Annotated in this window: 470 protein-coding genes, 5 tRNA genes, 1 other RNA gene, 2 pseudogenes, 7 riboswitches and 1 other annotated feature (2 of these 486 only partly in view); of the genes and pseudogenes, 387 read left to right on the top strand and 91 right to left on the bottom strand. The window is 47.4% G+C overall.

Going from position 1 to position 461,373, the window contains the following annotated elements; genetic code table 11:
- Positions 1-1,346, bottom strand: the 5' portion of a protein-coding gene (locus HPY27_RS04255; RefSeq protein ID WP_254612806.1) for a sigma-54 interaction domain-containing protein. It extends 133 nt beyond the left edge of the window; 1,346 of the gene's 1,479 nt are visible here — the first part of the coding sequence; it begins with the start codon at positions 1,344-1,346; the stop codon falls past the left edge of the window.
- Between the two features lie 327 nt (positions 1,347-1,673).
- Between HPY27_RS04255 and fmdA the strand changes: the two genes are divergently transcribed.
- Together fmdA and HPY27_RS04245 are read left to right on the top strand one after the other, a co-directional pair.
- On the top strand, positions 1,674-2,855 hold the full coding sequence (gene fmdA / locus HPY27_RS04250) for a formamidase (protein ID WP_017250253.1): 1,182 nt from the start codon (positions 1,674-1,676) through the stop codon (positions 2,853-2,855).
- Between the two features lie 35 nt (positions 2,856-2,890).
- On the top strand, positions 2,891-3,202 hold the full coding sequence (locus tag HPY27_RS04245; RefSeq protein WP_017250252.1) for an FmdB family zinc ribbon protein: 312 nt from the start codon (positions 2,891-2,893) through the stop codon (positions 3,200-3,202).
- 63 nt (positions 3,203-3,265) lie between these two features.
- On the opposite strand, the gene HPY27_RS04240 is transcribed toward HPY27_RS04245, so the two are convergent.
- Positions 3,266-4,000, bottom strand: a complete 735-nt coding sequence (locus tag HPY27_RS04240) for an SDR family NAD(P)-dependent oxidoreductase (RefSeq protein WP_017250251.1) — start codon at positions 3,998-4,000, stop codon at positions 3,266-3,268.
- 254 nt (positions 4,001-4,254) lie between these two features.
- Between HPY27_RS04240 and HPY27_RS04235 the strand changes: the two genes are divergently transcribed.
- From HPY27_RS04235 to HPY27_RS04205, 7 genes are all read left to right on the top strand, one after another.
- Positions 4,255-5,874, top strand: a complete 1,620-nt coding sequence (locus HPY27_RS04235) for an AraC family transcriptional regulator (RefSeq protein WP_174224401.1) — start codon at positions 4,255-4,257, stop codon at positions 5,872-5,874.
- 32 nt (positions 5,875-5,906) lie between these two features.
- Positions 5,907-6,500, top strand: coding sequence for a nitroreductase family protein (locus HPY27_RS04230; RefSeq protein WP_173622244.1), 594 nt, complete (start codon positions 5,907-5,909; stop codon positions 6,498-6,500).
- On the top strand, positions 6,475-7,512 hold the full coding sequence (locus HPY27_RS04225) for a FecCD family ABC transporter permease (RefSeq protein WP_174224400.1): 1,038 nt from the start codon (positions 6,475-6,477) through the stop codon (positions 7,510-7,512). Before HPY27_RS04230 ends, HPY27_RS04225 begins: the two co-directional genes overlap by 26 nt.
- Complete coding sequence (locus HPY27_RS04220; RefSeq protein WP_017250247.1) at positions 7,512-8,537, top strand: FecCD family ABC transporter permease; 1,026 nt, start codon at positions 7,512-7,514, stop codon at positions 8,535-8,537. The genes HPY27_RS04225 and HPY27_RS04220 overlap by 1 nt, the downstream gene beginning before the upstream one ends.
- A gap of 43 nt (positions 8,538-8,580) precedes the next feature.
- A complete protein-coding gene (locus HPY27_RS04215; protein WP_174224399.1) occupies positions 8,581-9,582 on the top strand; it encodes an ABC transporter substrate-binding protein in 1,002 nt (333 codons plus the stop codon).
- A gap of 702 nt (positions 9,583-10,284) precedes the next feature.
- Complete coding sequence (locus HPY27_RS04210; protein ID WP_017250245.1) at positions 10,285-10,755, top strand: DUF6896 domain-containing protein; 471 nt, start codon at positions 10,285-10,287, stop codon at positions 10,753-10,755.
- 724 nt (positions 10,756-11,479) lie between these two features.
- Entirely contained in the window at positions 11,480-12,076 is a 597-nt protein-coding gene (locus HPY27_RS04205; RefSeq protein ID WP_173622241.1) for a PepSY domain-containing protein, read from the top strand.
- A 30-nt stretch (positions 12,077-12,106) separates the two neighbouring features.
- On the opposite strand, the gene HPY27_RS04200 is transcribed toward HPY27_RS04205, so the two are convergent.
- The gene (locus HPY27_RS04200) at positions 12,107-12,712 is read right to left on the bottom strand and encodes a metallophosphoesterase family protein (protein WP_371813441.1); all 606 of its coding nucleotides are present in this window, start codon (positions 12,710-12,712) and stop codon (positions 12,107-12,109) included.
- Between the two features lie 165 nt (positions 12,713-12,877).
- Between HPY27_RS04200 and HPY27_RS04195 the strand changes: the two genes are divergently transcribed.
- The gene (locus tag HPY27_RS04195) at positions 12,878-13,810 is read left to right on the top strand and encodes a manganese-dependent inorganic pyrophosphatase (RefSeq protein WP_017250242.1); all 933 of its coding nucleotides are present in this window, start codon (positions 12,878-12,880) and stop codon (positions 13,808-13,810) included.
- Positions 13,811-13,860: 50 nt separating this feature from the next.
- On the opposite strand, the gene HPY27_RS04190 is transcribed toward HPY27_RS04195, so the two are convergent.
- Positions 13,861-14,031 (bottom strand): hypothetical protein, encoded by a 171-nt coding sequence (locus tag HPY27_RS04190; protein ID WP_017250241.1) that lies wholly within the window; start codon positions 14,029-14,031, stop codon positions 13,861-13,863.
- Positions 14,032-14,167: 136 nt separating this feature from the next.
- Here HPY27_RS04190 and HPY27_RS04185 point away from each other — a divergent pair, with 136 nt between their 5' ends.
- Positions 14,168-14,926 carry a MerR family transcriptional regulator gene (locus tag HPY27_RS04185; protein WP_173622239.1) on the top strand — a complete coding sequence of 253 codons (759 nt, stop codon included), beginning with the start codon at positions 14,168-14,170 and terminating at the stop codon, positions 14,924-14,926.
- A 51-nt stretch (positions 14,927-14,977) separates the two neighbouring features.
- On the opposite strand, the gene HPY27_RS04180 is transcribed toward HPY27_RS04185, so the two are convergent.
- Entirely contained in the window at positions 14,978-15,556 is a 579-nt protein-coding gene (locus HPY27_RS04180; protein ID WP_173622238.1) for a pyridoxamine 5'-phosphate oxidase family protein, read from the bottom strand.
- A gap of 165 nt (positions 15,557-15,721) precedes the next feature.
- Here HPY27_RS04180 and HPY27_RS04175 point away from each other — a divergent pair, with 165 nt between their 5' ends.
- The 7 genes from HPY27_RS04175 to HPY27_RS04145 all read left to right on the top strand — a co-directional run bounded on the left by HPY27_RS04175 (position 15,722) and on the right by HPY27_RS04145 (position 22,104).
- A complete protein-coding gene (locus HPY27_RS04175; RefSeq protein ID WP_017250238.1) occupies positions 15,722-16,669 on the top strand; it encodes an MBL fold metallo-hydrolase in 948 nt (315 codons plus the stop codon).
- 148 nt (positions 16,670-16,817) lie between these two features.
- Positions 16,818-16,967: riboswitch (cobalamin riboswitch) on the top strand.
- A gap of 156 nt (positions 16,968-17,123) precedes the next feature.
- Entirely contained in the window at positions 17,124-18,107 is a 984-nt protein-coding gene (locus tag HPY27_RS04170) for an ABC transporter substrate-binding protein (RefSeq protein WP_174224397.1), read from the top strand.
- Between the two features lies 1 nt (position 18,108).
- The gene (locus HPY27_RS04165) at positions 18,109-19,146 is read left to right on the top strand and encodes a FecCD family ABC transporter permease (RefSeq protein WP_106836560.1); all 1,038 of its coding nucleotides are present in this window, start codon (positions 18,109-18,111) and stop codon (positions 19,144-19,146) included.
- Positions 19,147-19,154: 8 nt separating this feature from the next.
- A complete protein-coding gene (locus tag HPY27_RS04160) occupies positions 19,155-19,931 on the top strand; it encodes an ABC transporter ATP-binding protein (protein ID WP_017250235.1) in 777 nt (258 codons plus the stop codon).
- Between the two features lie 24 nt (positions 19,932-19,955).
- Positions 19,956-20,522 carry a bifunctional adenosylcobinamide kinase/adenosylcobinamide-phosphate guanylyltransferase gene (gene cobU / locus HPY27_RS04155; protein ID WP_174224396.1) on the top strand — a complete coding sequence of 189 codons (567 nt, stop codon included), beginning with the start codon at positions 19,956-19,958 and terminating at the stop codon, positions 20,520-20,522.
- A gap of 278 nt (positions 20,523-20,800) precedes the next feature.
- Positions 20,801-21,457 carry a YitT family protein gene (locus tag HPY27_RS04150; RefSeq protein WP_017250233.1) on the top strand — a complete coding sequence of 219 codons (657 nt, stop codon included), beginning with the start codon at positions 20,801-20,803 and terminating at the stop codon, positions 21,455-21,457.
- A 170-nt stretch (positions 21,458-21,627) separates the two neighbouring features.
- The gene (locus HPY27_RS04145; protein ID WP_017252019.1) at positions 21,628-22,104 is read left to right on the top strand and encodes a hypothetical protein; all 477 of its coding nucleotides are present in this window, start codon (positions 21,628-21,630) and stop codon (positions 22,102-22,104) included.
- Here HPY27_RS04145 and HPY27_RS04140 read toward each other — a convergent pair.
- The 3 genes from HPY27_RS04140 to HPY27_RS04130 form a co-directional block, all read right to left on the bottom strand.
- Positions 22,089-23,195 carry an N-acetylmuramoyl-L-alanine amidase family protein gene (locus tag HPY27_RS04140; protein WP_017252018.1) on the bottom strand — a complete coding sequence of 369 codons (1,107 nt, stop codon included), beginning with the start codon at positions 23,193-23,195 and terminating at the stop codon, positions 22,089-22,091. The genes HPY27_RS04145 and HPY27_RS04140 overlap by 16 nt on opposite strands.
- A 102-nt stretch (positions 23,196-23,297) precedes the next feature.
- Complete coding sequence (locus HPY27_RS04135) at positions 23,298-24,107, bottom strand: WYL domain-containing protein (RefSeq protein ID WP_017252017.1); 810 nt, start codon at positions 24,105-24,107, stop codon at positions 23,298-23,300.
- Positions 24,094-25,389 (bottom strand): helix-turn-helix transcriptional regulator, encoded by a 1,296-nt coding sequence (locus tag HPY27_RS04130; protein WP_174224395.1) that lies wholly within the window; start codon positions 25,387-25,389, stop codon positions 24,094-24,096. The genes HPY27_RS04135 and HPY27_RS04130 overlap by 14 nt, the downstream gene beginning before the upstream one ends.
- Before the next feature lie 183 nt (positions 25,390-25,572).
- Between HPY27_RS04130 and HPY27_RS04125 the strand changes: the two genes are divergently transcribed.
- The 8 genes from HPY27_RS04125 (at position 25,573) to HPY27_RS04085 (ending at position 30,023) form a co-directional block, all read left to right on the top strand.
- Complete coding sequence (locus HPY27_RS04125) at positions 25,573-27,009, top strand: RtcB family protein (protein WP_173622233.1); 1,437 nt, start codon at positions 25,573-25,575, stop codon at positions 27,007-27,009.
- A gap of 283 nt (positions 27,010-27,292) precedes the next feature.
- Positions 27,293-27,835, top strand: coding sequence for a hypothetical protein (locus HPY27_RS04120; protein ID WP_244521818.1), 543 nt, complete (start codon positions 27,293-27,295; stop codon positions 27,833-27,835).
- Positions 27,801-28,610, top strand: coding sequence for a hydroxyethylthiazole kinase (gene thiM / locus HPY27_RS04115; protein WP_174224394.1), 810 nt, complete (start codon positions 27,801-27,803; stop codon positions 28,608-28,610). Before HPY27_RS04120 ends, thiM begins: the two co-directional genes overlap by 35 nt.
- An 886-nt stretch (positions 28,611-29,496) precedes the next feature.
- Positions 29,497-29,589, top strand: a tRNA-Ser gene (locus tag HPY27_RS04105).
- 8 nt (positions 29,590-29,597) lie between these two features.
- Positions 29,598-29,671 (top strand) — tRNA-Glu (locus HPY27_RS04100).
- Positions 29,672-29,758: 87 nt separating this feature from the next.
- Positions 29,759-29,834 (top strand) — tRNA-Val (locus HPY27_RS04095).
- 9 nt (positions 29,835-29,843) lie between these two features.
- Positions 29,844-29,930: transfer RNA gene (locus HPY27_RS04090), tRNA-Leu, on the top strand.
- 17 nt (positions 29,931-29,947) lie between these two features.
- Positions 29,948-30,023, top strand: a tRNA-His gene (locus HPY27_RS04085).
- A gap of 80 nt (positions 30,024-30,103) precedes the next feature.
- Here the strand turns inward: HPY27_RS04085 and HPY27_RS04080 are convergent.
- The 3 genes from HPY27_RS04080 to HPY27_RS04070 all read right to left on the bottom strand — a co-directional run bounded on the left by HPY27_RS04080 (position 30,104) and on the right by HPY27_RS04070 (position 31,989).
- Complete coding sequence (locus tag HPY27_RS04080; RefSeq protein WP_017249634.1) at positions 30,104-30,472, bottom strand: glyoxalase superfamily protein; 369 nt, start codon at positions 30,470-30,472, stop codon at positions 30,104-30,106.
- Positions 30,469-30,933, bottom strand: coding sequence for a DinB family protein (locus tag HPY27_RS04075; protein ID WP_174224393.1), 465 nt, complete (start codon positions 30,931-30,933; stop codon positions 30,469-30,471). The genes HPY27_RS04080 and HPY27_RS04075 overlap by 4 nt, the downstream gene beginning before the upstream one ends.
- 147 nt (positions 30,934-31,080) lie before the next feature.
- Positions 31,081-31,989, bottom strand: a complete 909-nt coding sequence (locus HPY27_RS04070; RefSeq protein WP_174224392.1) for an EamA family transporter — start codon at positions 31,987-31,989, stop codon at positions 31,081-31,083.
- A 289-nt stretch (positions 31,990-32,278) separates the two neighbouring features.
- Between HPY27_RS04070 and rarD the strand changes: the two genes are divergently transcribed.
- Positions 32,279-33,187, top strand: a complete 909-nt coding sequence (rarD, locus tag HPY27_RS04065) for an EamA family transporter RarD (protein ID WP_173622229.1) — start codon at positions 32,279-32,281, stop codon at positions 33,185-33,187.
- Between the two features lie 70 nt (positions 33,188-33,257).
- Here rarD and pdxK read toward each other — a convergent pair whose 3' ends face one another.
- Positions 33,258-34,085 (bottom strand): pyridoxine/pyridoxal/pyridoxamine kinase, encoded by an 828-nt coding sequence (gene pdxK, locus HPY27_RS04060; RefSeq protein WP_017249630.1) that lies wholly within the window; start codon positions 34,083-34,085, stop codon positions 33,258-33,260.
- Positions 34,086-34,255: 170 nt separating this feature from the next.
- Positions 34,256-34,429, bottom strand: coding sequence for a hypothetical protein (locus HPY27_RS04055; RefSeq protein ID WP_007723176.1), 174 nt, complete (start codon positions 34,427-34,429; stop codon positions 34,256-34,258).
- A 220-nt stretch (positions 34,430-34,649) separates the two neighbouring features.
- Here HPY27_RS04055 and HPY27_RS04050 point away from each other — a divergent pair, with 220 nt between their 5' ends.
- Genes HPY27_RS04050 through HPY27_RS04040 form a run of 3 tightly spaced genes read left to right on the top strand, consistent with a single transcriptional unit; the run spans position 34,650 to position 38,372 of the window.
- The gene (locus HPY27_RS04050; RefSeq protein ID WP_017249629.1) at positions 34,650-35,351 is read left to right on the top strand and encodes an ABC transporter ATP-binding protein; all 702 of its coding nucleotides are present in this window, start codon (positions 34,650-34,652) and stop codon (positions 35,349-35,351) included.
- Between the two features lie 24 nt (positions 35,352-35,375).
- Entirely contained in the window at positions 35,376-36,830 is a 1,455-nt protein-coding gene (locus tag HPY27_RS04045; protein WP_017249628.1) for an ABC transporter permease, read from the top strand.
- Positions 36,831-36,854: 24 nt separating this feature from the next.
- Complete coding sequence (locus HPY27_RS04040; RefSeq protein ID WP_017249627.1) at positions 36,855-38,372, top strand: efflux RND transporter periplasmic adaptor subunit; 1,518 nt, start codon at positions 36,855-36,857, stop codon at positions 38,370-38,372.
- Positions 38,373-38,465: 93 nt separating this feature from the next.
- On the opposite strand, the gene HPY27_RS04035 is transcribed toward HPY27_RS04040, so the two are convergent.
- Both HPY27_RS04035 and HPY27_RS04030 read right to left on the bottom strand, forming a co-directional pair.
- Positions 38,466-39,140, bottom strand: a complete 675-nt coding sequence (locus HPY27_RS04035; RefSeq protein ID WP_174224391.1) for a hypothetical protein — start codon at positions 39,138-39,140, stop codon at positions 38,466-38,468.
- Complete coding sequence (locus HPY27_RS04030; protein WP_174224390.1) at positions 39,137-39,937, bottom strand: class I SAM-dependent methyltransferase; 801 nt, start codon at positions 39,935-39,937, stop codon at positions 39,137-39,139. Before HPY27_RS04030 ends, HPY27_RS04035 begins: the two co-directional genes overlap by 4 nt.
- Positions 39,938-40,135: 198 nt before the next feature.
- Here HPY27_RS04030 and HPY27_RS04025 point away from each other — a divergent pair, with 198 nt between their 5' ends.
- Genes HPY27_RS04025 through HPY27_RS04015 form a run of 3 tightly spaced genes read left to right on the top strand, consistent with a single transcriptional unit; the run spans position 40,136 to position 43,301 of the window.
- Positions 40,136-42,178 carry a hypothetical protein gene (locus HPY27_RS04025; protein ID WP_174224389.1) on the top strand — a complete coding sequence of 681 codons (2,043 nt, stop codon included), beginning with the start codon at positions 40,136-40,138 and terminating at the stop codon, positions 42,176-42,178.
- A 60-nt stretch (positions 42,179-42,238) separates the two neighbouring features.
- Positions 42,239-42,433, top strand: coding sequence for a hypothetical protein (locus HPY27_RS04020; RefSeq protein WP_174224388.1), 195 nt, complete (start codon positions 42,239-42,241; stop codon positions 42,431-42,433).
- A gap of 13 nt (positions 42,434-42,446) precedes the next feature.
- Positions 42,447-43,301, top strand: a complete 855-nt coding sequence (locus HPY27_RS04015; RefSeq protein ID WP_173622224.1) for an EcsC family protein — start codon at positions 42,447-42,449, stop codon at positions 43,299-43,301.
- Here the strand turns inward: HPY27_RS04015 and HPY27_RS04010 are convergent.
- Together HPY27_RS04010 and HPY27_RS04005 are read right to left on the bottom strand one after the other, a co-directional pair.
- Entirely contained in the window at positions 43,276-43,824 is a 549-nt protein-coding gene (locus HPY27_RS04010; protein WP_017249621.1) for a GNAT family N-acetyltransferase, read from the bottom strand. The two genes, HPY27_RS04015 and HPY27_RS04010, sit on opposite strands and share 26 nt — an antisense overlap.
- A 68-nt stretch (positions 43,825-43,892) precedes the next feature.
- Positions 43,893-44,333 (bottom strand): flavodoxin, encoded by a 441-nt coding sequence (locus HPY27_RS04005; RefSeq protein ID WP_017249620.1) that lies wholly within the window; start codon positions 44,331-44,333, stop codon positions 43,893-43,895.
- A gap of 141 nt (positions 44,334-44,474) precedes the next feature.
- A riboswitch (Lysine riboswitch) is annotated at positions 44,475-44,664 on the top strand.
- Positions 44,665-44,755: 91 nt separating this feature from the next.
- Between HPY27_RS04005 and dapD the strand changes: the two genes are divergently transcribed.
- The 3 genes from dapD to HPY27_RS03990 are packed head-to-tail and all read left to right on the top strand — an operon-like array spanning position 44,756 to position 47,832.
- Positions 44,756-45,466, top strand: coding sequence for a 2,3,4,5-tetrahydropyridine-2,6-dicarboxylate N-acetyltransferase (gene dapD, locus HPY27_RS04000; protein WP_007723196.1), 711 nt, complete (start codon positions 44,756-44,758; stop codon positions 45,464-45,466).
- Between the two features lie 14 nt (positions 45,467-45,480).
- Positions 45,481-46,695: an aspartate aminotransferase family protein gene (locus tag HPY27_RS03995; protein WP_174224387.1), complete on the top strand. Its 1,215-nt coding sequence runs from the start codon at positions 45,481-45,483 to the stop codon at positions 46,693-46,695.
- A 3-nt stretch (positions 46,696-46,698) separates the two neighbouring features.
- On the top strand, positions 46,699-47,832 hold the full coding sequence (locus HPY27_RS03990) for an N-acetyldiaminopimelate deacetylase (RefSeq protein ID WP_174224386.1): 1,134 nt from the start codon (positions 46,699-46,701) through the stop codon (positions 47,830-47,832).
- Here HPY27_RS03990 and HPY27_RS30330 read toward each other — a convergent pair.
- On the bottom strand, positions 47,807-47,941 hold the full coding sequence (locus HPY27_RS30330) for a hypothetical protein (RefSeq protein ID WP_256436311.1): 135 nt from the start codon (positions 47,939-47,941) through the stop codon (positions 47,807-47,809). The two genes, HPY27_RS03990 and HPY27_RS30330, sit on opposite strands and share 26 nt — an antisense overlap.
- A 163-nt stretch (positions 47,942-48,104) precedes the next feature.
- Here HPY27_RS30330 and HPY27_RS03985 point away from each other — a divergent pair, with 163 nt between their 5' ends.
- Positions 48,105-48,704, top strand: coding sequence for a hypothetical protein (locus HPY27_RS03985; RefSeq protein WP_173622220.1), 600 nt, complete (start codon positions 48,105-48,107; stop codon positions 48,702-48,704).
- Between the two features lie 112 nt (positions 48,705-48,816).
- Positions 48,817-49,179, top strand: coding sequence for a DUF4912 domain-containing protein (locus HPY27_RS03980; RefSeq protein WP_017249616.1), 363 nt, complete (start codon positions 48,817-48,819; stop codon positions 49,177-49,179).
- Between the two features lie 256 nt (positions 49,180-49,435).
- Here HPY27_RS03980 and HPY27_RS03975 read toward each other — a convergent pair whose 3' ends face one another.
- Positions 49,436-49,849 (bottom strand): glycoside hydrolase family 73 protein, encoded by a 414-nt coding sequence (locus tag HPY27_RS03975; protein WP_254612805.1) that lies wholly within the window; start codon positions 49,847-49,849, stop codon positions 49,436-49,438.
- 112 nt (positions 49,850-49,961) lie between these two features.
- Positions 49,962-50,390 (bottom strand): DUF1885 family protein, encoded by a 429-nt coding sequence (locus tag HPY27_RS03970; protein WP_017249614.1) that lies wholly within the window; start codon positions 50,388-50,390, stop codon positions 49,962-49,964.
- Between the two features lie 180 nt (positions 50,391-50,570).
- On the opposite strand from HPY27_RS03970, the gene HPY27_RS03965 reads away from it, so the two are divergent.
- The 5 genes from HPY27_RS03965 to HPY27_RS03945 all read left to right on the top strand — a co-directional run bounded on the left by HPY27_RS03965 (position 50,571) and on the right by HPY27_RS03945 (position 54,637).
- The gene (locus tag HPY27_RS03965) at positions 50,571-51,119 is read left to right on the top strand and encodes a MarR family winged helix-turn-helix transcriptional regulator (protein ID WP_007723208.1); all 549 of its coding nucleotides are present in this window, start codon (positions 50,571-50,573) and stop codon (positions 51,117-51,119) included.
- A 78-nt stretch (positions 51,120-51,197) separates the two neighbouring features.
- Complete coding sequence (locus tag HPY27_RS03960; protein WP_015892160.1) at positions 51,198-51,497, top strand: DUF3055 domain-containing protein; 300 nt, start codon at positions 51,198-51,200, stop codon at positions 51,495-51,497.
- 108 nt (positions 51,498-51,605) lie between these two features.
- Positions 51,606-52,403 carry an alpha/beta hydrolase gene (locus HPY27_RS03955; protein ID WP_174224385.1) on the top strand — a complete coding sequence of 266 codons (798 nt, stop codon included), beginning with the start codon at positions 51,606-51,608 and terminating at the stop codon, positions 52,401-52,403.
- 118 nt (positions 52,404-52,521) lie between these two features.
- Positions 52,522-52,647, top strand: coding sequence for a GapA-binding peptide SR1P (locus HPY27_RS03950; RefSeq protein ID WP_007723214.1), 126 nt, complete (start codon positions 52,522-52,524; stop codon positions 52,645-52,647).
- Between the two features lie 103 nt (positions 52,648-52,750).
- Complete coding sequence (locus HPY27_RS03945) at positions 52,751-54,637, top strand: TolB family protein (protein ID WP_017249611.1); 1,887 nt, start codon at positions 52,751-52,753, stop codon at positions 54,635-54,637.
- Between the two features lie 69 nt (positions 54,638-54,706).
- Here the strand turns inward: HPY27_RS03945 and HPY27_RS03940 are convergent, their stop codons facing one another.
- Together HPY27_RS03940 and HPY27_RS03935 are read right to left on the bottom strand one after the other, a co-directional pair.
- Positions 54,707-56,644, bottom strand: coding sequence for a beta/alpha barrel domain-containing protein (locus HPY27_RS03940; protein WP_174224384.1), 1,938 nt, complete (start codon positions 56,642-56,644; stop codon positions 54,707-54,709).
- 119 nt (positions 56,645-56,763) lie between these two features.
- On the bottom strand, positions 56,764-58,236 hold the full coding sequence (locus HPY27_RS03935) for an aminotransferase class I/II-fold pyridoxal phosphate-dependent enzyme (RefSeq protein ID WP_017249609.1): 1,473 nt from the start codon (positions 58,234-58,236) through the stop codon (positions 56,764-56,766).
- A gap of 166 nt (positions 58,237-58,402) precedes the next feature.
- On the opposite strand from HPY27_RS03935, the gene HPY27_RS03930 reads away from it, so the two are divergent.
- Positions 58,403-59,362: an NAD(P)H-dependent flavin oxidoreductase gene (locus HPY27_RS03930; RefSeq protein WP_174224383.1), complete on the top strand. Its 960-nt coding sequence runs from the start codon at positions 58,403-58,405 to the stop codon at positions 59,360-59,362.
- Between the two features lie 84 nt (positions 59,363-59,446).
- On the opposite strand, the gene HPY27_RS03925 is transcribed toward HPY27_RS03930, so the two are convergent.
- On the bottom strand, positions 59,447-60,082 hold the full coding sequence (locus HPY27_RS03925) for a YktB family protein (RefSeq protein ID WP_173622216.1): 636 nt from the start codon (positions 60,080-60,082) through the stop codon (positions 59,447-59,449).
- Between the two features lie 231 nt (positions 60,083-60,313).
- On the opposite strand from HPY27_RS03925, the gene HPY27_RS03920 reads away from it, so the two are divergent.
- The 3 genes from HPY27_RS03920 (at position 60,314) to HPY27_RS03910 (ending at position 62,590) form a co-directional block, all read left to right on the top strand.
- Positions 60,314-60,913, top strand: a complete 600-nt coding sequence (locus HPY27_RS03920; protein WP_017249605.1) for a hypothetical protein — start codon at positions 60,314-60,316, stop codon at positions 60,911-60,913.
- Between the two features lie 227 nt (positions 60,914-61,140).
- The gene (locus HPY27_RS03915; RefSeq protein ID WP_017249604.1) at positions 61,141-61,647 is read left to right on the top strand and encodes a DUF4446 family protein; all 507 of its coding nucleotides are present in this window, start codon (positions 61,141-61,143) and stop codon (positions 61,645-61,647) included.
- A 346-nt stretch (positions 61,648-61,993) separates the two neighbouring features.
- Positions 61,994-62,590, top strand: a complete 597-nt coding sequence (locus HPY27_RS03910; protein WP_007723238.1) for a hypothetical protein — start codon at positions 61,994-61,996, stop codon at positions 62,588-62,590.
- 111 nt (positions 62,591-62,701) lie between these two features.
- Here the strand turns inward: HPY27_RS03910 and HPY27_RS03905 are convergent, their stop codons facing one another.
- Complete coding sequence (locus tag HPY27_RS03905) at positions 62,702-63,196, bottom strand: GNAT family N-acetyltransferase (RefSeq protein WP_017249602.1); 495 nt, start codon at positions 63,194-63,196, stop codon at positions 62,702-62,704.
- A 332-nt stretch (positions 63,197-63,528) separates the two neighbouring features.
- On the opposite strand from HPY27_RS03905, the gene speD reads away from it, so the two are divergent.
- Positions 63,529-63,930: an adenosylmethionine decarboxylase gene (speD, locus tag HPY27_RS03900; RefSeq protein WP_007723244.1), complete on the top strand. Its 402-nt coding sequence runs from the start codon at positions 63,529-63,531 to the stop codon at positions 63,928-63,930.
- A gap of 79 nt (positions 63,931-64,009) precedes the next feature.
- On the opposite strand, the gene HPY27_RS03895 is transcribed toward speD, so the two are convergent.
- Positions 64,010-64,621 carry a YhcN/YlaJ family sporulation lipoprotein gene (locus tag HPY27_RS03895; RefSeq protein ID WP_174224382.1) on the bottom strand — a complete coding sequence of 204 codons (612 nt, stop codon included), beginning with the start codon at positions 64,619-64,621 and terminating at the stop codon, positions 64,010-64,012.
- Between the two features lie 139 nt (positions 64,622-64,760).
- Between HPY27_RS03895 and typA the strand changes: the two genes are divergently transcribed.
- Positions 64,761-66,602, top strand: a complete 1,842-nt coding sequence (gene typA, locus HPY27_RS03890; protein WP_017249600.1) for a translational GTPase TypA — start codon at positions 64,761-64,763, stop codon at positions 66,600-66,602.
- Positions 66,603-66,669: 67 nt separating this feature from the next.
- On the opposite strand, the gene HPY27_RS03885 is transcribed toward typA, so the two are convergent.
- Positions 66,670-67,143: a glutathione peroxidase gene (locus HPY27_RS03885; protein WP_174224381.1), complete on the bottom strand. Its 474-nt coding sequence runs from the start codon at positions 67,141-67,143 to the stop codon at positions 66,670-66,672.
- Positions 67,144-67,374: 231 nt separating this feature from the next.
- Between HPY27_RS03885 and HPY27_RS03880 the strand changes: the two genes are divergently transcribed.
- The 3 genes from HPY27_RS03880 to HPY27_RS03870 all read left to right on the top strand — a co-directional run bounded on the left by HPY27_RS03880 (position 67,375) and on the right by HPY27_RS03870 (position 69,557).
- Positions 67,375-67,701: a YlaH-like family protein gene (locus HPY27_RS03880; RefSeq protein ID WP_017249598.1), complete on the top strand. Its 327-nt coding sequence runs from the start codon at positions 67,375-67,377 to the stop codon at positions 67,699-67,701.
- Positions 67,702-67,711: 10 nt separating this feature from the next.
- Positions 67,712-67,987 carry a hypothetical protein gene (locus tag HPY27_RS03875; RefSeq protein ID WP_174224380.1) on the top strand — a complete coding sequence of 92 codons (276 nt, stop codon included), beginning with the start codon at positions 67,712-67,714 and terminating at the stop codon, positions 67,985-67,987.
- Positions 67,988-68,177: 190 nt separating this feature from the next.
- Complete coding sequence (locus tag HPY27_RS03870) at positions 68,178-69,557, top strand: hypothetical protein (RefSeq protein ID WP_174224379.1); 1,380 nt, start codon at positions 68,178-68,180, stop codon at positions 69,555-69,557.
- Between the two features lie 9 nt (positions 69,558-69,566).
- Here the strand turns inward: HPY27_RS03870 and HPY27_RS03865 are convergent, their stop codons facing one another.
- Positions 69,567-69,908: a DUF5665 domain-containing protein gene (locus HPY27_RS03865; protein WP_007723262.1), complete on the bottom strand. Its 342-nt coding sequence runs from the start codon at positions 69,906-69,908 to the stop codon at positions 69,567-69,569.
- Between the two features lie 137 nt (positions 69,909-70,045).
- On the opposite strand from HPY27_RS03865, the gene HPY27_RS03860 reads away from it, so the two are divergent.
- From HPY27_RS03860 to HPY27_RS03850, 3 genes are all read left to right on the top strand, one after another.
- A complete protein-coding gene (locus tag HPY27_RS03860; protein ID WP_174224378.1) occupies positions 70,046-70,504 on the top strand; it encodes a pyridoxamine 5'-phosphate oxidase family protein in 459 nt (152 codons plus the stop codon).
- Positions 70,505-70,578: 74 nt separating this feature from the next.
- Positions 70,579-70,698: riboswitch (SAM riboswitch) on the top strand.
- Between the two features lie 94 nt (positions 70,699-70,792).
- On the top strand, positions 70,793-71,956 hold the full coding sequence (locus HPY27_RS03855; RefSeq protein WP_174224377.1) for an aminotransferase class I/II-fold pyridoxal phosphate-dependent enzyme: 1,164 nt from the start codon (positions 70,793-70,795) through the stop codon (positions 71,954-71,956).
- Positions 71,953-73,140: a trans-sulfuration enzyme family protein gene (locus HPY27_RS03850; RefSeq protein WP_174224376.1), complete on the top strand. Its 1,188-nt coding sequence runs from the start codon at positions 71,953-71,955 to the stop codon at positions 73,138-73,140. The genes HPY27_RS03855 and HPY27_RS03850 overlap by 4 nt, the downstream gene beginning before the upstream one ends.
- 24 nt (positions 73,141-73,164) lie before the next feature.
- Here the strand turns inward: HPY27_RS03850 and HPY27_RS03845 are convergent, their stop codons facing one another.
- On the bottom strand, positions 73,165-73,767 hold the full coding sequence (locus HPY27_RS03845) for a YhcN/YlaJ family sporulation lipoprotein (protein WP_174224375.1): 603 nt from the start codon (positions 73,765-73,767) through the stop codon (positions 73,165-73,167).
- Between the two features lie 202 nt (positions 73,768-73,969).
- Here HPY27_RS03845 and HPY27_RS03840 point away from each other — a divergent pair, with 202 nt between their 5' ends.
- A complete protein-coding gene (locus HPY27_RS03840; protein ID WP_069849661.1) occupies positions 73,970-75,304 on the top strand; it encodes a PhoH family protein in 1,335 nt (444 codons plus the stop codon).
- A 335-nt stretch (positions 75,305-75,639) separates the two neighbouring features.
- Here the strand turns inward: HPY27_RS03840 and HPY27_RS03835 are convergent, their stop codons facing one another.
- On the bottom strand, positions 75,640-76,116 hold the full coding sequence (locus HPY27_RS03835) for a DinB family protein (protein WP_017249590.1): 477 nt from the start codon (positions 76,114-76,116) through the stop codon (positions 75,640-75,642).
- A 137-nt stretch (positions 76,117-76,253) separates the two neighbouring features.
- Here HPY27_RS03835 and HPY27_RS03830 point away from each other — a divergent pair, with 137 nt between their 5' ends.
- Positions 76,254-76,700 carry a hypothetical protein gene (locus HPY27_RS03830; protein WP_017249589.1) on the top strand — a complete coding sequence of 149 codons (447 nt, stop codon included), beginning with the start codon at positions 76,254-76,256 and terminating at the stop codon, positions 76,698-76,700.
- 82 nt (positions 76,701-76,782) lie between these two features.
- Positions 76,783-77,322 carry a hypothetical protein gene (locus HPY27_RS03825; protein WP_173622208.1) on the top strand — a complete coding sequence of 180 codons (540 nt, stop codon included), beginning with the start codon at positions 76,783-76,785 and terminating at the stop codon, positions 77,320-77,322.
- A 53-nt stretch (positions 77,323-77,375) separates the two neighbouring features.
- On the opposite strand, the gene HPY27_RS03820 is transcribed toward HPY27_RS03825, so the two are convergent.
- Positions 77,376-77,876 carry a hypothetical protein gene (locus HPY27_RS03820; protein ID WP_173622207.1) on the bottom strand — a complete coding sequence of 167 codons (501 nt, stop codon included), beginning with the start codon at positions 77,874-77,876 and terminating at the stop codon, positions 77,376-77,378.
- A gap of 63 nt (positions 77,877-77,939) precedes the next feature.
- Between HPY27_RS03820 and HPY27_RS03815 the strand changes: the two genes are divergently transcribed.
- Both HPY27_RS03815 and HPY27_RS03810 read left to right on the top strand, forming a co-directional pair.
- Entirely contained in the window at positions 77,940-78,587 is a 648-nt protein-coding gene (locus HPY27_RS03815; RefSeq protein WP_017249586.1) for an MBL fold metallo-hydrolase, read from the top strand.
- A 94-nt stretch (positions 78,588-78,681) separates the two neighbouring features.
- Positions 78,682-79,938, top strand: coding sequence for a CapA family protein (locus HPY27_RS03810; protein WP_174224374.1), 1,257 nt, complete (start codon positions 78,682-78,684; stop codon positions 79,936-79,938).
- Positions 79,939-79,951: 13 nt separating this feature from the next.
- On the opposite strand, the gene HPY27_RS03805 is transcribed toward HPY27_RS03810, so the two are convergent.
- Complete coding sequence (locus HPY27_RS03805; protein WP_174224373.1) at positions 79,952-81,025, bottom strand: hypothetical protein; 1,074 nt, start codon at positions 81,023-81,025, stop codon at positions 79,952-79,954.
- A 93-nt stretch (positions 81,026-81,118) separates the two neighbouring features.
- Between HPY27_RS03805 and HPY27_RS03800 the strand changes: the two genes are divergently transcribed.
- Positions 81,119-82,216, top strand: coding sequence for a class I SAM-dependent methyltransferase (locus HPY27_RS03800; protein WP_174224372.1), 1,098 nt, complete (start codon positions 81,119-81,121; stop codon positions 82,214-82,216).
- A 49-nt stretch (positions 82,217-82,265) separates the two neighbouring features.
- On the opposite strand, the gene HPY27_RS03795 is transcribed toward HPY27_RS03800, so the two are convergent.
- Together HPY27_RS03795 and HPY27_RS03790 are read right to left on the bottom strand one after the other, a co-directional pair.
- Positions 82,266-82,532: a DUF2626 domain-containing protein gene (locus tag HPY27_RS03795; RefSeq protein ID WP_017249582.1), complete on the bottom strand. Its 267-nt coding sequence runs from the start codon at positions 82,530-82,532 to the stop codon at positions 82,266-82,268.
- A gap of 137 nt (positions 82,533-82,669) precedes the next feature.
- Entirely contained in the window at positions 82,670-83,368 is a 699-nt protein-coding gene (locus HPY27_RS03790) for a helix-turn-helix transcriptional regulator (protein WP_173622203.1), read from the bottom strand.
- A gap of 280 nt (positions 83,369-83,648) precedes the next feature.
- On the opposite strand from HPY27_RS03790, the gene HPY27_RS03785 reads away from it, so the two are divergent.
- From HPY27_RS03785 to HPY27_RS03775, 3 genes are all read left to right on the top strand, one after another.
- Positions 83,649-84,026 carry a Spx/MgsR family RNA polymerase-binding regulatory protein gene (locus tag HPY27_RS03785; RefSeq protein WP_016740704.1) on the top strand — a complete coding sequence of 126 codons (378 nt, stop codon included), beginning with the start codon at positions 83,649-83,651 and terminating at the stop codon, positions 84,024-84,026.
- 87 nt (positions 84,027-84,113) lie between these two features.
- Positions 84,114-84,881, top strand: a complete 768-nt coding sequence (locus tag HPY27_RS03780; protein WP_174224371.1) for an enoyl-CoA hydratase/isomerase family protein — start codon at positions 84,114-84,116, stop codon at positions 84,879-84,881.
- Between the two features lie 134 nt (positions 84,882-85,015).
- Positions 85,016-85,657, top strand: coding sequence for an RsfA family transcriptional regulator (locus HPY27_RS03775; protein ID WP_173622201.1), 642 nt, complete (start codon positions 85,016-85,018; stop codon positions 85,655-85,657).
- 92 nt (positions 85,658-85,749) lie between these two features.
- Here HPY27_RS03775 and HPY27_RS03770 read toward each other — a convergent pair whose 3' ends face one another.
- Entirely contained in the window at positions 85,750-86,217 is a 468-nt protein-coding gene (locus HPY27_RS03770) for an N-acetyltransferase (protein ID WP_007723302.1), read from the bottom strand.
- 275 nt (positions 86,218-86,492) lie between these two features.
- On the opposite strand from HPY27_RS03770, the gene HPY27_RS03765 reads away from it, so the two are divergent.
- From HPY27_RS03765 to HPY27_RS03720, 10 genes are all read left to right on the top strand, one after another.
- The gene (locus tag HPY27_RS03765; RefSeq protein ID WP_173622200.1) at positions 86,493-87,848 is read left to right on the top strand and encodes an acetyl-CoA carboxylase biotin carboxylase subunit; all 1,356 of its coding nucleotides are present in this window, start codon (positions 86,493-86,495) and stop codon (positions 87,846-87,848) included.
- 36 nt (positions 87,849-87,884) lie between these two features.
- Complete coding sequence (locus HPY27_RS03760; RefSeq protein WP_015892116.1) at positions 87,885-88,097, top strand: biotin/lipoyl-containing protein; 213 nt, start codon at positions 87,885-87,887, stop codon at positions 88,095-88,097.
- Positions 88,098-88,149: 52 nt separating this feature from the next.
- On the top strand, positions 88,150-89,049 hold the full coding sequence (locus tag HPY27_RS03755; protein WP_174224370.1) for a hydroxymethylglutaryl-CoA lyase: 900 nt from the start codon (positions 88,150-88,152) through the stop codon (positions 89,047-89,049).
- A gap of 38 nt (positions 89,050-89,087) precedes the next feature.
- Positions 89,088-89,861: an enoyl-CoA hydratase-related protein gene (locus tag HPY27_RS03750; protein ID WP_017249576.1), complete on the top strand. Its 774-nt coding sequence runs from the start codon at positions 89,088-89,090 to the stop codon at positions 89,859-89,861.
- Between the two features lie 17 nt (positions 89,862-89,878).
- Positions 89,879-91,417 carry an acyl-CoA carboxylase subunit beta gene (locus HPY27_RS03745; RefSeq protein ID WP_174224369.1) on the top strand — a complete coding sequence of 513 codons (1,539 nt, stop codon included), beginning with the start codon at positions 89,879-89,881 and terminating at the stop codon, positions 91,415-91,417.
- A gap of 172 nt (positions 91,418-91,589) precedes the next feature.
- Positions 91,590-92,555, top strand: coding sequence for a ketopantoate reductase family protein (locus HPY27_RS03740; protein ID WP_174224368.1), 966 nt, complete (start codon positions 91,590-91,592; stop codon positions 92,553-92,555).
- Entirely contained in the window at positions 92,552-92,950 is a 399-nt protein-coding gene (locus tag HPY27_RS03735; protein ID WP_017249573.1) for a DUF3397 domain-containing protein, read from the top strand. The genes HPY27_RS03740 and HPY27_RS03735 overlap by 4 nt, the downstream gene beginning before the upstream one ends.
- 52 nt (positions 92,951-93,002) lie before the next feature.
- Positions 93,003-93,560, top strand: a complete 558-nt coding sequence (locus tag HPY27_RS03730) for a helix-turn-helix domain-containing protein (RefSeq protein WP_007717657.1) — start codon at positions 93,003-93,005, stop codon at positions 93,558-93,560.
- Positions 93,561-93,683: 123 nt separating this feature from the next.
- The gene (gene bshC, locus HPY27_RS03725; RefSeq protein ID WP_017249572.1) at positions 93,684-95,306 is read left to right on the top strand and encodes a bacillithiol biosynthesis cysteine-adding enzyme BshC; all 1,623 of its coding nucleotides are present in this window, start codon (positions 93,684-93,686) and stop codon (positions 95,304-95,306) included.
- Positions 95,307-95,466: 160 nt separating this feature from the next.
- A complete protein-coding gene (locus tag HPY27_RS03720; protein ID WP_174224367.1) occupies positions 95,467-96,519 on the top strand; it encodes an S-layer homology domain-containing protein in 1,053 nt (350 codons plus the stop codon).
- 39 nt (positions 96,520-96,558) lie between these two features.
- On the opposite strand, the gene HPY27_RS03715 is transcribed toward HPY27_RS03720, so the two are convergent.
- Positions 96,559-97,821: an APC family permease gene (locus tag HPY27_RS03715; protein WP_173622195.1), complete on the bottom strand. Its 1,263-nt coding sequence runs from the start codon at positions 97,819-97,821 to the stop codon at positions 96,559-96,561.
- 111 nt (positions 97,822-97,932) lie between these two features.
- Between HPY27_RS03715 and HPY27_RS03710 the strand changes: the two genes are divergently transcribed.
- From HPY27_RS03710 to HPY27_RS03545, 34 genes are all read left to right on the top strand, one after another.
- Complete coding sequence (locus tag HPY27_RS03710; protein WP_026043164.1) at positions 97,933-98,862, top strand: LysR family transcriptional regulator; 930 nt, start codon at positions 97,933-97,935, stop codon at positions 98,860-98,862.
- 83 nt (positions 98,863-98,945) lie between these two features.
- The gene (locus tag HPY27_RS03705) at positions 98,946-100,205 is read left to right on the top strand and encodes an adenosylhomocysteinase (protein WP_174224366.1); all 1,260 of its coding nucleotides are present in this window, start codon (positions 98,946-98,948) and stop codon (positions 100,203-100,205) included.
- A gap of 151 nt (positions 100,206-100,356) precedes the next feature.
- Positions 100,357-100,788 (top strand): division/cell wall cluster transcriptional repressor MraZ, encoded by a 432-nt coding sequence (gene mraZ / locus HPY27_RS03700; protein ID WP_017249567.1) that lies wholly within the window; start codon positions 100,357-100,359, stop codon positions 100,786-100,788.
- Positions 100,789-100,805: 17 nt separating this feature from the next.
- Entirely contained in the window at positions 100,806-101,750 is a 945-nt protein-coding gene (gene rsmH / locus HPY27_RS03695; RefSeq protein ID WP_017249566.1) for a 16S rRNA (cytosine(1402)-N(4))-methyltransferase RsmH, read from the top strand.
- Between the two features lie 33 nt (positions 101,751-101,783).
- Positions 101,784-102,197, top strand: coding sequence for a cell division protein FtsL (gene ftsL2, locus HPY27_RS03690; RefSeq protein WP_173622192.1), 414 nt, complete (start codon positions 101,784-101,786; stop codon positions 102,195-102,197).
- A gap of 140 nt (positions 102,198-102,337) precedes the next feature.
- A complete protein-coding gene (locus HPY27_RS03685; protein WP_174224365.1) occupies positions 102,338-104,809 on the top strand; it encodes a penicillin-binding protein in 2,472 nt (823 codons plus the stop codon).
- 64 nt (positions 104,810-104,873) lie between these two features.
- The gene (locus HPY27_RS03680; RefSeq protein ID WP_174224364.1) at positions 104,874-106,802 is read left to right on the top strand and encodes a stage V sporulation protein D; all 1,929 of its coding nucleotides are present in this window, start codon (positions 104,874-104,876) and stop codon (positions 106,800-106,802) included.
- Between the two features lie 152 nt (positions 106,803-106,954).
- A complete protein-coding gene (locus HPY27_RS03675) occupies positions 106,955-108,433 on the top strand; it encodes a UDP-N-acetylmuramoyl-L-alanyl-D-glutamate--2,6-diaminopimelate ligase (RefSeq protein ID WP_174224363.1) in 1,479 nt (492 codons plus the stop codon).
- Between the two features lie 42 nt (positions 108,434-108,475).
- On the top strand, positions 108,476-109,447 hold the full coding sequence (gene mraY / locus HPY27_RS03670; protein ID WP_015892099.1) for a phospho-N-acetylmuramoyl-pentapeptide-transferase: 972 nt from the start codon (positions 108,476-108,478) through the stop codon (positions 109,445-109,447).
- Positions 109,444-110,808: a UDP-N-acetylmuramoyl-L-alanine--D-glutamate ligase gene (gene murD / locus HPY27_RS03665; protein WP_017249561.1), complete on the top strand. Its 1,365-nt coding sequence runs from the start codon at positions 109,444-109,446 to the stop codon at positions 110,806-110,808. Before mraY ends, murD begins: the two co-directional genes overlap by 4 nt.
- Before the next feature lie 65 nt (positions 110,809-110,873).
- Positions 110,874-111,968 (top strand): stage V sporulation protein E, encoded by a 1,095-nt coding sequence (spoVE, locus tag HPY27_RS03660; RefSeq protein ID WP_017249560.1) that lies wholly within the window; start codon positions 110,874-110,876, stop codon positions 111,966-111,968.
- Positions 111,969-112,046: 78 nt separating this feature from the next.
- A complete protein-coding gene (gene murG / locus HPY27_RS03655) occupies positions 112,047-113,150 on the top strand; it encodes an undecaprenyldiphospho-muramoylpentapeptide beta-N-acetylglucosaminyltransferase (RefSeq protein ID WP_174224362.1) in 1,104 nt (367 codons plus the stop codon).
- A gap of 102 nt (positions 113,151-113,252) precedes the next feature.
- Positions 113,253-114,158 carry a UDP-N-acetylmuramate dehydrogenase gene (murB, locus tag HPY27_RS03650; RefSeq protein WP_017249558.1) on the top strand — a complete coding sequence of 302 codons (906 nt, stop codon included), beginning with the start codon at positions 113,253-113,255 and terminating at the stop codon, positions 114,156-114,158.
- Positions 114,159-114,173: 15 nt separating this feature from the next.
- Complete coding sequence (gene murA, locus HPY27_RS03645; RefSeq protein WP_017249557.1) at positions 114,174-115,430, top strand: UDP-N-acetylglucosamine 1-carboxyvinyltransferase; 1,257 nt, start codon at positions 114,174-114,176, stop codon at positions 115,428-115,430.
- Between the two features lie 131 nt (positions 115,431-115,561).
- A complete protein-coding gene (locus HPY27_RS03640; RefSeq protein ID WP_069849618.1) occupies positions 115,562-116,347 on the top strand; it encodes a cell division protein FtsQ/DivIB in 786 nt (261 codons plus the stop codon).
- 22 nt (positions 116,348-116,369) lie between these two features.
- The gene (locus HPY27_RS03635; protein WP_017249555.1) at positions 116,370-117,080 is read left to right on the top strand and encodes a DUF881 domain-containing protein; all 711 of its coding nucleotides are present in this window, start codon (positions 116,370-116,372) and stop codon (positions 117,078-117,080) included.
- Between the two features lie 20 nt (positions 117,081-117,100).
- Positions 117,101-117,847, top strand: a complete 747-nt coding sequence (locus HPY27_RS03630; protein ID WP_017249554.1) for a DUF881 domain-containing protein — start codon at positions 117,101-117,103, stop codon at positions 117,845-117,847.
- A gap of 2 nt (positions 117,848-117,849) precedes the next feature.
- Positions 117,850-118,197 carry a small basic family protein gene (locus HPY27_RS03625; RefSeq protein WP_017249553.1) on the top strand — a complete coding sequence of 116 codons (348 nt, stop codon included), beginning with the start codon at positions 117,850-117,852 and terminating at the stop codon, positions 118,195-118,197.
- 142 nt (positions 118,198-118,339) lie between these two features.
- Entirely contained in the window at positions 118,340-119,593 is a 1,254-nt protein-coding gene (gene ftsA, locus HPY27_RS03620) for a cell division protein FtsA (RefSeq protein WP_015892089.1), read from the top strand.
- Positions 119,594-119,719: 126 nt separating this feature from the next.
- Entirely contained in the window at positions 119,720-120,868 is a 1,149-nt protein-coding gene (gene ftsZ, locus HPY27_RS03615) for a cell division protein FtsZ (protein ID WP_015892088.1), read from the top strand.
- A gap of 236 nt (positions 120,869-121,104) precedes the next feature.
- Positions 121,105-122,058: a sigma-E processing peptidase SpoIIGA gene (gene spoIIGA, locus HPY27_RS03610; protein WP_174224361.1), complete on the top strand. Its 954-nt coding sequence runs from the start codon at positions 121,105-121,107 to the stop codon at positions 122,056-122,058.
- 42 nt (positions 122,059-122,100) lie between these two features.
- Entirely contained in the window at positions 122,101-122,823 is a 723-nt protein-coding gene (gene sigE, locus HPY27_RS03605) for an RNA polymerase sporulation sigma factor SigE (protein WP_007717727.1), read from the top strand.
- A gap of 149 nt (positions 122,824-122,972) precedes the next feature.
- A complete protein-coding gene (gene sigG, locus HPY27_RS03600) occupies positions 122,973-123,752 on the top strand; it encodes an RNA polymerase sporulation sigma factor SigG (RefSeq protein WP_007717728.1) in 780 nt (259 codons plus the stop codon).
- Positions 123,753-123,912: 160 nt separating this feature from the next.
- Positions 123,913-124,191: a YlmC/YmxH family sporulation protein gene (locus HPY27_RS03595; protein ID WP_017249551.1), complete on the top strand. Its 279-nt coding sequence runs from the start codon at positions 123,913-123,915 to the stop codon at positions 124,189-124,191.
- 81 nt (positions 124,192-124,272) lie between these two features.
- Positions 124,273-125,103 carry a peptidoglycan editing factor PgeF gene (gene pgeF / locus HPY27_RS03590; protein WP_017249550.1) on the top strand — a complete coding sequence of 277 codons (831 nt, stop codon included), beginning with the start codon at positions 124,273-124,275 and terminating at the stop codon, positions 125,101-125,103.
- 20 nt (positions 125,104-125,123) lie between these two features.
- Positions 125,124-125,822: a YggS family pyridoxal phosphate-dependent enzyme gene (locus HPY27_RS03585; RefSeq protein ID WP_017249549.1), complete on the top strand. Its 699-nt coding sequence runs from the start codon at positions 125,124-125,126 to the stop codon at positions 125,820-125,822.
- Positions 125,823-125,864: 42 nt separating this feature from the next.
- The gene (locus HPY27_RS03580) at positions 125,865-126,290 is read left to right on the top strand and encodes a cell division protein SepF (protein ID WP_017249548.1); all 426 of its coding nucleotides are present in this window, start codon (positions 125,865-125,867) and stop codon (positions 126,288-126,290) included.
- Positions 126,291-126,321: 31 nt separating this feature from the next.
- Positions 126,322-126,585 (top strand): YggT family protein, encoded by a 264-nt coding sequence (locus HPY27_RS03575; RefSeq protein WP_017249547.1) that lies wholly within the window; start codon positions 126,322-126,324, stop codon positions 126,583-126,585.
- A 12-nt stretch (positions 126,586-126,597) separates the two neighbouring features.
- On the top strand, positions 126,598-127,371 hold the full coding sequence (locus HPY27_RS03570; protein WP_174224360.1) for a YlmH family RNA-binding protein: 774 nt from the start codon (positions 126,598-126,600) through the stop codon (positions 127,369-127,371).
- Positions 127,372-127,471: 100 nt separating this feature from the next.
- A complete protein-coding gene (locus tag HPY27_RS03565) occupies positions 127,472-127,963 on the top strand; it encodes a DivIVA domain-containing protein (protein WP_017249545.1) in 492 nt (163 codons plus the stop codon).
- Between the two features lie 90 nt (positions 127,964-128,053).
- Positions 128,054-128,322 (top strand) — a binding site (T-box leader).
- Between the two features lie 46 nt (positions 128,323-128,368).
- Positions 128,369-131,146 carry an isoleucine--tRNA ligase gene (gene ileS / locus HPY27_RS03560; RefSeq protein WP_174224359.1) on the top strand — a complete coding sequence of 926 codons (2,778 nt, stop codon included), beginning with the start codon at positions 128,369-128,371 and terminating at the stop codon, positions 131,144-131,146.
- A 184-nt stretch (positions 131,147-131,330) separates the two neighbouring features.
- Positions 131,331-132,104, top strand: coding sequence for a TraR/DksA C4-type zinc finger protein (locus HPY27_RS03555; RefSeq protein ID WP_017249543.1), 774 nt, complete (start codon positions 131,331-131,333; stop codon positions 132,102-132,104).
- Positions 132,091-133,242, top strand: coding sequence for a mandelate racemase/muconate lactonizing enzyme family protein (locus tag HPY27_RS03550; protein ID WP_017249542.1), 1,152 nt, complete (start codon positions 132,091-132,093; stop codon positions 133,240-133,242). The genes HPY27_RS03555 and HPY27_RS03550 overlap by 14 nt, the downstream gene beginning before the upstream one ends.
- A gap of 15 nt (positions 133,243-133,257) precedes the next feature.
- Complete coding sequence (locus HPY27_RS03545) at positions 133,258-134,631, top strand: MFS transporter (protein ID WP_174224358.1); 1,374 nt, start codon at positions 133,258-133,260, stop codon at positions 134,629-134,631.
- Between the two features lie 74 nt (positions 134,632-134,705).
- Here HPY27_RS03545 and HPY27_RS03540 read toward each other — a convergent pair whose 3' ends face one another.
- On the bottom strand, positions 134,706-135,179 hold the full coding sequence (locus HPY27_RS03540; protein ID WP_017249540.1) for an NUDIX domain-containing protein: 474 nt from the start codon (positions 135,177-135,179) through the stop codon (positions 134,706-134,708).
- A gap of 14 nt (positions 135,180-135,193) precedes the next feature.
- Positions 135,194-136,123 carry an NAD(P)/FAD-dependent oxidoreductase gene (locus tag HPY27_RS03535; RefSeq protein WP_017249539.1) on the bottom strand — a complete coding sequence of 310 codons (930 nt, stop codon included), beginning with the start codon at positions 136,121-136,123 and terminating at the stop codon, positions 135,194-135,196.
- A gap of 237 nt (positions 136,124-136,360) precedes the next feature.
- Between HPY27_RS03535 and HPY27_RS03530 the strand changes: the two genes are divergently transcribed.
- The 3 genes from HPY27_RS03530 to ppsA all read left to right on the top strand — a co-directional run bounded on the left by HPY27_RS03530 (position 136,361) and on the right by ppsA (position 141,233).
- Entirely contained in the window at positions 136,361-137,710 is a 1,350-nt protein-coding gene (locus HPY27_RS03530; RefSeq protein WP_017249538.1) for an LCP family protein, read from the top strand.
- Between the two features lie 84 nt (positions 137,711-137,794).
- Positions 137,795-138,391 (top strand): Hsp20/alpha crystallin family protein, encoded by a 597-nt coding sequence (locus HPY27_RS03525; protein WP_017249537.1) that lies wholly within the window; start codon positions 137,795-137,797, stop codon positions 138,389-138,391.
- A 226-nt stretch (positions 138,392-138,617) separates the two neighbouring features.
- Entirely contained in the window at positions 138,618-141,233 is a 2,616-nt protein-coding gene (gene ppsA, locus HPY27_RS03520) for a phosphoenolpyruvate synthase (RefSeq protein ID WP_174224357.1), read from the top strand.
- 87 nt (positions 141,234-141,320) lie between these two features.
- Here the strand turns inward: ppsA and HPY27_RS03515 are convergent, their stop codons facing one another.
- The 6 genes from HPY27_RS03515 to HPY27_RS03490 are packed head-to-tail and all read right to left on the bottom strand — an operon-like array spanning position 141,321 to position 143,286.
- Positions 141,321-141,536 (bottom strand): spore germination protein, encoded by a 216-nt coding sequence (locus HPY27_RS03515; RefSeq protein WP_017249535.1) that lies wholly within the window; start codon positions 141,534-141,536, stop codon positions 141,321-141,323.
- A 3-nt stretch (positions 141,537-141,539) separates the two neighbouring features.
- Positions 141,540-141,932: a spore germination protein GerPE gene (locus HPY27_RS03510; RefSeq protein ID WP_017249534.1), complete on the bottom strand. Its 393-nt coding sequence runs from the start codon at positions 141,930-141,932 to the stop codon at positions 141,540-141,542.
- Positions 141,933-141,946: 14 nt separating this feature from the next.
- Complete coding sequence (locus tag HPY27_RS03505) at positions 141,947-142,138, bottom strand: hypothetical protein (RefSeq protein ID WP_017249533.1); 192 nt, start codon at positions 142,136-142,138, stop codon at positions 141,947-141,949.
- On the bottom strand, positions 142,135-142,749 hold the full coding sequence (gerPC, locus tag HPY27_RS03500) for a spore germination protein GerPC (RefSeq protein WP_017249532.1): 615 nt from the start codon (positions 142,747-142,749) through the stop codon (positions 142,135-142,137). The genes HPY27_RS03505 and gerPC overlap by 4 nt, the downstream gene beginning before the upstream one ends.
- Positions 142,750-142,783: 34 nt before the next feature.
- Entirely contained in the window at positions 142,784-143,038 is a 255-nt protein-coding gene (locus tag HPY27_RS03495; RefSeq protein ID WP_017249531.1) for a spore germination protein GerPB, read from the bottom strand.
- Positions 143,035-143,286 (bottom strand): spore germination protein, encoded by a 252-nt coding sequence (locus HPY27_RS03490; RefSeq protein WP_016740748.1) that lies wholly within the window; start codon positions 143,284-143,286, stop codon positions 143,035-143,037. Before HPY27_RS03490 ends, HPY27_RS03495 begins: the two co-directional genes overlap by 4 nt.
- 146 nt (positions 143,287-143,432) lie before the next feature.
- Between HPY27_RS03490 and HPY27_RS03485 the strand changes: the two genes are divergently transcribed.
- On the top strand, positions 143,433-143,630 hold the full coding sequence (locus HPY27_RS03485) for a hypothetical protein (RefSeq protein ID WP_017249530.1): 198 nt from the start codon (positions 143,433-143,435) through the stop codon (positions 143,628-143,630).
- Between the two features lie 9 nt (positions 143,631-143,639).
- Here the strand turns inward: HPY27_RS03485 and shc are convergent, their stop codons facing one another.
- The gene (shc, locus tag HPY27_RS03480; protein WP_174224356.1) at positions 143,640-145,622 is read right to left on the bottom strand and encodes a squalene--hopene cyclase; all 1,983 of its coding nucleotides are present in this window, start codon (positions 145,620-145,622) and stop codon (positions 143,640-143,642) included.
- Between shc and HPY27_RS03475 the strand changes: the two genes are divergently transcribed.
- The 6 genes from HPY27_RS03475 (at position 145,595) to HPY27_RS03450 (ending at position 151,659) form a co-directional block, all read left to right on the top strand.
- Positions 145,595-146,728, top strand: a complete 1,134-nt coding sequence (locus HPY27_RS03475) for a DUF2515 domain-containing protein (RefSeq protein WP_017249635.1) — start codon at positions 145,595-145,597, stop codon at positions 146,726-146,728. The two genes, shc and HPY27_RS03475, sit on opposite strands and share 28 nt — an antisense overlap.
- An 85-nt stretch (positions 146,729-146,813) precedes the next feature.
- Positions 146,814-149,042 (top strand): type IA DNA topoisomerase, encoded by a 2,229-nt coding sequence (locus tag HPY27_RS03470; protein ID WP_174224355.1) that lies wholly within the window; start codon positions 146,814-146,816, stop codon positions 149,040-149,042.
- A gap of 142 nt (positions 149,043-149,184) precedes the next feature.
- The gene (locus HPY27_RS03465; RefSeq protein ID WP_017249527.1) at positions 149,185-149,850 is read left to right on the top strand and encodes a PspA/IM30 family protein; all 666 of its coding nucleotides are present in this window, start codon (positions 149,185-149,187) and stop codon (positions 149,848-149,850) included.
- 66 nt (positions 149,851-149,916) lie between these two features.
- A complete protein-coding gene (locus tag HPY27_RS03460; RefSeq protein ID WP_017249526.1) occupies positions 149,917-150,321 on the top strand; it encodes a DUF350 domain-containing protein in 405 nt (134 codons plus the stop codon).
- Between the two features lie 25 nt (positions 150,322-150,346).
- Positions 150,347-150,853 (top strand): DUF4178 domain-containing protein, encoded by a 507-nt coding sequence (locus tag HPY27_RS03455; protein WP_017249525.1) that lies wholly within the window; start codon positions 150,347-150,349, stop codon positions 150,851-150,853.
- A 17-nt stretch (positions 150,854-150,870) separates the two neighbouring features.
- Positions 150,871-151,659, top strand: coding sequence for a DUF4247 domain-containing protein (locus tag HPY27_RS03450; protein WP_174224354.1), 789 nt, complete (start codon positions 150,871-150,873; stop codon positions 151,657-151,659).
- Positions 151,660-151,735: 76 nt separating this feature from the next.
- Here the strand turns inward: HPY27_RS03450 and HPY27_RS03445 are convergent, their stop codons facing one another.
- Positions 151,736-154,657 (bottom strand): collagenase, encoded by a 2,922-nt coding sequence (locus tag HPY27_RS03445; protein WP_174224353.1) that lies wholly within the window; start codon positions 154,655-154,657, stop codon positions 151,736-151,738.
- A 186-nt stretch (positions 154,658-154,843) separates the two neighbouring features.
- On the opposite strand from HPY27_RS03445, the gene HPY27_RS03440 reads away from it, so the two are divergent.
- The 19 genes from HPY27_RS03440 to pyrE all read left to right on the top strand — a co-directional run bounded on the left by HPY27_RS03440 (position 154,844) and on the right by pyrE (position 179,609).
- Positions 154,844-154,990, top strand: coding sequence for a hypothetical protein (locus HPY27_RS03440; RefSeq protein ID WP_017249523.1), 147 nt, complete (start codon positions 154,844-154,846; stop codon positions 154,988-154,990).
- A 3-nt stretch (positions 154,991-154,993) separates the two neighbouring features.
- Positions 154,994-155,611 (top strand): DUF4912 domain-containing protein, encoded by a 618-nt coding sequence (locus HPY27_RS03435; RefSeq protein WP_017249522.1) that lies wholly within the window; start codon positions 154,994-154,996, stop codon positions 155,609-155,611.
- Between the two features lie 14 nt (positions 155,612-155,625).
- Complete coding sequence (locus HPY27_RS03430; protein ID WP_174224352.1) at positions 155,626-158,463, top strand: 1,4-alpha-glucan branching protein domain-containing protein; 2,838 nt, start codon at positions 155,626-155,628, stop codon at positions 158,461-158,463.
- 30 nt (positions 158,464-158,493) lie between these two features.
- Positions 158,494-160,899 (top strand): sugar phosphate nucleotidyltransferase, encoded by a 2,406-nt coding sequence (locus tag HPY27_RS03425; protein WP_174224351.1) that lies wholly within the window; start codon positions 158,494-158,496, stop codon positions 160,897-160,899.
- 18 nt (positions 160,900-160,917) lie between these two features.
- Positions 160,918-162,879 (top strand): glycoside hydrolase family 15 protein, encoded by a 1,962-nt coding sequence (locus tag HPY27_RS03420; protein ID WP_174224350.1) that lies wholly within the window; start codon positions 160,918-160,920, stop codon positions 162,877-162,879.
- A gap of 19 nt (positions 162,880-162,898) precedes the next feature.
- Positions 162,899-164,323, top strand: coding sequence for a phosphoglucomutase/phosphomannomutase family protein (locus tag HPY27_RS03415; protein ID WP_174224349.1), 1,425 nt, complete (start codon positions 162,899-162,901; stop codon positions 164,321-164,323).
- Between the two features lie 833 nt (positions 164,324-165,156).
- Positions 165,157-165,798, top strand: coding sequence for a serine/threonine-protein kinase (locus HPY27_RS03410; protein WP_017249516.1), 642 nt, complete (start codon positions 165,157-165,159; stop codon positions 165,796-165,798).
- A gap of 77 nt (positions 165,799-165,875) precedes the next feature.
- Complete coding sequence (gene lspA, locus HPY27_RS03405; RefSeq protein WP_017249515.1) at positions 165,876-166,325, top strand: signal peptidase II; 450 nt, start codon at positions 165,876-165,878, stop codon at positions 166,323-166,325.
- Between the two features lie 46 nt (positions 166,326-166,371).
- Positions 166,372-167,301 (top strand): RluA family pseudouridine synthase, encoded by a 930-nt coding sequence (locus HPY27_RS03400; RefSeq protein WP_017249514.1) that lies wholly within the window; start codon positions 166,372-166,374, stop codon positions 167,299-167,301.
- Between the two features lie 19 nt (positions 167,302-167,320).
- Positions 167,321-167,722 carry a VOC family protein gene (locus HPY27_RS03395; RefSeq protein WP_174224348.1) on the top strand — a complete coding sequence of 134 codons (402 nt, stop codon included), beginning with the start codon at positions 167,321-167,323 and terminating at the stop codon, positions 167,720-167,722.
- Between the two features lie 99 nt (positions 167,723-167,821).
- Positions 167,822-169,183: a TolB-like translocation protein gene (locus HPY27_RS03390; protein WP_174224347.1), complete on the top strand. Its 1,362-nt coding sequence runs from the start codon at positions 167,822-167,824 to the stop codon at positions 169,181-169,183.
- A 223-nt stretch (positions 169,184-169,406) separates the two neighbouring features.
- On the top strand, positions 169,407-169,946 hold the full coding sequence (gene pyrR / locus HPY27_RS03385) for a bifunctional pyr operon transcriptional regulator/uracil phosphoribosyltransferase PyrR (protein ID WP_007728461.1): 540 nt from the start codon (positions 169,407-169,409) through the stop codon (positions 169,944-169,946).
- A 162-nt stretch (positions 169,947-170,108) separates the two neighbouring features.
- Positions 170,109-171,467: a solute carrier family 23 protein gene (locus HPY27_RS03380; RefSeq protein ID WP_174224346.1), complete on the top strand. Its 1,359-nt coding sequence runs from the start codon at positions 170,109-170,111 to the stop codon at positions 171,465-171,467.
- Between the two features lie 185 nt (positions 171,468-171,652).
- Complete coding sequence (locus HPY27_RS03375) at positions 171,653-172,594, top strand: aspartate carbamoyltransferase catalytic subunit (RefSeq protein ID WP_017249510.1); 942 nt, start codon at positions 171,653-171,655, stop codon at positions 172,592-172,594.
- The gene (locus HPY27_RS03370) at positions 172,561-173,841 is read left to right on the top strand and encodes a dihydroorotase (RefSeq protein ID WP_017249509.1); all 1,281 of its coding nucleotides are present in this window, start codon (positions 172,561-172,563) and stop codon (positions 173,839-173,841) included. Before HPY27_RS03375 ends, HPY27_RS03370 begins: the two co-directional genes overlap by 34 nt.
- 55 nt (positions 173,842-173,896) lie before the next feature.
- Positions 173,897-174,994 (top strand): carbamoyl phosphate synthase small subunit, encoded by a 1,098-nt coding sequence (locus HPY27_RS03365; RefSeq protein ID WP_017249508.1) that lies wholly within the window; start codon positions 173,897-173,899, stop codon positions 174,992-174,994.
- Positions 174,978-178,190, top strand: coding sequence for a carbamoyl-phosphate synthase large subunit (gene carB, locus HPY27_RS03360; protein WP_173622162.1), 3,213 nt, complete (start codon positions 174,978-174,980; stop codon positions 178,188-178,190). The genes HPY27_RS03365 and carB overlap by 17 nt, the downstream gene beginning before the upstream one ends.
- 15 nt (positions 178,191-178,205) lie before the next feature.
- Positions 178,206-178,943, top strand: coding sequence for an orotidine-5'-phosphate decarboxylase (pyrF, locus tag HPY27_RS03355; protein WP_017249506.1), 738 nt, complete (start codon positions 178,206-178,208; stop codon positions 178,941-178,943).
- 27 nt (positions 178,944-178,970) lie between these two features.
- Positions 178,971-179,609: an orotate phosphoribosyltransferase gene (pyrE, locus tag HPY27_RS03350; RefSeq protein WP_174224345.1), complete on the top strand. Its 639-nt coding sequence runs from the start codon at positions 178,971-178,973 to the stop codon at positions 179,607-179,609.
- Positions 179,610-179,642: 33 nt separating this feature from the next.
- Here the strand turns inward: pyrE and HPY27_RS03345 are convergent, their stop codons facing one another.
- The gene (locus tag HPY27_RS03345; RefSeq protein ID WP_174224344.1) at positions 179,643-180,740 is read right to left on the bottom strand and encodes a saccharopine dehydrogenase family protein; all 1,098 of its coding nucleotides are present in this window, start codon (positions 180,738-180,740) and stop codon (positions 179,643-179,645) included.
- Positions 180,741-180,839: 99 nt separating this feature from the next.
- Positions 180,840-181,157, bottom strand: a complete 318-nt coding sequence (locus tag HPY27_RS03340) for an ArsR/SmtB family transcription factor (RefSeq protein ID WP_007728447.1) — start codon at positions 181,155-181,157, stop codon at positions 180,840-180,842.
- Between the two features lie 222 nt (positions 181,158-181,379).
- On the opposite strand from HPY27_RS03340, the gene HPY27_RS03335 reads away from it, so the two are divergent.
- From HPY27_RS03335 to HPY27_RS03275, 15 genes and pseudogenes are all read left to right on the top strand, one after another.
- On the top strand, positions 181,380-182,420 hold the full coding sequence (locus HPY27_RS03335; RefSeq protein WP_254612804.1) for a peptidoglycan-binding domain-containing protein: 1,041 nt from the start codon (positions 181,380-181,382) through the stop codon (positions 182,418-182,420).
- Between the two features lie 271 nt (positions 182,421-182,691).
- Positions 182,692-183,168 carry a GNAT family N-acetyltransferase gene (locus HPY27_RS03330; RefSeq protein ID WP_174224342.1) on the top strand — a complete coding sequence of 159 codons (477 nt, stop codon included), beginning with the start codon at positions 182,692-182,694 and terminating at the stop codon, positions 183,166-183,168.
- Between the two features lie 54 nt (positions 183,169-183,222).
- The gene (locus tag HPY27_RS03325; RefSeq protein WP_174224341.1) at positions 183,223-183,738 is read left to right on the top strand and encodes a phage tail protein; all 516 of its coding nucleotides are present in this window, start codon (positions 183,223-183,225) and stop codon (positions 183,736-183,738) included.
- 27 nt (positions 183,739-183,765) lie between these two features.
- Positions 183,766-184,275 (top strand): phage tail protein, encoded by a 510-nt coding sequence (locus tag HPY27_RS03320; protein WP_173622158.1) that lies wholly within the window; start codon positions 183,766-183,768, stop codon positions 184,273-184,275.
- A gap of 15 nt (positions 184,276-184,290) precedes the next feature.
- Complete coding sequence (locus tag HPY27_RS03315) at positions 184,291-184,815, top strand: phage tail protein (RefSeq protein ID WP_173622157.1); 525 nt, start codon at positions 184,291-184,293, stop codon at positions 184,813-184,815.
- 189 nt (positions 184,816-185,004) lie between these two features.
- On the top strand, positions 185,005-186,180 hold the full coding sequence (locus tag HPY27_RS03310) for an ATP-binding protein (protein WP_173622156.1): 1,176 nt from the start codon (positions 185,005-185,007) through the stop codon (positions 186,178-186,180).
- 139 nt (positions 186,181-186,319) lie between these two features.
- A complete protein-coding gene (gene kynB / locus HPY27_RS03305; RefSeq protein ID WP_174224340.1) occupies positions 186,320-186,940 on the top strand; it encodes an arylformamidase in 621 nt (206 codons plus the stop codon).
- Between the two features lie 97 nt (positions 186,941-187,037).
- Complete coding sequence (gene zwf, locus HPY27_RS03300; RefSeq protein ID WP_174224339.1) at positions 187,038-188,537, top strand: glucose-6-phosphate dehydrogenase; 1,500 nt, start codon at positions 187,038-187,040, stop codon at positions 188,535-188,537.
- Positions 188,538-188,562: 25 nt separating this feature from the next.
- Entirely contained in the window at positions 188,563-189,552 is a 990-nt protein-coding gene (locus HPY27_RS03295; protein WP_174224338.1) for a Gfo/Idh/MocA family protein, read from the top strand.
- A 21-nt stretch (positions 189,553-189,573) separates the two neighbouring features.
- Entirely contained in the window at positions 189,574-190,197 is a 624-nt protein-coding gene (locus HPY27_RS03290; protein WP_174224337.1) for a cyclase family protein, read from the top strand.
- A 44-nt stretch (positions 190,198-190,241) separates the two neighbouring features.
- A complete protein-coding gene (locus HPY27_RS03285) occupies positions 190,242-190,757 on the top strand; it encodes a DinB family protein (RefSeq protein ID WP_017249492.1) in 516 nt (171 codons plus the stop codon).
- A gap of 17 nt (positions 190,758-190,774) precedes the next feature.
- Positions 190,775-190,951: pseudogene (locus HPY27_RS30545) on the top strand (methylated-DNA--[protein]-cysteine S-methyltransferase); the annotation flags it as partial.
- A gap of 15 nt (positions 190,952-190,966) precedes the next feature.
- Positions 190,967-191,242, top strand: a complete 276-nt coding sequence (locus HPY27_RS30540; RefSeq protein ID WP_371814302.1) for a methylated-DNA--[protein]-cysteine S-methyltransferase — start codon at positions 190,967-190,969, stop codon at positions 191,240-191,242.
- Between the two features lie 33 nt (positions 191,243-191,275).
- Positions 191,276-191,480: riboswitch (cobalamin riboswitch) on the top strand.
- Positions 191,481-191,639: 159 nt separating this feature from the next.
- Positions 191,640-191,774 (top strand): hypothetical protein, encoded by a 135-nt coding sequence (locus HPY27_RS30325; protein ID WP_017249489.1) that lies wholly within the window; start codon positions 191,640-191,642, stop codon positions 191,772-191,774.
- Positions 191,775-191,868: 94 nt separating this feature from the next.
- Positions 191,869-191,975, top strand: a riboswitch (SAM riboswitch).
- Positions 191,976-192,041: 66 nt separating this feature from the next.
- Positions 192,042-192,153, top strand: a riboswitch (SAM riboswitch).
- Between the two features lie 86 nt (positions 192,154-192,239).
- Entirely contained in the window at positions 192,240-193,505 is a 1,266-nt protein-coding gene (locus HPY27_RS03275) for a homoserine dehydrogenase (RefSeq protein ID WP_174224335.1), read from the top strand.
- Between the two features lie 62 nt (positions 193,506-193,567).
- Here the strand turns inward: HPY27_RS03275 and HPY27_RS03270 are convergent, their stop codons facing one another.
- Positions 193,568-194,737 carry a CapA family protein gene (locus tag HPY27_RS03270; protein WP_173622151.1) on the bottom strand — a complete coding sequence of 390 codons (1,170 nt, stop codon included), beginning with the start codon at positions 194,735-194,737 and terminating at the stop codon, positions 193,568-193,570.
- A gap of 77 nt (positions 194,738-194,814) precedes the next feature.
- On the opposite strand from HPY27_RS03270, the gene HPY27_RS03265 reads away from it, so the two are divergent.
- Positions 194,815-195,630, top strand: coding sequence for a VOC family protein (locus HPY27_RS03265; protein WP_174224334.1), 816 nt, complete (start codon positions 194,815-194,817; stop codon positions 195,628-195,630).
- Positions 195,631-195,745: 115 nt separating this feature from the next.
- Here HPY27_RS03265 and HPY27_RS03260 read toward each other — a convergent pair whose 3' ends face one another.
- Together HPY27_RS03260 and HPY27_RS03255 are read right to left on the bottom strand one after the other, a co-directional pair.
- A complete protein-coding gene (locus tag HPY27_RS03260; RefSeq protein ID WP_017249484.1) occupies positions 195,746-196,225 on the bottom strand; it encodes a CcdC family protein in 480 nt (159 codons plus the stop codon).
- Positions 196,226-196,322: 97 nt separating this feature from the next.
- A complete protein-coding gene (locus tag HPY27_RS03255) occupies positions 196,323-197,522 on the bottom strand; it encodes an MFS transporter (RefSeq protein ID WP_174224333.1) in 1,200 nt (399 codons plus the stop codon).
- A gap of 194 nt (positions 197,523-197,716) precedes the next feature.
- Between HPY27_RS03255 and HPY27_RS03250 the strand changes: the two genes are divergently transcribed.
- Positions 197,717-198,397: a CPBP family intramembrane glutamic endopeptidase gene (locus HPY27_RS03250; protein ID WP_174224332.1), complete on the top strand. Its 681-nt coding sequence runs from the start codon at positions 197,717-197,719 to the stop codon at positions 198,395-198,397.
- Positions 198,398-198,418: 21 nt separating this feature from the next.
- Positions 198,419-198,970, top strand: coding sequence for an RNA 2'-phosphotransferase (locus tag HPY27_RS03245; protein WP_174224331.1), 552 nt, complete (start codon positions 198,419-198,421; stop codon positions 198,968-198,970).
- Here HPY27_RS03245 and HPY27_RS03240 read toward each other — a convergent pair.
- Positions 198,967-199,500, bottom strand: a complete 534-nt coding sequence (locus HPY27_RS03240; RefSeq protein WP_173622317.1) for a DUF309 domain-containing protein — start codon at positions 199,498-199,500, stop codon at positions 198,967-198,969. The two genes, HPY27_RS03245 and HPY27_RS03240, sit on opposite strands and share 4 nt — an antisense overlap.
- A gap of 91 nt (positions 199,501-199,591) precedes the next feature.
- Between HPY27_RS03240 and HPY27_RS03235 the strand changes: the two genes are divergently transcribed.
- Positions 199,592-199,843 carry a hypothetical protein gene (locus HPY27_RS03235; protein WP_173622146.1) on the top strand — a complete coding sequence of 84 codons (252 nt, stop codon included), beginning with the start codon at positions 199,592-199,594 and terminating at the stop codon, positions 199,841-199,843.
- 51 nt (positions 199,844-199,894) lie between these two features.
- On the opposite strand, the gene HPY27_RS03230 is transcribed toward HPY27_RS03235, so the two are convergent.
- Positions 199,895-200,065, bottom strand: coding sequence for a YjzC family protein (locus tag HPY27_RS03230; RefSeq protein WP_017249478.1), 171 nt, complete (start codon positions 200,063-200,065; stop codon positions 199,895-199,897).
- Positions 200,066-200,201: 136 nt separating this feature from the next.
- Here HPY27_RS03230 and HPY27_RS03225 point away from each other — a divergent pair, with 136 nt between their 5' ends.
- From HPY27_RS03225 to HPY27_RS03205, 5 genes are all read left to right on the top strand, one after another.
- The gene (locus tag HPY27_RS03225; protein ID WP_173622145.1) at positions 200,202-201,134 is read left to right on the top strand and encodes a GntR family transcriptional regulator; all 933 of its coding nucleotides are present in this window, start codon (positions 200,202-200,204) and stop codon (positions 201,132-201,134) included.
- Positions 201,135-201,411: 277 nt separating this feature from the next.
- Positions 201,412-201,636 (top strand): hypothetical protein, encoded by a 225-nt coding sequence (locus HPY27_RS03220; RefSeq protein WP_017249476.1) that lies wholly within the window; start codon positions 201,412-201,414, stop codon positions 201,634-201,636.
- The gene (locus tag HPY27_RS03215; protein ID WP_017249475.1) at positions 201,624-201,974 is read left to right on the top strand and encodes a DUF4870 domain-containing protein; all 351 of its coding nucleotides are present in this window, start codon (positions 201,624-201,626) and stop codon (positions 201,972-201,974) included. The genes HPY27_RS03220 and HPY27_RS03215 overlap by 13 nt, the downstream gene beginning before the upstream one ends.
- 131 nt (positions 201,975-202,105) lie before the next feature.
- A complete protein-coding gene (locus tag HPY27_RS03210) occupies positions 202,106-203,281 on the top strand; it encodes a CaiB/BaiF CoA transferase family protein (protein WP_174224330.1) in 1,176 nt (391 codons plus the stop codon).
- A gap of 18 nt (positions 203,282-203,299) precedes the next feature.
- Entirely contained in the window at positions 203,300-204,070 is a 771-nt protein-coding gene (locus HPY27_RS03205) for an enoyl-CoA hydratase/isomerase family protein (protein WP_174224467.1), read from the top strand.
- 7 nt (positions 204,071-204,077) lie between these two features.
- On the opposite strand, the gene HPY27_RS03200 is transcribed toward HPY27_RS03205, so the two are convergent.
- Complete coding sequence (locus tag HPY27_RS03200; RefSeq protein ID WP_026043157.1) at positions 204,078-204,503, bottom strand: Gmad2 immunoglobulin-like domain-containing protein; 426 nt, start codon at positions 204,501-204,503, stop codon at positions 204,078-204,080.
- Between the two features lie 162 nt (positions 204,504-204,665).
- Here HPY27_RS03200 and ssrS point away from each other — a divergent pair.
- Positions 204,666-204,856: non-coding RNA, 6S RNA (gene ssrS / locus HPY27_RS03195), on the top strand.
- Positions 204,857-204,942: 86 nt separating this feature from the next.
- Here ssrS and HPY27_RS03190 read toward each other — a convergent pair.
- The 3 genes from HPY27_RS03190 to HPY27_RS03180 are packed head-to-tail and all read right to left on the bottom strand — an operon-like array spanning position 204,943 to position 207,548.
- Complete coding sequence (locus tag HPY27_RS03190; protein ID WP_174224329.1) at positions 204,943-205,398, bottom strand: hypothetical protein; 456 nt, start codon at positions 205,396-205,398, stop codon at positions 204,943-204,945.
- 32 nt (positions 205,399-205,430) lie between these two features.
- Entirely contained in the window at positions 205,431-205,772 is a 342-nt protein-coding gene (locus HPY27_RS03185; protein WP_007728396.1) for a DUF2512 family protein, read from the bottom strand.
- A 36-nt stretch (positions 205,773-205,808) separates the two neighbouring features.
- Positions 205,809-207,548: an Rqc2 family fibronectin-binding protein gene (locus HPY27_RS03180; protein ID WP_017249470.1), complete on the bottom strand. Its 1,740-nt coding sequence runs from the start codon at positions 207,546-207,548 to the stop codon at positions 205,809-205,811.
- 178 nt (positions 207,549-207,726) lie between these two features.
- Here HPY27_RS03180 and HPY27_RS03175 point away from each other — a divergent pair, with 178 nt between their 5' ends.
- The 15 genes from HPY27_RS03175 (at position 207,727) to HPY27_RS03105 (ending at position 222,732) form a co-directional block, all read left to right on the top strand.
- On the top strand, positions 207,727-208,611 hold the full coding sequence (locus HPY27_RS03175; RefSeq protein WP_069849491.1) for a YicC/YloC family endoribonuclease: 885 nt from the start codon (positions 207,727-207,729) through the stop codon (positions 208,609-208,611).
- Positions 208,612-208,635: 24 nt separating this feature from the next.
- The gene (gene remA / locus HPY27_RS03170; RefSeq protein WP_015891999.1) at positions 208,636-208,896 is read left to right on the top strand and encodes an extracellular matrix/biofilm regulator RemA; all 261 of its coding nucleotides are present in this window, start codon (positions 208,636-208,638) and stop codon (positions 208,894-208,896) included.
- Positions 208,897-208,912: 16 nt separating this feature from the next.
- Positions 208,913-209,533, top strand: coding sequence for a guanylate kinase (gmk, locus tag HPY27_RS03165; RefSeq protein ID WP_017249468.1), 621 nt, complete (start codon positions 208,913-208,915; stop codon positions 209,531-209,533).
- 4 nt (positions 209,534-209,537) lie between these two features.
- Positions 209,538-209,744 carry a DNA-directed RNA polymerase subunit omega gene (gene rpoZ, locus HPY27_RS03160; RefSeq protein ID WP_016742004.1) on the top strand — a complete coding sequence of 69 codons (207 nt, stop codon included), beginning with the start codon at positions 209,538-209,540 and terminating at the stop codon, positions 209,742-209,744.
- 75 nt (positions 209,745-209,819) lie between these two features.
- Complete coding sequence (gene coaBC, locus HPY27_RS03155; protein WP_017249467.1) at positions 209,820-211,067, top strand: bifunctional phosphopantothenoylcysteine decarboxylase/phosphopantothenate--cysteine ligase CoaBC; 1,248 nt, start codon at positions 209,820-209,822, stop codon at positions 211,065-211,067.
- Positions 211,064-213,499, top strand: coding sequence for a primosomal protein N' (gene priA / locus HPY27_RS03150; protein ID WP_174224328.1), 2,436 nt, complete (start codon positions 211,064-211,066; stop codon positions 213,497-213,499). The genes coaBC and priA overlap by 4 nt, the downstream gene beginning before the upstream one ends.
- A gap of 16 nt (positions 213,500-213,515) precedes the next feature.
- Positions 213,516-213,992, top strand: a complete 477-nt coding sequence (def, locus tag HPY27_RS03145; protein WP_007728382.1) for a peptide deformylase — start codon at positions 213,516-213,518, stop codon at positions 213,990-213,992.
- 4 nt (positions 213,993-213,996) lie between these two features.
- Positions 213,997-214,947, top strand: coding sequence for a methionyl-tRNA formyltransferase (fmt, locus tag HPY27_RS03140; RefSeq protein WP_017249464.1), 951 nt, complete (start codon positions 213,997-213,999; stop codon positions 214,945-214,947).
- Positions 214,948-214,950: 3 nt separating this feature from the next.
- Positions 214,951-216,297 carry a 16S rRNA (cytosine(967)-C(5))-methyltransferase RsmB gene (gene rsmB, locus HPY27_RS03135; protein WP_174224327.1) on the top strand — a complete coding sequence of 449 codons (1,347 nt, stop codon included), beginning with the start codon at positions 214,951-214,953 and terminating at the stop codon, positions 216,295-216,297.
- Positions 216,298-216,508: 211 nt separating this feature from the next.
- On the top strand, positions 216,509-217,579 hold the full coding sequence (gene rlmN / locus HPY27_RS03130; RefSeq protein WP_017249462.1) for a dual-specificity RNA methyltransferase RlmN: 1,071 nt from the start codon (positions 216,509-216,511) through the stop codon (positions 217,577-217,579).
- 4 nt (positions 217,580-217,583) lie between these two features.
- Positions 217,584-218,339, top strand: coding sequence for a Stp1/IreP family PP2C-type Ser/Thr phosphatase (locus tag HPY27_RS03125; protein WP_017249461.1), 756 nt, complete (start codon positions 217,584-217,586; stop codon positions 218,337-218,339).
- 5 nt (positions 218,340-218,344) lie between these two features.
- Positions 218,345-220,330, top strand: a complete 1,986-nt coding sequence (gene pknB, locus HPY27_RS03120; protein WP_173622138.1) for a Stk1 family PASTA domain-containing Ser/Thr kinase — start codon at positions 218,345-218,347, stop codon at positions 220,328-220,330.
- Between the two features lie 18 nt (positions 220,331-220,348).
- The gene (gene rsgA, locus HPY27_RS03115; RefSeq protein ID WP_173622137.1) at positions 220,349-221,239 is read left to right on the top strand and encodes a ribosome small subunit-dependent GTPase A; all 891 of its coding nucleotides are present in this window, start codon (positions 220,349-220,351) and stop codon (positions 221,237-221,239) included.
- Positions 221,233-221,883, top strand: a complete 651-nt coding sequence (gene rpe / locus HPY27_RS03110; RefSeq protein WP_017249458.1) for a ribulose-phosphate 3-epimerase — start codon at positions 221,233-221,235, stop codon at positions 221,881-221,883. Before rsgA ends, rpe begins: the two co-directional genes overlap by 7 nt.
- A 384-nt stretch (positions 221,884-222,267) precedes the next feature.
- Complete coding sequence (locus HPY27_RS03105; RefSeq protein ID WP_017249457.1) at positions 222,268-222,732, top strand: protease complex subunit PrcB family protein; 465 nt, start codon at positions 222,268-222,270, stop codon at positions 222,730-222,732.
- 194 nt (positions 222,733-222,926) lie between these two features.
- On the opposite strand, the gene HPY27_RS03100 is transcribed toward HPY27_RS03105, so the two are convergent.
- Positions 222,927-223,349 carry an RDD family protein gene (locus tag HPY27_RS03100; RefSeq protein WP_017249456.1) on the bottom strand — a complete coding sequence of 141 codons (423 nt, stop codon included), beginning with the start codon at positions 223,347-223,349 and terminating at the stop codon, positions 222,927-222,929.
- Between the two features lie 128 nt (positions 223,350-223,477).
- Complete coding sequence (locus HPY27_RS03095; RefSeq protein ID WP_173622136.1) at positions 223,478-224,611, bottom strand: M20 family metallopeptidase; 1,134 nt, start codon at positions 224,609-224,611, stop codon at positions 223,478-223,480.
- Between the two features lie 243 nt (positions 224,612-224,854).
- Between HPY27_RS03095 and HPY27_RS03090 the strand changes: the two genes are divergently transcribed.
- The 6 genes from HPY27_RS03090 to spoVM all read left to right on the top strand — a co-directional run bounded on the left by HPY27_RS03090 (position 224,855) and on the right by spoVM (position 228,248).
- The gene (locus tag HPY27_RS03090) at positions 224,855-225,661 is read left to right on the top strand and encodes a transporter substrate-binding domain-containing protein (protein WP_017249454.1); all 807 of its coding nucleotides are present in this window, start codon (positions 224,855-224,857) and stop codon (positions 225,659-225,661) included.
- A 53-nt stretch (positions 225,662-225,714) separates the two neighbouring features.
- Positions 225,715-226,374, top strand: a complete 660-nt coding sequence (locus tag HPY27_RS03085) for an amino acid ABC transporter permease (protein WP_069849708.1) — start codon at positions 225,715-225,717, stop codon at positions 226,372-226,374.
- Positions 226,367-227,089, top strand: coding sequence for an amino acid ABC transporter ATP-binding protein (locus HPY27_RS03080; protein ID WP_174224326.1), 723 nt, complete (start codon positions 226,367-226,369; stop codon positions 227,087-227,089). The genes HPY27_RS03085 and HPY27_RS03080 overlap by 8 nt, the downstream gene beginning before the upstream one ends.
- Before the next feature lie 128 nt (positions 227,090-227,217).
- Entirely contained in the window at positions 227,218-227,778 is a 561-nt protein-coding gene (gene thiT / locus HPY27_RS03075; protein ID WP_017249451.1) for an energy-coupled thiamine transporter ThiT, read from the top strand.
- Between the two features lie 189 nt (positions 227,779-227,967).
- Positions 227,968-228,141, top strand: a complete 174-nt coding sequence (locus HPY27_RS03070) for a hypothetical protein (protein WP_007728365.1) — start codon at positions 227,968-227,970, stop codon at positions 228,139-228,141.
- Between the two features lie 23 nt (positions 228,142-228,164).
- Positions 228,165-228,248, top strand: coding sequence for a stage V sporulation protein SpoVM (gene spoVM, locus HPY27_RS03065; protein ID WP_005831022.1), 84 nt, complete (start codon positions 228,165-228,167; stop codon positions 228,246-228,248).
- Positions 228,249-228,346: 98 nt separating this feature from the next.
- Here the strand turns inward: spoVM and rpmB are convergent, their stop codons facing one another.
- Complete coding sequence (rpmB, locus tag HPY27_RS03060) at positions 228,347-228,535, bottom strand: 50S ribosomal protein L28 (RefSeq protein ID WP_005831020.1); 189 nt, start codon at positions 228,533-228,535, stop codon at positions 228,347-228,349.
- A gap of 248 nt (positions 228,536-228,783) precedes the next feature.
- Between rpmB and HPY27_RS03055 the strand changes: the two genes are divergently transcribed.
- The 8 genes from HPY27_RS03055 (at position 228,784) to HPY27_RS03020 (ending at position 237,686) form a co-directional block, all read left to right on the top strand.
- Complete coding sequence (locus tag HPY27_RS03055) at positions 228,784-229,149, top strand: Asp23/Gls24 family envelope stress response protein (protein ID WP_007728362.1); 366 nt, start codon at positions 228,784-228,786, stop codon at positions 229,147-229,149.
- A 13-nt stretch (positions 229,150-229,162) separates the two neighbouring features.
- Positions 229,163-230,869 carry a DAK2 domain-containing protein gene (locus HPY27_RS03050; protein ID WP_173622134.1) on the top strand — a complete coding sequence of 569 codons (1,707 nt, stop codon included), beginning with the start codon at positions 229,163-229,165 and terminating at the stop codon, positions 230,867-230,869.
- 47 nt (positions 230,870-230,916) lie between these two features.
- Positions 230,917-231,774: a DegV family protein gene (locus HPY27_RS03045; RefSeq protein WP_174224325.1), complete on the top strand. Its 858-nt coding sequence runs from the start codon at positions 230,917-230,919 to the stop codon at positions 231,772-231,774.
- Positions 231,775-231,853: 79 nt separating this feature from the next.
- Complete coding sequence (locus HPY27_RS30320; protein WP_256436606.1) at positions 231,854-231,976, top strand: hypothetical protein; 123 nt, start codon at positions 231,854-231,856, stop codon at positions 231,974-231,976.
- A 410-nt stretch (positions 231,977-232,386) separates the two neighbouring features.
- Positions 232,387-233,052, top strand: a complete 666-nt coding sequence (gene sdaAB, locus HPY27_RS03035) for an L-serine ammonia-lyase, iron-sulfur-dependent subunit beta (protein WP_017249447.1) — start codon at positions 232,387-232,389, stop codon at positions 233,050-233,052.
- Between the two features lie 38 nt (positions 233,053-233,090).
- A complete protein-coding gene (gene sdaAA / locus HPY27_RS03030; RefSeq protein WP_017249446.1) occupies positions 233,091-233,975 on the top strand; it encodes an L-serine ammonia-lyase, iron-sulfur-dependent, subunit alpha in 885 nt (294 codons plus the stop codon).
- Position 233,976: 1 nt separating this feature from the next.
- On the top strand, positions 233,977-236,031 hold the full coding sequence (recG, locus tag HPY27_RS03025) for an ATP-dependent DNA helicase RecG (RefSeq protein WP_174224324.1): 2,055 nt from the start codon (positions 233,977-233,979) through the stop codon (positions 236,029-236,031).
- Between the two features lie 155 nt (positions 236,032-236,186).
- Positions 236,187-237,686 carry a hypothetical protein gene (locus HPY27_RS03020; protein WP_174224323.1) on the top strand — a complete coding sequence of 500 codons (1,500 nt, stop codon included), beginning with the start codon at positions 236,187-236,189 and terminating at the stop codon, positions 237,684-237,686.
- On the opposite strand, the gene HPY27_RS03015 is transcribed toward HPY27_RS03020, so the two are convergent.
- Together HPY27_RS03015 and HPY27_RS03010 are read right to left on the bottom strand one after the other, a co-directional pair.
- Positions 237,658-238,167, bottom strand: coding sequence for a GNAT family N-acetyltransferase (locus HPY27_RS03015; RefSeq protein ID WP_174224322.1), 510 nt, complete (start codon positions 238,165-238,167; stop codon positions 237,658-237,660). The two genes, HPY27_RS03020 and HPY27_RS03015, sit on opposite strands and share 29 nt — an antisense overlap.
- Positions 238,168-238,187: 20 nt before the next feature.
- The gene (locus HPY27_RS03010; RefSeq protein ID WP_174224321.1) at positions 238,188-238,550 is read right to left on the bottom strand and encodes a VOC family protein; all 363 of its coding nucleotides are present in this window, start codon (positions 238,548-238,550) and stop codon (positions 238,188-238,190) included.
- 121 nt (positions 238,551-238,671) lie between these two features.
- Here HPY27_RS03010 and HPY27_RS03005 point away from each other — a divergent pair, with 121 nt between their 5' ends.
- Together HPY27_RS03005 and HPY27_RS30535 are read left to right on the top strand one after the other, a co-directional pair.
- Complete coding sequence (locus HPY27_RS03005; RefSeq protein ID WP_174224320.1) at positions 238,672-239,541, top strand: AraC family transcriptional regulator; 870 nt, start codon at positions 238,672-238,674, stop codon at positions 239,539-239,541.
- Between the two features lie 144 nt (positions 239,542-239,685).
- A pseudogene (locus HPY27_RS30535) lies at positions 239,686-239,790 on the top strand (hypothetical protein); the annotation flags it as partial.
- Between the two features lie 975 nt (positions 239,791-240,765).
- Here the strand turns inward: HPY27_RS30535 and HPY27_RS02995 are convergent.
- Positions 240,766-241,242 (bottom strand): YhjD family protein, encoded by a 477-nt coding sequence (locus tag HPY27_RS02995; protein WP_017249439.1) that lies wholly within the window; start codon positions 241,240-241,242, stop codon positions 240,766-240,768.
- Positions 241,239-242,501 (bottom strand): DNA polymerase IV, encoded by a 1,263-nt coding sequence (locus tag HPY27_RS02990; RefSeq protein WP_371814301.1) that lies wholly within the window; start codon positions 242,499-242,501, stop codon positions 241,239-241,241. Before HPY27_RS02990 ends, HPY27_RS02995 begins: the two co-directional genes overlap by 4 nt.
- 537 nt (positions 242,502-243,038) lie before the next feature.
- Here HPY27_RS02990 and HPY27_RS02985 point away from each other — a divergent pair.
- From HPY27_RS02985 to HPY27_RS02975, 3 genes are all read left to right on the top strand, one after another.
- Entirely contained in the window at positions 243,039-243,320 is a 282-nt protein-coding gene (locus tag HPY27_RS02985; protein ID WP_007728325.1) for a hypothetical protein, read from the top strand.
- Positions 243,321-243,639: 319 nt separating this feature from the next.
- On the top strand, positions 243,640-245,478 hold the full coding sequence (locus tag HPY27_RS02980) for an ABC transporter ATP-binding protein (protein ID WP_174224464.1): 1,839 nt from the start codon (positions 243,640-243,642) through the stop codon (positions 245,476-245,478).
- On the top strand, positions 245,447-247,183 hold the full coding sequence (locus HPY27_RS02975; protein WP_173622316.1) for an ABC transporter ATP-binding protein: 1,737 nt from the start codon (positions 245,447-245,449) through the stop codon (positions 247,181-247,183). Before HPY27_RS02980 ends, HPY27_RS02975 begins: the two co-directional genes overlap by 32 nt.
- A 59-nt stretch (positions 247,184-247,242) precedes the next feature.
- Here HPY27_RS02975 and HPY27_RS02970 read toward each other — a convergent pair whose 3' ends face one another.
- Complete coding sequence (locus HPY27_RS02970) at positions 247,243-248,559, bottom strand: MFS transporter (RefSeq protein WP_174224319.1); 1,317 nt, start codon at positions 248,557-248,559, stop codon at positions 247,243-247,245.
- 220 nt (positions 248,560-248,779) lie between these two features.
- Here HPY27_RS02970 and HPY27_RS02965 point away from each other — a divergent pair, with 220 nt between their 5' ends.
- The gene (locus tag HPY27_RS02965) at positions 248,780-250,378 is read left to right on the top strand and encodes an amidohydrolase (protein WP_174224318.1); all 1,599 of its coding nucleotides are present in this window, start codon (positions 248,780-248,782) and stop codon (positions 250,376-250,378) included.
- 81 nt (positions 250,379-250,459) lie between these two features.
- Here the strand turns inward: HPY27_RS02965 and HPY27_RS02960 are convergent, their stop codons facing one another.
- The gene (locus HPY27_RS02960) at positions 250,460-250,939 is read right to left on the bottom strand and encodes an SRPBCC family protein (protein WP_173622124.1); all 480 of its coding nucleotides are present in this window, start codon (positions 250,937-250,939) and stop codon (positions 250,460-250,462) included.
- A 124-nt stretch (positions 250,940-251,063) separates the two neighbouring features.
- Complete coding sequence (locus tag HPY27_RS02955) at positions 251,064-251,960, bottom strand: DMT family transporter (RefSeq protein ID WP_174224317.1); 897 nt, start codon at positions 251,958-251,960, stop codon at positions 251,064-251,066.
- A 145-nt stretch (positions 251,961-252,105) separates the two neighbouring features.
- On the opposite strand from HPY27_RS02955, the gene HPY27_RS02950 reads away from it, so the two are divergent.
- Positions 252,106-252,984, top strand: coding sequence for a LysR family transcriptional regulator (locus HPY27_RS02950; RefSeq protein ID WP_174224316.1), 879 nt, complete (start codon positions 252,106-252,108; stop codon positions 252,982-252,984).
- Position 252,985: 1 nt separating this feature from the next.
- Here the strand turns inward: HPY27_RS02950 and HPY27_RS02945 are convergent, their stop codons facing one another.
- Both HPY27_RS02945 and HPY27_RS02940 read right to left on the bottom strand, forming a co-directional pair.
- A complete protein-coding gene (locus HPY27_RS02945) occupies positions 252,986-253,732 on the bottom strand; it encodes a YwaF family protein (protein WP_174224315.1) in 747 nt (248 codons plus the stop codon).
- Between the two features lie 361 nt (positions 253,733-254,093).
- Positions 254,094-254,603, bottom strand: coding sequence for a Gmad2 immunoglobulin-like domain-containing protein (locus HPY27_RS02940; RefSeq protein WP_017249428.1), 510 nt, complete (start codon positions 254,601-254,603; stop codon positions 254,094-254,096).
- A gap of 159 nt (positions 254,604-254,762) precedes the next feature.
- Between HPY27_RS02940 and aspA the strand changes: the two genes are divergently transcribed.
- Positions 254,763-256,187, top strand: a complete 1,425-nt coding sequence (gene aspA, locus HPY27_RS02935; RefSeq protein ID WP_217437851.1) for an aspartate ammonia-lyase — start codon at positions 254,763-254,765, stop codon at positions 256,185-256,187.
- Between the two features lie 70 nt (positions 256,188-256,257).
- Here aspA and pdaA read toward each other — a convergent pair whose 3' ends face one another.
- Positions 256,258-257,043 carry a delta-lactam-biosynthetic de-N-acetylase gene (gene pdaA / locus HPY27_RS02930; protein ID WP_173622121.1) on the bottom strand — a complete coding sequence of 262 codons (786 nt, stop codon included), beginning with the start codon at positions 257,041-257,043 and terminating at the stop codon, positions 256,258-256,260.
- Between the two features lie 279 nt (positions 257,044-257,322).
- Here pdaA and HPY27_RS02925 point away from each other — a divergent pair, with 279 nt between their 5' ends.
- From HPY27_RS02925 to HPY27_RS02910, 4 genes are all read left to right on the top strand, one after another.
- Positions 257,323-257,586: a DNA primase gene (locus tag HPY27_RS02925; protein ID WP_174224314.1), complete on the top strand. Its 264-nt coding sequence runs from the start codon at positions 257,323-257,325 to the stop codon at positions 257,584-257,586.
- Between the two features lie 100 nt (positions 257,587-257,686).
- A complete protein-coding gene (locus HPY27_RS02920; RefSeq protein ID WP_174224313.1) occupies positions 257,687-260,959 on the top strand; it encodes a DEAD/DEAH box helicase in 3,273 nt (1,090 codons plus the stop codon).
- A 181-nt stretch (positions 260,960-261,140) separates the two neighbouring features.
- Positions 261,141-262,901, top strand: coding sequence for a CotS family spore coat protein (locus tag HPY27_RS02915; protein ID WP_017249423.1), 1,761 nt, complete (start codon positions 261,141-261,143; stop codon positions 262,899-262,901).
- A 33-nt stretch (positions 262,902-262,934) separates the two neighbouring features.
- The gene (locus HPY27_RS02910; RefSeq protein ID WP_017249422.1) at positions 262,935-264,083 is read left to right on the top strand and encodes a glycosyltransferase family 4 protein; all 1,149 of its coding nucleotides are present in this window, start codon (positions 262,935-262,937) and stop codon (positions 264,081-264,083) included.
- A 242-nt stretch (positions 264,084-264,325) separates the two neighbouring features.
- Here the strand turns inward: HPY27_RS02910 and HPY27_RS02905 are convergent, their stop codons facing one another.
- Positions 264,326-264,970 carry a hypothetical protein gene (locus HPY27_RS02905; protein WP_371814300.1) on the bottom strand — a complete coding sequence of 215 codons (645 nt, stop codon included), beginning with the start codon at positions 264,968-264,970 and terminating at the stop codon, positions 264,326-264,328.
- Between the two features lie 176 nt (positions 264,971-265,146).
- Here HPY27_RS02905 and HPY27_RS02900 point away from each other — a divergent pair, with 176 nt between their 5' ends.
- From HPY27_RS02900 to HPY27_RS02880, 5 genes are read left to right on the top strand one after another with little or no spacing between them, the layout of a single operon-like run.
- Positions 265,147-266,184, top strand: coding sequence for a DUF7847 domain-containing protein (locus tag HPY27_RS02900; protein WP_173622118.1), 1,038 nt, complete (start codon positions 265,147-265,149; stop codon positions 266,182-266,184).
- Complete coding sequence (locus HPY27_RS02895; protein WP_017249419.1) at positions 266,177-266,803, top strand: DUF4129 domain-containing protein; 627 nt, start codon at positions 266,177-266,179, stop codon at positions 266,801-266,803. Before HPY27_RS02900 ends, HPY27_RS02895 begins: the two co-directional genes overlap by 8 nt.
- Positions 266,796-267,920, top strand: coding sequence for a DUF4350 domain-containing protein (locus tag HPY27_RS02890; RefSeq protein ID WP_017249418.1), 1,125 nt, complete (start codon positions 266,796-266,798; stop codon positions 267,918-267,920). The genes HPY27_RS02895 and HPY27_RS02890 overlap by 8 nt, the downstream gene beginning before the upstream one ends.
- 8 nt (positions 267,921-267,928) lie before the next feature.
- Positions 267,929-268,849 (top strand): AAA family ATPase, encoded by a 921-nt coding sequence (locus HPY27_RS02885; RefSeq protein ID WP_174224311.1) that lies wholly within the window; start codon positions 267,929-267,931, stop codon positions 268,847-268,849.
- Positions 268,800-270,170: a DUF58 domain-containing protein gene (locus tag HPY27_RS02880; RefSeq protein ID WP_017249416.1), complete on the top strand. Its 1,371-nt coding sequence runs from the start codon at positions 268,800-268,802 to the stop codon at positions 270,168-270,170. The genes HPY27_RS02885 and HPY27_RS02880 overlap by 50 nt, the downstream gene beginning before the upstream one ends.
- On the opposite strand, the gene HPY27_RS02875 is transcribed toward HPY27_RS02880, so the two are convergent.
- A complete protein-coding gene (locus HPY27_RS02875; protein WP_173622115.1) occupies positions 270,137-271,117 on the bottom strand; it encodes a stage II sporulation protein M in 981 nt (326 codons plus the stop codon). The genes HPY27_RS02880 and HPY27_RS02875 overlap by 34 nt on opposite strands.
- A 79-nt stretch (positions 271,118-271,196) precedes the next feature.
- Here HPY27_RS02875 and HPY27_RS02870 point away from each other — a divergent pair, with 79 nt between their 5' ends.
- The 6 genes from HPY27_RS02870 (at position 271,197) to HPY27_RS02845 (ending at position 277,750) form a co-directional block, all read left to right on the top strand.
- Complete coding sequence (locus HPY27_RS02870; protein WP_174224310.1) at positions 271,197-272,021, top strand: RDD family protein; 825 nt, start codon at positions 271,197-271,199, stop codon at positions 272,019-272,021.
- Positions 272,022-272,158: 137 nt separating this feature from the next.
- The gene (locus HPY27_RS02865; protein ID WP_017249413.1) at positions 272,159-272,665 is read left to right on the top strand and encodes a coiled-coil domain-containing protein; all 507 of its coding nucleotides are present in this window, start codon (positions 272,159-272,161) and stop codon (positions 272,663-272,665) included.
- A complete protein-coding gene (locus HPY27_RS02860) occupies positions 272,646-273,725 on the top strand; it encodes a phosphodiester glycosidase family protein (RefSeq protein ID WP_173622114.1) in 1,080 nt (359 codons plus the stop codon). The genes HPY27_RS02865 and HPY27_RS02860 overlap by 20 nt, the downstream gene beginning before the upstream one ends.
- A 168-nt stretch (positions 273,726-273,893) precedes the next feature.
- Positions 273,894-275,927 carry a gamma-glutamyltransferase gene (gene ggt / locus HPY27_RS02855; protein WP_174224309.1) on the top strand — a complete coding sequence of 678 codons (2,034 nt, stop codon included), beginning with the start codon at positions 273,894-273,896 and terminating at the stop codon, positions 275,925-275,927.
- A gap of 27 nt (positions 275,928-275,954) precedes the next feature.
- Positions 275,955-276,827 (top strand): NAD-dependent epimerase/dehydratase family protein, encoded by an 873-nt coding sequence (locus HPY27_RS02850; protein ID WP_174224308.1) that lies wholly within the window; start codon positions 275,955-275,957, stop codon positions 276,825-276,827.
- A gap of 101 nt (positions 276,828-276,928) precedes the next feature.
- On the top strand, positions 276,929-277,750 hold the full coding sequence (locus HPY27_RS02845) for a M15 family metallopeptidase (protein WP_017249409.1): 822 nt from the start codon (positions 276,929-276,931) through the stop codon (positions 277,748-277,750).
- A gap of 61 nt (positions 277,751-277,811) precedes the next feature.
- Here HPY27_RS02845 and lepB (HPY27_RS02840) read toward each other — a convergent pair whose 3' ends face one another.
- Positions 277,812-278,372 carry a signal peptidase I gene (gene lepB / locus HPY27_RS02840; protein WP_017249408.1) on the bottom strand — a complete coding sequence of 187 codons (561 nt, stop codon included), beginning with the start codon at positions 278,370-278,372 and terminating at the stop codon, positions 277,812-277,814.
- Between the two features lie 388 nt (positions 278,373-278,760).
- Between lepB (HPY27_RS02840) and HPY27_RS02835 the strand changes: the two genes are divergently transcribed.
- The 4 genes from HPY27_RS02835 (at position 278,761) to HPY27_RS02820 (ending at position 281,294) form a co-directional block, all read left to right on the top strand.
- The gene (locus HPY27_RS02835) at positions 278,761-279,186 is read left to right on the top strand and encodes a MarR family winged helix-turn-helix transcriptional regulator (RefSeq protein ID WP_017249407.1); all 426 of its coding nucleotides are present in this window, start codon (positions 278,761-278,763) and stop codon (positions 279,184-279,186) included.
- A gap of 77 nt (positions 279,187-279,263) precedes the next feature.
- Entirely contained in the window at positions 279,264-279,731 is a 468-nt protein-coding gene (locus HPY27_RS02830; RefSeq protein ID WP_017249406.1) for a hypothetical protein, read from the top strand.
- Between the two features lie 118 nt (positions 279,732-279,849).
- Positions 279,850-280,032 carry a YozQ family protein gene (locus HPY27_RS02825; RefSeq protein WP_017249405.1) on the top strand — a complete coding sequence of 61 codons (183 nt, stop codon included), beginning with the start codon at positions 279,850-279,852 and terminating at the stop codon, positions 280,030-280,032.
- A gap of 146 nt (positions 280,033-280,178) precedes the next feature.
- Positions 280,179-281,294, top strand: a complete 1,116-nt coding sequence (locus tag HPY27_RS02820; protein WP_173622111.1) for an aminopeptidase — start codon at positions 280,179-280,181, stop codon at positions 281,292-281,294.
- A 17-nt stretch (positions 281,295-281,311) separates the two neighbouring features.
- On the opposite strand, the gene HPY27_RS02815 is transcribed toward HPY27_RS02820, so the two are convergent.
- The 3 genes from HPY27_RS02815 to HPY27_RS02805 all read right to left on the bottom strand — a co-directional run bounded on the left by HPY27_RS02815 (position 281,312) and on the right by HPY27_RS02805 (position 283,347).
- Positions 281,312-281,632, bottom strand: a complete 321-nt coding sequence (locus tag HPY27_RS02815) for a hypothetical protein (protein ID WP_026043151.1) — start codon at positions 281,630-281,632, stop codon at positions 281,312-281,314.
- 120 nt (positions 281,633-281,752) lie between these two features.
- Positions 281,753-282,280, bottom strand: coding sequence for an isoprenylcysteine carboxyl methyltransferase family protein (locus tag HPY27_RS02810; protein ID WP_174224307.1), 528 nt, complete (start codon positions 282,278-282,280; stop codon positions 281,753-281,755).
- Between the two features lie 2 nt (positions 282,281-282,282).
- Positions 282,283-283,347 (bottom strand): type III polyketide synthase, encoded by a 1,065-nt coding sequence (locus HPY27_RS02805; protein ID WP_173622110.1) that lies wholly within the window; start codon positions 283,345-283,347, stop codon positions 282,283-282,285.
- Positions 283,348-283,563: 216 nt separating this feature from the next.
- Between HPY27_RS02805 and HPY27_RS02800 the strand changes: the two genes are divergently transcribed.
- The 3 genes from HPY27_RS02800 to HPY27_RS02790 all read left to right on the top strand — a co-directional run bounded on the left by HPY27_RS02800 (position 283,564) and on the right by HPY27_RS02790 (position 286,038).
- The gene (locus HPY27_RS02800) at positions 283,564-284,250 is read left to right on the top strand and encodes a GGDEF domain-containing protein (RefSeq protein ID WP_017249400.1); all 687 of its coding nucleotides are present in this window, start codon (positions 283,564-283,566) and stop codon (positions 284,248-284,250) included.
- Positions 284,251-284,408: 158 nt separating this feature from the next.
- The gene (locus tag HPY27_RS02795) at positions 284,409-285,026 is read left to right on the top strand and encodes a DUF47 domain-containing protein (protein WP_007728239.1); all 618 of its coding nucleotides are present in this window, start codon (positions 284,409-284,411) and stop codon (positions 285,024-285,026) included.
- Positions 285,019-286,038 (top strand): inorganic phosphate transporter, encoded by a 1,020-nt coding sequence (locus tag HPY27_RS02790; RefSeq protein ID WP_017249399.1) that lies wholly within the window; start codon positions 285,019-285,021, stop codon positions 286,036-286,038. Before HPY27_RS02795 ends, HPY27_RS02790 begins: the two co-directional genes overlap by 8 nt.
- 79 nt (positions 286,039-286,117) lie before the next feature.
- Here the strand turns inward: HPY27_RS02790 and HPY27_RS02785 are convergent, their stop codons facing one another.
- The 3 genes from HPY27_RS02785 to ligD all read right to left on the bottom strand — a co-directional run bounded on the left by HPY27_RS02785 (position 286,118) and on the right by ligD (position 288,256).
- Positions 286,118-286,357, bottom strand: a complete 240-nt coding sequence (locus tag HPY27_RS02785; RefSeq protein WP_017249398.1) for a hypothetical protein — start codon at positions 286,355-286,357, stop codon at positions 286,118-286,120.
- Positions 286,358-286,482: 125 nt separating this feature from the next.
- On the bottom strand, positions 286,483-287,280 hold the full coding sequence (lgt, locus tag HPY27_RS02780; protein WP_017249397.1) for a prolipoprotein diacylglyceryl transferase: 798 nt from the start codon (positions 287,278-287,280) through the stop codon (positions 286,483-286,485).
- Positions 287,281-287,353: 73 nt separating this feature from the next.
- Positions 287,354-288,256, bottom strand: a complete 903-nt coding sequence (ligD, locus tag HPY27_RS02775; protein WP_017249396.1) for a non-homologous end-joining DNA ligase — start codon at positions 288,254-288,256, stop codon at positions 287,354-287,356.
- A 149-nt stretch (positions 288,257-288,405) separates the two neighbouring features.
- On the opposite strand from ligD, the gene HPY27_RS02770 reads away from it, so the two are divergent.
- From HPY27_RS02770 to HPY27_RS02755, 4 genes are read left to right on the top strand one after another with little or no spacing between them, the layout of a single operon-like run.
- The gene (locus tag HPY27_RS02770; RefSeq protein ID WP_017249395.1) at positions 288,406-290,010 is read left to right on the top strand and encodes a spore germination protein; all 1,605 of its coding nucleotides are present in this window, start codon (positions 288,406-288,408) and stop codon (positions 290,008-290,010) included.
- Positions 290,007-291,173 (top strand): Ger(x)C family spore germination protein, encoded by a 1,167-nt coding sequence (locus HPY27_RS02765; RefSeq protein WP_017249394.1) that lies wholly within the window; start codon positions 290,007-290,009, stop codon positions 291,171-291,173. The genes HPY27_RS02770 and HPY27_RS02765 overlap by 4 nt, the downstream gene beginning before the upstream one ends.
- On the top strand, positions 291,166-291,402 hold the full coding sequence (locus tag HPY27_RS02760) for a hypothetical protein (RefSeq protein WP_017249393.1): 237 nt from the start codon (positions 291,166-291,168) through the stop codon (positions 291,400-291,402). Before HPY27_RS02765 ends, HPY27_RS02760 begins: the two co-directional genes overlap by 8 nt.
- 12 nt (positions 291,403-291,414) lie before the next feature.
- Positions 291,415-292,773 carry a GerAB/ArcD/ProY family transporter gene (locus HPY27_RS02755; RefSeq protein WP_017249392.1) on the top strand — a complete coding sequence of 453 codons (1,359 nt, stop codon included), beginning with the start codon at positions 291,415-291,417 and terminating at the stop codon, positions 292,771-292,773.
- Between the two features lie 21 nt (positions 292,774-292,794).
- On the opposite strand, the gene HPY27_RS02750 is transcribed toward HPY27_RS02755, so the two are convergent.
- The gene (locus tag HPY27_RS02750; RefSeq protein WP_174224306.1) at positions 292,795-293,736 is read right to left on the bottom strand and encodes an ATP-dependent DNA ligase; all 942 of its coding nucleotides are present in this window, start codon (positions 293,734-293,736) and stop codon (positions 292,795-292,797) included.
- Between the two features lie 397 nt (positions 293,737-294,133).
- On the opposite strand from HPY27_RS02750, the gene HPY27_RS02745 reads away from it, so the two are divergent.
- Entirely contained in the window at positions 294,134-294,463 is a 330-nt protein-coding gene (locus HPY27_RS02745) for a DUF1904 family protein (protein ID WP_017249390.1), read from the top strand.
- A 49-nt stretch (positions 294,464-294,512) separates the two neighbouring features.
- On the opposite strand, the gene HPY27_RS02740 is transcribed toward HPY27_RS02745, so the two are convergent.
- Positions 294,513-294,683, bottom strand: coding sequence for a hypothetical protein (locus HPY27_RS02740; RefSeq protein ID WP_174224305.1), 171 nt, complete (start codon positions 294,681-294,683; stop codon positions 294,513-294,515).
- Between the two features lie 15 nt (positions 294,684-294,698).
- Positions 294,699-296,453, bottom strand: a complete 1,755-nt coding sequence (thiC, locus tag HPY27_RS02735; RefSeq protein ID WP_173622105.1) for a phosphomethylpyrimidine synthase ThiC — start codon at positions 296,451-296,453, stop codon at positions 294,699-294,701.
- A gap of 152 nt (positions 296,454-296,605) precedes the next feature.
- A riboswitch (TPP riboswitch) is annotated at positions 296,606-296,718 on the bottom strand.
- A 249-nt stretch (positions 296,719-296,967) separates the two neighbouring features.
- Between thiC and HPY27_RS02730 the strand changes: the two genes are divergently transcribed.
- Positions 296,968-297,849, top strand: a complete 882-nt coding sequence (locus HPY27_RS02730) for a cation diffusion facilitator family transporter (RefSeq protein WP_017249387.1) — start codon at positions 296,968-296,970, stop codon at positions 297,847-297,849.
- Between the two features lie 59 nt (positions 297,850-297,908).
- Here HPY27_RS02730 and ku read toward each other — a convergent pair whose 3' ends face one another.
- Together ku and HPY27_RS02720 are read right to left on the bottom strand one after the other, a co-directional pair.
- Complete coding sequence (gene ku / locus HPY27_RS02725) at positions 297,909-298,868, bottom strand: non-homologous end joining protein Ku (RefSeq protein WP_173622104.1); 960 nt, start codon at positions 298,866-298,868, stop codon at positions 297,909-297,911.
- 123 nt (positions 298,869-298,991) lie between these two features.
- Positions 298,992-299,135 carry a hypothetical protein gene (locus tag HPY27_RS02720; RefSeq protein WP_016743266.1) on the bottom strand — a complete coding sequence of 48 codons (144 nt, stop codon included), beginning with the start codon at positions 299,133-299,135 and terminating at the stop codon, positions 298,992-298,994.
- A gap of 442 nt (positions 299,136-299,577) precedes the next feature.
- Between HPY27_RS02720 and rsmD the strand changes: the two genes are divergently transcribed.
- Positions 299,578-300,144 (top strand): 16S rRNA (guanine(966)-N(2))-methyltransferase RsmD, encoded by a 567-nt coding sequence (gene rsmD / locus HPY27_RS02715; protein WP_069849354.1) that lies wholly within the window; start codon positions 299,578-299,580, stop codon positions 300,142-300,144.
- Between the two features lie 45 nt (positions 300,145-300,189).
- A complete protein-coding gene (gene coaD / locus HPY27_RS02710; RefSeq protein WP_007728199.1) occupies positions 300,190-300,669 on the top strand; it encodes a pantetheine-phosphate adenylyltransferase in 480 nt (159 codons plus the stop codon).
- Position 300,670: 1 nt separating this feature from the next.
- On the opposite strand, the gene ylbJ is transcribed toward coaD, so the two are convergent.
- Positions 300,671-301,906 carry a sporulation integral membrane protein YlbJ gene (gene ylbJ / locus HPY27_RS02705; protein ID WP_173622103.1) on the bottom strand — a complete coding sequence of 412 codons (1,236 nt, stop codon included), beginning with the start codon at positions 301,904-301,906 and terminating at the stop codon, positions 300,671-300,673.
- A 147-nt stretch (positions 301,907-302,053) separates the two neighbouring features.
- On the opposite strand from ylbJ, the gene HPY27_RS02700 reads away from it, so the two are divergent.
- The 40 genes from HPY27_RS02700 to HPY27_RS02505 all read left to right on the top strand — a co-directional run bounded on the left by HPY27_RS02700 (position 302,054) and on the right by HPY27_RS02505 (position 335,498).
- A complete protein-coding gene (locus tag HPY27_RS02700; protein ID WP_017249383.1) occupies positions 302,054-302,848 on the top strand; it encodes a patatin-like phospholipase family protein in 795 nt (264 codons plus the stop codon).
- Entirely contained in the window at positions 302,845-303,912 is a 1,068-nt protein-coding gene (locus HPY27_RS02695; RefSeq protein WP_017249382.1) for a SepM family pheromone-processing serine protease, read from the top strand. Before HPY27_RS02700 ends, HPY27_RS02695 begins: the two co-directional genes overlap by 4 nt.
- 84 nt (positions 303,913-303,996) lie before the next feature.
- Entirely contained in the window at positions 303,997-304,515 is a 519-nt protein-coding gene (locus tag HPY27_RS02690) for a YceD family protein (RefSeq protein ID WP_017249381.1), read from the top strand.
- 140 nt (positions 304,516-304,655) lie between these two features.
- Positions 304,656-304,826: a 50S ribosomal protein L32 gene (rpmF, locus tag HPY27_RS02685; RefSeq protein ID WP_005834357.1), complete on the top strand. Its 171-nt coding sequence runs from the start codon at positions 304,656-304,658 to the stop codon at positions 304,824-304,826.
- 151 nt (positions 304,827-304,977) lie between these two features.
- On the top strand, positions 304,978-305,739 hold the full coding sequence (locus tag HPY27_RS02680) for a DeoR/GlpR family DNA-binding transcription regulator (RefSeq protein WP_017249380.1): 762 nt from the start codon (positions 304,978-304,980) through the stop codon (positions 305,737-305,739).
- 185 nt (positions 305,740-305,924) lie between these two features.
- Entirely contained in the window at positions 305,925-306,704 is a 780-nt protein-coding gene (locus HPY27_RS02675) for an ABC transporter permease (protein WP_174224304.1), read from the top strand.
- A gap of 4 nt (positions 306,705-306,708) precedes the next feature.
- The gene (locus HPY27_RS02670) at positions 306,709-307,497 is read left to right on the top strand and encodes an ABC transporter permease (RefSeq protein WP_017249378.1); all 789 of its coding nucleotides are present in this window, start codon (positions 306,709-306,711) and stop codon (positions 307,495-307,497) included.
- Positions 307,498-307,508: 11 nt separating this feature from the next.
- Entirely contained in the window at positions 307,509-308,477 is a 969-nt protein-coding gene (locus HPY27_RS02665) for an ABC transporter ATP-binding protein (protein ID WP_017249377.1), read from the top strand.
- 121 nt (positions 308,478-308,598) lie between these two features.
- Entirely contained in the window at positions 308,599-309,195 is a 597-nt protein-coding gene (fapR, locus tag HPY27_RS02660) for a transcription factor FapR (RefSeq protein ID WP_017249376.1), read from the top strand.
- 13 nt (positions 309,196-309,208) lie between these two features.
- Positions 309,209-310,216, top strand: coding sequence for a phosphate acyltransferase PlsX (gene plsX, locus HPY27_RS02655; protein ID WP_017249375.1), 1,008 nt, complete (start codon positions 309,209-309,211; stop codon positions 310,214-310,216).
- Positions 310,217-310,221: 5 nt separating this feature from the next.
- Positions 310,222-311,238, top strand: coding sequence for a beta-ketoacyl-ACP synthase III (locus HPY27_RS02650; RefSeq protein ID WP_173622100.1), 1,017 nt, complete (start codon positions 310,222-310,224; stop codon positions 311,236-311,238).
- A gap of 2 nt (positions 311,239-311,240) precedes the next feature.
- Positions 311,241-312,191, top strand: coding sequence for an ACP S-malonyltransferase (fabD, locus tag HPY27_RS02645; RefSeq protein ID WP_174224303.1), 951 nt, complete (start codon positions 311,241-311,243; stop codon positions 312,189-312,191).
- Positions 312,185-312,925: a 3-oxoacyl-[acyl-carrier-protein] reductase gene (gene fabG, locus HPY27_RS02640; protein WP_017249372.1), complete on the top strand. Its 741-nt coding sequence runs from the start codon at positions 312,185-312,187 to the stop codon at positions 312,923-312,925. Before fabD ends, fabG begins: the two co-directional genes overlap by 7 nt.
- Positions 312,926-313,009: 84 nt before the next feature.
- On the top strand, positions 313,010-313,243 hold the full coding sequence (acpP, locus tag HPY27_RS02635; RefSeq protein WP_005834336.1) for an acyl carrier protein: 234 nt from the start codon (positions 313,010-313,012) through the stop codon (positions 313,241-313,243).
- Positions 313,244-313,379: 136 nt separating this feature from the next.
- Positions 313,380-314,621 (top strand): beta-ketoacyl-ACP synthase II, encoded by a 1,242-nt coding sequence (gene fabF / locus HPY27_RS02630; protein ID WP_174224302.1) that lies wholly within the window; start codon positions 313,380-313,382, stop codon positions 314,619-314,621.
- A gap of 54 nt (positions 314,622-314,675) precedes the next feature.
- Positions 314,676-315,362 (top strand): ribonuclease III, encoded by a 687-nt coding sequence (gene rnc / locus HPY27_RS02625; protein ID WP_026043146.1) that lies wholly within the window; start codon positions 314,676-314,678, stop codon positions 315,360-315,362.
- Between the two features lie 259 nt (positions 315,363-315,621).
- On the top strand, positions 315,622-319,194 hold the full coding sequence (gene smc, locus HPY27_RS02620) for a chromosome segregation protein SMC (protein WP_174224301.1): 3,573 nt from the start codon (positions 315,622-315,624) through the stop codon (positions 319,192-319,194).
- 45 nt (positions 319,195-319,239) lie between these two features.
- Complete coding sequence (gene ftsY / locus HPY27_RS02615) at positions 319,240-320,247, top strand: signal recognition particle-docking protein FtsY (protein ID WP_174224300.1); 1,008 nt, start codon at positions 319,240-319,242, stop codon at positions 320,245-320,247.
- 142 nt (positions 320,248-320,389) lie between these two features.
- The gene (locus HPY27_RS02610; protein ID WP_174224299.1) at positions 320,390-320,728 is read left to right on the top strand and encodes a putative DNA-binding protein; all 339 of its coding nucleotides are present in this window, start codon (positions 320,390-320,392) and stop codon (positions 320,726-320,728) included.
- 10 nt (positions 320,729-320,738) lie between these two features.
- A complete protein-coding gene (gene ffh / locus HPY27_RS02605) occupies positions 320,739-322,151 on the top strand; it encodes a signal recognition particle protein (RefSeq protein WP_174224298.1) in 1,413 nt (470 codons plus the stop codon).
- A gap of 112 nt (positions 322,152-322,263) precedes the next feature.
- Entirely contained in the window at positions 322,264-322,536 is a 273-nt protein-coding gene (gene rpsP / locus HPY27_RS02600; RefSeq protein ID WP_007719713.1) for a 30S ribosomal protein S16, read from the top strand.
- 23 nt (positions 322,537-322,559) lie between these two features.
- On the top strand, positions 322,560-322,787 hold the full coding sequence (locus HPY27_RS02595; protein ID WP_007719711.1) for a KH domain-containing protein: 228 nt from the start codon (positions 322,560-322,562) through the stop codon (positions 322,785-322,787).
- 86 nt (positions 322,788-322,873) lie between these two features.
- A complete protein-coding gene (locus HPY27_RS02590; protein WP_026043145.1) occupies positions 322,874-323,311 on the top strand; it encodes a YlqD family protein in 438 nt (145 codons plus the stop codon).
- Positions 323,308-323,835, top strand: coding sequence for a ribosome maturation factor RimM (rimM, locus tag HPY27_RS02585; protein WP_017249366.1), 528 nt, complete (start codon positions 323,308-323,310; stop codon positions 323,833-323,835). The genes HPY27_RS02590 and rimM overlap by 4 nt, the downstream gene beginning before the upstream one ends.
- 12 nt (positions 323,836-323,847) lie before the next feature.
- On the top strand, positions 323,848-324,579 hold the full coding sequence (gene trmD, locus HPY27_RS02580; RefSeq protein WP_017249365.1) for a tRNA (guanosine(37)-N1)-methyltransferase TrmD: 732 nt from the start codon (positions 323,848-323,850) through the stop codon (positions 324,577-324,579).
- Between the two features lie 167 nt (positions 324,580-324,746).
- On the top strand, positions 324,747-325,094 hold the full coding sequence (rplS, locus tag HPY27_RS02575; protein ID WP_007719703.1) for a 50S ribosomal protein L19: 348 nt from the start codon (positions 324,747-324,749) through the stop codon (positions 325,092-325,094).
- Between the two features lie 135 nt (positions 325,095-325,229).
- Positions 325,230-325,793 (top strand): signal peptidase I, encoded by a 564-nt coding sequence (lepB, locus tag HPY27_RS02570; RefSeq protein ID WP_017249364.1) that lies wholly within the window; start codon positions 325,230-325,232, stop codon positions 325,791-325,793.
- Positions 325,794-325,821: 28 nt separating this feature from the next.
- Positions 325,822-326,715 carry a ribosome biogenesis GTPase YlqF gene (ylqF, locus tag HPY27_RS02565; RefSeq protein WP_017249363.1) on the top strand — a complete coding sequence of 298 codons (894 nt, stop codon included), beginning with the start codon at positions 325,822-325,824 and terminating at the stop codon, positions 326,713-326,715.
- A gap of 125 nt (positions 326,716-326,840) precedes the next feature.
- Positions 326,841-327,617, top strand: a complete 777-nt coding sequence (locus HPY27_RS02560; protein WP_173622096.1) for a ribonuclease HII — start codon at positions 326,841-326,843, stop codon at positions 327,615-327,617.
- A 43-nt stretch (positions 327,618-327,660) separates the two neighbouring features.
- Positions 327,661-329,553, top strand: a complete 1,893-nt coding sequence (locus HPY27_RS02555) for a hypothetical protein (protein WP_174224297.1) — start codon at positions 327,661-327,663, stop codon at positions 329,551-329,553.
- Positions 329,550-329,840 carry an EscU/YscU/HrcU family type III secretion system export apparatus switch protein gene (locus HPY27_RS02550; protein WP_017249360.1) on the top strand — a complete coding sequence of 97 codons (291 nt, stop codon included), beginning with the start codon at positions 329,550-329,552 and terminating at the stop codon, positions 329,838-329,840. The genes HPY27_RS02555 and HPY27_RS02550 overlap by 4 nt, the downstream gene beginning before the upstream one ends.
- Positions 329,840-330,217, top strand: a complete 378-nt coding sequence (locus HPY27_RS02545; RefSeq protein WP_017249359.1) for a YraN family protein — start codon at positions 329,840-329,842, stop codon at positions 330,215-330,217. The genes HPY27_RS02550 and HPY27_RS02545 overlap by 1 nt, the downstream gene beginning before the upstream one ends.
- 335 nt (positions 330,218-330,552) lie before the next feature.
- Positions 330,553-332,397 carry an Ig-like domain-containing protein gene (locus HPY27_RS02540; protein WP_173622094.1) on the top strand — a complete coding sequence of 615 codons (1,845 nt, stop codon included), beginning with the start codon at positions 330,553-330,555 and terminating at the stop codon, positions 332,395-332,397.
- A gap of 96 nt (positions 332,398-332,493) precedes the next feature.
- Positions 332,494-333,270 carry a nucleotidyltransferase domain-containing protein gene (locus tag HPY27_RS02535; protein ID WP_017249358.1) on the top strand — a complete coding sequence of 259 codons (777 nt, stop codon included), beginning with the start codon at positions 332,494-332,496 and terminating at the stop codon, positions 333,268-333,270.
- A 43-nt stretch (positions 333,271-333,313) separates the two neighbouring features.
- Positions 333,314-333,868 carry an NADAR family protein gene (locus HPY27_RS02530; RefSeq protein WP_174224296.1) on the top strand — a complete coding sequence of 185 codons (555 nt, stop codon included), beginning with the start codon at positions 333,314-333,316 and terminating at the stop codon, positions 333,866-333,868.
- Positions 333,865-334,194 (top strand): low molecular weight protein tyrosine phosphatase family protein, encoded by a 330-nt coding sequence (locus HPY27_RS02525; protein WP_017249356.1) that lies wholly within the window; start codon positions 333,865-333,867, stop codon positions 334,192-334,194. Before HPY27_RS02530 ends, HPY27_RS02525 begins: the two co-directional genes overlap by 4 nt.
- 105 nt (positions 334,195-334,299) lie before the next feature.
- Positions 334,300-334,491 carry a hypothetical protein gene (locus HPY27_RS02520; protein ID WP_017249355.1) on the top strand — a complete coding sequence of 64 codons (192 nt, stop codon included), beginning with the start codon at positions 334,300-334,302 and terminating at the stop codon, positions 334,489-334,491.
- Between the two features lie 16 nt (positions 334,492-334,507).
- Positions 334,508-334,663, top strand: coding sequence for a hypothetical protein (locus HPY27_RS02515; protein ID WP_017249354.1), 156 nt, complete (start codon positions 334,508-334,510; stop codon positions 334,661-334,663).
- A gap of 39 nt (positions 334,664-334,702) precedes the next feature.
- A complete protein-coding gene (locus HPY27_RS02510; RefSeq protein WP_174224295.1) occupies positions 334,703-335,248 on the top strand; it encodes an RNA 2'-phosphotransferase in 546 nt (181 codons plus the stop codon).
- Positions 335,249-335,351: 103 nt separating this feature from the next.
- A complete protein-coding gene (locus HPY27_RS02505; protein WP_017249352.1) occupies positions 335,352-335,498 on the top strand; it encodes a hypothetical protein in 147 nt (48 codons plus the stop codon).
- 129 nt (positions 335,499-335,627) lie between these two features.
- Here HPY27_RS02505 and HPY27_RS02500 read toward each other — a convergent pair whose 3' ends face one another.
- Positions 335,628-335,936: a hypothetical protein gene (locus HPY27_RS02500; RefSeq protein WP_017249351.1), complete on the bottom strand. Its 309-nt coding sequence runs from the start codon at positions 335,934-335,936 to the stop codon at positions 335,628-335,630.
- Between the two features lie 252 nt (positions 335,937-336,188).
- Between HPY27_RS02500 and HPY27_RS02495 the strand changes: the two genes are divergently transcribed.
- Positions 336,189-337,733: a YifB family Mg chelatase-like AAA ATPase gene (locus tag HPY27_RS02495; protein ID WP_017249350.1), complete on the top strand. Its 1,545-nt coding sequence runs from the start codon at positions 336,189-336,191 to the stop codon at positions 337,731-337,733.
- Positions 337,734-338,279: 546 nt separating this feature from the next.
- Here the strand turns inward: HPY27_RS02495 and HPY27_RS02490 are convergent.
- Positions 338,280-338,588, bottom strand: coding sequence for a protease inhibitor I42 family protein (locus HPY27_RS02490; protein ID WP_174224294.1), 309 nt, complete (start codon positions 338,586-338,588; stop codon positions 338,280-338,282).
- 495 nt (positions 338,589-339,083) lie between these two features.
- Between HPY27_RS02490 and HPY27_RS02485 the strand changes: the two genes are divergently transcribed.
- From HPY27_RS02485 to HPY27_RS01930, 112 genes are all read left to right on the top strand, one after another.
- Positions 339,084-339,806: an EAL domain-containing protein gene (locus HPY27_RS02485; RefSeq protein WP_173622015.1), complete on the top strand. Its 723-nt coding sequence runs from the start codon at positions 339,084-339,086 to the stop codon at positions 339,804-339,806.
- 29 nt (positions 339,807-339,835) lie between these two features.
- Positions 339,836-340,192 carry a hypothetical protein gene (locus tag HPY27_RS02480; RefSeq protein ID WP_017249346.1) on the top strand — a complete coding sequence of 119 codons (357 nt, stop codon included), beginning with the start codon at positions 339,836-339,838 and terminating at the stop codon, positions 340,190-340,192.
- The gene (locus tag HPY27_RS02475) at positions 340,189-341,001 is read left to right on the top strand and encodes a CBS domain-containing protein (RefSeq protein WP_174224293.1); all 813 of its coding nucleotides are present in this window, start codon (positions 340,189-340,191) and stop codon (positions 340,999-341,001) included. The genes HPY27_RS02480 and HPY27_RS02475 overlap by 4 nt, the downstream gene beginning before the upstream one ends.
- Positions 341,002-341,124: 123 nt before the next feature.
- Entirely contained in the window at positions 341,125-341,439 is a 315-nt protein-coding gene (locus HPY27_RS02470; RefSeq protein WP_017249344.1) for a YbjQ family protein, read from the top strand.
- 71 nt (positions 341,440-341,510) lie between these two features.
- Positions 341,511-341,849, top strand: coding sequence for an SCP2 sterol-binding domain-containing protein (locus HPY27_RS02465; RefSeq protein ID WP_174224292.1), 339 nt, complete (start codon positions 341,511-341,513; stop codon positions 341,847-341,849).
- 83 nt (positions 341,850-341,932) lie between these two features.
- Positions 341,933-342,826, top strand: coding sequence for an AlbA family DNA-binding domain-containing protein (locus HPY27_RS02460; RefSeq protein WP_017249342.1), 894 nt, complete (start codon positions 341,933-341,935; stop codon positions 342,824-342,826).
- Between the two features lie 36 nt (positions 342,827-342,862).
- Positions 342,863-343,918 (top strand): hypothetical protein, encoded by a 1,056-nt coding sequence (locus tag HPY27_RS02455; RefSeq protein ID WP_173622013.1) that lies wholly within the window; start codon positions 342,863-342,865, stop codon positions 343,916-343,918.
- 187 nt (positions 343,919-344,105) lie between these two features.
- Complete coding sequence (gene sucC, locus HPY27_RS02450) at positions 344,106-345,266, top strand: ADP-forming succinate--CoA ligase subunit beta (RefSeq protein ID WP_007719385.1); 1,161 nt, start codon at positions 344,106-344,108, stop codon at positions 345,264-345,266.
- A gap of 44 nt (positions 345,267-345,310) precedes the next feature.
- Positions 345,311-346,213, top strand: coding sequence for a succinate--CoA ligase subunit alpha (gene sucD, locus HPY27_RS02445; RefSeq protein ID WP_007719376.1), 903 nt, complete (start codon positions 345,311-345,313; stop codon positions 346,211-346,213).
- 134 nt (positions 346,214-346,347) lie between these two features.
- Entirely contained in the window at positions 346,348-347,466 is a 1,119-nt protein-coding gene (gene dprA, locus HPY27_RS02440) for a DNA-processing protein DprA (protein ID WP_174224291.1), read from the top strand.
- Between the two features lie 106 nt (positions 347,467-347,572).
- The gene (gene topA / locus HPY27_RS02435) at positions 347,573-349,651 is read left to right on the top strand and encodes a type I DNA topoisomerase (protein ID WP_017249339.1); all 2,079 of its coding nucleotides are present in this window, start codon (positions 347,573-347,575) and stop codon (positions 349,649-349,651) included.
- 39 nt (positions 349,652-349,690) lie between these two features.
- Positions 349,691-351,004: an FADH(2)-oxidizing methylenetetrahydrofolate--tRNA-(uracil(54)-C(5))-methyltransferase TrmFO gene (trmFO, locus tag HPY27_RS02430; RefSeq protein WP_017249338.1), complete on the top strand. Its 1,314-nt coding sequence runs from the start codon at positions 349,691-349,693 to the stop codon at positions 351,002-351,004.
- A gap of 61 nt (positions 351,005-351,065) precedes the next feature.
- The gene (gene xerC, locus HPY27_RS02425) at positions 351,066-352,007 is read left to right on the top strand and encodes a tyrosine recombinase XerC (protein WP_017249337.1); all 942 of its coding nucleotides are present in this window, start codon (positions 351,066-351,068) and stop codon (positions 352,005-352,007) included.
- A 15-nt stretch (positions 352,008-352,022) separates the two neighbouring features.
- Positions 352,023-352,565, top strand: coding sequence for an ATP-dependent protease subunit HslV (hslV, locus tag HPY27_RS02420; RefSeq protein WP_017249336.1), 543 nt, complete (start codon positions 352,023-352,025; stop codon positions 352,563-352,565).
- Positions 352,566-352,585: 20 nt separating this feature from the next.
- Positions 352,586-353,983, top strand: a complete 1,398-nt coding sequence (gene hslU, locus HPY27_RS02415; protein ID WP_026043143.1) for an ATP-dependent protease ATPase subunit HslU — start codon at positions 352,586-352,588, stop codon at positions 353,981-353,983.
- 40 nt (positions 353,984-354,023) lie between these two features.
- Positions 354,024-354,803 (top strand): GTP-sensing pleiotropic transcriptional regulator CodY, encoded by a 780-nt coding sequence (codY, locus tag HPY27_RS02410; protein ID WP_016743316.1) that lies wholly within the window; start codon positions 354,024-354,026, stop codon positions 354,801-354,803.
- Positions 354,804-355,176: 373 nt separating this feature from the next.
- Entirely contained in the window at positions 355,177-355,590 is a 414-nt protein-coding gene (gene flgB / locus HPY27_RS02405; protein WP_017249334.1) for a flagellar basal body rod protein FlgB, read from the top strand.
- Positions 355,591-355,592: 2 nt separating this feature from the next.
- Complete coding sequence (flgC, locus tag HPY27_RS02400) at positions 355,593-356,051, top strand: flagellar basal body rod protein FlgC (protein WP_017249333.1); 459 nt, start codon at positions 355,593-355,595, stop codon at positions 356,049-356,051.
- Between the two features lie 18 nt (positions 356,052-356,069).
- A complete protein-coding gene (gene fliE, locus HPY27_RS02395; protein WP_017249332.1) occupies positions 356,070-356,366 on the top strand; it encodes a flagellar hook-basal body complex protein FliE in 297 nt (98 codons plus the stop codon).
- A 30-nt stretch (positions 356,367-356,396) separates the two neighbouring features.
- The gene (gene fliF / locus HPY27_RS02390) at positions 356,397-357,986 is read left to right on the top strand and encodes a flagellar basal-body MS-ring/collar protein FliF (RefSeq protein ID WP_017249331.1); all 1,590 of its coding nucleotides are present in this window, start codon (positions 356,397-356,399) and stop codon (positions 357,984-357,986) included.
- Positions 357,987-357,998: 12 nt separating this feature from the next.
- Positions 357,999-359,012 carry a flagellar motor switch protein FliG gene (fliG, locus tag HPY27_RS02385; protein ID WP_007719331.1) on the top strand — a complete coding sequence of 338 codons (1,014 nt, stop codon included), beginning with the start codon at positions 357,999-358,001 and terminating at the stop codon, positions 359,010-359,012.
- Positions 358,996-359,814 (top strand): flagellar assembly protein FliH, encoded by an 819-nt coding sequence (gene fliH / locus HPY27_RS02380; protein ID WP_174224290.1) that lies wholly within the window; start codon positions 358,996-358,998, stop codon positions 359,812-359,814. The genes fliG and fliH overlap by 17 nt, the downstream gene beginning before the upstream one ends.
- Entirely contained in the window at positions 359,811-361,130 is a 1,320-nt protein-coding gene (gene fliI, locus HPY27_RS02375) for a flagellar protein export ATPase FliI (RefSeq protein ID WP_017249329.1), read from the top strand. The genes fliH and fliI overlap by 4 nt, the downstream gene beginning before the upstream one ends.
- Before the next feature lies 1 nt (position 361,131).
- Positions 361,132-361,578 carry a flagellar export protein FliJ gene (gene fliJ / locus HPY27_RS02370; RefSeq protein WP_017249328.1) on the top strand — a complete coding sequence of 149 codons (447 nt, stop codon included), beginning with the start codon at positions 361,132-361,134 and terminating at the stop codon, positions 361,576-361,578.
- A 12-nt stretch (positions 361,579-361,590) separates the two neighbouring features.
- Positions 361,591-362,493, top strand: a complete 903-nt coding sequence (locus HPY27_RS02365; RefSeq protein ID WP_069849276.1) for a MotE family protein — start codon at positions 361,591-361,593, stop codon at positions 362,491-362,493.
- Positions 362,494-362,554: 61 nt separating this feature from the next.
- The gene (locus HPY27_RS02360; protein ID WP_174224289.1) at positions 362,555-363,778 is read left to right on the top strand and encodes a flagellar hook-length control protein FliK; all 1,224 of its coding nucleotides are present in this window, start codon (positions 362,555-362,557) and stop codon (positions 363,776-363,778) included.
- 24 nt (positions 363,779-363,802) lie between these two features.
- Positions 363,803-364,198, top strand: a complete 396-nt coding sequence (locus tag HPY27_RS02355) for a TIGR02530 family flagellar biosynthesis protein (protein ID WP_069849272.1) — start codon at positions 363,803-363,805, stop codon at positions 364,196-364,198.
- Positions 364,199-364,299: 101 nt separating this feature from the next.
- Positions 364,300-365,118: a flagellar basal body rod protein FlgG gene (gene flgG / locus HPY27_RS02350; RefSeq protein ID WP_017249324.1), complete on the top strand. Its 819-nt coding sequence runs from the start codon at positions 364,300-364,302 to the stop codon at positions 365,116-365,118.
- Between the two features lie 70 nt (positions 365,119-365,188).
- Positions 365,189-365,410: a flagellar FlbD family protein gene (locus HPY27_RS02345; protein ID WP_017249323.1), complete on the top strand. Its 222-nt coding sequence runs from the start codon at positions 365,189-365,191 to the stop codon at positions 365,408-365,410.
- Positions 365,411-365,425: 15 nt separating this feature from the next.
- Entirely contained in the window at positions 365,426-365,881 is a 456-nt protein-coding gene (locus HPY27_RS02340; protein ID WP_017249322.1) for a flagellar basal body-associated FliL family protein, read from the top strand.
- Between the two features lie 39 nt (positions 365,882-365,920).
- Complete coding sequence (gene fliM / locus HPY27_RS02335; protein WP_017249321.1) at positions 365,921-366,916, top strand: flagellar motor switch protein FliM; 996 nt, start codon at positions 365,921-365,923, stop codon at positions 366,914-366,916.
- A complete protein-coding gene (fliY, locus tag HPY27_RS02330; protein ID WP_017249320.1) occupies positions 366,909-368,270 on the top strand; it encodes a flagellar motor switch phosphatase FliY in 1,362 nt (453 codons plus the stop codon). The genes fliM and fliY overlap by 8 nt, the downstream gene beginning before the upstream one ends.
- Before the next feature lie 36 nt (positions 368,271-368,306).
- Complete coding sequence (locus HPY27_RS02325) at positions 368,307-368,669, top strand: response regulator (RefSeq protein WP_007719294.1); 363 nt, start codon at positions 368,307-368,309, stop codon at positions 368,667-368,669.
- The gene (locus HPY27_RS02320; RefSeq protein WP_174224288.1) at positions 368,669-369,349 is read left to right on the top strand and encodes a flagellar biosynthetic protein FliO; all 681 of its coding nucleotides are present in this window, start codon (positions 368,669-368,671) and stop codon (positions 369,347-369,349) included. Before HPY27_RS02325 ends, HPY27_RS02320 begins: the two co-directional genes overlap by 1 nt.
- A complete protein-coding gene (gene fliP, locus HPY27_RS02315; RefSeq protein ID WP_017249318.1) occupies positions 369,346-370,107 on the top strand; it encodes a flagellar type III secretion system pore protein FliP in 762 nt (253 codons plus the stop codon). The genes HPY27_RS02320 and fliP overlap by 4 nt, the downstream gene beginning before the upstream one ends.
- A 30-nt stretch (positions 370,108-370,137) precedes the next feature.
- Positions 370,138-370,407 (top strand): flagellar biosynthesis protein FliQ, encoded by a 270-nt coding sequence (gene fliQ, locus HPY27_RS02310; protein ID WP_007719290.1) that lies wholly within the window; start codon positions 370,138-370,140, stop codon positions 370,405-370,407.
- A 3-nt stretch (positions 370,408-370,410) separates the two neighbouring features.
- Positions 370,411-371,193, top strand: coding sequence for a flagellar biosynthetic protein FliR (gene fliR / locus HPY27_RS02305; protein WP_069849267.1), 783 nt, complete (start codon positions 370,411-370,413; stop codon positions 371,191-371,193).
- Positions 371,190-372,287 carry a flagellar biosynthesis protein FlhB gene (flhB, locus tag HPY27_RS02300; RefSeq protein WP_017249316.1) on the top strand — a complete coding sequence of 366 codons (1,098 nt, stop codon included), beginning with the start codon at positions 371,190-371,192 and terminating at the stop codon, positions 372,285-372,287. Before fliR ends, flhB begins: the two co-directional genes overlap by 4 nt.
- 18 nt (positions 372,288-372,305) lie before the next feature.
- Positions 372,306-374,348 carry a flagellar biosynthesis protein FlhA gene (gene flhA, locus HPY27_RS02295; protein WP_017249315.1) on the top strand — a complete coding sequence of 681 codons (2,043 nt, stop codon included), beginning with the start codon at positions 372,306-372,308 and terminating at the stop codon, positions 374,346-374,348.
- Positions 374,345-375,691 (top strand): flagellar biosynthesis GTPase FlhF, encoded by a 1,347-nt coding sequence (flhF, locus tag HPY27_RS02290; protein WP_174224287.1) that lies wholly within the window; start codon positions 374,345-374,347, stop codon positions 375,689-375,691. Before flhA ends, flhF begins: the two co-directional genes overlap by 4 nt.
- Positions 375,692-375,695: 4 nt before the next feature.
- A complete protein-coding gene (locus HPY27_RS02285) occupies positions 375,696-376,559 on the top strand; it encodes a MinD/ParA family protein (RefSeq protein ID WP_017249313.1) in 864 nt (287 codons plus the stop codon).
- A gap of 31 nt (positions 376,560-376,590) precedes the next feature.
- Positions 376,591-377,697, top strand: a complete 1,107-nt coding sequence (locus HPY27_RS02280; RefSeq protein ID WP_174224286.1) for a protein-glutamate methylesterase/protein-glutamine glutaminase — start codon at positions 376,591-376,593, stop codon at positions 377,695-377,697.
- 21 nt (positions 377,698-377,718) lie between these two features.
- Positions 377,719-379,743 (top strand): chemotaxis protein CheA, encoded by a 2,025-nt coding sequence (locus tag HPY27_RS02275; protein ID WP_017249311.1) that lies wholly within the window; start codon positions 377,719-377,721, stop codon positions 379,741-379,743.
- A 16-nt stretch (positions 379,744-379,759) separates the two neighbouring features.
- A complete protein-coding gene (locus tag HPY27_RS02270) occupies positions 379,760-380,236 on the top strand; it encodes a chemotaxis protein CheW (RefSeq protein ID WP_017249310.1) in 477 nt (158 codons plus the stop codon).
- A gap of 5 nt (positions 380,237-380,241) precedes the next feature.
- Complete coding sequence (locus tag HPY27_RS02265; RefSeq protein WP_017249309.1) at positions 380,242-380,868, top strand: chemotaxis protein CheC; 627 nt, start codon at positions 380,242-380,244, stop codon at positions 380,866-380,868.
- On the top strand, positions 380,855-381,340 hold the full coding sequence (locus HPY27_RS02260; protein WP_007719270.1) for a chemotaxis protein CheD: 486 nt from the start codon (positions 380,855-380,857) through the stop codon (positions 381,338-381,340). The genes HPY27_RS02265 and HPY27_RS02260 overlap by 14 nt, the downstream gene beginning before the upstream one ends.
- A gap of 3 nt (positions 381,341-381,343) precedes the next feature.
- Positions 381,344-381,727 (top strand): hypothetical protein, encoded by a 384-nt coding sequence (locus tag HPY27_RS02255; protein WP_069849255.1) that lies wholly within the window; start codon positions 381,344-381,346, stop codon positions 381,725-381,727.
- Between the two features lie 16 nt (positions 381,728-381,743).
- Positions 381,744-382,532 (top strand): FliA/WhiG family RNA polymerase sigma factor, encoded by a 789-nt coding sequence (locus HPY27_RS02250; RefSeq protein ID WP_017249307.1) that lies wholly within the window; start codon positions 381,744-381,746, stop codon positions 382,530-382,532.
- A 31-nt stretch (positions 382,533-382,563) separates the two neighbouring features.
- Positions 382,564-383,982, top strand: a complete 1,419-nt coding sequence (locus HPY27_RS02245) for a flagellar assembly protein A (RefSeq protein ID WP_174224285.1) — start codon at positions 382,564-382,566, stop codon at positions 383,980-383,982.
- A 46-nt stretch (positions 383,983-384,028) separates the two neighbouring features.
- Entirely contained in the window at positions 384,029-384,367 is a 339-nt protein-coding gene (locus tag HPY27_RS02240; RefSeq protein WP_017249305.1) for a hypothetical protein, read from the top strand.
- Between the two features lie 23 nt (positions 384,368-384,390).
- Positions 384,391-384,915 carry a DUF6115 domain-containing protein gene (locus HPY27_RS02235; RefSeq protein WP_017249304.1) on the top strand — a complete coding sequence of 175 codons (525 nt, stop codon included), beginning with the start codon at positions 384,391-384,393 and terminating at the stop codon, positions 384,913-384,915.
- Complete coding sequence (locus tag HPY27_RS02230) at positions 384,890-385,585, top strand: DNA polymerase III subunit gamma/tau (protein ID WP_174224462.1); 696 nt, start codon at positions 384,890-384,892, stop codon at positions 385,583-385,585. The genes HPY27_RS02235 and HPY27_RS02230 overlap by 26 nt, the downstream gene beginning before the upstream one ends.
- A gap of 246 nt (positions 385,586-385,831) precedes the next feature.
- Positions 385,832-386,542, top strand: coding sequence for a 30S ribosomal protein S2 (gene rpsB, locus HPY27_RS02225; RefSeq protein ID WP_015891726.1), 711 nt, complete (start codon positions 385,832-385,834; stop codon positions 386,540-386,542).
- A 137-nt stretch (positions 386,543-386,679) separates the two neighbouring features.
- Positions 386,680-387,567, top strand: coding sequence for a translation elongation factor Ts (gene tsf, locus HPY27_RS02220; protein WP_017249302.1), 888 nt, complete (start codon positions 386,680-386,682; stop codon positions 387,565-387,567).
- A gap of 159 nt (positions 387,568-387,726) precedes the next feature.
- The gene (gene pyrH / locus HPY27_RS02215) at positions 387,727-388,449 is read left to right on the top strand and encodes a UMP kinase (protein WP_017249301.1); all 723 of its coding nucleotides are present in this window, start codon (positions 387,727-387,729) and stop codon (positions 388,447-388,449) included.
- A gap of 2 nt (positions 388,450-388,451) precedes the next feature.
- A complete protein-coding gene (frr, locus tag HPY27_RS02210) occupies positions 388,452-389,009 on the top strand; it encodes a ribosome recycling factor (RefSeq protein WP_017249300.1) in 558 nt (185 codons plus the stop codon).
- Between the two features lie 66 nt (positions 389,010-389,075).
- On the top strand, positions 389,076-389,846 hold the full coding sequence (locus tag HPY27_RS02205; RefSeq protein ID WP_017249299.1) for an undecaprenyl pyrophosphate synthase: 771 nt from the start codon (positions 389,076-389,078) through the stop codon (positions 389,844-389,846).
- A gap of 17 nt (positions 389,847-389,863) precedes the next feature.
- On the top strand, positions 389,864-390,649 hold the full coding sequence (locus HPY27_RS02200; protein WP_016743343.1) for a phosphatidate cytidylyltransferase: 786 nt from the start codon (positions 389,864-389,866) through the stop codon (positions 390,647-390,649).
- Positions 390,650-390,689: 40 nt separating this feature from the next.
- Complete coding sequence (locus HPY27_RS02195; RefSeq protein ID WP_026043141.1) at positions 390,690-391,838, top strand: 1-deoxy-D-xylulose-5-phosphate reductoisomerase; 1,149 nt, start codon at positions 390,690-390,692, stop codon at positions 391,836-391,838.
- Positions 391,839-391,882: 44 nt separating this feature from the next.
- The gene (rseP, locus tag HPY27_RS02190; protein WP_069849247.1) at positions 391,883-393,148 is read left to right on the top strand and encodes an RIP metalloprotease RseP; all 1,266 of its coding nucleotides are present in this window, start codon (positions 391,883-391,885) and stop codon (positions 393,146-393,148) included.
- Positions 393,149-393,203: 55 nt separating this feature from the next.
- Entirely contained in the window at positions 393,204-394,286 is a 1,083-nt protein-coding gene (gene ispG, locus HPY27_RS02185; protein WP_007719240.1) for a flavodoxin-dependent (E)-4-hydroxy-3-methylbut-2-enyl-diphosphate synthase, read from the top strand.
- A 43-nt stretch (positions 394,287-394,329) separates the two neighbouring features.
- On the top strand, positions 394,330-396,075 hold the full coding sequence (locus HPY27_RS02180) for a proline--tRNA ligase (protein WP_174224461.1): 1,746 nt from the start codon (positions 394,330-394,332) through the stop codon (positions 396,073-396,075).
- Between the two features lie 116 nt (positions 396,076-396,191).
- Positions 396,192-400,496, top strand: a complete 4,305-nt coding sequence (locus tag HPY27_RS02175) for a PolC-type DNA polymerase III (RefSeq protein WP_174224284.1) — start codon at positions 396,192-396,194, stop codon at positions 400,494-400,496.
- A gap of 167 nt (positions 400,497-400,663) precedes the next feature.
- Complete coding sequence (rimP, locus tag HPY27_RS02170) at positions 400,664-401,122, top strand: ribosome maturation factor RimP (RefSeq protein WP_017249294.1); 459 nt, start codon at positions 400,664-400,666, stop codon at positions 401,120-401,122.
- A gap of 54 nt (positions 401,123-401,176) precedes the next feature.
- A complete protein-coding gene (nusA, locus tag HPY27_RS02165; protein ID WP_017249293.1) occupies positions 401,177-402,268 on the top strand; it encodes a transcription termination factor NusA in 1,092 nt (363 codons plus the stop codon).
- Between the two features lie 2 nt (positions 402,269-402,270).
- Complete coding sequence (gene rnpM, locus HPY27_RS02160; RefSeq protein WP_017249292.1) at positions 402,271-402,561, top strand: RNase P modulator RnpM; 291 nt, start codon at positions 402,271-402,273, stop codon at positions 402,559-402,561.
- Positions 402,558-402,857 (top strand): YlxQ family RNA-binding protein, encoded by a 300-nt coding sequence (locus HPY27_RS02155; RefSeq protein WP_007719232.1) that lies wholly within the window; start codon positions 402,558-402,560, stop codon positions 402,855-402,857. Before rnpM ends, HPY27_RS02155 begins: the two co-directional genes overlap by 4 nt.
- Positions 402,858-402,878: 21 nt before the next feature.
- Positions 402,879-405,485: a translation initiation factor IF-2 gene (gene infB, locus HPY27_RS02150; RefSeq protein WP_174224283.1), complete on the top strand. Its 2,607-nt coding sequence runs from the start codon at positions 402,879-402,881 to the stop codon at positions 405,483-405,485.
- A complete protein-coding gene (locus tag HPY27_RS02145) occupies positions 405,485-405,766 on the top strand; it encodes a DUF503 domain-containing protein (RefSeq protein WP_017249290.1) in 282 nt (93 codons plus the stop codon). Before infB ends, HPY27_RS02145 begins: the two co-directional genes overlap by 1 nt.
- Before the next feature lie 26 nt (positions 405,767-405,792).
- Positions 405,793-406,158, top strand: a complete 366-nt coding sequence (gene rbfA / locus HPY27_RS02140; RefSeq protein ID WP_007719226.1) for a 30S ribosome-binding factor RbfA — start codon at positions 405,793-405,795, stop codon at positions 406,156-406,158.
- Positions 406,148-407,143: a DHH family phosphoesterase gene (locus HPY27_RS02135; protein ID WP_174224282.1), complete on the top strand. Its 996-nt coding sequence runs from the start codon at positions 406,148-406,150 to the stop codon at positions 407,141-407,143. The genes rbfA and HPY27_RS02135 overlap by 11 nt, the downstream gene beginning before the upstream one ends.
- Entirely contained in the window at positions 407,136-408,062 is a 927-nt protein-coding gene (gene truB, locus HPY27_RS02130; protein WP_017249288.1) for a tRNA pseudouridine(55) synthase TruB, read from the top strand. The genes HPY27_RS02135 and truB overlap by 8 nt, the downstream gene beginning before the upstream one ends.
- A gap of 3 nt (positions 408,063-408,065) precedes the next feature.
- The gene (locus HPY27_RS02125; protein ID WP_017249287.1) at positions 408,066-409,007 is read left to right on the top strand and encodes a bifunctional riboflavin kinase/FAD synthetase; all 942 of its coding nucleotides are present in this window, start codon (positions 408,066-408,068) and stop codon (positions 409,005-409,007) included.
- A gap of 133 nt (positions 409,008-409,140) precedes the next feature.
- Complete coding sequence (gene rpsO / locus HPY27_RS02120; protein ID WP_015891708.1) at positions 409,141-409,410, top strand: 30S ribosomal protein S15; 270 nt, start codon at positions 409,141-409,143, stop codon at positions 409,408-409,410.
- A gap of 266 nt (positions 409,411-409,676) precedes the next feature.
- Positions 409,677-411,824, top strand: a complete 2,148-nt coding sequence (gene pnp, locus HPY27_RS02115) for a polyribonucleotide nucleotidyltransferase (RefSeq protein WP_017249286.1) — start codon at positions 409,677-409,679, stop codon at positions 411,822-411,824.
- 157 nt (positions 411,825-411,981) lie between these two features.
- Positions 411,982-412,959 carry a polysaccharide deacetylase family protein gene (locus tag HPY27_RS02110; protein WP_017249285.1) on the top strand — a complete coding sequence of 326 codons (978 nt, stop codon included), beginning with the start codon at positions 411,982-411,984 and terminating at the stop codon, positions 412,957-412,959.
- Between the two features lie 112 nt (positions 412,960-413,071).
- Complete coding sequence (locus HPY27_RS02105) at positions 413,072-414,325, top strand: M16 family metallopeptidase (RefSeq protein ID WP_017249284.1); 1,254 nt, start codon at positions 413,072-413,074, stop codon at positions 414,323-414,325.
- A gap of 72 nt (positions 414,326-414,397) precedes the next feature.
- Positions 414,398-414,658, top strand: coding sequence for a YlmC/YmxH family sporulation protein (locus tag HPY27_RS02100; RefSeq protein ID WP_017249283.1), 261 nt, complete (start codon positions 414,398-414,400; stop codon positions 414,656-414,658).
- Positions 414,659-414,795: 137 nt separating this feature from the next.
- Positions 414,796-415,698 carry a dipicolinate synthase subunit DpsA gene (gene dpsA / locus HPY27_RS02095; protein WP_017249282.1) on the top strand — a complete coding sequence of 301 codons (903 nt, stop codon included), beginning with the start codon at positions 414,796-414,798 and terminating at the stop codon, positions 415,696-415,698.
- Entirely contained in the window at positions 415,695-416,291 is a 597-nt protein-coding gene (locus tag HPY27_RS02090) for a dipicolinate synthase subunit B (protein ID WP_007719213.1), read from the top strand. The genes dpsA and HPY27_RS02090 overlap by 4 nt, the downstream gene beginning before the upstream one ends.
- A gap of 57 nt (positions 416,292-416,348) precedes the next feature.
- Complete coding sequence (locus HPY27_RS02085) at positions 416,349-417,389, top strand: aspartate-semialdehyde dehydrogenase (protein WP_069849223.1); 1,041 nt, start codon at positions 416,349-416,351, stop codon at positions 417,387-417,389.
- An 11-nt stretch (positions 417,390-417,400) separates the two neighbouring features.
- Complete coding sequence (gene dapG / locus HPY27_RS02080) at positions 417,401-418,627, top strand: aspartate kinase (RefSeq protein ID WP_017249280.1); 1,227 nt, start codon at positions 417,401-417,403, stop codon at positions 418,625-418,627.
- 55 nt (positions 418,628-418,682) lie between these two features.
- The gene (gene dapA, locus HPY27_RS02075) at positions 418,683-419,549 is read left to right on the top strand and encodes a 4-hydroxy-tetrahydrodipicolinate synthase (RefSeq protein ID WP_069849218.1); all 867 of its coding nucleotides are present in this window, start codon (positions 418,683-418,685) and stop codon (positions 419,547-419,549) included.
- 146 nt (positions 419,550-419,695) lie between these two features.
- A complete protein-coding gene (locus tag HPY27_RS02070) occupies positions 419,696-421,372 on the top strand; it encodes a ribonuclease J (protein WP_017249278.1) in 1,677 nt (558 codons plus the stop codon).
- A 123-nt stretch (positions 421,373-421,495) separates the two neighbouring features.
- Positions 421,496-422,320 carry a ClpP family protease gene (locus HPY27_RS02065; protein WP_173621997.1) on the top strand — a complete coding sequence of 275 codons (825 nt, stop codon included), beginning with the start codon at positions 421,496-421,498 and terminating at the stop codon, positions 422,318-422,320.
- Complete coding sequence (locus tag HPY27_RS02060) at positions 422,317-422,547, top strand: YlzJ-like family protein (RefSeq protein ID WP_017249276.1); 231 nt, start codon at positions 422,317-422,319, stop codon at positions 422,545-422,547. The genes HPY27_RS02065 and HPY27_RS02060 overlap by 4 nt, the downstream gene beginning before the upstream one ends.
- Before the next feature lie 222 nt (positions 422,548-422,769).
- Positions 422,770-425,148: an FtsK/SpoIIIE family DNA translocase gene (locus tag HPY27_RS02055; protein WP_174224281.1), complete on the top strand. Its 2,379-nt coding sequence runs from the start codon at positions 422,770-422,772 to the stop codon at positions 425,146-425,148.
- Between the two features lie 240 nt (positions 425,149-425,388).
- The gene (locus HPY27_RS02050; protein WP_017249274.1) at positions 425,389-426,114 is read left to right on the top strand and encodes a GntR family transcriptional regulator; all 726 of its coding nucleotides are present in this window, start codon (positions 425,389-425,391) and stop codon (positions 426,112-426,114) included.
- Between the two features lie 57 nt (positions 426,115-426,171).
- Positions 426,172-427,218, top strand: coding sequence for a BMP family lipoprotein (locus HPY27_RS02045; protein ID WP_017249273.1), 1,047 nt, complete (start codon positions 426,172-426,174; stop codon positions 427,216-427,218).
- 93 nt (positions 427,219-427,311) lie between these two features.
- Entirely contained in the window at positions 427,312-428,853 is a 1,542-nt protein-coding gene (locus tag HPY27_RS02040) for an ABC transporter ATP-binding protein (RefSeq protein WP_017249272.1), read from the top strand.
- Positions 428,846-429,919: an ABC transporter permease gene (locus tag HPY27_RS02035; RefSeq protein WP_173621995.1), complete on the top strand. Its 1,074-nt coding sequence runs from the start codon at positions 428,846-428,848 to the stop codon at positions 429,917-429,919. Before HPY27_RS02040 ends, HPY27_RS02035 begins: the two co-directional genes overlap by 8 nt.
- Positions 429,919-430,878, top strand: coding sequence for an ABC transporter permease (locus HPY27_RS02030; protein ID WP_017249270.1), 960 nt, complete (start codon positions 429,919-429,921; stop codon positions 430,876-430,878). Before HPY27_RS02035 ends, HPY27_RS02030 begins: the two co-directional genes overlap by 1 nt.
- Positions 430,879-431,006: 128 nt before the next feature.
- On the top strand, positions 431,007-432,191 hold the full coding sequence (locus HPY27_RS02025; protein WP_173621994.1) for a stalk domain-containing protein: 1,185 nt from the start codon (positions 431,007-431,009) through the stop codon (positions 432,189-432,191).
- Between the two features lie 53 nt (positions 432,192-432,244).
- A complete protein-coding gene (locus HPY27_RS02020; RefSeq protein WP_007719195.1) occupies positions 432,245-432,400 on the top strand; it encodes a hypothetical protein in 156 nt (51 codons plus the stop codon).
- Positions 432,401-432,608: 208 nt separating this feature from the next.
- Positions 432,609-433,904: an EF-P 5-aminopentanol modification-associated protein YfmF gene (gene yfmF, locus HPY27_RS02015; protein WP_069849201.1), complete on the top strand. Its 1,296-nt coding sequence runs from the start codon at positions 432,609-432,611 to the stop codon at positions 433,902-433,904.
- A 1-nt stretch (position 433,905) separates the two neighbouring features.
- On the top strand, positions 433,906-435,198 hold the full coding sequence (yfmH, locus tag HPY27_RS02010; protein ID WP_174224280.1) for an EF-P 5-aminopentanol modification-associated protein YfmH: 1,293 nt from the start codon (positions 433,906-433,908) through the stop codon (positions 435,196-435,198).
- Positions 435,199-435,205: 7 nt separating this feature from the next.
- Entirely contained in the window at positions 435,206-435,943 is a 738-nt protein-coding gene (gene ymfI, locus HPY27_RS02005; protein ID WP_173621991.1) for an elongation factor P 5-aminopentanone reductase, read from the top strand.
- Positions 435,944-436,043: 100 nt separating this feature from the next.
- Positions 436,044-436,313, top strand: a complete 270-nt coding sequence (locus HPY27_RS02000) for a DUF3243 domain-containing protein (protein ID WP_017249265.1) — start codon at positions 436,044-436,046, stop codon at positions 436,311-436,313.
- A gap of 107 nt (positions 436,314-436,420) precedes the next feature.
- On the top strand, positions 436,421-437,200 hold the full coding sequence (locus HPY27_RS01995; RefSeq protein ID WP_016743377.1) for a YmfK family protein: 780 nt from the start codon (positions 436,421-436,423) through the stop codon (positions 437,198-437,200).
- A gap of 12 nt (positions 437,201-437,212) precedes the next feature.
- Positions 437,213-438,112, top strand: a complete 900-nt coding sequence (locus HPY27_RS30530; protein WP_017249264.1) for a helix-turn-helix domain-containing protein — start codon at positions 437,213-437,215, stop codon at positions 438,110-438,112.
- A 111-nt stretch (positions 438,113-438,223) separates the two neighbouring features.
- Positions 438,224-439,570, top strand: a complete 1,347-nt coding sequence (gene rimO, locus HPY27_RS01985; protein WP_017249263.1) for a 30S ribosomal protein S12 methylthiotransferase RimO — start codon at positions 438,224-438,226, stop codon at positions 439,568-439,570.
- Complete coding sequence (gene pgsA / locus HPY27_RS01980; RefSeq protein WP_017249262.1) at positions 439,571-440,146, top strand: CDP-diacylglycerol--glycerol-3-phosphate 3-phosphatidyltransferase; 576 nt, start codon at positions 439,571-439,573, stop codon at positions 440,144-440,146.
- Between the two features lie 107 nt (positions 440,147-440,253).
- Positions 440,254-441,498: a competence/damage-inducible protein A gene (locus tag HPY27_RS01975; RefSeq protein ID WP_026043139.1), complete on the top strand. Its 1,245-nt coding sequence runs from the start codon at positions 440,254-440,256 to the stop codon at positions 441,496-441,498.
- A gap of 8 nt (positions 441,499-441,506) precedes the next feature.
- On the top strand, positions 441,507-443,096 hold the full coding sequence (locus HPY27_RS01970; protein ID WP_016743381.1) for a DEAD/DEAH box helicase: 1,590 nt from the start codon (positions 441,507-441,509) through the stop codon (positions 443,094-443,096).
- Positions 443,097-443,263: 167 nt separating this feature from the next.
- Positions 443,264-444,322, top strand: coding sequence for a recombinase RecA (gene recA, locus HPY27_RS01965; RefSeq protein WP_017249260.1), 1,059 nt, complete (start codon positions 443,264-443,266; stop codon positions 444,320-444,322).
- A gap of 69 nt (positions 444,323-444,391) precedes the next feature.
- The gene (locus tag HPY27_RS01960; RefSeq protein ID WP_174224279.1) at positions 444,392-445,033 is read left to right on the top strand and encodes a RecX family transcriptional regulator; all 642 of its coding nucleotides are present in this window, start codon (positions 444,392-444,394) and stop codon (positions 445,031-445,033) included.
- 271 nt (positions 445,034-445,304) lie between these two features.
- Positions 445,305-446,846: a ribonuclease Y gene (rny, locus tag HPY27_RS01955; protein WP_017249258.1), complete on the top strand. Its 1,542-nt coding sequence runs from the start codon at positions 445,305-445,307 to the stop codon at positions 446,844-446,846.
- 121 nt (positions 446,847-446,967) lie between these two features.
- Positions 446,968-447,762, top strand: coding sequence for a TIGR00282 family metallophosphoesterase (locus HPY27_RS01950; protein ID WP_007719153.1), 795 nt, complete (start codon positions 446,968-446,970; stop codon positions 447,760-447,762).
- Positions 447,763-447,880: 118 nt separating this feature from the next.
- Entirely contained in the window at positions 447,881-448,141 is a 261-nt protein-coding gene (gene spoVS / locus HPY27_RS01945) for a stage V sporulation protein SpoVS (RefSeq protein ID WP_003385776.1), read from the top strand.
- Positions 448,142-448,249: 108 nt separating this feature from the next.
- A complete protein-coding gene (locus HPY27_RS01940; protein WP_174224278.1) occupies positions 448,250-449,188 on the top strand; it encodes a dipeptidase in 939 nt (312 codons plus the stop codon).
- 194 nt (positions 449,189-449,382) lie between these two features.
- Positions 449,383-451,161, top strand: a complete 1,779-nt coding sequence (locus tag HPY27_RS01935; protein ID WP_017249256.1) for a 2-oxoacid:acceptor oxidoreductase subunit alpha — start codon at positions 449,383-449,385, stop codon at positions 451,159-451,161.
- Positions 451,133-451,999 (top strand): 2-oxoacid:ferredoxin oxidoreductase subunit beta, encoded by an 867-nt coding sequence (locus tag HPY27_RS01930; RefSeq protein WP_007719146.1) that lies wholly within the window; start codon positions 451,133-451,135, stop codon positions 451,997-451,999. The genes HPY27_RS01935 and HPY27_RS01930 overlap by 29 nt, the downstream gene beginning before the upstream one ends.
- Before the next feature lie 46 nt (positions 452,000-452,045).
- On the opposite strand, the gene HPY27_RS01925 is transcribed toward HPY27_RS01930, so the two are convergent.
- Positions 452,046-453,080 carry a YkvI family membrane protein gene (locus HPY27_RS01925; protein ID WP_069849181.1) on the bottom strand — a complete coding sequence of 345 codons (1,035 nt, stop codon included), beginning with the start codon at positions 453,078-453,080 and terminating at the stop codon, positions 452,046-452,048.
- Between the two features lie 53 nt (positions 453,081-453,133).
- Between HPY27_RS01925 and HPY27_RS01920 the strand changes: the two genes are divergently transcribed.
- From HPY27_RS01920 to HPY27_RS01910, 3 genes are all read left to right on the top strand, one after another.
- Positions 453,134-453,883 carry an MBL fold metallo-hydrolase gene (locus HPY27_RS01920; RefSeq protein WP_174224277.1) on the top strand — a complete coding sequence of 250 codons (750 nt, stop codon included), beginning with the start codon at positions 453,134-453,136 and terminating at the stop codon, positions 453,881-453,883.
- Positions 453,884-453,916: 33 nt separating this feature from the next.
- On the top strand, positions 453,917-454,477 hold the full coding sequence (gene mnmM / locus HPY27_RS01915; protein WP_017249253.1) for a tRNA 5-(aminomethyl)-2-thiouridylate-methyltransferase MnmM: 561 nt from the start codon (positions 453,917-453,919) through the stop codon (positions 454,475-454,477).
- 166 nt (positions 454,478-454,643) lie between these two features.
- Positions 454,644-455,744: a YheC/YheD family endospore coat-associated protein gene (locus HPY27_RS01910; RefSeq protein WP_173621987.1), complete on the top strand. Its 1,101-nt coding sequence runs from the start codon at positions 454,644-454,646 to the stop codon at positions 455,742-455,744.
- 68 nt (positions 455,745-455,812) lie between these two features.
- Here the strand turns inward: HPY27_RS01910 and cbpB are convergent, their stop codons facing one another.
- From cbpB to HPY27_RS01890, 4 genes are all read right to left on the bottom strand, one after another.
- Positions 455,813-456,283 (bottom strand): cyclic-di-AMP-binding protein CbpB, encoded by a 471-nt coding sequence (gene cbpB / locus HPY27_RS01905; RefSeq protein ID WP_069849175.1) that lies wholly within the window; start codon positions 456,281-456,283, stop codon positions 455,813-455,815.
- 265 nt (positions 456,284-456,548) lie between these two features.
- Entirely contained in the window at positions 456,549-457,688 is a 1,140-nt protein-coding gene (locus HPY27_RS01900) for an acyltransferase (protein WP_174224276.1), read from the bottom strand.
- 58 nt (positions 457,689-457,746) lie between these two features.
- Positions 457,747-458,589, bottom strand: a complete 843-nt coding sequence (locus HPY27_RS01895) for a lipoate--protein ligase family protein (RefSeq protein WP_017249249.1) — start codon at positions 458,587-458,589, stop codon at positions 457,747-457,749.
- A 166-nt stretch (positions 458,590-458,755) separates the two neighbouring features.
- Positions 458,756-460,003, bottom strand: coding sequence for an S-layer homology domain-containing protein (locus tag HPY27_RS01890; RefSeq protein WP_017249248.1), 1,248 nt, complete (start codon positions 460,001-460,003; stop codon positions 458,756-458,758).
- 88 nt (positions 460,004-460,091) lie between these two features.
- On the opposite strand from HPY27_RS01890, the gene HPY27_RS01885 reads away from it, so the two are divergent.
- Positions 460,092-460,250 carry a hypothetical protein gene (locus HPY27_RS01885; protein ID WP_017249247.1) on the top strand — a complete coding sequence of 53 codons (159 nt, stop codon included), beginning with the start codon at positions 460,092-460,094 and terminating at the stop codon, positions 460,248-460,250.
- A gap of 91 nt (positions 460,251-460,341) precedes the next feature.
- Positions 460,342-461,373, top strand: partial view of a tRNA (N6-isopentenyl adenosine(37)-C2)-methylthiotransferase MiaB gene (gene miaB, locus HPY27_RS01880; RefSeq protein WP_174224460.1) — the 5' portion only. Its footprint extends 480 nt past the window's final position; only the first 1,032 of its 1,512 coding nucleotides appear in the window; it begins with the start codon at positions 460,342-460,344; its stop codon lies off the right edge, out of view.

The following is a 461,373-nucleotide window of genomic DNA, read 5'->3' as shown; positions in this document are numbered from 1 at the left end:
AATGGCAAAGGTTCACCGGATGCTTCTTGCAATCCATACTGCTGCTGCCATTCGCTCGGAAGATGGTGAGAGGTGACCCACGAATCACCGTACGCATGTAAAAAGGCTCTCTCCACGATATTGCGCAGCTCACGAATATTTCCGGGCCATGAATGCTGCTGCAAGATCGCCAGGGCAGATTCACAGATACTTGTCGGACCGCCAGCGTATTGGGTATGGAGCTGCTGGAGGAACTCGTCAGCCAAGGTTGCAATGTCTTCCTTGCGTTCGCGCAGGGAAGGGATGCGTATTTGCAGGACATTGAGCCTGTAGTAAAGGTCTGCACGAAACTGTCCATTCCGTACCTCTTCTTCAATGGAACGATTGGTGGCAGCGATAATCCGAATGTCCAATGGCTTTTCTTCGTGAGAGCCCAATCTCGTCACTTTGCGTTCTTCGAGGACGCGAAGCAATAGCACTTGAAGCTCCATGCTCATTTCCCCGATTTCATCGAGAAAGAGCGTTCCTCCATTTGCTGCTTCAAATTTCCCCGATTGCCCTCCTTTTTTTGCCCCAGTAAAAGCTCCTTCTGTATATCCAAATAGCTCACTTGCGATCAGTTCACGCGGAAGTGCTGCGATATTGACTGCAAGAAAAGGGCCGTCTTTTCGCGAACTGGAGGAGTGGATGGCACGTGCCAGGACCTCTTTGCCACAGCCTGTTTCTCCGAGCAATAACGTATTGGATAGAGATTGTGCAGCGATACGCGCTGTATGTAGTTGGGCTTGATAGAGGGGACTATTTGTATGAATCTCTGAAAACGAGTAACTGCTAGCAGTCTTTGACAAGGCTGACGTGCATGGGCGAATAAGAAAGAGACGATACCACGTCTTTTCCCCCAGATCGAGTTCCTCTAAGGACCAATTGGTTAAGCGTTCTTGTTCCCAATCCACCTCGAGAACAAGGCCTTCAAATAATGAAAATCGTTCTTGTGCCCGCTTGTTAGCAAAAAGTACGACGCGCTCGTTACTGAGTGCGATTAGGCATTCATGGCTGTTTTCGGCCCATGCGAAAAGCAGACTCTTCCAATTGGGAACAGAATGAGAGGCATGCCTGAGAGCTGGAATCATAGGATCAGTCTGAAGAGCGGAAGAACGTCGCGTAGTGGCAAGGGATAGCGGGAAAAGTGGCAAAGAGCCATTTTGTAGCAAATGGATAAGCGCATCCCTAATCAGAGAAAATTCGTAGGATGAAAGATTCGCAGAGGCCTGTAATTGCTGATAGAGAGAATGAAAGAGAGCATGAGAGATCGCGCGATGATGGGAACGCTCGATTACGGTGGAAGAATTGAAAGAAGAGAGCAGCATGCCGGCTTCAAAAATCGTTCTCGCATCCTTTCTTGGTTATAGTTTGTTTGTTCGATCGTGGGACAGGTGTCCGACAAGGAAGCAGGGAAACAAACGACACACAATGACGAAAGCGATACAAGAGATGAGGGACTTTTCCGGTCAAAGACAGATCAACTGCATGACCTGTTTTGCGACAAGCTCTTTGTAATAAGTATACAGGAGAAAATAGCCAAAAGAATCGGTATCATCAAATTTTTATCGGGACTTGCAAGCATTGGCATGTCATTTGCTTCTTTTTGTGTATGTACGGCATACGCAATTTTGAACAAGTGAGGGGGAAGCAGCATGCCAGAAGTTTTATTTCGAGTTGACTTGAACAAACCGATGGAGGAGCAGGATACACCTGGTCACAACAGATGGCACCCAGATATTCCAGCTACAGTTTCCGTGAACCCAGGAGCTGTTTTCCGCATGGAATGTAAGGACTGGACGGATGGGCAGGTCGCTAACAACGATGACCCTTCCGACATTCGGGATGTCAATCTCAATCGCGTCCATGTGCTCAGTGGACCTGTCTGGGTGAATGGAGTAGAACCAGGCGACCTCTTGGTTGTCGATATTCTCGATATCGGGGCACTCCCCCAATCGGAATGGGGCTTTAATGGGATTTTTGCCAAAGAAAACGGCGGGAGCTTCCTCGTCGATCATTACTCGCAAGCGGCCAAGTCGATCTGGGACTTCCACGGCATTTACACGACCTCTCGCCATTTGCCAGGAGTCAAATTTGCTGGCATTCTTCATCCAGGCTTGATCGGTACGGCACCTTCCCACCAGCTATTGGATCGCTGGAACCGAAGAGAGAGCGACCTCGTAGCGACAAATCCTGAACGAATGCCGCCACTCGCGAATTTGCCGACCCCGCACAGTGCTGTGTTGGGTAGTCTCAAAGGCGCAGAGTTTGATCGGATTGCCAGAGAAGCGGCTCGAACAGTTCCCCCTCGCGAGCATGGCGGAAACTGCGATATTAAAAACTTGTCCAAAGGCACTCGTATCTACTTCCCGGTTTATGTAAATGGAGCGAAGCTGTCCATGGGCGATTTACATTTTTCGCAAGGAGACGGAGAAGTGACCTTCTGCGGCGGAATTGAAATGGCTGGTTGGCTGGATCTTCATGTGGACGTAATCAAGGGCGGGATGGCGAAGTATAACATCGTGAACAACCCTGTATTCAAGCCCGGTCCAGTAGAGCCTCGCTATACGGAATACCTCGTTTTCGAAGGGATTTCCGTCCATGAGACGACAGGGCAGCAGCTGTACATGGATGCGCATGTCGCTTATCGCAATGCCTGCCTGAATGCCATCGAGTATTTGAAAACAGCGATGGGTTTCACGGGGGAGCAGGCGTACATGCTGCTGGGAACGGCACCGGTGGAGGGAAGAATTGCGGGGATCGTCGATATTCCGAACGCGTGCTGCACCTTGTCTATCCCGACAAGTATTTTTGATCGAGATATTTTGCCGAAGTAGCCAAGAAAAAGACCACGAAGAAGGAGCCAAATACGATGCCGAGATACGATTACATGTGCGAGGAATGTGGTCCATTTGTTCAGTGGTTGAAGATGAGCGAGTTGACAGAGAGCGTTGCTTGCCCCGATTGCCAGCAACCGTCCAAGCGTTTGTATGCTGCACCAGGATTGATCATGACACCGCAAGCGCTGCGCCAACGGATCGAGCGTGGTGTGGAACCGAAAATTGTACGGAAACAATCGCATTCCCATGAAGGAGCAGGGTGTAGCCACAGCCACGGTAGTCAGGCACATCGGGGACATACCCACAGCCGTGGAGGTAAACGCCCTTGGATGGTAGGGCATTAAACGGAAATGATAAAAAGGGCGTTCATTCAGTCTCCATCTGTCTGAATAAACGCCCCTTTGCTATTACCGCAGATATCCTCCGTTGTTGATGTCAAAAGTCGCTCCGGTGTAATGCTTGGACTTCTCCGATAACAGGAAAACAACGGTATCCGCCACGTCCGCAGGCAATACAGGGCTGTCGATGAGGCCATGAGCGAGATATTCTGCCCGACGCCACTCTGGAATGGTGTCCATCATCGGTGTAGCAACCATGGTGGGTGCAACCGCATTGACCCGGATGTAGGGAGCGAAGTTCATCGCGCAGCTTTTCGTCAAGCCGAGAATCGCCGCCTTCGAGGTTCCATAGACCGCATCCGAGCTGCCCTCTAGTCCGGATACAGAGGACAGGTTGACGATCGTTCCACGTTTTTTGGCAGGAAAAAGCAACTTCCCGAACATCTGTGAGAAATAAATGTATCCTTTTATATTAATCGCAAGCACTTTTTCAATCGTTTCGAAGTCGTAGTCCAGTACGTTTTTCGCTAGGTAAATGCCTGCGTTATTGACGAGACTGGTACAATCCGCATGCTCTGCCTCGATATGCGCAAAAAAAGCCGCGACCTCCTCATATTTGCTAACATCCACACAATACGTATGTAGTCTTTCTTCTCGATCCATCTCTTCTTCCAGTGCGAGCATGGCTTCCTGATTGAGGTCACACGCGATGACAGCGGCCCCTTCTTGTAGGCATTGCATTACTACGGCTTTCCCGATCCCAGAAGCTGCTCCCGTTACAATTACTTTTTGATTGCTCAGCATACCTGTACCTCTTTCTGTCTGTGATTTAGTAGAAACATAGGTAGAAAATATGAGATGCTTTGTTAACATATAAGATTATTTTGAAATATTTGTCTACAAGGAAAGTAAAACGTCGAGTGGTCATCTTGATGATCGTTAGGCGTTTTTTTGCTTTTTCTCACTCAAGTGCAATTGCAGTTTTGTCAGGTCTCTCGTACAATTGGTGAGAATTATTATCAATAGATTGTTACATCATGATGTAAGAGGAGTTAGTTATGGGAAAAACAGACACCTATCGTGATCCGAATGTTATCACTGTAAACGATGTGCAAGTTTTGTCCATTTCAAAAGAATGGAAGCTTGTAGAAGCGAGAGATAGAAGCGAACAATTCATCATTTTGGTAATAGAGGGCAGGGCGTCGTTTCGGTTGGATCAGACAGGAGGGATGCTTAACCAGGGAGATTTCATGGTCATATCTCCAGAGGATATGCAGGAAGGGCTCGCCCTTTTGCCCATTACAGAGAACATCTATGTTTGTTACGTGGCGCTTTTTGCTGCTCATGCCAGAAAAGAAAGGGATGGCTGGCTCATAAACGAAGTGATGCTTCCGATCCAGGGAAAGCACCATATCGAAACAATCTCCTTGATTCACCATCATATCGAACAATTGCATCTGGCATGGCGAAAAGATCACTTCGATCAGCCAGCCATGCAAATTCTTTTTTTGAAGCTATGGCAAGCTATTATGGCTGGAGTCACGCTGCAAGAGAAAAAAACAGATCGTCAGCAACTTCTTCAAGGGATCGCTGAACTTATGGAGCAACATTGTGAGGAGACTTTTCAGATCGAGGAGATGGCTCGCTACTCAGGAATGACGCCAACCCTTTTCTATCAGCAGTTTAAGGAGTACACCTCGCTCACTCCCTTGCAATTCATCAATCGGAAACGAATGGAGAAGGCCTGTCAGCTTCTGGTGGCGGAGGACGTGATGATTCCTGAGGTAGCTAATGAAGTGGGCTATCGGGATGTGTACTATTTCAGTCGGATGTTTAAAAAGATAGTTGGCGTTCCTCCTTATCGCTTTAAGAAATCGTTACAAAAGAAAATCGCCGTACTCCATCCAGCAATCATTGGTGATCTGCTCGCATTGGGGGTCTCGATCCAACAACTAATCCCTGTTTGGGAAAAGCATCGGCAAAAGAGGCCGTACTCCCAGATGGAAGCAGCCACGCTGGAATTTGACTTGTACCGTCTACACCAGATGGAGCCGGATTTGATTGTGGGTACGGATCAGGTTGCACCTTGGTTTGAACAATTGGAAGCCATTGCACCGACCTTGCTCATTCCTTTCAAAACAACGACCTGGCGGGATCATTTGCAGCAGGTAGCTGCCATGCTGGGAATTGCAGAAGTGGCGACGAGTTGGCTCTATTACTATGATCAAAAAGCAGTTGCAGCCCGCGAGCGTATTCGCAAAAAAATTGGGAATGAAACCGTTATGGCAGTGAGGGCTTGGGATGGTGGAGCCCGTATTTTTGGTGCGAGAAGGCGGAAAATTTCCGATATTTTGTACGGAGACCTCCAGGTAAGACCCCCTGTGGGAACCGATCATTTTGCCTTTCTGGATATCGTGAGCCTAGATGAGCTTCATGATTTTCAGGCTGATCATATTCTGCTTTTTGATGAAAGGAAAATTCGAACAGATGTACGCAAGCATCGTTTGAAAGGGAATGTACATCGAGCTGGGGTATATCCTTGGCTGCATTATTCGGCACTCGGCCATGAGCAAGCCATATCAGAGGCGCTCACGCATCTTGCAGAGTCACAGGAATGTACAAAAAAGGAATCAGGTTCTTCAATTTTCTTGCGGCCACAAGTTTGTGATAATGATTGAGAATGAGTATCACTATTGTTGGAGGGAACGAGATGAAGTCACCATTGTATCCGATTGCACAAGCGATCCGTGACCGCAGAACCATAAAGAAATTCAAGCCAGACCCGATTCCACTGGAACTGATTCGTGAGTTGCTGGATGTAGCTATCTGGGCACCTAACCACGGACTGCGCGAGCCTTGGCGATTCGTTCTGTATAGGGAGGAAGGCAAGCGGATTGTCGTCGATGCCATTCTTCAAAACGCCATGAAAAAAAGAGATCCGGAATTACTCTTACGCGTCCCGGCTTATCTATTCGTTATCGTAAATGAAGACTCTCGGCAAAGAGAACGGGAAGAGGACTATGCGGCAGCCTGCACCTTGATTCAAAACTTTCAACTGGCGGCGTGGGAGCGGGGACTGGGCGTCGTTTGGAAAACGGAACCGTTCACGTATCAAGCAGGATTTTTGCAAGCGGTAGGGGTACGTGCGGAGGAAAAACTCGTAGGAATGCTTCAGCTTGGCTTTCCGGAGGTCATCCCGGAAGCACGAGCGAGAACGGCTGCAAGCGACAAGCTGACCGTGATCCATTCGAACGTTGCTCTGGAGGATAAGAAGGGAAATGTCACTGTCACAGCCGATCGCTAAAAATGCTTCGCTTCGAACTAGGCCGTGGATGGCGACCGTGTTGATTGTTGCGGGGATTTGCGCCATCGTATTCGGACTAGGTTCATCCATTATCACGGGAGTGGCAAACATCTCGTTTTCCACCGTTTGGAACTCGATTTTTCACTATGATTCTAGCAACGAGCATCACGTCATTATTCAAACACTGCGAATGCCGCGTGCCTTGGCAGGAGCGCTGGTAGGAGCAGCTTTTGCCGTAGCGGGAGCCATTATGCAAGGGGTCACGAGAAATCCGATTGCCGATACGGGCTTGATGGGCATTAATGCAGGGGCTGGATTCGTGCTCGTACTCGTTTTTGCTTTTGCGCCAGGACTCCCTTTTGAGTCTATTATTCTCTTTTCTTTTATCGGAGCGGGTTTGGGGGTAGGGCTTGTTTATGGACTGGCCTATTTTTCCAAAAACGGTTTGACCCCCTTGCGGCTCGCGTTGGCAGGGGCAGTCGTCAGCTCAATCATATCAGGGATTAGTCAGGCGATTTCCCTCCTCTTTCAGATCAACTACGATCTGGCATTCTGGTCAGCAGGGGGGATCTCTACAGCGGAGTGGTTTCAAGTATCCGTCATGATGCCATGGATTGTGGGAGGAATCATTGTGGCCATGATCTTCTCTCGCTCCATTACCATTTTGAGTCTGGGAGAAGAGATCGCAGCAGGACTCGGACAAAAGACTAGGCTGGTGAAGGGGTTGTCGGCGGTTGTCGTCATGGTGCTGGCAGGTGCTTCGGTCTCAACGGTTGGCGGTGTTGGATTTGTCGGTCTCGTCGTCCCACATATCGTTCGTTTTCTGGTCGGGGTTGATTACCGCTGGATTATTCCTTGTTCGGCAGTCATGGGAGGCGTTTTGGTTGTTTTTGCAGATATCGGAGCCAAAATGATAGCGATGCCCTACGAAACACCGCTTGGCGCCATTATCGCTGTCATCGGAGTCCCTTTTTTCCTGTACCTGGCACGTAAGGAAAGGAGGGAGTGGTAGTGGACATTGATCTATTTTCCCAAAAAAGAAAAAGCCGTAGTGTCCGACTGATCCTTCTTTTCGCGGTACTTTTGATTGTCGGGTTTGTCTTGAGTTTGAACACGGGACCGTACAGTATTGGGCCGATTGAGGTGTTGCAGACGTTGCTGGGGGAGGGGTCGAAAAAGCAGAATCTCGTGTTGTTTGAGCTGAGGCTTCCTCGCATGGTGATTGCGGTCATGATTGGGGCTGGGCTGGCTGTATCGGGAGCGATTTTGCAAGGAATCTCTCGCAATGGTCTGTCTGACCCCGGCATTCTTGGAATCAGTTCAGGTGCTGGACTGGCCGTCTTGTTGTTCGTCTCTCTTTATCCTGCGACGAACATGGCTCCGCCTTTTTTGATGCCGTTTCTCGCACTCATCGGTGCCACTGTCACAGCAGCCATCATCTATATGCTTGCATACAAGAAGGGGTGCGGCATATCTCCTACCCGTCTCTTGCTTACAGGGATTGCAGTAGGGGCGGGACTTAGTGCCATCAGCATAATTTTGACACTTCAGTTGAATCCGCGAAACCTCGAGTTTGTCGTCACTTGGCAAATGGGATCATTGTGGGGTTCCAATTGGAAGTTCGTGCTGGCACTTATGCCGTGGATGGTGATCCTGCTGCCGTACGTGTATCGGAAGGCAAAGGTGCTGAACCTGCTCAGTATGAACGAACAAATTGCAGCAAGTCTGGGCGTATCTCTTCAACGCGAGCGACTGGCCTTGATGGCGGGAGCGGTTGGTCTGGCTGCGTCGAGTGTAGCGACAGGCGGAGGCATAGGGTTTATCGGCTTGCTTGGTCCGCATATCGCGCGCAGATTGGTCGGACCCCAGCATCAATACATGCTGCCCATTACGGCGCTCGTCGGTTCATTGCTCGTATTGGCCGGGGATACGATAGGGCGAAGCATCATGCCAGCTACAGAAGTACCAGCGGGTATTGTCATTTCCCTCATTGGGGGGCCTTATTTTCTGTATTTGTTGATCCGGACAAAAGGGTAAAACACGTTTGAAATCAGGAGATGAAAAAAGGAGTTCAATCGATATGAAAAAGAAATTATCAGGCATTCTGTCCGTAATCATAGCAACAGCCGTCATGGCGGGGTGTGGAGCAGGACAGGTGACTACAGACACAAACGCTAATAATAAAGTACAAACGGCTAAGGCGGGAGCAGCACAGCCCGATACAAAAGGGACAGGGGAGCCTGTATATCCGAGAACCATCAAGCATGCGATGGGGGAAGTCACACTGGAGAAAAAGCCGGAGCGTGTCGCTTCTGTCGATATCATGGGAACAGATTACTTCCTCGTGCTAGATTTTGCTCCGATTGTATCGGAAGGCTTTGAGTCGACGAAAAGTAAATCACCCATTTTTGCGAAGTATGCAGAAGGGAAAACGGTGAAGGATTTGGGTGGAAAAACGAATTTGGAGACCTTGTTGGAGATGGACCCAGAGGTTATTGTCATGACAAGCACCGGAAAAGGCTCCAGATATGAGGAATTCAACAAAATGGCTGATTCCATCGTCATTGATTTCTCAGTGGATGCACCCACCCGGCTCATGAAAATAGCTGAAGTGATTGGCAAAGAAGAAAAGGCGAAGCAAGTTTTGGCCGATTTTGATCAGCTGAAAAACGAAGCAAAAGCAGCAGCAGACAAGCATAAAGGAGAAACGGCGCTATTCCTCGTTTCCAATGGTAAGGATTTTACAGTGATGCATCCCAAAAACTTTCCGATTTACTATGAGGAAGTGGGACTAACACCGATAGCAGGATTGCCCGAGGATGGCAAGATTGGGGGGCGTATTGGAATTGAGGCGTTGAGTGAGCTCGCTCCTGATCATATCTTTATTGCTGAGAACCGTCGTTCGGCGAAAGCAGAGGAGCCGGAAGGGTTGATTCATATCTGGAAGGAGCATCCTGTCTGGAAAAACCTCAAAGCAGTGAAAAACAACCATGTTTACACGATGGATACACTCGCGGGCGATACGTTCTTCCTGGGAGAAATCGCTGGATTGGAAGCCATTAAGAACAATCTCGGAAAATAGAAATTTACTACTGCTCATTTTGAGAATCATTCCATACAAGCGCCTTTTGCTCCAGTGCTTTTGCAAGTGAATCTTTCCCTTTTACTCCTTTTTCAATGAATGGTTTATCGTAAACATATATTCCGTAAAAATAAAGTGTTAGACTGGCGCCAGTTATTCAACGGCAGGATAGCGTAGTAATAGTCTTGAATCATTGTTGTATAAAATATTCGTGGGCGTTTGGAATGGGGTTGGCGGTAAAAATGAAGCAGGAGAACATGCTGATGAGGGTGCAAAATTTTATCAAAACTCTTTTTCTTTAAAGTACACATAAGGCTTACCACCTTCGATAGTAGTAACACCCGCGAACGATCGGCAGCCTTTGCTCACGAGCAGGATAGCTCAATAAGTTTCCTGAATGCATGTTCTTGAAGTAATACTCAGAGATAGTCGGACAACCACTACGCCAGTTTGAAAAGTGAAAAAAGGCCCGAAACCCCACATAACACTAAGTTCACAATGCAGGCTTGCAGACCTTGGGACTGGCAGAGTTTTTGGCAAAGGTGCGGATCAAGTTGGATATATCTTTTGTACGTCGGACGTCCTGAATAACAGAACGTTCTACGAAATTGCAAGGAAGCATATTTGCAGGGTGAGTTGTTAAGAAACGCTTTAAAGAAAACGTTAACTGAAAAATATAAATAGCATAGAAGGCGGTAATTTATGAACTCGCTAACTAAAGAAACGGTGGATGAATTATTGGCAGCAATGGACGCTTATAAAGTAATTGCGCAAGAACTCATTGACAAATTAATATTGGAAACGAACCAGCCTGAAAAATCAGAGATAATAAAAGGAAGTTACTACTTACTTTCAAATGCGGAATTACTAAACGATGAAGAACATTTAACCGGTAATTGGTACTTTGATGTTCATGGAGAGCATTGCATGTTTGAAAACTTAGATACTGGACAAAAACTGGAGGTTTCCCTCGGGAATACAGACGATATTGGAAATGTGGATCCCTCCTTTTTTTATGACTTCTTGAAAACAACTGAGAATTTTAAACACTTAATTCAATATTTTGAAAATCCATTTGGTGATATGTTGAATTTTTTTGAAGGATTAGAAAAGCGAAAAATACTTATACATATTCACGGTGTTGAATACAGAAAGATTCTTCGGAATGAATAATAATTTTGGTTCGTGAATAAGAGGCCTGAAATGATGTATCAGTCATCAATAAACGATTTATGGATACGATAGATAGCTCAATAAACCAGGCCAGTCTAATACTTTATTTTCTCTGAACAATATAAGAAGCACTCTACAAGATTAGTAGAGTGCTTTTTTTCATTTCCGATTGACTGATTCCGTATAGGCATAAGAGTTAGCTTGGGTTGCTTGTGTAGTCAATTGGATACGTGCTGGGTTTTTCACTTCCAAGGTCATAACGGACATGACGACCGTTTGCATGGTGACGATAAAATAGATTCAAAAAAAGATGTTTTTCAAAAGTGGTGATTCCACGGAAAAATCGTTTCTCCTTCTCATGTAAGAAAAATTGAAAGTAGTTAGAAACGATATGTATTACACTGCCATTCACGCTCTCTTTCGTATGTCATCGAGTCGGCTGTTGACCTCTCGATTGCTTTTATTATACGGATAAAAGCGGAAAGCACGCAAAAGCGCGGGTGTTCCATCTGCGTCGATTTACAGCCGAAATGGATCGTTTTTGCTAGTAGAAAACACTCGCTCTTTTTGTTAATCGCTGTGGCTCACCGGCAATCATGAATTCTGTGAGAGGTCTCATCTATTTTCTCATCAATTTCTAATCTCTCTCTTTTTTTTCCTTCATCTGTCCTTTTTATGATAAAGGAGATCAAACAAAACCAGTCGCAAAAAGGAGCGAGATCATATGAAAAAAGTAGTCATGACCATGGTAGGAGCACTGATTGTAGGGAGCCTCAGCGTAACAGCTTTTGCACATAGCAATCAATATTACAGCGTACCGCAAAAGAACACTTCTACCGTCTACCTGCAAATCGACGATGATGTGAAACACAACTGGGCGAAGCTCGTGCGCATCACGCCTGAAAAAGCACTGAAAAAAGTTCGGGAGGCACAGTCTGGCGTTATTACTGAATGGAAATTGGATGACGAGGACGGTTTTCTCGTATACAAAGCAGAGATCAAAAACAATCACCAAGAATTTGACGTATACGTCGATGCGATGACTGGTGAGGTGTGGCAAACAGTTGACCACGATTACGACGATGATCATGATGACGACAACGACGATCAGTGGAACAAACAACAAGTGAAAATCAGTGTAGAGCAAGCGAAAAAAATCGCTTTGGCTAAAGTGAGCGGCACCATCAAATCCATCAAGCTGGATGAAGACGATAACCACTATGTGTATGAAGTGGAAGTGAAAACGGCTAAAGGACAGGAAGTAGATTTGGAGATTTCCGCTACAACAGGTGCTGTACTGGATGTAGACTGGGACGATTAATCGATTCCGCTATCTTTCTCAACCGACCCATTAATCTGTAAAGGGTCGGTTTTTTTGTGCCAGGGCTTCTAAAAATTCCATTGCTTCTTGAGCCGTAGGTATCTTTCGGACATTCTCTTCGGAAAATTGCTGGGCTTGCGGATAGTTTGTGGAAGCGATTTGTTTTGCGGCTGCCTCTACGTCATAGGGTGTAAAGCGATGTTCGTAGCTATCACCATCAAGCAGTAACCAGTATGCACCTGGTTTGTCGGCAAACGGCATGCCCACACTTCCAGCATTGAGAATACGTAAATCGCCAAGGCGACGTTCAAATTGGACATGTGTATGACCACAGATGACTGTTCGCTGCTGTGTCCCCTCAAAGTAAGTGGCAACGACTGAATCTGATGTACGGGGAGTGAAAATATCTTCATCATTGGTGGGAATGGCGTGGCAGAAAAGGACGTCCTCGTAATCCTCTCGTATTAACGTGTAGGTAAGTGGGAGTTGCACCAGAAAGTCACGATGAGAGCGGCTCAATTGCTCCGCAACCCATGACGTGATTTCCCGCACAGAATCGGACATTTCCAAGGTCAGAGCCTCACCGTCAAAAGTGAGTACGACTTCACGATCACCATTACCTCGGATGAATTGCACAGGTGTATCCAATCACTCTCATTTCACTTCGCCTCCCATTTATTTCCCAATGATCTTCAAAACCTTATTTCCAACGATCCAATTTGAACCTATAATGTATCTTGGGCATATCCTCTAAGCTATGGTATAATTTTGACGCCAAATTACGATTAAGGAGTATGGATGATGGAAAAAAAATTAATCTTCGGTCATAAAAATCCAGACACAGATTCCATTTGTTCAGCACTTGTGTATGCTGACTTGAAAACAAAATTGGGCGCGAATGTAGAGCCTGTTCGCCTGGGTGTAATCAGCAGCGAAACAGCATTTGTGTTGAATTACTTCCAAGTAAAAGAGCCACGCCTCGTAGAAACAGTGGCGAATGAAGTAAATGAAGTCATCCTTGTAGACCACAACGAGCGCCAACAAAGCGCGAATGATATTGAGCAAGTGCAAGTGGTAGAAGTGATCGACCATCACCGTATTGCGAACTTTGAGACGAGCAATCCTCTCTACTTCCGTGCAGAGCCTGTTGGATGCACCACAACCATTTTGAAGAAAATGTACAAAGAAAACGGCGTGGACATTCCAAAAGAGATGGCAGGCTTGATGCTTTCTGCTATCATTTCGGATACGTTGCTGTTGAAATCTCCAACTTGCACGGAGCAAGATGTAGCTGCTGCACACGAGCTGGCTGAAATCGCGGGTGTTGATTTGCAAGCATACGGTCTGGACATGCTCAAAGCGGGAGCAGACCTGAGCGACAAAACAATCGCACAACTGCTCACGTTGGATGCAAAAGAGTTCCAAATGGGTAATGCGAAGGTAGAAATCGCGCAAGTAAATGCGGTGGACGTAAATGATGTACTTGCACGCCAAGGAGAACTGGAAGCGGCTATGAATGCAAACATCGCTGAAAAAGGTTTGGATTTGTTCGTGTTTGTTGTAACGGATATCTTGAATAACGACTCTGTTGCGATCGCTCTCGGCAGCGCAACTCAAGCAGTAGAAAAAGCGTACCAAGTAACATTGGTGGACAACAAAGCTGTTCTGAAGGGCGTTGTCTCCCGTAAGAAGCAAATCGTACCGGTATTGACTGATACATTCCAAGCTCTGTAAGAAACAAAGATGGCTGCCCATGCACAAGTTGCGGGCAGCCATTTTTTATTTTACATGCCTTGGTCAGGGTTGTTGTGCATCTGGAACAAGGTTTGCTGGTTATAAGCATCGTCACTGTAATGGGTGATGGCATGTTTATCTCTCGCTTTGAGACTAAGCAGACCTGTTAATCCCCATCCGGCACCGAGTACCGCTACAATGAAGCCGAAGACATAGAGCATTGAAATCCCCCCTTGTATGGCTTTCTCTATATTTTAGCAAATTATGAAAATAGAGTAACGCTAATTTTTTGATGAAAATGTGTTTGACATTGACGGTCCGTAAATGTGTACGATCAATTTGTCAGGAGGAATGAACATGGAATATACGGTGCAAAAGCTAGGACTCCTGGCGGGTGTCAGCACCCGGACGCTCCGATACTACGATGAAATTGACCTTCTCAAGCCGGCGAGAGTCAATTCGTCAGGGTATCGCATTTACGGACAGCAAGAGGTTGATCGATTGCAGCAAATCCTTTTTTACCGCGAGCTGGGGGTGAGCTTGGAGGAGATCAAGGAGATCCTGGATTCACCAACCTTTGATGCTGAACGGGCACTGCGGGAGCACCGCGAGAAGCTCCTGGAAAGGCGAACGCAATTGGATGCGTTAATCGCCAATGTCGATTTGACATTAGCACAAAGAGAGGGGACCAAAACGATGAGTGACAAACAAAAATTTGAAGGCTTCAAGCAAAAGTTGATTGACGACAACGAGGCCCAGTACGGAGAAGAAATTCGCTCAAAATATGGAAGTGACCAGGTTGACAAATCCAATCTGAAAATCAAAGGAATGACCGAGCAGGAGTACGCTACACTTGAAAAGTTGAATGAAGAACTGCATGAGACGTTGGCGCAGGCTTTTTCGACAGGTGATCCTGCTCATGAATTGGCGCAAAAAGCAGCGGATCTTCACCGTCAATGGCTGAGCTTTTATTGGGACAGCTACAGCAAAGATGCGCACGCAGGTGTTGCCCAGATGTACGTCGAAGACCCGCGCTTCACGGCCTATTACGACAAGGAACAGCCTGGTGTTGCCGAGTTTCTCAAAGATGCAGTGGTCATTTATACGAGTAAGTAAAGAGATTTAAAAAAAGAAGCTGCGAGAGGGCAGCTTCTTTTCGTTTTACTTTTAGTTATCCCCACCTACTGCGGGAAAAAGCTTTTGCCCCAATGGGGTTGGCAATCCATCCATGCTTACTACGTTGTTTTCCTTTTGATAATCAAGCAGTTCTTGCTCGTCTTTCGCCAAGGTCCATTTCTGAAGGGTGTCGCGTTCTTTTGAATAGGAATAGAAAGGGATAGCCCAGCCGCAAGAGGTCTTTACTTCCTGTATGTTGACGGTAATGATTTGACGAGCGCCGGGCAGAAGCGGAAAGTCTTTTACGAGCTCATTCCACCGAGGCGTATCTGGGAGAATAACCGTTCCTTTGCCGAATAGGCGCATGATGAGAGGGGGGCCTTCAAACGCACAGAACATGAGAGTAATCCTGCCATTTTCCTGCAGATGAGCGCTGGTTTCGTTTCCACTTCCAGTCAGGTCTAAATAGGCGACCTCGTTAGGCGATACTATGCGAAAAGAATCGTACCCTTTCGGTGAAAGATTCACGTGACCATTTGTGTCCATTGGAGCAGAGGCAACAAAGAACATCCGTTGCTTCTTGATAAATTTCTCATGCTCAGGTCGTAATTCAGAAAAAAGTTGACCCATTTTTGCACCCCTCCAGATAATGGAATCGATTTTGCTGCCCTCATATTATCATGAAAATATGAAGAATTTGTGTGATTCATCCCCAATCCCTACAAAATAGATGGTAAAGTGTAAATATTCCAACACAATGGCAACGCGAGACTTTTGACAAGGAGGAGTATTTACATGCAAGCAACAGAGCCAATTTACTTAGGGGAACGCATCCATTTAATAGACGGTTTCGATATGGGCTGGGCGGAACGCACGGGGACGTATGTAATCGCGGAAGAGGAGCTCACATTGGTAGAAACAGGACCAAGCCCCTCCGTCCCATACATCAAGGCCGGTCTCGCCAAGCTCGGTTATAAGCCGGAACAAGTCAAATACATCATCGTGACGCACATTCACTTGGATCATGCAGGAGGAGTAGGACTGTTTCTGAAGGATTGTCCGAACGCAAAGGTCGTTGTCCACCCGAAAGGTGCACGTCATCTCATAGATCCGAGCCGACTGATCGCAGGCGCGAGAGCGGTGTATCATGATGATTTTGATCGATTGTTTGATCCGATTGAGGCTGTTCTCGAGGAACGGATTTTGATTCGTGGGGACGGAGATACACTAAAGATCGGAGAGAATTGCGTATTGGAGTTTCTGGATTCGCCAGGGCATGCCAATCATCACTTCAGCATCTACGATCCAGTAAGCCGCGGCATGTTCACAGGTGATACGGCAGGTGTACTCTATCCACAGCTTAAAAAGGATGGCATACACCTCGTGCTGCCATCTACTTCGCCGAATCAGTTTGACCCGGATGCCATGTTAGCGTCTCTAAGCCGTTTTGAAGCGCACAAGCTGAGTCGCATTTACTTTGGTCATTTTGGGATGTCAGAGCAGGTAGATGACGTGTACCGCCAAATACGCGAGTGGCTCCCCGTGTTTGTGGCGGAAGGAAAGACAGCGCTTGTTGCTGGACAATCATACGATGAGCTGTCTCTTACGTTATTTGAACGAGTTTCGGATCATCTACAGTCACAAGGAATCAGCAGTGACCACGAAGTATTCGAAGTACTCAAGCTCGATTTACAAGTATGCTCCATGGGCATTCTCGATTATTTGGACAAACGAGGGAAATAGCCTGCCAAAAGCTTTACATTTGCCTGAACCTTTTGTTCAGGCGTTTTTCATTTTTAGCAGGCAAGAAAGTATTGGCTTATGTGTTTGTCATTCTTTTTTCATCCAAGGAATGCTATGATGTAGGATGAGTCATGGACTGTGACAATTTCAAACGTAACAGCAAATAGGTGCCTCGTCTTTTTAACGAAAAGATCGGGTGAAAAGGGAAGTCGGTGAAAATCCGACGCGGTCCCGCCACTGTAAATCGGCTCGTTCCTCAGCCGTAAGCCAGGAGACCTGCCTGTTTGTTTTAGTGCCTGTTGCCTTCGCGGAAAGGATCGGCCTATTTCAGGAAGCAGACCATCCTGTCTGTTTGCCCTGAGGTGCCGACCCTTTGATTTCCGAATGGAAGCAAGGGTCGATTTTTTTATTGGAAGGAACAGTCAATCAGACATGCAGAAAGGAAGTTCTACATATGAAACGTTCATTGCGATTCATGATCCCACTACTAGTTGCGGCTAGCCTCGCAGGTTGTGCGGGTAACGATAACAGCCAGCCAGCACCAGGGGGACAAACAAGCGCACCGCAAGAGAATACGGCCGAGCAACCTGCAAAACAAACAACGTATCCATTGACCGTTAAGGATGCAACAGGAAAAGAAGTAACCTTTGCAAAAGCTCCTGAGCGAATCGTCTCTACATCACCTGCCGAGACAGAGATTTTGTTCGCATTAGGCTTGGAAGATCGGATCGTAGCTGTCTCAGACTATGATGATTATCCAGATGCGGCGAAGGCAAAACCGAAAATTGGCGGAGTCGTCAAACCAAATGAAGAAGCCATTCTCGCTCAAACGCCGGATATGGTCGTCGGTGGGATTTCGATGGAAAAGCCAGTGGCTGACAAGCTCAAATCTCTCGGAATGCCAGTCTATATTACCCATCCGACAAAGATGGATGACATCCTAAACAATGTTTTGGCGATGGGAGTTATCACGAACACACAGGAACAAGCCGAAAAAGTCGTCGCGCAAATGAAGAAAGACATCGCGTACGTTCAAGAAGCAGTGAAAAATGTAAAACCGGAAGAGAAGAAAAAGGTATACCTGGAATTTTCCCCAGGCTGGACAGTCGGAAAAGGCGAATTCATGGATGAACTCATCACCCTGGCTGGAGCAACAAACATTGCTTCCGACACCGAAGGGTGGAATCCGATCAGTGAAGAAAAGATTTTGCAAAACGATCCAGACGTCATTTTGTATGCGAGCGGAATTACCGATGAAAAGACTGGCATCAAGCTAGAGGATATGATCGCGAAGCGCAATGGCTGGGATAAAATGAAGGCGATTCGTGAAAAACAAATCTTTGGCATGGACCAAAATATTTTGTCTCGCCCTGGTCCGCGTATTACACAAGGCTTAATCGAAGTAGCCAAGGCGATTTACCCTGACTTGGTGAAATAAAATGAAGAAACGATTGTTCATATGGGGAGGAGTTAGTTGTCTCGTCCTTCTGGCATCAATAGTTATCAGCATCTCGATGGGGGCGGCACAACTCCCCATTTCGCAAGTATGGCTCATCCTGCTCCATCAAATCCCTGGCTTGTCTGAGTGGATCACCGTAACGTGGCCGGAGTCATCTGAGCAAATTGTCATGAAGGTTCGTTTTCCACGCGTTGTATTGGCTGTCTTGATTGGCGCCTGCTTGTCACTTGCGGGAGCGGGCTTTCAGGGCGTTTTGCGCAATCCGCTTGCAGATCCGTTTACGATGGGCGTGGCATCGGGTTCTGCTGTCGGAGCAGCCTTCTTGATCCTTTTTGGCTTGCAAATCACCTTTTTGGGTGCATGGAGCACGCCTGTCGTCGCTTTTCTTACAGGATTGCTCAGTTTATGGATCGTACTCGGACTCGCGAATACGCAAGGAAAGCTGCAAACGGAGACCCTGATTTTGTCTGGTGTCGTGGTGCAGGCTTTTCTCGGCTCGCTCGTTTCGTTTATGGTGTCGTTATCCGACCAGACGGTAAATGAGATCGTGTTCTGGCTTATGGGCAGCCTGTCATTTCGAGGGTGGGCCTTTACGTACGTCTTGATTCCGTACTTGGTCATAGGTGGAATGGTGCTTGTGAGCTATGCGCGTTCCTTAAACCTATTTGCGTTGGGGGAGCGGCAGGCTGCGCATCTCGGCGTCCATGTGGATCGAACGAAGTTAGTGGTTCTGGTCGTTTCGACCCTCCTGACTGCAGCGGCGGTTTCTATCGCGGGAATTATTGGGTTCGTTGGCCTGGTGGTACCGCATCTCGTTCGATTGCTGGTTGGTCCTGACCATCGTATTTTACTGCCGATGTCTGCGATCTGCGGTGGTATTTACGTGCTGTGGGCCGACACTCTTGCCAGAATGTTGCTGAGTCCAACAGAAATCCCGCTCGGTGTCGTGACAGCATTTCTGGGAGCACCGTTTTTCGCCTATTTATTGAAGCAAAATAAACGCTTTAGGAAGAGGTAACGTTTGCAATGATCAATGTGCGCAACTTGCAAAAATCGTATCAGGATACGCCTGTTTTGCACGGCATCGATTTTTGCGTGGACAAGGGAGAATTTTTTGGCATCATTGGACCAAATGGAAGCGGAAAATCTACCTTGCTAAAAATAATTTCAGGTGTCATTAAGGCAGATGCAGGAGACATTTTGCTTCAAGAGAAAAAGCTTCATTCCTATCCACGCAAAGAGCTTGCTAAAATACTGGCTGTTCTGGAGCAAGAGGGTCTGCCGCCAGTCGGCTTTCGTGTCCGAGAGGTGTTGGAAATGGGGCGCTTTCCTTACCAAAATTGGCTAGGGGAAGAGAAGCAGGATGTCGCATCGCTCATTGATGAAATCGTACAGATGCTCGGTCTTGAGCATTTGGAAGAGCGCACACTGGATCAGTTGAGTGGTGGGGAAAAGCAGCGCGTAGCTTTGGGGAAGGCATTGATCCAAAGACCTCAGGTGCTGTTGCTCGATGAACCCACGACCTACCTTGATATCGGGTACCAGATTCAACTCATGGACATCGTGCGAAAATGGCAAAAGACGACGCAGGTGACGGTCATCGCTGTGCTGCACGATCTGAATCTAGCCTCCCTATACTGCGATCGTATTTTGATGCTGCACAGAGGAAAGCAGATAAGCGTTGGCGCACCAAAAGACATCTTGCAAAGTGACAGAATAGAGGCTGTATACGGAACCAGACCGATTGTCATGGAGCATCCTGTTCATCATTTGCCGCAAATTATTTTGCAATCGCAAGTATAAGAGGTTGTTTAAGGAGAAAGAAGCATGATCGTACTGATTACAGGCGGAGCACGCAGCGGAAAAAGCACGTTTGCCGAAAAATACGCGGCTCATTTGGGCTCCTCGGGTGTTTACATCGCGACCGCACAAATCACGGATGAGGAAATGGAAGAGCGGATCTTGCACCATCGAGACCGCCGCTTGCAGTCTGGCTTCCCTTGGCAAACGATCGAGGAGCCGAAAGCATTGACAGAGTGGCTCGCGAAGCTCGGGGCACAAAAAAACATACAAGAACAGCAGACAGTGATTTTGGTTGATTGCTTGATCCTTTGGCTGTCCAATTGGCTGCTGCATGATGGAGTGGAGAAGACGTTTGAGCAAGTGCTCCAGCAGGTGGATAGGCTGGTCAAAAAGCTAAAAGACTACCCAGGGACAGTTTTACTGGTGACAAACGAAGTAGGCGACGGACTCGTCCCGCAAAAACCGTTAGGCCGTAAGTTCCGTGACTTGGCGGGCTTGATGAATCAGCGCGTTGCAGCCGTTGCCGATCAAGTTTTTCTTGTCACAGCAGGGATTCCAGTTGAGCTAAAAGGACAAGCTTTCCGATTTTAACTCGGTGAAAAGACGGTTTCGAATCGTCTTTTCACCTTTTTTGTGATATAATACAAGAAAAGCCATGGAAGGGATCAGGATACCATGCGTCCCCATAGGACGATCTGGAAACGTTTTGACCTCTCCTACATCTAGCTTCGTAGTAGTCGATCGTCACTGAAGGCGACTAACCTACTACGAAAGCGAGGCCCTTTGTATGAGTAGCGACTTATACTTTCGATGTTCCTCGGTAGTCGGTTGGTCGTCTGTGCCTAAACCGACAAAAATGCGAGGAAACCGTGATGAGGAGAGCGCTGCAGTTATCTAAGCGTTACAGTATGATTTTGTTTGGAGCTTGTTTACTTGCTTTTGCGTATTATCACATTAACTTTCAGAACCATTTGTCTGAAGGTGGGTTTGTTGGCTTGGGGTTATTGGCGAAATACGCCTTTGACTTGTCGCCAGCGATGGTGATGCTTTTGCTGGATATCCCACTGTTTTTGGTTGCCTGGTTAGTAAGAGGCCGCCAGTTCATTTGGGACACGATTTTTGCATCACTTGCTTTTACCGTATTTTACGATTTGTTTGAACGATTTTCACCGATTGTCATGGATATGAGCAGAATGATGCCGCTGGCGTCTGTCTTGGCCGGTGTACTGACCGGACTGGGTACCGGATTGGTTCTGCGCTATGGAGCTGCGACAGGTGGAGACGATATTTTCTCCCTGTTGATCAGTAAGTACACGGGATTGTCCATTGGTACGGTCTTTCTTTTACTGGACGTCATTGTGCTTTGCATGTCGTTCTGGTTCGTACCAATGAAAGAGATGATGTATACCATTTTGGCCGTTGTCATTTCCAGCCAAGTCATCACCTGGACCGTCAATCATGGTGCAGGAATGGAGGTCATGGAAGAGGAGCACGGGCATGGAAGTGTCTCGATGACCCACCGGTAATGAGTAGATATTCAGTTGAAAAACATGCCTATACAAAAGCAAGCAAAAGGCCAAGTCGGTTTTCATGTCGACTTGGCCTTTTGAACGTTTATGACCGTTTTTGTACATAATATCCTGCTTTCCTAGTGGATACTAACCAACACAGATACTATCGATGGAAAGGACCTGCCATGAGCGATCCGTTTTTTAGCAACTACAAAGCATTCGTTGTCATACCAGCGGATGAGAAGCAGATGGGACCGGAGCCTTTTGACCCGAAGGATTACGCCAGCCATTTCATCCTGACGTTTTCGTTGTACGATGCGGTTATTTCCTCCTGGAGGGAAGCGACAAAGTATAAAGTGCAGGCAAAAAAGGGCCTGTCAAATGTGATCGATGGTTTCAACGCCAAACGCCGTGGTACAGCCCGTCTGCATTTGTTGGAAATGGAAGAAGACCAGGCGTATTTCGTCCTGGCCTTGTCGTTGAAAATCCAAAAAGACAATGAGAAAGCGGTCATGGAGATGATCACCAATCTGCTGGAGAAAGATTTCGCAACCGACCTTTTGATCGGAGAGACCTGGTATCAGATCATTGGTGCCAAAGGAAAATTCGAGCGGAGGCTGTTCTTCTACAGTGTCCAGCCGTACGATTATCGACCGAAGTAATCAGCTAGTGCTTCCGTAATCGCCTGCGCAGCTTTGTCCTGATAGGACGATGTACGAACAATGCCTTCATCCTTTGGATTCGATAGGAAGCCAAGCTCAATTAAGACGGATGGATCACTATTTTCGCGCAGGACGTGATAATTGCCGAATGAAATGCCGTTGCTTCTTAAGCCGATGCCACCACCCAAGCGAGTCTCAATCGCTCGAGCTAACGGCTCATCTTTGTCTTGCGAATAATAAAACGTAAGTGTCCCGCTATTTGGCTTCGGAGAAGAATTGTAATGGATGCTGATGAAGGCATCTGCCGCCTTGGATTCGCTAAAAGCAACACGCTGCGATAGCGAAGGCTTTTCTGTGTCACTGGTCCTCGTCATGAAGACTTGCGCACCGCGTTGTCGCAGTTTGCTGGCGAGCAGCATGGACGTTTTGTAATTCAACGTTTTTTCCATACTATTCCACTTCGTTCCCTGTGTCCCGATATCAGAACCACCATGTCCCGGGTCGATGACGATGACTTTCCCTTTTAAGCCTGGCGTTTTGGAGCTTTTGGACACCGGAGCGCTGGACTTGGCATCGCCAATATACGTCGCAGACACCCAGCCTGTTTGTCCGTTGGAAGTTCTCGCTTGGATCCAGTCTGCTTGCTTTTGCAAAATGTCTACACGGGTTCCTCTGGGCAGCGAAAGGATAATCTCATGGCTCGTGCTTGGTCCTTTTCGCATTCGAAGCGAATCGGCCAAAACTGTGCCTTGCTTGCTTTTGACAGTGGTTGTATTGGCTGGGGAAGAAGCTGAACCCGCACTCGTTACCGCACCTTTTTGCAAGTAATATCCCGCGACCCAGCCTACCTTTTGATTGTATCTAATTTTTGCCCAACCGTATGCTTCATCGGTAATCGTCACGACCGCTCCATATGGCACGGTAGCGACAACAGAAGCATTGGGGGCTGGTTCACTGCGAACGTTCAGAGAGGTTGCGATCACTTTTGCCTGGATGACACTTGCTGCTTGCGTCGGCTCCGTAATAAACGGCCATGACAGACTAAGCCATAGCCCACATATGAGAGACGCTTTTTTACATGTTGTTTTCATCATTTCTACCTCTGACTTGGATTAGCTACTATCTCACCTGAACTATAATAAGGGAAATGCAGGAAATCGAATAGGGTATGATTTCCTGATTTTTTGGGACAATCAAAGTGGAGATTCAGTATATCTTGCCAAGGCGTTCATTGCCGACTCTGCCATTCGCTGTTTGAGTTGATCGTTTTCTACTACTTTTACCCGCAGGCCGAGAAAACGAATGCGCGATAAAATAAACTCCTGTTCGTCAGATAGAAAGTGCAGGGTGATCGTATACACCTGCGATTCTGGATCAAAAGCGACCTCTTTGTCAAAGCAGGAAAAGGCGTACAAGATGCGCTGGAGCTCAGCGTTGTAACGACGGATGATCACAATTTTTGCCATCTGCTTGCGCTGTTGGATCTGTTCCGAAATGGTCGGTAAAAAACTGTCATACCATACATCTTCTATGTGAAGCTCATCGACGGAGCGAATGAGATGCAGCGGAGTCGTGATCAGGCGATTGGAAGACATGTTCAGCCAGATCAGGTACCAGGCCTTCTTGGCAAGTGAATATTCCAGCTTGTAGGGAACCCCTCGTTGATTGCGAAAAACCGGGCCTTTGTTCGTGGCTGCGGTTATTTTTATGTGATTCTTGCCAAGTATGATTCGTCGCAGGGTGCGCACGAGTGGACTCCAGAGTTGTTTGGCCTGTGTTTGCGCTTTTTCCACGAATCGTTCTTGTTCGGTCGATTCACTTTCTGGTATGTGTGTCAAACGGCGAAGCTTATCGAGTGTAGCGGGCTCGAAAATTTCTGCCGCAGACGGATTCGCCAACATCAGGGCGAGCCACGCTTTTTCGTGTGAAGTTACCGGATAAACACCTGCTTCATCCAGCCGCGTCACTAGCTGGTAATTATGTATCTTATCAAACAGATTCATAGTAGGCGAGCAGCTCCTCCCATTCTTTTTGGAATTGCTTGCGAAGAAACAGCGGTTCAAGTACTTCGACGCTTGAACCGAAGCTGCGAATCCACGGGGTAATTTCCATCGTGCTGTTCACGTTTATCTCGTACACAAAGCTCTCCCGTGATTCTTCTGTCACAATCCCCCATTGTCCTTGTGCCTCTACTCGCTCTTGGATAAAGGAATGAGGCGTGTTGCGAGGCTGAAAAAAGCGAAGGCGTACGGTTACGAGTTTTCCGGTATCAATCAGCCAACTATAGGCAATGCGCTCATCCGCACTTGCTTGTAAGGAAGAGAAGATTTCCGGCGTAACGGAATTGCCTGTTACGAGCTTGGTCATACCTTCCACACGGTATTTGCGCAGCGGACCATTGCCGCACCCTTGTGCCAGCAAGTACCATCTGCCGTATTGATGATCAAAAATAACCCGGAGTGGAATCACCTTTTGATGTCGTCCGGATGAATCCCGTTGGAAGGCCGGATTTGTATTTTGGGAATCGTAAAACTTTCGACGTTTGGGCGTGTAGTAGTGAAATTCAACGATTTTTCGCTGACGAATAGCTTCCGTGAGAAGCAAAGCTTGATATTCATCGAGAATACGTGAGACAAAATGATATTTGTATAAAAACGCAGATGCATCGGTTAGCTTCAAGCGATATTTGAGATAACGCTTCACTTTTTCTTGCAGGAGATAACCAGGGACGGCCGGCAGCTGTGTATTGGCCATGAAGTCGATGAAATCATACAGATCTAATAGCTCGTCGTCCGTCAGCGAGTCTAGTAGCTCACCATCGAATTGATAAACGTACGGTCTGACTTCACTACTATTTTTTATCACGCCAATTTCTTCGAGGTATTTCATGTCTTGGCGAATCGTTTTTTCATCGGGCTCTGTATCCACAAACGTATCCAGCAAGTCTTTAATGGAGAGAGGCTGTTGTCTGAGCTTTTCCAAGATGTGCGACAGTCGCTCTACTTCCGAATCCTTCAATGATTTTGCATGATACAAAAACATCAAGAAATTGTCCGTCACCTCAAAATAGTTGTAACGAAGCTGCGCGTAATACTCTTTTTTCTCCTCATCGCCGACATGCTGATAAAAGGTCGATTGGATGTCCTTCAGCTTTTTTATCGTTTTATCAAGCGTATGAACGGAGATCCCGAGCCGCTCGGCTAACTGCTGCCGATTGTAGGCACCAGCGGTCAAAAACAGGAGACGGAGCAATTGCAGCTCTTTGTCAAAGCTTTCGCGTGCCATTACATTCATCCTTATTCATTCGTCATTTATTTCCAAATTAGTCCTCATATTACGAAGAGGCTGAAGAGAAGTCAATGATAAAAAGAGGTTCGTAATACTTTTACCATGTTCAAACCACATGCACGGATGGAAAATAAGGGTATGAAAAACAGCGCAGGCTGTGAGAGACAGGAGAAATGGATGATGAAAACAATCTTGCATGGAAACAACCATCGTGAAGTAAAGCTGGAGAATGGAGATGTGCACGTTTTTGCGAATGACGAAGTCTTTGCGAGCTTCGGTGAACGCGTATATCAAATGGCAGACAATAATTTGCGTATTCCGCGAAATGTTTATTTTTCGTATACGCCCGATGCGCATGTGGGCGTTGGGACCTGCATTGGGACGACAGCGGTTTGGAATCTTGCCGATGGATTTGTCTCGCCTTCCATCGTCGGATCAGACATTGGATGCGGAATGCGTGTGCATTTGACTCCGTTGCATCGAGACGACCTCAAAGACAAGAGCCTAAAACGTGCATTGATTGAAGCGATCGAAGCGTACGTCCCGACAAACGAACGGGGAAATACGCATTTTACAGATATTCGCTTGGAGGAAGTAGTGAAGCATGGCTTAAAAGGACTCCCTAGCAACTACATTCCGGATACAGAAGAAGCGCCCGACATGCTAAGCCGTTCTTTCTCGCATGTGGAAAAGTACACATTTGAATTCGACCATTCCTTCCTGGAGCAAATACCGCAAAAATCTTGGAGTCGTGGGTGGGGCCAGTTGGGAACATTGGGGGGCGGTAACCACTTTATTGAAATCCAGCATATCGAGATCGCGGAGGAGAACAGGGAGATTGCGAAAGCGTGGGGACTGTTCGATGGTCAGGTCGTCATCATGATTCATTCCGGTTCGCGGGCGTGGGGGGCAATGCTAGGGCGTGATTACACCAAAAGCTTCAAGGAAGCCATGTACAAATGGGGGATTCATAATCCCGAGCCGAGCCTGGTATATGCTCCGATTCAAAGCGAGGAAGGGCAACAGTATTTGAATTTGATGTACTCCGCGCTGAACTTTGCGGTAACGAATCGGCATATGATCGGATTTTCTGTTGAGCAGGCGTTTCGCGATGTTTTCGGTAGCGAGATGCGTACACCAGTCCTGTATGATTTGATGCATAATTACGCCTTGAAAGAATTCCATCGTAACACACCGATGCTCGTCCACCGCAAAGGAGCGACGAAGGCGTTGCCAGCAGGCCATTTCCAAAATCCGAAGGCTTATCGTGAAACAGGACATCCAGCTTTGATCCCAGGTTCTATGGGAACATCGTCCTATATCATGGTCGGATCGGACGCCGGAGCCAAAAACTTTTATTCGATCTGTCATGGTGCAGGGCGTGTTCGTTCCCGCAAAGCAACGAAGGAGCTTGTGACCATCGATCAATTCGAGCAGGCAATGCGCGTAGGACAGGAAGACGAGATCATGGTGAATCACCGTTCGCTCGCTTCCATCCTAGATGAATGCCCGCAAGCCTATAAAGATGTAGATCAAATCATCGATTCGGTTGTGGGAGCAAATCTTGCATCTGTCGTCGCAAAATGTAACCCTCTTATTGCCATAAAAGGAGTATAATGAAGAGTGGCTTCCTGAAAAATTTTAGGGGGAGCCACCTTTTGTGATTTAACTTACACTAAATAATAGAAATTAAATTGTGAACAAATTGCGTGAGAAGTTTCAAAAAATAGGTTCGAATGTAACATAAATTGCTTCGCTTCCTCAACCGATACCAAAAGAGAGACAAAATAGGGGAGATAGGGGAACAGATATGCCTACATACTATTACTTCACCTGCCTAAAATGCCGAACCCGGGGGGGAGTTTTCGGCGAACAGGCCTGGGGCTGGGGGAACTTTGACATGATCGAGTCCTTCAAATACCTGGCTCACCACATCCGTACATGCGGAGAAGATTCGATTCGCGTGATTTCTGAGGATGTAGATGATTATGTAGATCAGCTGCACGGAGAGTACAACACCTTCCTTGAGCAAACGAAGCATATATTTCCGCATTCCAAAGATTGGGAGTTCCTTGATCGATGGAAAACATTAAAAGTAGAAGAAATGAAGCTAAAATGGGTCGAGGAAAACCGGATTATGCATCCAGATGATCGGATGAAAATATGCGGAGTTCTTGATGCAGTGGACATCTTGAAAGAAGGGGCGGGTAGAGTCTCCTTCAGTGCGAGCGTGACGGATGAGGATGGGAAGGTGTGGAAAATCGTTGCTGACATGCGCGAATTACCCATTTTAAAACATTCGTATATCATCATTGGCGTCATGCAAGAGCATTCTATATTAGGGGAAGTCATTGAGGTGTACAAGATGATTCCACGAGTCGCTGTTCAAGACGAAAGGGGTAACGATCATGATTCTGGAGACAATCGGGCAATTACTAATTAAAGTGCGCGAGGAAAATCCACTTGTACATAACATGACGAACGTAGTTGTCACGAACTTTACAGCGAACGGCTTGTTAGCCCTTGGTGCATCACCTGTCATGGCGTACGCCAAGCAAGAGGTGGCAGACATGGCAAAAATCGCAGGAGCCCTTGTATTAAATATAGGGACATTGAATGAGCATGAGATCGAAGCGATGCTGATCGCAGGAAAATCGGCGAATCAGCATGGCGTGCCTGTTTTGTTAGATCCAGTGGGAGTGGGAGCAACATCGTACCGAACCGAGACAAGTCAACATCTTGCGCAGGAACTCGACCTTACCCTCATAAGAGGAAATGCTGCCGAGATTGCCAATGTCATCGGGGAGCGCTGGGATATTAAAGGTGTAGATGCGAAGGAAGCGGGCGGAGATGTCGAGGACCTAGCGAGAGCAGCAGCGAAAAAGCTCAAGACAATCGTTGCGATTACAGGCAAGGTCGATGTGATTTCGGATGGAGAAACGACTTACTCGATCCGGAATGGTCATCCCATCTTAACGAAGGTGACTGGAACTGGCTGTTTGTTAACGTCTGTTATGGGAGCGTTTGCAGCCATTGCAAATGACAAGCTGATCGCAGGAGCTGCCGCATTGGTATGCTATGGTGTTGCTGCGCAGCTGGCAGCAGAGAAAGCAGCGGGAGTAGGTCCAGGCAGTTTCCAAGTCGAATTTTTGAATGCCTTGCATAACGTGACGGCAGACGATGTTCGCCGTTTTGGGTATATCGAAAAAAGAGAATAAAAACTCCCCTTTTAAAAGGGGAGAAAAATGGCCGTAGAACGATTAAGCTAGATATGTTAGACAGTAGCTGTAATTTCGTAGTGAATAAGACAGCAGCTTCTTCTGGTGCTCGGATAGTGCTAGGAATATAAATTCTACTTGATCATCATCGTATGGACGGACATAAAAACGGGAAATACCATGACAAATAATTTCTCTCTTTAACGTCAGCGCCACACTGGCGTCTGTTCGTATGTGCAATTCCACGCTGCGTACCCTCCTTGGACATTCAATAGAGTACCAAAAAAATACAAGGAAAAACAAGGGAATTATGTCTGATTCATGTCCAAGTTGTTACCAAATTTCGTATGAAAACTGACAAGAAGAATGATTCAGAAAAAACTAGCGGGGATTGCTGGGGAAGCAACCTGTTCGAGAGAAAAAATTCGAGATGAGTCCGGCCATTCTCCCTTTTTCCGTTGAGTTATTTACTTTATTTCGAAGGCAACGTACGAGCTCCTGATCGCAATGACAAGAAAAATAGCCGTGCTTTCGATAGCAATCATCATGCCGCTTGCAGCATCTGTCGACGTCATCAATCGGAGCATCCGGTCCGGAGCATCCAGGCCCACACCAGTTTCCGTACAAACAGGGGAAGCCTACTGATCGGCGTTTTCTTTTTGACAACTGGCATCACTCCGTCTTGTAAAGGGATACTACTTGCATCATATTGAACAGAAAGTGAACTTGCTTTAGGCAATCTCCCTTTTTTCGTTTCGATAGATATTCGCCTGAGTATGAATTACACGGAGGTCGACCAAGGGATAAACTTTCAAAATATCACTTGAAATCATATTGGGAATATGATAGATTAATTCTTGCCGAAGCGAACGCTTGCAGGCTCGATGGATGGATGTCCGAGCGGCCGAAGGAGCACGATTGGAAATCGTGTAGGCGGTGTCGAACCGTCTCGTGGGTTCAAATCCCACTCCATCCGCCATCATACATGGCCCGTTGGTGAAGCGGTTTAACACAGCAGCCTTTCACGCTGTCATACAGGGGTTCGAATCCCCTACGGGTCACTTAAACATCCCGTATAGTAATCCGGGGCCCCCGCAAAGTACTCGGAATATGCATCATTGTATTGGCGTCACTTTGTGGGGTTATCTGGAGGCTTAGCTCAGCTGGGAGAGCATCTGCCTTACAAGCAGAGGGTCGGCGGTTCGATCCCGTCAGCCTCCACCATTTTTATATGCGGTCGTGGCGGAATTGGCAGACGCGCTAGATTCAGGTTCTAGTGGTGGCAACACCGTGGAGGTTCAAGTCCTCTCGACCGCACCAAGCAAACCCAATACATGGCGGTCGTGGCGAAGGGGTTAACGCACCGGATTGTGGCTCCGGCACTCGTGGGTTCAAGTCCCATCGATCGCCCCATATATGTTCAAAATGTAAAATGAAACAGCCCAGCGGTGGTTCCTGTAGAGGAACTCCGGCTGGGCTTTCTTTGTATCTGTCTACGAATGAGCTACTGGCTGATAAAAGTGAAGGCGATTGCCAAAAGGATCGGTCACGCTCACTTCGCGTGTTCCCCACGGCGTCTCCTCTAAACCGGGACAAGCGTACTTGTATCCTTGACGCAACAGTGACTGATGAAAAAGCTCAATGTCCTCTACCTGTATGCGAATCGCTGAGCCAGGACAAGCATCCCCGTGATGCTCAGATAGATGAATCGTGCACGATGGAGAGGAAATTTGCATGTACAAAGGAAAATGCTCCTCGTAACGATGCTCCCAATCAATCTGAAACCCTAGAAACTCTACATAAAATTCTCTTGCCTTCTCAACGTCAAACATGCGAAAAATAGGCGTTATGATCGGATTCATTTGCCCAGAAACCTCCGGATTGTATTGAGGGAGGCGAGGTGCACCCCTTCGTGAAAAATCGTTCGGACAAGCACTTGTGCAATCGTATGCATGCCGGATTCAGTTGCGGGAAACTCTTCTTCTAATCGATCCTTGTAAGTAGCTTGTATCGTCTGAGGTTGTTCTTTTAATAAGGAGACGAGTACTTCGAGTTTCGGTGGTGGTGTATCCCAGTCAGCAGGTTTTGTACCGAAGTTAAACCATTCGTTGAAGCCAGGGGGGATTGGGATCGTTTCTTTTGTAAGGTGAGCGATCCATAAATACTGATCGAGATAGATGTGCCCCAGATTCCACAAGATATTGTTGGAGAAACCATCGGGAATGATGTTCACATCTTCATCCGTCAAACCATCGATAGCTTTTAACGTCTCCTGTCGATAATCCTCTAGCTGCTGGAATAGCACCCTGTGCCGCTTTTCCATACTTTTTCCCCCTTGAGTGGCAGTCTTCGCAAATAAATTCGAGTCAGAGAATCTACTTCCTTCTATAAGAAGGGGAAGTACTAACAAAAAAGCGTGCAGAACAACTCGTCTGCACGCTTTTTTGTATGTTGTGTATAGGAAACTGCGCTACATTCTTTCCTGCTCGAGGGCATGAGAAGGGGAGAAGAGTTTCCGCCATTTTACTTGCGGTACGCAAATGGCAGCGAGGATCATAAATACGCCACCCCATTGAGGGAGAGAGACAGTCTCTTGAAGCACGAAACTCGACAAGAGTACGACTGTGGGCAGCTCCACTGCACTTAAAATGGTAGCCAGTCCATTACCGATCCGTGGCACACCGACAGCCAAACAGAAGATCGGGATGACCGAACCGAAGATCGCAACCAAAAGACCGAGCGGCAGCAAACCTTGCAGAAGCTGACCATTTATCAGGAAAGTCGGTGGATAAATGATCGAGAGCATCAGGGCAGCCATACCAATCGAAATCGCGCTTCGCAAGTATGGATCCATTCCAGGGAGAATTCGCCCGCTGAAGAAAATAACCAGGGCAAAGGTCGCGCCAGACATCAGACCGAAGATCAGTCCGACCATGTCTACACTCTGAATGCCGCTTTCGCCAAGTCCGCTTGCAAGAACCGTCCCTGCTCCAAGCATAACCAGAGACACCCATTTTTCAGCCGTCGGCCATTTGCGATCCACAACCGCCTCCAGCAAGACACCGATCCAGGTAAACTGAAAGAGAAGAACGATTGCGAGCGAAGCAGAGACCCGGCTAACAGCCTGATGGTAAAAAAGACTGGTTGAGGCCATCATGAGGCTGGCTGGTGCCAAAAGCAACATATACTTGAACGAAAACCGTTGCTTGGAGAAAAAGAGGGCCATGAGCGTCATAATCAGGCCGCCAAAAATCAATTGGCTTCCGCTCATTTCAAATGGCGTAAAGCCGAGTTGAAAAGCATGCTTCATGAAGATCGAGAGGACACCGTAGCTGCACGCGCCGAGTAAAACTAAAAAGATAGATCGCCAGTATGTCATAAGTAAAAGTTCCTTTCGTATGACTAAACTCGGAAGAATAATGACTATTGTACTACAGGTATAAAAGTGGTACAATAAAATTTTTGTCCACCCTTCACTGTGCTACTAAGGTAATTAGCTAGCTGCATGCATTGGTAATATGGTAACGAATGAAAGTGTAGGGGACTCCTTATTCTTCGTGAGAATACATAGCTGTTTTTTCATATTTCCGTTACACTACTCCATAGAGAAGAAGTTCAAAAAGTCGTCTATAGACAAAGAGAAGGCGAAACAACATGGAGGAGCAAGGATGAGACAGGGGATTATTTACGCAGTTATGGCGTATTTGGCTTGGGGGTTACTCCCGCTCTATTGGAAGCTGTTTCAGGCAATGGGGGCATGGGAGATACTCGCTCATCGAATCGTCTGGTCGGTTATTTTTGTCGCAATCATTATTCAGGTAACGAAACGCTGGCGCAGTATGTGGGGAGCGGTTACTGGTTTTAAAATGTTCGGAGCATTAGCGATATGTTCACTGCTAATCAGCGCAAACTGGCTCATTTTTATCTGGGCAGTGAATAACGATCAAGTCATGCAAACGAGTCTTGGCTATTACATGAATCCTCTCATAACCGTACTGCTGGGAGTCATTTTCTTAAAAGAAAAAATGCATACTGGGCAATGGCTCGCGCTTATACTCGCGGCTTTCGGAGTCATGTTCATCACCTTCCAGTACGGTGAGATTCCATGGGTCTCTCTATCACTTGCCCTGACCTTTGCTTTTTACAGCTTGGCGAAAAAGCTCGTCCGAATGGAGGCGATGATCGGACTGGCGTGGGAGACGTTATTTGTGGCCCCTATTGCTTTCGGTTATCTGTTGATGCTACAGGTCAATGGGACGGAGACGATGACATCCCTAGCGTGGTGGCAACTAGTATTGCTGACGCTGGCGGGGGTAGCTACTGCCATGCCGCTCTACTGGTTCGCCCAAGCAACGACTAGACTCCCACTTTCCGTTGTGGGCTTCATTCAATACGTGGCGCCTACGATATCGCTCCTATCAGCTGTTTTCTTGTTTGGAGAGCCTTTCACCCAAACACATCTCATCAGCTTTGGATTCATCTGGTCTGCGCTCATCGTATTTACGGTGTCCTCCGTACGCATGAAACGAAAAGCTACCCGAATCAATCCCGAGATCGCTATCAAAAAACAAGCGTAAACATAAGAAAACTCCTGCCCACCGAGGAAGACTCGGATATGGTCAGGAGTTTTTATTTACAAGGACGTAATTAGCAAATCGCTTCGCCGTGCTTTTTCATGCGGTACGCACCGTGATTAGTAGGTCCCACATATTTATTGAGTGCAAACGAGTGGCGAATCGCTTCGGTAATAAATTCTTTGGCAACAGCTACTGCGTTGTGTACAGAGCTTCCTTTTGCCAATTCAGCACAGATTGCAGCTGAAAACGTGCAGCCGGCACCATGAGTAAAGCTCGTTTCAAAGCGTTCTGATTCCAATACCTCGAGTGTTTTCCCGTCATAGAAAACATCTACGGCATTGCCGCTTTGAAGCTTGCTGCCGCCTTTAACAACGACATAAGAGGTGCCGAAGTCGTGGATACGTTTTGCCGCTTCCTTCATGTCATCGACACTTTTCAGCGCGCCCATTTGGCTGAGAATACCAGCTTCGAACAGGTTAGGAGTCGCAACTGTTGCGTGCGGGAGCAAAACTTCACGCAGGCTAACGGCAATTTCTGGATGAAGTGCTTCATCTGCACCTTTACAGATCATCACAGGGTCAACAACAACATTTTTCAAATCGTATTGTTTTATTTTACGGGTAGCGAGGTCAACCAATTCAGTGGTTCCGAGCATCCCTGTTTTTACAGCATCTACGCCAATTCCAGCGAGTACGGTTTCGATTTGTTTTTCCAGGATCGCGACATCGATCGGAAACACTTCGTGAAACCATTCGTTATGTGGATCTTGGGCTACGATAACGGTGAGGGCGGTCATCCCGAAAACACCAAGCTCCTGAAACGTTTTGAGGTCTGCTTGCTGACCAGCTCCGCCGCTGGTGTCGGAACCTGCAATGGTGAGTGCTTTCTTCATGGTCATTGTGATTATCTCCCTTTGTATACCGCTGCACAATCGAAGCGGATCTATACTGTCATGCGCTGTAATGCCTCTCTCTATATTAAAGAGGAAGAAATCGGTGCTGTCAATAATATCCCCAAAATATAAAAACCGCCTCCCTTAGCGGGCAAGCGGTTTATGTATGTGTGCATTTATGCTTGAGAAGCAGCGTGGTGAAAAGAGAAGCTGATGGTAGTGGACATGGACTTGGAACGTTTGGTTGCAAGCTGTTTGGCTTGCTTTGCTGCCTCAAACATACTAGGTGCCTTGATGATTTCGACCCATCTGCGTGTTGCTGTTTCAAATAAAAAGCGATAGATAGTCATCTTCTTCGACCCTCCATGGTTTGTTGACATCTACATTGTATTACGTAACAGCCTGAAAAAGGTTACGTAGCTGTTACATATTTTTGAAGAAAACATGGTTATTCTGTAAATCGTAAATTGTTTCCGAAAGTAGCGTTACGTTTTGCGAAATGTTACGTCTTTAGTATGTGATGTTTACGAAAGCTTCCATTTTGAAAGAACGAATGAGGTGCGACAAACGATGGTCAATTCAACAGGAGAGCTGACGGTGACAGGGGTCAATCACAGCTACGGAACAGGGAAAATCAAAGTTCCCGTGCTGTATGATATCAACCTTCATATCAACAAGGGTGAATTCGTGGCTCTGTGCGGCTCGTCGGGTTCCGGTAAGTCTACGCTCTTGAATTTGCTTGCAGGTTTGACCAAGCCGGAGGAAGGGAGTGTCACGGTTAGCGGAGCACAGATTTCCAGCTACAGCGAAAACGAACTATGCATGTTTCGCCGTAAAAATATGGGCTTTATCTTCCAGTCATACAATCTGCTCCCAAATCTGACAGCGCTGGAAAACGTAGAGCTTCCCTTGATTTTTGCAGGCGAAAGCAAGAAAAAACGTCGGGCTAAAGCAACGGAAATCCTACACCGCGTAGGGCTGGAAGGTCGTATCGACCACAGACCCAATGAGCTTAGTGGTGGACAGCAGCAGCGTGTGAGTATTGCGAGAGCGCTCGTCAATCAGCCTGGCATCATCTTGGCGGATGAGCCGACGGGGAACCTGGACTCGAAGACGGAACAAGAGATTCTCCTATTAATGAGAGAAATGAACAAGGAAAATGGGACTACGTTCATCATCGTTACCCATGAGCAGGAAGTAGCAGAACAGTCCGACCGCGTCATTTATCTCCAGGACGGACGGGTTGTACAAAAAAGGACAAGACCAGCGTAGGCGAGGGTATGAGGTGAACAAACAGTGAAGGTAATAGATTCTTTTCGCATCGTCTGGAGGAATCTGTGGCGAATGAAGCTGCGGACAGCCCTCACATCGGTTGGTGTTATGATCGGAACGGCTGCAATCGTCGCGATGATGGCACTTAGTTTAGGGCTTAAGGAAAGTGCGGTAAAAAGCTTGGAGAACTTCGGAAACTTGACAGAAATGGACGTCGAGCCATTGCGTTGGTACGAGGAAAAAGGCGAATGGATTGATGTTCCAGAGGATAAAGTCAAGAAGCTCAATATGCAAGCGGTGCAGGAATTAAAAAAGATTCCTGGCATTCAGGCAGTTATGCCGATAAAAGAATTACGAGAGCAAGCGAAGCTTAAGGTAGGTAGGCGAGAAGGTTACGTACAGCTTATTGGGGTGGACGTGAATGAGTCGGCTGCCTATCGAAAAAACGATATTGAAAAAGGAGACTATCTGACAGGCTCACCGCAAGAAGTGGTAGTCGCTTTCGATGTCTCTCGAGAATTGCGGGACGTGGAAAAAGAAAAGCGGGAGGAACGGCGAAGAAGGACGGGGGGTGGACAAGCTGGACAGTCCACTATGCCACCTGATATGGGCGGTGGAGAATCAATCGGGTTCAACATCGTGGACAGAGCAGCGACACTCATTTTGTCACGGGAATACAGAATCGACGATGAACCGAAATACGAGAAAAAGGAACTACGCGTTCGGGTTGTCGGTCAATTGAAAAAGACTGAAGAGCGCGGATCTTCTTCTGCCGTTTACGTGCCCATTAACGTCGTGAAAGAGTTGAACGACTGGGTAACTCGCGGGAGGGAAGAGGAGAACAACGAGGGATCGACACGGCGCACCCGTGAACAAGCTAAGAAGGATACCTTTGAATTTGATCGGATCACGGTGAAGGTAGAATCACGCGAAAAGGTCGAGGGCGTCGTTGCTGCATTGAAGGAAAAGGGCTTTGAAGTGTGGTCTCCTGCACGTGAGTTGGAAACCATCAATAACTTTTTCTTTGTGATTCAGATGGTTCTCGGTGGAATTGCTGCCATTTCCTTGCTCGTTGCAACCATTGGAATCGTCAATACGATGATCATGTCGATTTTGGAACGAACCAAAGAGATTGGGATCATGAAAGTAATTGGTGCTACGGTGCTGAATATTCGTTGGCTGTTTTTAATGGAATCAGGCTTTATTGGATTAATTGGAGGATTGGCTGGTCTCGGGATGGCGTGGGGAGCAGTTGAGCTCGTGAACTACTTCGGAGCGTCTGGCGGGCTGTTGGATAGTCTGAATATGGGCTACGGCGGTGGTAATCCGGAGGGGGAACCATCCAAGCTCGCGGTTATTCCAGGCTGGCTGGCACTGTTCGCAATCGGTTTTTCCTTTGTTATCGGGGTGTTGGCGGGAATTTTCCCAGCCATCCGTGCTTCCCGTTTAAGCGCACTGCAAGCGATTCGATCTGAATAAGTGATGGAATGTGAGGAACATAAGATGAACAAGAAAAAGTGGATCATTCTAGCCACAGTTGTGGTTCTTCTCGGTGGAGGCGGCTACTTCGGCTATTCGTACTTCCAGAGCAAGAATGCAGTTACCGAAGAAGTACCTGAAGAGAAGCCGACTTTCCCGACAGCGATCGTTGAAAAAGGAGAGGTAAAGAAAACGATTTTCTCATCCGGTACGATAGAAGCAAAGGCACGTGAAGAAGTGAAGCCGGAACTCAGTGGAAAAATTCAGCGTCTGCTAGTGAAGGAAGGACAGTCAATAAAAAAGGGTGACGTATTGTTCACGATAGATAGTACAGATGCCCAGTTTGAGGTGCAGAAGCAAGAGCTTGCGATTATCCGTGCAAAAAAAGAACTGAATGAAATCAAAGACAAAAGAGACAAAATCAATGCAGATAAGGAAGGTAAAGTAATCGAAGTGCTCGCAAAAGAAGGCGACACGGTTACGCCTGAAACACCTGTCGTCAAGTTGGCTAACACCGACTATTTGAAAATTACCGGCAAGTTCACAGCATTTGAGTCAGAACGATTCTCAACAGGACAAAAAGTGAAGGTCTTCATTAGTGCCTCCATGTACTATGTGGATGGGATAGTAACGAATGTAGACCGAGTTGGAAAAAAAGAACAAGGCACCGGTGGTGTTCACGACGTCGAAGTTTTGGTAAAAAAACCAGGCGCCCTTTATGTGGGAGACATGGGTGAAGTCCAATTCACAGATGAAAAGGGCGTGCTTTACGCCAGCCAAAAGGCGACGGCGTTTGAACTGCCAGATGATATGGAAATTTTGGCAGGTACGCATGGCAAAGTCGGAAGAGTAGACGTAAAAAAGGACTCCATCATCAAGGTAGGGCAGCAATTGTTCAAGATGGATATGACATCGGCAGGTCTCGAACTGCAGGAAAAAGAGCTTTCTTTGAAAGAGTCCATTTTGACCATGGAACAGAAAAAACGTGAAATTGCGAAAAATCAAGTGACGGCTCCAATAAATGGAGTGATCACAAAAGTAAATATTAAAGAAGGTGAAACACCAGGCTCCGATCCAGCGGTTATTATCATGGACACTACGTCTGTGTACTTTATCGCAGCGGTTGACGAGTTGGATATTCCAGCAGTCAAGCTCGGTCAGAGTGTCGATGTCTACGTATCAGCATTTGGCAATAAACCCTTTAACGGAAAAGTTATAGAGCTTCCAAAAGAGGGGAAAAAAGAAGAGAAAAATGTCCGTTTTGCTGTGAAAATTGAATTGAGCGATACGACTGATATGAAGCATGGAATGACAGGTGACTGCGATATTTATGTAGCACAAGTGGACAATGTTTTGCGCTTGCCGATTAATGCTGTTGAGGTTTTAGAGGCGGGTCAAGGCACCGTCATGGTAAAGGACCCGAGCACAGGTGATCCAACACCAAAAGAAGTACAAATTGGTGTCGAAGGAACTGATTTTATTGAAATCAAAGGCGGCTTGAATGAAGGAGAAGAAGTTCTCTTGACCAACGAAGGGATGTAAATTAGTCTTTCTTGGTTCATTTGATTAAGAATAGCCCTGTTGCAAATGGCCATAGACCAAGCAACGGGGCTATTCTTTTTTCACCAAAAGATCTTAACATTTTGTTTGTAATTGTAGCGTTTTTGTCATTTCGGCCGTCAAACTATGTAGAGGATGGGAGATTGTACAGCCGTTTTCCTTTGCAAACTGATCGGCAACTGGTGCCATGGAGAGCTGTGCCACTGCAATAGGTTGGTCTGGAAATGTTTGGTGGAGCTGGTGCAGGGCGTCTTTTATCGCTTCTCTGTATGCTTCCTGCTTGTTTTCCATGAGCAGGGCAAAAGCATTTTCAATGATGCTTACTCGTATCTCTGGATAAAGGTTGTGAGAATAGGCGTGTTGCACGAGACGCTCCATCGTAGGTTGGACAGTAGCGGGATTGGAGAACAGAAGAACTTGTGGCTCCGTATATCGTGCAAGCTCATGAAAAAAAGGTCCATCGATTGTGAAGATGGGGACAGTGGTAGTTGCCTCATCCTCTAGTGTTACCAGTGCGGCATACTGCGTGCAAGTGATCAAGATTGCATCGACCGCCAAGCTCTGCATCCAGCTTAGTTGCTCACGTAATTTGGCATGCGATTGTTCCTTGGTATGCACAGGAGTTCCCTCGTTTTGCAGGAGTAAACTTGGATCAACAAAATGAATGAGCTCTACGTCAAAGGCTGCGAACGCATCTGATATGAGGGAAATATTCGAATCATGTCCATGGAGACAGGCAATACGAGTCATTGTGCAGCTCCCCCATGTAGAGTATCAGTCTCTGATTTCTTATGGGCAAGGACACGAATGCGTTTGTAATCGAGCACCCATTGACCATCTTGAAACAGAGCAGGACGAAGTAAGCTAGTGACTTCCCTACATACTTGCTGGATTTCATCTGCGGACAGCCCCACAAAAAAAGGACTGCAAAAAGAATTCAACCAATGCGAAAGCCCCAGTTCCCCATCAGCCATGACTGTGGGACGATCAAAATGGGAGGCAAGTACGACGTGGAAGCCTTGCTTCTCCAAAAGAGTCGTGTACTCTCCAATGCTGGGAAAATACCAAGGTGATCGCTCATCCGCGGATATTCCTTTTTGTGCCAAAACAGTCCGTAATGCCTTTGTGATTTGACCGCAATTGCCGTGTCCCCCGAATTCCGCGACAAAGCGTCCACCGGGAGCAAGAGCCAACCAAATGGTCTCAACGACTTCAGCAGGACGTTTCATCCAGTGGAGTGCGGCATTGGAAAAGACAGCGTCGTAACAGATATCTGTACGATACGTATGCGCATCGGCTACTTCAAAAGCAAACTGCGGATATTTATGGCGAGCAGCCTCAATCATGGCGGCAGAAAAGTCGATTCCTGCCACATTTGCTCCGGAAAGCGATAGTTGAGCACACAGGTCGCCTGTTCCACAGCCTAGGTCAAGAATGCTTTCTCCAGGAGCCGGCTGTAGCCAGTCCACTAATCCTTTGCCGTATTCAGAAACGAAATTCATTTTGGCGTCGTATAGCCCGGCATTCCATTGATTGGTTTGAATCATCTGTATCCCTCCCTACCTTCCTTTTTACCGACTGAAAAGACATAAGTCAAATCTATATAAATTATTAAACAGATAGTTTTTAACTATATCGAGCTTGGGAAAAAGCGTGAGAACATAAAAGGATATAACACGGTTATTGTCGAATAAAATCAGTTGTTCACATACAAATACGTAAGACAAAAAGTAGGAGGACAGTTCGTGAAAAAATGGGTTGTAAAAGCACTTCTCGTGTGTTTGGCAACTGGTACCTTTTTGTCAGGTTTGTCAGTACCGCCAGCCATGGGAGCCGGGGCAACAGCATCCATGAAAAAAAACAGCCAAGTATCTAAGCCGATCCGGAAGCAGCCTGTTCACGATATGGTTATCTTTAACGATTATCAGGTTGCGGGACTGGATTCAAAAGGTTGGAACTGGGTGAAGAATGATGAGTTTATTCTACCTCCGGAGACACCACTCGATATTGACGTGATACAGACTACTTATGGAAATGGAACAAACCTAAGTCGGAAGCAAGTATATTTGGATGGTGTAGAATTAACGGAGTTACAAATGGAGCAAACCTCAAATCAAGCTGTGTTCAAATGGCAGGTACCTCGCTTTACAATTCCCGCAGCGAAATTGTCTGCTGGCTCTCATACGTTGACCTTTGTAGTGACTGATGCCAATGCAAAGAGCAGTACGTTACACGTAAGCTTTCAGGTAGAAGCACAAAATTACCCACGTATTTATAAGGGAGAAAAAGCAGAGGGAGAGCCTTTGTCGACAGGTGGGCAGACGACCATTTTCGGAAATATGGGGTCAACTGATTTTAACAGTTCTGTACCTGGTACGTGGAAGCTAACAAACAAGTCTACGAACCAAGAAATGAGATCTGTTCCTGCTACTGTGTTTTCAACAGGTACGTTGTTGACTGGTCAATACCAACTCCTTTTTCTACCTGATGATACCTCGATGTCGCCTTGGACGACGACAGTTCAGATTGGCATGGCGGAGCTATATATGGGTACAGATGCAAGTGGTCAAAAACTGGCACCGGATCAGACCATTACTGCCCCGGAGCCACCAGGTAAGATTTCTTTGTATTCGGCATACCTAGGTCGATGGTCGGTGAACGGAACTGGACAAACGTTGACAAATGCGCAACATTTTGAAGTTGATATCCCGAAAATGCTGGCGGGTATGACGATTTCTGTCACTTTTGAGCCAGATTCCAAGGAAAACAAAACGGATTCCTTATGGGGTAGCTCTACGTCGACTACGATTCACATACAAATTCCAGGTGCACCGAATGCTTGTGGTCCCACAAGCGGAGATGTCACGTTGGATGTGTTGATGCAACCAAACGAAAAATCTACACTCATGGTCGAGAAAGCAAACGTGTATTCATCAGACAATACAGTGAGGCTCTATCAAAACCCGGTACATGTGATATGGCTGACTACAGCAGCAGAGCATATCGAATTCGGTAGTGAAGCTGATGACGATGAAGGACCAGGCGTATGGGCAGTCGATAACGTCGTGGTCGATAGTGATAAATTGAATTGGGATCATACAGGCTTGTTACTGTCTGGCTATAAGCCAGGGCGTTACAAGGTAAACTATTACAGCAAAAGAGACCCTGCCAAGTCATGGTGTGGTTACATACAGGTCATTGAGGACACGCCACCAATCCCAGCGTCCCAAAGTTGTGATTCAGGTGATTCAGGTATAGCTCCACCACAAGCCCCAATGCTCATGAGAGGAAAAGAGGGCAAGGAATATCGAGATGGAGATATTGTGACTGTGGAATCTGATAGCGATCTTGCTGAATTGGAAAACCTACAACTCATCTCCACGTATGCAGAGCGGACTGGGACGAAGAAAATTAGAGAGAGTAGGAAGGCTTCCTCTTACCATATGCCCAAGTATGAGTGGATATATGGAGAGAACGCCATTGGTGCTAGACAAGAGCACAGCAGTGCTACGATATCTTCAGAAAACCGGATCGAGATCTCCTACGAAGGAAAAGAAATCACTACCATTAAGCCTTCAAATCGAGATGACGGCACTGAAAACGGACTGGAATCACTTGATATTAGCAAATACATTAATCGGCAGAAGCCCGGCAAATACGAGATCAAAATAACCAACATCCTTAGCAACAAGACTTGCCAACTCGTTACAAGACAAAAAAGATCAGTCAAAAAAACAGACGTTGATGAACGAAAAGAAACGATCGCATTCACAATCGAAGTGAAATAACGATTGACCCCCTTGCACTTTTTGGCATGGGGGTTTTCGACTACATGGGGAGGAAGTCCAATGACAAATGAGCAGAAGACGATCTTGGAAAAGTTCGGGTTTCGAATCGAAGGAGAGGAAGTGAAACATTTAAAACTGGGAATCGTAAGAAATAAAAAAGAATTCGTCTGTCACGCCACGTCAGAAGAGTTGCAGGACTACATCAAGTCCATCTTGCGCAACCAATGTCAGTGGAGGCGAGGAGAATCTGAGTGAGCAGCCAGGGAGGTTGTTGGGGTTGAGTGAGTCTAGGGAGTCATTGGTTACGGCATTACGTGAAGTGGAGGCTTGGGAGAGAGACCAGAACGACTTGTGGTTCTGGGAAAAGCTTGGCAGACTTCCGTTTGTTCTGTTGGATCGGATTACGCCTGCATTCGTTCAAGAGAAGCTGGGAAAAGCCGTAGATGAAATGGCAGCCTTTCTTGAGACAGGTGGAACTTATTTGGTGCAGGATGAACCGATTTACAAGCGGTTTGGCAAACGGTTAGAGGGACAGGGGGCGTCTGTTGTTGACAAAGAAAAGATTGCCGCTGTACCGCTTACGATCATGAATGATGTCGCAATGGAGTTAAAGGATTCACGTGCGAATTTTGCCACGGTACAAGGTGCCACGACTGGCTTCGGAGGGATTTTTACCCTCGCGATCGATATCCCTTTATTGATGGGGACATCCCTTAAAGTATTACAAGAGATGGCTCTTGCCTATGGCTATCGACCTGAAGAGAAAAGAGAGCGGCTGTTTGTCGTCAAATGCTTGCAGTTTGCTTCATCAGACATTGTAGGGAAAAAAGCGATACTCGCTGAGCTCTCCCGCTTTGATGATCCAAATGCGCAGAGAGAGGTTATGGCTCAATTGCAAGGATGGCGTGAAGTCGTGGTAACGTACACAGAAAACTTTGGGTGGAAAAAATTGTTTCAAATGGTGCCGATTGCAGGTGTTTTGTTCGGGGCGTATTTGAACCGTTCAACCGTACAGGATGTCGCCGAAGCGGGGATGATGCTGTACCGCAAACGGCGTATCCTGGAGCGGCTACGAGAGAGCGAAATGAGGGAGGAAATTACTGAGCCCACTCCTCAGCAGTAAGAGCGTACAGGAGATGGTCTTCCCATACACCGTTAATTTGCAAATAGCGTAACGAAAGCCCTTCCTGGCGAAAACGGTTTTTTTCCAAGACGCGAATGGAAGCTTGATTGCGAGGCATAACAGCAGCTTGTACTCTGTGCAGCCCAGCATCCGTTAAAGCAAAGCGGAGGGCGAGATTTACTGCTGATGTCGTATAACCTTTGCCATTGCACGCCTGATCCATAAAGTAGCCAATCGTCGCATTTTGCCATGCGCCACGTGCGACATTCGACAACGCTACACGTCCAATCATCTTTCCGGATTCTCGGGAGAATACGCCGAAAGCATAGGCAGTACCACGTTCAAAATCAATCTGCGCTTGTGAAATCTGTTCTTGCTGTCCTATGAGGGTCAGAAATGAAGCGGGGCGGATCGGTTCAAAGGGTTGGAGAAAATCATGATTACGCAGCCGAAGCTCTAGGAGCTCGGCTGCGTCTTGTTGTTGGAGAGGCCGTAAGAGAATCTCGTCCGTATGTAGTGACATGAGATCAATCCTCCTTAAAAAGTTGGATTGATAGTATAGCATGTGCCAGAGTATTTGGGAAACATCAATTAGCCGAGCAATTCTGCAAATGACACCCCAAATGCTTTGCACGTTTCCACTTCTTTTGCAGTAGGAGAAAGCTCGATTTTCAAACCTTCCAGAGGAGTTTCCGCACCACGCTCGCTCGCCTTTTTCAGCAAAATATCAACAGCTGCACCGACATGCTCGTAAGCGGAGTCGCAAGAGCCAAAAGCAACAACCTTTTTCCCGCTGAGGTCAATATTGTCCATTTCCTCATAAAAATCCAGGCATTCGTCTGGCAGTTCACCGTCGCCCCATGTGTAGGCACCAAGCAAGATTCCGTCGTAAGCTTCGAGTTCTTTTGCGTTCGCATCCATCACTTCTTTTATCTCCAGCTCAGCACCAGTTGAACGAATACCTTCTGCAATTGCTTCAGCAATTTCCTGAGTATTCCCTGTCATGCTCGCGTATACCATCAAAATGCTCATAAAACGTAAAACCTCCAATTCAGATAATGAGTATCATTCTCATCAATAAAAATAATGAAAATGAGAATCGTTGTCAATAACTTTTTTCTTATTGCCACGTTTCATTGATTTTGGTAGAGTTAAATAAAATTATAATAATGTACTCTAAATAGAGGTGCGCCGAAGAAGAGTAAGTCTTTTCGCAATCTGCCAGGGGGCAGGAGAAGGAAGAAAGGCTAAAGCGCCGAAGCTTATGCTATGCCCCTACGTAGCACAGGCTGGGGTGTCTCATGAAAAATGATCATCCTGTCACAAGGGACCTAAAGTCTTTTTGTGGAGCGCTATTTATGATTTGCTTCTGTAGTAGTAAGAGCAATGAGATAGCGAATGCACTCATTGCTTTTTTTGATTTACCATGCTGTTATTTTGAGGAGGATGTAACCATGAACATGATGGATGCCAACGAAATTATCGCGTTTATTCAAAAAAGCGAAAAGAAAACACCAGTGAAGGTATATGTGAAAGGGAACCTGGAGGGAATCGACTTTGGTGCGAGCTCCAAAGCCTTCATTACTGGTCCTACTGGTGTTGTTTTTGGTGAGTGGAAAGAGATTGAGCCAGTGCTCGCTGCTAACGCAGACAAAATTGAAGATTATGTGGTAGAAAGCGACCGCCGCAACTCCGCTATTCCATTGCTGGATACAAAAGGAATTCAAGCACGTATTGAGCCAGGCGCAATTATCCGTGACCAAGTGACAATCGGTAACAATGCGGTCATCATGATGGGTGCTTCCATTAACATCGGCGCAGTTATCGGTGAAGGTACGATGATCGACATGAATGTTGTTGTAGGTGGACGTGGAACCATCGGGAAAAACTGCCATATCGGCGCTGGATCGGTTATCGCAGGCGTTATCGAGCCACCATCTGCACAGCCAGTTGTTGTCGAAGACGATGTTGTCATCGGAGCAAATGCTGTCATTCTGGAAGGTGTTCGCGTAGGAAAAGGTGCTGTCGTTGCAGCAGGTGCTGTCGTGATTGAAGATGTACCTCCATACGTAGTAGTTGCGGGAACGCCTGCACGTGTGATCAAGCAAATCGATGAAAAAACTCGTTCCAAGACAGAGATCAAGCAGGAGCTACGTCAGCTGTAAGGGAGAGAGTGCACATGGACTGGCGTTCGCTCGATGAACAATATATCGTCTCCTCTTACAAAAGACTTCCGATTGCCATAGAAAAAGGCGAAGGAAATTACTTGTACGATACGAATGGAAAGAGCTACCTCGACTTGTTTACCGGACTCGCGGTAAACGTTCTGGGGCATTCTCATCCGCGCATTGTACAGGCTCTGCGTGAGCAGGGAGAGCGCTTCTTGCATATTTCCAATGTATTTTTAAATAAGCCAGCTATTCGTTTGTCCGAGCGTTTGGTTGCGAACAGCATTAGTGGAAAAGTGTTTTTCACCAACTCTGGTGCAGAGGCTACAGAGTCTGCGATCAAGCTGATTCACAAATGGACGAAGAACGAGGGAGCAGGTCGTGAAGGCATCGTTGTCTTACGCAACAGTTTTCACGGGCGAACACTCGGAGCAGTGCGTTTGACGAGGCAGGCTCACGTCTATCAAGACTTTCCTCAGCCGGCTTTTCCTGTTTATGAACTGGATGTGGAAGACACGGAAGGATTGCGAGCGATTTGCCAGGAAGCAAGACCCGCTGCGGTCCTCATGGAGCCAGTCTTGGGTTCTGGCGGTGTCGTGCCGTTAACGGAAGCGTTCTTGCGAGAGGTAGCTGCGATCTGTGAACATGAAGGCATGCTCTTTGTCATGGACGAGATCCAGACAGGAATGGGCAGAACAGGAAAGCTGTTTGCTTATGAGCATGCAGGCGTAACGCCAGACCTGATCCTTTTTGCCAAAGGCATAGGGGGAGGGCTTCCCCTCGGCGGTGTCATCGCTGGCCCAAGGCTGATGAACCAGTTCAAACCGGGGGATCACGGAACGACTTTTGCACCATCGCCACTGTCTGCTGCCTTAGGGAATGTCGTGTTGGATGAATTGCTTGATCCAGCCTTCAGCGCTCACGTAGAAGAAGTGATTGCGTACCTGTGGTCGGGCTTGGAAGCGCTGCGAGCGCGTCTTCCAGATCAGCTGCAATCCCTTCGCGGAAAAGGCTTGATGGTTGGAATTCCGCTCTCTTCCACCCCGGAAGAGGTAAGCCACTTGCAGCAAGCATTGCTTGACGAAGGAATTCTCGTTGACGTGACGCAGAAAACGATTGTTCGTCTGCTTCCGCCACTGACGTTGACAAAAGCCGATGTGGACCGTTTTCTTGCTGTGTTTGAGGACCAATTAACAGCAAGAACAGGTACGAAAAAGGAGGCGTAGACCATGACGACTTCCTTGTTTACACAAATTCGCCGAGACTTGCACCAAATACCGGAGCCAGGCTTCGCTGAAGTGAAGACACAACAATACTTGCTGGATTATTTGAAAAAGCTGCCCCAGGAGCGAATCGAGATCAAAACGTGGCGGACAGGCATTTTGGTCAAGCTGGCAGGAACAAGGCCAAAACGATTAATTGCCTGGCGGACGGATATGGATGGCCTGCCGATCGTAGAGGAAACGTCCTATCCGTTTCGCTCGCTTCATGAAGGATTCATGCATGCATGCGGTCATGACATGCATATGGCAATTGCTCTTGGCCTCCTGACGCATTTTACCGAGCATCCGATGGCAGATGATTTGCTGTTCCTCTTCCAGCCGGCAGAAGAAGGTCCTGGCGGTGCGGAGCCGATGATGAAAAGTGAAGAGTTTGCGGGGTGGCGACCGGACTGCATTTTTGCCCTGCATATCGCGCCAGAATATCCGGTCGGTCATATTGCGACGAAGCCAGGAATTTTGTTTGCCAACACTTCTGAGTTGTACATTGATTTGGTTGGCAAAGGGGGGCATGCAGCCTTCCCGCACAAGGCGAATGACATGGTGGTTGCAGGAAGCCATCTTGTGACACAGCTTCAATCGATTATTTCGCGCAATATGGATCCATTGGATTCGGCTGTCGTAACGATTGGCAAGCTGGAGAGCGGAACGAAGCAGAACATCATCGCAGAGAAGTCCAGGCTAGAAGGTACCATCCGAACCTTTTCGATGGAATCGATGGCAATCGTCAAGAGCCGCATTGAATCTCTCGTAAAGGGAGTGGAAATAGGCTTCGATTGCCAGGCAACGATTGACTATGGGGTTGGCTACTGCCAGGTTTACAACGAGGAGCAGTTAACGACAGACTTCATGCAATGGGTACAGGAACAATGTGAAGAAGTAACTCTTATCACCTGCAAGGAAGCCATGACCGGAGAAGACTTCGGTTACTTTTTGAAAGAAATTCCTGGCTTTTTGTTCTGGCTGGGTGTGCAAACGCCGTACGGCTTGCATCATTCTAAAATTGAGCCGAACGAAGACGCGATCGAAGTTGCCATTCGACTGGTCTCCCGGTATTTTACATGGCTTTCGCAACAGGAGTAGCAGGTGTCAGGAACAAAAAAGAGTGGCTGGATAGCCGCTCTTTTTTCTGTGTCATTCCCAGCCGTATTTTCGTCAAGAGTAAGAAGTAGTTACTAACATCTCTGTGCATAAGTCTTTCTTCCTAAGGTTTTTGTGCTTGTGGATAATGTGGATATTGTTGAAAAAACTTATCAGGGCAGCACAACTATTTCCTTTTCCAAACGTATAAACTAGAGAGAAGAAATTTCGGAAAAACAAGCGCTGCCGCGCACACATACAGGAGGATTATTGACATGAAAAAAGCATGGTTATCGGCCTTGTTGGCGTTGACTGTAGCAGCAGGGGTAGGGAGCACTACTGCGGTGGGAGAGGGTGCAATGCGCGTATTTTTCGGTGCGGAAACCGTAGCGAGTGAAATGCCAGCATCCAAGGCCGAATCGATAGAATCAATAGTGAACAAGCTCGGTGGTTTCGCCGATTACGATCAGCAATCTGGCAAATTGCAAGTGATTAAGCCAAACGTAAATATTATTGTGGTCGAAGGAATTCAGCAGACCCGCAATAAAAATGTCGTTTTCAGCAACCCTGTCAAAGGATACAGCGACAAAAATGTGCCTCGTACGTTTAACGTGTTCGTAGAGGTTGATGACGCGCCTGTAGCTAAAGACTTGCGCATGCAACTTGTGTTGATCGGACCGGACGGCAAAGAAGTGTCTAAAGGGAAGGAATGGAAATACTCCACACAAAATGCAAACAGCTTCTATTTTTCTGAGCCTTTTGTATCTACGAAACTCGAAGCATACGGCACTTATAAAGTACAAGTTCAAATGAAATCCGAGAAATTCACTTCTTATGTATCCGTTGGTGAAAATACATTTACAGTTGGGCGTTAAAAATTATGGCTTGGATGCGTTTCCACTTTGCATGTCCCCGTGCTATAATATACGGAAAAGCCAATATACTTGGTAATAGCAAGTACATGAAAGAAAGGAACGATGGGAGCGAATGGAGACAAATCCCCCGCGATCGTCCACAGATCTAGAAGGCCCGAGTATACGCATTGCCTGGAAAGATGAGCAATCCATTCAGGCAGAGTGGAGCATGACGAAGGAGTTCGAGCAAGAAATAGAGCGAAAGTTTGCTATTCCTTTTGCTGAACTACCTTTTGTCCTACGCCTTTTTGATGTGACGTACCGCAAAGAGATCCGAAATGATGGCACTGACCTTTACACTGATTTTGATATCAACCACCTCTCTTCCGAATGGATATTGTACGGAGTGACGCAAGGATTGGAATATTGCGTCGATCTGGGAATTCGGATGGTGGACGGAAGGTTTTATTCGCTGTCCAGGTCTCAAATGATTTGATCAACGTGCTCAAGCAACGTACGACTGAGGCAACTGCATTTTTATACGAAACAGCCCCATTATCCACGAGGTTTATTTGTGGCAATGGGGCTTTTGTTTTTTATTCATGGACTCATGGCTTCTCTCGCTGTCTGTCCAGCAGTCGCAGGGCAACCGCTAAAACAGCCCATACTGGCATTGGTTCGTCTAACTTATTTAGCCATTCAGGCGAGGTCAGCAAGCCCTCCTGTAATGCGCGATTGCCTAGCTCCAATTTCTAGGGAGGAAACGTTTGTGGCCCTTCTGAGGTGAATGAATCGTACTGAGACAAGTTGTACGTCTGAATGAGGCCCGTCAGCTTTTCGGCGTACGCAGGGTCGGTAGCGTAGCCGGCTTCTTCTAAAGCCTGTGCGGCTTGTGCGGGAGTCGTGGCTGCCAGCACGTTTTTATATGCGGGCCTACGTAAAAACTGGGTATGGTCTTCCATGGATTGCTGGTAATTTTCATAAGCGCGGAACTGGGAGGTACGTGTGACCGTTTTTCCGTTTTCCACCTCTTTGCTTTCGATGGTGACAGAGCCGGCAGGTCCCGTTCCCTTTATTCCAAAGAGGTTATACGAGGATGTCCCAGTGGCAGGGTCAACAGGTACTTTTTTACCCCAACCAGACTCGAGTATGGCTTGCGCCTCCATAAGCACACCCCTTTCCACTCTTTGTTATTCGTATGAAAAAAAGAGATCAGGGGGAATAGGCCTGGACATGAAAAAACAGTCGAGATTTCTCGACTGTTTCTCCGTTTTTTCTTTATGGCTTTCGAGGTTGGAAGTATTGAATGCGATTATTGAAGAGATGGAGCTCTGCTTTATAATCACGTGCCAAGTATCGACAGTACTCATTCGCCTTGTTTTTATCGCCATGCGTGGCCGATTCAGGGAGGGACACCTGTATGTAGTGCTTTTCGGAACCGTTTTCATTTTTGCTCCCGACTCCAACAACGATGGCTTTGTACATGTTTGGGTCTTTTCCTTTGAGAAGGAACCACGAGTCCTTTCCTTCAGGGCGTTCTTCTAGGTTGTAAGGGAAAGCGGCGTCAGCATAGGTCCAGCCCAACTGCTTTCCTGTTTTTGAGGTCATGTCAACGTATCGCGTAAACTTGGCTTTCACGTCGTCAATACTTACAGATGCTGCGGTAGAACCATCAACGAAATAGATGTAGGCCGATTGAAGTTTCACGACTGCACTCACTCCTAGTACCGGTATTCTGTGCGTTAAGTGTAGCATTGTCTTCCACTCTTTGGCAATGAGGCAGTTGGCGACCAAAAACAATTGCGCGTTTTTTCTGAAAAGTGTAAAATATATATCATATTTATATGCCGTTAGATGAACGATAAAGGATCATGGAGGAATATACGCATGCAGGAGGCCTCAATTAGACACGTATTCGAAGCTTTAAACACCATGCGCGCCATCGATGTGGTGAACAAAGAAGACTGGGAGCGGGCAGCGAAGGAAGCTGAATTGGATTCCTCCGTACAGTTAAACATTCTCTGGATCATCTACTGTTATGAAGGTGTACGCGTCACGCAAATTGCAGATTGGACCTTCTGGCATCCCTCATCGATTGTCATTCATATCAAGAAATTAATGGAGAAAGGCATGGTGACCATCGAAAAGTCGGAGTTGGATGGGCGTGTAGTTCACGTATACCCGACTGAAAAAGGAAAAGAAGTATTAGAAGCCAGTCGAAGAAGTGTACCAGATATTTTTAGATTGACGTATGCATTGGAGAAAATGGAGGAACGATACAGTACAGCAGTAGTTGAACTGTTCTTTGAATGTCTCTCCTTTGTCGCGCAATCGTTGCATGGTGCAGAAAAAGTGAGATGGATTCAAGAAGGGGAAGACAGGGTCATTAACCCGACGCGTCTGGTAAATGATGCTGTTTGGGTGGCAAAAACGTGATTTTTCGCTTATACTAGTGAATAATCCGAATATTTCACGAAGTTCGGAGGCCAAAATACTGTTGAGGAGGGATTGCTGATGGAGCACTACGACCACTTATACGACGTTTCGGAGAACGCTAATGTACGTTTCCTCGGTTTTATTTCAGAGGGAACTCGCTACGACTTTGGCATGGTATTTACACACAAGTTTTATGGGAAGCCGTTGGTGATCTGTATGCAGACAGGGCAATCGACTCTTCTCAGTTCTGAAGATGCAGTGAATCCAGGATATCTGCAAAAAATTTTCAGACTGGATTCAGAGAACGAGGCAGTCGCACTTGCTGAGTTTTTCCAGGAGCATTTACCATCCATTCCATTTGAAGAAAATCAGTATTAGGTAACGAGCAGAAGTTTATCTTCTGCTCGTTTTGGTTTTTCAGTAAAATACGGCCTTCCGTTTTTTAGTATAATCGAAAGAAATCAAGCAGTAGGAGGAACAGTGGGAATGGGTGTACATAAATGGTCGGCCAAAGATTCTCGGGGAGCGATTGTGCTCGTCCATGGAACGGGAGAGCATCATGGGCGCTATGAGCATGTAGCGGCTTATTTCAATCAGGCAGGCTGGGACGTATATGCGGAAGATTTGCCGGGATGGGGGCGCTCTCCTGGGAGACGGGGGCATATTCAATCATTCGAAGACTATTTGTCCCGTGTACGGGAGTGGACGAGTACCGCGCTTGCCGATGCGTCAGGAGAGAAGCCTGTATTTTTAATGGGGCATAGTCTGGGTGGTCTCATCGCGACTCGCTTTATTCAGGCGGATGAGCGGAGTAAAGAGTTGGCAGGGTTAATTCTCACATCTCCATGCTTGAAACTGAAACTGACTGTACCGGCGTGGAAGGAGCAATTGGCACAGTTTCTCGATCGGGTCTGGCCAACACTTGTCATGCCTAATGGAATCACTCCCGACATGGTATCGCGTGACGAAGCTGTTCAGGCTGCTTATCAGAACGATCCACTCAATTATTCCAAGGTAAGTGTCAGATGGTTTACAGAATTGAACCGCTCGATGGAAAAGGCGTGGGAGGAAAGAAACCAAATCAAGCATCCTGTCCTTGTTTTGCAGGCTGGTGCTGATACATTGGTTGATGCGGATGCAGTGGAGCAGTTTACAGCGGGCCTTCCAGACAGACAGACTTTTGAACGATTCGCGGGCTTGCGGCACGAAATTTTGAATGAGCCTGAAAAGGAAGAAGTCTTGCAAAAAATCGTGAACTGGTTGAATGACAATATTTCAAATTAATGTGACATACTAATTATCGACAAATGCATCTTGACTCCGAATGACGTGGCATATTAAGATGAATGTAACATAACATTTGTAGTAATATGTGAATCAATTGAATGCGGAGGGGACATAGATGGGAACTATCGTATGTCAGACTTGCGGAACCATCATCGAGCATTTTGAATGTAATTCAGTGAAAACGCTTTATGCGGTGTGCAACTGTGACTGCCGACCTGGTGAAAGACAGGAAAAAGAATAAATAGTCAACAGGCCTATGTTGAGGCCTGTTTTTTTTGACAACCTTTTCCGCATGGAGGATAATGGAGAAGTGTGAAAATCGCTGCAAAAGGAGGAATTGTGTCATGAAGCGAAAACCGATACAGGGAATGCTGGCCGCTGCACTTTTGGTCACATCTCTGTGGAGCGGGACACCAGCGCTTGCTTACAGTATTGGTGATGAAGAAAAAATAGACGGTAGTCAGCCATCAATATCCTCAGCAGGATATGATATATCAAAAAAATATGCGGTATGGATGGTTGAAGGTGGGCAAAGAGTAACACTCTACAACCTTGATAAAGGTAACCAGAGCGAAATAGGTGACAAGGAATCAGAAAAGACGAATCCAAAGGTCGATGGAGATTACGTCGTATGGATTGATTCCCGAGATGGCGGTTCAGATGTCTATTTGTATGACATTGTGAAAGAAAAAGAAATCCGTTTGACAAGTGGTTCTGCTTCGGTCGATGGCTTGGAGATTGCCGATAAAAATGTTGTTTGGACAGAAAACGGCGATGTTTATCTACATAAAATTTCTACTGGAGATACAGAGATCGTATCAGCGAGTGGAAAAGCAAGCAACCCGGTGGTAAGCAGTGGTTATGTTGCTTGGGAAGATGATCGTAATGGCAATGATGACATTTATTACTATGACATCAAAGCAAAGCAGGAAAAGGCTGCCGTTACTGCTAAAGGGGATCAAGGGCGTCCAAGCATTTTCTCCAATCAAATCGTGTATGAGCATCAATCGGCTGGCGACCTCTATTCCTATTCCATCAGTAACGGTAGAATTAAGGAATTGACTGATGATGCAAACGAACAGCAAAATGTACATTTGTATCAAGAGGATTATGTCTATTCTGACAATAATGACTTGAAATATCGTGAGCTTGGCAAAACGTCTGGTAAAAAGATCGCGAGCAATCTGTACGGTGAGACCGGACCGAAAATTTATGGCGATTTCATCTTATTCGCGAAAAAAGATAGCAACAAAAAGCTCCAACTCCACCTGTATGACCTGGACGAAAAGGAATTAGTTCCGATAGGTAATGCAGGCGGGAAACCAAAGGAGCCAAGTGCTCATGATCGTTATGTAGCGTACGTAACCGAGTCTAAAAAAAATAATACGATCGTTTTCTACGATGTCGAAAATAAAAAAAGTAAAGTCATCAGTAATCCAGAACATGATTCTGTTCGCCCTGTTGTAAGCTCGCGTTATGTTGTCTGGTATGACGAGCATGAAGATGCACTCTTCTCCTACGATATTCGTAAAGACACTCAAAAGCAGATTACACATGAAGATGATGATCAAAAACCGAGTGAGAAGCTTTATGAGATTGACGGAGAGCGTCTGTTATGGGTAAATATCGATGGCAAAACAGAAGTGATCATCACAGATCTAACGACTGGAAAGCATACGGAAGTTACGACGGTGAGAAATGAACCATTAAGTGTTGATATTTACAAAAACTACGCTACCTGGGTAGTGGAAGAAGGCTCAAAGAGTGCAAGCATCGTACTCTACGATATCGAAGAAGATGACGAGACAGAAATCCGCGATAATGTAAAAGTAGAGAAAGCAGAAATCGGCGATAACTTCGTTGTTTGGAGCGAAGATACAGGCAATTCCAAAACCGGTTGGGATTTGTACTATTACAACATCGACCGTCAAAGAGTCAATCCGTTGCTACGTTATATGGATGGTGACCAGAAAAATCCACAGGCTTCACGCAATATGATTTTGTATGAAGACAATCGTCTGTCCGCAAAAAGCAAGGAATTCTACTATGAGCTGTATGATTTCGAAGAGGATTCCTATAGCAATATTGAGTGGGATGATGATGCGGAGATGGAAAATGCTCGCATCGGTGGAAATCGCGTTGTCTGGGTCGATGAGCGTGATAAAGACCCATATGTATACACGGTGGCATTCGCTCCAGGTAATGATGATGACGAAGATGACGAAGACTGATTCTGCACAATAGTAGTCAGGCTTTTATAAAGAAAAACAGACGAAAGGAATTCTTTCGTCTGTTTTCTTTTATGTCCGGCATAAATACGGCTTCAAAAGTACAAGTGCTACGAAAAATAAAATGACTGCGACATAAGCAGGCAAGAGATGAATAAAATCGACATAGCCAACAGTAAAATGTATGCCTATGCCAGAAATAAAGCCTGGAATGCCTGCTAAAAACAATGTCCACCAAATCCACGCTTCTCCTCGTCTGATACCCCAAAGGCTAATCAGTAAGACGGCCAGGCCATTCGAAACTAAGGCTCCGCCAAAGCCAGCACGGTCATGAGCAATCACCGGAATTAATCGCTCATTGTAAGACTGCAAGGTATCAGCTGATACACAGAGAAAGACGAGGTCGGAAGGAATGAAGACACCTGTGACGCCGATGATCGAAATGATGATACCAGCCCCTGTCAAACCAAATCCGATGATGACAAAGAGCAATTGTCCCCATAGAGCCATTCGCCAATCCTGATCATTGTGAAGCTGAGGCGGTAGGCGAGTCAAATGAACCTTTGCAGGTGCTCGTAATGCGAGCAAAAACATGGGGAACAACACGAGCGCTAAAATCGCGTGCAAGTAATCGAAGTATCCGTATCCAATAAATAAAAAGAAGCTGGAAAATCCAACAGCACCGGAGACGAGCAAGATGGTCCGCGTCCAGTGAATGTCTTTGCGTAGACCATGGTAAGCCAGTTGACTATACAAAATTCCGATGGATATCATCGTTCCTGCCAGACTAATCCGATCGTGTGACATAAAAGAGAGGATTTGCGCATTTAAGAGTGCAAGCTGGTCGGCTGACATCCCGAGAAAGCGTTCGTCGTAGGGGAGGACGACGGTTGTTGCGGCGACCAGCCAAGCAAGTGCCCCACCAATAATCATGCCCACGCCCAACAAGAGTCCCCATATCCAAGAAGGAAATAAAAAAGCAGGTCGCTTTTCTTGAGGAGCGTCAGTGTCTGGCTGTGTTTGCAAGATGGCTTCGTTAATTCGTTTTGGCAAGCCAGGGCCAGAATAGACCAAGCCACTGTGCAACTGTACAAAATTGGCACCCGCTGCCAGAAGAGTCAGAGCATTTTGTGGCTCCAGAATACCACCTGATCCAATGATAAGGGCATCTGACCACTGTTCCCGTGCCCAGGAGACAAATTTGACGGCTTGCTCGTGTGAACTCCTCCCCGTGATGTAAACAGAGTTGTTCGCGCATGGTGAATTTTCCTGAATCGTGCCTCCAGCGACAACGAAGCCGTTGAGTCCTGCTTCTTTTGCCGAGGTAAGAATCGGGAGTGCTTCCGCTTCTGCAAGACTCGGTGGGATAGCCAGCAAGAGTGGCATATCCGTCTTGTTACGCAAACAGGAGAAATGTTCCTTCCACGCTGTATGGCTCCATTCTGGTTGTCCCATATTCGCCCGCGTATCTATTGTGAAAAATGAACAAAAACGCTCCAATCTGGCGATCAGCTCCTGAAGCTCTTCTGTGGCATCTCTCAGGCTGGCCTCTGGTCGGCAGGCCAATCTGACTCCGATAGGAATTTGGATGCCAGAAGCCCCCTCCAGGCGCCTCTCAAGGGTATATATACCATTATTTTCCAACGGACTGGAATAGTGGATATTCATCGCGGCAATGTCACGTTGAACGGTGCCGTCAGAATCAATCGGTTCTTTGGACACAGGCCCCAGCTCTAGAAACCCGAAGCCGAATTTGGACAGCGCCTGAATGGCGATGCATTCCGTGTCCAATCCGGCACCCAACCCGACTGGAGTAGGGAACGTGACTGGACCAATTGTTTTGGAGAGCTGTGAGGGAGGCTCCATATGTCCCATCCATTCGATGATGTACGGACCACCCGGAATTTTTGCCAAAGTGCCGATTGACTTCAAGGTAATAGAACGGGCCCGTTCGGGTGGCATGAGAAAGAGAAGTGGCCGAAACATCGTTTGATACGACCAGTCTGGCATGGCAGCATAGCCCACCTTTCCTGATTTTTCCCAATTCCATCTTATCTTAAAGTGTTTGTATAAAAAATAAAAAAAGCTGCTCTCTTGTGAAAGAGGCAGCGTTTTTTGGTTCGGATCGCTTAGCCAGAAATGGCAGTTTGTCTTTTTACGACTTTGATCGTTTTCAATGTCTCATCTTCAGGACCTTGTACGGGTAATCCGACTCGGATGTTTTCCTGAATGTACGCGATATTTTCCTCGGTGATTACCTCCCCAGGAAGGAAGATCGGGATACCTGGAGGATAGACCATGATGAACTCAGTGATGACTCGACCTGCTGCTTCCGCCAACGGAATCGTCTCTGTTTCTGCATAGAATGCTTCTCGAGGGGTGGTGGACAGTACAGGGATATTCGGCAGTGAGATGGTCGGCTTCTCTTCTGCTTGTACGTGCGAAAATTCAACGGACAGATCACGCAATCCATTTACCAGCGTGCGGATGGATTCTTCCGTATCGCCCGCAGTAACGAAGCAGAGGATGTTGTACAAATCGCTCATCTCTACTTCAATGTTGTACTTGTCACGTAGCCAGTTCTCGACTTCCCATCCAGTGATTCCGAGATCGCGTACGTGGATGAGGAGCTTGGTTGGGTCCATCGCAAAAGTCGCAGGCTTTCCGAGAATCTCTTTGCCAACGCAGTAGATGCGCGGGATTTCGTTAATCATATCGCGTGCTTTTGCTGCCAGTTCCATCGCTTCGTCCGCGAGCATTTTCCCGTTGAGGGCCAAATGCTGACGCGCCATGTCTAACGATGCGAGGAAGATGTAAGAAGTCGAAGTCGTCGTGAGCATACTCATGACCGTTTTCACCCGATCGACATCAACGAGGCCTTCCCGTACATTCAAGATCGATGTTTGGGTCAAAGAGCCACCCAGCTTGTGTACGCTGGTTGCTGCCATGTCGGCACCTGCTTGCATAGCCGAAATCGGCAGTTCCTCATGAAAATGAATATGCACACCGTGAGCCTCGTCTACCAATACCGGAATTTCATAGTTATGCGCAGCCCGCACGATCTCACGCAGGTCACCTGCAATACCGAAGTACGTTGGGTTAATCACCAACAGGGCAGCAGCATCAGGATGGGCTTCCAGTGCTTTTTGCACAGCCTTCACTGTGATCCCGTGAGAAATACCCAGACGCTCGTCCATTGCAGGGTGAATAAAGATTGGGATTGCTCCAGCGAAAATAACCGCCGACATAATCGATTTGTGTACGTTACGCGGTACGATAATTTTGTCGCCAGGACTGCATGTCGCCATAATCATCGCCATGATGGCACCGCTTGTTCCTTGCACGGAAAAAAATGTATGGTCAGCGCCGAATGCCTCGGCTGCCAAATCTTGTGCTTCTTTAATCATTGCCTTTGGGTGATGCAAGTCATCCAATGGCGCAATGTTGATGAGGTCTATCGAAAGAGCGTTGTCCCCGATGAACTCGCGAAATGCCGGATGCATACCCATACCCTTCTTATGGCCCGGAATGTGAAATTGAATCGGGTTCCGGTTGGCGTGCTCCAACAACCCGCTGAACAAAGGAGTTTTCATTTGTCTCACTACGATCGCCTCACTTTACTAATCAAGAATAATAAGGGGAAAAACAAACAAATTGAGTATAGCAAAATAGGGGGGGAAAGCAAGCGAATTTTTATTCATGTTTACGAGTGGTGGCAGGAGTTTGGCCTGTAAGCCGAGAAGGTCATTTACATGGGGTGATAATTGGATGAAAACGAGAGTAACGGAGCTACTTCAAATTACATATCCGGTCGTTCAAGGTGGCTTGGCTTATTTGGCTTACGCAGACTTGGCTGCTGCTGTGTCAAATGCCGGGGGACTCGGTCAAATTACGGCTATGTCCTTGCCATCGGCTGAAGCACTGCGGGAGGAGATTCGCAAAGTCCGTGCATTGACGGATAAACCATTTGGTGTGAATTATGCAATTGGTCAACACGGTCGGCCGTATGAAGCAATGCTGGATGTGGCGATTGAAGAAAAAGTGGCAGCTGTTTCGGTAACAGGAGGCAATCCAGAGCCGCTGCTGCGCAGACTCGATGGTCATCCCATCAAAAAGCTTGTTTTGGTTGCGTCTGCCCGTCAAGCACAAAAAGCAGAATCGATTGGCGCGGATGCTGTGATGGCTGTTGGTCAAGAAGGTGGGGGGCATCTGGGACGAGATGATATTGGGACGTTCGTTTTAATTCCGCGTGTGGTGGATTCTGTGAAAATTCCGGTATTGGCTAGTGGTGGTATCGGCGATGGTCGGGGGATTTTGGCAGCGCTTTCACTTGGTGCAGAAGGTGTGGAGATCGGGACGCGATTTATTGCGACGCAAGAATGTGTCCATGCGCATTCTGCCTACAAAGAGGCGTTGGTTGCTGGAACCGAGCACGATACCGCAGTTATCAAGCGAACACTGGGGACACCTGCCAGGGTCGTTCGTACACCAGGCTCTGATCATATTCTCCAATTGGAAAAAGAAGGGGCAGGCTACGAGCAGTTAAAGAGCTTCATCAGTGGAGAGAACAATTGCACATTTATTTATGAGGGCGACAGCCAGCGTGGCTTTGGTTGGGCAGGTCAGGTTATTGGATTGATTGATGATGTACCAAGTGTCCAGCAATTGTTTGACCGCATGTTTGGCGATGTGAACAAGTCGTTGGATCGACTGCGGTCTTTTTCCTAAAACAAAAGAACAGGCCTGCGTTTTTCAAATGAAAGCGGACCTGTTCTTTTGCATATAACTTAACTAAAGAAAGCGGGAGGCGGTCTATCCACGAGAATTTCCTAAGGTATAGAGCTTACTCAACACGCCAAATGTTTCTTCGAGACGACTCACCAATGCTTCTCCGTCTGCTAGGATTGGATCATGACGGTCAATGGTAATACCACAGAGCAACTCCGCTTTTTTTACCTGTGCCAGCCTGTCCACCAGCTTTTTCACGCCAGCAGTGCCCAGCTCTTTTTGAGAAGTGCTTGCTGGTTGCATATGATCTGGAGACCAGTGAAAATGCTCCGGAACCATCGCGATGACCTCATCTAGACGCTTGTTAAACGCATGACTGATGATCTCTTTGGAAGGAGACTCGTAAATTACCGCGTACCAAACAAACAAATGTGTTCCCCACAAGCCGATTTGAAAGTGCGGATGTTTTTTGTAACCGCGTTTATCATTAGCCCAGGCAACCCACGTATCAGCTGGTGGGTTCACCGTACGGCGTGCATGCTTTGCTATGTGTGTAAACATTTCATCTCCGGTTGCTACAGAGAGAAAAGGCGCAAAATGTTGGCTGAGTACTTCGAATTTAGGACGGATATTGGTTTTGATCGCGTCCATCCGAGCATCCAGTCCATCAATGGCAAAAACATCAAAATCTTCTTGACGAAAGCCTGGAAACGTTAGCATGTAACAAACACCTCTTTTAAGCATCATCGAACCCCACTGGAAAGAAAAGGGCGATCGTCCCCGTCAAGGGAGCTTGGAATCCTCCATATGATATCATACCATCCAGGAAAAAAATACATGCCGAGTTTTATGAATAGCAAAACCAAAGCCTGAATAATATGATATACCACTCACTCCCTTGCGGCTAATTTGATATCTGAGTATTCTGTCAACGGGAGGGGCCTGTAGAAGATGAATCTCGGCATGGAGTTGGAGTATTTTCATTTAGCAGTTTGGTTTGACCGCAAAACATTGCACGCGATGGTGCAGGCCCTGGTGGAAGCAGGGGTGAGCGTCACGTGGAAAGAATCTCCCGAGCAGTTTCACCTCCTCGTGAACACCACAGATGGCCGATCCGACTGGAAAATGCAGCGTTTAAACGGGTCCTATAAGCTGCACATTACCGGCATTCCTGTCAATGATTCGCGGGTGGCACTTGTACTTTACCACTTCGTAGAGCGGGCAAAAGGGCATGCCATGATCAAGGTCACTTTTGAAGAGTGCGTCTTGCTGAAGCAAATCCAGTACGGAGAAGTTATCAGAATAGTGGAATTAAAAGGAGCTGAGAAAAAAGTGATCTATGAAAAATTTTGCAATGTAACGATGGATCAGGTAATTGCCGCGATGAAACGACGTGACTCGGAAGAACGCATCCCGGTGCTGCGTCTGGAGTTGGATTATGAACTGGCGACGTTGTATGACGCAATGCAAGCCAAAGACCAAAGTCAAATGAAACAGTCCACAGAGCGATTAAAACAGCTCCGTCGGGAAATGTTGCTTTTGGAAGCGTAGGCAGACTGGAGGATAGCCAAAGGACGATGAGTTTGACACAAACGAATACGGAATGAAAAAGCGACATCTCAAACAAATGAGGGTGTCGCTTTTTTTGGTTTGACCGTCGCTTATTTAGTAATTGTTGTTTTTATGAAAGACTTGTTTGAATGGGAGGCCCGGCGGTTGTACAATAAAGAAGGTTTTTGACAGCATATTTACGCACGCACCGGAAAGGAAGAAAAGTTTTGGAAGCATTCCTATCACAAATCCCCAATGTAGCGATCCTGCTTTTAGCCGTCATCGCATTGACACTGATCCTATTATGGATGGTGATTATGCAGTCTGTCCGGATTAGTCGATTGAGGAAATCAATCAACCGGATCATGACAGGGACGGGAGGAGCCAATCTCGAGGAAGGCTTGCACAGACTGCTGGATCAGGTAGAGGAAATGAAAAAGCAGCATAGCGATCAGCAGTTTGCCATCAATCGTCTGTCACAGCGAATGGCAGCGCAATGTGGCAAAGTAGCGATTATCCGTTACAATGCCTTCGGGGATGTCGGCAGTGATCTTAGCTTTTCGCTGGCGGTAACAGATGACGCTGGGAACGGTGTCGTGATCACCAGCATTTTTGGACGAGAAGAATCTCGCGTGTACGCCAAGCCGCTTGAGCAAGGGACATCGAGCTACCATTTGTCTGAAGAAGAACAGGCTGCGATCAAAAAAGCGATGACCTCAACTGCAGGGATATAAGTCCCTCTGAATTTCAATGAAACAGTAAGCATATGAATGAATCAGGGAGTTCTTTTCATTTCCCTGCGTCTGATTGCGGATATTCCGGTTTTTTGCTAAAATTCATCGTCATTTTGCTCAAGACTTTTGAAGGCACCTGAGGTATAATAAAGATGTCAAAAATGGCTTTTTTGCGAAAAACAAAAAGTAGGTGATCCGCCTTCATTACCCAAATCGATTTTCGATTCGCGGGGCAAGGCCAGGTTCTACAGCGTTCTTTTGTTGACACTTAGCGTATCTCCTCTGATTTGGATAACTGTTCGGTCGTATTCGGCCCATGCAAACCAAAAGAATTGAGGAGATATTTATGGCACAGCGTTTAGCAACTAATTACGCCAAGGCCTATTTCACGGTGAATGAAGAAGAGCTGAACCAGTTCGTTTCGCTTTTCACCAATGAACACATTTCAGTCCAAGTCAAAGTGTGTGACAATGGCGATCGTGACGTAATCCTGAATGACAAGAACGGCGAAATTCAATTGAGTTTCTGTCGGGTTGGCAGCCGCTACTCATGCGACAGCTCGTATCTGATCCGAGATAGGCAGCTGGCAAATGCCATGAGAAAAGCAATGAAAGCGTTCCGAGGCTATGGGATTGTCCACCGGATTTATGACGGCTTCACAATGGTGTATCACTACGATCAAGGATCGGTTGTGAGCATTCAGGAGCTAACCGGAGACGAAGAAGTGTCCATCTTTGAAAATAACTCTCTGCATATGGCCAATGAGCTGGAGGCTTTGTTCCAGCAGGATGGCAGCGAGCAGGAGATTGAGTCCTTACGTCAAGAAACGGACCGATGGCTGGATTTGCGTAATTGGGCAAAGAGAACTGCCCCGGAAAAACTTCCAGCAATTGATGTTCGATTAGTAACGTTATCGCGACGTCTATTTGAATTAGAAGTTTAGAAAAAAGGGTGCCTGAGGCGCCCTTTTTTATGTATGTGATCACACAGCGAATAACAAAAAGCGGGTTTCCTCCTGACCAGAGGTGCCCGCTTTTGCTTTTTTGCCCTTCACTTAGCGCAATTGTAATGGTTTGCTCATATTGTACCAAATAGCTCCAGCATGATCTGAGCTGGAAACACCGTTGTTGAAGTATCCCTGACTTTCATAGTAGCCAATCAAATTTTCCTTACATGTCAGCGTGATCGTCTCACGACCGGCCACTCTTGCTGATGCTTCCAGGTGTGTGAGGAGCATGGAAGCAATGCCTCGTTTTTGAAAAGCGGGAGAAACCGCTAGTCCTAGGATGGTTTGATGCCCGCCCGATGCCGGATTTTCTTTAATTGCTTGAAACAAATCATCCGTAATGAAGGGGGTTTCGATAACGGGTCCATTCACCAACCCCGCAATAACGCCATCCTCTTCCGCTACAAAAAAACTGTCTGGAATCAATCGAATGCGTTTCTCAAATGCTTCCTGTGTCGCAGCCTCTTCTGGTGAAAAGCAAAGCTGCTCGATGGCGATCAGTGCTGGCAAATCTTCTGCTTTGGCATTGCGGATAGTGATCATGTGTTCCGATCCTCTCCATTCTTGTTCGTTTTCCTTTCTCGGAAAGTTTAGAATCTTACCTGTTTGATGTCAACGAGAGCGGCTTGTAGCAAGGGGGCGCCTTCATTCTGTCGAGCGTTTGATCAATTTATTTTTATAGTTCTTGTTTAATCTTGAAAAAGGGTATTGTCAAACTAGGCCGATGCATGGTATTGTTGTTTTCGTTGGAAACAGGATTAGGAACCAGGATTCACTTTAAAGGGTGGATAACAACGGAAACCGCCCCCGTTAGTGAATGACGCAGGTCCTAGCGATGTTTAACATTACACTCGTTAGGAAGGGGGAACCGAAAGATGGAATATTCGACTTTCGGAAGACACGTTGCTGTTGACACATGGGGAGTTCAGTTTGATTTGTTGAACGACGCAGAATTTTTGAAAAAGGAAATGATTGAGGCTGCTGAGGCATGCGGTGCTACGGTACTGAGTGTGCAAGCGAAGCAGTTTTCTCCTCAGGGTGCTACCGTACTGGTTCTTCTCTCGGAAAGCCACCTGTCCATTCACACGTATCCTGAGCGCGGCTTTGCTGCTCTGGATTGCTACACGTGTGGGGAAACCGTTGATCCGCAAATCGCCATCGACTACTTGGTATCCGTGCTGAAGCCGGAAAAAACTTACGCGAAGAAATTAGTTCGTGGTTTGGGTGAACTGCAAGTTGTTGAGCCAGAAATGAAGCTGGTTGAAGCGGCAAAGTAAGTAACAAATGGAAAAGTTTTCAAGAGGTGCGGGCTCATTCCGCACCTCTTTTATATGGAGCTTCGATTCCTATTTGTCATCATGGAGTGACAGTAGGAATTCTGCGGCCAATATCGTGGAGCAGAGAACGAAATTCCGTGGATGTATTGGAGATCTGGCTTTTCATGTCGGGTCTCACATCGACTTGATTGGTCCGATGCGTCGCTTCTTCATAAATATCTGCATGGATGGCACGAATCCGGTCAAATGTCCCTGCGTCGGAGGCTACTTGGATCGAGAAGTTGGGAACACGTGAACGAACGGCTGAGTGGACTTGCTGTTCAATTATGCGCGTTTGCTCAGGGCCAAAATTTTTCCGAACACGAATTCCGATAACGGCATCTGTGCCGCTCACGAGAACAGTAGCACGTTCTACACCAGGTACGTCATCTGCGACCGTGGTGAGCTGTTCAGCTAAATCCTGATTAAAACCATTGACCGTATATCCGTTTCGATAATTGCGGGCATTGATTCCGCCAGTGTAGGCATGATAATCATGAGCGAGGCTTGTCCGTGCACCTGGGGCTTGCTGATAGGTGGTACTTTGTGTGTGCGCTTGATTTTTTGGATGGCTGTTCGAGCTTGCGCATCCAGTCATCATGGTTGCGATCATAAGCAAGCCAACCAAATATTTCGGGCCGTACCGTTTCATACGTATGTCACCTCCATTTTTCTTAGTATGACGAAAATAAAGTCCCTTACTCTGGAAGTGGCTCCCGTAAAAAACTGCCCATTGTGCCGCGTTTCACTACCTGTTAATATGGAAGGTATGCATAATAGAGGAGGTTCACATGAAGCGTCTTGACATACGCAACATTGCAATTATTGCCCACGTTGACCACGGAAAAACCACGCTGGTTGACAAACTTTTGATCCAATCGGGCACATTCCGCTCGAACCAACAGGTAGAAGAGAGAATGATGGACTCTAACGACCTGGAGCGCGAGCGTGGAATTACGATCCTGGCGAAAACCACTTCTGTCAAATACAATGATTTCACGATTAACATCTTGGATACACCAGGCCATGCTGACTTCGGTGGCGAGGTTGAGCGTATCATGAGCATGGTGGATGGCGTTCTGTTGATCGTCGACGCCTTCGAAGGCTGTATGCCACAAACACGCTTTGTATTGAAAAAAGCGCTGGAAGCAAAAGTTACCCCTATCGTTGTCGTGAACAAAGTAGACCGCGACAATGCACGTCCTCAAGAAGTTATCAACGAAGTGTACGACCTGTTCATTGATCTGGATGCGACGGAAGACCAGCTGGAATTCCCAATCGTATATGCTTCCGGTCTGCAAGGGATTGCAGGACTTGAGCCAGATAAGCTGGAAGGCGACCTTCGCCCACTGTTTGACACCATCGTAGAGCATATGCCTGCTCCTGACGCAGACGAATCTGCTCCGCTCCAAATGCAAGTAACCATGCTGGATTACAACGACTTTTTGGGTCGTATCGGGATTGGCCGCATCTATCGCGGTACTATGAATTTGAATGAAATGGTATCCGTCACTACGCGCGAAGGCGAAGTGAAAAAAGCGCGGATTCAAAAGCTGTTCGGTTTCTCCGGTCTGCAACGTGTTGAGCAAAAAACAGCAAGAGCGGGAGATATCGTAGCGATTTCTGGTATTGATGATATTAACGTAGGGGAAACGGTTTGCCACGTTGATCATCCTGAGGCATTGCCACTCTTGAAAATTGACGAGCCTACCCTGCAAATGACATTCCTCGTGAACAACAGCCCGTTTGCTGGTCGCGAAGGTAAGCACGTGACTTCCCGCAAGCTGCGTGATCGTCTGATGTCTGAGCTGGAGACAGATGTATCTCTGCGTGTAGATGAAACAGATTCGCCAGATGCGTATGTGGTTTCTGGACGTGGTGAATTACACTTGTCCATCTTGGTAGAGAACATGCGTCGTGAAGGCTTTGAGCTGGGTGTGTCCAAGCCTGAGGTTATCATTCGTATGATCGATGGACAAAAAATGGAACCGGCTGAGCTGTTGATCATTGATGTACCTGAGGAATACACAGGGCCGGTTATGGAGACATTGGGTCAACGTAAAGCCGAGATGGTTAACATGATCAACAACGGCTTCGGACAAGTTCGTCTGGAATTCATTATTCCATCCCGTGGTTTGATCGGATATCGTACAGAGTTCTTGACGATTACACGCGGTTACGGTATTCTCAACCACTCTTTTGACAGCTATCGTCCACTTGTACCAGGAGCGGTAGGAGGACGTCACGCAGGGGTACTTATTTCCCACGAGACAGGAACAGCTACCACGTACGGCTTGATGTCCGTAGAGGATCGCGGAACGATGTTCATTCACCCAGGTACAGAAGTATACGAGGGCATGATCGTGGGCGAGCATAACCGTGACAACGATCTTGTTGTTAACGTATGTAAAGAAAAGCATGCGACCAACGTACGTTCTGCGACCAAGGATGAGACTGTCAAAATGAAGGCTCCTCGCATGTTGTCTTTGGAAGAGGCATTGGAATATCTGAACGACGATGAGCTGTGCGAAGTAACACCTCAATCCGTTCGTCTGCGCAAAAAATATCTGAACAAATCAGATCGTGAGCGCTATGAGAAGCAAAGACGCTATGAAGCACAACCGCAAGCGTAAGATAGAAAAGAAAAGAACGCCACTTGATCCTGTTTGGGATGAAGTGGCGTTTTTGTTTGGGCTGTCCTTACAACAGACTTTCAATAGCAGCGATGAGCTCTTCAGGTTGAGTACGAGCACTGATGCGTTTTACAACCTGACCGTCTTTATCCACGAGGAATTTGGCGAAGTTCCATTCGATATCTGGATTTTCTTCGCTCGGGGCATGTTCCTTCAAGTACTGATACAACGGGTGAGTATCAGGACCATTGACATCGATCTTTGCAAACAGCGGGAACGTCACGCCGTAATTTCGATCGCAGAACGTTGCGATTTCTTCTTCTGTTCCTGGCTCTTGTCCAGCGAACTGGTTGCAAGGGAAGCCGAGAACAACGAGACCTTTATCCTGATAACGCTCGTACAGCTCCTGTAGCCCTTTGTATTGAGGAGTAAGGCCGCATTGGCTGGCGACGTTTACGATTAGCAGGACATGCCCTTTGAAGGCAGCTAACGTCTTTTCTTCTTCGGAAATGGTTTTGACGGCAATATCATACAAGCTCATCTTATTCCCACCTTTTTCTACTGACATATCTTCATCATAGCATGTACGGCGAAATTCATGCCAGCAACATGGAAGAGCCTACCGTTTTTTGACACAGAATCCACCACCTGATAAAGTAAGAAAGATAGCGTTTTCCTAAGAAAAAAGGAGTGACTATTCGTTTCATTCCGCCTATGAGGTGGCATGTGAAGCGGTAGGAGTTTCACCGCTTGAAGACAGGAGAGATAAGTGATGGACTGGATACAAATCGCATCAACCTATGTGCCAACGAATCCAGATCAGCTCACCGCATATGACAGCTTTCGCATATGGGCTGATAAATATCGAGCTTGGATTTTGTTTGTGGAATTAATTATCGTCTATTATCTTGGCTTTGCTACCCGTATCCGTATGCCTATTTTGAAAAACGTGCTCTTGTACATCCTTTTGTTTGCTGGAGCTCTCATTTTCGCTATTTTGGATGTGCAGCTTCCTGTGAAAAGTGCAATGTTCGTAGCGATTGCGATTCTCGTGATTGTAAAGGTACGGATCAAGCCGGAGCAAACTGGGCGAAAGTGAGGAGAACCGAGTGAAGCGTGAAGATGCACTTTTTAACTGGCTCCAAATTCAAGTGGTTGCCGATGCGCGACCAGAAGACCGCTCTGCTTTGGATACAGCTGCTTTTTTCTTGCAATTGCTGCAAGAGGATCATCAAATGAGCGATATCGGCTATCGTCAGGAAGGCAGCTGGTACGTGCTATTTGGGAACGCTGATTCACAGTCCTTGGAAGTGCGATACCCTGCTGAATCAGTCGAAGCTTTATTGGCCGCGATTGAAGGCGAACCCAAGTACAACTGCAACTAAAGGGACAAAGACTCCCCTCCACTTGCCGAAATGATTCGGAAGTTGGGTGGAGTTTTTTTGTATCAAGCGCTTTTTGTAGGTAATAAGACGCGGTTTCTTGGAGGATGCAACTTTTGAAAATGATTTCCCGTCAATATTCATGCCCCAAGCAACCAGGGGGATTTTGCCAGACTAGAAGGGGGAACTACCATTGAAAAAGTACATGACCAAGCCCGTATTAGCAGTGGTGACAGCTGCAGGTATTCTTGGCTGTTTGACGCCAATTTTTGCCGATGCAAGCTCGATTGCTAGTCCAAGTGCCACAAAGGTAGTCATGAATGACGAAGGGAAACAAGTAACGCGCTACAATCTGAAAGAACTTGCCCAAAATGATCCAACCACGTTGAACATGCTCTTGAAGAATCAAGCGGATCACTTGTACATCATTGTAGAAGAAATCAACTTGAATACGAAACTGCAAACCTATATGGAAGAAAACAAAGCGGAGTGGGAGCGTATTTACAACGAGTACTACGGCGATATTTGGCTGGAAGTGCGCTTGACAGACAATGATGAAGAAATCGTGAGCGTAAATGCCAAGACTGAAAATAACAAGGTGTACATAAAGGGGATTGTGACTTCGGATGTCACCAAGGTGGTTGTGAAAAAGCCGAATTCCGACATTATTGAAGTCGTTCCGACCAAGGAGCACTCTTTTACGGTCAGCTTTGAAGCTCCAGATGCATCCTATGAACCGTATGTAACTGTGAGTGCCTATGAAGGCAGCAAGCTGGTCGATAGCGAAAAAGTAAAGATCGTACCAAAAGCAGAAGAAGATAAGGAAATGATCATCCATACCATGTCTGTATTGGATGCGAAGAAAAAGGAATTAAAAGTAAAAGGAATTGTCAAGCAAGGGGCAGACAAAGTAACTGTCACCTATAATGGCGTGAAAAAAGACGCAAACGTGAAGAAGCTGTGGGACGGCGTAGGCAGCTTCACAGTTTCAGTAAAGGATGTACAAGCAGCAAAAGATCAAAAAGCCTTGATCGAGATTTACGAGGATGGCAAGAAGGTTGATTCCGAATCCGTTCAGGTAGAAATCGTTAACGCTCCTGACAAGGATCAAGCGACCGTATATGCCATTAAGGCGACTGCTGTAAACAATCCTGCCGCCAAGTCCATTCAAGTGAAGGGGACAGTAAGCGGCTGGAATAAAAAGGACGACACTGAATTGTACGTGATCGCTCCTGACGGGAAGAAAAAAGAGATTAAACCAAATGACAAAGGCGAGTTTTCGCTGACATTGTCGTACAAGAATCATTCCTTTAGTGCCAAAACCATTCAATTCGCATTGTATGAAGATGATAAGCTGGTTAAGAAAGCTGACGTTGCATTAAGCACAAAAGTCATTGTCGAGCCTGTGAAGCCAACAGATGAGGATAAAGACGATGAGGATGACAAAAAGAAAAAAGAAAAAGGGAAGCAGAAAGATAAGCATCCCAACGGCAACGCGTATGGCTATTGGAAAAAGCACGACAAACATCATGATGACGATGAAGATGACGATCGTGACGACGACAGAGACTAGTCTCTAGCGTTAAGGCCGCTGCTTGTAAGTCTCGACGTACTCCACCAATTGTCTGATGTAATCCCCCAGAATAGGGATGGAAAGAAATTGCGTCAAGAGGGAGCCGAGGAAAGCCAAAACGATAGCAGTACCAATCGTCAACCCCAGACCCCGGGCAAGACCTGCGAGGAAATTGATCCAGAGCAGCTTGCGCGGGGCTGTGTAATTTTGGATCACATCTGCTAGTCGGATATCTTCCAGGAACATCGCAATTTTATGCATCCGCTCATTTACCTTCCGAACTTCCTGAAGCTCTTCAAGGACTTGATCAATTTGCTGCATGAGGCGGTCTGTAGGCGACAAGCTGTCCATCCCCTTCCATCATTCGGTATCGTTATTACCAGTCTAGGGAAAAAGACAACCAGAATCAAGGTGAAGAGGAAACGTTTGCCTATCAGCTAGGCGAAGGGTAAAATGAACGTACAAAACGTTTGTTAGGAGGCTTTGAAATGGCTGAAACTGTTTCCCAATCTCTTTCTGAAGATTTATTCAAGCTCTTGCAAAAGGAGCGTTTTGTTACCTTGGGCACAGTAGACCATGAGTCAGGAGCACCATCGCTCAGCTCCTTGTCCTGGACGTATGCTGTCACCGCCGATACGATTCGTTTTGCCGTGGATAATCGCTCACGTATTTTGGCTAATATTGCGAAGGAACCGCAAGTTGTCTTGCATTTGATCGGTGCCGGCTCGTCTTTCGCCATTAATGGTCGTGCTTCTGTCAAAACAGACCGACTGGAAGGCGTTCCGCTCAAGCTGGCCATGGCAGAAATCAAAATTGAGGCTGTTCGTGATATTATGTTTTACGGTTCCCGTATTTCCGTAGAACCACAATATGAAAAGACGTATGACAAAAACGCGGCAGCGAAGCTGGACAATCAAGTGATGACCGCCTTGAAAGATGCAAATTAACGGGTGGAAATAAATTGTTGACAAGAATCCTGCCGATCCTTTAGTATTAGGGTCAATCAAATTGAATAGCAATCTTCTTATCCAGAGCGGCGGAGGGACTGGCCCGATGATGCCCGGCAACCAATCACCTGTATTTTAACAGGGAGATAATGGTGCTAATTCCTGCAGAGTTATCAAACTCTGAAAGATGAGAAGGATTTGCTTACGGTGACGTAAACAAAGCCTTCTTTCAGAGGAAAGAGGGCTTTTTTGATGCCCTCGTACACTATTGGAGGGAGAGAAACAGACATGAATTTGGAAACGAAATTGATTCAGGCGGGAGTAGGCAGAGATGAAAAAACAGGGGCGGTGAGCTTTCCTGTTTACTATGCAACGGCTTATCGCCATCCGGCCTTGGGCCAGAGCACTGGATACGATTATACACGCACAGCTAATCCTACTCGCACTATTTTGGAGGAGACCATCGCTGAAGCGGAATCAGGAGATGCAGGTTTCGCTTGCGCCTCAGGAATGGCTGCTGTTCATACCGTCATGGGCTTGTTTTCCCAAGGGGATCATCTGATCGTTTCACTCGATCTGTACGGGGGAACCTATCGATTGTTCGAGCAAGTGCTCTCTCGCTATGGTCTGACGTTTTCGTATGTGGATTTGCGTGACATTGGTGCACTCAAAAATGCGATTCGCCCTGAGACAAAGGCGATCTTCGTCGAGACACCAACCAATCCGCTCATGCAGATTACCGATATTCGAGCAGTAACGCAATTGGCGAAACAGCACGGGCTCCTTACGATTGTAGACAACACATTCTTAACCCCGTATTGTCAACGCTCACTAGAGCTTGGTGCAGATATCGTCTTACATAGTGCAACCAAGTATTTGGCAGGACATAACGATGTGCTGGCTGGACTCATCGTAACAAAAGGGGAAGAGTTGTCGGAAAAAATCCGGTTTTTGCACAATTCAATCGGTGCTGTACTTGGACCACAAGATTGCTGGCTTCTCGTTCGCGGGATGAAAACATTGGCATTGCGGATGGAGCGTCATCAATCCAATGCCTTGATTGTAGCGAAAAAGCTGCGTGAGCATCCGGCAGTGGCGGAGGTATTTTATCCAGGTCTACCAGAGCATCCGGGGCATGAGATACAGGTGAATCAAGCGACTGGGCATAGTGGGATGGTATCGTTCCGCGTACGCGATGTAGAGCAGGTGGGATTGTTCCTGCAAAATCTGCAAATCGTGTCCTTTGCGGAAAGTCTGGGTGGTGTCGAGTCATTGTGTACGTATCCGGCAACGCAGACTCACGCCGATATCCCGCAAGAAGTCAGAGAGCATGTCGGTGTTTGTGATCGATTGTTGCGACTGTCGGTTGGCATCGAGCATCCAGATGATGTCGTAGCCGATTTGTTTCAGGCATTGAATGCTAGTTTGGTCGTAGGGGGGAGTGTACGATGAATTTTGCAACCAAGATCCTCCACGGTTCGACTTGCATTGACCCGTTCACAGGTGCGTCGTCGGTTCCGATTTATCAAGCTTCGACGTTTCATCAGGCTGATATCGATCAGCCAGGTACATTCGATTATGCCAGGTCAGGGAATCCGACCAGGCAGGCTTTGGAGGAAGCCATTGCGTCTCTGGAGGGAGGCGCACGCGGTTTCGCGTTCTCATCTGGCATGGCTGCCATATCCAGCGTTTTCATGTTGTTTTCAGCTGGAGACCATGTTGTAGTGGCGGAAGATGTATACGGTGGCACGTTTCGGTTTTTGACCAAGGTATTATCGAGAATGGGCATCTCCGTTACGTTCGTGGATGCAACAAATACTGATTCCGTTCGTGCGGCCATTACATCGGCAACGAAAGGGGTTTACCTGGAGACCCCCTCCAATCCTACCTTAAAGGTGACAGATATTGCAGCGGTTTCTCGTATCGCGAAGGAGCACGGCTTGCTCGTCATTGTCGATAATACGTTCCTTACCCCGTATTACCAGCGGCCATTGGAACTTGGCGCAGATGTGGTCATTCATAGTGCAACGAAGTTTATTGGAGGGCATAGCGACGTCGTGGCTGGCCTGGCCGTTACCAGGGAGGCTGCGTTAGGGGAGCAGCTCTACTTTATCCAGAATGGCATGGGAGCGATTTTGGGTGTGCAGGACTGCTGGCTGGTGATGCGTGGACTCAAAACATTGAAAGCCCGATTGGATGTCAGCACGAAAACAGCCGCGAGCTTGGCCAACTGGTTGTCATCGCATCCACAAATAAGCCGCGTTTACTATACAGGACTGGAGGATCATCCCGGTCATCTGATTCAAACACAACAAGCGACTGGTCATGGGGCTGTTCTTTCTTTTGATGTAGGGAGTCGGGAGCGAGCAAAAGCGTTGTTTGATCGCGTAAAATTGCCGATTGTGGCTGTCAGCCTCGGGGCAGTGGAAACGATTCTCTCGTACCCAGCTACGATGTCACATGCAGCGATGCCTACTGAGGAAAGAGCTGCAAGGGGAATCACAGATGGCTTGATCAGGTTGTCAGCTGGCTTAGAGGATTTCGATGACTTGGTAGCAGATTTGAAGCAAGCTTTGGATCATTTGCCATCTGAAGCACCAGTCCATAAAGAAAAAGAGGTATTCTCCCGGGCTTAAATCCGGGGGATACCTCTTTTTCTTTTAAGGGGTTCCTGTACGATTTGCGTTGATTTTGTTTTGTCCTTGCGGCTCTTTGTGCATGCGTTTTTCTTTTACTTGAGAAGGTGTTTCATTGCGAGGCTGCACACTGCGCGGCAGTTGGGGAATGATCCGACCTACGATATCCGCCAACTCTTCCGTAATACCGGCAACAGGATGGCCGCGACGAATATCATCTCTCATTTCCCGTAAACGCTGTACGACGGCAGGGTCTGCGGTTACGACAGCGTTCGCTCCTTGAGGGTCTTCTTTCAGTGCTTCCGCAACCGTATACTTAATGACGCCGACTTCTGGGCGATCCAAATTCGGGTCTACAGTAATACCGACTACAGCATATTTACCCAAGACCACAGCAGTCGCGCTGTGTACCCTTTTCACACGTGTTGCCAGTTGGGCCAGACGATCAGCGGTGGCTTGAGAAGATTGATTATAAGCAGGCTCAGGAGCTGTTTGCTGAACGCGTTGCGTATGAGTGGCATGCTTCGGCTGTGCAGCCTGATTGGCTGGTGGATTTTTGCCCGACATGCATGCTGTAAGCAACAAGCTAAAACCGAGGCAGCAGATCATGATCCGTTTCACAGGCATTCTCCCTTTCCCAGTATTGCCTTCCTTCTTGAGGAGGGCAGGGTTACAAGTATTTTGTTCTGGGCTGCCGATTTTCATTCTGCCAATGGGTCGTCTATCTCTGTCTACCTGAACATAGACTGTAGTACATCACGTCGCCGCACTTGAGCATCCCTCCAAAAATTGCATAGGGTATATAAGAAGGGTAATAGGAGGCGAGATTTTGAAGAAAATCTACGTACTGGACACCAACGTACTCCTGCAAGATCCAAGGGCGATGTTTTCTTTCGCTGACAACGAAATAGTCATACCAGCTGTCGTATTAGAAGAAATCGATTCCAAAAAGCGGTACATGGATGAAATTGGCCGCAATGCTCGGTACGTATCTCGGCTCTTTGACAGTTTTCGTGAGCTGGGGCAATTGCACACTGGTATTACCCTAGAAACAGGCGGGTTGTTTCGGGTGGAACTGAATCATTCCTCTTTCCACCGCCTTCAGAAACAATTCACAGAAATGAGTAATGACAACCGCATTTTGGCGGTCGCACTAAACTTACAGGAGGAGGAAAACGGAAAACCACAGCCAAGACCGGTCATTTTGGTAAGTAAGGATGCTCTCATGAGAGTCAAGGCTGATGCATTGAATATTTCCGCAGAGGATTTTCTTTCGGATCGAGTTGTGGGGGAGTTCTCCAGTATTTACCCGGGGTATCAGAAGATGATGGTAGCGTCCGATATCATCAAGAACTACTACGCGACAAGAAAGCTGCAGTTGGCCTCCTGTTTTCCACGCTATCGCTTTTACCCTCATCAATTTTTAGTGCTGAAGGACGAATGCAACCCATCTATTTCAGCGATTGGAAAGGTCGACCCGGACGGAAAAACGTTAGAAATGCTTGTGTCAGATGATGATCCGATTTGGGGCATCCGAGCCCGTAACGTACAGCAACGGATGGCAACCGAATTGCTGCTACGAGATGATATTCCTTTAGTAACTATGACCGGTAAGGCCGGTACAGGAAAAACTTTGCTGGCATTAGCAGCGGGCCTGCTGCAAATCGAGGACCAGCAAAAATACAAAAAACTGTTAGTGGCAAGACCTATCGTTCCGCTTGGAAAAGACATCGGTTATTTGCCCGGCGAAAAAGAAGAAAAGCTTCGACCGTGGATGCAACCGATTTATGATAATTTGGAATATTTGTTTAACACAAAGCGCCCAGGTGATCTGGATAAAATTTTGGCAGGCATGGGTAGTTTGCAGGTGGAAGCTTTGACGTATATTCGTGGGCGCTCCATCCCCGAACAATTTATTATCATTGATGAAGCGCAAAACTTGACAAAGCATGAAGTGAAGACGATCCTGACGAGGGTAGGGGACGGCTCGAAAATTGTACTAATGGGTGATCCTGAGCAGATTGATCATCCATACTTGGATGAGAGCAACAACGGTTTAACCTACGTGGTAGAAGTATTTAAAGACCAAAAGCTGGCTGGACATATCCAGTTGGAAAAAGGCGAACGGAGTGTGCTTGCACAGCTGGCCGCAGATTTATTGTAAAGAGAATGTATGAAAAACAGTGAGGAGGTCATACTATTTTTGTCGAGCCCGATGATTCATGTAAGTAAACGGCGAAATGCCTTGCAGGAGGCGAAGATCCGTGGATAATCATGATCAAGCAATCGACGAAAGTCGTATGGAGATTAACCGATTCCTTTAGCTACTTTTCTCTACGATGGAGGTTGAAGAGCCAAAGAGAATAACCGGTAGAACCCCATAAGCAATTCGGGCTCGACAAGGACCGCTCCTCATTGGAGCGGTTTTCATTTTTTGCAGATTCGGAGGCAAAAAGAAAAACGCGGATAATAAATTCCCGCGTTTTTGTCCGATTTTCCTTATTTAGCAGCTGTGATCGCATTTCGCAATGACGAAATACATCCGATGTGCATCCCTTCATGGAAAAGAGTGAAGACCATCATTTCCCCATAAGTATGCATAGTACCTTTGTCTCCTAGCTGAAACGGTTTTGGCAATGGATCATTCAATCGGGAATGCAATTCTTCTTTAATACGCACATGTTGTTCTTTTAGCTCTGCAGCTAAGGTCTCGAGGGAAGGTCCTTCTTTTTGCCAATCAGCAGGCTTGGTTCCTGGAGCAAACATGGCTGCGTAATACGGAGGACATTTCATTCCTTCTGATCCGAAGAGCAAGTAATCTTGTGTCAGGAGAATATGACCAAGATTCCAGCGAATGTTGTTTTTAAAGCCATCTGGAACCACGTCTGCTTCTTCCTCGGTTATTTCCGTCAATCTCGCCAAAAACATTCCGCGAATCAAGTCGTACTGATTCCATACAAAAGAAAAGTCCTGCATAGCAATCCCTGCCCTTCCTCATATTTACATGCACCAACATGTTACCGTATAAACAGAAAAGGGGAAATATACAAACTGTAAAAAATTTGCAAGTTGTCCCTCCATCTCCATACATATGTACAAAGGGGGGAAGCATGATGGTTACGTTGGATTCATCTATTTCTTTTTTGATTTATATAACAGCGGTGTCCAGCGCGGCAGCAGGTGTCACGGAAGCTTTTAAATCAGTCGTTCCCTTTTTGGCGACGGACTATGAGGCGAAAGAAAATTGCTGGGAGGATCAGTATCACGCTGCTAGACTGATGCACTACAAGCGCTTTTTCAATCTGCTTATTTCCGTATTGGCTGCTGGTGTCATTTTTGGCATGCTTGGTCTGGATCCAGCTCTCATTTTAACTGGTGCTGAATCCGCTTATGTAAAAAATTCGTGGCAGTTAGGAACCTGGATGTGGGGAATTGTAGCGGTGTTTGGTTCGCCTTTTTTCGCATCACTCCTCAAAATACTAGAGAACTTCAAACAATCGGTGGACAGCAATCTGCCGCCTAATCGACCGCGCCGCAAAGTCAGCGGAACACGAGAATAAGCTCGTCTCCCTATGGTTGCCCGATGCTTGCCGGATAAGCTAAGATAACCAAAAGAGTGGTAGCAAAGGTGGGCACAGGTGAATGATGTGGAAATGCTTGCGAATGACTGCAGTTTGGGTATTAACAGTTGTTGTCTTGGCGGCGTGTTCGGCCCAGTCGGAACCAACTGCTACATTTGACTCTGAAAATCAAAAGGAATACGGAGTCAACGGCATGTATCTCGGGCAGAACATAAAAGAAGCGATGGATATTTTGAAGCCGACAAAAGCTGATTTTATGGATATGGTGACAAGGCAAAGTTACACGGTAGAGCAGATGTCGCAGGGTGCGGGAGATGCTGTAATGGGGATGCTGCTGGTTGATCAGACCCAGATGATGATCAAAGTCCACAAAGGTGAATTGACATCAATCATGCTGGGAGGAGTTCCGCGTGAGGACGGGCAAAAATTCAAAACATACCGAGGACTCGCCATGTTTGACAGTGCTGAACAGCTAGAGAAGCTGTACGGAAAAGGAAAAGGCGAACCAGAAGTGGTATTTGAGGGCAGTAAATACACCGCCAATTTTGGTCTTGTGGACAATCAAGTAGCGTGGTTCCGATTTGATCGTAAATCATCGTAAAAAGGAGAAGGGAGTTCGCTTATGAGGAACTCCCTTTTTTGCGTGTAAAGGATTCATTTAGTCGGATGGTGCCAAACGAGCTTCACTTGATAAGCCTTCGCGATTCCCTCTGCCAGTGGAATCAAGCTTTGATCGATCAGGTAGGCTTCGGGTTGTTGTGTATTTTCGGGTATTACGCCTAAAATGTGCTCACGGAGTTGCTCCGTAGCAGCCCACTGATCTTCTGAGTGGGATGGAGCCCCGAGCGTTACGATGGCAACTTGATCTGCATATACATACAAATGTTCATTTTGGGAGACAAAACCGATATCATCGAGTTGATCGATTGTGGTTGCTGACGGGAGCAGCAATAGGGAAAAGGCATCGCCTAACATGTTGGACTTCTCCAAAATGGTTTCCAGCTTCTCCAGTTCGGCTTGATTCTCTAAAATAAAAAGCAGTTTGTCCCGATCAAAGACATTGACATGATCTCCGATTTTATGTATGACTTGAGCATAGAAGCCAGGGAGCTTCCCGGCTGGTACATTCAGTTCAATTCCGTACATATGGCGCATGTCATACCCCCATGTTTGCAAGCGTGTTTTTTCTATCGTATCAAAAAATCAAGGAGGTTTCCTATGACGAATCAAAATCTTGCCATTGAATCCTATGCGTTGGGAGCATTCCAAACCAATGCGTATGTGGTGACAAACACCGATACCAATCAAACCATTGTGATTGACCCGGGTATGGAGCCAGATCAGTTGCTTCGTGCTCTCGCAAATAAAAACGTCGTTGCCATTCTTTTGACGCATGCCCACTTGGATCATATTGGTGGTCTCAACCAAGTAAGAGAATTGACAAAAGCACCGGTTTACATTCATCCACTGGAGCAGGAATGGCTCACAAACCCTGATCTCAACGGATCTCGACGCTGGAATCTGCCTGAACTCATCGTATGTGAGCGGGCCGAGCACGAACTGGAGGATGGTCAGACTCTGGAACTGGCAGGTTTTCACATTCAGGTGCTGCATACGCCAGGGCATTCACCAGGCAGCTGTTCATTTGTCATTGGCCAGCACTGCTTCGGTGGCGACGTTCTGTTTAACCAAAGCATCGGGCGTACGGATCTCTTCGGAGGAGATTACGAAACGCTGATGATCAGTATCCAAGACAAGCTGTTTGAGCTTGATGATGAAACCATTGTGTATCCAGGGCATGGACCGAAGACGACGATCGACTACGAGAAAACGTACAATCCGTTTGTCACAGGCATGCTCCGTTAAGTCACTTCATCATTCTTTATAAAATATGGGAGAGGATTTTGTCAGGTGGTGGAGAAAAGGAAGGGGTCACCATTTACTAAAGGAGCTATTCATTATGAAGCGAACATGGAAATGGGCATTCATTCTCGTTATCGCCTGCACGAGTCTGGTTGGGTGTGCAGCACCCATCGCCCAAGCAGATAAGACCAACCAAGCTCCCAACGTGAAAGCGCCTGATCCCGCAACACCACCGCAGACAGCGCCCAATCATCAGGAGACACAACCTCCGACTTTGCCATCAAGATTTCCGGAACAGCGTATCTCCCTTCTTGCTGTTGGGGATATCATGATGCATCAGGAGCAGTTGGATGCCGTCTGGGACCCAGCGACGAAAAGCTATGATTTTCAACGATTCTTCCCGAATGTCATCCCGATGTTCCGTGAGGCAGACTGGGTTATCGGCAATCTTGAGACAACGATGAGCGGTAGCAAGGCCAAATACTCAGGCTATCCGATGTTTAATTCTCCTGAGTCGCTGGCACATTCGTTGAAGGAATTTGGATTTACTGCGGTATCGACAGCGAATAACCATTCGATGGACCGCAAAGAACAAGGGGTTCTGCAAACCATCAAATATCTCGATGAAGCCGGTCTTCCGCACACGGGAACGTTTGCCAGTCCAGAGGATCGAGATGAGCCCTTGTTGTTGACCAAGGACGGATTCACGCTAGCCTTGCTATCGTATACGTACGGAACGAATGGAATCGCGATTCCAGAAGGCAAGCCGTATCTGGTCAATCTGATTTCGCCTGCGCTGATGAAAAAAGATATCGCACGGGCAAGAGAAAAAGGAGCCGATCTGGTTGCAGTGGCGCTTCATTTCGGAAATGAGTATCAACGCATGCCTAGTCCTGAACAAATCAACACCGCCGAGCAAGCTCTAACATTTGGAGCGGATTTGATTTTGGGGGCGCATCCACATGTGGTACAACCTTATGAATGGAAGACGGTTACCCTCGAAGATGGACGTCAACACAAAGGACTGATCGCCTATTCGTTGGGCAATTTCATCTCTGCGCAGCGTTGGGACTACAAGGATGTTGGCGCAATCCTGAAGCTTGTGCTGTACAAGAATGAGTCAGGAGAGGCCAGCATCGAAAGTGCTGAAATGATTCCGACCTACGTTCATTTTTATCGGAAAAATAATAAGCGCAACTATGTCATTTACCCGGTGTCAGAAACATTGGAGAAGCTGAAGCAGGGGCAGAAATACCCTACGCTGACGAAAGAAGCGATCCAGTACATGACACAATTGCAGAAGGAAATGCCGGTTCATGTCAATAAGGTTGTCTCCAAGAAAAAAGCCAGCTAACAAATAGCTGGCTTTACTTCTTTCCAAATCCAAATGGAAGATTGAATTGTAGCTGGAGTTTTAATTCTTCGTCCATCAGTGTGATGCCTTGCACTTGGATGTTGGGGGAGATCAGCTCCGGATAAAATCCGAGATCGTACGCTTCCTCCATTTCCTCCACGGTCGATTGAGGCAAGGCAAAGCCGTCAAAGTACAGCTCGGTAATGTGGAATTTGAGATGGGTAGGTGAGACGAGCTCATAGTTACCAACGAGCTTTAGCTCCATCTGATCATACGTGCCTTCCACGGTCAGCTTGTTATCCTCAAAGGCGAAATGGGATTGTTTAAACAAGGCGTCTTTCTCTATCAGAAAATTGTTGAAGTCAGTCTGATTGATGGTTAGTGTATGCTTGAGGAGACCTTCCGACTGAATTCGATCCGGCGTCGCCAACTCGGGAACTTGAACCATCACCTGCGCGAGCATTCCGAAGAAGGTCTGGAATGCGGGCAAACCACGTTTTTCCCAGTCTAAAATCAAGTGATTCATCATGGATTCCACAACTGTCGGGTTATCCAGCTTTTGTACGTTTTTTTCTTTTTCAGCGGCAACAGCGAGCATTTCTGCTAATTGAAGCTCGTATTTTTTTCGCAGCGTTTGAAGTTGGTCCAATCGATTCTTTTTGTCGGTTTGCATCGCAGTGAGCTTGGTGCGCTCAGTATGATAGGACTCTAGTCGAGACATGTCACGCTCGTACAAGATCTCGTAGAAGTCGTACATCAATAAGAACTGATTGAAATTTTCCGCATTTAATAGTAACGTCAGAAGATTAGTACGCTCGCCCATGTAATAGGACCGCGCTACCTCACCGGCCCGGCGTTGTGTCGCTTCCATCACCAGCTTTTGTCGTTGCAAATCGAGATCCATTTGAGCGATTTCCCCGTATGTCCGCGTCTCTTCTTCCTTGAGTAAGGTGAGGGTTCGCTCCAGCTCTTTTTGTGTAAAATGCTGCTGCAGGATGAGCTGCTCCAAAGGAGTAGAGGGCTCTTCCTGTGCGAATACCGTCAGTGGACATACAAGTAGGAACAAGACGAGAAGAAATTTGCGCATGATTTCACCTTTTGCTTTTGCCTTTCCATATTGTATGCTTCTTTTCGTATTATAGCCTTATCTAGTTGAATTTGGATAGCAGGAGAAGAGCTTATGACGATGATCGAACTGATTCGCGAGGAAATAGCAAGCCAACCAGGGAAAGCGATTACGTTCGCGCGCTTTATGGAGTTGGCCCTCTATCATGACACGTATGGATATTATATGGTCGAACAACCCAAAGTAGGCAAAGCGGGAGATTTTTATACGAGTGCATCGGTGCATCCTGTCTTTGCGGAAACAATCGCAGATGCAATCTTGGCATTGTGGGAGAAGTCGGATATTACTTCGCCTGTGCTCGTTGAGATCGGTGGTGGCACCGGGGCTGTTTGCCGACACATGCTGGAGCACATCCGTGAGAGCAAGCCAGAGGTATACAAAGAGCTGACGATCATTTTGATAGAGGCGAGTCCTTATCACCGGAAAATGCAGCAGGAGGCGCTCCAGTGGCACGAGGGTCCAAAGCGCTGGTATTCTTCTGTGAATGAAGCTGCCAAGCATGAAAAAATAGAAGGGGTTATTTTCTCGAATGAATGGCTGGACGCATTTCCAGTACATATTGTGGAGAAAACCAGATCCGGCTGGCAGGAAGTATGGGTGCGTGTTGGCGAGGATGGGTTGGAAGAGTGTCTGGGGGATATGACACCAGCGCTTGGGGAATATTTGCGCGAGCTAAACTTGAAGCTGCCAATCGGCATGCGGATCGAGATAAATATGGCGATGGAGCAAGCCGCACAAGAAGTTTCCAGCCTATTGAAAAAAGGGTTCGTCATCACGATTGATTACGGTGATCTGCAAGAAGAGCTTTACCATCCTAGTCGAAAAAACGGAACATTGATGTGCTACCATCGTCATCAGGCTCATACGAATCCGTATATCAACATAGGCGAACAAGACTTGACGACACATGTGAATTTTTCTGCGTGGCAAGAGTATGGAGAAAAGGTTGGTTTACGGGAAATAGACTATATGAGACAGGATCGGTTTTTGATGCGGAATGGCTTGCTTCATAAAGCGGTCGCGCATATGGATACAGACCCTTTCACGAGCGTTGCGATGAAACGGAATCGGGCGATCCAGCAGTTGATTGATCCTGCTGGCTTAGGTGGGCGTTTTTGGGTCATGGTCCAAGAGAAAGGCACCTGGGAGTAAAAGAAGAGGAAAACATAAAAAAAGATGCTCATGGCGAGCATCTTTTTTCTTACATGATCAATTGTAGAAAAGCGTGTTCTTGTGGTCCTACAGGCATCACGAAGAACGTGTAATACGTGAATCCAACAAAAGACAGGAACATGAAGCCGAAGAAAATGTTTAGGTATACTCGTTCAGTCAGATTCATGTAGCTCAACGCTACGAAGAATGCAGTCAAACTGAAGAAGATGAGCGCCATCGGGTACAACTCTGCCCAAAACGCCATCAACGCGATCACGATGGTCCAGAAACCAAGAACGCGATACATACGATCCATTTTTGTCCCCCCTTTTTGCCTCGATCGGTAAGATTTACAAGATTCCTCCCCCATTATATAGGACAGGTGAACACGTGTAAACGATAAAGGTATGACGGATTGTTGTCACCCGGGGAGGAAAGACTGGACTTGCGGTGCTAATACTGAATCAGCGTATAGTTGCAGGATTGGCATCCGCGAATTTTGGAATCATCCTCACGTAATTCAATGTTCCCCAAGTACGTTTCGAATATTCCCATCAACAGAGCGTTGTGCATCTGGCATACGGCATTCGGGTATTTTTTTGCGCTGTCAGAGAAGGTGCAATTATTTACGCGAAAACGCAGCTTTCCTTCATCCATTGCTTCGATGTCTGGTTTCAATCCCTGAGCCACGACAATCCGATGGATCAGGTCCAATTTTTCTTCCATAGAGGCTATTTCTAAATTGATTCCGCTTTGGACAACCGCCCGTTTTGCCATCTCAGTTCCAATGCGATGTCCCATTTTAATTAGAGCGGCTTCGCCAGCTTCGCCGAGCGAGAGCAGGCTTTCAATCGCGATATCGGCTAACAGCTGATAGTCACGAGGAGGGAATTGCAGACTCACAACCTGTTCAGACAGTGAGTACAACCGACTGGGACGTCCTCCCTTACCACTTTTGTCTGTAACAGCAGTGAGTAAATTCACGTCCTCCAACTTCGTCAAGTGCAAGCGTGCCACATTAGGGTGGATAGAGAAGTGATCAGCTATATCCTGAACCGTGATGGAATCTTTACTGTAGGCGACAAATTGGTAAATGGAAAAACGGGTGGGGTCAGCTAAAGCACTGGTTAACTTTTGCGCATCGTGGTCCATGCCGATACCCCTTTCTCAAAACAATCTCCATAAGTGTATCCCATTTTGTGTTACTTGTTAAGGTAGCAGTGTGCTACAACAGCATTTCGCATAAATTTTCGTCTAGTTTTTAGATTAACTACTATTGACATAGTGTTAATCAAGCATTAAAATCCAAAGTAAGGAAGGAAATTTTATTGGCTAACTTTTTGTAAGAGCTTGAAGCAAACATCACGAACAGCAAATCGTAAGACTTTTATAGATGAAATCATACGTGATAGATGAGATGGAGGGGTAACCAATGGCCGTTGCTGAACGTACACAAACACAAAAATTAACGTTTTTCACTTATCCTAGCTGCACATCCTGTCGCAAAGCGAAGGCATGGCTGGCAGAAAACGGAGTGAATTACGAAGAGCGTCACTTGTTCAAAAATCCACCGACAGCAGAAGAACTGCTTGATATTATTAAAATGACTTCAAATGGCTTGGATGAAATCTTGTCGACGAGAAGTCAGCGTTTTAAAAACCTGGATGTCGATATTAATGATATGTCAGTGAAGGAATTGCTCGAAATGCTTAGTGAAGAGCCTCAGCTTTTGAAGCGTCCGATCCTGACTGACGGTGAAAACCTGATCGTCGGATTCAATTCTTCCGCCATGAAAAATCTGTTGTCCTAATAAAGAGGGGGTAAAGACCTCCTCTTTTTTGTTTGTCCATCGAAAGGTAAAATAAAGCCACAAGCTGATAAAAAGGTGGGAGTTCTTATGGAGACCTTGCTTTTGCAAAAACAGGACGGTATCGCCACAATCACATTAAATCGACCGCATGTACATAATGCCATTAGCGTGGAGCTGGTTGATGAACTGCATCAGGTCTTGCGAGACTGCCAAGCCGATCCAGAGGTAAAGGTTCTGATTGTGACGGGGACAGGCAGAAGCTTTGTTTCCGGAGGCGATTTGAATCAGTTTATTGCAGCGCGCGGCTATGAACAGGCGCATCCTTTGCTCAGTAAAGTGACGGGGCTTTTGTCCGCCATTGATCAGAATTCCAAACCGGTGATTGCCATGATTAACGGTGCAGCGGTCGGAGGTGGCTGTGAGTTTGCGGGCGCGTGTCATTTTCGTTTTGCCAGTGACCGGGCGACCTTCGGGTTTGTACAAATCAGCATGCATATTACGACAGGCTGGGGTGGAGGAAGTCGGCTGTTGGACTTGTTGCCAGAGTCAAAAGCACTCGCTCTCCTGTTGACTGGTGACAGATTGCGTGCAGAGGAAGCTAAGTCCTACGGTTTTGTTGACGAGGTATACACGGAAGAGAAGCTACATGAGGAAGTATATCGTTTCGCTCGAAAAATCGCTGCCCAGCCGCTAGCCGGCATTGAGGCGTACATGAAGATTTTGCAGTGGAAGCGTATGGGCATTCCGCAAGAAGAACGAATCCGGAGCGAAGTGAGTCAATGTGCGCATCTTTGGGGTAGCCCTGAACACGTCGCCGTAGTGGAAAGCTTCCTGACTAAGCGCCCAACGTCCTGATCGATGTAGTCCATTTCGTTTAAACATTTATTTGCTTGGACATACTTTTTCTAGTAGAAAGCGATTCTACAAGAGTAGGGAAAAGCATAGGATGAATTACATCATCCTTTTTAAAGGTAACGGGAGGGACTCATATGGTAGCTTCCAGACAAGACGCATGGACCGAAGATGACGATCTAGTGCTGGCGGAAGTCACCTTGCGCCACATACGCGAAGGCGGCACACAGCTTGCTGCATTTGAAGAAGTGGGTCAAAGGTTAGGAAGGACAGCAGCTGCGTGCGGCTTCCGATGGAACAGTTGCGTGCGCAAACGGTACGATGCGGCTATTTCGATTGCGAAAAGCCAAAGACAGCAGCTGAAAAAGCTCGGGAGGATTCAAGTACCGCCCCCTGTGGTGGCTGAGGTCGAGGTCGTCGCGTTGCACACAAAACGATCTGAAACACCAGTAACAGAGGTACAAAAGTACGCGGATGTAGAGGAGCAGCAGATTGAAGCAGTCATTCGCATGCTCGTCAATCAAAAAGAAATGACTCGTCGTTTGCGACAATTGGAACAAGAGTTGGAAGGAAAAGAGTTGGAGTTAAAAGAATTGAAAGAAGCCCACGAACGCGCTAGAAAAGAACTGGATCAGGTTCAGGGGGTCAATGATGACTACCGTGCGTTGGTACAGATCATGGAACGTGCACGCAAGCTTGCTTTTTTACAGGAAGAGGATTCCAACAAAGCGATCTTCAAAATGGATGAAAACGGAAATTTGGAGCGCGTAGAAAAATAAGCGTAGAAATTAGGGATGAAAAAAGAAGCGGGCATTGATCCGCTTCTTTTTGTTTACGCATTCATTTGTCATTCATGTTGGGAAAGGAAGAGCTAGTCTTGCAGCTCTACGCTCTCTGGCAACCATACGTACGGGTTTTCACCACGATCACGCATGAGGTTGTATTTCACAGGCGTGAAGCCCATTTTCAACCAAAAATCGTCTGCGCGACAGCGTGAGTTGGTTTTAATAGGAGCTCCAAAGCTCTTCGCGTGGTTGACCAAAGCAGTTCCGTAGTCTTTGTGACGGTAGTCAGGCAGGACTTCGAGCTTCCACAGCTCATAATAGTCTTGCGCAGGTTGGAAGTAACGGTCGTATTTCCCGTCAATTTTGTAGAGGCTCATACGTGCTACCATAAGATCGTTGTCATAAATACCGTAAAATGGAGATTCCGAATCGTTTTCCACGATGTTCGCCTCCAGGTCTTCCTTCATAGAAAGCTCCTCCAGGCCAAATTCGCGAAACTTCTGGAATTCCTCCAGTGTCTTATAGTTGATTTGCAAACGTCTTACTTCAAACATGGTTAGCCACTCCTCTCACAGCTCTTTGCCTTGGCCACCTTTTGGCCCCGCCCCTTTATTATACACGATGATGGGCTTTTCCGAAGTGTTTTTCTTTTTTTATTGGAGGGATTGTCAGGAAATGATTTCGCTTCCTTGGAAAAATTTAAAATTTCATCCTAGAACTATGATCATTCTCGTGGCAAAATAGAAATAGCATCACATGATACAAACCAGGCAAACAATTTGGAAGCGCTTACGGTTGTAGTCGGTTTGTCAAAGAGGGGAGCGTTGCCATGCGTAAGGTATTAATCGCAAACCGTGGTGAGATTGCCAGACGAATTATCCGTACATGCAAGGCAAGAGGAGTGGCTACGGTTGCTGTCTATTCGGATGCAGACAAGGATCTGCCGTTTGTTCGTGAAGCAGATGAGTCAGTCCATATTGGTCCACCGCCTGTGCCACACAGCTACCTGAACGTAGAAGCCATTCTTGGAGCAGCGAAAAGCACCGGTGCCGATGCCATTCATCCGGGATACGGTCTTTTGTCAGAAAACGAAGCTTTTGCCCGCCGTGTTCTGGAGGAAGGTCTTCTTTTCATTGGTCCAACCCCGGAGGTCATCGGTCAAATGGGTGACAAGCTGACTGCTCGTCATATTATGGAGACTGCGGGAGTACCAGTCGTTCCAGGGTGCGAACAGGCTATCGATTCACCAGATGAAGCAGCTGTCATCGCGATGTCCATCGGATATCCTGTGATGCTAAAGGCCAGTGCTGGTGGCGGAGGAATCGGGATGCACATTTGTCGAGACGAGGCTGAGCTGCGTCAAGCTTACCAATCGGCGAAAGGTCGTGCAAAAGCGTATTTTGGTAACGATGCGATGTACATGGAGAAGTACGTGGAACGCCCGCGCCACATCGAAGTGCAGGTCGTTGCCGATCAGCATGGAAACGTCATCCACTTATTAGAACGGGAATGCTCCATACAGCGCAGACATCAAAAGGTACTCGAAGAAAGCCCGTCGCCCTTTTTGGACATAGCAACGAGAGAGCTTCTGTGCGATGCAGCGGTTACAGCGGCGAAAGCAGTGGGCTATTCGGGTGTTGGAACAGTTGAATTTATCGTAGATGAACAGAAAAACTTTTACTTCTTGGAAATGAATACACGCTTGCAAGTGGAGCATCCCGTGACGGAAGAAATGACGGGCATTGACCTCGTATCGCTCCAACTGGATATTGCCGATGGTCACCCGTTGTCGATCGAGCAAAAGGACGTCAAGGCTCTGCGGCACGCGATTGAGCTACGTGTCTATGCGGAAGACCCTGTCACCTTCCTTCCATCGCCAGGGACGATTACGTTATACCAGCCACCTGCATTTGAACATGTACGAATTGATGATGGGGTAGAGACAGGTACACAGGTGACTCCTTTTTACGACCCGATGATTGCAAAGGTCATTGTATCTGGGGCGACAAGACAAGAGGCTGTGCAACAGGCGCAGAAGGCTATGGATCATTTTCTGATTACTGGCATTAAAACGAACATTCCGTTTTTGCAAGAAGTATTACAGGACGACCAATTCCGAGCAGGTAACTATACGACATGGTTCGTTACTGAGCGTGGAGCGGCGTCAAGCAAGGAAAAACGCTAAGCTAATAAAAATGATAGGTAAGGGAGAGGACTATCCATGAAACAAGTAGCAGCCAATATGGCAGGAACTGTTATTAATGTCCTGGTTCAGCCAGGTGACGAGATCAATGAAGGACAAGACGTCCTTGTACTGGAATCGATGAAAATGGAAGTTCCTGTACAGGCTCAAGCCTCAGGCAAGGTTGTGGAAGTAAAAGCGAACATTGGCGATTTTGTCAACGATGGCGATATCATTGTCGTTTTGGAATAGGATTAGAATGCTTCTAAACTGAGCGACCGCTAGGCAAGGAGGTGGGCTTATAGTGCGTGTGCAAATCGTGGAGGTCGGCCCTCGTGACGGGCTGCAAAATGAGAGCGCGATCGTTCCGGCGGCAGCCAAAATCACGCTGATTCATAAGCTGATGGAAGCAGGCTTGAAGCGGATCGAAACAAGTTCGTTTGTGAATCCAAAATGGATACCGCAATTGGCGGATGCAGATGAGGTCTTGCAGGGAATCAATCGCAGCCAAGAGGTAACGCTTAGTGCATTGGTTCCAAATATTCGCGGTCTGGAGAGGGCGCGCCAATGTGGACTGACAGAGATTGCCCTGTTCATGTCTGCCTCTGAAACGCATAATCAAAAAAACATCAATAAACGGATAGAAGACACGTTTCCGATCCTGCGGGAGGTTGCCCAGGAAGCGCTGGCTCTCGGGATGAAAGTTCGCGGATATATCTCAACGGTGTTCGGTTGCCCGTACGAGGGAAATGTTCCGCTGGACAATAGCCGCAGGGTGACACAGGCTCTCTTGGAAATGGGAGTGTACGAGATTTCTCTCGGGGATACGATAGGGGTTGCAACACCGAAGCAGGTTCATGAGGTTTTTGGAGAACTTGTGAAAGATGTTACGAACGAGCGCTTAGCCGCCCATTTCCACGATACGAGAGGAACTGGATTGGCGAACGTAGCAGCAGCGTTAGCGGAAGGAATCCGGATCTTTGACAGCTCAATCGGCGGCCTCGGCGGATGCCCGTATGCCCCAGGAGCTGCCGGCAACATTTCGACTGAAGATTTGGTTTACATGCTGCATGGAATGGACTATGAAACGGGCGTCGATCTCGAGAAGTTGATTGAGGCTGGTGCGTATATTGGGCAGCAATTGGAAAAAGAGCTCCCCTCAAAAGTGCTGCGGGCATCGCTCGCAAGCAAACCAGCTGGATGATCTGTATGTTCTACACATTCGCAAAGAGGGGATAGAATATGACGGTTTCCCTGCAAAGAGAGGGCGCAATCGGCGTACTAACGCTGCAACGGCCAGAAGTTTTTAACTGCCTCAATCTTGAAACGCTCGTGACATTGCGCGGCTTGATCAGTGAAATCAGCCATGATCGTGACATCCGAACGGTCATTGTGACAGGTGCTGGCGACAAGGCGTTTTGCTCTGGTGCGGATTTAAGAGAGCGGCGCTCCATGTCACCACAACAGGTGGATGTCTATATCCAAACGATTCGAGATACGTTCACAGAGCTGGAAAAGCTACCGAAGCCAGTTATCGCGGCGATTAACGGGCTGGCGCTGGGGGGCGGTACAGAATTGGCGTTGGCGTGCGATCTGCGGATCATGAGTGAGCATGCCCAGATGGGTTTAACGGAGACATCGCTCGGGATCATCCCGGGTGCTGGCGGAACACAGCGTTTGCCTCGGTTGGTCGGAAAAGGCGTCGCCAAGGAACTGATTTTTACGGCAAGGCGAGTATATCCGGAGGAGGCACTGTCCATTGGGTTGATCAATCGGATTGTTCCCGCTGATCAACTTATGGCGACAGCGATTGCTGTGGCTGAGCAAATTTCAGCGAATGCTCCACTTGCCCTAGCCCAAGCCAAGTTTGCCATCGATTGTGGAGTGGAAGTCGAGCTAGCTAGCGGACTTCAGATTGAGAGCAATGCGTATAAGCTGCTCGTCCCGACGAAAGACCGCCTAGAAGGACTCGCAGCCTTTCAAGAAAAACGAAAACCGATATACCGCGGAGAGTGACGAGGGGGATTACGCTGATGACCAAACATTTGGAAGACACATTGCACGAAAAAATCGCCCAAGTAGTGCAAGGGGGCGATGCCAAGTATCATGACAAGCTCAAGGAGCAAAACAAGCTGTTCGTCCGCGATCGTCTCAAGCTATTGTTCGATGACGAGTTCATGGTCGAGGATGGGCTGTTCGCGAATGTCATGGCAGGCGATCTGCCGGCGGATGGAGTTGTGACCGCAATCGGCAAGGTAAATGGTCAAACAGTCTGCGTGATGGCTAATGATTCGACAGTGAAAGCCGGGTCTTGGGGATCGCGGACCGTCGAAAAAATTATTCGCATTCAAGAGACCGCTGAAAAAATGCGTGTTCCTCTTCTCTATCTAGTGGACTCAGCAGGAGCGCGTATCACTGACCAATTGGAGATGTTCCCAGGCCGACGGGGTGCTGGGCGAATTTTTTACAACCAAGTGAAGCTTTCCGGCAAAATTCCACAAGTGTGCATTTTGTTTGGACCTTCTGCTGCTGGTGGCGCTTATATCCCAGCTTTTTGTGACATAGTTATCATGGTCGACAAAAACGCGAGCATGTACTTGGGCTCTCCGCGTATGGCGGAAATGGTGATTGGAGAAAAAGTGAGCTTGGAAGAGTTGGGCGGCGCACGGATGCATTGCTCCGTCAGCGGATGCGGCGACGTACTGGCTGCCAATGAAGAAGAAGCGATTCAAGCAGCGCGCAGCTATCTCCGTTTCTTACCGGCGAACTATACGTTGACGCCTCCGACTGTACTGGCGAAGGCCCCTGTGTCTACAGCGAAGGAAATCACGAGCATCGTACCGGAGAACCAAAATGCAGCTTTCAATATGCATGATGTCATTACAGCATTGGTCGACGAGGATTCGTTCTTTGAAATCAAAAAATTATTTGCCCAAGAGCTGATTACCGGATTGGCACGTTTGGATGGAAAGCCTGTCGGTATTATTGCCAACCAGCCGCGTGTGAAGGGAGGAGTCTTGTTTGTAGATTCGGCTGACAAGGCGGCTCGATTCATCACGTTGTGCGATGCGTTTTCGATCCCACTCCTGTTCTTGGCGGATGTTCCTGGCTTTATGATCGGGACAGCAGTAGAGCGGGCAGGCATTATCAGACACGGGGCCAAAATGATCTCCGCCATGGCGGAAGCCACCGTACCGAAAATCTCCGTCATTGTACGCAAAGCGTATGGTGCTGGCTTGTATGCAATGGCCAGCTCTGCATTTGAGCCAGATGCTTGCCTCGCACTGCCTGGTGCCCAAATCGCCGTAATGGGTCCAGAAGCAGCGGTCAATGCCGTCTACAGTAACAAAATTCAGGCGATTGAGGACCCGGCAGAGCGTCAAGCGTTTATTCAGGAAAAACGCAGAGAGTATCAGGAGGACATCGATCTGTACTTACTGGCATCCAACTTGATTGTAGATGCTGTTGTACCTCCAAGCGACCTGAGACGAGAATTAATCCAGCGCTACGAGGTTTACAAGGAAAAGCGTCACGTTTTTTCGGACAGAAAGCATGCAGTTTATCCCGTATAATTCAGGGTTCAGGCTAACGTCAAAAGGCGATGGCCTGATTTTTTTTACAGAAAATGTGTGACAACCTAGGAATATTTCGATAATTTCGATCTTTTTTTGTGTCAATCAATTGAACAATCCCGAAAACTCTGTTATTCTTGAAAAATAAGCATTGATTAATGTGGGTGAACAAATGCTGCTAAAACCAAGGACGTGTCAGGTGGTAGTCATAGGTGGAGGGTCTGTCGGGCTGCTGTATGCAGCAAGGCTCGCACTCGCTGGACAACCTGTTACGATTGTTACACGCAGTTCACTCCAGGCGAATCAGCTAAATGAACGCGGGCTCAGCTTTCAAAAGCTGAATGGCGAAACAGTCACTATTCCTGTCACCGCCAGCCCCATTGAAGAAGGATTGCCTGAAGGGGATCTGTATCTGTTAACTGTAAAGCAGCCAGATTTGCACAGCGTGCTTCCAGCCTTACAAGGGGTAGACCTTGAGGCAAGAGTGATCGCTTTGCAAAATGGCATGGGTCATTACGAATTGCTTCGAACCGTTTTAACGGAGACACAGTGTTTCTTTGCAATTAATACGGAAGGAGCAAGGAGATTGTCGCCTACAGAGGTCGTGCATACCGGTACAGGTACTTTGCGCGTAGGTTCTTGGGAGACTTCTGATTGCAATGATCCATTGATTCGCACATTTGTTGAGTGGGCGCTATCAACAGGCATGGAGGCTGTCTATGAAAAGGCAATACAGCCCTTCGCTTGGCGCAAGCTCATCGCAAATGCGCTGATCAATCCGTTAACCGCGCTTTTTGAAATCCCAAATGGTGCTCTCCTCGAAAATTCACATACGCAACAGCTCATGCGTGCTTTATTTGTGGAAGCAGCTGCAGTGGCTGCCTATGCCGGACAAAAAATCGAGGATGCAGACTTGCAGGAAATTGTCTCCATTTGCCGAAATACTTCCCGTAATCTTTCCTCCATGTTGCAGGATATAAAGAAGCGCAGACCGACGGAAGTGCAGTCTATCAACGGCTATCTCGTCCAAGTAGGACAAAAGGCCAGGATTCCGACTCCACTGCACGAAACCTTGCTTCGCGTTATCCTTCTGAAGTCAGACATGGGAATACGGAAGGAGGGAGGCGACAGTAGATGACCTTTTTGGCGAATGTCTGGGCCTATTTGTGGGGTACGCTGACGGTTGTGCCGTTTCTCGGGTTTCCGCTCGTTTATTTCATCTTGTATGTGACGACGCGGAATAAGAAATTGGCAGGCCGCTTCGCGATAAATATCACGAATCTTTTGGTGATTCGTTCTGCCGTTTCCGCTTACGAACTGATCTGGCCCGAGGCTTTGTCCGCTTGGTGGTGGGTATTCTGCTTTTACCTAGTGGTAACCGTGCTTCTTGGGTGGGTACAGATGAAGTGGAAGGGGCGGCTCTCCCTCAAAAAGGTAGGATTTTCGGCCTGGCGTTTGTCGTTTCTCTGGTTTGGAATCGTCTACATAGTGCTGTTTACGACCGGAATTATCAAAACGATGGGTGTCGTGTAAAGCACTGTTGATACATATCGTATTTATTCCGATAAGAAAGAAGGTTGGAACTATGCGACTTCCCATCGAGACCATCGGTCACAAGATTCGAATGATTCGGAAAGAACGCGGCTTTACCTTGGAAATTATGGCAGGCAAGACAGGGTTAAGCAAAGGTTTGCTGAGCCAAGTAGAGCGTGGAATTTCGCAGCCGTCGCTTGATTCGCTGTGGAAAATCACCAAAGCTCTGGAGTCACCCATCATTCATTTTTTCGAGGATATTGATCAGAAGCAGGTGCATGTGACTCGCTTGCAAAAACGCAGACAACTAGTCTTTCCTGAATCGACGGGCACTTATTCGCTGCTCTCGATGGGAGGCAGTGCCAAGCTGGGGATGCTGGAAGTGCGACTGATGCCTGGAGAAATGGCTGTCGACAAATTCGTACAGTCTGAGGGAGAAGAGTGCTTCACGGTCATTACTGGTAGTGTGACAGCGCGCTTCAACGATGAAGAGCATGTATTGGAAGCAGGAGACAGTATTTCATTTGACAGTAGCAAAACACACTCAATCGAAAATACAGGAGAAACGGAAGCTTTGTTAATTTGGTCCGTCACCCCTCCACAATTTTAATGCAAGCGCGAACGAGCCTGTATTACACTTTGACAACCCATTAAAGTGGGTTGTCTTGTTTTTTGTGGCTGTGGAGCATGTTATAATTTTGATTGACCATGGCCCTAAGAAAGGTGAGCTAGCATGAATGTTGAATGTCTCGCGCTTCCATTGGCGAATCCGCTGGCACAGGAGTACCAGCAGCAAAATGCCTCTGCATTACAGTTTTTTGCGCATAATCCCTACCGAGAACAGTCCTACCGAGAACGCGTGGAATGGCTTCAAAGTCAATCCTATCCTCACCGGAACCAGCTCGTGGAAGGTTTATATCGTTTTAATAAAGAGATGGGTACTCACCCTGAAGCACTGAAAAATATCGAGTTGCTCAAACAGCCAGACACATATGTGGTCATCGGCGGTCAGCAAGCAGGAGTTCTGGGTGGACCACTCTATACAGTCAACAAAGCTGTTCATCTGATCCAGGCAGCGAAAAGGCTGTCTGCCGAGCTTCAGGCGAACGTTATTCCGGTGTTTTGGATTGCTGGGGAAGACCATGACATCGATGAGATCGATCATGTGTACTGGGGAGCGGACGATGGAAAGCGCCTGCATAAAGAGCGGCTGCCTCTGAACAAAAAGGGCCGCCAATCTGCAAGTACGCTACCCTTGGACCCTGAACTGTGTACACAGTTCCTGGAAAAGTTTTTCCAGGGACAAACAGAGACTGCCGAAACCAAGAAGATTCGTGAGTTGCTGACGCAGACTTCGGCGGATTCGCCTACAGTCGCAGAGTGGTTTGCCCGCTTGATGGCAAAACTGTTTGGCAAGCACGGTCTAGTTCTGGTTGAATCCTCGTTGCCATTTGTTCGTGAACTGCAGCAACCCATTTTTTCACAGATCATTGAGAACAATGAGCAATTGACAAAGGTGATGCTACGGGCGGCGGATCGGATTTCAACGGCTGGCTATCCGCTTCAATTGCAAGTGGAAGAGCATCAAGCTAATTTGTTCGTCTATGAGGGCAATGATCGATTGTTGCTAGAACGTCACGGGGAGCGCTTTATCAATCGGAGACGCTCTTACAGTCGCGATGAATTGCTCAAGCAGGTTGCAGATTCCCCGGAGCGTTTTAGCACAAATGTCGTTACTCGCGGGTTGATGCAGGAGCATCTGTTTCCTACGCTTGCCTTCATTGGAGGTCCTGGCGAGATTGCTTATTGGGCGTTTTATCGGGAGGTATTCGAGCTGTTCGGGATGCAGATGCCGATCGTATTGCCTCGTATGTCCATTACCCTTGTGGAAGGTGCTCAACAGAGACTGCTGGATAGCTTGGGGCTTTCTATGGAACAAGTCTTGACTGATTTCACCGCTTGGAAAACCGAGTGGTCCAAAAACCAGGCACCGCATCCGTTGGAGCAGCAATTCGCATCGGCAAGGGAGTTGATCATGTCGATCTATCGTCCGCTGGTAGAAGAGGTCGTTTCTTTGGATGGCGGATTGCGTGGTCTGGCTGAGAAAAATAGTAAGCTGCTATTAGAGCAAGTATCCTTTTTGGAAGAGCGTCTGATTCGTTCGCTACAGCAAAAAGATGATGTGGAGCATGTGCGTGTCCAACGAATTGAGACCGCTTTGTTGCCCGAAGGTGCTCTGCAAGAAAGAAAGCATTCGTTTTTCCCATTTGCAAATAAGTATGGTCTTGGCTTGGTTGACCGTTTAGTAGATGCGCCATTCGCGCATGATGGTACTCATCAACTTTATTACCTGTAAAATGCAGTACAAAATAGTCGGATCGTCCTAGAAGTGGACCCGGCTATTTTTTGTTGTTTAAGCTGATGGAAAACTTTTCTTCTAATTATGCTGAAACTTTTCCGACAAATTCTGCGTATTAGTAGTAATGGATTGTTTTTGGGGAAAGGTGGTACTCGGGATGCAGATTACATTACAACAAATCGGGAAAAAAGCCACTCTACTAGTTGTTAGCTTGTCGGTTTTATTGACGGGCATTGCAACCGCAGGATTGAAAAAGGCCGACGCACGGGAAGAATACGTGGCCAATTCACCTGCATTTATCGACACAAATGGACATTGGGCAGCAAAAGAAATAGGGATCGCTACCAAAAAAGGATTAATTAAAGGATTTCCCGACGGGACCTTTAAGCCAGAACAAACAGTGACGCAAGAACAGTTTTTATCCCTAATTGAACGCGTCATTCCTTCCTTTACAGGTCATGAGCCTGACAGCTTTATCAAAGAGACCTACTTGCAGGATGCTGCGGGACGTTGGTCGGAAAAAACCTATCACCATTTGGCTTCAGCGGGTATCATGCCATCCGGGAAGCCGACGCATAGCATGACACGGTTGGAAGCGGCAAGAACCTTGCTGGCAGCCATCGGGCATCAATCAGAAGGGGAAAAATATCGGGGAACGACAGCGAAATTTTTCACGGATCTTTCAGTCGAAAATGAAACACAGGTGATGACGGTCTACCCTGCCTACAAAATGGGGATTTTGGCTGGCTTTCCAGATGGAAGCTTTCGTCCTGATGACAAAATCAACAGAGCACAGGCAGTCGTCCTGTTAAATCGTTTGGAAACAAAAATCGACGAGCTGTACCCTGGCAATGTAGCAGAGAGCGAGAAAAAGGCAATGACACAAGCCGTCTCGTCATTTGTGGGAGACGTGATGGATAAGCAAAAGATTCGTCGCTTTGATGACTTGTCCGCGTATGTAAAGAAAAACAATCTACCTGTCAGCGAATCGTTTTTACGTGAGCATTTTTCGTTTATGCAGTATGAAGTGTATGATTATGTCCGGTTTCCGCAATTTAATGAGCTGATGTACTTTGCAAAAATCGGAATGAATAAATACAGAATGACGGTTCAATATTACGCAGGGGATTTGGGTGGAAGTGTCGATCGCACGTTTTACCTTTCCTCGAGCGATGGCAAAACGTTTAGACTGATTGGAAAAGATGAATAAGAAAAGAAGGCTGGGATATGACCCCAGCCTTTTTTTGTGTCAGGCATGCCGTTTTTGCCAGATAAAAAGGACGAATGCAATCACGAGGGGATAGAGGGCGGACCATCCCAAAAAAGGATAGAGTCCTACTGTACAGACGAGAGAAGTCCAGGAAGCGATTCGGCCTACGCGACTATTACGCAAGAGTCGTACACCAGCCAGACACCCGCCGATGTAAGTCGCAAAAAAGGTTGCATTAGGCAGCTCGATGAGTCTGGACAAGTCGATCATGTCGAAATAGAGTACACCGAGAACGAGGACAAAACATAGAGAGAGAAACAGAAGTCCGCCGGTTGGTGTCCGGTACTTGGCGTGGAGGGTGCCAAACCAGCGAGGAGCGATCTTTTCTTGCGCCAGCGAATAGGCGATACGTGAAGCAGCACCAATGTAAGCGTTGGCTGTTGCGATACAAATGAACAGTGCGGTTACGGCTACGATCCATCCGCCGGTCGGACCCAGGGAGAGTTGAACCATGACACTGAGTGAGGCAGCGGAGATACCGAACCCGTAGCTATGCGTAGCGACAGTCATAAAGGCCACGGCAAAATACAAGAGAGCGACGATTCCCGCGCTCCACAAAACACCGCGAATCGCGTTTTTCGCAGGATCGACGAATTCCTCTGAGAGATGCGTCACGGCTTCCCACCCAATGAAGCACCAGAACATCAGACCTGCTGCTTGCACGACACTCAACCAACCGTTTGGCATAAAAGGGGTAAAGTGCGTGACTGATGCATGCGGAATGCTTGCGACAATGGCCAAAATCAAAATCGTAATAATCAGCGAGACAACAATCGTTTGGACACGTGCAGCTACATGCAAGCCTATAACATTCATCATAAGGACAGCGAGAAGAAGCAGTGCAGCAGCCGCATAAACTTGCGACTCACTCCAGTTCAGCAGGATCGCAATGTAGTTGGCCCCTGTAACACTTAGAATCGGTGCGCCAATCGGGACAGACAAGAGAAAGAACCAGCCTACCATGTTTCCGAATCGATCCCCGTACGCTGTCCGTACAAATGTAGAGACTCCACCTGAGCTCGGATAACGAGCAGATAACAGCCCCATCGTAATGGCCATGGGCAGGACGAGAATAGACATGACGAGCCAAGCCAAAATGGAAGCAGGACCAGCCTTCTGCGCTGCGAGTCCGGGGATGAGTAGTACGCCGGAACCGATCACAGCTCCGATGTATAAGGCGACGATCTGCGGAAGTCGCAGTGTTTTGGCTAGACTGGGGGCTTGCGTCGATGATTTCCCCATAGGTAGATCCCTCACTTTTTTTACTTACCTTGTCGTTGGTAACTGAAGTGTAGCATAGACTTAATCATCGGAGTTATCTATAATATTAGATAATTCAAATCGATTTTTTCGATGAAAAGAGGGGGAAATCTGGATACTCGTTATTTGCAAACATTCCGTGAAGTAGCAAAATGCCAAAGTTTTACTCGTGCAGCAGAAATTTTAGGATACGCGCAGTCGAGTGTAACGACCCAAATTCAAAATCTGGAATCGGAGTTCGGTGTCAGTCTATTCGAGCGTTGGGGCAAAAAAATTAGGCTTACCCATGCAGGCGAAGTGCTTCTCGGCTACAGCGAACAGCTGCAAGCTGTATTAGATGAAGCAAAAGCGAATCTGTCAGAGCAAGCACATCTGGCGGGAACGTTGAGTATCGGAACAGTGGAGTCACTGGCAGCCTTTTATTTACCACCCTATTTGCAAAAATTTCGCTTGGAGCAGCCGCGTATGCGAATCATGCTTGCACCGGGCATCTGTCAAGACTTGAGGCAGGGGGTAAAGGAAGGGAAGTTCGATTTCGCCTTTGTGCTCGACTGGCTCCACGATCAATCTGAGCTGACAAATGTCGTTTTAGGTGAGGAAAAACTAGTTGTTGTGGCTGCGCCTACACACCCGCTTGTGAAAAAAGAGAAGGTAGAAACGCACGATTTTAGCGGGGAAACCTGGATTTTTACAGAAAAGGGATGCAGTTACCGAGGGATGATGGAATCGGTGTTGCGTGAAGCAGGAGCCACCGTGGAATCTTCTTTTGAATTTGGCAGTCTGGAAGCGATAAAACAATGTGTCGCATATGATTTAGGAATTGCGTTACTTCCGAAAATTGTCGTACAAGAAGAAGTAAAAAATGGTACACTTGTAATACTCTCGTTTTCCCATCCGGATATCCGTGTTTTCCGACAGTTGGTCTACCATAAAAAGAAATGGATGCCACAGGCTTTGTTACGCTTTTTGGAGTTACTTACGGTAGAAACTGCAGAGTGTAAAGTGCCGATAATAGGAAGATAATTGGAAAAACTGATGATGGTTGAACTTGCGTATGATATGATAGACAAGGTTGCTTTATGAGATAAAAGGAGGTCCATCCGTACATGAACACAGTATCTGAAAGCATCGTAAAAGATATGGCGTTGGCGCACAACGGCCATCTGAAGATTGATTGGGTAAAAGAACACATGCCTGTCCTGAACCGCATTCGCGAGCGCTTTGAACAAGAGAAGCCGTTTGCAGGACTGAAAGTTGCGATCTCCTTGCACTTGGAAGCGAAAACAGCTTATCTGGCAAAAGTAGTTCAAGCTGGTGGCGCTGAAGTAACCATTACCGGTTCCAACCCGCTGTCTACGCAAGATGACATTTGCGCAGCGTTGGTGGAAGACGGCATTCGCGTATTTGCGAAATACAATCCAGATCCTGCTGAGTACAAAGAGCACCTGATCAAAACACTGGAAACTCGTCCTGACTTGATCATTGATGACGGTGGCGACCTGATCACCATTTTGCACAGCGAGCGCCGTGATCTGCTGTCTCAAGTACGTGGTGGTGCAGAAGAAACCACAACAGGTATTCTGCGTCTGAAAGCGCTGGAAAAAGAAGGCAAGCTCGAATTCCCAATGGTTGCCGTAAACGATGCATTCTGCAAATACTTGTTCGACAACCGCTATGGTACTGGTCAATCCGTATGGGATGGGATCAACCGTACAACGAACCTTGTAGTTGCGGGTAAAACTGTTGTTGTAGCAGGCTATGGCTGGTGCGGTAAAGGTGTAGCGATGCGCGCAAAAGGTTTGGGCGCAAAAGTAATCGTAACCGAAATCGACCCAATCAAAGCGGTAGAAGCTTACATGGATGGATTTGAAGTAATGCCAATGCTTGAAGCTGCGAAGCATGGTGACTACTTCGTAACAGTGACAGGTAACCGCGATATCATCAGCAAAGAGCATTTTGCTGTGATGAAAGATGGCGCAATCTTGTCCAACGCGGGTCACTTCGATGTCGAAGTAAACAAGGTCGATCTGAATGCAATGTCGACTTCTTCCCGTATTGTGCGTAAAGATATTGAAGAATTTGTCTTGGCTGATGGTCGAAAAGTGTATCTGCTCGCAGAAGGCCGCCTCGTGAACTTGGCTGCTGGCGACGGACATCCGGCTGAAATCATGGATATGACCTTTGCTCTGCAAGCAGTATCCTTGGCTTATGTCAATGAACAGTACCAAAACATTGGCAAAACAGTGCTGAACGTACCATTCGAATTGGATCAAATGGTGGCACAGTACAAGTTGGAAGCTCTGAACATCGGAATCGACAAATTGACAAATGAGCAAAAATCCTACCTGGAAAGCTGGGTCGAATAGTCACTCGAATCCCGTCTTTTCCCGGCAAAAAAATATGCGAAAAAATCCTGCTTACAAACGCAGGATTTTTTTTTATAATAACAAATAGGTACCAGGTGGGGAAAAGTGGGGGAAAGTGGAGCCAACCGACAGGAAAGTGGGGGACCAGGGCGTGTTCATGGGGGAATATCAGCACAGCATCGACGAAAAAGGCCGCCTGACGATCCCAGCCAAATTCCGTGAAGGGCTAGGCGCTTCCTTTGTTATTACCCGCGGGCTGGACCAATGTTTGTTTGCTTATCCGCAAGATGAGTGGAAACAACTAGAGGAAAGACTCAAGTCTCTCCCATTTACAAAAGCAGATGCTCGCGCATTTACACGATTTTTCTTTTCAGGTGCCACCGAATGCGAGTGGGACAAGCAGGGAAGGGTAAACATACCACCCAATTTACGTGAGCATGCAGGCATGCAAAAAGAATGTGTGATCATTGGGGTGTCAAACCGTGTAGAGGTATGGAGCAAGGAACGCTGGGAAGATTATTTTGCTCAGTCAGAAGGCTCTTTTGGAGAAATTGCCGAAAAACTGGTTGATTTTAATTTGTAGCAGCGAGAAGAACAGGAGTGACGACATTGTCGTTTCATCACGTAACCGTTTTGATGGATGAGGCTGTCGCAGGGCTAAACATTCGTCCTGGAGGCATTTATGTAGACTGTACACTTGGTGGAGCTGGGCATAGCAGCTTGATTGCTTCCAAGCTGACGGAGGGCGGTCGCCTTATCGCCATCGATCAGGACGACTGGGCACTGGATAATGCTCGCGAAAGACTCGCTTCCTATATGGACAGAGTCACGCTGGTAAAGAGCAACTTTCGCCATATCAAAGACATTGTGAGAGATTTAGGTTTGGATGGCGTAGACGGGGTGTTGTTTGACCTCGGGGTATCCTCTCCGCAATTGGACGAGGGAGAGCGCGGCTTCAGTTACAATGCCGATGCGCCCTTGGATATGAGAATGGACCAACAAGCGCCACTGTCTGCCTATGACATTATCAATGAGTGGGATGAAGAAGAGATTGCTAAGATCATTTGGCTGTACGGAGAAGAGAAATTTTCCCGGAGAATTGCCCGGCAAATCGTTCAACAACGAAAGAAGCAGCCGATCCAAACAACAGGCGAGCTGGTTGAATTGATTAAGGAAGGAATTCCTGCCGCTGCGCGCCGTACCGGACCCCATCCGGCGAAGCGCACATTTCAGGCGATTCGGATCGCAGTCAATGATGAGCTGGATGCATTCAAAGAGGCCGTCGTCGATGCTATTACTGTCTTGAATCCAGAAGGTCGCGTAAGCGTCATCACGTTTCATTCCTTAGAGGACAGAATTTGCAAGCAAATTTATCAAGACTTTTCAAAAGGGTGCACGTGTCCGCCAGCCTTTCCGATTTGCACATGCGGCAATAAAGCGGTTGTAAAAGTCATTACAAAGAAGCCGATTTTGCCATCAGAAGAAGAATTGGAAGCAAACAAACGTGCACGATCAGCTAAACTACGGGTAGCGGAGAAGCTATAGACCGGGATCGACGAGAAAGGGGAGGGAGAAGCGATGAGTTATTACTACCGAGGAAATCTAGCTATGGAGTTGGAACAACAATCCCGCTCTGTAACGAAAACAACAAAGCGCACGGTTCGAATCAAGCCAACGATTCCGACCGGAGAAAAATTGCTGTATCTCTTATTTATCTCGTTAACCGTCGTCGGCTTGGGTCTAGTGGGTGTCCGCTACTCGCAAATTTCCCAGTTGAATTACGAAATTCAAAGCACCAAACATGAAAACCGTGTGACGGCAGAAAAAAGTGCAACGTTGAAATTGCAAATTGAGCAAATGACCAATCGGGATCGCCTGCAAAAAGAAGCAGAGAAGCAGGGGATGGTATACACTCCAGCAGCTGTACATACGATTGGAAAACCAGAAGTACAAGCGAGTTCTCTGCCGCAAACACAACCCAAAAAACCTTAAATGTTACTGCTCTCACGTGCGGTAACATTTTTTCTTAGCTAGGCCCGAGTCTGCTCCTGACTCGGCTAGGTTGCGTTCGTCTCCCCCATCTACCTTTGTTGGGAGGCGGGCGATCTTTGATGCGACGGAGTTGAATGGAGATGGAATGGAAACGAAAAGTAAATTGGCGGATTCTCGTGGTAGCCTTATGCTTGATCTTGACCTTTTCGACGTTGAGCTTTCGAATTTATTGGATCCAAACCGCAGAGGCTGCCAGAATCATGGAAACTGCACAAAAGCAGTGGGACCGGGAACATGTTTTGAAGCCAAAGCGTGGAGCGATCTATGATCGAAACGGAGAGATTTTGGCGTATGATGGTAAGGCATACACGGTAAATGCAAGGCTGAAGCCACTTGATGCGAGAGACGAAGATGTGGTGAAAGACCCTTACTACACAGCGAATATGCTGGCTCCTATTTTGAATGCGCCTGTTCCAGAATTGGTGAAGAATTTGACCAAATCAAGTAAAGTAGTGGAATTGGGACGCTACGGGCTAAAGATCAGTGAAGAGCAGAGAAACCGTATTCTGAATTTGCAATATCCGACACTGCCAAGCGGTGAGAAGCTCAAAAAGAATCAGCTCCCAGGAATCTATTTGACTGAAACGACTCGCCGGGTTTATCCGAATAACGCCTTCGCTTCCCATGTGATCGGTTATCTTGATTTGTATGATGAACCAAAAATGGGGATTGAGCTGAAATTGAACGAAGAATTGGCTGGAAAAAAGGGGAATATTGCCTACCAAAAGGATCGCGCAGGCTACCAGCTGCCAGACGGAGAAGGGGAGTACATTCCGGCAAAGGATGGTTTAGATGTTTACCTGACAATTGACCGGCAAATCCAGAATTATGTAGAACAAGCGCTTGACAAGGTGGAGCAGCAGTACAAGCCACAGGGCATGACGGTGATTGTGGCCGACCCACAAAGCGGTGAGGTTCTGGCCATGGGCAACCGCTCACAGTTCAATCCGAATACGTACTACAACGGGATTGATAATTACAATAACCATGCTGTCACCACAATGTTTGAGCCGGGCTCTACGTTTAAGATTATTACTCTTGCGGCAGCGATTGAAGAAAAAATGTTTAATCAGAATGAAACCTATCAATCAGGTGCCTATACCATCAAGGGGCAGATTCCGATCCGCGACCACAACAATGGTGCTGGTTGGGGAACCATCACCTTTTTGGAAGGGGTTCAGCGATCCAGTAACGTATTGTTCGCGAAGTTGGGGTATGAACGGTTGAAGCTGGAGGGTTTGAAGAAATACTTCAAAAAATTCGGGATGGGTGAAGTAACCGGAATTGAGCTTCCCTACGAGAAAAAAGGAAGTCTGATCAACCTGGAAAAACCTCGGTCACCACGTGACTGGGCTGCAACAACGTATGGACAAGCCGCGACGGTTACGGCGATCCAGCAGGTTGCCGCTGTAGGGGCGATCGCGAATGGAGGAGAGCTTCTAAAACCTCATATTGTAAAAGAAATGCGCGATCCTCACACGGGAGCAGTCGTCAAACGCACGCAACGTGAGGCTGTGGAGAGGGTTGTAAGTGAAGCGACTGCGAAACAGACACGCGACATTTTGGGTAAGGTTGTCTCAGAGAAGCCCGGGACCGGTTTACAATATCAGATCGAAGGGTACCAAGTAGCAGGAAAAACGGGAACTGCACAAAAATATGATCCCAACACAGGGAAAATTATGGATGGACGTTATGTAGTTTCCTTCATTGGTTTTGCGCCAAAAGACAATCCAAAGCTGTTGGTCTATGTCGTTATTGATGATCCGCAAACAGATGCTTGGTATGCATTGTGGGGTAAAATGATGCTCGCTCCAATGTTTACATCCATTATGGAACGCAGCCTCCAATATTTGCAGCAGCAGCCCGATTTGTCGGTAGTCAAGGATAAACAGACTGAAAAGCCGACGACGAAAAAAGAAGCGCAGGCAGCACTTGCATCTTCACCTGCGACACCGAAGACATTGCCTAAGTTTGAAGGGATGTCCACGACAGCCGCACAATTGCGGGCGAAGCAGGACAATTTGACGGTCACAGTAGCCGGAACAGGTACGAAAATCGTCAAACAGTATCCGGAAGCCTACGATCAGGTCGTTCCAGGTGAACAGATCATCCTGGTAACTGACAGGGTAAAAGGAACAAAGATGCCTGATTTCAAAGGAAAATCATTGCGTGACGTTATGGAGTTCAGCTCTTTGATCAATCTCGAAATGAAATCGACTGGAACTGGATTCGTCACTCAGCAAAGTATTCCTCCGGGAACGGTGCTCCAGGGTACAGAGCTGCTTCAGGTGACGCTGCAATCCGTGTCCGAACCACCTGTACCGACTACACCACCTCCAGGTCAAGAGGGCGGCACAGTGCCTGTTACAACGACGCCTAACAATCAAGGGTCGAATCCTACTACAAATCCAACAGGTGGAAATAATCCGGCTCCACCATCTTCCGGTCAGCAAACTGGGCAAGGTGGAGAGGCACAGCCGCCGGCATCTGGACAGGCACCTCCTCCTGACAAACCAGGAGACCAAACGACGCAAACACCGACAACTCCATAGTTCTAACTAGTCCCCCCTGCGAATAAGGTTAAGAAGAGACAACCTATTTGAGGGGGGACTCGCTTTGCGGGTATCCAATGCTACTGTACGCCGTCGCATTTTTATCATCTTGATTGTAGGAGTTGTTTTGTATTCGGCACTTGTCACCCGTTTGGGTTATGTTCAATTGATAGAAGGACCGAAACTCTCGCAAATGTCAGATGAACTGCTCAAGCGGGAAATTAAATTTCAACCCAATCGCGGTCGCATTCTAGACAGAAGCGGCAATGAGCTCGTGACGAATATGACCGTCCCCACACTAGTATCGGTAGGGGCGCAAATCAAAGACCCTAAAGAAACAGCGAGACAGCTCGCCGTCATTTTGGAGCGAAAAGAAGAAGATGTATTTCGTGCCATTACGAAAAAAGAAATGAGCAACAACCAGATTCCAGGTGGAAGAAAACTGTCTGTTGAAAAGGCAAGAAAAATACAAGAATTAAATTTGCCAGGGATATACTTGGCAGGGGATACGAAGCGTTTTTACCCGAACGGAAATATGGCAGCCCATATTCTTGGTTTCACAGGCATTGACAATCAAGGGTTGACAGGGCTTGAAAAGATTTACGATCCCTTCTTGATGGGGACCGAGGGACATATCTCATTTCCGTCAGATGCCAAAGGGCGCGTACTGCCAGGTGGAACCGAAGACTACGTAGCACCCGTCAATGGCATGGACATGTATTTAACACTCGACAGTACCATCCAATCGTTTATCGAACGCGAGCTGGATCAGGCGGTGGTCGCGTATCAGCCAGATGATGTTCTGGCGATCGCCATGAATCCAAAGACAGGAGAAATATTGGGGATGGGAAGTCGCCCGACTTTTCAACCGGATGCGTACAGAGACTATCCTTCAGAGGTGTACAATAGAAATCTCCCTATCTGGAAAACATACGAGCCTGGTTCCACATTCAAGATCGTGACACTGGCAGCAGCTTTGAACGAAGGAGTCATCAATCTGAACGAAGGCTTTTACGATCCGGGATTCATAAACGTGGCCGGTAAACGATTGCGTTGCTGGAAGCGGCAGGGGCATGGACAGGAAACGATGCTGGAAGTGGTAGAGAATTCTTGTAACCCTGGCTTCGTTACAATGGGCCAGCGACTGCAAAAAGAACGACTTTTTGACTACATCAAAAAATTTGGCTTCGGACAAAAGACAGGGATCGATTTGATTGGCGAAGAAAATGGACTGTTATTCAACTTGAATAAAGTGGGACCGGTAGAGCTGGGGACGACTTCTTTCGGTCAAGGGGTATCTGTAACGCCCATTCAACAAATGGCTGCGGTCTCAGCCGCTATCAATGGGGGCAAACTTATGAAGCCGTTTGTCGCCAAAGAATGGCGGGATAGTGTGACACACGATGTCGTAGCGAGGACCTTGCCGACGGAAGTTCGACAGGTGATTACTGCGGAGACCTCAGCCAAAGTTCGGCATGCGCTGGAAAGTGTGGTCGCTCAAGGAACGGGTAATAAGGCATATATTGAAGGGTATCGGGTAGGAGGAAAGACGGGAACCGCGCAAAAAGTAAAAAATGGCCGTTACGTAGATGGGGAATACATCGTGTCGTTTATCGGCTTTGCGCCGGCGGATGATCCACAGATTGTCGTATATTTCGCCGTGGACAATCCGAAAGCACTGGCGTTTGGTGGATTGATTGCCGCCCCGAGTGTAAAAAGTATCATGGAATCCTCCCTTCAACATTTGAATGTACCCAAACGAAAAGATGGCATCCCCAAGGAAATTAACAAAGCACTTGGAGAAAGGGCGCCAATTGAAGTGCCAAACATGGTCGGACAGTCCATGAGAGACGTAGTGACAACGTATGATACTCTGCCGCTAGTCGTTTCAGGTAAAGGACAGTACGTCATCCAGCAGTCCCCTGCACCTGGAGTAAAAATTGATGAGGGCGGAAAAATTCGCATATACCTTGGTGACAAATCGACCAAATAGCTTTAAAATGAGATTTCGAAGGCGGAGGGGAGTAGGCTTGTCTACGTTCGCTCTGCCTTTGTTCGTCAAGACTGCGCCTAAATGAACGGCGTAGCCAAGTACAAATGTTCAAATTTCTGTCTATACTAGTTGGAGAATGGGGTGCCTGTTTCATGTTTCTACGGGATCTGCTCATGCCTTTGTTGCCAGTAACGGTTTCGGGGGATGACAGCATGGAGATTACGGGTTTGACAGCAGACTCGCGCCAGGTAAAGCCCGGCTACTTGTTTGTCTGTCTGACTGGATATACCGTGGATGGACATACGTTCGCGGCCCAGGCGGTGAAGGATGGTGCCGTTGCCGTGTTATCCGAACAAGATCTGGACGTGCCAGCGACTATTGTCAAAGTACCGGATACCCGGCGGGCAATGGCTATGCTGGCTGATCGTATTTTCGGATCTCCTACGAAAGAAGTAAAAGTCATTGGCGTAACGGGGACAAATGGCAAGACGACCACTACGCATCTGATCGACAAAATTTTGTGCGATCAAAGCAAGCAAACAGGCTTAATCGGAACGATCCATATGAGAATTGGAGACGTAACGGAGGAAGTCAAGAATACGACTCCGGATGCCATAGATTTGCAAAGAAGCTTTCGCCGTATGTGCGATGTAAACACAGACTATGCGATTATCGAGGTTTCCTCTCATGCACTGGAGCTGGGAAGAGTCCGCGGTTGTGAAATTCATACAGCGGTTTTCACCAACCTGACGCAGGATCACCTCGACTATCATAAAACGATGGAAAACTATCGCTACGCCAAATCATTGTTGTTTTCCCAGCTGGGCAACAGCTATGACACAGACCGTTTAAAAACGGCTGTACTGAATGCGGATGACGAGGCGTCCGAATTATATGCTACCGTTACACCGGCGCGAGTCATTACATACGGCATTGATCAACCAGCAGATGTAAGGGCAAAACAAATCGAAATCACCAGTAAAGGAACTTCTTTTACAGTCGAAAGCTTCGCTGGTAGTGCGCGTCTGAACCTGAAGCTGATGGGAAAGTTCAATGTGTATAACGCTTTGGCAGCCATCGCGGTTACACTCGCAGAAGGGATTCCACTAGAAGAGATCAAAGCGAGCCTGGAAGAGGTAGCGGGCGTAAATGGGCGATTTGAAGCAGTAGATGCTGGTCAGCCGTTTGCAGTACTCGTCGACTACTCCCATACACCAGACAGCTTGGAAAATGCATTAATGACCGTCAATGAATTTGCCCGTGGCAACGTATTTTGCATTGTTGGTTGCGGAGGCGACAGAGATCGAACCAAACGCCCAATCATGGCGCAAATTGCAACGAAATATGCTGATCTGACCGTCTTAACATCAGATAATCCGCGTTCAGAGGAGCCGCAGGCGATTCTCGATGACATGCTGGCTGGCTTGTCGGAAGTGGCAGCTGATCGTTATACAGCACTGACAGACCGACGCGAAGCAATTGCACATGCCGTTTCGCTTGCAAAGCCGGACGATGTGATCTTGATCGCCGGAAAAGGACACGAAACGTATCAAATTATGAAAGACCAGGTGTTGCCCTTCGATGACCGTGAAGTTGCGCGCGAAGCGATTGCCCGGTACAACCAAGAATAGAACAGATGCCACACACTGCATCGAAAGAAAGGGGGCTCGGGCATGTTCGTTGACAACGTCCTAATCGTCACGATCGTCGCTGCGTTTCTCATCGCTGTACTCATTGGCCCATTGTTTATTCCCTTCCTTCGCCGCCTGAAATTTGGGCAGGCAATTCGTGAGGAAGGACCGCAATCCCATTTTAAGAAGGCTGGAACTCCCACGATGGGAGGCACCATCATTCTTTTGGCACTCATATTTACCGTGTTGAAGTTTGCCAATGCGAAAATGGAAATTTACTTCCTGTTATTGGTGACTCTCGGATACGGTTTAATCGGGTTTCTGGATGATTTCATCAAAATCAAGAAAAAACGCAACCTCGGGTTGACCGCCAAACAGAAGTTTGCTGGTCAGATTGTCTTGGCAATCGGCGCTTATATTTTGCTGCTCATGATGGGGCATGACACGTCCATCCATCTGCCAGGTACACCGTGGAAGCTCGAGCTTGGCTATTTTTACTTCCCATTCCTGTTGTTCCTGTTGGTAGGTACAACGAATGCCGTTAACATCACAGATGGATTGGATGGACTATTGGCAGGGACGGGAGCAATTGCTTTTGGTGCTTATGCGATCATCGCATGGTTTGGTCAAGATTATGACACCGCTATTTTTAGTGCGGCTGTTGTCGGTGCGGTACTTGGCTTCCTCGTCTTCAATGCACATCCGGCACGCGTGTTCATGGGTGATACCGGTTCACTCGGACTGGGTGGAGCACTTGCGGGAATTGCAATCATGACCAAGACGGAATTGCTCTTGGCTATTATCGGTGGGGTATTTGTTGTCGAGACGCTCTCTGTAATTATGCAGGTAGTCTCCTTTAAGACACGTGGAAAGCGTATTTTCCGTATGAGTCCCCTGCATCATCATTTTGAATTAACAGGCTGGTCAGAGTGGCGCGTGGTTGTCACGTTCTGGCTCGTCGGTATGTTCTTTGCTGGATTGGGTGTATACCTTGAGGTGGTGACAATCAGATGATGCGTTTTCAAGATAAGCATGTCGTCGTTATTGGTATGGCAAAGAGCGGTGTCGCAGTGGCAAAACTGCTACACCGCTTTGGTGCTCATGTCGTCGTAAATGATAAAAAGCCACGTGAAGAAGCGGTGGGGATAGAAGAGCTGGAATCATTGGGGATTCCGGTCATTTGCGGCTATCACCCAGATGATCTAATTCATGAAGGTGTATCCCTTGTGGTCAAAAATCCGGGGATTCCGTATGAAGCAGCACCCGTCAAGCAGGCGCAGGCACTAGGCATTCCTGTTGTGACGGAGGTGGAGCTGGCCTCCCAGATTGCCAAGGCACCGATTATCGGCATTACAGGCTCCAATGGCAAGACTACGACCACTACGCTCGTCGGACTGATTTTCAAAGAAGCGGGTCTGGATGCGAAGGTAGGAGGCAACATTGGTACCGTGTTGTGCGGCCTGGCGGAGGAAGCTGGTCCTGACGAATGGCTCGTTGCCGAATTGAGTAGCTTCCAACTGATGGGGACGAGGGAATTCCGCCCGCATATCGGTGTTTTGCTCAATCTGTATCCTGCACATCTCGATTACCATCACACCATGGAAGAGTATTTGGCAGCCAAACTAAAAATGTTTGCCAACCAAACGGCAGATGACGCAGCTATTTTGCCATATGACCAACCAGAGATCGTAGAAAAATGCAAAGACCTCCCAGCAGCCATCTACTACTTTAGCAAGAGTCAAGAGGTGCCAAAGGGAGCTTTTGTCAAGGATGGTTTGATCCTGTTTGCGGATGGGAATGGGAATACAGAGCCAATCGTTGCGATAGCGGACATTACCGTTCCTCATCTGGACAACGCTCTGGCAGCAATTCTTGTTGCGAAGCTCGCAGGCGCGGACAAGCAATCGATTATACAAGTTCTTACTACCTTCCCAGGGGTAGAGCACCGGATGGAGTTCGTGGATTCGATTCGCGGTGTCAAATACTTCAATGATTCAAAAGCAACCAACCCGGAAGCGGCATCGCGTGCCTTGCAAGCATGTAAGGAGCCGGTCGTATGGATTTGCGGCGGGCTGGATCGTGGTGTTGATTTTCGCGAACTGCTGCCTGTGATCCAAGGTCGGGTAAAAGCAGTTATCGCTCTCGGGCAAACGGCTCCGATTTTATTGGAACGTGCTCAGGAAGCAGGGATTAATGAGCGTATCCATGTCGATACTGTGGAAAAAGCCGTTCTTGCTGCTTCCCAGTTGGCCGAATCAGGTGATGTGGTCTTACTGAGCCCTGCTTGTGCGAGTTGGGACATGTTTCCTTCGTTTGAGACAAGGGGGAGCATGTTTAAGGACGGCGTGCATAGACTTAAAACAAGCCTAGCATAACGTCCCACTGTACCATCAAGAATATGACAAAAGCGGGACGGCATGAGAAAGGATGACCTGGCACAATGAGCAAGGTACGCTCTGCCCCCGACTTCGTAATTATTTTTGCAACACTTTTTTTATTGGGAATTGGCATCGTGATGGTGTACAGCGCCAGCGCGATCGTGGCGCAAAAGCCGCCGTTTTCCGATCCGTATTTTTTCGCCAAGCGGCAACTGATCTTCGCTCTGTTAGGGATTACATCCATGTACATTACGATGAATATCGACTACTGGGTGTGGAAGCAATGGGCCAAGCCAGGGTATTTGGTGAGCATCGGTTTGTTGATTTTGGTTCTGATCATCGGGATTGAAGTAAATGGTTCGAAAAGCTGGCTTGGTTTTGGAGCCTTTGGAATTCAACCAGGTGAATTTGCGAAGCTAGGTGTCGTTGCATTCCTGGCCAGATGGCTCTCCGATAATCAGAAGCAAATTGTGTTGTTCCGAAAAGGTCTTATGCCTGCCTTGGGAATCCCGGTTCTGTGTTTTGGCTTGATCATGCTGCAACCGGATTTGGGCACAGGGACGGTTTTGATGGGAACAGCAGTTGTCATGATTTTTGCTTCAGGTGCGCGGATCAGTCATTTTGTCGGACTGGGAATGATCGGAGTTGTTGGCTTCATCGGCTTAGTTTTGTCAGCCCCTTACCGAATCAAAAGGATTACGTCCTTCCTCGATCCGTGGTCTGACCCGCTCAATACCGGCTATCAAATCATCCAATCCCTTTACGCGATCGGTCCCGGCGGTTTGTTGGGTCTTGGTCTAGGGCAAAGCAGACAGAAGCATTTGTACTTACCTGAGCCTTACAATGATTTTATTTTCTCGATTGTCGCGGAGGAGCTTGGCTTTATCGGAGGCACGCTCATTCTCCTGCTTTTCCTCCTCTTGTTGTGGAGGGGAATGCGAACGGCGATTACGGCTCCAGATTTGTTCGGAAGCTTGCTTGCACTAGGGATCATTGGCATGATTGCCATCCAGGTGGTCATCAATATTGGTGTTGTGACAGGGATGTTTCCGGTGACAGGGATCACGTTGCCGTTCTTAAGCTACGGTGGTTCATCATTGACACTGATGCTCACTGGTGTAGGTGTCTTATTGAACATCTCTCGTTTTTCTCGATAATAGAAACCTCAACGGGGAGTACGCAATCAGCAAGTAATCAGTCTATTGCTACTCCTTCTCAAAAAAGGGTGTGATCGTATGCGTGTCGTCTTAACAGGCGGTGGCACAGGTGGACATATTTATCCGGCGCTTGCGGTGGCGAGGGAAGTTTCCCGCCAAAATCCGCAGGCTGCCTTTTTGTATATTGGTAGTAAAAAAGGCTTGGAAGCAGGTTTGGTTCCGAGATCAAATATACCTTTCCAATCCGTGGAAATTAGCGGGTTGAAACGCAAGCTGTCGTTGGACAACCTGAAGACCTTGTGGAAATTCGTCCGGGCAGTTGGCGATGCGAAGAAAATGCTGCGCGAATTCAAACCGGATGTCGTAATTGGGACGGGTGGCTACGTATGTGGTCCAGTCGTATATGCAGCTTCGCGATTGGGGATTCCGACTCTCATCCATGAGCAAAACGTAGTGCCAGGCTTGACCAACAAGTTTCTTTCTCGTTCAGCTACTCGGGTGGCCGTTTCGTTCAAAGAATCGCTTGCCCATTTTCCCTCGTCCAAAACGGTACTGACCGGAAATCCGCGTGCAACGGAAGTTATGCACGGTAATGCAGAGGCGGGTCGTAGCTTTTTGGGCGTGGACAACAACAAAAAAATCGTGCTGATCTTTGGCGGTAGTAGGGGAGCGCGCGCAATAAATGAGGCGGTGCTTTCAGTTGTTACGCAGTTGGGCAAATATGCCGATACTCATTTTGTATATGTGACGGGCGACGTTCATTTTGAAACGATTTCGGCACAGCTTCGTGAACTGGGAACACTTCCAAGTAACATTTCTGTGCTTCCTTTCGTCCATAATATGCCGGATGTTTTGGCGGCGACGCATGTATTGGTTGGTCGTGCAGGGGCATCTACCTTGGCTGAAATAACGGCACTAGGTGTGCCTTCGATCTTGATTCCGTCCCCGTATGTCACGAACAATCATCAAGAGAAAAATGCAAGGGGATTGGAGCGCGCAGGGGCAGCTCATGTTATCGTAGAGCGGGAGCTTACCGGAGAGAGCTTGCTACTTTCCTTGGAAAATATCCTTGCCAATCCAGCGAAATGGGAAGAAATGAAAAACAGTGCTCTTTCCTTGGGGATGCCGCAAGCAGCTACGGAGATTGTCCGTCAATTAGAGGCGATTACACGAAAAAAATGATCGGATGGGCGATTGTCACGCCGATCTGGGCGAACGCATAGTATGGAGCAAACACGTGAGAAGACTAGGTCCGACCTAGCAAACGTATCAGGAGGTTCACAAATGAAAAAGATCGCAGATGAACTCATGCAAGCAGGAATCGAAAAAGTGTGGACCGATGAACCCCTTGCTAATCATACAACGTGGCGGATCGGGGGTCCTGCTGATTTGTTAATCCAACCAAAGGATAAAGCATCCTTGCAAAAAGCCTTGCAGATCATCCATCGTCATGAAATTCCTTGGAGTGTAATCGGGCGCGGCTCAAACCTTCTGGTGAGGGACAGAGGGATACGTGGAGCCGTGCTTAAAGTGGCCGAGGGCTTAAGCCACTGTGAGTTCAGGGGCGAAGAGGTGTGTGTGGGTGCCGGATATTCCATGATCCGCCTGGCGGTGGAGACAGGCAAGATGGGATTAACAGGTATGGAGTTTGCAGGAGGGATTCCTGGTACGGTAGGCGGCGCCGTCTATATGAATGCGGGGGCACACGGATCTGATCTTTCACGTATTCTTATTGATGCCGAGATCCTTTTCGACAACGGCGAAAGTAAAGTGTTGAGTAACGAGGAACTGAGCTTTAGTTATCGGACGTCTCTTTTGCAAAAGCAAAAAGGGATCGTGTTAGAAGCCCGTTTTCAATTGAGGAAGGGCGACCGCAAGGAGATTGCGGCCACGCTCGCTGCCAATAAGGAACGACGGCGCAATACGCAGCCACTGCAGATGCCGTGTGCCGGCAGCGTGTTCCGAAATCCGCCAAATGACCACGCAGGTCGCCTGATTGAGGCGGCTGGGCTGAAGGGCTATCGGGTCGGAGGAGCTCAGGTTTCAGAAAAACACTCCAACTTCATCGTGAATTGCGGAGGTGCAACGGCTGCCGACGTCCTCACCTTGATTGATCACGTGCGGAGCACCATTCTCGAGAAAAATGGGATTGACCTGCATCCGGAAGTCCTGGTGGTGGGCGAGGGGTAACACGGAGGTGAAAGTTTGGAGACTTTTGCGATCGAAGGCGGAAGACCTCTGTCCGGTTCGCTTCGGATCCAAGGTGCTAAGAACGCTGCTCTTCCCATTCTTGCCGCTGCTGTGCTCGCGGAAGGGCAATTCTATATCTATGACGTCCCCCATCTAAAAGACATTAAAGTCATGCTCGAAATCTTGACGCTGCTTGGGGCGAATACGAAGCATGAGGACGGATGTGTCGATCTGGATACAACATCTGTCTGTGTCCCGCAGGTGCCGGATGATTTAATGAGCCAAATGCGATCTTCGATTTTTTTGGCGGGACCACTCCTGGCACGTCTGGGTGAGGTCACGATTTCCAGGCCAGGTGGATGTGACATTGGAGAGCGCAGGATTGACTTACACTTGGCTGGATTGACTGCGCTAGGAGCCAAGATCGAAGAATCGGAAGGCTACATTACATTTCGGGCCAAACAATTGCGTGGGTCCAATATCTTTCTTTCCTTCCCTAGTGTGGGCGCGACGGAAAATATCATGATGGCGGCTGTGCTGGCAAAAGGCACGACCCGAATTTGTAATGCAGCACGAGAACCGGAAATCATCGACCTCCAAAATTTCCTGAATGCAATGGGCGCGCGGATCAGAGGGGCAGGCACCGATACGATTGAGATCAGTGGTGTACCTCGCTTGCGTTCCGTCAGTTACCGGATCATACCGGACAGGATTGTGACAGGGACCTATCTGCTGGCTGTCGGTATTTCACAGGGACATATCGAATTGACCAATACACTGCCTGAGCAATTGATGGCATTGATTGAGGTCGCCCGTAGCTGCGGTGTTGAAATCAAGACCCGCCATGATATAATGGAAATCAAAAGCACCTCCCGTCCACGTGCCTACGACCGGATCATCACCTCGCCATATCCAGGGTTTCCAACCGATTTGCAGGCGCAGCTGATGGTGTTTCTGTCACAGGCTAGGGGAACGAGTGTCATCAAAGAAACCATTTTTGAAGGAAGATTCAAACATGTGAATGAATTGGCGCGAATGGGCGCCTCTATATACGTAGATCTTGGCTCCGCAATCATTCGGGGTGTCAACAAATTGACCGCTACGAATGTCGAAGCTACCGATCTTCGAGCAGGTGCTGCCTTAGTCCTCGCAGGGCTTGCTGCAGAAGGTATTACCACGGTGAACCAGATCCATCATATCGATCGCGGATACGATCGGCTGGAAGAGCAGTTGCTTCAATTAGGAGCCGATATATCACGCGTATCGATTTAACCGAGGGAGAGTGGGCGGCATAATGTTATGCCGCTTTCCCTGTTTTGTTTAATGACATTTATTCGAAAGACATCCAGTAATTTACTTTGCTCTGGGCAATGAGCCTAAAAAACATGAGGAAGGGTACGGCCATGGCGGTATATGAGGAACGCATTCCGCAAGTTAAGCAACAACGCCCCAGAAGAAGGGGCAACCGCAAGCTGGTCATTCTACTGGTACTATTTTTTCTTACCATTCTCATCATCGTTTTTATCCGTTCCCCTTACAGTAAGGTGCAAGAGATTCGAGTGATTGGTAATGATATTTATACGACGGAGCAAATCATTACACAATCTGGCTTAAAAAAGGACATGCAGTTTCTAAACGTATGGGAGAACAGTGTACGAACTAACATGAAACCATTAGAGGCCATTAAAGATGTGACGGTGAGCCGCTCTTTCCCTGGGTTGATCACGCTACATATAACCGAACAAAAGCGCGTCGCTTTTTGGAGTGGGCAGGACGGAAGCCGTTATGCCTTACTGGACAATGGCTATGTGCTCAAACAGGTTAATTTCGCCAAGCGCGTAGTGGACAGGCCATTGATTAGCTCGTGGGCTTCACCTGAGCTCCTTCCCCATCTTGCGAAGTCGCTATCGAAATTATCGCCAGATGTACTCGCGGAAATTTCGGATATTACGCTGACACCAACGGTTTACGACAAGCAACGCGTCACGCTGTACATGCGAGACGGGAATGAAGTAAGAAGCGTCATCTACAAGCTCGACAAGATGATGAACTGGTACCCGACGATCGTGAAAGAATTGCCGTCAAATACAAAAGGGGTGCTCTCTTTGTTTGAGCAGCCGTGGTTTATTCCGTACGGTGCTCAAGGGGCTATTCCTATACAGGAAGGGCAAGAGCAACCACAGCAGTAAATGAAAAAGGGGAAAGTAGACAATGAGTCGTCGTCGCAAATTTCATTTGTATTTAACCATCGTGACGTTATCTACCGGCTTTCTAGTGGCCACTTCCTTCGAAACGAACAAGCTTACGCGCAAAGAACGGATGAATGATCAGCTGTTCCAACAGGAAACGCAATTAAATGACCGAATTTTGGCTGAGAAGGAGCAAAATCGGCATCTGGAAAATCAACTGCTCGATTTGCAGCGTCAGGTGGGAAAAGTGGAAGAAGCGATGGCAGAGCGTAAATCGGAGGCTGCAGAGACACTCAGTCAACTGGATGCAGCGCGGATGCTGGCAGGGGTAGTCGCTGTTGCAGGGCCGGGTATTGTCATAACGATGCAGGATAGCCAGAATGCAGCGAACAGCGCAGACATCGCGAACTATATCGTGCATGAGCAGGATGTGCGCCTGGTCGTCAATGAACTGCGTGCAGCAGGAGCAGAGGCCATCAGCATTAACGGACAGCGAGTGGTGAGCAATTCCGAGATCCGTTGCATTGGACCAACGATTATCGTAAACGGCATCAAGTCGGCCGCTCCGTTTGTCGTAACAGCGATTGGAAATCCCGATACACTAGACAGTGCTTTGAACTTGCCGGGTGGTGTTTTGCACTCCTTGCAAGATTTTGTCCAAATAAGCGTAGCCAAAAAAGAGCGGGTCGAGCTGCCTGCCTTTGTTGGTGACGCGAAAACGAAACACTCCTAAATAAAAGGATGCGTTTACCTATGTTACAAAAAAGCCGTAAAATCACATTTATTCTTGCCATTATTAGTGCTATCATAGGTGTGATGTTGACTGTGCAATTACGAAGCAGTCTTCATCCTGTTCATAAAGAGTCTCGCAGCATCGCGGAACTTCGGACCACGTTGCAAAAAGAACTGGAGAAACACAAAAACCTGCTCGCAGACATTTCAAAGTATAATCAGCTGTACTACCAATACGAAACCTCACTCAGTGAAGATGAAAGTATCTCCGTTATGAAAGAGGAGTTGGCACGGACTCGCCGAATGGCTGGTATGGTAGGGATGGAGGGAGAAGGCATCGTTATTGATGTTGTCGATGCCCATACGTCTGAACAACCAGCTATGGATGAACATATGCCTGTGCCTGTTGTAGGAGACTATACGATTGACGATGAAGATTTGCGCTGGTTGGTAAATATCCTGTTTGCAAACGGAGCACAAGCTGTTTCCATTAATGGCCATCGACTGATTGCTACCACTGCAATCCGCAATGTGGGAGACGTCATCCAAATCGATACCAGGACGATTAGGGCTCCGTATGAGATAAAAGCATTGGGGGAACCTGAAGTATTGTTGTCCGCATTGAAGCTGGAGGGCGTAGAAGAGAACTTTCAACTGGCGAATAAAAAGGTGCTGGCAGAAAAACGGGACAAGCTGATGATTTCAGCGAATAACGAAACACGTGTCATTCAATTTATGAAACCTGTGAAAGAAAAAGGAGATTCGTAACCATGTGGCTCCCGCTTATCGGACTGATTGTCGGTCTTGTTGTCGGCTTCCTGCTGGATTGGCGTGTGCCCCAGGAGTATAGCAGCTATCTATCAATAGCCCTCCTGGCGGGATTGGATACGATCTTTGGGGGGATTCGTTCGTTTTTAGAACGTACTTTTAACGTTCGTATTTTCATGTCTGGATTCTTTTTCAACACACTTTTTGCAGCAGGCTTGGCCTTCATCGGAGGGTTCTTGGGGATTGATCTATATTTGGCTGCGATCGTGGCTTTCGGCGTCCGCTTGTTCAACAATCTCGCTGTCATTAGGAGAATTGTTCTATCCAAATGGATCAATCAGCAAGATTAACGCGAAGGAAAATGGGAAGATGGTCATTTTTTTACAAAAAATCAATAAGAAAAAAAGGGAATGGTTGTCCTGTGTGGAATAATTTATGCAGGTGTTCTCATTTTAGCAAGAAAAAAGACGTAGCAGGGGAGGTGTCACAGGTTTGGTAAGCAATGAACTCATAGTCAGCCTAGACATTGGAACATCCAAAGTACGCGTCATGATCGGCGAGATCAACAATGGTTCCATCAACATCATCGGCGTCGGACAATCACACTCAGAAGGCATCAAGAAGGGCGTGATTGTAGACATCGACCAAACCGTGCATGCCATCCGAGAAGCGGTTGATCATGCGGAGCGCATGGTTGGCGTTTCAATCGAAGAAGTGTATGTGGGGATCACTGGAAACCATATCGATCTGCATGAAACCCAAGGGGTTGTCGCTGTATCCAGCGAAGACCGTGAGATACGAGAAGAAGATATTCAACGCGTAATTCAGGCAGCGAAGGTTGTGGCTATTCCTCCAGACCGTGAAATCATCGAGGTAGTCCCAAAGGAGTACATCGTTGATGGACAAGGGAGCATTAAGGATCCTCGTGGGATGATTGGTGTCCGACTGGAAATGGAAGGGACTATTGTGACCGGGTTGAAAACGGTCGTACATAACATCGTTCGCTGTGCTCAACGAACCAATCTGCGTGTAGCTGGAATATTCTTGCAACCGCTTGCGGCTAGCACTGTTGCTCTATCCAAAGATGACAAAAATATGGGTGTCGTTCTTGTCGACATCGGTGCGGGTTCTACCACGATCGGTGTATTCGAGCAAGGGAAACTGGCAGCGACCACCGTGATCGGCATCGGTGGCGACCACATTACGAGCGATATTTCACTGGGACTACGCACGCATACAGATGTGGCAGATCGTGTGAAAACCAAAAACGGCTGTGCCCTTATTGACGAAGCATCCGAAGATGTGAAGTTCAAGGTGAACCGGATTGGTAGCGAAGTCGAAAAACAATTTACGCAAGTGGATTTGGCCAATATTATCGAGCCGCGCGCTGCGGAAATATTCCAATTAGTCGAGGATGCTGTATACAAATTGGGCTACCGAGACGAAATTGCAGGGGGCTATGTTCTTACGGGTGGTACCGTAGCCATGCCGGGCATGTTGGAATTGGCAAAAGAAGAATTGGACGCACCTGTTCGAATTGCGATTCCTGATTACATCGGAGTGCGAGATCCTGCCTACACCACCGGGGTAGGTTTGATTCAATATGCCTTGCAGTTGATGGAGCGCCGCAGCATTCGCGTCACCCCCTCATTCAAGGGCACTCAGAAGCAAACCGTCTCGTCTAAGCCAAAAGAAGGCGGCGGTTTGATGGAAAAAGTAAAAAACTGGTTTAGCGAATTTATTTAAGGGAGTTCGCTTTACCGAGGTTAACTACAATGACGAAGGCGGGCATCGTTTCGTTCCATTGTGTTTAGTTGACAGGCTTCTGTAGCCACGAGTTTTTCTTATGTTGAATTGGGGAGGACTAGCAATATGCTGGAATTTGATATGGACTTGGAATCTTTTGCACGAATTAAAGTCATTGGTTGCGGGGGCGGAGGTAGCAACGCAGTAAACCGCATGATCGCAGGTGGAGTGAAGGGTGTAGAATTCATCACCTTGAACACCGACGCGCAAGCACTTCAGCTCTCTAGTGCAGATATCAAGCTGCAAATCGGGGAAAAGCTGACACGTGGACTTGGAGCAGGTGCAAATCCTGAGATCGGTAAAAAAGCAGCGGAAGAAAGCCGTGATTTGATTGAAAACGCTCTGCGTGGAGCTGACATGGTATTCGTAACTGCCGGTATGGGTGGTGGTACGGGTACAGGTGCAGCACCTGTTGTTGCAGAGATCGCTAAGGAAATGGGTGCTCTTACCGTTGGTGTAGTAACCCGTCCGTTCTCCTTCGAGGGTCGCAGACGTTCCCAGCACGGTGAGATCGGTATTGCTGCTCTGAAAGAAAAAGTAGACACACTGATCGTGATTCCTAATGACCGACTTTTGGAAATCGTTGACAAAAATACGCCAATGCTCGAAGCGTTCCGCGAAGTTGACAACGTACTGCGACAAGGGGTTCAAGGTATTTCCGACCTGATTGCGGTACCTGGACTGATCAACTTGGACTTCGCTGACGTGAAGACGATCATGACTGAGCGCGGTTCTGCTCTCATGGGTATCGGTGTAAGTAGCGGCGAAAATCGTGCGGCTGAAGCAGCTCGTCGCGCTATTTCCAGCCCACTGCTCGAAACTGCGATTGATGGTGCACGCGGTGTTCTCATGAACATCACAGGTGGTACGAACCTGAGCTTGTACGAAGTAAACGAAGCAGCTGATATCGTATCTTCTGCATCGGACCCAGATGTTAACATGATTTTCGGTGCGGTAATTAACGAGGATTTGAAAAATGAATTGGTAGTGACCGTAATTGCCACAGGCTTCGAGCATAGTCAACGCGCTGCGGAAGCTCCACGTCGTCAACAACAGCCGATCAACACGCCTGGCAATCGTCCGACACCAGTTTCCAATACGAATAACAGCCGTGCGAAGGAAGAAGAGGAAGACAAGTCCTTCTTCTCCATGGGCAACCTGGATAATCTGGATATTCCAGCATTCCTGCGCAATCGCCGCCGCAACAAAAACTAAAGCGATAAACGACTGTCAAAAGCCTTGTTCCCGTCAGTGGGGACAAGGCTTTTTTTCGTTGATTGGATGAAAAAATGTTAGACAAAAAAACCAAAAAAACACCGTCAAGAATTGACAGACTTTACATACACATTGATATATACTGCTTTTACTGATAGAAGTCGTCCTACTATTTACCATTTTTGCTAGGACACATGCTTGCTGCCAAGTCGGTCAAAAGATGAGGAGGAAAGCAAGTGGTTGTGTATCTTGATATCATTCTACTCCTGAATGTGGCTATTGATACCTTGTTACTCTGGTTTACTGCTTATTTTCGCAAAGAGCGCATGGTGTGGTGGAGAATGATACTTGCGTCCCTGTTTGGCTCCGCGTATCTGATCTTTTTCTTTTTTCCTGTATTTTCTCCGATGTATCAATGGTGGGTCAAACTGCTCTTTTCTGTCATTATGCTGTGGATTGCTTTTGGGAACAGGAGGTTGTTGTCCTTTGCGCAAAACTTAATCATTTTTTACTTTGTCGCATTTGTGTTCGGAGGGGGAGTGCTTGGGCTACAGTATTTTTTGGCACCGCAGAGTGAAATTGTAAATGGACTGGTTGTCACGCATAATGATGGGTTTGGCGTAGGTTTCAAGCCAACCTTGGGGATTGTTCTGATCGGTTTTATCCTGATCTTTTTTCTCGGGAAAAAGAGCTACCGCGCGATTCAGGAGCCGCGAAGAATCGAAACCTTTCTTGTCGATGTCGTCGTTACGGTGGCAGGGGAAAAAGCCATTTGCCGTGGACTTGTGGATACTGGAAACCAGCTCCACGAGCCAATTACACGCATACCCGTCATGATTATGGAGAATCGCATGTTCGCACATTTGCTTCCGCCGTCGCTTCTCCGACAAGCCGATGAAAACGGTGGAGTGTGGGAGAAGCTGGACGGATCTTGGGACCATCTGCCGCTGGAATGGCAGTCTCGGGTACGCTTGATCCCGTATCGCAGCGTGTCAAGAGGTATGGATTTTTTACTCGCAATCAAACCAGACCATGTCATGGTCGTGCAAGACGGGATTCGTTTTGAAACAGAACGGGTGTTAATCGGGCTAAACCCGATCCCATTGGCCGCTGACGGCAAGTATCAGGCCATCGTGCACCCAGCCATGATGGAAACCTATGAAGCGGATGTTCAAAAAGTCATCTTTTGATCACGAAGAAACAACCTTTATTCTCAAACAGGAGGGCTAATCATGTATGTAAAACTTCGCCTACAACTCCAATTGACCTGGTACCGAATCTTGCTCTGGCTTGGTGTACGCGCCGAAGAAGTCTATTATATTGGCGGGAGTGAAGCATTGCCTCCACCGTTGACCAGAGAAGAAGAGGAGCTGCTGCTCGGACGACTGCCGTCTGGTGATCCGGCTGTTCGCGGTATGCTCATTGAACGCAATCTTCGTCTGGTCGTATACATCGCCCGCAAGTTTGAGAATACGGGAATTAATATTGAGGACTTGGTCAGCATTGGCACTATCGGCTTGATCAAGGCTGTGAACACCTTTGATCCAGACAAGAACATCAAGCTGGCAACGTATGCTTCTCGTTGTATCGAAAATGAAATCCTCATGTATCTTCGCCGCAATAATAAAATTCGTTCAGAGGTATCTTTTGATGAACCGCTTAACATTGATTGGGATGGCAATGAGCTCTTGCTCTCAGATGTTTTGGGTACGGAGAATGACACGATTTATAAAAACATCGAGGACCAAGTGGATCGAAAGCTTCTGAAAAAAGCACTGGATAAGCTGTCTGACCGAGAGAGAATTATCATGGAGCTGCGCTTCGGCTTAGCGGGAGAAGAGGAAAAGACACAAAAGGATGTAGCGGATTTGTTAGGAATCTCACAGTCGTATATTTCGCGTTTGGAAAAGCGAATTATAAAACGGTTGCGAAAAGAATTCAACAAGATGGTCTAACGCATATTTTCCCAGCTTGGGGGGATACTGTTCCTAAACCGAAACAGATGGTGGTTTTTGCCACCTTCTTGGTCGGCTACGCGTCAGTTACGCGGCCTTTCAAGACAACCGGGTTAGGGACTTTTTTCTTGCTTCGAGGAGGGAAAGACGTGACGCGCAATAAGGTAGAGATATGCGGGGTAGATACCTCCAAGCTTCCGGTGTTGACAAACAAAGAGATGCGGGAATTGTTTGAGCGCCTGCAAAGTGGGGAGCTGGCTGCCCGCGAGAAGCTGGTCAACGGCAACTTGCGACTGGTGCTTAGCGTAATTCAACGGTTCAACAATCGCGGAGAATTCGTGGATGACTTGTTTCAAGTGGGCTGCATCGGATTGATGAAAGCGATCGACAACTTTGATCTCGGACAAAATGTGAAGTTTTCCACGTATGCCGTACCGATGATCATTGGAGAAATTCGACGCTATTTACGGGACAACAATCCGATTCGCGTTTCCCGTTCTTTGCGAGACATCGCGTACAAGGCCTTGCAGGTGCGTGATAATCTGACCAACAAACATTCGCGAGAGCCTACCATTATCGAGATTTCTCAGGAATTGAACGTAGCCAAAGAAGACGTTGTGTTTGCACTCGATGCGATCCAAGATCCGGTTTCTTTGTTTGAACCGATTTATCAGGATGGCGGCGATCCGATTTACGTCATGGATCAGATTAGTGACGAGAAGAACAAAGATGTCACGTGGGTAGAAGAAATTGCGCTTCGTGAGGGAATGCAGCGGCTAGGTGACCGAGAAAAAATGATATTATCCATGCGCTTTTACGAAGGAAAAACGCAAATGGAAGTAGCAGAGGAAATCGGTATCTCACAGGCACAGGTCTCTCGATTAGAAAAAGCGGCAATTGCCCATATGCAAAAGCACGTTCAATCGTAAGGAGAAACCAAATAGGCGACCCGGCGGTCTTGTACCGTTCGGGTTTTTTGTACGAGCGGAAAAGTTAGTTTTCAATCGCCTTACTTTTTGGCAAAGAAGCGGACATATTCCTCGGTGGACTCATATACTGAAAGTAACGGAGAAAAGAAGGTGAGGAAGAATGGTAAAAATCTCTGACTTCCAGACCAAAGAAGTGGTAAATATTCTCGATGGGAAACGGCTTGGGCAAATTTCAGATTTGGAGATCGATCTGCGTCACGGTCGTGTAGAGGCTATCGTCGTACCGGGACCAGGCAAGTTTCTCGGCTTCTTTTCTGCCGGGAACGATTATGTCATACCCTGGCGCAATATTGTGAAGATCGGGAAAGATGTGGTGCTTGTTCGGATGGAAGAAGCACTTAAAGTTGAAGTGAAAACTTCAGGTGGAGAAGAATACTAATGCGTAAAGGGAGAAAGGCACGGATAGCCTTTCTTTTCTTTTCGGCTATGGTATGATTAGCCATATGAGGAAGGTGACAACATGAGAGAACCATTTGTCAGGGTAGAGGATAAGTCAATCTTATCGGTAACAGAGTGGGAGCAACAATTTCCTGGCTTAGTGGCGGGGTTTACTATTCGCTCAGGCGGGGAAAGTGAACAACCGTACGGGTCTTTTAATATGGGGTTGCATGTGGGTGATGAATCTGCGAACGTAGTAGCCAATAGACGCAAGCTAGCAGAACAAGTCGGGATGTCTTTTACAGCGTGGACATGCGCCGACCAAGTGCACGGGAATCGGGTATGCCAGGTCACAGCAGGCGGTGCGGGAAAAGAAAGTCTGGAGGACGTCATAGCTGCAACGGATGGATTGTTTACCCTTGAAAAAGGAGTCATGCTGACCTCGTTTTATGCAGATTGCGTTCCTCTCTATTTTCTAGATCCCCAATCGGGAGCAATCGGACTTGCGCACGCAGGCTGGAAGGGGACAGTGGGCCGTATTGCCGAGGAAATGGTGAAGGCAATGACGAAGCACTATCAAGCAAAGCCAGAGGGTATCCGCGTCGCAATTGGCCCATCCATTGGCGGCTGTTGCTATGAAGTCGATGAGCGAATCATGACGCAAGTACGCACTTGTGCAGCCGATTGGGAAAAAGCAGTAAACTCCTCGACAGGAGAGCGGTATATGCTGGACCTTCGTCAGCTGAACACAGAGATATTGCTCGAAGCAGGAATTTCTTCAGGGAATATTTTATCCACGGATTGGTGTACAAGCTGCAGAACAGACTTGTTTTTCTCTCATCGCAAGGAAGCTGGGATACAAGGGACTACCGGACGCATGGCTTCCTATATCGGCTGGAAGGAAAACCTGTAGAAGAAAGGGAAGGGTTCGTTATGACCAAGGAACAAGAACTGTTAAAAGAACGACTGCAATCCATTGAAGCAAGAATTCAGGCTGCTTGCGATCGGGCGAACCGCAAACGTGAGGAAGTAAAAATTATTGCTGTGACCAAGTATGTCGACGCAGATGCCATTGGGGACTTGCTCGCTGTAGGCGTAGAGAATATCGGGGAAAATCGTGTGCAGGATGCCTTGCCCAAGCACCAGCTACACGGCGATAAAGGGATCTGGCATTTTATCGGACACCTCCAGACAAACAAGGCAAAAGAAGTCGTAGGACGATTCCCGTACATCCATTCTCTGGACCGGCTTTCTTTGGCACAAGAGCTGAATCGACGCGGTGAAGCGTTGGATCATGTCGTAAAATGCTTTTTGCAGATCAATATATCCGGCGAAGAGACAAAATTTGGGCTTAGTCCCAATGACGTATTGGCTTTTTTGCGCGAAACCAGTAATATGAAACATATAAGTATCGTCGGATTAATGACGATGGCGCCTGTTGTCGAAACCCAAGAGGAAGCCAGACAGGTGTTCCGTGGCCTCTATGAGTGGAAGCAACGGATTAACGAAATGGCATTCCCGCACGCACAGGTGGAAGAGCTGTCTATGGGCATGTCTAGTGATTTTGAAGTGGCCATTGAAGAAGGAGCTACATATATTCGGTTGGGGTCGGTATTGGTCAAGCCGGAGTAAAGGAAAACAGACCAAACCACGGAGTAAGAGAGGAGGAAGAGTATGGGTGTTATGAATAAATTGATGGGGTTTCTGGGGTTAGAAAACGAGGAATACATCGAAGAGACAACAACGGTGGAAGAGGAAAGAGAAGAGCAAGAATCCTCGCACAAACGCCAGCCGACGGGTCGAGCTAATAACGTGGTACCGTTTCAAGCACGGGAAAAGGAGGGAATCCGTTTGATTCTCTGTGAACCCCGTCATTACAGTGACGCACAGGATATCGCAGACAACCTGCGTCATCGTAGACCCGTTGTGGTCAACCTCCATCGCGTGGAAAAAGACCAAGCCAAGAGAATTATCGACTTTTTGAGCGGGACGGTCTATGCATTAAACGGCGATATCCAAAAGGTCGGAGACACGATCTTCGTGTGCACGCCTGACCATGTAGATATTCAGGGTACGATTTCCAGTGTGTTGGAAGAGTAGCCAATTAAGACGAATATAAAAGGGTGAGCTAATGAAAGTTGTCGTGGATATTTTAGATTTTGCCTTTACGGTATATCAATACATGATTATTGCTTACATTTTGATGTCTTGGGTTCCTCAAATGAGAGGTACAGGCATCGGTCAGTTACTGGAAAGACTGGTTGAGCCATATTTGGCACCATTTCGCCGGTTTATTCCACCGCTCGGGTTCATCGATATCTCCCCGATTGTCGCATTGATGGCACTGCACTTTGCCCAATCTGGCCTATACGCCATTTTGCGACAAATTCTGTAGGCGAGTGAAACGATGAGCATATTTGACCATTTTTCAAAAGAAGAACGTCCCTTTGTTGAACGGGCGCTGGAAATGCTGACGCAAGTAGAGCGGAAGCAGGCCATGCGCCTTACTGATTTTGTAGACCCTAGGCAGTTGATGATTTTTCAGAGTCTATCTTCACAAGTAAGCGATGTAAAGGTTTCTCCTTATGGAGGCTACGAGGGTGCCGAGCGTGTACGTATCATCATCCATCCGGAGTACCTCCCAGTCGAGCCTGAGGATTATCGGCTTACCTTATTGGCAATCAAGGGTGATCAGCGCTTTCATGTGCTGGAGCATCGAGATGTGATGGGGGCGATGCTGGGCGTCGGGATGAAGCGGGAGAAATTCGGAGATATGCTAACAGATTCAGCTGGCAGCTACGCGATTGTAGCAGAGGAAGTCGCTGATTTTGTTTGTGCACAGGTGACGCAAATTCATCGGACATCTGTTCAATTTGAGCGGGTAGCATGGGAGGCGTTTACACCACCAGCACCCAAGTTTGTAGAGAAAACGATCACCGTGCCATCACCGCGAATTGACGCGATCATCGGAGAAGTACACAATATGTCTCGCGCAAAAGCACTGGTGCCAATTCGAGCAGGAAAAGTAAAAATCAACTGGAAAGTAATCGAAGACCCATCTTATCAACTCGAGATGGGTGATATGGTATCTCTTGCAGGTTATGGTCGGTTCAAAATTCTTGAGGTAGCAGGTCCAACACGCAGCGGAAGACTTCGCATGATTGTCGGACTGGTTACATAAGATGGACCAAAGCGCAAAAAATTGTAAAATACGGCAGGAAACACAGCTAATCCTGTCGAAATGATTGAAGACGAATTATCGGGAAAAGTGGGGGGTTCATGTGCCATTAACGCCGTTGGATATACACAATAAGGAATTCAGCACAGGCTTTCGTGGGTATAACATTGACGAAGTGAACGAGTTTCTCGATCAGGTGATCAAAGATTTTGAGCTCTTGATAAAAGAGAAAAAAGAACAGGAAGAGCGCGTAGCCATTCTGAATGAGCGCGTAGATTACTATAAGAGCTTGGAAGAAAATTTGAGCAAGTCGATTCTGGTCGCGCAGGAGACAGCGGAAGACGTGAAGTCGAATGCCCGCAAGGAAGCGCAGCTCATCTTAAAGGAATCCGAGAAAAATGCAGACCGAATCGTCAATGAAGCATTGGCGAAGTCACGCAAAATCGCAATCGAAATCGAAGAATTAAAAAAACGTGCTTCGGTTTACCGTATGCGCTTTCGGACGCTTTTGGAAGCACAGTTGGAAATGCTGGAGAATGGCGATTGGGATAACATTGAACAGCCACAAGTTGATTCTCCTGTAACGGTTGAATAAATCATTGACGTTCGAGCAATGATGGTATTATAATGAAAGACAACTTTTTCGAAATAAAGCACTTATAGTAGTTGAACAGGCTTATACAAATCATAGACGATGAACGGGAAGAGTACGTGAGCCAGCACTGCCTAGAGAGTCGGGAAAAGGTGAAAACCCGGCCAGTTGCTTTCACAGAAAATCACCCGGGAGTTCAATATCCGAAAGCCCAGAAAACCTTGATGGTTAAACAGGTGAGTAAGTGAGCGCGTCATTCCCGTTACGAATGAGTGAAGTGGAACGAATCCGATGCAGGCTTTTTTGTCGTACGGGTTTGTTCAATCAGGGTGGTACCACGGGAGCTTTCTCTCGTCCCTTTTTGGGGATGAGTGAAAGCTTTTATTTATTTAAGGAGTGAATCAGGCCATGGATTACAGCAAAACCTTAGCGCTACCAAAAACAGATTTCCCTATGCGCGGAAATTTGCCAAGCCGCGAGCCACAGATGCAAGCGGTATGGGAAGAGCAAAATATTTATCAACAAGTGCTAGATCGTACAAAAGACCGCCCGTCTTTTGTCTTGCATGATGGCCCTCCGTATGCGAATGGAGATATCCATATCGGTCACGCACTGAACAAAATCCTCAAGGACTTCATCGTTCGCTACAAATCCATGGCAGGATTTTATGCGCCGTACATCCCAGGTTGGGATACACATGGTTTGCCGATTGAACAAGCGATCATCAATGCACAAGGGTTGGATCGTCGTAGCATCGAAGTGAACGATTTCCGCCAGCGCTGTGAAGAGTATGCGTGGTCCTACATCGACAAGCAACGCGACCAATTCAAGCGTCTGGGTGTTCGCGGAGATTGGGAAAACCCTTATGTGACACTCCTGCCTGAGTATGAAGCCAACCAAATTCGCGTATTCGGTGAAATGGCGAAAAAGGGTTATATTTACAAAGGACTGCGCTGCGTGTACTGGTCTCCGTCTTCTGAGACGGCTCTGGCTGACGCAGAAATCGAATACAAAGATAAGCGCTCTCCTTCTATTTACGTCAGCTTCCAGGTAGCAGATGGAAAAGGCAAGCTGGACACAGAAACAGGCGTTGTTATCTGGACAACGACTCCGTGGACATTGCCAGCAAACCTTGCAATCAGCCTGCATCCTGAACTTGAGTACAACGTAGTGAAGGTAGATGGCCGCAAATTCCTGGTAGCCAACGGTCTGATTGAAGCCGCGAGCAAAGAAATTGGCTGGGAAGGCGTAGAGATTCTCGAGACCTTTAAAGGTCAAGAACTGGAAGGCGTAGAAACTCAGCATCCATTCTACGATCGCAAGTCTCCACTCATCCTGGGTGAGCATGTAACCTTGGATGCAGGTACTGGTTGCGTTCATACTGCTCCAGGACACGGGGAAGATGACTTTAACATTGGTCAAAAATACAATTTGGGCGTCCTTTGCCCAGTGGATCACGAAGGTAAAATGACCAATGAAGCTCCAGGCTTTGAAGGTCTGTTCTACGAAGATGCCAACAAAGTGATTACAGAGAAGCTGAAAGAAACCGGAGCACTCTTGAAGCTCAATTTCTTCACGCACTCCTACCCACATGACTGGCGTACGAAAAAACCGGTTATCTATCGGGCGACAGAGCAATGGTTCGCGTCTATCGACGGATTCCGTGAGCAAATGCTCGAAGCGATTAAAAATGTAAAATGGATTCCTCATTGGGGAGAAACTCGTCTGGCAAACATGATTGCAGATCGTGGCGACTGGTGCATTTCCCGTCAGCGTGTATGGGGTGTACCGATTCCAATCTTCTATTGCAAATCGTGTAACGAACCGATCATTAACGACACGACGATCACCCATGTTGCTGATCTGTTCCGCAAAGAAGGATCGAAAGTATGGTTCTCCCGTGAAGCAAATGAGCTGGTTCCAGAAGGGCTTTCTTGCACCAAATGCGATTGCAAGGAATTCCGCAAAGAAACGGATATTATGGACGTTTGGTTCGACTCCGGTTCCAGCCACCAGGCTGTTTTGCGCGAAAGAGGCATTGCTTGGCCGGCTGACATGTATCTGGAAGGCTCTGACCAGTATCGTGGCTGGTTCAACTCTTCTCTCTCGACAGGTGTTGCCGTATATGGCACAGCTCCTTATAAATCCGTCCTGAGCCACGGCTTTGCATTGGATGGAGAAGGACGCAAAATGTCCAAATCCCTCGGTAACGTCATCGTGCCTCAACAAGTTATTGACAAGATGGGCGCAGATATCTTGCGTCTGTGGGTAGCTTCTGTTGACTATCAGGCAGATGTGCGCATTTCCGATGCGATTCTGAATCAGATCGCTGAGGTATATCGCAAAATCCGCAATACGTTCCGCTTCCTGTTGGGCAACCTGGATGGATTCAATCCTGCAACAGACCGCGTAGCATATGAAGAGCTGGGCGAGCTGGATCGTTATGTTCTGGCGAAAGCAGCAAAAGTCGCGAAGCGTACGCGCAAAGCGTATGATGAATATCAGTTCCACACCGTTTTCCATGCGGTGCACAACTTCTGCGTCATTGACTTGTCCGCGTTCTATCTGGATATTTGCAAGGATCGCTTGTATGTAGAAGCGCCAGATAGTTTGAAACGACGCGCTGCACAGACAGTGATGTACGATTGCTTGCTCAGTCTGGTGAAGCTGGTTGCTCCACTGTTGCCTCATACAGCTGATGAGGTGTGGGCGTTCATTCCAGGCGTGGAAGAGAAGAGTGTGCAGTTGACGGATATGCCAGAAGGCGACGAACAACATCTCAGCTTTGCAGCAGAAGCAGAGAGCAAGTGGGATGCGTTCCTGGCGATCCGAGACGAGGTACTCAAAGCCATGGAAGAAGCGCGCCGCAACAAGGTGTTCGGTAATTCCGTTGATGCGAAGGTAGCTCTGTACCCACAAACGGAAGAAGTTGCGAAAACATTGGCAGCAATGGTCGATCTGGCTGACCTGTTCATCGTGGCTCACGTGGATGTACACAGCGGGTCTGCTCCAGCAGAAGCAGTACAACTCGAAGGCATTGCTGCTGTGGTCTCAGCCGCAGACGGTGGAAAATGCGAGCGTTGCCGCGTAGTGAAACCTGATGTTGGTACTCGCGAGTCGCACGCGTCACTCTGCGTACGTTGCGCGGATATCGTAGAACAACACTACGCACATGTAGCAGAATAAAAATCGGTTGATCAACCTGTCATTCCCTTTGGGGATGGCAGGTTTTTTGCTGTGAAAAACATCTCGATATTTTCATAAAGGTGGATATGAACTCATGCGGACCAACAAAACGGTCATGGCCGTTTTATTGGTCATATTTCCTTCGCGACCAAGACATACTACCTGTTGAGGAAACCAAACAAAGGTGGTGTACAGCGTGGACCAAAAGATGGTGACCAGCTTCCGGGAAAAGCTGCTGGAACAGAAAAAGGAACTGGAAGACCGCGTACAGGACCATTATGGCATGAGAGAACCGATGACAACCTCTTTGCAGGAGTTTGCCATGTACGATAATCATCCGGCAGATATCGGCAGTGAGATGTTTGAACGGGAAAAAGATTTGGCCCTAGATAGTCTCGATCGTGAGACATTGAAAGAGATTGATCAGGCGCTACTGCGTATGGAGGAAGGCACCTACGGACTGTGTACGGTCTGTGGAGAGCAAATACCTGTGGAGCGACTCGAAGCACTGCCTCAGGCACAAACGTGCAAGGAGCATGCACCAGCGCCCTCAGTCAACGATTCACGTCCGATTGAGGAACAGTTTTTGCAGCCGCCGTTCGGACGTACATCTTTGGATGAAAAAGAAGGACAGAACGGATTTGACGGTGAGGATGCTTGGCAAATTGTCGAGTCTTGGGGGACATCCAGCACGCCTTTCTCGTACCAGGAACCCGACAAAACGGATTATGATGAAATGTATATCGAGAGCAATGAGCCGGATGGCTTTGTAGAAGCCGTAGAGGAAATCGGTTATACCGATATTGAAGGCTATCACGGACCGGATAGTGTGCATTTTATGAGAAGCGGGACGTATGAGGAGTACATGAGAAAAGGAGAAGGGAAAGGAAACTTCCTCTCCTATGATGATTACGAGGGAGAGCAAGCAGAACGAGAGGGCATGGATGACTACTCATGAGCAGGTAGCGGTCTTGGACCTACAAATTGAGCGCGTGGAAACGTATCCACTACTTCATCGTCTATCGCAAGCTTACGGTGATGCGAATGGGTATAAGCGTTATCGAAGCAGTTATCTCATTCGGATTATCACACGGGCTGGTATAGATGGCTGGGGAGAAATTATCGATTGGCTGCCGACGCTTCACAAGGGCTTTTGTGAGCGCATCATTCCGTACTTGCTGGGTAAGCAGGTGGATAACAGAGTAGCCATTGTCGATGTCGTAGGAAAGTGGCATCAGCGTTCGGCTTCAGGTGTCAGTATGGCACTTACGGAAATTTTGGCGAAAGCGGCGGGGCTATCTGTGTGTCAACTATGGGGAGGCCAGATACATTCAGGCATCCCGGTATATGCCTCCCTCCAATCCTACCGTGAAACAGAAGACTGGATGCAACAGTCATGGAAGCAAGTCATCCAGCAAGTCGACGATGGCTTCAAGATGGTGAAAGTAAAGATTGGCGGGCGCTCTGTTCAAGAGGATCAGACGCACATCGAAAAACTGATGAATTTGCTTCCTGAACAAGTTCATGTAGCGGTAGATGCCAATCAGAGCTACGACTGTGCGACTGCAAGGAAGTGGGAAGGGCTTTTTTCCCGTTATGGCAATTGGCTTTGGCTGGAGGAGCCGATGCCCATGGATCGTACAAACGAGTATGTTAAGCTTCGTTCGTCCATATCCATTCCACTTGCTGGTGGAGAAAACTTGATTCGTTGCGCACAGTTTTTGCCCTTGTATGAGGGTGGCGCCATCGATATTGCTCAGCCTGACCTGATGCATACAGAGGGCATTGACGATTATCGAACGCATCTACAAATGGCCCGTCAGTTTGGCTATCGCGTGTCTCCACATTCCTTTGACGGTTCGCTGGCACGAGTGTATACGTTATTTGCACAAGCTTGCTTGCTGGCATGGACCAAGATGGATAGCCATCCGATTGAGCCTGTCGAATGGGATGTCATGGAGAACCCGTTTACACAATTGTTTCCGCTACGACCCATAAATGGCGAAGTGACGCTACCAGCTGGCGTTGGAATTGGCGTCGAGCCTGATTGGGAGATTATTAACGCGTTGCGCTGGGACGGTAGCGCTTATGCGTAAGACAAGGAGTTTCGTATGGCACAAAATGCGAAAAACCTGATTGGGCTTGTCGGGGTTCCATTAGTGATGGTGCTGGGCAACTCGATGCTGATTCCTGTACTACCTACAATGAAGATGGAAATGAAGCTCACGGCTTTACAGACGAGCTTGTTAATCACTGCTTTTTCGATTGCAGCAGGTATGGTTATCCCTTTTGCCGGCTATTTGTCAGATCGATTTGGGAGAAAAATTGTCATTATCATCTCCCTTGCCCTGTACGGTCTGGGTGGTTTGGTCGCAGGGCTTGCTGCTCTGTGGCTGGATCAACCTTATATGGCTATCATGGGAGGGCGTGTCTTGCAGGGGATCGGGGCAGCCGGGACAGCTCCCATCGCGATGGCATTGGTAGGGGATCTGTTCGATGGCGCTTCGGAGAGTAGGGCATTGGGGCTTTTGGAGACATCAAACGGGATGGGAAAAGTATTAAGTCCGATTTTTGGCTCCTTGCTTGCTCTCATTTCTTGGTACATGGTCTTTTTAGCTTTTCCGATTATTTGCGGTGTCGTTCTCCTGATGTTTTTATTTCTGACCAAGGAAAAGAAACAGGATAAGGAGCCGCTCCCCATCAAGCAGTACATGCATTCGATCGCGCAAGTGTTTAAACAGCATGGAAAATGGCTTGTCCCTGCATTTTTTATTGGTAGCATCTGCTTGTTCACGTTGTTTGGGGTACTGTTTTACCTGTCTGATTTATTGGAAGAAAAATACAAGATCGATGGTGTCATCAAAGGCTTCTTTTTGGCGATTCCCTTGCTCGTGATGAGTATAGCGGCGTATGTAACAGGAATCATCATCAAAAAGAAGCTGAAGCTGATGCGTCTGTTTGTGATTATCGGCATGTTTTTGCTGGCTACGTCTTACATTCTGGCTAGCTTTGTCAAAGGGGCTTATGTCCTAATTGGTATTTTGGTCATCGGCAGCATGGGGACGGGGATGATTTTACCTTGCTTGAACTCCATGATCGTTGGGGCCGTGCAAAAAACAGAGCGGGGCATGATTACTTCTTTGTATAGCGGAGTCCGTTTTATCGGTGTTGCGATCGGCCCACCTATTTTTACTTGGTTGCTTGGGATTTCTCGGGCGGTCATGTTTCTATCAATCGCAGGTTTATCGCTCGTTTTCGCTGTGCTTGCGATCTTTTTCTTGAAGCCCAAGCAGGTCGAGCAGCAAGGACAAGGGACAAAAGACAGCGAGACGAAAGGATGGCGGCAAATATCAGAGGTATTGGGAATAGAACCTGAAACGGTACACGAGGTACAACGAGAGAGAGCTATCGAAAAGTATGGCTTTGATCCAAATGAGCTCGTCAAGCGTGTGTTGTCGGGAAAGAAGGAAAAGGAAAAACAATAAACAGGCTGTCTCTGTCGGTCATTCTCACCGGATACAATGCCGAGGAGCGACAGGGACGAGCCTGTTTATGATGGCTAGGACTCCGCGAAGGGATGACGTAGGGCTCGATCGAGTGTGAGTGGATACACATCATCTTGCAGAATGCGACTAAACTCCTGATTGCCTTTTACATCTCGCGGAATATCCGCAAACACAATGGTGGCAAGCACGTCTCGGCCGCTTGGCTGGTTTGTATAATGCGCTACCTTGGCGATATAAATGTCTTTTCGCATCGAGTCGTCGATGGTGTACTGTCCGATGCGCTCAATCCCTTCCAGAATGGCGCCGGTTTCTTCATAGACTTCACGAACTGCTGCTGCCAGGCTATTTTCACCTGCTTCTACTTTTCCCCCTGGGAGCTCCACACCCCGTGTACGATGGCGAGTAAATAACAGCTTTCCTTGATAAAAAGCGAAGATCAGCACGTGACCTGCTTGGTGGTTACGATACTCTTCGGGGGAAAAGGTTAGCTTGACAGGTAAGCCGAAATCGTCATAAAAAGCGTACATGCAAAGCTCTCCTTCTACAGGCTCATTGATCTGTTGTTTTGAATTTGCAAGGAAATATGTTTGACCGCCTTCATCGCTTGACCAACTGCCAGTGACAAACTCGCATAAGCGGCTCCGTTGTTCACGTCTCCGACTGCGTATATCCATGGAGAGTTGACTCGTTGAGACGAATCTGTTTGCAAATAGTCATCGCCAAACATGTCCAAGCCATCGAAACCAGCTGTGTTTCCATGAACACCAATTCGTGGCAGAATCCAATCGACTGCGATCGTCTCTGGATTGCCTGTGCGTGTAGAGGTGAGTGTCAGAACCGTCCGTGCCTCTTCGTGCTGATAGTCACTTACTTGTGTTTCCCACAGGACTTGGATGTTGGGGAGGCCTGTGATTTTCTTTTGCCATTCGGGACGAGCACGCCACTCACTGCTCCGAACCAATAGATAAACATGTCGGGCATGGAAACTCAAATTTGCTGCACTCTCTAATGCACGATCTCCTCCGCCAATAACGGCGATATCTTGCCCGGCGATGGTGTGCGCTTGGGCAGTTGTAGAAAACCAAGGCGACAGGACGCTCGGACAATCAGCTAGAGCTGGTATTTCGTTCCAGCCAACTCCTGTGGCGATGAGTAGATAGTCGACACGATAAACGGATTTCGAAGTAATTACCTGTTTCGTTTCCCGATCAATGGAAAGAATGGCTTCGTTCAATCGTATGTTTGGCTGCTGGATGAAAGGATGTGCGATCAGTACCTTTACAAGGGCAGCTCCCTGGTCATATACAAGGGGCGGAAAGTCGGTAATCTCGTTGTAAATGTGATGCAATTGGCCGCCGAGTCTATCCGTTTTTTCGATAAGAAGACAAGAAAGACCTAATCGGTGGCACCATATTGCTGCGGACAACCCTGCGATGCCGCCACCTGCGATCAGCACCTGTATGTGTTCCACTCTCAAGTCCCTCCGATTCCCTTATTCATCTATCCGATTTTCCTCAGTTTTAGACTACCTGTTTCGATTCGCAAGTGCAAGAACTCTCAGGGAAAACCGATCGAGTTGAATCGGCAGAATTCTACATTTTGACAGCAAATTGTGGTAAAATGGGACGAAAGTTTTCCAGAATATATTGAAAAATGAAAAGCCCAAAGCACTATGGACCCCGTGATTTTAAAAAGGAGTGAACCGAACGTGCAAGCCAAGAATGACAAGCCTCAAGCTCCTGCAAAACAGCCGCGTAAACGGATCAAGCGTGGTCAGCGAAGCAAGCGGATGTATCTGCTCTTGGTGGGTTGCTTATTCCTCTGTTTGTTGGCTGTAGGAGCAGGCTTCGCCCTCAACCAGTTAGACAAGACACTGGACGTTGTAACGGTAGACCCGTACAAGCTACCGGATCAACCCGTGGTGGAAAAGCCGTACGAACAAAAGAAATCAATCGCCTTCGCCATCGTCGGGGTGGACACGCGCAAAAACATCGGTATGTTAAACACGGATGTTCTGGTCGTCGCAGTCGCCAATCCGGTTACGCAAAAGCTGAGCATGGTATCGTTGCCACGTGATACCCGCGTTCAAATCCCAGGATATCCAGGCTATCACAAGGTTAATGAAGTATTTGCATTAGGGGAAAATATCAGGAAAGATTCGGAAATCAAAGGGAAGCCTGTTACAGAAAATGGCATGACGATGCTCAAAAAGACATTGAATCACATGCTGGGGATCTCGGTTGAGCATTACGTGCAGCTTGACTTTGAGGGCTTTACAGCGGTCATTGACAAGCTGGGCGGGATTACGGTTGACGTAGATCGCGATCTCGTATACGAATTGCCGAAGCAAGGTGTATACCGAAGTTTGAAAAAAGGGAAACAAGTATTGAACGGAGAACAGGCACTTGGCTTCGTCCGTCATCGCATCGACAGACGTGGAGACGCTTACAACTCGAGCGACTTCGATCGCAATCGCAGACAGCAGCAGGTGATTCGTGCTGTAGCAGAAAAGAGCATGTCCATGGATGGATTATCGAGTTTGACAGCCGTACTGGATACCGTTGGTCAGCATATCAAAACCGATCTGTCGAAAGACCAAATAAAAGGATTGGCACTCGATTTTGCCAGTTTTTCGTCAAGCAACATGGTTACTTTGGATAATGGGGCGATCTGGAGCTCTCCGTATTCCTTATGGCCGAGGGAGAACATGCAAGCTGTTCGAACTGCCCTGCAAACAGAAGTGGGAGCAGCTGGATCTGGCGAACAGCTCAGTGATGCAGCTGTAGCAGAAGTAGCCAAGGTCGAAATGAAAGCGGAGAAGAGAACACCAGCTCCGAACCCCAAGCCCACGACAGGTACAAAAGAGCAGCCCAAAACACAAAAACCAGCTACACCACCACCAAATACGGCTCCAGAACCAACACAGGAGCCTGTAACACCAGATGGAAATGGCGGCGAACGCAATCCTGAGCCGACGGATAGTAATATGCCACCACCCGATATTTTGGCCCCGCCTGCACCGGCGACAGATAGTGCTGACATCGGGCAAACTGGTTGATCTTGAGCACACCCCCCAGGCAAAAGCACATATTCTAACGTACATAGACAGTCTTGCCTGTGCTGGGAAGGGAGTGCGGAAGTTATGAAAAACCTGCAAGAGACCATGAAGCAGTTGCAAAAAGCATCCGAAAGTTTGTCCAAGCTCGGCTTTGACCCAGATCATCCATGGAAAGCATTGAGCCAGATGGGACAGATGCTGGACACGAACTTTTGGGAGAATATCGCGACGCTCAATAAGCAAGCAGCACAAAAGACGGCCACCGCCGCCGCGCCAAATGTACCACCCGTGAAAAAGGGGAAAAAAAAGACAAAGGAAAAATCGATGCGTTTCGGGCAGGTAGACGATTCGCATTTTTCCCCCGTCTCGGATATCTTCCAATCAGAGCAAATGGTCATTATTTCCTGTGAACTCCCGGGCTTCGATCGCGATAGTCTGGAGATTACCCTCTCCGACCAACGGTTGCTGGAGGTCAAGGGGATCATCAAAGAAAGTGAGCATCAGGGGCTTCGTACACAAGGGGAAAGAAGCTACGGCCCCTTTTATCGCAAGCTGGCTCTACCGGTTTTCGTTAGTTCAAAAGGGATGAGGGCCCAGTATCAGGATGGGGTGTTAGAAATCTATTTGATGCGTGATGGAGCTGCGAACGAACGAAAAACAACATTTAAAGCGAGCTTGTAAAAAGTGGATGTGCAGGACAGTTTCATTCGTGGAAAATCAAAAAAGAACCTGGACATTTCTTCCGGGTTCTTTTTTATTGCACATAAACAGACGCGATGATATAATCAGTTCACGACTGTTTGTATCTATGTAGACATAATAATTGCATCTTACACTTTAATCGTACCATGCTGGTGAACTCTTGTCAAATGCTTTTTCTCAATTTAATGGTTAGGAGAGATATTGAATGAGTTCTTTGGTTCTCGGTTTTCAGGAAATGGAAAAAACACAGCTTTTGCTCGTTGGCGGAAAAGGGTTACATTTAGGGGAATTATCAAAAATTCAAGGAATACAAGTACCAGAAGGATTTTGTATTACAACAGTAGGGTATCAAAAGGCCATCGAACAAAACGAAACGTATCATACTTTGTTGGCTCGACTAACCATGTTAAAAGTACAAGATCGAGATCAAATTGGTGAAATCAGCAGGAAGATTCGCCAAATCATTATGGAAGTAGAAATTCCTTCCGATGTTGTGAAAGCCGTTACTCACTATCTCTCCCAATTCGGAGAGGAACATGCTTATGCAGTGCGTTCTAGTGCGACTGCTGAAGATTTACCACATGCCTCATGTGCAGGTCAACAGGACACCTATTTAAATATCATCGGCAAAGAAGCAATCTTGCAGCATATCAGCAAATGTTGGGCTTCCCTATTTACGGATCGCGCGGTAATTTACCGTATGCAAAATGGATTTGACCACAGTCACGTTTATTTATCCGTTATCGTTCAAAGAATGGTTTTCCCACAGGCTTCCGGGATTTTATTTACCGCTGATCCAATTACATCCAACCGGAAGTTGCTATCCATCGATGCCAGCTATGGGCTTGGAGAAGCACTGGTCTCTGGTTTGGTATCTGCTGATTGTTATAAAGTGCAGGAAGGGGAAATCGTCGATAAGAGGATAGCGACCAAAAAATTGGCTATCTATGGACGAAAAGAAGGCGGAACGAAGACACAGGAGATTGATCCTGATCAGCAAAAGACCCAAACACTTACGGAACAACAAATTTTACAACTGGCGCGTATCGGAAGACAGATCGAAGCTTATTTTGGTTGCCCACAAGATATCGAATGGTGTTTGGTTGATCATACTTTTTCTATCGTCCAGAGTCGTCCAATCACGACTTTATATCCCATTCCTGAAGCGAATGATCAAGAAAATCATGTCTATGTATCTGTTGGTCATCAACAAATGATGACCGACCCCATGAAACCATTGGGACTGTCTTTTTTCCTGTTAACGACTCCTGCACCTATGCGCAAAGCGGGTGGAAGGTTGTTTGTTGATGTGACAAATATGCTAGCTTCACCTGACAGCAGACAAATCATAGTAGATACCCTGGGACAATCCGATCCGCTTATAAAAGATGCGCTTATGACCGTAATCGAGCGAGGAGATTTTATACAATCGTTACCAGTAAGTAAAAAAGAGCAGAGTCCGGGTAAAAGCAATAAAGGTATGTCGTCTTTGGGTTTTCAAGAACAATTCGAAAACGATCCGAGCATTGTTTCTGATTTGATAAAGCGTAGTCAAACATCAATCGAAGAGTTAAAGCATAGCATTCAAAAGAAATCAGGACCAGATTTGTTTGAATTTATTCGAGAAGACATCCAGCAATTAAAGAAGATGTTATTTGATCCACAAACCATCGGTGTGATTACGGCTGCTATGAATGCTTCAAAATGGATCAATGAAAAAATGAACGAGTGGTTGGGGGAAAAAAACGTAGCAGACACACTTTCGCAGTCTGTGCCAAATAATATTACTTCGGAAATGGGATTAGCGCTAATGGGTGTTGCAGATGTGGTTCGTCCTTATCCAGAAGTCATTGACTTTTTACAACATGTAAAAAAGGATAACTTTTTGGATGAACTGGTTCAGTTTGAAGGTGGACAGGAAACGCAAGACGCCATCAATGCTTATCTCACGAAATACGGAATGAGATGTGCCGGAGAAATCGATATAACGAAAACGCGTTGGAGTGAAAAACCAATGACGCTTGTCCCCATGATTCTAGGTAACATCAAAAACTTTGAGCCAAATGCTGGCAAGCGGAAATTCGAACAAGGGCGACAGGAAGCTTTGGAAAAAGAGCAAGAGCTATTAGCGCGATTGAAGCAATTACCGGATGGTGAACAAAAAGCAAAAGAAACCAAACAAATGATCGACCTCATCCGGAATTTCAGTGGGTTTAGGGAATATCCAAAATACGGCATGATTAATCGCTACTTCGTTTATAAGCAGGCTTTACTAAAAGAAGCCGAACAACTTATACAAGCTCGCGTTATTCATGAAAAAGAAGATATCTACTATCTCACTTTTGAAGAGCTTCACGAGGTCGTACGCACAAACAAATTGAATGATGAGATCATCAGCAAACGAAAAGACGATTACAAGTTTTTTGAAAAACTGACTCCTCCACGTGTCATCACGTCTGATGGTGAAATCATTGCAGGTGAGTACAAACGAGAAAATCTGCCCGCCAATGCGATTGTAGGTCTTCCTGTTTCTTCCGGGGTTATAGAGGGGAGAGCGCGTGTCATCTTAAACATGGAAGATGCTGATCTAGAAGATGGAGATATATTAGTCACCTCCTTTACTGATCCTGGCTGGACACCGTTGTTTGTATCCATAAAAGGTCTTGTCACCGAAGTGGGTGGACTGATGACCCATGGGGCAGTTATCGCGCGTGAATATGGCTTACCAGCAGTTGTCGGCGTGGAAAATGCTACCACGCTGATAAAAGACGGGCAACGTATTCGCGTGCATGGAACAGAAGGGTATATTGAAATATTGTAGTAAGGGGGCCTCGTGCCTCCTTTTTTTGTTTCGTTTTTCAGCCAAAATAAAAACAGTGTCAATGAGAAGACATTAACACTGCGGGGATTAGATGTTCCCAAACATCGGTTGATCGACGACATTGGGGTCCAGTGTATTCGTTGCGTTGACACCATTGAGTGTATTGACGACGTTACCTGTGTTGCCGCCCCCTGAACCGGAGAATGTCTTGGCGGCTGTTTTGGGTGATATGTTGAGCGTATCTCCGAAGTTAACGGTACCCGAATTACTATTGATATTGACAGCTCCAATGACAGAAGGCACAGCTTACCCCCTCCCTCTAGTTTTTTGCTCGTCTTGGAAAATGTGACGAATATTTACGACTCGCGTTTCGAGTGTAATGGATTCGTTCGAACCAACATGGACGACGGACGATCCTGCTAAGAAAGGGACTTCCACTTTTCGAATGAAAATGTACGGACAGTCGTGGAACGTATCAATGCAAATGGGATCAGAGAGACTAGGGGGAGTTAACGGAACGGAAAAGGCCGAGTAATTCTCGAACATAAATTCATTTTCATAGAAGATGGCCTGTTCACGTTGGACGGCTAATATGTTCGCGACAGCATCAATCTGCCGGGAATCACCTATTTGCAGAACAGATGAGGTATCGACCGAGAGAACATCCAGCTTACGGACATGACTGGTCCTTCGGTACATGGTGACAAACCTCCTTATGAAGCAGGTATAGCAGTATCAATCGGGATCGTGGCTCCGACAATCATTTTTTCGGGTGGCGTTTCATAAATCGCTCTGAGGTCTACTGTCTGTGTGTCCCCAATAAACAAGGAAGCGGCAGAAGTGAGGGCACTGACGGAGACCCTCTTTACACAAATGGCTTCGTTTATCACTTGATACCTCATCATGGTTCGTTCACCTCACGAGGCAAATTTTTCAGGAATGTTTCGCAGGTCTTGTCGATATCCCGTTTCACTTTTTGGACGGTATTTTGTACGAAAACATCGAGCTGTTCTGGTTCTAGTTCATCGGTAGGGAGGTCGCTCAGGTAATACTTAATCCGTTGATCGATCTGTTTTTTTATGTCATCCAAGATAAAGGCTCGATAATTGTTATCCAGTGGATAGTTGCACTCTGTTTCGATTCTTTCAAGAACGAGGTAGGCATCTGTCTCCAAATATTGATAAATTTCTTTCTGGACACGGTCAAAAAGTGGGGCATTGCTTTGGTGCGGATTAGGGACATCCATCGATTGATTGATGGAAAAATCACCGATTCCTGCATCATTTCCTTTCGGGTTTAAGCCGATATTGAGAGTCCCTTCCAGTCGCTCAACCTTAAGCAAATCGAATTTGTACTCGTTTTTGATGACGGAAGGAATCTGTTTTTCCTTGAGATCATTTACATCTTGCTGCAGCTGTTCAATCATTTCCTTCAATTTCTCGATCTTATTACTTTGCAATTGTATATAGTCATGTAACTGTTGCAAATACTTCATCATTTCGGGATCCATGTACATGACGACCATCCTTCTTCATCTAGCATACAACGAATTAGCCAAGCCGTGAAAGAATACCAGGGCGTATGAGCGAAGGCTGAACCAATGGAATGAGGGGCACGAATTCTTCCGAACCGGTTGTGGGCAGCGGCCCCACCTGTGGAGCTGGCTCTGTGAATCCGCCGGTGTTGTACAGCTTGGATACGGGCTTAATAATCCCGGCGCTTCCTATTTGGCACACCGAAGAGTTGCTAATGCCTTCGATTTTGAGCGAATTGATTACGATATGTTGCGTCACAAAAAAATTCATGCGAAATCGCGTCCCTTTGCCCTGAAATCGTTCGTTTCTTCTACAAAAAGCGGGATATCATTATCGGATTGTTCATTGACGTAGACGACGCTACGTGGAATTTTAAAGGACAGATTGGTACCAGAATTGAATGATCCTCCACCCGCGAAGGTTTTGGCGTAAGTGGTAGGTGCGATTTTACGGACGTCTCCGACATTGAAAACGCCGCCCACGTTGTTTACATTAATGACTCCAACGAATGCTGGCATGTTCGGCACATCCTTTTGGGAGAGATCCTCTCTGTATTGTATGTCGTAGGCCAGTGGGTGTTCATACCTGTTTTTGCGACCGAACCAGTGCGAGCAGCATACGTTATTTGGATAGGCGCGAGTTTAGGAAAAGGAGAAAAAGTTCCATGAATATGAAGGTGACGAATAAAAAAATAGACGTCGGTGATTTCAGTTTTGGTGGAGTAACTAAGTCGTCGATTGTGCTGATTGGGGACACCGATGTCCTTTCCTGCTACTCCATTTTTGATACGCCTCCACACGCCGTAATTTTATCACCCCAGGTTCCTCTCCAGCCGTTAGACCTTGGTTTGCGAAGAGGGTAGTAGTGTTTTTTACGTGTTCGCGTATTTCGTCTGGTAGTGGCTGAGAGCCAGCAACGGCCAAATCCAACGATAGCTGTGATAAGCAAAGTAAGTACCGCCAGGACGTCCCCCGCCAGTCGGGTAGCGAGTCGTCCAGTCATTTGCTTGATTGTGAGTGAGCAAATGGCGAATCCCGCGTTGTAGCTCTGCTGTCGGCTTTGACGACACGGCTATCAGTGCATCGGTTGCCCATGCCGTCTGCGAGGGAGTACTTGCTCCGAGGGGGACGTACGTTTTTTTCTGGTCGCTTTGGCAAGATTCACCCCAGCCGCCGTCGGGATTCTGGTTGGCAACCAGCCACGCAACCGCTTTTTGGATGGCGGGATCAGTAGGGGAAAAGCCAACCGCCATCAACCCGGTAATTGCAGCCCATGTACCGTATAGGTAAGCAATTCCCCAACGTCCATACCAGGAGCCGTTTGCTTCTTGATGGTTGAGAAGCCAGCGGACTCCTTTTTCTACATGGGGGTCAGTCAGTGTACGCCCGGCATCGTTTCCGAGGAATTCTAAGGTTCTCCCTGTCAAATCGGCAGAGGACGGATCTGTACTGACGGTATCGGCTCCTTCGATCGGCAGGTGGCGAATGAAATCAGCGTCTGTATTTCGTTCAAAAGCAGGCCAGCCCCCATCGTCGTTTTGCATGGACAAGAGCCATTCGAGACCGCGCTTCCAAGCGGCTGCTGTTGTTATATCCGTACGGGCGAGCAGGCGCAGAGAGCGCAGAGCTGCCGTCGTATCATCAATATCGGGGTTCATGGTGTTGTAGTCAGAAAAGCCCCAACCGCCAGGCTTTCCTTTTGGATTGCGAATTTTCCAGTCACCGTACGTATGCTGCTGCTTTTGGAGAAGGTAACGGTTTGCTTTTTGAATGGCGGGGTGTGTGGTAGAAAGTCCGCTTTTTTGCAGAGAAGAAGTCAAGAGCGCGGTGTCCCAGACGGCTGAGGTAGCCAGCTGCAAGTGTGCGCCGTTTTCATAAACGTAGACACTATCTGTAAGCCCCTGCATCGCTTTTTGGATGAGTGGGTCTTTCGGAGAAAACCCTCGAGCGAGCAGCGCAAAAATCATGAAAAAGGTAGAGGTCGAATAATTGTACAGAGTACCGTCCGGCTCGATTCGCGCCAGGATGTATTGTTCTAGGCGCCGTAGGGCGAGCTTGTGTAGTTGACTGGGTAAAAAGGGGAGACGCTGCAAGGAATCATGGATAGTGGCGAGGAACGATTGCCCCTCTTTGAGGAAATTTTCTAGGAATCGATGCGGATATAGACCGCGAGAGATAGGTACATCTGCGTATAGATCGGACAAGTCTGGCGCATTGTCAGGCTTTTTTACATATTTGCGATCAGCCACAATCATCATGGGGGCAAGATGGACACGTGCGTACCCGACAAAATCGTAAAAGCTGACAGGGAAGCTCGGGGGAAATAGAGCAATCTCGACGGGAACGAGAAAGTGCGAGGGCCACTGGTATTGGCCTGTCAAGGCTGTAGAGAATTTGGTCAGCATGTTCGCGTGTGTCAGCCCACCCTTTTCCAAAATAAACGAGCGAGCCAGAGCCATTCTCGGTTCGTCCTTCGTGTATTTGCCAGATAGTAGAAGGGCGTAATACGAATCAATGGTGGTAGACAGATGGCCTTCATGCTCGTCAGGGTACAGCTTCCATGCCCCATTATCGTGTTGGAGAGACGTGATGTGAGCAGTGAGCTTCTCCATCAAACGCTCATCATGAATACCCAGCGTGCGCAATAGGATGATCATGTGAGAATCTGTCATCGGTGAGCTTTCCAAACAAAAGCGCCAAGTGCCATCCGCTTGTTGGCGCTGTAATAAAAAGGCTTGAATGCGATTAATTTCTTGCTGGACTTCGCGCAACTCATTCACCTCCCGATAAAATACATCGCCTAAGGAAGAGAGGGGGAAGAGCATCGATGGGTTTGTCGTGGTACCAATATGCATCGCGTCTGCCGCTTTCCATGAATTTGGGGAGAGTCCGTACGGCGACAGCACCATTGCCAGCGCAAGATCAAAAGACGGTAGAGAGGATTAGACAGGAGACACTCGCCCACAACCGTGACAACATAGACAGAACGCGCGCCTATTTGTCGTTTTATCAAAAGCATCCACAAATTCATTGGGCGCTATTGGCACATCTCGTATCGCGCAATGCGGGATGGAGTATGACCGATTTGCGGGGAGAATTATTGCCTCGCTTGCTTCGAATAAAAGAGCAGCAGGATTATTTTTTGTTTTTGGAGCGGGGAAACTGGCTGATTTTTCACGATGCGTACCCTCAATTGTTACTGTATGAAGAGAGTGTCAGGCGACAGACCAACCTTTTTTATATACTACCTCATCTAGGTGTCTCTACTTTCATGCAGGCGATCTGGAATCATTATTGGAAGACAACTGACAAAGAGCTGCTCACTATTGGCTTGATTATCAATGAACAAAACTACTTGGAAGAACAGGTCATGAAAGAGTCGGGTTATCAAAATTCAGTTGTCCGCACAATTCCGTTTGCCCTGCAGGAGCTTTTGCAACTGAATATGATCTTGCTTCCCCATCGGAAAATGGCTGATGAGCAGGGCAGCTCCTTGCAGCTCGCTGGTGAGCGAGTGTTTCATTTTGCCTCCTTACCAGAGAGAATCAGCTTGGGAAAAAGGCTGTACAGTCTGCTGTTCGGAAATACGAATAGGCAAGAGGCAGCGTACGCTTGGGCATTGGAACAGCCACACACAGGTTCGCGAAAAGATTATTGGCCCCATCTTTTTCACGATGTGAATGATATAGCTCCTGGCAAGCCTTATCAGGTAAAACTAATGAACTGTCAGCTGCGATCAGGGGCAAAGCGGCTGTTTTCCCCAACGCTGCGTCAAGTTTGGAGACCTATCCACCATGAGCCACCAAAAGAGTTAGATTGGTACCAAAACAAGAGCGACGTATGGCGTTTGCTGACTCGAACGCAGGAGACAACAAATGCAGGAGAGTTGAGTGAGGCGTATTGCCAGGCGTTAGCAAAAATCGAGTGGGCTGTCGCAGCCAGAACGAGAATACTTGGCTAACTTGTAGTAAAATAGAGAGGAATCCAGAACGTAAGACTGCACCTCGACAGGTTGCTTAGAGCGTTTTAGAAGGAGCGATTATCATTTGAAGACACTAATTATTGCGGAGAAACCTGACATGGGACGAAATATTGCCGCCGCAATAGATCCTAAAGCGAAAAATAACCGCACCTATTTAGAAGGTGAAAAATACATCATTACGTGGGCAATCGGGCACTTAATTGAACTAGCGGAACCGGAGGCGTACGACCAAAAATATAAAAAGTGGAACATCAATGATCTTCCTATTATTCCCGATCCATTTAAGCTAGTGCCCAATCGGAAAACATTCGATCAGCTAAAAATGATCGGGCAGTTGGCCAAACGAAGCAATCTGCTGATTAATGCATGCGATGCCGGGCGGGAAGGTCAACACATATTTTCACTTATTCAGCGACATCTAAAATTGAGTCAACCCGTTAAAAGGCTTTGGATCTCGGACTTGACCCCTGAAACGATCAGGAAAGGATTTGCGGAGATGAAAGATGCCGCAGCCTATGAAAACTTAACGAGGGCAGCAAAAGCCCGTAGTGAAGCAGATTGGCTCATCGGCATGAATGGCTCACGTGCATTTACGACCAAACATAACGCGCTCCTTTCTGTCGGACGAGTACAGACACCTGTCCTTGCTCTCATTTATGATCGACAGAAACAGATTGAGGCTTTCTCATCGGTTACGTTTTTTCAAGTGGAAGGGCATTTTTCGCAGGGTGAAAGGGCGTATAAGGGTATTTGGCAAGGTGATCGCTTAACCGATCCATCAAAAGCAGAAATGTTGGCTCGTAAAGTGAAAGGAAAACAAGGGCGGATCACATCCTACGAAGTAAAGGATACCAAGGAGTATCCATTCAAGTTGTATGACCTGACATTGCTGCAACGTGAGGCCAATGGCAAGTACGGTTTTTCCGCCAAGAAAACCTTGGATTTAGCGCAGGCACTCTATGAAAAACACAAGGTGATCTCATATCCGCGGACGAATTCCAACTATGTGACAGAGCAAAATATTCCTGAAATGCACAACACCTTGTCGTCCTTGCAAGGCACTGCATATGACAATTTGGTAAAGGGTGCAAACCGTAGTTTGGTTCATAAAGGTAACAAATTTATATGTAATCCAGCAAAAGTAGACGACCACCATGCGATCCTGCCGACAAATCGTAAGGCTACAGGGCTTACGCCAGATGAGCAAAAGTTATACGATTTGATCGTTCGCCGCTTTCTGTCACAGTTTTATCCACCAGCTGAATATAAGATGCATACGGTCATAACCGAAGTGGAAAAAGAATTGTTCAAAACATCGGTGAAAGAACGGAAAAGTCTCGGTTGGAAGATTATTTATGCCGATCAGCAGAAGGAAAAGCCCAAGAATGGGAAAGGTGCGGCCAAAGAAGAAGAGGATAAAGAAGAGATTGAAGTTAATGAGCCTTTTGTCATTCAACCTGATGCCAGCGTAGTATGCACGGATGCTATGGTAAAGGAGAAAGAAACACAGCCACCCAAGCATTTTACGGAAGGAACGCTTCTAAAGGCCATGGAAAGCGCAGGCAAGCAAATCGAGGACGAGGAACTGCGTGATGCGATGAAAGAATCTGGTCTGGGAACCCCGGCAACTCGTGCCGCTACCATCGAACGACTGAAAAAGGTCGGATATGTTGAAATGCAGGGGAAAAGGGTTCAACTTACGCTAAAAGGCCGTACCGTTATCGAATTGATTAGGGGAGCAGGGATCGAACTATTAACCTCTCCTGAAATGACGGGGCATTGGGAGCGCCGCTTGAATGAGATTTCCCGAGGGACCGCCTCCGACAAGCAGTTCATGGAGAATGTGAAGAAATTCGCTACGATGATCGTAGAAAAGGTTCGTGTACAATCTCGTGCTGAGAAGACCTTGTTTGAGAGTGAGAGTACCACTCAGAAAGGATCGTCGAAAACAAGAGGACGAGCTGGTGGGCGAAGTACAGGCAGATCCTCATCTCGAACGGTAGCAAAGACCACTAGTACAGCGTCGAGTATCATCACTAAATGTCCACGACCGAGTTGCGGAGGCTCTATTTTCATGGGACGTAAAGGTTACGGTTGTTCGAATTACAACGTGGGCTGTAAATTCGTCATATGGAAAGAGAACTATGGACGTATGCTGACGGATACACAGATTAAAGCGCTCATTGAAAAAGGCAAAACGGGTAAAATGAAGCTGGAACGTCAGGATGGGACACAATTTCAAGCAAAACTTATTTTGAAAAGTGTAGAATCGGGCGAACTTACTTTCGAGTAACGACGAAATCGCCGCGCACTACGAAAAACAATAAAAAAATAAATTGTTGAAACTTACTTGCGTAATTATCGTAAATACATGTATAACGGGGACGGCAACATAGGCCGAACAACCTGGTACGTACTCAAGGAGGAATAAATCCATGTCCATTTTTAAAAGACTCCGTGATTTGACCATGTCCAATTTGTACGCTTTGATTGAGAAAGCAGAAGATCCAATTAAAATGACAGACCAGTATTTGCGTGATATGCAAGAAGACTTGAACGAAGCAGAGAAAGCGGTTGCCGCCCAAATTGCTTTGGAAAAGAAATTCAAGGTGCTGTATGAAGAACAGGAAGCCTTGGTGAAAAAGCGTGAAGAACAAGCTCACATCGCAGCACAAGCGCAGAACATTGATCTGGCTCGACGAGCTCTGGAGGAAAAGAAAGCCGCCGAGCAAAAAATGAACGAATACAAGGATAGCTACGAGAAAAACAAGCTGGCAGCTGACGGATTGCGCGAGAAGCTGACTGAAATGAAAAAACAGATTACCGAGCTGAAAAACAGGCGCGAAACATTAGTTGCCCGTGTCAATGCAGCCAAAGCGCAAAAGACGATCAACCAGGCGATGGGTGGCTTCGACACGAACTCGGCTATGTCTGGCTTGAAACGCATGGAAGAAAAAGCACTGCAAATGGAAGCAGAAGCAGAAGCCAGCGGCGAGATTTACAAAAAACAGAGCTCTTTAGATGATGAAATTGCGAAGCTGAATAAGGATCAGGCCGTTGAGGACGAACTGGCTGCTCTGATGAAAAAATATGAGGGGTAAACCGCTTCAGGCGGTTTCCCTTTTTTTCAGACCTTAAACACCTTGACGAAAGTGGAGTGATTCGCTTTGACGTGGACAGAAATACTAGGGATGCTGGTTTGGACAGGAGCCGGTGGCATTTTACTTTTTGTTTTGATGTGGATCGATTCGTTGTTTACGAAATACAAGGACATCACGGAAATCAAAAATGGAAACATCGCGGTCACGACGCGTTTTGTCATGAAGCTGTTTGCGCAAGGATATATCTTATCGCAATCCATTATTACCTCCAATTTATTGTGGACAGCACTACTCGTTTCTGTGCTCTCATTTATCATTCTGTTCCTTTTGGAGAGAATCGTGGAATGGCTGTTAAAGCAAGTGGCCGGACTGGACCTGGAAAAAGGGACGCAGGAAGGAAAAGTGGCATATGCCATGATGGCTGGTTCATTCCATCTCGTGGGTGCACTGATTATAGCTGCATGTTTGTAAGATGTGAAAGGGAAGGGAGTACAGCATGAGTTTGATGAAGCGAATCCAAAATATTTTTGCCAAGCATGAGCCTCCTGCACCGGAGAAGAGCATCCTGACGGTGGGACCGGGGGATGTAGTCGATGTATCGCTCGTTACCTATCAAGTAATAGGGAAGGCGAGCAATGCGAGTCGCAAAGCTACGATGCTTACGTTACAGGATGGAACGACCATTCGCTACCTGTACATCGAGGAACGGGAAAAGATTGTCTATCAGCTGTATAGCGTGATTGATGGACGACTGGATTCCATAGACGAAGTGCCGACCACAATCGAGATGGACGATGTCACCTACCATTTGGAGGAGCAATATAATGGCTCCGTTCAGGTTGCGGGGAAAGCTCCTTTTCATACGTCAGGGGAGCAGTACATCTGGCAATTCCAATCGGATCAACGCCAGTTGCTGCGAATCGAGTGGCAGGATGGCCGTTTCATGCTCTACGAGGGAGAAAGTGTTCTGCCAGCGGACGTGCAGGTACTGCGCGGAGCATAGAGAGGAGGGACAAGTACATGCCAAATCCATGGATGAAATCAATCAAGCTCCTGCTGATTCCGGCCTTGTTCCTCCTTACGCTAGCGGGTTGTGGCAGTCCTGCGGTTGGCGAGACATATCCGCTTGAATCTGTCTCTACCAAAGACAATGGACAGTCGTCACGCATCTATCGTGCGGAAGACAAGACTGTACCGGAAGTGGCCTTGGAGCTGGCGGAGCAGAATACGCCAGATGAAATCTCCAAAGAAGATCCGCAGCATATGTTCCTCTTTTATCCGGATGAGGTATACCATTTGCAGCAAGACGCTGCCAAGCCGACGGATACGTTGATCGAGGTCGACAGCAAAGAGTACGTCCGGCAAAACTACGATTCTTCATTTTTGCAGGGATACATTGTAGCCAGCGTACTGGATGATTTGTTCGATGGGCTTAAGAAAAGTACAAAGGGCAGTTATCGTGGCTACAATAGCAAGGATATATACAAGCCTTCCGGAACGTATCGCGTGCCTACAACCGAGGACAAAAAAGTAGCGCCGCCGATTACTAAAGAGGGTACGGGAAGTATTTTCAAACGGGGTAATGCGAAGAACACGGATGGTACGGTAGGTTCTGACGGCAGCCTTTTCAAGAAGCAGGGAGAGTCGTCGTCTAGCGGTAGTTCAGGTAAAATTATTCGTTCTTCCAGCAGTTCGTCGAAGTCGAGTGATTCTGTCTCATCCAAGCGCTCGAGCTTTTCTCCGCCGAAAAGTAAATCGCCCCCACGAACGAAGGTAGGGGGCTCGGGGCGAATTACAAAGCGTCGATAACTGTAAAAAATAGGACAGAAACGAACACCCCCAAACGATTCTTGTAGCTCGTTTGGGGGTGTTTTTGTTCTTCGGATTAGCGCTGCTTGGTCTCTACCGTATACACAACATCTTCATTTTGATATTTGTACACATACAAGTAGTAGCGGCCTGGCTTTACTTGATAATGGGCACTTTGCAGATTTCCTTCCACCTCTTGCGGGTACGATACAGGCTGATCTGGATTTCCTTCATGGAATAGCATCCAAGTCACACCTTGTCCCTGCTCGGGGTTCAGAGAAATACGTATTTCTTCTGGTTTATCTACTTGGAAGGCAAAAATATCTTGCCAGTCGTTTCCTTTCATGTCGCCTGAAACAGTCGTACCTATCGGCAATGGACCATTTGCTTGCTCGATAGAATCATTGCTCTCGCTTTCTTGATAGAGTTGCTCTTGTGGGCTATCTTCACCCGTAACCACTAAGGTAAACGGTTGGTCCTTTTGCCCTGTACCATACGTATAAGCAGTCACATAGTAAGTCCCTGGTTTCGCATCGAATGATCCGATCAGCTTATTGCCTTCGCGCTTGTTGGGATAGGCGATGTAGTTCTGCTTATCAGACTCGTGGAATACTAGCCACGCAACTCCATCCCCATGCTTTGTTTCCATCTCTACTTGAAGCTGTTGGGCTGATTTCACATCGAGACGGAACTCCTGGCTCGGTTTTTGAAGATTGACGATACCTGTAATCTGCTTACCCAATGAAATAGACGTTTCGTCAGGGTTAGGCGTTGGGTTCTCTGTCTCGGTGCCATCTTCATGAGCCAGCTTCCCGTGGAACACGACATCATAGGCAAAGCGTCCATCTTTTGTCGTACGATAATTAGTGAAGTAGCTCGTAACCGTGTCATAGCCATTCCAGGAAAGACCCGATAACTCCTTGAGGAATCCATCTGAGAGGCGGTTCATTTCTTGCCAATCCTGAAATTCTCCTTGGGAAGCTCCACCCGTATAAACCCCACGCAACGTGAAGCTACGGAATTCTCCAGAGTCTTTTTCATCTGTTTTTACATCGGTCAGAGAGGCAACCTTTGCGATTTGACGATAAACCTCGTCTTTGTTCGTCACGTCCACTTTTTGTAAGTAATCATCTGAAACGAGAGGAACATCCAACTCTTCATACTGGTCGATCAATTCTTCTAACGTTTCTTGATAGCCACGTTCAAGAGCGCGATCACGGCTGAATTCTTCGATTAAGTCATCATAAGCAGATACATCATTGGAACGGATCGTATCATTGATTTTATCCAGACGAGCAAAATCATTCTTGAACATATGGTACTGAAGCGCGAATGAGTAGTCGTAGAATGCCATGGTTCCGTATTTGGCACGCATCATATCTGCCGCAGTGTAATCGAGATAAGGCGCTGAATTTCGGATATTGCCTACAACGGATTGGCGAGGCTTGATTCCTTCCGTTCGGGTAGCACCTGCGAAAAACTCAGCTCCGCCTTCTTCATACCAAGGCAAGCGGCTGTTTTCATAAATTTCTCCTTTTCCCCACATGCCCGGCACTTCATATCTACCTTGCAAATAGTGGACGAATTCATGACGGAACAGCTCTTCCAGACTGTAGATGCTTTGTTCTTTTGTCCGATCGTAGGTGAAGAAAGTACCGGTACCCTCAATGTAGATACCACCATTATCTGTGTCGTATCCGTATAAGAAGCGATTCATTTTATATTCATCAGGCGTATTGTAGATGACAATGGTCAGTACATCATCCGGATTACCGCTCTCGAGCTCCTTGTCATTGCCGATGACACGATGAAATTGTGCCTTCACTTCCTTGGATGCCCAGTACAAGCGTTCAACCTGTTCTTCGGTTAGTTTATCTCCTGTTTTGAACACAATCGCTCCGTCATCAAAAGTAAATTGCTGCGGAAGATAATGCTTTTTCCCTTCTTTTTTCATTTCCTCGAGGTCAATTTTTTTTCCATTGGCATCCTCGCCATATGCTTCCTCGATTTGTTGCGCGGCCGTGAAGTAAGGCTCGCTCCACTTTTTATAAGTTCTCATCGCTTTCGTCAATATGTCATTGGCTTTGTCTGGATCACTGTAGTAGCTACCTAATTTCCCTGTGTAATACAAGGCATTGTTCGTCAGCCATACGTGATCAGTGGAAGTGTCACCATTTTCCGCCATGTCGAAAATGGGGTCGAGAAATGCGTCAATGCTGCCTTTCAGTTCATCTCTTTCTGAATCATCTACTCCCCAAATCAAAACATAGCCAACACCTTGAAGGACGCTGTAAAAAGCTTCGCTTGCTTCGCGATCATCTGACCATTTATCCCGATTGTCGTTAAAGTCCGCCATTACTTTTGACAGAAGTCCGATTGTCTCAGAATCAACAGTCGCGTTGCTAATTAATTTTCCCGTAGAACTGATGATTTCATTTTGAGTCTTTGTACCTAAGGTAAAATTTTGATTGGACGTAATTGCTTGAAGGGCTGGAATAATCTTTTGCTTATACTTTGGCTCCATCAAATACTTTAAGCCGTCGTTGTAATACCCCAAGTAATACCCCGAACGCAATACCTCTACAAATGTATGTATGCCTTGCTCGTCATCCTTGGTGAAGTTCTTGCCACTCTCTTCCAATGCATCGATGATGGCTTGAACCCGATCTCGATCCGCATAAAATTCCTGGGTGTCGTCGTTGTAAGTAAACAGCTCAGGGATTTGCGTCCAACTGATTTCCTTCAACAATTCAACAAGCTCTGAATTGTCCAATGTATTCAGGTGCGAGATGCTGTACTTCTCCTGTTTCGCTGCTTGGCGTAACTGACTCTTCGACATGTTTTCTTGAACGGGTGTATGACCAATCTGCGAATCATTGCGCTCTTGGGATGGGCTTGGCGGCGTGCTTTTGGCTTGAGCTGCTAGTGGCAAGCCTGCCGCTACCGTTGAAATTGCAATTGATCCTGCTGTTACCATGCTAATCCATGATCGATTCATTCTTTCGTTGACTCCTTTTTCATTCATTTTGGTAGTGAAATTGAATATTTTATAGTATCGGTATCCAATATGAAAATCCTTACAAATAAAACAAAAGATGACGGAATATAGCTCTTTCTTCCTATTTGGTAAAAAGAAAAGAATGTCTAGAGAAGTAGCTTTGTAAGAATGGAAGGAGAGCGACTTTTGTTTGCCTATGACGAAAACATGATTGTTGATCGACAAAAGAAGAAAGGATGTGCATCCAGCATTCGACAGTCTTTGTTAGCAGCATTGGCTATGATTGACATTGGGAAAGCACAGATAGGTGAAGTTGGCGGAGGGGAGTGCTAGAAGATGCTGGAAAAAATTCTCGAACTGCGTTCACGATCCATGTCCATTGCACAAATTGCCAAAGAGTGCGGCTTAACGATCGGTCAAGTTAAGTATCGCCTGCAAAAAGACCGTGCGAAGCCAGTGACACCACCTCCCGCTAGAACGGAATTGGAATGGCAATTGCCTGCGTTTTATGGTCGGGACATTGTCAAAGTCATGGTACAAGGACCGACTGTGCTATTCGTCTATTGGGAAATCACTTGGCCCCGCATGAGAATGGTCGCATCCTACCTGCAAGCCGATTATCGTCACATCCAGAAGGGCTTGCGTCTGTATGATGTCACGGAACGCTTATTTGATGGAAAAAATGCGCATTCCGTCCGAGATGTGCTCGTACATGAAGAGGCTCATTCCTGGTACGTGAATGATGTAGAGCCAGGGCGTACATACATTGTTGATTTTGGTTTATATGAACACAATCGGTTTTGTCCGATTTTACGCTCGGAAACGGCAATTACCCCGCGTAACTCAAAAGCTAGCTGGGGAGAATCGTTCGTTGAGCCCGTCCACGATTCAGCTACACCTTCCTGGTTTGAGAACTTTTCCTCCTACTCGTTGTATACCAAAACATCAAAATAAGTGAGGTGTCATTTGTGCACAAAGGTTATCTCTCCCTCGTGTTGCATGCCCATCTGCCTTATGTCCGACACGGGGATCGGGAAGATCGCCTGGAAGAGCGCTGGGTGTATGAAGCCATGCTGGAATGCTATCTTCCCTTGCTCATGGTTTTCGACAGGCTCCTCTCAGACGGCATCGCTTTTCGCATGACCCTTGCTATTTCTCCGACATTACTTTCCATGCTAGAAGATGATCTGATCGTGACACGCTTTCGCACACATCTAACGAAGACTGTTGAATTGGCTGGGAAGGAAGTCAAACGCACCGCAGGTCAACCCGAAGAACACCGTATCGCCAAAATGTACGTGGAGCGCTTTCGAAGCATCATTGCCTATTGCCGCAAGTGGGATTTTCAACTAATCAAGGCCTTTAGGCATATCGAGGATAGCGGATGCCTCGAACTCATCACTTGCGCAGCCACGCACTCCTTCTTGCCCTTTGTGGAAACAGAAGAGGCGATTCGGGCTCAGCTCCAGGTGGGCATCGATACACATGAGCGGATTTTGGGAAGACGTCCGAAGGGAATTTGGCTGCCAGAGTGTGGGTATACACCTGGATTGGATCGTTTGCTGAAAGAGGCAGGGCTTCGGTATTTCTTTGTAGACAGTCACACGATAGAGCATGCGACGCCTTTACCTCGCAGAGGGGTGTTGGCTCCCTTGTTCACGCCGCATGAAGTGGCAGCCTTTGCCCGTGATGAAGTGGCTTCCCGCCAGGTATGGAGCTCAATCGATGGTTATCCAGGGGACTATGATTATCGTGAATACTACCGGGATATCGGATTTGACAGGGAGATGAGCTACATCGAGCCGTACATCCATCCTGACGGCATTCGCGTGCATACCGGTTTGAAATACTATCGGATCACCGGAAAAGCAAGGGATAAAGACTGGTATGAGCCAAGCTGGGCGCGGGAAAAAGCAGCGTCTCATGCGGGACACTTCCTGTATCACCGAGAGCGTCAAGTGGAGGAAGCCAGTCACTGGATGGATCGCAAGCCGTTGGTCGTCGCCACTTATGATGCGGAATTGTTTGGTCATTGGTGGTTCGAGGGTCCACAGTTTTTGGATGACCTCATACGAAAAACGGTTTGTGATTCAAAAGACGTGAAATTAATGACACCATCTGAATATTTGGAGGAGTATCCAGAGCAGGATCGCGGTCACTTGCCTATGTCTACGTGGGGGAGAAATGGCTACGGAGAAGTCTGGCTGAACGAGAATAATGGCTGGATATACAGGCACTTGCATCAAGCAGAGCGGGAACTGATCGGAGCGATTACTACCTTTTCTGAAAAGAAAGGAGATCCGCTTGCCTTACGGTGCCTCAAGCAGGCAGCACGCGAATTGATGTTAGCCCAAAGCAGTGATTGGGCGTTTATTTTAGACGGTCAAACGGTCACCCCGTATGCGGTGCAACGCGTTCATGATCATTTAGTTCGCATGCGGGCTCTCTTGGCGATGTATCGAGAGCATCAACTGGATGAAGAGGCAATTACGCAAGCAGAAGCTGACTTTCCGATCTTTCCTGACTTGGATATCACGTTCTATTTGCCTAAACAAATGCATAGAGTGAACGTATCGCGTCAATTGGTAGCGGCTACGCAAGATCAGTCTTCGACAAAAACAGTTTTGATGCTTGCATGGGAATTTCCCCCTCATGTGGTAGGGGGGCTTGGTCGGGCTGTCTACGATCTCGCCAGACATCTTGTCCAGCAAGGAATCGTGGTGCATGTGCTGACAGGTTCGGCAGATTCATGCTCCATAGATGAGACGATGGAAGGAGTTCATGTACACCGTTTGCCTACGTACCTTCCTTCTGAACAAGCTGACTTTCTGGCATGGGTGTTTCAACTGAATTTGGCGATGGTCGATGCTACCTTCAAGCTATGGTCACTCGGAGTGCGACCAGATGTCATCCATGCTCATGATTGGCTTGTCAGCTGGGCAGCGATCGAACTGAAACAGAGGTACTCTCTTCCGCTCGTCAGCACGATTCACGCTTTGGAGCATGGACGGCATCAAGGCATTCATACACCGTTGCAGCAAAGGATTCATGAGTGTGAACGTACACTAACACAAAGCTCTGACTCGATGATCGTTTGCAGCAAGTATATGGAGTCGGAAGTCATGCGCTTGTTCGGAACACCTTCATCCCAATTACGTGTCATTCACAACGGTGTCGATCTCATTCCTCTACCGGATGTCAATCGTGAACAGCTTCGGCAGGAGTTGGCGATAGGCGATGGACCTGTCCTCTTTTTTGTAGGGCGCTTGGTCCAGGAAAAAGGTGTTCACCTATTGTTGGAAGCCATGGCAAGGCTGCGCGATGAATTTCCGCATGCGAAGTTGCTTATAGCTGGCAGAGGGCCGATGCAAGACGAGTGGAAGCAGTTGGTTCATCAAAAGGGACTTTTTGAGCAAGTCCGCTTCTTGGGCTTCGTAGAAGATGTTAGGCGAAATGAGTTGTTCGCCTTGGCTGATGTGGCGGTATTCCCGAGCTTGTATGAACCTTTTGGAATTGTTGCACTGGAAGCGATGGCGCTAGGTACGCCAGTTCTTGTTGCGGATACGGGAGGGCTTCGAGAGATCGTTCGCCATGGCGAAAACGGCGCTATGATGTTCACAGGCGACCCTGAATCCTTGACGAATCAACTCCGCTGGCTACTGCGCGACCCCGATCAGCGGCATCAACTAGCCCAGACGGCCATGCAAGATGTGAAACAGTTTTATAACTGGACCATTCTCGCTACTCAAACCATTGATCTATACCGTTCACTTGGCGTATCCGCGGAAAGCGGCATGACAACATAGATTGCAACGATGAAGGAGGAAGAAAAGAAGATGAAGGCAGTAATCATGGCTGGGGGAAAAGGTACACGACTACGTCCGTTAACATGCCACACGCCAAAACCAATGGTGCCACTCTTAAACCGGCCTTGCATGGAGTACACGATTGATCTATTGAAAAAGCATGGGATTACAGAGATAGCAGTGACACTCCAGTATCTGCCTGATGTCATCCGCGATACGTTTGGTGATGGATCTCGCTACGGTGTTTCGCTCGTCTATTTTGAAGAAACGATTCCTTTGGGCACGGCAGGCAGCGTGAAAAACTGCGCCGATTTTCTCGATGAGCGCTTTATCGTGATCAGTGGAGATACGTTGACAGACATCGATTTGTCGGCAGCGATACGTTTCCATGAGCAAAATAACGCTCTGGCTACGTTGATTTTGACTCGTGTAGAAACACCGCTGGAATTCGGAGTTGTCATGACAGATGAGGGCGGACGCATTACCCGCTTTTTAGAAAAGCCGAGCTGGGCGGAGGTTTTTAGCGATACGGTGAATACCGGGATATACGTCTGCGAGCCAGAGGTCTTGTCTTATATAGAAGAAGAGCGGGAAGTGGATTTCAGTAAGGAAATTTTCCCATCTTTTTTACAAGCAGCAAAGCCTCTGTACGGATATGAAGCAAGCGGTTATTGGTCTGATATTGGCTCTTTGGAGGTTTATCAGCAAGCCCAGTTTGATTTGCTGGATGGATGCGTGCATCTCGAAATAAAAGCACAGGAAATCGCACCGCGCATTTTCTTGGAAAATGATGTTCGCATCGATTCATCGGTCCGTTTGGAGGGTCCTGTCTATATCGGTGAAAATGTACACTTGCAGGCTGGAGTTGCCGTTGGTGCTTATTCCATTCTGGGGAAAAATACGGTGATTTCTTCCGGTACGAAGCTGTCCAGGACGATCGTTTGGGAAAATAATGTCATTGGGAAAAAAACAGAGATCACAGGAACGACGCTCTGCCGCAACACCCGAATTAGCGATTGCGTACAACTCGGGGAAGGGGCGGTCATTGGAGACCAGTGCTTCATTGGGGCGAAGTCGGTGGTAAAGGCAGGCATCAAAATTTGGCCGGACAAGGAAGTCGGTGAAAATGCGACTGTCACAACCTCGCTCATCTACGGCGCCAAGCAAACCAAAAATTTGTTTGGGACGCATGGAATCAAGGGCATTGGCAATATCGACATCACGCCCGAATTCGTCACTAGACTTGCTGCTGCTTACGCGTACTTACTACAAGCGGGGGATAAAATTGCGCTCTCGGCATGCTCACACCCATTTGCTCAGCTATTGAAGCATAGCATCATGACGAGCTTGTGCTCTTCCGGAATTGATACGGTCGATCTCGGGATTGGCAATTCACCCTTGATCCGATACGGCGTGCGCTCCCTGGCTTGCAAGGGTGGCATTCATGTTTATATGGCAGAGCCAGTCGATGATAAAGAGATTGTCATCCAATTCATCGATCATGCTGGGTTGCCGATTTCTCGTGATATGGAACGCAAAATTGAGAATGCTTACTGGCAAGAGACGTATGTTCGCAACCTGCATCGATTGGGAGCATTGCAAGTCGAGCATCAAGTACAAGAAGCTTATCTTCATGCTTTGGTCCAACAGTTGAATGTATCGTCCATCCAGCGTCAGCGCTTCCACCTGCTGATCGATTGTGAACAGCGATTTTTCCCGACTTTTCTTGCGCCACTCTTGCATGCACTGGGAGTCACTGCACATTACAGCTCCATACAAGAAGGTATTCGGAAAAAGGGAGCGGATTTAGGCGTTCGTCTCGATAAAAATGGCGAACAATTTACCTTGTTTACCGAGCATGGAGAGAAGCTCTCGAACGAGCAGATCACGGCTCTGCAACTGCTGGCTTGCAGTGGTCAACATCGGCGCATCGGGCTTCCTGTGAGTGCACCGATCGAATTGGAGCATATGGCCCAGCTGTTGCAAATGGAGGTTGTACGCACCAAGGTCTCTCCGCGCTCCATGATGGAGGTATCGAGTGAACAGCGCTTTCATCCGATGTTTGACGCCGTGTACAGTCTCATGAGAATTCTTTCGTACCTCGCTTCCGAAGAAAAACCGCTCAGCATTCTGCTGGAGCTGTTGCCAGCGTGCCATATGGAGAAAAAGACTGTCTTTTGCCCATGGACAGCAAAAGGGAAGGTCATGCGCAAAGTGATGGAAGAAAACAAAGGCAAGCTGCTGGAGCTCGTCGATGGAATCAAAGTATACGATTCGAACGGCTGGGTGCTGATTTTACCCGATTCAGAGGATTCGCACGTAAAAGTGATTTCGCAAGGAGCGACGGCAGAGACCGCGGCTACGCTTGCTTCTTCCTACGCGAGGCGAATTGCCGAATATCAGTTTCACGAAAAGAGAGAGATCGACAGCCTATAACGAAAAGGACGTGAAGGCATGCCGAGACCGCTCGTCGTCGGGAACGGAAAACTGCTGATTAATTTTGATGACAAGCTGCACATGCGAGATCTCTATTTTCCGTATGTCGGCCAACTGAATCATGTCGGGGGACACTTTAGCAAGCTGGGTATTTGGGTGCAAGGTCACTTTTCCTGGCTGGATGAAGACGGCTGGACGCGGAAGCTCGGATACGGACAGGAGTCTTTGGTGACAGATGTTCATGCGCATCATGAACATCTGGGCATCGCCCTGCAAATTGCAGATGGGGTGCATCAGCGTGACCCGATTTATTTGAAAAAGGTGTGCGTTCAGAATTTGACGAGCGAAGTGCGAGAGGTCAGGCTGTTTTTCAATCACGATTTCAGCTTGAATGAGACGGAGGTAGGGGATACCGCAGTTTTTGATCCTATCCTGCGCACCATTTACCATTACAAGCGCAATGTGTACATCATGGCGAATGGAAAAACGGATACGGGTGGGATCGATCAATATAGTGTCGGGATCAAGCGGTTCAACTATGCGGAGGGGACCTGGAGGGACGCTGAGGATGGTCTTTTGTCCGGCAATCCAATTGCACAAGGCTCCGTAGATAGTACGATTTCTTTTTCCCTCATACTGCAACCGCAAGAAGAAAAGGTGCTCTTTTACTGGATGTGCATTGGTGAATCGTATGAGGATGTTAAAGTATTGAACCAGTATGTACTCGAAAGCGATCCGGAACATTTGCTCAGTCGGGTCGCGGTGTATTGGCAACGTTGGGTCAATAAGGAAGAGCGGGACTTTGCTGATCTTCCTTCAGAGGTTGTCAATCTGTACAAGACCAGCTTGCTACTCGTGCGCACGCAAATTGATCAGAACGGAGCGATTCTCGCTGCGAATGACTCGGATATTCTCCAATTCAATCGCGACCATTACAGCTACATGTGGCCCAGAGACGGAGCGTTAATTGCGAGTGCGATGGCGAAAGCGGGTTATACGGGAGTGGTCGCACCATTTTTCCGATTTTGCGCGGACGCATTGAATAAGGACGGATATTTGCTGCACAAGTACAATCCAGATGGGTCTGTCGGCTCTAGTTGGCATCCGTATATAGTTGACGGAAAAATTCAGCTCCCGATTCAGGAGGATGAGACGGCACTCGTGCTGTATGCGCTCTGGGAGCAATACAAGAGCGGCAAGCAAATTGAAGACTGCCAAGCGCTCTACCCCACGCTGGTTCGTCCGGCGGCCCGCTTTTTGCTGGAGTATGTCCATCCAGAGCTGCAGCTCCCAAAACAAAGCTACGACTTATGGGAAGAGCGACGGGGAATTTTTACGTTTACCAGTGCTACTGTTTTCGCAGGCTTAATGGCTGCGGCTCGTTTTGCCCAGCTGTTCGGGGATGATCGGCGCTACAAACGCTACACAGAAGGGGCAGAGCGCATTCGTGGGGCAATGGAAAAACATCTCTACGACTCTGAAATCGGGCGTTTTTTGCGTGGGATATATGTAAGAGGAGATGGGAGTGTCGAAAAAGATTTCACGGTGGAGAGCAGCTTGTTCGCCTTGTTTGCGCTTGATGTGTTTTCCGTAGACGATCCGAGAGTTGAGCGGACGATGGAAGCTGTCAAAAAGAGTTTGCGGGTAGACACGGTGATTGGTGGAATTGCCCGCTACCAAGGGGATTACTATTTCAAAAAATCACATGATACGGCGAAGGTACCAGGCAATCCATGGATTATTTGCACCTTATGGGTCGCTGATTGGGAAATTGCCAAGGCGAAATCTCTCGATGAACTCCAAGAGCCAAAGAACAGATTGGCTTGGGTCGTACGCCATGCTCTACAAAGCGGCGTGCTATCCGAACAGCTCGATCCGTATACAGGTGCTCCCGTATCTGTTGCACCGCTGACGTGGTCGCATGCTACTTATGTTGCCACTGTTTTGCGTTATTTGGAGAAGGTGAATGAGTTGCGGTAACGAGGGGAGAGATGAGGGGATGACAACGATCCGTTTCGGTACGGACGGTTGGCGCGACATAATTGCAGATGGCTTTACTGTCGAGAATGTCCGCATTGTCGCACAAGCTATCGCTAGCTATACCAAAGAAATCGGACAACAGGAGCAGCCTGTTCTGGTCGGGCACGACACACGGTTCTTGGGGAGACGCTTCGCGGAGGAGGTTGCAGTTGTCCTGACTGCGAATGACATTCGTACCTATTTGGTGAATGAAGCAGCGCCGACGCCTGCCGTAGCCTTTGGAGTGAAGCATTTTGCAGCGAGTGGCGCGATCATGATCACGGCCAGTCACAATCCACCCGAATATAACGGCATCAAATACATTCCGGAGTACGCCGGACCTGCAACGCCTGTGATCACGCAAAGATTGGAAGAGTGGATCAGTGAAACCTGCCAAGCGAAATCGGTGCGTACGATTTCCCTCGCGGAAGCAAAGGCCCGTAAGCTGCTGCAAGTCATTGTGCTGCGTCCTCATTACGAGGCGCATCTTAGACGGATGGTAAATATGGATGTTTTGAAAAACTCTTCCTTGTCCGTTGTTGTCGATGCCATGCATGGTGCAGGTATGGGCTACGTGAGCGGTTTTTTGTCTGAGGCGGGGGTGAAAAACGTCGGAATCCGAGAAGTCCCGGATGCGGCTTTTGGAGGAGATTTGCCTGAGCCAAACGATAAGCATTTGCATTTGCTAAAAAAAGAAGTAGTAGAACGCCAAGCTTCTCTTGGTCTTGCCAATGACGGCGATGCGGATCGTTTCGGAGTCGTCGATCGCTTCGGACAGTACATCACGCCAAATGAAGCACTCGTCCTGCTGACCTATCATTTGCGAAAAAATCGTGGCTTGAGCGGACGGATTGTCAGGACAGTAGCGACTACGCATCTATTGGATCGGATGGCTAAGCATTATGGTCTTGAACTGGTAGAGACGCCAGTTGGCTTCAAGTATGTAGGTGAGGAAATGCGCAAAGGTGACGTGCTCATTGGTGGAGAAGAAAGTGGCGGGGCCAGTATTCTCGGTCACATCCCGGAGAAAGACGGCGTACTCATCAATTTGTTGCTCGCTGAGATGTGCGCATACGAAAACAAAGGAATTGATCAAATCCTGCGAGACGTATACGAGCAGTTCGGAGAGCTGTTCCATACGCGAATTGATATGAAATTGCCGGAAAAAGATCAATGGATACAGCAAATGATCGCCAAGCCACCTGCACTAATTGGTCCTTATCAGGTTATGGAGATTCAACGAGTGGATGGGGTCAAGCTGTTGCTCGAGGAAGGACATTGGGTCTTGATCCGTCCGTCTGGCACAGAACCGTTGGTACGCATCTATTGTGAAGCAACGAATGCGACGGCTTTGCAGAAGTTGCAAGATGCAATTCGCGAATGGTTTTTGGAGATTAATGTGTAAATGCTGAAGGGGAGAGCCTGCATGGATGTGCTAGGTTCTTCTTTTTTTGACGACAACGTAAGGCTTCTGTTATGTGGCTGCGGGGAAGAGAAGATTATTTCCAGTCTAGGCTCCAGGCTCCGTCCTGCTGGGGGCTGAGACTGTCCGCTCCGAAGGGATTCGCGGGGAAACGCAAAAGTGGTAGCCGCTTCGTCGCGTGGGCACGTTGCGTTTCTTTTGCCCGCTCATCCCTTCTCCGCTCGGTAGGACTCCACAAGTCGCTACGTCTGGAAATATTCTTCTCTGGCGTGACAATGAGGTTCTTCAATCTTTTCAGGCATTTAAAAATCGGCTCACACGGAAAGCTCGTAGAGGAAACAGGAGAAATAAGCGAAGATCTTAGGGACACCGACCGAGACGCAATGCAAAAAGCAAAACACGCTCTTAAGCGTCCACCTCTGAAACACATCTTGATAGGACCACTTTGGACGCGGTTTCGCTTTTTGCATGGAGTCGTGCAGTCAATCCCGCAGGGGGTGGCCCTAGAATCTGAGTGTTTTCTCCTGTTTCCTCCCCACCACGACAGCAACGTACAAAATCGTTATACACTACATAAAAAAACAGATGCTATTGCTGGACATCTACTACCCATTTACCAAATCGAAAAAATGAGGTATTCTTGTCCATATGCAATCCTTTCATTGGAATCGGACAGGACTTCCTGGCCTCACCAGTGTAAAGGATTTTTTGCCCCTTAAATAGGAAGTGTCTGAATGATCGTAGTAGATGGACCTTCATTAATTTTGTTTTAACGTAGTTCGAAGTCGGTAACTGATGAGAGATGATGAGAAACGATGCGGATCGATCAGGATATATTGCAAGCTTTTTTACAGGAAGTTCAAGTGGAGAGTCTGTCGCCGGATGATCCAGTCGTCGTACACCACACGCCGTACCCGTGGGAGTTGGTCGGTACCGGCAATTATGCTGCCGTATTTGCCCACCCGGACTATCCAAAGGTAGTGATTAAGCTGTACGCACCTGGAAGACCAGGAGCCGAACAGGAAATCGAAGTCTATCGCAAGCTTGGGGAGACTCGTTCTTTCCCTATCTGTTATGATTATGGGGAAGGATACTTGGTCATTTCGCGGATGAACGGCATACCCCTGTTTGACTGTGTTCGCTTTGGTATTCCGATTCCTCCCCAGGTGATTGAAGACGTGGAGGAAGCACTCGAAGAGGCGCGCAGGAAGGGTTTGTTTCCGCATGATGTCCATGGAAAAAACGTACTAATGGATCAGGGACGAGGTTATCTGATTGACGTATCGGATTACTATGTCAATGATACAGACACAAAATGGCGTGATTTACGCAAGGCGTATTACAAGGTGTACCTGCCATTTATCAAGGATCGTGGATGGAAAATTCCATTGTGGATGCTGGAAGTTGTACGTAAAGGCTATCGACTGTACAAAAAAGGAAAGCGCTTGTTCACGTAGACGGTCTCTGGTAAAATGATCATTTGATATTGTGTTTGTTCAGTTGCTGGTCGAAGCAGAATAAGGAGGACATTCCATTGTTGTACTATCTCATTGCGGCAGTAATTATTGCGCTTGATCAGTTTACAAAGTATTTAGTCGTGAAGTATATGGAACTGGGAGAATCCATTCCTTTGATCGCGGACGTTTTTCATCTCACTTCCCATCGAAACATGGGAGCGGCGTTTGGCATCCTGCAAAATCGACGTTGGTTTTTTATTGTCATTACCGTTGTCGTTGTGATTGGGATTGTCATTTCCTTGATTCGCTTGAGAAAAAACCAACCTCGTGCATCGTTGGCGCTGTCATTGGTCTTGGGTGGAGCCGTTGGGAATTTCATTGATCGTGCGATGACTGGTCAAGTTGTAGATTTTCTCGATTTTACGTTGATTAACTTCCCAATCTTTAACGTGGCTGATATGGCCATCACGATTGGTGTGGGGATTTTGCTTCTCGATGTTTTTCTGGATGGGAAGAAAAACAGATAGTTATGAGAATAATAGTGGGAAAGCTCGGATAGGTGGAGAAAATTACATGAATGACACGCAATTGTTTGAACGTTACGATTGGACGGTAGAGCCAGCGGATACGAGCGAGCGCATCGATAAGTTTATCACGCTGCAAAATGAAGATTGGTCCCGATCACAGGTGCAGGCTTGGGTGAAGGAAGGCCGTGTCACTGTCAATGGTGAACCGATCAAAAACAACTACAAGCTGCAGGCAGAGGACGAAGTAACCCTCCGTGTTCCGCCGCCAAAGGAAATGGCAATCCAGCCAGAGGAAATGTCCTTGGATATTGTATACGAGGATAGCGATGTCGTGGTCGTGACTAAACCACGTGGCCTCGTCGTGCATCCTGCTCCTGGTCATTACAGTGGGACACTCGTCAATGGGCTTTTGGCACATTGCAAGGATTTGTCCGGAATCAATGGTGTTTTGCGTCCAGGAATTGTCCATCGCATTGACAAGGATACATCCGGCCTGTTGATGGTAGCCAAAAACGACAAGGCACACATGGGTTTGGCTGAACAATTAAAAGCACATACGGTCAATCGGAAGTATGTCGCGATTGTTCATGGTGTCATCCCGCATGAAATGGGAACGATTGAAGCACCAATCGGGCGCGATCCGAAAAATCGCCAGCAAATGGCGGTTGTTTTTGAAAACAGCAAGCCGGCTGTGACGCATTTTATCGTGCTGGAGCGCTTCAAAGAGTACACGTTGGTGGAATTGAAACTCGAAACAGGACGTACCCATCAAATTCGCGTACACATGAAGTATATTGGCTATCCACTGGCGGGCGATCCGAAATACGGTCCGAAAAATACATTGGAGCTCGATGGACAAGCTCTGCATGCGAAAACACTGGGCTTTATCCATCCCCGTACAGGAGAGCAGCTCGAATTTGAAGCGCCAATGCCGAAGGAAATGCTTGACGCCATCGAGGTTCTTAGACAAGCGTAAGCGAACAGGAGGAATAGCCGTGCTAAAAAGATTAGCGCATGTGACGCTGTACGTTCACGATTGTGAAGAGGCATTGCGGTTTTACACGGAAAAACTCGGTTTCGAAAAACGCATGGATTCTCGGATGGATGATGGTTCTCGTTGGCTCACCGTCGGTCTTCCTGGGCAGGAGATAGAGATCGTATTGCATGACCCTACCCATTGGCATCGGGAAGAAGTTGCGCAGGAAATGCTTCGTCAGGTCGGCAAAAATCCAATGTGGGTTTGGGAGACGGATGATTTTGTGTCCACATACGAAACACTGCGCCAACGCGGTGTGAAGTTTGTGAGTGAACCAAACGAAGTGATGTATGGCATTGAGGTTATTTTCGAGGATCTGTATGGCAATCGTTTTTTGTTGTTGCAGCCAGTCTTCCTATGACACTTACATAATGGCAGTTGGATTGGAAAACGCTAGTAGAGAGCTTATTACTTTCTTCTGGCGTTTTTTTCATCATTCAATAGAGCGTGTAAGGAGTGAATGCTTGTGATCGGAAAATGGGGGAAGCTGATCAGTCTTTTTGTCCTTTTGGTTGTACTTGTCACGGCAAACGGTGAAGCAAAGGTGGCGGCCCAAAACCAACAGCCAGAGCGTGTGAACAAGGAAATAAGCGTTCCGGCAAAAATTGCATTTACGAGCAACCAGCATTTGTTTTTGGTAGATGGACGGGATGCAACAGGAAAAATAAAGCAAATCACCAAGGACGGCTATGCACAGATCGTAGGCTGGTCGCCAGATGGCAAGTGGCTCCTGTTCGTGAAATACAAAGGCAACGACAATTACTCGACACCAGGCTACGTGTGGATCGTCAGAGCGGATGGCAGCAAAACAGTGCAGGTAGACGAACGAGCAGTCTTTGAAATGCCAAAGTGGTCCCAAAAAGCGAACAAGCTAGCATACACCGTGAATATCGGCAGCAATGAAGCGCCAAGCCCTTTGCTGATTGTAAAAGAAATTCATGATCAAGGAGAAGTAGCCTTGCAAAGTTCAACGAAGGCTGACTTCGCAGATTTTGCCTGGATGCCGGATGGGGAAAACATGCTTGTCGCGCTACCCGCTGAAAAAAATAAGCCGATGACGCTGGCCTTGCGCACGCTTGCAGGTAAACCGTTGGCTGCCTACCCGATTGCAGAACCGCCAAAAGTGGAGGAAGGTATCTACCCATGGGCGGCGACAGGCCTAAAAGTATCCCCGGATGGGAAGGCTGTTGCCTACTTTGTCAGGTATAACTCCGGGTCCTTGTCTGCTGATGGCGTACCTATTCAATGGTTTGATTTGACACAGCCTGCCAAAAAGCCAATAGAACTCGGTACAGGATTGGCTTATCCTGATTGGCTTGCTTGGACACCAAATAGCGACCAGCTCGCTTTTGTCGATGGCACTGACCGGATCGCTACGACTAACAAGCAGTTGAAGCTGGCGGATCGAGCAGGAAAGGTCAAAACAGTTAGCCCTGGTCCAGTGGTGGTAGACACTTATCCAGTATGGATTCCAAAAGCTCCATACACACTGCTTTTCACCAGAGGCTTGGCTACAGCGTATTCATACGATCCAAAGAAGGTCATGGTACCGGAACAAGGCATCTGGCGGCGATCCGCAGATGGAGCAGAGCAGCAGGTGACAAAAGGGTCAGCGAATACAGCCGACTACTATCCTGCGCCATCTCCAGATGGGAAACAGCTCCTTTTCTTGCGTTTGGATCGAGCGGAGCATGGCTCCCTGTTTATCCAAGGAATAGGTGAGGATGCAGACAAACAAGTCGAGCTGATCAAAGACATTACAGGGGACATTGGTTATTATGCGAACTATTTGCCACCGTGGGTCAGCGTCTATTGGGAATAGTTAGACTTTTCCGGGCTGCATTGACACCCGTCCAGAATCGTGGCATAATTCTACATGACGAATGGAACCTTTTAATCCAGTCCAGTGAGGCTGGCAAGGGCACGGAATGACAAGCAGGCGGGACTCTTACAGTCCGGTCAGTTTGTCCGAGGGCTTCTTGTCTCCTGACAAGGAGCCTTTTTTCGTAAGGTCCACTGTTCCCGTCGAGAAGGGGGATATTGAGATGATCAACAAAAGCGTCATTATGGATGAAGCCGCAATCCGCCGCGCGCTCACTCGAATCGCACATGAAATTATCGAGCGAAACAAAGGCGTCGAAGATCTCATTATCGTGGGCATCAAGACCAGAGGGATCTACCTCGCACAGCGTCTTGTGGAAAGAATCGAAATGATTGAAAATGTGAAAGTCCCAGTCGGTGAGCTGGACATTACGTTCTATCGTGACGATCTGCAACACAAGTCCGAAGATGCCATTTTGCAAGGCTCCAAGCTCCCAGATCAAATCACGGGCAAGACTGTGATTCTGGTGGATGATGTTCTCTACACGGGAAGAACAGTGCGTGCCGCATTGGATGCACTGATTGACAACGGTCGCCCTCGGATGATTCAACTGGCTGTTCTGGTTGATCGCGGTCATCGCGAGCTACCCATCCGCCCTGATTTCGTCGGAAAAAACCTCCCAACTGCTCGAACGGAAATTGTCGATGTACAATTGGCAGAAGTGGACGTTATGGACATTGTGTCCATCCGACAGCTACTGTAAAAATAAAAGAACTCCTCTTTAAAAACGATCCCGTGAGGTCGGCAAGAGGCAAGAAACTTCCCATGAGCATGGTGAAGCTAGCCTCTTTGTGTCCGCACAAAGAGGTTTTTTGTATAAAAAAAGCTTTTTGAATGAAAGAAACAAAACAGGGGGCATACAGGCATGAGCCAAAAAAATTACATCGATGTAGACGAAACACCACATATTTCGCGATTGCTGCCACTCAGTATTCAACACTTGTTCGCGATGTTTGGCTCGACTGTACTCGTACCGATCTTGACGGGTCTGGATGTTGCAACGGCTCTCTTGGCGAGCGGGATCGGGACACTTCTGTTTCTGTGGATCACCAAAGGAAAGCTTCCGAACTATCTCGGTTCTTCCTTCGCCTTCATCGGTCCGATTATCGTCGTGAGTCAATCGCATGGTGTAGGGACGGCACTCTTGGGCTGCTTCCTCTCCGGGATTGTGTACATCATCGTCGCCGGAATTGTGAAGAAGGCAGGAGTCAAATGGCTCGATCGGGTACTGCCACCAGTTGTCATCGCATCCGTCATCGTTGTGATCGGTCTGAGCTTGGCTGGCGTAGCAGTAGACATGGCAACGAAAGTCACTGTAGACGGTCAATCGCAAATGTCACTGACTTCGATTGAAATCTCGCTCGTTACCGTGGTCATAACAGTTCTAGCAGCGGTCATGCTACGCGGTTTCCTTGGTCTTATCCCCATCTTGATCGGAATGGTTTCTGGTTATGCATACACGCTGCTGCGTCACCCTGATCTGATTAACTTTCAAAAAGTAGTAGAAGCAGACTGGTTCATCACGCCACAAAAAATGTTTACGGAGCACTTCAAATTTACCGAAGTCATGAGTGCGATCGGTGACGGCTCTGCATGGATCGCAGCACTCGTCATCGCGCCAGTCGCTTTCGTCACGCTGGCAGAGCATTTGGGACACTTGCTGGTAACGAGCAAGGTCATGGATCGCGATCTGATGAAAAATCCGGGTCTGCACCGCAGTTTGCTCGGAGACGGGGTGGCAACCTCACTCGCAGCCATCATGGGAGGTCCGCCAGCAACGACGTATGGAGAAAATATTGGTGTCCTTGCAATGACTAAGGTATACAGCCGAGTGGTCATCGGTCTGGCTGCTGTACTGGCAATCATGTTCGCCTTCGCTGGTAAGATTAGCGCCATTTTAATGACGATTCCAACGCCGGTACTTGGTGGTGTCTCCATCATCCTGTTCGGTATCATCGCGGCACAAGGCTTGCGGATGTACGTCGAGCACAAAGTGAATTTTGCAGACAAACGCAACATGATTCTCGCAGCGGTCATCCTCGTCACGGGAATCGGCGGATACAAAATCAGTTTTGCAGGTACAGGTATCGCTTTCCTGAACGATCTGACCATCGATAATATCGCACTCTCTACCTTCCTGGGAATTATTCTGCACCTGATCCTTCCAGGAAAAGAGTCCGCGATGGGCGAAGCGCACCAGGAAGAACAAAAACAAATAGCCTAAACGTTCCCAATCCTTTAAATCCAGTCCAGAGAGGCTGGCAAGGCATAGAACGCTGTTAAGGCTGCCCGAAAAAGGCACCCAACCAGCTTCTTGTCTCGCTTGCCTCCAGATGCAAAGCGATGCCAAGAAGCTTTTCTTATGAAAAAAGCTTTTCTGTTGACCAAAATGAACCGGAGGGATTCATGATGAAAAATGTAGCGCACCTGATTGGCCTCAAAGACTTATCGAAAGAACAGATCATCCAGCTCCTCGAGCGAGCAGAGTATTGGGCTGCTAGACCAACTGAGCAAGCGGATATCCTGCGCGGACGGTTTGTCGCGAATCTGTTCTTCGAGGCCAGTACCAGAACCCGCTTCTCTTTTGAAGTAGCACAAAAGCGACTGGGCGCACATGTTTTGAACTTCATTCCGGAAACCTCCTCCACCGTAAAAGGCGAGACGGTCTATGACACGATCCGCACCTTGGAAGCAATGGGCGTGGAAGCAGCCGTTATCCGCACCAAGAAAGAAGGCCTGCTGCAAGAGTTAGCAGAAAGCGTAGACCTGAAGCTGATCAACGCGGGAGATGGAACGAATGAGCACCCGACCCAATGCCTGCTCGATCTTTTGACCATGAAAAGACAGTTTGGCAAGCTATCTGGTCTCACGGTAGCGATCATGGGAGACCTGCGCCACAGCCGCGTGCTCGGTTCTCACCTGCATGCGCTGCCGAAGCTCGGCGTGAATCTGCTTCTCTCGGGTCCTGCTACGATGATGCCGGCGCATATCCCGCAAGGTGTCAAAATCGTGGAAATGGAAGAAGCGGTTCAAACCGCAGATGTGGTCATGATGCTGCGCGTTCAGCTAGAGCGCCATGCGGAATCCCTCTATCTATCGAAAGAAGAGTACCACAAGGCACATGGGCTCACTCTGGAAAGAGCCAAAATGATGAAGTCCGGCGCAGTTATCATGCATCCGGCACCCGTCAATCGCGGGGTTGAGATTCATACCGATTTGGTAGAATGCGAAACGTCCTTGATTCAAACCCAAGTGACCAACGGAGTCGCAGCAAGAATGGCAGTTCTAGAAACTCTTTTGAAAGGGAGCGAAATGACATGGGAATCATCCTTGGCAACGGCAACGTACTAAATCAGGCGGGGGAACTCACCCCGATGGAAATATTGGTGGAAAAGGGAAGAATCACAGCGATGGGGGAAACGCTCGATCGCGAGGGACATGAATGGATCGATTGCCACAGCGGTATGATTAGCGCCGGTCTCATCGATGTGCACGTACATCTGCGTGAGCCAGGCTTCGAACATAAAGAAACGATCGAAACAGGGGCAAAAGCAGCGGTACAAGGCGGATTTACAACAGTAGCATGCATGCCGAACACACGACCATCCATCGACAGTGTCGAGACCGTGACCTACATTTTGGACAAAGCGAGCGAGGCTGGTATGGCGCGCGTGATCCCGTATGGTGCGATTACCGTTCGCCAATTGGGAAAAGAGCTGACGGATTTCGCTGGGTTAAAAGAAGCGGGGATCTTTGCGCTGACGGATGACGGTGTGGGCGTGCAATCAGCAGCGATGATGAAAAAGGCTATGCAAAAAGCAGCAGAGCTCGGTATCGCAATCGTCGCTCACTGCGAGGACGAAGACCTGTTGATCCCGGGAGCAGCCTTGCATGACGGGGTGGTAGCAGCTCGACACGGACTCCCTGGAATTCCTTCTGAGTCAGAGTCCATCCACGTTGGTCGCGATATTTTGCTGGCAGAACAGACAGGTGTGCACTACCACGTATGCCACATCAGCGCAAAAGAGTCGGTGCGTCTGGTACGCGATGGGAAACGCGCTGGCGTAAATGTAACGTGTGAAGTCAGTCCGCATCACCTCTTGCTGTGCGACGAGGATATCCCGGACAATCTGGATACGAATTGGAAAATGAACCCGCCGCTGCGCTCTCGTGAAGATCGTGCTGCACTGATTGCGGGATTGAAAGACGGCACCATTGATATGATCGCCACAGACCATGCACCACACACTCAAGAGGAAAAAGCAAACGGGATGAACCGAGCACCATTCGGAATCGTCGGACTGGAGACAGCATTCCCGCTCCTGTACACAAATCTCGTGCAAAACGGAGAGCTGACCTTGAAGAAGCTGGTTGAGCTGTTGACCGTGAAGCCAGCAGAAGCATTCAAACTGCCATACGGACGTCTGGAAGTGGGCGCACCAGCAGACCTGACTGTAATTGATCTGGAAACGGAAAAAACAATCGACCCAAGCACATTCGCAAGTAAAGGAATCAATACACCATTTGCTGGTTGGGCATGCAAAGGCTGGCCGACCCTGACACTGGTTGATGGGAAGATCGTATATCAAAACGTGTAAAAACGACTTACAGACGAGACACAAGTTTTTACACGACAATGGAGGAGGAGCATAGATGCGTGCAAGATTGATCTTGGAAGACGGAACAGAATTTATCGGGACAGCATTTGGAGCGACAAAGGAGTCCTACGGGGAAGTGGTTTTCAATACAGGGCTGACTGGCTATCAGGAGGTTTTGTCCGACCCATCCTACTGCGGACAGATCGTCACCATGACATACCCGCTAATCGGAAATTACGGGATCAATCGAGACGACTTTGAAGCTGTTCGTCCATACATTCACGGCTTCGTTGTTCGCGAGCATTGCGAGGCGCCTAGCAACTGGCGCAATACGAACACACTCGATGAACTGCTGAAAACATACGACATCCCAGGTATTGCTGGAGTCGACACCCGGATGCTGACGAGAAAAATTCGTTACCACGGCACGATGAAGGGCATGATTACAACCAGTGAAGCCCCGTTGGCTGAATTGGTTGCTGCCCTGAACGGCACGACATTGATGACAGACCAAGTATCACGTGTTTCTACGAAAAGCGTCTTCAGTTGCCCAGGTACAGGTCATCGGGTAGCACTGGTAGACTTCGGCGCGAAGCACGGAATTTTGCGCGAGCTGACCAAACGCAATTGCGACGTAGTAGTCGTGCCTTACAATGTGACAGCAGAAGAGATTCGCCGCATTCAACCAGACGGGATTCTCTTGTCCAACGGCCCTGGGGACCCGAAGGATGTACCGCAAGCTGTAGAGATGATTCGCGAAATCTTGGGTGAATATCCTCTGTTCGGAATTTGCCTCGGTCACCAGCTGTTCGCACTAGCATCTGGCGCTGACACGACGAAAATGAAATTCGGACACCGTGGCGGCAACCATCCAGTAAAAGAGCTGCCAACCGGACGCACATATATCACATCCCAGAACCACAGCTATGCAGTCAAAGAAGATTCACTGGCAGGCACGGAACTGGAAGTTACACATATCGCACTCAATGATGGCACCGTCGAAGGCGTACGTCATGCAGCGAAGAATGCATTCTCAGTACAGTACCATCCAGAAGCAGCTCCAGGTCCGTATGATTCCGGCTACCTGTTCGACCAGTTTCTTGCGATGATGGAAACCGCTAAGGAGGAAAAAACTCATGCCAAAACAAGATAATCTGAAAAAAATCCTCGTAATTGGCTCTGGACCTATCGTCATCGGGCAGGCTGCAGAGTTTGACTATGCAGGCACGCAAGCATGCGAAGCGTTAAAAGAAGAGGGCATGGAGGTAGTTCTGATCAACTCCAACCCGGCGACCATCATGACTGATACAAACATGGCGGACAAAGTATATATAGAGCCAATCACACCTGAATTCGTAGCGCGCGTCATTCGTCAAGAGAAGCCGGATGGACTGTTGCCTACACTTGGTGGTCAAACAGGCTTGAACATGGCTGTTGCTCTCTCAGAAGCAGGCGTTCTCGAGCAAGAAAATGTAAGGCTGCTCGGAACCAAGCTGGAATCGATTAAGCAAGCAGAAGACCGCGACCTGTTCCGCTCTCTCATGAATGAACTGGGTGAGCCGGTACCTGAATCCGTCATCGTGAGCACGGTCGTAGAAGCTGTCGATTTTGCAAACGAAATCGGTTATCCCATCATCGTTCGTCCTGCCTACACCTTGGGTGGTACAGGCGGTGGAATTTGTGAAGATGAAGAAACCCTCCGCGAGATCGTCGCAAGCGGATTGAAATACTCCCCGATTACGCAATGCTTGATCGAGAAAAGCATTGCCGGCATGAAAGAAATCGAGTACGAAGTGATGCGCGATGCCAACGACAACTGCATCGTAGTCTGCAACATGGAAAACATCGACCCAGTCGGCGTGCATACAGGTGACTCCATCGTAGTAGCACCTAGCCAAACACTGGCTGATCGCGAATATCAAATGCTGCGCTCATCCGCACTGAACATCATCCGGGCACTAGGTATCGAGGGTGGCTGCAACGTACAATACGCACTCGACCCGCACAGCTTCCAATACTACGTGATCGAAGTGAACCCGCGTGTGAGCCGCTCTTCTGCACTGGCTTCCAAGGCAACAGGCTACCCAATCGCAAAGATGGCAGCCAAAATCGCAATCGGCTACACGTTGGATGAACTGAAAAACCCGGTGACAGGCCAAACATACGCATGCTTCGAGCCAACACTGGACTACATCGTCAGCAAAATCCCACGCTGGCCATTCGACAAGTTCCAATCCGCAAACCGCAAGCTCGGTACGCAAATGAAAGCGACTGGAGAAGTCATGGCGATCGGTCGGACTTTTGAAGAATCGATCATGAAAGCCATCCGTTCCTTGGAAATCGGCAGCTATCACATCGAGATCGAGGGAGCAGGCGAAATCAGCGAGGAAGATTTGAAAGCTCGACTGGTGCACGCGGATGACGAACGCCTCTTCCTGCTGGCAGAAGCACTGCGTCGTGGCTGGACGATCGAACAACTGCACAACCTGACCAAGATCGATCTGTTCTTCCTGCATAAGTTCCATAAAATGATTGCTTTTGAAGCGGAACTGGCAAAAGGCTTGACGAGTGAGAAGCTGTACGAAGCAAAACGCATGGGCTTCACAGACCGCAAAATTGCCGAGCTGTGCGGTGAGACAGAAGAAGCGGTACACGCGATGCGCAAAGAAAAAGGCTTTGTACCTGTATATAAAATGGTAGATACTTGCGCGGCAGAATTCGAAGCGCAAACACCGTACTACTACTCCGCGTATGAAGTAGAAGACGAGCGCATCGAGACTGGCAAGAAGCGCGTGGTTGTGCTGGGTTCTGGACCAATCCGCATCGGTCAAGGAATCGAGTTTGACTACGCGACTGTCCACGCTGTCTGGGCACTGAGAGAAGCGGGCTATGAGGCAGTGATCATCAACAACAACCCGGAGACCGTTTCTACAGACTTCAACACTTCTGATCGCCTGTACTTCGAGCCGCTGTACATTGAAGACGTCATGAACATTCTCGATGTAGAAAAACCAGAGGGTGTCATCGTACAATTCGGCGGACAAACCGCGATCAATCTGGCTGACAAGCTGGCTGCACGCGGAATCAAAATCTTGGGTACGAGTCTCGAAAACATCGACGCCGCGGAAAACCGCGAGAAGTTCGAAGCGCTGCTGCGCGAGCTGGAAATCGCCCAACCGCCAGGGAAAACGGTTACGTCAGTCGACCAGGCAGTAGTGGCAGCAGAAGGACTTGGCTTCCCAGTGCTGGTTCGCCCATCCTACGTACTTGGCGGACGTGCGATGGAAATCGTCTACAACCAGTCCGAACTGTTGGAGTACATGGAAAAAGCGGTGAAGGTAAATCCTGATCACCCTGTACTGGTTGACCGTTACATGGTGGGGGTAGAAGCGGAAGTCGATGCGATCTGCGACGGCGAAAATGTTTTGATCCCAGGCATCATGGAGCATATCGAACGCGCAGGGGTGCACTCCGGTGACTCTATCGCTGTATATCCTCCGCAATCCTTGTCCCAAGCGATCAAGGATGAGCTGATTGACATGACGACAAAGCTGGCGCGCGCCCTGCAAATCAAAGGCTTGCTCAACATCCAGTTCGTCATCTATAAAGACCGTCCATACGTAATCGAGGTCAATCCGCGTTCGTCCCGTACGGTGCCATTCCTCTCCAAAGTAACGGGGATTCCAATGGCAAACATCGCAACGAAAGCGATCCTTGGTCACTCGATCATCGAACAAGGCTTTACACCAGGCTACCATCCAGAGGAGTCGATGGTTTCTGTCAAAGTACCAGTCTTCTCCTTCGCAAAGCTGCGTCGCGTCGATATTACGCTCGGCCCTGAAATGAAATCGACCGGAGAAGTCATGGGACGCGAGAGCACACTGGCAAAAGCATTGTACAAAGGCTTGGTCGCAGCGGGCATGAATATCCCGACACAAGGCACATTGCTCGTGACAGTTGCTGATAAAGACAAGGAAGAAGCGCTAGACATCGTGAAACGCTTCCGCCACCTCGGCTTCAAGCTGATGGCGACCGCAGGCACAGCAGATTATTTGGAGCAAGCGGGACTGCAAGTAACACGCGTAAGCAAATTGTCTGAGGGCACGCCAAACCTGTTGGATGTCATCCATACAGGAGAAGCGAACATCGTACTCAATACACTAACAAAAGGCAAAACGCCACAACGCGACGGCTTCCGCATTCGTCGGGAAGCAGTAGAGAACGGCGCCGTATGCTTGACTTCACTCGATACAGCTTCCGCTCTCCTGCACGTACTGGAGACGATCACATTCTCTACAGAAGCAATGCCAGCCCAGCGTGCTGGTGCCAAAGTGGCAGTAACCGTATAAAAAGGGGAGAGCAGCGTGCAACAACAACTAACCGATATTCGCGAACGCATGATTGTTGCGCTCGACTTTTCCACACTGGATGAAGTCAAAAAGTGCATCGAGCCGCTACAGGGGCATATCCGCTATGTAAAAGTGGGGATGGAGCTCGCTTACGCAGAAGGTCCAGCGATCGTTTCCTTCTTGAAGGAAAAAGGACTCCAAGTGTTCCTCGACTTGAAGGTTCACGATATTCCCAATACAGCAAAAGGCGCGATGAGAAGCCTGGCGCGTCTGGGAGCAGACATGGTAAACGTGCATGCGGCAGGCGGCGTAGCCATGATGGCGGCAGCGAGAGAAGGTTTGGAGCAAGGGACAGCGGCAGGTGCTGCTCGTCCCCTCCTGATCGGTGTGACGATGCTGACATCTACTGGTTTGCAAACGATGAATCAAGAATTGGCGATTCCAGGTGATGTAGAAGATGTTGTGGTGCACTATGCGCTGATGACCAAGCAAGCTGGTTTGGATGGGGTAGTTGCTTCTCCACTAGAGGTACCGATGATCAAAAAAGCTGCTGGAGACACATTTGTAACCGTAACACCAGGAATTCGTCCACTGGGAGCAGATCAAGGCGATCAGACGCGCATCACGACGCCGGAACAGGCATTTCGCTTGGGCAGTGATTACCTCGTGATCGGACGCGCGATTACGGGTGCAAAAGATCCGGTAGGTGTCTGGAAAAGTATCGTCGCAGCAGTGGACAAAGATCGTTCGTAAAGTAGCCAGCTGGAGGGAATAAGGGAAATGACGACAATGACAACCGCTAAACATATTGCAGCGAACCTTCTCGAAATCGGGGCAGTTCATTTGCGACCGGAACAACCTTTTACATGGACGTCCGGAATCAAATCCCCGATCTACTGCGACAACCGGATCACGATGTCCTATCCACATGTGCGCCGTGCCATTGCGAGAGCATTTGCCGATTTGATCAAGGAGCAGTACCCAGATGCGCAAGTCGTTGCTGGAACAGCGACTGCGGGTATTCCACATGCTGCATGGGTAGCAGAGCTGCTTGATCTGCCTATGATTTACGTACGGGACAAGGCAAAAGGCCACGGTCGCCAAAATCAGATTGAAGGCGCATTGGCGGCTGGTCAAAAGGTCGTCGTGATTGAAGACCTGATTTCCACAGGAGGCAGCTCCTTGAAAGCAGCGCAAGCTGTGCAGGCTGAGGGTGGAGAGGTACTGGGGGTCGTAGCCATTTTCAGCTACCAATTCCCAGATGCCCAAGCCTTGTTTGAGGATGCAGGCATTCCTTGCTCCACCATATCGAATTACACAGCACTTTTGGGAATAGCTTCAGAGCAAGGGGTTATTACAAGTGAACAGGAAAAAGTACTGGGCGAATGGCGGAAATCCCCGCGTACTTTTTTTGAATAAGGAAGGGATACATGATGAAGAGTAGGGCGGTGATCAAACCGTCCTACTCTTTTTTGTTTCGCCGTGGATTACAATCTGGACCCCTTCGGATCGATAGAACTGGAGTATATCATCGGCAGTCATTTCGAAATGGCCGAAATCCTCTGGAAAAAGAATACCGGGCGTAACAGTTGAGTTTTCGTTTTGCCGAATGATTGATTGTGCAAAAATGGCAGCTCCCAAAGCAGTTAGGTGAGTCTGCCCTTTCGGATCAGTGATCTCGACTTGGCGTATCACGTTCATGCCATGCTGATTGCGCCCATTTATTTGGATGACAACATGGTGAGGTGACCCTACACCTGGATTGTACAGTATTTTTTGACGTGTGCTTTTGCTGAGCAGGTTCCATATCCGGCTTTTCACCAATGAAACGAGGGCAAAAGTAGACAGTTTATTGTCGAAGGCGATACGAAAATCAGCGGCAGTTACGTTTTGGGCTTTCACGAGCGTCATGTGATCGGGTGTGTCAAGACGATAGCATTTCGCATGGTACCCATTCGGAAAGGTGACGGGTAACGGATCTGACAAGGGTGTCACTTCTTTTACGCCAGTCGGTGTGGTGACGGCAAAAGGAATCGTCATACGATCCATATAGTCGGTGGAATCTGGACCCGCTTTGTCTTGAAGGGAATAAAGGGCGTGAAGATGTATCTGGACATCTTGCAGGGAAGCTGTATGTATGCTTGCAAGAAGTGCTACAGTTCCCCCCATCCACCCTGAGGTGAGAATGACTGGAGAGCCAATGTTCTCATTCTTCAAGCGTTCGATCGATCGTGTAAATCGTTCTGTCCAACGTGTGACGTCAATCAGAGGAATCTGTCGGCGAACAGCGGCAAGAAGCAGAGTGTCATCAGGATCATTTACTGCACTAATGATCAAAGTCAAATCATCAGGAGCATGGGCGAGAGGATCGGATTTGGAGATGTCTAGGAGGAAAGGCTTTAGCCTACCGGATGTAAAAGGCAATGACTTTCCCGTAGACCTTCCTCCCAGCAATAATTCGAGAGTAGGGTGGCGATCGTGCAGGATCTTGGCAATTTGGCTCCCAACCGTTCCGTAGCCGCCGACAATTAAAACTTTGGTGAGATTCATGAAGATTTCTCCTTTGATTAAAGGTTTATGCGTTTAAGTTTATTAACGGATAAGTGTGAAAAACAGGGACACACTGTCCCTTTTCGTGACGTTTCAAATTCAGTTGCACTCTTCTTCGACGAAAGTCACCAATTGCTTAAAAAGCCTGATCGCTTCTGTAATTTCAAGCCGATAAAACATCTCCGTTCCTTTTTTTTGAACGTTTACTAGGCCCGCCTGTTTTAATATTTTCAAGTGATGAGACACCGTAGGTCTAGACATGGGAATATGCTCGGCGATTTGTGTTACGTTCATGCTTTCCTTGTCGATGAGAAGAGCTACAATTTGCTGCCGAATCGGATCACCTAAGCCTTGGAAGTATGGACTTAACTCCATAAATATTTGAATCGCTTTTTCATTGCAGGTTGGATTCGTCATTGCACACTCCGTTAATAAACTTAATCATTTGAACCAAAGTATATGGGTTCTTCCTTATTTTTGCAAGTCATAAAAACGTTGATCAATCAGCAAAAAATAAGAGGAAGCGAGATTGGCCAGATGCAATAGGAAAGAAAAGTAGGGAATAGTAAGGGAGGTTACAAAAAAAGTAAAGGTAGGTGCTTGTGTATGAAAAAAGGAACGGGGAGCCTGGGCTCTCTTATGAAAACAGAGAAGGTTAAGAAAATCATCGGTGCAGCTTTTTTGTCTGCCACACTGATGTTTTCTCTTCCTCATACGGGACAGGCTGTGGGCAAAGGTGCACATGGGCCAGATATTTATGTGATTCAGGGGATGTTGAAATCATTAGGTAGTTACTCGGGTCAAATCAATGGATACTACGATGATGTTACCGTACGAGGTGTAAAGCATTATCAGAAAAAACACGGGTTTCCGGTTACAGGAAATGTAGATAATCGTACGTTCCAAAGCATTGTTTATTCCTATGATAGTGTCAAATCTGGAAAACGCGGCCAAGGTGGCGGCCAAGGTCGCGGTGGTGGAGCAGGCCAAGGTGGCGGCAAAAGTCACGGTGGTGGAGCAGGCCAAGGTGGCGGCAAAGGTCACGGTGGTGGAGCAGGCCAAGGCGGCGGCAAAGGTCACGGTGGTGGAGCAGGCCACGGTGGCGGAATGGGTGGTGGAGCAGGCCAAGGTGGCGGAATGGGCGGCGGAGCAGGCCAAGGTGGCGGAATGGGCGGCGGAGCAGGCCAAGGTGGCGGAATGGGCGGCGGAGCAGGTCAAGGTGGCGGAATGGGCGGCGGAGCAGGTCAAGGTGGCGGAATGGGCGGCGGAGCAGGTCAAGGCCAAGGTAAAGGTAAAGGCTACGGCGGTGGAACAGGTGAGGGCCAAGGCAAAGGCTACGGCGGTGGAACAGGTGAAGGCCAAGGTAAAGGTAAAGGCTACGGTGGCGGAACGGGTGAAGGCCAAGGCAAAGGCAAAGGCAAAGGTTATGGCGGCGGAACAGGTGAAGGCCAAGGTAAAGGCAACGGCGGTGGAACCGGCAACGGCGGCGGAACCGGCAACGGTGGTGGAAAAGGCAACGGCGGCGGAACCGGCAACGGTGGTGGAAAAGGCAATGGAGGCGGCAACGGCAACGGTGGCAGCAATGGCAACGGTGGTGGTAACGGCAACGGTGGCAGCAATGGCAATGGAGGCGGCAACGGTAAGAACAATGAGGATAACGAAGGTACTGGAAAAGACTAACTGTACACAGGAGATAAAACGCTTCGCCTCTTTTATAGGGACGAAGCGTTTTTCATGTAAAAGAGCTAACTTTAGTTAGTGTTAGAAGGAATTTGGCTAATGATATCATGATTGATGATTGCTATTTAATCAGCCGGGATATTAGAAAAAGTTCGAAGGAGGAAGAGCGATACACATAGGAAAGACAAGTCAGCGTATCCAGCCTGAAAGAATGCAAGCAGGTAACTGATCAAATAACAGAAAAGTACAACGATTGCATGCAAGGAGGATTATGGTACATACCAGACCTTTTGAATATGAGCAAGACGAAGCATTTATTTGGGAATTGTACGGTTCTACGAGAACCGAAGAAATGGCTCTTTGGGGTTGGAGTGAGGGGGACAAGCTTGCTTTTTTACAGTCGCAGTTTATCATGCAGCAGAAGTCTTACCAAATGCAGTTTCCCGCTCAGAAGCATCAAATCATTCTTCGATCCGAGCAGCCTATCGGTCGGATGATCACGGATGCGAGCGGAGATGCACTGCACCTCGTAGATATTTCTTTGCTGCCTGCTTATCGGGGACAGGGTGTTGGTTCTGGTATGATTGGCGATCTGCAAAAAGAGGCTCAAGCTTTCCAATTACCAATCCGTTTACATGTTGTACAAGGGAATCCCGCCTTTCGATTATATGAACGACTTCATTTCATCGTAACTGACTCAACGGGGCTGTATATCCAAATGGAATGGCAGCCACGTCTGCAAAAATGACCAATCTGTTCGTTCGACAACGGAAATAACCACTTTACATAAGGAGGAAGCAACATGGCAGAGCCATTTATTGGAGAAATCAGGATGTTTGGAGGAGATTATGCACCACAAGGTTGGGCATTATGCAATGGACAAATCTTATCTATTTCTGAAAACGACACATTGTTTAGTTTGATTGGAACCACATACGGCGGGGATGGACAAACGACTTTTGCATTGCCTGATTTACGGGGACGTATCCCGCTTAATCAAGGGAAAAATCCGGGTACAGGAACTACCTACGTGATGGGTGAAAAAAATGGTGTAGAATCCGTCACCTTAACCGTCCCACAATTGCCCGCGCATACGCATACGGTCCATGCATCATCGCAGCCAGGAACGCAGAACAGCCCTGCCAATGCTGTATGGGCAAAGAATGCGCAGCAATATTCAGCGAATGCACCTGATGGATTAATGAACGCGTCCAGCTTGAGCAGTGTAGGTGGGAATCAACCACACAGTAACCTGATGCCGTTTACGGTTATTAATTTCATCATTGCCCTGTACGGGATCTATCCTTCACAACAGTAATATCCAAATCGAACAGGAGGATTTTACATGGAACCATTTCTTGGAGAAATTCGCTTTTTTCCATTTCCATTTGCACCAAAGGGTTGGGCCTTGTGTAATGGTGCTCTGCTACCTATCAACGGAAACCAGGCACTGTTTTCCTTGGTAGGAGTTGTTTATGGGGGGAACGGGACAACCACGTTTGCTTTACCAGATTTAAGAGGGCGTGTCCCCGTTCATACAAATCGTAACTTGGATCGCCCAATCGTAACGCTCGGTATGTCAGCCGGCGAAGAAACGCATGTATTAACGACAAATGAGATACCCGCCCATACCCATACGGCAAGCGGTTCGAATGCAGTTGCCAATGAAAAAGTATGCGCTGGGAACTACTGGGCACAAGCTTCCGCTACAACCTATGGGACAACCCCGGATACGACGATGAGCGAGAGTGCGCTGCAAACGGTAGGAAACAGTGCACCACATTATAATATGCAGCCGTATTTGGTCGGAAATTTTTGCATCGCAATTCAAGGGATTTACCCGTCAAGAAACTAGAGGAGGCACTATCATATGGATCCGTATATTGGAGAAATTCGTATTTTCAGTGGCAACTTCCCACCGAGGGACTGGGCTTTTTGTGATGGACAATTGATTGCGATCTCTTCCAATCCTGTCTTGTATTCGATATTGGGAGCGAAGTATGGCGGAGATGGCAAGACCACATTTGCTCTTCCTAATTTAAGAGCTACAGCTCCAATGAACCAGGGGGAAGGACCTGGCTTGACACCACGTGTGGTAGGTGAGACAGGTGGTTCAAGCAGCATAACGTTGCTGCAAAACGATATTCCGGCACATACTCATGTTCCGAATGCGTGCTCAACTCCTACAGAGGATACGCCAACAGGCGCAAAATGGTCTTCCACCGTTGGCCGGGGAGCTGTCATTCCTTACTCTAACACGAGTGATGGGACACAGCTTAGTCCGCAAGCAATCGGCACCACAGGCGGGACTCAACCTCATAATAATATGCAACCTTATCTTGGACTCTCGTTCATCATTTGTGTGGAAGGCGGAGCTTTTCCGCCGAGAGAATAGGAACCGTATTTTGGACGCCCGATGCTGCGTAGCAGAAGGCGTCTTTTTCGAATGACGATGACGGTCACAGCCCTTCTTCCATCTTTTCCTACTTTTCGTATTCTTCTTGCGAGACGTATGCATTATAATGGATATGTCCGTGATATTAAACGATCGCTTGAAGCAGAACGATCGCAGAGGATGAAGCAGATGACGAAGATAGAAATACTGAAAAGCATGTTGACGAGCGATCAACGCAATGCCCCAGTATGGCTGTTATTAGGGTTAGAGCATGCTGAGCACGGGGATCGTACGGAGGCTTTACAAGCGTTTACACAGGCCCTTGCCTATGGAAATGAAGCGATGAAGGAAAAAATTGTGATCGAACTCAACAAGCTACAAAAGGAATCCCCATATTCGCGGACGTTAAAAGGGATCAATCAGAAGGATTCCTCTACATATACGATGTTTTCACCTAAGATACGCGTCATCGAAGGGGGCAAAGGGAAGACCACCGCGAAATCGGTTCAACTCGTTGAGAAAACGGCGGGTTTTGGAATGGTCGGCGGGCTTGGACGAGTAAAAGAGGCAATTTTTCAAAGACTCCTACATCCTATTTCGCAACGGTTGTCTCAAAAGAAAAGTACCATTTTACTCTACGGACCATCGGGGTGCGGAAAATCTTTGCTAGCAAAAGCAACCGCAGAAGAATGTCAGGCTCATTTTTTCTCCATGGCGATCACAGGCGGTCGAAGTATGTATGCGCCGTCGAACAGGCAGTTCAACATCCAGGACTTACTGGCAACAGTCCCTGCCGATAAACCGTTTCTGTTCTTTTTAGATGAACTAGACGCTTCCAGCCATTACGAAGAGCATCCGAACTCCTATCCTAGACAGGGGATCGATTCCAAATGGCTTCAGCAGATAGCGGAGGCAGGCGAATACGACGAACGATTCGTCCTGATGGGTTCAACCAACGTTCCATGGGAATTGGAGCCTTCCATGCTCCGAGCAGCTGGTTTTGATCACTGGATTTTTGTCGGACCGCCAGATCGGCAAGCACGGGAGGATATTTTTCGCTTAAAGCTAGAGGGCCGTCCTTCTGAGACGCTCGATTATGAGCAATTAGCAGGATGGACAGAGTTTTATTCGGGGGCAGACATCGAGTATGTAGTGGAGCTCGCAACGGAGCAGGTCTGGCATGATGTTGTAACAAAAGGGGTCGATCGCCCGATTCAAATGAGCGATCTACGGGAGGCCATTGCAGCTACCTATCCAACAACCATTGAGTGGTTGCGGACTTTGAAAGAACATTTGAAACAAGTGGATTACAACGGAATCTATGATGAGGTGTGGGACTACCTGTCTCTTCATAGCAGAATCTAACATCAACGAAAAGACTGTCAGCTCGCTATCAAGCTGCGGTCTTTTTTCTTGGTGCAAATGTTAGAATATTGACTCAATATAGTCTTTTTTGTACGCTGAGTATAGGCACGAACAGTTGCTGGAAGGTGGAGGATACGTGATGAAAATAGTAGATATATCCCGTCCGCTCATGGCAGGTATGCCGACCTGGCCAGGGGACACTCCCTTTCACTATGTCGTAAACTGGCCCAAAGCGGAGAGCGGATCAGTCAATGTCGGTAAAGTAACCATGAGTATTCACACAGGCACCCATGTGGATGCTCCATTCCACTTCGATGACGATGGCCGAAAAATAGCTGAATTGCCTTTGGACTTGTATATTGGAGAGGCAAGAGTGGTAGAGCTTACGGGACGTTCCAGCATTGGCCCAGAAGATTTTGCGCAGGTAGATCTGGAGGGGGTGGAACGCTTGCTGCTCAAAACCTTATCATGGAGCGACCCCAATCAGTTTCCGTCAACCATCTGTCATCTGGGAGCGGACTTACCAGCGTTCCTCGCCCAAAAAGGCATTCGGCTGATTGGAGTAGATGTCCCGTCTGTCGATCCATTGGACAGCAAGGAACTGGCTGCTCATCATGGGCTTCATCAGCATGACATTCATATTTTGGAGGGGCTTCTGCTCGATCATGTCGAACCGGGTGATTATGAACTGATCGCACTGCCGCTGCTTTTGATGGAAGCAGATGGGAGTCCGGTACGTGCAATCTTGCGTCGTTCGTGAGGCTGTATATTGATAAAGCAGTGATTTTCTCGAATAATAATAGGGTAACTACAAAAACCATCATCACGGCGTACGTATGAAGGGAATGAAAAAGTAGATGGAAGCGATGACCTTTGTCCTTTTTGGTGCAACAGGAGATTTAGCCAAACGCAAAATTTTCCCTGCGCTCTTTAACTTATATGTAGATCAAAAGTTGTCTGCTGCCTTTTCGATTATCGGTGTAGGGAGAAGGGCCTGGTCTGGTGACGAATTTCAGGAATCTGTTCGCCAGTCTGTCCATGAGTTTTCCCGTCGAGCTCAGATTGCTTCCCACGAACTAGACGCTTTCTTGTCTGCTTGTCGCTATGCGGAAGTAGATGTCATGGAGCCGCGTGCTTATGAAACGTTACATGATCTGGTCCTGCAGAGAGAGCAAGAGCTGCAGATCCCGCAAAACCGGATGTTTTACTTGTCAGTAGCCCCGCAATATTTCGAGGGAATTGCAACCAATGTTAAGGTCAGTGGACTGGGTTCAACGACAGGCTGGAAGCGTCTGATCATTGAAAAACCGTTTGGGCATGATTTGCAATCTGCCGAAGAATTGAATGAAAAGCTGGGGAAAGCATTTTTGGAAGAAGAAATATATCGCATTGACCATTACTTGGGAAAACCGATGGTTCAAAACCTCGAGGCTCTCGAATTTGCGAATCCGGTCTTCCAGGCTCTTTGGAACAACCAGTACATCGCCAACGTGCAAATTACGGCGAATGAAACGGTCGGCGTCGAGGATCGGGCGGGATATTACGAGCCAGCCGGTGCACTGCGCGACATGCTCCAAAATCACATGCTGCAAATGCTCATGATTATCGCCATGCAGCTTCCGAAGCGAATCACTTCCGCCCATATCCGCGAAGAAAAGCGCAAGGTGATGGCGGCCGTGCGTCCGATGAAGAAAGAAGAAGTCCGCACCCACGTGATTCGCGGTCAGTATAGTGCAGGACATATTCAAGGAACACCTGTGGCTAGCTACAGGGACGAGCCTGGTGTCGATCCAGTTTCGATGACAGAAACGTATATTGCCACTCGTGTCTGGATTGATGACCCGTTTTGGCAAGGGGTACCTTTTTATATTCGTACGGGAAAAAGACTGCAAGAGAAATCAACCAGGATCGTCATTGAGTTCAAAAATCCGCACGAAAAGCTATATCAGGAGCAAAATGAAACAACATCGCCAAATTTGTTGATCATTAGCGTGAATCCGAACGAAGGTATTGCCTTGCAGGTAAATAGTAAGAATCCGACAAATAGCGGTAAGATTGAGCCGGTGACGGTAGATTTCAGTGCGGGGACAAAAGACGTGCCAGAAGCGTACGAGCTGCTCTTGTTCGATGCACTCCGAGGAGATTCCACCTACTTTGCGCATTGGGATGAGGTCCGACTGTCGTGGGAGTGGGTGACACCGATTTTGGAAGCCTTCGCTGAGAATTTGGTGCCGCTCTTTACGTACGAAGCTGGCTCATTTGGACCGAAGGCCGCAGAGCAATTGCTGGCTGCGGACGGATTCGTGTGGTGGCTGGATAAGGTCGAAGAACGAGTGCCGGTCACTGCAACGAGATAGACCAAAAGAAAAGGGAGCGGATGAGATGCGATTTGGCGTAATCGGAACGAACTGGATCACCGAGGAATTTATCCAGGCTGGTCAAGAAGTAGAAGGATTTTCTCTTCAGGCTGTTTATTCACGTACCATCGAACGCGCCAAGGAATTCGCTGACAAGTACCATGCACCATTCGCCTATAACAGCCTAGAAGAAATGGCTGCAAGCAAAAATATGGACGCGGTCTATATCGCGAGCCCCAACTCCTGCCACGCGGAACAAGCGATCCAGTGCATGGACGCGGGGCTACACGTATTGTGTGAAAAGCCACTGGCTTCCAATGCAATTGAGGTAGAAGAAATGATCGAGGCAGCGAAAAGAAATGACGTGCTGCTCATGGAGGCTGTCAAATCTACGCTGTTGCCCAATTTTTTTGCGATACAAGACAACCTGCACAAGCTGGGAAAAGTACGACGCTATATTGCTAGCAATTGCCAATATTCTTCGCGCTATGACGCCTATCGCGAAGGGAAGGTTTTACGTGCTTTTGATCCTGCTTTTTCAAACGGAGCCTTGATGGACATCGGAATCTATTGTCTTTATCCGTTACTCATCCTTTTTGGCAGACCAGACGACATCAAGGCAGAAGGAATTGTGCTTGATTCTGGAGTGGACGGGGAAGGCAGCATTCTTTTGAAGTATCAAGAGATGGATGCAATCATTAGCTTTTCGAAAATTACGACCTCCTATCAGCCAGCAGAAATCCAAGGGGAGGACGCCACGATGGTGATCGATCGAATCAACCATCTCAAAGAAGTGGACATTCGTTATAGAGACGGACGAATCGAGCAAGTGACAAGGCCGCAGACCCCGAAGACCATGCATTATGAAATTAGGGAGTTCCTACACTTGGCAAGCATAGGGGCAAGACAATCTACAACGAATTCACATGATGTCTCCAAAACGACCATGCAGGTCATGGATGAAGTAAGAAGACAGATGGGAATCGTTTTTCCTGCGGATCATAAAAAACGGTAAGTAAAGGGGAGGGCATTTGGGATGAAAATGTATGATGTAACCGCCACCGTGTACGAAGGAATGACGGTGTATAAAAACAAGCCGGAAAAGCAGCCGAAAATACGTACCGCTACCAATGGCTATGTAACAGAATCGAGAATCGATATGGATCTTCATTCTGGTACCCATGTAGATGCTCCCCTGCACATGGTGAATGCTGGCGATACATTTGAGAGTATTTCATTGGAGAAGCTAGTGGGCAGTTGCAAGGTTCTCGATCTCACAGCGGTAGAGGACAGGATCACTCGCTCCGACTTGGAGAGCTTCGATCTTGAGCGAGGAGATTTTGTCCTGTTTAAAACGAAAAACTCTTTTGAAGAGGCGTTCTCTTTTGAATTCATCTTTCTGTCAGAGGAAGGTGCAGAATATGTAAGTGAGCTGGGGGTACGGGGCATTGGAACCGATGCACTTGGAATCGAACGCAGTCAGGAAGGGCACCCCACCCATAAAAAACTGTTTGCAGCGGGCGTCATTGTCGTGGAAGGCTTGCGGCTAGCGGAGGTCCCCCCAGGCAATTATTTCCTGGTAGCTGCACCACTCAAGCTGATCGGCACGGATGCAGCCCCGGCAAGGGTCCTATTGTTTGAAGGATTACATAATGAGTAATGGAGACATCATTTGTCTATCCAAAATGAAAGGGAGGGAAATACATGCTCATACGACCAGAGCGCGATGAATACGCCGCTTATTTTGACTATTATATTGGGCTTGTACCGGAGGGGGAGCTGCTAACGATCCTTACGCAACAAGGAGAGAGGCAAGTCGCGCTATTTTCGTCACTTGCGCCTGAGCAAATTGATTATCGGTATGCACCAAGCAAATGGACGGTAAAAGAGGTTTTGGGTCATCTCGTCGATACAGAACGCATCATGAGCTATCGCTTACTGAGAATCGCGAGAGGAGATCAGACACCCCTCGTCGGTTTTGATGAGAATGCTTTTGTCGAACACGGGTGTTTTCAGCTACGAGACCTCTCTGATTTATTGGAAGAGTATAAGGCTGTACGTGCTTCGACTATCGCGCAAGTCCGAGGAATCTCTCCAGAAGCGTGGTTGCGTACAGGAATTGCCAACGGAAACAAGCTATCTGCAAGGACGTTGGCTTATGTGATTGCAGGACATGAAGCTCACCACAGTACCATTTTGAGAGAGCGGTATTTAGGGTAGGTCTCGTATGGAAAGGATACAGACAACCCCTCGGTGTCTTGGAAATCAGTGGGACAGAAGACGGGGTATGTTCTATCCTATTCACAGATCGGGACGAACCCATTTTGCTTGAACATGAAGACAATTGCCACGAGCCTCTCCTCGTTTGCCGGCAACAGCTGGACGAATATTTTTCCGGCAAGAGACAGTCCTTTTCTGTTCCCCTGTGGATGAAAGGGACAGACTTTCAGAAATCAGTCTGGCACACATTGACCACCATTCCCTATGCGCACAAGATTACGTATACGGAGCTAGCCGCGTTGATTGGGAAGGAAAATGCGGTGAGGGCTGTCGGGAATGCCAACGGAAAAAATCGGCTGAACATCATTGTGCCATGCCATAGAATTATAGGAGCAAACGGGAGTCTAACAGGCTATTCGGGTGGCTTGTGGCGAAAGGAATGGCTACTGATCCACGAACAATGTTCGCTAAACAAGGAAGAATAAGGTAAAATTTGAGGAGGGTAGTGAGAAAAGACAATTTCATAGGTGGAAACAGGTTCCTTCGGGCGTAACAATTCGCCACAAGGATAATAGGGAAGCTCGGTGCAAATCCGACACGGTCCCGCCACTGTAAGAGGGGAGTCAGCGTCCAACAAGCCACTGGTCTATCAAAATAGACGGGGAAGGCGACGCTAGACGATGAACCCATAGTCAGGAGACCTGCCTGTTTCGACAACACTGATAGACCTACGGGAGATAGGGAGGTGTTAGAGATGGCTTGCGAAAAACAGCGCGTGGACAAGTGCGTCCCTCTTTTTCTGGCATTTTCTAACGATCGTCACGGTCGAGCGGAAAATGTTCTTTTTATTTTGGGCAGGATAAAAGAAGAGGAGGGCGTGCGATGATTCAACTTTTCATTTGCCAATGGTGCGGATATGTCGAGGAAAAAGAGCTGCCTGAGGAAGGTCAGGAGGGTGTGTTTCATTGCACTTGCTGCAGTATGGAAGAGGTAGAAAGCCTGTTCACTCCCAACTGAAAGCCTTGTCAAATCAGCTTACAATCAGAAAAGAAAGAATTTTGTTGACGCTTGCCTTGGAATTTCTTAGAATAAAGCTCAACAGCATAAATAGTTCTTATCCAGAGAGGTGGAGGGTCTGGCCCTATGAAGCCCGGCAACCGTCGCATATTGCGACAAGGTGCCAATTCCTGCGAGACGTTTCGTCTCGAAAGATAAGAAGCGGGTTACTCCATTAGTAGATGAACCTTCTTCTTAGCGAAGAAGGTTTTTTTTAATTTCATATTTTCTTTATCCAGAGAGGTGGAGGGACTGGCCCGATGAAGCCCGGCAACCGTCACGCATATTTTGTGACAAGGTGCCAATTCCTGCAGGACATATACGTCCTGGGAGATAAGGAGGAGGAGCATTAGCTACTAACAAGCCTTCTTCTTATCGAAGATGGCTTTTCTTTTTATCTAAAATTCGGGGTATGGGGTGGTCAGGATGAGTGCAGAAGTGGTACGCGTGGGATTATTGGGATTGGGAACAGTGGGTGGAGGCGTAATCAAAACGATCCGTTCGCAACAGGAGAAGCTGGCTTCTCGTCTGGGAAAACGAATTGAGATCGTCAAGGCCTTGGTGCGTGACTCGGAAAAAGAGCGGGCGGTTCATGTCGACCCGGCTTTACTGACAACTGACTTTGAGGAAGTATTGAGAAGCGATGTGGATATCGTGGTGGAGGTCATGGGCGGTGTAGAACCTACCTATGACTACGTCCGTGCTTTGATCGAAAAGGGCTGCCATGTAGTAACTGCCAACAAAGAACTTCTGGCGAAAAAAGGAACAGAGCTAGTCGATTTGGCAAATCAGCATCAAGTACATCTGGCCTATGAAGCGAGTGTGGCAGGGGGCATCCCGATCTTGAGCGTGCTCCGGCAGTTCCTTCGCACGAACGATATCCAAGGTGTTCGCGGTATTCTCAACGGAACAACGAACTTCATTTTGACGAAAATGGAAGCAGAACAGCTCTCTTATCAGGAAGTGCTCAAGCAAGCGCAGGAGTTGGGCTATGCGGAAGCAGACCCTCGTTCGGATGTAGAAGGCTTTGACGCTATGTACAAGTTGTACATCCTGGCACAGCTTGTTTACGGAGAATCGCTGCCGCTAGCAGATGTTGTTCGTAAAGGGATTTCAGATTTATCAGCGGGTCACATTCGGATTGCGAGTGAGCTGGGGTACCGGATCAAGCTCATCGCGCAGGCCTATCAAGCTGAACAAGGAATTCGCCTATCTGTTGAACCAACCATGCTTCCGCTGAGTCATCCGTTGGCGCAAATCCACGACGCGTTTAATGCTGTGCAGCTATCGGGCAACATCGTGGGAGACTTGTTGTTTACAGGAAGAGGGGCAGGAGAGCTCCCTACAGCAAGTGCAGTTGTAGAGGATTTGGCCTATTTATTGACACAGCCATTCACACCTCATCCTACTTGGAAAGAAAAAACGGCTGACAAAGCAGGAGTCACGGTGGATTCGGAGGAACGCGTCCTGTGTTATCTAGAGGGCTCATGTCATACTGCTACGCCAGATCGTGTCTTGTATTTCCTTCAGCAAGCAGGAGTCAACGTGCATAAACTAAAAGTCCAATTCGACTTGGGGGGCGTATTGCGTGCAGGTTTGATCGTGACAGGAATCAGTAAAGAGCACGAGTCCCTATTGAAAAATGATTTTGGCTTAGAAGTTCGCTGCTTCCCCATTATCGAATCTGCGTAAGTAAGAGGAAAAATAAGAAGAAAAGCCGTATTTCTAGTTACCTGGAAACACGGCTTCTTTTGTCAGGGGGCAGTCTCCACCGCTTTTGCGCGCGGCTGTACACGCCCGTCACTTTGTATGTCTACACTCTCAGAAATGGATTCAATACGTTTTAGCAGGGCAGCGCCGTTGCTTTCATTCATGGGTACAGCTTGTCCCAATTCTGCGTGAAACGGAAGCATCGTCAGCTCACAATCACCGCTTTTCGTACAGTTTGCTTGCAGAACCATCGTTTCCCAAGTCTTGGGTTCGCTTGATCGTGTGAAAATGAAATTGCCGAGACTATACGCAATCCATTTGTCATTGTATCGTTCAAAGCCTTGAAGTACGTGGGGATGACCGCCGACAATCAAATCTGCACCAGCATCGATGTAGGCACGAGACAACTCTTCTTGATGATCGACAGGATAATCGGAGCGTTCCTTTCCCCAGTGCGCAATCACCACGACGAGATCCGCTTGGTTGTTCGCATTTTGGATCGCTTTCACTGCTAGCGTAGGATCATAGGAAGCGGCCATACCTGGCTGGGAATCCCCTGCAAACCAGCTTGTTTCGGGAATGACCCTGCTGAAGCCGAGAATCGCGATCTTGATGCCGTTCTTTTCTATGAATACAGGGGAATAGGCACGGTTGGCATCCTTTCCGGCGCCGACGTATTCAATCCGGTTCTTGTCCAAAGCGTCAAAGGTATCGAGCAATCCCGGAACTCCTTGATCCATGGAGTGATTATTGGCGAGATTCACCACATCAATCCCTGCGTTTTTCATGGCAGGAGCAGCAAGTGGCGATGACTTGTAGACATACGCCTTGTTCTGTGCGGCAACACCTGTGGCAGTGATCGGCGTCTCCAAATTGGCAATCGTGATATCATCTTGCAAAAAGAGTGAGCTTACATGCTTGAATGGGTAGTCATAGCTGTTTGCGAGTAAGGTTTTCTCTACATTCCCTGACATCATGATGTCACCGACAAAGGTGAGCTGCACAGAGGTCTTTTGGTTCACAGTATTATCAGGAGCAGGCTGCTCGTTCGGGTTGGCATATTTTCCATCCATGGCAGTTTGGAATAGGTAATAGGTTCCGACGACGAAGATGGCCAATACGCTAAATAGGAGCGTGCTCTTTCCAACACGTACCCATGTTTTACGTGATTTCTTGCGCCGAGCTTTTACCCGACTTGATCTGGTCTCGTTCATTTTTCCCCCTTGTGATTCTATCCTTACATAAATGAATTTTGATATCCTATAAGTATTACGAAAAGAGGCGAAAAAAGGTGCGATTAACTTTTGATCATTTGGTTCATTTTGTACAGCGAACTCCACAGGAAGCATCGGAAAAATTTTGCCAAGCGGGTTTTCATGCGGTAGCTGGAGGGCGTCATGCGTCTTGGGGGACATGGAATAGCCTTAGTTATTTCGGGCTTTCTTATGTTGAATTTTTGGCGGTTGAACACAAGGAGCTTGCGCGACAATCAGATAATCCGCTCGTACGTCAATGCATCGAGGATGAGGCAAAGGGAGAAGGATTTGGCCAGATTGCGCTTCGGACCAACGAGATGGATGCGTGGGCAGAGCGCCTGCGAATCCAAGGTTTGCAGGTTACTGGACCAGTTGCGGGAAGTCGTACGCGTGATGATGGCACGACGCTTCGGTGGCGGATGCTGTTCCTCGAAGATGCAGATAGTGCACTTCTACCGCCATTTCTCATCGAATGGTCGCAAACGGATGAGGAGAGAATAGATGATTTGACAAATCGTGGCATCATTGCCGCTCATCCGAACGGTGCAGCGCATCTCCAGTCAGTAGGCTATGCAGTAACAGATCTGGAGGAGGCAACAGCACGTTGGCAAAGCTGGTTTGGATGGAAGAAGAGCGAAACATTCCACGATAAAGAACTGGGGGCCATCTGCCAAGTATTTGAACTTCCGGGTGGAAATGTAGTGCTTTGCCAACCGATTGAAGAGGGATTGGCGCAGACTGCATGGAAAAATCACGGGCAACGACCGTTTTTTGCGAGGCTGGAAGGAGCAAGCAAGAATAGCGAGTATAAGATTGATGGAGGATCTTACTTTCTAGTAGCGCTGGAATAGTCGTTTAGAAGAGAGCCTCTGCAAACGGATTGAGTTGTGTTTACGAGAAGAAGAGCATCCGTTTTATGTAGCGTTTTAAGAAAAAAACCACCTCGCACTGGAGGTGGTTTTTTTACTAGGTGCCAAACGTCTTTTTAGTTAAATTCCGGTACATCACCAGCATCGCGATACGCCAAGGTACGAGCATACCGAATGCGAGCAAGAAGAACAGCCCACCCGTCTGAATCGGTGTAAAGCTATCATTGATCATCAGTTTAATAATCAGTCGGATGACCAACAATCCGGACAAAATGAAGAAAAACGCACGGGACCGTTTCAAATACACATCTTGCCCAATGATTTCGAAGCGTGACGTCATAATCAGCGGAATCGAAAAGATAAGCCCAACCACAAAGGCTGCAATATCAAACTTGGGCGGTAATTGCGCCTCGGGGAACAAGAACATTGCAAACCCTGTCGCCATAAAGAAAGGTGGCAAAATAATGCTTTTTGCAGAAGCCGGCTTTTTTTGCCGACGCATTCTCACAAAGATCACTGCAATAGCCATCACGAGAGGCAGCAGGATTCCCAAAATGGGAGAGGAAAGTATCTGCATGGAAGAACGCCTCCATAAGGTTCAACATACTTTCACTAGTGTACACCAAAGCATGGTCAGTGGGAAAGCGTTTGTCATGGTACGTTACATTCCGATTCTAGGCAGCTGCTTCATCGTGGGAGCGCACATCCAGCTTATGCTTTTTACTGTAGAAGAAAGTCAATAAGCCAAAGAGCACTGTCACCGAGCCGATGAAGAGGAGGTAGCCGCTAATGCCGAGAATGTCCAGCCCAACTCCAGTAATCGCGAGAGCCAACAAGAAGAATCCACGATCCAGCATGCTTTTGAAAGAAAAGAATCGCCCTTGCTGGTGTGGAGGTAGACGCTTCTGGAAAATCGTTGCGGTGACCGGGAAGAAGAAAGCAACGACAAAGCCGAACATGGAGAAGGAAGCGAGCACCATGAATTTGTTATCGGCGAATGACATGCCAAACTGGGACAGCGCGAAGAAAAAGAGCATGATGGTGGACGCTGCCACGAGGTTTCTGCGGCCGATCCAACGTTTTGCCAAGAGCCCCCCAATCAAAATGCTGATTCCTTCTGCTGCATAGATCCATCCCATGAGCTGAGGTTCCTGTTGTAGCTCGCTAAAGTTCAAGATCATCAGGTTCAGACCGCCAAGGAACAAGGTGATCAACCCGTTATTAATCAAGCCGACTAACAAGGCCGGGTCCTGTCGCGAGATCGTCAGTACTTCGCGAAACTCCACTTTTTCCTGAATTTTCCGAGAAGTCACTTGCGGAATACGGAGAAAGAGTGTGACGACAGCGAGTACAGCGTACGCGATGATGGAGCACACATACAGCATGGACAGGTCCATGGAGGCAACGAGTATACCGCCGATTGCTGTTCCTCCAATGCGCGAGAGGGTAGAGATATTCAGATATGCGCTGTTCGCCTTGAGTAACTCGTCCTGGGAAAGGATGGCTGGCAAGGAAGCCTGCACGGTCGGAAAATAAAACGCAGCAGAGCATTGCATCACGATCAAAGATACGATCATCCACAGAAGAGAATCGTTGGCAAGAGCCGGGAACATGAAGACGGGACTGAGTGTTCGGACCAGGCTGGCAAACAGCATGATCTTGCCTTTGTCGTACATGTCAATTACCACACCTGCTTTAGGGGCGAGGAGGATGCTGACCACCAACCCACACATCAGAATCAAGCCCTTCACCGTATCAGAAGGAACGAGTTTCTGCATGAACGCAAGATTGGCAATAATCGAAATCCACATGCCCGCTCCCGCGACGATCTCTCCGCTCATTAAAAGCAGAAAGGTACGATTACGCCATAACATGAGAGCCACTCCAAACATTCGTTAGATAGGTAAAAATTTGAACCGATCCATTCATTTGATAAAAAGCGATTTCTCAAGTATAGCATTCATGCAAACGCTTGTATATTTATTGTCTTTGTGGGTATTCTTCGTGTTCATAACGGACAAACTAACGCAATACTGCGGCCATTACGCCCAAAAGGAGCTATTCGTAAATGGCGCGAAAACGGACGTTGCTACTGTTGATCGTGTATGGATTCGCTGCGACACTCACGATCTTTTACGGACTAGTGGAAAAGCATAGCGTGATTGTCACGTTCTTTTCTTTTCATGTGCTTGTTTGCATCTGTATCCCCGTCATTCACGGATGGTGGGAAGGAGATTTGCAAAGGCACTGGCGTTTAGCGTGGGGAAATTTTGAATGGCAGGGTACTTTATACGGACTGGCATTAGGCGTTCTTATGTTGACAGGAGTGCTGGCTGGGCTTTGGTTGCTCCTGCAGGAACCGGGAAGACCTGAAGCCGTTCGAGCAGGTATGGAGACATGGGGGATTGAACGCCGCTGGATTTGGGTTTTTTCGGTCTACCTCGTTTTCATTAACTCGCTGCTGGAAGAGTTGTTCTGGCGAGGCTTCGTATTGCAGCGGTTGCGCGCATCCTTATCCCGCTTGATGTCCATTTTTCTTTCCAGCTTTTTTTATTCCTTGTATCACCTGATTATCTCTACGATCCTCTTTGGTTTTCGAAACGGCTTGTTCATTACATCCATGGTTTTTGGAGCAGGGCTAATTTGGGGATGGATGAAAGGAATGTTTCCTTCGATTTACCCAAACTGGATTAGTCATTTGTTCGCGGATTTGGGTCTCGCACTAGCTGTGGGTCTCTGGATTTATTGACCGGATAGGAGGGCGAAACGGATGCTGGCGATTCATGAAGAAACGAGACTGCGCAAGCGATTGCTCAGTATACTTCGGCAAAACAGTGAAGCATTTCAACTCTACTATGACACGTATGGATATACCCCGATTGAGCCGTTGCTGGACTATCTTCATACGCTGAAAGGGTGCTCATACATAGCTAGGCAAGATCTTCATCAAGTCGTGGAATTCGATCCGGAGCGGAGTATCGAATGGGACGGAGGAGCACTCATTCGAGTGACCTACGGATTTTTGCCCTCGATTGCAAAAAGCAAGCTCATCGAGATGGTACCACCTGACGTTCTTTATTACGGGACACATCGAAAATTATGGAAACAAGTACTCACTGGTGGCCTGTTGCCAATTGCCAGTGAGTATGTGCAGCTTGCGGAAAGACCGGAGCATATTGGAGAACCGACAGACACATTGCGCCTCGTCACTGTGAATGCAAAGGGGGCCCATGAAGCCGGAATTTGCTTTTACCGCGTGGGTGAGCGCTATTGTTTGAGCGATGCTGTCCCGGCCAGTTATTTGCAGCTGTACGCAGACTAGTTTGACTCGTTGTTTCGACGTGCTTCGCGCATTTGCAGCTGTTGCTTGCGTTCTGCCAAAACGTCGCTTCGATCCCTCAAGGTATGCTTATTCAGCAAGTAGGCGTCTTGCATATCGCTATCCCGATGTTCAGGGTGATTTTGCATCGTACAAGCCTCTTGATACGCCTGTTTCAAAGCATCGGACATGGGCAGGGACAGGCTTCGATAGGGCTGACCATTTTGGATTTCCGTCAGGCGCTCTTCAAGCAGGTTAGCCAGACTGTCACTATCCAACCCAAGCTTTTGGATGTCAAGTTGATGCTTTTTGACAAGGGATATGGCGCTTGTGAGCATTTTGATTGCACCTGACTGATTCCCGCGTCTCTGGTGATACAGAGCGACGGAGATTTGAATCAAACCAACCCACACTGGCTGTCGTTCATGTGGAGGAGCGCTTTTCCAATACTCCTCGAGAATCTCATGACACTCAAAATAATCGCGTTCTACATGAAACTGGATCAAATAATCCAGATACGGTTGCGGATACATGGTGATCTTCACCTCACTACTTGGTTTTCAATGGTTCGTTTATGTACTATTATAAAGCATAGAGAGTAGAAAATGAGGTGTAAAACCATTTATGACAAGAGATGAACTCGTAGCCGTATTGGAAAAAAAGCGAATGACCGAAATCATAGAACTGATCGAGGATGCTGAACAGGGAGAACTGGAAGAGCTCGAGCTCGTGGAAAGCCTGGGATTGCTCATGGATCAGGAGTTGAACAAAGAAGTCCTTTCGTTATTGGAGAGCTTGGGTGTCGCCATTATTTACTTGAGCGGCGATGAAGAAGACGAAGAGGATGAAGACGACGAAGACGACGACGAAAAGTAGTAAAAAAGAGAACCAACCTTGTGCATGGTGCCAGGTTGGTTTTTGCATTCCTTACTTTTGCGTCCATACGCGATTTTTATTTCGTGTAGCGGGGAACTTTTCCCCTCTGGAAAGCTCGATGATCATCGGGTTCTGCACACTTGCACCAGACTCACCAATCTCCATGTATACGGCATTTTTCGGAGACTTTTCTCCTTCACGAAAACGGCTGTGTTCTCCCACGAAGGCACCTTCTTCCTAAGGAATTGTCATCTGAATTAGTATGACCCGGTACACTGGCTTCATGCTTTCCCTTCTATTGACGATAGATTTTGAATTCCTTTACGATCATTTCAATTACTTTTGGAGAGGTGAATACATGCTACCTTTGACCTTGAAAAAGGAATCCAATATATCTTATCACGAGCAATTATATCAACAAATTTCATCCTCGATTCGAAGCGGTGAGCTTCCTTCCCAAGAGCAGCTGCCAACGGTAAGGGAGTTGGCGGCACAGTTGAAAGTCAATTACAACACCGTTCGCAGCGTGTATTTGCGTCTCCAGCAAGAAGGGCTAGTTGATTGTCGGCAAGGGAGGGGGACGATTGTAACCAATAGCGCAAGTGACACGCTCTTGTCACGTAACCCGATCCATCTTGCTTTACTCGCCAAAGAAACCATTCATAAAGTAAAAGCAATGGGCTATACCATAGATGAATTCTCGCGCGTTCTGTCCTGTGTTTTGCAAGAAATCAATCAGTTTCCGGTTCTTTTTTTGCGGTTCACAGAGCTGGAGGTCACTGAATATATGCGTTTGGTGCAGTACCATCTTCCGAGTGTGATGGTTGAAGGGAGAACCGTCGAGGATTTTTCCCAGCAGGTAGAATGCGATGCAAATTTTTTGCAGCAATACAAAGCCATCGTTATCCCACCTTCCGTTAACCTGAAACTCCCGCAGGATGCGCCTCCGATCGTTAGCCTTGATTTTATCCCGGACCCAACGACGGTGATCCCTGCCATGGAGGCCTACCCACGAAATACGAAAGTCGGATTGATCTGTGCGACCATACGAGGTGGTGCGGGTATGATAAATGATCTCTACAACGCAGGCATTACGCACTTGGATATTCGGACAATAGAAGCGAACCATGCAGAAGTGTTTGATTTGATTGCATCCTCTGACGTCGTGTATATTTCCAAGCCTGGCTATATGGTGAAACCACATTTGCTTACGCTGCCAAAAGTAAAGGAATTTCAAGAAATTCCTGACCACCATGGTATTAATGAGCTGCGCAAGCTCGTTACCCATTGACCATACTGAATAGCCTACGAGACATCCGCTGATTTTGACTAGTGTATAGACTGATGTCCATGCCGATATGCCTTCACCTACATACCTTGTAGATGTAACGAACAGGAAGGAGTGAGGTTAATGAGTTGCGGATGCAGAAGATCTCGTCGCAGATGCTTTAAATGCTGCGAAAAGAAAGTGTACAGAAAGCATTGCTTCTACAAGCCACACTACAAAACCCATTGCAAACCATACGGTCGTAGTTGGGGACACGGACATTGTGGAGGTGGAGGCCACTATGGTGGTTGGGGCCACTTTGGCGGCGGCTATGATGGTTACGGCTCCTCTCATGGTGGCGGGTACGGTGGAGGGTACGGCGGCGGTTACGGTGGAAGTCACGAGAGCAAGTATTAATAGAGAAAGGCGCCGTGGTGGCGCTTTTTTCGTTTTTTCGCAAGTTTTGCGCAATTTGTCGTACAATAGAGGAAAAGGATTAATGGAGGTATGGATATGCAATTCCTGAATGGGAAAGAGGAACGAATGTGGGCGATGATCGTGCATCTATCTGCCTTCCTTGGTTTTATCGTTCCGTTCGGCAATGTACTAGGACCTTTAATCGTATGGTTGATCAAGCGTGAAGAGGGAGCCTTTTTTTATCAGCATGGAAAAGAGGCACTGAATTTTAGCATCTCGGTGACGATTTATGCCGCCATTTCAAGTTTGCTGATCATCATTTTTATCGGCGCACTTTTATTGGGAGCCCTCTTTATTTTTTGGGCGATCTTCGTTATTATCGCTGCGGTGAAAGCGAACGAGGGAAAAGAATTCCGTTACCCGCTCACTCTACGGTTTATTAAATAACCGTTCTTGGAAAAGTCGTTCCACTTGGGACGGCTTTTTATATTTATTTGAATTTTCTATTTAAAAAGAGGGTGAACAGTCGTTCATCTCGAATTACAAGAGAGTGTAGTCGGTGAAGGGGGAGTTAAATCATGTTGACGGGAGTGACGATAGTTGATTTTTCTCGCCATCTTCCAGGTCCGATTTGTACGATGCGCTTGGCTGATTTGGGGGCAGAGGTCATTGAGGTGGAACCGTTTCACGACAAAACTCACTCACCGTTAATCAGACCTTCTCATCCTGAAGCTAGAGAGACGGGAGCGTTTTACCTGCGTTCACATCGCAATCATAAAAGTATTTCCTTGAATTTGCGGACGAATGAGGGAAAAGCGCTCGCGTTTGCTCTGGCCAGACAGGCTGATGTCGTGGTGGAGAGCTATCGACCAGGTGTGATGCGTCATTTGGGACTGGATTACGATCGCCTGTTCGAGATGCACCCTGCTGTCATTTATTGCTCCGTGACGGGCTATGGCCAAAGCGGCGAGCTATACCAAATAGGGGGGCATGACTTGAATGTCCAGGCAGTAAGCGGATTTCTCTCACTGATTCGCGATCTGGAAGGCAAGCCTGTCGTTGCAGATATTCCGCTTTCTGATTATGCGCTCGGGTTGTATGCCAGTGAACAAATATGCGCGGCGCTTGTTCAACGTGCGCGGACAGGACGAGGAGCATATTTGGATGTTTCGTCGGCTGACTTGTTTAGTTCTTGGACAGGGCTTCATGCATTGTTTATGTCATACAGCTCCTCGATTGGACGGGAGACCGGGAGAGGGAGTTTGCTGGCGTATCAGGTGTATGAGACAGCAGACGGCCAGTATGTCGCACTTGCTGCATTGGAAGAAAAGTTCTGGCTCAATTTTTGCCGCGCGGTAGGAAGAGCAGACTGGGAGCTATGCCACCGAGCTAGCGTTTCTCTGCATCCAGAGGTGTTTGACGATATGAAAGCACTGTTTCTGTCCAGAACCCAAGCCGAGTGGAGTGAACTGGGCAGTGAAGTGGATTGCTGTCTGACCGCCGTTGAAGATTGGGAAAACTGGGTAGATAATCCATACGTTGCGAATAGGGAGATAGCGTATACGCTGCCTTATTTGGAAAAAAAGTCGCCCGATCATGAGGAGAGTCTCGCGCATCGTTACAGGGCGGAGCGGTTGTCACCCCCGTGGCACACCGATTACACGTACGAGCTACTCAAACGCAAGCTGAACCTCACAGAGGAGGATTTGAGCAGGCTGCAAAGGCAGGGGGTTATTCCTGCCGCTTCTTTATAGGAAAGGGTGAGAAAAATGATGGAACAGGATCATCATACGCAACTGATCGTAACAAAAGTTGATGGAATCTGCACGATTACGCTCAACAGGCCACACGTCCTCAATGCGATGACGCTTGAAATGTTTTCCCTTTTGCAGGACGCGATCTCAAAAGCTTCAGCAGATGAGGAGGTCGATGTGCTTATTTTGCGGGGAGCAGGGGGGAACTTTTGCTCCGGTGCTGATTTGGGCGTGTTGACTGCGCTGACGGATAAGAGTGACGCTGATCAATCATTGACGATCATTAATGATTTCATCACTAACTTGCATCAAATGCCAAAGCCTGTGATTGCAGTCATCGAGGGAGTAGCCGTCGGAGCGGGACTCAATCTCGCGTTGCATGCTGATTTTGTCATTGCGACGGAAGACGCCCTGTTGCAGGAGCCTTTTGTCCAGATTGGTCTGACAACGGATTTTGGCGGGACATACCTTATGCCAAGGCTTGTTGGTACGGCGTGGGCGAAGCGTCTCGCACTGCTGGGAGAAAGGATTACAGGGAAAAAAGCGGAGGAAATCGGCTTGATCTATCGAGCGGTAGAAGCCAATCAAGTCGAAAGTGAGGTTGAAAAATTGGTTGCTGCGGTACGGCGCCTGCCGAAGCAAGCGTATGCCGTCACAAAAGAAGGGTTGGGACGCTGCCAAGCAAACGGCCTAGAATATGCACTGGCCTGGGAAAAGCAACAGCAGCCGTCACTGATCGCACGTCCTGAATTTCAGATGCTCGTACAAGCGAAGCTGAAGCGGACGTAGCGCTGATTTATTTTGGCAGTGGGATGTTTAGCTCATGAATGCGCTGTCCTGTCGCTGCACTTTCCTCGAACAAAGAGAGCGCAGGTGATTTTGCACTTGGGTCCAGCTTGAGATCGATAGAAAAGCTCCCCCACTCGGGGGCACCCGTGCTTGCTGTCACAAAGCTATTGGCCAATGTCTTGTCTCCGTCTGTCACGACGAATCGTACGTTGGCTTCGTTCACGCGAGCTTCACCCTTAATCGTATATTGTCCTTCGCCTGTTTTGGTGATTGTAATATTCCGAAACGATTCATTCTCGTATTGCCCCTTGTCTTCGCCAACAGGATGAGAATGTGTGCTAGCTGCTGCGGGCGAAAGGATGCTGGGGAATGATACAGCAGTCAGGCTCATGGCGAGTAAGCAGGTTGTCAGCATATTTGTTCGAAATTGCATGTTTTTCCTTCCTTTCATTCGTTTTCCTCTCTAGGTTGGCGAAATTGGAATAGAACTATTCTCGGGATTGTATGACAACTCCGTGAAAATGGATGAGATAAAAGTCCAAAGGGAACTTTATCCGTTGAGCAAAGGGCCATTCTGTGATAAAGTAGGGACATCAAGATCCTGCGATGTTCGATAGGCCGTAAATGTTTCTAACCTTATACGTGTTTTTTGGGAGACGGAAACTGTGATGGATGTCAGGCCCACCTCCTTTTGGGATGCATGGGAAGGCTGAAGTGCAGAAGGGTCGCCCACCTGTGTGAGCGCAGGTTATAGAAACATGAGGTCAACGGCAGAGCGGGGACTTGGCCGTTTATGAATGCAATGAATTGCCGATAGCACAAAAAACCACTTGGAATCTGCTTCCAGGTGGTTTTTGTTTTTTATACGTTGATTAATGGGTGGTTTTGTTTTGTTTGCCCGAGCCGTGGCCCTGCCCCTGCCCTTGTTTTTGGGAGCCTTGGTCTTGATCCCCATGATCGACAATGGTCAGGTCCTTTTCAAGTGTTTGGGAGTCTTGGGCGTCTTGAAGAATTTGATACATTTGTAGGAAGTTTGCTTTTTGTCCCTCAGGAATTCCTTTAATGCGAACGGTTAGTTCTTGCGGGCCGCCGCCATTTTGCTGTTGCCCACCTTGGCTGTTCCCTTGACCGCTGTTTTCATTGGAACTCGGCTGCTCATCAAGAAAGCTGAGAAACATCGAGTCGCTGTCTTGGTCTTGTTGGTTGTTTTGTCCGCTGTTTTGCGATTGCTGTCCTTGTCCTTGTCCGTTTCCGCCTTGCCCGCCTTGCTGCTCAAACAGCACGTTGAATTCGTTAAGATCGGTCTGGATGATACCAATGACGTTCATCCTGATCCTCCTTCCAAAATAGAAATGATGCTTCAGCCCGGATGTTTGGAATGATGGACACCGTGCCGTTGCAGGTATCCATGGAAAAAGTATTCGACCACCGTAATGGCAAATGCCGTCAACAATAAACCAGATAAGGATATGGTCTGACCAAACAAGTAACAGCCAAGCCACAAGGAGGCAAACACGAACAAGAAATCAGCGGAGCTCGCAAACGTATTGTTCGTACGCGGGAGGATTGTCAAATCAAGTACATAACCCAGTAAACTGACAATCACGCTTGCGAGCACTGCAAACATAAGGGACGTCCCCGACCACCAAAGCCCTGGAATGGCAATGATTCCGTTAAACAAGAGCTTGAGAACGATGTTCAAAGAGCGAACACCACCTTTCATGCCCTTAGTATGAACTTAGGTAGTCGCACTATTCGTAGAAGAGGTGTTTGATTTCAAACGGCGGATCAGTGCTTCATCTGGTGTCACATACAGCGTTCGTTGCTGCTCGTAGATCACATAGCCAGGCTTGGCCCCGCTCGGTTTTTTTACGTGTTTGATGAGCGTGTAGTCTACGGGAATTTGACTTCCTTCTTTGGCACGACTGAAATAAGCCGCCAGATTCGCTGCCTCAAGCAACGTTTCATCTGAAAATTCCCGAGCGCGAATGACGACATGGGAGCCAGGGATATCCTTGGTGTGTAGCCATGTTTCTTGCGACGATGCGAGCTTGTTGGTCAAGTATTCATTTTGTTTATTGTTTTTACCGACCAAAATTTCAATACCGTCCGAAGAAAGGTACGTATCCAGCTCTGGTCTGGTCTCTTTTTTCTTGCGCGGACCGCGTTTTTTACGATCTCGCATGTAGCTTTGCTCAACGAGCTCCTCGCGAATTTCTTCTGCATCTTTTAAGGTGGCATGTTCCAGTTGAACCAATACGCCGTCCAAATACAAGAGTTCAGCATGCGCTTGCTCAATCTGCTCACTCACGATGGAAAGGCTGTTTTTGGCCTTGTTATACCGCTTGTAATACGACTGTAAATTTTCCGAAGGGGTCTTCAACGGATCGAGCGGAATCGTGATGGTACCTCCCGCTTCATCATACCAGTTGACTGTGACGAGCTCGCGATCCCCTCGCTTCATTTGGTGCATATTGGCGGTGATCAATTCACCGTACAGGCGGAACTGATCTGCTTCATGCGCATCTTGCAATGTTTGTTCGAGCTTCTCGATTTTCTTTTCATTTTTATTGCGCTCAGAAGTGACAAAACGAATTAAATCGTGCGCACGCTGCTTGACAGTGTCACGGAGCGCCTTTCCTTCGTAAAATGCCTGCAAGCATTCTTGAATGGAAGGATAGGGGGTGGTAACCCCGTTTGAGAGATGAGTTAGCTCGACGACGTGAAAATACGCTTTGCCGTTTGCCTGTACAATGGATGGAACATATTCATGAGCGTTGATTGCCTTCATCACCTGTGAAAAGGCAGCCCACAGTGTTTCACGATTCGCAAGGCCGGCTCTGTGCAAAATTTCTTTTGCCAATAACGGACTGATCCCGGTATAGCCTTCTACGATTTGCTTGTCCAAACGACCGCCGTTCCAGTCGAGGGAAGAAATAAACGCTTGCTCGGTTACAGTAAGAGGGTCGCGCTTATCTTGGCTCGGAGGAGAAACATAAGGTCTGCCAGGCGTAACTTGTCTATACTGGCTAATGGCGAGCGTCACATGCATGGCGCTATCCAAAATCATTCCGGTTGCAGGATCGATGAGGATGATGTTACTGTGCTTGCCCATGATCTCGACAATAATTCGGCGGACAGCCGTGTCACCCAGCTCGTCCCGCGTGCGTACGTCGATGTGAATGATTCGCTCCATCCCGATTTGCTGGACAGATTCAATTACACCGCCCTCACAATGCTTGCGCAATAGCATGCAAAACATCGGAGCTTCCAGCGGATTCGTGAATTCTTCTGTCGTGATATGAAGTCTCGGATAAGTCGGGTTTGCAGACAGGAGGAACTTTACCGTTTCTCCTTGTGTCCGTACTTGCATAACAATATCGCTATGGTGGGGCTGGTGGATTTTCGAGATGCGTCCTCCTACCAGTTTATGTAATTCCCGCGTAACGGAGCGGGTTACTACGCCATCAAATGCCATAAAAGTCACCTCAGATCAAAAAAATGGCTAGAATAATAGATAGAGAGCTGCCAGTCACAGTGTAGCATAAGTCAGGGCAAGGAGGAATCTCATCGTGGTGGGGTTGCTTCGGTTGACACTGCCAAGAGTTGTCTCCTATAATAAATTAACGATTTTGCGTCTATGGAAGTGAAAACTTATGATTCGAAGCATGACTGGTTACGGTAGAAAAGAAGATAGCAAAGGCTCCATTCGAGCAACAGTCGAGATTCGTGCAGTGAATCACCGCTTTTCTGAGATTGTCGTGCGCCTGCCCAAAGCATGGAATATGCTTGAGGATTCGATTCGTAAGCTAGTCGCGCAGTTTGTCAGAAGAGGGCGTGTTGATGTCACTGTCTCAGTGGAAGGGAAAAATTCTTCTGCTACGGTCATGGACATTGACTGGGATGTGGCTGAACAGCTAGTCTCCATTTCCCGCGAGATGACTCAGCGTTTTTCGCTAGAGACGCCTTTAACCGTCAAGGATCTGCTACACTTTCCTGGCGTGATACATACCAAAGAGTCAGAGGACAATGTGGAGGAGCTGACAGAGTGGCTCCAAGACCTGGTCAGGGGCGCGGCAATGGATCTCGTTTCGATGAAAGAGACCGAGGGTAATCTGCTGCACGCTGATCTAGCCAGTCGCCTGACTGCCGTCAACACATGGACGCGGGAGATCTCCCAGTTGGCCCCACTATGTAGGGAAGATTACAAGGGCCGACTTGAGCAGCGCGTAAGTGAGTGGGCCGGTTTGACACCTTTTGAATTGGACCCTGCTCGTGTAGCGCAAGAGGTTGCCTTTTTCGCTGATAAAAGTGATATTAGTGAAGAGTTGACCCGTTTAGATAGTCATTGCCAACAGTTTGCCATTCAATTAGGCAAAGAAGAAGCAATTGGTCGAAAACTGGATTTTCTGCTCCAAGAAATGAATCGGGAAGCCAATACGATTGCTTCCAAAGCGAATCATTTACGCATTCAGCATCTGGCTGTCGAGATCAAGACAGAACTGGAGAAGATGCGGGAGCAAATACAGAATGTTGAGTAGCATGAAAGGATGGGCTGGGCCGTCATGGCAATCAAGCTAATCAATATCGGTTTTGGCAACATTGTCAATGCCAACCGCATTATTTCAATTGTAAGTCCGGAGTCCGCTCCTATCAAACGGATCATCCAGGAAGCGCGCGATCGCAACATGCTTGTGGACGCTACTTATGGGAGACGTACACGTGCGGTCATTATTACAGACAGCGATCACGTGATTTTGTCAGCGGTACAGCCAGAAACAGTGGCACAGCGCTTGACTACGAAGGATGACGAATCGGACGAATAAAGTAGGAGTGTAAACAATGAGTATGGTTGATCGTGGTCTCCTTTTGGTTCTTTCCGGACCAGCTGGTGTGGGAAAAGGAACAGTATGCAAGGCACTTCGTGAAGTGATGCCTGATCTGGTGTATTCTGTTTCCGCTACCACACGCCAGCCGCGTCCTGGAGAGGTAGAAGGAGTTAATTACTTTTTTAAAAGCCAGGAAGAGTTCAAGCGGATGATTGAAGAAGATGCTCTTCTGGAATGGGCAGAATACGTAGGAAATTACTACGGAACACCTCGTCAGTTCGTGGACGATATGCTGAATGAGGGGCGCGATGTTATTCTTGAGATCGAAGTTCAGGGTGCGCTTCAAGTGAAAGAGAGCTTCCCGCAAGGTACATTCCTGTTCCTGGCTCCTCCTGATTTAAACGAACTGGAAAACCGGATCGTGGGACGCGGGACAGAATCACAAGAGATTATTCGCAAGCGCATGGAAGTGGCGCGTGCTGAAATCGAGCTCATGGACCACTACGATTATGTAGTCGTCAATGACGTCATCGAATCGGCTTGCGATCGAATTCAAGCGATTATTACAGCGGAGCATCTGAAAAAAGATCGTCAGGTTCACAAATATAGCAAATGGTTACAGGAGGTTGAATAGAATTATGTTGTATCCATCTATTGACGAATTGACCGAAAAAGCAGAGAGCAAGTACATCCTGGTGACAGTAGCATCCAAGCGTGCGCGTCAGCTTCGCGAAAACAGCGAAATTCAAGTGGTGAGACCAAAATCCAAAAAGTTTGTAGGTTTGGCACTGGAAGAGTTCATCTCCGACGAGCTCGTTCACGAGTTTTTGGACGGTCGCAAATAAGCAGTCACCTTTAAAAACAACCTCACGAGGTTGTTTTTTTCGGATTTCGGATAGGGGAGAAGGGAGAGAGTGCAGATGCATTCGCTTGCAGGAAAACGAATTGTTCTTGGGGTATCGGGCGGCATCGCTGCTTACAAGGCTGCTGCATTGACCAGCAAGCTGACACAGGCAGGTGCATTGGTGCATGTCATTTTGACAGAGGGTGCCTTACAGTTTATTCAGCCTTTAACGTTTCAAGCCTTGTCTCACCTACCTGTTTATACGGATACATTTACAGAGCCAGACCCGCATGTGATTAGCCATATTGAACTGGCTGATCGAGCTGATCTCGTATTGATCGCGCCAGCAACGGCAAACGTGATTGGCAAAATGGCGAATGGCATAGCGGATGATATGCTGACGACGACTGTACTGGCTACGAAAGCGCCTGTCATGGTCGCGCCTGCCATGAATGTCAATATGTACAATCACCCTGCAGTTATCGCAAATATGGATAAGCTGACGGCCTATGGTTATCGGTTTGTTGAACCGGGTGTCGGGCTCTTGGCATGTGGATGGATTGGCAAAGGACGTTTGGCGGAGCCAGAGGAAATCGTCGAAGCTGTTCGTCAATGGTTTGCTTCCGATGAGACTAGACAAATGATCCGAGAAAAAGATTTGCAGGACAAGCATGTACTGATCACAGCTGGACCGACCCGTGAAAAAATTGATCCAGTTCGTTACATAACCAATCATGCTTCAGGCAAAATGGGCTACGCTATCGCGGAAGCGGCACGAGACAGAGGGGCGAAGGTCACACTGATCAGTGGGCCGACTTCCTTGGCACCTCCTGATGGAGTGGAATTCATCGCGGTGGAATCGGTACAAGAAATGTTTGATGCCGTCATGGAGCAGTTGCCTCACTGTGACATCGTCGTCAAATCAGCAGCAGTGTCCGATTATCGACCAAAGCATGTATCTGAACATAAGATGAAAAAGGGTGATGGTCCACTCGAACTGGAGCTGGAGAAAGCACCCGATATTTTAAAGACCATTGGTGATCGGAAAACGAAGCAATTCGTCGTGGGCTTTGCAGCAGAAACCCAAAATGTGTTGCAGCATGCCCAGTCCAAGCTGGAGCGAAAAAATCTCGATATGATCGTAGCCAATAACGTATTGCTCGAGGGTGCAGGTATGGGGAGCGATACGAATATCGTGACCTTGCTAACCCGTGGCGGAGAGCAACTGGCATTGGATAAATTGAGCAAGCGGGCTGTGGCAGACAAGTTGTTTGATGCTGTCCTTGCAGTACAAGAACATAAACCGCTCCGAGACCTGTCATGATTGCTCAAATTATCGTGGACGTTCCGGTCAATCGAACGAATCGACCTTTTGATTACCATGTTCCGCCTTGGTTGCGTCCACTGATTCGCATTGGTAGCCGTGTGGTTGTCCCATTTGGTCCCCGTCAACTGCAAGGCTATGTCATTGGGATCGTCGAGGACGACGAAGCCATACCAGATCGTTCGCGACTAAAAGATGTCGTGCAGGTACAAGACGATACTCCTCCTCTTACGCCAGAGCTGTTAAAGATGAGCGAATGGATGTCCAAGCAATACTTGTGTCCGTGGGTAACGGCTGTACAGGCGATGCTTCCTGCTGTGCTCAAAGGGAAGTCGGAGAAGTGGCTGACGGCGACAGACGCATTGGACGAAGAGGCATGCGGGAGATCGGGGCTTCTGTGGGAATTGTTCCGCAAACGGCAACTACCGCTAGCAGAAGTAGAGAAACAATTTGCGGAGGAGTATTTGCTCGTTCCGGGTTGGATACAGAGTGGTCTGCTTGCTACCGAATATCAAGTAAGGGACAAAATTACCCGCAAGCAGCAATCATTTGTCCGGAGTTTATTGGATGAGGGTAAGCTGGAGGAAGCGATAAGTTCGTTGCCAGCGCGGGCGGAGCAGATGCGCCGTGTCCTTCAACTGATGCTCATGCACAAGGAGCAGTCCTTGTCTGTACAAATGCTGCGGGATGAATACGGAATAACGCGTTCTCCGCTAAAAAGCCTGGAATCAAAAGGCTGGATCGCGATCGAGCAAGTGGAGGTTTACCGGGACCCGTACGCCAATCGACGTTTCCAGGAAAAGCAAAAGCCTGTCTTTACCTCGGTGCAGGAAGCGGCACTGACACCTATCTTGCAATCGATTGATTCGGGGACGTATGCTTCTTACTTACTGCACGGTGTTACCGGAAGCGGGAAGACAGAAGTGTATCTCGAAGCGATCGAAAGTACGTTGGAAAAAGGGCGCGAGGCGATCTTTCTCGTTCCGGAAATTTCACTGACTCCGCAAATGGTGGAGCGCTTCAAGGCCCGTTTTGGTGCAGACGTAGCTGTTTTGCACAGTGCGTTGTCACAAGGAGAGCGCTATGACGAGTGGCGCAAGATCATTCGTAAACAGGTCAAAGTGGTGGTAGGTGCACGATCTGCCATCTTTGCTCCGTTTCGGAATGTTGGTTTGATTGTGATTGATGAAGAGCATGAGAGCTCGTATAAGCAAGAAGAGACCCCTCGCTATCATGCACGGGAAGTAGCCCTGTGGCGAGCGAAAGAGAATCAGGGTGTACTCGTCATGGGAAGCGCGACTCCTGCCTTGGAGACGTATGCACTGGCTACCCGAGGCCGCTACGAGCTGTTGCGCATGCCAGAGCGCGTCGGGAACCGTCCGATGCCGCAGGTACATGTCGTGGATATGCGAGAGGAGCTTCAGTCCCAGAATCGTTCGATGTTCAGCCGGAAGCTGCATGAGATGATTGCAGATCGATTGGCAAAAGAAGAACAGATGGTCATTTTCCTTAACCGAAGAGGCTTCTCTACCTTTGTCATGTGCCGCTCCTGTGGCTATACGATGCGCTGCATTCATTGCGACATCTCGCTTACTTATCATAAAACGAATCATACGGCACGTTGCCATTACTGTGGATATACCATCGCACAGCCTAAGCATTGTCCGGAGTGTCAGAGTGAGCATATACGCTTTTTTGGTACCGGAACACAAAAGGTGGAAGCGGAGCTGGCCAAACTTTTCCCTGGAATCCGGGTCATCCGCATGGACGTGGATACGACCTCGCGTAAAGGCTCTCATGAAGAGCTGCTAAACAAATTCCGCGCGGGTCAAGGCGACGTTTTACTCGGTACCCAGATGATTGCCAAGGGCCTTGATTTTCCACGAGTGACGCTAGCGGGAATCATTGCAGCGGATACTTCCTTGCATCTGCCTGACTTCCGTGCGGCGGAAAAGACATTTCAGCTCCTGACGCAGGTAGGTGGACGGGCAGGACGGCATGAACTGGACGGAGAAGTATTGATTCAGACGTATACGCCAGAACACTACAGCATTGTCCATGCGACCAAGCATGATTATCCCGCATTTTATCAGGATGAAATGATGCAGCGCAGACGAACAGGCTACCCGCCGTATTTCCGTCTCGTATTAATTACGTTTAGCCACGAGGATGTACCTGTTGTTATCCGTGGTGCGCATACAATGGCTGACTATTTGCGGCAGCGTTTGGCACAGACAACGGTCCTCTTGGGCCCAGTCGCTTCGCCCATTGCGAGGGTGAAGGATAGATTTCGTTTTCAGATCATGCTAAAATATCGTGATGAACCGCAACTGTCAGACCTGCTCGCTCAGGCGACGGCTGCGTTTGAAGAATGGAACAAACAGCAGAAAGTATTGATGACGATTGACGTCGACCCTTACGTACTGCTTTAGGGAGGATATGAAACACATGGCGATTCGCACAATTGTAAAACATCCAGATCCGATTTTGCGTGAAAAGGCAATGGTTGTAACCAAATTTAATTCCAACTTGCACAAGCTGCTTGATGATATGGCAGATACGATGTACGATGCAGACGGTGTAGGCTTGGCTGCTCCACAAGTGGGCATCTCCAAGCGTGTCATCGTAATGGATTGCGGTGATGGACTGATTGAAATGATCAATCCGGAAATCGTTGAGCATGAAGGTGAGCAATACGATTATCCAGAAGGCTGCCTGAGCATTCCTGGCCTGCAAGGAGACGTTCGCCGCCACAAGTGGATCAAACTGCGCGGTCATGATCGTAACGGGAATGTGGTTGAGCTCGAGGCAGACGACCTGTTGTCCCGTTGCGCTCAACACGAGATCGATCATTTGAATGGTGTCCTCTTTATCGATGTAGCTGACAAGGTGTACAAAGTAAACCCGAACCAGGAAGGGGAATAACCATTTGAAAGATGCTCGCATCCTGTTTATGGGTACTCCTGACTTTGCTGTATCGAGTCTTACGGCTGTACTCGAAGCAGGCTACAACGTGGTTGGAGTCGTAACAAAATCCGATCGTCCCGTTGGACGCAAGCAAGTATTGACGCCGCCCCCCGTGAAGGAGGCGGCTTTGCGTCATGGACTTTTGGTATTGCAACCGGAGAAAATCAAGGCAGAAGAAGCCTTGGATGAAGTGTTAGCGCTCGAGCCTGATCTGATCATTACCGCGGCGTATGGACAGATTTTGCCGAAGAAATTGCTTGATGCACCGAAATATGGCTGCATCAATGTGCACGCTTCTCTTTTGCCGAAATATCGTGGGGGTGCCCCCATTCATAAATCAATTGTCGAGGGAGAAGCGGAAACAGGCGTGACCATCATGTACATGGTGGAAGCTCTCGATGCAGGGGATATGCTGTCCAAGGTAGTCGTTCCGATTGAGGAGCGCGATACCGTGGGGACCATGTTTGACAAATTGGCTGCGGCAGGCTCTGAACTGTTGCTGGCTACCGTTCCACGCCTGTTGGCTGGTGAGCTCGTAGCAGAGCAACAGGATCATTCGGCAGCGACTTTTGCCCCGAATATTAAGCGTACAGACGAAAAAATTGACTGGAGCCGTTCTGCAGAACAGATTTACAACCAAGTCCGCGGCTTGAATCCGTGGCCGGTCGCATTTACTACATGCGAAGGCAAGATTTGGAAGTTGTGGTGGGTAGAAAAAATGCTTGCGTCGGGCGAAGGCAAAGAGCCGGGAACGATCATCGCCCGTGAGGAAGACGGTATCGTGGTCGCTTGCGGTAGCGGTGCAGTGAAAATAACCGAATTGCAGCCAGAAGGCAAAAAACGTATGAGTGCACTCGACTTTTTGCGTGGAGCGGGCAGCAACATTGAAATCGGCACAAAGGTAGGAGAATAGTCCGTGGCAAAAAAGGGAGCTCGCGATATCGCCCTCGATGTTTTGAACAGGGTAGAAGAACATAAGTCCTACAGTAATCTTGAGCTGCGCAATGTCTTGGATCGTGAAAATCTCAGTGCAGCAGATGCAGGGCTGGTGACGGAGCTTGTGTACGGTACCATTCAGCGAAAGATGACGCTGGATCATGTCCTGTCTCATTTTGTCGGGAATAAAAAGGTACAGACTTGGGTTCGTAATTTGTTGCGTCTCAGCTTATATCAAATTCACTTTTTGGACCGTATTCCTGAGCGCGCTGCCGTACACCAGGCGGTTGAAATCGCCAAGAAACGCGGTCACCAAGGGATTGCTTCGATGGTCAACGGTGTCTTGCGCAATGTATTGCGCCAGCCGGATGTGTGGGAGCGTCAGCCAAAAGGCGACCGTGCTTTGCAAATCGCCGTAGCCTATTCTCATCCAGAATGGCTTGTGCGTCAGTGGCTTACGGTCTATGGAGAAGAGACGACGATTGCGATTTGCGAAGCCAACAACAGAACGCCGCATAGCTCTATCCGGGTCAATGCATGGAAAACGACGAAGGATCAAGTGCTGGACAAGCTGGCGGAAGAAGGGCTGGAAGGCCAAACATCGTCTGTCAGTCCTCATGCTATTTTGATGGAAGGCGGACATGCAGCAGGCTCTCGCTTGTTCAAGGAAGGCTACTTCACGATTCAGGATGAGAGCTCCATGCTCGTAGCACCAGCTCTTGCTGCACAACCAGGCATGCGTGTACTGGATGCTTGCGCGGCTCCTGGTGGAAAAACAACGCACATAGCAGAAATGATGGAAAACAGCGGGCAAATCATTGCGAGTGATGTGCATCCGCACAAACGCGATCTGATTGCGAGTGCAGCGAAAAGACTCGGGATTACAATCATCGAGCCAATCGTTAGTGATGCGCTGGACCTACCTGAAAAAGGGCTGGGAACTTTCGATCGAATCCTGCTGGATGCGCCGTGTACCGGATTTGGCGTGATTCGTCGGAAGCCAGATCTGAAATGGAACAAGACGCCTGAAGATGTCCGTGCGATTGCTCAGTTACAGTACGAACTGCTCAAGACGTTGGCACCGATGCTTGCTCAGGGTGGTGTCATGGTTTACAGCACATGTACGATCGAGCCAGCAGAAAACCAGGAGATTGTTCGCCGCTTTGTCGAAGAACACCCTGATTTCGTATTCGATGATACACTGGCACAAGACCTGCCTGAGGTTGTCAGAGGGCATGTCGATGAAACCGGAGCCTGCGTACAAATTTTGCCTCACCATTTCGAGAGTGATGGATTCTTTATCGCACGATTGAAACGAAGAGGATAAGGAAACGGACGTACAAACAAGGGGTGGCGCACCAATAGGTGGAAAATGCCACTCCTTTGCCTTTGTTTGCGAGCGCTCAGATTGGTTTACACTAGGAAAAGCGATGCATTTATGAATCTGGATGTCAAAACCGTTTGAAGCGAGACGCCCCACGAGGTACAATGATAGAATGGATTTAGGCAAGCAATGATTTTGAGGATGTGGAGATAGAATGCCGTTAACGACATTTACTGGCGCAAAGCCGCTTATTTACAGTTTGACGCAAGATGAAATGAAGGAATGGCTGGTTAGTGCCGGCGACAAAGCATTTCGTGCGCAACAAATTTTTGACTGGTTATATGTAAAGCGTGTCACTTCTTTTGAAGAGATGAGCAATTTGTCCAAGGAGCTGCGCGAAAAGCTGGCTGATACATTCCGCATGGGTCCGCTCAAGGAAATCACGCATCAAGAATCGCAGGATGGAACGATCAAGTTTTTGTTCCAGCTTGTCGATGGACATGCGATTGAGACGGTGATTATGCGTCATAACTACGGAAACAGCATTTGTGTTACGACACAGGTGGGCTGCCGTATCGGATGTACGTTTTGTGCATCTACATTAGGTGGACTAAAGCGTAACCTGGATGCAGGTGAAATCGTCTCTCAAGTATTGACGGCACAACGCAGATTGGATGCGGAAGGTGAGCGTGTCAGTCACGTTGTCGTCATGGGGATCGGGGAGCCTTTCGAGAACTTCGAGAGCTTGATGGCGTTCTTGTCTGTAATCAACGATAACCGTGGACTGAATATCGGTGCTCGTCACATTACAGTTTCCACCAGTGGAATTGTGCCGAAGATTTACGAGTTTGCTGAACAAGGCGGACAAGTGAACCTGGCGATTTCCCTGCACGCTCCAAACACGGAGCTGAGAAGCCAGCTGATGCCGATCAACCGCGGCTTCCCGCTTGCTACGCTGATGGAAGCATGCCACCATTACATTAACAAGACAGGGCGTCGTATCAGTTTTGAGTATGGTCTGTTCGGCGGGAAAAATGATCAGCCTGAGCATGCAGAGGAGCTGGCCGAACTCATTGGCGACATGCTTTGCCACGTGAATCTGATCCCGGTGAACTACGTACCAGAGCGTGATTATGTGCGCACGCCACGCAATGAGATTTTTCAGTTCAAACGCATTTTAGAGGAAAAAGGAATCAATGTGACCATCAGACGCGAGCAAGGCAGTGACATTGCTGCTGCATGCGGACAATTGAGGGCACAACACGCTAAAGAAACCGTGGGGTGATGCCATGGAAATCGCGATGAAATCCCATGTTGGCCGCGTTCGTCAGGTTAACGAGGACTATTATGCCTGTGTGACCGATTTAAACGGACGCGTGCTCGCCATTGTAGCAGATGGTATGGGTGGCCATCAGGCTGGTGATATCGCCAGTCGCCTTGCTGTTGAGCGAATAGTAAAAGAACTGCGTCACCTAGAAGGGGACCTCGAAGCAGAGGATGTGCGTGAGCAATTGATGAACGCCATCCTGCTTGCGAATAAAGAAGTCTATGAATATGCGATTGAACATCCGGAGTGCAGTGGCATGGGTACAACCGTGGTTGCTGCTTTGTTCGACCAATCCTCCGTGATTACTGCGCATATTGGCGACAGCCGTCTGTATTTTTACAACCAAGACGGTCTGGTCATGAAGACAGAAGACCATTCCCTTGTAAATGAGCTGTTGAAAAGTGGACAGATTACAGCCGAGGAGGCGTCTGTCCACCCTCATCGCAACGTCATTATGCGTTCGGTCGGGACTGAGCCGGATGTGCTCATTGATCTTGGGCAGTTTGAATGGTCAGAGGGTGATATCGTCTTGATTTGCTCAGATGGACTGAGCAACAAGGTCAGTCATCCTTCCTTTGAAGAAAATTTGCAGAAACAGATATCGTTACAAGCGAAGGTGGACGGTTTGGTGCAAGAAGCACTGGATGCTGGTGGGGAAGACAACATAACGCTGGTTGCCGTACGAAATACGCTTGATGCCGGTCAGGAAGAGGGGTGAGAGAGATGGAAGGTCAACGACTGGGAGGACGATACCAAATAGAGTCCCGCGTCGGTGGGGGCGGTATGGCCATTGTATACAAGGCCAAAGATTTAATATTGAATCGTCCAGTGGCAGTTAAAGTGCTGCGTTCACAGTTTGGTACGGACGAAGATTTCGTCAATCGTTTCCGACGTGAAGCGCAGGCGGTGGCGAGCTTATCTCACCCCAATGTGGTTGGGGTGTATGATGTCGGTCAGGAAGGCGATACCCATTACATGGTGATGGAGTACATAGAAGGCTACACGTTGAAAGAGGTCATCATTCAACGTGGTGCGCTACCGGTAGAAGAGGCAGTGCGGATCGCCGAGCAAATTTGCGATGCACTCGATCATGCGCATCAAAACCAGATCATTCATCGAGATATCAAGCCGCATAACATTATGATTGGAAAAAATGGTCGGGTGAAGGTTACGGACTTCGGGATTGCGAGAGCCGTTACTTCAGCAACGATTACGCATACGAATGCGATGCTTGGCTCTGTCCATTATTTTTCGCCAGAGCAGGCGCGCGGCGGGATTACCGGGGAAAAATCCGATATTTACTCGCTGGGGATCGTCTTGTACGAAATGGTGACGGGTGAACTGCCGTTTTCCGGTGATTCGCCTATATCAGTGGCGCTCAAGCATTTGCAGGAGCCGCTTCCAGAGCCGCGCCAAGTCAATCCGGCTATCCCGCAGAGTGTAGAAAATGTCATTTTGAAGGCGCTGGTAAAGGATCCATTTCTCAGATACGCGTCCGCGAGTGAAATGCTAGAAGATTTGGAGACCTGCCTGTTCCCAGAGCGATTAAACGAAGAAAAGCTGACGTTCCCGGTGGATGAAGAGATGACGCGTGTGGTGCCGATCATCACACCTGACATGCTCGAAGGCCATACCAATGGCAAAACCGGAGGAGCGGGGCGTAGCCGCTATGAGCAGCGTACGGAAGAAGAGGATGCCAAACCAGCCAAGAAACAATGGTGGGTCAAAGCTCTGTTGTGGGTAGGTGGTATCGGACTGTTTTTCGTACTGGCATTCTTCGGATTTAACTTACTGTTGAATCTGTTCCCGTCCGTTCCAGAGGCACAGGTACCTCATGTAGAAGGGATCGAAGTAACGCTCGCTGAGAAGAAGATTCAGGATGCCAAACTGGTTGCCCGTATCGTGGAAGAAGCCAATGATACGATAGAAAAGGGAATGGTGATACGCCAAGACCCTGCACCTCCCATGCGGTTAAAGGAAAATTCCGTTGTAACTTTGTATGTAAGCAAAGGACAACAAGAGATTAACATGCCAAATCTGGTTACGCTGCCGCGAGCAACCGCAGAAGAAGCATTGAAAAGCAATGGTTTTAAACTGGAGAATGTCACTTTCGTAGAGGAAGAGGACGACAAGGCTGAGGTAGGGACGGTTATCAAGCAGACTCCAGCCGCAAATGAAAAAGTGTTCCCTACTAAAACGAATGTGACGGTCACGATCAGTAAAGGAAAAGCCTTCGTGAAAATGCCGGATGTGCGGAATTTATCAGTAGAAGCTGCACAAGTAGAATTGTACAAAAAAGGACTGACTGTTGGGGAAATCACCAAAGTGCCTACTTATACGACGGACAAACCAGGTATTGTTCTCAGCACTCACCCTTACGATCCGGGAATGGATGTGCAAAAGGAAGTAGCGGTTCCGCTTGAGGTCAGCAATGGCCAATATCCGCAGGACGCTAAGCTGGCAAACGTTCCGGTTTATGTAGAGGTTGTGCCTGGTGAAACACTGGAAGTGAAGATTGAAGTGACAGATGCTCGTGGAGAGGCAAAAGCTCCGCTCACGGAAACGATCACCGAAAGTAAAGAGTACGATGTACCAATTGTCTTGGCGCCACAGAAGGACTCGGTAGTCAAGGTCTTTGTGAAACGATCGACTGATCAAGGCTTCATTGAATACCAGACAATTCCAGTTTCGTATAACAGCTTGCCATAGTGTAGTGGAGGGACATGAATGCCAGAAGGACGGATTGTGAAAGCGCTCAGCGGTTTCTATTATGTAGCCGACGAAGGGCGAATCTACAGTTGCCGTGCACGAGGGCTCTTCAAGAAAAAAGATGCAAAAGTAAATCCACTGGTTGGGGATTGGGTCGTCTACGATGCGATCAATGAGGAAGAAGGCTATATCATGGAGGTGGGCGAACGGACGAATGAGTTGGTTCGTCCGCCCGTTTCCAATGTGGATCAGGCGGTACTCGTCTTTTCGATGTACAAGCCGATGTTCAGTCCGTTGCTGTTGGACAAGTTCCTAACGCACACGGAGCGTGCAGGGATTGATTCTGTGATTGTGCTATCCAAAGCCGATCAAGTGTCGGAAGAAGAGGTAACCGAAATCGTGGAGAAGTATGAAGCGATCGGGTATCGCGTGATTCCGACCTCAACAGCGGATCAACGCGGTGTGGAGGAAGTGCTTGAGGTTTTGCGGGACCGTATTTCGGTTTTTGCAGGTCAGTCAGGTGTAGGCAAATCCTCCCTGATCAACATGCTGTTTCCGGGTGTCAGCCTGCAGACAGGAGATGTCAGCCAAAAGCTCGGACGCGGAAAGCATACAACGCGTCATGTCGAGCTGATTCCACTTGCGGGCGGCGGCTATGTGGCAGACACACCGGGCTTCAGTTCACTGGAATTTATCGATTTCTCCGAGCTAGATCTGGCGGAATCCTTCCGGGACTTTGCCGATCGCAGCTCGGAATGCAAGTTCCGTGGCTGTCTTCACGTAAGCGAGCCAGCTTGTGCCGTGCAGGCCGCACTGGAGGCTGGTGAGATCAGTAAACAGCGCTACGAACACTACAAACAATTCCGCGAAGAGCTAAAAGAATACCAACGGAGGAACAAACCATGGTAAAAATCGCACCTTCTATCCTATCTGCTGATTTTGCCCGTCTGGGTGAAGAAATTCTCGATGTCGAGAAGGGAGGAGCGGACTGGATTCACGTGGATGTAATGGATGGACACTTCGTTCCAAACATTACGATCGGCCCTCTGATTGTGGAGGCGATTCGCCCAGTGACCAAGCTGCCTCTCGATGTGCACTTGATGATTGAGGAACCAGATCGCTACATTCCGCAATTCGCGAAAAGTGGAGCAGACTGGATTACTGTTCATCAGGAAGCATGCCGTCATTTGCATCGCACGCTGCACTTGATCAAGGAGCAAGGTGTAAAAGCAGGAGTGGTATTGAACCCGGCTACACCGATTTCCACGATCGAGCCAGTCCTTGCTGATTTGGATATGGTTCTCCTCATGACGGTGAACCCTGGTTTTGGTGGACAAAAATTCATTCACAGCGTTGTGCCAAAGGTTGCCCAGTTGCGTCAAATGCTGAACGAGCGTGGCTTGGGGCATGTGGAAATCGAAATCGATGGTGGTGTCAATGCACAAACAGCGCGTTTGTGCGAGGAAGCAGGAGCGACTGTCCTCGTTGCAGGCAGCGCGGTATTCAATCAGGCAGATCGCGCTCAAGCGATCGCTGCGATTCGTGGACAGTAAGAATAACACGTAGCTGTAAGCTGACGACGATAGGCAATCGGCGTCAGCTTTTTTTTGTTTTCTCTTGTTTATGCGGTTTGTAATCATCTGAATATTGTAATTAATTACCTGATAAATCAATTAATAATAAAAATAAAAGTATAATTATAGTTCATACTACAAATAGAATAAAATCGAATTATTCTTACTCCTATAAGGATTATAGGTGATAACTGGTAAAGGTTAATTAACAAAAATAAAACATTTTGGAAAATATTGCTTTTTAATAAATATAATGATTAAATCAAATTATCCAGATAGTGGTAAAAATTTCCTATCTGAGAGATACTGGCCAGTATCAAGAAGTGTTTCTCGCCCTCTAAAAAAATCAGGAGTTGATCATGTATGAAATCGTTATGGAAAAACAGTGTAGCGGTTCTAACCATTCTCTCCATTCTGCCATTTTCACAAACTGCCGTGCATGCTGAACAAAAGCATTCGGGGCCGATCTCGACTTCTCAAGTAGACGTGCAAACGAAAAAATTGTCTATTGAAAAAGAAGGTAGATTGTCAGCGGCTGAACGAGCATTCGTAGGAAAAGTAAAATCGAAAAAGGGTGTACATCGTCAAGGCGACCTGTATGTGGTCTCCCGTGGTGAAATGCCTACCTCTGGTTATAGTTTGAAGGTTGTTGGAACTCAGCAAGGATGGGAAATGCTCACGGTTTATGTAGAGCTGACCAATCCTACTCCAGAAGATATTACAATGCCAGCGGTGCACACACCTTATATCATTGTGCGGGCAAGCCTGCCGCCATACACAACAATGGTGTTTATGGATGCAACGACAGATAAGGTATTGTTCCGATAAACTGCTTGATGGATAGAAATGGAAAAAGGCCGGATATAATCATCCGGCCTTTTTTTAGTCGAGACATGCTGTTTTGGGTGCCAATCTTATAAAAATGCCCCCTTAGATTTCATCGGGAAACCGGGTGGTTTTTCCAATGACGATTCTAAGGGGCTCGTCGCAGAGTTGCTATTCTATTTCGGATGAGTGGAAAATTAAGGCTGATTCGATGTTACATACGTACCGGCGATCAAATCATGGATCGAGCGTTTATCCTGACGAACACCAACCATGATGGCGCTGACGATTATACCAAGACCGAGTGTAATGACATACACGATTCCTCCGACGAGGTTGCGTAACAGCATGGTTCCGATTCCTACAGGCTCTCCATCGATTCGGGCGATGCGAATCCCGGCAATTCGTTTGCCCACCGTATAGCCATGCCAAAATACAGGCACGAGGAGGCTGTACAGCGAGGAGATGAGATTGGTAACAATATTGTCTTCTGTACTGCCTGTAATGATATAGGTGATCAGTAGTAGCGGTAGTCCGATAATGATTGCATCTAGCAGTCCGGCACCGAGCCGACGCCAAAATCCTACGGGATTGCTTGGCGATGTGGTGATTGATTCCATGTTTTCCCTCTCCTTGTTATTCGAATAGGAATATATATGACTGCCCATTCGAAAATAGTGCAGATAAGGCTCCGTCGTTAATGAGACGGAGCCTTAATTTTCCATAAGATTATACACCTGTAAATTTATTATGACAAGGTTAAAAACATCCGAAGCATTACGGCAATCCTGCCAGGAATGGCATCAATGACGATATGCTCGTGGGAGGCGTGGGCTCCATCACCAACAGGTCCCAAACCGTCAAGCGTTGGTGTGCCTGCATCAGCGGCGAAGTTTCCATCGCTTGTTCCGCCGACACCTTGCTCCGTCAATTCAAAACCTTCCAGACGCGCTTGTTCCTGCGCATGCAAGAACAGTTGCTCGGTACCGGCAGTTCGTTCCATAGGAGGCTTGGTGATACCGCCTTCCACGAACAGCTTGGCTTCCGGATGGACAGGGGTCAGTTGACTCATCAATCGGGTAATACGCTCGCTTTCCTCACGGCTTTGGATACGCACATCAATTTCTGTCATGGCAAAGTCAGGTACGACGTTCGATGCACTTCCACCTGTAATGGTACCAACAGACAAGGTAGTGCCCGCCTCATAATTCGTAAACGATTGAATATCGAGGACGTGGTGAGCCAGTTCAGCGATCGCATTGATCCCCTTGGCGTGATCATTGCCTGCATGTGCAGCACGGCCTGTGACTTTTAAAAGGAAGTCTCCGCCGCCTTTGCGGCTTGTTTTCAAAGAGCCATCTCCAGCGGCAGGCTCCAGTACCAATGCATATTTACTTCTTTTTGCTTCCTCTCTAATAAGCATTTCGGAGGAAACACTGCCAATCTCTTCGTCGGTGTTCCAAAAAAAGACGAGCTTATTTTTGGGCGAAAGATTGTGTTCCATCATGGCGCGCAGGGCGAAATAGCTAAAAACGATCCCCGCCTTCATGTCGTATGTACCAGGCCCATAGAGTCGGCCATTTTCCTCGCGACAAGGCTCAACGGCTAATGTACCAATTTCTTTTACGGTATCGAAGTGACCGAGAATGAGGATTTGTTCGTCGCCATCTCCATACTCCATTCGCAGCTGATTTCCGTATTGCTCTTGTGGCAAGCTCTCTACCCGACACCCCAATTGGCGAAAGCGCTCCGCAATCAGACTGCCTAATTGATCGACAGCTTGCTTGTTATGGGTGGGTGTTTCCATCTCTACATATGTACGCAGTTCCTCGATAATTTCTGGGAGCTGCTGCCGAAAATAGGACGTCCAATTTTTCTCCATGTCAGCCTCCTGTAATTCCTTTTACTAGCACTATAAAGCCTTGTTTGCTTTTCTGCCACTAAAATAAAGATTTGCGTATAAAATTCTGTATATTCCGTGTTTAAAATGTAAGTAAAAAATGATTGAAATTGTTTAGATTATGAGTAAAATAATCATTGTGATGCATAAATATAAGTTTTCATGCAAATTAATGCTACGAATAGACTGCTTTATGCGTAAAAATCATAACAACGGGGGTTCATCATGAAGAAAACAAAATCATTTATTTCTCTGGCACTTACTTCAATGCTTGCGGCAGTCGTGATCGCTGGATGCGGTACAGGCAATCAAACAGCAACAGGACAAGCACCTGCGCCTTCTGCTGGCGACAAGAAAACATTGGTCATGGCTACTTCGGCTGACTATAAGCCGTATGAATATCACGATCTGAGCAGCGGAAAAGATGAGATTGTCGGCTTTGACATCGATATCGCGAAATACATTGCAAAAGAGCTTGGCTACGAACTGCAAATCAATGACATGAACTTTGACGGGCTTATTCCGGCACTGCAAACGAATCGCGCGGACTTCGTTATGGCTGGCATGACAGCAACGCCTGAGCGCGCGAAGAACGCTGATTTCTCTACCATCTATTACGATGCGAAAAATACGATCGTAGCAAAGAAAGACAGCAATTTGACCAAGCCTGAGCAATTGGCTGGCAAAAAAGTAGCGGTACAGCTCGGTTCTATTCAGGAAGGGGCAGCAAAGGAGATTGCAAAGACTGTTTCCGGCTTGCAGATCACTTCACTGAACAAGCTGCCTGAGATTGTTGAAGAAGTAAAAGCGGGCCGCGTAGATGCTGCCATTATCGAGGACACGGTAGCGAAAGGCTTCGTGGAAAACAATGACTCTCTGCAATTTACCACATTGGAAGAAAATGAACAAAATGGCTCCGCTGTTGCGTTCCCAAAAGGCTCGCCGCACGTAGAGAAATTTAATGAAGTCATTAAAAAGATGCAAGACAACGGAGAAATGGACAAGCTGATTCAAAAATGGTTCGGTCAATAATCTCTCCAGGCAACGAAGAATAACTGTATAAGCAGCAAGAGGGGAGAATGGGCATGAATTTGGATTTTGCACAAATCGTGCCCTATATTCCTTTCATATTGGAAGGGATAAAGGGCACGCTACTTGTTACTTTGATTTCGGTTGTATTGGGATTTTTCTGGGGCTCCATCCTCGCACTTATTAAAATTTCGAATGTGAAAGTGCTAAACTGGCTCGCGGTTGTTTATACTTCTGTTTTCCGCGGGACGCCTTTGATTTTGCAGCTTACCTTTGTTTATTTTGCAACGCCACAGCTTACTGGCTACAACATTTCGCAACTGGAAGCAGCAGTGCTAACGTTTACACTAAACTCAGGTGCATACATTTCTGAGACGATTCGTGGTGGAATATTGGCGGTGGATAAAGGGCAGTGGGAAGCGGCCAAAGCGCTTGGTGTACCTTATCACCGGATGATGCTAGATATAATTTTGCCGCAGGCTGTCAAAAATATCTTGCCTGCACTCGTCAATGAAACGATTGCGCTCTTGAAGGAATCTGCACTCGTTTCCACGATTGGTCTTGCAGACATCATGCAGAACGCGAATGTGGTCAAAGGCACCATCTTCCGCTATTTTGAGCCATACATGATCGCCGGTATCCTGTACTATGTCATGGTTATGATCCTGACTTGGGTAGCTCGCGTATTGGAACGGAGGATGAGACTCAGTGATTAAGATCGATAACATTACGAAGTCATTTGGACAACTGAATGTATTGAAGGGCATCACGACGAACATCGGTAAAGGGGAGGTTGTCGCCATCATCGGTCCATCTGGATCGGGGAAGTCAACACTACTGCGTTGCATCAACCTGATGGAGACACCAACGACGGGTACAATTACGATCAACGGACAGGAAATCACGGCTCCAAAAGCTGACGTGATGGGTATTCGTCAGCAAATCGGGATGGTTTTCCAGCATTTTCACCTGTTTCCGCATATGACGGTATTGAAAAACTTGACCTATGCTCCGATGAAAGTAAAAGGCATGTCTGCGGCTGAGGTGGAAACAAAGGCGAGAGAGCTATTGGCGCGTGTAGGGCTGGCGGACAAAGCGGATGTCTTTCCATCACGCTTGTCAGGCGGTCAGAAGCAGCGTGTAGCCATTGCCCGTTCGCTTGTGATGGAGCCACAAATCATGCTGTTTGACGAGCCGACCTCTGCCCTCGACCCAGAGATGGTCAAGGAGGTTTTGGAGGTTATGAAAGGGCTGGCTGATAGCGGAATGACGATGGCAATCGTTACGCATGAAATGCGCTTTGCCGAAGAGGTGTCAGATCGTATTTTGTTCCTCGATGATGGTCGTCTCTTGGAGGATACGCCACCAGAAGAGTTTTTCCAAAAGCCAAGAAGTGAACGCGCCCAGCAGTTTTTGGAGAAGGTTCGGTAATACAACTAGCCGCAGTGCCGATGAGGCAGCGGCTTTTTTCTTTGACACGCGCATAGACTTGGGCTAGAATCAGAAACATTATCAGTGTAAAAAATTTTTTGTTTATTCTATTTTGAGGAGTGACTATTTTGGATCGTCAACGGTTGGTCATTTTGTTGGAAATGGCGATGATGGCGGCTCTTGCAATTGTGTTTAGTCAGATCAAGGTTTTCGAAATGCCACAGGGCGGCTCTGTATCATTGGTGATGGTGCCAATCGCATTGATCGCTGTTCGCCGTGGACTCGCTGCTGGTGTCATTACAGGGCTTGTTGTCGGATTTCTTCAATTGCTCTTGGGCAGTACAGTTGTCCATCCAGTTCAGCTGTTGCTGGATTATCCGCTTGCTTTTGGAGCGCTGGGTCTCGCTGGGTTTGTTCGCCTGTCTGGCTACGAAGGAACGAAGCAACGAATCATGGTACTGTGGAGCGGCTTGTTCATTGGCGTGATTGGACGATTTGTCTGCCATTTTCTATCGGGTATTATTTGGTTTGGCAGCTACGCGCCAGAAGGTGTACCAGTCTGGCAATATTCCCTCATTTATAACATCACGTATCTGCTGCCAGAAATGATTATCGCGGGAGTCGTCTTGACAGTTGTGCTTAGCAGCGCATCGCAGCTGCTGTTCCCTGCACGCGATCGAGTCGCATAAGAAACAGGAAAAATCGGTATCAAGTACAAACTATCCACATAATGTAATCAGGCAGCGAGTTCCGTTGCCTGATTTTTTACTTCTTAGACATCTACTTTTTTCAGGTGGCAGGATACATGTTTATCCGACAGCAGAATATGATGTAATATGCACGTTTTTGAGAACACCTAAAGGAGGTGCTTACGCGAAATGGGATTGCGCTCCTATCGCCTGCGACAGGGGGGCGCCTTGCGACGTGTTCTCGGGGTTGCGTTGGCTGTCGGGGGAATCACCATTTTCCTGTATTGGGCACCTCCGTGGGTTTGGTATAGCCTATTGGCATTAGCACTCATAGGGGCCGGCGTGTATTTGTATCGTGTGTAGTAATTTCGGTGAGGAGGGGTAGCATGCGGTTTTACACCATCAAGTTGCCGAAGTTCCTGGGTGGCATGATTCGGGGCATCATCGAGGCGTTCAACAAGAAAAAATGAACTTTCGGCCCCGAGCCTCCTTAGGGAGAAGAGTGGAGAAACGGGAGAAATGCAAAAAAGCACCTCGAGGGTGCTTTTTTTCGCATAGCTGAGATCAACTATACGCGAGTTACGAGACCGGATTTCAGTGCTCGAGTACTTACATAAACGCGCTTCGGTTTTCCATTTACGAGAATGCGCACTTTTTGTACGTTGACACCCCAAGTGCGGCGAGTTGCGCGCATGGAGTGGGAGCGAGCGTTTCCAGCTTTAGCAGATTTACCTGTTACAAAGCAACGACGTGCCATTACAATCCACCTCCCTTGTTACATATAAACGGGATTTCCTTTGTGGGAAATACAAATACTCGACTATATTAGCACAACATTGCTGTCAATTGCAATACTTGACAACATGATTTACCTAGTCTTTCTCGTAGGGTTGATAGGATCGACAAAACGCTTCATTTCTCTTTTGTGTTAGTGTAGAATTGTAAGGAAGCATGGTTACGCTTACCTATGACGGTCAAGCTGTTTAACAGAGGAGGAGTCCTTGCATGACAGTGGAAATGAATACATCGCTAGGAAAGATCGATGTTACAGAAGACGTGATCGCACGGATCGCTGGCGGCGCGGCCATGGAAGTTTTTGGACTTGTGGGCATGGCTTCTCGCAAAGCGTTGAAAGATGGAATCGCTGAACTGTTAGGAAGAGACAACCTGAGCAAAGGTGTCGTCGTTCATAACACAAATGGCGAAGTAGTATTGGACATGCACATTATCGTCAGCTATGGCGTAAAAATTTCTGAGGTGGCAGGCAACGTTCAACGCCGTGTTCGATATACCTTGGAGCAAACAGTAGGCATCGATGTGACTGCTGTTAATATTTTTGTGCAGGGAGTTCGTACAGACAGGGATATGTAAGGAGGAACATCAGTTGGTACATACGCGTCTAGATGGCGTGCTGTTTAGCCGGATGGTTTACCTGGGGGCGAACCTTTTATCCGACAACGTCAGAGTAGTGGATGGATTAAACGTCTTTCCTGTGCCGGATGGCGATACGGGGACAAACATGAATTTGACTTTCTCTTCCGGTGTGGAGGAGCTGACTCGAAAAGAATCCCCCCGAATCACTGAATCGGCAACTGCTTTGGCAAAAGGTCTGTTAATGGGCGCGCGCGGTAACTCCGGCGTGATTTTGTCCCAGTTATTCCGCGGCTTCAGCAAATCAGTCAATGGAAAAGATGAGGTTAACGCCCGTCAGTTTGCCGATGCCTTGAAAGCTGGTGTTGACTCTGCGTATCAGGCAGTGATGAAGCCGGTAGAAGGCACGATTTTGACTGTTGCCCGTGAAGCGGCGGAGATGGCTGTGCGTGCAGCGCGCACGTCAGATGATATTATCTCTGTCATGGAAAAAACATACGAGCAGGCGCAAGCTACGCTGTTGCGTACGCCGGAAATGCTACCTGTTCTAAAAGAAGTGGGCGTAGTCGACTCTGGTGGACAAGGTCTCTTGTTTATTTATGAAGGGTTTTTGCGAGCATTGCGCGGGGAAGAGCTATCCGCCGATCGTGAGCGTTCGTTACCTAGAATCGGTCAGGAAGAGCTGGACAAGCTCATTTCTGATCAGCATAATGCACAAATCCACATGAAAACAGAAGACATCACGTACGGGTACTGTACGGAGTTTATGGTTCATGTCGCGCATAGCACCGAGCCGAACAAAAAGTCGTTCTCAGAAGCGCTGTTCCGCAACCACCTGGATACGATGGGTGATTCACTACTGGTCGTCTCTGATGATGAAGTCGTCAAGGTACATATTCATGCAGAGCATCCGGGCAGCGTATTGCAATACGCTCAGCAATTCGGCAGCCTGCATCGACTGAAGATAGAAAACATGCGCGAGCAGCATGCGAACATTCTAAAAGCGGAAGAGAACAAAGGACAGGCGAAGCCAGAAACAGTTGCTAAACCTGCTACAGAGTTGCTTCCATACGGATTGATCGCGGTAGCTGCTGGTGAGGGAATCGCTACAATTTTGCGCAGCATGGGTGTGCATGTGGTAGTAGAGGGCGGTCAAACGATGAACCCGAGCACAGAGGACTTCATGAAGGCCATCGCAGGACTGAATGCCCAGCACATCATCATCCTGCCAAACAACAGCAATATCATCATGGCAGCACAGCAGGCATCCGAGCTCGCTGAAGTTCCTGTATCTGTCATACCGACGAAGAGCATTCCGCAGGGATTAGCAGCACTGGTCAGCTTCCGTACAGATGTTGAACCGGAAACGAACGTGCAAGCGATGACCAAGGCAATTGCCCAGGTGAAAACAGGTATGGTGACGCACGCGGTTCGCGACACGCAAATGGGTGAGGTACAAATCAAAGAAGGCGATTTTATCGGCATGGCTGAAAAAGAAATCGTCACAGCAGGCCCCGACTTGCTAGCTTGCGCAACGACGCTGCTCTTGGGAATGGTGGATGAAGACTCCGAAATCATTACGATATTCTTAGGAGAAGATGCGACAGAAGATCAGGCTCATGCTTTAGAAAAAGCTTTGTCTGATGCGTACGCGGATGTGGAAGTAGAGATCCAGGCAGGCGGTCAACCGTTGTATCCATTCATTTTTTCTGTCGAGTAAAAGCCAACCTTTTGAACACGAATGAATAGGGAGAGGAGCGATCGAGAATGCCAATTGTGATTCTTACCGACAGCGCGTCTGATATCGATGCGTCTGTGAGGCAGTCATTGGGGATCGTGGCCGTCCCGTTGAAAATCATGTTTGGGGCGGAAACGTATGTGGACGCAGTCACTATCTCGTCTTCGGAGTTTTTCGATAAGCTGAAGCAATCGAGCGTGATGCCGACGACCTCGCAGCCGTCTCCGCTTGAATTTGCCGAAGCATACAAAGCGATCTATGAGAACTATGGCAAGGACGTGCAAATCATTGCCATACTCTTATCGGGTTCCTTATCGGGTACGTATCAATCAGCGATGATCGCCAAGTCGATGTTGGATGAAAATATAGACATTACGGTGATCGATTCTCGCAAAGCTTCGTTTGTTCATGGAATGATCTGCGTGGAGGCTGCCAAAGCCGCACAAGCAGGCAACAACAAAGAGCAAATTCTGGATCAGATTGATGGTTATTTGGATGAGGTGCAGGTATACTTTATTGTGGATACACTGGAGTTCCTGCAAAAAGGCGGTCGGATTGGCAGAGCATCTGCTGTCATCGGTTCGCTCTTGAATATCAAGCCGATTTTGACACTGGATACTGCTGGGTACGTGTCTGCTTTTGACAAGGTACGAGGGACGAAGAAAGCTCTGAATCGCGTATTTGAAGCTTTGCAAGAGTACGCGAAAGGCGAGCCTGTGAAAATCGCTGTGCTGCACAGTAGTGTTCCAGATCAAGCGGCTGAGCTCTTGGAGCGACTCAAGCAAGAGTTTTCGGTAACGGACTCTTGGTTGGAACAGATTGGTCCCGTGATCGGTACGCATACAGGTCCAGGTCTACTTGGGATCGTCATGGTAAAAGATAAGTAAGGGATATATCGTATGGAGAGGAGCTTCCCTGAGGTAGGGGGCTTCTTTTTTATACGTGAAATACAAGGGGGAGGTTCTGGTGAATAAGGATGATTTCCTTATCGAGCTGGAGGATATTAAGCAGTTAGCTAGTCAGTTCACAGTTTCTGATTTTATGAACTTTTTCCATAAAGTAATAGAGAATAGAAAACAGCAAATTTAAAAATCAAATAGTGATCATGGAATGCTGTTATATGTTTGGTTCGATTGGCAGGCTTCGCGACTAAAATTTAATCTTATCTCCCAGGTTCATGAAAGACTCCCCTTTAGCGGAAAGATTGAAATCATTGATGAGCTTGAACCAATCATTAACGAGTTTCTTCATTTTTCGTATCATGATGGATTTGTAGATTTCGATCGAGAACTAGATCCCGTAAAGGTATTCCTAATTTCACTTCAAAAGAAATAATTTCAGAGGGAGTTTTTTCATATAGCCTGATTTGACCGCATGTTGTCAGCATAAATCGGTTATGATTGCTTTACGTACAGTTTCCTCTGTAGCGCTTTCAAAGGCTGTAGGATACAATGAGAGGGAATCTTGTTGAACCCCTTGTGATTCAGGAGGAGAACCGGTTGAAGTACAAAAGCGTATTTGATATTATCGGTCCAATTATGGTTGGGCCATCTAGCTCCCATACGGCGGGTGCAGCTCGTATCGGTCGTGTGGCTCGCAAGCTGTTTGGCAGAATGCCTTTGCGAGCAGAAATTGTGTTTTACGGCTCATTTGCAAAGACGTATCAAGGACATGGTTCTGATGTGGCGACCGTTGCAGGAATTCTTGACTTTGACACGTCGGATTTGCGTCTGAAAAATTCGTTGGTGATTGCAGAAAAAGCTGGCATGGAAGTGGAGTTGACCACTTCTGACGTTTTGACAGAGCACCCGAACACGGCGCGGATCAAGCTGTCTGATGATGAGCAACAGATTGAAATCGTTGGTGTTTCCATTGGTGGCGGAAAGATCGAAGTGTTGGAAGTGAACGGGTTTTCCTTTCAGTTGGGCTTCGATACACCGACGCTCTTGGTCTTGCATGAGGATCGCTTTGGGATGATTGCGGCTGTGGCAAAGGTGCTGACCCAGCACAACATTAATGTGGGGCTCATGGAAGTGTCTCGACACACACGCGGTTCGCGTGCTTTGATGGCAATCGAAACGGATTCGACGATCTCCCCGGAAGTCCTGGAGGAAATCCGTCAAATCCCCCATATCTTTGACGTATCCCTGCTCGCATTGAACTAAGCAAAAGGACGAGCAGGATTAGAGGAGTGAACAACCAGATGTTTCGTAATGTGGCTGAACTAGTTGAGCTGGCCGAATCCCAGGGGAAGAAAATCTCCCAGGTGATGATTGAAGCAGAAATGGAAGTTTCCCAGCGCAGTCGGGATGCCATTATGCAAGATATGTACGCCAACCTCGATGTGATGGAAAAAGCAGTGCGTCGCGGGCTTACTGAAGATATTCGCTCGCATAGCGGGTTGACGGGCGGCGATGCGAAGAAGCTGCAAACATATATGGAGACCAAGACGTTTTTGTCTGGCCCCACACTTTTGAATGCCGTTTCGATGTCTGTGGCGGTTAACGAAGTAAATGCTGCAATGGGTACGATTGTCGCAACACCGACAGCAGGAGCATGCGGCATTGTACCAGGGACGTTGTTTGCTGTATCTGACAAGCTGCAGCCGACCCGTGAGGATATGGTCAATTATTTGTTCACAGCAGGCGCTATCGGGTATTGCATTGCCAATAACGCATTCATTTCGGGTGCTGCAGGTGGTTGCCAGGCAGAGGTGGGCTCTGCAACGGCTATGGCTGCTGCGGCGATTGTAGAAATGGCTGGCGGTACGCCTGAGGAATCTGCCCAAGCAGTGGCGATCGCATTGAAAAATATGCTCGGTCTGGTCTGTGACCCCGTAGCCGGACTGGTTGAAGTACCATGTGTCAAACGAAATGCGATGGGAGCAGCGATTGCGACGGTAGCCGCAGATATGGCAATGGCAGGCATCAAGAGCGTAATCCCGACAGATGAAGTCATCGATGCCATGTACCGAATCGGTTGCGCCATGCCGACTACCCTGAAGGAAACCGCACAGGGTGGTCTTGCTGCCACGCAAACGGGCCGCATGATCGAAGCCAAAGTGTTCGGCGTACGGATGGAGAAGTAAGATGGTTGGTGGATATCAATCGCCCGTCTCCCTTTTGCACGGGGTAGGGGAAGAGCGGGCGAAGGCATTTGCAGGACTGGGAATCAACAGCATTGGTGATTTGCTGGAGTATTTCCCGTCTCGCTATGAAGATTACCGTGTGCGCGATTTGACAGAAGTAAAAGACGGAGAGAGGGTCACGCTGGCAGGGACGGTGTACGGCGAACCCTCTGTTCGTTTTTATGGAAAAAGAAAATCACGACTTTCGGTCAAGGTTGTCATGGATCGTGTCGTGGTGACGGCTGTCTGGTTCAATCAGACGTTTGTCAAAAGCAGGCTGTCGCCCGGCAAGGAAATACTCGTCACAGGAAAATGGGACAAGCACAAGCTACAAATCACTGTGAGCGAAATGACAGAAGTAGACTCCGAACGTGCGACAAAACGAGGCGAGCTCGCCCCTGTCTATCCACTTGGTGGCGATGTGACGCATACACTGCTGCGCAAAACCATTCAACTGGCGTTGCGTCAATACGGCAAGGAGATTCCTGAGATCCTACCTGCGGATATTGTGGAGCGCTACCGACTGATGCCGCGGATGCATGCCTTTCATTCGATTCATTTTCCGGAAAATGCGGAAGATGGTCGTCAAGCGCGGCGACGGATTATGTTCGAGGAGCTTTTCTTATTCCAGCTAAAGATGCAAACACTGCGCAAGATTAATCGACAGCAAACGGAAGGCGTTGCTTTGACGATTCCGATGGAAGAGGTACGGGAATTTGTCAAAGGTCTACCGTTCCCGCTGACGGATGCGCAGAAACGAGTGGTAAAAGAAATATTGGACGACATGCGGGCACCTCATGCGATGAATCGGCTGCTGCAAGGGGACGTAGGCTCGGGAAAAACGGTCGTAGCTGCTATCGCGCTGATTGCTGCGGTGAAAGCAGGTTATCAGGGAGCGCTGATGGTACCGACGGAGATTCTCGCCGAGCAGCATGTGCAGTCGTTGACGAAGCTTTTGTCCGATTATGGCATTCAGGTCGCGCTCTTGTCTGGCTCGCTGACGGCGAAACGTAGACGTGAAGTCATCGGCTCTCTGCAAATGGGGTTAATCGATGTCGTGGTTGGTACCCATGCGCTCATTCAAGAGGATGTCTTTTTCTCCCGTCTAGGTCTTGTGATTACGGACGAGCAGCACCGATTCGGCGTGGAGCAACGGCGAATTTTACGGAATAAAGGCTTGTCTCCTGATGTCTTGTTTATGACTGCAACACCAATTCCGAGAACACTGGCAATTACGGCATTTGGCGACATGGACGTCTCGACGATTGATCAAATGCCTGCGGGGCGCAAACCGATTGAGACGACATGGAAAAAGCACGATCAGTTTCCGGCTGTGTTGGAGCAAATGCGGGATGAACTGCGCAAAGGACGACAAGCGTATGTGATTTGTCCGCTCATTGAGGAGTCGGAAAAGCTCGATGTGCAAAATGCGATTGATGTACATGCTCAGCTCACACACATTTTCCCTGAATTCGGCGTAGGTCTGATGCATGGGCGACTGCCAGCGAAGGAAAAGGATGCAGTCATGCAAGCCTTTCTGGCGGCAGAGCATGCTGTCCTGGTCAGTACAACGGTCGTAGAGGTCGGTGTGAATGTGCCGAATGCCACCTATATGGTCATTTATGATGCGGAGCGGTTTGGTCTTGCTCAGCTTCACCAATTGCGTGGGCGGGTAGGACGTGGCTCTGAACAGTCGTATTGTGTGTTGATCGCCGATCCGAAATCCGAGATTGGAAAAGAGCGGATGCGTGTCATGTGCGAGACGACGGATGGATTTGAGCTATCGCAGCGCGATTTAGAATTGCGCGGACCGGGTGATTTTTTCGGGACAAAGCAGAGTGGCTTGCCGGAGTTTAAAGTCGCTGATTTATTAAGTGATTACAAAGCGCTGGAGGTAGCGAGACAGGAGACTGTCAAGCTGGTAGCAGAGGACTCTTTCTGGCGCGACGAAAAGTATCATTGGCTGCGTGACTATTTAAAGAATGAGGGCGTGCTGGACGGTGTCGTCTTCGATTAGGAAAGGAAGCCTTCCCACTTCAAGCGCGTGGGGAGGCTTTTTCTTTTGTGGAGTGAAACTTTAAGTAGGGTATCGACGTCTATCCTCTGTAAGGTAAATTTTTCTAGGAAGCGAGGCGAGTTTTTTTGTCTTTGCGAAAAATTCGGGGAATGAGTATGTCCATTGTATTTGCATTGCTTATCATGACAGGATCCGACTTCGCGCAAGCAACCTCCACGGACAGTCGGATTGCTCAGACTGACCCCTCCCATACGACCAGCCAAACGACAAAGGAATGGAAGCAAAAGGAACTGCCTTACGACTACGTAGCGATGAAAGAAGACGTGGTTATTCAGTTGAACGAGGCTCCACAGCTCCGCTCTCCTCGAAGAACGGTCGTAGGACCTGCACCACAGGCATACACCCTCTTTTTTAAGGAAGCGGTGAACCGTGGAACAGTCGAAGCAGCGATCCGCAAAAATGCTCAGGAAGAGACCAAAAAAGAGGACTTGGGCTACGTGGAGCCGATTTTTACGTTTCACTGGGTGCACGACCGTCAACTGCAATTGCTGGCTACCCTTCCTGATACGCTTGCCAAAGACAGAAGCTGGACGGAATATGTTGTAAATGTAGCAGGAGCGAAGACGGTAAAGGGAACCGCGTTTGATGATACGAATGATTTCTCGGCGGTGGTGTTTGCTCCGTCTCAGATTTGGCGAGTCTCCGTCGATGGTAAGGTGAAAGAAAAAATGACGGACTTTGCCGTCAGGACTCCCATGGAATTTATCGACCCTGAGGAACGGTATGTGTTGTTGGAGCGATTTACAGAATATTGCGAGTGCGATGCACGTTTCCCCATGCTGTATTCGATTTATGACATACAGACAAAAGAGCTGACTGCTTATCCAGTGGAGCTGACTAACAACTATAGCGGTGCAGGCGACTTCATGGCAGATCGCCGCGGCTTCTTTTTCGCTCATCCACCAAAAGGGACAGAAGTACCGAAAAGTGAGTTTGCCACTCGTATCAAGATAGATGGATACGTACATGGAGCCAGCTTTAGCCATGATCGCAAGCATGTATTGATGGCAGTAGGCAAGACCGAACAGAAAAAGGATCTCGATTTGGTCGTGTACGATCTGGCGACTGCAAAAGAACGGCGCCTCCCAGGTGTAATCAAAGGATGGGTTCCAACAGATGAGATGAATGGGCAAGTCCAGCCCGTCAGTTTTATCGATGATGGACGCTACGCGACGTTTGAAATGAGAATGGAGGAGGAAAGCTTTGAGGAGCTTCGCCAACGCTACGATTGGCAGTCAGGCAAAGTGATCAGCTGGAATCCACCTGTTCCCAAAGAAGCTTGGTCTGGCTATATCCAGTCGACAGATGGCGCCTATCAAATGTATTGGAATGCAGGGGTGTTTAAGGGCGACGTCAAACTGAAGGAAATGAAACCAGATGCGATATGGATTCCAGGCACTCACCATTTGGTTTATATCGATTGGGAAAAAGCTGAACAAGGAGCGGAGTCCGTGTCGTCGCTCTTCCTGTTCGATGCTGATCGTAAGCAACAATCTGTGCTGGTGAAAGGACTGCCAGCGAATGTATCTATTTTGGGAGCTAGCAACGACGGCAAATGGCTGTATGTTACGACTCCGGAGCTACTTGCCCCTTAGCGTCATATTCCGATGCCAGTATGGATAAAATGATCAAGGATTCGTAAGTATCGCCTGATTTTAGGCAATCGCGCAAGGTGCCCTCTATGTGAAACCCTTCCGATACGTAAAGGGTGCGGGCGCGGTCGTTCGTTTCTTTTACATCCAACCAGAGTCGATGGGCTTTTTGCTCGATGAATGCCCAATGCTTGATCTGACGCAGGATGTTGCGACCGTAGCCTTCGCCCTTCACTGCGATTGTAATACGCATGAGCTCAATACTTTGATGAGGATTGGTCAGCCCGGCGATAATGACGTAGCCGACGGGGTGGCCTGTTTCTTTTTTTTCGGCAATCATATGGAGGATGTCTGGGTTGCCAAGTGCGTGGTGGTGCCGCTCTTCGCTCCACGGGATAATGAACGGGGTATTCTCTGGCGCATTTTCTACTTCGCATACAAATGAAATGTCTGCTGGTGTAGTGCGGCGTAAGTGGATGGTCATGCGTGTATCTCCTTTTCAGCTTAACATTTGCATACCATGATCAGATTGCCGTCGGGATCGCGGAAGTTGAACCAGTGACCATGCTGGATAGGAACGACGACTTCTACTCCGTTCTCCTTGAGAAATGCATAAGAGGCTTCGATATCCTGTGTGTTGAAATGAAACAAGGGAGCATCATCTGTGATGCGCTTCGGATAGATTTTGCTGTCCAGAACGAGCGTCAGTCCGCTTTGTAAGGGAATGCAGTATATATGTCCGAACATAATCTCGCCGTCTGCGGGAATGCCCAAGAGACGGCAGTACCAGTCGCGTGCGCGTTCGATGTCGCTGACGGCTACAAAAATGGTTCCGATTTGGGGCAGCAGGGGGGAAGTGGTTGTCATAGTGATAGAGATCCTTTCAATAGGCGTTTTTCACAAGGGCGACCCGTCATAATCGTGCACGAAATGTCGGATCGCCTGATTTTGCTTTTGCTATTCTGAGGGGGAAAGGGAGGTCATTACCATGGATTTGCTTGCAAAGCTGAATGAGGCTCTGGACTACATCGAAGACAATTTGACCAGCGAGATTGACTACAAAGAAATCGCTCGGGTGGCTTGCTGCTCCGAGTATCACTTCAAAAGGATGTTTTCTTTTCTCGCTGGAGTTCCGTTATCCGAGTACATCCGGCGTCGGCGCATTACGCTTGCAGCTTTTGAGCTTGCGGACAGCAACGAGCGGGTCATTGACATTGCGGTCAAATACGGATACGGATCGGCTGATTCCTTTGCCAGAGCTTTTCAGAATGTGCATGGCGTCACTCCGACAGAAGCCAGACACATCGGCCATTCCTTGAAGGCTTATCCGCGAATGACCTTTCATCTATCCATTAAAGGAGGCAGTGCCATGAACTACCGTATGGAAGAAAAAGAGCCATTTCGCATTGTGGGTCTGAAAAAAAGAGTCCCGCTGATTTATCGTGGAGTCAATCCAGAGATTGCGTCCATGTGGGCTTCATTAGATATGGAGACGATTCAGCAACTGAAGTCTCTATCCGATGTCAAACCACTTGGACTGCTCAGTGCGTCCACGAACTTTTCAGAAGGTCGGCTGGAATATGGTGAGGTTGATCACTTTATCGGGGTGGCCACTACAAAGGAATGTCCAGACAATCTGGCAGTGCTTGAAGTTCCTGCTTTTACCTGGGCCGTATTCGAATCAGTGGGTCCATTCCCTGATACGCTGCAAGACATCTGGGGTCGCATCTATGCTGAATGGTTTGTGTCCGCTGGATATGAGGCGGCTCAGGGCCCAGAAATTTTGTGGAACGAAAATAAAGAGATAACATCACCGACCTTTCGTAGCGAGATTTGGATTCCTGTGGTGAAAAAGTAACCCTATATTGCATTCGCTCTCGTTTGCGGAACACCTACCAGCGTGTGCATATCCGGGAAGAAATAATTACCAACTTTTTTGCATATGACAGGTATAAAAACGAACGTTTGTTTGCTTGAATAACTGATCGTGTTTTTGATCGACATGGAGAGTTTTTTTGCCAGTATCGAGAAAGGGGTCAACCCAGAGCTGCGAAACAAGCTGATGGTCGTCGCCGTCGATCCCGCTGCGTGTTGCATAGTTCAAACCTAACCAAGATTACTCTAGCCTCATCTTGAAGACAAGGTGGGGCTATTTTACGCTTGCTGTGCTCACGAGCATCTGACAAGCGTTAATGCCAAGAAATCTTTCTCTACTGAGGACTCTTTTCGGGCACTCTAAGGGCAACACCACGATTAAGGAGGGAACCCTGATGCGTAAACACCTAGTCTTGTTCCTACTCCTCCTGTTCCTGCCGCTGGGCGCCTGCGAGCCGTTTGCATCGCCGTCGACGCCCGGTCCCGGTCCGGTGACCTCATCCCCCGGTCCCGGTCCGGCGACCTCATCCCCCGGTCCCGGTCCGGCGACCTCATCCCCCGGTCCCGGTCCGGCGACCTCATCCTCCGATCCAGGACCGGTGACCTCAGCCCCTGGTCCCGGTCCGGTGACCTCATCCCCCGGTCCCGGTCCAGTGACCTCAGCCCCGGATCCTGGTCTGGTGACCCCCGGTACTGGCTGCGACAAAGTAGCGGAGGTCGACAGGCAAGTGAAGGAATTATATAACAAGCAGCTCGAGGCTATTAAGGCTGGTAGGACGGAGGAGGCAGCACAGCTAAACAAAGCCTATGCGGCTGCCTGGCAACAGCTGCAATACCTTAGAAGTATTTGTCCACATGTCCCTGAAAGAAGATGACGATCCTGCAATACCTGTCGGCTGGTCATCTGCTCAGATTGCGTGAGCCTGTTACTTTCTGGGGGCAGGTCTGCTGTCATCCGAAAGACGGTAATGTTTGCCGACCAGAGTTAATTTGAACCATTTAAGCCGGCCCGAGTTGTCGGCTTTTTTCTGTTAAATTTATCAAGGGAATGGGCAAGACCGTCCGCTTCCGGTAGACCGCTCTAGCACTACGTAAAGCCGTTACATTGATGTCCCAATCCACTCCGATAAAAACGAAGAAAACCATGAAAATGGGAACAACAACAAAATCGCCAACTTATATGACGGTAAATTCGGATATGCAAGGTTTAATAGTCGTTTGCACCCATTCGACCAACTAATTCTTTGATATACATTGACAGGCGAATACTGATTTCCGAACGCATAACATCCCGGACCATTCCAAAGCGATCCTCGTATCCTCTACAAATAAAACGGTGATACAGTACCATATCTGCTTGTTCATCACTCATTATTTTAATATTACGCTTCGACAATTCGCGGCGCAGACTGTACAAATCTGCACTTATTTGGCTCATTAGTGCTCGGCCTGCTGTCAAATAAAGCTGCTTTAGAAGGTTGGAATGGTTCTCTATGTCTTCGATGCTCTTTTGCACCATGCTTAACATGTGAGGAAGCAAGATGCAGTCTCGGATCATTTTGAACTCATCTTCTGTAGGTCGTTTATGGGAGTTCTTTGCGTCGTGACGATTTTCGTATTGTTCTTGATGCTCAGTAAGCAGCATTTTGGACTTCCACCGTTCATTACCGTCCAGTTTGCTCATTTGTAATGGCCTCCAATCTGTTCTACCCTCTCACGGGCTACTCCGGACTGTAATAATGATGATGCCCTCATAATAGCGGCGCTGCCGTATCTATCCTTAATGTCATCAGTCGCTCTCTCCAGGCTGTACGCTTTGATCCGGTCGTCGAAAAAAGTAAGCTGAATGGCGTTATCGTCTGTCAACTCAGTCAATGCAACAGATAGGTGGTTAACGGGCATACCGCTCCAATGTTTATGGAAAATTCCGAGAGCTGCTGATGCGACTTCATGTGAAAGGGATGTAGAATGTGGAAGTGTTACCTGTCTATTAAACGACAATATCAAATGTTGACCATCTGTTTCCGTTGCTCCGACGGACACAACTCGCCCGATGTAACCCAGTCTCCTGCTGCGACGACAGACCTCCACCACCAATTCCAGCAGTATAACCTCGATATCTTCAATCTTCCGATAAAGGCTGCTTCTGAGCGCCTTGCCGTGACTAACCGATTTTAATTTATTACGAATACTTGCCACGACAGGGCTAGGGTCTATTCCACGTGCTGTCTGCCAATAATATTCCGCCTGTATATCACTTTGCTTGCCCATCTCTTTTCGCATACGCTTTTTAAAATCACCCAGTTCCAGACGCGCAATGTCGCCAATCGTGTAAAGACCCATACGTGTAAAATGACGAGCCATTCGAGAGGCAACCATAAACATTTGATGTACCGGTAACGGCCATAATACAGATTCTAAATTGTCGAAACCAAGTTTAAAGATACCTTCGGGCATTTTTTTAGCAAAATTATCAGTAGCCATTTTCGCCAACACTTTCGTTGGTCCAATTCCGCACCGCGTCCAAACACCTGTTGATAACAGAACGTGTGTCTGGATCTGGTGAGCAATCTCTTCCGGAGCCCCGAAATAACTGATAGAACCTGTAACATCAAGAAACTGTTCATCGATGGAATAAGGTTCGACCTGGTCCGTAAATGACTCGAAGATCTCGGTAAGAAGCAAGGATACGGTGATATATGTTTGCATTCGGGGGCGTATTACGACCAAATCGGAACATTTCGCAAGCGCCTCGCCGACTCTTTCGGCCGTTGTTACACCGCGTGATTTGGCGACGGGGCAAGCAGCCAGAATGATACCAGATCTTCTAGAGGGATCAGCTACAGCGACTGGCTTATCTTTCAAGTCTGGCCGGGCCGCTTTTTCAATCGAAGCATAGAATGATTGTCCGTCAACTAACATAATGGTTCGCTCTTGAGGCACGGCATTTCACTCCTGTAAAGTTGGTGATTCGTAGATGTACTACAAAGTCCATACACGCTATGGATGCGAACGTATATTCTTATTATATACCGAATGTATGTTCGTAATGCAATGAGAATAATTGGAATGCAAAAAATGCCCCCAGGTCATCCATATTGACCAAGTAGCGCAACGCCTTAAGCTTCGGGCAGGCTCTGAGGTCCACTGGGTTCCTTTTGCCCGACTGCTGCATGTGAAGCTGGCAACGAATTTCTGAATAAAGGAAAAGTAGGTACATGATGGGGAGTGCACAAGAATAACACCGTAAATAGACAAAAATAGGTCTCTTTTTCAAAAGCAAGCTGCAAAAAACAGCGTGCCGCGATGAAACGGTGTGTGCGAAGAAGATGCGAGATTCCTGAAACGAAAAGCGGTCAAAAACAACCGTTTTTCGTGTTTTTTTGGCTTACACGGATTTTGCCAGAAGAGAGGTTTCCCTGTATTGTTAGATTATCTTTTGAAGCATATATTTGACGGATAGAACAAAGGAGATTTAACATGCTAGCACAAGAAATGGGTGTCATATTCACCAAGCACGCCGATCAAATTACTTCCAAACGTTGGGGAGAATTCATGCAACAATTGGAGGAAAAAGGCCTGTACGTGCTCATTGAGACAGACACGATCGGAAGAGTGATGAGTCCATTGGGCGGCTTGATGCCCATGCCGTGTAAAAGTGAGACGCTCCATATTGTGACAGCTGATGAGCTGGAGCAGCGCGGCTTGCCGCTCGGTCACCACATCGTAACGAAAGCGAAAGAAAAAGTAGTCCAACCATAATCGAAAAACCAACGCAACCTTTCCGTGGGAGCTAGCCTCCAAGTGGGAAAGGTTTTTTTGTGTAAAAAACGTCCCCTCTCATCGGGGGATCGAAACATCTCGACGTTTTTCATAAAGCTGGATGCGACCGCTTGCGGTCAAACAAAACGGTTATGACCGTATTGTTGTTCCTAAATAAAAGAATGCTCCGGCTAGGGGTAAGATCTATCCGGCAATCGGCGGTAGAGGGCAGAAGGTCACATTATGATAAGGGATAGGACAAAAGAAGCAAGCAGGAGAGAGGAGAACAGGAATGACGACAATGGAGAGCAAAGAGGGAATGCAGCCCAAAAAAGGTGTGCGTCGCTTGCTGGAGATTGCGGATGAGAAGCGCGGCTTGCTCGTTGTCTCGGCGATATTGTCCTCCTTGAGCGCAATATGCATGCTGGTGCCTTATGCATCGGTCTACTTTATTTTACGCGAACTGTTAACGCATGCAGCGTCTCCCGCAATGGCGGACGGGGCGTACATGATTCGGTGGGGAGTTATTGCGCTTTCGGGACTCGTGGGAAGTCTGGTCATGATGTATGCAGGCGGGATGGTGTCTCATATCGCTGCGTTTCGCATTTTGTACGGAATGCGAGTCAAATTGGCTGCGCATATCGGCCGTTTGCCGCTTGGCTGGCTCAACGGGACGTCTACCGGTGCAGTCAAAAAAACATTGGAGCAAAATGTGGAAAAGGTCGAGACGTTTGTCGCGCATCAGCTTCCGGATTTGGTGCATGTAGTCGTGACAACGGTGCTCATGATTGGCGTGATGTTTTACTTGAACGTCTGGCTGGCGCTGGCCTGCGTCGTGCCGATCATACTGGGATTGATTGTGCAGATCATTACGTTTTCCGGGACGAAAACAAAAGAAAATATCAAGAGGTACTACGATTCGCTAGAACGGATGAATGGATCTGCCGTCCAGTATGTACGTGGAATGCCGGCGATCAAGGTATTCGGGCAGACGGTTCATTCCTTCCGGCGCTTTTATGCGGATATGATCACCTATCGGGACTATTGCGTCAAGCATACGGATGATTTTCAAAACGGATTTTTGGTGTTCAAGGTGATTCTGAGTTCATTTGCGGCCTTCATTCTCCCAGTAGGGGTGTTCATGCTGAGTAAAGACCCGCAAAATGTTGCGTTTGCGTCTGTTCTGCTCTTTTTCCTCGTAATGGCGCCAGGTGTATCTGCACCGATGTTTAAGCTCTTGTTTTTGACCTCTACCCTGCGTGACATTGGCGAGGGGGTGGAGCGCATGGATCAGATTTTGGCAGAGCAGCCCGTTGCCGAACCGCTTAGCTCCCAGCGTCCGCAGAGCTTTGATGTCGCATTTGAAAACGTCTCTTTTTCTTATGCAGCAGAGGGGAAAACAGGAGGAGAGGCACTTTCTCGCATCTCTTTTTTGGCGAAGCACGGGCAGGTGACAGCTCTGGTCGGACCATCTGGTGCAGGGAAATCTACGGTCGCGAATCTCATTCCGAGATTTTGGGATGTTTCGGAGGGAGCGATTCGCATTGGCCAGGTAGATGTTCGGGAGCTGTCGAGTATGGATTTGATGAACACCGTAGCATTCGTCTTTCAGGATACGTTTTTGTTTTACGACACGGTTTACAACAACATTGCGATTGGATTGCCAGACGCAACGCCAGAGGCAGTCTATGCAGCGGCGAAGGCAGCCCAATGCCATGATTTTATTCAAAAGCTCCCGCAAGGCTACGACACCCTGATCGGGGAAGGGGGAGTCTACTTGTCTGGGGGAGAAGAGCAGCGTGTGGCGGTCGCACGGGCGATCCTGAAAAACGCACCGATTCTTGTCCTCGACGAGGCGACTGCCTTTGCTGATCCTGAAAATGAGTATGAGATGCAACTGGCGCTGGCAGAGCTGATGAAGGGCAAAACCGTCATTGTCATCGCGCATCGCCTGTCAACGATTCGGGATGCAGATCAAATTTTGGTGCTGGAAAAAGGGGAACTGATCGAACAAGGCAGGCATCAATCATTGATAGAGGCGAATGGGCTCTACGCCCGGATGTGGAAGGCTTACACCGATGCACAGGACTGGCAAATGGGCGAAGGAAAGGGGAGTGTGGATGCAGATGAGTATGCTGAACAATATCACAGCAGGTAAACCAAGGGCGCTGATCAAACCCGTTATGTACACGACACTTGCCAACCTTGCGCAAATATTGCCGTTTGCCTTGCTCGTGGAGGGTGCCCGCTTGATTTTTGAGCCGTTTGCCCAGCCAGGTGCCCCATTGAACATCGAGCGACTCTGGTGGGTATGCGGATGGATGGTAGTCTCGTTGCTCCTTTTGTTTCTATGCGAAATTCCAGCGTATCGTACACAGTTTCGTGGCGCCTACAGCACGGCTGCAGAAGGGCGAACCAAGCTAGCAGAGCACCTTCGCAAGCTGTCACTCGGTTACTTGAACAAAAGAGACCCAGGGGATTTGGCCAATATGATGATGGGAGATTTTACGATGGTAGAGCACGGGATTTCCCATCTCGTACCGCAAATGTTGGGGGCGATCATCATGCCTGTCATGGCGATCGTAGGTCTTTCTTTCGCGGATTGGCGCATGGCACTGGCCTTGTTTGCTGCGTTTCCCATAGCGATTCTCTTGGTGCTGATGACATCTGGACTACAACGCAGGCTCGGAGCGAGGCATATGCGAGCCAAAATTGACGCCGCCAATCGCTTGCAGGAATATTTGAACGGCATTCGCGTCATCAAGGCGTACAATTTGACTGGCGAACGCTTTGTACGGCTGGAGCAATCGTTTCGCGAATTCATGCGGCAGAGCATACGAATCGAAGGTTTACTGGGACCGATTGTGCTCGCCGCCATCGCTTTTATTCGGGCGGGCCTCACACTCATGGTCATGGTCGGCGTGTATTTGCTCATAGCAGGTAGCATAGATCTGATCACGTTTGTCATGTTTCTGCTGGTTGGGACACGTATCTTTGATCCGTTGACAGCTGCACTCGTCAACTATGCAGAATTCCGTTACCACGAACAGGCGGGGGAGCGGATTGTCCAGTTGCTGTCGGAGCCGATCATGACAGGCGAGCAGCAACCACCTTCGGAAAACGACGTGAAGCTTGCAGGCGTCTCTTTTGGCTATATCGAAAAGAACGTCCTGAACAACGTGAGCATGCATATGCCAGTCGGTTCGTTTACAGCGTTGGTCGGGCCATCCGGCAGTGGAAAAAGCACCGTGATGCGGCTGATTGCCAGATTTTATGACCCGTCGCAAGGCAGTGTTCAGCTGGGCAATCAACCACTTGTCGACATGGACCCGGAGGCACTTCTCTCCCGCGTGTCAATGGTGTTCCAGGACGTGTATTTATTCCAGGACACGATTGCAAACAACATTCGCTTCGGAAAAAGGGATGCGACACAAGCTGAGGTCGAGGAGGCGGCTAAACAAGCGTGCTGCCATGATTTCATCATGCAGCTATCCGATGGCTACGATACGCTCGTAGGGGAAGGGGGAAGCACGCTATCAGGCGGCGAGAAACAGCGCATTTCCATTGCTCGAGCGATCTTGAAAAATGCGCCGATCATTCTCTTAGATGAAGCAACAGCCTCACTCGACCCCGAAAATGAGGCGCAAATTCAGAAAGCGATCGATACGCTTATCGAGGGAAGAACGGTTATTGCCATTGCTCATCGCCTGAAAACCATCCGTAATGCTGACAACATCTACGTGTTGGAAAATGGCACGGTCGTCGAACAGGGACAGCATGATGAGCTTGTGAAGAAAAACGGTTTGTATGCGCGGCTGTGGAAGCTGCAACAAACGACAGGTGGCTGGAGACTATCCTCATAAATCGGTGACAAAACCCGCTAGGCAAGTCAGCCGAAGCGGGTTTTGTCATGGGCGTACGCTTACGTTTCGTTGTCTGCTTTTTTAGTCGCGGGGACGTGACGGAATAGCTTGGTCATGCACGCCCAAGCGATAAGTGGGCCGATTCCGATGCACAGAATCAACCAGTTCAGCGTAAGAGAAGAGACGCTCAAGGAGGTTACCAGCAGAAAGATCAGAATCCCCACCAGCCGACCAACGTCCAGAGCGAACTCTCGGAGCACGACATACTCGACCCGATTGCGAGCGCTCTCTTCGTTCGTGCCAATCAGATCAAAAATCGTGGAGAGCATGGGTACAGAATACAGCGGATAAGCGATGGACACGGCAATCCCGAAAATAAGCAGTGTCGTAAAGCTCACCTGCCAAAAAAATACGAACAGAATCCCCCACATGATGACAGAACCAGTGAGCATTCCCCACTTGCGATAGCGCGGAGCGAACCATTTGGCGATCAAGAAGTAGCTCACAAGCCCGACGGCAGATGTAGTCAACCAGTAGTTGCCGAGAGTCATCTCGCTTCTCGTGGAAATGTAGACGAGTAGACCGATCACAAAACCGAATACACCTTCACGCAGTCCTTGACCAGCTAAAGCGCCTGCCGCCCAGCGCCACTCGGGCTCCTCTCTCAAGCAACGGAAGGAAAAGCTCCAAGAATACGTCCCTTCCGATTGACGTTTTTTCAAAAAAAAGCTGATGAACACGCCGACGACAAATAGCGCAAGCGAGATCCCGAAAATAAGGGAGTAGCCGTTATTGCCCGGGAGCCGCGTAATGAGCAGCCCTGATATCCATGGAGCGAGCATGCCGCCAATGGAAGCAAGCAACCCTGCCCAACCGTTGAAAAGGTCGCGGTTATCGGCATTCGTGATTTCGAAGTACACCACATTAAAAGAAAGCCAGAAAAAGCCACTCGCCATACCTTGAACGAGCCCAAGCGGTACGGCATAAGAGACAGCTTTTGGACCCGCCAGAAGAACGAGCAAATAAAAAAGGGCAGAAACCGCCATCCCGGCACGCAGGATATTCATTTTGTTCAAATGCTTAACATACCAGCCAGCAAGCCAGAAGGTAAGAGCACCCGCGAGATGGGCGGCGAAAGTAAACCAAGCGATCGGTGCAAACTGACTTTTTACCTTCCACAAATAGACGTTTACAAACGTGCCAGAAAGGGCGCCAGCGGCAATGAATACAGCGTTGACCAGGAGCAGCAGCTTGGCTTGATTGTCCAACCGACCTGATGGCTTTTGATGAGAAGGCTCGTGGCGCGACATTTTCAGACCAGTGGACTCCTGTATTTGAAGGAAGGATGGAAGGCGGTTTTTTGTTTTTTGCTGCATACGTTCCCTCCGCGCAAAAATAGGACATGAACATAACGTGCCCTACCGCTGCTACTTTCAACAGGAAAGTGAGTAAGCACCATGTTTTCCCAAATGAAAAGCGAAGATCGCAATTTTTTGAACGTTATTTTATTTCAGGGAGGAAAACGACTAGCAGCAAACAAATTAAGAGAGGATAGGCATACGAAAATACAGAAGCGAACAGAAAAGAGGTCACGAGATGGCGACAACCATTTTCAGAAATGGACGCATTTACACAGGAGATTCCAAGCATTTGTTCGTACAAGCACTGGTCGTTCGGGATGGAATTGTCCATGACTTGGGCAGCGATGCGGACATGCTTCTTCAATACGGAGGCAGTGATGCAACGGTCGTTGATTTGCAAGGATGTACCGCTACCCCGGGATTGATTGACAGCCACCTGCACTTGGGATGGCTTGGTCTCACCTTTTTGCAGCTGGATTTGAGCAAAGCTCGGTCCAAGGACGAGATGCTGTTTCTCTTAAAAGAAAAAGCGCAAGCCACACCTGAAAATACGTGGATACAAGGCTACGGCTGGGATGAGAATTTGTTCGCGGATGGGGGCGGCATTCCTACCATTGAAGAGCTTGATCAAGCTGCACCGCATTGCCCGATTCTTCTGGCACGAATATGTGGACATGCGAATCTGGTCAACAGCAAGGCATTGGAGCTATGTGGCTATCATCGTGACATGGAAGTGCCTGCGGGGGGAGTCATTGTACATGATCCTGTGAGCGGAAAGCCAACGGGTATGCTATTAGAAACTGCCTCCAACCTGATTACGAAGCATATTCCAAGACCTGACTACTATCAGTTGAAGCAAAGCCTGCGCAGCTCGATTCGCTATGCAATGGCGCATGGATTGACAGGGGCACATACGGAGGATTTGCGTGAATTGGGCGGACTTGCGCAAACGTATCGGCTCTATGATGAGCTCATCAATGGCGAAGAGCTTGCGCTGCGCAGCAACCTGCTTGTCTTCTATCCGCATATGCATGAGCTGCGCGACTTAAACATGACGGCAGGCTATGGAAACGCTCATGTGCAAATCGGTGCGGTGAAAATTTTTGCAGATGGGGCATTAGGACGCAGGACGGCTTACCTGTCAGCTCCGTACGCTGATGATCCGAGTACCAGCGGTTATTCTGTGCATGAGCAAGACGAGCTGACAGAGCTGGTTCGCCAAGCACGTGAACTGGGGATGCCTATTGCCGTACACACCATTGGCGACAAAGCACTGGAAATGGTGCTGGACAGCTTGGATCAGTTCCCGGCAGTCGCCTATCGAGACCGCCTCATACACACACAAATCTTGCGGCCGGACCTGCTGGACCGCTTGAAGCATCCTCATCGGATCGCAGATATCCAACCGCGTTTTCTTGCAGGAGACTTCCCTTGGGTGATGGATCGTGTTGGGCAGGAGCGGATTCAACACTCGTACATCTGGAAAACGATGATGGAGTACGGAATCATTTGCGCTGCGGGCTCGGATACACCGGTAGAGCCAATCGATCCTCTGTTGGGGATACACGCAGCGGTCACGCGCAAAGCACCAGGGGAAACACACGATGGGTACTTCCCGCAAGAAAAACTGACGATGGAGGAAGCGATTCATCTGTTTACATTGGGCAGTGCACAGGTGACGAACGAAGATCATGTCAAAGGTACGCTGTCTCGTGGAAAATACGCAGATATGACCGTCTATTCCAAAGACCTGTTTACCATCGATCCAGACGAGCTGCTCTCGACAAAGGTCATGATGACCATCATAGGCGGAACAGTTTGCTACACGTCTTGAAAACATAACCCGAAAATCAGAGCAGCGGCTGTCCAGGACAAGAAAGTAAAGTCCTGGATTGCCGCTGTTTTATGGAACGATCTACTTTTCAGACATACTTGCCAGATGCTCTTCAAGACGATCCATGGTCTGTTCGGCACCTGGGACGGCATATGTTTTCACCTTATCGAATACAGCCGCCGTTTCTTCAAAAACGGTGCGATAAGTCAGTTTGGTCTTGCCATCCAGATCCTCAAAGATGGCTGTCGCTAAAAAATGCGGAAACACAGTATGTTTGAAGACGATTCGCTCGAGTTGAACGACCTCGACAAAGACGTTGGTGTTGGGAAAATCAACGCTATCAGGACCGTGCATGATAAACTGCCATGTACCGCCCGGTTTTAGATCAAACTGCTGAGTAGTCGTCGTAAAACCTCGAGGCCCCCACCATTTCGACAGGTTCTCCTCTTTCGTCCAAGCATTAAACACAAGATCACGTGGAGCATCAAATACACGGGTGATCACAATCTCGCATTCACCTGCTTGCGCTGCGATTTTGTTTGTTTCGCTGTTTTGGTTCATGTCCATCCCTCCATACTTAAGTAGCTTCGCCATGAATACACTCATTTTTTCAATCATAACAAATAAATCAGGTGTGGATTTCTTCCGGATTGCTTTCTTGCATAACCGATACGCAAAACCCGGCTCAGGATGAGTGAGTCGGGTTTTTTGTCAGCTGCTTTCCGCGCAGCAAGCTCTTCACATCGATTTCCGCAATCAGCACACTGATCAAAACGAGACCTGCGCCTATGTACCCGCGAACAGACAGTGTTTCGCCTGTAACCAAGAAGGCAAACAGGGCAGCGAAGACTGGCTCCAAGGAAAAAATAACACCCGTGTGCGTGGCGGTCGTATATTTTTGGGCCACCGTTTGAACGACAAAGCCAATTGCACTGCACAATACGCTAAGGGCGAGCACGGCGATCCAAGCCTCTGTCGTCTGCGGTAATGTGGGAGTCTCCAACGCAAAAGAAAAAACAATGCCCAACAGTGCCGTAAAACCAAGCTGATAAATCCCCAACTGGATCGTATCCGATTGATTGGCCCATCGGCCTGTTACGGTAATATGTGTAGCGTAAAAGAGAGCACCAGCGATGCACAGAAGATCTCCTTGGCTGATGCGAAATTCAGCGCTTAGTGTGAGCAGGCCGATACCGATCATGGCCAGTCCAGCGCCGACAAAGACTCTTTTTTCGGGACGGTTTCTCAAAAGAATAGATAAGAGCGGAACAAAGATAACGGTCAAGCTAACGAGAAAGCCTGCCTGGGAAGCTGTCGTTGATTTCACTCCGTTCGTGATGGTGGCAAAAACCCCGAAAAGGAGCGCACCGAGTACGAATGCATGGAGCAATGTTTTTCGATTCGTGCTACGCAAGCGTTTGTGGAACAAGGCAGCTGCGAGTATAAAAGCAATGCCAAAGCGGATACCGATCAGATTGAAAGTCTCCAAATCCTTCAATCCCATTTGCATAAACACATACGAGGTTCCCCAAAACAGGGTGACCAAAATCATAGCCAAATCGGCTTTCACTTGCGGTTTCATGATGGGATAAGCCTCCTTGCCCGGGAAAAAGCGGGTCCTAATCAGTGTTGCGCCATAAACAGTATACGAGTATCGTTTAAATAAGAAAAATGAATGTTTGTGATGATTTTCATGAATCGGATTCATGTAAAGGGGACGAAGAAGGGTGAGTTTGAACAAGTTTGAGGTAGTGATCACCGTTATTGAGTCGGGGAGCTTAACCAAAGCTGGCGAAATACTAGGTCTGACACAATCAGCGATCAGTCATGCGATTGCGAGTCTGGAGCGGGAATTTGGATTTTCACTTTTGACCAGAGGACGGTCAGGTATTAGCCTCACGAGTAATGGGGAGCGACTGCTTCCCTACATACGCGAGACCTTGCGCTGTCATGAGCGGATGAAACAAGAGGTGTTTGCCATCAATGGGTTGGAGGTCGGGACGGTGAGAATTGGGACGTTTACGAGTGTATCTACGCAATGGCTTCCCGGTATTCTCAAGCGGTTTCAAGATCAATATCCGGCGATCGAGATTAAGCTGATGGAAGGGTATTACGATGGAATTGAGAGCTGGATTCAAACCGGAGAGATTGATTTCGGCTTCGTCTCCTTGCCGACAACAGAGGATTTGGAATGTATTCCTTTGAAAAAGGATCAGATGTATTTGCTGGTGACAGAGGAACACCCGCTCTACAAAGAGGAGCGGGTGCATGTGAGCCGATTGGCCGAAGAGACATTTATCATGCCGAAGACGGGCTGTGACAATGATATACAGCGCTTGCTGGCCCAGTATCAGATCGAGCCGCGAATCAAATATGAAGTAGGAGATGATCATGCGATTATTGCCATGGTGCAAAATGGGCTCGGGATCAGTATCCTTCCGGAAATGATTTTACTCCGCTTGCCTGCAAATATCCGGATGATCCCGCTTGAAGGGGAGCATTACCGTTCGCTGGGGGTGGCAGCAACCTCTTTTTCCAAGCAGTCACCGGCTGCCAAACGCTTCTTGCAATTTGTTACCGAATGGGTAAACGAGCAGCAGGCGTAATTCAGACAGACAAATCGCTCCTGACTTCCTTCGCCAACGGTTGCTTTCGGATAAAGGGCAGGTACAACAAGAAAAACAACGCGAGAGCTACTCCTTCCAACGATACGATGTACCACGGATACGGGCCCAAAAAGTCGATCAGACTGGGATTGTCCGGTTTGCGCGAGACAAATAAGTAATTTCCGCCGGTCCAATGGTTGACGAAAAGTGCGACGAGTAAGAGCAGGTTTAAAAAGCCCATCGTTTTCCCAATCGAACGGACAGTCGGACGGTAGCCTTCTATCCACGTCATGTACAGGCAAGCAAGGACGATTCCCGCGTGGGCTACAAAAAAATGCACAAAGCGAAAATGCGGAAATGGATAAAACAACTCGGGGGTAAGCAGTGCCTGCATGGCTCCGCCAATTCCTGCAAAAAACGTAATCTCATACATCCCATAACTTCTCGTCATCAGCATCATGGCAGAAAGGAGGAGGGTCACGCTACACAGCTGCAAGGGCAATGTGTAAGCAGCCGTCCAACTCTCGGTATAAACATGCCAAAGCTGATAACAAACCTCTGACAAGAGCAAGACACCCGCAAGTACGTAACGTGTGGCGAGTCGATTTGTCGGGACTTGGAGCTTTTGCCGAAATAAATAGGTGAACACGACCAGACAAAGCACAAGAATCAAGGTGATAACGTGAGAAGTAGAAAACAGCCGAAACGGCTCCCCTGTCAGAAAAAGTGAAAAATAGGGTGAGGTCATAATGATCTCCTCTTTGTTTATTATTTTTTATATTTGAAAATTCACGAAATTTTAACAGATAGCTATTTGTCTGATATAAATCTTTGGTTATAATATAAATAGACTACGTTACATCATTGAGAGGAGTTATAGTCTTGAACTTAGTGCTCACGGAAAAACAATGCAAGTCTTGCCAGGTTCGCTTGACCGAGTATGAAATCGAGAACAATGGTGCGCTCTGCATGGAATGCTTCAAGGAAGAAAAAAGCGAGTAAAAGTAACAGCAAGGCATACGGCAACTGACTGTCTACTGCTATCTAATAATAGACCCTTTCAATCAGGCCCTCTCTTTCATAGAGAGGGTCTGATTTTTTTGCAGGCCTTATTCAGGGAGCGGAATGATGAGTTCCATTCTTCGGCTACCGTCTTTCATGCTAGTTTCAAACAAGATCAGTGTCAGTGTGCTGTTCGGCTCCGCTTTTTTCACTTTCAGTGTATGGGTAAAATCTCCCCAATCAGGAGCAGCGGTCGTAGCCTGCACGGAACCTTGCGTCAGCTCGTTATGCCCATCTTCTACGACATAATTGAGTACTGCTTCGAACACACTCGCCTGTCCTTTGATTTCAAACGTGTCTTGGGCGGTTTTCTTCACAGTGACATTGCGGAAAATGTCATTGGCATAGACAGTCTCTTGTTGAGTTGGTTGTTCCGTTGGTGGCTTCTCAGGCGTTGTAGGTGGTTGCGTGGTTGCGGGTGGCTCAGAAGCAGGTGTCTCGGGCTCGGCTGCAACAGGTGGCTTCTGTTGTTCTGTTGGAGTGGAAGGGCTATCTGTGCCACTCGTGCATCCTTGCAGCAAGCCGATCGTCAACAGCAGCAAAAGCAGTTTTTTCATGGTATCCCTCGATTCTGTCTGGTATGAAATGGTACCTACAAATAGTAAGACGTAAAAACAAATAATAGTGTTTCAGGTGGATGAGTCTTCCTGCATCAAACTGTGGTAGAATGGAGAGGAAGTAGCAACCATTATTCCTAGAAGGCTGGTCTGATAAGAATGGAACAACAGACGTTTCGAGTGGAAAAAGACTTTCTTGGCGAGAAGCAAATTCCAGTAGATGCTTATTATGGCGTGCAAACGATGCGAGCAACGGAAAACTTCCCAATCACCGGGTATCGTCTTCATTTTTCCCTCATCAATGCAATGGCAATGGTAAAAAAAGCAGCTGCGATGGCCAATATGGAAGTTTCCAGATTGAATCCACGGTTAGGAAATGCAATTGTCGCTGCGGCGGAAGAAATCATGCAAGGAAAATGGCATGATCAATTTATCGTCGATCCGATCCAGGGCGGAGCAGGTACTTCGATCAATATGAATGCCAACGAAGTGATCGCGAACCGCGGTCTTGAAATGCTGGGTGAGAAAAAAGGAGATTATTTCCACCTCAGCCCAAATACACATGTCAACATGTCTCAGTCTACCAATGATGCTTTCCCGACAGCGATTCATATTTCAACACTTACTCTGTTGGAAAAGCTGCTCGTGACAATGGAAAAGATGCATGATGCATTTGGCCAAAAAGCAAAAGAATTCGATGATGTCATAAAAATGGGTAGAACGCATTTGCAGGATGCGGTTCCGATTCGCTTGGGCCAAGAATTCGAAGCATACCGTCGAGTGCTTGAGCGCGACATTAAGCGTATCAAGCAATCTCGTCAGCATTTGTACGAAGTGAATATGGGAGCGACTGCGGTAGGAACGGGTTTGAATGCTGACCCTCGTTACATTACAACAGTAGTCAAGCATCTTGCCGATATCACAGGCTTCCCGCTGACAGGTGCGGAGCATCTCGTGGATGCTACACAAAACACAGATGCGTACACAGAAGTATCAGCAGCACTGAAAGTTTGCATGATGAATATGTCTAAAATCGCAAATGACTTGCGTTTGATGGCATCAGGACCTCGAGCTGGACTGGGAGAAATCTCCTTGCCAGCACGTCAGCCAGGCTCCTCGATTATGCCAGGAAAAGTCAATCCTGTCATGGCAGAACTCATCAACCAAGTAGCGTTTCAGGTCATCGGAAATGACCATACGATTTGTTTGGCTTCCGAGGCAGGTCAGCTAGAACTGAACGTTATGGAGCCTGTGCTTGTCTTCAACTTGCTGCAATCGATCAGCATTATGGACAATGCATTCGATGTCTTTACGCGTCACTGCTTGGAAGGAATCGAAGCAAACCGCGAGCGCATGAAAGAATACGTCGAAAAAAGCGTAGGCGTCATTACTGCGGTGAATCCTCATCTCGGATATGAGACTGCTGCACGCATTGCCCGCGAAGCCATTTTGACAGGAAAGTCTGTACGTGAGCTGTGCTTGCAACACAATGTACTGACAGAAGAGGAGCTGGATCTGATTCTCGATCCATTTGAAATGACTCATCCAGGTATTGCTGGAGCATCCTTGCTGGATCGCGACTAAACCAAAAAACTCCCGCGCTTTGCACATGCGAAGCAGCGGGAGTTTTTGCTTGCAAAAGGAAGGGCTTGCACTACTTTTTCGGAAGCTGCTCCAAGCTCTTGAATTCATAGCCTTGCTTGCGTGCTTCATCGATCATCATCCCGAGAGCCTCTGCATTGTCTTTGGAGACAGAATGGAGCAGAATGACAGCGCCAGGATGCAATTGAGCCATCACGCTATCATAGGCATATTTTGCCCCTCGCTGGACTTTGGTATCCCAATCTTTATAGGCGACCGACCAAAAAACATTGGTATAGCCCATATCTTTGGTTACAGCAAGTGTGCGATCGCTGAAAATTCCTCTAGGAGGTCGCAAGTAACGCATGTTAGCTTGTCCGGTCACTTGCTGGACTGCATCCCTTACTTTCGTCAGTTCGTCTTTGATTTTCTGATTCGATACGGTTGTCATATCGGGATGGCTCCAGGAATGGTTGCCGATTAGATGTCCCTCTTGCGCCATTCGCTTTAACAACTCGGGCTGTTCCTTCACAAAGTGCCCTGTCACAAAGAAAATGGCAGGGACTTTTTTCGCGACAAGTGTATCTAAAATCTTTGGTGTAAAGCCGTTTTCATAACCGTTATCAAACGTCAAGTAAAGCTCTTTTTTCGTGGTATCCCCTAAAAAAACCGCACCGTGACGATCCACAATGCCTTTAAAGCCTTCCTCGTTAATAGAGGGTAACTGACCATTCTTGCTCTTTTTAAATCCAAAATGGTACGGGTGATCTGGTGAGGCCATAATCGAGTCAACTGGCAAGGCACTTGTAAGCAACAAGCTAATCCCGATCAACAAGCTTTTGATCCATCGTCTTTTCAATAAGGAGCTCTCCCTTCTGTAGCGAAGTCATGATGTATTTAAGGCGATTCCATCAAAAGTTTGTCCAGTCTACTTCCAAATATGTAAACGTACATCTGCAACAGTGGCTAGGTAGAAGGGCAAGTGAAGCGGTATTCCAAGTTGTGTAAAAATCTTCTCTGGATAGGGAGACAACTGTCCATACAAGAAAAAGGAACTCGTCATATAGTATCAAAGTCGACAGAAAACTGTTGGCAAATGCTACCAAGTAATCATCTATAGCCAGGAGGTGTGGTTAACATGGAAGAATGGTTGGAGCAATTACGTGATGCCATCGGTGAAGGTGCAGAAGAATTGGAAGTAAAAATCGAATACGAAGATGGTACCACGAAAAAATTGTACTTCGGCAGTAATGATGAAGAAGATGAAGACGAAGATGAAGAATCCGAAGACGAAGAATCCGAAGACGAGGAATCCGAAGACGAGGAATCTGAAGACGAGGAATCTGAAGACGAGGAATCCGATGACGAAGAAGAAGATGACGACGAAGATGACGACGACTAATCGTTTGTATTTGTTGAAAAAAGATACGCGTACATGCGTATCTTTTTTCTGTTGCATTCTGTAATATTAAACATATTTCATGATGAGGATGGAGCAGAAAATGAGCTTTCAAGTGAGTCATCAAACGATAAAAGAATGGTGTGGTCGCCTTTCCTATGAAAGAGGAAAGACGTTTTACCGTTCTGGGAACGTGCTTGTGGAGCATTTTCAACAGGAGCCTGCCTGGATCAAAACCACAGTGAACGCAGGAAAAAATAATTATCAGGTCACGATTGAACTGGACGAGTCTGGTATGGCAGCAGTGTGTAGTTGTCCTACTTTAGCGTCGTATGATCACTACTGCCAACATATCGCAGCTTCGTTGTTAACCATGCGTGATCTGCAAGTAGACGAGCATCCTGGCAGCTATTCCACTTCCTTTGCAACGAGACAAGCAGGCAGGACAACCCAGCCTGATTCCCAGCTAACAGAGGGACTGTTCGGCTTGTTCGTGGACCGGCCGATTCGGACAAGCCATAATCGCGTGTTGCTGGATTCACGAACAACGCTTGCCTTGGAAATCATATGTAAAATCATACCATACGGCTTTCGCAAGAGCATGATCGGAATAGAGCTGAAGCTAGGGCCAAAGAGGTTGTACATCGTAAAGGACATTCGCGCGTTTTTAGACCAGGTGGATAAGCAGCAAGTGTATCGTTTCTCTAGCCAATTTGCCTATGATCCGAATTTGCATCGCTTTTTGCCAGAGCATGAAGCCATTCTCCGTGAACTCCTGCAAATTTACCGCACGGAAAAAATATATCGAGAGACAGCAAGCTACCATTATCAGGAACAGAAGCATGTGGGTGGGGAACGGGTTCTTCTTGTGCCACCCTTTACCTGGGAGCGATTATTTGCTTTGCTACTTACCGCACCGACTGTTCACATTCAGCATCATGACCAAATGTATCCAACGTTTGCATGTATAGATGAGCCGCCGCCACTCCACTTCGAATTCGACCAGACCAAAACCGATCAATATCAGCTGGAAGTCCAAGGATTCAAGCAAATCACTGTCTTGGAAGCTTACGGATTGTTGCTCGTAGATGGCATATGGCACAGACTACCAAAGGAACAATGCCACAGTTTGGCTGAGCTGAAGTACCTGCTAGAATCTCATAGCAGTGAGCGAATTCACATTCCCGCGGAAAAAATCGAGCCATTCATGGTGCAGGTTGTCCCGGCCTTGATGAAACTGGGGAACGTGCAAATTGCAAAGGCCGTCTCGGAACGAGTCGTGCAATTCCAGTTAAAAGCCAAGCTGTATTTGGACAGGGTAAGAGACCGGCTGCTGGCGGGACTTGAGTTTCAATATGGCGATATCGTCATCAATCCGCTGGAAGGGAATGAAGGAGGAGGGCAACGTGGCAGTGAGCTGATTTTGATGCGTGATGGGGAGAAGGAGCGGCAGATTTTAGGGCTGATGGAGGAAAGTGCCTTTACCCGCACGGAAGGCGGGTATTTTCTAGATGACGAGGAAGCTGAGTACGACTTCCTTTACCACGTCGTCCCTAAGCTGGAAAAATTGTTAAAGGTATACGCAACAACTTCCGTAAAAATCAGGATTCAGCCTCTCCACCTACCACCAAAAGTAAAAGTGGATGTCGATGAGCGAACAAATTGGCTGGATTTTCGCTTTGATATGGATGGGATACCCGAGTCCGAGATCCGAAGTGTTATCCAATCGGTAGAAGAAAAGCGCAGATATCATCGGCTGTCGAATGGAGCACTTCTGCCACTTGAGACAAAGGAATTTGAGCAAATTAATCGTTTCCTGGACGAGATGGGCATGCAATATGCTGAGCAAATGGGGAGTGGTTTTCAACTGCCTGCTTTTCGGGGACTGCGCTTGCTTGATATACCCATGCAGGGACAGTCTGTTCAGCTAGGCAAATCATTGCGCCAGTTTTTGGAGAATATGCGTAACCCTGATAATCTGGACTTTCCAGTACCCGAATCATTGCAGGCAACACTTCGTGATTATCAGAAGTTTGGCTATCAATGGATGAGAACATTGGCACACTACGGCTTTGGGGGAATTCTCGCAGACGATATGGGACTGGGGAAGACCTTGCAAAGTATTACCTTTCTTCTCTCTGTCCTGCCCGAAATCCGAGAACAAAAGCTCCCGGCGATTATCGTGGCTCCTGCCTCTCTTTTATATAATTGGCACAATGAAATCAAAAAGTTCGCGCCAAATATCCGTAGCGTTATTGTGGATGGAACGAAGGAAGAGCGGAATCAAATCGTAAACGAGCTGTCAGAAATCGATGTGCTCATTACTTCGTATCCGCTCTTGCGTCGTGATCATGCCCAGTTCGAGGAGTATTCCTTCCACACCTTGATCTTGGATGAAGCGCAAACCTTCAAAAACTATGTGACCCAAACAGCTCAGACAGTAAAACGATTGAAAGCTAAGCATCGCTTTGCTCTTACGGGAACACCTGTGGAAAACAGGATAGAGGAGCTGTGGTCCATCTACGATGCTGTTTTCCCTGAGCTTTTTCCGGCAAGAAAGGAATTCCTCGACTTGCCGCGAGATACGATTGCGAAGCGGACGCGCCCATTTTTACTACGCAGGCTTAAGACTGAGGTACTGAAGGAATTGCCGGCCAAAATTGAAACACTGCAAAGCGCAAGGCTGTTGCCAGAACAGAAAAAGCTGTATGTCGCCTATTTGGCGCAGCTCCAACAGGAAACAGTGAAGCATCTGTACAATAAAGGCTTTCAAAAAAATCGGATCAAAATTCTCGCTGGCTTGACGAGACTGCGTCAGATATGTTGTCATCCGGCGCTGTTCGTCAAAGAGTATGACGGCGGGTCAGCCAAGCTCGAACAGCTATTCGAGATCATCGGTGAATGCAAAAACGCTGGGAAGCGCGTTTTGCTCTTTTCTCAATTTACGGAGATGCTAGGGATAATCGGACGCGAGCTGGGGTATCACGGTGTCCCGTTTTTCTATCTGGACGGACAGACACCAGTGGCAGAGAGACTAGATTTGTGCAACCGATTTAACGAGGGCGAGCGAGATCTGTTTCTCATGTCATTGAAAGCTGGGGGAACAGGATTGAATGTGACGGGTGCGGACACCGTAATCTTGTATGATCTGTGGTGGAATCCCGCTGTGGAACAACAGGCAGCTGATCGTGCCCATCGTATCGGACAAAAGAACGTCGTTCAAGTGATCAGGCTTGTTGCAGAGGGGACGGTCGAAGAGAAGATGTACGAGCTGCAACAAAAAAAGAAAAACTTGATCGAGGAAATCATTACACCGGGGCACGAGGCTATCTCTTCTTTAACCGAGCAAGAAATACGCGAATTGCTGATGATTTAACATGAACAGCTTGACTGTCGCTACCATGCGAGGGGTCAAGCTGTTTTTGCGAGACTTTATCCCTGTGCGAATAACGAATTGGCAGACTCCCAATGATATTTGTCCGGTTCGAGATAAGAATATAGCGAATAGCTTATGGAGAAGGACGAAGGCATCACCACAGTAGTGTGGGGGGAATGGAATGGAACAATATGTGATTAAGCCATGGGATACCCGAGAAGGGAATGTGGAAACGCCGGCTAACTGGGATTTGACAGTGCCACCAGAAGTAGACGCGATCGCAGAAGAAGTGGTCAAAGAGTATGACATGTCGGTGAAGAGTCGTACGCTCATTACTTCCAAGCCAGACAAAGGCGGGGCTATTTGGCGCATTGAAACAGATAAAGGTCCGCGCAGCCTAAAGGTACTGCACCGTACGCCTGAACGCAGTCTCTATAGTGTGGCTTTCCAAGAATACGTCGTCAAACAGGGGGCAAGGGTACCAGCACTGATTCCTGCCCGAAATGGCAGTCTATTTGTGGAAAAAGGCGGGAAACTCTGGATTGTTACCGATTGGATTGCTTTGCAACCGGCAACAAAAGTAGATTTGGTAGGCGCGCAAGAACTTTGCTACGGTCTTGGTGAATTCCATCGTCATTCGAAAGGCTATATTCCGCCCGCAGGAGCCAAAAACTCTTCCCGTTTATATCGTTGGCCCAATCATTATCAAAAGATTGCCAAAAAAATCGGGTGGATGCGGGAAGTAGCAAAAGCCTACAGTGAAACACCAACAAGTAAATCCATTTTGGCCGTCGTTGATCACTATGAACAGCAAGCATGGGCAGCCTTAGAGAAACTAAAAACATCTTCCTATCCGAAAATGATCAAAATGGGAGAGGCGCACTGGGGATTGGTGCACCAAGATTACGGCTGGTCAAATGGTCAAAATGGTCCGGGAGGGCTTTGGGTCATCGACCTGGATGGCGTGTCGTACGATTTGCCATTTCGGGATTTGCGCAAGCTCATCACCAGTACGATGGATGATATGGGCGTCTGGGATGTTACCTGGATGCGCGGCATGATCGAAGCCTATCATAAGGCGAATCCACTGGATCGCGAATCGTTTGAAGTGCTCTTAAATGATATGGCAGTGCCAAACGAATTTTATAAGCACCTCAAAGAGATGTTTTATGATCCCGCAATCTTTCTGTCGACGGAAGCGGAAGGCATTTTGCAGCGAGTGTTGACGGGGGATAAAACGAAAGATGCGGCATTGGCAGAACTTGCAAAAGATATCAGCAAATACGAACCGGGCAACTATGACCAAATAACGGAAGTAGTTGAACCGCAAAGGCTGGCGTCAGGTATCAAGGACTTCATACCTGTTGCGGTATCCACTCCACCGACAGAGTCTTTGGTCGAGGTGCCGAAAGACGAAAAGTCCAAGAGCAAGGTGTCTAAGGTGAAGGTATCCAAAGACAAAGAGTCCAAAGTCAAGCAGCCTGCAAGCGACAAAACGCCAGTTATACGGGAAGAAAGCCAGCAAGAAGGGGCAGAGGCAGAACAAAGCACTACTCGCAGAACTCGAATCTCATTTTCGGGAAATGTTCCTTTTACGCCATCAGCGCCACTCGCTACAAGCGAAGCACGAAACCTCGTTCGTCGAAACAAAAAGCGGGGAATGAGCTCAACTGTCTCAAAAAGCAGCAGCAATAAGTCAAGCAAGCCTCAAAGAAGAGTAAAGGTCTCTATCAATGTAAAAGCCAAATCACCACAAGCAAAACCCGCAAGTCAAACAGGGAAAAGCAAAAAAGGAACTGTGTGGACATCTAAACAGCAGTCCCGGACCGTCACTTCCAACAAGAGCAAGAAAGTTGCCAAGACGGCGAAACCAAGCCGTAAATTCATCAACAATCAGATGAAGAAACAGCGTCATAAATCAAAGAAGACGAGAGGCAACTAATGTAAGAAGTCGGAACGGGAAAGGAGAATACGGATGAAAGTTATCATGGTCTGTACAGAGAAATTGCCAGTCCCTCCTATACGAGGGGGAGCGATTCAGACTTATATTGCAGGGATTGCAGATATTCTAGGGAGGCATCACGAGCTGACTATCCTGGGAACGTCGGATCCCACGCTACCGATGGATGAAAAAGTTCGCAATGCACGTTATGTGCGGGTAAATGGTCAAGGGGTGTTCGAGATTTATGCACGCGAAGTAGCCGCTTTCCTAAGTGCGAACAACTATGATGTTATCCATGTTTTTAACCGACCGCGGATGGTTCCCATCATTCGTGAAGTATGCCCGAACGCACGTATCATTTTAAGTATGCACAATGATATGTTTGATCCGGTAAAAATAGGGCAGGCAGAAGCTGCTAGAGCCGTTGCTGAAACAGAACGCATCATCACCATCAGCGATTATGTCGGCCGGGTCATTTCATCGCTATATCCTGAAGCCACAAACAAGCTTCGTACGATTTATTCAGGTGTGAACTTGGAAACATTTGTTCCGGTGGAAGGATCCAATACGGCGCAAAAGATTCGTCAGGAACTGCGGTCGACGCACAATCTTGGCAACAAACAAGTGATATTGTTTGTAGGACGATTGACGCCGAAAAAAGGGGCCGACATTCTGGTTCGCGCGATGAATGAACTCCGCTCCTACCATTCCAACATCGCTCTCGTCTTAGTTGGAGGGTCCTGGTACGGTGAAAATAAAATCAGTGACTATGCAGCATATGTACGATCATTGGCGAATCGTTCGCCTGTTCCGGTAATTACAACGGGATTTGTTCCGGCAGATCAGATTCACCACTGGTTCTGGGCGGGGGACGTTTTTGTCTGTCCTTCGCAATGGGAGGAACCACTGGCACGTGTCCATTATGAAGCGATGGCTGCCGGTCTGCCTTTTGTCACGACAAAACGGGGTGGAAATGCTGAGGTGATCATCGGAGGCAATGGACTGTTGGTCGAGCAGCCGGAGGACCCTCAAGCGTTTGCTGTACAGCTGAAACAACTATTGTCCAGCCGCGATCTCCAACGTCAAATGGGGAGAAGTGGACGCCAGCTTGCCGAACAAAGATTTACATGGGATCGAGTTGCGAGAGATGTGCTAGATGTATGGAATAACATGGGTAGGTAAAACCAAAAAGTGAATGCTATCAGCCCACTTCCCTAAAGAGAGATCGGAGAAGTGGGCGTTTATTCATACCTTCGGGACGAAAGAGACTTGCAATGTCCTTCTAGAGTGGACAGGCCTGTCTGAACAAAAGGGCTCGTCCCACATGCCTATTGTACGAAATGGGGGAAGATGGGGGGAATCTACTACGCACAGACTCCCCGCATCTTCAGGTAATCCTGAAGCTCCTTAGAATATCAGCTTGTTCAATTAGGTTCTGCATTTGGAATAATCGCGACGATGTGGGTGATAGGAATAAGAATAGAGGCTCCGTTTGTACGTGAGGAGGGTAAGGTCTGTAATTCAATGATTCCTTCGTCCACTCTAAGAAGCTTGCCGACTCGGTAAGAACGACTCTCAGGTCCCCAATCCGTCGTCAGTAAGATCTCCACAAGTTGATCGTTTCTCATGCATTTGCTGAGTTCTTGACGAAGCCCTTCAATACATACTTGATCAGCCGATTCTTCCGTTTCGACATCTACCTTCACTAATGGTGCAGGGATGACGATTGGCTTCGGTGCTTCTACTTGTACAACAGGTGCCTCTACTTGTACAACAGGTACCTCTACTTGTACAACAGGTGCCTCTACTTTTACAACAGGTGGCTCTACATGTACAACAGGCGCTTCTACATGTACAACAGGAGCGTCTACTTGTACAACAGGTGCTTCTACTTGTGGAATGGGGGTGGTCACATTCACTTGAGGTGCGCGAACGTGGATACGGGCAAAACGGCGTAGTTGCCTGAGCAGACTATTGGATTTGCGTTTGGTAGATCGCTTCTTGCAGGGGCAGCAGCGGGTTTGCTTTGCTTTTAGTTTCTTCTTTCTCAATGCTTTCAAAGGCAACACCCTCCTTACTATGCATGAAATATCATATTCAGTAGGGTGGCGACCGCATTGGACTAACACCTGATTTGACAAAATCAGGCAGGAAAACATTAGCAAAATTAGATGATTTTTTTAAAAAAATAGGAAAATCGTGTATACTTATCAGGTAATCTCAAAAAGAAAGATGGAGGTTTCTCATGAATCGTACGCCGATTGCCCCCATGGGAGTGGGGAAGCTGTTGGACAAGAGCTTTTCTGTGTATCGCCAGCATTTTGGAGCATTCTTTTTGTTGGCTTTAATTTGGTTCGGTCCATTGTTACTCCTGCAGCAACTGCTTTTGGTTGATCTGACCAGAGTGCCTTTGCTCGCACAAGATACAGAAGGTATGGATTTTGCAGAATCGTTAGGCGCAAGATTTGCCGGACAAGAAGAATTTATGACACAAAGCCTTCCGATGCTGCTCATATTCATATTCCTTGTCGCACCAATCCTTTTGATCATCGCCTATCCGCAAATGATTTCCGGTTCGATTTTACTGACGAAGGCTGCTCTCGAGGGTGAGACCTTGAGCCTAAAAGATGCCTTAAAGGGGGCACTTCGTCGATTTTGGCCGCTCGCGGGCAGTACTTTCCTATATGGAGTAATCGCGTTTGCAGTGTCGACAGCATTTGTCATCGTATATGGATTGATTTTCGTTATGATCGCCTTCGCCGGTGGGATGACATTAGAAACCATGTTTGATCCGTCAGATGAAGGCAGCATTGTGCTTATGATCGTTTTAGTTTTATTTGGCTATTTATTCTTAATTGCTGGGATGATGCTCGTACCAGGCTATTTCTTAATTCGTTGGGGTTTTTATATGCCGCTCGTTCTGTTCGAACGCGATGGAGTCGGAATCGGCCAGAGCTGGAATATGACAAAAGGAAACTTTTGGCGTTTATTCGGTCTTTTTGTTGTTCTCAGTGTGATCTACTCGATGTTCTCTAGCGGCATGCAATTAGTACTCACTGGCGTCTTAGGTACATCTATCCTCGCGCAAATTATTCTGGTTGCACTTACCTGCCTCTTGACCCCTTGGATGGCCATTGTTTACGCGTTGGCTTACTTTGATCTGCGCGTGAGAAAAGAAGGGACAGATTTACAAGAGCTAGTTAGCCGTCAGCTTGCCACATCTGCACCAGTAGAACCAGCAACGCCTACCCCTGCACAAGAGCCGGGAGTTACTCATGATTAGCACGAGTCCTTGGGTAGATGACAAGGAGCATTTACAAGAGATTCTAGCCAGAGACGAGTTCAATTTGCCCCAAGGCAGCGGCGAGAACTGGATTCAAAGAGCGATGGAGTTTGTGATCGAGTTGCTCGCCGATCTTTTTCAGTGGACTCATATTCCAACTGGTGCTGCTAATACCGTATCTACACTCGTGCTCATTATGGCAGTACTGGGACTGGTCGGCATCATTTACTGGTTGTTCCGCAGAATGATTTGGGTGCAGAAGAAGCATCAACCGCTGTTTATGGACGGTGAAAAAATACGTTCTCATGCAGACTATTTGCGTGATGCGAAAGAAAAAGCAGCGCGAGGAGAATGGCGGGAAGGAGAACGCTCGTTGTTTTTGGCGTTGTTGGTCTATATGCAAATGAAGTCATGGGTTCGTGTGGAGAAATGGAAAACGAATTGGGAATACGCAGAAGAAATTGAGGCAAATCAACCGAGCTTACGCGATGTGTTCGGCAGCTTCGCACGAGAATTCGACGCTGTTTGGTACGGGCAAGCACTTGTTGATGAAGGGTCGTTTTGGCAACGTGTAAACGAACTGGAAGGCATCTGGCGCGAGGAGGGACAGCATGGATAGTTTGCGCACCTATCGTGTCGGAATAGTTGTGGCTACCTTGTTGCTCGTCATCGTGGGCTGGTTGATCGTCAAGCCTACAACTGAGCCTCTCCCACCGTATTTGGCTTCATCTGCACAGCCGAGCGGACTCAAGGCTGTGCTCGTACTCCTGGAGGAAAAAGGCAAGCAGGTAAAGGAATGGCGGCAGCCTATGCGTTTTTTACCAACAGCAACTGGGCAGGCCATGCTCGTAGTAGAACCAGAAAAACTGATGCCAGAGGAACAGATAGACATTCTGGATTGGGTCAGTGAAGGCAATGACCTGATTCTCTTTCAGTCGAGACCAGAGTGGGAAGACCTTCCCTTTTATACGGAGTACATCCGGGAAAAAGAAAATCAGGAGCGAAACATTCAGGGACCTCTCGTCCAGGGCAGGTTCATGGGCAAAGCAGAGACCTCATTTCGATTTTTAGAAGATGAGGACATGGAGCCACTTCTCTACGACGATCAGGGGATACTCGGAGGAAGAACAGAAGTAGGAGATGGCAGTGTCACGTTTTTTCTCGTACCGGAATGGCTAACCAATCAAAAAATTGATCGACTGTCCCACTTTGAAGCGATCTGGCCGTATGTACAAGGAGACTGGTCCGTCCTGTGGGTAGACGAATACCATCACGGCTTGCAGGAAAAACCAGGTTTTCTGGCGATCTATCCGGGCTGGCTCATAGCTGCCTGCATTCAACTCGGTATCCTGCTTTTGCTGTATGTGTGGTGGAGAGGAAAACGTTTCGGACCGGTCTATACGCTTAGGGAATGGACGGTGCGCCGTGGTGATGAGACGTTGCTCGCCGTGTCTAGCTGGTATGAGCGAAGAGGGCTGGCACAGGATGCGTTGCGCCATCGAGAAGCGTACATGCGACAGCTGTTGTACGATCGGTGGGGAGTGCACCAACGAGCTGATCGTGTGGAAATCATGCGATATGCCAAAACAAGATGGACAAATCAAGAGGTAGAGAAATTCGCTCATCTGCTAGAACGACTGGAACAGGCAAAAAACGAAGGGCGATACTCGCCGAAGAGCTTGCTTGCAGACAGTCTTTTGTTGGATGAGATTACGAAGCGTCTGGAGAAGGAGTGACAACTACTGTGGAGCAATTGTTGCAACAAATGGAAAAAGAGCTGGTTGGTCAGCGGCAAAATGTTCGGTTACTGCTAACAGCTTTGGTTGCCGGTGGACACGTTTTGCTAGAAGGTGTACCTGGTATCGGAAAGACGAAAATGGTAAGGACCTTATCGGAATTGATGGGGGGCGTGAGCAAGCGCGTCCAGTTCACGCCTGACATGATGCCATCGGACATTATTGGTCATGTGGTGTTCAATATGCAGCAGAACCAGTTTGAGACAATCAAAGGTCCTGTTTTCGCTAACTTATTGCTGGCGGACGAGATCAACCGGACTCCCCCGAAAACCCAAGCCGCCCTTTTAGAAGCAATGGAGGAAGGGCAAGTGACGATTCATGGTGTCACCTATCCTTTGCCAGATCCGTTTTTTATCGTCGCCACGCAAAACCCGGTGGAGTACGAAGGGACGTATGTGTTGCCGGAGGCTCAACTTGATCGCTTTTTGTTCAAGCTAACAATGTCGTATCCTTCTCATGAAAATGAAAAGCAAATCCTCGCCAAACATATTCCCAATAAGCGCAGCCACGAGCGTAATCAAGAGCCGCTCTTTACATGGGAGGCGATTTTGGAGAAGCGACGCCAATTAGAAGAAGTGGTTGTGGATGATTCGATTCTGGAGTACATAACGACACTGATTCGCAATACACGCGAAACGAAGCGATTACTCTTAGGTGCCAGCTCTCGTGCCGGAATCGCCGTGTTGATGGCGAGTAAAGCCTGGGCACTTTTGGACAATCGCAAGTTTGTGACGCCTGATGACGTGAAGATGGTGGCCCGCCCTGCATTGCGGCACCGACTCATTCTGTCACCGCAGGTAGAATTGGAGGGGGGTACCAGTGACCACATCATCGAAGAGACGCTGGCGGCTATTCCAGTTCCTCGCTGATTTTTTGGCAGACCGTTTTGTCTTGCCATCCAAGCGGCTGCTTGTGGCAGTTTTGCTAGGCACACCCATCGCGATCGTCGGATTTCTACTGGAGATTGGCTATTCGACATTCTTTTTGTACAACGGTTTACTCCTGATCGCTAGCATCTTGGATTGGGTTACCATCCCCAAGCGCCGAGACTTGTCGATCCAGCGAATTTTGCCTGAGCAGACGGATATCGGACAATCGTTTTCGATCGAGCTTGAACTGGCGAACAGAAGCGGGCAATCTGTTGCGTACTCTATCGTAGATGATCTTCCGCTGTCATTTGATGAAGCCGGACCGATCACAGGTGTGATGGAGCGCCCCTTAACCAACCTAAGTTTTGAAACAAGAGGAAAAGAACGCGGAGAGTACGTGTTCCGCTGGCTTTACATGCGGTGGCATGGCAAGCTCGGCTTGTGGTATCGCCAAAGCCGCTTTGCGTGTGAACAAACAATCAAGGTATATCCTGACCTTTCAGCCGTTCGTGGCTATTTGGCTTCGTTGCAGGAGAGCTTGATCGTCGACGGGAAAAAAATTATGCGCAGGGCGAAAGCGGGTACGGAATTCCATGCGATCCGCGATTACGTCCCTGACGATGATCCTCGGATGATTAACTGGTCTGCATCAGCACGCTCCCGACGTCTGATGACGAACCAATATCGCCCAGAGCATGGCAAAGTGATTACCATTTTGATCGATTGCGGCAGGTTGATGGGCGTCGAGCTGGATAACCAGACGAGACTGGATCGATCGCTGGAGTCTGCTCTCACGTTAGCGGCAGTGGCATTGCGTCAAGGAGATCAGGTAGCGTTACTAGCCTATTCGCATGAGATCAAGACGTACATACCTCCAGGCAGAGGGCTGCGCCACTTGCACACTCTGTTGGAGGCAACCTACAACCTGACGAGTGATTTTGTAGAGGCTGATCCGGCGAAGGCGCTTGAATTTTTGAATCGCCAGCAGAAGAGAAGGAGCTTGGTGGTACTTTTTTCAGATATGGAAAATTACCTTGTCGAAGATCAGTTGAGCCATTATTTGTGGCGGATGCGCCGTTCGCATTTGATCTTGCTGCTGTCTTTGGCAGATCCGCTTCTGCATGAATGGAGTCATATAGCCACGAGCAACAGCAGCTTGGCGTTTACGAAGGCGGTAGCTCAGCGGTTCCAGCTCGATCGCAGGGCGTTTCAACAAAAAATGATCGGCGCGGGTATCCAGGTACTGGACGTTCCGGCCGATCAATTGACGCTGACGGTTATCAATACTTATTTGGACATCAAATCAAGAGAAGCTTTGTGAGAATCGGGTCTGTATCCGAGGAGGTACCAGGCAATTAGCAAAAGCAATGTGCCGACAGCTACGATGTACTTGGCTTCGAGTGAGAGGCTCGATGGAGTGATGTAGCCCTCGATGATTCCCGCGATGAACAAGAGTGGGATAGTAGCCAATAGCAGATGCGCAGATTCTTTTGCCGCCTCCAAAAATTGATGTTTTCGAGCGTAGCGGCCGGGCACAAGCAGGCGGTACCCCATGTGAAGACCTGCTCCGCCAGCAATGAAGATGGCAGTCAGCTCGATCACGCCGTGTGGCAAAATGTAGGCCCAAAACGCATAGCTGCTATCTGCATGATAGTAGACGGCTGCCAAAGCGCCAACCAGAAGGCCATTGAATAAGAGAAGGTAGATGGGGACGATTCCGAATGTAATTCCACTGACAAAGGCCAGCATCGCAACTTTGATGTTGTTGGTCATAATCATCGTGGAGATGACCGGACTGTCAAGAGAGTCGTGCCCTTCTCCCAGCCTGGATGGATCGATCTGCTCCGCCATCCCTTGTGGCAATACATAATACAGGTTGAGTGGATCGACCATAACGGCAGCAAAGCCAGAAATACCACCAATGATGAATAGAAGCGCTGCCACACCAATGAAGCTCATTCGCTTATGTACGAGACCCATCAGGTAGCTGCCAAAGAAATGCTTGAGCTGCTGCCAGCTGCCTATTCGCTGCTTGTAAGCCAAATTATGTGCACGTAAAACGAGTTGATTTAAGTAGAGCGTGATCTCGTCTGCAGGATGGTAGGAGCGCACATAGGCCAAATGAGCAGATGTTTTCTTATATAGTTGTGTCAGGCGATCAATATCGGTAGCACTGATGTGCCGAGGTTGTCGGGTAAAACGCTCCACTAATTGTTCCAGTTCGGCCCAAGAGGCTTTATGCTTGTGCCAAAACGAGGTAATATCCATGTATAATGCCTCCTTACATTAACGCGTGTTTCAAAACTAGAAAAAACCTCAAAGTTTCGAGGGGGGGAAGAAAACCATCATGAATGAACCGACATACGTCAGTGGGTCAAATCGAGAAGCTTCTGTCGTGACACCCGAGCATGTTATGCTGCGATTTCAGACGGCAGGTCTAGGCAGCCGCGCCACTGCGATGCTGATAGATACAGGAATCTTGCTCCTGGTTAATCTTACTGTATTTATTTTGTTTGGTATAGTTTTATTTGGAAATGAAGATGATTTTTTCCTGGATTCTGGCAACTACGCGTTGGCCATTGTCCTCCTGGTTATCTTCGTAGTGAATTTTGGTTACTTTTGGTTACAGGAAGCACTCTGGGGCGGACAGACCGTTGGAAAAAGGATGGTCGGTATCCGGGTCATCCGTGAAAACGGACAGCCTGCGACGTTTGTTTCCTCGACGATCCGGAATCTGTTTCGCATCATTGACGCAATGCCAACTGGTTATTTTCTTGGGGCGCTCGTATGCTTTTTCCACCCCCGTGATAAGCGAATTGGCGATATGGTAGCGGGCACAATTGTCGTGGTAGAGTCAGGACAGCGATCGACTCTTTTTCAGAAAAAGAAAGACAAACAGCCAAACGGCTTTGATTTGAATCATGCGCTACTCGTGCTTGAAGAGCGGCAAAAACAGGCGATCACCCGAGAGGACTGGCAGTTGCTTTCCTCCTTTATCAGCAGATCATCCTCTTTATCTCAAGCGAAAAAATATGAGCTCGGGAATCAAATTGCCAGCATCATGCGCAAAAAATTAGAGCTTGTTGACGAACAGACTACCAAGGAAGACCCGATCCTGTTTTTGCAAAGACTGCACAATCAGTTGCAAAGCGAATTTCAACTCCGAAAATAAAGCGAGATACCGCCAAATAAATGGCGGTATTTTCTTTTCTCGACTTATTTATCCATTATTCAGCAAAATGCTGATTCAAAAACTTTCTATGTTATAATGAAACCTCACTCTATGTCTCAGAAAGGAGGAGGGAGCCGATGGACGACAAATACATGGGAACGTCATCGACTTCGTCACCGACACTGCCACTCCCGGCAAACGGGAAGCAAAAAGGAAGACGCAGAAGAGGCAGCCTTTTTCAGGCATTGATTCCCTCCCAGACAGAAGGTAAGCGTCCTTTACTACCGATCGTTTTGGCCGTTCTGGTCTGGGTAGGACTCGCCTACGCTGGATATGCCTTTGCTGTTTATACGTTGGACAAGCAACAGCAATTTGTGAACCAACGAATTGATCAAATTCAAGAAGATAACCAAAAGCAGATGAAGGCATTGGGAGATCAATTGACTCTGGTGCAGGAAGAAATGCAAAATGTCCAGAAGGGTCTGGGAAATCTGGAAGAAGATTTGGCATTGACGGGTGAAACCATTGGTGGCACGAACAAGACCAAAGAAGCTCTGCAGGATCGGGTTGACCAGCTCAACAAACAGCTGGTTGATTTGAAAGCATCTCTGAAAAAATTGGAGGATGCTGCCCGTGCTTGGTAAGATCAACCGTTTCTTTCTCTTTCTGTTGGCGCCTGCTCTCGGTTTTTTGGTCGCTTTTGGGCTGGACAATCCAGTGGACAAGCTCCAGACGGAAGGCCTAAAGCTTCCTTCTGCCGTAGCGAAGAGCCAAGCAGATGAGCTGGGGGAACGGCTCAACGACACCAAGGTGCAGCTTCGAAATGTAGAAGTCGTCATCGAAGACATCCAGGATCGCTCGAAAAAGGAACAGAAAGAATACGAGCAACAAAACAAGAACATCAGCAGCGCACTTGAAGCGAGCAAATCCCAGACGCAAAAATCTGCGGATGTATTGGACACGATTTTGTCCAACATGCTTGGCAAGCCGATCGGTCAACACTTCGGGAAAAACTCGACAGTAAAAGTCTATTCCCTGCAAGAAGGCGGATACCGCGGTTATATGGCCAAAGTTCGCCTCAATGATCCGAAAGCGTTGAAAATGGTGCTGGCCAACAACTCCGTGAAAAGTAAGGGAGAAACGACGAGTCAAGCTGGTAAACGTACAGGAGCCATTCTTGCGATCAATGCAGGCGGCTTTATGGCGGACAAGCAGGGCAATCTGACTCCGTTAGGTATTACTGTTGTTGACGGCAAGATTCGAACCTTTTCCAATAATGCGAAGCTGAGCTTTGTCGGCTTTAACAACAAAGGTCATCTGGTCGGAACAAGCATCAAGACGCAGGCGCAAATTACGCAACAAGGGATATTGCAGGGAGCGAGCTTTTTGCCGCGTCTCTTGCAGGACGGAAAGCGAATGCCTATCCCTCGTGAATGGGCGAATGCGCGTCAACCGCGAACACTGATCGGCCATTTCGACAACGGCGATTTGCTGCTGATTGTCATTGATGGAAGACGAGATGGCTGGAGTAATGGTGTTACGCTGGAGGAAGCGCAAAAAAAACTGCAAGAGTGGCATGTCGTGGATGCATATAACCTCGACGGCGGTGGCTCCAGTGCGTTTTATTACAATGGCAAGCTGCTGAACAAGCCTTCTGGCGGCAAAGAACGACGCGTGGTGAGCAATTTGGTCATCATGCCATAAGCAAAAATCGCAACACTCTTCTGTGAAGACGACAAGTCTTGCTGCAGAAGAGTGTTTTTTTCTGTAGAGAAAAGTTTGCCTAGGCAACTGTGAATGTGGGTTGACCTTAAAAAATGCTGAAAATTATAATAATAGATAGAAGTAATGAAATGGAATAGGAGGGATCGCATGAAAAAAGGGATGTTGGTTGCTCTCTCGATTGTTTCCGTGCTTTCGTTTCCTCATTTTGCTGTAGGAAAAGTCCCAGGTGTGCCAGCAGGTGTGCAAGGAGCTACAAAAGGAATTGTCGCGGTCTCTCATCCAGCAGCGGCGCAGGTCGGTAGAGATATCTTGGCAAAGGGCGGCAATGCGATTGACGCTGCGGCTGGGATCCAATTTGCTCTGAATGTGGCAGAACCGTATATGTCCGGTATCGGCGGCGGTGGTTTCATGATGATTTATGTGAAGGATCAGAACAAAGTGACGGTGATAGATAGTCGGGAAGTGGCGCCTGCCAAGGTGACTCCCACTATGTTTTTGCAGGCAGATGGTAAGCCGATCCCCTTTGAGGAGAGACATACGAGCGGTCAGGCCGTAGGTGTCCCAGGGACATTGCTGGGTGTAGAGCAGGCGCTGGAATCGTATGGGACATGGGACTTGGGAAAAGTGATAGAGCCGTCGATTGAACTGGCGGAAAAAGGAGTTCGCATCAACTGGGTGTCCGCTCAATTTATTGCCAATTCCATGGAAAAGCTGAAAAAGCACGGTACTGCTGCACAGGTGTTTGCGCCAAACGGAGTTCCACTCAAAGAAGGCGAGATGCTGGTTCAGCCCCAATTGGCGAAAACGTTGAAGATCATCCGCGACAAAGGCTCGGATGCCTTGTATGAAGGGGAAATTGGCAAGGCCCTCGTCGAGGAGGTACAAAGAACAGGTGGCACCATGACACTCGATGATTTGCAGGCGTATCAAGTAAAAGAGCGTGAACCAGTCCGCGGCATGTATCGTGGATATGAAGTGATTTCGATGGCACCACCCAGCTCTGGCGGCTTGACACTTATTCAGATTTTGAAGCTGATGGAAGGCTACGATAACAAAAAGGACGGAACCGGGTCGGTGGCCTATTTGCATCATCTGATCGAAGCCAACCACCTCGCCTACGCAGATCGGGCGGCTTATATGGCGGACGAGGACGTTTATCCCGTACCGAAAAAGGGGCTGATTGCAGACGAATACATCAAGGAACGACGCCAGCTCATTCGTGAAGAAACTGGGAATGCCAATATTGTGGCAGGAGATCCTTGGAAGTACGATCCTGGCAAAAAGCCAGAGGTGTCCATGAAACTGAGAGATCAATCTCCGGTCAAGCAGACCACGCACTTCTCTGTGATGGACAAATGGGGGAATATCGTTGCGTATACGACCACCATTGAAGATATTTTTGGCAGCGGTGTGATGGTTCCTGGTTATGGATTCATGCTCAATAATGAGCTTACGGATTTTGACGCGATTCCTGGCGGTGTCAATCAGGTCGAGCCTGGCAAGCGCCCACGTTCGAGCATGACACCAACTATGGTGCTAAAAGACGGGAAGCCTTTTTTAGCAATTGGCTCGCCTGGTGGCTCCACGATTATCGCCTCCGTATCGCAGACGATTCTCAATGTGATCGATCATGGAATGGAAATTGAGGATGCGATCCGTGCACCACGCATTTTTTCTAGCAGCTATCCGAATGTGACGTGGGAAGCGGGCATTGACCAAGATGTCATCCTGCAATTGATGGCAAAAGGTCACGTCTTTACTGAGGAACCGTCGAACATTGGCAACGTCCAAGCGATTGTGTACGATTTTGAAACAGGAAAAATGTACGGCGGAGCCGATAACACACGCGAGGGTACTGTACTCGGGGTCGATGCCATTGCGTATACGGCTGCTCAGCCAATCCAGTCACCAATAGAAAAAGAAGGCCCCTTTGATTTACGAGTAAACGGCAATGTCTACCCATATACAGCAGAGCAAAAAGTGATGATAAATGGAGTAGCGTATGTTCACGCCAAAAAGTTGCTGTTAGGGTTGGGACAAAAAGTGACGTCCTTCCAGTCTGATGTGGTCATGGTGCAGGGAATTCCTTACTTGCCTGTCAAAAAAGTTGGCGAGAAGCTGGGCTATACGGTCATGTGGAAGGAAGGAGAGCGGTCCATCGAGTTGAATAGCAAAAAGTAGGCTGATCAAGGAAAGGATGTAGCAAAAATGAAGAAAGTACTTGTACTCGGAGGAACGCGATTTTTTGGAAAGCGATTAGTCCAGCTTCTCGTTGAAGCTGGGGCAGATGTTACTGTGGCAACGAGGGGGCTTTCCCAAGTGGAGTTGCCTGCCTCTGTCAAAAGAATGACGCTTGATCGCGATGACGTCCATTCACTAGCAGTCGCAGGGGAAGAGCAATGGGACGTGGTATACGATAACATCTGTTATTCCTCCCAAAATGCAATGGATGCGTGTAAAGTTTTTCGGGGCAAAGTGGGTACGTACGTTTTGACCTCTACCTTGTCCGTCTATGATTATGCAGAGGAACCATTACAGGAAGAAGCATTTGATCCATACACGTATGAAATCAAGCAGAAAACGAGAGACGAGACAACCTATCAAGAGGGGAAACGTCAAGCAGAAGCCGTCTTTTTTCAGGAAAAGGCCTTCCCTGTCGTAGCTGTTCGTTTTCCAATTGTGCTAGCGGAAGACGATTACACACGTCGGCTATGGTTTCATATTGAGCATGTGCAAGAAGAGCAACCGATTGGAATCACGAATCCCACTGCCCGGATGTGTTTCATACATGCACAGGAAGCAGCTCAATTTTTGGCATGGGTGGCGACAACGTCCATCACAGGGCCAGTGAATGCGTGCTCGGATGGGACTGTTTCGCTTGCTGAGCTGATGGAGATGATTGGGCAAACAGTCGGAAAACCTGCCCGAATCGAGCCAACGACAGATGCTTCTGATGCGTCTCCCTTTGGATTTGTAGCATCCTTTTACATGGATAACGGGAAGGCTAAGGCCGCGGGCTTCCCGTTTTGGTCGTTGGATGAATGGTTACCAGCGCTTGTCAAAAAACTAAACGAGGAATAGACCTTTCGAAAAAGCGTGACCTATCTACCTTTTCTTTCGTAGTACTCCATGGTAAGGTAGAGCAGAACATATGTGTCTGTAAGGAACCAGGAGGATCGATCATGAACAAAAATCGCACCAGCAGCCTTGCGATCGTCGCAGCACTATCAGTAGCACTACTCAGCGGATGTGAACCTCCCTCATTAAGTGGATTGTTATCCAGCGAGTCGAATGGACAGTCCGCGGGTGAGGGAACGCAGTCAACGACAGTTGAGCCAAATAACGAGGAGACAGCACGTCCCCAACGGGCATCTCTTGCAGAGACGATAAAAGATGTGGATGGAGTGCCAACCGTTACGAATGAAACAGAGCTCTCGGTTGTCGTAAATAAACAGCGGGCACTGCCTGCCGATTATATTCCACCGGATTTGGTGGAGCCGAATGTGCCGTTTCCTTTTGATGAAAAAGTGGAGAAGCGATTGCTGAGAGCAGAAGCTGCTCAAGCATTAGAAGAGCTGTTTGCCAAAGCAAAGACAGAAGGTATCGAACTGTATGCTGTTTCTGGCTACCGCTCGTATAAGACCCAAAAATCGCTGTACGAAACGTATGTAAGGACGCAAGGTGCTGAACATGCTGCTGCCTACAGTGCCGTACCTGGAAAGAGCGAGCATCAGACTGGTTTAGCTATGGATGTGTCTGGATATGATGCAAGTACACGCTTGGAAGAATCATTTGCTGAGACACCTGAAGGAATATGGCTGGCAGCCAACTGTGCAGACTTTGGGTTCGTCATTCGTTATTTGAAGGGCAAGGAAGATACGACTGGATATGCGTATGAGCCTTGGCATTTGCGTTATGTAGGGAAGGAAATGGCGAAAGAAATTATGGCAGGTGGCCTTACTTTGGAGGATTATTTTTCTGAAGCGGCAATTGCTCACAAATAGCGCCATCGAAAACAAAAGAGCCGCCCCGATAAGGAGCGGCTTTTTGAAGTCTGGATAAATGCTAACGTGGGAGACGGACCTGGGACAACGGCCAGTATACGACTTCTGCGCGTCCTACTACATGATCCAGTTGAACAGGGCCAATGACGCGGCTGTCCATACTGTTGTTGCGATTATCCCCCATGACAAACACGCTGCCCTCAGGAATCTTCACAGGATCAAAATCTTCGGTTAACGTCACACCTGCTGTAGAGGTTTTGAGCTTGTTTTCGAGCAGATACTCTTCGCTGAGAGGTTGGCCATTGACATACACTTGATCATTTTTGGCTTCAACGGTGTCTCCAGCTACTGCGACCACGCGCTTAATCCAGTTGTCGCCAGTTGCATCTGGATGAACGATGACGATATCGCCAGGCTGCGGTTCTTTGAGGTAGTAAATCGCTTTGTTTACGATGACGCGCTCGCGGTCATGCAGCGTACTTTCCATGGAACGCCCTTGGACAACGTAGGGAGCCATGACAAAGACGTAGATAAAAGCAGTCAATCCGCCAATCAAAACAAACGATTTTAACCAATCGAGCAATTCCACTTTCCATTTTGAGGTAGGGTTGGTTTGTTCCATTGAAATTCTCCTATGTATGTAGATTCTGTGGCAAATATGCCTGGGTCAAATGCCTCGTGTGTATAAGGCTGTCTTCCCATTATACATGCTTTACGAATGGATACGAAAGATGATTCAAGGAAATAATTGGCTGCGTGGGTGAAGAAGGAAAAAGTCTTAACATTATTTTGCAAGCTTACCTATTGTCAGTTTTTCCTGTTTGAGTTAAGATGTTCTTGAAATAAGTTTTACAATAAAAATATTAAGTGGTAAACACTTTGTCTGGCTCATACATATCTTTCGTGAAAAGAAATAATTTCGGGAGTTCTCTTGATCTTCCAGTACTTAAGCTATATAGTTTTATAGTAAAAGTACTTATATTATTAATTTTCCGAAAATAGGTGATGTTGTGAGCAATATGTCCCGTGCCAGTAAACTTGAGGAACTGGATCGAGTATTTGTCGAAATTGCTCGTTTCTTTATTAACAATTGGCTAGAAGAAGAGTCAATCAGTCCGAAGCAGTTTATCCTGCTGCGTGTGCTACATCAAAAAGGACGAAGCACAGTTTCTGAGCTGGCGACCATTTTGAAACTGTCCAATAGTGCCACCACCATTGCACTCAATCGGTTAGTGAAGGCTGGTTTTATCGACCGTGTCCGAGACGAACAGGATCGACGTGTAGTGTGGGTCACATTATCACAACAAGCGATTCCGACTCTGGAAGGACTTTTGTGCGACAGGAGAGCACTCGTAGGAAAGCTGCTGGAGAATCTGAATGATAACGAGTTAGACCAGTTTACGTATTTCCTCAGGAAAATGCAGCAGTCCATATAGACATGGCCATCAAGTTCGGGTCTGGGGACATTCTTGCAAGACAAAAGTGTGTACCGCGGGAATGGGAGTGTACACATATGAAAAAGAAAAGCACACTGATCATGAGTTCTTGTATCTTAGGAGCGGCTCTGTTCACACAAGCTGCATTTGCAGAAGAAGCAGTAAAAGCTACTGAAACGACTACTGCAACAGAAGCAACAACAACGACTACAGAAGAAAAACCTGCAACTGAAGAAAAGCCTGCAACTGAAACAACACCTGCAACTGAAACAACACCTGCACCTACAACAGAAGTAAAACCAGTAGCTCCAGAAACCGTTAACCCTGTTCAAGGGCTGACTCAACAAGGTGGCTGGATCACGATGCCAGGTAAAGATGAGTTCGTACTGGTGAGCGGCCAATACGTTCCAGTAATCTCTACTGTAGCTGGCTGGACAATGATGCCAGGAACAGATCAATTTGTAACAACTAATCGCATCACTCCTGTAAGTGCTCCAGCTGCTGGTTGGACAATGAGTGCACCTGAATCCGATAACAATAAATAATTTCCTTTACAAAAGACGCTTTGTCCCTCGATTGGGCAAGGCGTCTTTTTTTCGGCTAAATCTGGAGATTCCCGTACAAACTATAGCCGATCGAAACCAAAAGGAAGGAGGGACGAAAATGGCAGGTCATGATAAGGATCAGGTTCGATCTAGGGCGAGAGGTTTGAGCACTGAGGATGCAGGCGGAGCCGTCTATTATCAAGAGGCAGACGAATATACGGCTGGTCTGGCTACGACGCAGGAGTTGGTCAGTGACATGTACAAGATGGGAACCATTGAGGACAAGGAACAAACGGTGTAAAAACACAGGAAAAGAGTAAGGTCAGCCTGGATGCAAGAAGGCTGGCCGTTTTCTATTTCGTTGATAAAAAATTTTTTATTGACTTAGTAGATTGTATCGGTAAAAATACAAGAGGAATCAGAAAATTTAAAAAGGATGTGCCACGAATGAGAGACGCACGATTAGATCAATTAGCGTACAATCTGGTTAACTATTCTGTACGAGTACAGCCAGGGGAAAACATTTTGATCAACGCGAAAGGGGATACACCGGATTTGGTGCAAGCCCTCGTGCGTGAGATTTACAAAGCAGGCGGCAGTCCTTATGTTCAATTGATTGATCCCGCCGTAAGCCGAGAAATCGCAATGAATTGCAATGAAGAGCAGTTGAAGACCATGGCTCAACATGAAGTTGAACTCATGGAGAAAATGCAAGGGTACATCGGGATTCGTGCGGCGAATAACATCAATGAGATGGCTGATGTTCCAAGTGACAAGCTGAGCATCTATTCTCGCCTGTATGAGCTGCCAGTGATGAACGTACGCGTGCCTAAAACGAAGTGGGTTGTTCTTCGTTATCCGAATCCTTCCATGGCACAGCTTGCGAACATGTCTACAGCAGCTTTTGAAGATTTTTACTTCCAAGTATGTAACCTGGATTACGCGAAAATGGACAAAGCAATGGACAGTCTGGTTGACTTGATGAATCGCACAGACAAGGTACGCTTGGTAGGACCTGAAACGGATCTCACCTTCTCCATCAAGGACATTCCTGCTGTAAAATGCGCTGGCCTTCGCAATATTCCAGATGGTGAAGTGTATACAGCACCTGTGAAGGACTCCGTAAATGGGGTTATCACTCATAATGCGCCAACACCATACCACGGCTTCACTTTCGAAAATGTTCGTCTGACCTTCAAGGACGGCAAAATTGTGGAGGCAACAGCGAACGATACCGAACGCTTGAATCAAATTTTGGATACGGACGAGGGAGCGCGCTTCGTTGGGGAATTCGCTATCGGTGTGAATCCTTACATTCGCAACCCGATGAAAGATATCTTGTTTGACGAAAAAATAGACGGAAGCTTCCACTTCACGCCTGGTCAATGCTATGACGAAGCATACAATGGCAACAAATCGTCTGTGCACTGGGACATGGTTTCCATCCAACGTCCGGATTGGGGCGGAGGGGAAATCTGGTTTGATGACGTCCTGATTCGCAAAGATGGTCGTTTTGTCATTGCAGATCTTGAATGTCTGAATCCAGAAAACTTGAAAGGGTAAGGCAAAGCCTACCCAAATCATTTGTCGTACTGACGGAGCCTTTCGTGAGCAAGCATAATATCCATTTCTAGCTGAAATAGCATGTGCAGATTGCTTGAAGGAAGAGTAATTCTGCGTGCTGCGTGGTAGAGAAGTGGCTTGTTTTGTTTGATGACCGTCATGATTTCCACAACGGGAGGAACGACTTGCTTGATTCTTAGCAGACTTTGCAAATAGCGAAGAAAAGTTTGAATACTAGCCTGGTCATCCTTGTTCGGTACCGTTTCAATCAAAGCGAAAAAGTCTCGGACGATGATACGCTTCGTCTCCTGAGGCTCCACTATGGTTGTACGATTCACTTGATCCACCTCGCGGGAAAGAGTAACAGCTTCTTTTCTTTTCCCGCTGAATGACAAGTGATAAACCTTTTGCTCGATAAAAAGTCTTTGGCATGTGCATGTGCCAAAGACTTTTCGTTTTTATGACTCACGATGACCAGCGTAGATGCTTGCTTCTTCCAGGGGAATCCGTATACGCAGGAGCAGCCAGGCATTCAAGAGAGAAAACGTCAGGGCAGTTGTCACAGCGGAAAATGTCAGGGGGAGTAGGAGCAACTCAAGTGATACGACCAAGTAGTTGGGGTGACGAATGAACCGATACGGACCTCGCTTGATCGGAGCCTCGCCCGGGAGTATGAAGATGCGGGTATTCCATCGCTTGCCCAGGCTGCGAATACACCAGTAACGAAGTCCTTGCGCGATTAAAAACAGGCTGAACGGAGCCGCCCACCACGAGGGGAGAACCATGGCACTGCTTTTGCTCACCACTTCGAAAATAAGCGAGAGAAAAAAGAGAAGATGAAGAAGGACGATGTATTTGTAATGACTCGCCCCAACCTCGTAGCCACCTTTTGACCGGATAAAGCGGGCATTCCTCATGGCAACGAGAAGCTCGACCAGTCGCTGCAATACGACTGCACACATAACGACTCCAAAGAAGAGCAACATGACTATCTCGCCTCCAGAAGTAACAGCTCGGAGCTAAATCCAGGTCCAAGTGCAGCGACCAAACCGCGATCTCCCGGCTCCCACGCCCTCTCCATGCTCTTTTCCAAGACGAACAGAACCGTAGGAGAAGACATGTTTCCAAAATTGGTTAAGACATCTTCAGAAAAACGAGTGGCTTCTGTACCAATGCCCAGAGACCGCTGGTAAGCCGTTAATACCTTGGCTCCACCTGGATGGAAAATGAAATGACGCAGATGATCGATAGACATCCCATGCGGTGACAAAAAGCTCTCGACGTTTTCTCGCATCGAAGAACGAATGAGAGTAGGGATGTCGCGAGAGAAAATGACTTTTAACCCCGGATCGGTCAATTCCCATCCCATGACATCTACGGTGTCCGGCCATGTTGTTGTTCGTGCATCACAAAATTGAACCTTGGGTGCGTCAGAAGAAGACAAGACTTGGTCGCCTTCTATCAATACGGCTGCAGCTCCATCTCCAAAAAGGCACGTTGCGACCAAATTGCTTTTGGACAAATCTTGTCGGATGAAGGTCAAGCCGCACAGTTCTACGCTCACAAGCAATACTCGCCGCGAGGGAAAAGCTTGGGTGTATTCACATGCCCGCGACAATCCCATCGCACCACCAGCACAGCCCAGGCCCCACAACGGGACACGGGTTACTTGTGGACGGAGTCCTAAACGGTGGAGCAAGCGGGAATCAAGGCTTGGAGTAGCAATACCAGTGCTTGATACAAACATCAGACAATCGATGGAAGAAGGCTCGACACCAGCTTTTGTCAAACACTTTCGGGCTGCTTCCTCTGCCAAGGCTTCGGCATGTTCGATATACAGCTGATTTTTCTCTGCAAAGGGCCGGTCCTCCAAAAACCAATCCATTGGCATACTAAAATGCCGCTTCTGAATGTGACTGTGTGCAAAGACGTGTAACAAACGGTCTATATCGGGAAAAGCATCTTGAAAAAATAGGCGTGCTAGCTTCATGGAATCCTCTTGTGTAATCTCGTGGGAAGGTACTGCTGTAGCCACTGCTTCAATACGGGGCATACATTCATTCACTCCCGTCTGTTTTTATTAGCCATTAGCTTATCCCTTCCAATTGGTTCCAATTCATCGGCAGTTTCGTGGTTTTGCTTGAACTTACAAAAAAAGATAGGTAAAATATTCCTTATTATATGAAAAAAGACCTACTATAAATTTCATTAGATAGGTCTAATGTACGAATTGAAAGAGGTACATCGGATAGATCGGGGGTAGTGTACTTTGGGTTCGCGCTGGATTAGTTTGGGAATGTCCTGTGTGATCATCTCGGTTTGGCTGATCGGATACGGATTGCCGACGGATGAGAGTATGATTGTCTTTCTTTTACTTGTGGCTGTCATTCAGACGCTTGCTGCCTATCAAATAGGGAAGTATGTAGATCAGTTGCGGCAGATGGCTTATCACGATTCACTTACAGGCGTTCTCGTCAATCGTAGATTTCTGGACAAGCTGGTCGAAGAAGTGGAGTTGGCAAAAAGTAATCATCAATCTGTTACTCTATTGTTTATCGATTTGGATAATTTCAAAATATTCAATGATTCATATGGTCATTTGGAAGGTGACCGACTCCTTTGCCAATTTGCAGGGCTTTTGCAGGCAAGTGTACGAAAACAAGATACGGTTGGAAGATGGGGTGGGGAAGAATTCGTCGTTTTGTTAACGCATACCGACACAATGAGAGGACTCGCAATCGGAGAACGAATTCAAAATCAAGTCCGACACGCTCTTTCAGGTGTCACGGTCAGTATCGGAGTAGCCTCGTATCCTCACCATGCTTCAACAGCGGAAGAGTTAGCGAAAAAAGCAGATATGCTTATGTATGAAGCGAAAAAAAGGAAAGACTGCATGATGGTCGCCTCGAATGAAAAGATAAATATTGGCAAAACTAACACTCGTCAGCTCACTTGACACGGGTGTTTTTTTGATTGTAAAGAGCATTTACAAAAACTTAATAATTCCTTAAAGAAAAATATACACACTTGACCTTGATTTTAAATTTACGGAAACAATAACTTTCGATATAATCTGTTAGGTGTCATTTATTCAAAGGAGTGAAGAAGTCCCGTATGTTGAAATCAAACAAGTATATCTTCTTTGATCTGTTCGAGCAGCAGATTGCCACTGTGCACAAAGGAACTCATCTTTTCTATGAAATGATAGGAAACTATCAAGATCTAGAAACAAAGGTTAAGGCAATCAAGGCTGTCGAGAAAGAAGGAGACGAAATCGTTCGTCGTATCATGAACGAGTTGAACTCTACTTTTATCACTCCGCTTGAGCGTGAAGACATTCACCAGCTCGCTCATACGATGGACTCGATGATCGACTACATTGACGGTGTCGCTGATCGTATGTATCTGTACCAAGTGACTCAACCAGATCCACGTGTATTGGCACAAGCCAATATTTTGGTGAAATGCTCGGCTAAGCTGATCGAGCTGATTCGCACACTGCGCAAGCTGGATCATAAAGTTGTTACACAAATCGCTGGGGAAATCAAAGACTTGGAGCATGAATCTGACTCCAACTACCGTAAAATGGTATCTGATTTGTTGAATTCTCCTGATACCAACCCAATGGAAGCGATCAAACTCAAAGAGATTTATGATAAACTCGAAGACTGTGCTGACTTCGCTGAGGACGTCTCCAACCTGGTAGAAGGGATCGTGTTAAAGAATGCCTGATCTTTCGCCAGAGGTGATTATTCTCGTACTCGTCGTCATCATGGCGCTAGCTTTTGACTTTATCAATGGTTTTCATGATACGGCGAACGCGATTGCGACTTCTGTTTCGACGCGTGCATTAAGTCCGAAAACCGCGATTATTATTGCATCCGTGTGTAACTTGCTTGGGGCACTCTCGTATACGGGTGTAGCGAAGACAATCGGGGGAGGCATTACCGATCCATTCAAGCTGGAAAATGGATTGGTCGTCGTTTTGGCCGCGTTGACATCTGCGATTTTGTGGAACCTAATCACCTGGTGGTTCGGAATTCCTAGCTCGTCCTCGCACGCGATTATCGGAGGCGTTGCAGGTGCTGCTTTTGGTGCCGCAGGAAGTGGTGCCATTAACTGGTCAGGCTTCATTAGCATTATCCAAGCGTTGATCGTATCCCCGCTTGTTGCGTTTGCTGTTGGTTTTGTCGTGATCAAGCTTGTTTCTTGGTTTGTTCGTAACTCAGCGTACCACAAAACCAATCGAGGTTTCCGTTCGATGCAAGTAGTGTCAGCAGCTTGGCAGGCCTTCAGCCATGGAGCCAACGATGCGCAAAAAACAATGGGCGTAATCACCCTTGCTCTGATTTCAGGTGGATTCTTGATTCAAGCACCGGGCGAATTCGTCATTCCACTGTGGGTAAAACTATCAGCTGCTGTTGCAATGGCTTTAGGTACAGCCTTTGGTGGATGGCGTATCATCAAGACCTTGGGTGGTAAGATTATGAAAATCAAGCCAGTTTCCGGTTTCTCAGCAGACTTGTCTTCTGCCTTGATTATCACAATCTTTACAGCTTTGAAACTGCCGGTGAGCACAACGCACGTGATCACATCCGCTATCTTGGGGGTTGGGGCATCGCAAAAGCTGAACGCAGTAAAATGGGGCTTGGCTGGCCGAATCTTGGTCACTTGGGTCATTACCCTTCCGATTACAGGACTTTTGGCTGCTGCATGCTACGTCGTATTTGACGTATTCCTGTAGAGCTACATCCTTATACAACAGACAACAGACAACAGACACCTTTCCGTGTAGTAGAGTACGCGGGAAGGTGTCTTTTTCATTAACTTGATCCAGTTAAACGCTCCCATAAACCGGGCTTGGGTTTAATTTGCACGAGGCGTACGGCAGAGAATGGGATATAGTCCAGCGAGCCATCCCGTTCTTCAATTAATATCCCATTTTGGCTGTAATCATACAATTTGCCTTCTGCAAATGCAGATAATCCTTGACCGATCATATCAGGAGCAAAATGAATACGTACGTAGCGATCGAGATACTCTTCCAAAATGCCATCATCCATCTGATTCCCCTCCTTTTTTCATTCTTTCTCCTAGTTATTGCCTGCATTGCGACAATTCAGACAAGGTAAAGAAAAAACCACCCAGTCGGACTGACCTGAGTGGTAATGGATATGGCATGTTGACACTATTCAATCGAGTTTTGGGAATGTCCTGTCTGCTTGCTTTTGCGTGCAAACACGAGCATCAAGATGACACCGGCAGCAATTAAGCACAGACTGACTAATTGAGCGACACGCAGAGTATCTGCTATTAACAGACTGTCTGTACGCATTCCCTCAATGTAAAAGCGACCGAGTGAATACAGGATCATGTAGCTGAACAAGACCTGCCCATCGAATTTTTTGAATCGGTACAGCATGAACATGAGAACGGCGAAAACGAAAAGGTTCCAGATCGATTCATACAAAAACGTAGGATGGTAATATTGTCCGCCGATAAACATTTGTTCACGGATGAATGCAGGGAACTTTTCCATAAACTCAGCAGAGACGGGACCACCATGGGCTTCCTGGTTGATAAAGTTACCCCAACGTCCGATGGCTTGACCCAAGATAACACTTGGCATAAAAATGTCAGCCAAACGTAGGAACGGCAGATTATGTTTTCGAATATACCAGCTTCCTGCCAGAACACCACCGATTAATCCACCGTGAATAGCCAAGCCGCCTTGCCAAACTGCGAAGATGTCCAGTGGATTGTCTTTGTACTGCTCCCATTCAAACGTAACATAATACAATCTTGCACAAACGATGGCTGCTGGAATGATCAGAACCACCATGTTCAAGACGTGATCAGGATCAATGCCAGAACGTTTGGAATTGTAGCGAGCGAGATAAGTACCCAAGAAAAACGCCAGCCCCATAATAATGCCATACCAGTGAATCTTTAAGGGGCCGATTGCAATTGCGATCGGATCGATCATGAATGTGCCTCCTTGCCTCAAAACATCTGTGCCAAGTATAGCACAAATGGGCTGCTGGATTCCAACTAATGGCTTACTGCGACTGCAAAAAGCCGAGGATGGCATCAAGGGAGGCTCGTTTCGTCGGAGTAGATACGGATGAGAATAAATCTCCGAATGTTTCCAGCCGTTTGGGTACCGTATAAACGGTGAAGTCTGTGGGATGAGAATGGGGAACCTCCTCCCACAGGAGTGGTGTTGATACGGTTGCCTGTTCTTTTGCACGAGTTGAATAAGGGGCTGGCAACGTTTTTCCTCGCCAATGTTGCAAATAGTCAATGTACAGCTTATCTCCCCGATTCTTTACCAAGCGCTCGATGGTTACTAGTGATGGATGCTTGCTGACTAGATAGGATGCGATGAAATGTCCGACCTGGCGCGTCTGTTCAAACGTATAGCGAAGTTCAATCGGAACGTATACTTGCAAGCCGCTGGAACCAGATGTTTTGACCCAGGAAGGCAGCTGTAATTCATCGAGCAGTTGTTTCAACAAGAGGGCAGACTCTATCACAACGGCAAAATCATCTGTTGAAGGATCGAGGTCAAATACGAGCTCTGTCGGAGTCTCATCCGTGGCGAGGTGAAAGGAGACGTGCCACTCCAATGCTGCTTGATTTGCCATCCACACGAGTGTCGCCCGGTCATTGCACAGTACGTAATGAACATTTTCCCACGTGTGCGTTTGGATCCAGTCAGGCGCATAGTCAGGGGCGTTTTTTTGATAGAAGTGCTTGTCGCCAACTCCGTGAGGGTAGCGAATGACGGTTAAGAGCCGATCCTTGCTATACCGTAGGAGTGGGGCTGAGACAATCAGCAAATAGCGCAAGTAATCTAACTTGGTTACCTTGGCTTGTGGCCATAGAGGCTTGTCAGGATTTGTAATGGACAATGTGTGATTGTCGATCGTCAGCTCGTACTCTTTTGTTGCAGGACGCAATGATGTCTTCACCTTCTTTTTAAAAGGGCTAGGTGTTCCTACTATCTCCCATCCGAGTTTCTCTATGTAAAAGGAATACCTCTTTGCATATATTTCCTGCCAATCAACCATAATACGGGTAGCTTTCCAGTGGTTGGGTTGGTGATGAAATGAAATTCAAGAAGAAAGATAAAATGAAAGAACTGATTGAGACAATGAATGCCTGCAGCTTGATTGAGTTGGAGGGTATACCGATTTCGCCTCAATTGGGAGAGAACATAGATCTGATGAAAAAAATGTTCTCTGATTGCTCCGATTTTGTCATACGAGAATTCCGTCAAAAAAACAGTGTCCGTGCGATTGCTGTCTTCGTAGATGGGCTGATTGATACCAAAGAGGTCAATTCTGCGCTGAAATCGTTAATGGTGCTTGAAGACGGCGATCAAGATATAAAAGTGATAGAAGAGTCACTTTTGCCCGTTTCCCAGATGGGAAGAGTAGACGATTATAAAAAGCTGCTACAAGCTGTGCTTTCAGGTGATACAGGCATTCTTGTTGAGGGCAACACAGAAGCACTCACGCTGGGCATTCGTGGAGCAGAAAAACGCTCCGTTAACGAACCAGAAGGAGAAGCTGTCGTACGTGGGCCACGTGAAGGCTTTATCGAAAATATTCGCACGAACACATCAATGCTGCGGCGCAAATTGCGAACACCTCGATTGAAAATGAAGTCCTTGGTAGTTGGACGTGAGACGAACACCAATCTGGTGGTTGCCTTTCTTGATGGGATTGCTGATCCAGAGATCGTACAGGAGGTCACTGGTCGAATCAGCAAGATCAATATGGATGCTGTGCTGGAAAGCGGATATATCGAAGAGATGATCCAGGATAACTTGTACTCGCCTTTCCCTCAGGTTATGTATTCAGAGCGCCCAGACACGGTTGCTGCGGCATTGCTAGAGGGGCGTGTCGCGATATTTGTGGATGGGACACCGATGGTTTTGATAGTGCCTGTTACGTTTTGGATGATGATGCAGGCCAGCGAGGATTATTACGAGCGATTTCAAATGGCTACCCTTGTTCGACTGCTGCGATATGTATTTCTCATCATTTCGCTCATTACCCCTGCTTTATATGTGGCCATTACGACTTATCATCAACAGATGCTACCGACCACCCTCCTTTTAAGTATTGCGGCTGCGCGCGAGTCCATTCCTTTTCCTGCTATTGTGGAGGCTTTTATCATGGAAATTTCTTTTGAAGCCTTGCGAGAAGCGGGGATTCGTCTTCCGAAAACGGTCGGGCAAGCCGTCAGTATTTTAGGTGCGCTGGTCGTTGGTCAGGCAGCGGTGCAGGCAGGGATTGTTTCTGCTCCCATGGTTATCGTCGTATCGCTAACGGGGATTGCCTCGTTTACGATTCCGCATTTTAATGCATCGATTTCATTGCGAATGCTGCGTTTTCCGATCATGATTGCGGCTTCGATCCTCGGCATCTATGGAATGCTAGTAGCGTTATTGCTCATCCTTGGTCATATGGCCAACCTGCGTTCTTTTGGTGTCCCTTATTTATCGCCGCTAGGCCCGATGTCGATCGGTGATCTCAAAGACGTACTGATGAGGGCTCCATGGTCGATGATGGAAAAACGCCCAAGCTTTTTGGGCGTTCAAAATGCAAGGCGTATGAACGATGGTTATGCTAATTCTATTCAGCAAAGAGGAGGGCAATCAGGGGTGACAGGCAACCGTCATCCAAACGAGGAGGGACAATCGTGAAGGCTGTGACCCGCATATTGGTGGTGTCGCTCTGCATGTTCCTAGTATCTGGATGTTGGGATCGCCGTGAAGTAAATGATATGGCCATCGTCATTGCAATGGCGATGGATAAGGAACCAGACGGCAGGTATCGGTTATCCATTCAGGTCCCCCTGGTCAGTAGCCTAGGTGCCCAGTCCGGAGGCGGTGGTGGGACGAGTGGTGATAAGAGCTATTACGTTGATTCCGCCGTAGGCAGGACAATTCGGGAAGCGAATGGTTTGATCCAAGCCAGAATGTCTAGAGAAATTTACTACTCCCATCACCGGATGATCGTCATAGGCGAAGAACTGGCAAAGGACGGAATGTCGGAAGTGCTGGATATTGTGTCGCGCTTTCCAGAAAACAGACTAACAGCTTACATTGTCATGACAAAAGGCAAAGGAATCGAATTATTAACCGCACAGCCGCAATTTGAACGTTTTTCGGGAGAAGCGATGCGTGAGTTGGTCAAGATGGGCGGCATTACAGTAACATTGAAGGATGTGGCCCAAATGCTCGGTACACCAGGGGTTGATGCCATTTTACCCGTTCTGGCAGCAGTGGATTCTCATCCGAAAGGAAAGTCAAAAGAAATAGAGGCGACGGGGGTAGGCATATTTCGACAGGACAAGCTCGTAGCGATCGCGAAGCCCAAAGAACTGCTCGGCTTGCGATTGTTCCAACGCGATTTTACACCGTTTTCTGTTGTAGTGTCCCTTAACAAGCACGAACGGCTTACGATAACTCTTTCGAAAGGAAGGGCGAATATCAAGCCTGTGATCAAGAAAGGCCACATCCATTTCAAAATTGACCTCTACGCTTCTGCTGTTGTAGTGGAGAATCTGTCAAACCTCGATCTCGAGGAAGAGAAAAATATTAATATGCTGCAAGCGAAGCTCGTCGAGCAAATCAATAACGGTGTGAATCATATGATGAAAACAATCCAACAGAAACAATCAGACTTTATTGGGTTGGGAATCGCATTGTCAAGGAACTATCCGCAAGAGTGGCGAAACCGATATCGGAACAGATGGAATAAGGAGCTTCCGAAAATCACATATGAAATCCGATCGAAAGTGCACATGGCCAATTTCGGACAGACAACGAAAAATATAACCCAAGGTGAAGATGATCATGAATAGAATATTTCTGGTCTTTTTTGTCTTCATGCTGTTACTTTCCTTTGGAGAATTCATCTTGAAGCGAAAAGGAATGGACGGGAGACAGCAGCGAGTCATCGCTATTTTCTACGTTTTAACCATTCTTTGTCTGATTGCTTTACAATTCCAGTATTATCAAGTGTTACCCACGAGTAATTTGATGAACTTTCTATCTCCTCATGTGAAGTGGTGGGTGGATCAGTTCGTATAAGGAGGCCCAAGTATGATTCACAAGCAAGTTGTCAATCATCGACAAATTTCCTGGCTGGTCGGCAGTGTCTTGATGACAGGAATGATGATCAGTTTCTTGCGGTCTGTCATTCAGGTAGCTAGGATGGATGCTTGGTTCTCTCAAATTTTACCCATCTTTTATGCGCTTTTTATCGCCTACGTTTTGAGTGGGCTGGTTGAAGCATACCCCGGGAAAAATATCTTTGAAATCTTGTTTATCATTGGCGGGAAGTGGATTGGTGGAGCTATCAATCTCCTCATTTTGTTTTATATTTGGATCATCCTGGCGATCGATATTAAAGGGGCAGCTGATTTTTTACATATCTCGTTATTGCCAACCACGCCATTGGAGATCATCTTACTCGTCTTCGTCCTGTTAATGATGTACTATGGCAAAACGAGTCTTGAGGTGGCGGCACGGGTAAATGAGTTTTATTTTCCCATTTATTTCATCATGTGCATTTCGCTATATTTCCTGCTGGTTAATGAATACAACGTAGAGCGTTTGGAACCAATCTTGACCAGTAATTTGGATCGGATCGTGGTCAGCAACTTTTTACCAGTGGGTGTATATGGTGATATTTTTCTCATTGGGGCATTCTTACATGCCATTGTAGAGCCGCGACTATTTTATGCTGCGATGAAGCACGGGGTCATCATTGTTGGCTTTGGGACGACGATTATGTTGCTCGTCTTGCTTGGGGTGATGGGCTTCATTATCGCCAGTCGACTGAATTTCCCTATCTATATTCTCGTCCAGCAAATCCACGTGACAGATTTCCTAGACAGGGTCGAAATGATCCTCTTTAGCGTGTGGTTCCCCGCTTTCACAATCAAAGTCATTGTCGCTTACTTGGCATTTTTAGTGGGGGTTGGATCATTTGGGGGACAACGGCATTACAATACATTCAACGCTCCGTGTGGATGGTTTATCGTTGTATCGTCCATATTCGGGTTTCCAAATGTAGCGCATATCGATCAATTTATTAGTTATAGCTTGCCGTTTATCGTTCTCGTCTTTCAATTGCCGTTGGCGATCTTTTTGCTCATTCACGTAAAGGGAAAGAACAAAGGAAGAGTGCAAAGCCTCATTCCCGAAGGAACGAAGCTTTATCGATTTTACCGGTCGATGGTGTGGATCACGACAGTCTGTTTAAGTGGTTGCGTGATCGTGATTTTGATTGGGGACTTTTTAAAAGATAAATCAGCGGTAGGAGGGGTCACGACAGCGATTGTGTACATTGCCCTCTTACTGATAGCTCTGTTGACGAGCTACGGGGAAATGCAGGCTCTTAATCATGGCAAGCAAAGGCTGGGGAGGGCAAAACAGGCCGGTTCGTTTCGACAATGAGATCGAAAGCCACGTGGTTCCTTACTCCAAAACACACTGGTGAGGCGGGACATCCACGACGCCTTGTATACTTGGCTGTCGCAAGGAATGCCCTTCCTTCCACTCCGCAAATTTGATTTTGACGGTGATTTCCGGCATTATCCATAATGTATTGGCTGCGCGTGGTGGCTTGTTAACAAAAGTCATCTTTTGTTGGACAAGAGGCTGTATTCTCTCCGTTAAAGCACGCCAGTCCGTTTGCGTCAATTTTCCAGTACCTGCATGACCGATGTACCAAAGAGAACCGTGTTGATCGAATAGGCCCAGAAGAAACGAATTGACAATATGATTCCGAAGCGTAACGCCGCCTACGACAGCAATGAGATCTCGGTAGTACTTTTTCTTTCTCCAGCGTTGATCTTTCCCATTGATCAAGTAGCTGCTGGACGTATCCTTCAGAATGATTCCTTCCATGCCTTGCGCTTCAATGACACGGTAAAGAGCGTCTCCATCAGCAAAATTTTCAACTAGCTGCACATGAGGAGTAGGAGTGATGATTTTGCCCAGTATTTGTTGTCGCTCTGATAGGGGGGAGGAAGTTACCCATTCATGATTCCAGTACAGTACATCGAAGACCATGTATGTGACAGGGACAAGCTTTTGTATCTGGGAGACTTTCTCTAAACGGCGGAGCCCGTCTCTCCTCATGACCTCGTAAAAGGAAGGCTTTCCGTCTGGGCCGAGAGCGATTATTTCGCCATCCAAAATCACAGAATCGGCACGACAATACGAGCGAATATCGGTCACTTCTGGATAATGGAAAGTCCGTTCATTTAATTTTCGGTTGAACAGTTTGACTTCGTGTCCATCGTAGTAGGTAAGAATGCGAACGCCATCCCATTTCACTTGGCCTATCCATTGTGGTCCGATAGGTATAGCTTCCGTGCTGGTAGGCTCAAAAGGAAAAAGCGGAGTTAGTTCCATAGCTGCCACCTCTATGTTTAGTTGGGACTTGCCCAGTTTTCTAATACAGTTTCACGGATGGGCATGATCTATACGAGTGGTGATTGCGGATGCATTCTTGTGAGAATTTTACGAAACTTTTTTATTGATTAAGTATTGAATTCAAGCTATACTACTTATATAAAGTAACTGATGGGTTAGCGGATTGGGCTGTATCTGGTTGAACTGCTTCCTCCTTCCGTGGTACGTCCACCACACCTCATGGGAAGGGAGCTGTTCTCTGATATGGCCCTTTTTGTGTCTAACTCGGGTTGGGAATGTTTGTTGTTCACTTTCTTTAATCCTTTTTTCATTGATATACAATTAGAGACTTGTTTATAATGACTGTGCGAACTCATTTACGAAAGAAGGAATTGACTTGCCGTTTCTTCGGTTTAAAGGCTTTGCGAAGCAAGACATAGAGCCCATTTCTCAGATTCTTATAGAAGAGTTTTCTAAAATTGCTGAGGTAGCTCAGGAAAAGGTGAAATTGGAGCTGCTTCAGGTAGAGCAATTGACGAATAGTCCTTTGTCTGTAGAGATCATGATGTTTCCCCGTGAACAAAAGCAACATGATGCGATTGCTAGTGCCATACACGGCATTTTGAAGAAGCAAGGCTTTCTGCATATCCATATTTTCTTCATTCTGCTATCGCCCACTCTCTATTATAAAGAAGGACTTCCGTTGCAAGTTGGAATGACGAAATAAGCAAGAAAAAAGGTCGAGATCCTCCAAAAGGGATTTCGACCTTTTTCTATTAATAATAGAGGCTATCGGTTTGCAGGCACTTGGAGCATGTTCGCGTAAGTGGACTCTCGATATAGACGTGGCTGCAGTCCTGTTGAATCAGCCGCAATTGCTGTTTAGATTGCTCTAGCTCAGCCTCTAGTCGAATGATCTTTTCGCGTAAACGACTGGCTTCCTCCATAGGCATCCCCCTTCATTACGACTGGTACAAGCGGCTTCCCTGTTCGCGGAACTCACGCGATTTTTCCTGCATTCCGGAAAGAATGGCGGGATCTTGGGCAGCCCCTTGTTCATTGGCGATGTGACGAATGTCGTGCGATATTTTCATGCTGCAAAATTTAGGTCCGCACATGGAACAAAAATGGGCGGATTTGGCGGCTTCTGCTGGTAACGTTTCGTCGTGATATTCACGGGCGCGCTCTGGGTCCAGAGACAAATTGAATTGATCGTTCCAGCGAAAATCAAAGCGAGCTTTGGATAAGGCGTCGTCTCGCAGTTTTGCCCGCGGATGTCCTTTTGCGAGATCAGCGGCATGCGCTGCGATTTTGTATGCGATTAAACCGTTGCGTACATCCTCTTTATTGGGTAGGCCGAGGTGCTCCTTGGGCGTTACGTAGCAGAGCATCGCTGTTCCGAACCATCCAATCATGGCGGCGCCAATCGCTGAAGTAATGTGATCATAGCCGGGAGCGATGTCGGTCGTGAGTGGCCCAAGCGTGTAAAAAGGAGCCTCATGGCAAATGGATAACTGTTTATCCATATTTTCGCGAATGAGATGCATGGGGACGTGACCAGGACCTTCAATCATGACTTGTACGTCGTGTTCCCACGCAATTTTTGTGAGTTCTCCCAATGTTTCAAGCTCCGCGAACTGGGCCTCGTCATTCGCATCCGCGATGGAGCCAGGACGTAGTCCATCTCCGAGCGATACACAAATGTCATAGGCCTTCAGAATTTCGCAAATTTCAGCAAAATGCGTATACAAAAAGTTTTCTTCATGATGGGCCAGGCACCATGCGGCTAAAATCGATCCACCGCGAGAGACGATACCTGTAACACGGTTAGCTGTCATAGGAATGTAGCGCAATAGAACACCAGCATGAATCGTGAAGTAATCGACGCCTTGTTCTGCTTGCTCAATCAAGGTGTCTCGGTATACCTCCCATGTCAAATCCTCGGCTTTCCCATTTACTTTTTCAAGTGCTTGATAAATCGGGACAGTACCGACTGGAACAGGACTATTGCGGATAATCCACTCCCGCGTGGTGTGTATATGTTTTCCCGTCGAGAGGTCCATGATGGTGTCCGCACCCCAACGGACCGACCAAATCATTTTTTCGACTTCTTCTTCCATCGAAGAGCTGACAGCTGACGTTCCGATGTTGGCATTGATTTTGACATGAAAGTTACGGCCAATGATCATCGGCTCGCTTTCAGGATGATTGACGTTAGAAGGGAGGATCGCACGTCCAGCGGCGATTTCTGCCCGTACAAATTCAGGGGAGACTCCCTCGCGAATGGCAACGTATTCCATTTCCGGTGTGATGATATTTTTTCGGGCATAATGAAGCTGGGTAACATTTTTTCCTGACTTTGCCCGTTTTGGTTTGTAGCCCTCTCGAGGGAAAGTGGGGAGGGTGGCTGCCTTTGCTTCGTTTCGGATGCCGTCGTCGACTAGTTGTGGTTCGCGACCGACATACGTTTCCGCATCATTTCGCTCATCGATCCACTCGTGGCGGATGGAGGGCAGTCCTACTTGAATGTCAGGAACGTAACCCGTTGCGGTGTACTCGCCACTCGTATCGTACACGCGAAGAGGGGGATTGGGTGTGGAGCCAGACAATCCTTCGGTAGGATGAAGGGAAATCTCGCGCATCGGGACGCGGATGTCCGCACGACTACCTGTTTCGTATACTTTGCGACTGCCTGGAAAAGAAGACACCAATGACATAAGAAAAACCTCCTTGATTTGGTTGCACGAAAGCGAGAACCGTTTAGGGAGGCGAAAGAAACTGCCCGCGAAAAAGCGCCGCATAAAACAATATGCGACGCCAACGCGAGAGTAGAGAAGAAACGGGTATCCTAAAAAGATACACGCATCTTTTCGTGTCGTATATGACATTCCTCCGCTGGCATTACCCAGTTCAGGTTCAACGGTCGATGGCACAGTACCATCCTCTCAGCCTGGTGATTTCCAAGCTCCCGTGCTTTTTTGTATTTTGGATTGCAAGAATAGGATAACGGGAAGTCCATTTAATTTCAAGGAAAATTTTCCAACGAAAAAATTGCGGGTGTGCAACACATTTTCCTCCCCCCTATTCTCATGAATCGGACTAAAACTGTTTCTGTAGACCCACATGAATCCTATCTGTTACGATGAAGTTCGAAAAAAAGTAACTGCTTCCAGCGCTTTGATTTTCCGCGTTGTCGAAGCAGGCTGGAGAAGTATTTTGAGGTGATGAGGTATGGATGTCTATTCGGATCTAAAACAAGGAGAACGTGGAGCGTGGGTGAGTATTTTCGCCTACATATTTTGCTCTGTATTAAAAATAGGAGTTGCGTATGTCACTGCGTCAGAAGCTTTAATGGCCGACGGTCTTAACAACTCAACGGATGTCGTCGCATCGATTGCTGTTTTGATCGGGCTGCGAATTGCAAGGAAACCACCTGATAAAGATCACCCGTATGGTCATTTTCGGGCGGAGACGATTTCAGCACTTGTCGCATCATTTATTATGCTATTTGTCGGAGTTCAAGTCGTTACGAATGCCGTACCATCCTTGTTGGACCCACATCATACGGCTCCTAACCTGTTGGCAGGGTGGACAGCACTTGCGACTGCAGTCATAATGCTTGGCGTTTATCGCTACAATAAAAAGCTCGCCATCAAAACAAACAGCCAAGCACTAAATGCAGCGGCAGCTGACAACCGTTCAGACGCATTCGTCAGTATCGGGACGTTTATCGGGGTAGCTGGCGCACAATTTCAATTGCACTGGCTCGATCCTTTAGCTGCTTTTGTTGTTGGTCTCATCATCTTGAAAACTGCTTGGGACATTTTCAGGGAAGCAACTCACCGTTTGACAGATGGCTTTGACGAGAGCGAGCTTGCGGACCTGCGGGCTACCATTTCCTCGATTTCGGGAGTTAAGGATATCAGTGACATCAAAGCCCGCTACCACGGAAGCAGCGTGCTGGTTGATGTTGTCATCCATGTAGATCCAGGTCTGAATGTGGTGGAGAGCCACACCATCACCGAGAAAATTGAAGAACAGATGCGCAAGATTCACCGCATTAACGCTGTTCATATCCATATTGAACCATGCAGGAAGATGGCGCCAAGCTAGATGTCTATATGTGAATACAAAAAAACCTGTCCAGAGTGGGCAGGTTTTTTATGTGCAGATTAAACAGGGGTTGCCTTCTTTTTGCGCAGTGTTTTGGTTGTAGAAGTAGTCGTTTTCTTTTTTTGACTGGTTGCGGTCTCCTTTTTCGATGCTTGCTCTTTTTCGGACGAGGAGGCAGCGGTGGTGCGTTTTCGCGCAGGCTTTGACGGAGTCGGTTCAGGCTCGATTTTGATGGGTATTGCGGCTTGACCAGCTGTAGACTCCAAGCTTTCTTTTAGGGCCTGCATGAGATCAATTACATTGGTTCTTGCAACGGTAGGTGCAGTAGCGATCTCCTGACCCTCCAGTTTTTTCTCAATCAGTTTTTGTAGGTCAGATCGATATTCATCCGTATATTTTGCCGGATCAAAAGGGATCGTCATATTGCTAATGAGCTCAGTTGCCATCTTTAGTTCGTTTTCGGCCAATGGAACGGTGGCTTCTGGCAAGGCAGGCACTTGACTGACGGGACGTACTTCATCTGGATAGAAGATCGTCTCCAGCATGATGCAATGCTCATACAGTCGGATAACGGCCAGGCTTTGCCGATTGCGCATCGTCACCTGTGCAACGCCGATCTTGCCTGTCTGTTCCATGGCGGAGCGCAACAGGGCGTATGCTTTTTCACCAGTGTCTTGTGGGGATAGGAAATAGCTTTTATGAAAATAAACGGGATCGATCTCCGACAAGTCTACGAAGTCGAGTATTTCAATGGCTCGGCGTGTTTCTGGCGTAATGGCTTCCAGATCCTCATCGTCAATCATGACAAAATGTCCTTTTTCATATTCGAAGCCACGGACGATTTCGCTCGTATCGACCTCGCGCTGGCAGTGCGGGCACATTTTCGTGTACTTGATCGGGGTATTGCACTCTTTATGCAGTTGGCGAAAGCGAATATCGCGCTCTTCGGTTGCAGTAAACATGCGGACAGGTATATTGACAAGGCCGAAGCTGATCGAGCCCTTCCACACCGTATGCATGCGGATACCTCCTTCACAGCTATTTTTGAATAGTATCTGTAACCGCATAGAAGAAGTGCCGAGGGAATTGAAGGTGGAAAAGTAAAAAGCCAGCCGATTTGATACGGCTGACTTCTTGTATAGCTACTGCCCATGCTTGACGATGTCCGATTGATCTGCACGCGATTGCATGTCTCGCGCCAGCTCGACATCTTTGCCAGTACGGTCCGCAATGGATTGGGCTTTGGACGCCTTCAACTTTTGTGCAGACGGTCGTTTTTCTGCCATGAACGACTCACTCCTTTCAGGCAATCTACATGTAGGGGGTGTTTCAGGTACATGTAGTATGCGCTGCACACAAAAAAATACCCCATCGCCAAATGACGAGGGGCAGCCGTTCAACTCCTCCCGATGAAGGGAGCGATGGCACGAAATGCTCCTATCAGACACGTCGTGCGCCAAAGTGAACAGCCTTTCAATTATGGGAGAGGAGAAACCGGAGGAAGAGCTTATGGGGAAACGTAAGTCTTCTCCGCGGTTGTCAGCGACACCGTTGCGTCGCTATTCAACATCTTTTCCAATCGAATGGGGTTGTATACCTTTCTTGTACATAAATTTTTCCAGTTGCTAATTTTACGGGTGTATGCAGTTGTGATAGTATGATATCATTCTCAGTCTTAGAAAATCGCGTCATACAACATACATAGGAAAGCAGACAGGTGAAATGAGTATGCGAGTCATCGCTGGAGAACACAGAGGAAGACGGTTGGCAGCAGTTCCGGGGAAAGGAACGAGACCGACAACCGATAAAGTCAAAGAATCGATTTTTAATATGATTGGTCCGTATTTCGATGGCGGATGGGCATTGGACCTATACGCAGGAACAGGTGGTCTCGGAATCGAGGCATTGAGTAGGGGAGCGGATCGAGCTGTTTTTGTGGAGCGAGATCAAAAAGCATTTGCTGTAGTAAAACAAAACGTCAGCACTTGCAGGCTGGACGATTATGCAGAACTATATCGGATGGATGCGGACCGCGCCATTCGCACACTGAGTACGCGCAATCAAAAATTTGATCTCGTCTTTTTAGACCCGCCATACGCCCAGCAGAAAATTGTCGAAGAAATTGAGATGTTGCAGGAGCTGGGAATGTTAGCGGATGGAGCGTGGATCGTGACTGAGCATGATATCGCAGACTCCTTTCCAGATGCGATTGGTCATTGTGTGAAGGACCGAGCGGCTAAGTATGGGGATACGGCCGTTACCGTGTATTATTACGATTTGGAGCCACAAGCCTAACTTTCAATCAAGGTGCAAAAGAGCACTAAGGGAGGATTACCCGCTATGGCAATCGCCGTATGTTCAGGAAGCTTCGACCCTGTTACTTATGGGCATCTCGACATTATTGCGCGGGGTGCCAACGTTTTTGATAAGGTCATTGTTGCCGTCTTAATCAATTCGAAGAAAAACTCATTGTTCAGCGTAGAAGAGCGCGTCGATTTGCTTCGTCAAGCAACGGCTGACATGAAAAATGTAGAAGTGGACTCTTTTGACGGCTTGTTAATTGACTATATGAACAAAAAGGGCGCACAGGTGATCATTCGTGGCCTTCGTGCTGTTTCTGATTTTGAATATGAGATGCAAGTCGCCTCGATTAATAAAAAGCTCGATGAAAATATTGAAACGTTTTTCATGATGACGAACAATCAATATTCGTACTTGAGCTCAAGTATTGTGAAAGAAGTTGCGAAATACAAGGCGAGTGTCGCCGATTTGGTGCCGCCAGTCGTAGAAGAGGCACTAAAGCGAAAAATGGCCGAGTAGATTATCGCGTCGTCTTGCTGCGGTTCATGCGCGAAAGAGTCAGACTGGTACACAACAGAATGGCACCGACGCCGATGGCGATTCCCCCTGATAGGAGCAGGGTCTCCCACCAGCTCGTCGCCGGAATCTCGGATTTGGCATGTACAAATACAGGGACGGCTTTCTCGATGAACCAGGAACTGACTGTGGCAAGAGGTCCCCAAAAGACAAAGGTCAAAATCGCAGCTAGCAAAGCGTGCAGCGCTCTGGCAATCAAGTAAGGGGCGACGCGAATATCCGTTTCACTCAAGATACTCGCGACCTGCGCGTGAACACTCAAACCGCCCCAGGACAATACAGCACTGGCAATCGCTGCTTTCCAGACCAAGGAAACTTCATCAGGCACAATGCTCGCAGCCTGTGCGCCGAGGGTTACTTCGAACAAACCAGCCACGATTGCTTGGGAAAAGGCTGGTGGAAAACCAAAGGGACCGAGAATGATTGAGAGAAGCGTACTGATGATCTGTGTCAGATGAATCGTGGAGAATAGTTGAATTAAGACCGAAAAAACAATGACGAAGCCACCAATCATGAGCAATGTATTCAGGGCGGATTGCACCGCTTCTCCCATTAATTTTCCGAACGGACGCCCATCACGGATACGTGCCCGATGCATCGCTTGTAGGGCGCGTAAAGGAAGAGGTAGTGAATTTTTCTCTAATGGGGCTGACGTAATGGCAAAAGGCGCATGAAAACGATAAATCACGCCCATGAGTACAGCTGACAAATAATGAGTCAGAGCTAAAATGATACCCATTTGCTCACTGTGGAAGAAGCCGATTGCCACTGCTCCCATGACGAATAAGGGATCTCCCGTCGTTGTAAAAGATACGAGACGTTCACCCTCAGCCTTCGTCACATTGCCTTGCAGACGCAGGCGAGTTGTCAGCTTTGCGGCTACCGGATATCCGGATGAGAAGCCCATAGCCAGTACGAACCCGCCAGTGCCCGGAACGTTAAACAGTGGGCGCATTAATGGCTCCAGTAACACACCGACGAAATGAACGACGCCCAGACCCATCAACACCTCAGACAGCACAATAAAGGGAAGCGTAGAGGGGAAAACTACCTCCCACCATATTTTCAGACCGCGTACGGCAGCTTCAAAAGAAATCTGCGAGTAAGCAATCAACGAAATAACAATGAAAACTGTCGAGAGGGCGAGCAACAAAGTAAGTACTGGTGAGTGGCGTGACATGGATTCCTCCTGAATCGAAGAAAAGTAGTAGTACATGTCTACGTGGCTGGCGGGAGAACTATGCGTAAGCTTGGTCGACGAATATCTCCCAAGTGTGAAAGGTACAGCGATTTACCACATAGGCTGGTTACAGGGAGGGGTTTTTCCATGCAGACAAAGCGTAAACCAATCGTGGGTGTAGCCCTGGGTTCTGGGGGCGCTCGCGGTTTTGCACATATTGGTGTATTGAATGCGTTAGAAGCACATGGCATCCAGATTGACATGCTGGCTGGCTCCAGTATGGGCAGTCTGATTGGGGCTGTCTATGCCAACGGAATTGAACCGCATATGATGGGAAAGCTTGCCCTTAATTTAAAACGCAAGCATTGGCTCGATTTGACTGTACCCAGCATGGGCTTTGTTACGGGGGAGAAGATCAAGCAATTAATTCGCCTGCTAACGCACGGAAAGCGCTTGGAAGAGCTGAACAAACCGCTTGCCATTGTGGCGACGGATATTGAATCAGGAGAACGAGTCGTATTTCGTGAAGGTCCAATTGATCAAGCGGTGAGGGCAAGCATATCGATTCCAGGCATCTTCGTACCTGAAAAGGTAGGGGGACGGCTTTTAGTCGACGGAGGAGTTATTGATCGTGTGCCCGTAACGGTGCTGCGTGAAATGGGTGCCGATATCGTGATTGCGGTAGATGTCGCCCAATTCGATACCCGGACGGAGGTCAAAAGTATCTTTGATGTGATTGCCCAGACGATTGATGTGATGGAAAGGGAAATTCTGCGACATCGAATCATTGCGGCAGACATCGTAATCAGGCCGGATGTTGGACACTATAGCAGTATCGCGTACACAGGTGTCGAAGAAATTATCGAGTTAGGTGAACGTGCGGGTACTGACCATATCGAACGCATTCAGGAACTAATTGCAGATTGGGAGGCACAGGAATGAGTGAGGAACAGCTTTATGCCAATAGACGCAGATCTACAGGAACCAGAGGCTTTAGCTGGATACTTGCCTTGGTTTTTGTCTTGTTGGGTATTTCTTTTTTTGTACCGACGAATTATTACGTGAGTCGTCCGGGTTCAGCGATTGAGTTGGGGCCGATGATTCAAGTGGAAGGCGGCAAGAAAGACGAGACTGGCTCCTTTATGCTCACGACGGTCAGAATGGGCGAAGCGAATTTGCCGTGGTATTGGTATGCAAAAATGGCGCAGGATGTTGAGTTGATGCCCAAGGAGCTGGTGGTCAGCAAGGGCGAGAACAGCGAAGATTTTATCCGTAGAGAACAAGCGATCATGGACAATTCACAAAAAATTGCGGAGGCAGTCGCGTTCCGTCTTGCCGGTTTTGAAGTGAAAATCGAGAAGCAGGGTGTGTGGGTGATGGGTACTCTAGAAGGGTTCCCTGCCTATAAAGCATTGCGAATTGGTGATGTCATTACGTATGTTGACGGGGTTCGCACGTCTGAGGCAAAAGATTTGCTGACAGCCCTCTCTGCAAAAAAAGCAGGGGATCAAGTCGAAATTACGTACACAAGAGATGGACAAGAGGCCAAAACGATGTTAACCTTGGAACCACTACCTGAATCCAAGTCAGTTGGAATTGGTGTACGCCCTGACAACAAACAGGAAATCATCATACCGAAAGAAGTAACCATTGCCTCTCAAGGGATTGGTGGTCCTTCTGCGGGATTAATGATGACACTGGAGATTTATGACCAGTTAAATACGGAGACGGATTTGACAAAAGGCTATAAAATTGCAGGAACAGGCACGATTTCGTTAGACGGAAAAGTAGGCAGGATCGGTGGCATTAATCAAAAGGTAATCGCAGCGGACAAAGCGGGCGCAGAGATCTTCTTTGCTCCGCAGGATACGCCAGATACGAACTCCAATTACGAGGAGGCGTTAGCGACTGCCAAGCGGATTGGAACTTCAATGAAAGTGGTTCCAGTCAAGACGGTAGAAGAAGCGATTACGTACTTGAATGGACAAAAACCGAAATCTACCTGAGCAAACTAGCTGTCAAGCAAAAATGGTTGACAAAGCTTTGGGCAGGGTCTATAATCATCTTTGTTGTGCATGAGGTGAAATGCTATGAACATTAAGTTAGCAGAGTTAGAGCACCGAAAAGGAGAGCCGTTGCCATTCCAGTTAACTCTGGATGCAGATGAGCTGAAGAAGCGCCATCATGAGGTTCGTGGGATTACTCCTGTAAATGCGAGTGGTGAAGCCGTACAGCTGGGCAATCTCTATTACGTAAAAGGAAGCATGAAGGCAGATGTGAATTTTGTCTGCGCGAGATGTTTGAATCCTTTTGTCGATCAGGCAACAGTAGATTTCTCTGAGACATTTGCGCTTGCGGATGATCCGATCCTGCAAGATGACGAGGACAGCGATATCCTTCCTCTGGAAGGCGATGAAATTGAGCTGGACTCGCTGCTGCAAGAGGATTTCTTACTGGCAATGCCGACCTTCCCGCTTTGCGAGGAAGATTGCAAAGGTCTGTGCCCGACTTGCGGTGTGAACCGTAATGAAGTGGCATGCAGCTGCAAGAATGAGCGTGTTGACCCGCGATTGGCTGGGTTGGCTGACTTTTTCAAAGACAGCAAATAAGTTTTCTTACTGTATTCAAGATGATTCGCCGACCATTCGTGGCAGCGTCTCATTTTTGAAGGATGGCATAAGCATTTTGCCTATACTGTCCACCCAATAGAGCTTCTTAGCATTTGTCAGTTGAAGGAGGTGTAAGGAAGATGGCAGTACCTCAACGGAGAACTTCCAAAACCCGTAAAAGAATGCGTCGTACGCACTTCAAATTAGAGATTCCAGGCATGATCAAATGCGATAATTGCAGCGAATACAAGCTTGCGCATCGTGTTTGCCCAAGCTGCGGTCACTACAAAGGCGTGAAAGTAGCGAAGTAATATTCGCTGCTAAGAAAGCAAGGTGAGAAATCGCCTTGCTTTTTTTGTTTCTTTCTATTGCTTATGATTACTTACAAACACTTATTATCACTTGCGAAATTCGCTTAAATGACTTATAATAAAGGCAGGATAAGGATGGGGTTGAGGCTTCGTGTTTCAAGAGGAGAGGCTCGCTGCAATTCTTGCGTATTTGCAGGAGCACCAGCGAATCAGTGTGCAAGAGGTAGTTGAGCAGTTTGGGGTTTCCCGTGACACAGCGAGGCGTGACATCGTCAAGCTGGAGGAGCAGGGTCAAATCCTGCGAACTAGGGGAGGAGCAGTATTGCCCAGCCTCAACAAAAAGAACTACTCCCATCAGGAACGAATGCAGCTTGATTTGACAGGAAAGCGCAGTATTGCAGCAGCAGCGGCCCGTCTGATCAAAGATGGAGATTATTTGCTGCTCGATGCTTCCACAACCGTTCAGCTCACAGTGGAATCCTTGCAGACTCGCGATCATGTCATCATCACGAATTCATTAGCGACTGCCTCCAGTATGTCCCGAAAAGAAGGCGTTCTTGTCAAGCTTTTGGGCGGAGACGTACATGCAGAGGATCAATGTGTCCTCGGTACACGCGTGATTCAAAACCTTGCTGATTTTCATGTCGACAAAGTACTGGTTGGTGCATGCGGTCTTACAAAGGAAGGGCTCATGTCTACGCAGGAAGATCACGGCTTTCTGATCAAAGAAATGATCAAGCGCGCCGATCAAGTGATCATCCTCACTGACCATACCAAGTTTGGAAAAAGCATGCTGTATCGCGTTGCCGGTTTTGATCAGATCGATATTATCGTGACCGATAAGCTGCCTGAAAAGGAAATGGTTGAAGCTTTGCACGCTAACGATGTAGAGGTGATTGTAGCTTCCACATGAAGCTATTGATCCATAAAAAAGAGGATAAGTTCTATTTGGCTGGCGTGAATGGGTGACCAGCGTGACAGCAAATGGATTTATCGAAAGAGAGTCCTTCAAATGGGAAGGGCTCTTTCTTTTTTTCTTGCATTTGTATACGGCCCTTGCTATTCTAGTAATCCTGACTTTTCCAAGAGGAGGGTTCTATGGTCTATTGGCGGATTATTCGCAAGAGCTATCGTCGAAATCTTCAGTATCGTTTATCGCATGTCATCAACAATGTCGCAAGCTCGATTTTTGGGCTTGTTTTTATTGCCATTTGGACGGGTGTCTTTTCTGGAAAACAAGTATATGGCCCATATGATGTCAAAACGATGGGGTATTATATTGCGATTTGCCAGAGTGTTCTCTGGATGACAACCTTTATGTCGCCGGGTCTGAACGTCCAAATAGCGGTAAGAAGCGGGGCTGTTAGCCTGGATATGATCAAGCCTGTTCATTATCTTTGGTACATGCTAAGTCAGGAGTTTGGACGACTATTGTACAACGCTTGCTACCGAAGTGTTCCGATCGGCTTGCTGCTAGGATTAGCGGTAGGCTTCTTTTTTCCCTCCGATCCGTTCACTTACTTCTGGTTTATCCTCTCGCTACTGTTAGGAACTTACGTAGGTATGTTGCTCTTTTATCTCGCGGGCATTTCCTCCTTCTGGACGACAGAAATACGCTGGGTACACCTAATCCTTTTGTCATTGATCTTTGGGTTAGGTGGACAAATGATTCCGATAGACTTGATGCCTGGGATGATTGGAGAGGTAGCACCTTATTTGCCCTTTTCCGCGATGATTTATTATCCAGTCATGACCTTGCTAGAGCTTGCGCCTCCTTATGGCATGCTCGTACAAGCTGGTTGGGCGCTCGTTTTAACGGCAGTTGCTTTATTGGTGACGAACATGGCAAGAAGAAAGCTAGAAATTCAAGGAGGATAACGATATGTTTGCCCTCTATCGCAAACTGATTGCGGCCAGCATTCGCTCGCAAATGCAATACAAGATAAATTTTGTCACGAGCGCTGCCACGACCGGAATGATTATGGTGCTTGATTTTATTATTCTCTCTGCGATTTTGTACCGATTTCACGATGTGGTCGGGTGGAATATATACGAGGTTGGGATGCTTTACGGGATTTCCTCGGCATCTGTCTCCTTGTATCGACTGTTTGCCCCGGAAATCAACGACTTTGAGAAGTACATCGTGCAAGGAGAGCTCGATCAATTGCTCATCCGACCTGTTTCACCTTTGCTTCTGCTATTGACACGCAATCTTGATTTGTCGAGAGTGGGAGGAGTGGTGCAAGGGATGTCTGTTTTGGTCGTCTCATTGTCGGGACTTGCGGCGGAAGGGAAATCGATCATGGGGTTGGTGTTATTCTCGCCGATTGCCATTTTGTCTGGCGGAGTCATCTATTTTTCCATTGGACTTGCTACGGCTGGGGTCGCATTTTGGACGCATCAGATGAAAGACATGCTGACCTTTACCATTTATGCGCCAGCCAATGCTTCCAATTATCCGATCGGGCTATATCCAAACTGGCTCAAATGGCTGTTTTTCTCAGCGATTCCGATCGCATATATGAATTATTTGCCAATGTTGACGCTGTTGGGCAAAGGGGGCGAATGGTTTTATCCGATACTCACCCCGGTAGCTGCAGCGATTGCTTTTTATTTCGCTCGTATGCTGTGGAATGTCGGGATTCGACACTACCATAGTACAGGGAGCTAAGGAGGGGTAACATGATTGAAGCAAAGCACATCGAAAAATCATTTTTCCTGACAAAAGCGAAAGAGGGGCGCTTTGCTTCTCTACGAACACTCTTTTCTCGTGAACAAAGGGAGGTCAAAGCTGTCCACGATATCTCTTTTTCCATTGACAGAGGCGAGTTCGTTGGATATATCGGGCCGAATGGCGCAGGAAAATCGACGACAATCAAAATGCTCGCAGGAATTCTACATCCCAGTCAGGGGGAAATACGAATTGGCGGATATAGTCCGCAGCGGGAACGAATTCAAGTAGCCTCACAAATCGGTGTGGTGTTCGGGCAGCGAACACAGCTGTGGTGGGATTTGCCAGTCAGAGATTCCTTCGAAATTTTGCAAGCGATGTACAAAATTAACGACAAGGCATATCGGCGATCGATGGAGGCGTATCAGGAACTGCTGGATCTCCATGAATTCCTGGATACGCCAGTGCGTAAGCTGTCATTGGGTCAGAGGATGAGAGCTGATTTAGCGGCGGCACTGCTGCATGATCCGCCTGTCCTGTTTTTAGACGAGCCTACGATTGGGTTGGATGTGGTCGCGAAGACTCGCATCAGAGCGTTTTTGAAAGAAGTGAATCAGACCCAGAAGAAGACGATTCTATTGACGACGCATGATATGGACGATATTGAGCAACTCTGCAACCGGATCATTGTGATCAATCATGGCAAAAAGATGATGGATACGAGCTTGGTCGATTTGCGACGTCAGATAGGGCTGCCAAGCCTCATTCGAATCGAATTTCGACAACCGCCCGAAAAGCTTTACGACCTAGAGGGAATCGAGCGGATGGAGCTAGCAGAGAATGTACTTTCGATTTACTTCGACAAAGGAAAAATTTCTTCCCCGCGAATCCTTGCCGAAGTAGCGGGCTGGGGTGAGCCGCTGGATATTCAGATGAAAGAACCGGGGATTGAGGAGATCATTCGGCTCATTTATCGTTAGGGACGGCTACCTAATTTCGCGAAGGATACTTGTAATTCCACATCTTCTCCCTTATACTGTGTTTTGGTACCAGGTATTAAAAACAGATCGCAATCATACATAGTACAATTGAATCCTGCTTATGGGGGTGTTCGGCATCGCCCGCTTGCCAAAAAAAGATCGCCAGTCCCGCTTGGTGCAGTATCTGGCGGATAATCCATTTGCGACGGACGAAGATCTGGCTGAGTTATTTCATGTCAGTATTCAAACCATACGTTTAGACCGTCTGGAATTAGGAATACCGGAGCTGCGTGAACGTATCAAGACAGTCGCAGAGAAAAGTCTTGATCCTGTAAAATCATTGGGTGTCGATGAAGTCATCGGTGAAATTGTTGATCTACAGCTCGATTCACAGGCTATTTCCGTATTGGAAATCAAAGAAGAACACGTTTTTTCGAAAACACAAATTGCCAGAGGGCATTATATATTTGCTCAGGCCAACTCATTGGCAGTAGCAGTAATTAACGCAGACGTAGCGTTGACAGCTACGGCGAGAATCCGCTTTGTGCGTCCTGTACGAATAGGGGAAAAGCTGGTGGCCAAAGCAGTGGTAAGGAGCCGAGACGGCGACGAATGCAAGGTGCGTGTAGAGACAAAGGTCCAAGGTGAATTGGTCTTTACCGCAACCTTCCGTGTAGTTGAAATGTCGAGCTACCATAACAGCATGGATGAGGAGTAAGGAGGAGTCACGGTTGCGAATTGCAGTGGATGCGATGGGCGGCGATCACGCACCGAAGAGTACCGTATTAGGGGCGCTTGCTGCCATCAAGGAAAACCCAGCCATTACAGTTGTATTGGTGGGAGATGAACAGGCTATTCGGAACCACTTGCCGCAGGATATTCCGGCAAACATCGAAATCGTTCCTGCAGCGGAAGTGATTTTGCCAGATGATGAACCGGTTCGAGCTGTCCGGCGTAAGAAAAATTCTTCGCTGGTCGTAGCTGTTGAGATGGCGCGCGAGAAAAAAGTCGACGCGATGATCTCGGCTGGGAATACGGGCGCTTTAATGACAGCAGGCTTGCTGTACGCTGGTCGCATGGATGGAATCGAGCGCCCTGCGCTTTGTGCCTATATCCCGAATACAAAAGGCCGAGTAACACTGACGCTAGACGTCGGAGCCAATATGGATGCCAAGCCACATCAACTTGTACAATACGCGGTGATGGGGAGCTTGTATGCTGAAAAAGTGTTGGGCTTCGAGCGGCCGACAGTAGGCTTGCTGAATGTCGGGACGGAAGAAGGAAAAGGGAACGAATTAACGAAAGCTGTTTTTCCACTCCTTCAAGAAGCTGACTTGAACTTTGTAGGAAATGTGGAAGCGCGCGATGTTATGCAAGGAGCCTGTGATGTGCTCGTATGCGACGGCTTTGTAGGAAATGTTTTGTTAAAGGCCGTAGAGGGTGCTGCCTCCACAATCTTTTCGCAGTTGAAGCAGGAGTTTACTTCCAGCCTGATTAATAAGCTAGGAGCGGCCATTCTGAAACCTGGATTGGTTCGCTTTAAAAAGAAAATGGATTATGCGGAATACGGTGGTGCTCCCTTGCTGGGATTGAAATCCCCTGTGATCAAGGCCCACGGTTCCTCAAATGAACGTGCGATGAAAAACGCGATTGTTAGTGCTACGCGATTTATTCAGCAGGACGTGAACGAGGTTATCCAGCAATCATTACAGAAAAATACTTTGGGAGAAAGCGAGTGAGGCAGATGAGTGCAAAGCGTTCAGTAGGAATTTTGTCTACAGGGTCTTATACCCCGGAGCGGGTGTTGACGAACTTTGATCTGGAGAAAATGGTGGAAACTTCTGATGAGTGGATTGTTTCCCGAACTGGCATCAGAGAACGCCGCATTAGCTCACCGGAGCAAGCTTCCTCCGACTTGGCTTACGAGGCTGCCAAAGAAGCGCTCGAAAAAGCAAACATCAGCGCGGAACAGTTGGATATGATCATTGTCGCTACCGTAACGCCTGACATGTCGTTCCCGTCTACTGCTTGCTTGCTGCAAGAAAAGCTGGGTGCTACACGTGCGGCTGCTATGGATCTTTCCGCGGCTTGCACAGGCTTTTTGTATGGAATTACGACAGCGACTCAGTTCATCGAAAACGGTTTGTATAAAAAAGTGTTGGTCGTAGGCGTTGAGACCTTGTCCAAAATTACGAATTATAAAGATCGAAATACATGTGTGTTGTTCGGAGACGGCGCAGGTGCAGCTGTTATCGGTGAAGTTACTGAGGGCTACGGCTTCCAGTCCTTCGAGCTCGGCGCAGATGGATCAGGCGGATCTCTCTTGTGCATACCAGCAGGCGGTTCCAGAACACCTGCATCTACTGAGTCTGTCGAACAAGGACTGCATTATCTCTATATGGCAGGCGGAGAAGTTTTTAAATTCGCCGTTCGCGTCATGAATTCTGCAACAGAGGCTGTCTTGTCCAAAGCTGGCATATCGAAGGATGAGATCGACCTGCTGGTGCCGCATCAGGCAAACAAACGCATCATCGACTCTGCCGTACAGCGTTTCGGTCTGTCTGAGGATAAAGTTGCGATTAACCTGGATCGCTATGGAAACATGTCCTCTGCCTCCATTCCAGTAGCGTTGGATGAAGCAGTAAAAGCTGGTCGCGTAAAAGAAGGCGATAACCTGATTCTGGTTGGGTTTGGTGGCGGCTTGACTTGGGGAGCGACGCTCTTGAAGTGGTGCACGACTCCGGCAGAAGGGAGCAAGTAGGAATGGGCAAAGTAGCCTTTGTTTTTCCAGGGCAAGGTTCGCAATTTGTAGGAATGGGGCAAGCGCTCTCCGAGCAATCGGAAGCGGCCCGTCACATATTTGAGCAAGCTGATGAAGCTCTCGGCTTTTCCTTGTCTGGACTGTGTTTCGCAGGACCAGAAGAGGAATTGAAGCTGACAGCAAACACACAGCCAGCTATTTTGACAGCAAGCATCGCTGTTATGGCAGCATTGAACGAAAAGTTGCCTGACTATAAGCCTGCGTTCGTAGCGGGTCACAGCTTGGGTGAGTATTCTGCTCTGGTTGCAGCTGGGGCGTTGTCCTTTGCAGATGCAGTCAAAACAGTGCGAGCTCGTGGTCAGTTCATGGAAGAGGCAGTGCCAGCGGGACAAGGCGCAATGGCCGCTGTTTTGAACATGGATCGCGCGGCACTGCATGCGGTTTGCGAAGAAGTAACAGCATCTGGACATCCTGTTCAATTAGCGAACATGAACTGCCCAGGGCAAATTGTCATCTCTGGTTCTGCTGAAGGTGTGAAACTGGCCAGTGAAAAAGCGAAGGAAGCGGGCGCAAAGCGTGTACTTCCATTGAATGTAAGCGGTCCGTTCCACTCGAGCTTGATGCAGCCCGCAGCAGATAAACTGCAAGCAGTTTTGGCGGGCGTTACCGTACAAGAAGCGACTGTGCCTGTTGTGGCAAACGTGACGGCTAGACCAGTGTCTGAGGCTACTATTATTGTAGATCAATTAGTTCAACAAGTTTCCGCCCCAGTTTTGTGGGAGGACTCTGTACAATGGATGGTCGAAGCAGGTGTGACAACCTTTGTAGAGATCGGTCCAGGAAAAGTTTTGGCCGGATTGATCAAGAAAATCGCACCAGCGGATACGACGATTATCTCTGTACAGGATATGGATTCGCTTACTGAGCTATTGAACGGAGGGGTACTATGCTAACAGGAAAAACAGCACTGGTCACAGGGGCTTCCCGTGGCATTGGGCGTGCGATTGCATTGAAGCTAGCAGAAGCTGGTGCTAATGTGGTTGTCAATTACGCAGGTAGTGAAGCGGCAGCGAGCGAGACTGTTGCGCTTATTAAAGAAATGGGCCGCGATGCCATCATGATTCGCGCGAACGTTTCTTCTACAGAAGATGTCAACGACATGTTCAAAGCTGCTTTGGATCATTTTGGTGTGATCGATATTCTCGTGAACAATGCGGGTATTACTCGCGACAACCTGATCATGCGCATGAAAGAAGACGAGTGGGACGATGTCATTGCGACGAATTTAAAGGGTGTATTCAACTGCGTAAAGGCAGCGACCCGCCCAATGATGAAGCAGCGTTCAGGCAAAATCATCAACATCACTTCTGTGGTAGGTGTTTTGGGGAACGCAGGACAAGCAAACTACGTGGCGGCAAAAGCTGGGGTTATTGGCTTGACGAAGACGGCTGCTCGCGAGCTGGCCAGCCGTAACATCACGGTGAATGCTGTTGCACCAGGATTTATCGATACAGAAATGACTGCTGTATTGCCTGAGGATGTCAAAGCAGGACTCACAAGCCAAATTCCGCTTGCCCGCTTGGGACAGACTGATGATATCGCAGCTGTGGTGCTGTTCCTGGCATCCGATGCGGCCAACTACATGACAGGGCAGACCCTGCATGTAGACGGCGGAATGTACATGTAATTAGAAAACCTCAATCGAGCATTTTCTGAAAACTGGTTTTTTGAAAGCTCATCCACTATAATACGGGAGAGGGGGTGAAGCAAGATGGCAGATACTTTGGAGCGTGTAAAGAAAATCATCGTCGATCGTCTGGGTGTAGATGAGTCCAAAATTACTTTGGAAGCTTCTTTCAAAGAAGACCTGGGCGCTGACTCCCTGGATGTGGTTGAACTCGTAATGGAACTCGAAGATGAGTTTGATTTAGAGATTTCCGACGAAGATGCTGAAAAGATCACTTCTGTTGGTGAGGTTGTTAAATACATAGAATCTCACAAGTAGTTGGATCTGTTGGAAGTCCCGTACCATACGGGACTTCTCCTTCAATAGCCACCTGTACATAATTTAAATAAATACATGTTTTGCATGCAGTGAATGTAAGAAGCTGACTGCTGACTTTCATATAGAGGTGATTGCAATGAAACGCAGAGTGGTGATTACTGGCGTTGGTGTCGTTTCTCCAGTAGGGAATGACGCGCAGACTTTCTGGAACAGCTTGCTGGAAGGAAAATCAGGCATTGACCGTGTGGCTGCCTTTGACGCTTCTGATTATCCAACACAAATTGCAGGCGAAGTGAAAAACTTCGATCCTGAGCAGTATATGGACAAGAAAGATATCCGACGTACAGACCGATTCGTTCAGTTTGGATTAGCTGCTGCCAAAATGGCTGTAGAAGATGCAAAACTGGAGATCACGCCAGAAAATGCGGAACGAGTGGGTGTATACATCGGGTCCGGAATCGGTGGTCTGACTACATGGGAAGAACAGCATTCCGTATTGTTGGAAAAAGGACCGCGTCGCGTGAGTCCGTTCTTCATTCCGATGCTGATTGCAAACATGGCGTCTGGTGCAGTATCCATTCAATACGGTGCAAAAGGACCAACTTCCAGCGCGATTACCGCTTGTGCGACAGGTACCAATGCGATCGGTGATGCACTGCGTCTGATCCAGTTCGATCACGCCGATGTTATGATCGCAGGTGGAGCAGAAGCAACGGTGCGTCCAATGGCATTTGCAGGCTTTTGCTCAGCGAAAGCGATGTCCACCAGAAACGATGAGCCGCAAAAAGCAAGCCGTCCGTTTGACCAAGATCGCGATGGCTTCGTAATGGGCGAAGGTGCTGGTGTTCTGATCCTGGAAGAGCTTGAGCATGCGAAAAAACGTGGAGCAACGATCATCGCGGAAGTCATTGGCTACGGGATGAGTGCAGATGCTCATCATATTACTTCTCCATCTCCTGGTGGCGAAGGGGCAGCGCGTTGCATGGCAAGCGCACTGAAAGACGCTGGCGTTGACCCAACAGAAGTTCAATATATTAATGCACATGGTACTTCTACTGACCAAGGAGATATCGCAGAAACACAAGCGATCAAGAGTGTGTTTGGCGAGCACGCATACAAACTGGCTGTCAGCTCGACCAAATCGATGACAGGCCATCTGTTGGGTGCTACTGGTGGTGTCGAGGCCATCGCGACGGCATATGTGCTGCGTGATCAAGTACTGCCTCCAACAATCAACTTGGAAAACCCGGATCCAGAATGTGATCTGGACTATGTTCCGAACCATGCGCGCAAGGCGACCGTCAATGTGGCTGTTTCCAATACATTTGGATTCGGCGGTCACAACGCAACGGTAATCCTGAAGCGATACGAAGCATAAATGAGCCCTACTGATAGAAAAAGTAGGCAGTCTCCTGGAATGGTGGTGAGGGTGATGAATTTTGCACAGCTGCAAGAAACGATAGGCTTTCGCTTTCGCGATGAAAGTGTTTTGCGGCAGGCATTCACCCATTCTTCCTACGTGAACGAGCAACGCGGCAAACGAATATCAGACAATGAGCGGCTAGAGTTTTTGGGGGATGCTGTGTTGGAGTTGACCGTCTCCCAGTTTTTGTATAAAACTTTTCCGAAGATGAGCGAAGGGGAAATGACGAAGCTGCGTGCAGCCATTGTCTGTGAACCTTCTCTCGTCAAGTTTGCTGAACTGTTGAATTTTGGCGATCTCGTATTGCTGGGAAAAGGGGAAGAGCTGACAGGTGGACGTCAGCGACCAGCCTTGCTAGCGGACGTTTTTGAGGCGTTTGTAGGTGCGCTTTACTTGGATCAGGGGTTGGACGCAGTCTTTTCATTTATGGAAAAATACGTGTACCCGCGCATCGACAAAGGAGAGTTTGCCCAGGTAACCGACTTCAAGAGCCAGTTGCAGGAATTTGTTCAACAAGACAATCTGGGAGACATCCATTACCGAATTGTAGAAGAAAAAGGACCAGCTCATAATCGAGAATTCGTATCTGAGGTGCTTTTGAACAATCGTTCGCTTGGCATCGGCTCTGGCCGCTCCAAAAAAGAAGCGGAACAGCAAGCTGCTGCACGAGCATTGGTCAAGCTGGGGGATAAATAATCACTCGTCAGCGAGAAGGGCTGCATCATCTGCTACAAGATGGTGCAGCTTTTTTCTTTCGGGTGGGAAACATAGGGAAAATACTGCGAGATGACCGCTATCTATGATACACTTACCTACAGATGACCATGTAGGCTCGTAGTAGGTAGCTCCTGTTCGATGCAGGGGCTTCTTTTCGGGTACCATCCGAACCTTGCATGTTTTCAATCTGTCAGTTTGGCAGGCAGTCTTGGATGGTTTCTTAAGGAGGACCGTACGTATGTATTTGAAACGCCTGGAGCTGGCTGGATTCAAATCCTTTGCCGATCGCACGGAATTGGAATTTGTACCAGGGGTAACAGCCGTAGTGGGACCGAATGGAAGTGGGAAAAGTAACGTATCTGATTCGATCCGCTGGGTGCTGGGGGAACAGAGCGCAAAGTCGTTGCGTGGAGCGAAAATGGAAGACATTATTTTCGCGGGTAGCGACAAGCGCAAGCCAGTGAATTTCGCAGAAGTGACACTCACCTTGGACAATACAGATCGTTCGCTCGATGTGGAATATTCGGAGGTATCCGTTACCCGCAGAGTGTATCGTTCTGGTGACAGTGAGTACTACATAAACAACAGATCCTGCCGTCTAAAAGACATCATGGAGCTGTTTATGGATACCGGGCTGGGTAAAGAAGCGTATTCCATTATCGGTCAAGGAAAAATTGAGGAAATTCTCAGTACCAAGTCCGAGGATCGCCGTGGAATATTTGAAGAAGCAGCCGGAATCGTCAAATACAAAACACGCAAGCGCGAGGCTGAAAAAAAGCTCGATGACACTGAGCAAAATCTGGTGCGTATTCACGATATCGTCAGTGAAATTACGGAGCAGATCGGACCTTTGCAGGAGCAGGCAGAAATAGCCAAGACGTACAAGGAGCTTCATCGCCAGTTGGTTGAGCATGAAGTAGCTCTTTACGTGCAGCAAATTGAAGCAGCTCATACGAAGTGGGAAGCAGCGACAGGACGCGTAGAGGAACTCAAGAATCTGTTAATCGGACAAACGACCGAAGCATCCAAGCAAGAAGCTGATTTGGAGCAAGCGCGTTTTCATGTCACCCAAATCGACCAATCCATCGAAGAGCTGCAACAAGTACTTTTAACAGTCAGTGAAGAGACCGAGAAAGTCGAAGGACAACGTGAGGTATTGCGGGAGCGTATGCGCAATCTCAATGCCAATCGTCAGCAGACGATGGAGCAGATGCATCGGATTACCGAGAAGCAGCACGGTCTTGAGGCAGAATTGGCTGAAGAACAAGAGCGGGCCAAGGAAGCGGATCGCCGAATGACCGAAGCCCACGCTTCGCTACAAGAAGCAGAAGGTCAATTTTTTTCGATGGTGCAATCACTGACAGATGATGTCGAGCGTTTGAAGAGCGATTACTTCGAAAAGCTCAATGAAATGGCGAATCTGCGCAACGAAAATCGTCATCAAGAGCAGCTTCTCAAGACAAGCGAGGCCAGAGTCGAACGTCAATTGTCTGGAAAAAAACAGCTCGATGAAGAAGAAGAGCAGCGACTAGCTCAGTTGAGCCAGCTCCAAGATCAGTTGGAGAAGATCGTTTCTACCATTCAAGAAACTGGTGTCAGATACAAAGAGCTGGTTGAGGGTATGCGCGAAGGACAAGCCCGCCTTGAAACAGCCCGTCGAGAGCTGCGCCACTGGGAACAAAAGCGGGAAGCAGCGAAGTCTCGCTTTGACCTGTTAAAAGAAATGCAGTCGGAGTTCGCAGGGTTTCAGCAAGGGGTAAAAGAAATTTTGAAAGCACGCGAGCGTGGCTTCAAAGGAATTCATGGAGCGGTGGCTGAGCTCGTTGTCGTGCCACAGCAATACGAGACGGCGATGGAAGTAGCATTGGGTGGCGCACTGCAAAACGTCGTCGTGGACGACGAAGCATCTGGTCGTGCAGCCATTGCTCACTTGAAGCAGCACAATGCAGGTAGGGCGACATTTCTACCGCTCGATGTCATCCGGCCTCGCACCTTGCAGGCAAGCGATAAGCGCCAGCTGGAGGCGGAGAGTGGAGTCGTCGGAATCGCGAGTGAGCTCGTGACCTTTGAGGAATCGTATAGACCTATCCTCGAAAGTTTATTAGGCAACGTCATTATTACGGAAAAGCTGGAGCAAGCAAACCGTGTGGCCCGTACGCTTGGCTACCGCTATCGCGTCGTGACGCTGGAAGGCGATATCGTGAATGCTGGCGGTTCTATGACAGGGGGGGCCTTGAAAAAGAACAGCACGAACCTGCTTGGACGCAACCGTCAATCAGAAGAGCTGGAAGCGCAGCTAGTAGAAATCGACCAGGCAATTTCTGGGCATACTACCCTTATGGAGCAGTTGACGAAGGAACTGGCGCAAATGCAGCAGGAGCAAGAAAATCTGCGTACAGAAGGCGAAAGTCTGAGATTGAAAGAACAAGAAGTAAAAGGACTCTTGCAGCAAAAAGAATCGGAAGGCAGATCCTTGGGCGAGCGAGCAAAGCTTGTTGAACAAGATATAGAAGGCTATCGCCGCGAGATGGAAGAAGCCAAACGAAAGCAAGAGCAGCTGCAAGCCTCCTTGGCTGCCATGGAGCAAGAGGAAAAAGAGCTCGGTGCGCAGATCGCAGAAGCAGAGGCGAAACGCCAAGAGCAGCTCGAATCTAAAGAAGAAATGAATCAAAAAATAACGAGTCTCAAAGTACTGAATGCGCAGGTCAAGCAAGAGTATCAATCACGCTTGGAGCAAACAGAACGTTTGCTGGAGCAAAAAAGCCAATTGCAGCGCGAATGGGAAGAACAAAACGCGAACTTGGCATCTCTTGATGAGCTGGAGCGTACGAACGAATCGTCCGGGCTTGAGCTGGATCAGCGCATTAGCGAATTGCGTCAGGATAAAGACCGTGTAGCTGGCTTGATTCAAGAGCGGCGAAGTGAGAGGGCGACTCTCTTTTACAAACAGGAGCAAGTGGAACAGCAGGTGAAGGAAATCCGCCGCGAGGTTAAATCGCTCGAGGAAAAGCTTCATCAGGAAGAAGTAAAAGTCAACCGCAATGAGGTAGAGCTCGATCATCTGTTGAATAAACTCTCCGAAGAATACGAAATGAGCTACGACCTGGCAAAGCAAAAATATCCGGCACGTGGCGAGATTCAGGAAGAGACACAAGTGGTCAATCGTCTCAAAAAGCAGATTGGGGCACTTGGCACTGTGAATCTTGGCGCGATTGAGGAATATGAGCGCTTATCTGAGCGTCAGCAGTTCTTAAGCTCGCAGGAAGCTGATTTGAATGAAGCAAAAGACATGCTCTATCAAGTGATCCAAGAAATGAACGCAGAGATGTCGCGTCGCTTCAAAGAAACATTTGATGCGATTTCAGAGCAGTTCCGCGACGTGTTTGTCCAACTGTTTGGCGGAGGACGCGCAGATCTTGTACTCTCTAACCCAGATAATCTGCTTGAGACGGGTATCGATATCGTGGCGCAGCCACCTGGCAAGAAGCTGCAAAATCTCGCACTCTTATCCGGGGGCGAACGTGCTTTGACTGCGATGGCCTTGCTATTTGCCATCCTGCGTGTGAAGCCAGTGCCATTCTGTGTATTGGATGAGGTAGAAGCCGCGCTGGATGAGGCAAACGTTAACCGTTTCGCCGAGTACATGCACCATTTTAGTAACCAGACGCAGTTTATTTGCGTCACACACAGAAAAGGCACAATGGAGAGCGCAGACGTGCTATACGGTATCACGATGCAAGAGGGCGGCGTGTCCAAACTCGTCTCTGTGAAGCTGGAGGACAGTGACAAGTTTATCGAATCAGCCTCTTAAACGGATTTGCCATTCAATTGATACTACCCGCAAAGGAAGATGAACATGAGTTTTTTCAAGCGCCTTCGTGATGCTATTGTCCAAAAATCCGAAGAGGTCACCCAGAAGTTTACGGATGGTTTGGCTAAAACGAGAGATCTGCTAGTAGAAAAAGTAGAGGATCTGGTACGTCGCTACAAAAAGATCGACGATGACTTTTTCGATGAATTAGAGGAAATTTTGATTACGTCCGATGTGGGCGTCAATACCGTAATGGAGCTCATTGACGACCTGCGGACAGAAGTGCGCAAGCAAAAAATCGAGAATGCGATCGACCTGCAGCCCATTCTCTCAGAAAAACTGGTTGCCCTTTTGAAAAATGATGCTGCTGCGGATACGTCTCTGAAGGTAGAGGACGGTCGTCTGAATGTCATTTTGTTCGTAGGGGTAAACGGAGTAGGGAAAACGACCACGATCGGTAAAATGGCTCATATGTTCAAGCAGCAAAATAAAAAAGTGCTGCTGGCAGCAGGTGACACGTTCCGTGCAGCAGCGATTGAACAGCTGGAGGTTTGGGGAGAGCGTGTAGGCGTTGACGTAATCAAGCAGCAGCAAGGCTCTGATCCGGCTGCTGTGATCTACGATGCGATTCAGGCAGCGAAATCCCGCCAAGTCGATGTGCTGTTGTGCGATACCGCAGGCCGCTTGCAAAACAAAGTCAATCTCATGGAAGAGTTGGCGAAGGTACACCGCGTATTACAACGCGAATTGCCAGGAGCTCCACATGAGGTCTTGCTAGTATTGGACGCTACGACTGGGCAAAATGCGCTTTCGCAGGCGAAAACCTTTGGACAGTCTGCTGGTGTAACAGGTTTAGTCCTGACCAAGCTGGATGGCACAGCAAAGGGTGGTATCGTCATCGCGATTCGCAACGAGCTGAACATTCCGGTGAAATACGTCGGCTTGGGTGAAAGAATGGATGACTTGCAGCAGTTTGATCCCGAGCAATTTGTTCATGCACTTTTTGCTGGATTGATTCAAAAAGATGAAACAGAAGAGCAGGAAAACGCGTAAAACATAGTGTTTCGAAGATAAAAAAATGATGTCAATAAAAAACCTTGACACTAGGTGTGGAATTAGGTACTATAATCTACGTGCTGTAAAGAAAAAGTCTTTACAGTTTGAAACGAGTACCTCATAGCAAAGGATTGGTTTCATGTTAGAAAAGACCAATCAAGTCAATCTCTTGTTTGACTTTTACGCGCCGCTACTCAAGGGCAAGCAGCAAGAATATCTTGAGCTGTATTATCTGGACGATTTATCGCTCGGAGAAATTGCCGAGATGCATGAGGTCAGCCGCCAAGCTGTTTATGATCATATTAAGCGGGCGGAGAAGCAACTGTTCGAATACGATCAGAAGCTTCGCCTCGCTGAGCGTCATGAAAAGCGCATAGACGTGTTGAATCGCATGAATGAACTTGTAAATGAGCTTTCGGAGAGCGAGACAAGAGACGAGCTGAACACTTTGCTCCACCAACTGTCAGAGATGGATTAGGAGGGCTCGCATGGCGTTTGAGAGCTTAGCCAATCGGCTGCAAAACGCGTTTGACAAACTGCGCGGCAGAGGAAAAATAGACGAAACCATCGTGAGTGAAGCGATGCGTGAAGTTCGTCTGGCCTTGCTGGAAGCAGACGTTAACTTTAAAGTAGTAAAAGACTTCGTTGCTCGTGTCAAAGAGCGCGCAGTCGGTCAGGAAGTCATGAAAAGCCTGACGCCTGGTCAAATGGTGATCAAAATCGTGAATGAAGAACTGGTCGCTCTGATGGGTGGCAACGTTGCTCAGCTCACGATGGCACACCGCCCGCCGACCGTCATCATGATGGCAGGTCTGCAAGGGGCAGGTAAAACGACCACAACCGGTAAGCTGGCCAAGTACTTGCAAAAGCAAAACCGTAAGCCGCTTCTGGTAGCGGGAGACATTTACCGTCCTGCTGCGATTAAGCAACTTCAGGTTTTAGGGGAGCAGCTCAATGTTCCCGTCTTCACTCTCGGTGATCAAGTCAGTCCTGTCGATATCGCTCGCCAAGCGATTGAACACGCGAAGACGAATCATCTCGACGTAGTCCTCATCGATACCGCAGGTCGCCTGCATATTGACGAAGCGCTGATGGACGAGTTGAAGCAGATTCGCGAGGTAACCAAGCCCGATGAGATTTTGCTCGTCGTGGACGCGATGACAGGTCAAGATGCCGTCAACGTAGCAGAGAGCTTTAACAGCCAGCTCGAACTGACTGGTGTGGTTCTCACGAAGCTCGACGGTGATACCCGAGGCGGTGCGGCACTGTCCGTCAAAGCTGTCACTGGCAAGCCGATCAAATTCGCGGCGATGGGTGAAAAGCTGGATGCGCTCGAACCGTTCCATCCGGATCGTATGGCTTCCCGTATTTTGGGTATGGGGGACGTACTCAGCCTGATTGAAAAAGCACAGGCATCCGTGGATGAAGACAAAGCACGCGATATGGAACGCCAAATGCGTCAAGGTGAGTTTACCTTCGACATGTTCCTGGATTCCATGCAGCAGCTTCGCAACCTGGGTCCTTTTGAAGACATTCTCGGCATGCTGCCAGGAATGAACAAGATGAAGGGCAAAATGAACGTGGATGAGAAGCAAATAGCCCGCGTTGAAGCGATCGCCAAATCCATGACCAAACAAGAGCGCGCTAATCCTGACTTATTGAATGCCAACCGTCGCAAGCGCATCGCAAGCGGAAGTGGAACAAGCATTCAAGAAGTCAATCGCTTCCTCAAGCAGTTCGAGGAAATGAAAAAGATGATGAAGCAATTCTCAGGCGCTGCTGACAAGATGGGCAAGAAGTCGAAGAAAAAAGGCTTCGGATTACCTTTCATGGGAAAAGGCGGAGGCAACAACCAGGGCGGGATGAACTTCCCCTTTAACTTCAAGCCACCGTTCAAGTAAGTAGGCATGATCTCTCGCGACACTGACTTGTCAGCTGGCCGCGATGGTTCAGATATAGTAGCACCAACGCAGATGCTCTTCTAGCGTTGATTAATACAGGAGGTGACACAACATGGCAGTTAAAATCCGTCTGAAGCGTATGGGTTCCAAGAAAGCTCCTTTCTACCGTGTAGTAGTAGCTGACTCCCGTTCCCCTCGCGATGGCCGTTTCATTGAAGAAATCGGTTACTATAACCCGGTTGCACAACCGGCAGTGGTGAAAATTGATACCGACAAAGCGGTTCAATGGATCCTGAATGGTGCAGCTCCAACTGATACCGTTCGTAACCTTCTCTCCAAAGAAGGCGTTATGGCTAAAGTGCACGAAACCAAATACGGCAAATAAGTCGGTCATCTGGAGGTTTGATGATGAAAGCGCTGGTCGAAACGATCGCTAAAGCTCTCGTCGATCATCCGAATGAGGTTCGTGTTAACGCAGTGGACAAAGAGCGAACCCTCGTCTTTGAATTGTCGGTACACCCTGATGATATGGGGAAGATTATCGGTAAACAAGGACGAATCGCGAAAGCCCTGCGCACGGTCGTGATCGCCGCATCCGTGGAAACGGACAAGCGTGTCACGGTTGAAATTGTATGAGAAAAGGCTGGGAGCTTTCCCAGTCTTTTTTCTAGTATCCAAGATGCGTATAAACCATGATGGTTTTTCCGAAAGGAGTGGCGAAGGTGCTTACTATATTTCGGACAGTACAGGTTAAACTGATCATTACGGAAGCATCACGGGCTGCTCTCATTGATCAGTATAGCCAACGACTTCGTTTGCAGCGTAAAGAGTGGGAGCAGTGGCAGTTTCAATCGAAAAAGTTATTAACCGAGGCGAAGAAAAAGTCTACGGATACATATGCGTTGGCGCAGGAAAAAATCGCGCAGGAAGAGCGCCGACGCAAGGAAAAGATAGATCACCTGACATATACCCTCCAGCAGGTAGAAAATCTCCCAGAGGGAAGCGAGATCGATTACCAGACGGTTCAAAGCCCTGTCACGATTCAAGAGGGTGATGTCTGGGATGAAATGATGTCTGGAACGGAAATCATGATAAAAGATGGTCTGGTACATGAGATTCGGCTACAAACGAAAAATGGGAACAAAAAAAAGGAGGAATGAACACGTTGAGCCAAAATAGTTTTTACGGAGTAGGCAAACTGGTTAATACGCATGGCCTGCGTGGTGAGGTACGTGTAACACCTACGACTGACTTTCCAGATCAGCGTTTTCGCAAAGGAAATGAGCTGTACTTGTTCCATCCGACACTCAGTGAGCCGCTAAAATTGAAAATCGTTTCTCGTCGCTCGCATAAAAATTTTGAGATTGTGAGCTTCCAAGGCTATGAGCATATTAACGATATCGAAAAGTACAAGGGCGGAGAGTTGAAAATTCCAGAGGAAGCGCTGATGGAATTAGAAGAGGACGAGTTCTACATTCATCAGCTCGTCGGCTGCGTCGTAGTAACTGACGAGGGCGAAGAACTGGGGAAAATCGTGGATGTTATGCAGCCAGGAGCAAACGATGTGTGGGTAGTGAAGGGGAAACGCGGAGAAATCTTGCTGCCGTATATCGATGAGTGCATCAAGGAAGTGGACATTGCGAACAAACGTGTGGTCTGCCATCTGATGGAAGGCTTGCTGTAGGAGGAACTTCAGATGCGGATCGATATTTTTACGCTCTTTCCCGAAATGTTTACAGGTGTTTTATCCAGCAGCATTTTGGGAAAGGCAAGCGAAAAAGAACTGGTTGATTTTCACGTTACCAATTTTCGCGATTTCTCTGAGAGCAAGCACGGTACGGTAGACGACACCCCTTATGGCGGTGGCGGAGGAATGGTCTTAAAGCCTGAGCCGTTATTCCGAGCCGTAGAAGGCTTGGCAGGAGAGAAAAAACCCCGAGTGATTCTGATGTGCCCACAGGGTGTACCTTATCATCAGAAGCTTGCAGAAGAGTTGGCGCAAGAGGAGCACCTTGTCTTCATTTGTGGTCATTATGAAGGGTACGACGAGCGAATTCGCGAGCATCTCGTCACGGATGAGATCTCGATTGGCGACTACGTACTGACTGGGGGAGAGCTTGCGGCGATGGTGGTCATTGACAGTGTCGTTCGTTTGCAACCAGGGGCGTTGGGAAACCAGACGTCAGCTGTTGAGGATTCCTTTTCAACAGGACTGCTCGAATACCCTCATTACACAAGACCAGCTGAGTTTCGCGGCTGGAAGGTGCCAGATGTATTGTTGTCAGGCCACCACGCCAATATTGAAAGCTGGCGGTTAAAAGAATCGCTGCGTCGAACAAAAGCACGGCGTCCAGATTTGTTGGAAAAGATTGCGCTGACAAATGAAATGAAAAAGCTATTGGCTGAATTGGAGCAGGAAAAAAAGTAGGGAGCAAATAGGAGAAGAGTCTTGTAGTTTTGTGCCCCCTGTGTTAATATACTTCTTGTGGCAATTTTGCCCGCTGACTAAGGCGGTCCGCTACTCGTAACGCAGCCCTAGCGGCTGGACCTATGGGTTAGACGAGTAAGAACGTCTATCGGAAGGAGGAAATTCAAATGAACCAAATTATCCGTGAACTGGAAAAAGCGCAATTGAAACAGGACATTCCTGCGTTCCGACCTGGTGACACTGTTCGTGTACACGTTAAGGTTATCGAGGGTCAGCGTGAGCGTATCCAGCTGTTCGAAGGCGTATGCATTCGCCGTCGCGGTACAGGTGTCAGCGAAACATTTACAGCTCGTAAGATTTCTTACGGCGTAGGTGTTGAGCGTACATTCCCAGTACACACGCCTAAGATCGACAAGATCGAAATCGTGCGTCATGGTAAAGTACGTCGTGCGAAACTGTACTATCTGCGCGATCGCGTAGGTAAAGCAGCTCGTATTAAAGAAATTCGTCGATAAGCGTAAAGCTTAGAAAGAGGACTGGCCTGCTTGCCAGGCCTCTTTTTTCCATTTAACGATCTCGAAATAAAATAGTTCATCTTGACATATGTTACAGCTAAGGTTGGACGAGCTTTCATGGGAGGATCGTAAGTCATGAGCGAAGAAATTACCTCCAGTCATAAGAAGAAAAATGAACTATGGGAATGGATAAAGGCACTTGGGATCGCTTTAGTCTTGGCGTTTCTCATTCGTACCTTTTTGTTCGCCCCGTTTATTGTAGAAGGCGAATCCATGGAAAGTACATTACATAACAGTGAAAAATTAGTTGTAAACAAGGCGATTTACTTTTTGCAAGATCCGAAGCCTGGTGAAATCATCGTGTTTCATGCTGAAAAGGAACGAGATTACATCAAGAGAGTCATTGCTGTTGAGGGTGATACAGTAGAGGTCAAAAGCGATCAGCTACTGGTCAATGGCAAAGTGGTAGAGGAACCGTATCTTGCACAATTTAAAGAACAAGCGAAGCAGCAGGGAGAGCCGTTCTTTACCCACGATTTTCCCCCGGTCCAAATACCAGCAGACCATATCTTTGTGATGGGCGATAACAGGTTGAACAGTCATGACAGCAGAGCCATCGGTCCTGTTGCCGTCAGTACGGTTGTTGGTAGAGCTGAATTTACTTTTTGGCCGGTTGCGGGAATTCGCTTGACAAGATAATGCAAAGCTTCAAGGTAGGTGAGACATCATGACGATCCAATGGTTTCCTGGCCATATGGCTAAAGCACGTCGTCAAGTAACGGAAAAGCTGAAGTTAATCGATGTTGTCATTGAGCTTCTCGATGCACGTCTGCCGCTTTCCAGCCGTAATCCGATGATTGACGAGATTGTCAGTGATAAACCACGTTTGATATTACTTAATAAAGCAGATTTGGCGGATGAACGGGCAACAGATGAGTGGATTGCTTATTTTCGCAAACAAGGCATTCGCACATTGCCGATTGATGCCCTGAGTGGTAAAGGTGTCAACAAGCTCCCAGAAATGTGTAAGGAGCTAGCTGCTGACATGCTGGCAAAGCGCAGTGAGCGGGGGATGCAAGGTCGTGCCATCCGCATCATGATCTTGGGAATCCCCAATGTCGGCAAGTCTTCCCTTATTAACCGCTTGTCCAAGCGCTCAGTAGCGGCTACAGGTGATCGTCCGGCGGTAACCAAGGCGCAACAATGGGTAAAAATGGGCGATACACTGGAACTGCTCGATACGCCTGGTATTCTTTGGCCGAAATTTGAAGATCAGATGGTAGGTCTGCGACTGGCGGCAAGTGGGGCAATTAAAGACGAGCTCATCGATTTTACGGAGGTAGCATTATTTGTCATCAGCTACATGATGCACTACTATCCGGAACGCCTGATCGAACGCTTCAAGCTAAAAGAACTGCCTGAGGATCGAGTAGAAATGCTCGAAGAAATCGGGAAGAAGCGCGGTTGTCTCGTTTCTGGCGGAAATATCGACTACGACAAGGCAGCGGAAATTTTCCTGCGTGAGCTGCGTTCCGGAAAGCTGGGAACGATCTCTGTCGAGCGCCCGATTGACTGGGAAATGGACGAACCGATTGGTAAGCCAGTATCTTTTCCCGAATAAGCTTTCCAGCCATCAAAAACCTGTCTATCGACATATACGGTAGGCAGGTTTTTTACTATGAGAGGATGTTCAAAACGTCGTCTTTTTGAATGGGCACTTTGAGATCTGTAAGGAGAAATGAGTCAATGAATCTAGCGGATATGTCGATAAAAGAAATACGAGTGACGATGGAAAAGTTGGACGAGGTACCCAAAGATTTTTTACAATTGCTGAAAGAAGATAAAAGAGCGGGTGTACAGGCTCTGGCGAAGCAGGCGGAAGCAGCGATTGCACGTCAAGAAAAGCTCGCACAGATGTGGGCTGACATGACCGTCTATGAGAAAGCCATGTTTGATAAGGGGCATCAATACATATTCGGGGTAGATGAGGTCGGACGAGGACCATTGGCTGGTCCAGTTGTCGCGTGTGCCGTGTGCCTGCCCAAGGATTTTTACTTGCCAGGACTGAATGACTCGAAGAAGATACCTGTATCCACTCGGGAAGCTTTTTGCGAAATCATTCAAAGAGATGCACTTGCTGTGGGAATCGGAATTGTCGATGCAGCAAGAATCGATGCGATCAATATATTGGCTGCTACAAAAGAGGCGATGAAGCTGGCGATCCAACAGGCAGGTAAAGTGCCAGATGCATTACTGATTGACGCCGTGCAGCTAACCGGAATGGATTGCGAGCAGGTTCCGATTATCGGAGGGGATGCCAAGAGTGTCTCGATTGCAGCCGCATCGATCGTAGCAAAGGTTACCCGTGATCGATTGATGGCCCAGTATGCCGAACAATATCCAGCCTATGGCTTTGACAAGCACGCAGGCTACGGCACCCCTGAGCATCTGGCAGCAATCGCTCGATTTGGACCTACGCCGATCCATCGCAAGACATTCACTGGTGTAAAAGAACACGCCTAAAAAGTGGAGCTAGTAACATACTGCCTACAGGAGGAGGATCTGCATGTTTTCCCCGTCGCAACTTATTCAATCATTCGTGCAAAAAGCACCCATATCCGCTCCGAAGCCGGTTGAGCTTACTCCCGGACAAGTGTTTAAAGGCACGGTAATCAAGCATTACCCGGACAATATGGCGCTCGTACAAGTCGGGGGAATGCAGGTTCAGGCTAAAATGGAAGCAAGTCTGGAACCGGGCCAGAAAGCTTGGCTGCAAGTCCAACCATCAACAGGCGTCGTCACGTTGAAGGTTTTGGAAAGCGTCGGGGAAGGAGCTGGCAAAGACGCATCTCTAGAAGGGCTAATGCGGTCACTAGGGATTACCGATACAAAAGAGAACAAAGCGATCGTGCAAGCTCTGCTTGGTGCCAATCTTCCTGTGAATAAGGAAACGATACAAGCTTTTTCAGCCGTTGCTGGGCGCTTAGGCGTAGACAATGCCACGATAGAGGCATTCATGACTGCCATGAAACGAAATTTGCCACTGACTCCAGATACAATCGGAGGGCTCAAAGCTTTTTTATCGGACAAGCCAATGGGTCAGCTCATCCAAAACCTGCTGCAGCAAGCCTCGCTCTTTTTAGAGGGAGAGGGCCAGCCTTCACAGACGACAGGTCAAATGTCTCAAAGCCAATCACAGCAAGTCCCCGGACAGGCTAATGCAGCAACGGGAGATGTCAAACAGCTTGTTAGTCAATTAAAAGAAAAGTTGGCAGGACTCTCTTTACTTATCACGGGCAACGATGCAACAGACGAGGGACTGGCGGTCAAACAAATGCCACAAGGGAATCAGCCCAATCAAGGTGCTTCTCAGAACGCGTCTGGAGGAAGCCAGACTCAGCCGCTGCCTGCGCAGAGCGGTCAGCCTTCAGCGCAATTGCAGACATCACCCCAACCATCAACCCAGGCTTTCAGTAACATACCATCGCCATCACAAGCTGTTTCGTCATCTGTTTCCACTGAGGCAGCAACTGCACCAAGCCCTGCAACAAAGCAGGTGGAATCGCAGCAAAACGCCATGATCGGAAAGAGTAATCAGTTGCTGCCTAACCAGACTAGTGGTCCAAGCGTCGAGTCAAAAATTGCTCGAACCGAGCCGTTGCCTATTCCTCAGTCATCACAGATGAATCAGGAGCCGATCCAAAACAAGCAGATGGCAGAGCAAAGGGCCGTAGTGACAGATGCGGGGCAAAAGGTCATTCCACAAATGATGTCTCAAGCATCTGGTGCAGTGAATGGAGCCACAGCTGCTAACCCAATTGCTGAATTGTTTCGTCATTTAGGCGTAACCCACGAGAGAGAATTGATGGGCCAGGCATTTTCACAGGGGGCAATCGATTCGCATTCATTAAAGCAGATGGATACAGTCAAATCCCTCTTGTTGCAAATCAGTCAAGCGCCAGCTCAGGCACTACCAACCGCCTTGCGAGAAGCTGCTGATCAACTACTGCAACAAGTGACCGGACAACAGTTGATGATGGTACAGCCCTCTAACCAAGCTTTGTCTCAAATCGTGATGCAAATTCCGATTCGCCAAGCAGAAGGGGATGAGACGGCTTTCGTCCAAATTGAGTCAAAAAAGAAAGGCTCTGGACAACTTGATCCGGAGAACTGCCGTCTATTCTTTCATTTGGAACTCCAAAGTATGGGGACAACTATGATTGATGTCAGTATCGTGAATCGAATCGTTAACCTGCAAATTTTTAACGATACGCCATGGGTGGAAGCACTCATTCAAGGCTCCAAGGATCGTTTTGCTGACCAATTACAGGATGTTGGTTACCATCTATCGGCTATGCGGGTCCAGCCAGTCCCGGCCGAGCGCGGGAAGTCGACAAGTCCGATCCAAGCAAAAGGCCCCATCCTGGCTGACTATAAAGGGGTTGACCTTCGCGTATGAAGCCGCCATCCTCTTCAGAGCAAAAACGCAAACAGGCAGTTGCGTTAAAATACCAGGCGGGTACCATGGAAGCGCCAAAGGTTGTGGCAAAAGGCAAGGGGTACGTAGCTGACAATATCCTGAAGACAGCAAAGGAGCATGATATACCGGTACAAGAGGACCCATCACTTGTAGAGGTTTTGGGTAAGCTGGATTTGGATCAACAAATTCCTCCGGAGTTGTATCAAGTTGTGGCAGAAATCCTTGCTTTTGTCTATCGTATCGATAAAGGCGGAGGAACCAAATAATGAGCGATCGCCGCCGTCTTCTTGGTCAAAAAGGAGAACAGCTTGCTGAAAGCTATTTAGTGAACAAGGGTTTTTGCATTGTCGATCGAAATGTTCGAACAAAACGCGGGGAAATGGATTTGATTGCGCTAGACGGAAATTGCTTGGTTTTCATTGAGGTCAGAACGAGGAGCAGCCAATCTTTTGGATCAGCGGGCGAGTCCATTACTTGGAAGAAGAAACAGAAGCTGCGTGAGCTTGCCATCGAATACCTGCAAAAAAACTCACAGCCAATCCCGGCCTTTCGGTTTGATGTCATCGCGATTTACACCGGTACATTAACACCAGGTGGAGACTTCATGAAGCCGGTCATTGAGCATTATGAGAGTGCTTTCTAGGAAAAACGGGCTCTCGACTACGGATATATTGGGGATACGTCTACAGCATCAGTCGCAGAGCCAGCGTACTATGTACTGTACTCGACGCGATGAAACTCCTCCAAGCATCAATATCCGCTTTCCGGCTCAAAAGCTGGGAAGCATTTTTTTTGATGAAATGGATCTATTCGTACAGACAAGCCCATAACTAGAGTCACTTTTTGCTTTTGTATTTGGGTTACAAACAATTGTTTGAAATAAAAACAAATATTTTTCAAAAAAAAAGCATATTTGGTGTGACATTTTTCCATCTCATACGTCAATACAAGTATAGGAAATAATTTGGAGGTAAAAACATGAAAAAGATCAAAAGCAACTTAATGAAAAACGTCTCCTTAGCGGTTGCAACTATTTGTACTGTTCAGTTTTCAGTTACAGGTATTGCTTCTGCACAAGTCACGACACCACAACCTTTACAAGCCTATAGCGTGGTAGCAAGCACTTCTGGCCTGAAAGCCAACTCGAGTTCAATGAATATCTCCGTAGGTTCAACGGAAACGATTCGCCTGACTTATAATGGCAGCACGATTGATAATGGACTGGTTAACTGGGAAGTAGGCACTTCTGATATCGCTACTGTTTACAATGGAGTCGTGACAGCTAAGAAGGCAGGATCGACTTTTGTTACAGCAAAATATAATGGAGATAAAGTATCAATCAGAGTCACCGTTTCAAAAGCTGAGATTTTGGAAGCAAATCGTTCTGAAATCAATCTTAAAAAAGGTAAGAAATCGACAATTAGTTTGAAATATGCTGATAAAACTCTAGCTGGATCAAAGGCAGATTGGCGTTCTGAGGATAAATCCATTGCTACTGTAGATGATGGTGAAATAAAGGCTGTATCTTCTGGAAGCACAATCATTACTGCAGAATATAGAGGCCAAAAAGTAGAAATTGAAGTAAATGTTGGCCAAAGCAACTCAGATGGGAAACTAGAAGCAGACGTCTCTCGACTCAAGATGGAAAAAGGCGATAAAGAAACAATTAAATTGACTTATGACGATGATAAACTGTCTGGTTCCAAAGCAACTTGGAAATCGTCGGATACTTCCGTAGCTAGAGTCAGTGATGATGGGGTCGTTACTGCTAGAGCCAAAGGTACAGCTACGATTACTGCTAAATACAAGGGCGACGAGGTAGAAATTGACGTCTATGTCGATACGGATGCTTCAGGTAAACTGGAAGCGGATTATACTAGTATTTCCTTGAAAGACGGACAAAAAGAGACTATTCAGTTAAGATATGACGATGAAAGATTGTCTGGTTCCAAAGCAACTTGGAAAACATCCAATTCGTCTGTCGCAACTGTAAGTGACGGGGTTGTAACAGCTAAAGGTAAAGGAACTGCTTACATTACAGCTCAATACAAAGGTGACAAGGTAGAGATCCAAGTAAAAGTTGATGCAAATACCTCAGGTAAGCTGGTAGCGGACGACACGAAACTTTCCATGAAGAAAGGAAATCGTGAAATCATTATTCTGACTTACGATGGTGCTGTGATCAGTAATTCCCAAGCTTCATGGAAAACTTCTAAATCTTCCGTAGCAACTGTCAGCAGTAGCGGTACTATTACAGCGACAGGTAAGGGTAAGGCAACGATTACAGCTAGTTACAGAGGCGAAACAGTAGATATTGATGTAACTGTTGATGGTTCCTCCTCATCATTGGAAGCTGATGATACCAGCCTCACCATGGATAAAGGTGACAGAGAAATCGTTGTATTGAAGTATGATGGCGACATCATCAGTGGTTCTAAAGCATCATGGAAATCCTCTAAAACTTCTGTAGCGACTGTCAGCAGCAGTGGTACGATTACTGCAAAAGGAAAAGGAACGGCAACGATTACAGCTACGTATAAAGGCGAAAAAGTGGAGATTGAGGTAAAAGTTGGCGGCTCAAGCTCAGGCAAGTTGGAGGCAGATGACGACTCTATTTCGCTCAAAAAAGGTGACTCCGAAAAGATTAGACTCACCTATGATGGCGATGATATCAGTGGTACCAAAGCTACATGGAAGTCCTCCAAGTCTGCTGTAGCCACTGTATCAGACAATGGAACTGTAAAAGGGAAAAAGAAAGGTAAGGCTACTATTACAGCAAAATACAAAGGCTCTACAGTGGAAATTGAAGTTACCGTAAAATAAGATAGGATAGAAAGCTCGCTGAATCTTAATTGGTTCAGCGAGTTTTTTTCAAAATGAAAGGTAACCCTGTTAGTTGTTGTGGAGGAGGAATTAACCTTGAGAGAGATCATCTTGGAAAAGTTAAAAGAAATCGAGAAAGAGCATGACTTGAAAATATTGTTCGCTGTTGAATCAGGAAGCCGGGCATGGGGATTTCCGTCCAAAGATAGCGATTATGATGTACGTTTTGTCTATGTGAAGAAACCAGAATGGTATTTGTCCATTGACGACAAACGGGATGTTGTAGAAGTACCGATCAATGACCTTTTAGATATAAATGGCTGGGATATTCGAAAAGCCCTCAAGCTATATCGAAAATCGAATCCGCCCCTACAAGAATGGCTTGTGTCAGACATTGTCTATCTCGATACACTTGGCTTTCGAGATGAGCTGGTAAGATTGCAAGGGGAAGTATTTTCGCCAAAGGCTTCCTTGCATCATTACCTCAGTATGGCAAAGGGGAATTTTCGGGACTATCTGCAAGGGGAGCAAGTCAAAATCAAAAAGTATTTTTACGTGTTACGCCCGATCCTCGCATGCATCTGGATCGAAACGAATCATACGAACCCCCCCATTGGATTTGATCAGTTAGTTTCAGAGCTGATAACCGATTCTAGGTTAAAAGGTAAAATTTCTGAGCTGCTCCAAAGAAAAATAGCTGGGGATGAGTTGAACTGGGAGCCAAGAATAGAAGAGCTTCACCATTTTATTGAGGAACAAATTGAGCGTCTGACTGCACTGACTAGCCAATATACAAATGAGCTGGATGACCCAACAGACAAGCTGGATGATATATTTCGGAAGTATTTACAGAAGGGGTGGAATGTCAGGTAGTCATTATGAAAACGCTACGCTAGATAGGGAGGTACAAATATTCATGCAGGATCATATCCGAAAACATATACAGCAACCTCTTGAAATTCACTTCGATCAACCAGAAAAACCTTACGGCTGCTTCTCCCATTTCTCTGGTCATCCGATAGAGGTGGAAGGGGAACGATGGACAACTTCGGAACACTATCTGCAAGCCAAGAAAGTTTCGGGAACTATCCTTGAAAAAGAGATCATGCGCAAGGTATTACAAGCAAAAGTAGAACAGTATCCTGTCATTCGTGAAATTCTGCTTTCTACTGGGGATGCAGCCTTAATCGATCGTACGAGTAACGAACGAAACATACTAGGAAGATTGTGGATGGAAGTGCGTGAAAGCCTAGAGGGGTATCAACCGCATTTCTATTTGCCACCATGGATTGTGTTTCCAGAAGAGCATCCTTATAGTTTGTTTTGGCGGATGGGATTTGGTGAGGACTATGTCATGCATTATTGGCCATGGCTAGAGGAAATGAGCGAGGATGCCAAGAAAGAGTATGACGCTTATTATCCGGTACCAGAGGAATGGAAGTTTGAAGATTTAGATGAGGAGGAAGCATGAAGCTACTGTTCATTTGCAGTAGAAATAAATGGAGGAGCTTGACAGCAGAAAAGATTTTTCACGGGATCAATGATTATGAAGTAAGATCAGCAGGTACTGAAACTGGGGCGCGTATCAAAGTAACAAGTGGTCTTATCGGCTGGGCTGATTTCATTTTTTGTATGGAGAAAAAACATGTAAGGCGGTTACAAGAAAAGTTTAGCTCGGAACTGATGGATAAAAGGATCATTTGCTTGGGCATCCCTGATGAATACATATACATGGATGAGGTGCTGATCGAGATATTAAAATCGAGTGTTTCCGCATATATAGATATTCCGGAATAAAGCTGTGATTACCAGTTGTCGATGTATACCGGATTATTATGTATAATGGGGATGATATGGCTCGATTGCACTATCCATACTTATCGTAAAGCGAGGATTATCACCATGAAGAAAAAACTTGTACTGGTTCTAGATGTTGAAATAGCAGACAAAGCTGATATGCAGCAACTGGCCGATTCTATGTCCACAGCAATTCAATCCGTAGAAGGGATTGCTTTGCAAGACCTGGTTATGTTTGATAACGATGAAAACAATGCTGACAAGCTAATTGCTAACATAAAAAAAGAAATGTCCTAAAGAGGAGAGCAGTCCTGTGTTTTTCATTTATGTTCTGGCTTACCTGATCGTTGCTCTCCTCTATGGATTTTGGACGATGAAAAGCCAACTGCTCTGGGTTCGACTAACAGGAAATTTCATCGTTCACCTATTTATTGCTGCAATCGTGAGTCTCGGTTACTTTTTTGCGTAAAAGAAGTGGCTATGACCTGTTGTAATGGGAGATGAGTGTATGGATTATCAAAAATTGAGTAAAGAACTGTCCTATGCGCTTCGTCATGCCCCCCATGAATATGAGCTTGAGTTAGACGAACAAGGATGGGTTCCTATCAAGCAATTACTTTTGTCACTTCATGAACAGCGCAAGTGGCGAGTGGTTACCGAAGAAGATTTACATACGATGATTGCGCTATCAGAAAAAAAGCGCCATGAGATCAATCAAGGCAAAATTCGCGCCCTCTATGGACATTCAGTGCCACAAAAGATCCAAAAGGAAGAAAAAGAACCACCTGCGTTTCTTTTTCATGGCACGCCGCAAAGATTCCTCGATTCTATTTTGACTAGCGGGCTTGTTCCAAAAGGAAGACAGTATGTGCATCTGTCTGAAGACGTCCAAACTGCACAGCAGGTTGGGAAAAGACGAGACGATTATCCGGTACTTTTGCGAATCGATGCGAGGCAAGCTTGGCAAGATGGTGTAAAGTTTTACCATGGAAATGAGCTCGTTTGGTTAGCAGATCACGTGAAAAAAGAGTATATCTCTGTCTATCAGAAGTAGCTCGATTTGCTCAAGAAGAAACAACACAGCATGAGAAAAGACTCGCATTGATCGCGGGTCTTTTTTAATATCATCGTTAATCGTAAAAGGAGGTAAAAACGGCATGGAATTGTTGTTTGCTTTTCTACTGTTGGCAGGACTTTTTGCCATCTACGACGTGATTCGGAGGATGAACCAGAACATCGTAACGCAAGTGGATCAAAACCAGCAAATCATTGAACTACTGAATGAATGGAAGAGAAAGCAGTGAGGATAAAGGTGGCCGATCATAAGTCCAGGACCAGCGATTATCGTTTTCCCCATCATATTCAAATGGTTTCAGCAATAATACACGTTCTAAATCGTTGGATAAAGTGAGGAGGTTCAGTTCGCCTCGTTCTTACGTTTTTTCATAAAGATAAAGAATACCGTCGTCGATCGACCAACTACGTAATGAATGCCCCCAATCGCTTGTTTGCGAGGGTAAGTATTTTTCGAGATCATTGACGATTTTTTCCCAATCTTGATCACTATCATTAATCTCAATGAACTCACCGTATACCAAGTCAAAAACGAGGTAACCCATTTCGTACTCGATGCAATCGATCTTATAGTAAGAGACACTGTATACTTCGTCCCAGTCGATCTGAACAGGTTCAGCATGTTCGTGGTGGATGGAAATTTGATGATGATCAACAGTAAAAATCAAATCGAACCAACTCCTTACCTGTTTATTGCAGTATACCTGCTGGAATGAAAGTTTTCCATAAATGTATAGGTTACTATGCCTCTTGATCATTGATCAAGAGGTTTTGTTGTTTTAAATTGAATGAGCAGTAGGTAATCGGGACTGTTTGCCTAACTATATTGACAAAGTGGTATCAACGATTAGCCACAAGCATCAATTTACTTGCCCACCCCCTCTATCTTTTCCTACCCTATAACCAGAGGGGGAGAGAACATGTACGCATGCAGTTATTCAGGCACGGTGCTTGGCATAGATGGAATGGTCGTCACTGTCGAAACAGACATAGCAAATGGCTTGCCTCAATTCGATTTGGTCGGACTAGGAGGCTCCGCAGTAAAAGAAGCGCGAGATCGTGTTCGTGCTGCCCTTCGTAACGCAGGATACGACTACCCAATGCAGCGGATCACCGTTAACCTAGCACCAGCAGACCAGCGCAAGGAAGGTTCTGGTTTCGATCTAGCTATTGCGTTCGGTATTTTACTTGCCTCGAAGCAAATGCTCCCTAGACCAGAGAGAATCCTCGTTCTTGGAGAGTTGGCATTAGACGGTTCTCTTCGCCCTGTAACGGGTGTACTCCCCATTTTGCTAGAAGCTAAAAATGTAGGATTTACCCACGTGATTCTCCCCGAACAAAATGCAGCGGAAGCACAGCTCGTCGACATTACCGTATTGCCTGCGAGTAATTTGGAAGAGGCCGTGAACTACTGGAAAGAAGGACTTCATAGTAAGAACTCAGACTTGATTTTTTCCGAATCGGAGACAGGCAAGACAAATAAAAACCAACTGCCCCCGGACTTTGCCAATGTTTACGGACAGCAATTTGTAAAACGTGGCTTGGAGATTGCAGCAGCTGGATTTCATAATGTGATATTGGTAGGGCCTCCAGGTTCAGGGAAAACCCTTTTAGCTACTTGCCTGCCTGGTATCATGCCGAACATGACCATTCATGAATCTTACGAAGTGACGAAAATATACAGTATTGCTGGTCAATTGAAGCGGGAGAGTGGGCTCGTCGAGGAGAGACCTTTTCGTGCTCCGCACCATACGATTACCGCTACTGCACTGATTGGCGGTGGTGCGCAAATCCCGCGTCCCGGAGAGTGTAGCTTGTCTCACGGCGGAATCCTCTTTCTTGATGAGATGCCCGAGTTTTCTCGGCATGTATTAGAGGTACTGCGCCAGCCGCTGGAATCAGGGGCTGTTACGATTGGACGATCTAAGCAGGTTTTTACCTTTCCTGCTCGGTTTCTGTTAATTGGTTCATGCAATCCTTGTCCTTGCGGATTCTTCGGTACTCGAGAGAAGCAAACATGCTCATGCTCTCCTCAACAAATTTACAAATATCGCTCAAAGCTATCAGGTCCCTTGCTAGACCGCATCGATCTGCACATCGAGGTGCCGAGAGTACCCGTTCAACTTCTTCACAACAGAAAAGCAGAGGAGTCCTCAAAAGACATTCAACAACGAGTAGAGCAAGCGAGGGCTGTCCAATGCGAAAGATACCACTATCGTCCAGGATGTCCTTTTAATAGTGTGATGAATGGAGAAGAGCTGCGCCAATTTGCTCAGCTGGATAAGGAAGGACAAGAGATGCTGCAGCTTGCCTTCGAGACATTAGGTTTGAGTGCAAGAGCATACGATAGAATTGTAAAAGTGGCGAGGACAATTGCAGATTTAGATGGGGCCGGCCGTGTAGATGCTGCACATGTAGCAGAAGCAATTCGCTACAGAGCCTTGGACCGAGGGCTACTTTTTTAAACTTAAAAGATTACAAAATGCTAGATAGAATGGAAAAATCAATTCTTTCAGCAGTGAATCAACTACCTTGCCATAATAAGCAATCCATAGGAAAACAAGATCCATACGATCAGCAATGACCCAAAAACTGCATTTCGCCTATAATCCTTATTGTTGACAATTTTCTTCATAATAAATGTAAAGTTAACAAAGAACAAAATAGCTAGAATAGGATTAAGGTACAATGCAGATAAAGCAATGAATACCATATTGTTCACCTCATCCAAATTACACCATATCTTTCTGGATGATTATCAATATGCCAGATTGAATCAGTATTCAGATCATGCTCCTTCTTTGTTCCTCAACTATTGTTGCTCCGATGCACAGTTTGCTTTTCTGCATGGTCACGTCTGCATAGATGACATCGCTTGTCCAAATGCCAAATAGTCAAATGTTCGAGAAAAATCGGTTAGTCTGCATGTGCCTAATAAATGAACACAGCACATACAGACTAACCACTCCACTACCAATTAAGTAACAGTAAGTACTTTTTAAACATAACCCCTATACAATCGTAACAACATAAAACACAAACTCCCCGCAATCCCCACTATCCCAAGGCCGACAATACTTCAAAGAAATCGACGTCATTCCCCGTCGCAAAGCCTGAAAGGACATCACCTGATGCCCCTCTTGCCCGATACGAGCTGGTGATGGTGGAGGAACAAAATGATTCGCATATAACGATAAAAAGCGAGCATCCACCGGATTAGACAAGTCCCACTGGTAGCCGGTTGAGGGATTTGCCACTAGCGTAATCGTGAATAAGTGGCCTTCCTGCACTTGTAATGTATACGTTGAGGTTTTGACCACTGGTCTTCCTCCCTTTGAATGAAGTCGATCCCCATTTCCCATACCATATGAAAAAAGCTTGCTAGCTGCTAACGACGAAACAATCAGTAAAAAATTTAATTTCATTAAATTGCATGAAATTCAGTTCTCTTACAAGTTGTGGAATTACTTGATACATCTATCATTTTGCGAATATATAACGATAGAAAATAGCTATTATACGTACAATGTTCCTAATTAATTTGAAACAATTAGTATGATCTGGAAAGGAATATGCAAGATGTTGGCGAATAAGTAGGGACAAAGACATATATTGTCGAAATGCCTGATGATATTTGTAATCTTTATTACCTAGATATTGTTATGACTAGAAGTATCCTAAAGAGAGTGGAATCTCTTTTGCTCGCGTGCATGTAGGTACATTTCCCAGCACTTCCAAGTTGCGCAGAGTTTCTCTCGCTTGGAAGAAGCTTTTTCTTTGTGTTCATACTTGCTAGGAAAGGGAAAGGAAAATTGATGGAGAGCATTCCAGATTTATTTAAGAAAAAAGAGTACTATCACGCATTTCAGCCCATATGTCAACTTCCTGAGAGAAGTAGAATAGGGTATGAAGTTTTACTTCGCAGTAAAGCGGGGACCTATCCAGAGGCATTGTTTTCTTTGGCAAAGGAAAACCAAAAGCTTCCAGAACTCGACGCCCATTCCTTGCATTATGCGCTCTCGACTTTTTTTCATTCGTCGATCGAACACAAAAACGAGCTTTTATTTGTGAACATTTTTCCTTCTACCATCATAGAAGACACATTTCCTAGCTTCATTCAAAAGATCGCTCGTTCCTTTCATCCCTTTTTGAACCAAATCGTTTTGGAAATCAACGAATCGATTATGGAAGGAGAATGTTGGAGCGAACCCATTTTTACACACCGCATAGCTGAATTGAAAAAGATGGGGTTCTTAATTGCGTTGGATGATGTAGGAGATGGCGCGAATATATTCAGTAAAATCGAAGATATTTCACCTGATTACATCAAGATTGATCGTTTTTTTTCGCAAGAGCTCTCGAGTTCATTAGAAAAGCAAAAGACTGTAAAATTATTTGTTGAATTTTGCAAAGATGCACCTCAACTCATTCTCGAAGGAGTTGAGGAAGAAGAGGATTTTGCTTGTGCTTCTTTATTGGGCGTTGCAATCGGCCAGGGATACTTGTTTGGTAAACCAGGCAGTTTGCCGGACGAATAAGAGGGCAATGCAGAATTGGAGGAATTTTTATGGCTAGTGATAACAACGTATATTCTCGGAAAGCAACGCTTTCCTTAAAAATATCCGAGTTTGAAGTCCCTCCGATGCAGGATCTGTTGATCATCGGGCGGAAAGCGCCAATTGGTCCTGAGGCTGTAAGGAGAATGGCGGATGCACTTTCACCAGAGCAGTTTACTTTACTGAAAATGAATCATCCAAAGATTGAGGCGGTTTTGTTAAGAAATACCCTTTTGCAAATGATAGATGAAAAATTGCTGATGAAAATCATTCTGGAAGAAGCAGAGCGTATGATTAGCGACTCTATGGTTCTGCGATCTGAGTTGAAAATAGCATTGTCTGTTCAACGAGAGGTGGATCTATTATGAACATCTCCGACATCATGACGACGACGATTTGTACCATCACCTCTGACAAAAGTGTCTCTTATGCGGCGGAGCGAATGAACGAATCTCATGTTGATTCGTTAGTTGTCATGGATCACGGAGAGGTACTGGGAATGGTTACGACGAGAGATGTTTTGTCAGCTCATCCAAACCGAATCGTTGCCGATGCCATGAGTAGTCAGCCGTTCTATCTGTCAGCCAATCACAATGTATGGGAGGCTTATCACGCGCTTCATCAAGAACAAAACGGGCTTGCTTTGGTCAAACAAGAGGATCAACTGATCGGATTCATCACAAAAGAAATCGTAGAGATGAAAATAGCAGAATATCGAGACCCATTATCGGGTTTGTATCGCGCTCCATACATCCAGTTTATTGGGGAAAATTTTTTAAAGGAGCGAAAACCTTTCCATTTGCTTTTTATCGATTTGAACGACTTTGGTCGAATTAATAAGCTGCATGGCCATCCATTCGGGGATGATGTCATTCGCACCTATTCTTCGGTCCTCTCTTCTTTGGCTGAAGAACAGGGTGATTACTTATGTCGTTATGCAGGGGACGAGTTTGTTTTGATCTCTACGATTTCCGATGAACAGATTCAGGAATACATTACGCTTATTACACGTCCAACCAACGTTCTGGATGTCTTCGTATCTGCAGCTGTTGGTCATGTGAACGGGTACAATACACAAGACTTCTTCGCCAGATCCTGGCGGGAATTAATCGCTGAAGCAAGTTTAGGCTCTTCAGCTGCCAAATTATCCAAATCACTTTCTTCCACGGTCGGATAGGAAAAGTATAGTTTACCAACAATGCGCATACACTTTTGGACAGGCTAAGATCTTTCATTGCAACCAATTATTTTATGGTACGTAATATATAGTGTGAATAGATCGATATGAGGAGGCAATGACATGATTGTAACTACTACCAGCATGATCCAAGGAAAAGAAGTGGAAGAGTATCTGGATATCGTCAGTGGAGAGGTAATCATGGGTGCAAACGTAGTCCGTGACTTTCTCGCAGGGATTACGGACATCATCGGAGGCAGAAGTGGCTCGTATGAGAGCAAACTCGCAGAAGGTCGTGAACTGGCCTTGCGTGAAATGAAAGAAAAAGCACGGGTATTAGGTGCAAATGCAGTGATTGGGGTTGATCTCGACTTCGAAACATTGCGAGAAGGTATGATGATGGTTATTGCCACAGGCACAGCTGTCCGTGTGAAGTAAGCCGGTAAACACCCGGCTTTCTTTTTTTACCGAAAGCAGTCGTAATACATAGCGAGCAAGGAGAAGTGAGCATGCAAGTACAAAAAACTCTTCAGGATTTATCGAATAGAATAAATGACCAACCACAAGGGATCACTGGATTACATGCGATTTATCATTTTGTCCTAAGTGGAGAAGAGGGGGGCACCTACGAGATTGTTTTTGCCGATAATCAGGCGGACTACACGCTGGGTGTGACCAGGGAAGCAGGCTGCAAGCTGGAGTTATCTGACAAAGATTTTATTAAGCTCGTAGAGGGATGCTTGAATCCCACTGTTGCTTTTGTAACGGGTAAGCTGAAAATTAGTGGAGAAATGGGACTTTCATTTAAATTGCAAACAATCTTACATCACTATCAAACACAAAAATAACAAAAAACTAGTCAATCCTTTAAACGTTGCGTTAAAATATGACCAAACAATGACACCTACTCTAACACAAAACGAGGGGAAACATGCGCCATATTTGTTCATTGATTGCGAGTGTAAGCCAACTGGAAGAACAATCTGTGCGTTTTGATTTTTATCAAGAAATCAGACGACCCAAGCCAGAACGTCAGTTATTAAAGCATCATGCACAATTACCGCGTCATTATTTCGATTATTTAATTCATTCAGGAGTATTGGATGTAGAAACAGATGCCCCTTATCAGCCGGGGAAGATCATGCCTGCTTCCATCGGTATGAACATACGCTCGCTCGGTGGGAACGTATTGTTTGACATGTGCTTTGCTCCGCAAACATATAAATTGTGGCAAAACACAGATGCAAGCATAGAAGACCTTTCTCTGCCTGCTGATATATTTGAAGAATACGTCTATCGCTTAGGGGCAATCAGTCGCTTTCGCTATTTAGGCCGAATCGATGATCCCGTAACAGCAACAAAACTTGGTGAGAACGACATGATTGAATTCAAACGCGACTTTCTTTATTCGAAGACGGGAATTATTAAGTCTATTGTGGCGTTTGCGAATTCAAACAACGGGAATTTATTTTTAGGCATTACCGATGAAGGAACAGTGTGCGGGATTGATCATGAGATCGAGCAGTATGGAGACCCGGACAAATACATTCTTGCCATTACGCAATACATCCAAGATAAGACGTCACCGTTTGTGACCCCATTCCCAAAAATTTCGTTGAAAAAAATAGATGGGAAAACAGTGGTAGCTATCTTTGTTGAAGCCTCATCTGATTTGATTTGTGGTTTGGACAAAAACAATGAAAAGTACGTGGTGATTCGTACGAACAATCGCTCCGTTATTGTGAAAGATCCGCACCAAATTGGTGAAATTTACGTGAAACGAAAGCTTGGCAGTGAGATCAGCCGTCGATTGGGACTTCTGTAGCGTTATCTTACAGGAATACACGAGGAGGGTTACTGCGTGATATCGTCTTTACGTACGTGTCTACTGGTTATGATGGTGAGTACCTTGTTTGTCACTGGCTGTGCACAGTCAGGTAAGGTATCTGATGACATGAAAGATCATATCGAGACAGAGCTTGGTGCGGTTGAAAAAGTAACGGTGATGTCAACGGATGGACAGGAAGTATTATTGGACTCGCGCTTGTTTTTGCAAGAGCTGTCCGGACAGGGTCAAGATTTACAAATATCATCCGAGCCTTTAAAGCAAGAGGATGTACGTTTTACACTTGTCCTCTACCGAACACAGCAGGCTCCACTTGTCGTAACAGTGGGGGAGTCGGCAAGTGAGTTTGGAGGACACACGTATCGTGGAGCGGGTGCCAGCTATTTTTATCAGTGGGTAAACAAGTTAACTGGCAAAGGCGTGCTCTCACAAAAAATTCAAAGTGTGCGTTTAGCGGCAGAGGACCTTGGTCAAGCTCGCGTGTTGAACGAATCAGAAGCAGAATACATCAGGAAAGTAATGGAATCGGCAGTACCAGAGCTGGACAGTCGTAGCAAGCAGTATCCACTCTATCCGAACTATCGGATGAGAATAAATTCTGCTGACAAACCTGTCGAAGTGGCCATTTTAACGCCGACGCTGATTGCGGTTCCCTTTGGGAGAGAAACGTTTTTCTTTCGTGTAGAGGGTAGCCTCTTTTCGCGGTTAACGGAATGGATGCCACCAAGCAATCGTAAGGAAGACAGGTTCGACCAGTTATTTAAATCTACACAGATTCGCATCACAGCAAATGGCGAAATGAACGTCCAAGACACAGAGTTGGATGTCACCCAAACGACGATCGAGCAAGGAATTGCTCATCAATCCGTCCGATTGCTAAAAAATGGAGATCCACTAAATGTTCCACCGAAAGATCCGGGCTCAAAACAATACGAACTTCATTTTTTTGTGAATGATACAGAACAGAGAATTGAACTATATCCAGGTTACTTTAAGTACGACCAAACTTGGTACAATCACGATGAACTCGCTGAAAACGAGTGGAAATTGTTTCAATCTCTACGAAAATGAGGAATATCCTCATGAAGTTTCGCACTTCTGGTCACGATAAAAAAGAACATATTACTACCACTTTTGCAGTTTTTGTCGTAGAATAGTTACGTTGCACTGATAGTGGAGGTTATGACCGGAAAAAGACAGACGTCTTTGAACCGGTCTAAAAGCCTGCCGATCTTTATCTGCCATAGGAGGATGGAGAATGAACATTCATGAGTATCAAGGTAAAGAGATACTTAAGCAGTACGGTGTAAAAGTTCCTGAAGGACGCGTAGCTTTCACAGTGGAAGAAGCTGTTGAAGCAGCGAAAGAACTGGGCACCCAAGTAAACGTAGTAAAAGCGCAAATTCACGCTGGTGGCCGTGGTAAGGCTGGCGGTGTAAAGGTTGCAAAAAATCTTGATGAAGTTCGTACATATGCCAGCGAAATTCTTGGCAAAGTACTGGTTACTCATCAAACAGGACCAGAAGGTAAAGAAGTTAAGCGCCTTCTGATCGAGCAAGGCTGCGACATCAAGAAAGAATACTACGTTGGTGTAGTTGTTGACCGTGCTACTGGAAGCGTTGTAATGATGGCTTCCGAAGAGGGCGGTATGGACATCGAGGAAGTAGCAGCAAACAATCCAGAAAAAATCTTCAAAGAAGTAGTTGATCCAGTAACAGGTCTGAATGGCTTCCAAGCTCGTCGCCTGGCTTACGCAATCAACATTCCAAAAGAATTGATTAACAAAGCTGCCAAGTTCATGATGAGCTTGTACCAAGCTTTTGTTGATAAAGATGCTTCTATCGCTGAAATCAACCCACTGGTTGTAACTGGCGACGGTGAAGTAATGGCACTGGATGCGAAACTGAACTTCGACAGCAACGCTCTCTATCGTCACCCTGACATCGTAGCTCTGCGCGATCTGGATGAAGAAGATGAGAAAGAAATCGAAGCTTCCAAGTTCGATCTGTCCTACATCGCACTTGATGGTAACATCGGTTGCATGGTAAACGGTGCAGGTCTGGCGATGGCAACAATGGACATCGTGAAATTCTACGGTGGAGACCCTGCTAACTTCCTTGACGTTGGTGGCGGAGCTACTGAAGAGAAAGTAACAGAAGCGTTTAAAATTATTCTCCGTGACGAAAAAGTAAAAGGTATTTTCGTCAACATCTTCGGCGGCATCATGAAATGCGACGTTATCGCAAACGGCGTAGTAAATGCAGCAAAACAAATCAAATTGGACAAACCTCTCGTTGTACGTCTCGAAGGTACAAACGTAGATTTGGGTAAGAAAATCCTCAATGAGTCCGGTTTGAACATCGTAGCTGCAGAATCTATGGCTGATGGTGCTGAGAAAATCGTATCCTTGGTAAAGTAAGTTATCTCGAGTAGATACGTTAAAAAAGGTGGGAAAATTACGCGATGAGTATTCTCGTTAATAAAAATACAAAAGTAATTACGCAAGGGATTACGGGTGCAACTGGTCTGTTCCACACTCGCGGAGCCGTTGAATACGGTACACAAATGGTGGGCGGTGTAACACCTGGTAAAGGTGGAACCGAAGTTGACGGTATTCCAATTTTCAACACAGTGAAAGAAGCAGTTGAAGCAACTGGTGCTACTGCATCTGTTATCTACGTTGCTCCTCCTTTCGCTGCTGATGCGATCATGGAAGCAGTTGACGCTGAACTGGATCTGGTAATCTGCATCACAGAAGGTATCCCAGTTCTGGACATGGTAAAAGTTAAGCGCTACATGGAAGGTAAGAAAACCCTTCTCGTAGGTCCTAACTGCCCTGGCGTAATCACTCCAGGTGAGTGCAAAATCGGTATCATGCCTGGTTACATCCACGTTCCAGGTAAAGTAGGTATCGTATCTCGCTCTGGTACCTTGACTTATGAAGCAGTTCACCAAACTTCTACTCGCGGCCTGGGTCAATCCACAGCTGTAGGTATCGGTGGAGACCCAGTAAAAGGTATGGAGTTCATCGATGTACTGAAAATGTTCAACGAAGATCCAGGTACCGAAGCAGTTATCATGCTGGGTGAAATCGGTGGTACTGCAGAAGAAGAAGCAGCTGAGTGGATCGCTGCTAACATGAAAAAACCAGTTGTAGGCTTCATCGGCGGGCAAACTGCTCCTGAAGGAAAACGTATGGGCCACGCTGGTGCGATCATCTCCGGTGGTAAAGGTACAGCTGCTGAGAAAATCGCGAAGCTCGAAGAATGTGGTATTCGCGTAGCGAAAACACCTGCAGTTATCGGTGAAACACTTGTTGAATTGCTGAAAGAGCGCGGTATGCTCGAGAAAGTAATGGGCAAGTAAGCATAGAAGACAGAAGTGGACAGGCTTAGGCTTGTCCACTTTTTTATTTTTGAAGCAGCCTCTTTCTTTCGATAGAATAACTTTCAAAACCGTCAACTGTGACAATAGCGATCGGGATGAAGGAGGATTTCGGAATGGGAAAGGCTCAGCTCGACGAGAGAGACTGGCTGTATGTGTTAACGATGATAGCGGGTTTGGGAAGAAAGAAAATCAGAGAAATCTTTGAAATCACTGGTTCTTTTCAGGTGGCCATCGAAAATTGGCACGAACTGGCACATGAGCTCAGATTGACTTCCTTGATCACTGGGCATGTTGACAAGCAAAGCAATGAAGCATCAGCTATGGCGCTATTGGAAAGGCGTGAAGAAGAGGGAACGCGCTTCTTATGTCCTTTTGACGATGCTTATCCTGTTTCGCTCCGCAATATCCCGGATTCTCCATGGACACTGTTTTATCGTGGTGATCACACCTTATTGGAGAAATTGTCGATTGGCGTCGTTGGTTCGCGCAAACCGACACCATATGGAAGAGCGAGCTGTAGCTTTTTTGTCCGAGAGCTGGTACAAGCAGGTCTTGTCATTGTCTCAGGGGTAGCGTATGGAATTGATGCGGAAGCTCACCAAGCTACGTTGAAAGCAGGCGGTAAGACCATTGGTGTGCTCGGGTGTGGAATGAATCACGTTTATCCTTCTCGGCATCGAGAACTTTATCGCGAAATTGAATCTTTTGGCCTACTCCTCAGTGAATATCCTCCACATATTCCACCTATATCTGGATTATTTCCAGAGCGAAATCGTATCATAAGTGGACTTTCTATCGGTGTATTAGTGGTGGAAGCAGCAGAAAAAAGTGGATCCTTGATTACGGCAGACTGTGCACTTGAGCAGGGCAAGGAAGTTTTTGCAATTCCTGGCCCGATTTTTTCATTGATGAGTGCGGGGCCGCATAACTTGATCAAACAAGGTGCAAAGCTAGTAACGTGCAGTAACGATATTTGGGAGGAAATCAAGCATCATCTTCCAGAAGCTGTACGGAAGCAGCAGGCCGAAAACAGAGAGGCAACCGAGGTTATTCCCTTATCTAATGAAGAAAAAGCGATTGTAGAAGCCGTAACATATGATGGCATTCATTTGGATGAGTTAATGAGCAGTTTAGAAAAAGATCAGCGCAGGATGCTACATCAGCTGGTGATTCGTTTGGAAGCAAAAGGGGCCATCGTCGCACTTCCGGGCGGTTATTTTGCGCGTCGATAGCATTTTTTCCAGATATTTGGTAATGTCTAGACGTACAAGTGTTTGACAAACCGGATAAGGGTATTTAATAATAGGGAAGATTCCTTACTAAAAGGGGAGGAAAAAAATGGCTGATACGCTAGTAATCGTAGAATCCCCTACGAAGGCCAAGACCATTGGAAAATACCTGGGTAGTAAATATATCGTGAAAGCGTCTATCGGGCATGTACGTGATTTGCCGAAAAGTCAAATGGGTGTAGACGTTACGCGTAATTTTGAACCCAAATACATAACCATTCGCGGCAAAGGCGATGTATTGAAGGGCTTAAAAGATGCCGCTAAAAAAGTAAAAAAAGTATATCTCGCAGCCGACCCGGATCGCGAAGGGGAGGCAATTGCTTGGCATTTGGCACAATACCTTGGGCTCGATTTGAATCAGCCGCTTCGTGTGGTATTTAATGAGATTACCAAAGATGCCATCAAAGAAGCGTTCAAGCATCCACGACACATAAACATGGACTTGGTAAATGCTCAACAGGCACGTCGCATTCTCGACAGACTCGTGGGCTACAATATCAGTCCAATTCTATGGAAAAAGGTTCGAAAAGGCTTGAGTGCTGGACGTGTTCAATCGGTTGCGGTAAAGCTTATCATGGATCGTGAACGGGAGATCCAAGAGTTTATACCAGAAGAGTATTGGACGATTGCGAGTACATTGATCAGCGGCGGAAAAGAAATTAACGCTAAGTTCTATGGTTATGGCGATGAAAAGGTGGAGCTTCATTCGGAAGATGATGTAGCAGCGGTATTGAAACGAATGAAGAACAAACCATACGTGGTACAAAAGGTAACCAAGCGAGAGCGTAAGCGCAATCCTGCACCTCCTTTTATCACGAGTTCTTTACAGCAAGAAGCAGCTCGTAAGCTAAACTTCCGCACTTCTAAGACCATGCGAATTGCTCAAGAGCTCTATGAGGGGATCGACGTTGGCAATAAAGAGGGCGCAGTTGGTTTGATTACCTATATGCGTACAGACTCTACTCGCCTATCTGCGACTGCACAGAACGAAGCAAGAGAATACATACTTGAGAAATATGGTTCAGACTATGTGTTAACTGAGCCACGCAATCAGGCGAAAAACGAAAATGCTCAAGATGCTCACGAAGCGATTCGTCCAACAGGTGTAATGCGTACACCGGATGAAATCAAGGAATACTTGTCGAGAGATCAGCTTCGCTTGTATCGATTGATCTGGGAGCGTTTCCTTGCCAGTCAAATGTCATCTGCTGTTCTTGATACGATGAGCGTAGATATTGACGCAGGTGGAGTTACCTTCAGAGCAACAGGATCCAAAGTGAAGTTTCCTGGATTTATGAAGGTATATATTGAAGGAAACGATGACGGTGCAGAAGAAGAAAGCTTCCTTCCGCCCATTGAAGAAGGACAAATCCTCGAACAAAAAGAAATCGAGCCGAGTCAGCACTTTACACAGCCACCACCTCGATTCTCTGAAGCGCGCATGCTTAAATCATTGGAAGAGATGGGGATTGGACGTCCATCTACCTATGCGCCTACATTAGAGACCATTCAAAAGCGGGGCTATGTGGCGTTAGAGGAGAAACGATTTGTTCCGACTGAATTAGGCGAGATTGTGATCACGCTTGTCGAGGAGTTTTTCCCGGAGATTCTCAACGTAGAATTCACTGCGCATATGGAATCGGGTTTGGATAATATCGAAGCAGGGACCACCAATTGGGTGCAGGTGCTTGACGATTTTTATCACGACTTTGCAAAGCGCGTAGTTGTTGCAGAAGAAGAAATGAAAGAAGTAGAGCTGAAAGTCGAAGAGTCGGATGAATCATGCGAGCTTTGCGGCCGTGTGATGGTATATAAGCTTGGTCGATTTGGCAAGTTTTTAGCTTGTTCCGGATTCCCAGATTGCCGTAATACGAAGCCGATTGTAAAAGAAATCGGCGTAAAGTGTCCGCAGTGTGAAACCGGAGAGATTATCGAACGTAAATCTAAGAAGAGTCGTATTTTTTATGGCTGCAATCAATACCCGGAATGCGATTTTGTATCGTGGGACAAACCGATTGCCAGACCTTGTCCAAAATGCTCCAGCATGCTCGTGGAGAAAAAGCGCAAGAAGCAAGGAGTTAGCATTGTTTGCACCAAGTGTGATTATCAAGAAGAGGCAGACTCCTAAGCAGCCTGATTCGATTTTGTAGTTTGGAGGATTAACAGCATGTCACAACCAACAATTACAGTAGTGGGCGCTGGTCTCGCTGGTAGTGAGGCAGCATGGCAAATCGCGCAGGCGGGTGTAAAAGTAAAGCTGTATGAAATGAGACCGAAGACACAAACGCCTGCACACCATACCGATAAATTTGCAGAGTTGGTATGCAGTAATTCATTGCGTGCTAACACGTTGACGAATGCAGTGGGTGTATTAAAAGAAGAAATGCGTCGATTGAACTCTGTTATTATCGATGCGGCAGATCGTTGCGCGGTTCCAGCAGGAGGCGCGCTTGCCGTAGACAGACACGAGTTCTCGGCTCATGTTACAGATGCCGTTCGTAATCATCCTTTGGTTGAGGTCATTTCGGATGAGATTACCGAAATTCCTGATGGGATTGTCGTAATTGCGACGGGGCCACTTACTTCTCCTGCTTTGTCTACAAAGTTAAAAGAGTTGACGGGTGAAGAATACCTGTACTTCTATGATGCAGCTGCACCCATTATTGAGAAAGACTCGATTGATATGAACAAGGTATTCGTCGCTTCCAGATATGATAAAGGTGAAGCAGCCTACCTGAACTGCCCGATGACTGAAGAGGAGTTCAATCGCTTTTATGATGCGCTGATCTCTGCGGAAACAGTTCCATTGAAGGAATTTGAAAAGGAAATCTTCTTCGAAGGCTGCATGCCGATTGAAGTATTGGCAAAGCGTGGGCACAAAACCATGACATTTGGTCCCATGAAGCCAGTGGGGCTGGTTGATCCACGGACAGGCAAAAAGTCTTACGCGGTTGTACAGCTTCGTCAGGACAATAGTGCTGCGACATTGTATAATATCGTAGGCTTCCAGACTCATCTAAAATGGCCGGATCAAAAAAGAGTCTTTTCACTCATTCCTGGGTTGGAAAACTGCGAAATCGTTCGTTATGGTGTCATGCACCGCAACACCTTTATCAACTCGCCAAAGCTGTTGAAGCCTACGTATCAGTATAAAGATCGCGAAACACTTTTCTTTGCTGGTCAAATGACTGGTGTAGAAGGATATGTAGAGTCAGCAGCATCAGGCTTGCTTGCGGGGATAAATGCAGCACGACTCGCAAAAGGGGAAGAATTGATCGAGCTTCCGCCAGAAACAATTATGGGCAGCATGGCTCGTTATATTACAACGGCAGATCCAAAGCATTTCCAACCAATGAACGCAAACTTCGGATTGGTACCGGAATGGCCAGAAAGAATCCGCGACAAGCGTTTGAAAAATGAAAAGCTCGCTGAGCGGGCGCTAGATACAATTCAGAATTTTACACAAGAACGACACAATTAACATTGATATCCGTTTTTCGTCTGTGTTACTATATAGGTGCTTCGAGGAGGGTGCATCCCGTATGGACATTTCGCAACAAAATTCTGCGGATATTGAGATGTTTACCCGCTATTTGCGAGTTGAAAAAAACGCCTCTCCTCATACGGTGAAGCAGTATGTGGCAGATATCAGCGAATTTGTCTCCTTTATGGAACAGCACCAAATCACCGTATTTGCTGCTGTTTCTTATTTGCATGGTCGCTCCTTTCTCGCGCAATTGGCTGGCAGGGGGCTTTCCCGACGAAGTATTGCCCGCAAGCTATCCAGTTTGCGTAGCTTGTACCGATTTCTGTTGCGTGAAGGTCAACTGGAACAGAATCCATTTCAACTAGTCTCCACTCCCAAAATGGAGAAGAAACTTCCTTCCTTTTTATATCCGCAAGAAGTTCAAGCTTTTTTCGATCTGCCTGATACAACCACTCCATTGGGAATTCGTGATCGGCTGATTTTTGAACTGTTGTATGCAAGCGGCATGCGTGTTACGGAGCTCACCACTTTATCTGTGAGTGACGTGAATCCGAGTATGGGAGTCGCCTTGGTTTATGGAAAAGGAGCGAAAGAACGATATGTGCCGGTTGGAAGTTATGCCTGCGACGTTCTTCGGCAATACCTAGAATATGGAAGAGAAAAACTGTTGGCTGGAAAAGTAGAACACGGCAATTTGCTGGTTAACTATCGGGGAGAACCGTTATCCGACCGCAGTGTTCGGCGGATTGTAGACAAATACGTAGATACGTACGCTCTTCAATTGCGGGTTTCACCACATACTTTTCGTCATACGTTTGCAACCCATATGTTGAACGGCGGCGCTGATCTGCGTACCGTGCAAGAATTACTGGGACACGTCAATGTTTCGACGACACAGGTGTACACCCATGTGACCAAAGAGCGACTTCGGCATGTATATGACACCGCTCACCCACGAGCAAACCCGGGCAATACAGGTTCCGCCAATCGGACATAACGGGAGGAATCAGTGATGGAACAGTTTCACGCAACAACCATATTTGCTGTACAGCATAATGGGTCTGTAGCGATGGCCGGAGATGGTCAGGTTACTTTTGGCAACAGCATGGTAATGAAGCACGGTGCCAAAAAAGTAAGACGTCTATATCGCGGCGAAGTTTTAGCAGGATTCGCTGGCTCTGTTGCTGATGCCATTACGCTTTTTGAGAAGTTTGAAGGAAAGCTGGAGGAGTATCACGGCAATCTGCAGCGTGCTGCTGTAGAGCTGGCGAAAGAGTGGCGCATGGATAAAATTTTGCGTCGTTTGGAAGCCATGATGATTGTTGCCAATAAGGAGCATTTGTTGCTTATTTCCGGAAATGGCGAAATCATTGAGCCTGATGATGGGATTCTTGCAATTGGTTCTGGCGGTAGCTTTGCCCTTGCAGCAGGTCGTGCATTGAAAACATATGCGCCGGATCTCGGCGCACGTGAAATTGCGGAAGCATCGCTTCGTACCGCTGCTGAAATTTGCGTGTTCACAAACAACAATCTTGTTGTGGATGAGTTGAATTGAGCGAAAGGGAGGAACCTACTGTGCTGAATCTTGAGCAATTAACCCCGCGTAAGATCGTAGAGCATTTGGATAAATACATTGTCGGGCAGGCACAAGCCAAGAAAGCTATTGCTGTAGCGCTTCGCAACCGCTATCGTCGCAGTCGTTTGCCAGAGCAAATGATTGAAGAGGTTGTTCCAAAAAACATCTTGATGATCGGACCTACTGGTGTTGGAAAAACGGAAATTGCACGTCGGATTGCAAAACTGACAGGTGCTCCTTTTATTAAAGTAGAAGCAACCAAGTTTACGGAAGTCGGTTATGTAGGACGCGATGTAGAATCGATGGTCCGTGATCTGGTGGAAGCTTCTATCCGTACGGTCAAACAGGAAAAAGTAGAGTCAGTGAAAGAGAAAGCCGAGAAGCTTGCGAATGAAGCGATTGTGGACGTACTCGTTCCATCTCGCAAGCAGTCGAACTCGTTCAAAAATCCGTTGGAGATGTTCTTCGGTGGACAGCAGCAACAGCAGCAGGATACCTCTGATCAAGAAGAAGTGTCGATCCAGCAGCAACGCAGACAAGTCATGTGGCAATTGACGAATGGCCAGTTAGAAGAGCAAATGATTGAGATCGAAGTCGAAGATCAATCACCTTCGATGTTTGACATGTTCCAGGTTCCGGGTACAGAACAAATGGGGATGCAAATGCAGGATATGCTCGGTAGCCTGATGCCTAAGCGGATGAAGAAACGAAAATTGCGAATAAAAGATGCGCGAAAGGTATTAATTCAGCAGGAAGCGCAAAAACTGGTGGATATGGACGAAGTTACGCAGGAGTCAATTCGTCGAGCTGAACAACACGGTATTATCTTCATTGACGAAATTGACAAGATTGCGGGTAAGGATGGGCGTGGCCCAGATGTATCCCGTGAAGGGGTCCAGCGTGATATTTTACCGATTGTGGAAGGCTCAACTGTCATGACTAAGTACGGTCCTGTCAAAACAGATTATGTTCTGTTTATCGCAGCTGGTGCTTTTCACATGGCAAAACCATCCGATTTAATTCCTGAATTGCAAGGTCGTTTTCCGATTCGGGTGGAGCTGACTAGCTTGCGCGTTGAAGATTTTGTCCGAATTTTGACTGAGCCTAAAAACGCGTTGCTTAAGCAGTACGTGGCCCTCTTGGAAACAGAAGGGGTGCGTATTGAATTTACACCGGAAGCCATTCAGGAACTCGCTCGTCTCGCTGCTGAGGTCAATCAGAGCACAGATAACATTGGTGCTAGACGATTGCACACCATATTGGAGAAGCTACTGGAGGATCTCTCTTTTGAAGCCCCAGAAATCCACCTAGAAGTTGTACAGATTACCCCCGATTATGTCAAACAGAAATTAGGTAAAATCGTGGGGAACAAAGACTTGAGTCAATATATTTTATAAACATTGGATAGGCAGCACATATAATTAGGAGGAAATACAGATGGATCTACTGTCAAAAACAAGAAGAATTAACCGCATGTTGCAAAAATCCGCGGGTCATGCCGTGAACTTCAATGAAATGTCCCAAGTTTTGAGTGACGTTATCGAAGCAAATACTTATGTTGTAAGCCGCAAAGGAAAACTTCTCGGCTTTGCGATTCATCAAGAGATGGATAACAGCCGTATGCGTAAAATGCTTGAAGAGCGCCGTTTTCCAGAAGAGTACAGCATGGGGTTACTGAAAGTAGATGAAACATCTGCGAACCTGGATGTAGATAGCCCATACACCATTTTCCCAGTTGAAATGAAAGAAGTATTCCGCACAGGTTGGACGACGCTTGTTCCAATTATGGGTGGAGGAGATCGTCTCGGTACGCTGATTTTGGGTCGTATTAACGATCAATTTGTCGATGACGACCTGATTCTTGCAGAAGTAGGGGCAACTGTAGTAGGTATGGAAATCTTGCGCGAGCGTTCTGAAGCAATCGAAGAAGAAGCACGCAGCAAAGCGGTTGTACAAATGGCGATTGGTTCCCTCTCTTATAGTGAGTTGGAAGCTGTTGAACATATTTTTGAAGAACTCGAAGGCAAAGAAGGCTTGCTCGTAGCCTCCAAAATCGCGGATCGTGTAGGGATTACTCGCTCCGTAATTGTAAACGCACTGCGCAAGCTGGAGAGTGCGGGCGTTATCGAATCCCGTTCTTTGGGGATGAAAGGTACCTTCATTAAAGTGCTGAATGAAAAGCTGTTGCCTGAACTGGAGAAGCTCAAAACCTCCTAATATACCTTGCGAAAAGTTACAAGAAAGTAAACAAAAGGTGTAGCAACTCATGTTGCTGCACCTTTTCTCATGGGACTTTAGTCCTAATTAAAGCAAGAAACGACACATTATTACCATAAATTATATGATGATTTTTAATGCATACCTCGACGATTGCAATGGTTTGAATATGGTTTCCTTGTAAAATGCAGTAAAAAAACAGGAAAGATAAGGGATTTAGTCCCATTGAATCATTTTGAAAAACGTCATGAAAAGGGGCTTTTTTGTCCAAATTGATTTTGCTATGATTGAATCGTATTAGGGTGTCGAAAATACAGGAAATATAGGTGGATTTAGGGAAAGTAATTGACTCATATTGGGGGAGAAGGAAAAAATGCTGGATAGTTACCATCTGCAGGTCCTGGAGAGATCACTCGACGCTGCAACATTGCGACATAGAACGATCGCAAACAACCTTGCCAACATAGACACCCCTCAATTCAAAAGTCAACAAGTCATCTTCGAGAGCTTTTTGCAAGATGAGTTGAACGCAAGAGCGGGAAATGGCAAGTTAGAAGCGTATCGGACCAATCAACGACACCTACCGTTTGGAAATGTAGGGGGCGTTGCAGTACCACAGGTTGTGTCCAATCCGAATAACTTCATTCAGAACAGTGGTAATGATGTTGACTTGGAAACTGAAACAACAGAATTGGCCAAAAACCAAATTTGGTACAGTGGTTTAACGCAATTGACAGCAGGACATTTTCAAAAGCTACGCAGTGTAATTGAGGGTGGAGGTAAATAAAGATGAGCTTGTTTCAGGGAATTAACACAAGTGCTTCTGCCTTAACAGCTAACCGCTTGCGATTGGATACGATTTCTTCCAATATTGCGAATGCGGAAACCACTCGAGCAAACTTCGTAGATGGCGCCTGGCAGCCATATCGGAGGAAAATGGTGGAGTTGTCACCTCAAACAAATGGAACGTTTGATAACTTCCTGCAAGCAGCCGTGGGGACGGTCTCAGGAAGTCGGGGTGGACAAGGTGTAAAGGTTACATCGATTCAAGAAGACAATACTCCGTTTAAGCGAGTATTTGATCCATCTCACCCAGATGCAGATCAAGACGGATATCTCTTGATGCCGAATGTCGACCCGATGAAAGAGATGGTGGACATGATCTCTGCATCAAGATCATACGAAGCCAACGTGACAGCACTGAACGCTTCCAAATCGATGATGCTAAAAGCGTTGGAAATCAAGTAAAGCGGGTGACAGTAAGGAATGGAAATGAGTGCAATCTCCCAACTAACGCCAATTCGTACACCGAGTGTGAACAAGCCAACCCCAGCTGAAGTTTCCCAAGAATTCTCATCGTTTCTATCGGATGCCATGAATAAAGTGAATCAGGCGCAAGTAGAATCGTCGAATCTTGCCGACAAGTTTGCAGCGGGAGAAATTACCGACTTGCACCAATTGACTGTTGCAGGTCAAAAAGCTTCCGTGATGCTACAGATGACTATGCAGGTCAGGAACAAGATGATTGAGTCTTATCAAGAAATCATGCGCATGTCGATTTGATCGTTGTTGGTATCCTTTGAGAGGTGAAACATGAACGAACGTTTAGCAGTATACAAAGACCAGATTACGTCAAAATGGAACCAATTTTCCAAGAAACAAAAATGGATGATTCTCGGTATTTCGCTCTTCCTCTTGATTTCTCTTGGTCTATACATATACATCGCTTCTCAGCCGGTGTACAAACCACTCTACAACCAAAAATTGAGTGAACAAGAAATCGGGACTATCAAGCAAGAGTTGGAAGCTTCACAAATTCCATATCGAATCACGGGGAATGGTACAAGTATCGAGGTTCCAGAAAAAATGGCACAAGATGTCATTGTCGATTTGGCTGCACAAGGTATTCCGAGTCAAGCAGGAATTAATGCAGAAATTTTCTCCAGTACCCTTGGAGTTACAGATCGCCAATTTGATGTCATGAAGAAAGAGGCTTTGCAACAAGAGCTGCGCAAGATGCTGGAACGTGTAAAAGGTGTACGCTCCGCACAAGTGATGATTACATTGCCGCAGGAAAGCGTTTGGGTGACGGAGACTCCGGATACAGCGACGGCTTCCGTTATCGTCGATGTTGAACCTGGAACAACGCTTGATCAAAAGCAAATTAACTCGCTATATCTGCTTGTTTCCCGAAGCGTTCCGAAATTGCCGATGGAAGCGATTGCGATTACAGACCAGTATTCCAATCCACTAGAACGTTCCGAAGGCAATGAAAGCGAAGGCACATTGAGTAGCTTTAAGCAACAGGAAACAATCAAAGCGGATGTTGAAAAGAAAATTCAACAAAACCTGTACAACTTGTTGGGTACAATCATGGGACGCGATAAAGTCATCGTCCATACGTTCATCAAAATGAACTTTGACAAAGAAAATCGCGTAGAGAACATAGTTGAGGCACCTGACAAAGAGAATAACGAAGGACTTATCATTTCTTCTCAAAAATTATCAAAAGCCTTCTCTGGACAAGGTCAACCTCCAGGGGGAATTGCAGGAACCAATAACAATGCAGTTACGAACTACCCGGGAGCTACCCCACAAGGAAGTAACAGTCAATATGAAGAGTTGAATGATACGATTAACCGTGAAGTAAATCGCATCACACGAAATGTCACATCAAGCCCGTACAAGATCGAAGACATCACAATCAACGTTGGGGTAGAACCGCCAGCTGGTGGAACGATGGATGCTGCTACGCTCGAGAGCATCAAACAAGTGTTGCGCAATGTTGTTCGTGTCACTTTGAGTGATCAGGTTTCTGATTTAACGGATGCTGAGTTGGACAAGCATATTTCTGTACTCCCTCGTCAGTTCTCAGGAAAAGCTGAGATTGAGGATTCCAGTGCACTAAGTCCTGCTGTTCTTTGGACAGTTGGTGGTATTGCAGTCTTGGCACTTGCTGCTGTTGCCTTCCTCGTTTATCGCAGACGCAGTCAAGCGAAGCAACAACAAGAAGAAGACGAATTGCCAGACTTGCTGACACCGTTAAACGCGGCCGAAATACCAGACTTGATTTACCAAGAAGATGGAGACCAGGTAGTGGTCAGAAAGCAACTTGAAAAATTGGCGCGAAGCAAACCAGATGAGTTTGTTGTTCTGCTTCGTACTTGGTTAGCAGAAGATTAAGGAGTGAATGGTATGGCTCGCGGCGCTAAAGAGTTGTCAGGACGACAAAAGGCAGCTATCCTCCTCATCTCACTCGGGCCGGAAGTTTCTGCCCAGGTGTTCAAGCATTTACGTGAGGATGAGATCGAGCAACTGACATTAGAAATCGCCAATGTGCGAAAAGTGGATACGGATGAAAAAGATAAAATTTTATCTGAATTTCACCAGATAGCAGTTGCCAAAGAGGTAATTGCACAAGGCGGGATTACGTACGCCAAAGAAATTTTGCAAAAAGCTTTGGGTGAGACCAAAGCGATGGATATTATCAATCGCTTGACGGCAAACCTTCAAGTTCGACCGTTTGACTTTGCTAGAAAGGCTGACCCAGGTCAAATCCTTAACTTTATTCAAAATGAGCATCCGCAAACGATAGCTTTGGTGCTTTCTTATCTGGAAGCTCAACAAGCAGCCATGATCTTGTCCGCTCTTCCGCAAGAGCGTCAAGCAGAGGTTGCGAAACGTATTGCGACTATGGACAGCACTTCACCGGAAGTAATCGCTCAAGTTGAACAGGTATTGGAGCAAAAGCTCTCTGCCACTGTTACCCAAGATTACACGCAGGCAGGCGGGATCGAAGCGATCGTGGCTGTACTCAACGGTGTCGATCGTGGAACCGAACGCACGATTCTGGATTCCCTCGAAATTCAAGATCCAGAGCTGGCAGAAGAAATCAAGAAGCGTATGTTCGTCTTCGAGGATATTGCTACTCTCGACAACCGTTCGATTCAGCGCGTTATCCGCGATGTGGAAAATGCCGATCTGCAACTTTCTCTCAAAGTATCCAGCGAAGAGGTTCGGGAAGTTATTTTCCGGAACATGTCCAAACGGATGGCGGATACCTTCAAAGAAGAAATGGAGTTTATGGGCCCAGTTCGCCTTCGCGACGTCGAAGAGGCACAATCTCGTATCGTTGCAATTATCCGTCGCTTAGAGGAGGCTGGTGAGATCATCATCGCCCGCGGTGGAGGAGATGATATCATTGTCTAGGATCATCAAAAGCGCCAATTATCGGCCTTCTGAGGAATCTTTTCTCCTCTCGGTAACGCCTGTACCACTTAAGACGGAAGAAGTTGCTGAAAGGTTGCAAGAAAATCAGGAAATTTTTAATCAAGCTGAGATCGAGGCGAAAACGATCATCTCAGATGCAGAAGAAACCGCGCAAAGCATCTTGCAGCAAGCTTCGGAGCAAGCAGAGCAATTAAGACAAGAGACGCTTGCTCAGATGGAAGAATGGTGGGAACAAAAGCGTCAGGAAGCTGCGCAGCTGTTTCAACAAGTACAAGAACAGGCTATGACGGAAGGGCAGGAGACAGGTTTCGAAGCGGGTAAACGTGAGGCATACGAGGAGCAAACAGCTACACTCAGCCAAGCTAAAACCATTCTGGAACAGGCGTTTGCCGAAAAAAAACAGATTATAGCTGAGGCGGAGCCATTTCTAGTGGAACTCAGCATGGAAATCGCTAAAAAAATCATTGGACAGGAATTGCAACAGCATCCCGAGCAGGTCCTGGAAATAACGAAAAAGGCACTCCGCCGCTCACGTGTTTATGGCGAGATTACGGTATGTGTCAACCATAAGTACTTCGATTATGTGCTCGAACATCGTGCTGGTTTTCTGGAATTGTTAGATGGACAAGCAGAGCTCTCCATTTACCCTGACTATACCGTACAAGATGGTGGATGTGTCATCCGTACTGCTTTGGGAAGTGTCGATGCCCGCATTGATACACAAATGGAGGAGATTAAGCAGGCGCTGCTTACGATTGCCCGAGGAAGTGAGGCTCCATGAGCATCCTAGATCTCTCGAAGTACAAGTACATGCTGCATGGATTAGATCCGATGCGCGTGAATGGAAAAGTGACACAGGTTGTTGGACTCACTATTGAGTCGCAAGGGCCAGAAGTGAAATTAGGCGAGATATGCCATCTATATCCGGCTAACACAAAGGAACCGATCATCGCAGAAGTCGTTGGCTTTCGCGAAAACAAAGTGCTGTTAATGCCATTAGGCGAATTGACCGAAATTGGTCCAGGTTGTGATGTGGTCGCGACAGGACGTTCGCTAGATGTAAAAGTTGGACCAGAAATATTGGGTTCGATCCTAGATGGATTGGGTCGACCCTATCAAGGTTCACTGCCATTTGGGCTGACGTCTTATCCTACGAACAACATGCCGCCAAATCCGATCCTTCGACCGCGCATTCAAGAACCATTGAGTGTAGGTGTGAGAGCGATAGATGGTCTACTTACCATTGGGAAAGGTCAACGGGTCGGCATCTTCGCTGGATCAGGGGTAGGAAAAAGTACATTGATGGGAATGATCGCCCGAAATACTACGGCAGACATCAATGTCATTGGTCTTATCGGAGAACGCGGCCGTGAAGTCATGGAGTTTATCGAGCGCGATCTTGGGGAAGAAGGACTAAAGCGGTCTGTTGTTGTCGTAGCTACTTCCGATCAACCTGCCATGATTCGAATCAAGGGAGCGATGATTGCGACTTCCATAGCGGAATATTTCCGCGATCGTGGAATGAATGTCATGCTCATGATGGATTCCGTCACGCGCTTTGCCATGGCACAACGTGAGGTGGGCTTGGCAATCGGAGAACCGCCGGCTACGCGTGGTTATACGCCATCGGTTTTTGCGATGTTGCCGAAGCTAATGGAGCGCGCAGGAACAGCGGATAAGGGAAGTATTACAGCCTTTTATACCGTACTGGTTGATTCTGACGACATGAACGATCCGATTGCGGATGCGGCGCGGGGGATTTTGGACGGTCACATCGTTCTTGACCGGAAGATCGCTCACAAAGGTCACTTTCCTGCCATTGATGTGATGGCGAGTGTAAGTCGTGTCATGAATGAAATCGTCGATAGTAACCATTTGGATGCTGCTCGTCAGCTGAAAAAGCATTTGGCTACGTTTCGTGAAGCGGAGGACCTCATTAATATTGGGGCGTACAAGCCGGGAAGCAACCGGGAAATCGATGCGGCTATTCGCTACCGTGATATCATTTCTGGATTTACGGCACAAGGAACGCATGAGCCATCTACTTTGCAGGGCGCTATCCAAGCGTTGACAGCTCATTTCGGAGGAGTGAACTAACGTGCGTGTGTTTCAGTTTCATCTCCAAAAGGTTCTTGATTTAAAGGAAAAAGAAAAAGAACAAGCAGAGTGGGCTTTCGGAAAGTCGATCCAGCGTAAAAACGAAGAAGAGTGGAAGCTTACTCAACTAACCGAACATCATGACGAGATGACGGTGAAGCTTCAGGAAGTACAGATGCAGACATGCAGTGCTGCACAGCTCATTTCCATTACCCAATATCAGCAATCTGTTGCGAGATCCATCCAGAATCAGCAACATACCTTGCACGGTTGTGAACAGGATGTGGAACGCTGTCAGTCACGATTGACGGAACGTATGAAAGAGTCCCAACTATGGCAACGCCTTCGGGAAAAGTCGCTCCACCAATTTCTGGACGACCAGAAGCAAAAAGAGCAAAAAGAGTTGGATGAGATCGGTACGCAGCTCTATCTTCGCCGAAGCTACTGAGGGAGGTTCCAAATGGAAGAAATCCAAGAAGAACGGGAATACGGCAGGTGGGAATGGTTCTTTTATATGATTGTCATTCCTGCACTGTTTGCCAGCCTCCTTGGCGGTGTGCTCCTGAGCTTGCTCGGAGTAAACGTGTTAGGGACTGTTCTCCACTGGGCTAACTCCATACCGTACGTGGAAAAATTAGTCCCGGACGAATATGCGGCAACTCCCGACTCAGAAGAACAACCTGACATGGACAAACAAGTGGCAACCCTACAGCAAGATCATGCAAAAAACCAGCAGCAGATTACCGCTTTACAAGAAGAGTCAACAAAGAAAGACGCCACTATTGTGGCACTGGAAAAGCAGATCGATGATTTAAACAAGGCAATGGAAGATAAACGTGCTACTGAGGAAGAACGTCAGAAGCAGTTTGCAGATTTGGCTAAAGTGTATACAACCATGTCACCCAAAAATGCGGCAGCCATTATTGAAAATCTCAAGCTGGAAGAGTCAGTGACGGTTATGACCAAAATGAAACCTGCCCAACAAGCTGACATTTTGGCGAAGATGGAACCGAAGAAAGCTGCCGATATTTCGATCTTGTTAAAAGATTCAGTAGTGAACAAAGATGATGACATTGCTGCTCTACAACAACGTGTAGATGTTCTTACAAAGGCGCTGAGCAATACGCGTGATGGGTCTGAATCGAATGAGGATCTAAACAATACATTTACTCAATTGCCGCCAGCGGATGCTGCTGCCATCATTCGTTCACTCATGAATACTAACAAGGCCCAAGCCATTGCTTTAATGAAAGATTTGCCTGCGAATAAACGGGCACAAACTCTCTCAGCGATCGCCAATGACGACAAGAAAGAAAAAGACAATCTGGCGGCTCGCATCACGACAGAGTTGCTTCGAAAATAGATTGAGCAATCATCTGTTTTCGTTCCTATAAGCAACAATTCAAAAAGAGGAGGTGAACGAGATGAATGTGGCCAATTTGACTCCTGCCGTAGGATCAGCTGGATCTGTTACAGCGACACCTGTGGCAAATGCGGGAGGAACTGGTTTAGGTCAAATGTTTTCCATGCAATTGATGCAGATGTTGGATCAAGTGGGAAACGCAGAAGAGACAATGGTTGCGCCAGAGGGTTTAAGTGAAGAGGAGATGCTAGCATTAGCTGAGCTCATGGCATTATTTGCCCAACTGCTTGGCTCTGGTCAAACTACGCAAGAAGAATTACCGCCTGATGCCCAAGAAAAATTTGCAACTGCAATTGAACAACTTTTGGGTAAAGCGCAAGGAAATGCTGGTCAAGTGAGTGAGGATTTGAAGCAGATTCTAGCTAACCTGAAAAAAGGGGAAGCAACTCCAAACGAACTGGACAAGCTGGCAGCTCTTCTCGAATCCCTGAAGAATCAAAAAGGAAATACGGAAGAGTCGAAAAGAAGTGGACTGAACTTGCGATCCGATGTGATGGCAAACATGAACACAACCCAGCAAGACACGTTTAAGACGATTTCACCACTACGGTTGAATCAAGGTCTCTCGGCTTACAAGCTAGAGGCAGGGATTCAGTCTCAAACTGTACAGCCTACCCTGCAAGGCGGCCTTTTGAATCAAGAGGGCGATGCGCAAGAGGGCATGTTGAATGGAAATGGTCAGACACCGATTATTGCTTCATCTAATACGCAGACACAATCGGTACAGACCTTTCAGCAACAGTCGGTTCCAACGCATCATGTGAACGCCAATCAACTGACACAGCAAGTCACACAACTTTTCGTGTCCAAGATGCAGTTGACGCAACATAATGGCGTACATGAGGCGAGGCTGATTCTGAATCCACAATCTTTGGGCCAAGTAGATGTAACCATTACTTCCCAAAATGGAGTGATTACAGCACAGTTCCATGCCGAAACACAGGCTGGAAAGGATATGCTGGACAATCAGCTTCCGCAGCTTCGAGCTGCGTTGACACAGCAAGGCTTGCAAGTTGATCGCTTGGAGGTAAACCAGCAGCAGGATACAGCTTTTAACTTCCAACAGCAGCGTGAACAAGCACGACAACAGCAAGAGAATCGACAACAGCAAGATCAAGACGAGCAAGAATTTGCTCTCGATGCCCTGGTAGACAGCAATGAATCAACAGATGTGCTATGGGATCGATTGCGGGAAACGGCTCGCGGCATTGACGACATCGTCTAGGATTGGATATAAGGAGGAAGCGCCATGAACCATTTTCGTGTGGGGCAACCCTATTTTCCTCCGAAAACGAATCACGTCGCAAAAGCTACTACCCAAACTGCTCCGGGAAACAACACGTTATTTCAGCAGTATTTGACGGAATCGATTGGCGCTGCAACCAAGTCGGAGCCACTTAGTTTTAGCCAGCATGCCGTCAATCGCTTGCAGGAGCGGGGCATTACGCTAGAAAGACCGCAGCTGGAGCGTTTGGAGTCCGCTGTGCAAAAAGCAGCCGCCAAAGGCGCCAGAGAGTCTCTCGTTATGATGGATAATGTGGCCTACGTCGTGAGCATCGTAAATCGGAAAATTATTACCGCCGTAGACGATGGCAGCATGAAGGACAATGTATTTACAAACATCGACAGTGCCATTTTCGTGTAGGTGGCTGTTTACTGGGCTGGACCTCCTTTTGAGGAAGCCCATTCGGCTACCGACTGACAGAGGTAGCCGCTGTAAATGAGAAGGTAAAGGAGGAAATAACTATGCTTCGCTCAATGTACTCAGGTATTTCAGGCATGCGTGGTTTTCAAACAAAATTGGACGTTATTGGTAACAATATCGCGAACGTAAACACAGTTGGCTTTAAAAAGGGTCGTGTAATGTTTCAAGATATTTTGAGCCAAAACGTTCAAGGGGCTGGTGCTCCTACAGATGGTGGTAAAGGCGGTACAAACCCGACGCAAATCGGCCTGGGTGCTTCCATTGCTTCTATTGATACTGTTTTCTCTGCTGGTAGCCCAATGACAACAAACCTGCCGACAGACCTTTCCATCGAAGGAGACGCGTTTTTCATGGTCAGTCCTGATGAAGGGGCAACCATCTATTACACGCGTGCAGGGAACTTCACTCGTGATGCCCAAGGTTTCTTGGTGAACTCCCAAGGGATGAAGTTGATGAACACTGATCCGGCTCCAATCCAAATCAACCAAGCAGATGGAATTGTTTCTTACTCCATTGGTAAGGATGGCGTAGTTACGACTGTGGATGATACTGGAGCACTTGCTTCGGACAATACTATTGGCGTAATGACCTTCAACAACCCAAGTGGTTTGAAGAAGATCGGTAACAACCTCTACGAAAACACAGTGAACGCCGGTGCACGTGATGATGATCCAATGACTCCAGCTACTCCAGCAGATGCACGAATCAGCATCATCGCAGGACAACTGGAAATGTCCAACGTTGACCTTTCTGAAGAATTTACAGAAATGATCGTGGCACAACGCGGTTTCCAAGCAAACTCTCGGATCATCACGACATCTGACACAGTATTAGAAGAACTGGTGAACCTGAAACGATAATTTCGTTTAACGGAATTGGCCGGGGAAGTGTTCTAAGCCTTCCCCAGCCTGATCCGGAAAGGAGCAGCCAATGATTAAGTTAACTCGTTTTAACGGCTCTACATTTTATCTGAACATCACTCACATTGAAACTGTTGAAGCAACTCCGGATAGCGTAATCACGCTATTCAACGACAGAAAGTACATCGTGAAGGATTCGGTGGAATCCATCGCTGAACGTGTTCAGGCTTTTTATCATAATGTTCCTCCGGCAACATCTGTACCGAAAATGCCGGGTGATTCAAATGAATAGCGGGAGGCATTAGCGATGTTTCAAAATCGATTGTTTAACATGGCTCTAATCATTATCATCGCGATATCGCTACTGGGAGTGATCTCGTTTGTTCTCTGGCAAACGTATCTCTCTCCGGATGCGCAAACAGCCACGACGGGAGAGCAAGAAGTGAAGACGCTCACGGCAGAGGAAATGAAAGAGTTCTCCGTTGACACTGGCGAAATTACTACGAACTTGCTAACGAATAATTACATGATTGTACGCTTTAGCATTACGGCCGACAGTGCTGATGCTAAAACAGAGCTGGAGCAGCGTTTGCCGCAAGTCAATCAAGTGATTATTAAAACATTGGCGGGGTTGACACCAGAAGACATAAAAGGTACTGAAGGTGTGAACAAGCTGGAAGCAAAAATTATGAATGAAATCAGCTCCCTGATGCAAGAAGGTAAGATTGTTCAAGTAGTGACAACCAAACGCGTCTTGTCATAGGAAGCGATTATGGTATACATAGCAAGGAGGTGACGACATATGGCCGAGGTTCTCTCACAGAGTGAGATTGATGCGCTGTTGGCCGCCCTATCTTCGGGCGAAATGGATGCCAACGAGCTGAAAAAGGAAGAAACTGAGCGTAAAGTCAAAGTATATGATTTCAAACGCGCCCTGCGATTCTCAAAAGATCAGATCCGTGGTTTAACGCGAATCCATGAAAACTACGCGAGGCTGTTGACTACGTATTTTTCAGCTCAGCTCCGTACCTTCGTGCAAATTACGGTTGCCTCCGTCGATCAATTGCCGTATGACGAATTTATACGTTCTATTCCCAAGATGACCATCTTGAACATCTTTGAAGCTCCTCCGCTGGAAGGACGAATGGTTTTGGAAGTAAATCCAAACATCGCCTATACTATGCTGGATCGACTTCTGGGAGGACAGGGGGCGATTCCAGAAAAGATGGGCGCCCTTACGGAAATTGAAACAACGGTGATGGAACGCGTATTCGGCAAAGCGCTGGATACTTTCCACGAGGCATGGAAGCAAATCATTGAGCTAGATCCGTACCAGGAAGGTTTGGAGATGAATCCACAGTTCATGCAGATCGTCTCACCTAACGAGATTGTCGTGGTAATCTCCTTTAGTACCAAAATCGGCGATACAACAGGAATGATCAATCTCTGTTTGCCTCACGTGGTACTGGAGCCAATCATGACAAAGCTGTCTGGACAATACTGGTTCTCCAAACAAAAGAAAACGCGGGATGAAGAAGAGCGTCTGCGTGTAGAAGAGCGAGTAAAAGTTGCAAAATTGCCGATTGTTGCTGAAATGGGGACAGCTACGATTACAGTAGGAGATTTCCTGCAGCTGCAAAAAGGTGATGTCATTCAATTAGATCAATCAATCGACAACAAGTTGAAAATTAAAGTGGGCGACCACTTAAAGTTCTTGGGTCAGCCAGGAACACTTAAAGGAAGGGTCGCCGTACAGATTGATGAAGTCATAGAGGAGGGGGAGGAACAAAATGAGTAGAGATATGCTTTCTCAAGACGAGATTGACGCGCTGTTACGTGCGAACAACTTGGTTGAGGACGAAGAGGAAGCTGTGTCGGCAGTGACCCAGGATGTTGCCGATTTTCTGTCCCCGTTTGAACAAGATGCACTCGGAGAAATTGGTAATATCTCCTTTGGGAGCGCAGCTACCGCGTTATCTACTTTGTTAAGTCAAAAAGTAGATATTACTACCCCTACTGTTTCCGTAGTCAATGTCGATGAATTGGAAAGCGAATTTCCGATTCCTCACGTGGCCGTCCACGTGGAATATACAGACGGTTTCAAAGGAATTAACCTGCTAGTCATTCGCATGGAAGATGCTGCAGTTATCGCGGATCTGATGATGGGCGGAGACGGCAGACCAGCGAGCACTGAAATGTCTGAGCTTCATATCAGCGCGGTTCAGGAAGCAATGAATCAGATGATGGGTTCCGCTGCTACGTCCATGTCGACGATTTTCAACCAGTTTATTAATATTACGCCACCTGGCATCGATGTAATGGATCTGGCGCAAGGCAAGGGTGGAGACAGCTTCTCTGATGATGACAGTCCTCTGGTGAAAGTATCTTTCCGCTTAAAGGTAGGAGAGCAAGGCGAACTTATCGATTCCAATATTATGCAGCTTCTCCCGCTTTCCTTTGCGAAAAAGATGATTGATAGATTGGTTGGAGGTTCAGAGGATGAAGCAGCAGTGGCCGCCCTCATAGATGAGATAGAGATGCCTTCTCTGCCTGCTATGAGTCTGTCGGCTCCTTCTATCCAATCAAGTGCGCCGGAGCAACCACAGAGCCACGTACCGCCTGTAGCGCCGCCACAACAGCAACAGCCGGTGTATCAGCAACAACCGGGTTACGCACAGCCAATGGGCTACCCAGGACAGCCGCCGATGTATCCTGACGCGTATGGACAACCAATGATGCCACCAGGCTACGCTCCGTACCCAGGTATGTATCAGCAGCCTCCAATGGCTCCGCCAACACCACAGCATTTCGGAGGTCTTGCAGCTAGTCAGGCGAATGTAGTACCAGCACAATTTGCTCCGCTTGGAGGTGCTCCTATGTATACAGGAGACATACAGAACTTAAACCTGCTTCACGATATTCCATTGCAAGTAACAGTTGAGTTAGGTCGTACGAAAAAGCTTATTAGAGAAATCCTTGACTTGTCCGCTGGATCGATTATACAGTTGGACAAGCTGGCAGGTGAGCATGTAGATATTTTGGTGAACAACAAATTAATTGCCAAGGGCGAGGTTGTCGTCATTGATGAGAACTTTGGGGTTCGTGTTACAGACATCATCAGTCAGATAGATCGTGTTCAAAAATTACAATAATCCAATCAAGAGGGAAGCATTAGGGAGGAGCTATTCATGTCTAACAAAGTTTTAATCGTAGACGATGCAGCATTCATGCGTATGATGATCAAGGAAATTCTTTCGAAAAACGGGTACAGCGTCGTAGGGGAAGCAAGTGACGGTGCACAAGCAGTTGAAAAGTATAAAGAATTGGGACCTGATCTCGTAACCATGGATATTACCATGCCAGAGATGGATGGAATTTCTGCATTGAAAGAAATTAAAAAATTGGATCCTAACGCGCGTGTGATCATGTGCTCCGCGATGGGTCAACAAGCGATGGTAATCGATGCGATCCAGGCGGGCGCAAAAGACTTCATCGTAAAACCATTCCAGGCGGATCGCGTTCTGGAAGCGATCAAAAAGACAATGAGCTAATGATGATGATCCGGAATGCAGGGGCAAGACTCATTTTAGCCTTCAGTCTGATCCTGTTGCTTTTCGTCTCCTCCCTGCCGAGTACCGCTTTTGCGGAAGGTTCAGTAGCGGATGCGTACAACCAGGGAAAAGTGCCAACTAGCAATGCGCCCGCCGGCAGTGAACAGCCGGCGGCCATTCCGGGCAGCGGAACAGGAAGTATGATCGGGTATCTAGTTCAAGTCATCTTTTCGCTTGGCTTTATTGCAGTATTGATCTTTTTATTGCTCCGTTTTCTTGGTCGACGTCAAGGGGCTCAAAGTCATGGACCAATTAAAGTGATTAGCGCTACTGCGTTAGGCAATGGCAAAACACTTCAGGTTGTTATGATCGGCGAGTCATTGTACATCGTGGGCGTGGGAGAAAACGTTCAATTGCTTCGTAGGATCGAACCGGGTGAAGAGGTAGATCTGATCTTGGCTGACGCAGAGATCAAACCAATGAAAAGCCCATTCTCGCTAGAGTGGCTCCTGTTCGGTAAGAAAAAGCAGGCAGAAGAAGAAATCTTGTTTTCTTCTGATATGGACGGTAAAAGCTTTCAAGATCTGTTGCAGGGTCAATGGAACGACTTGAAAAATCGTCCAAACCAAACAGAACATTGGAAGAAAGAGCAAGCTCAGGACAGAGGGGACCAAAAATGAAATATTTTTTGCAGGTGCTGATGCTTGTCGCAGTGTTGCTATCCGTACCTGATATGGTCATGGCGGCGCCAGCGGGGACACCGCTTGTTCCGAGCATTGATTTGAAGATAGGCGGCGGAACTGGAACACCGCAGGAGACATCGACGGCCATTCAGCTGTTACTGATTTTGACAGTACTATCTGTAGCTCCAGCGATTTTGCTTTTAATGACCAGTTTTGCGCGAATTATGATTGTCTTGTCTTTTGTACGAAATGCATTGGCAACTCAACAAATGCCACCGAATCAGGTATTGATTGCCCTTGCGTTGTTTATGACATTTTTCATTATGGCTCCGACACTCGGACAAGTAAACGAAACAGCCGTGCAGCCATTTATGCAAGGCAAGCTAACGCAACAGCAGGCACTTAACGCAGCAGTCATACCCTTTAAGGAATTTATGGCAAAGCAGACGCGTGAAAAAGATTTAGCACTTTTTCTGGAATACACAAAAGCCGAACGACCAAAATCGATCCAAGATATTCCTTTGAATGCACTGGTACCTGCTTTTGCCATTAGTGAATTGAAGACGGCTTTTCAGATCGGTTTTATGATATTCATTCCTTTTCTCGTAATTGATATGATCGTCTCCAGTATTTTGATGGGGATGGGGATGATGATGTTACCGCCGGTTATGATCTCATTGCCGTTTAAGATTTTATTGTTCATCATGGTGGACGGCTGGTATCTCATTGTGAGATCACTTTTGACCAGTTTTTAGCGACATTCCGAATGCCTCAGGAGGTAGAGCATGACACAAGAATTACTTATGCAAATCGCCCAAAGCTCTGTTTATACCATCCTGCTCATTTCGGCACCCGCACTTGGGGTCGCCTTACTGGTCGGTTTGATGGTCAGTGTCTTTCAGGCAACGACACAAATTCAGGAGCAGACACTCGCTTTCATTCCAAAGATCGTGGCCGTATTTGTCGTGATCTTGGCTGCTGGTCCATGGATGCTTCGGGTACTGCTTGATTTTACGATGGGGATCTTCGGTAACCTTCATCGTTTTGTTGGGTAGCATATGAATCTTTTTCTGATGTATCTGCCCGTATTCTTGCTTGTTTTTGTCCGAATGAGTGCCTTTTTTGTAACGGCTCCGTTCTTTTCCATTCGTGGTGTACCGAATCAGTTTAAAATCGGTCTTGCATTTGTCATGGCCGTCATCAGTTTTCAATCCTTGCCGGTGCAAGGCGAGATTCCGATGGATTTGACATTTATTCTGTATGTCATGAAGGAAGCGCTTGTTGGTGTCATTCTTGGTTACATATGTGAAATGATGTTTATCGCTATTCAGGTTGCCGGCGGACTGATGGACATGCAGATGGGTCTTGCAATGGCAAACGTGATTGACCCCAAAACGGGTACATATATCCCGGTGACAGGTAACTTCAAAAACATTCTGGCTGTCCTGTACTTTTTCAGTATTGACGGGCATCACATGCTGATACAAGGTGTGATAAGCAGTTACCAGGTTATACCGGTGGACATCATGTGGGCGGCTTTCGGAAGCGAAAACGTCATGATGACAGCAGTAAAAACATTTCAAACGATGTTTGTGAGTGCATTTATGATTGCGGCGCCTATCGTCGTTGCATTGTTTCTGGTTGATCTCTCTCTTGGTATTATCGCCAAATCTGTCCCGCAGTTTAATATCTTTGTGGTGGGCTTGCCCATTAAACTGCTTGCGGGTTTTTTACTGCTTATCGTGGTGATGCCTGCGTTCTTGCTGACCCTGAACGGATTGTTTGGGAACATGTTCCGGGCACTTGCAGAAATGATGAAATCGCTCGGAGGATCACCATGAATCAATTGAGGCTTTCTTATCAAGTAGATCTTCAATTTTTTAATGGGGAAAAGACAGAAAAAGCTACGCCCAAGAAAAAGCAAGACGCACGAAAAAAAGGGCAAGTCGCGAAAAGTCAGGATCTTTCCCCAGCCCTATCTTTGACAGCATTTTTCTTTCTGTTAATGATGCTTGGCTCTACCATGCTAGGCACATTTCAAGATTTGATGCGGGAGTCATTGATTACATACACCACGTGGCAAGTAAATGAAGAAAATTTAAAAGTCATCGTGATGCAGCTCGTATTTGAAGCGATAAAAATTGTAGGACCTATTCTGGGCTTGAGTTTTCTTGTCGCATTTGCGGTGAACTACATGCAGGTAGGCTGGCTAATTAGTACGGAACCCCTCCAAATGAAACTGGAAAAGATCGATCCGATTAAAGGGGCAAAACGAATTTTTTCCTTACGCTCGCTCGTAGAGCTACTGAAATCTTTATTGAAAATAAGCGCAGGCATATATGTCGCGTACGTCATTCTATGGAATGCAAAGGAACAAGTTGTACAGCTTTCCTTATTGTCTCTCGGAGCAGTCCTATCGTTTACTGCCGAAGAGGTGACAAAGCTGGGAATCTATCTCGGGTTATTGCTTTTCATTCTCGCGATTCTGGACTACGCCTATCAGCGTTATGAGCATGAAAAGAATCTGCGGATGTCCAAGCAGGATCTCAAGGACGAGCATAAGCAAGCGGAAGGTGATCCGCTTATCAAAGGGAAGATTCGTGAACGGCAAAGAAGTATGGCCATTCGCCGTATGATGCAGGAGCTTCCCAAAGCGGATGTCATTATTACGAACCCGACTCACTTTGCTGTTGCCGTTCGCTATGACGCAAGTGCGATGAGTGCACCGACGGTAATCGCCAAAGGGCAAGACTATCTAGCATTAAAAATAAGGGAAGTAGCGAAAAAGCATCGTATCGTTACCATGGAAAACAAGCCCTTGGCCCGGGCTCTCTATAGTCAAGTTGAAGTTGGGCAACAAATTCCCGAAGAGATGTTTAAAGCGGTCGCGGAAGTTCTCGCGTACGTCTACAAGCTGCAAGGGAAAGTGAAATAAATGGAAGGAGGATAACCAGTGGGATTCAAATTTAAAGAAGTTGGTACGATCCTTTTTGTCATAAGCATTGTTGTCATGATGGTAATCCCACTTCCTTCAGCGCTACTTGATTTGCTGTTGATTTTGAATATCTCCCTTGCATTGACCATCTTGCTTGTGTCGATGTATACAAAAGAAACTTTGGAATTCTCGATCTTTCCGACGGTTTTGCTTATTACAACACTTTTTCGACTAGCCTTGAACGTGTCGACGACGAGAAATATTTTATCGCATGGTGAAGGCGGTAAAGTTATTGAAACGTTCGGTAGCTTTGTAGTCGGTGGTAATCAAGTCGTCGGTTTCGTCGTGTTTCTGATCTTGATCATCATTCAGTTTATCGTAATCACGAAAGGTTCTGAGCGTGTAGCTGAGGTAGCAGCACGTTTTACGCTCGACGCGATGCCTGGTAAACAGATGAGTATCGACGCCGATCTGAATGCAGGGATGATCACAGAAGCAGATGCACGTGTCCGAAGAAAAAAGATTGAGAACGAAGCTGACTTTTATGGAGCAATGGATGGTGCCAGCAAATTCGTAAAAGGGGACGCCATCGCGGGTATTATCATTTTTATCGTAAATATTATTGGTGGTTTTATCATCGGGATGCTCATTCACGATATGAGCTTTGCAGAATCTGCCTCTCGATTCACTACCATGTCTGTCGGTGACGCACTGGTGAGCCAGATTCCAGCGCTCTTAATCTCGACCGCAGCGGGTATTATTGTAACGCGTTCTACTTCTGGTGAAGGTCTTGGTGAAGACATCGTCAAGCAAATGTTCAGCTTTCCGCGTCTTCTCTATATCGTAGCCGGATGCATGTTATTGCTGGGACTCTTTACACCGATTGGAATTCTGCCTGTACTTCCGGTATGCGGGATAATGGGATTTGCTGCTTGGAAAATGGAGAAGAACCAAAAGATGCAAATCCAAGAATCCGCCGACCAGGTGGAAGAGCAGCAATTGGAAGAAGTACGCAGTCCAGAAAGCGTCGTGAACCTGTTACAGGTCGATCCGATCGAATTCGAGTTCGGTTATGGCTTAATCCCGCTTGCCGATGTGAAGCAGGGAGGAGATTTGTTAGATCGGGTCATTATGATTCGAAGACAAATAGCACTCGAGATGGGGATCGTTGTACCGGTCATTCGTATACGTGATAACATCCAGCTTCGACCGAATGAATATATGATTAAAATAAAAGGCAACCAGGTCGCAAAAGGGGAAATCATGCTGGATCACTATCTGGCGATGAGCCCGGGGATCGAAGATGATTCTATTGTTGGTATAGAAACCGTAGAACCTGCGTTTGGATTACCTGCATTATGGGTAACAGAAGAGAATAAGGAGATTGCTGAGCTTTCCGGCTATACAGTTGTCGATCCGCCATCTGTTGTGGCTACACACTTGACAGAGGTCATCAAGCGACATGCCCACGAATTGTTAGGTCGCCAGGAAACAAGGGCCTTGATCGACAATGTACGGGAGACAGCACCAGTTCTCGTAGACGAGCTGATTCCAAGTATGCTCGCCATTGGGGACGTACAAAAAGTATTGCAAAAGCTGTTGCGTGAAAAAGTGTCTGTTCGAAATCTCAACGTCATCCTTGAAGCACTTGCGGATCAAGCCTTGTATACAAAAGATCCAGATGTACTGACAGAATATGTGAGACAGGCGATGGCGCGACAGATCACACTCCAATTTACGGAGCCAGGACAACCACTTCGCGTGCTTACAGCTGGAGCAGGATTGGAAAAAGCAATCTCTGAACGTGTGGAACAGTCTGAGCAAGGAAGCTATCTGGCGATGGATCCGGAAACGTCTCAGCGAATATTCCAAAACATGTCGACTGAAGTGAGTAAAATGATCAACTCGGGTCAACAGCCGATCATTCTTTCATCACCAGCGGTCCGAATGTACTTGCGTCAATTAGTAGATCGCATGATGCCAGACGTTCCCGTTTTGTCGTACAGCGAGCTCGAACCACATGTTGAAGTGCAAAGCGTAGGGATGGTGAACATTTCGTGAGGGTAAAACGTTACATTGTCGATTCGATGCCAGAAGCAATGGGAAAAATCAGGACGGACTTAGGAATGGATGCTGTGATTCTTAATTCCAAGCCGATAAAAACAGGTGGATTGTTCGGGATGTTTGGCAAACAACGAATCGAAGTAATCGCTGCTGTCGATGAAAAGGCATCCGAGCGAGAAAATCCAACAGTAGCAGCTGAACATCGAACCAACAACGTTTTGCCCAAATCGCAGACGGGTACGTACACCGCTGCTCAAGCGTATCGAAGACCGACTGTGACAAAAACATCGGAGAATCAACAAGTTGAATCAACAGGTAGGGAGCAGGTCGTAGCCGCGTTGACACAAACCGCGGTTGCGACGCCTCCAAAAGAAGAGATCCCAGATACGAGAGCTGTGCAAAAGCAAGGAGAGCCAGCTGAGCAGCATGCTCCTGTCATGACAACCCAAGAAAGAGCTTTACCCGCAAGTAATCATGACGCGATTGCCACTGAAATGCGAGATATGCGTCAAATGTTTCAAAAGCTGTTGGTGCATGACTTAAGTGAACAACTTCCTCCAGAGATACAGTCTATTCGTGCAAAGTTACTGAAACAAGAAGTGACTGAAGAGCTAACAGCGGAAATCATTCGAAAAGTAATGGAAATGTCGCAACCGGGTGAAAAGTGGACGGAGGAAGAAGCATTTGCTGTATGCCGAACGATTATCACTTCGATGATTGAGCCATATACAGCATCTTCGCCAAAGCTGGGTAAGAACGTACGGTATGCTTTCTTTTTCGGTCCGACAGGGGTTGGAAAAACAACGACCATTGCGAAGCTTGCGGCGAACAGCATGTTGAAGGAAAAACGAAAAATCGGCTTTATCACGGCTGATACGTATCGAATGGCAGCAGTAGAACAATTGAAGACGTACGCAAACATTTTGAATGTCCCGCTGGAGGTTGTCTTTTCTCCGAAAGAAATGGCGGCAGCGATGGAACGCTTAAGTGATTGTGACCTCATTTTTGTCGATACGGCTGGACGAAATTTTCGCAACGATGAATACGTGGAAGGCATTCGTGAATTGTTGGAGCATGGAAAAGACAGCGTGAACTATCTAGTACTTAGCTTGAGCTCCAAATTCAACGATATGAAAGCGATCGTCCAAAATTTTGCGGAAGTTCAAGTGAAGCAAGTCATTTTTACAAAAGCGGATGAAACGAACAGCTTTGGCACGATGTTGAATGTTTGTCAGGAGATGAATCTACAGCTCTCCTATGTAACGACAGGTCAAAATGTACCAGATGATATCGTTGTAGCTACACCCGAGCTGGTTTCAACGATGATTATGGGAGAGTAAACAGATGCGTGACCAAGCAGAGCAACTCCGTGAGCGGATGCTACAAAACAAGAAGACACGACCAACTAGACTGGTGACAGTGACGAGTGGAAAAGGTGGTGTCGGCAAGTCCAATTTCAGCTTGAATTTTGGGCTTGGTTTGATTGAGAAGGGTCATAAGGCGGTTTTGTTTGACTTGGATCTGGGTCTGGCAAATCTGGATGTATTAATGGGAATTACACCAAAAAAGCATCTGTTTCATTTGTTAGAGCCAGATACGACTGTTTGGGACATTATCGAGCATGGGCCAGGAGGCTTAGAATTTATCGCGGGTGGTTCTGGATTTACACAGATTATGCAATTAGATGATCACAAGCTTGATCGCTTATTCTCTCATCTGGACCCGTTGCAAGGCTATGCCGACACAATCATTTTTGATACGGGAGCAGGTTTTTCAAAAGAATCCATGCGATTCATGCTCTCCTCAGACGAGGTCATCCTCGTTACCACCCCCGAACCACCAGCGATAACGGATGCATATGCAGTCATCAAGATGCTACACGCACGTAACCCCGCTGTCTCCATTCGATTGGTGATAAACCGAGCGTCGTCGGAGAGAGAAGGGAAAATGACGGCGGACAAGCTTGCGATGGTTTCCAAACGCTTTTTGAATCTGGATATTCAGTCGCTTGGATATGTTTCGGATGATCCTTATGTTTCAAAAGCTGTTAAAATGCAGCGTCCTTTTCTACTTACATATCCACAATCGCAAGCCGCGAGAAGCATACGAAATCTGGTAGAACGGTATTTGGATCGTCCGGGTACTTCAGATGCTTCTGTCAGTGGTCTCAATGGATTTCTTGCGAAGTTGAGGCACTTCATACGATGAGACATAAAAGTAGGAAGGGAGCGACATTCGAATGAGCAAAATCCGCGTTCTCGTCACGGACGATTCTGCATTCATGCGTAAAGTAATTTCGGACATTTTATCAACGGATCCTGAGATTGAAGTGATTGATCGAGCTAAGAATGGACTCGAATGTATTGAAAAATGTAAAGAACTGGCGCCGGATGTTCTAACTCTCGACATTGAAATGCCGGTTATGAACGGTTTGGACGCTTTGGAAAAGCTGATGAATGAATGCCCGGTTCCTATCGTCATGTTGAGCAGCCTGACAAAAGAAGGGGCCGAAGCTACGATTCATGCGTTGGAGCTAGGCGCGTTTGACTTTGTAACGAAGCCGTCTGGTCCAATTTCTCTCGACATCCACAAAGTGGGCGATCGTCTTATCGAGCGCGTGAAGGCTGCGGCAGCATCGAAAGTACGTTTGAGAAAGCAGATCCCTCGCGTAGTCAAACCGGTATCTTCCGAATCAAAAGCTGCACCGGCATCTCCAGTAATACGTACGAAAATACCGAGCCCGCCTGCCGTGATACGGTCACAAGTGGGCGGAAAGGCAAGACTGGTGGTTTTAGGTACATCTACGGGTGGTCCTAAAGCATTGCAGAGTGTACTCACTGCAATTCCGGCGAATTTTCCGGCACCAATTGCCATCGTTCAGCATATGCCAGCAGGTTTCACGAAATCGTTAGCAAATCGGCTAGACTCGTTATGCCAAATTCGAGTAACCGAGGTTGTCGATGGCGAGTATTTGGAAAATGGTACAGCTTACATCGCTCCAGGAGGCTTCCATTTCGAAGTTCGTCAAGTAAATGGGAGACTTCAGGCCTATTTACATCAAGAGGAGCCACGAGGTGGTCACAGACCGTCTGTCGATATCCTGTTTGAATCAGTCAGTCAATTGACAAACGTAGACAAATGGGCAATCATCATGACAGGCATGGGAAATGATGGGACTAAAGGGCTAAAGCGTATGAAGGAGCTTGGCGCTGTTACAAGTATTATCGAAGATGAGTCGAGTTGTGTCGTATACGGAATGCCACGAGCAGCGATTCAAGCAGGCTTGGCAGACAACGTGGCCCCATTAGAAAAGATTCCAGAGCTGTTGTGCAAGCTCTTGCACTGATTTTTGGGAGGTGGATCACCTATGGATATGAATCAGTATTTGGACATGTTTATTGAGGAGTCAAAGGAACACCTACAGGCAATCAACGCCAACTTGTTACTCTTGGAAAGTGATCCGGGTAATATTGGCCACGTCAAAGAGATTTTTCGTTCCGCTCATACATTGAAGGGGATGTCGGCGACCATGGGCTTTGAAGACATGGCGAGTTTGACTCACGAAGCGGAGAATGTACTTGACCTGATTCGCAATCAGAAGTTAACGATTACCAGTGATATCATGGACGCTATTTTTCAGAGCGTAGATTTGATTGAAGGCATGGTCATCGATATCACAGAGGGTGGAGACGGTTCAGCGGATGTATCCGCTATTGTAAAGAAGCTGCGGGCGATTGTAGCTGGAGATTTTTCAGCCGAGCAGGAAGTAGCAGCTGCTACGATGGTCGTGGAAGCACCGCAAGAGGAAAGTACACCAGCTGAAGAGCATGAGCTGGACGATTATGCAATGATGGTCTTGAAGCAGTCTCAGGAGCTCGGAAATAACGTTTTGTGGATCAAAGTGACATTGAATGAAAACTGCTTGCTCAAGGCTGCTCGCTCTTACATGGTTTTTGATCAATTGGAATCCATGGGTGAAGTGATCAAAACGAAGCCAGCTGTTGAAGATATCGAGAATGAACGATTTGAACAATCGTTTGAAATCGCCTATGTGACGGAGCAATCGATTGAAAAAGTACGAACTACGATTCTTAACATTTCGGAAATCCAAGATGTGACAATCGAAACGATTCAATTGAAGAGTGAAGCTCCACCTGCTCCCGTAGTGCAACAGACGCCAGCGCCAGCTGAAAAAGGAGCAGCAGAAGCTCCTCAAGCACCTGTGAAGAAGGCAACGGCTGGTGGAAAAACAATTCGTGTGGATATCGAACGCTTGGATATCTTGATGAATCTGTTTAGCGAATTAGTCATTGACCGCGGTCGTTTGGAGCAGTTGGCACGCGAGATCGGAAAGAATGAACTGCAAGAAACCGTGGAGCACATGAGTCGGATTAGTGGCGATTTGCAAAACATCATTCTGACCATGCGGATGGTTCCAGTGGAGCAAGTATTCAATCGTTTCCCACGTATGATTCGCGATCTGCAAAAAGATCTGAATAAAAAAGTGAATCTGGAGATTATCGGTGCGGAGACAGAATTGGACCGTACTGTCATCGACGAAATCGGGGACCCACTCAATCACTTGCTGCGTAACTCGCTTGACCACGGAATTGAGTCTCCAGCAGATCGGAAAAAGGCGGGTAAGCCAGAGGAAGGAAAAATCGAGCTCCGCGCTTTCCACAGTGGGAACCATGTATTTATTGAAGTAAAAGATGACGGTGCTGGAATCAATAAAGATAAAGTTCTCAAAAAAGCGCTTGAGAGAGGGATTGTCAATCCTGCTACTGCAGATAGCATGAGCGACAAGCAAATCCACGAGTTGCTTTTTGCAGCAGGCTTTAGTACAGCGGAGGTTGTATCTGATATTTCCGGTCGTGGTGTTGGACTGGATGTCGTTAAGTCCAAAATTGAATCGTTGGGTGGCAGTGTCAGCGTAGATTCTGTGCGCGGTCAGGGCACGATTTTCCTCATTCAATTGCCGCTTACGCTCTCTATCATTTCCGCGATGCTGGTACAAGTGAAAGATGAGAAGTACGCTGTCCCACTCAGCTCCATCATTGAGACGGCTGTATTTAAAAAAGATCAAATCATGATGGCTCACCGCCAAAAAGTGATCGACTTCCGGGGACGTGTAGTTCCGCTCGTTTCGCTGCAGGACATTTTCCAAGTGCCTGATAATGGGGAAACGATGGAAGATGAAGTGGCAGTCGTCATCGTACGTAAAGGTGAGAAAATGGCAGGCCTTGTCGTCGATTCGTTCATCGGTCAACAAGAGATTGTTCTAAAATCTCTCGGCAAATATCTGGTCAATGTATTTGCTATTTCAGGTGCAACGATCTTGGGAGACGGACAAGTCGCGCTCATCATAGATTGTAACTCGCTGATTAAGTAGAAGGAGGGGCAGCCGCATGCTCGATCAAAAAGAAGTCATTAGCGAAGTCAAAGTGATTGTCTTTCGATTGAAGGACGAAGAGTATGGCGTAGAGGTTCATCAGGTCAGATCCATTGAAAAGCTGGAGCATATCACAAGAGTTCCGCGAACGCCTAGTTTCGTCAAAGGGGTTATTAATCTGCGTGGCGTTGTGACACCGATTATTGACCTACGCAATCGCTTTAGTCTCGAAGAAAGCGTCTATTCCGAAGCAACTCGAATCATTATCGTGGCCGTAGGTGAATTGGAAGTGGGTCTCATTGTAGATGCTGCTAACGATGTTATCGATATACCAGTTGATGCGATTGAACCGCCTCCAGAGGTTGTTGGAGGAGTGGAAGCCGCTTATTTGCGAGGTGTCGCTAAGCTGGATAAACGACTGTTAATCCTCTTAAATCTCGATAAAGTATTGAGCACTGAGGAAATCAAGCAGTTGGACGCAATTGAGGGGTAAGTAAAATGGGCGATTTTACGAAGTTTGGAGATTTCCAATTTGACGTTTTACGGGAAATCGGGAACATCGGTGCTGGTCACGCTGCCACGGCTCTCTCCAAGCTCATACAAAAAGAAATCGATATGAAAGTTCCACAAGTCAAGATTATCCCTTTCGACGAAGTCGCAGATTGTGTAGGAGGAGCGGAAACTGTAGTAGTGACCGTCTTCCTCCGCGTTGAAGGCGATTGTCCAGGGAACATGTTTTTCATCCTTGATTTGGATTCTGCCAAGCACCTACTCGAACAAATTACAGGAATTAATAAAGATGTGTACGAGTGGGAAGAGCTGGAGATTTCAGCGCTGCATGAGATTGGCAACATCTTAACAGGCTCTTATCTATCATCGTTAGCTGATTTTACACAATTAAATTTACAACCGTCTGTACCTGCACTCGCTGTGGATATGGCTGGAGCTATTCTAAGTTATGGATTAATAGCGTTGGGTCAAGCGGGTGACTTTGCCCTCACGATTGACACCGCTTTTTTCGAAGGCAATGAACAAGTAAAAGGGAACTTTTTCTTAATTCCTGATCCTGAATCGCTCCCAACACTATTTCGTTCATTAGGGGTTCCGTTCGATGGAGATTATTAAGATAGGGATGGCTGATCTTGGTGTGGCAAAGCCGCCGAGTAAGCTGCGTACTACCGGTTTAGGTTCTTGCGTAGGGGTAGTGCTCTACGATCATATCCATAAAATTGCAGGTATGGCACATGTTATGCTCCCTGAATCGTCTTTGGCTAAAAGCGGGGAGCTAACAATAGGCAAGTATGCGGATACAGCAATCCCCCATCTGATTCAGTTGATGGTGAAGGCTGGTGCTGAGACCAGACACACAGTTGCAAAATTGGCTGGCGGTGCACAAATGTTCGCATTTTTAGGGAATAATGACACCATGCGGATTGGGCCTCGGAATGTAGAGGCGTGCAAACTTGCATTGAAGGATGCTCATATAAAGATCGTGGCAGAAGATACAGGGGGAAACTGCGGTCGGACAATAGAGTTAGATGCCACAAACGGCATTCTTCAAATCAGGACCGTAAATCAAGGTGTGAAGGAAGTATAACAAATGTTAGGAACCATTTGGATTAATTTTGGATTAGGAATGCTCGCATTTCTTGTGACGCTGGGTACGGCTGTGGCGAGTAATGTCTGGCTCGTATCACTGGAGAGAGCAGGTATCGCATTTGTCCTATTCTTCCTCGCTGCATTTCCAATTCGTTGGCTGCTCGCAACGTTCATACAGTCATCTACTCCACCAATGGTTACGGACACGCTAGAGGAGACAGGCTCTCCTCTAGCGGAAGGTGGGGTCGTACTGGAAATTGGACAACTATTAGAACAGGAAGATCAAACATTTGCACCACTCTCAATCAACAAGATGGAAAGGGTTCATCCTACTGAGGATCCAGCCACCGTTGCAGAGGTCGTTAGGCGCTTATCAGATGAGTAAAGGTTGGTGACTATTCGTGGCACGGCTAACCAGTCAAGAAAAAGCAAAAGAGTTCGATAAATGGGTCATGTGGAAACAAGAGGGAAGTCGCGAGGCGGAGGTTGACTTGGTCACGCGGTTTTTGCCACTGGTAGATAAGGTGGCAAATCGGTTGGCGATTAATTTGCCAGCAAATGTGGACAAGGATGACTTGATTAGTTATGGGCGCTTTGGACTATTGGACGCTTTGGCTAAATTCGATCATACCCGGGGTCTCCAATTTGAGACGTACGCCATGTGGCGGATTCGTGGTGCAATGATCGATGGACTACGCGAGAACGACTGGATCCCTCGTACTGTTCGAGACAAGGCCAAAAAAATCGAAGAAGCATACACCACCTTGGAACAGCAAATGCTGCGAATGCCAACCGATCAAGAAGTGTCTAATTATCTGGGAATAAGCAAAAAGGAGCTTCAACAGGTTTTCTTGGAAACCTCTCTTGCCAGCATGGTTTCTATCGATGAGGCAGTAGGGGATGAAGACGAACAAAAAACAGCAAGACATTCGTATATCATTGACGAGCTCACACCTCGCCCTGATAATGTGGCGGAAGTATCCAGCTTAAAAGAGGTTCTAGTAACGGTCATCGACAAATTGCCTGAAAAGGAACGATTGGTTGTCTCCTTGTTTTATTTTGAAGAAATGACCTTATCAGAAATTGCGGAAATCATGAGCTTGTCACCTTCAAGAATATCCCAGTTGCACTCCAAAGCTCTTTTCCGACTTCGTTCTGCGTTGTCCAGATGGAAATCGCAATTAATGTAAGGGGACATTACCCAAGCTTGAGAGGGGTAGAATGATGGAAGGAATCGGGAATTATAAAATAGAAGTAAAAATTTCAGCTGATAAATTGGAGGCTGAGGTACTTCTACGTGCGGACGAACAAGATATCGACGAAATTGTCGTCTTGGAAACAGATGTTTACAAAGCATTACAAACAAGCAATGTGAAGTATGGAATTCTCGATGATGTAGTCCAGAACTTGTGTACCTTACCCGCGAAGTATGCAAATGCGAGAGTAAAGGTTGCTCAGGGGATTGCACCTGTGGCCGGAACCGATGCGACTATCGAGTACCCCTATTTGGCATCTATTAATGAAGGGGAAGGTCCAAAAGAGCTAGAGGATGGTCGAGTTGATTTTTATAATGTGACGACAATCCCTAATGTGGCAAAAGGACAACTCTTGGCACGTAAAATATCAGCAAGCCAGGGACAACCAGGCACAGCAGTTACCGGAGAGCCCATCGCTCCCAAAGCCGGCAAGGAAATAAACATAAAGCCTGGGAAAAATGTTGTGCTCAATCAAGAGCGGACGATGCTATACGCCGCTATTGACGGACAAGTCTCCTTCACAGAACAGGCAAAAATGAACGTGTTTCCCGTATTTGAAGTAAACGGGGATGTCGATTTTGGTGTTGGCAATATTGATTTTGTGGGAACGGTGGTCATTCGCGGGAACGTATTGAATGGCTTTCGCGTAAAGTCATCCGGAGATATCCGTGTACTTGGCAGTGTAGAAGGGGCCGAGTTGTACGCGGAGGGCTCTATTGAAATCAAAAGCGGGATTGTTGCTCAGGACAAAGGCTGCATTGTTGCGGGGAAAGATGTTCGGACATCCTTTATCCAAAACGCCAATGTAACGGCTGGCAATCAAGTGGTTGTTTCACAAAGCATCATGTTCTCAACCATACGAGCCGGAAAGCAAATCATCTGCAAAGGAGCAAAAGGCTTCATTATTGGTGGAGTGCTTCAAGCTGGGGAAAAAATTGTGGCACGAGTATTTGGGAACAGCAGCGCCACTCCTACGATACTCGAAGTAGGAGTAAAACCAGAATTAAGACAAGAACTGGCGAACATTCAAAAAGAACTACAAAATGTGTATGAAAATTTACGCAAAACAGATCAAGGCCTAGGCGTTATTAATCAGATTCTTCAAGTTAGCAAAGAACTTCCAGCAGACAAACGTCTCATGCAAATCAAGCTAACCAATACTCGTTTGGTTTTGGAAAAAGAAAGCAAGGAATTGGAAGCACGCAGAAATGATATTGAACTCGAGCTGAAAGGGGAAGGACCAGCAGCTATTGAGGCATATCATGTGATGTATCCAGGAATCAAAATGACGTTTGGAAAGCTGGTGCACTTTATCAAGCACGAGTATGCGAGAACGCGATTTATTGTGCTGGACGGTGAAATTAGCACAGCAACTCTCATCTAATCAAGGATGCTTACATACTTAGTGTGACAAAGGGAGTTGGGGCCATATGAGTTTGAAAGCGGTTGAATTGCAGGTGGCAATACCACGTACGCTAGAAGTCAGCCGAATTCAGGAGCATCAGCAACAACGAACCATGCATGAACAACAATCAATGATTGATCAGCGAAGAGACCTGGATGAACATATGCGCCAGCGCCCGAGCGATCTTGAGCAATCACAAAAGAACCAGATACGCGAACGAGAAAAAAAGCAAGGACAGCAAGAACATCAGGACAAAAAAGAATCCGCTGGAAGTCAATTGTCCGAATCGAGCGAAGGTGTATCTACGAATGCTGATCTCATGAGAGATCCATTGCGTGGACGTATTATAGATATTTCTTTATAAACGAAGTCAAGCCAGAAATAAAGGTGGACAACATGGACGTAGTGTATCCCATCCTGATTGGAGCAGGAATGATCAGTATGCTTCTTGCTTTTGTCATTAAAAAGAAGCAGCCTGTTGACTCCTTTTCCTCAATACCGACACAACGCACGACGGACAAGGACGAGCTCGAAAAAAGCGTGCAGCGTCTTCAAAAACAGGTAAAGCAAGAAACCCATCTTCTTTCTGCAGAATGGCAGGAAATGAGAGCGGATCTTCTCGAGGATATCGCTAGTTTGCGCAAGCGATTAGACAATATAGAAGAAGAATGGCAAAAGAGTGAGAGTCACAAGCAAGAGGCTCCAAATGATACGGATAGGATAGAACCAGCACCTCAAGTTCAAGAGGTGGATATGCTGGCACTGCGAGAACGTTATCGCCGTGCCTTTGAGCTGAGTAAAGAAGGTTTGTCTCGGGATGAGATCGCAAAACGACTCGGTGCCGGCAGAGGGGAAATCGATTTGGTCTTTTCCTTGGCTGACAGGCATGAGAGAGGTCTTGCCGATGCGTAAACAAGAGCTATTATTTGGATTTGGAGCAGGACTGATTGTGGCTACCTCCATTATTGGACTGTTAGCGCCTAAGCAAACTGCGCAAGCACCAGCCCTGACTGTCGATCAAATGAAAGTAGCTGCACAAGAGCTGGAAATGGTCGTACTTACAGCAGAAGAATACAAACAGTGGCAGGAAGAAAAGAAAGTGAACGTACAGCCAGCTCCTGGAGTGCCTAAGGCGCCAGTTACGCCAAAGGTAGGTCAAACCGTGGCGCCTGTGACTAAGCAGCCGCAGCCGCCAACAGTACAGCCTACGACACCTGCAGCTTCATCGGAACAAAAGGTCATTCCGCCAACGAATCCAGAGAGTAAGGACGGCCAGTCTACTCCAACCGTACCGAATACGCAGACACCAACGTCACCCAATACGTTGGCACCTAAAGCTCCGACAGTAGAAGCGCCAGTAGCAAATAAGAAGGTATCTTTCACTGTCCCTTACAAAGCAACTGCAGAGGATGTAGCGCAGATTCTAGTAAAGGAAGGAATCCTTCCTGCCGACAATCAATTTGTGGCACAGCTACGTGCGAGCGACAAGCTAAATCGTATTCGTGTAGGTACCTATGAAGTGTCGACCGCCGCTCAGGAAGCAGACATCGTCAAGTTGATCACAACACCGCCTAAAAAATAGGCGGTTTTTTCAATGTAACCAAATGTGTCCATTTGTCCTCTGCCAAGAAGGGTCAAAACTTTTTTTACGAAATAAATGGAATTCGTTTGTTGCAATTGAAACTCCCATATGATATATTCATTTACGGTGTTGAAATCGCACGTCCACCAATTCCGGCAACGGTGCTGCCTAAGGCAGAATTGCTTGGAACATGCGGTGTGGCGGAGGTAGGCATCACAAAAACCATTTTTGAAGGAGGTGTGAAATATGGCAGTAATTTCGATGAAACAATTGCTCGAGGCTGGTGTACACTTCGGTCACCAAACTCGTCGTTGGAACCCGAAAATGGCTCGCTATATCTTCACCGAACGTAACGGAATCTACATTATCGACCTGCAAAAAACCGTTAAAAAAGTAGAGGAAGCGTACAATTTCGTACGTGAACTCGCTCAAGACGGCGGAAAAATTCTCTTCGTTGGTACGAAGAAACAAGCACAAGAATCCGTTAAAGAAGAAGCAGAACGTACAGGTCACTACTTCATCAACCAACGTTGGTTGGGTGGTACTCTGACAAACTTCACAACCATCAAAAAACGTACTGCTCGCTTGGCTGAGCTGAAACGCATGGAAAACGATGGTACTTTCGCAGTATTGCCTAAGAAAGAAGTTATCGTTCTGCGCAAAGAAATGGATCGTCTGGAAAAATTCTTGGGCGGTATCGCTCACATGGATAAACTGCCTGACGCTCTGTTTGTCATCGATCCTCGTAAAGAGCGCATCGCTGTAGCAGAAGCTCGTAAATTGGGTATCCCAATCGTTGCGATCGTAGATACTAACTGCGATCCAGATGAAATCGATTATGTGATCCCAGGTAACGATGACGCAATTCGCGCTGTGAAATTGCTCACTGCTAAAATGGCAGACGCTCTCCTGGAAGGAAACCAAGGTACAGAGCAACAAGCAACAACAACTGCGTAAGCATGTGTGTTAAAGGGTGGACTGAGGGTGTCAGAACCCCCGTCCATCCTTTTTTGCTGAATAGCGTCGCCAAGGTTAACAGGTGACTTGCTTTTCGATTATAATAAGATCGTAACTTTTCGAGGAGGTTTCACTCAATGGCAATTAGTGCACAAGCTGTTAAAGAACTGCGCGAGCGTACAGGCGCAGGTATGATGGATTGCAAACGCGCGCTGGAAGAAACAGCAGGCGACATGGAAAAAGCGATTGACTTGCTCCGTGAGCGCGGTGTAGCGAAAGCAGCAAAAAAATCTGGTCGTATCGCAGCAGAAGGTTTGACTGCAACAGCGGTAGCTGGAAACGTAGCAGCAGTTGTTGAAGTGAACTGCGAAACTGACTTCGTAGGTAAAAACCCTGAGTTCCAAGCACTCGTTAAAGACATCGCTGAGCACGTTGTATCCCAACGCCCTGCATCTGTTGAAGAAGCGCTGGAGCAACCTTTCAAAGGTGCTGGCGAGACTTTGGGTCATGTAATCAATGAGAAAATCGCGACTATCGGAGAGAACATCTCCTTCCGTCGTTTTGCACTCTCCGAGAAAACAGACAACGGCGCATTCGGTGCTTACCTCCACATGGGTGGCCGTATCGGCGTTCTGGTTACTTTGGAAGGTACACAAGACGAGACACTGGCTCGCGACCTGGGCATGCACGCAGCAGCGTCCAACCCACGTTTTGCTAACCGTGAAGAAGTTTCCGCTGATGAGATCGAGCGTGAGCGTGAAGTTCTGAAAAACCAAGCACTGGCTGAAGGCAAACCTGCTAACATCGTTGAGAAAATGGTAGAAGGCCGCCTCTCCAAATTCTTCGAAGAATACGTACTGGTTGAGCAACCATTCGTAAAAGATACTGACAAGAAAGTAGCTGTTCTGTTGAAAGAAGCAGGCGCTACCTTGAAAGGATTCGCTCGCTTCCAAGTAGGCGAAGGTATCGAGAAGAAACAAGAAGACTTCGCAGCTGAAGTAATGGCTCAAGTTAATAAGCAATAATAAAGGTTATAGGGAACACCTTCGTGTTCCCTATTTTCAAAGCGAGAGTTTCACTTTGTGTGAAACTTTCTGCATGTAAATAGCAGTGTGTACCTGTTCCCAATTAGAAGGAATGCAGACTGGGCACAGAGAATGATTCATGAATGGAGGCCGTTTCACATGCCACTTCCTGCCTATAAACGGGTTGTGTTAAAGTTGAGTGGGGAAGCTTTGGCGGGGGACTTAGGGTATGGGATTGACCCAAAGGTAATTTTCTCCGTCGCTAACCAGATCAAGGAAATCGTAGAATTGGGTGTACAAGTCGCAGTAGTCGTCGGAGGAGGTAACATCTGGCGCGGACTTTCCGGCAGCTCTAAAGGAATGGATCGGGCAACAGCCGATTACATGGGGATGCTGGCCACAATTATGAACTCACTCGCCTTGCAGGATGGGTTAGAAAAAGTGAACGTCCCGACTCGTGTTCAAACCTCGATTGAGATGAGACAGGTAGCAGAACCATACATACGCCGTCGTGCCATTCGTCATTTGGAAAAAATGCGTGTGGTCATCTTCGCTGCCGGTACTGGTAACCCTTACTTTTCAACGGATACGACTGCTGCTCTGCGTGCAGCTGAAATTGAAGCTGAAGTAATCCTGATGGCGAAAAACAAGGTAGACGGTGTGTACACTGCAGATCCAAGCCTTGACCCGAACGCTAAGAAGTACGACCAGTTGACATTCCTGGAAGTGCTGAATAAAGGTTTAGGTGTCATGGATTCAACAGCGTCCAGCCTGTGCATGGATAACAGTATTCCGTTGATCGTCTTTAACATTTCTGAAGAAGGCAATATTCGTCGGGCAGTAATGGGCGACAAAATCGGTACTCTAGTGAAAGGGGAATAATTATGCCACAAACTGTGCTAAAAGACATGGAAGATCGCATGAATAAAGCGATCAATGCTTTGAAAAGAGATCTGTCTAGCCTGCGTGCAGGTCGTGCGAACCCAGCGATGCTGGAGCGTGTTACAGTAGACTACTACGGAACTCCAACGCCGATTAGCCAATTGGCAAACATCAGCGTTCCAGAACCACGTATGCTGACTATCCAGCCTTGGGATAAAACCGCGCTCAAAGAAATTGACCGTGCGCTGCAACAATCGGATTTGGGAATATCCCCATCCAACGATGGTGTGATTATCCGTCTGATGATTCCTCCACTCACAGAAGAGCGTCGTAAAGAGCTCGTGAAGCTGGCAGGAAAAGGTGGAGAAGAAGCAAAGGTAGCTATTCGTAACATCCGTCGTGATGCAAACGATGAAATCAAAAAGCTGGAAAAAGCTGCTACCATTTCTGAGGACGATTCCCGTCGTCATCAAGAAACCATACAAAAAGCGACGGATAAATTCATCGCCGAAGTTGACAAGATCGTTAAGGACAAAGAGAAAGACATTTTGGAAGTATAGGTAATGGTAATCCCCCTCGATTGAGGGGGATGTACGTCTATATCTCTCATTACGGGGGAACACTTTATGTTAGAACATCTGGCGCGCAAATGGGGCCGCAAAGAAAAGCAAACGGAGCCAGCCGAGTTGGATCGTTCCGGTAAGATCCCGGAACATGTGGCGATTATTATGGATGGCAACGGTCGTTGGGCCAACAAGCGCAGTTTACCCCGGGTTGCCGGGCACCGTGCAGGAATGAAAGCAGTAAAGGAAGTCGTCAAGGCTGCAGACGAGATCGGTGTGCGTTATATGACGATGTACGCATTCTCTACCGAAAATTGGAAGCGCCCACGCGATGAAGTGGATTTTCTCATGAAACTTCCGCAGGAATTTTTGTCGACAGAATTGGATGAATTAATAGAACGTGGTGTTCGCATTCGCATGCTGGGCAGTAAAAACGAGCTGCCTTCTCATACGCTGAAAGCACTGCTGGAAGCAGAAGAGAAAACGAAGGACAATAGCGGTCTGCAATTGAATTTTGCTCTGAATTACGGCGGGCGAGATGAACTTGCGAAAGCATTTTCAGAGATGGCGGCACAAGTAAAAGCAGGTGAGCTTCAACCAGAGCAACTGACTGAGGAATTGATATCGAGCTACCTGTATACAAGCGAAATTCCCGATCCAGACCTCTTGATTCGCACAAGTGGAGAGATTCGCTTGAGTAACTTTATGCTGTGGCAATTGGCATATACAGAATTATGGTTTACGGACGTGCTATGGCCTGATTTTACCCGTGAACATTTTTATCAAGCAATCGTGGAATACCAAGGCCGAGCTCGTCGCTACGGGGCGGTATAACCGAGAGGTGGAATCAGTTGAAGCAACGTATAATAACAGGCCTGATTGGTGGGGCTGCTTTTCTATTATTGATGTATGCTGGTGGAGTTTGGTACTCACTATTGGTGTTTTTACTGGCTGTCATTGGCTATTTTGAATTTATGAGAATGGCTGGCATTCAGTCATTTTATTTGGCAGGATTGCTCGGATATGTATTGATGTTAAGCATTTTGTGGCCGTCTCTATTATTTTCGGATTGGCTCAGTATCAGCATGCCGGATCTGATGCTGCCCGTCATCCTGCTCTTGTTGATTTACTCCGTTTTACGGAAAAATCAGTTTCACATTGAACACGTCGCCCTTACGTTGGTGGGGGCGTTATACATAGGCTACGGTTTTACTTATATGGCCGCTACCCGAAACCTACCTGAAGGATTCATGCTGACGGTCATGGTCATTATGGGAATCTGGTCGACTGATTCGGGCGCCTATTTTGTGGGAAAAGCAATAGGTAAGCGTAAACTGTGGCCAGAAATAAGTCCAAACAAGACGGTGGAAGGGGCCTTAGGAGGTCTCGTCGCTTCTGTCTTGATTGTCCTTTCCATCAATGCAAGCTTTGGACATTTTGCGATTGATCAGGCTTTGACTATCGCACTTGTTGCGGGGATCGTCGGGCAATTGGGTGATTTGGTTGAGTCGGCTTTCAAGAGACATTTCCATGTAAAAGATTCAGGACAGCTCATTCCGGGTCACGGGGGCGTTTTGGATCGCTTTGATAGTTTTTTGCTCGTCTTTCCGGTTCTACATCTATTAGGTATTGTCTAAAACCTTTTGCATATAGAAAGAGATATAGAGGGTGAAATCCGTGAAAAAAATAGCGCTCTTAGGTTCAACGGGGTCAATTGGAACGAGTACGCTTGAAGTCGTAGACCAGCATCCTGAGGATTTTTCGGTGGTGGCTATGGCTGCTGGTACAAACGTCGATCTATTGACACGCCAGGTGGAAAAATTCAAGCCCGAGCTCGTTTCTGTGGGAAATGAGGAGGCTGCCGTTGAACTGCGAGATAGATTGGCGGGTAAGTCTCAACCAGAAATCGTTTACGGGGCGGAAGGATTGGAACTGGTTGCCCGTCATGAAGCTGCCAATTTCGTTATGACCGCTGTTGTCGGCAGTGTAGGGGTCGCACCTACACTCGCTGCGATTGAGGCGGGAAAAACAATTGGACTGGCCAACAAAGAGACACTAGTGAGCGCTGGCCCTGTCGTCATGAAACGAGCGAAAGAAAAAGGCGTATCGATTATTCCAGTAGACAGCGAGCATTCAGCTGTCTACCAATGTCTGCAAGGGGAGCGCAAGGAAGATGTGGCGCGGGTCATTTTGACCGCTTCAGGAGGTTCTTTCCGTCACCTCTCTCGCGAGGATCTACAGCAAGTGACAGTAGAGCAGGCATTGGCTCATCCGAATTGGAGCATGGGTGCAAAAATTACCATCGATTCTGCTACCATGATGAACAAAGGTTTTGAAGTGATCGAGGCTCATTGGCTGTTCGATTTACCTTATGAGCAAATCGAATGCGTATTGCATTATGAAAGTATCATACACTCTATGGTAGAATACAAAGACAGAGCGGTCATGGCCCAACTCGGTACGCCGGATATGAAGGTTCCGATTCAGTACGCCATGAGCTATCCCATCAGAAAAGGACTGCCTACGGAACCACTTGATTTAGTCAAGATCGCCACGCTTCATTTTGCAGCCATGGATTATGAGCGTTATCCTCTGTTAAAATTAGCGTACGAGTGCGGCATGGCAGGTGGTACGCATACTGCAGTACTAAATGCAGCTAATGAGGTCGCAGTTGATAGGTTCTTGAAGGGAGCGATCAGTTTTTTGGACATCGAAAAGGTCGTCCGAAAAACGTGCGAAGCTCACCCGGGTGTAGCGAGTCCAGAGCTTACAGATATTTTTGCAGCTGATGAGTGGGCACGCTCTTATGCGCTCGTCTCCATCTAAGGAAATATGAGTGTTAGATACTTGACAGAAAGGTGGCTGTTCACTTGCCTTTGCCCAACCTGGATTCCGTTGAATCAATTCTCGCGATTGTAGTTGTATTTGGGGTACTTGTCTTTGTGCACGAACTAGGACACTTCCTTCTGGCCAAGAAGGCAGGAATCTTATGTCGTGAATTTGCACTGGGAATGGGGCCAAAAATTTTTCGCGTGAAGCGGGGAGAAACGGAATACACCTTACGCCTGTTGCCCATTGGTGGTCTCGTTCGCATGGCGGGGGAAGACCCGGAAATGGATATGTTGAAACCGCACATGGAAGTAAGCGTGGAGCGGGATGCGTTAGGAAAGGTCACACATATTTTGCTCGATGGGCCAAGTACTGGTTCACCTCGTGCGATTACCGGTACGGTAGTACATTTTGATCTGGAGCAAAATTTAAATATCGTGCTTGAACTAGATGGAGAGCAGAAGACATTTGCTGTTCATCCACAGGCTCAGCTGGTCAAGGATGGACAAGAAGTACAGATTGCTCCTCTGAACAGACAGTTCAAAGGCAAGACAGTTTCCCAACGTTTTTGGGCGATTTTTGCAGGACCTGCAGCCAACTTTTTGCTGGCGTTTGTTTTGTTTATCGTGATCGGCTTCTTGTACGGCGTACCGAATGGCAGCCATCTGGGGAATGTGATTCCGGGAGGACCTGCTGCTCAAGCTGGATTATTGCCAGGTGATAAGGTGATCGCGATTCAAGGTCAGCCTGTATCCTCGTGGAAAGACGTTGTAGAGAAGATTAGCAAAGCGCCGGACCAACAATTAACATTTGAGTACGAGCGCAATGGCCAGCGTATGACTGTGCCAGTTAAAGTAGGGAAAGACGAAAATAACGTGGGCAAAATCATGGTAACCAATGCACTCACGTTTGCCCCGGGAGAGGTTCTGAAATACGGTGCAACTTCCACTTACGAGTTTACGATGATGATCCTGAAAAGCTTGGGAATGCTCGTGACGGGTGAATATGGGCTGAAGGACTTGAGTGGTCCAGTCGGTATTTTCAAGATGACAGGAGAGGTTGCTCAACAAGGTATGGCGATTCTATTGAAATGGGCTGCTGTATTGAGCATTAACCTTGGATTGTTCAATCTGTTGCCACTGCCTGCCTTAGATGGCGGACGTCTTGCATTCTTGGGAGTAGAGGCGTTGCGTGGTCGACCTGTTGACCCGCATAAAGAAGGAATGGTTCATTTCCTGGGCTTTGCCTTTTTGATGTTGCTGATTTTGGTAGTGACTTGGAATGATCTGCAACGCTTGTTCTCCTAATCACGTACTAACACGATAGAAAGAAAAACAGACATACCTAAAAGGATGGTGCAAAATGTTCAAGCGCGAGGAGACGAAACCGGTTTTTGTAGGTGGAGTGCAAATCGGGGGCCAAAAAAGCGTAGTCATCCAGTCGATGACGACAGCAGACACGCGTGATGTAGAAAAAACTCTGGCTGAGATTCAGAGACTGCACGATGTCGGTTGCCAAATTGTTCGCTTGGCCGTCATCAATGAAGATGCAGCCCGTGCCATCAAAAAAATTAAAGAACGCTCCCCATTGCCGCTTGTTGCCGACATTCATTTCGACCACAAGCTCGCGTTGATTGCACTGGAGAGCGGGATTGATAAAATTCGGATCAACCCAGGAAACATCGGTTCGAAAGAAAAAACGCAACGCGTAGTGGAAGCGTGCCGCGAGCGCAATGTTCCGATCCGTATCGGGGTCAACTCCGGTTCAGTGGAGAGAAGACTTTTGGAGAAATACGGTTACCCTTCTCCGGAAGCGATCGTAGAAAGTGCGATAGACCACGTGCAAATTCTGGAAGACTTGAATTACGACAACATCGTCATTTCCTTGAAGTCTTCCGATGTTCCAACAATGATCCAAACATATTCGTTGATGGCACAGAAACGCAACTATCCACTGCATGTCGGTGTTACAGAAGCAGGTACACAGTTTTCCGGTAGCATTAAATCTTCAGTTGGAATTGGAACGGTATTGTCGATGGGAATCGGTGACACCATCCGCGTATCCCTGACGGCTGATCCTGTTGAAGAAATTAAAGTAGCGAAACAAATCCTTCGCAGCTTGGATATCGTGAACAACGATCCAGTGGTTATTGCATGCCCATCTTGCGGTCGATGCGCAATTGACCTGATTGGCTTGGCAACAAAAGTCGAAGATGCTATTTCGACGCTGAAAGTACCGTTAAAAGTAGCGGTAATGGGTTGCGCGGTTAATGGTCCTGGTGAAGCTCGTGAAGCTGATGTAGGCGTTGCCGGCGGAAATGGCGAGGGCTTGATTTTCCGTAATGGTGAAATTGTTCGGAAAGTAAAAGAAACCGAGTTGTTTGAAGAGCTGATGAAAGAAATTAATGAAATTGTAAACGAGCAAAAACCTACAACTGTAGGGTAATGCACGTTGATTGCTGATAAGGCATAAGGAGGACACGCACGTGTTGAAGCAAAGTCAAATGTTGATCCCTACCCTGCGGGAAGTGCCATCCGACGCGGAGATTGCCAGCCACAAGCTGCTGCTCCGTGCTGGTATGGCCCGCCAACTGGCTTCCGGTATTTATACGTACCTGCCCCTGGCGCTCCGTTCCCTGCACAAAATCCAAGCGATTGTGCGTGAAGAAATGAACAATGCTGGGGGACAAGAGCTGTTGATGCCAGCGATGCAACCAGCTGAGCTGTGGCATCAAACGGGTCGTTGGGATGTATACGGTCCCGAGCTCGTTCGCCTGCGTGACCGTCATGATCGTCCTTTTGCCTTGGGTCCAACCCACGAAGAAGTCATTACGAGTCTCGTGCGTGATGAGATTAACTCTTACAAAAAACTCCCGATCAACCTTTATCAAATTCAAACCAAGTTCCGTGATGAAGTGCGTCCACGCTTCGGTTTGATTCGTTGCCGCGAGTTTATTATGAAGGATGCTTACTCTTTTGATACGTCACAAGAAGGTCTGGATCGCAACTTCCAGGCGATGTATGATGCGTACACGAACATCTTTACCCGTGTAGGCTTGAACTTCCGTGCAGTAGAAGCGGATGCAGGTGCAATCGGCGGAAAAGGCACTTACGAATTCATGGCGCTGTGCGACATTGGGGAAGACACGATTGCTTATTCTGAAGAAGGCGATTATGCGGCCAACTTGGAAAAAGCAGAAGTCGTGTACAAGCCATCTGCGAAGCCAGCAACAGAAGCGCCAGCTCGCGAAAAATTGCATACGCCTGGTACCAAAACGATCGACCAATTGGTAGAAGCACTGCAAATCGAAGCAAAGCAAATCATCAAGAGCCTCATTTATCGCATAGACGACAAGCTGGTTATGGTTCTGGTGCGCGGTGATCATGAGATCAATGAAGTGAAGCTGAAAAACTTGTATGATGCGACGATCGTAGGGCTGGCTTCTGAAGCGGATATCGTTTCGGTAACAGGAGCTCCTGCAGGATTTGTTGGCCCTGTTGGCATTGATCCTGAAAAAGTGGAAATCATTGCGGACAATTTTGTTCAAGAAGTTTATGATGGTGTCGTCGGTGCCAATGAAACAGACTATCATCTGACTCACGTAGTTGCTGGCCGTGATTTCACGGTTTCCCAGTACGCTGACTTGCGCAACATTACAGAAGGCGACGAGTGCCCTCGTACAGGTGGTGTTATCAAGTTTGCACGTGGTGTAGAAGTCGGTCACGTATTCAAGCTGGGTACGAAATACTCCACAGCGATGGGTGCTACCTACCTGGATGAGAATGGTCGCAGTCAACCAATGATCATGGGTTGCTACGGAATCGGTGTATCTCGTACGATTGCGGCAGTGATCGAGCAGAACAATGATGAAAATGGAATCATTTGGCCAGTATCTGTTGCACCTTTCCATGTGCATGTGATTCCGGTCAATGTTAAAGTAGAAGAGCAACGGCAAGCTAGTGAACAAATTACAGAAGCATTGTGCAAGGCTGGCGTAGAAGTTTTGTTTGACGATCGTCCTGAGCGTGCTGGTGTGAAGTTTAAAGATGCCGATTTGATTGGATTGCCTCTGCGTATTACGGTTTCCGATAAAGCTGCACAAGAAGGAACAGTTGAAGTGCGTATCCGCAAAAACGGTGAAACACATGATGTGAAGCTGGATCAATTGGTCGATGAAGTGAAAGGTCACTTATCTCGTGTTGACCAAACAGGAGCTGCCTTGTTCGGTAACTAGTTGCATGCAGGAATAAGAAGGATTTTGTCGAATTTTTACGGGGTACTCCCCTAGCTTAAAGGGGAGTGCCTCTTTTTCTTGTTTGAACGCTCACTTATAGGGAAGGTGGGAAAACCGTGGACCGTTTACAAGAGCAAAAGCATCGCTTCTCCCTATTGGTCAAGCAAATGGAAGTTCCTGACGAATGGGTGGAGCGATTTTTTCTTGATGCTCAGATTGAAAAGTTAGAGCTGTATAAGCAGAACAAAGAATGGGTTTTTCACTTTGCCCTCCCGAGAATGATACCTGCAGATGTTTATGCAGCTTTTACGAAGCGATTGACGCATACATTTTCGCATCTAGCCAAAGTAGATACCCGATTTCATTATCTCCAAAAGCCATCACTCGATCATGTAGTCGAAGAGTATTGGGATGTCTTGCTGGCGGGTCTGGAGCCAGCTCTGAACTCCTTGGCAGGTACGATGCGTCAAGCACGTAAGCAGGTCGACCAACAGGAAGTCAAGGTGTACTTGCCAACGGAGATGTCCGTTGAGGTTGCCAAGCGTAAACGAGCGGATAATGAGCTTTTGGCTGCTTTCCAAAAAGCTACCGATTGCTCGATGCGCTTTACTTTCCATGGGGAAGAAAGCGATGACGCGTATAAGGCCTTTGAGGAGCAACGTAAAGAGGAAGAGCGTGCTCTCGTCGAAGTTGTGATGACAGCTGTTCAGCAAGAGAACAAATCGTCTGATAAAGCTGAGGCTGTCACTACGCTCATGATGGGCTATGAAATCAAAGATGCGCCGATCCCGATTTGCGAGATTCAAGATGAGGAACGCCGTATCGTCATCCAAGGAACCGTATTTAACGTAGAAGTTAAAGAGCTTCGCAGTGGACGCCATTTGCTCACGTTCAACGTTTCGGATTATACGGATTCTCTCACGGTGAAGATGTTCTCTCGCGATAAAGAAGACGTGAAAATGCTTGAATTGCTGAAAGACGGCATGTGGGTGAAAGTACGGGGAAGTGTACAGCATGACACATTTGTACGCGATCTTGTGATGAATGCCAATGATTTGAACCAGATTGAGCAGGTCATTCGCAAAGATCACGCGGAAGAAAAACGTGTCGAGCTCCACTGCCATACGCCGATGAGTGCGCTGGATGCCGTTGCATCCGTAAAATCACTGGTCTCGACGGCAGCAAAGTGGGGTCATAAAGCAATTGCTGTCACTGACCATGGTGTCGTGCAGGCTTTTCCAGAGGCGTATTCCATCGCCAAAAAGAACAACATCAAATGCATTCTCGGTATGGAAGCCTACGTAGTCGAGGATGGTATCGATATCGTTTACAACATGCAAGTAGACAACAATCTCTCCATTGATGAAAATACCGAATACGTCGTGTTTGATACGGAGACGACGGGGTTAAACGCCTCAGAGCATACAATCATCGAGATCGCTGCTGTCAAAATGAAAGGCGCAGAAATTGTCGACCAATGGACGGAACTGATCGACCCGCAATTGGAAATTGGGCCAAAGACAACCGAGATTACGGGGATTACCAACGAAATGCTCCGCGGGCAAGAGACACTCGATGTGGTACTCCGCAAGTTCAAAGATTTTACTGGTGACGCCATCCTCGTTGCGCATAATGCAGAGTTTGATAAAGCGTTTATTAACGCCTGCGCCAAACGGATTGGCATGGAACCATGGACCAATCCATTTTTAGATACCCTGCCTTTGGCGCGTTTGATGTACAAAGGAATGCGCAATTATCGTTTGGGATCATTAGCGAAAAAGTTTAACGTCGAGCTCATTAATGCTCACCGTGCGTTGGACGATACCGTGGCCTTGGCTCAAGTGTTCCAGCAAATGCTGAAGGACATAAAAGAAGCGGAAATCAAATCGCTTGCTGAACTGAATGAAAAAAGCAACGAAGAGGCGGATTACAAGAGTGGACGTCCATTCCATGCGACGATTCTCGTGCAAAATAAAGAAGGCCTCAAAAACCTGTACAAGCTCGTGAGTCGTTCCCATGTGGAAACCTTCTTCCGTTGGCCACGAATTCAGCGAAGCCAGCTGACCAAATACCGTGAAGGCTTGTTAATCGGGACAGCATGTAAGGATGGCGAGCTGATGCAGTCGATTCTGCGTGGTAAGTCACCAGAAGAACTGAAGGAAGTTGCTAGTTATTACGACTTTTTGGAAATACAGCCGGTTGCTCATTACTCACCACTATTGCGTAATGAAGAAATTCCATCATTGGAGACGATGAAGGGCTATCATCAAAAGATTGTGGAAATGGGAAAAGAGCTCGGCAAGCTGGTCGTAGCCACAGGAGATGTGCATTTTCTCAATCCGCAAGATGAAATCTTCCGCGATGTTTTCTTATTGTCAAAAGGGGACCCAACGGCAGGCAACCAGCCGCCGCTTTACTTCCATACAACGGAAGAGATGTTAGAGGCGTTTTCCTTTTTGGGGGAAGAGACTGCAAAAGAAATTGTTGTAACCAATACGAATGCCATTGCGGATATGATTGAGGATATTAGTCCGATTCCAGACAAGCTGTACACGCCGATCATTGAAGGGGCGGATGATGAGCTGCGTCAAATGTGTTATGACAAAGCAAGGTTGTTGTATGGTGATCCATTGCCCGAACTGGTCGAGCATCGCTTGGAAAAAGAATTGAACAGTATCATCAAGCACGGCTTCGGTGTGATTTATTTGATTTCGCAGCGTTTGGTAACGAAATCGTTGAATGATGGTTACCTGGTAGGTTCACGTGGGTCTGTAGGCTCGTCTTTTGTTGCCACGATGTCTGAGATTACTGAGGTAAACCCATTGCCTCCTCACTATCGTTGTCCAGATTGTAAGCACAGTGAATTTATCACAGACGGTTCCATCGCCTCTGGGTTTGACCTGGAGGATAAAGCATGTACAGAATGCGGCACGATGTATGCCAAAGACGGGCAAGACATTCCGTTCGAAACGTTCCTTGGTTTTAAAGGCGACAAGGTACCGGATATTGACTTGAACTTCTCTGGTGACTATCAGCCGCGTGCACATAAATACACACAAGAGCTGTTCGGAGCGGATTACGTTTATCGTGCCGGAACGATTGGTACCGTTGCGGAAAAAACAGCGTATGGCTACGTGCGAAAGTATGCCGATGAGCGTGGCATGACGCTGCGTAATGCGGAGATATCCAGGATCGTCAACGGCTGCACAGGCGTAAAAAGGACGACGGGACAGCATCCGGGAGGTATTATCGTAGTACCTGACTACATGGAGATTGAAGACTTTTGCCCGATTCAGTTCCCGGCTGATGATAATGAATCAGAATGGCGCACAACCCATTTCGACTTCCACTCCATTCACGATAACTTGCTGAAACTCGATATTCTGGGACACGATGATCCGACCGTTATTCGTATGTTGCAAGACTTGACGGGAATGGACCCGAAGACGATTCCACTGGATGATAAAAAGACCATGTCCATCTTCAGTACCACCGAAGCGTTGGGAGTTACACCAGAACAAATTGGTACGAACATGGGAACACTTGGCATTCCTGAGTTTGGAACCAAATTCGTACGTCAGATGTTAGAAGACACCAAACCGACTACGTTTGCCGAGCTCGTTCAGATTTCTGGACTTTCACACGGTACGGACGTTTGGCTGAATAATGCACAGGACTTGATTCGAAACGGTACATGTAAGCTGCCGGACGTAATTGGTTGTCGTGACGATATCATGGTGTACTTGATCTATAAAGGACTAGAGCCTTCTCGTGCCTTTAAGATCATGGAGTCTGTACGTAAAGGTAAAGGGGTTCCTGAAGACGACCAAGAAGAAATGCGCAATAACAATGTGCCAGAATGGTATATTCAATCGTGTCAGCGGATCAAGTACATGTTCCCGAAGGCGCACGCGACTGCTTACGTCATGATGGCAGTGCGGATCGCATACTTCAAAGTTCATCGTCCATTGGAGTTTTACGCGACGTATTTCACTGTTCGTGCAGATGACTTTGATATTCCGTTGATGGTCAAAGGCTCAGCAGCGATCAAGCAAAAGATTGAAGAGATCGAGGGTAAGGGACACGATGCACAGCCAAAAGAAAAGGCATTGCTGACTGTCTTGGAGATGGCGCTGGAAATGGTGGAACGCGGCTTCCGTTTTACGAACGTTGATTTGTACAAATCGGACGCAACGCGCTTCCTGATCGAGGGTGACACTCTGATCGCTCCATTCAACGCCCTGCCTGGCTTAGGGACGAACGCAGCGATCAGTATCGTGCAGGCGAGAGAGCAAGGAGAGTTTTTGTCCAAGGAAGATCTCTTATCCCGTTCCCGTATCTCCAAGACCATTTTGGAGTTCTTGGACGAACAGGGTGCGTTGAAAGGACTGCCGGAATCCAATCAGCTATCCTTGTTCTAAGGCTTGCTGTCAAGGCAGACGGTCATCCAAAGGTTGTCAGCGGAGGGCTGTTATGCTATAATTTTTTTGGAAATACTGGTTTTATACGCATGGCTGATCGAGAGTGGGGAAACCCACTCTTTCTTTCTGGCTACACCTCATGGTTCAAATGAGAAGGAGGTACTTGCTTGAGCAAGGTAACGGGCATCGTCACTGAACTCGTCACGCCCATCGTTGAAGAAGTGGGCCTGGAGCTGGTTGACATCGAGTACAAAAAGGAAGGCAGCAACTGGTTTCTGCGCGTGTTTATCGACAATGAAACTGGCAACATCGATATTGATGACTGCCGCCTTGTCAGCGAGAAGCTGAGCGAAAAACTAGACGAAGTAGATCCCATCCCTACGGCATACTTTTTAGAAGTATCTTCGCCGGGTGCTGAGCGCCCTTTACGTAAGGATAAGGATTTCACGAAAGCTGTTGGCAGACATGTTCATATCACAACAAAAGAGCCAGTAGAAGGATCAAGCCAGTTCGAAGGCGAACTGATATCCTTTGAAGATGGCAAGCTGACAGTGAAAGAGGCAAAGAAAACGTATGTAATTTCCCAAGAGCAAATTGACACAGCCAGATTGGCGATTGTTTTTTAATTGTCAGTAGCTTGTGGTAGCCCGTGGTAAGTAAAGGAGGAGGCAACGAAAGTCATGAACGGCGATTTTATCGAGGCTTTAGAAGCCATTGAGAGAGAGAAAGGCATCACCAAAGACGTACTGATTGAGGCCATCGAAGCGGCTCTTATCTCTGGATACAAACGTAACTTCAACTCGGCCCAAAATGTACGGGTGGATGTAAATCGTCATTCAGGTATGGTGCGTGTGTTTGCGCGGAAGAACGTCGTAGAAGAGGTATTGGATACGCGCCTAGAGATCTCTCAAGAAGCAGCACAAGAAATCGATCCTAACTTCCGTCTGGAGGACATCGTCGAAATCGAGGTAACGCCTCGTGATTTCGGTCGTATTGCTGCTCAGACAGCGAAGCAAGTGGTTACGCAGCGCATTCGCGAAGCGGAGCGCGGTTTGATCTACAGCGAGTTTATTGAGCGTGAAGACGATATCGTAACAGGCGTTGTTCAGCGTATGGACGCTCGCAATTATTACATTGATCTGGGTAAGGCGGAAGCCGTTATGCCGATCACAGAAAAAATGCCATCCGAAGATTTTAAATCTCAAGATCGTGTGAAGGCATACATCATCAAAGTAGAGAAAACCACTAAAGGACCGCAAATCGTCGTTTCTCGTACTCACCCGGGGCTTTTGAAGCGTCTCTTCGAATTAGAAGTGCCAGAAATATATGACGGTGTGGTTGAAATCAAATCTGTTGCGCGTGAAGCGGGCGATCGCTCGAAGATCGCTGTGCATTCCATCAACGCAGATGTTGATCCAGTAGGTGCTTGTGTCGGTCCAAAGGGCATGCGCGTCCAAACGATCGTTACGGAGCTGAAAGGCGAAAAGATCGACATTGTTCGTTGGTCTGAAGATCCTGCCGAGTATGTAGCCAATGCACTCAGCCCTGCAAAAGTGCTGCATGTTGAGGTTAACGTAGCCGAGAAGGTTACACGTGTGATCGTTCCTGATTATCAATTGTCTCTGGCGATTGGTAAGCGCGGCCAAAACGCACGCCTGGCAGCAAAGCTGACTGGCTGGAAGATCGATATCAAGAGCGAGTCCCAAGCCGACCAAGAAGGCATCGCTTATCCAAAAGAAGTAGAGAGCGATGAAGGGACGGACAACGAATAATCATGAAGCAAAAAAAGATCCCGTTGCGTAAGTGCATTGTTTGCCAAGGAATGTTTCCGAAAAAGGAATTAGTCCGCGTCGTCCGGACTCCAGAAGAAGAGATCGTCATTGATCTTACTGGAAGGGCGGCGGGACGCGGTACCTATGTGTGTCGGCAGGAAAGCTGTCTGAAGCCGGATGCGTTCGCATCGGGAAAATGGAAAAAAGTGCTGGAACGTGCCCTCAATATGTCCATCTCCCAAGAAAAGTATGATGCTTTCCGTGAGAAATGGCTGGAGATGATGGGAAAATGATCCCAAAAGCAGCACAATTACTCGGATTGGCGATGCGTGCGAGAAAGATCGTTACCGGGGAGGAGCTAGTCATTACCGCTATTCGTAATGGGCAGGCCCGCCTGGTTTTGCTCGCATCAGATGCATCAGACAATACCGCTAAGAAAGTAAAGGATAAATGTTCCTATTACGGTGTCTCATGTGTAACCACTGGCGACCGACATTCATTGGGACACGCAATCGGAAAAGATGGGCGCGTTACCGTGGCGGTAACCGATGGGAAATTGGCCGAAAGCATTCAGCGTCTGCTCACCTAACTTAGAAAGGGTGAAGTATATTTGAAGACACGTGTGTATGAGTATGCCAAACAGCACAACATGAGCAGTAAGGAAATCCTCAATTTGCTAAAACGATTGAATATAGAAGTAGCAAATCATATGAGTATCATGGAAGAAGGGACGATTAAAAGGATCGAGGATCACATGGCCAAATTGCGTTCTGGCGCCAAGCCAGAAGCGCGCAACTCGTCAAGCGATGCACGACCAAAGCAAACGGACGATCAACGTCGCCCCACCGACTCCAGAGGACAACAGGTTAGACCCCAGCAACAGTCGGGGCAAGCTCAAGCTGTTAGAAATGACAGACAAAATGGCGATCGTGAAGGAAGCACGACAAATACTACTCGTTTCGGTAACAACAGTGCTACTTCCGATCAGCAAAGTCCTCAACATGGAAAAAATCAGGGGAAGAATCAGGAGAGAAAACCAAACAATATGAGAAGTCAACCCGCAAAACCGAATGACCGCAAGCCACAAGGTAACCAACAAAGACCACAAGGCCAAGGACAACAAAGACCACAAGGTCAAGGACAACAAAGACCACAAGGCCAAGGACAACAAAGACCACAGAACAATCAGCAACGCCCACAAAACCAACAGCGTCCTGCACAACAACCTGCTGCTAATCAGACAGAGGGACGTACAGGAGAAGAGTTTGAAGATAAAGTAAAACTCCCATCCAATGTTGGTATGGAGAAGCGCGAGAAAATCAAAAAGGCTCCTCAAACTCAAAAGACTTTTGAGGATAACAAAAAGAGCCAACCATTCCGTGGTGGAAATAACCGCAACAACCAAAATAACCGTCGCGGAAATAACCATCGTGGTGGACAAAAGCCGCAACGTCCTGTTCTGGAACCACCAGCAAAGATTACGTTTACCGAGTCTTTGACAGTGAACGAGTTGGCAGTGAAACTCCGCAAGGAACCAGCGGAAGTGATCAAGAAGCTGTTTGGATTGGGCATCATGGCAACAATCAACCAGTACCTTGATCGTGAAGCAATCGAACTCATTTGTGCAGACTACAATGTAGAAGTGGAAGAAAAAATCATCATCGATGAAACCAACTTCGAAACATTGGAAGAAGTGGATGCACCAGAAAGTCTCTTGGAGCGCCCACCAGTTGTTACCATCATGGGACACGTTGACCACGGGAAAACGACTTTGCTGGATGCGATTCGCTCTACAAACGTTGTAGCAGGCGAAGCAGGCGGAATTACACAGCACATCGGTGCGTACCAAGTAGAAATCAAAGGAAAGAAAATTACTTTCCTAGATACACCAGGTCACGCGGCCTTTACAACAATGCGTGCTCGTGGTGCGCAAATTACAGACATCACCATTCTGGTTGTTGCAGCGGATGACGGTGTTATGCCACAAACGATTGAGGCGATCAGCCATGCGAAAGCGGCTAACGTACCTATCATCGTTGCAGTCAACAAGGTTGACAAACCAGAAGCAAATATTGACCGCATCAAGCAAGAATTGACCGAGTATGAGTTGGTTGCCGAAGAGTGGGGCGGCGAAACTATTTTCTCCCCATTGTCCGCTAAACAGCGTACAGGTATCGAAGAATTGCTTGAGTACATCTTGCTCGTTTCCGAGGTAGAAGAACTGAAAGCAAACCCAGACAAGCGCGCTCGCGGTACTGTTGTCGAAGCAGAGCTTGACAAGGGACGCGGTCCAGTTGCAACCATTCTGGTTCAACAAGGTACCCTGCGCGTTGGTGACCCAATTGTAGTAGGTTCCGCTTTCGGACGTGTACGTGCCATGGTGAACGACAAAGGACGCCGCCTGAAAGAAGCAGGACCTTCTACTCCAGTAGAAATCACTGGTTTGAATGACGTTCCACAAGCAGGCGACCAATTCCGCGTCTTTGAAGACGAGAAAAAAGCCCGCGCGATCGGGGAAGCACGTGCTTCCAAGCAACGTGAATCCGAGCGTCGTGAGAGCTCCCGTGTATCTTTGGATGACTTGTTCCAACACATCCAAGAAGGCGATATTAAAGAGCTGAACCTGATTGTAAAAGGTGACGTACAAGGTTCTGTAGAAGCGCTGCGTGGCGCTCTGGAGAAAATCGATGTCAACGGTACTCGTGTGAAAATCATTCATACAGGTGCTGGCGCGATTACGGAATCCGATGTTACGCTGGCAAATGCTTCCAACGCCATCATCATTGGTTTCAACGTGCGTCCTGAACCAAATGCACGCAGCATGGCGGAACAAGAGAAGATCGACATCCGTTTGCACCGTGTTATTTACACGGTAATCGAAGAGATCGAGCAAGCTCTTAAAGGTATGCTGGATCCAGTCTTCAAAGAAAATATTATCGGTCAAGCTGAGATTCGTGAAGTGTTCAAGGTATCCAAAGTTGGAAACATTGCAGGTTGCTATGTGACTGAGGGTAAATTGAGCCGTGATGCTGGTGCACGTTTGATCCGTGAAGGCATTGTAATTTATGAAGGTAAGCTCGATACACTCAAGCGCTTCAAAGACGATGCGAAAGACGTTGCTGCGGGTTATGAGTGCGGTCTAACCTTGGAACGTTTCAATGACCTCAAAATTAATGACGTCATCGAAGCATTCGTTATGGTTGAAGTGAAACAATAATGGTAGCAGGTGTGCAGATTGAACTGTTTCTGCCCGCTAGCCAAAACCTGAAAGAAAAACGGGCCATCGTCAAAAGTCTGATCGGCAAGCTGCGGAGCCGATTTAACGTCTCCGCGGCAGAGGTGGCTTATCTCGAGCAATGGCAGCGTACCGTGTTGGGTATCGCTGCCGTTGCTAATGAGATATCTTTTTTACAACAAGAAATGCAGGCTGTCATACGATTCGTGGAAAACCATCCAGAGGTAGAGTTGACTCGCGTGGATACGGAATACTACGAGTAAAGAGCAGCTAGCGGAGGTGAAAATCGATGAATAAAACACGAATCAGCCGCGTAGGCGAAGAAATCAAAAAAGAATTGAGCCTCGTATTGCAGCGTGGACTCAAAGATCCTCGTGTCGGTTTCGTAACGGTAACAGATGTAGAGGTAAGCAGTGACCTGCAATTGGCAAAGGTTTTTGTCAGCATTTTTGGCAGTGAGGAAGAGCGTAAAGCTTCTCTTGCAGGTTTGACAAAAGCAAAAGGTTATTTGCGTACGGAGATCGGGAAACGCGTAAAGCTGCGTCACATTCCTGATTTTGTATTCAAGCTGGACGAGTCCATTGACTACGGCAGCAAAATTGAATCAATCCTGCGGGAAATCTCCACAGAGGGAGAGAAACAGGATGAATCCTAATCAAATAGCAGTACAGGAAGCGGCGCGGTTTATGCAGGAGCACGACCGCTTCCTGGTTCTCTCTCATGTAAGTCCTGACGGAGATGCTACAGGATCTGCTTTGGGAGTCGTGCTCATGCTAGAGCAGTTGGGAAAAGAGTATGTGGTTGTAAACGAAGGGGAAACACCGATCAAGTTTAATTTCTTGCCAAGGTTTGACCGTCTTTATAACCTGCGCAAGCAACCACTGAACGAGACGTTCGGGGCCGTAATCGCTGTAGACTGCGCGGATGAGTCGCGGATGGGCGATGTACGGTCTTTATTTGCGTCTGGAGCTGCTTTGCTGAATATCGATCACCATCCGACCAACGATCATTTTGGAACGGTAAATCTGGTTCGGCCGGATGCAGCCGCAACAGCAGAGATTTTGTTTGATGTTGCAGAAGCAGCTGGGGTTTCTTTCAATGAAGAGCTTGCGCTGTGCATCTATACAGGTCTTCTGACAGATACAGGCGGTTTCCGCTATTCCAATACATCACCGCGTGTCATGGAAATCGCTGCTCGATTGCTCGGATATGGTGTGAAGCCAGGAGACGTAGCAGAGCGCTGCCTGGAGGAAATCACATTTGCCCATGTGAAAGTTTTGCGACGTGCTCTCCAAACCTTGCAACTGTCCCATCAAAATTTGGTTGCTTCGATCACTGTTTCGGCAGCAGATTTTGCCGAAGTGGGTGCTGAGCGAGAAGATGCTGGTGGATTGGTGAATTACTGCCGCAACATTGAGGGAGTCGAGGTAGGCGTTTCTTTTGTGGAAGCGGAACTAGGAGTGGTCAAGGTGAGCATGCGTGCTCGCGATCGGGTTGACGTAGCTGTCATTGCTAAGCAGCTCGGTGGTGGTGGACACGCAAAAGCAGCAGGATGCACGATCAAAGGACCACTTTCAGAAGTACAGCAAAGAGTATGGACTGTGCTGGACGATGCAGTAGGAGTGAAATTCGATGAGTAACGTGAACGGCGTGCTGGTTATCGATAAGCCAGCTGGTATGACCTCCCATGATTGTGTAGCACGAATTCGTCGATTGTATGGAACGAAAAAAGTGGGGCATACGGGTACACTGGATCCAGATGTAACGGGTGTACTCCCCATTTGTGTGGGACACGCAACGAGGCTAGTTGAATATTTGCAAGAGCTGCCTAAACGCTATGATGTAGTCATGCGCCTAGGCTCTTCGACCACGACGGAAGATGCTTCCGGAGAAGTGGTGGAGCAAGCTAGCGTAGATGCAGCATCGATTACGACGGAGCGTATTCAAGCGCTGTTCGAATCCTTTTTGGGTGAAATGGAGCAGGTACCTCCGATGTTCTCAGCGGTGAAGGTAAACGGCAAGCGGTTGTACGACCTGGCTCGTGAAGGCACGGTGATCGAACGGCAGGCACGGAAAGTGACGCTGTATGAGCTGACCCTTCATAAGATCAGCGTGGATGGGGACACTGTCGATGTTGCATTCACATGCACGTGCTCCAAAGGCACATACATGCGCACCTTATGTGTTGACCTCGGACGCGCTCTGGGTTATCCTGCCCATATGAAGCTGTTGCGGCGAATAAAAAGCGGCCCGTTCCAAGAGCAAGAGGCAATCCCCCTCCAGCAGATTGAGGAACAGGCAGCAACCGGGGAAGACATTTCCCGCTACTTGGTCTCCATCCCTCAGGCAATCTCGTTCTTACCGTCGTTTCAGGTTAAGCCAGAACGGATCAAAGCAGTACGTAATGGACTTGCTACTGCGCTTCCGGGCGTCACTACGGAGGAAGGAAGCTTGATTTGCTTGTTTGCGGGGGAAGAATTACTTGGCATCCATCGCGTATGCCGTGGAGACAAAGGACTTTTCGCCAAACCAGAAAAAGTCTTTCCAGCCGAGGTGTAATCCGTGAAAACGATCTACCTGACATATCCGTTTCCGTCTGACCTGCAAGCGAATCCTTGTGCGATTGCACTGGGGTACTTTGATGGTGTACATATTGGGCATCGCCGTGTAATTCAAAAGGCGATTGATACAGCGAAAGCAAACGGATGGCAAAGTACGGTAGTGACCTTTGATCCGCATCCTCGAGAAGTATTGGGGCAAAGCGGTTATACCCGCTATTTGACACCACTTGCAGACAAGCTCGAGCAATTCGAAAAGATGGGCGTAGACACCACTTATGTAATGAAGTTCGATATTAGCTTTGCGGCTATTTATCCAGAAGATTTCATCGCAGAGTGCCTTCTCCCATTGGAATGCCGCCATATTGTCGTTGGCTTCGACTACACCTTTGGCTATCGCGGGATGGGGACTGCCCATACCCTGCAAGAAATGAGCAAAGGTCGCTATGGGCTCGACATAGTGGGTCCGGTAAATCGTTTGGGTGAAAAAGTGAGCAGTACAATCATCCGTGAATATCTGCATCATGGGGATGTCGAGCAGGTTCGCCATTTGCTAGGCCGCTCCTACAAAGTTCGCGGGACAGTCGTGCATGGCGACAAACGAGGTCGAACCATTGGCTTTCCTACAGCGAATGTCCAAGTGAATCAGCCGTACTTAATCGGAAAGAATGGGGTCTACGGCGTTCGGTTTACCGTAGATGAACAAAGCTACTATGGCGTCATGAACGTAGGCATCAAGCCTACATTTGAACTGGAGAAAAAAGAAAAGTCATTAGAAGTGCACATATTTGAGTTCTCTGGTGAAATCTATGACAAAGAAGTAGAAGTAGAGTTCCTGTTCTACATTCGGGAAGAACAGAAATTTGCTGGAGTCGATGCGCTCATTGCGCAAATTGGACGAGATGTACAAACGGCGAAACAAAAATTCGCAGAGGGAATCTCGTAAAGGATTCTCTTTGCTTTTCACAAAATGGTATGCTATAATTCAAAACGTTGTACAGATAACCGTAGCTTGGCTGTCCGATTCTCACCGACGGCAGACTCGGCGAACGGTATAAAAAATGAGGAGGTGAGTCATGATGGCATTGACTCAAGAACGTAAAACTCAACTGATTCAAGAGTTCCGTACTCATGAGAACGACACCGGTTCACCGGAAGTGCAAATCGCTATCTTGACCGAAAACATTAACAATCTGAACGGACACTTGCGTACGCACAAGAAAGATCACCACAGCCGTCGTGGTCTCTTGAAAATGGTTGGTCAACGTCGTAACCTGTTGACATACCTGCGTGAAGCAGATGTTCAACGCTATCGTTCGGTTGTAGACCGCCTGGGTCTGCGCCGCTAATCAGCGTCTTGTAAAAAGCGGGTTCTGCCCGCTTTTTCTATCGTGTAGGAGGGTTTAGCGTAGAAATGCGCTAAGCCCATCCGAAACGAGTAAAAAAGCTTGTGACCTATCTGGTAGATTTAATTAGCTTCAAAAGAAGCTTTTTTTATTATCTAGAAAGACTGCCAAAGGTAGCCATTTAATTTTTATCATGGCAGGAAATAATACATATAGGTAGAAAACAAAGTGTGAAATGCACATTGTTGTGAAGGAGGACTGCTAGCATCATGGAGCAACAATACCGTACATATGACTTCGAACTGGCAGGCCGAAAACTGACCCTGGAATTTGGCAAAATGGCTAAACAGGCGCATGGTTCGGTCTTGGTTCGTTACGGCGATACAGCAATCCTGTCCGCAGTTACAGTCTCGAAGGAACCAAAACCACTTGATTTCTTTCCATTGACTGTTAACTATGAGGAGCGTCTCTACGCGGTTGGGAAAATTCCTGGCGGCTTTATTAAAAGAGAAGGACGTCCAAGCGAAAAGGCAATTTTGGCTAGCCGCTTGATTGACCGCCCTGTCCGCCCTCTTTTTGCAGAAGGATTCCGTAACGATGTACAAATCGTAAATACTGTTCTGTCTGTGGATCAAGACTGCTCACCTGAAATCGCTGCGATGATCGGTACTTCCGCAGCGCTATCCGTTTCGGAAATTCCTTTTGAAGGTCCGATTGCAGGAGTGATCGTAGGACGAATTGACGGGGAGTTCGTCATTAACCCTACCGTAGCTCAAGCGGAGAAAAGCGATATTCACCTGACTGTCGCAGGTACACACGAAGCGATTAACATGGTGGAAGCAGCTGCGAACCAAGTACCGGAAGCAGTAATGCTCGAAGCGATCATGGCTGGTCATGACGTTATTAAGCAACTGGTAGAATTCCAGAACATGATCGTGTCCGAAATTGGCAAGCAAAAGATGGAAGTCATCTTGCATGAGGTGGATCCTGAAATCGATCAAGCTGTGCGTGAATATGCGGAAGCTCGCCTGAAAGAAGCTGTTCGCATCGAAGAAAAACAAGCACGCTACGATGCTATTGACGATATCAAGGCAGAAACCAAAGAACATTTTGCAGCCAAGGACCCTGAGGCATACCCAGAGCAGGAAAAGATGATTAGCGAAGTACTTGGCAATATTGTCAAGGATGAGGTTCGCCGTCTGATTACGGATGAGAAAGTTCGCCCTGATGGACGCGCTCTGAACGAAATCCGCCCGCTGTCTAGTGAGACAACCATTCTTTCCCGTACACATGGCTCTGCTATGTTTACTCGCGGTCAGACGCAAGCACTGAGCGTTTGCACATTGGGCGCGCTGGGAGATGTTCAAATTCTCGATGGACTCGGTCTGGAAGAATCCAAGCGTTTCATGCACCACTACAACTTCCCACCGTATAGCGTGGGTGAAGCACGTCCGTTGCGTCCTCCAGGGCGTCGTGAAATTGGACACGGTGCGTTGGGTGAGCGTGCAATTGAGCCGATCATTCCATCTGAGGTAGAGTTCCCATACACGATTCGTCTCGTATCCGAAGTAATTGAATCCAACGGTTCCACATCGCAAGCGTCGATTTGCGCGAGCGTACTTGCCTTGATGGATGCAGGTGTACCGATCAAAGCTCCGGTAGCAGGTATTGCGATGGGCTTGATCATGAGCAAAGATGAGAAATCTTTCTCGATCCTGACTGATATTCAAGGTATGGAAGATCATTTGGGAGACATGGATTTCAAAGTAGCGGGTACAGAGGCTGGTGTAACAGCTATCCAAATGGACATCAAAATTTCCGGTATCAACCGTGAGATTTTAGAGCTGGCCTTGGAGCAAGCGCGTGTAGGTCGTTTGCACATCCTGAACCATATGATGAGCACGATTTCCGAACCGCGTAAAGAACTGTCTCCTTATGCACCAAAAATCATGACCATGACGATCAATCCGGAGAAAATTCGTGATGTAATCGGTCCACAAGGTCGTGTCATCAATAAGATTATCGAAGAAACCGGCGTAAAAATCGATATCGAGCAAGATGGACGAGTCTTCATCGCATCCATCAACCACGAAGCGAATCTGCGCGCGAAACAAATCATTGAAGATCTGGTTCGTGAGGTAGCTGTTGGTCAGGTTTACCTGGGAACAGTAAAACGCGTAGAGAAGTACGGTGCGTTCATCGAATTGTTCGCAGGTAAAGAAGGCTTGTGCCACATCTCTCAACTGGCTGAAGAGCGTGTAGCCAAAACAGAAGATGTTGTCGCAGTTGGTGATAAAGTACAAGTGAAAGTGACCGAGATCGACGACCAAGGTCGTGTGAATCTTTCTCGCAAAGCAGTTTTGAAAGAGCAAGCTGCTGCGGCACAAGCTGCTGAAACACCAGCAAAAGAAGAATAAAGAAAAACAAAAGGCTTCGTCACTCGAAGAAATTCGTGTACGGAAGCTTTTTCTTTTATGTGCCAGATGCTCCCGTTTCGTATGTCTAAGTCGTTCCTTCCTCTCATACATTGGACAAGAGAGACTCGTACGATCGATAGAGGAGGGCGACGCCCTAATGACGAATAGGACCAGGAGACTTTTGTTCATCGTTATATATGGAGCAGCGCTGATCGTTCTCTTGAATTATCAGCCTATTCATCATTACATCAGTACGATCAAACATGTCCAGGTAGTGAATGGAGATCATAACGAAAACGAAAAAGCGCGTTTACGGGCGCAGATTGAAAAGTGGAAAGAGGGCAGAGAGGAACAGCCGATAGATGCCGTCGTCGATCAGACGTGGAAAGCGATTCCGGGATATAATGGACGCGTTGTGGATGTAGAAGAATCAATCAATAAAATGCTGGCTGCGGGTGTGTCTAGTCCAGATTTGTTGGTATACAAGGAAGTACCTCCAGCGGTTTCGCTTGAGCAATTGGGAGCACATCCCATCTATCGAGGAAATCCGAATAAGCCGGCGATTTCTTTCATGATCAACGTGGCCTGGGGGAATGAGTATCTCGATTCAATGCTCAATACACTCGATAAGCACAAGGTAAAGACAACCTTCTTTCTGGATGGCTCTTGGGCAAAACGTTACCCAGAAGAAGCAAAAAAGATCTTGGCTCGTGGCCATGAGATTGGTAATCATGCGTATTCCCATCCCGATATGAACACACTGGGGACACAGAGAATTCATCAAGAGATAAGTCGTACGCAAGATGTTATTTATAAAACGCTGGAAGTGAAGCCCTCCTTGTTTGCACCGCCATCTGGTGCTTTTAACCAACGCGTTGTACAAATCGCGCATTCTTCTTATCAAATGAAGACGATTTTATGGACGGCAGATACGATTGACTGGCAGAAACCTTCGCCTGCTTATGTGATCAATAAAATAAGCCGGAAAATGGAGAACGGTGTCCTCGTACTCATGCACCCTACATCTACCTCCGAGGCCAGTTTAGATCAACTTCTGACGATCGCCAAAAAGAAGGGGCTACAGCCGACGACTGTTTCGGAGGTAATATCGAGTCGCAGACTCCCGTCACCGTAAATACATGTTCATTTATTGTGGAGACAAAGGAAGTTTGCTATAGTTAGACGTGTTTACAAGAAATTCCCCGAGGTTTCGGGTAGAGACAGATGAACAACCGAGGAGGATTTACGTGATACAACGTCATACGTGTGATAACGGTCTTCGAATCGTGACGGAACGGATTCCGTCCGTTCGCTCCGTTGCCTTAGGCATCTGGGTAGGGACTGGTTCGAAATATGAAAACGAGAAAAACAACGGGATTTCCCATTTTCTCGAGCATATGTTTTTCAAAGGCACGACTACTCGTTCTGCAAAGGAAATTGCGGAAACCTTTGATGAGATTGGCGGAAACGTGAACGCCTTTACCTCGAAGGAGTATACCTGCTATTACGCAAGGGTGCTCGACCAACATGCTCCAATCGCCCTCGATGTTCTTTCTGATATGTATTTCAACTCGGTGTTTGATGCAGATGAGTTGGAAAAGGAAAAGAACGTCGTCATTGAAGAAATTAGCATGTATGAAGACGCGCCAGATGATATGGTGCATGATTTAATTGCGCGCGCTTCGTACAGCACACACCCACTGGGGTATTCAATTTTGGGTACGGAGGATGTCCTGCGTAGCTTGAAACGTGACGATTTGCTCGGTTATATTGATCAGCATTACCTGCCAACGAATACGGTGATAACAGTAGCAGGAAATTTTGAAGACAGTTTGATTGAAGACATTCAAAAGCGCTTTCAGACTTTCTCGCGTCCAGGCAGTATGCCGACCTTGTCTACTCCTGATTTTGCTGGAAATGTGATCGCGCATCATAAAGCGACAGAGCAAGCGCATCTGTGCCTGTCACTACCTGGCTTTAAGGTTGGGCATCCTGATGTATACTCCTTGATTTTGCTGAACAACGTCCTGGGTGGCAGCATGAGTTCGCGTCTATTCCAAGAAATTCGAGAAGAGCGCGGCTTAGCATACTCTGTTTATTCCTATCATTCGTCCTACAAAGAAGCGGGTACGTTCCACGTATATACAGGAACGGCACCAGAGCAAGTAGGACAGGTTTTTGACATCGTCTCGCGCGTCCTACGCGATGTCGCTGATCATGGAATTACGGACAAAGAGCTGAACAAAGGAAAAGAGCAGCTGAAAGGCAGCCTGATGCTCAGCTTGGAAAGCACGAATAGCCGTATGAGTCGACTTGGCAAAAATGAACTCCTGCTGGGCCGTCACCTAAGTTTAGACGAGATCATCGCCAAAATTGACCGTGTTTCCCATGAATCTGTTTTGGCTGTGGCGCAGCAACTGTTCCGTTCCAAGATGTCTATGGCGATGGTGAGTCCACTCGACGGCTTCCCTGAAAACGTGAAAAACGATATTTTGTTGTAAGCAAAAATCCGGCATAGCCCGGATTTTTTTGCGTATATCAACAGTAAATAAAAGGACAAAGGGGGCTTCTCCATGCGCTTAAGCGAGTTGGGTGGGAAGGAAATTATTGGACTGGACAACGGGGAGAAAATGGGGGTCATCAGTGATTCCGATTTAGTCATCCATCCCGAAAACGGTACGATTCAATCCATCATCTTGCCAGGAGGCAGTTTCTTTGGGTTCGGTAAGAAGCGAGAGGACCTCGTGATCCCATGGAGATCCATCGTAAAAATTGGGCCAGATATGGTCATCATCCAGCTTCAAGCACCTGAGGCACAAGCTTCCCAAAAGTAGGCGCTTCTGTCACCGAAGTAGCAGGAGCGGAATAGGATGGGGGTAGACCGCATGGATTTCCGTCAACTTTTCCAAATGGAAAACCTTTGCGTTCCGATCATTTAATGCAGTAAAATGTGTGGAAAGGGGAACGCAGCATGCTAACGGGCATACATGTTGCCTTCATCGGCGGAGACGCTCGCCAGTTGGAAGTCATTAAGCGATGCATACAACTGGATGCTAGCGTCACGTTAGTTGGCTTCGACAACCTGGAAAGTAATTTTACAGGGGCAACGAAGAAACCATTAACATGCGATGTGTTGAAAGACGTGGACGCCCTCATCCTACCCATCGTAGGGACCGATGACCAAGGATACGTGGAAAGTATTTTCTGCTCCAAACAAATGCAGTTGCTAGACGAACATGTGGCGAGTCTGCCGAGTCATTGCGTGGTTTACACGGGAATGGCAAAGCCTTATCTGAAAAAGCTGTTGGCTTCCACCCAGCTTCCGCTCGTGGAGCTATTGGATCGTGATGACGTAGCTATCTATAACTCTATCCCTACTGTAGAGGGAGCGTTAATGATGGCGATTCAACATACGGATATTACGATTCATGGATCACAGTCAATTGTTTTGGGGTTGGGCCGAACAGGTTTGTCCATGGCTCGAGCATTGCATGCGTTGGGAGCCCGCGTAAGAGTTGGGGCCAGACGTCAGGAACACTTGGCACGCATTTATGAGATGGGATTGACTCCCTTCCATATAAGCGAAGTAAGGCAACAGGTTACGAATGCTGATTTCATTTTTAATACCATCCCGCAATTATTACTCACGGCAGAAGTGATTGCTCAAATGCCTCAATCGGCGTTTATTCTTGATCTTGCCTCCAAACCAGGGGGAACGGATTTTCGTTACGCTGAAAGACGAGGTATTAAAGCTCTTCTTGCTCCCGGATTGCCTGGAATCGTTGCACCGAAAACCGCTGGACAAATTTTAGCCCAAACATTGTCTCGTCTTATTGCGGGTCAAAGGAAAGCGCCAGGAGGGGATGCAACATGAGTAAACTTCAGGGAAAGACCATTGGATTTGGTTTGTCTGGATCGCATTGTACCTTTGAGGAAACCATGCCGCAAATTAAGCGATTTGTGGATGCTGGGGCACGGGTGGTACCGATCGTATCGAATACGATTATGACCACGGATACACGCTTCGGTACTTCTCAAAGCTGGCAGCAACAAATCAAGGAACTGACAGGCGAGGAGCTTATTTCGACGATTCCTCAGGCTGAGCCGTTGGGACCTTCCAAGTTGTTGGATGTCATGCTGATTGCGCCTTGCACAGGCAGTACGACGAGTCGATTGGCGAATGCCATTACGGATAGTGCCGTATTGATGGCAGCTAAAGCTACGATGCGTAATCTGCGACCCATTGTGATTGCCATTTCCACCAATGATGGTCTGGGATTAAATGCAGCCAATATTGCCAAGCTATTGGCCGCGAAAAATATGTATTTCGTGCCGTTCGGGCAGGATGCCCCGGATAAAAAACCGAACTCGCTTGTAGCTCGTATGGATCTCCTATTGGAAACATGCGAAGCAGCATTGGAAGGTCGACAATTGCAACCCTTGCTCATCGAAAGATTTAACTACTAATAAGACTACAGAATAAACAATTAACCTGCTTTTTCGCGATTAGGAGGAGAGTAAGAGATGGCAAACCAACTGACTTTCAACGTTGCTGTAGTCGGTGCGACTGGTGCAGTCGGACAGCAGATGATTCAACTATTAGAACAGCGCAACTTCCCAATCAAACAGCTTAAGCTGCTTGCTTCTGGACGTTCTGCAGGAAAAACAGTCACCTTCAAGGGGCAAGAAATTGTACTGGAAGAGGCGACTCCAGACAGTTTTGCAGGGGTTGATTTTGCCTTGTTTAGTGCTGGTGGATCGGTCAGTAAGGAACTGGCTCATCATGCAGTGCGTCACGGTGCAGTTGTCATTGACAATACCAGCGCATTCCGGATGGATCCAGATGTTCCTCTCGTTGTGCCAGAAGTAAACATGGATGCTGCGCTCGCTCATAATGGAATCATTGCGAATCCGAATTGCTCTACGATTCAGATGGTTGCCGCTCTAAAACCCTTGTATGATCGTTTTGGTATAGACCGAATCATCGTTTCTACTTACCAGGCAGTATCTGGTGCAGGTCAATCTGCGATCAATGAATTGCTCGACCAAAGTCGAGACATTTTGGATGGTAAAGAACCGCAGTGTAACGTACTTCCTGTAGGCAAATTGCCTGTACATCATCAGATTGCGTACAACGCGATTCCGCAGATTGATGTGTTCACCGACAATGGTTTTACTTATGAAGAAATGAAAATGGTCAATGAGACCAAAAAAATCTTCGGTGATGACACTGTACTTGTTTCAGCTACTTGCGTACGTATTCCAGTGGTCTATGGCCATAGCGAGTCGGTATATGTAGAGCTGAAACAGGATTACGATCTGGCAGAAGTAAAGGCCCTGCTGGAAAACGCTCCTGGTATCGTGTTAGTAGATGTGCCAGGGGAACAGCAGTACCCACTTGCTACTGATGCAACAGGCAAACTGGAAGTATTCGTGGGCCGGGTGCGTCGTGATCTCCATCATCCTCGTGGACTGCATATGTGGATCGTTTCTGACAATCTTCTCAAGGGTGCAGCATGGAATACAGTACAAATCGCTGAAGAACTCATAAAAGCAAGAGTATAGGGGAGAGGTTAGTGAAGATTCTCGTCCAGAAGTTCGGTGGTTCTTCCTTGACGACGGAGGATTGCCGGATGCGGGCAATCTACCATATGGAAAAAGCAATTGATGAGGGCTATGCCCTCGTCGTTGTCGTATCGGCGATGGGTCGCAAGGGTGATCCATACGCAACGGATACACTTTTGCAGTTGGTTCGTGCGAATGGGAACCAACTGCCAAGTCGTGAAATGGATATGCTGATGCATACCGGAGAAATCATCTCTGCTACCATCATGTGCAGCATGCTGAATGCACGAGGAATTAAAGCAACGATTTTGACAGGTGGTCAGGCAAATATTGTGACGAGCGACGATTTTACGAATGCACAAATCACGTCGATCGATCCAAGTCGCATTTTGCAAGACCTGGAGGAAAGTCAAGTTGTGATCGTTCCAGGGTTTCAGGGACGTACAGCCGATTGGGAAATTACGACACTGGGACGGGGCGGTAGCGATACAACTGCAACCGCTCTCGGTGTCGCTTTGAAGGCTGAAACGGTGGATATTTTCACCGACGTGGAAGGCATTATGACGGCGGACCCGCGCATCGTCGAGGAAGCGCAGCGACTTGGCATGGTGACCTACACGGAGATTTGCAACATGGCTCACCTGGGTGCAAAAGTCATTCATCCTAGAGCGGTGGAGATCGCGATGCACGCAAACGTGCCGATTCGTGTTCGCTCTACGTTTTCGGACGACCCCGGTACACTTGTTACAACCATGCTGGAGATCGGGAAAATGGGCTACACTGTACACGACAGAGTCGTCATGGGAATTGCTCATGTACCGAACATTACCCAGATCAAGGTAGCGAACAAAGAAGGGTCTTACGATACACAGTTACAAGTCTTCAAAACGATGGCTACCAATAACATCAGCGTAGATTTCATCAATGTGAACCCAATGGGTGTTGCTTACACTGTCCATGATGAAATGGGAGAAAAAGCTGCTCGTCTGTTAACGGAAATGGGATACGAGCCGCAGCTGTTACCGCACTGCGCAAAAGTGTCCGTGATTGGTGCAGGGATGACGGGCGTGCCGGGCGTGATGGCACGAATCGTGGAGGCACTTACGCAAGAAGACATTCAAATTCTTCAATCGGCAGACTCCCATACAACCATCTGGGTACTCGTGCATGAAATGGATATGGTGAAGGCTGTTCGTGCGCTTCATCAGCAGTTCAATCTGCATGTTCAACATATGTAAGAGCATATCCTGCCTTAAATACCTACTGATCACGATAAGAGGAGTTGGAGAGTGAGTGGCACGTTTTGGTAGACTGCTTACCGCAATGGTAACGCCTTTTAATGATCAACTTCAAATCGATTACGATAAAACAGAACGTTTGATTGATCATTTGATCGCAAATGGAACGACGGGGATTGTCGTCAGTGGAACGACTGGCGAATCTCCGACTTTGTCTCGTACCGAAAAGCTTGATCTGTTCCGTCATGTGGTTTCCTACGCAAAAGGAAGAGTCCACATCATTGCTGGAACAGGCAGTAATGATACAGCTTCCAGTATAGAGTTCACTCAAGCTGTACAATCCATTGGCGTAGACGCTGTAATGCTCGTTGCACCCTATTACAGCAAGCCATCTCAAGAAGGGCTTTACGCACACTTTAAGGCATTGGCTGATGCTACCGAGTTGCCAATCATGCTGTACAATGTGCCAGGACGTACTGTTGTCAATATGACAGCGGAAACGACTCTGCGTTTGGCTCAACTGCCAAATGTCGTTTGCGTGAAGGAAGCCTCTGGCAACTTGTCGCAGATGTCGCAAATCATTGAACATGCTCCAGAAGGCTTTGAGCTGTATAGTGGTGATGATGGCTTAACCTTGCCGATCCTGTCTATCGGGGGAGTGGGCATTGTCAGTGTGGCGAGTCATATAGTTGGCCGCCCAATGACAGACATGATGGACGCTTATTTTGCAGGTAATTACGCAGATGCAGCAAGACTCCATCGCAAGCTGTTGCCGATTTTTGAAGGCCTGTTTGCCTACCCGAGCCCAGGACCGACCAAGGTCGCATTAGAAAAGCTCGGCGTTCAAGTTGGGGGCGTTCGATTGCCTCTAGTTGAGCTGAATGAACAAGAAAAAGCATTCGTTCATTCCCTGCTTGTTTAACTCCATAGAAAGATCAAGAGCCATTCCTGCCCGGGATGGCTCTTTTTCCTTGTGTTCATGATTTCACTTCGGGTATAATAAGAACAAGTGATTTGGGGCGGTTTTTTTGAGTGGACATGACAACTAAATATAGGAGGTTACACGTTTTGGCAAAGTCGAATCACTCTGTTCTCGTTTTCGCCCTGGGCGGAGTCGGCGAAATTGGGAAGAATATGTACGTGGTACAAAGCGGTGATGACATCGTAGTGATTGATGCCGGGTTGAAGTTCCCAGAAGAGGAAATGCTGGGGATTGATATGGTTATTCCGGATATCACCTACTTGGAGGAACATCGCGACAAGGTTCGGGGTATTATTATTACGCATGGACACGAAGACCACATCGGCGGCCTCAGCTACGTGCTGAAGCATTTGAAAGTCCCGGTTTATGCGACAAAACTTACCCTTGGTTTAATTGATGCAAAGTTAAAAGAAGCGGGCATCCTAAACGAAACAAAACGCGTATTGATCAACAGCGACTCGGAAGTCGTTCTCGGAAAGATGAAAGCGACCTTTTTCCGCGTAAACCACAGCATCCCGGATTGTGTAGGGGTATGCCTGGACACGCCAGAAGGTTACATCGTTCATACAGGAGACTTCAAGTTCGATCAAACACCTGTTAACAATCAGGTAGCTGATCTGGCAAAAATGGCGATGATCGGTGACAGAGGCGTTTTGTGCTTGCTCTCTGACAGTACGAATGCAGAACGGCCTGGATTTACCGGATCGGAACGCTCAGTGGGCAAAGCACTCATGGATGTGTTCAGCAAAGCATCTGGACGTATTGTGGTTTCTACGTTTGCATCAAATGTTCACCGCATTCAACAAGTGGTGGATGCTGCAGCACAGTTCAACCGTAAATTAACGGTTGTCGGCCGGAGCATGCAAAATGTTATTAATATCAGCAGAGACTTAGGGTACTTGTTGGTCCCTGAGGGCTTGATTGTTGAGATCGATGAAATCAACAAGCTGAATGCTGAACAAGTCGTTATTTTATCAACTGGAAGCCAAGGAGAGCCTATGTCCGCGCTCACTCGGATGGCCCGATCCGCCCATCGGAAAATTGACATCCTTCCAGGGGATACCGTTATTATTGCAGCCACTCCCATTCCAGGGAATGAAAAATACGTGGCGCGTACGATCGATCAATTATCGCGCATTGGTGCAGATGTCATTTATGGTGGTCATGGACCTAACGGAACCGTCCACGTCTCCGGTCATGGTAGCCAAGAAGAATTGCGCCTGATGCTAAACCTAATGAAGCCTAAGTACTTTATTCCTGTTCACGGTGAATATCGCATGTTGAAAACGCATGCCTTACTTGCTGAACAGGTTGGCATTCCTGAAGAAAACACGTTCTTGCTTGATAACGGCGATACAGTTGAATTCTTAGGGGGCAAGGCCCGTTACGGTGGAAAAGTTCATGCTGGCAACGTTTTGATTGACGGCTTGGGCGTTGGTGATGTAGGAAACATCGTGCTTAGAGATCGCAAATTACTGTCACAAGATGGCATACTGGTAGTTGTCGTTACACTCAGCAAACAAAATGGCACGATTTTGTCAGGTCCAGACATCATTTCTCGCGGTTTCGTCTACGTGCGTGAATCCGAAGAGCTGCTGGATGAGGCAAATCGCATAGTGACCCAAACACTTGTCAAATGCATGGAAGAAAATGTGAATGAATGGTCTTCACTGAAAAATAACGTAAAAGAGTCATTAGGCCGTTATCTGTACGAGCAAACGCGCAGACGTCCGATGATCTTGCCGATTATCATGGAAGTGTAGGATCACTTGATAAAGAGCTGGAAACCCTTTAGAAGAAGGGTTTCTGGCTTTTTTTGGCTTTGTGGGCGCATGATTTTTCCTCCCCTTATCCATACTACAGAGGAAAGTGAGGGAGGATCATCCATGCCGAATCAACAATTTAACGATTTTTTAAATAGGCCACCATTTGCAAGTACAGCGGTAAATAGTAAGGAATCCCAACCACAATCACCAACTGATGATCAGGAGCCTGCTGCTTCGCCGCCATCAGAAGCACCTGCACAAGAAGATCCGAAGAAAAAACTGCTCGATTCCATTACGCAACTGGGCCAGACAAACGTCCCACAGCTCGAAAGCAATATTTATTGTATGACCATCATCGGACAAGTAGAAGGACATATTCAGTTGCCCCCTCAAAATAAGACGACGAAATATGAGCACCTCATCCCTCAATTGGTTGCGGCAGAACAAAACAGCAAAATAGAGGGCGTGCTCGTCATTTTGAATACGGTTGGTGGGGATGTGGAAGCGGGCTTAGCGATTGCGGAAATGGTAGCGTCATTATCTAAACCGGTAGTCACACTCGTACTCGGCGGTGGTCATAGTATCGGTGTGCCAATTGCTGTAGCTGGTTCGTACTCATTTATTGCAGAAACCGCCACGATGACGATCCATCCGATCCGCTTGACGGGTCTTGTCATTGGTGTGCCGCAAACGTTTGAGTACTTGGACAAAATGCAAGATCGTGTAGTGAGCTTCATTTCCCGTCACTCCAATGTCTCGGAAGAAAAGTTCCGTGAGCTCATGACCCGAACCGGTGAATTGACACGAGACATCGGAACGAATGTGATTGGCGTAGATGCGGTTAAATACGGTTTGATTGATGAAGTCGGCGGCCTTGGAAGTGCGCTGAAAAAGCTGAACGAACTGATCAAATCGCAAAAAGGCGAGGAGAGTGTACTCCAATGATCTTATACTCCATCATTCCGATGGAAACGGTTTTTGAGAACATGGAGCAAGTGGAGAAACAAGAGCTGAAAGAGATCGCGGTGGGTCATGCCACGATGCTCATTGAGCAAACCGGACCGTTTGAAGGAAAAATCGTCAGGCTGATTAGTCCGGATCCGCAAGACTACCTGAAGGAGCAGTTCGCACCCGGACAAAAAATTCAGTTTCAACCTGAATGGCTCGCCTAAGAAGTCCTGTATTTCTATGAATTTCCTGTGTTATACTAGTGATGTACGAACAGCAGCCGAACATGCGACGGCTGCCTTTTTTAACGAATAGGAATTTATTAAATAAATTCCGGAGCGCATGGAAACTTTCCGCTAAAACGCGGTCGCTCTACGTTGAAAAGGCCTCGATAGAGGTTTTCTTACCATTACAGTACATAACGAGTGTAATGACGAGGAGGAGGCGTGCCATTGAGTAGGAGAAAAAAAGAGCGTTCACAAGCGGCATTGGCCTCAGTTGTCAAAATAGAGCTGCTGGGACTTCTCATCATCGTGCTGTCCTTGATCGGGCTTTTGGAGAGTGGATGGCTGGGCAAAAATGTACTGGCACTTCTATTTCGGTTTATTGCGGGCTCATGGGATTTCATCATTCCTGTTCTGCTAATCGGAATGGCCATACATATGATGTTTACGAGAAAGTCACCGAAGCTTACTTACCGCGTCTTAGGGATAGCGCTCATTGGTGTGGCGATTTTGACCTGGGATCACATGATTTTGTACAAACAAATTACCGCAGATGGAAAATTTGCAGAGCAAAGCATTATTAAGGTTACATGGGACAGAATTTGGCTCGATCTTGGTCAGAAAGTGTCCACCACCGGGGTAGGCGGAGGGATGATCGGTGCCCTGTTTTTTGCGGTGACAAATGGTCTTGTTGGGACAATTGGTACGGGTCTCGTGATTGTTTTCCTTTTCCTTGTGGGACTGATGTTTCTGTTCAATCTCTCTTATGTAAACATTTTGATGTTTGCCAAGGACAAGCTCGCTTTGTTTTACGGAAAGGCGAAAAATACAGTGAAGGACTCTGTACAGCTTTTACAGGAAGAGAGCGAGAAGCGAAAGAAGGAAGCAAAGGAATCCGAAGAGGCTCGCAAGCAAAAGCAATCGGAGGAAGAGAACGGCACAATCGCGGTTACTGCGTTGAAAGAGCAAAAATCTCATCCACAGCCTGCTATTCAGGAGGAAGAAGTCCAGCAACCGAACGCCCCGTTAATTCGTGATTTTACGGATCGCATTGCGTTGGATGAGGATGAGGAACCGGTCGATCCTAGTCATCAAGTGAGAGCTGCACAACCGAAAACAAATCAGGAAATTACGTTTGCGCTCGAAGGAGAAGAAGAAATCTTCGGTACACTAGATACCAGAGAAGAACAGAACACCATACCGTATGAGCTTCCAAATCTGCAAATGCTCGCAAGACCTAAAGCGAGTTCTACAGGAAAAGACGTCGATCATACCTCAAATGCGGCGAAATTAGTGCAGACACTGAAGAGCTTTGGGGTCAATGCAACGGTTTCCGAAGTACATCGCGGACCAGCTGTTACACGCTATGAAGTTCAGCCTGCTACAGGGGTAAAAGTAAGTAGGATTGTCAGCTTGACGGATGACCTTGCTCTGGCATTGGCGGCAAAAGATATCCGGATTGAGGCACCAATCCCAGGAAAATCAGCCATTGGCATCGAGGTTCCGAACTCTGAGGTAGCGGTCGTATCACTACGAGAAGTGTTAGAAGCTCCTGAGTATCAAGATGCGCCAGGGAAGCTTACCGTTGCTCTTGGCCGGGATATTTCCGGAGAGCCGATCGTAGCAGATTTGACGAAAATGCCCCATTTGCTCGTAGCGGGGGCGACGGGAAGCGGAAAATCAGTATGCATTAACGGATTAATCATGAGTATTTTGTTCAAGGCCAAACCAGAAGAAGTCAAGCTGATGATGGTTGACCCGAAAATGGTGGAACTGAATGTGTACAACGGAATTCCACATTTGTTGGCTCCTGTTGTTACTGACCCGAGAAGAGCTTCTGTTGCATTGAAAAAGGTCGTGGCAGAGATGGAGCGGCGTTATAATTTGTTTGCCAAAACAGGGAGCCGCAATATTGAAATGTACAATGCGCAAGTGGAAGGGACGCCACTTCCCTATATTGTCGTCATTGTCGATGAGCTTGCGGACTTGATGATGGTAGCTCCGGGAGAAGTGGAGGATGCGATTTGTCGACTCGCGCAAATGGCTCGTGCTTCCGGGATTCATCTCATCATCGCGACACAACGTCCTTCCGTAGATGTCATTACGGGTGTGATCAAGGCGAACATCCCTTCCCGCATTGCCTTTGGGGTATCTTCGATGGCTGACTCCAGAACGATTCTGGATATGGGAGGAGCGGAAAAGCTTCTTGGTAGAGGGGACATGCTTTCGCTGCCGATGGGGGCATCCAAGCCGACTCGTGTTCAAGGAGCTTTTGTATCCGACAAGGAAGTAGAAGAGGTTGTTCGTTTTGTGAAAGAACAGCAAGAGGTTCGCTACAATGAAGAGATGATCCCGGGTGACGTGCAAGAGGAACAGCAGCCAGTCGTGGATGATGAACTGTACGATCAAGCTGTTCAAATTGTTTCAGAAGCCCAAACGGCATCGGCATCCTTGCTGCAGCGTCGTCTCCGTGTCGGTTATACGCGAGCGGCACGATTGATTGATATGATGGAAGCTCAAGGAATAGTCGGTCCTTATGAGGGAAGCAAGCCTCGTGAGGTTCGTCTACCACGTCCGTCCATAGAAAGCAATATTTCATAGTGAAAGACCCTGCCAGTATTTGTACCAGCAGGGTCTTTTTTCCTATTTTAGGAGAAAAATCCCTGTCGAAATTAATCATTTTGCATTATTATTCATAAATATTTGGCTTGCATGATACTCGCCCCTCATGTAAACTTTTTAAGAGATTGACGGAAATTGTTGTTATTTAAGTCTCATACGAATCAGAGGTCTGACGTCCTACCTGTTGGGATGGCTGAAGGACAGCAGGAGTGAATGATGATGAGCATCAAAGGGAATGTTCGATCACTGTTTCTCTTGGTAATGGACAAGATCAAGAGTGATATCGAAACCGGACTTCTTCGTCCTGGTGAACGCCTCCCTTCTGAAGCCGAACTATCCAAACAGCTTGGTGTAAGCAGGGCGACGCTTCGCGAGGCACTCCGACTTCTTGAGGAAGAGAAGATTGTCATTCGTAGACACGGTGTAGGTACCTTTATTAATTCAAAGCCTGTTTTTTCAGGCGGGATTGGGGAACTCTTTAGTGTGACGGATGCAATTGAGCGTCAAGGATATACGGCAGGAACCTTGATCCTGAAAACATCCTTTGGCGAATCTGCTGAAGAAGAGAGGAAGCGGCTAGCCTTAAATCCGGGTGAAGGCGTTCTCATAGTAGAGCGAATTCGCACGGCTGACGGTGAGCCTGTGGTTTATTGTGTGGACCGCATTCCTGCACATCTGGTGCCCGGGGGCTATGCGGCAAGTGGAGAGTCTATCTTCAAATGGCTGGAGAGCGTAACAGGGGTAAGGATCGCATACGCAGTAGCCGATATTGAACCCATGGGCTACAATGAAAAGGTTTCCAACCTGCTGCATTGCGATAAATCTGCTCCCATGCTCTTGCTCAAACAGATTCATTACGACGAAAGTGAAAAGCCAGTGCTATACTCCCATAATTACTTCAGGGCTGACAAAATTCACTTTCATGTCGTACGGAGACGGTTGTAACTGTGGGGGCAACCTCACTCAACAATTTCATCAACTAAAAACAGGGGGTAATCTCAGATGAAGAAAGTTCTATCCGTGCTTTCTGTGGCAACACTCAGCCTGTCGCTCGTTCTCGCTGGCTGCGGAAGCAAACCAGAAGCACAGCCTCAAGGCCAAACTGGTAGCAATGGTGGTGCTCCAGCTGCTAAAGCTATCAAAGTAGGTATGGTTACAGACGTTGGCGGCGTAAACGACAACTCCTTTAACCAGAGTGCTTGGGAAGGGCTGCAAAAACTCCAAACCGATTTGAATCTCCCGAAAGAAAACGTAAACTATCTGCAATCTAAATCAGATGCTGACTATGTACCAAACCTGACTCAATTCGTAAAAGACGGTTGGGATCTGACTTGGGGTATCGGCTTCTTGATGGGTGACCACCTGAAAAAAGTAGCAGATGAAAACAAAAACGCAAAATTGGCGATCATCGACGCTGAAGTAGATGCTCCTAACGTAGCATCTGTACTCTTCAAAGAGCATGAAGGCTCCTTCCTCGCTGGTGTTGTTGCAGCGAAGATGACGAAAACGAAAAAAGTTGGTTTCGTTGGTGGCGTTGATATCCCGGTAATCAAACGCTTTGATCTTGGCTTCGAAGCAGGTGTAAAAGCTGTTGATCCAAGCATTCAAGTAATCAAAGTATACACTGGTGCTTTTGATAAACCAGACATGGGTAAATCTACGGCTTCCTCTATGTACGGTCAAGGTGTGGACATCATCTTCCACGCTTCCGGCGGTACAGGTGACGGTGTGTTCAACGAAGCAAAAGACCGTAAAGCTAAAGGCGAAAACGTATGGGTGATCGGTGTTGACAAAGACCAATCCCTGACTTTTGGCGACGAGATCACATTGACTTCCATGGTAAAACGTGTTGACGAAGCAGTTATTCGTGTAGCGAAAGACTTGTCTGAGGGTAAATTCAAAGGCGGAGTACAATGGCTCGGACTGGCTGAAAACGGTGTAGGTCTGGCTGACACTTCCACGAAGAACGTTCCTGAAGACGTACTGAAACTGGTTGAAGAATACAAGCAAAAAATCGTTAAAGGCGAAATCACAGTTCCTGACAAGTAAAAACTAAGGAAGCTGCAAACGGACAAGGCTGGTTCGAGCTACTGGCCTTGTCCTTTACCTTCACAATAGACCCGAAAAATGGGGTGAGCATGCATGAACTCGGTAAAAAAAGTGGTTGAAATGAGAGGGATCACAAAACGGTTCCCAGGCATTATTGCGAATGACAGTATTACGCTGTCCGTAGGTAAAGGTGAAATTCATGCGCTGCTCGGAGAGAATGGCGCGGGTAAGTCCACACTCATGAATATCTTGTTCGGTCTATATCAGCCGGATGAAGGCGAAATTCTGATTAACGAGAAAGTTGTACAGATCACCAGTCCAAAGATTGCAAACGACCTTGGTATCGGAATGGTTCACCAACATTTTATGCTCGTAGAAACATTTACAGTCACGGAAAACATTGTGCTAGGAAATGAACCGAAAAACGGGTTGAAGATAGATATTCAAAGCGCTGAGAAAGCGGTAGAAAAACTGTCGAATCAATACGGGCTCAAAGTTGATCCGAGAGCAAAAATTCAGGATATCTCAGTTGGGATGCAGCAGCGTGTTGAGATTTTGAAAACGCTTTATCGCGGTGCGGACATCTTGATTTTTGATGAGCCTACGGCTGTATTGACGCCGCAGGAAATCCATGAACTTATCGAGATCATGCATAACTTGGTAAAAGAAGGTAAGACGATTATCCTGATCACACATAAGCTGAAAGAAATTATGGCAGTATGTGACGCGGTAACAATCATTCGTCGCGGAAAAGTCATTGATTCCGTTTTGGTAAAAGATACGAATCCAGACGACTTGGCTGCAAAAATGGTTGGTCGTGAAGTAAACTTCCGCGTGGATAAAACGGAAGCAAAACCTAAAGATACGATCTTGGCCGTAGAGAAATTGACTGCAATGGGGAACCGCGGTGTGAATGCACTGAACAATCTCAGCTTAGAGGTTCGCGCGGGTGAAATTCTCGGGATTGCAGGAGTCGACGGAAATGGCCAAAGTGAACTGATTGAAGTATTAACTGGCTTACGTAAAGCAACAAGTGGGCGTGTCCTTCTTAATGGCAAAGAAATTACGAATCAAAGTCCGCGAAACATTTCGGAATCAGGATTGTCTCACATTCCAGAAGACCGACATAAACGAGGATTGGTTCTTGATTTCACCATGAGTGAAAACATGGTATTGGAAACGTATTTCCATCCAACGTTTTGCAAAGGCGGTTTTCTTGATTATGGCGCCATTGACAAGCATGCGGCCAAGCTTATCGAAGAATTCGACGTTCGAACTCCGAGTATTTACACGCCAGCACGAGCGCTTTCGGGAGGAAACCAACAGAAGGCAATTATTGCCCGCGAAGTGGACAAGAACCCGGATTTGCTGATTGCGGCTCAACCTACTCGTGGCTTGGACGTAGGGGCTATCGAATTCATTCATCGCAGACTAATTGATCAACGCGATCAAGGAAAAGCAGTTCTCTTGCTTTCCTTAGAATTGGATGAGGTTATCAATGTGTCCGACCGGATTGCGGTTATTTATGAGGGAGCTATTGTGGGGATTGTCGATGCGAAATCGACATCAGAGCAAGAGCTCGGCTTGATGATGTCCGGCGGGAAAGTAATGCAAGGAGGGGGAAACGATGAATAGAGTTATTGCGGTCTTCACGAAAGAATCGTTTCTCGTTCCTGCCGTTGCGATCATTCTTGGTCTTTTGACTGGGGCAATTGCAATGTTGGCAGGTGGATTTAATCCAATCGATGCCTATATGGCTTTGCTTAAAAAAGTATTTGGTAACGCGTATAACTTTGGGGAAACGATTCGCCAAATTACGCCTTTGATATTTACAGGTTTGGCTGTAGCGTTTGCTTTCCGTACAGGTCTTTTTAACATCGGGGCAGAAGGTCAATTTATCGTAGGGATGATTGCTTCTACTGTTGTAGGTGTTTCTTTTGACCTTCCAGCTATCATTCATGCTCCACTTGCTATCATTGCAGGTGCTGTAGCAGGTGGTTTGTGGGGTGCCATTGCCGGTTATTTGAAAGCAGCCCGTGGTGTCAATGAGGTTATTACCAGCATTATGTTGAACTGGGTAGCTCTTTACTTTGCAAACTGGGTCATGAATGCCTTCTTTATTCCAGCAGGCAAACAAACATCTGAAGAGGTAAAGGATTCTGCGATCATTACCATTGGATGGCTCGCTGAAATGTTTGACAATGCTCGTTTGCACTGGGGTACACTGATTGCCGTACTCGCAGCTATTTTCTTCTATATCATCCTTTGGAAAACAAAATCTGGTTTTGAATTGCGTTCCGTTGGTTTGAACCCGCATGCTTCTGAGTATGCTGGTATGAACGTGAATCGTAATGTTGTAAAGGCTATGTTTATTGGTGGTATGTTTGCAGGGATTGGTGGAGCTACTGAGATTTTGGGCGTATTCCACTATCAAGCGATTATGACGCAGCATACTGGCTATGGCTTTGATGGAATTGCGGTAGCATTGATTGGCGGAAATACACCATTCGGGGTTATCCTTGCTGCCATATTGTTTGGGGTTCTCACATTCGGTGCGAGCGGTATGCAATTTAGTGCAGGTGTACCGTTTGAATTGATTCGTGTCGTGATTGCTTCCGTTATTTTCTTCGTTGCTGCACATGGCATCGTGAAAATGTTTATTAAGCCGATCTTGAAGAAGAAAAAGGAAGGTGGAAACTGATGGATTGGGGATTAATTCTTAGCAACCTCGTTCATGATACCATCGTGTTTTCCACTGCCTTGATTTTTGCAGCATTGGGTGGACTGTACTCCGAGCGTTCTGGTGTCGTGAACATTGCGCTAGAAGGTATGATGATTATCGGTGCTTTTACTGGTGCCGTAATGACCTATGCTTTCCAAGATTCACTTGGTGCTTGGGCACCTTGGGTCGGATTTATTGCAGCGGGGATTGCCGGTTCTATTTTTGCACTCCCACATGCTGTTGCTTCGGTAACGTTTAAAGCGGACCAGACCGTCAGCGGTGTGGCCCTGAACTTCTTGGCAGCTGGACTTTCCATCTACCTGACCAAAATTATTTTTAACGGAGCAGGTCAGACAACGACATTGAACTCAGTGTTTAACAAATTCAGTATTCCTGGATTGAGTGAAATTCCGTATATCGGACATGCCATTTTTGAGGCTTATCCTACGAGCTATCTAGCTTTCATTGCAGTTTTCCTTACTTGGTATATTGTATTCAAGACACCATTCGGATTGCGCTTGCGTGCAGTTGGTGAGCATCCGCGTGCTGCTGATACAGTAGGGATCAATGTTAAGAGAATGCGCTACACAGCTGTTATGATCAGTGGTATGCTGGCTGCGTTGGGTGGAGCTACCATTTCTTTGACGACAACCAGTAACTTTTCCCATAACACGGTTTCCGGACAAGGGTTTATCGCGATTGCGGCCTTGATCTTTGGTAAATGGCATCCAATGGGTGCGATGGGAGCAGCTTTATTCTTTGGTGTCGCTCAAGCGATCAAGTCTTTGGTGCAAATCTTCGGATTGACCAATTACATTCCTACTGAATTTATCTTCATGCTTCCGTACGTACTGACGATTCTCGTGATGGCTGGTCTGGTAGGACGATCCAGTGCTCCAGCGGCCCTCGGCAAACCTTACGATACGGGATCGCGTTAATCATTCGTTGACAAAATTTAGCGTCTAGAACCTGTCACTTCCCCTGTGCGATAATTTTTGTGACTGCTTGCGGTCCGCAAATAACGGTCCTATCCGTATTTGCAAATTGTCTGTGGGGAGGGAAAAAGATGAACCGCTGTCTACATCAGTACAGCAGTTATCGATGGAACAGGATTCTAGGCGCTTTTGTTTTTTGCCTGATGATAGCAGTATCCGGTGGAATGGTTTCAGCAAAAGAGCCAGGACCGATCATTTCTGTCGTTGTCGATGGAATGGGAGTCCAATCAGATGTATCACCAATCCATCGAAATGGGCGCATGCTCGTTCCAATACGAGTAGTAGCGGAGGCAACAGGATCAGAAGTAAGCTACGATGCAGATACGCAAAAAGTATTGCTCAACAAAAAAGGCAAGCATATCACCCTTACAATTGGAAGCCAGACTGCGAACGTAGATGGAAAACGTTTGAAGATGGATGTTTCTCCAATCATTGTGAATAAGCGGACGCTTGTTCCGATCCGATTTATCTCCGAGGCATTTGGCTATCAAGTTCGATGGGATGAGACGTCGGCTGTTGCATACATACAATCCAAAACTGTGGAAGACAAGGCTGCGAGTGTGAAATACTCCTTGAATCCATATGTCGTTCAACAGGGAGATACCTTATCAAAAATTGCAGCTCGCCACGGCACGAACATGAGTGCCATTCAAAAAAATAACCCGCTCTCTTCTGATGAGTTACTGGTGGGCCAAATTTTATATTTGCCAGAAGATGCAAAAAGAGCTGAGCATCCGATGGCCACAAAAGTTGTGGATGCGGATGATCAATTGATTGGGAAACAATTTCGGTTTCCTTTCCACGATAATAGTGGATATGAGCCGTATGGGGATAGCTTCGGATCCGATCGAGAGTGGACCGAGTCGAATAGCGGCAGTGTCCGTAATCACGAGGGCATCGACATTATGGCACCGAAAGGAACGCCGATTTACTCGGTATCCGATGGGACAATCAACAAAGTGGGCTGGAATACGTATGGTGGCTGGAGAGTAAACATTACGGATGAGAATGGCCAATATCGGATGTATTACGCTCATTTGCAAGCGTATGCGCCAGGATTGCATGTAGGGAAAACGATAAAAGCTGGACAGCTGATCGGTTTTGTTGGAGATACAGGCTACGGTGGAACTGGTACAGTGGGAATGTTTGAACCTCACCTGCATTTTGGCCTCTATCGTAACAGTACGGGGAAAGCAATCGATCCGTATGATTACTTGCGGATTTGGGAGCAAAATAAAGTGGAGAGTCTCCTCTAATATTTGGACAAACTACTACGGAGTACCTTCACGAATAAAAGGAGGCCCGTCGTATGTGGACTTGTCCGTACTGTGGGGGAAGCCACGGCTTACCCTTTCATGATGAGCAGTTGGATGGCATGCTCTGTCTCTCGTCTGATTGCGGTCGATTTGTTGAAGAGCATAGCACATCGGATGATCCTCGAGACTGGGATGCGATGGATATGTAAGGAAAAGAGTGAACGCCCTTCGTAAAAAGGTGCGTTTGCTCTTTTTTTATATAATGGAAGCGCTGTGATTTGCGTATTACGGGACTTGCGTGAGTGCATAGGATGAAGCACTGGGATATATAATGGAAGATTCTGATGCTTGATGCCCTGACAATTGGTTACAATAGAGAAGAGTATGAGTAAGCTGATGGAGAAGGGAGATTGAACTATGACTGCTTCTACAACTGAAATTGCCTTTCAAAGCTCCCAAATCAATGGGATGAACGTACATATCCTTCCAACCGAAAAGTTCAAGACAACGACGATCGTGACGATGATTGAACAAGCGCTATCGGAGGAGCACGTAACGAAAACAGCATTGCTTGCGATGGTCATGAAACGTGCCAGCGCTCGTTTTCCAGAAACGAAACTATTGCGAGCACATTTGGATTTCCTGTATGGTGCCATTTTTGATGTCGATGTCATGAAAAAAGGCGAGCGGCAAATCCTGCAAATTTATATGGAAGTACCGAATGAAAAGTATTTGTCCAATGAATCCTCACTTTTGGAGCAGGCCATCGAATTCGTAGGAGATATGCTCGTCAGACCGTATGTACAAGACAACGCTTTTTCCGAAAAGTACTTGGCACAGGAAAAAGAGACGCTACGAAAACGGATGGAGAGTTTGATCGACGACAAAATGAAGTATGCGAATCAACGCGTGACAGAAGAAATGTGTAAAGGTGAACCATTCTCGCTTCTCGTCCAAGGTCGTGTAGCGGATTTGCCAAAGATCACTGGCCAGGAGCTGTATCAATATTTTAAAGAAGTAACGACGACAAATCCGATCAATATGTTCGTGGTGGGCGATGTTGATCAGCAGGAAGTAAGCGAGGCTATTCGCAAGCATATCCCAGTGGAGCGTTCCCAAGTAGGAGAACTGCAGATCGCATCAACGGCGAAGGATGTATCGGCTGAGCGCGAAGTGATCGATCGACTCGATGTCAACCAAGCAAAGCTCAACATCGGTTGCCGCACGCAGATCACTTATAAGGATGACGATTATCCAACGCTGCTCTTGTTCAACGGGATTTTAGGTGGTTTTCCGCACTCCAAGCTGTTTGTGAACGTCCGTGAAAAAGAAAGTCTTGCTTACTATGCCGTTTCCAGGCTAGAGAGCCACAAAGGGATTCTCATGATTATGTCCGGGATTGATGTCAGCAAATATCAACGTGCGGTTGAGATTATTAAGCAGCAGCTTGATCTAATGCAACAAGGAACCATATCAGATGAGGAAATGAGCCAAACGCGTGCAACTTTGTCTAATCAGTTCCGTGAACTGTTGGACAGTGCGCGCGGGATGATTGATTTTACGTACAATGGTGTGATTAGTGGACGTCCTCGGAAAATCGAAGAGCTTTTGGCGGGGATCAACCAAGCGACCATTGAGGATATCAAGAAGGTAGCAAGCAAGGTGACGATTGACACGATTTATCTGCTGCGGGACAAGAAGGGAGAGGCATAAGATGCAGACCACTGTCTTTGAACAAGTAAATGAAACGGTATATCATGAGACTCTCCAAAATGGATTGCAAGTTTATCTGGTTCCCAAACAGGGCTTCAGCAAAACATACGCTGTGTTCACTACGCGTTACGGCTCCATTGACAGCCATTTCCGCACTCGAAGCGGGGAAGAAATCAATGTTCCCGACGGCATTGCGCATTTTCTTGAGCACAAAATGTTTGAGAAGAAAGATCGGGATGTCATGCACGAATTCAGTAAAAACGGGGCGAGCTGTAATGCATTCACGAGCTTCAATCGTACCGCTTATTTGTTCTCGTGCACAGATAAGCTAGATGACAATCTGAATCTGCTGCTCGATTATGTGCAGGACCCATATTTTACAGATGCCAGTGTAGAAAAGGAAAAAGGAATCATTGGCCAGGAAATCACCATGTACGATGACAATCCTGACTGGAAGGTGTACGTGAACCTCTTGAAGGCCATGTACCAAAAGTATCCGATTAACATTGAGATTGCGGGTACGATCGAGACGATCTCTCATATTACAAAAGAATATTTGTATCAGTGCTATGAAACGTTTTATCATCCTGCCAATATGCTCCTATTGGTCGTGGGTTCCTTCGAACCAGAAGCGATCATGAAGCTCATTCGTGAAAATCAGGGAGCAAAGGAGTTTGCTCCTGCGCCACAAATCACACGCGTTTTTCCAGAAGAGCCATCAGCTCCAGCGGAAGCGAAAGTAGAAGCGTTTCTAACAGTTGGCTTGCCCAAATGCATGATCGGAATCAAGGAAAAGGAAAACGGTCTAACCAAGGAAGCCTTGTTAAAACGCGAGTTGACTACTAAACTGGTATTGGACATCGCGTTCGGCACAAGTTCCGCTGTCTATGAGCGTTTGTATGACAGTGAGCTGATTACGGAAAGCTTTGATTTTGACTACAGCAGCGAGCAGGATTATGCGTATACGATCATTGGTGGAGATACACCTGATCCAGAGCGTTTAGTGGAAACGATCAAAGCAGAAATCGAACAGTTGAAGCAAAACGGTATAGCCCAAAATGATTTTGAGCGTGCGAAGCGTAAAAAAATCGGAAACTTCCTGCGTTCTCTAAACTCCGTGGAGTTTATCGCTAACCAGTTTACCAGCTTCAAATTTAACGGAAATGATCTGTTTTCCGTAGTGCCTACCTTGGAGTCGATCACACGCGAAGATGTGGAAAAACGTTTGAAGGAGCATTTTTTAATCGAGCAGATGGCCGTTTCTATCGTTCGTTCCGCTTCGCCACAGGAGTAATGTATTCATGTTCAAGCAAGAGACGCCGTGGGCGTTAATTACGGGAGCTTCCGGAGAGATCGGGCAGGCGATCGGTGCCTACCTGATTGATGCGGGGGTTCCCCTTTATCTGCATTACAATCGAAATAAAGAAAAATTGGAGCCGTTGGTGCAAAAATGCCAGGAGCGGAGTGTTCCGTACGTCATCCTCCAAGCTGATCTACGGGATCCACAGCAAATTACGGCGATGTTTGCTCAGATGCAGGTTGCACCATTATTGATCGTAAACAACGCCTCTGTGGATGATGTCGGCTTATTTACGGATGTGACTGTCGAGAAATTCGATGAGCTCATCGCTCTTAATGTTCGTTCGGCTTTTTTGGTCTGCCAAGCTGCTGTTCCGGCCATGCTGCGCGCAAGGTATGGGCGTATCGTTAACATCTCTTCCATTTGGGGACTGACAGGCGGTTCATGTGAAGTGCTGTATTCCATGACCAAAGGAGCAGTCAATACGTTCACCAAAGCCCTGGCAAAGGAAATGGCCCCAAACGGAATCACGGTAAATGCAGTCGCTCCTGGGGCTATTGCTGGCGGAATGATGGAGCGCTTTGCTCCAGATGAAATGGAAATGATCGCGGAAGAAATTCCGGCCAACCGTCTTGGACAGCCATATGAGGTAGCCGCAGTCGTGCGCTTTTTGCTTTCGGCGGATTCCAGTTATGTGACGGGGCAAGTGATTAGTCCAAACGGTGGGTGGTACACGTAGAAGAGAAGTATGCATGAATAAAATACGAGAAATGATGGAATTCTACCTTTTGTGTGGGCAGCAAATCTGTTCGCAACGTACAAAAGGAGGGAATTTCCCTATGTCGATTCTTGACAATTTCAGCGACTGGAAAGCGTTTCTCGGAGATCGGGTAGAACAAGCGAAACAATCCGGGATGGAAAGCGATACGCTTCAAAATGTAGCTTATCAAATCGGTAGCTATCTGTCTGAGCAAGTAGACCCGAAAAACGATCAGGAGCGTCTGTTGAAACAGCTGTGGGACGCAGGTGATCAACAGCAGCAACAAGCTTTGGCATCACTCATGGTGAAGCTTGTTCAGAATCGCAATGATGCGAACGCTGGCAGCTAGCCATCAAATCCCCTACTTTTGGGGATTTTTCTTTTCGCGATTGTCGAATGAAACGAACGTGATATACTACATAAGAAGAGAATTCTGGTTGGCGGAGAGGATTGCATATGGAAGCAAAGAAAGAATGGTACATGGAGTATGAGATTGCCCGTAACCGTCCCGGTCTCTTAGGGGACGTATCTTCTATTCTGGGGATGTTGAACATTAATATCGTGACGATCAATGGTGTGGATACCATGCGTCGAGGTATGCTGCTCTTGACCGATGATGATGAAAAAATGGAGGTTTTGCGCAACGTTGTGCAAAAAATGGACAACATAACCATAACGAGGTTACGTCCCCCGACAATGCTGGATCGCTTGGCTGTGCGTCACGGTCGCTATATTGAACGGGATAGCGAGGACAAAAAAACGTTTCGTTTTGTTCGTGAAGAGCTGGGCTTGTTGGTCGATTTCATGGCAGAAATTCTGAAGAAGGAAGGTCATCAGCTCATCGGGATTCGTGGCATGCCTCGCGTAGGGAAGACTGAATCGATGATTGCTGCCAGCGTATCCGCCAATAAACGTTGGACATTCATTTCGTCTACTTTGTTGCGCCAGACGGTGCGTAGTTCCTTAGCCATTGATGAAATGTCTACAGATCATGTATATTTGATAGATGGAATTGTCTCAACGCTGCGATCGACAGAAAAGCACTTCACCTTGCTACGGGAAATTATGAACTTTCCTGCCGCAAAAATCATTGAGCATCCGGATATATTCGTAAGGGAATCTGAGTACCAACTTGATGATTTCCATTACATTATTGAGCTGCGTCATCATCCGGATGAAGAGATTACATATGAGCTTATCAACAATCGCGGCTTTGATAATTTCGAAATGAATTAAGGAGGGGCAGCTGTGTCTGAGCTAGGTCAAGTCCTACAAAGGGCCCGCGAAGAAAAAGGAATCACGCTCGACGACATCCAACGTATCACCAAGATACAGCGGCGATATTTGGAAGCCATTGAAAGGGGTCATTTTCATGTACTTCCTGGCCACTTTTACGCGCGTGCATTTATAAAGAGTTATGCGGAAGCTGTCGGTCTAGACCCGAACCACATCCTGACTCACTTTCAGTCCGATTTGCCGGCCCAGCCACCTACAGAGCAAGTAGAACGACTGCGTCGCAGACGAGTTGCTTCAGCGAACAATCCATTACAAGCGGGGCGATGGGTTACCAAGACCTTGCTCGTCTTGTTTATTGCCTTGATTATCGGGGTTATTTATTTCGCTGTCGTCAACAACAACGGAAATCAGATGACTCAGCCAGTGCCGGGTGGAACAGTTAACCCTGGAGCAGAGATTGTCACGCCTGGCAATGGTGGTGGAGCGGGAACATCCCCGATTGCTCAACAACCGAAGCCTCCTTCTATTACCACACCGAATCCTGAAACAGGAACAAACCCACCTGAGACCGTTACAGAAACTCCTCAGGCAACCATCACATTCGAATCGCAGCAAGGATCAATGTATAATTATTCCTTGCAAGGTGGAGAAAAAATCACGGTTTATTTGAAGGTGAAAGCAGAAACAAGCTGGTTTGGTATTTCGGAAGGAAAAGGCAAAACTTATGTTGAGCAGGGCACGCTCAAGAAGGATCAGGAAAAAACGATTGAGCTGGGGAAATCAGCTTATATTCGTTTGGGCAAACCGACTGTAGTGGAATTGAAGGTTAACGGAGTCTTGGTAGACACGTCTAAAATGAAATCAATGCCGTCTAATATTACGATGAAAGTTAAAGAGGCGGTCACCCAGTAGGCAAGCATATGCTTGCCTTTCGTACTTTTCTCTTTTTTGACACTTCCTTTAGGCTTATATTATACTGGATAGGTGTAATATGGGTTGGTGTGACCAATTGGAGGAAAAAAGATGACAGAGAAGGTAGGCACGCGTGAAAAAGTAGCGATTGTTACGCTGGGCTGTGAAAAGAATCTCGTTGATTCGGACATGATGGCCCATCTGATAGATGAAAAAGGTTATGAACTGGTTGATAACCCGGAAGAAGCAACTGTGGTCATCGTCAATACCTGCGGTTTCATCGATGCAGCCAAGGAAGAATCCGTCAATAAGATTCTGGAAATGGGTGAATTGAAGGAATCCGGCAAACTGAAATCGCTTGTGGTGGCAGGCTGTCTCACACAACGTTACAAAGAGGATATCTTGAATGAGATTCCTGAGGTGGACGGTATTGTCGGAACAGGCGATTTTATGTCGATTACAGGTATTATCGAAGAATCTCTAGAGGGCAAGCGACCGATTTTTGTAGGAAATCCCATTTTTACGTACGAAGATGTAGTGAAGCGGAAAGTAAAAGAAGGCACATACTCCGCATATATTAAAATTGCCGAGGGTTGTGACAACGCCTGTACGTTCTGCTCGATTCCTTTGATGCGTGGGGGATTCCGCAGTCGTACAATCGAGTCCATCGTAGAAGAAGCGCGTCATTTGGCTGCTCAAGGTATCGTAGAAGTGAGCCTGATCGCACAAGATTCTACGAACTACGGAACGGATATTTACGATGGAAAACTGATGCTTCCTGAACTTTTAAACCGCCTGGCAGAAGTCGAGGGCATCGAGTGGATTCGTCTTCACTACGCATATCCTGGATTTTTCACGGATGAATTGATCCACACCTTTGCTACCAATCCAAAAGTGTGCAAATACGTAGATATGCCTTTGCAGCACTCCGAAGACCATATTCTGAAAAGAATGCGTCGTCCGGGAAGACAGACGGACATTCGTGCGCTGGTAGCAAAAATTCGCGCACAGGTTCCAGATGTGGCACTGCGTACCTCTTTGATCGTAGGGTTCCCAGGGGAAACAGAGGAAGACTTCGAGCGCCTGAGCGAGTTTGTGAAGGATATTCGCTTTGATCGACTGGGTGTGTTTACTTACTCCAACGAGGATGACACTCCAGCTTCTCGTCTGCCTGACCACGTTGACGAAGAGCTTAAGGAAAAACGTGCGAACATGCTGATGGAAATTCAACGTGAAGTAGCCGGAGATCGCAACGGACGCTTTGTTGGTCAAGTCTTGGATATTTTGATTGAACGTTACGAAGGACGTAACGATATTTATGTAGGTCGAACACAGTATGACGCTCCGGAAATCGATGGTGAAGTATTCGTCACAGGTTTTAAAGGCGAACTGGGCACCATCGTAAAAGTAAAAATTACACACTCCTATGAATACGATTTAGCCGGGGAGGTAGTCTAGTTGAATCTCGCCAACCGCATCACACTCGCCAGGATCTTTCTGGTGCCGGTAGTTATGTTTTTTATGCTGGTGCGTTACAACATCGGGACATTTTCGATTGGCAGCCTGACGATGACGTATAACGAGCTGATTGCGGCTTTGGTGTTTATCCTAGCAGCCAGTACGGACGGACTCGACGGTTATATTGCACGGAAAAATAAAATCGTGACGAACTTGGGGAAGTTTTTGGATCCGCTTGCTGATAAGCTGTTGATTTCCGCAGCACTCATTTCACTTGTAGAGATGCAACGTCTGGAAGCGTGGATTGCGATTGTCATTATCAGCCGGGAGTTTGCGGTAACGGGTCTACGACTAGTTGCAGCGGCAGAAGGACAGGTAATTGCTGCGAGTGCATTGGGTAAACTGAAAACATGGGTGCAGATCGTAGCGATTACGGCTGTTATGATTCGCAACTTCCCATTTGAGTTCTTCGGCATTCCGTTCGACGAAGTAGCTACTTGGGCGATGGTGATCATCACGATTTACTCCGGGTACGACTACTTTGCGAAAAATCGTAACGTGATCCAATACTCGTAATGCGGGTATTGGTCTCTTTTTTCACAAGACTCTTCTCTTGAGCGTTTGCAAGTGATAAACTATTAGTTTAGAGGCTTTTCTACTCTCAAAGAGAATGGATGAGGAAGATGAGAGCGGAGATTATTGCGGTAGGTACCGAACTTTTGCTAGGCCAGATCGCTAACACCAACGCACAGTTTCTTTCTCAGAAGCTGGCGGAAATTGGCGTGGGAGTTTACTTTCATACGGTTGTGGGAGACAATACGGAGCGATTGCTACAAGTGATTCGATTGGCATCAGGGCGATCTGATCTCGTCATTTTCACGGGTGGGCTAGGGCCGACTCAAGATGATTTGACGAAAGAAACCTTGGCGGGGCATGTAGGCATTGGATTGGAAACGAATCCAGAGGCCATGGAGAGAATTGAAAAATTCTTTTTGCAACGTGGGATTGTCATGACGGAGAACAATCGTAAGCAGGCGCTGGTGCTTTCTGGCAGCCATGTATTCTCCAACGATTTCGGGATGGCGCCGGGGATGGCGATCCGTCATGACAGTAGTACGTTCGTGCTGTTGCCTGGACCACCAAGCGAGCTGTATCCAATGGTGGAGAATTACGTGATGCCTTACTTGAACGATTTGCTCCCAGAAAAACAAGTGTTTCATTCTCATGTACTCCGGTTCTACGGAATAGGCGAATCCGCCTTGGAGGAAAAACTGCTCGATCTGATCGAAAAGCAGGACAATCCAACGATCGCGCCATACGCCAAAGAATTCGAAGTAACGCTGCGGATTACGGCAAGAGCTGCTACAGTCGAAGAAGGGGAAGCCCTAATCTTACCTGTAGAAAAAGAAATTCTCAGCCGTGTTGGCCAGTATATGTACGGGATGGGTGAGAATTCGTCGCTGCATGATGTGCTGGTTTCTGAGCTAAAAAAGAGAAATGAGACGATTGCTTGTGCAGAAAGCTGCACAGGAGGAGCAATTGCCTCGTTGATTACCTCAGTGCCGGGAAGCTCGCAAGTGTTTCGTGGAGGGGTAGTCTGCTACACCAATGAAGTGAAAAATCAGCTGCTCGAAGTACCTGATTCCATTTTGCAAACAGATGGGGCAGTCAGTGAGAAAACAGCTCAATTGCTGGCTGAACATGTACGAGAAAAGCTGGGGGCTACTTACGGGATTTCTGTTACGGGAGTGGCTGGACCCGATCCTTCCGAGGGCAAGCCTGTTGGCCTTGTTTACGTAGGGATCGCGGCAGAAGGAATGCCTACAGTTGTAAAAGAGCTCCGCCTTGCCGGAAGAAGGCATGCAATCGTTGGGCGTGCCGCTAAATACGCGTTGTTTTATGCGCTGCAAATGCAAAAAGAAAGGTGATTTTTTTCATGACGATTTTTTCCGATTTTCCTTTACATAAATCTATTCTGCAAGCGATTCACGATATGGGCTTCGAGGAGCCATCACCGATTCAGGCAGCTTGCATTCCAAAAGTTCTGGATGGCGGAGACCTGATTGGTCAAGCACAGACAGGTACTGGTAAGACTGCTGCATTCGGGATTCCACTTGTAGAAAAGATTACGCCTGCCAATCGTGTACAAGCGATCGTGCTGACCCCAACTCGTGAGCTGGCTATCCAGGTTGCGGGAGAGCTCTTGCGCATCTCGAAATATAACAAAGTTCGTACGCTGCCAATCTATGGCGGACAATCGATCGGACATCAAATTCGTGCACTGCGCCAAGGTGTACAAATCGTTGTAGGTACTCCTGGCCGTGTTATGGACCACTTGCGCCGAAAAACATTGAAGCTGGATCACGTACATACACTCGTTTTGGATGAAGCGGATGAAATGCTGGACATGGGCTTCATCGAAGATATCGAGACGATCATCACACATATGCCGGAAGAGCGTCAAACCTTGCTGTTCTCTGCGACGATGCCGCCAGAAATCAAGCGTTTGGCTACCCGTTACATGAAACAACCGCAAACGATCGCGGTTAGCCGTGAAGAAGTAACGGCACCATTGATCGAACAGGTATACTACAAAGTGTTTGACCGTAACAAAGTAGAGAGCCTCTGCCGCATCTTGGACAGTGAGGATGTCGAGCTGGGTATCATTTTCTGCCGCACTAAGCGCGGCGTAGATGAGTTGTCTGAAGTGCTGCAATCCCGCGGATACCTTGCGGACGGATTGCATGGTGACTTGTCACAGGCACAACGTGACAAGGTCATGAATGCGTTCCGTGAGGGCTCGATTGAATTCTTGATCGCGACTGACGTAGCAGCACGCGGTATCGACGTAGGAAACGTCTCTCACGTAATCAACTACGATATTCCACAAGACTCTGAGAGCTACGTACACCGTATTGGCCGTACTGGTCGCGCAGGTCGCAAAGGAATTGCGATGACGCTGGTTACGCCGCGTGAAGTAAGACAAATGATGTTTATCCAAAAGCAGACAAAAGCACAAGTGCTCTCTCGCAATGTTCCTTCCCTGGAGGAAGTGGCTGAGCGCAAACAAGAGCAATTGCGTGAACAATTGACTAGCCTTTTGGAAAGCGATGCAATCGCGGATATGTATCAAAAAGTAGCGGATGCTCTCGTAGGTCAATACCCGGCTGAAAAAGTAGCAGCTGCTGCATTACACCTGGCATTCCATACCGAAGCGGGACAAGGGCAGGAAGTAGAAGCGTACAACTTTGGTGAGACAGGCGCAGCAAAAGGCATGGTTCGCTTCTTCCTGAACGTAGGCCGCAATGCGAACATGAAGCCACAGGATCTGGTACGCGAGATCTCTGAATCTGTGGGTATCCCAGGAAAATCAGTAGGTCGCATCGACATTTTCGAGAACTTCACATTTGTTGAGGTTCCAGAAGAGGTAGCTGCTTTCGTATATGAGTCACTGCGTCAAACACGTATCAACGGAAAACGAATCAATCTGGAGCCTGCAAAGCCTCGCGGAGCGAAGCGTTCCTAATTAGAGAGTATTACACAAAGCAGTCATTTCTCTGGGAACAACCAGGAAATGGCTGCTTTTTTACGATGCGAATATTTGTTCGTAAAAAATACTTGGCAAACACTTCTGTCTCGAGGTATGATGAAGACAAGCAAAAGAGATGCGAAAATTGAAAGGGTGTGTACCATTTGTCAGATCGTCGCGCAGCTTTGGAGAGTGCATTGCGTCAAATAGAAAAGCAATTCGGAAAAGGTTCCATTATGAAGTTGGGGGAAGTATCCAACATCCAGATTTCTACGGCTTCTAGCGGTGCACTTGCTCTAGATATTGCACTTGGTGTGGGTGGGTTCCCACGCGGACGGATTGTTGAGATTTACGGACCAGAGTCTTCTGGTAAAACAACAGTAGCGCTTCATGCCATCGCAGAAGTTCAAAGACAGGGTGGACAAGCTGCGTTTATCGATGCTGAGCATGCCTTGGATCCGGTTTACGCTGCGAAGCTGGGTGTGAACATCGATGAATTGCTGTTGTCCCAACCAGACACTGGTGAGCAAGCATTGGAGATCGCGGAAGCACTGGTGCGCTCTGGTGCGGTAGACATTATCGTAGTCGACTCCGTTGCGGCACTCGTACCAAAAGCAGAGATCGAAGGCGAGATGGGAGATTCCCACGTAGGTTTGCAAGCACGCTTGATGTCCCAAGCACTCCGCAAGCTGTCCGGCGCCATCAACAAGTCCAAAACGATTGCAATCTTCATCAACCAGCTTCGTGAAAAAGTGGGAGTTATGTTCGGTAACCCAGAAACAACTCCGGGTGGACGCGCTTTGAAGTTCTACGCGAGTGTTCGCTTGGACGTTCGTAAAGCGGAATCTATCAAAGTTGGCAACGACATTTTGGGAAGCAAGACGAAGATCAAAGTCGTCAAAAATAAAGTAGCACCACCATTCAAGGTTGCTGAAGTGGATATCATGTACGGCGAAGGTATTTCCAGAGAAGGTAGCATTCTCGACATCGGTTCCGAGATCGATGTGGTTCAAAAGAGTGGTGCATGGTACTCCTTCAATGAGGAGCGTCTCGGCCAAGGTAGAGAGAATTCGAAAGTCTTCCTGAAAGAAAATCCGCACATTGCATCACAGATTGAAACAAAGGTGCGCGAATACTTCAGCCTAAACCCTGGTTCTGTTCCAGAAGGTGAAGCAGTAAATGACCCAGAGCAAGATGAAGAGCCTACATTTGATCTGGAGTAATGAAGAGTAGAAGAGCAGCCTGTCGATGAGACAGGCTGTTATTTTAGCTTTGCGAAGGAGTGAATCATCATGAAGAGCGGCCTGATCACTGCCGTTCATCGAGATATCAAACAAAAGCAACGCTACCATATCGATGTCGAAGGCGAGTATGCCATTACCGTACACGAAGACATACTGGTAAAGTACAACCTATTTAAGGGAACAGAATTAGATGAAGCTTTTTGCCGAGAAGTCCTGATAGCAGAAGAAAAGCATAAAGCGTATTTAGGTGCATTGCGATATCTCGGTATACGCCCGCGAACAAGCAGTCAGCTGCATTCCTATTTGATAGAAAAGGGATTTTCGCCACAGATTGCAGAAGAGATATGCCAGCGCTGCAAGGATCACGGCTACATCGATGATGAAGCATTTGCGAAGCAATGGGTAGACGAGCGATTGCGCTTGAAGCCGAGGAGCCCGTATATGCTGCGTATGGAGCTTACCCATCGTGGAGTGGACAGAGCGATTGTAGAGGACGCAGTACGTGGCGTGTCTAGGCAGGCTGAACTAGATGCTGCTCGCGCATTGATAGAGAAGAAGGCGCGGCGTATAGAGGGTGCACCGAACCCCGATGAAGAGCGTAAGCTGCTATCTATGCTGATGCGCAAGGGATTCTCCCATGCGATCATTCAACAAATGCGTGAAGAATTGCGTCATAGAAGCGATAGTTAGGGCCAACTCTATTTGCATGATCTTGACAATTCTTGTTCACAAATAATAAAATAGGTTTGTATTTACTTGGTGTATCATAACTTTTGTGATTTGCTCACTCGTTGCCTATGAAACAACTGAAAAACCGTGCGAAAGCTGTACGGATTCAGCGGACCGAGTAAATCGGTCTTGTTTTTTAGCCGAATGTTCAAATGTGAGAGCACTCCATGGAAAACAAATGCTTGGAAAGCGGGGAGATGTCTTACAATAAGGAGGTGAAACGAAAAAGCCTATGGATCCTATACTTACTGTTGTCATTGTGCTCGTTGCCCTGCTGATCGGCTTGGGTGCAGGCTACTTCACTCGTAAATCGATTGCGGAAGCGAAGATCTCCAGTGCAGAAGAAGCTGCACGACAGATCGTGGAGGAAGCTAAACGGGACGCCGAAGCCGTTAAGAAGGAGAAGGTGCTGGAAGCAAAGGATGAAGTGTTCAAGCTTCGATCCGAAGCGGAAACCGAATTGCGTGAGAGACGCAATGAGATCCAGCGTCAGGAACGACGAATTCTACAAAAAGAAGAATCGTTGGACCGCAAGATGGAACAGTTGGAGCGCAAAGAAGAAGAATTGTCTGAGCGTGACCGTACCATCGCAGAACTGCAAAGCAAGGTAGAGCACTTATATAAAGAACAAGTATCAGAGCTAGAACGAATCTCCGGCTTGACGCAGGATGAGGCGAAGACGATCATTCTGACTGATGTGGAGAATACCGTCCGTCACGAAATGGCTGTGATGATCAAGGAGATTGAGACTCAGGCCAAGGAAGAAGCGGACAAGCGTGCTCGTGAGATCATTACGACCTCCATTCAACGTTGTGCAGCAGACCACGTAGCAGAAACAACCGTTTCTGTGGTTACGTTGCCAAATGATGAGATGAAGGGACGTATTATCGGACGCGAAGGACGTAACATTCGTGCCCTGGAAACGTTGACTGGTATCGATCTGATTATTGACGATACTCCAGAAGCAGTCATCCTGTCTGGCTTCGATCCGATTCGTCGGGAAATCGCCAAGACAGCGTTAGATAAACTGGTCGCAGACGGCCGCATTCACCCAGCTCGCATCGAGGAAATGGTGGAAAAAGCACGTCGCGAAGTAGACGAGCGAATCCGTGAATACGGTGAGCAAGCAACGTTTGAAACAGGCGTTCACGGCTTGCATCCAGATCTGATCAAGATTCTCGGACGCTTGCGTTATCGTACAAGCTACGGTCAAAACGTACTGAAGCACTCTATGGAAGTGGCACATCTCGCCGGTTTAATGGCGGCAGAACTGAAAGAAGATGTGAAGCTGGCCAAACGTGCAGGTTTGCTGCATGATATCGGAAAAGCAATTGACCATGAAGTAGAAGGTTCACACGTTGAAATCGGTGTTGAACTGGCTAAGAAGTACAATGAGCATCACGTAGTAGTGAACAGTATTGCGTCTCATCACGGTGATACCGAACCAACTTCCGTCATTGCTATGCTCGTGGGAGCTGCTGACGCTCTGTCTGCCGCACGCCCAGGTGCACGCCGTGAGACATTGGAAACATATATCAGACGTTTGGAGAAACTGGAAGAGATCTCTGAGTCGTTCGATGGCGTAGAAAAGTCTTATGCGATTCAAGCAGGACGCGAAATTCGCGTGATGGTTCAACCTGATAAGATTGACGATGCGGAAGCTACCCGTCTGGCACGGGATATCACGAAACGAATTGAAAATGAACTTGACTACCCAGGTCATATTAAAGTAACGGTTATCCGTGAAACACGGGCAGTTGAGTATGCAAAGTAAAGTGGCTGCGTGCCACTTTACTTTTTTTGTAGCGCAACGAAGGACACACCAAATGTTTGACGAAGTCAAGTTTTCTAATGAGCAGAGGAATTGTGTATACTAGCAATGAGGTGATTTGGTAATGAAGTTGTTATTCATTGGAGATATTATGGGCTCGCCTGGCAGAGAGATCGTGAAAACATATCTGCCGTTACTGAAACGAAAATACAACCCTACCTTTATCGTAGCGAATGGAGAGAACGCTGCGCATGGTCGTGGGATTACAGAGAAAATTACCAAGGAGCTTTTCGCGTGGGGCGTTCAAGCGATTACGCTCGGGAATCATACGTGGGACCAAAGAGAAATTTTCGATTTTATTGATGATGAGCCGCGGATGATTAGACCCGCGAACTTCCCAGAAGGGGCTCCTGGAAAAGGGATTACATATATCAAACAACATGAAGGGGAACTAGCCGTCATTAATTTGATGGGGCGTACGTTCTTGCCGCCGCTCGATTGTCCGTTCCAAATGGCTGACAAGCTAGTAGAGCAAGCTCGGAAGCGTACGAAGCTCATTTTTGTAGACTTTCATGCGGAAGCCACATCGGAAAAGCAAGCAATGTCATGGTATCTCGATGGGAAGGTAACGGCGGTCGTGGGGACACATACCCATGTGCAAACCGCTGATGAACGTATTTTGCCTCAAGGAACCGGATTTTTGTGTGATGTAGGAATGTGTGGACCGAGTAATGGCATTTTGGGGATGGAGCGAGAAGCTGTTATTAAGAAATTTTTGACACAGCTCCCAGTTCGCTTTGAGGTAGCGCCAGATCCAGCGCAGTTGAATGCGGTGCTGATTACTCTAGATAAAACGACTGGGCATGCGAAAAAAATGGAACGAATCAGAATTGACTCTGACCATCCGTTTATGGAATAATGAGAATAAGATTAGAATTTTTTGAATCTTTCAAGCGAGTTAGCAGGAATTTTTAGGGGTTATGCGAATATCATTCTAATGATGACAGGATTCCTATCAGACGGGAGGTTCAAAAAGGATGGAAGTATTAAAAGTTTCAGCAAAGTCTAACCCCAATTCCGTTGCTGGTGCCCTTGCCGGAGTTCTTCGTGAACGAGGAGCCGCTGAGATCCAAGCCATTGGTGCTGGGGCGCTTAATCAAGCTGTGAAGGCAGTAGCAATCGCACGAGGGTTCGTAGCGCCGAGTGGAGTTGACCTCATTTGTATTCCAGCCTTTACCGACATCGTGATTGATGGAGAAGAACGAACTGCAATCAAATTAATCGTAGAACCCAGATGATACAACTGCAAATGCTTCACCTGCCTGTTTGTTCGAAGAATGAACAGGTTTTTTCGTTTTTCCAGAAGTATGACCTCCGAAGTGATCGAAGAGAAGGAGCGTTTCCATATGAAAATCTTTGATGCGCATAGCGATGTATTATGCAAGCTATGGCAGAACCCCGAGCTGGACTTTTATAAAGAAGACAAGCTCTTGCAAGCTGGTTTTACCGCTCTTGAAAAAGGGAATGTAGACATACAAGTGCTTGCCTGTTTCGTCCCTTCTCAAGTGCCGTTTGGACGTCGCTTTCATTCTGTACTAGAAATGATCGATATTTTTTATCAAAAGGTGGCCAGTTATAAATTCCGGCCGATTTTCACAAAGGCAGATTTGGCTGAATGCGTATTAAAGGGACAGAAAGGGGCTATTCTGTTTGTAGAAGGCGCGCATGCATTAGAAGAGAGTCTGGTTCAGCTACGTACGTGGTTCCGGCTTGGTGTACGAGGAATGACGCTGACCTGGAATCATGGCAATGCCCTAGCAAGTGGAAATGGAGAGCCGAATCCAGGTGGACTTACTTCATTTGGACGAGAAGTCATAGAAGAAATGAATCGGCTGGGGATGATCATTGATGTTTCGCATTTGGCCGACCCAGGATTCTGGGATGTACTAGAATGCTCGAAAGCACCAGTGATCGCTTCGCATTCGAACGTGAGAAGCATATGCAATCACTCTCGCAATTTGACGGATGAGCAAATTCGAGCGTTAATCGCCAAAGATGGCGTGATTGGCTTGACGTTTGTAGACTTCTTTACCGTGCCGGACAAGCGCACGGCTTGGATCGATGACTTGCTGCGCCACTTGGATCACATCTGCGCGTTGGGTGGCGTAAACCACGTAGGTTTTGGCTCCGATTTCGATGGTATTACCGAGACGTTTGGGGACATGGCATCCGCGGCAGATTACTCCCAGTTACTAGAAGCTTTGTTAAAACGATATAAAGAGGCGGAAGTATTGAAATTTGTGCAAGGAAATTGGTTGCGTGTTTTCGGAAACGTGCTACAATAAAGCATGAGGATATTAATGTACCAAGTTCAACATTAAAATTCAGGTCAAAAGTAAGTTGAGTAAAAGCACTTGCAATTTGACATGGACAGGACTACAATTGTTACTGTCTATGCACAGAAATGTCACATCTTATCAGTCTTTTCAAGGTGTGATAGGGCAGCTTTTCTCACAGTCACTGAAAGGGTGGAATCTGAATGATTAGTCAACTTTCCTGGAAAGTTGGAGGACAGCAAGGGGAGGGCATCGAGAGTACTGGTGAGATTTTCTCGATGGCAATGAACCGGATGGGGTACCATCTGTATAGCTACCGTCACTTCTCTTCCCGTATTAAGGGTGGACACACGAACAATAAAATTCGCGTGAGCACAACGCCAATGCGTGCGATCTCTGACGATCTGGACATTCTCGTAGCGTTTGACCAAGAGACGATCGATTTCAATGCGCATGAGTTGCGTGAAGGCGGTATCATTATCGCGGACGCGAAATTTAATCCAAAGTTGCCGGACGGCTTGAAGCCAGTTCGCTTCTTCACTGTACCACTGACTGAGATCGCTGATGAGCTGGGAACTTCCCTGATGAAAAACATGGTGTCGATTGGTGCATCCAGTGCCATCCTCGGCATTTCAGTGGAAAGCTTCCGTCCCATTGTTGAAGATATGTTCCTCCGCAAGGGCGAAAAAGTGGTTGAAAAGAACATGGATGCCATTCGCCGCGGTTTTGATTTTGTAAATGAATTGACTGGTGGTCAACTGCCTGAGTTCCAAATGGAAAAGGCTGATCCACAAAAACAACTGTTCCTCATCGGTAACGATGCGATCGCTCTGGGTGCTGTAGCAGCAGGCTGCCGTTTCATGCCAGCTTATCCGATCACACCTGCTTCCGAGGTAATGGAATACTTGATTAAAAAGCTGCCTAAATTGGGCGGTACTGTTATCCAAACAGAAGACGAGATTGCTGCAATTACGATGGCAATCGGTGCTAACTTCGCGGGTGCTCGTTCCTTGACTGCTTCTGCAGGTCCTGGTCTGTCCCTGATGATGGAAGCAATTGGTCTGGCTGGTATCACGGAACAACCAGTTGTAATCGTGAACACACAGCGTGGTGGCCCATCTACTGGTATGCCTACCAAAATCGAGCAATCCGATGTGAATGCTATGATCTACGGTACGCATGGTGACATTCCAAAAGTAGTGATCGCGCCAAGCACAGTAGAAGAGTGCTTCTACGATGCAGTTGAAGCGTTTAACATTGCGGAAGAATACCAACTGCCTGTTATCCTGATGACAGACTTGACGCTGTCCTTGGGTAAACAAACCGTTGTTCCATTTGACTACAGCAAAGTAGAAATCCGCCGCGGAAAACTGCTTGCTGGACAAGAATTGCCAGAAAAAGAGCAAAACGACCTGTTCAAACGTTATGAAGTAACAGAAGACGGCGTTTCTCCTCGTGTTATTCCTGGTCAAAAATACGGTCTGCACCACGTAACTGGTGTTGAGCATGATCAAACTGGTCGTCCATCTGAGAATGCTGCAAACCGTATTCAACAAATGGATAAACGTATGCGCAAAATGGAAGGCGTCCTGAAAAGCTTCAAAGGCGCTGTAACAGCAGATGCTCCTCACGCTGATGCGGATGTTCTGGTTGTGGGTATCAACTCCACAATTGGTACTATTCAAGAAGCAAAAGGCCGTCTGGAACAAGAGGGAATGAAAGTAAACCATGCACAAATCCGTTTGCTGCATCCGTTCCCAACTGAAGAAATCAAAGCACTCGTAGATAAAGCGAAGAAAGTTGTTGTTGTTGAGCACAACGCTCAAGCGCAAGTAACAAGCTTGCTCAAACAACACGTTGGAAACGCTGAAAAAATCGAATCCGTGCTTAAATATGACGGTAACCCATTCCTGCCGAAGGAAATCTATGCTGAAGTAAAGGAGCTGGTAAAAAATGGCGACTATGAAAGAGTTTCGAAATAACGTAAAGCCAAACTGGTGCCCAGGCTGTGGAGACTTCTCCATCCAAGCGGCTATTCAACGCGCTGCAGCGAACGTAGGTCTGGAACCTGAAAATCTGGCGGTTGTTTCCGGTATCGGTTGCTCTGGTCGTATTTCCGGCTACATCAACTGTTATGGTTTCCACGGTATTCACGGACGTTCCCTGCCAATCGCACAAGGTGTGAAAATGGCGAACCGCGAGCTGACAGTTATCGCAGCAGGTGGTGACGGGGATGGTTTCGCGATCGGTATGGGCCATACTGTACATGCTATCCGTCGTAATATGAACGTTACGTACATCGTAATGGATAACCAAATCTACGGTCTGACAAAAGGTCAAACCTCCCCGCGTTCCGCGACTGGTTTCGTGACCAAGTCTACACCGGCAGGTTCCATCGAGTCCTCGATTTCTCCAGTTGAACTGGCGCTGTCTGTAGGTGCGACATTCGTTGCTCAATCCTTCTCCAGCGATCTGAAGGGCTTGACTGAACTGATTGAAAAAGGTATCCAACACGAAGGCTTCTCCTTGATCAACGTATTCAGCCCTTGTGTAACCTACAACAAGGTAAACACATACGACTGGTTCAAAGAGAACATCGTACCAGTAGACACGCTCGAAGGATACGATCCACATGACCGTATCAAAGCAATGTCTACCTCTATGCAACACAAAGGCCTGATTACAGGTCTGATCTACCAAAACACTGAGCAAAAACCTTACGAAGCTCTTGTAAATGGCTTCAAAGAAGAAGGTTTGGTGAACCAAGACATTCGCTTGTCTGAAGAAGACTTCGAAAAATTGGTTAAAGAATTTGCTTAAGTTTGATAGAGTGAAAAACCTCTCCTTAACGGGAGAGGTTTTTTTGTTACATGCGTTCGCGCCACTGCCTGTACACGAGCATGACAAGGAAAAAGACAACCAATTGACCAAAGAGTGGATACAGGAAGCGGAGAAGCGAGCTGAACCCGATAAAACTGATCAAATAGCAAATCAGCAAAATCCCGAGTAAAATAGTCGGCCCTCGAAGTGGGGTAACTTGTCTAATCTGTTGGGCTAGACCAAAAACGTTGGCCACAAGAGTCGAGAAAATTTCGGCATACACCAATAGGGAGAATAAAAAAGGAATGGTTGGCCCCAAGCCTTGCAGCACAGCAATCATAGGCATTTCCGCGTGATGGATTCCCGGCATTTTTACAGAGAGAGAAGCATAGGCGAGCAAGAGCAGAAGGCCTATTCCCAATCCTCCTATGATTCCCCCCAGGATGAGAGGCTTCTCGCTTGTACTCTGTCTACCCATCGGAATCAAAACCGCTTGTGTAAGCGTGACATTTAAGGCAACATAATAAAAGGGAGAACTAAGCCACGCCCAAGGCCGTAACGATTCAACGACGACATTCGTATCTAACCATGGCTTCGTATAAAGGAAGACAAGTACAGTAAAGCCAATGAGCATCGGAACAAAAATGCTGTTCACGTGATGGATGGCAAACAGCCCTTTTTTCGTCACGAAAAAAATCAAAATCATGCTAAACCAAATGCCGATTTGGGGAGATAATCGAAATGACTCCCAAAAAATCGCGCCGGTAGCAGCGAGCATGACGGAGGTAGTGCCTAGCAATACGGTTAAGAGCAAGGTATTAAATACAGTGCCAAACGGATGCCCAAACAAATAGGTGCTGACTTCTTGATAGGAATCGGCCTGAATCCGATAGGCAATCAGCATGACGCGGATGCCTGCCCAAATAAACAGCGTCGTCGCCAGAATGATGCCAACTAAGCCTTGTGTTCCATATTGAACAAAGAACTCTACAATTTCCTTGCCTGAGGCAAAACCAGCTCCTACGACTGTCCCAATATACGTAAAAGCGATCTGCCATGCGGCTCTCCATGTTCCTTGCATCTCAGACCTCCTGTCCCACCTTATTCCATCCTATGAGAGGGAGTGAACCGAATATGCGCGTTACCGTGTTAGGCTATCAATCTCCTTATCCTGGCCCAGGGGGTGCTACTCCGGGTTACCTAATTGAAACAGACCGTGTCAAAATTCTTCTCGACTGCGGGAGCGGTGTTCTTGCTCAGTTAGGCAAGCATTTGCCCATTTATGAGCTGGATGCCATGCTCTTATCTCACTATCATCATGATCATGTTGCGGATGTAGGAGTGATGCAGTACGGTTTAATGGTTCATCAGCTATTTGGCCAAATACCTGCTGACAAGCCGCTTCCGATCTACGCTCCTGCGCTGCCATTGGCCAATGCTCAGACATTGGTGTATCGAGATGCGACCACATTTACACCAATCACCGAAGAAACGTCTGTTACCATTGGGGACGTCTCGATTACTTTTTTACGGACAGACCATGGTGATGGAGATCCATGCTACGCCATGCGTTTAGAAGCAAATGGTCATGTCCTCGTATACGGAGCTGACAGTGGACCAGCTACAGCCTGGGAGGGCTTTGCGAATCAAGCGGATTTGTTTATTTGCGAGGGGACCTATCTGGATTACAATTTACCAGCCAAGCAAAATGGGCATCTGTCTGTTCGCCAAGCGGCAGAACTGGCACAATCCTTATTCTGCCGTTCTTTATTAGTTACGCATTTGTTTTACGGCTATGATGAGTCTAAAGTAATCGCGGAGGCCAATGCCTTTGTTGCAGGTCCAGTTTATGCGGCGCGCATCGGCCTGCAAATCGATTTATAACAAGGTTTGTGTACATAGAGAGGAGAGTTGACTGTGTTTCCAAATGTATTAGAAGTTGCACGTAAATTAATCCGTGAACGGGTACAAGTAGGAGAAACTGTTGTAGACGCCACGATGGGGAATGGAAATGACACTTTATTTCTTGCGCAATTGGTGCAAGAAGAGGGGAAAGTAATCGCCTTCGATATCCAGCCGCAGGCAATCGAGAAAACGCGAGAGAGACTCGAAAGAGAAGGTCTGGCGAACAGGGTAGAAATGATGCTCGCCAGTCATGAGGAAATTGACAAGCTGGAGATTAGTGCCGCGGCGATCATGTTTAATCTAGGCTATTTACCGGGTGGAGACAAAGAAATCACAACACAAGCGAGTAGTACCATTCAGGCGATTCAATCAGGGTTGAGGGTGCTCAGACCAGGCGGAATCATGACAGTCATGATTTATTGGGGGCATTCGGCGGGAGAGACGGAAAAAGAGGCAGTAGAAGCATTTTGCCACGAGCTAAGCCAATTGGATTATTTGGTTTTAAAATATCAATATATCAATCAGCAAAACCAAGCCCCATTTTTACTGGCTATCGAACGCCGGGGACAATAAAAAGAACGAAATGCGATCCTTTCCCGGGCAAGCGCAGCATCCGACATCATTCCTATGAGAAAGCAAGTATTTTGTCAGTTCGCGAAAGAGGTGTACAAAAATAGGCACGCTCTTGCCCTTTCTGGCACATACCCTATGTGAGAGCAATGTGGCAAGGGGGATCTACGTGGACAGAATCGGGATAATGTTGGATTGGGCCCTTATGGAGAAAGGTATTCAAGGCCTCAAGTCATATGAGCGTCTGCCTTATTATGTCGAAATCGGAAGAGAGCTTGGATTGGAGCCTGTTTTTTTTCATCCGCGGCATGTGAAGCCAGGAGATGAAAGGGTCAAGGGATATTTTTGGAACGGAAATCGACTCGTCTCCCAACTGGTTTCAGTCCCGCGCGTCATCCACAATCGTGTGTTGACAGGGGATACAAAAGCACGAAATGTAATTCGAAGATTGAGCCAAAAGAAGACGGTGTTCAATGGCTTGGTTGTACGGGATAAGAGAAGAGTACACCAGATGCTCTGGAAAAACGAACACATCCGCAGCTATCTGCCACATACCGTTCCTTATTCCATGGAGCAGTTGCGTCAGTTCTTGGATAAGTACCAGGTGGTGTACGTCAAGCCTTCGATTGGATCAGTCGGAATTGGGGTAGCACGTATTGAACGGCATGGAGGCAATTATCACTTCATTGCCTCGAAAAAGCGGCAGATTTTATCTCATTCGCAGATACTCTCCACGGTGCGACGTTGGGTCGGTAACAAAAGATTTTTGATCCAGCGAGGAATTCCTTTGGCGCGCTATGCAGGAAAAACGTTTGATATTCGTGTTTCGGTGCAGAAAAATAAAGAGAAACAGTGGACTGTGAGCGGGATGGTTGCCAAGGTCGCCAATCAGAAAAACAAGCTGAGCAATCTCTCTCGAGGTGGAACAGCAGTGCCGTTTTCGGAAGCTTTGGTACCCATCTTTCCTGAAGTGAAACAACAACAAGCGGTCATCGAAAGAGTTGGTATAGCGGCGGTGGAAATTGCGAAGCAGTATGGTCGGCATTTTTCATCATTAGCAGATTTGGGGATGGATATGGGAATTGACGAGCGAGGCAATCCGTATTTAATTGAAGTCAATGTGCGTGATCAGCGCTATTCTTTTTTCAAGGCAGGAGAGAAGGCGATGTTTAAACAAACGTACCGTCATCCACTGGAATATGCGCAGACATTACTCGCTGAAAAAAAGAACCGGAAGCATCAGCTTCTATCGCCAAGCTATTTACTCTAAAGAAGTAACGCAGAAGAATGTGAAAAAGACGGTGGCATTTATTGCCCCGTCTTTTTGTATGCCGTGACCTACGATTCTGCTGGCTGTTGTTGGTCAGCCAAAGGAAAGGGCAGATTGCGAAAGTGACGATATACCAAAGCCAATATCGATTTTCGAGTCAAGATTCCTTGGAAATAGTGCTCGTCGTCTTCAATGCAGACGAAAGGGTGATTAATGGAAACTTCCAATGCTTTCAAAAATTCATCGGTGTCACGCAATCGAGGGACCTTCGTATCCATCACATCATCTACAATATGTTCGGACATACGCTCGGTCTCGAAGCGTTCCAAACCTAGAGTCTTATTCATGATCATATTCGTGCTGATTAACCCATGCAAACGATACTGATGATCCAGTACAGGAACGGCTGAATAGCCGGACTTGATTAGGACTAGCAGGGTGTGCTCAAGCGAATTACCTAACTGCACATGTGCGACCTTTGTGGACGCGATTATGAGATCTTTGATCGGAATATGTAACAAAGGGATCTCTTGATTCATTCAGATCCACCACCTTTTCTTTCTGTCGTCTATAGCAGTAAGCACTGCTTGTGGTCCTCTTCTATGATACCGTAAGCGAGGTACAAACGGTAGGGCTACATTTAGAAAACTTGGCGTCACCAAGCCTTTGGCGGGGCATTGACGAAAAAAAGCCCGGCAGTTACGCCAGGCAAGTAATCGAGGTGTGGAACAATCGTCCCTCGTACTAGTATGGGAGATCATATTGTTTTTTACATTAGGAGTTTAGAGGAAACCAGTGTATCCTTTACGCTTTATACGTTTGATTTTTGAAAATCGGTTTTGCTTCCATACGTTTTCTTCGATTGAACCAAAAGGACATCGTCGTCAATTCGAAAAGGAAAATGCACAGTGGCGGCGTAATTACGAACATGCCGAGAACCAATGACGGAGTCGACCAGCCTAGTCGATGAATGACGTAGCTCTGCAGTAAGAACAAGATTAACGGATGAACCAAATAGATAGCCATATTTTGTTTGGCCAACCGGGTAAGCCATGGACCGAGTTTAGGCAGTTTGCCGAGATAACTGGATGCAGGGTAAAAGCTGATGATCACACAGAGTGTGTACACCAAGTAAAGCGGTTCGAAAATATTCATGCTCTCGTAATAGCTTTTGGAGCCGGAAAGATAGCCGTACGCCATCCAAACAGCTGCACTTGCCATCACAACGATAGAAGGTATTTGAAGGCGTTTCACCCACGTCCGCCATTTATCCACATTCATTCCGGCATAAGCGCCGAGTGCAAAAGTAAATACGTACATGAAAACATAATGTTGCCCGTAAACATAACTGTGCTGGATGAGGGACAGGAATGGGTTTGAAGCCCAATCGATGGCCCATAACGGCTGAATGAACAAATAGCGGTAGAGAACGTACAGACCAGCCTGTCCAACAAATAGCGCGATGATCCAGCGGAAGTTCAAGTGCCGTTCCATCCACGGTTTGATCAGGCAAAACAACAAGCAAAGCTGCAAGTAAAGCGGAATGTAATACAGGTGGTAGAACGAACTGCCATTAAACAGACTTTCGAAAAACGGTCCAACCAGCACGGCCGGGTCAAAAGTTTGGTGTTTAAAATAGGTGAAGATGGCCGTCCAAATTACATAAGGCAAAATAACCGCGCGCCAGCGTTTCTTCCAGAAAGCACGCCAATCCAATTGTCGGTGCTGATACCAGTAAAACAACAACATGCCAGTTGCAAATATAAACAAAGAACGACCGAATTTTAACAAGATGATTAGAACGGCTTGTAAATCACTATTCCACGGATACGTCTTCTCATTTGAGAGAAAAAAACTGAGGATGTGAATCATCAAGACAGTAAGAGCCCCAAAAACAAAAAGGGCATTCAGATCCTGAAACGTCCCCTTTCGATTGCTATTCATAATTCCTCCAGAATTTTTCCGGCAGCACCTGGAGTATCAAAAGCAAATATAATGCCCGTTATTCGGGTAAGTGCCAGTCAGGTGCGGCCAGTTCTTTTGCGGTATAAGAAAATAAGTGTAATCGTTGCGACAAATGATGCCTCGACTCTGTCACTAACTCATTTTGCACATAAAAGGGGGTAGGTGATACAGCCCACTCAGAACGGATTGTCTCCAATAGACGTGCTTTTACATCATCCATAGTGGCCAATTTTCCAGTCAAACTCGCAATGCTGCCAACGGTAGAAGCATCAATGGAAGGAATTGGCTTATGACTTTGCATTTCATCTAAGCCGGCAAGACGGTAAAAGTGCTCCATCCATTCCCCTCGTGGCCGATCGTCGACGTTAATGCATAACTGCAAAATAGAGCCGTGTCGCGTGCGTCTTTGTGCCATACCTCCGATTTTTTTACCATGAATGGAAAAATCGTATTCGCCTGCACAGTAGGAACCCGTGACTTCTCCAAATTCCAGCTTCCCATAATCGCGCAGGCCCACGTCAAGAAGCTGGGCAACAAATGAGAAGAAGGAGTCAATGGAAATCGAAGTGTCAGGCAATAAACAAGCCATATTGAGAACGCCAGCATCAAGCGGAACACAAGCTCCACCAGACGAGCGAAGAACACAACCAAAGCCATCTTGACCGAACTTACGCAAGGCTTGCTGGAGATGAGGAAGCTTGGCGTCTCTACGGCCGAGATACAGCGCCTGATCGTACACCCACAGATGAATCACAGGGGTTGCAGATTCAAATTGCATACTGGCTGCCAACGCTTCATCACGGATTAAAGGCTCAAGTGGACTATCCTGGTAGGTACCGGAGTCCATCCAGCGAAACGGTTGATTAACAGAAAACGACATAGGAAGGCTCCTTCACAGGACAAGAATAGCTACCATTATAACATCTGAAATGCGTTTATTTCTACGTTTTCGCTATCTTTTTTCCATTTGGTAGAACATGCATGTCAAGGAGAGTGAAAAAATACCCGACAGGCCAAGATAGCTTGTCGGGTCAAAATACGGTTCTTTATTTAGTCTCCTTGAAGGAGAAATTGTCCAGATAGGTCGTTTTGCGAGGCGCGTTTTCAATTGCCTCTTCTTGCAGGTACAGACCGAGCTTTGTGCCTTCTTGTTTCACATACTGCTGACCGAACAAGTATTGATCGTTCAGGTAAATGGAAACGGTGTTCTCGTTAACTTCTACTTTTAAGCGATTGCTGGATTTCAGCTTGTAGGAGCTAGAAGTAATGATGTCAATATCGTCTTCTTCGACATCATTCACTTTCCCTAAAACAACGCGATCTTTTTGGACGAATACAACATTGGCTTTTCCGTCTTTACCGTTGAAGTAAAGGCCTCCTAAACCTTCACTGCCTACGACATTGACATCGACGCTCAATTCGTATTTCTTAACTTTGTCAGACTCATTCCAATTCAGTGGCAGGAAGTAGTGATCCAGATCATCGTCATCGGATTCCGCTGTCACTTGTTTGCTAGCGACCTCCCATTTTCCTGTCGCTTTGTCTGTATTCCAGTTTTTCAATTTGGAATCAGAGAAGGAATCGCTGATATTGATTCGTTCTGGTTCTGGCTGAGGCTGCGGTTGACCAGGGGTAGGGAATACAATTTTGATCTCATCATCATCGTCACGATCCAAAATAGCACGATAGAGCAGAGAAGCAGCTTCCGCACGAGTAATCGGATCTTGTGGACGGAAATTGCCATTGTATCCTTTCATCAGATCAGTTTGGATCGCAATCGCAATATACGGACGCAGAGCTGACGAAATATCATCGTAATCACGGAACTTTTTCAATTGATTCAGGTCGGCTTTGTACTTTTGATCATAGCCCAACAGGCGTACCAATGCGACAGCAATGTCTTCACGTACTGCAGCTTGATCTGGCTTATACGTGTAGGTGGAACCGGATTTGTAACCAGTCAAGTAAGGCTTGGCGTATTCCACATACAGAAATGCCCAATGATGACGCGGAACATCCTTAAAGGTTTGGTCGACGTAGCGTTTGTTTATATCTACATCTGCTGCTGCGATCATAATTTTGGCAAATTCGGCGCGGGTCACTTCATTGTTCGGTCTAAACGTCCCATTGTCGTATCCTTTGATGATCCCTTTTGCCGCCATCTCCGTAATTTCCTTGTATGCCCAATGGCTACGTGGAACGTCTGAGAACGAAGGAGTGGAAGCGGCACCGACGACTGGGATAATCGTTAAGAACATCAACACCGACAAAAATACGGCTAGTGCTCTTTTCATGTTAACCTCCTCAAAATGGCAATGTAGTTTTTGTTGACTGCTATTCAGACGGCGAGTGGGCTTGTATTGTTGCAGGAGAAAAAATATTATGGTGAAAATAGGAAAAAAGACGGAGTTCCAAATGGTAAGGGCATGCTTGTTTGATTTGGATGGAACGCTTTTGGAGCGGGCAGGGGTTAACAAACCAGGAATACCCAGAGATGATCGGCACGGTCTCTCGCCGTTTCGTACATTTTTTGCCTCATAATGGTTATTAAGCATTAGCTTTTGTATCACCCAAAATGATATAATTCTTTATTGGTTACTTATGTAGATGATTTTAGTTGAGGTGATACATGATGAAGGAAACGAAAGAGGCGACTGTGGACTTAAAATCCGTTAAGTCTCCAAAGAAAACGGAAGACTATGCGAAATACTTCCAGGCCCCCTCTCTGAAAGATGCGAAAAAGCGTGGTAAGGAAGAGATTTTAGTCCATTACGATTTTAATATCCCAGAAGACATGCAGCACATTGGAAAAGGAAAGCGTTATCACGTTCGCACGTATGGCTGCCAAATGAACGAGCATGATTCGGAGACGATTTCTGGTATTTTGCAGGCAATGGGCTATACCTCCTCTGATTCTGTCGAAGATGCGGATGTTATCCTATTTAACACCTGTGCGATCCGCGAAAATGCAGAGGATAAAGTATTTGGAGAGCTTGGCCACATGAAGAGGCTCAAGAATAACAATCCGAATCTGATCCTCGGTGTTTGCGGTTGCATGTCCCAAGAAGAGAAAGTTGTGAAGAAAATCCTGAAAAGCTACCAGCAGGTCGACTTGATTTTTGGAACGCACAATGTTCACCGTCTGCCAGAACTGTTGCGCGATGCGATGTTCAGCAAAGAAATGGTGATTGAGGTTTGGTCCAAAGAAGGCGATATCGTCGAAAATATGCCGAAGCTCCGCGAAGGAAACACTAAGGGCTGGGTTAACATCATGTACGGCTGTGACAAGTTCTGTACGTACTGTATCGTACCGTATACCCGCGGAAAAGAGCGCAGTCGACGCCCGGAAGATGTTATCGCGGAAGTGCGTGATCTCGCTCGCCAAGGCTTTAAGGAAATCATGCTTCTTGGACAAAACGTCAATGCGTATGGAAAAGATTTTGAGGACATCGAGTATGGTTTTGGAGACCTGATGGACGAGGTCCGCAAGATTGATATCCCGCGTGTGCGCTTCACAACAAGTCATCCGCGTGATTTTGACGACCACTTGATCGAGGTGCTGGCAAAGGGCGGCAACCTGGTGGAGCAAATCCATTTGCCTGTCCAATCCGGTTCGACAGAAGTACTCAAGCGGATGGCGCGCAAATATTCTCGTGAGCATTAT

It is taken from the genome of Brevibacillus sp. HB1.1 (assembly GCF_013332445.1).
GTDB lineage: Bacteria > Bacillota > Bacilli > Brevibacillales > Brevibacillaceae > Brevibacillus > Brevibacillus porteri.
This window is presented reverse-complemented; position numbering and strand designations above follow the sequence as displayed.

What these genes read in the sequence shown, in the direction of transcription:
- yfmF (WP_069849201.1), top strand. Translation starts at nt 432,609, where the DNA reads ATGACTGCTTCTACAACTGAAATTGCCTTTCAAAGCTCCCAAATCAAT.
- HPY27_RS03790 (WP_173622203.1), bottom strand. Translation starts at nt 83,368, where the DNA reads ATGGACCACGATGCGCAAAAGTTAACCAGTGCTTTAGCTGACCCCACC.
- HPY27_RS02965 (WP_174224318.1), top strand. Translation starts at nt 248,780, where the DNA reads ATGGCGACAACCATTTTCAGAAATGGACGCATTTACACAGGAGATTCC.
- HPY27_RS04225 (WP_174224400.1), top strand. Translation starts at nt 6,475, where the DNA reads ATGTCACTGTCACAGCCGATCGCTAAAAATGCTTCGCTTCGAACTAGG.
- HPY27_RS03640 (WP_069849618.1), top strand. Translation starts at nt 115,562, where the DNA reads ATGGCGGTATATGAGGAACGCATTCCGCAAGTTAAGCAACAACGCCCC.
- HPY27_RS01885 (WP_017249247.1), top strand. Translation starts at nt 460,092, where the DNA reads ATGGTGAAAATAGGAAAAAAGACGGAGTTCCAAATGGTAAGGGCATGC.
- HPY27_RS03800 (WP_174224372.1), top strand. Translation starts at nt 81,119, where the DNA reads ATGACGATGATCGAACTGATTCGCGAGGAAATAGCAAGCCAACCAGGG.
- HPY27_RS03005 (WP_174224320.1), top strand. Translation starts at nt 238,672, where the DNA reads ATGGATTTGCTTGCAAAGCTGAATGAGGCTCTGGACTACATCGAAGAC.
- flhB (WP_017249316.1), top strand. Translation starts at nt 371,190, where the DNA reads ATGAATCAATTGAGGCTTTCTTATCAAGTAGATCTTCAATTTTTTAAT.
- HPY27_RS02955 (WP_174224317.1), bottom strand. Translation starts at nt 251,960, where the DNA reads ATGAAACCGCAAGTGAAAGCCGATTTGGCTATGATTTTGGTCACCCTG.
- HPY27_RS03990 (WP_174224386.1), top strand. Translation starts at nt 46,699, where the DNA reads ATGACGACTTCCTTGTTTACACAAATTCGCCGAGACTTGCACCAAATA.
- HPY27_RS03630 (WP_017249554.1), top strand. Translation starts at nt 117,101, where the DNA reads ATGTTACAAAAAAGCCGTAAAATCACATTTATTCTTGCCATTATTAGT.
- HPY27_RS02790 (WP_017249399.1), top strand. Translation starts at nt 285,019, where the DNA reads ATGCCTGATCTTTCGCCAGAGGTGATTATTCTCGTACTCGTCGTCATC.
- typA (WP_017249600.1), top strand. Translation starts at nt 64,761, where the DNA reads ATGAAGCGTCTTGACATACGCAACATTGCAATTATTGCCCACGTTGAC.
- fabF (WP_174224302.1), top strand. Translation starts at nt 313,380, where the DNA reads ATGAAACGCAGAGTGGTGATTACTGGCGTTGGTGTCGTTTCTCCAGTA.
- HPY27_RS03785 (WP_016740704.1), top strand. Translation starts at nt 83,649, where the DNA reads ATGGCCGTTGCTGAACGTACACAAACACAAAAATTAACGTTTTTCACT.
- HPY27_RS02940 (WP_017249428.1), bottom strand. Translation starts at nt 254,603, where the DNA reads ATGAAAAAACTGCTTTTGCTGCTGTTGACGATCGGCTTGCTGCAAGGA.
- HPY27_RS03255 (WP_174224333.1), bottom strand. Translation starts at nt 197,522, where the DNA reads ATGTTATGGCGTAATCGTACCTTTCTGCTTTTAATGAGCGGAGAGATC.
- HPY27_RS02740 (WP_174224305.1), bottom strand. Translation starts at nt 294,683, where the DNA reads ATGGAGGAAGCCAGTCGTTTACGCGAAAAGATCATTCGACTAGAGGCT.
- HPY27_RS02770 (WP_017249395.1), top strand. Translation starts at nt 288,406, where the DNA reads ATGAAATTCAAGAAGAAAGATAAAATGAAAGAACTGATTGAGACAATG.
- HPY27_RS02910 (WP_017249422.1), top strand. Translation starts at nt 262,935, where the DNA reads ATGAAAGTTATCATGGTCTGTACAGAGAAATTGCCAGTCCCTCCTATA.
- shc (WP_174224356.1), bottom strand. Translation starts at nt 145,622, where the DNA reads ATGCATATTGGTACCACGACAAACCCATCGATGCTCTTCCCCCTCTCT.
- HPY27_RS03825 (WP_173622208.1), top strand. Translation starts at nt 76,783, where the DNA reads ATGATGTGGAAATGCTTGCGAATGACTGCAGTTTGGGTATTAACAGTT.
- HPY27_RS04215 (WP_174224399.1), top strand. Translation starts at nt 8,581, where the DNA reads ATGAAAAAGAAATTATCAGGCATTCTGTCCGTAATCATAGCAACAGCC.
- fliF (WP_017249331.1), top strand. Translation starts at nt 356,397, where the DNA reads ATGAACGAACGTTTAGCAGTATACAAAGACCAGATTACGTCAAAATGG.
- ileS (WP_174224359.1), top strand. Translation starts at nt 128,369, where the DNA reads ATGGATTACAGCAAAACCTTAGCGCTACCAAAAACAGATTTCCCTATG.
- HPY27_RS03860 (WP_174224378.1), top strand. Translation starts at nt 70,046, where the DNA reads ATGGCTGAAACTGTTTCCCAATCTCTTTCTGAAGATTTATTCAAGCTC.
- HPY27_RS03685 (WP_174224365.1), top strand. Translation starts at nt 102,338, where the DNA reads ATGGAATGGAAACGAAAAGTAAATTGGCGGATTCTCGTGGTAGCCTTA.
- HPY27_RS02650 (WP_173622100.1), top strand. Translation starts at nt 310,222, where the DNA reads ATGAGTGCAAAGCGTTCAGTAGGAATTTTGTCTACAGGGTCTTATACC.
- HPY27_RS02000 (WP_017249265.1), top strand. Translation starts at nt 436,044, where the DNA reads ATGTCGATTCTTGACAATTTCAGCGACTGGAAAGCGTTTCTCGGAGAT.
- rplS (WP_007719703.1), top strand. Translation starts at nt 324,747, where the DNA reads ATGAACCAAATTATCCGTGAACTGGAAAAAGCGCAATTGAAACAGGAC.
- HPY27_RS02945 (WP_174224315.1), bottom strand. Translation starts at nt 253,732, where the DNA reads ATGACCTCACCCTATTTTTCACTTTTTCTGACAGGGGAGCCGTTTCGG.
- HPY27_RS03320 (WP_173622158.1), top strand. Translation starts at nt 183,766, where the DNA reads ATGGAACCATTTCTTGGAGAAATTCGCTTTTTTCCATTTCCATTTGCA.
- HPY27_RS03325 (WP_174224341.1), top strand. Translation starts at nt 183,223, where the DNA reads ATGGCAGAGCCATTTATTGGAGAAATCAGGATGTTTGGAGGAGATTAT.
- HPY27_RS03750 (WP_017249576.1), top strand. Translation starts at nt 89,088, where the DNA reads ATGACGGTTTCCCTGCAAAGAGAGGGCGCAATCGGCGTACTAACGCTG.
- flgB (WP_017249334.1), top strand. Translation starts at nt 355,177, where the DNA reads ATGCTGGATAGTTACCATCTGCAGGTCCTGGAGAGATCACTCGACGCT.
- HPY27_RS03895 (WP_174224382.1), bottom strand. Translation starts at nt 64,621, where the DNA reads ATGAAACGGTACGGCCCGAAATATTTGGTTGGCTTGCTTATGATCGCA.
- HPY27_RS04125 (WP_173622233.1), top strand. Translation starts at nt 25,573, where the DNA reads ATGAAAACAATCTTGCATGGAAACAACCATCGTGAAGTAAAGCTGGAG.
- fliH (WP_174224290.1), top strand. Translation starts at nt 358,996, where the DNA reads ATGATATCATTGTCTAGGATCATCAAAAGCGCCAATTATCGGCCTTCT.
- HPY27_RS02505 (WP_017249352.1), top strand. Translation starts at nt 335,352, where the DNA reads ATGGAATTGTTGTTTGCTTTTCTACTGTTGGCAGGACTTTTTGCCATC.
- HPY27_RS04175 (WP_017250238.1), top strand. Translation starts at nt 15,722, where the DNA reads ATGCAAGCAACAGAGCCAATTTACTTAGGGGAACGCATCCATTTAATA.
- HPY27_RS03200 (WP_026043157.1), bottom strand. Translation starts at nt 204,503, where the DNA reads ATGCAATTTCGAACAAATATGCTGACAACCTGCTTACTCGCCATGAGC.
- trmFO (WP_017249338.1), top strand. Translation starts at nt 349,691, where the DNA reads ATGTCACAACCAACAATTACAGTAGTGGGCGCTGGTCTCGCTGGTAGT.
- HPY27_RS03805 (WP_174224373.1), bottom strand. Translation starts at nt 81,025, where the DNA reads ATGCGCAAATTTCTTCTCGTCTTGTTCCTACTTGTATGTCCACTGACG.
- HPY27_RS02875 (WP_173622115.1), bottom strand. Translation starts at nt 271,117, where the DNA reads ATGGATATTACCTCGTTTTGGCACAAGCATAAAGCCTCTTGGGCCGAA.
- HPY27_RS02675 (WP_174224304.1), top strand. Translation starts at nt 305,925, where the DNA reads ATGGTCTATTGGCGGATTATTCGCAAGAGCTATCGTCGAAATCTTCAG.
- rlmN (WP_017249462.1), top strand. Translation starts at nt 216,509, where the DNA reads ATGCCGTTAACGACATTTACTGGCGCAAAGCCGCTTATTTACAGTTTG.
- HPY27_RS03525 (WP_017249537.1), top strand. Translation starts at nt 137,795, where the DNA reads ATGAAAAACCTGCAAGAGACCATGAAGCAGTTGCAAAAAGCATCCGAA.
- HPY27_RS03315 (WP_173622157.1), top strand. Translation starts at nt 184,291, where the DNA reads ATGGATCCGTATATTGGAGAAATTCGTATTTTCAGTGGCAACTTCCCA.
- HPY27_RS02980 (WP_174224464.1), top strand. Translation starts at nt 243,640, where the DNA reads ATGCAGCCCAAAAAAGGTGTGCGTCGCTTGCTGGAGATTGCGGATGAG.
- HPY27_RS02890 (WP_017249418.1), top strand. Translation starts at nt 266,796, where the DNA reads ATGGATAGTTTGCGCACCTATCGTGTCGGAATAGTTGTGGCTACCTTG.
- HPY27_RS03085 (WP_069849708.1), top strand. Translation starts at nt 225,715, where the DNA reads ATGAATTTGGATTTTGCACAAATCGTGCCCTATATTCCTTTCATATTG.
- HPY27_RS03975 (WP_254612805.1), bottom strand. Translation starts at nt 49,849, where the DNA reads ATGGAGGCGCAAGCCATACTCGAGTCTGGTTGGGGTAAAAAAGTACCT.
- smc (WP_174224301.1), top strand. Translation starts at nt 315,622, where the DNA reads ATGTATTTGAAACGCCTGGAGCTGGCTGGATTCAAATCCTTTGCCGAT.
- HPY27_RS03475 (WP_017249635.1), top strand. Translation starts at nt 145,595, where the DNA reads ATGGGTTTGTCGTGGTACCAATATGCATCGCGTCTGCCGCTTTCCATG.
- HPY27_RS04165 (WP_106836560.1), top strand. Translation starts at nt 18,109, where the DNA reads ATGAAGAAACGATTGTTCATATGGGGAGGAGTTAGTTGTCTCGTCCTT.
- kynB (WP_174224340.1), top strand. Translation starts at nt 186,320, where the DNA reads ATGAAAATAGTAGATATATCCCGTCCGCTCATGGCAGGTATGCCGACC.
- HPY27_RS03505 (WP_017249533.1), bottom strand. Translation starts at nt 142,138, where the DNA reads ATGATGAGGTATCAAGTGATAAACGAAGCCATTTGTGTAAAGAGGGTC.
- carB (WP_173622162.1), top strand. Translation starts at nt 174,978, where the DNA reads ATGCCAAAACAAGATAATCTGAAAAAAATCCTCGTAATTGGCTCTGGA.
- HPY27_RS02340 (WP_017249322.1), top strand. Translation starts at nt 365,426, where the DNA reads ATGTTTCAAAATCGATTGTTTAACATGGCTCTAATCATTATCATCGCG.
- HPY27_RS02670 (WP_017249378.1), top strand. Translation starts at nt 306,709, where the DNA reads ATGTTTGCCCTCTATCGCAAACTGATTGCGGCCAGCATTCGCTCGCAA.
- HPY27_RS02870 (WP_174224310.1), top strand. Translation starts at nt 271,197, where the DNA reads ATGAATGAACCGACATACGTCAGTGGGTCAAATCGAGAAGCTTCTGTC.
- lepB (WP_017249364.1), top strand. Translation starts at nt 325,230, where the DNA reads ATGAGCGAAGAAATTACCTCCAGTCATAAGAAGAAAAATGAACTATGG.
- xerC (WP_017249337.1), top strand. Translation starts at nt 351,066, where the DNA reads ATGGACATTTCGCAACAAAATTCTGCGGATATTGAGATGTTTACCCGC.
- HPY27_RS03745 (WP_174224369.1), top strand. Translation starts at nt 89,879, where the DNA reads ATGACCAAACATTTGGAAGACACATTGCACGAAAAAATCGCCCAAGTA.
- HPY27_RS02020 (WP_007719195.1), top strand. Translation starts at nt 432,245, where the DNA reads ATGTGGACTTGTCCGTACTGTGGGGGAAGCCACGGCTTACCCTTTCAT.
- HPY27_RS03780 (WP_174224371.1), top strand. Translation starts at nt 84,114, where the DNA reads ATGGAGACCTTGCTTTTGCAAAAACAGGACGGTATCGCCACAATCACA.
- HPY27_RS03245 (WP_174224331.1), top strand. Translation starts at nt 198,419, where the DNA reads ATGCTGGCGATTCATGAAGAAACGAGACTGCGCAAGCGATTGCTCAGT.
- pknB (WP_173622138.1), top strand. Translation starts at nt 218,345, where the DNA reads ATGGAAGGTCAACGACTGGGAGGACGATACCAAATAGAGTCCCGCGTC.
- HPY27_RS03930 (WP_174224383.1), top strand. Translation starts at nt 58,403, where the DNA reads ATGAAAACGAGAGTAACGGAGCTACTTCAAATTACATATCCGGTCGTT.
- HPY27_RS03220 (WP_017249476.1), top strand. Translation starts at nt 201,412, where the DNA reads ATGGTGGTTGGGGCCACTTTGGCGGCGGCTATGATGGTTACGGCTCCT.
- HPY27_RS01940 (WP_174224278.1), top strand. Translation starts at nt 448,250, where the DNA reads ATGAAAATCTTTGATGCGCATAGCGATGTATTATGCAAGCTATGGCAG.
- HPY27_RS03020 (WP_174224323.1), top strand. Translation starts at nt 236,187, where the DNA reads ATGTCCATTGTATTTGCATTGCTTATCATGACAGGATCCGACTTCGCG.
- HPY27_RS02325 (WP_007719294.1), top strand. Translation starts at nt 368,307, where the DNA reads ATGTCTAACAAAGTTTTAATCGTAGACGATGCAGCATTCATGCGTATG.
- HPY27_RS02750 (WP_174224306.1), bottom strand. Translation starts at nt 293,736, where the DNA reads ATGGAACTAACTCCGCTTTTTCCTTTTGAGCCTACCAGCACGGAAGCT.
- fmdA (WP_017250253.1), top strand. Translation starts at nt 1,674, where the DNA reads ATGCCAGAAGTTTTATTTCGAGTTGACTTGAACAAACCGATGGAGGAG.
- nusA (WP_017249293.1), top strand. Translation starts at nt 401,177, where the DNA reads ATGAACGGCGATTTTATCGAGGCTTTAGAAGCCATTGAGAGAGAGAAA.
- fliE (WP_017249332.1), top strand. Translation starts at nt 356,070, where the DNA reads ATGGAAATGAGTGCAATCTCCCAACTAACGCCAATTCGTACACCGAGT.
- HPY27_RS03100 (WP_017249456.1), bottom strand. Translation starts at nt 223,349, where the DNA reads ATGGAATCAATCACCACATCGCCAAGCAATCCCGTAGGATTTTGGCGT.
- HPY27_RS02245 (WP_174224285.1), top strand. Translation starts at nt 382,564, where the DNA reads ATGATGGAAGGAATCGGGAATTATAAAATAGAAGTAAAAATTTCAGCT.
- pyrR (WP_007728461.1), top strand. Translation starts at nt 169,407, where the DNA reads ATGATCAACAAAAGCGTCATTATGGATGAAGCCGCAATCCGCCGCGCG.
- HPY27_RS02280 (WP_174224286.1), top strand. Translation starts at nt 376,591, where the DNA reads ATGAGCAAAATCCGCGTTCTCGTCACGGACGATTCTGCATTCATGCGT.
- rnc (WP_026043146.1), top strand. Translation starts at nt 314,676, where the DNA reads ATGAATTTTGCACAGCTGCAAGAAACGATAGGCTTTCGCTTTCGCGAT.
- HPY27_RS03365 (WP_017249508.1), top strand. Translation starts at nt 173,897, where the DNA reads ATGCGTGCAAGATTGATCTTGGAAGACGGAACAGAATTTATCGGGACA.
- HPY27_RS02850 (WP_174224308.1), top strand. Translation starts at nt 275,955, where the DNA reads ATGAAGAAAGTACTTGTACTCGGAGGAACGCGATTTTTTGGAAAGCGA.
- HPY27_RS02825 (WP_017249405.1), top strand. Translation starts at nt 279,850, where the DNA reads ATGGCAGGTCATGATAAGGATCAGGTTCGATCTAGGGCGAGAGGTTTG.
- HPY27_RS03925 (WP_173622216.1), bottom strand. Translation starts at nt 60,082, where the DNA reads ATGCTAACGTTTCCAGGCTTTCGTCAAGAAGATTTTGATGTTTTTGCC.
- pyrE (WP_174224345.1), top strand. Translation starts at nt 178,971, where the DNA reads ATGACGACAATGACAACCGCTAAACATATTGCAGCGAACCTTCTCGAA.
- HPY27_RS02355 (WP_069849272.1), top strand. Translation starts at nt 363,803, where the DNA reads ATGAACCATTTTCGTGTGGGGCAACCCTATTTTCCTCCGAAAACGAAT.
- HPY27_RS04035 (WP_174224391.1), bottom strand. Translation starts at nt 39,140, where the DNA reads ATGACTCGTATTGCCTGTCTCCATGGACATGATTCGAATATTTCCCTC.
- cbpB (WP_069849175.1), bottom strand. Translation starts at nt 456,283, where the DNA reads ATGAATCAAGAGATCCCTTTGTTACATATTCCGATCAAAGATCTCATA.
- HPY27_RS03215 (WP_017249475.1), top strand. Translation starts at nt 201,624, where the DNA reads ATGCAATTCCTGAATGGGAAAGAGGAACGAATGTGGGCGATGATCGTG.
- HPY27_RS03845 (WP_174224375.1), bottom strand. Translation starts at nt 73,767, where the DNA reads ATGCCTGTGAAACGGATCATGATCTGCTGCCTCGGTTTTAGCTTGTTG.
- HPY27_RS04030 (WP_174224390.1), bottom strand. Translation starts at nt 39,937, where the DNA reads ATGATTCAAACCAATCAATGGAATGCCGGGCTATACGACGCCAAAATG.
- sucD (WP_007719376.1), top strand. Translation starts at nt 345,311, where the DNA reads ATGAGTATTCTCGTTAATAAAAATACAAAAGTAATTACGCAAGGGATT.
- sigE (WP_007717727.1), top strand. Translation starts at nt 122,101, where the DNA reads ATGTATGTAAAACTTCGCCTACAACTCCAATTGACCTGGTACCGAATC.
- HPY27_RS04230 (WP_173622244.1), top strand. Translation starts at nt 5,907, where the DNA reads ATGAAGTCACCATTGTATCCGATTGCACAAGCGATCCGTGACCGCAGA.
- aspA (WP_217437851.1), top strand. Translation starts at nt 254,763, where the DNA reads ATGGAACAACAGACGTTTCGAGTGGAAAAAGACTTTCTTGGCGAGAAG.
- HPY27_RS02365 (WP_069849276.1), top strand. Translation starts at nt 361,591, where the DNA reads ATGGAAGAAATCCAAGAAGAACGGGAATACGGCAGGTGGGAATGGTTC.
- HPY27_RS04180 (WP_173622238.1), bottom strand. Translation starts at nt 15,556, where the DNA reads ATGGGTCAACTTTTTTCTGAATTACGACCTGAGCATGAGAAATTTATC.
- HPY27_RS04050 (WP_017249629.1), top strand. Translation starts at nt 34,650, where the DNA reads ATGGTCAATTCAACAGGAGAGCTGACGGTGACAGGGGTCAATCACAGC.
- HPY27_RS03175 (WP_069849491.1), top strand. Translation starts at nt 207,727, where the DNA reads ATGATTCGAAGCATGACTGGTTACGGTAGAAAAGAAGATAGCAAAGGC.
- HPY27_RS02475 (WP_174224293.1), top strand. Translation starts at nt 340,189, where the DNA reads ATGAACATCTCCGACATCATGACGACGACGATTTGTACCATCACCTCT.
- HPY27_RS02595 (WP_007719711.1), top strand. Translation starts at nt 322,560, where the DNA reads ATGAAAGCGCTGGTCGAAACGATCGCTAAAGCTCTCGTCGATCATCCG.
- HPY27_RS03225 (WP_173622145.1), top strand. Translation starts at nt 200,202, where the DNA reads ATGCTACCTTTGACCTTGAAAAAGGAATCCAATATATCTTATCACGAG.
- HPY27_RS03105 (WP_017249457.1), top strand. Translation starts at nt 222,268, where the DNA reads ATGAAATCGTTATGGAAAAACAGTGTAGCGGTTCTAACCATTCTCTCC.
- fliP (WP_017249318.1), top strand. Translation starts at nt 369,346, where the DNA reads ATGAAATATTTTTTGCAGGTGCTGATGCTTGTCGCAGTGTTGCTATCC.
- HPY27_RS02720 (WP_016743266.1), bottom strand. Translation starts at nt 299,135, where the DNA reads ATGGCAGAAAAACGACCGTCTGCACAAAAGTTGAAGGCGTCCAAAGCC.
- speD (WP_007723244.1), top strand. Translation starts at nt 63,529, where the DNA reads ATGGAATATTCGACTTTCGGAAGACACGTTGCTGTTGACACATGGGGA.
- HPY27_RS03830 (WP_017249589.1), top strand. Translation starts at nt 76,254, where the DNA reads ATGGTTACGTTGGATTCATCTATTTCTTTTTTGATTTATATAACAGCG.
- HPY27_RS02915 (WP_017249423.1), top strand. Translation starts at nt 261,141, where the DNA reads ATGGAACAATATGTGATTAAGCCATGGGATACCCGAGAAGGGAATGTG.
- HPY27_RS02265 (WP_017249309.1), top strand. Translation starts at nt 380,242, where the DNA reads ATGGGCGATTTTACGAAGTTTGGAGATTTCCAATTTGACGTTTTACGG.
- HPY27_RS01890 (WP_017249248.1), bottom strand. Translation starts at nt 460,003, where the DNA reads ATGAAAAGAGCACTAGCCGTATTTTTGTCGGTGTTGATGTTCTTAACG.
- HPY27_RS02830 (WP_017249406.1), top strand. Translation starts at nt 279,264, where the DNA reads ATGAAAAAGAAAAGCACACTGATCATGAGTTCTTGTATCTTAGGAGCG.
- HPY27_RS03055 (WP_007728362.1), top strand. Translation starts at nt 228,784, where the DNA reads ATGACAGTGGAAATGAATACATCGCTAGGAAAGATCGATGTTACAGAA.
- HPY27_RS02480 (WP_017249346.1), top strand. Translation starts at nt 339,836, where the DNA reads ATGGCTAGTGATAACAACGTATATTCTCGGAAAGCAACGCTTTCCTTA.
- HPY27_RS03795 (WP_017249582.1), bottom strand. Translation starts at nt 82,532, where the DNA reads ATGGATCGTATGTATCGCGTTCTTGGTTTCTGGACCATCGTGATCGCG.
- HPY27_RS03595 (WP_017249551.1), top strand. Translation starts at nt 123,913, where the DNA reads ATGGTAAAAATCTCTGACTTCCAGACCAAAGAAGTGGTAAATATTCTC.
- cobU (WP_174224396.1), top strand. Translation starts at nt 19,956, where the DNA reads ATGATCGTACTGATTACAGGCGGAGCACGCAGCGGAAAAAGCACGTTT.
- HPY27_RS02560 (WP_173622096.1), top strand. Translation starts at nt 326,841, where the DNA reads ATGAATCTAGCGGATATGTCGATAAAAGAAATACGAGTGACGATGGAA.
- rarD (WP_173622229.1), top strand. Translation starts at nt 32,279, where the DNA reads ATGAGACAGGGGATTATTTACGCAGTTATGGCGTATTTGGCTTGGGGG.
- murB (WP_017249558.1), top strand. Translation starts at nt 113,253, where the DNA reads ATGAAAAAGATCGCAGATGAACTCATGCAAGCAGGAATCGAAAAAGTG.
- mraY (WP_015892099.1), top strand. Translation starts at nt 108,476, where the DNA reads ATGTTCGTTGACAACGTCCTAATCGTCACGATCGTCGCTGCGTTTCTC.
- codY (WP_016743316.1), top strand. Translation starts at nt 354,024, where the DNA reads ATGGATCTACTGTCAAAAACAAGAAGAATTAACCGCATGTTGCAAAAA.
- HPY27_RS03980 (WP_017249616.1), top strand. Translation starts at nt 48,817, where the DNA reads ATGGAGACAAATCCCCCGCGATCGTCCACAGATCTAGAAGGCCCGAGT.
- HPY27_RS03710 (WP_026043164.1), top strand. Translation starts at nt 97,933, where the DNA reads ATGAAAAGAGGGGGAAATCTGGATACTCGTTATTTGCAAACATTCCGT.
- HPY27_RS03420 (WP_174224350.1), top strand. Translation starts at nt 160,918, where the DNA reads ATGCCGAGACCGCTCGTCGTCGGGAACGGAAAACTGCTGATTAATTTT.
- HPY27_RS03450 (WP_174224354.1), top strand. Translation starts at nt 150,871, where the DNA reads ATGCCAAATCCATGGATGAAATCAATCAAGCTCCTGCTGATTCCGGCC.
- rbfA (WP_007719226.1), top strand. Translation starts at nt 405,793, where the DNA reads ATGAATAAAACACGAATCAGCCGCGTAGGCGAAGAAATCAAAAAAGAA.
- HPY27_RS03835 (WP_017249590.1), bottom strand. Translation starts at nt 76,116, where the DNA reads ATGCAGGACTTTTCTTTTGTATGGAATCAGTACGACTTGATTCGCGGA.
- acpP (WP_005834336.1), top strand. Translation starts at nt 313,010, where the DNA reads ATGGCAGATACTTTGGAGCGTGTAAAGAAAATCATCGTCGATCGTCTG.
- HPY27_RS04145 (WP_017252019.1), top strand. Translation starts at nt 21,628, where the DNA reads ATGAGCGATCCGTTTTTTAGCAACTACAAAGCATTCGTTGTCATACCA.
- rpmF (WP_005834357.1), top strand. Translation starts at nt 304,656, where the DNA reads ATGGCAGTACCTCAACGGAGAACTTCCAAAACCCGTAAAAGAATGCGT.
- tsf (WP_017249302.1), top strand. Translation starts at nt 386,680, where the DNA reads ATGGCAATTAGTGCACAAGCTGTTAAAGAACTGCGCGAGCGTACAGGC.
- HPY27_RS02255 (WP_069849255.1), top strand. Translation starts at nt 381,344, where the DNA reads ATGTTAGGAACCATTTGGATTAATTTTGGATTAGGAATGCTCGCATTT.
- fabG (WP_017249372.1), top strand. Translation starts at nt 312,185, where the DNA reads ATGCTAACAGGAAAAACAGCACTGGTCACAGGGGCTTCCCGTGGCATT.
- HPY27_RS04075 (WP_174224393.1), bottom strand. Translation starts at nt 30,933, where the DNA reads ATGGAAAAGCGGCACAGGGTGCTATTCCAGCAGCTAGAGGATTATCGA.
- HPY27_RS03205 (WP_174224467.1), top strand. Translation starts at nt 203,300, where the DNA reads ATGGAACAGGATCATCATACGCAACTGATCGTAACAAAAGTTGATGGA.
- HPY27_RS03810 (WP_174224374.1), top strand. Translation starts at nt 78,682, where the DNA reads ATGAAGCGAACATGGAAATGGGCATTCATTCTCGTTATCGCCTGCACG.
- HPY27_RS03855 (WP_174224377.1), top strand. Translation starts at nt 70,793, where the DNA reads ATGAATTTGGAAACGAAATTGATTCAGGCGGGAGTAGGCAGAGATGAA.
- HPY27_RS02465 (WP_174224292.1), top strand. Translation starts at nt 341,511, where the DNA reads ATGCAAGTACAAAAAACTCTTCAGGATTTATCGAATAGAATAAATGAC.
- dapD (WP_007723196.1), top strand. Translation starts at nt 44,756, where the DNA reads ATGAACATGATGGATGCCAACGAAATTATCGCGTTTATTCAAAAAAGC.
- HPY27_RS02975 (WP_173622316.1), top strand. Translation starts at nt 245,447, where the DNA reads ATGAGTATGCTGAACAATATCACAGCAGGTAAACCAAGGGCGCTGATC.
- HPY27_RS03260 (WP_017249484.1), bottom strand. Translation starts at nt 196,225, where the DNA reads ATGCAGATACTTTCCTCTCCCATTTTGGGAATCCTGCTGCCTCTCGTG.
- flgG (WP_017249324.1), top strand. Translation starts at nt 364,300, where the DNA reads ATGCTTCGCTCAATGTACTCAGGTATTTCAGGCATGCGTGGTTTTCAA.
- HPY27_RS02345 (WP_017249323.1), top strand. Translation starts at nt 365,189, where the DNA reads ATGATTAAGTTAACTCGTTTTAACGGCTCTACATTTTATCTGAACATC.
- HPY27_RS03705 (WP_174224366.1), top strand. Translation starts at nt 98,946, where the DNA reads ATGAACACAGTATCTGAAAGCATCGTAAAAGATATGGCGTTGGCGCAC.
- HPY27_RS01975 (WP_026043139.1), top strand. Translation starts at nt 440,254, where the DNA reads ATGAGAGCGGAGATTATTGCGGTAGGTACCGAACTTTTGCTAGGCCAG.
- priA (WP_174224328.1), top strand. Translation starts at nt 211,064, where the DNA reads ATGATTGCTCAAATTATCGTGGACGTTCCGGTCAATCGAACGAATCGA.
- HPY27_RS02865 (WP_017249413.1), top strand. Translation starts at nt 272,159, where the DNA reads ATGGACGACAAATACATGGGAACGTCATCGACTTCGTCACCGACACTG.
- dprA (WP_174224291.1), top strand. Translation starts at nt 346,348, where the DNA reads ATGGGAAAGGCTCAGCTCGACGAGAGAGACTGGCTGTATGTGTTAACG.
- HPY27_RS04040 (WP_017249627.1), top strand. Translation starts at nt 36,855, where the DNA reads ATGAACAAGAAAAAGTGGATCATTCTAGCCACAGTTGTGGTTCTTCTC.
- HPY27_RS03015 (WP_174224322.1), bottom strand. Translation starts at nt 238,167, where the DNA reads ATGACCATCCACTTACGCCGCACTACACCAGCAGACATTTCATTTGTA.
- HPY27_RS02785 (WP_017249398.1), bottom strand. Translation starts at nt 286,357, where the DNA reads ATGGATGATGGCATTTTGGAAGAGTATCTCGATCGCTACGTACGTATT.
- HPY27_RS03625 (WP_017249553.1), top strand. Translation starts at nt 117,850, where the DNA reads ATGTGGCTCCCGCTTATCGGACTGATTGTCGGTCTTGTTGTCGGCTTC.
- HPY27_RS03715 (WP_173622195.1), bottom strand. Translation starts at nt 97,821, where the DNA reads ATGGGGAAATCATCGACGCAAGCCCCCAGTCTAGCCAAAACACTGCGA.
- HPY27_RS03425 (WP_174224351.1), top strand. Translation starts at nt 158,494, where the DNA reads ATGAAGGCAGTAATCATGGCTGGGGGAAAAGGTACACGACTACGTCCG.
- HPY27_RS03250 (WP_174224332.1), top strand. Translation starts at nt 197,717, where the DNA reads ATGGCGCGAAAACGGACGTTGCTACTGTTGATCGTGTATGGATTCGCT.
- HPY27_RS02155 (WP_007719232.1), top strand. Translation starts at nt 402,558, where the DNA reads ATGATCCCAAAAGCAGCACAATTACTCGGATTGGCGATGCGTGCGAGA.
- HPY27_RS02230 (WP_174224462.1), top strand. Translation starts at nt 384,890, where the DNA reads ATGAGAGAGGTCTTGCCGATGCGTAAACAAGAGCTATTATTTGGATTT.
- HPY27_RS02695 (WP_017249382.1), top strand. Translation starts at nt 302,845, where the DNA reads ATGAGTGAGGAACAGCTTTATGCCAATAGACGCAGATCTACAGGAACC.
- HPY27_RS01925 (WP_069849181.1), bottom strand. Translation starts at nt 453,080, where the DNA reads ATGCAAGGAACATGGAGAGCCGCATGGCAGATCGCTTTTACGTATATT.
- HPY27_RS03720 (WP_174224367.1), top strand. Translation starts at nt 95,467, where the DNA reads ATGCAGATTACATTACAACAAATCGGGAAAAAAGCCACTCTACTAGTT.
- HPY27_RS03295 (WP_174224338.1), top strand. Translation starts at nt 188,563, where the DNA reads ATGCGATTTGGCGTAATCGGAACGAACTGGATCACCGAGGAATTTATC.
- HPY27_RS03485 (WP_017249530.1), top strand. Translation starts at nt 143,433, where the DNA reads ATGAATATGAAGGTGACGAATAAAAAAATAGACGTCGGTGATTTCAGT.
- HPY27_RS03235 (WP_173622146.1), top strand. Translation starts at nt 199,592, where the DNA reads ATGACAAGAGATGAACTCGTAGCCGTATTGGAAAAAAAGCGAATGACC.
- rimM (WP_017249366.1), top strand. Translation starts at nt 323,308, where the DNA reads ATGAACACGTTGAGCCAAAATAGTTTTTACGGAGTAGGCAAACTGGTT.
- zwf (WP_174224339.1), top strand. Translation starts at nt 187,038, where the DNA reads ATGGAAGCGATGACCTTTGTCCTTTTTGGTGCAACAGGAGATTTAGCC.
- rpsP (WP_007719713.1), top strand. Translation starts at nt 322,264, where the DNA reads ATGGCAGTTAAAATCCGTCTGAAGCGTATGGGTTCCAAGAAAGCTCCT.
- HPY27_RS03390 (WP_174224347.1), top strand. Translation starts at nt 167,822, where the DNA reads ATGCTTGTGATCGGAAAATGGGGGAAGCTGATCAGTCTTTTTGTCCTT.
- spoVS (WP_003385776.1), top strand. Translation starts at nt 447,881, where the DNA reads ATGGAAGTATTAAAAGTTTCAGCAAAGTCTAACCCCAATTCCGTTGCT.
- HPY27_RS03550 (WP_017249542.1), top strand. Translation starts at nt 132,091, where the DNA reads ATGACTACTCATGAGCAGGTAGCGGTCTTGGACCTACAAATTGAGCGC.
- HPY27_RS30330 (WP_256436311.1), bottom strand. Translation starts at nt 47,941, where the DNA reads ATGCACAGAGATGTTAGTAACTACTTCTTACTCTTGACGAAAATACGG.
- HPY27_RS03735 (WP_017249573.1), top strand. Translation starts at nt 92,552, where the DNA reads ATGACCTTTTTGGCGAATGTCTGGGCCTATTTGTGGGGTACGCTGACG.
- HPY27_RS04020 (WP_174224388.1), top strand. Translation starts at nt 42,239, where the DNA reads ATGACAAATGAGCAGAAGACGATCTTGGAAAAGTTCGGGTTTCGAATC.
- gmk (WP_017249468.1), top strand. Translation starts at nt 208,913, where the DNA reads ATGAGTATGGTTGATCGTGGTCTCCTTTTGGTTCTTTCCGGACCAGCT.
- HPY27_RS02240 (WP_017249305.1), top strand. Translation starts at nt 384,029, where the DNA reads ATGAGTTTGAAAGCGGTTGAATTGCAGGTGGCAATACCACGTACGCTA.
- HPY27_RS02035 (WP_173621995.1), top strand. Translation starts at nt 428,846, where the DNA reads ATGAATAGAGTTATTGCGGTCTTCACGAAAGAATCGTTTCTCGTTCCT.
- rny (WP_017249258.1), top strand. Translation starts at nt 445,305, where the DNA reads ATGGATCCTATACTTACTGTTGTCATTGTGCTCGTTGCCCTGCTGATC.
- HPY27_RS03095 (WP_173622136.1), bottom strand. Translation starts at nt 224,611, where the DNA reads ATGGAGAAAAATTGGACGTCCTATTTTCGGCAGCAGCTCCCAGAAATT.
- HPY27_RS03880 (WP_017249598.1), top strand. Translation starts at nt 67,375, where the DNA reads ATGGACTGGATACAAATCGCATCAACCTATGTGCCAACGAATCCAGAT.
- HPY27_RS03995 (WP_174224387.1), top strand. Translation starts at nt 45,481, where the DNA reads ATGGACTGGCGTTCGCTCGATGAACAATATATCGTCTCCTCTTACAAA.
- rnpM (WP_017249292.1), top strand. Translation starts at nt 402,271, where the DNA reads ATGAAGCAAAAAAAGATCCCGTTGCGTAAGTGCATTGTTTGCCAAGGA.
- HPY27_RS02060 (WP_017249276.1), top strand. Translation starts at nt 422,317, where the DNA reads ATGATCTTATACTCCATCATTCCGATGGAAACGGTTTTTGAGAACATG.
- HPY27_RS02100 (WP_017249283.1), top strand. Translation starts at nt 414,398, where the DNA reads ATGCGCTTAAGCGAGTTGGGTGGGAAGGAAATTATTGGACTGGACAAC.
- HPY27_RS03820 (WP_173622207.1), bottom strand. Translation starts at nt 77,876, where the DNA reads ATGCGCCATATGTACGGAATTGAACTGAATGTACCAGCCGGGAAGCTC.
- HPY27_RS01935 (WP_017249256.1), top strand. Translation starts at nt 449,383, where the DNA reads ATGATTAGTCAACTTTCCTGGAAAGTTGGAGGACAGCAAGGGGAGGGC.
- HPY27_RS02690 (WP_017249381.1), top strand. Translation starts at nt 303,997, where the DNA reads ATGAACATTAAGTTAGCAGAGTTAGAGCACCGAAAAGGAGAGCCGTTG.
- HPY27_RS02525 (WP_017249356.1), top strand. Translation starts at nt 333,865, where the DNA reads ATGAAGCTACTGTTCATTTGCAGTAGAAATAAATGGAGGAGCTTGACA.
- HPY27_RS03920 (WP_017249605.1), top strand. Translation starts at nt 60,314, where the DNA reads ATGAATCTCGGCATGGAGTTGGAGTATTTTCATTTAGCAGTTTGGTTT.
- HPY27_RS03575 (WP_017249547.1), top strand. Translation starts at nt 126,322, where the DNA reads ATGAAAGTTGTCGTGGATATTTTAGATTTTGCCTTTACGGTATATCAA.
- HPY27_RS02025 (WP_173621994.1), top strand. Translation starts at nt 431,007, where the DNA reads ATGAACCGCTGTCTACATCAGTACAGCAGTTATCGATGGAACAGGATT.
- HPY27_RS03965 (WP_007723208.1), top strand. Translation starts at nt 50,571, where the DNA reads ATGCAGGAGGCCTCAATTAGACACGTATTCGAAGCTTTAAACACCATG.
- HPY27_RS02360 (WP_174224289.1), top strand. Translation starts at nt 362,555, where the DNA reads ATGAATGTGGCCAATTTGACTCCTGCCGTAGGATCAGCTGGATCTGTT.
- ftsL2 (WP_173622192.1), top strand. Translation starts at nt 101,784, where the DNA reads ATGAGTTATTACTACCGAGGAAATCTAGCTATGGAGTTGGAACAACAA.
- HPY27_RS03635 (WP_017249555.1), top strand. Translation starts at nt 116,370, where the DNA reads ATGAGTCGTCGTCGCAAATTTCATTTGTATTTAACCATCGTGACGTTA.
- HPY27_RS02540 (WP_173622094.1), top strand. Translation starts at nt 330,553, where the DNA reads ATGAAAAAGATCAAAAGCAACTTAATGAAAAACGTCTCCTTAGCGGTT.
- HPY27_RS02805 (WP_173622110.1), bottom strand. Translation starts at nt 283,347, where the DNA reads ATGCCCCGTATTGAAGCAGTGGCTACAGCAGTACCTTCCCACGAGATT.
- HPY27_RS03730 (WP_007717657.1), top strand. Translation starts at nt 93,003, where the DNA reads ATGCGACTTCCCATCGAGACCATCGGTCACAAGATTCGAATGATTCGG.
- HPY27_RS01970 (WP_016743381.1), top strand. Translation starts at nt 441,507, where the DNA reads ATGACGATTTTTTCCGATTTTCCTTTACATAAATCTATTCTGCAAGCG.
- coaBC (WP_017249467.1), top strand. Translation starts at nt 209,820, where the DNA reads ATGCATTCGCTTGCAGGAAAACGAATTGTTCTTGGGGTATCGGGCGGC.
- sdaAA (WP_017249446.1), top strand. Translation starts at nt 233,091, where the DNA reads ATGTTTCGTAATGTGGCTGAACTAGTTGAGCTGGCCGAATCCCAGGGG.
- dpsA (WP_017249282.1), top strand. Translation starts at nt 414,796, where the DNA reads ATGCTAACGGGCATACATGTTGCCTTCATCGGCGGAGACGCTCGCCAG.
- HPY27_RS03125 (WP_017249461.1), top strand. Translation starts at nt 217,584, where the DNA reads ATGGAAATCGCGATGAAATCCCATGTTGGCCGCGTTCGTCAGGTTAAC.
- HPY27_RS02545 (WP_017249359.1), top strand. Translation starts at nt 329,840, where the DNA reads ATGAGCGATCGCCGCCGTCTTCTTGGTCAAAAAGGAGAACAGCTTGCT.
- HPY27_RS03495 (WP_017249531.1), bottom strand. Translation starts at nt 143,038, where the DNA reads ATGAATTTTTTTGTGACGCAACATATCGTAATCAATTCGCTCAAAATC.
- HPY27_RS01895 (WP_017249249.1), bottom strand. Translation starts at nt 458,589, where the DNA reads ATGTCGTTTTCTGTTAATCAACCGTTTCGCTGGATGGACTCCGGTACC.
- HPY27_RS01920 (WP_174224277.1), top strand. Translation starts at nt 453,134, where the DNA reads ATGCGCGTTACCGTGTTAGGCTATCAATCTCCTTATCCTGGCCCAGGG.
- HPY27_RS03290 (WP_174224337.1), top strand. Translation starts at nt 189,574, where the DNA reads ATGAAAATGTATGATGTAACCGCCACCGTGTACGAAGGAATGACGGTG.
- HPY27_RS03865 (WP_007723262.1), bottom strand. Translation starts at nt 69,908, where the DNA reads ATGGACAGCTTGTCGCCTACAGACCGCCTCATGCAGCAAATTGATCAA.
- HPY27_RS04170 (WP_174224397.1), top strand. Translation starts at nt 17,124, where the DNA reads ATGAAACGTTCATTGCGATTCATGATCCCACTACTAGTTGCGGCTAGC.
- HPY27_RS03285 (WP_017249492.1), top strand. Translation starts at nt 190,242, where the DNA reads ATGCTCATACGACCAGAGCGCGATGAATACGCCGCTTATTTTGACTAT.
- HPY27_RS03410 (WP_017249516.1), top strand. Translation starts at nt 165,157, where the DNA reads ATGCGGATCGATCAGGATATATTGCAAGCTTTTTTACAGGAAGTTCAA.
- HPY27_RS03540 (WP_017249540.1), bottom strand. Translation starts at nt 135,179, where the DNA reads ATGTACGCTTTTTATGACGATTTCGGCTTACCTGTCAAGCTAACCTTT.
- HPY27_RS04210 (WP_017250245.1), top strand. Translation starts at nt 10,285, where the DNA reads ATGAACTCGCTAACTAAAGAAACGGTGGATGAATTATTGGCAGCAATG.
- murD (WP_017249561.1), top strand. Translation starts at nt 109,444, where the DNA reads ATGATGCGTTTTCAAGATAAGCATGTCGTCGTTATTGGTATGGCAAAG.
- HPY27_RS02285 (WP_017249313.1), top strand. Translation starts at nt 375,696, where the DNA reads ATGCGTGACCAAGCAGAGCAACTCCGTGAGCGGATGCTACAAAACAAG.
- ftsY (WP_174224300.1), top strand. Translation starts at nt 319,240, where the DNA reads ATGAGTTTTTTCAAGCGCCTTCGTGATGCTATTGTCCAAAAATCCGAA.
- rpsO (WP_015891708.1), top strand. Translation starts at nt 409,141, where the DNA reads ATGGCATTGACTCAAGAACGTAAAACTCAACTGATTCAAGAGTTCCGT.
- HPY27_RS30540 (WP_371814302.1), top strand. Translation starts at nt 190,967, where the DNA reads ATGAAAGGGACAGACTTTCAGAAATCAGTCTGGCACACATTGACCACC.
- HPY27_RS03340 (WP_007728447.1), bottom strand. Translation starts at nt 181,157, where the DNA reads ATGACGAATCCAACCTGCAATGAAAAAGCGATTCAAATATTTATGGAG.
- rsgA (WP_173622137.1), top strand. Translation starts at nt 220,349, where the DNA reads ATGCCAGAAGGACGGATTGTGAAAGCGCTCAGCGGTTTCTATTATGTA.
- HPY27_RS03045 (WP_174224325.1), top strand. Translation starts at nt 230,917, where the DNA reads ATGCCAATTGTGATTCTTACCGACAGCGCGTCTGATATCGATGCGTCT.
- topA (WP_017249339.1), top strand. Translation starts at nt 347,573, where the DNA reads ATGGCTGATACGCTAGTAATCGTAGAATCCCCTACGAAGGCCAAGACC.
- hslV (WP_017249336.1), top strand. Translation starts at nt 352,023, where the DNA reads ATGGAACAGTTTCACGCAACAACCATATTTGCTGTACAGCATAATGGG.
- HPY27_RS02485 (WP_173622015.1), top strand. Translation starts at nt 339,084, where the DNA reads ATGGAGAGCATTCCAGATTTATTTAAGAAAAAAGAGTACTATCACGCA.
- HPY27_RS02135 (WP_174224282.1), top strand. Translation starts at nt 406,148, where the DNA reads ATGAATCCTAATCAAATAGCAGTACAGGAAGCGGCGCGGTTTATGCAG.
- ispG (WP_007719240.1), top strand. Translation starts at nt 393,204, where the DNA reads ATGTTCAAGCGCGAGGAGACGAAACCGGTTTTTGTAGGTGGAGTGCAA.
- fliY (WP_017249320.1), top strand. Translation starts at nt 366,909, where the DNA reads ATGAGTAGAGATATGCTTTCTCAAGACGAGATTGACGCGCTGTTACGT.
- HPY27_RS02610 (WP_174224299.1), top strand. Translation starts at nt 320,390, where the DNA reads ATGTTAGAAAAGACCAATCAAGTCAATCTCTTGTTTGACTTTTACGCG.
- HPY27_RS04120 (WP_244521818.1), top strand. Translation starts at nt 27,293, where the DNA reads ATGATCGAGTCCTTCAAATACCTGGCTCACCACATCCGTACATGCGGA.
- HPY27_RS03960 (WP_015892160.1), top strand. Translation starts at nt 51,198, where the DNA reads ATGGAGCACTACGACCACTTATACGACGTTTCGGAGAACGCTAATGTA.
- HPY27_RS03770 (WP_007723302.1), bottom strand. Translation starts at nt 86,217, where the DNA reads ATGTTTGAAGTAAGACGTTTGCAAATCAACTATAAGACACTGGAGGAA.
- thiM (WP_174224394.1), top strand. Translation starts at nt 27,801, where the DNA reads ATGATTCTGGAGACAATCGGGCAATTACTAATTAAAGTGCGCGAGGAA.
- flgC (WP_017249333.1), top strand. Translation starts at nt 355,593, where the DNA reads ATGAGCTTGTTTCAGGGAATTAACACAAGTGCTTCTGCCTTAACAGCT.
- fapR (WP_017249376.1), top strand. Translation starts at nt 308,599, where the DNA reads ATGGGGGTGTTCGGCATCGCCCGCTTGCCAAAAAAAGATCGCCAGTCC.
- HPY27_RS03950 (WP_007723214.1), top strand. Translation starts at nt 52,522, where the DNA reads ATGGGAACTATCGTATGTCAGACTTGCGGAACCATCATCGAGCATTTT.
- HPY27_RS02145 (WP_017249290.1), top strand. Translation starts at nt 405,485, where the DNA reads ATGGTAGCAGGTGTGCAGATTGAACTGTTTCTGCCCGCTAGCCAAAAC.
- HPY27_RS04130 (WP_174224395.1), bottom strand. Translation starts at nt 25,389, where the DNA reads ATGGCACGCGAAAGCTTTGACAAAGAGCTGCAATTGCTCCGTCTCCTG.
- HPY27_RS02820 (WP_173622111.1), top strand. Translation starts at nt 280,179, where the DNA reads ATGAGAGACGCACGATTAGATCAATTAGCGTACAATCTGGTTAACTAT.
- HPY27_RS03400 (WP_017249514.1), top strand. Translation starts at nt 166,372, where the DNA reads ATGAATGACACGCAATTGTTTGAACGTTACGATTGGACGGTAGAGCCA.
- HPY27_RS03335 (WP_254612804.1), top strand. Translation starts at nt 181,380, where the DNA reads ATGAAAACAGAGAAGGTTAAGAAAATCATCGGTGCAGCTTTTTTGTCT.
- HPY27_RS02085 (WP_069849223.1), top strand. Translation starts at nt 416,349, where the DNA reads ATGGCAAACCAACTGACTTTCAACGTTGCTGTAGTCGGTGCGACTGGT.
- HPY27_RS02205 (WP_017249299.1), top strand. Translation starts at nt 389,076, where the DNA reads ATGTTAGAACATCTGGCGCGCAAATGGGGCCGCAAAGAAAAGCAAACG.
- HPY27_RS02555 (WP_174224297.1), top strand. Translation starts at nt 327,661, where the DNA reads ATGTTTTCCCCGTCGCAACTTATTCAATCATTCGTGCAAAAAGCACCC.
- HPY27_RS02050 (WP_017249274.1), top strand. Translation starts at nt 425,389, where the DNA reads ATGAGCATCAAAGGGAATGTTCGATCACTGTTTCTCTTGGTAATGGAC.
- HPY27_RS02925 (WP_174224314.1), top strand. Translation starts at nt 257,323, where the DNA reads ATGGAAGAATGGTTGGAGCAATTACGTGATGCCATCGGTGAAGGTGCA.
- HPY27_RS04235 (WP_174224401.1), top strand. Translation starts at nt 4,255, where the DNA reads ATGGGAAAAACAGACACCTATCGTGATCCGAATGTTATCACTGTAAAC.
- HPY27_RS04140 (WP_017252018.1), bottom strand. Translation starts at nt 23,195, where the DNA reads ATGAAAACAACATGTAAAAAAGCGTCTCTCATATGTGGGCTATGGCTT.
- HPY27_RS02510 (WP_174224295.1), top strand. Translation starts at nt 334,703, where the DNA reads ATGGATTATCAAAAATTGAGTAAAGAACTGTCCTATGCGCTTCGTCAT.
- HPY27_RS03585 (WP_017249549.1), top strand. Translation starts at nt 125,124, where the DNA reads ATGACCAAGGAACAAGAACTGTTAAAAGAACGACTGCAATCCATTGAA.
- HPY27_RS03940 (WP_174224384.1), bottom strand. Translation starts at nt 56,644, where the DNA reads ATGCCAGACTGGTCGTATCAAACGATGTTTCGGCCACTTCTCTTTCTC.
- HPY27_RS02065 (WP_173621997.1), top strand. Translation starts at nt 421,496, where the DNA reads ATGCCGAATCAACAATTTAACGATTTTTTAAATAGGCCACCATTTGCA.
- HPY27_RS02040 (WP_017249272.1), top strand. Translation starts at nt 427,312, where the DNA reads ATGAACTCGGTAAAAAAAGTGGTTGAAATGAGAGGGATCACAAAACGG.
- truB (WP_017249288.1), top strand. Translation starts at nt 407,136, where the DNA reads ATGAGTAACGTGAACGGCGTGCTGGTTATCGATAAGCCAGCTGGTATG.
- HPY27_RS02985 (WP_007728325.1), top strand. Translation starts at nt 243,039, where the DNA reads ATGCTAGCACAAGAAATGGGTGTCATATTCACCAAGCACGCCGATCAA.
- HPY27_RS03985 (WP_173622220.1), top strand. Translation starts at nt 48,105, where the DNA reads ATGAAAAAAGCATGGTTATCGGCCTTGTTGGCGTTGACTGTAGCAGCA.
- HPY27_RS03415 (WP_174224349.1), top strand. Translation starts at nt 162,899, where the DNA reads ATGACAACGATCCGTTTCGGTACGGACGGTTGGCGCGACATAATTGCA.
- HPY27_RS03740 (WP_174224368.1), top strand. Translation starts at nt 91,590, where the DNA reads ATGCTGCTAAAACCAAGGACGTGTCAGGTGGTAGTCATAGGTGGAGGG.
- HPY27_RS03760 (WP_015892116.1), top strand. Translation starts at nt 87,885, where the DNA reads ATGAAACAAGTAGCAGCCAATATGGCAGGAACTGTTATTAATGTCCTG.
- lgt (WP_017249397.1), bottom strand. Translation starts at nt 287,280, where the DNA reads ATGATCGATCCGATCGCAATTGCAATCGGCCCCTTAAAGATTCACTGG.
- HPY27_RS03455 (WP_017249525.1), top strand. Translation starts at nt 150,347, where the DNA reads ATGAGTTTGATGAAGCGAATCCAAAATATTTTTGCCAAGCATGAGCCT.
- fliQ (WP_007719290.1), top strand. Translation starts at nt 370,138, where the DNA reads ATGACACAAGAATTACTTATGCAAATCGCCCAAAGCTCTGTTTATACC.
- HPY27_RS02495 (WP_017249350.1), top strand. Translation starts at nt 336,189, where the DNA reads ATGTACGCATGCAGTTATTCAGGCACGGTGCTTGGCATAGATGGAATG.
- HPY27_RS03955 (WP_174224385.1), top strand. Translation starts at nt 51,606, where the DNA reads ATGGGTGTACATAAATGGTCGGCCAAAGATTCTCGGGGAGCGATTGTG.
- HPY27_RS04160 (WP_017250235.1), top strand. Translation starts at nt 19,155, where the DNA reads ATGATCAATGTGCGCAACTTGCAAAAATCGTATCAGGATACGCCTGTT.
- HPY27_RS02090 (WP_007719213.1), top strand. Translation starts at nt 415,695, where the DNA reads ATGAGTAAACTTCAGGGAAAGACCATTGGATTTGGTTTGTCTGGATCG.
- HPY27_RS01900 (WP_174224276.1), bottom strand. Translation starts at nt 457,688, where the DNA reads ATGAATAGCAATCGAAAGGGGACGTTTCAGGATCTGAATGCCCTTTTT.
- recG (WP_174224324.1), top strand. Translation starts at nt 233,977, where the DNA reads ATGGTTGGTGGATATCAATCGCCCGTCTCCCTTTTGCACGGGGTAGGG.
- trmD (WP_017249365.1), top strand. Translation starts at nt 323,848, where the DNA reads ATGCGGATCGATATTTTTACGCTCTTTCCCGAAATGTTTACAGGTGTT.
- pyrH (WP_017249301.1), top strand. Translation starts at nt 387,727, where the DNA reads ATGCCACTTCCTGCCTATAAACGGGTTGTGTTAAAGTTGAGTGGGGAA.
- HPY27_RS04010 (WP_017249621.1), bottom strand. Translation starts at nt 43,824, where the DNA reads ATGTCACTACATACGGACGAGATTCTCTTACGGCCTCTCCAACAACAA.
- HPY27_RS03545 (WP_174224358.1), top strand. Translation starts at nt 133,258, where the DNA reads ATGGCACAAAATGCGAAAAACCTGATTGGGCTTGTCGGGGTTCCATTA.
- HPY27_RS01995 (WP_016743377.1), top strand. Translation starts at nt 436,421, where the DNA reads ATGGAAGCAAAGAAAGAATGGTACATGGAGTATGAGATTGCCCGTAAC.
- HPY27_RS04245 (WP_017250252.1), top strand. Translation starts at nt 2,891, where the DNA reads ATGCCGAGATACGATTACATGTGCGAGGAATGTGGTCCATTTGTTCAG.
- bshC (WP_017249572.1), top strand. Translation starts at nt 93,684, where the DNA reads ATGAATGTTGAATGTCTCGCGCTTCCATTGGCGAATCCGCTGGCACAG.
- HPY27_RS02970 (WP_174224319.1), bottom strand. Translation starts at nt 248,559, where the DNA reads ATGCAGCAAAAAACAAAAAACCGCCTTCCATCCTTCCTTCAAATACAG.
- HPY27_RS04080 (WP_017249634.1), bottom strand. Translation starts at nt 30,472, where the DNA reads ATGAATCCGATCATAACGCCTATTTTTCGCATGTTTGACGTTGAGAAG.
- sucC (WP_007719385.1), top strand. Translation starts at nt 344,106, where the DNA reads ATGAACATTCATGAGTATCAAGGTAAAGAGATACTTAAGCAGTACGGT.
- HPY27_RS03510 (WP_017249534.1), bottom strand. Translation starts at nt 141,932, where the DNA reads ATGTACCGAAGGACCAGTCATGTCCGTAAGCTGGATGTTCTCTCGGTC.
- HPY27_RS03905 (WP_017249602.1), bottom strand. Translation starts at nt 63,196, where the DNA reads ATGATCACTATCCGCAATGCCAAAGCAGAAGATTTGCCAGCACTGATC.
- HPY27_RS02995 (WP_017249439.1), bottom strand. Translation starts at nt 241,242, where the DNA reads ATGAGCAAACTGGACGGTAATGAACGGTGGAAGTCCAAAATGCTGCTT.
- rpsB (WP_015891726.1), top strand. Translation starts at nt 385,832, where the DNA reads ATGGCAGTAATTTCGATGAAACAATTGCTCGAGGCTGGTGTACACTTC.
- ppsA (WP_174224357.1), top strand. Translation starts at nt 138,618, where the DNA reads ATGAGTTCTTTGGTTCTCGGTTTTCAGGAAATGGAAAAAACACAGCTT.
- HPY27_RS04070 (WP_174224392.1), bottom strand. Translation starts at nt 31,989, where the DNA reads ATGACATACTGGCGATCTATCTTTTTAGTTTTACTCGGCGCGTGCAGC.
- HPY27_RS03330 (WP_174224342.1), top strand. Translation starts at nt 182,692, where the DNA reads ATGGTACATACCAGACCTTTTGAATATGAGCAAGACGAAGCATTTATT.
- HPY27_RS03775 (WP_173622201.1), top strand. Translation starts at nt 85,016, where the DNA reads ATGGTAGCTTCCAGACAAGACGCATGGACCGAAGATGACGATCTAGTG.
- HPY27_RS01930 (WP_007719146.1), top strand. Translation starts at nt 451,133, where the DNA reads ATGGCGACTATGAAAGAGTTTCGAAATAACGTAAAGCCAAACTGGTGC.
- fliI (WP_017249329.1), top strand. Translation starts at nt 359,811, where the DNA reads ATGAGCATCCTAGATCTCTCGAAGTACAAGTACATGCTGCATGGATTA.
- HPY27_RS02530 (WP_174224296.1), top strand. Translation starts at nt 333,314, where the DNA reads ATGCAGGATCATATCCGAAAACATATACAGCAACCTCTTGAAATTCAC.
- HPY27_RS02320 (WP_174224288.1), top strand. Translation starts at nt 368,669, where the DNA reads ATGATGATGATCCGGAATGCAGGGGCAAGACTCATTTTAGCCTTCAGT.
- HPY27_RS03765 (WP_173622200.1), top strand. Translation starts at nt 86,493, where the DNA reads ATGCGTAAGGTATTAATCGCAAACCGTGGTGAGATTGCCAGACGAATT.
- HPY27_RS03375 (WP_017249510.1), top strand. Translation starts at nt 171,653, where the DNA reads ATGAAAAATGTAGCGCACCTGATTGGCCTCAAAGACTTATCGAAAGAA.
- HPY27_RS04185 (WP_173622239.1), top strand. Translation starts at nt 14,168, where the DNA reads ATGGAATATACGGTGCAAAAGCTAGGACTCCTGGCGGGTGTCAGCACC.
- gerPC (WP_017249532.1), bottom strand. Translation starts at nt 142,749, where the DNA reads ATGTACATGGATCCCGAAATGATGAAGTATTTGCAACAGTTACATGAC.
- HPY27_RS03945 (WP_017249611.1), top strand. Translation starts at nt 52,751, where the DNA reads ATGAAGCGAAAACCGATACAGGGAATGCTGGCCGCTGCACTTTTGGTC.
- HPY27_RS03070 (WP_007728365.1), top strand. Translation starts at nt 227,968, where the DNA reads ATGGGATTGCGCTCCTATCGCCTGCGACAGGGGGGCGCCTTGCGACGT.
- yfmH (WP_174224280.1), top strand. Translation starts at nt 433,906, where the DNA reads ATGCAGACCACTGTCTTTGAACAAGTAAATGAAACGGTATATCATGAG.
- fliG (WP_007719331.1), top strand. Translation starts at nt 357,999, where the DNA reads ATGGCTCGCGGCGCTAAAGAGTTGTCAGGACGACAAAAGGCAGCTATC.
- HPY27_RS03445 (WP_174224353.1), bottom strand. Translation starts at nt 154,657, where the DNA reads ATGAATCGATCATGGATTAGCATGGTAACAGCAGGATCAATTGCAATT.
- HPY27_RS03270 (WP_173622151.1), bottom strand. Translation starts at nt 194,737, where the DNA reads ATGAACGAGACCAGATCAAGTCGGGTAAAAGCTCGGCGCAAGAAATCA.
- HPY27_RS02845 (WP_017249409.1), top strand. Translation starts at nt 276,929, where the DNA reads ATGAACAAAAATCGCACCAGCAGCCTTGCGATCGTCGCAGCACTATCA.
- rpe (WP_017249458.1), top strand. Translation starts at nt 221,233, where the DNA reads ATGGTAAAAATCGCACCTTCTATCCTATCTGCTGATTTTGCCCGTCTG.
- HPY27_RS02270 (WP_017249310.1), top strand. Translation starts at nt 379,760, where the DNA reads ATGCTCGATCAAAAAGAAGTCATTAGCGAAGTCAAAGTGATTGTCTTT.
- HPY27_RS03850 (WP_174224376.1), top strand. Translation starts at nt 71,953, where the DNA reads ATGAATTTTGCAACCAAGATCCTCCACGGTTCGACTTGCATTGACCCG.
- HPY27_RS04055 (WP_007723176.1), bottom strand. Translation starts at nt 34,429, where the DNA reads ATGACTATCTATCGCTTTTTATTTGAAACAGCAACACGCAGATGGGTC.
- lepB (WP_017249408.1), bottom strand. Translation starts at nt 278,372, where the DNA reads ATGGAACAAACCAACCCTACCTCAAAATGGAAAGTGGAATTGCTCGAT.
- HPY27_RS03815 (WP_017249586.1), top strand. Translation starts at nt 77,940, where the DNA reads ATGACGAATCAAAATCTTGCCATTGAATCCTATGCGTTGGGAGCATTC.
- HPY27_RS04205 (WP_173622241.1), top strand. Translation starts at nt 11,480, where the DNA reads ATGAAAAAAGTAGTCATGACCATGGTAGGAGCACTGATTGTAGGGAGC.
- ylbJ (WP_173622103.1), bottom strand. Translation starts at nt 301,906, where the DNA reads ATGTCACGCCACTCACCAGTACTTACTTTGTTGCTCGCCCTCTCGACA.
- HPY27_RS02730 (WP_017249387.1), top strand. Translation starts at nt 296,968, where the DNA reads ATGGATGTCTATTCGGATCTAAAACAAGGAGAACGTGGAGCGTGGGTG.
- ylqF (WP_017249363.1), top strand. Translation starts at nt 325,822, where the DNA reads ATGACGATCCAATGGTTTCCTGGCCATATGGCTAAAGCACGTCGTCAA.
- spoVE (WP_017249560.1), top strand. Translation starts at nt 110,874, where the DNA reads ATGAGCAAGGTACGCTCTGCCCCCGACTTCGTAATTATTTTTGCAACA.
- pnp (WP_017249286.1), top strand. Translation starts at nt 409,677, where the DNA reads ATGGAGCAACAATACCGTACATATGACTTCGAACTGGCAGGCCGAAAA.
- fliR (WP_069849267.1), top strand. Translation starts at nt 370,411, where the DNA reads ATGAATCTTTTTCTGATGTATCTGCCCGTATTCTTGCTTGTTTTTGTC.
- HPY27_RS03910 (WP_007723238.1), top strand. Translation starts at nt 61,994, where the DNA reads ATGGCACAGCGTTTAGCAACTAATTACGCCAAGGCCTATTTCACGGTG.
- HPY27_RS02030 (WP_017249270.1), top strand. Translation starts at nt 429,919, where the DNA reads ATGGATTGGGGATTAATTCTTAGCAACCTCGTTCATGATACCATCGTG.
- HPY27_RS02795 (WP_007728239.1), top strand. Translation starts at nt 284,409, where the DNA reads ATGTTGAAATCAAACAAGTATATCTTCTTTGATCTGTTCGAGCAGCAG.
- remA (WP_015891999.1), top strand. Translation starts at nt 208,636, where the DNA reads ATGGCAATCAAGCTAATCAATATCGGTTTTGGCAACATTGTCAATGCC.
- HPY27_RS04195 (WP_017250242.1), top strand. Translation starts at nt 12,878, where the DNA reads ATGGAAAAAAAATTAATCTTCGGTCATAAAAATCCAGACACAGATTCC.
- ffh (WP_174224298.1), top strand. Translation starts at nt 320,739, where the DNA reads ATGGCGTTTGAGAGCTTAGCCAATCGGCTGCAAAACGCGTTTGACAAA.
- HPY27_RS03490 (WP_016740748.1), bottom strand. Translation starts at nt 143,286, where the DNA reads ATGCCAGCATTCGTTGGAGTCATTAATGTAAACAACGTGGGCGGCGTT.
- ymfI (WP_173621991.1), top strand. Translation starts at nt 435,206, where the DNA reads ATGTTCAAGCAAGAGACGCCGTGGGCGTTAATTACGGGAGCTTCCGGA.
- HPY27_RS02860 (WP_173622114.1), top strand. Translation starts at nt 272,646, where the DNA reads ATGCTGCCCGTGCTTGGTAAGATCAACCGTTTCTTTCTCTTTCTGTTG.
- HPY27_RS01960 (WP_174224279.1), top strand. Translation starts at nt 444,392, where the DNA reads ATGAAGAGCGGCCTGATCACTGCCGTTCATCGAGATATCAAACAAAAG.
- HPY27_RS02755 (WP_017249392.1), top strand. Translation starts at nt 291,415, where the DNA reads ATGATTCACAAGCAAGTTGTCAATCATCGACAAATTTCCTGGCTGGTC.
- HPY27_RS02470 (WP_017249344.1), top strand. Translation starts at nt 341,125, where the DNA reads ATGATTGTAACTACTACCAGCATGATCCAAGGAAAAGAAGTGGAAGAG.
- HPY27_RS03380 (WP_174224346.1), top strand. Translation starts at nt 170,109, where the DNA reads ATGAGCCAAAAAAATTACATCGATGTAGACGAAACACCACATATTTCG.
- HPY27_RS02275 (WP_017249311.1), top strand. Translation starts at nt 377,719, where the DNA reads ATGGATATGAATCAGTATTTGGACATGTTTATTGAGGAGTCAAAGGAA.
- HPY27_RS02700 (WP_017249383.1), top strand. Translation starts at nt 302,054, where the DNA reads ATGCAGACAAAGCGTAAACCAATCGTGGGTGTAGCCCTGGGTTCTGGG.
- HPY27_RS30325 (WP_017249489.1), top strand. Translation starts at nt 191,640, where the DNA reads ATGATTCAACTTTTCATTTGCCAATGGTGCGGATATGTCGAGGAAAAA.
- HPY27_RS03190 (WP_174224329.1), bottom strand. Translation starts at nt 205,398, where the DNA reads ATGAACGTCATTGGTATCATCCAGACCGATCTTAACGAATTCAACGTG.
- HPY27_RS02760 (WP_017249393.1), top strand. Translation starts at nt 291,166, where the DNA reads ATGAATAGAATATTTCTGGTCTTTTTTGTCTTCATGCTGTTACTTTCC.
- murG (WP_174224362.1), top strand. Translation starts at nt 112,047, where the DNA reads ATGCGTGTCGTCTTAACAGGCGGTGGCACAGGTGGACATATTTATCCG.
- thiC (WP_173622105.1), bottom strand. Translation starts at nt 296,453, where the DNA reads ATGTCATTGGTGTCTTCTTTTCCAGGCAGTCGCAAAGTATACGAAACA.
- pgeF (WP_017249550.1), top strand. Translation starts at nt 124,273, where the DNA reads ATGAGAGAACCATTTGTCAGGGTAGAGGATAAGTCAATCTTATCGGTA.
- HPY27_RS03580 (WP_017249548.1), top strand. Translation starts at nt 125,865, where the DNA reads ATGGGTGTTATGAATAAATTGATGGGGTTTCTGGGGTTAGAAAACGAG.
- HPY27_RS01950 (WP_007719153.1), top strand. Translation starts at nt 446,968, where the DNA reads ATGAAGTTGTTATTCATTGGAGATATTATGGGCTCGCCTGGCAGAGAG.
- HPY27_RS02520 (WP_017249355.1), top strand. Translation starts at nt 334,300, where the DNA reads ATGAAGAAAAAACTTGTACTGGTTCTAGATGTTGAAATAGCAGACAAA.
- rpoZ (WP_016742004.1), top strand. Translation starts at nt 209,538, where the DNA reads ATGTTGTATCCATCTATTGACGAATTGACCGAAAAAGCAGAGAGCAAG.
- frr (WP_017249300.1), top strand. Translation starts at nt 388,452, where the DNA reads ATGCCACAAACTGTGCTAAAAGACATGGAAGATCGCATGAATAAAGCG.
- HPY27_RS03435 (WP_017249522.1), top strand. Translation starts at nt 154,994, where the DNA reads ATGCTGGAAAAAATTCTCGAACTGCGTTCACGATCCATGTCCATTGCA.
- HPY27_RS03275 (WP_174224335.1), top strand. Translation starts at nt 192,240, where the DNA reads ATGAGTGCAGAAGTGGTACGCGTGGGATTATTGGGATTGGGAACAGTG.
- HPY27_RS02260 (WP_007719270.1), top strand. Translation starts at nt 380,855, where the DNA reads ATGGAGATTATTAAGATAGGGATGGCTGATCTTGGTGTGGCAAAGCCG.
- HPY27_RS02460 (WP_017249342.1), top strand. Translation starts at nt 341,933, where the DNA reads ATGCGCCATATTTGTTCATTGATTGCGAGTGTAAGCCAACTGGAAGAA.
- coaD (WP_007728199.1), top strand. Translation starts at nt 300,190, where the DNA reads ATGGCAATCGCCGTATGTTCAGGAAGCTTCGACCCTGTTACTTATGGG.
- HPY27_RS03345 (WP_174224344.1), bottom strand. Translation starts at nt 180,740, where the DNA reads ATGAATCTCACCAAAGTTTTAATTGTCGGCGGCTACGGAACGGTTGGG.
- HPY27_RS02810 (WP_174224307.1), bottom strand. Translation starts at nt 282,280, where the DNA reads ATGTTGCTCTTCTTTGGAGTCGTTATGTGTGCAGTCGTATTGCAGCGA.
- HPY27_RS03010 (WP_174224321.1), bottom strand. Translation starts at nt 238,550, where the DNA reads ATGACAACCACTTCCCCCCTGCTGCCCCAAATCGGAACCATTTTTGTA.
- ftsZ (WP_015892088.1), top strand. Translation starts at nt 119,720, where the DNA reads ATGCTGGAATTTGATATGGACTTGGAATCTTTTGCACGAATTAAAGTC.
- HPY27_RS03370 (WP_017249509.1), top strand. Translation starts at nt 172,561, where the DNA reads ATGGGAATCATCCTTGGCAACGGCAACGTACTAAATCAGGCGGGGGAA.
- HPY27_RS03210 (WP_174224330.1), top strand. Translation starts at nt 202,106, where the DNA reads ATGTTGACGGGAGTGACGATAGTTGATTTTTCTCGCCATCTTCCAGGT.
- rimO (WP_017249263.1), top strand. Translation starts at nt 438,224, where the DNA reads ATGACAGAGAAGGTAGGCACGCGTGAAAAAGTAGCGATTGTTACGCTG.
- HPY27_RS03180 (WP_017249470.1), bottom strand. Translation starts at nt 207,548, where the DNA reads ATGGCATTTGATGGCGTAGTAACCCGCTCCGTTACGCGGGAATTACAT.
- pdxK (WP_017249630.1), bottom strand. Translation starts at nt 34,085, where the DNA reads ATGACCATGAAGAAAGCACTCACCATTGCAGGTTCCGACACCAGCGGC.
- HPY27_RS03240 (WP_173622317.1), bottom strand. Translation starts at nt 199,500, where the DNA reads ATGTATCCGCAACCGTATCTGGATTATTTGATCCAGTTTCATGTAGAA.
- rpmB (WP_005831020.1), bottom strand. Translation starts at nt 228,535, where the DNA reads ATGGCACGTCGTTGCTTTGTAACAGGTAAATCTGCTAAAGCTGGAAAC.
- rsmD (WP_069849354.1), top strand. Translation starts at nt 299,578, where the DNA reads ATGCGAGTCATCGCTGGAGAACACAGAGGAAGACGGTTGGCAGCAGTT.
- HPY27_RS03090 (WP_017249454.1), top strand. Translation starts at nt 224,855, where the DNA reads ATGAAGAAAACAAAATCATTTATTTCTCTGGCACTTACTTCAATGCTT.
- fliM (WP_017249321.1), top strand. Translation starts at nt 365,921, where the DNA reads ATGGCCGAGGTTCTCTCACAGAGTGAGATTGATGCGCTGTTGGCCGCC.
- HPY27_RS02665 (WP_017249377.1), top strand. Translation starts at nt 307,509, where the DNA reads ATGATTGAAGCAAAGCACATCGAAAAATCATTTTTCCTGACAAAAGCG.
- HPY27_RS03310 (WP_173622156.1), top strand. Translation starts at nt 185,005, where the DNA reads ATGACGAAGATAGAAATACTGAAAAGCATGTTGACGAGCGATCAACGC.
- HPY27_RS03885 (WP_174224381.1), bottom strand. Translation starts at nt 67,143, where the DNA reads ATGAGCTTGTATGATATTGCCGTCAAAACCATTTCCGAAGAAGAAAAG.
- fabD (WP_174224303.1), top strand. Translation starts at nt 311,241, where the DNA reads ATGGGCAAAGTAGCCTTTGTTTTTCCAGGGCAAGGTTCGCAATTTGTA.
- HPY27_RS03465 (WP_017249527.1), top strand. Translation starts at nt 149,185, where the DNA reads ATGTCCATTTTTAAAAGACTCCGTGATTTGACCATGTCCAATTTGTAC.
- HPY27_RS02045 (WP_017249273.1), top strand. Translation starts at nt 426,172, where the DNA reads ATGAAGAAAGTTCTATCCGTGCTTTCTGTGGCAACACTCAGCCTGTCG.
- HPY27_RS02550 (WP_017249360.1), top strand. Translation starts at nt 329,550, where the DNA reads ATGAAGCCGCCATCCTCTTCAGAGCAAAAACGCAAACAGGCAGTTGCG.
- def (WP_007728382.1), top strand. Translation starts at nt 213,516, where the DNA reads ATGGCGATTCGCACAATTGTAAAACATCCAGATCCGATTTTGCGTGAA.
- HPY27_RS03675 (WP_174224363.1), top strand. Translation starts at nt 106,955, where the DNA reads ATGTTTCTACGGGATCTGCTCATGCCTTTGTTGCCAGTAACGGTTTCG.
- HPY27_RS02895 (WP_017249419.1), top strand. Translation starts at nt 266,177, where the DNA reads ATGATTAGCACGAGTCCTTGGGTAGATGACAAGGAGCATTTACAAGAG.
- HPY27_RS04240 (WP_017250251.1), bottom strand. Translation starts at nt 4,000, where the DNA reads ATGCTGAGCAATCAAAAAGTAATTGTAACGGGAGCAGCTTCTGGGATC.
- spoVM (WP_005831022.1), top strand. Translation starts at nt 228,165, where the DNA reads ATGCGGTTTTACACCATCAAGTTGCCGAAGTTCCTGGGTGGCATGATT.
- HPY27_RS02960 (WP_173622124.1), bottom strand. Translation starts at nt 250,939, where the DNA reads ATGAACCAAAACAGCGAAACAAACAAAATCGCAGCGCAAGCAGGTGAA.
- HPY27_RS03570 (WP_174224360.1), top strand. Translation starts at nt 126,598, where the DNA reads ATGAGCATATTTGACCATTTTTCAAAAGAAGAACGTCCCTTTGTTGAA.
- HPY27_RS02920 (WP_174224313.1), top strand. Translation starts at nt 257,687, where the DNA reads ATGAGCTTTCAAGTGAGTCATCAAACGATAAAAGAATGGTGTGGTCGC.
- HPY27_RS02900 (WP_173622118.1), top strand. Translation starts at nt 265,147, where the DNA reads ATGAATCGTACGCCGATTGCCCCCATGGGAGTGGGGAAGCTGTTGGAC.
- ggt (WP_174224309.1), top strand. Translation starts at nt 273,894, where the DNA reads ATGAAAAAAGGGATGTTGGTTGCTCTCTCGATTGTTTCCGTGCTTTCG.
- ku (WP_173622104.1), bottom strand. Translation starts at nt 298,868, where the DNA reads ATGCATACGGTGTGGAAGGGCTCGATCAGCTTCGGCCTTGTCAATATA.
- HPY27_RS04135 (WP_017252017.1), bottom strand. Translation starts at nt 24,107, where the DNA reads ATGAATCTGTTTGATAAGATACATAATTACCAGCTAGTGACGCGGCTG.
- HPY27_RS02110 (WP_017249285.1), top strand. Translation starts at nt 411,982, where the DNA reads ATGACGAATAGGACCAGGAGACTTTTGTTCATCGTTATATATGGAGCA.
- HPY27_RS04190 (WP_017250241.1), bottom strand. Translation starts at nt 14,031, where the DNA reads ATGCTCTATGTCTTCGGCTTCATTGTAGCGGTACTCGGTGCCGGATGG.
- HPY27_RS04005 (WP_017249620.1), bottom strand. Translation starts at nt 44,333, where the DNA reads ATGAGCATTTTGATGGTATACGCGAGCATGACAGGGAATACTCAGGAA.